Here is a 373,519-nt window from a genome sequence, read left to right as displayed (position 1 = left end):
AAAAGCTCTTTAAATGTTTCATTAGCACCAAACCCGGTTAATTCTGGAGGAACTATGGAACTATTAACCGATTTCCCGGAAGAGGAGCTTGAGACCATGCACCTATCAATACATAACCTTAACGGAGGGCTTATCCAGCAAATGAAATCGAATCGTAAAAATACAAGTATTAATTTGCCTTATAACCTTCAGATAGGAGTGTACATTCTTAAAATCGAAACTAAAAATATTCATAAGTCACTCAAGTTTATAGTAAAATAAGACAGTTATAGGTTAATTGAAATTTACTTTAATGACAAAATAAATATGAGAAATAACAATATAAACAACGTAACTAGTAGAGTTACTTTAGGTCTTATATTAGCACTAAGTTTACTTAGTGCTAATATGGAGACATCAGCCCAGTCTAACAACGAAGTTTCCTTTTACTTACAAGGTTCTTTTTCTAATTTGAAATATGAAGCTATAGGCCAGGAAAGTGATTTGAAAAATGGTTTTGGTTTGGGAACAAAGTATGCTTATTATTTTAATGACAACTGGAGTCTTGGAACGGGTGCCGAATTGCAGTATATGGAAGGGGCCATTTTTGTACCTACTGCCCAAGGGGCGTATATGACCCAGGATTCTGAGGCAGAATCTTTTGAATTTAGATATACAGCTTCAAATTTTTCAGAGAACCAGGAGGTTTACTTTTTAAATATACCTCTTCAGGTTCAATACGAATCGCTTGGCACGACCAGATTTTATGCAGCTGCCGGTGTTAAAGCAGGTTTAGTTTTAAATTCAGAATACCAAAGTTCGGCCGGTTCACTAGAAACCAGCGGATATTATTCACAGTATGATGTGGAACTTACCAGTCCTACATTTGCAGGTTTTGGCGAATTTAAAGCTGTAAATAATTCTAAATCTGAGCTCGACCTAAAAACAAATTTTGTAGCTCATTTGGAAAGCGGTGTGAAATTAATGTTGGAGAATAATAGGTCGCTTTATATGGGGCTTTTTCTAGATTACGGATTAAATGATATTAAGCCAGACACCTCAGGGGAGAGGTTTGTTCATTACAATGCCCAGGCCCCTACAGACTTTGCTTTTAGCAGCTTATTGTCAGCCCGTGAAATACAGGATTTAGATGAAGTTAAAACTCTGGCATTTGGCTTGAAAATTCAGTATGCATTTCAGTTTTAATATTATTTATAAATATTTTAAGTAAGTAAAGCCCTTTCAATTTTGAGAGGGCTTTTTAATTTTAATAACTTCTAGCCACAGCAGACGAGCATTCTATATTCTAAGTAGTTTTTTCTATTTTATTAAAGGGTTTAATGAATCTTCTTTTTGAAAATCGGGTTTTGTTTTTGTAAACAAAGGGGTAAGCGTATAAGTTCCGTATATTTTTATTAATTGAAATCCAATATTGAGTGAATCTTTTATAGAAAGTTTAGAGCCATCAGCGTGGATCCAGCGTTTTAACGGTTGTTCACAAATCATTTTTTGCGCTTTTTCTGATCCAAAATGATTTTTCATTCTCATAAATATTTCTACATCGAACAACCATTTTGTTAAAAAAGGCGATTGAAAAGCTACCGGAATTAGATCCTTTCTCATAATTTTTGCGCCACATTGAGTATCCTTAAAAGGCATACCAACAATTTTGGTTATAAGGAGGTTTATTGTGCTACTTATTATTTTTCTAGCGCTTTCTTTGGTAATATTTGCACCCATTCTTGAGATACGCGATCCGTTTACAATCTGAAAATTTGTAGATTCAATAGTCTTCACAAGATCATCAAAATCCTGGAAGTCTGTAGATAGGTCGGCATCCAGGAAACCAACATAATCCAGATCTTTAAATTGCGACATATAAACCAAGCCCTGTCTAACAGCTTCTGCTTTACCAGCGTTTTTTTCACAATTATAAATGCTTATAAAGTTTTCCCTTCCTTTTCGCAAACTTTGCAGTACCTGTAGAGTATTGTCTTTGCTACCATCATTTACAAAACATAAGTGGTAACCACTATTTTTTTCTATAAAGTTGATGAACTCTTCAGATTTTAACCTTTTTTCTTCATTGTAGCAGGGAATTACAACCCCTACGCATCTATTCTGAAGTATACTATTGGTGAAAACTTGTAGATTTTCTGTGACCGGTGAACCAATAAGTCTTTTAACTCTGGCAGAAATTTCATCCAGGCTTAATGGTTTTTTCATGAAATCCTGAATGCCAAGTTCAAATCCTTCTACAATTAATTTGTCATCGGTATTTCCCGACAGTACAATAATAGGTTTTGTTGCGGTAATTTTAATGCGGATATATTGTACGATCTCTAAACCGGAGACTCCGGGCATATTGATATCAATTATCAATAGATCTGGTTCAAACTCCCTATAAAGGTCTATGGCATTTTCGGCATTTGTAGTTGTTTTTACAATGTAGCCTAATTCTTTTAACCTCTTTTCAAGTGGCATTAATACCAATTGCTGATCGTCTACTGCTAGGATTTTCATGGTAATAAGTTTAGTTTATAATCCAAAAATAGATGGAACCTGCCTTCGGCTTTTGAGAATTAGATAAAGTAGTTAATTTTTATCGGTGAATGGCAAGTTGCTTTCGGTCAGTGAGTTTGAGGTGTTTAAATCCTGTACTACTTTTATAATTGAGTAACCACCATTAGTTTTATAATGAAAGAAACAACCAATAAATACCTAATCGCTGCTCTAATTATAGGAGTCGTTTTTCATACCTCAACAATATTTTTTACTCTGGAGAACACCTATGATGCTTTAATTCACTTGTTCTTTGCCGAACATTATGCCAATAGTTGGTTTGAGCCCTGGAACTATAAATGGTATACCGGGTTTACCGTGATGGGCTATCCTCCCCTGGTGCATCAAGCCATAGCTTTGTTTTCTTTTATAGGCGGATTTAAATTTGGAATGTTCTTAGTGGCAATTATCGGGGTAGTTTTATTTATTACCGGTGTTTACAGGTTTAGCCTCTTAATAACCGCCAATAGGAAAGTTGCAGGTTATGCGGCTTTATTGGCTGTTTTTTCTTCATCTTTTGTAGAGACTCTGCATATATTTGGGCAGCTTCCCAGTATTATTGGGGTCTCTGTTTTAATGCATTCTTTACCTGAAATTTATTTGTTTATAAAAACCGGTAAAAGGCAATTTTACTTTAGGGCATTATCTCTAATAGCTGTTACAGTTACTTCACATCATGTAACCCCAATATTTGGAATGATATTTTTTATATTCCCATTAATAGGAATGGTAATTATGGACGTGTCTTCCGAAAAGGTAGGCGGGTTTGCAAAAGTGACTTTTAGAACTTTTTTAAAGACATTCTTTCGGTTATTTAAACGTATCATAATATTTGGGCTTTCATCGTTGGTAGCCATAATTGTATGTATTTTACCATACTGGATTAATACCAAAAAGAACCCTATCACTCAGGTGCCTATACCACATGGTAGTAGAGATAGTTTTATAGAGGTGACCTCTTCAGGTTTGGTTTTTTTTATTATTCCATGGGGAATTTTGTTTTTTTTATTTCCCTATATTTTTTACCGATACTATTCAAAAAGATATCTTTTCTTCGGTTTATCGTTTTCTATGCTATTCATTTTAGGAACAGGAGGCACCACTCCTATACCAAGAATGTTACTTGGAGAGACTGCTTTCAATATTTTAACACTGGATAGGTTTACGCTATGGGGGTCTATAATAGCCCTACCCATATTTGGCGAATTCGCCTACCGATTTGCTGAAGGAGATCTGAAAAAAAGAATACAGGAGCAATTTGGTGCGGTATACCATAGGGTGATAGGAGCTTGTATGGTTGGTGTATTCCTTTTTTTGACGGTATTCACGCTAAGCCTGGGGTATTTTAGGCCCATGCAACCTCAAAGTATTAAAATGTTACCTATTGTAAACTTCTTAAACCAGGATCAACACGATCGTTGGCGGTTTTTAACCCTGGGGTTTGGAGACCAGATGGCCTGGCTTTCTGCCCAAACACGGGCACTTACAGTAGATGGGAATTATCATTCGGCCAGGAGATTGCCCGAGCTTACCACCAGGGCGGTAGAGCGATTGGAAAATTCGAAGTTTAGGGGCGTGGAGGGAATAGGTTCGTTGCAGCAGTTCCTTGCCGTCCCCGAAAAATATAATCTTAAGTATATTTTTTCTAATGATAAGTTTTATGATCCTTTATTATATTTTAGTGGATGGCAGCGATTGCAGCAATTGGAAAATGGAATTGTAGTTTGGGAGAAATTAAATGTTCCCCCTTTATCCAAGATTATAGGAATTCAGGATGTACCGGTCTTTCTAAAATTGATGTGGGGAATTATTCCTGTATTGACTGTCCTGATCGCTTTTTTTATCAACTTGCAACTAATTTGGTTCAATGCATTAAAGACGGGAGACCTTAAAAAACCAGATTTTTTGAGGTTTCAACTTAGTTACAATAGGTTCAGGCCAGCGGTATTAAAAGTGAGCCATATATACGGTTTCTTGCTTTTGGCGGTAATTTTAGTTTCACTTTACTATATATATAACGATAACCAGGATCAGGTTTCTGAAGAAAATGTAGTGAAGGCCTATTATGATGCGATAGATTTTAAAGAATTTGAAAGGGCACATTCCTATCTTAATCCTGAAAGCGGTAAAAGTATTGCCCAGTTTATGCTGGAAGTTTCTGTTAGTGATGGGGTGCTGAGTTCTTATGCTAAACTAGATAGCATTAACGTAGCTGTTAGTAGGGTAAATGATTCTGTGGCAAATGCTAAAGTATTTACCTCCTGGGTGACGCCTATTGAAATTGTTAAAAGGAAGTTTCATCATAAGTTGAGCAAGATTAATAATAAGTGGTATATGGAACCAACAAAATTGGATACAGATCTTCCTGCTGATCAGTTATTCTCACAGAACCGAACAGAGTTCTACAATCACGGTAGAAGAAGAATCACTACCCAGCAAACCCACCATGAAGATGTACTAAAGCAGCCTGTATTAGAAGTACTCTCGGCTAAGCTTGTTGTGCTCAATGGCAGGTATTCTATAGTTGGGGAGATTCAAAACGTAGATCATGTTCCTGCAGATGTAGTGGTTAAAGGAACTTTATATGATGAAGCCAATAACGAACTGGCCAGTTATAATGCTAGGCAGGTTATAAAACATAAACTAATGCCTAAAGAAATTAGTAGCTTTAGGGTAGATTTTGAAGGTATAGCCTGGTTGAATGAAGAGGATGTGATTCCAGAAACCTTTGACCCTAATGAATTTACTCCTGTTAAATTAGAATCTCACCCCGTAAAATTTAACCTGCAATGTGCCGGGAATGTGGCTACCACAGACCTTTATAAAAGTGTTAGCTTAAATAAACTGCAGATTGAAAATGGAAAATTAAAAGGAATGCTATTTAATTATGGGATAGAAGAAGTAACTATTCCTCAACTTATATATTCATATTATAATGAGAATTCAGAATTGATCTGGGTAGATCATCAATATTTACAAGAAGGTATTCGAGTACAGCGGAAACAGTATTTTGAAAGCTCGCCTCAGGATCTTGGTCAACTTTCGGTAATAAATTCTTCGATGGAAAATATATATGTGAATGGCTTGCCGAACAAATCGATTGCCGGGAAGGTAATTCCTGCAAGGGACCTAATACAATCAAAACTTGCACTGCAGGAGTTTGAAGGAGCTGGTTTTCACTTTTTAAAGATTGAAATGAATAACTATATAGGAAACCCCAAATGATGAAAAATTACTTACTCATATTTTGTTTGTTGATTATTAGTATCTTAAAGGCAGAAGATGTTGTGTCGGGAAAGGCTGTATCGCCTATACCAAAAGAAATAATTGCAGGTGAAAAACTTGTGCTGGAGTTTAATAATATTCATGCTGATGCACGTTTGCTCGTTAATAGCTCTTACGGTAAAACTATGTTAATTCCTCAAATAGTGGGTAATTCAGTAATATTTGAGGTTCCCGGGTTTATTTCAGAAAAAGCAGGAACTATAAAATGGAAATTATTGGGAGTTAGCCTTATGCAGTCGGGAAAGGTTATGGTTTTGCCAGAGTTACAACCCAAACTTATTGAAAACTACTTTGGCCCCAGGAGCATACAGGCAGGAGGTAAAGATTATTCTATGCTGGTAAGTATTCCCACAGACAGGTTTGATAATCCTTTATCTGATGATACCGGAGTTGAAATTTCAGAATTCTTTCAGGGAGTATTGAAAACAGATAGCATCGAAATAAAAAATATGTTTGCCTGGAAGAATATCACTTCAAAAGAGAAAGTCGGTAACATTATAGTTTCAGGTACTTCTAAAGGTTTACAGACTAAGGAAATGATTAGCCAGGTTTATCCTTCGGTGGCTACAGATTTTAAACTTGCCATACAAAGAGAGCATTCTTTTGCCGATGGAAACCAGGTAACCAGGGTTAAAACTTCGGTAATTAAGGATGAGTTTAATAACCTGGTGGGCGATGGGACTTTTGTAGAGTTTTTGATTATAGATTCAGAAAATATAATACAGAAAACCTACGCCGCTACCATAAACGGAGTGGCCACGGCACAATTACTACACCCCGAAAAGCCCATTACTTGGAAAATCTCAGCCAATATTACCGGAATGGCCAAAAGTAATGAGGTTGTAGTAGATTATGAGCCTGTTATAGAGGATTTTAATGTAGAGCTCGATTTAGAAAACAACTTCATTAAGGTGGGGCCCTTAACTAGTTTTCTGGGACAATATATTCCCGACGGGACAGAAGTGGTTTTAAAAATTTTGGATAGTAATAATGAGATTCATTCCAGGCATAGGGAAACAAGCAAAGCTGGCTTTGCAATTTTTAAGCCTGGCAGGGGTATTAATTATGCAGATTCTTTTACCTTTAAAATAGAAACTCTTGGTGTCACCAAATCTATTCAATAAACCTACATGCGGCAAAAGATTAATAAAAACTTATACCGTGCGATTCTTATACTTAGTTTTCTCGCAGTGAATGCCTTTCTTATTTTTGGGATAAGTACGGTTTTAGGCTATCTAAACACTGGTGCCGATCGTTCTACTATGTTGCATACCGAGATCAAAAGTCGTCGAATGTATTTGCCGGAGATTAGCTGGGATACCAGTTCGTATGAAGGCAGGCCCATGGAAGTACAAAACCTAAAAGAGATAGAACGCGATTATTTGAATTCCTGGTACGTTAAGAATTTAGCCTTACAAACCAATAAGGATTATGGAATTGAAGATTACTATACAGATAGTGCCCGGGTGAATATCTATAAGATACTGGATACTAATAAGGCAAAAAATATCAATTTTAGGTCGACTACTACGGCACATCATCCAAAACTTCAGTTTTATAGTGCAGATGGGCAACTGGTTGTTTTTAAGGATAGAAATGTTATTGAATATTCAGAAAGCCTTGAAAATGATAAAGTTTTAGATAGGGGCGTAGACACTTCTTCTTACCGGGTAATGATGCTTCTGGAAGATGGTTTTTGGAGGGTAAGGCATATGCAAAAGCTAGAAGAGAATTTCAAGGCTGAAAAAATAGAGAATAAATCTTACTGGAGCATTCAGGAAGACCAGGTTTTTTATAAGGATAAGAGATACAAAATAAAAGGTATCAATTATTATCCGCAGAAAACACCCTGGAATATGTTTGGTGATGAATTTGATATTGCTACCATTAAAACTGATTTTCAGCTTATTAAAGAAACAGGCTTAAACACCATTAGGATTTTTATTCCTTATGAGGATTTTGGAGGTGCAGATGTGAAGGAAGCTAAACTTCAAAAGTTAAATAAAGTACTTGATGCAGCTGAAGATATGGATATTAAGGTGTTTGTTACTTTATTCGACTTCTACGGAGATTATTCGGTTCTTAATTGGACATTGACGCATGAACACCTGCGGAATATTGTTTCCAGGTTTAAAGATCATCAGGCCATTTTAGGCTGGGATATTAAAAACGAACCTGACCTTGATTTTGAAAGCAGGGGGGAAGATTTAGTTTTGAACTGGCTTAAAAGTGTTATTCATCAGTTAAGAAATATAGCGCCAAACCATTTGGTAACCATTGGTTGGTCTAATCCTGAAAGTGCTGTATTGTTAAAAGACCAAGTAGACTTGGTAACTTTTCATTATTATAAAGATATAACAGAACTTGAAGTGACTTATGCCGGCCTAATAGAAGAAATAGACAAGCCATTGGTTATGGGAGAGTTTGGAATATCTTCTTATAAGGGTTTTTGCAGCCCCTGGGGATATGATGAAAAGGATCAGGCAGAATACCATCAGTTGATGCAACAATTCCTAAAAAAAGTTAATATTTCGTTTCTATCTTGGACGCTTTATGACTTTAATGAAATCCCGGCTTCTGTTGTAGGACACAAGCCCTGGCGTAAAGCGCGTCAAAGAAATTTTGGTTTTATTAACTCTAAGGGAGAAGAAAAACCGGCCTTTATTTATATCTCGCACTAAGCATTTCTTAACTTAATTTTGGAAAGTATATGTTATTGATATACAAAATTTTGTATATTGGAGAAGGTCCCCTACGCCTCAAATCGTAAAAAACAATATATGCTTAAAGAATCATTGTTTTTAAGACATCTTAAAGACTATGCTCTTCGGTATTCGCCGAATATAATTTTTTATAAGGAACCTAATGGGAAATTTGTGTTTGTAAACCAAACAGTAGAGAAACTATTAGGTTATCAATCTAAGGATCTTATTGGTAAGAGTTTTTATCTATTGGTTCATCCGGAAGATCAGGATATGGTGGAAAGCAACTCCAACGAGCTAGCCCTTGAAGGCAAGCTGGTTGAAAACATAAGGTTTAGATTAAGAAAAAAAAATGGCGATTATGTCTGGCTCGAAAGTCAAATAATTCCTGTTAAGGAAGAAAAGCTTGTCAAAAAGCTTATTACTATTTCTCGTTCTATAGATGAGAATCAGAAATTAATAGAAGATTTAAAAAAGCAACGTAAGATTAATAGTGAAATAGAGAAAGCTGCAGATGTAGGTCATTGGTCTTATAATATTGGGTCTGGAGAAGTTACCTGGAGTAAAAAAGTATATGAAATTTATGGTCTTTCAGAAAAAGAGCTCATTGATTTCGAAAGAGCTATTGAATTTTATTCTGAAACTTCTCAGAAGAAAATTAAAAATGCTGTTAAGGATGCAATAGAAAAGGGATTGGAGTATAGACTTAAGCTTCAGCTTGTAGATGCTAAAAATAATAGGAAATGGGTAAGGGCAATAGGTACCCCATTACTGCGCAAAGGGAAGTGTATTCAAATATTCGGAATTTTTCAGGATGTAACAGAACTTGAAGAAAATTCTCATAATAAAATCTTTAGCCTTTCAGAATATTTAGATGGTCAGAATCATTTAATGAAAGAATTTGGACAAATTACTTCGCACGACCTTAGGGGACCTGCAATAAGTTTACAATTGCTTATTGAAGAGTTGAAAAATAGTGAAGATGAGCAGGTAAGTAATCTTGTTCCTCATTTTGAAGAAAATTTATCCAAACTTTTCGATAAACTTAATTATTTGTCTAAAATAACCGGTGGAAGCGAATCTATTCAAAATAACCGGGAAATTAGTATCTCCAAATCTATAGATAAGTTATTGAACGATAATAAAACCCTATTCAGGGAGTACCAAATTACGGTAAGGAAAGATTTTTCAGATTGGGATAAAATTACTTTTCATGAACCAACAATTAAGATAATACTGCAAAATTTAATTGAAAACGTAATTTACTTTTCAGATATCGAAAAACCAGAACGGCTTCTTACCTTAAGAACGTATCTTAAAAACGGTCAGCGCATTATTAGCATTGAAGATAATGGAATAGGAATGGATCTTACCAAATTGAGGAAAGCAGGATTTACAAGAAATACCAGGTTACACGACGATCTATCTGGCAAAGGCACCGGTATCTTTATGGCCAAAACACTTTTAGAGAGCAATAAAGGTAAAATGGAGTTTATAAGTAAACCGGGCTTAGGTACAATGGTAAAAATAAATCTGGATAAATATAGGATTAAGGAGGAAATACTATGAAAATAATGATTTGTTTGATAGACGATGATAAGTTCTATCAGTTTTTTGCCAAACGAATGCTGGAAGGAATGCCAGGCAGGGTAAAAGAGGTCCTCCAGTTTTATGATGCTATTTCTGCATTGGATTATTTGCGTGAAAATATTAATGATGAAGATAAAATTCCAGATATTATTTTTCTTGATTTGAATATGCCCGGTTTAAACGGTTGGGATTTTTTAGAAGAATTAAAGAACATCAATTTTCAAAAAAAATCGGTCATTCATATTTGTAGTAGCAGCGTCTCTACAGAAGATATTGTAAAGGCCCAGGAAGACACTCATATAGATAGGTACATTATCAAGCCCCTTAAAACCGAACAAATAAAGAATATTTTAGAAAGTTACTTTCAATATTCAAAAAAATAAGAAGAAGAGCAAGATATGCTCTTCTTCCAAACCTTAAAATTAAAACTACTAACCAATATTGGCATATTTAAAACCTAGTTTTTTTCCTTCAATTTTCTTGAATTCATTTAAATACATTTGTGTAATTTTTTCCATAGGTAAGCTGCAAGCCGCTTTATAGTTCGTTGCTCCAATGCGCTTTCTATAGGCCTCATCTTCCACAATACATTCTAATGAATTTGCCAAAGAATCAACATTACCAGGAATAAAGAATTCTCCGGTATAACCCTCTTCCTCTACCAATAGTGCAAGATCTCCCAGGTTGGGCATAACTACTGCTTTTCCATAACTGCCTGCCTGATGTAAAACCCCCGAACTGCCGGTTGTTGAGGTATAGGGAAATACTACCACAGCACTTTCTCCGAAGATAATGGGAACATCCTCTTCGGCAACATAGCCTGTGAAAGTAAGATTTTTAACGTGCTTGTATTTTTGCTTTACAGTATCTAGATAGCCCGGCGTGTTTGGGCTATCGGTACCGGCAATTACTATTTCCAATTCCTGGTTTGTTTTCTTTCTAAGTTTTTCAACAGCTTCAATTAGAATCTCTACTTTTTTATACGTTCCAAATTTCCCGAATGTCATGATTTTTTTAGGTCCCGCTGGTAGATCAAAATTTGGTTCAGGAGGTGTTTCAAACGAACCATGCGGAATTTGAATTACATTCTGCGCCTTATACTTTTGCTTAACTACTTCTACATATTTTCCTATGGTAAGGGCTACCGTATCTGCTTGCAGAATCACTCTAGTAAGTATACTGCCAATAGTGTTAAACACTCTTTGTAATATTTTGTTTTCTGTAAATCCTGCATTTCCAAGATCTACTGTTTCCAGTATGTTATGCAAGAGTACAATTGTAGGAATTTTTTTAATTCTAAATATTAGAGGTAGAAAAAGGCCAAGCGCTGCAGGAATTTTTTTGTCTCCAAATTTCATGAACTGAAGGTTAAAAAGAATCGCATCTGGTTTTGAGGTTTTTAGACTTTTATAAATACTAAAAATATTTTTATAGCTGTTAAAACTCCAGCTGTCCTTAACCGTAATCTTACAATTAGGAGCTTCAAAATCTATTTGCTTTTTCTCCTGGGTATAATCGGTTATAAGGATAAGTTCTTCTATTTCGCTATTCTGGGCGAAATGCTTTGCCAGATGATATCCATATTCATTTAATGTTACTTTGCTGGGTGGAAATGCGGTTACAATAGCCAGTTTCATAATTTCTTTGTTTAGGGTTAGGGATTAGTTGATAAGGTAAATATCTGCCTGCTTTTCGGTTTAATTTCTCTTTTTCGATAGATCGAAAATTACTTTCGGTGAATAGATGTTTTATGTTGGTGAAGAAAATATATTACTTGCAGAATTAGTAGCCCTAGCATTACATAAATTTGAGCTTCTACTACCATCTCCAGGCTTGCGTGCCTAAAAAATATTACAGACAACTGTAACACCCCAAATACGCCTGAAACCACTACCGGTAAGTACCGATCTAGAGATAGAAAGTAGTATACAAAAACATTGGCGATGGCAAAAAGAGCACTTGCAAGTGCATATTTCCAAAGAATACCGGCAACTTCTGTAAAAGCACTTCCAAATAAAACCTGAATAATAAGGTTTGGAAAAAGCAGTGTTGAAGCAACGACCGCAGTCACTAAGATGCTAATCATTCCCAGGTATTTAAAAAATATTCTTTTGGTTTCCAGCCCTTCTTTATGCTTTTTTACAACTTCAGGTAGCAGCAACATCACGAACATCCAGGCTACAAAATAAACTCCCCTGCCAATAAGTGCCATGGAAGAATACAGTCCGGCCGCATGGGAATCAAAGAAATGCTTTACCAATAAGATATCACCATTGTTGATTAAGATTTGGGTAAGCTCATAAAAGGCAGTTACTATCACGAATTTTTTAAGATGTGAAATTTCTGTTTTATCTATAGCCGGTAGCACTTTAGTTTTAATTCTCCTAAAAGGTAACATACCGGGAACCAGGGATATTAATATTCCCAAAGCAACCAGTTCAGAACTTTCAAATGGAAGAAAAAGAATAAAGGCCAATGTTATAAAAAGTCTACTTAGCATTTCTCCCTGATAGGTAATAGAGAGCTTAATAAATTCCTGTTCGCCCTGAAAATAGCCTCTATTTACACTCATTAGGAAATAAACGGGAACCCCCATTCCGAATATTCTAAACATCGCAGCAGATTCAGTATTAAACCAGGCTTGTAATTGTGTGGAAATAAATACTATTAAGGCCCCAACAATAACCCCAATAAAAAGACTCAAATTCCTGCAATACTTCAAGAAAGCGTCTTTTTTGGCACCATTGAAACTCCCGGTAAATTTTGCAACACTTAATTGAAGTGTCATCGCCATAAAAGACAGGATTAATAAAAACGTAATCAGGATTGCGGCGTCTGCAAAGGCTTTTGGGCCAAGTAAGCGACCCAGGGCAAGATTATATAGATAGTTACCTATGTTTACCACTAGCGCACTTAGCATAAATACCTGTGATGCCTGAAGGCTAAACCGGAAGTTGTAAAGTTTTAAGCTGAGCATGTTGTGAATTTTTTTAAGCACTAAGCTTAAGGTGATTAAAGCTGAAGAGATCGCAACCAGAACCCAGAAATGCACCCTGGATTTTTTTGTTTTTAGAACCAATAAAAGTGACTGAATTTCCCTGTCTTGATGCTAAGGCGGCAAGTGCTTTCAATTCAAATACACTACCTATATCCATACTATCCAGATTTTCAAGGCTTATTTTTATGTTACCATTCATTTTTAGCATGATTTCAAAATACTTTCTAACCTGGTAAGAATTAGATGCAGAAAGATTTCCGTTTACTTCAAAAATTCTGTTGTTTTCTTTAATTGAAAGTGCCATAATTTTAGGTTTTTGAGTTAATATCTGATGCTAATATCTTTCGAAAAGCAATGAGTAATCGGTCTCTTTCGATGGATGGCGTTTTTCTGTAGATGAAATATGGTGAAAGTGGTTTTAACTTGCCAATAACAATCTAAACCACCTAAACCATGAAGATTTTTGTATTGTTATTGAATATTTTTTTATTGCTTTTCTGCGTAAAAGTGAATGCGCAGGAAATGCAACAAGGCTTTTATAATTTGGAAAATGGAGAATTTGAAGAGGCCGAAAGCTTCTTTGCAGCTATTCTTGAAGATCATCCCGAAAATAAAACAGCCAGATTGTGTTATGCACGGGCAGTGGGGCTACATAATAATCCTGGTCTAGCTAAAGATTTATTCGGTAATCTTTTAAAGGATTATCCAAATGATCTGGAAGTAAAGCTGAATTATGCAGAGTCGCTGCTATGGAACAAGCAATATGAAAAAGCCGAAGTTTATTATAAGACATTAGTTTCGGAAAATCCCGAAAATTTTGGTGCATTGCTTGGCTATGCAAATACCTTAAGTAACCTGAAAGATTATCAGCCGGCATTAACCTTGGTAAACCGGGCTTTAAATGTTTCTCATAAGAACCCAAACGCCTTAACTTCCAGAAAATATATACGGCTTGGGTATGCCAACCAATACCTTCGGGAAACACAATATGAGAATGCCCTAAACTTATTAGACGCTAATCTTAGGGATTTTCCGAATGATAAGGAGAGTTTGCTTAATAAGGCAAATGTTTATTTAATAACCAGGAATTCTTCAGCAGCAAAATCGGTTTATAAGTCGCTTGCGCTTAGTTTGAACGATAGCATTATGGCCTATAATGGTATGGCCCTGGCAGCACATGTGGGAGGACAGGAAAAAGAAGCTTTAAAATATGCCAATTTAGCATTATCACTTTCAGAAAAATCAACTGATTCCTTAAAAGTTTTAGAGGCAAAAGAGCGATATGCTCAGGCCTTAATATGGAACAATAAATACGGTACTGCCGAAGATTTAATTGCTGAAATGAAAATTGAATATGGACCGGAGATTAGAATTTTGGCTTTGGAAGCTACATTAGGGATGTATACCGGCGATTTTAAAATGAGTATTGAAAATTATAAAAGAATACTGGAGAAAGATTCAGCATCTTTTGATGGGAACCTGGGAATAGCCAATGCGTATTTTGCCAGGGGAGAAGCGGGCAAAGCAAAAAATGCAGCAGATAAAACTCTTAGTTATTATACAAATCAGCAGGATGCCATGCAATTTCTAAAAAAAATAGATAAAATTTATGCTCCGGTTTTGGAGGAAAACTTAAGTTATTCTTATGATAATGGAGATAATAAAGCTGTTGCTTCCAGAACAGGAGTAAGGTTTCCGGTAAATTCAAACCTGGAATTTTCGGGTGCTTTTACATATAGAGAGACGAAAAATTCAACTACAAATTTGGAGGCCGCTTCTAATCAATTCGATTTGGCAGGGTTGTATAGGCTGTCGCCTGTTTTTAGCTTAAAAGCCCGTGGCGGATTTGTTACTGCAAATTCTTCTCAAACCGATTATACCAACCTGGTAGGAGAATTCTCCTTAGCGGTAAAACCTTTTGTTAGAGATGACCTTGAGATAGGTTATCGTAGAGACTTACAGGATTTTAATGCAGAATTATTGAATAGGCAAATTGCCGGAAATCATTTGTTTTTAAATAACAATTATACTGCTTCCAATGGTTTAGGCTGGTATTTGCAATATATGTATACCGAGCAAAGTGATGAAAATAACAGGAATCTTTTATTTACCTCTATATATTATAGTTTTATAAAAAAACCAATATTAAAGGGGGGATTCAATTACCAGTATATTAGTTTTAAAAAGCAAATGCCCGAGTTGTATTTTAGCCCGGAAAAATTTCAGGCTGCAGAAGTTTTTATCAACCTCCTGGGAAACGACCCTAATTCCAAATTAAATTACGACCTTACCATAGCTACCGGATATCAGTTTATAGAAAATGAATCCAAGCAATCTACTTATAGGTTTCAGGGAAGGCTTGGTTATAGAATAGGGGATAGGTTTACAGCAGGTGTGTATGGCAACCACTCCAATATCGCATCGGCTACTGCTGCAGGTTTTACTTTTACTGAATTTGGTATTAACCTTAGGTGGCAAATCACTAAGAAACCCTTGTTTAAATTATAATCTTTAAAACCATGGAAATTATTTATAAGTAAGGTGTTATTATATTTTAGATATATTTTCCTATAAAAATATTATATCAACCTAAAAAGGAGGCTGTCTGAAAAGTCTATTCTCGTCAAGCTGAACTTGTTTCAGCTTCTAACATGTTTTTAATTACCAACACGTTAGATCCCCGATAAAGAATCGGGGCAGGCTCTGAAATAAATTCAAGATGACGCTTTTAAAACCTTTTCAGACAGCTTCTTTTTTTTGCCCATTTTCATTTCTGCAAGAAAGGTACGTGCTAAAATAAGCTTAGTAAAAAAGATAGATGACAGAAGACAAAATGATCTTAGCATTTAGACTAATCAATTAGATTTGGCCGGATACTTATACTATGGTTGAATAACTTGCCTGGCTTTTAATTATCCTGAATTTTTATTCATTTATTGTTCCCAGATAAAAAGGTTTAATCCTTTTTTAGCCTGGACTGAAAGCCAATAAAATAAACTTAAGATTTTCAATTATTTGATGTTGTAGTTTTATGTTTTTCTAACCAAAAAAATAAGCCGGAGAAATTACTCCGGCTTATCAACCTAACCACCTAAAAAGCTTAGTAAGTAACCAGCAAACTAAGCGTAAACTTTTTATTACTATTAATTAATAATATGGCTTTATAAATTCCCGGAGATACATTAAGCTCTACAGGGATTTTTCTGGTAAATGTTTTTGAATTATAGCTTTTAGACCAGATCTTTCTTCCCGTGAGGTCATAAATGTCTAAAAGAGCGCTTTCAGCATCCATAGGAGAAACAATGGTTGTTTTAAATTGAAAGGGATTCGGGTAATTAAAAGCTTTTAATTCGGGCTTCTCGTCTAGTAAAGGATCTACTTCGGGTTTTAAGGGCGTAAACTCATCTATAGTAAACATAACATCTTGAAGCCTGATATTGTAATCCTGAAAATTTGAATAATTACCCTTAATTGAAAATACAACTGCCTTAAGGGGTTCACCAGCATAAGTTTTAGAACCATTAGTGAATTCAGATAGATTGAAATTGTTGACTGTAAAATCTTCATTCACTTCCATTTGCAGCCTGTACCTTTTTTCCCAATTTTCAAGATCTTCCGTAACGAGAATGATTTCCATTGGTAATGAGTTTTTTGCATTGAATTGAATAGATTTAAAATCTTCTACTTTAAAAGACTGATCACCGGGTAGAATTGTCCTGAATATGTTTGCAGTGCCATAAATACTTCCACGTGCATAAACATTTCTTTCCAGATGAAAGATGTCTTTTCCGGTTTGAAGATTCCCGGAAATAATTTGAAATTCATCTACCCTGGTTTCGTTTTCAGAATAATCCATTCCCCAGGGACCATCTGCGAGGTACAGTGCATCTGCGGTTGGTGAATTGTTTCCTTCTATTTGAAAGCCAATATCAAATAATTTTCCAGCCTCAAGGCTAAGTTCCTGTTCAAATTCTGTATTTAGTGCTACGTTTTTTGAAATTTTGGTTTCATCTTCAGTTTCGGTGGTTCGTAAATTTCCGCTTAAATTTAAGCCAGAATCTTTATTTTTATTCTTCACGATCAGGTGAAGCCGGCTGTCTTTATAAAAACCACTTTTAACAAAAACAGTAGGGTGCTTGCCGGCTACCTCATCGCTTGTCATTGTTTTATATGCATTCAGTTTGTCTATAATATGGCCTGTGATACTGCTAACCTGTCCCATATTGCTTCCCCATATTTGAAAATTTAGGTAGTCTCCTTCAGGATAATCTGAGATATTCCAGTAAGAGTGTAGTTTTGGTTCCTCTGAAATACTTACCGAAAAATTCACAGCGTATTCTAATTGTCCGCTGGCTCTTAGCATTTTCAACATTATCAGGTTATAACCTTTAAGTTTAAGAGTTCTAATATCTTCCAGGCTAGATGCGTTTAAGCGGTCGCAAATTACCTTTGAATGATCGTAGATTCCATTTTTGGTTTCAGTCATTAAAGCAGCTGCAATTCTTTTGTTGCCCTGGTAATAGTCGGCAGAAAAGACTTGTGTCGCATTGGTTATGCCCATAAGGTCTTCTGGGCTGGATATTTTTGCAGTTTCTGAACCAAACATACCGGTTTCTGGTATAAGGCTGGTAAGATCATAACCTTTAGGGTTTTTTTGTACTGAATATTTCTGTACAAACTTTTGCTGTTTTGTCTTCTGAAACTTATTATAGCCCGATTTAAGTCTGTTGAAATTTCTTTTAGCAATTAATTTAGCCAAATTACCGTCGCTTTCTAACCCACCTTTATTGGCAGAGGAAACATCTGTTGCAGATTTTACATCGACCAGGTTTTGAGTTTTAATAGCATCATATGGGTTGGCAGTTACGTAAAAGATAGCATCATTAAAATCCTGATCACACGAAGCATAATCTCTTCTAATATCTTCAAATCCCAGGTAAACTCTCTCATTTTCAGGGTCAGATAGTAAGACTGTATGATGCTTTAAGTTTTCATCGGCTTCAGGATTAAAATCGGGATCGGAATGGATTTGCCACAGCCCCTTTGTTACCTGAGATCCATTCCAGGCATTTGCCAGTAAAATCCAGCCTATCCCGGTTCCCGACTTAAAATCACCAATCTTAACTTTATTTCCTTTCCGTAGGCCGCCGCCGTAACCACTTTCCGAAGCATTGGGAAAGATTATAGTTATTTCATTATCCCTGGGTTGCTTTCGGTTTTTATCATTTATACTATAGGTATAAAACCCAAGAACGTTTTTATACCCGGCACCTTCTTTTACAAAAGTAACCCATACTGTGGCATCTTTTTGCAGTTCAATATTAGTATCATAACCTGACGTGATATAATGCGGATTATAATCTGGCACAGGATAACTTTCAGGTAGCGCATTCATTATCATATCAATACTTTCAGTACTTATAACATCATCTACAGGCTCCAGGTATTCTGGTACTCCCTGGGAATCATATTCACCCAAAAAATTGAAGTTTTGGGCAATTATGTACTGGTTAAGAATAAAGAAAAAAAGTAGTAGTAGTTTTTTCATAGTAGATCGATATTTTTAGTTTAAATGGAAACCATCAAAAAAATTGTGCTTTAATGTCTACCCGAAATGCACACCGTACTTTTCCATAACATTTTCGCGAATATTCTTGATATGCTGTTCTTTACTCTTGGGAACAATAAGCAAGACCTCCTTGTTTTCCAGCACCATGTAATCTGTAAGGCCATCTATGAAAACAACTTTATCCTCTTCGGTACGAATAATATTCCTTTTAGCATCTATGGGAATAAACCTTGAATTTACCACAGTATTTAATTCTTCATCAGTTGGCAATTCATCTTGCAAGGAACACCATGTACCCAGGTCATTCCAGGAAAAACCTGCCGGGATAACTTTTACATCTTTAGACTTTTCAATAATTCCATAATCAATAGAAATATTTTCGGCCTTTTGGAAATTGGCAGCTAAAAAACCAGGCTCTTCTGTAGTGTTGAAATACTCCTGTCCGGTAGAAAACAATTGATACATCTGCGGAAGAAATTTTTGAAACTTTTTCAGGATAGATTTGGCTTTCCATACAAAAATTCCGCTGTTCCATAAATATTCCCCAGAAGAAACAAATTGCTGAGCCGTTTGAAAATCGGGCTTTTCGGTAAATCTGGTAACTTTATAAACTTCATTAGAAGTAGCCGGGTTATATTGAATATATCCATAGCCAGTATTTGGAAATGTAGGAGGAATACCAAAGGTTATGATCTTATCGTTGCTTCCAGCTTCAAAAAAAGCTAATTCCATATCTTTTTGAAACTGTTCTTCGGTCTGAATCCAATGGTCGCTGGGAGCAACCAACATTTTAGCCGCAGCATCTTTTTTGTGAATTTTCATTGCAGCAAGTAGGATGCATGGGGCGGTATTTCTCATTACCGGCTCCAGAACAATCTGTTCATCCTTAATTCCTGGTAGCTGTTCTTTAACGATCTCGCTATAGCTACTATTGGTTAGAATATAAATGTTGGCAACTGGAATGAACTTTTGAAGCCTATCAAAAGTAGATTGGATTAAAGTTCTACCACTTCCAAGAATGTCCTGAAATTGTTTTGGGTTTGTTTGCTTGCTTACAGGCCAGAACCTACTTCCAACCCCGCCGGCCATAATTACCGCATAGTTATGATTTTTCATCGCTTCAATTTTAAGTAGTTAGGTATTTCGTTAGTTAAAAATACCTCAGGAAAGCGATAAGCGGATTTTTATTCGATTAAGCCAATTTTTGTATACGCGAATGGGAAGTTTATATAGATGAATGGTTTATAGAAGGTTAAGCCTCTTATCAATTCAGGTCTATTACTGCGACTTACAGGAACAACATCTTTTTCAATTAGTACACTGTTATCTTCGATATCTATAATATGTTTGGTGTTAATAACAAACGATCTATGAATCTTTAAAAACAGCTCGTCTGGTAATTTATCGGTAATTTTTTTAAGGGTGGAGTGTACCGTATAGTTTTTCTCAAAAGTTTTAATTTGAATATAATCGCCTTTTGCTTCAATTAGATAAATACTGGGAATATCAATCTTTATTAGTCTTCGGTCTATATTTACGTATAGATTATTATCTGATTTATTAAGGTCAGAAACCGGGTCTTCTGTTTTAATTGAAGGTTTGGCCTTTAGTGCTTTCTGAACTGCTTTGTCAAACCTCTCTTGCGTGATGGGTTTTACCAGGTATCCTAAAATACAATCATATTCAAAGGCCTCTATGGCAAAGCTTTTATCTGAAGTGGTAAGAATAATATTTGGTGGGTTTTTAATGGTTTGAATAAAGTCAAAGCCCGTAAAATCTGGCATATGTATATCAAGAAAAATAAGATCTGCGCTATCTTGATTTAGGTACTTAATTGCTTGCATGGCATTAGAAAACTCTGCCTCTAATTCCAGATTTGGATTTTTTTCAATTAATTGATTAATGATTAGTCGGGCTGTAGCTTCATCATCGATTATTAAAGACTTCATTGTAAAGATTTTTGGGACTTTATAAACCTAAGCATTTTTTCCAGTATTTCCTCAAATTCAGGCTGTTTATTATTTTGTCCTTCCCTTAATTCAGCCTCATAGAGCTCGGCCAGGTGATAGGCTTTTTCAAAACCTAAAATGCTTATTTTATGTTTTAATTTATGAACACTGTCTGAAGCATTTTTATATGCTCTATTTTGAGTGTTTTTCCTGAACACCTCAATTTCTCCGGGTAATTCTCGTTTTATAACTTTTAAAAGTTCTATTTCAAAATCTTTATCCCCACCAGAAAGTTGTTGGATATATGAGAAATTTGCTTGCTCTTCCATTATAGAAAAATACAAAAAAAAATAGGAATATGATACTTTACCGCTAATTGTAAAATATGCGTTACTGTTATGCAGTTTTATTCAAACTAAAATAGAAAGTGGTTCCTATTCCTGTTTCACTTTCCAACCATATCTTTCCATTGTTGAGGTCTATTATTTTACGCACTATACTTAAACCTATGCCGGTAGACTTTTGGTGAGTACTGGCCGAACTAAAAATTTTGAATATTTTTTCGTGATATTCTTTTGGGATTCCGCAACCATTATCCTTTATAGAGAAAATATACTCTTTATTTTTTTCTTCAACATCTATTTCAACCAAACCTTCGGTTTTATCGATATAATTAACGGCATTACTTATTAAATTTTGGAATAGTTGCTGTATACCGGTTGCATCTGCTTTAATTACGGGTAGTTTATTTTTTATTACAACTTTTATATTTTTTGGGATGAAAATCATAGATAAAATTTCTTCTACAACTTCATGAGTATCTACATTTTCGGCAATTGTCGTGGTGCTGCCAATACTGGAATACTTTAAAATACTCTCGATGAGGTGATCCATTTTTTCCACCTTGTTTTGCATAAGGTCTATATTGGTAACACTTTCTGGTCCTAATTTGTGGGCAAAGTCTTCACGCGTCCAGCTCAATAAAGCAGAAATATTCCTTAGTGGAGATTTAAGATCATGCGAAACCACGTGCGCATAGTCGTTTAATTTTTCGTTCTGGCTTTCCAGACTTTTCAAAAGCTCAACCTGTTTCTCTTCTAACTTTTTCCTGTCGGTTATATCTAAATGTATACCTATGGAGCCAATAACATTTCCATTCACATCGTAATTTGGGGCGCCACTAACTAGCCAGTTACGTATTTCGCCAGATTTCACTCTAACCTTTAGTTCGTAAGAGTCTGATAATCCTTTTCCCCGATCTGAATTTTTGGACAAAACAATATTTTCCTGTTCTTCGTGCAATAAAAGCTGGGAAGCAACTTTTCCTTTTAATTCTTCCTCAGAATAGCCGCTTATGTCACAGAAACTATGGTTTGCCATGAGAATTTTATCGTTGTTGTCTACTTCTATAAGGCCAAGGTTCATATTAGCTATAATATTGCTATACTTTTCCTTTTGAGCCCTTAAGCTTTCTTTATAACGCTTAGGAATGGTAACATCATCATAGCTCCATAAATGTCCTTTGTATACTCCTTCACTATAGATTGGGATATAGCTTCTTTCAAGAATTCTACCATCTTTTAAATGAAGTTCTTCTGCAAGAACTGTTTGTTTATTCTCTAAAAGTTGAGTAATTCCTTCTACAAATTGCTCTGGTTTTTGAAAGTGGTGCTTAGATTCTTCAGCAGCATTGCTACAGTCGGTTCCAATTAGAACTTCCGGTGGTACGGGTATATTAAACATATCGCAGAATTTTTGATTGGTTAAGCTAATATGCCTGGTTTCATCTTCTAACAAAATACCAGTTTCCAGATTCATAATTAGCGTAGCCATTCTATTTTCTGACTCTTTTAATTTTGTGTTTGCTTCTTTCTGCTCTGTAATGTCTTCAACCGTGGCTACCATAAGGTCTGTGATCCCTTTACTGTCTTTTACCCCGGTAACAGAGGTTTTAGCCCATACTATTTCTTTATTTTTAGTGATATATCTCTTTTCAATATTAAACCTATCTATCTCTCCTTTAAACATTTTCTGCCTAAGAATTTTAGATTCTTCAATATCGTCTGGGTGGGTAAGATCCTGAACCTGAACGTTCATAAACTCTTCTTTTGTATATCCTAACATATCACACATTGCCTGGTTTACCATAATTAAACCACTTTCAAGGCTTTTGGATAAGCTTACACCAATAGGAGAGTTTTTAAAGATAATATCCAGTTGTTGCTTTTGCTCCTCCATTAACTTTCTAAGACGCATATCCTCGGTGATATCTCTGGCAATCCCCTGGGCTGCTATGGGATTTTCATTAGAGTCGTAAATAACGCTGGCATTTATCTGAACTGTTTTTTCTTCACCATTTTTAGTGATAATTACAGCTTTATAATTATTAAATTTTCCGTGTGTAATTAACTCTTTAAATGTTTCGAAGGTGTAGTCTAGATACTCTCTTTTTACAAGCTTCACCAGGTTTATAGGTTCTAGGCTTACATTATAACCAAGAAGATCTATTGCAGCCTGGTTCATTTTAATGACATCTCCTGAAAGTTCCATTACCACGTAGGCATCAATAATGTTTTCGAAAACACCTTCAAGTTCAGATGTTTTCCTGTTTAGAAGATCCTCTAATGAATTTTTAGATTTTCTTAATTCTTCAGAGAGGTTATAGAGTTCTGTAGACTTCTCTTCAAGTATGTTTTCTGCAGCTTTTCTGGCTGCTTTTTCACGTTGTAGGGCTCGTTCTAATATTTGAATTTTTTGGTCTAATTGCATGGGGCTGCATATATATCTTAAATTTTACCTGGCTACCATCATTTTTAATCAATTCTGTTTCAATGTAACAATTTTTATGATAATGCTCAAAGGTCTTTTCCATTAAAGCTTTTGCAAACATATACATGGAACGTTCAGAAAAATACATCATTTCAAGTGAATCTTCTTTCTGATTCGTAATTTTGAAAGTAGGTAGTTCGGCCCCGGGATAAATTTTTCGCACCTGTACATGAATGTGATTTTCTACAGATGCCAGCATTTCTATAGGAGAACTGTATAGGCTAAATATATCTTTGTGATGCCTGGTTAGTACGTGAAAAAAAAACTTCCCATAGGCGTAGATAAGATCATTAGCCGGGATACCGGTTTCGATGCTTAGGTTTCCTATAAGTTTCTGCATTTCAAAGAAATCATAGGTACCCACAGAAGTATAAACCCCATTGGATTCGAGTTGAGAAGAAGAGATGATTTTATCCATGGTTTCGAGTCCAAATTCCTGTTCTACCATATCTAAAAATTCGGTGAATACAATTCCTTTCATGTTAGGCTTTAATTAATTCGTTTAGGCTCCAGTATTCTAGAACAGCTTTTATTTTAGTAACATAATCATCATATTTTAAAGGTTTTATGATGTATCCAGAGACGCCAATTCGATAACATTCCAAAACGTCTTTTCTATTGTTCGAAGTGGTTAAAATAACGGTAGGTATATATTTTAAAACATCATTAGCCTTTAAAATGCGTAGAAATTCTATGCCATTCATTTTGGGCATATTTAAGTCCAGGAAAATTATATCGGGTAAGCTTTGATTGCTCTTTAATATATCTAAAGCCATTTCACCATCCTGGGCTTCGTGGAAAATATGTTTTAGTTCTAATGAACTTAAAGTGCGATTTAATTTCATCACTTCAATTTCATCATCTTCAATAAAAAGTATATTTAATTTCTTTCTCATTTTAGCGAAAATATAGTTAACTAACCTATCAAATATGCTACAAAGATTTTTAATTTAATTTAAATTTCGTTCAGATTTGTTTTAATAACGGTGAATGGTATTTAAGTTTAGATGTAACGTGATTCATTTAAATATTTTCCCACTCAATTTTTAAGGTAAGCCTAAATAAAATATGGTGATTCTTAAAAGGGTTTCTTAGTAGTTGTTACCTTGTTGGCTTACCTGTTTTTTTGACTATTATTTATTGGCACCTCCGAAGGATATAATACCCCGAGACTTACCTCGAAATAAAAAATCTTTTCATTAAATTAATCCCTGTCTTACCAGAAGGGAACTCATTACTATTAAATTCTTTTTCAGGAATTCTCTGTGAATAGAAAGATCTAATTAATAATTATAAGAATTTAGCTTAAGACAAGTGAAAATCTTAAAGATTTTTCAAATCATAATTTTTTATTAAAATTAATTTTGTTTTTAACAAAAAATCAACATAAGTTAGTCAGTAATTTATGGAATGAATAAAAATATTTTCAAAAAATTACATTTTTATATAAACAGATTTAAGTGACATATAGTTTTAATAATAGGTGATTTATATTTTTTCGGGGATGGCTGGCAATATGGTTAAAATGACCTTATGCTATAAAGTCCTTTAGTTCTTCTTTCTAGTTAGAGAGAGATTTGGCTCCTTATTAATTCGTATAGGCTAAGGTTAAGAATGAGCATTGGTTCTCATTTCATAGCTTGTAAGCTGTAAAAAATAATTCTGCCAAGATTATGGATGAATCAAAATCAGTAGATGCAAAACTTATTGAATTAGTAAAAAAAGGCGACCGTTCTGCCTTTAGAACAGTCTTTGATTTATACGAAAAGAGGTTGTATGCTTTTGTGTTTTCCATTACCAAATCGCACTATTCTACAGAAGAGCTGTTGCAGGAGATTTTTATTAATCTGTGGCAAAAGAAAGCTGATATAAAAACCTCTTTGTCTTTTAATGCCTTTATTTATACCATAGCGCGCAACCTTACCTATAATCATCTACGCAAAATAGCTAATCAGGAGAATTTGAAACAAGAATTATGGAAAAATATAGCTTTTCTTAATGATGTAGAAAACGAATTGATATACTCGGAATATCAGGATATTCTTGAAGATATTTTAGCGGGCCTTCCTCAAAAGAAGCGTAGCATTTTTATATTATCCAGGAATGAAGGGAAAAGCAATCAGGAGATTGCTGATTTACTGAATATATCAAAGAAAACGGTAAAAAACCATCTTTGGGAAACCCTAAAGCAGATTAAGGTTGAGCTACAACCACATCTCGGACTTCTATATCCTGCTTTTTCCTACCTTTTATCCTAAACCTTCCCTCCTTAAAATTAAAATATTCGAATAAAATTTAGATTTATTTGGGACTTTTTGTGTTTTGATGTGTATTACTATTAAACACAAGGTTTAAATCGTTAAATGATTGATAAAAAATATATCGATGAGCTTTTTGATAAGTTGGTGAATAACCAGCTTACAGAAGAAGAGTACCATAAACTCATCGCTATTATAGATAAAGCGGAAAATCAGGAAGAAATAAAAGGAATTTTGGGAGAATACCTGGAAACCGAAAAAGCTCCTGGTTTTGCTTCTAATAGAAATGAAAAGGATGTAGACAAGCTTTTTAACCGTATAATGAAAAGCCTAGATGAAGAGGAATTAGAAGTTAAAGGAAAAGAAACCTGGGGCAGAAAAATTTCTATACATCAATTTTATAAAGTAGCTGCTGTTTTAATCTTTTTGGTCGGATTATTTTATTTTTTCAATAACGATGCTTTTACATCTCAAGATACTGCCATTACAACTTCCGGCAGTATAGATAAAGATAATGTTACACTTAAGTTAGCAGATGGTGAGGTGGTAGTTATATCACAAAATGAGCAAAAAGAAATTCTGGGTAGAAAAGGGGGAGTAGTTGCAGAGCAAAATGGAAGTTGGTTAACATACACGGGTAAAAACAAAACTAAGAAAGTTTCATATAATGAATTGTCAATTCCATATGGTAAAAAATTTGACCTGGTTTTAACCGATGGAACGCGTGTAACACTTAATGCCGGGAGTTGGATTAAGTATCCTGTACAGTTTTCCAAAGATGGAAGTAGAAAGGTGTTTTTTAAAGGGGAAGCATATTTTGATGTTGCGGAGGACAAAATTAGACCATTCGTAGTAAAAACAGGTGCAGTTGGCGTTGAAGTTCTGGGTACCGAATTTAATGTCTCAAATTATCCCGAGGATAGCCAAATTAATACTGTTTTAGTTGAAGGTTCGGTGAGAATAAGAGCAAAGAACAATAAAGATGATAAAACTTCTTCCAGGTTGCTTCTTCCAGGGCATAAAGCAGCCTGGAGTAATAAAAATGGCAGCATGACCATGGAGAAAGTAGATGTTTCAAAATATATCGCCTGGAAAGAAGGTATCCTAAGATTTGAAAACATGCAGTTTAGTGATATAAGGAGAAAATTGGAACGGCATTTTGGTGTAAGTATAAAAAACAATAATCAAGTTCTAGAAAGGCAGGTTTATACAGCTACATTTAAAGAAGAAAGTATAGAGGAGATCCTAAACGCTTTCAAAGAAGACACTCCTTTTGAATTTGAATTGAACGATAATAGAGTAATAATTAAAACTGATTAATTTCTAAAACCAAAAAATAAATATGAGTTGAATTAAATAATTTGAAATCTAAAAAGAAATCACTTGTATAAAAAAACCGGAAAATGTTGGCCCATTTCCCGGCTTGAAAAAGTGATCTAAGCAAATAAGTTAAATCACCTAACCACTACAAAAGTATGAAAAAAAAACACTATCCGTGTAGGCTTTCCCATTCTGAAAAGCTACCTAACCTTAGCCTAAAAATGAAACTAACTACACTTTTATTAATTATTTCATTATTTAAAATTCATGCGAATACTTATTCCCAGGACAAGAAAATTACCTTAGAAGTTCAGAACGCAACAATAAAAGAGGTTTTTCGTGAAATAGAAGATCTTTCAGAGTTCAGGTTTTTGTATAATCAGAATAAAGTAGATGTTAATCGAAAGGTTTCCTTAAATGCTTATAAAAAACCTATTTCTGATATCCTTGATTCTTTATTTTCCGAGACCGATATTTATTTTAAAGTAAAGAAAAAGCAAATTATCCTTAAAGAAGGAAAACCTAAAGAAAAGCTTATCCCAGGCACTAGTAATGTAATGCAGGAAACGATCACAGTTACCGGTACAGTTACTGAAGCAGAAACCGGTATGCCTATACCGGCGGCAAATATTTTGGAAAAAGGAACTTCAAATGGCGTAATGAGCGATTTTGACGGGAATTTTTCAATTAAAGTGTCGGCAGATGCAATTTTGCAAATAAGTTATATAGGTTATGCTACCAAAGAAGTTAATGTTAATGATCGTAACGAAATCGATATCGTGTTAGAAGAGGACGCTGCTGCTTTGGAAGAAGTGGTTGTAGTGGGGTATGGAACTCAAAGAAAAGGAAGTGTAATAGGAGCCGTTTCACAACTTAATTCTAAAAATATTGAGGATCGGACTGTTCCGAATATAACCCAATCCTTAACAGGGCAAATGCCAGGAGTTACTGTAATTCAGCGTTCTGGGCGACCGGGCTCAAGTGGAGGAGAATTATCAATCCGAGGTGTTGGTTCATTTGGAGCGAATGCAAACCCGTTAGTGTTAATTGATGGTATCCCAGGAGACCTTAGTCAAGTTAATTCAAATGATGTTGAAAGTGTTTCTGTATTGAAAGATGCTGCAGCGGCAGCTATTTATGGTTCCCGTGCTGCTAATGGTGTTGTATTAGTAACTACGAAAAATGGAAAGAAAGGAAAATTAGATGTAAAATATCAAGGTTATGTTGGATTTCAACAAGCAACTCAATTACCTGAAATGGTTGATTCATGGGAGTATGCAGAACTATATAATGAGGCGATAGGGGATGATGTTTATACATCGGAGGATATCCAAAAATTTAAGCAAGGAAATGATTTGGACAACTACCCTAATTCTAAATTTGTTGAATCTGTGTTTAAAAGAAATCCCATTCAAACTTCTCATAATTTTCAAATTAATGGAGGTAGTGAGGCAACAAGATATTTAGTTTCATTAGGATATTTAAATCAAAAAGGACTATTAGAAGACAATAATTACTCCCGTTATAATTTACGTTTAAATTTAATAAATGAAATTAATGAGAAGTTGACTTTAACTACACGGTTATCTGGCACACAAGAGATTACAGAGGAGCCAGCTCCCCCTGGTGGTATTGAATTTGACAATATGATGGCAATCATAAATGAGGCTGTGAGGGTTCCCGCGATTTATGCAGGACAATTTTCCGATGGAGATTTTGGGACAGGGCATGCACAAATGGGGACACCTCTGTCTTTTATTGAAAGTGAATCTTTTTATACAAATAAACCATTTAATTTTAATGCAAACATGAAATTAGATTGGAATATTTTAAAATCATTAAAACTATCTTTAATAGGTGGGTACGAAAAAAACACAAGAAAATCTAAGAGATTTTTAGCCTCTCAACGTTTAAATGCAAACCTTTTATTGGGTCCAGCTAGCCTTAGACAGATTTATGATGAATCTTCCTATCGTACTATTCAAGGTATAATGGAATTTGATAAAAAATTTGGTGACCATGATATAGAAATACTAGCGGGTTACTCCTTCGAAGACAATCATTACGAAATAATGAATGGCTTCCGAGATAAACTGCCAAGTAATAACCTTCACGAGATAAACGTAGGTTCTCCAGAAGGGCAACAGATAAATGGAACTGCAAATGAATGGGCTCTACAATCTTTTTTTGGTCGAGCAAAATATGAATTCAGAAAAAAATATTTATTCGAAAGCACTATGCGTTATGACGGTTCTTCCAGATTTCCAAAAAATAAGAAATATGCTTTTTTTCCATCTTTCGCTATAGGTTGGAAATTATCTGAAGAAAGATTTTTTACAGATGCGCTACCTTGGATAGATGATTTTAAATTAAAAGCATCCTACGGAAAATTAGGAAATCAAAATATTGGTAATTATCCTTATCAAACGGTTTTTTCTTCAGGCTATGATTATCCTTTTGGCGGAAGTCTTCATCCGGGTGTAGCAATAACAAATATAACCGATAGTAATTTGCACTGGGAGAGTACAACTTCTCATAATGTGGGGGGTGATTTTACTCTGCTAAACAATAATTTAGATTTTAGTATTAACTATTTTATTAAAAAGACTACAGATATTCTTTACAAACCTTCTAGTAGTATATCCTCAATTTTAGGAAAAGAAATTTCAGAAACTAATACTGGAAGTTTAAGAAATGAGGGTTGGGAATTTATGATGTCTTATAATAAAAGTTGGAACGATTTCAGAATCAGTCTTAGTCCCAATTTTTCCATAATTCATAACAAAGTACAGGATTTAGGAGTGGGGAATATTCAACAACCAAATGGTCTTGTAGGTAATGGTAATGATTTATTTATAGGTTATCCTATGAATATTTATTATGGATATGTTGCAGATGGGTTATACCGTGATGATGATGCAATTGCGAATGGAGCTGATGTCTCTAAAATTAATCCTCAACCAAAGCCTGGAGATATAAAATATAAGGATATAAGTGGGCCTGATGGCGTACCTGATGGGCAGGTTGACGCAAAGTATGACAGAAAGATTCTTGGTAGTAGAATTCCTAAATATACCTTTGGTTTTAACTTAGGAGCGAATTATAAAAATTTCGATTTTAATGTTTTATTCCAAGGAGTAGGTGGTGTGAAAGGCAGGTTAAGTGGATATGCTGGTACAGCTTTTTATAATACAGCATCCATTCAAAGATGGATGAAAGAGAATAGATGGACTCTTGAAAATCCAAATCCAAATGCTAGTTACCCTAGGTTAGAAATAGTTTCAAATCAAGGAACTCCTAATACTCTCGAATCTTCTTACTGGATTTTAAATGCTTCTTATTTAAGGCTAAAAAATGTTCGAATTGGTTACAAACTGCCATCGGAATTATTAAATAAATGGAAAGTTAAGAATATTCGTTTTTATTTATCTGGGGAAAATATTATTACTTGGGATAAATATCCTCAAGGTTGGGATCCAGAAATAAATTCAGGTGGACAGTTTTATCCTATTCTTTCTAACTATACTTTAGGAGTTACTATTAATATTTAATAAAAAGAACAATGAAGAATAATTTAAGAATCGTAAGTTTTGAGAGTTTGATTTTAATTTTTGCTTGCATACTTTTTATTGGATGTGAAGCGGAATTAGAAAAAAATCCGTTAGATGAGTTTGCCACAGAAACATTTTGGAAAAGTGAGAATGAAGCATATTTGGCATTAACTGGAGTTTATCGAGGAAACATTCAAATGAATAATCCTGAATTCAGTCCGACGGATTGGTGGTCTTATAATGGTTTGATGTTTTTAGAGTTTGCTTCTGATAATGCTTACGATAGAAGAGGGGATAATGCAGCAACGGTGAAGTTGTCTAATGGTACTAATACAGCAACAAATGGATATGTTAAAAATTATTGGGAGAATAGTTATAACAAAATCTCACGTTCTAATGATTTTTTGGAAAATATAGATAAGGTGTCTATGGAAGAAGAAAAAATATCTCGGTATTCTGCTGAAGTAAGAGCCATACGAGCGTGTCAGTATTTTTATCTTGCCCAGTACTGGGGAGATGTACCATTAGTGACGAGTTCTATTAATTCGGAAGAGGCAAATAAAATGAGACGTACATCCAAAAAGGAGGTTATGCAGTTTGTTATTAATGAGTTGCAATTAGCTGCAAAATCTCTGCCTTCACAAGCTAACCTAGAAGCTTCTGAAGTAGGAAGATTTACAAAACAAGCAGCCTTGGGTTTTTTGGGGAGAGCTTTACTTGCAGAAGAAAAGTTTGAAATGGCAGGAGAAACTTATAAAGAAATTATTGATATGGGAGAAAATATTATTGATCCTAATTATGAGTCACTTTTTGAAATAGAAAATGAGAATAGTCAAGAAATAATATTCAGTACTCAATATGTGAAAAACGAAGGTTCTAATGCAATGTTTCAACATTTTTTTCCTGCTGTAAAAGGTGGATGGCATATGTTTAACCCTTTAGCAAGCTTAGTGGAAGCTTATCAATTTAAGGATGGTACTCCATTTTCTTTTAAGGATTCAAGATATGATGCAGAAAATATTTCCAAAAATCGTGATCCACGCTTAGGATATTCAGTGCTTTTTAACCGTAATTCCTTTGGCAATAAGCTGTATATAACACACCCTGACTCTACTTCATCCCCAGATCAGCTTGGAGCAGGTAAACAAACTACCCAGACAGGTTTTGGATTAAAAAAGATGATGAACTCAGACTTTGAGGGGAATTTAAGTAACTCGGGGGTTAACCTTCCTATAATTCGTTATGCTGAAATTTTATTAGGTTATTTGGAGGCTAAACTGGAAGCCGGCGATGCTATTAGCCAAAGTTTATTGGACGAAACAATTAATAAGGTTCGGGGTAGAGTTTCAGTAAATATGCCCCCGATTACGGTAACTAATAAAAATTCTTTAAGAAAAATTTTAAGAAATGAAAGACGGGTAGAACTGGCTTTTGAGGGAATTCGTTACTGGGATTTATTAAGATGGAAAACTGCTGAAAAAGTATTAAACAATGATTTTTATGGAGCTCCTTTTCCTAATACCGATAATATTCGATCGAAAATAAATCAAGATATAGACTCACAGCATAGATGGTATGTAACAACTAGAAATTTCAGGCCCAATATTGATTATTTATGGCCTATTCCTCAAAGTGAAATTAGTATAAACACAAATTTGGAACAAAATCCGGGGTATTGATACCAACTTTTTATTATGGAATTCACAATTAATAATTAAAACACATAAAATGAATAATTTATATTTCTACTTAACTACAATATTATGTTTTGTAGGCTTTCAAAATATTTATTCTCAGATGAATAGAGATAAACCAAATATTGTGATCATTTATCTTGACGATCTTGGATATGGAGATGTTGGAGCCTATGGAGCTACAGAGATTGAAACACCTAATATGGATAGATTAATTAAAGGTGGTGTACAATTTACAAATGGTTACGCAACTTCTGCCACCTGTACACCTAGCCGTTATGGTCTATTAACAGGAAGCTATCCCTGGCGAAACAAAGATGCAAAAATACTATCTGGTACTGCACCATTTCTTATTGATACTACTCTAACCACCCTTCCAAGAATGCTCAAAGAAAAAGGCTATAATACAGGAGTAGTTGGTAAATGGCACTTAGGTTTAGGGAGTGGCAATGTTAATTGGAATGCTAAAATCTCACCTGGTCCTAATGAAGTAGGCTTTGATTATAGCTACATTATGGCCGCTACACAGGACAGAGTTCCAACAGTTTACATTAAAAACGGGAATGTTGTCGGTTTAGAACAAGAGGATCCAATAGAAGTGAATTATCAAATAAATTTTCCGGGAGAAACTACAGGTAAGGAAAATCCTGAAATGTTGAAAATGAAGTGGCACCATGGTCATAATAATAGTATTGTAAATGGAATCCCTCGTATAGGTTTTATGAAGGGTGGGGAAAAAGCGAAATGGAAGGATGAAGAAATGATGGATGTTTTTTTGAATGAAGCTCAAAAATATATAAAAATTAATAGAAACACTCCTTTTTTCTTGTATTACGCATTGCAGCAGCCTCACGTACCTCGTACACCTCACCCTAGGTTTATAGGTGCTACCGGACTAGGCCCTCGTGGTGATGTTATTGTGGAAGCTGATTGGGCTATTGGTCAATTATTTCAAACACTAGAAAATGAAGGCTTATTGAAGAATACTCTTATCATATTTTCAAGTGATAATGGACCTGTTCTTAATGATGGTTATTATGATGATGCAGTCGAAAAATTGGGAGATCATACTCCATCTGGCCCATTTCGAGGTGGTAAATATAGTCTATTTGAGGCGGGAACTCGTGTGCCTTTTGCAACTTATTGGGCTAGTAAAATTCAGCCGAGAAAAACAGAAGCTATAGTATCTCAGGTTGACCTATTCTCTTCATTGGCTTCTCTAGTAGATAGCGATATTAGAGGTCAAGATAGTAAGAATTTGATAGACGTTTTTTTAGGAAATAGTGATCAGGGACGGGAAGAACTTATTATAGAAGCTGGTGGGAGAACGGCATTGCGAAAAGGTAATTGGATTTTAATTCCTCCATTTAAAGGTCCGAAAATTAATAAATCTGTAAATATAGAATTGGGTAATGCACCAATTTATCAATTATATGATTTAGAAAACGATATTAATCAGCAACATAATTTGGCTAAAAAAAATCCAAAAAAACTAGAAAAGATGGTAGCAGCTTATAAAGCTATTATAGAAAGCAAATAATTTAACTGTATTTTAACGCATATAGACGTTCCTGAAATGGACAGTAATGCTCAATCAAAAAGCCCTTTTATTGTTCGTGACAAAATGTTGGTGAGCCTTGGTACTCCAGGAGGCCATTTAATCACAGATTCGATTTATGAAAACTATAGATTAAATTTAGTATATAGGTTCCCGGGAAACCCCGGGAACTGTGGTGTCCTGGTTCATGCATCTGCCCCACGAGCTCTATATGATATGTTTCCAAAATCTATAGAGGTACAAATGCAGCACAAAAATGCAGGTGATTTTTGGTGTATAGTAGAAAATATAGAAGTGCAGGATATGGAAGAACGACGTGGTCCAAAAGAAAAATGGGGCACAACCGAAGGTAAAAGCCGCAGAATTAAAAATTTAACCAACGAATCTGAAAATCCTTTAGGAGAATGGAATAAGATGGTTATAGAGTGCCGAGCTGATAAGATAAAAGTATGGGTGAATGGTGACTTAGTTAATGAGGGGTTTAATTCGAGCACCCAACGTGGGCGAATAGCAGTTCAAGCAGAAGGCGCTGAAGTTGAGTTTAAGAAAATAGAAATTACTCATTTATAATTAAGCAAGTGTTATTGATTATAGCTGAATGAGTATGTAAAAAATGAAAAAATGAATTTTAAACTACTACTATTTTTATCTTTTGTAACCACTAATCTATTTTCCCAGGAAAGATCTCCAAAAGATTACGTTCAAAAAATAGATGGATCAGAATATGTTATCCCTATGGTCTGGATTCCGAAGGGGAAATTTAAAATGGGAAGTCCGGCAGATGAAAATAAAAGGAGAGAAGATGAAGGTCCCGTTCATACTGTAGAGATCGCTGGTTTTTGGATGTCCCAATATGAGATTACCTGGGAATTATATAAACTATTTTTAAACAGGGAAATAGATACCGTGTCTAAAAATATAGAAAAACCTGATATTGAGATTGAAATCGATGCTATATCCGGGGCCACTATTCCTTATGTAGATATGAGTTTGGGAATGGGTACAGATGAAGGCAAGCCAGTTGTAAATATAACTCATCATGCCGCTTCTAAATTCTGTAAATGGTTATCGGCTAAAACGGGTCATTTCTATCGGTTACCTACTGAAGCTGAATGGGAATATGCGGCACGTGCCGGTACCAATACAGCATATTATTTTGGAGATAATAATAAAGAGCTGGATAAATATGCCTGGTACTATGCCAATAGTAACGGTACTTACCATAGGGTTGGTCAAAAAGAGCCAAACCCCTGGGGGCTTTATGATATGTACGGTAATGTGGCAGAATGGACTTTAGATCAATATTTGCCGAAAGCTTATCAAAATAGAAATTCTATCACTAAAAATCCAATCGAATTCCCCATAGAGGAATATCCTAGATCGGTGAGGGGTGGTTCTTATTTAGACGACAATCAGGATTTGAGAAGTGCATCCCGTATGGCCTCTACTGAAAACTGGAAAATGAGAGATCCACAGTTTCCTAAAAGCAAGTGGTGGAATACCGATGCTCCCTTTGTAGGTTTTAGGATAGTGAGAATAGAGGACATTCCTTCAAAAAATGAATTAGAGAAATATTGGGGAGAAGAAACACCTTAAACATTAAAAAATTACAAAATGAAAAATTCTAAAAAGAACCAGAAATCAATTTTAAAATCTTCCAGAAGAGACTTTGTAAGAAACTCAAGTATTGTTGCAGCCGGGATGATGCTGCCTGGAATGGAAATGAATGCCATGGCAAATGTTTTTAACGAAAAGACCTTAAAACTTGCAGTGGTAGGTTGTGGTGGTAGAGGAACAGGTGCCGCAAATCAGGCTTTAAAAGCCGACGAAAATGTTCAATTAGTAGCTATGGCTGATGCTTTTGAAGACCGTTTAAGCGGTAGTCTTCAAAGCCTTGAAAAAGAATTTGAAGGTAGCAAGAAAGTCAATGTTCAGAAAAAACATCAATATGTAGGTTTTGATGCTTATAAAAAAGCTATTGATGAGGCAGATGTTGTAATTCTTACCACTCCCCCTGGTTTTCGTCCATATCACTTCGAATATGCCATTAATGCCGGAAAACACGTATTTATGGAAAAACCGGTTGCAACCGATGTACCGGGAATACGCAAAGTATTAGAAATGGCGAAAATTGCAAAGGCAAAGAAATTGAACGTAGTAGTTGGACTTCAACGGAGATATCAAAATAATTACCTGGCAATTGCCGAACAAATAAAGCAAAATAAGGCCGGTAAAATTATGTCTGGCCAGGTTTATTGGAATAGTGCAGGGGTTTGGGTAAACCCAAGAAAAGCTGGGCAAAGTGAAATGGAGTATCAAATGCGAAACTGGTATTATTTTAATTGGCTATGTGGAGACCATATTCTTGAGCAGCATATTCATAATATTGATGTTGCTAACTGGTTTATTGGAGAATATCCTATTTCTGCTCAAGGAATGGGAGGTCGTTTGGTAAGAACAGGGCCTGAACACGGAGAGATTTTCGACCATCATTTTGTAGAGTTTAAATACCCTGGTGGTGCAGTAATTTCCAGCCAGTGTAGGCACCAGCCAGGTACCTGGTCTAAGGTAGGTGAGAAGTTTCAGGCTAGCAAAGGAACTGTAGATATGAATGATGCGGGTGCAGCAAGTATAACCGATCTTGATGGAAATGATTTGTTTAGATACCGGGGGCAAAGAGACCCTAACCCTTATCAGGTAGAGCACGATAAACTATTTGCTTCAATAAGAAATAATGAGGTTATTAGTGATGCCGAGAATGGCGCTAAAAGTACAATGACCGCTATAATGGGAAGAATGGCTACTTATTCGGGGCAGGTAATTAACTGGGAAGAAGCATTGAAATCTCAGGAGGTTTTAATGCCTAGGGATGTGACCTGGAACTCCACCCCACCAACATTACCGGGAGAAGATGGTTTATATCCTGTACCCAAACCAGGTAAAACAAAAGTTCTGTAAATTAAAATATACTCTTATTTGAAAAACCATCATTATAATTAATTTTTATTCAACTTATATTATGAAGCGCATAACCGTAATTTTTCTAGCTTTTTTATTTCCCATTCTATTTTCATGTAAGCACCAAACTAAACAAAAGGAAGACGCTAGTAGTTTAATAGCCGAAACCGTTAATAATGCTGAACCTTTTTTTAAAATTTCACTGGCCCAATGGTCACTTAACAAACCTATTTTTGCCGGCGATTTAGACCCGATGGACTTTGCTGAAAAAGCAAAGGAGATGGGGTTTGATGGGATTGAGTATGTGAGTGGCTTTTATTCAGCAAGAATAAAGAATTCTGAAAACCCTGAAATAGCATTTCAGCAAACCCTGGATACTCTAAAGGCGAAAAGTGAAGAATTTGGAGTGGAAAATGTATTAATTATGATAGATGGCGAAGGAGATTTGGCGTCTTCTAACAAAGACAAGCGTGAAAGTGCTGTAGATAATCATAAAAAATGGGTAGATGCAGCCCAATATCTGGGAGCGCACTCTATTCGGGTAAACTTATTTGGTGCCCGGGAGCCTGATGAGTGGAAAAAATCGGCTATAAAGGGCTTGCAGGCCCTTAGCGAATATGCTGCAGAAAAAGGTGTTAATATTTTAGTTGAAAATCATGGACACCTATCTTCAAATGCCGAACTTTTGGTAGCAGTAATAGAGGCAGTTAATATGGATAACTGCGGCACTTTACCAGATTTTGGGAATTTCTGTATAAAAAGGTCTGAAGGCAATTGTGCAGAGGAATACCCAAAATATCAGGGGATCAAAGAAATGATGCCATATGCCAAGGCTGTGAGCGCAAAATCTTACGACTTTAATGAGAAAGGAGAAGAAACCACCTTGGATTATAAACGAATAATGAAAATAGTTAAAGATGCTGGTTATAATGATTATGTAGGAGTGGAGTATGAAGGTTCAAGGCTTTCGCCAGAAGAAGGCATAATAGCTACAAAAAATATTCTTCAGAAAGTTGGTAAAGAATTAAATCAATAAAATATAACTTATAAAAGATAAAGCCGTAAGCCAATCATTAACTAATATGTTCCTAAAGGTTATATTTCAGGTTTATGGTTGGTTTCGGTACATTTTAAGTTGAAAATTAAGCTTATTAGCCCTTGTACAAACCATTACATAATCTGGGATAAATTTGTTGTTTGTGTTACAGGATTACTATTGATAGATTTTGAAATGCAAATACATTCTCAGTATGCTTTAGGTGTTGGGAACAATTTTCTTATCTAATAGTTGAATTGCAGAATGAAAATTAAGCTTGCCACTTTTTTCGTAAACAAAATATAGAAGAGATATAATGATTAACTAAATTAATGATATGAGAAAAATTAGTTTAATAATAACAATGCTTGCCGTAGTGGGAATTGCCTGTAAACACGATAACAAAGGGGATAAGCAGAAGAATTTTGTTGAAGAGAAAGACGCTATAGGAACAAATAAAGCGGAAGAGCTTTGGAGTCAACTTTTTAATGGTGAAAATTTGGATGGCTGGAAAGCCTTTAATGCTGATTCAATTTCAAGCCAGTGGCAGGTGAAAGACGGCGTTATTGTTTTTACTCCTGCCCCGGGAAAACGAACGAGTACAGAAAACCTTATCACTGAAAACACTTATACCAATTTTGAGCTTTCGCTAGAATGGAAAATTTCAAAAGGAGGAAATAGTGGGATTATGTGGGGAGTACAGGAAGGTGAAGCCTTTTCTGAACCTTATTTAACAGGACCGGAAATTCAAATTTTGGATAATGAATTACATCCAGATGCCACGAATGGCCCAATTAGGCAGGCAGGAGCGCTTTATGATATGATGCCACCAAAAAGCGATAAAACCAAAAATGCGGGAAAATGGAATAAAACCGTGATTAAAATTGATCATAACACCAATAAAGGGTCTGTTAGGTTAAACGGTTTTACCATAAACGAATTTCCTGTACACGGTAAAGAATGGAAGGATATGGTTAAATCTTCTAAATTTAAAAACTGGGAAAACTTTGGGAAAACCCGCAAAGGCCATATAGCCCTTCAAGATCACAGCGATAAAGTGTGGTTTAGAAATATTAAAATTAAAGAATTATAAAAGGGAATTAACCTTATTTTGCAGTACTGTGAATAGAATAAAAAAGTAGGAGTACTTTATAGGTTTACTTGAAATCCTTATTAAACCTCTAAAAATCAAATCTAAAACTTTAAATTATCATGATAAAACAAATACCATTTTCTACCATTTTAATGCTCTTTATTTCTATTAATTTTGGAGGTTGTTCCTCGCAAATTTCAGATGAGTGGGAACCACTATTTAATGGTAAAGACCTTAATGATTGGGATATAAAATTTAAAGGTCATCAACTTGGGGAAAATTTCGGGAATACTTTTAGGGTTAATGATGGTCTTTTACAAGTAAGGTATGATGAGTACGAAAATGGGTTTGATGATAAATATGGACATATATTTTATAAAGAAGCTTTTTCAACTTATTTATTGGGTGTTGAATACCGTTTTATAGGAGATCAAGTAAAGAATGGTCCGGGATGGGCCTACCGCAATAATGGTATTATGATTCACGGTCAGAAACCTGAAACCATGGACAAACACCAGGACTTTCCCAATTCTATTGAAGTGCAATTATTGGGTGGGAATGGGAAAGATGAAAGAACAAATGCCAACATATGTACTCCCGGTACCCAATTTGTTATGGACGGGAAGCTTATTACTAATCACTGCACGAATTCAAATTCCAAAACTTTTCCCGGAGATCAATGGGTGCGTGTTGATGTGTTAGTTGTACGCGATTCTTTAATTGTACATTATGCAAATGGAGAAGAAGTACTTAGATATGAGAAACCACAAAACGATGAAGGTACATTATTAACAGGGGGAACTATTTCGCTGCAAAGCGAAAGCCATCCTACAGATTTTAGAAAGGTGGAAATTGTAAATCTTGAAGATTATGCAAGCGATTCTCAAACACTTAAAACGAAAGTAGATAAATTATTAAAAGATAGAAATAATAGATCATAGAAAAAATAGCTATAAGTATTAATTTATTAGCATCGCCACAGGGTATCATAGCCCCCAGGTAGTTTAATAAAGTTTATTAATATTACTTTTAATTGAAAACACTATAATAATGAAGGTCTTAAACGGTAGGTCTTCTATCTGGGTGATACTGGATTTTTTTTAAGAGAGTGTTTGGAAGATTTAATTTTATAAGGGGATTAAGGTTGTCTTACCTCAATCCCCTTGCATCGGCACCGCCAAAGGCTGTAATCCTGGGCTTACCTCAAAATTAAAAATATGTATCCAACGAATATCTAGTGGTTTGCTCGGGGTAGTTTACTAATAATTTTAAAAAATTATATTTCCATTTAGAAGAAAATTTAGTCCTCCATTTTTTGAAGTTTGTTCTCAAATGTACTTATGCTCTTTGCAATTCTTTCACAATGAATAATTAATAACCAAAATTATTAAGAAAGCTTTGCTAAGCTTTTGGATCTTCACCATAACTTTCTATAAAGTCTTATAAATCTTATTTCGCTAGCTTTTGATAAGAATTAGGTATCAAGCCTATACCATATCAAGGGAATCCTGTATTTCAGCTTTAGGCGCTAGACATATCCGGATTTGCGATAAGTAACTGCTTCTAAATAAAGAAAGAATCCAGCTATGTATTGCCAGTCGTTTCACGCCATCTGCGATAAACGGTTTAATTTCATATTCCTTTAATAGACTTTATTAAGTCAGTGCTTCCGCTATTAATATTTAATGATTTTAGCAATTTTGATATTTACTACATAAAATTTGTTGGTAGGCTTCTGTAAATGCTAAACTTCTAAAAATTGAATAGCCCTTATTTACCAGAATTGGTTCTATGTAAAAAAAAAGTTAATTTATTTTATTACAATCGATTGTTATTAGAAAATAATTTTATTAATATTGTCTTGAATTGTTAAATTATAGAAAATGAAATCAACTTGTAGATTAATTTTATTAATGGTATATATTGTTTCGGCTAGCTGCGTTAGTAAGAAATCAAATTTGGAAGCAGCTGATGTGGGGCAGTTGGAAGAGCAATATGAATATTTGTATAAAAGCATTAAGGATGTAAAAGAAAGTCCTAATCCAATGCCTCGTACTACGAAAAATGACAAATTGGTAAATGTTGGCCCTTATGATTGGACAAGTGGTTTTTATCCTGGGTCTTTATGGCAGCTTTATGGTCTAACCGGGAATGATGTTTGGAAGGAACGTGCTATGGTATATACCGAAAAATTGGATACCATACAATATTGGGAGGGAAATCATGATGTAGGCTTTATAATAGAATGTAGTTATGGTAATGGTTTAAAGTATCAGGATTCAAAGGCTTATGAAGATATTATAGTGCAAACTGCGAAATCTCTTTCAACTCGCTTCAAGCCCAATGCGGGCGTTCTCCAGTCATGGGATTGGAATAAAAAATGGGATTGTCCCGTAATTATCGATAATATGATGAATTTAGAGCTATTGTTTCACGCAACTAAAATTTCTGGAGATTCTACATTTTATGATATAGCGGTTAGTCATGCCGATACTACCATGAAAAACCATTTTAGGGAGGATGGAAGTTCTTTTCACGTAGTAGATTATGATCCTTTAACAGGAGATATTAATGAAAAAGTTACGCATCAAGGCTATAGTGATGAATCTGCTTGGTCTAGAGGACAAGCTTGGGCGTTGTATGGCTATGTATTGGTTTATCGGGAAACACAGGATCCTAAGTATTTGAAGCAGGCCGAAAAAATTGCTGATTTTATTAAAACCCACCCTAATTTACCAAATGACCAGATCCCTTATTGGGATTTCGATGTGGCTCCAGGAGAGAATACGCTTCGCGATGCTTCTGCGGCAGCAATTACAGCTTCGGCTCTTTTAGAACTAAGTACTTACGATACAGATGCAAGTAGTAAGGATTATTTAAAGTGGGGAAATGATATTATCGATAGCTTAAGCTCTAAAACCTATTTAGCTAAGGTAGGAACTAATGGAGGATTTCTGTTAAAACATTCTGTTGGTAGCAAGCCTCATGGTGTTGAGTTAGATGTGCCATTAAATTATGCTGACTATTATTATTTAGAAGCACTGTCAAGGCAAAAGCAAATTAGTAAATAGGTTTACTAATTTTTTGGCCCATTTAAACAATCGATTGTTTAATGTGTATTGAATTAATTAACGAAACCAAAAATCATTATGAAAAAATTATTAATTGAAAAAAATAAACCTCAGAATAGGCTGTGGAATATAGCCCCGTTCTTATTTTTTTTATCTTTTTTATTAAGCTTTACAGCATATTCACAGGGGAAGATTAGTATATCTGGAACAGTTACAGATGAAACTGGAATACCATTACCGGGGGTTACGGTAATGGAGAAAAATACCAATAACGGTGTAGTAACCGATTTTGATGGAAATTATGAGATTGTCTTACCCGATTCTAATACGGTTCTCAGTTTTCGGTATGTCGGATTTCTATCCCAGGATATTGAGCCCGCTGGACGTGATGTAATTAACATAGTTCTTAAAGAAGATATAGCAGCCTTAAATGAAGTAGTGGTGGTTGGTTATGGCAAGCAAGAAAGAGCCAATCTTACTGGGGCCGTTTCTACTGTGAATGCCGAAACTATTGAAGATAGACCTGTAACTAATTTGGGGAATGCTTTACAGGGAACTACTTCTGGTTTAAATATTTCCCGTACAACGGGACAGCCTGGTGATGAGGGCTTGAATATACAAATTCGGGGGGCCACATCGGCAAATGGAAATGTGGATCCTTTGCTAATTGTAGATGGAGTAACTATGTCTTTAAACGATCTAAATACTATTAACCCTACCGATGTAAAAACCGTTACGGTGCTAAAAGATGCTGCGGCAGCAGCTATTTATGGATCCCGAGCGGCCGGTGGAGTTATATTGGTTACTACAAAAGAAGGAAAGTCGGGAAAAACTGTTGTAGACTATTCAAGTCTACTTACCGTTCAATGGCCCCTAAATATTCCTGATAGATTGTCTCTTTTAGAAGAGGCTGAATTTTCAAACTTGGCAAGGAAAAATGCCGGTGTTGGGCCCGAGTATAGTGATTTTGATTTAGATAATATTAGAAATGGAGTAGAGTTTGTTGTTTCACCAACCGATTCTACTAGGTATCTTACTTATAACCAAAAAAGTATTAAAGATCAGGTAGCTAGAGATCTATATTTAATGCAAAGTCATAATGTTAGTGCCAGAGGCGGGAGTGATAAGGTTAACTACTTTTTTTCTGTGGGATATTTGGACCAGGAAGGTATGTTCAAAGTTGGCCCAGATGGGAATAAACGTCTTAATACTCGTCTAAATATGAGTGCCGAGTTGTCAAAACACCTATCATTAGATTCTAGATTGGCGTATAATGTTAACGATAGAGAATCGCCTTCTGCAGGAGTAAATGGTTATGGTCTTTTACAGCAAGTTTGGCAGGCAAGACAACGTTTCCCAATCTTTACACCAGAAGGGAAACTCTTTGGTGGTGCTGGAACATCAGGAAATAACACTTATGCCTACCTAACAGAAGGAGGTTATGCTAACGATAAGCGGGCAGAATTAAATGGAACATTTACCCTAACCGCTTCAAACTTTATAGATGGTTTGGAGCTTAAAATGATCTATGGCCGGCAGGAAAATAGACGGGATTATGACAGATTTAATAGAACAGTAGAGTTATGGGATAGATTTTCTCCTGTTTACTATTTAAATAATCCTAACTCCTATACTGTGTTGGGAGCAAATTATGCAAGAGATAACTTTCAGTTCCTAACGAACTATAATATTACCCTTTTTAACAACCATAAAATTCATCTTTTAGGGGGCTATCAATGGGAAGATTATAGAGGACATTCTGTAACAAGCTCTGCCAGTTCCTTAGTTAGTAATGATTTACCATCTTTAAACCTTGGTGATGCCAATAGTAAAAGAAATAGTGAAGGGGTAACAACTTTTGCTAATCAATCATATTTTGGCCGTTTCAATTATAGTTTTAAGGATAAATATTTATTAGAGGCCACGATAAGGGGAGATGAGACTTCCCGCTTAGCGCCTGGATCCAGGCTAAAATGGTTTCCATCAGGTTCTATAGGCTGGAATATGCATAAAGAAAAATGGTTTGAAACTGCTTTACCCTTTTTTAGTGAATTTAAGCCAAGAGCTTCCTGGGGACAATTAGGGAATGCAAATGCCGATATTATTGGCTATTACGATTATATCCCTGGATTAAACTATGGTAATGCTTTGGTTATGGGAGCTACCGAAGACCGTACTACTTATTTTTATCAGGGAGGACTTCCTTCTCCTAATTTAGCCTGGGAAACCGTAGAAACTGTTAACTATGGCGTAGATGTTTCTTTATTTAAGAATAAGCTACAGGGATCTTTTGATTATTATATTAAGCATAACAGGAATATGTTGATACCTACTAATTTACCAGCTACCATAGGTATAAATACACCCAGGGTTAATCGCGGTGAATTAAAAAGTTGGGGATGGGAGACTAATTTAAATTTTAGGGATAAAATAGGTGATGATTTTAGCTATAATATAGGCTTTAATCTATCAGACAACCAGAATGAGTTAATTAGTTATGGTGGTAATAGAAACACTGTAGGTTCTAGAACCAATAGATTAATAGAAGGTTTTCCATTAAATACAATTTGGGGCTATGAAACTGTGCCCGGCTATATAGAAAGCGAAAGTCAATTAGAAAATGCTCCTTTTTATGATAACCGAACAGGAATCGGAGACATAGAATATGTAGATCAAAATGGTGACGGCTTAATTAATAATGGCGGAGGAACAGTTGAAAATCACGGAGATTTAGTGAAACTTGGTACTGACCAATCCAGATACCTATTCGGAATAAATGCCGGGGCAAATTATAAAAATATTGATTTTAGTATTTTCTTTCAGGGAGTTGGAAAACGATCCTTTTTAGCACCAACAGCGGTTGTAATGCCTTTTAATCAAACCTGGTTCCAACCTATGGCATTTCATAGAGATTTTTGGACACCAAATAACCCCGATGCCGCTTTTCCCAGGCCTTTTCTTAAAGGAACTCATAATTATGCAACTTCAGATAGATGGGTGCAAGACGGTAGTTATGTTCGTTTAAAGAATATTCAACTTGGTTACTCTCTCTCCCAAAAAGTAATAAGTCAATTACCTATATCAAGGTTCAGGATTTACGTTACGGGAGAAGATTTACTTCTGTTTAACAAATTGGGAGTCTTTGATGGCGTTTTTGATCCTGAGCAACGCAATGAGCAAAGAGCAAATTATCCGTTTACGGGTAAAGTTGCTTTAGGTATCAATTTATCATTTTAAACAATTTTGAAATTTATCAGTATGAAAAAAGAATTTAGAATATTATTTAGTTTAATAATGGTTTTTGGTGTGCTGTCCTGTAATGTAGATCGCTTACCGGAAACCTCTATTAGTGATCCTGCATTTTGGCAAAATGAAAACGACCTTAAGTCTGCCGCCAATTATTTATATACCTTTTTACCAGGTTTGCCAGAAACCGGTGATGTATGGTCTGATGATGCTTTTGGTACCAGTGCTAACTCTATAAGTGATGGTACTAGAATTACTCCATCTTCCGATGGATACTATAGAGCTCAATATAGACTTATTAGAGCAGCCAATAATATAATTGAAAAAGCAGATTTAGTAGCTGATAGAGGTGGAGATATTAACCAAATAAACATATATGTTGCTGAAGCCAAGTTTTTTAGAGCCTGGGGCTACTTTAATTTGTTTCGCCGCTATGGTGGGGTTCCTTTAATTTTAAAGCCCCTAAACATAGAAGATGAAGAGCTCAATATGGGACAGGCTTCAAGAGAAGAGGTTGTAGCCCAAATATATAGTGATTTAGATTCGGCAGTATTAGAACTTAAATCTCCAGGTACAATTAAAGCCGAGGATTATGGAAGGATATCCAAAACTGCTGCTTTAGCTTTTAAATCTAGAGTAGCTTTATTTGAAGGAACACGAAGCAAATTTCACGGTTATGGCGATGCTCAAAAACATTTGATGATTGCGAAGACAGCAGCGAAAGAAGTTATGGATTCTGGAGAACATGATATTTTTTCAAATTATTTCAATCTCTTTCAATATGAGGGAGAAGGTAGGCAGAACAAGGAGAATATATTAGTGAGGCAATATGGTAAAAACTTAGAAGAATCTATTTCTTATCATGTGGCACAAAGAAATTTAGAAACTGGGGCTGCCAATCCTACCAGGGGCTTAGCCACTTCTTATTTAATGACTGATGGACTGCCAATTAGTAAGTCTCCCTTATATGAAAAACCTACCAATACCGTAGAAGTTTTTAATAATAGAGATCCTCGTATGGGGGCTACCTTCTTTAAAGAGGGTGATGAGTATATTGGTACCCAGCCTGTATTTAATATTCCGGCGATAAGTTTTCAGAAAACTGGGTTTGCCAATAGGAGATATGCCAATTTGAACGATTGGCAAGTTTCCCGATCTTATATTGACAGAACGCTTATTCGTTATGCTGAGGTTTTACTGAATTATGCCGAAGCAACCTATGAATTAGATGAGAGCATTAATGATGAAGATCTCAATATTTCGGTAAATATATTACGCGACCGGGAAAGTGTTTCCATGCCTCACCTCACCAATTCCCTTGTAGATAACAATGGCCTTGAAATGCGTGAAGAAATAAGAAGGGAGCGAAGAGTTGAATTGGCACTTGAAGGCTTTAGATATTGGGACTTGATTAGATGGAAAACTGCAGAAATAGAATTACCAAAAACTATATTGGGAAATTACTTTTTTGATGAATTCGGAACTGAGGTAGTTCCCGAGGTAACTTCAGATAACTTGATTATTCTACAAAAAGCAGAAAATAGGCACTTTGACCCTGCTCGGGATTATCTCTGGCCATTTCCAGTAAATCAAATTGCACTAAACCCTTCTCTGGAGCAAAATCCGGGTTGGTAAGAGATTTAATAATATTGCCAGGCTCTTAAGAAAGATGTTAAGACCTTTAAGTTATATTGGTTCTTAATAGCACCCTTAGAATCTTATTTAGGTTATTTAAGCAATAGGTGATTTTAATTACCTATTGCTTAAAACTAGCAAATACAAAGAGCCTCTTGCAATATTTACATAACAACTTCAGTAAATGTAAACTATTATGAAAAGAAAGGAATTTCTGGTATCTGCTTCAGGAGTAATGGCACTTTCTGCCTTAGATCCTTTTAGAATAGCTGCTGCTAACCAGAAACAAGCTGGTTTAGAATCTTTTGGAAGTAATGACCGAGAGGTCTGGGTTAATACGTTATATAAAATGGCTCAACCTATATTTTCTAACCTGGCAAAGTCTACACTTAGAAAAAATATGCCAGTAGAGAAATCACCATCTTACGATTCCCGAAAGGATGTTACTTACCTGGAAGCGGTAGGTCGGTGTATGGCCGGTGTGGCACCCTGGTTGGCTTTGCCCGATGATGATTCGGAAGAAGGCAAATTAAGAAAAGCACTTAGGGAAAATGTTATTAAAGGTATTTCTAATGCTGTAGACCCGGCTAACCCCGATTACCTAAACTTTAGAAAAGAGTACCAACCTATTGTAGATGGGGCTTACCTTGCACATGGTTTCATAAGAGCACGTAATACTTTATGGGATCCTTTGGATGATGTAACAAAACAAAGGCTTATTACTGAATTTAAGGCTTTACGAACACGAAAACCGTTTGAGAGCAATTGGTTACTTTTTACAGCGATAACTGAGGCCTTTCTATTGTCTATTGGTGAAGATTGGAATAAGAAAGCAGTAGATCACGCTTTAGTGAAATTTGATGAATGGTATGTAGGCGACGGTTGGTATAGTGATGGGAAAACATTTGCCTTTGATTATTACAACTCTTATGTGATTCATCCTATGCTCGTGGATACCCTTAAGATTTTAGCTCAACATGATAAAGGGATGCAGGGAAGATATGAATTGGCACTAAAACGAATGGTACGCTATTCCTGGCAACTGGAAAGGGTGATCTCTCCAGAAGGCACTTTTCCGCCTATTGGTCGCTCTATAACCTATCGTACCGGGGCTATGCAAGCATTGGCTCAAGTAGCACTTGAGGAAAGGCTACCGGAAGATATAAACCCGGCACAGGTAAGGTGTGCCCTTACCCAAGTCACTAAAAACTTGTTAAGCGAGAGTGTTTTTGATGACAATAATTGGTTGGTACTCGGCTTTACAGGGCATCACCCCCAGATAGCAGATTATTATACTTCTACCGGCAGCCTATACATGGCCTCTTTAAGTTTTTTACCGTTGGGTCTTCCAAAGGAAAGTGTTTTTTGGAGTGGTGCTAAAGAAGAATGGACTTCCAAAAAAGCCTGGAATAAGGCTGCTTTCAAGAAAGATTATCATGTGAAATATTGAATTAACTGCAAACTAATCTTAAAGTCTATCCTCTTTTTCTGAAGTTATAACCCGAAGGAAATCAGCTTAAATGTAGTCACCCGGAAACTATTACCTTTAATTTTCTTTTATTATTTCCCATTGATAAACTAAAGGAAGGCTTTGAAGAAGCAGTTGGGTTGGCTTAACTGTTACTGGCAAAGATTATAATGAAAAAAGAGCCTTAGTGCTTTATATAGATGATTAATAAATTTTAAATAATTGATTTGTAAGGCGGGCTCTCAAAAGGAAGGGAAGCGCGAGATATAATAAAAACTTTAGTTAGTATGATTTTAAGAAACTTGCATTTAATGCTTTATAGGAAAAGGACTTCTATTATAAATTTGCTTTTTTTCATTCTTGTTTTTTTACCCCTTTTAGCAAATGCACAAGAGCAAAGAAATTTATTGCAGAAAGAACTACAGGAAAATAGCCTTTCAAGCTGGCAAAATATAGAATTAACAGGTTTTACTGCAGCATCTATAAGTGAAAAGTTACAAGAATTGCCTGAGAGCTCTAAACAAGAAATAAGAAGGAAAGGAGAAGCTGCTTTAGCTTATAATTGGCCTGTTATTCCTGTAACTGCTTATTTAGAATTCGTGCGGTCTGGAGATAGGGAAATTATGCAAAGGTATTACCGCCAGCGAAATAAGACATTAAAAAATCTGGTGCTTGCCGAATTGTTGGAAGGTGAAAAAAAATATATTGACGCCATTGTTAATGCAAGTTGGGCTCTTTGTGAGCAATCTTCCTGGGTTCTTTCTGCACATTTGCCTTCACAAAAAGCTGGAGCCGGTGTCCCTGATATACAGGAACCTATATTAGACTTGGGCGCAGGCGAAACTTCAGTGAACCTGGGGTGGGTATATCACCTTTTTGGTACTGAGCTTGATAAAATCTCACCATTACTTAAAAAACGAATATTTTTAGAAATAGATGAAAAAATTATTCAGCCGTATGTTCAGCGAAATGACTTTTGGTGGATGGCATTTAAAGAAAATGAGTTTGTAAACAATTGGAATCCATGGGTGAATTATAATGTAGTATTAAGTACAATTTTACTGGGAGATGCAGTAAATAATGATTTAAGGAAAAAAGTTGTAAAAAAAAGTATGAGGTCTGTAGACAACTTTATAAACTATTATAAACAAGACGGGGCTGCCGATGAGGGGCCTAATTATTGGAGTCATGCTGGAGGTAAATTATTGGAATATTTAGAGTTGTTAAAAAATGTTTCAAAAGGTTATATAGACCTTGGTCAGGAACAAATCATTCAAAATATTGGTACTTATATCATGGATGTGCATATTGTAAATAAGTTCTATGTGAATTTTGCAGACTCTTCGGTACGAGTTAAACCTAACCCTGCTTTAATATATAGATACGGTTTGTACATCAATAAGCCAGAATTAATGCAGTTTGGGGCTTTTGTATCACAAAACACTAATTTTTTGGACCACCCCATTATTGGCTCTTTAGATTATTCCCTAAACAATCTTTATATATATAAACAACTTGAGAATACTGCTCCCCTTAAGGAGAATAAATTGGTTTCACGATTTGACGAGACCGGTGTAGTAATAGGAAGAACAAGTAGCAATGGAAAGAAAGGTTTTTTCTTTGCAGCTAAAGGAGGGCATAATAACGAAAGTCACAATCATAACGATGTGGGTTCTTTTGTTCTGTATCATCAGGGAGAACCACTTATAGTAGACGTAGGAGTGGAAACCTATACAGCAAAAACCTTTAGTAAAGATCGTTATGAAATCTGGACTATGCAATCAGACTATCATAACTTACCAAAAATCAATAATAATTCTCAGGCTTTCGGCAAAGAGTTTTCTGCTAAGGATGAATCTGTAAAACAGACTAGTTTAGGTTTGAAGTTTAGGTTAGATATTAGCGAAGCTTACCCAAAAGAAGCATATAGTAAAAAATGGGTAAGAAATTTTGAATTAAAAAGGGAGCAGCCTGAATTGATAATAGAAGATAGTGTTGAGTATAATAAAATTGAAACTCCTGCTATTCATAATTTTATGCTGGCAGCCCCTCCTAAATTGGTGAAAAAGGGAAAAATACTTCTAAGACAGACAGATGACGCAAAAGTCCATTTTTATTATCCCTCGGCTAAATTCAAGTTCGATGTAGAGGAGATTGTTTTGAATGATGAAAAATTATTGAAAGACTGGCAGCAGGAAAAGCTATATCGTTTAGTTTTAACCTCCAGAAACATAGATAAATTAAAAGAGGTATCCAGTTTTCGGATTCTTGAGGAGTAATAAAACAGAAGATTTAGTATGAAAAAAAATATTATTTTATCCTACCTATTTATTTGCTCTGTGTTAGCTACTCAGGCACAAGAAGATTCCTTTCTATTAAATAACTTTAATTTAAGCTATCCGGGGATGGATCAGGTGAAAGAAGTAATTGTAGAAGATAAAAATAAAGCCAAAAAAGCACTCCTGGATTATTTTAAGCAAAAAGATAATTTATACTTAAAGTTATCATCAAATGATGCCGATAGGATTAGGCAAGAATTCCCAAAGGAGGTAGAACGCTCAATTGCTACGGCAGAAGAGGTTCGAGAAAAATATTTTCTGTTTCGTTATCCGTGGGATATGGAGAAAACCAATATTCCTTATCAGTTTGAGAACGAAATAGACTGGCAGGCCAATCCTTTTGGTGATCCCGAGTGGACTTTTATGCTTAATCGTGGAAGATATTGGCAGGATTTAGGTAAAGCGTACCTGCTAACGGGAAAAGAGAAATACGCTAAAACCTTTGTGCAGCAGGTAAGCGATTGGATAGACTCTAATCCTCTTTCTAAGGAAACCAAAGCTACATCCTGGCGGCGTATAGATACGGGAATAAGGGCAGAAAACTGGATAAAAAGTTTTGAATATTTTAAAGGATCAAAAAGTATTACTCCAGGCTTTTTTTGGAAATTTATGAATTCTCTGGTTCAACACGCCGAGTATTTAAATGAGGGTTTTAGCAAATTTTCTCAAACCAGTAACTGGGGGGTGCTGGAATTTCAAGGGCTTTATCATATAGCCTTATTTATGCCCGAATTTACCAAAGCAGATAAATGGAAGGAAGATGCTGTCCAAAACCTTCTGGTAACCGCAAGAAATCAAATCTTAAAAGATGGCACACAATGGGAGCAATCGCCAATGTATCATAATGAGGTTTTTCATAGTTTTATGAACGTGGTTTTGTTATCACAGCGCACAAATACAAATCTGCCTAAAACTATTGTTAAGAAAACAAAGGATATGGCTTATGCTAACCTGGAGTGGCAAAAGCCTAATTATCACCAACCTTTACTAGGAGATAGTGACGACACCGATTTACGAGACCTTCTTACTACTGCCGGAATTATTTTTATGGATCCGGTTATAAAGAGCCGTGCTTTTCCTATTGCAGATTATGAAAATGAGTTTTTATTTGATATAGAAAGCAAAAAGGCTTATAAAGAATTAAATAAACAAGTACCTGAATTTCTTTCAATTTTTCAGGAAAGTTCGGGCGATTTGTATTCCAGGTCTTCCTGGCAGGAAGATGCTTTTTATAGTAGTTTTCATTTAAAAAGGTTGGGGGGAGGACATTCCCATGATAATTTGTTGCATTTTAGTCTTTTTGCTTTTGGGCGCGATTATCTGGTAGATCCAGGGCGATTTACGTATGTAAATAACAAATGGCGAGAGTATTTTAAAGACAGTCGTTCTCACAATACTTTAGCGGTAGATGGAAAGCCAAATAGTGTTTATGGAACTTCCTGGGGGAATAAATTTGATGCCAAACAGGAAGGTGTTTTAGCTATAACTGAAAAAGAATTTGACTATGCCGAAGCGATTAATACAGCATATCAACGTCTTGATGATCCGGTAGACGTAAAAAGAAGAATGTTGTATTTAAAACCCGATGTTTGGCTGTTAATAGATAGCTTTAAAGGGAAAGAAACACATACTTATTCGCAGTTTTTCAATTTTCCCAATAAAAGAATAAGCCTAAATGGAAACTCGGTTTCTACAACTTACCCCGATAATAATTTAATGATTCAACCCATAAATCCGGTTGATATTAGTCTGAAAGAGGCCTGGATATCTCCTGAATATAATTTAAAAGAGGAGAGTCTAAAGGCTGAATTCTCTATCGAAAAGACAGGCTTCAATTCTTTTATTACGTTACTCTATTTCCCTGAAAATACTAAAGTGAAATTTGAGAAGGTACCGGTTTATGATGTAATGAATACTTTGCGCCCTGACGAAGAAGTGGAGGCAGTGAAATTAAGATTTAACTCTAAAGAATATATTCTAGTAGTCGCTCATAAAAAAGCTCCTGTACTTACTACATTTTTTTATGTAGAAGGCCAGGCAATAATGGGGGAAGTCGCACTTATAGAAATAAAAAATAACGAAAAAGAGATTCACATCTTAAAATAATTAGGTTATTTATACCTTTAATTTTAATGTAAGAAATGATAAATCAAAAATATAGAATTCAATTAGTTCTTTTAACATACATTTTTTTAATCTGCTTTTCAACATTTGCTCAGGATAAAGCAAAAATAGAGTCACGGGAATATTTTGTAAACGCCTTAGTGAAAATATCAGATCCTGTTCTATCTGCTTTGGCAAATAACAAGCTTAAAGAGACGATGCCCGTTGAAGTTGTTCATAATGCAAAGAGATCTAATTATACTTATCTCGAGGCTTTTGGAAGAACTCTGTCTGGAATTGCTCCCTGGTTGGAACTGGGGCCAGATGAAACAGAAGAAGGCAGGTTAAGGGAAAAGTACATACAACTTAGCCTAAAAGGTTTGGAGAATGCTACAAATCCCAGGGCTAAAGACTATATGAATTTTAGCGAGGGAAGTCAACCTTTGGTGGATGCTGCTTTTCTCGCTCAGGGCTTATTGCGAGCACCAAAAGAGCTATGGGGAAGATTAGATGAAGAGGCCAGGGAAAATATTCTTATTTCTCTGAAGAAAACCCGAAAAATTGAACCTGTTTATAACAACTGGTTGTTGTTTACGGCCATGGTAGAAGCCGCTATCCTTAAATTTGAAGGAGAAGCAGATATGGTTCGTATTCAGTATGCCATAAAGAAACATGACGAATGGTACCTGGGGGATGGTACGTATGGAGATGGCCCTAATTTTCACTGGGACTACTATAACGGTTATGTAATTCAGCCTATGTTATTAGATATTTACAAAGTACTGGTGGATAGAAAGAACGATTTAGGCTGGAGATATAAGGATATTGATGAGGAGTATAATGAAATAGTGAAGAGGGCGCAAAAATACGCTCTTATTCAGGAGCGTTTAATTTCTCCATCCGGCACTTATCCTCCTTTGGGGAGGTCTTCAACCTACAGGTTTGGCGCCTTCCAGGCATTGTCACAAATAGCGCTTTTTCAAAAACTACCTAAAGCCATTACACCTGCCCAGGTACGTTCAGGACTGCAAGCGGTGATTGAAAAACAAATGACCGCTAAAGATATGTTTGACGAGAATGGCTGGTTAACCCTTGGTTTTTATGGGCATCAGCCAGAAATGGCTGAAGCTTACATCTCTACAGGTAGCCTTTATCTTTGTACTGAAGTCTTTCTAATCTTAGGACTTGAGCCGGAAACCCCCTTTTGGTCAGACCCGGCCGAGGACTGGAGCCAAAAGCAAATTTGGTCTACCAAGTAAATAGGTAGTGTAAAGAAAAATAGATGTCTGGCATTAATATTTTATAGATATTAGATCTTTAGTTTATTTTTTCCTAAGAGAAGAGCCTCTGGCTAGTAGGGTAGATTTAAGCGTAATGGTTTTATGTAAAACCTCTTTTTCCCCTCTCTTAATATTATCTATAAGAAGATCGTATGCATTTTTACCAATTTCAAAAGCAGATTGATCAATAGTAGAGAGTGGAGGCTCTATAACTTTTGAAGAAGGTTCATTACTAAAGCCTATAACAGCTATATCTTCAGGAATTCTCTTTCCTTTCTCTTTTAGGTGCTTTAAGGCACCAATAGCAGCAATATCGTTGGCAGAAAATATTCCATCAAAATCTATTTTGGCATCTAAAAGTTTTTGAGTTTCTTCATAACCATTCGCTTCCATTAAAGGTGAATTAATCACAAGCTCTTCTTTAAAAGGTAGATTGTTTTCCAGTAAAGCCAATTTATAACCTCTTAATCGGTTTTTGTAAATTTCCAGTGTTTGAGGGCCGGAGAAATGCACAATTTTAGAACAGCCTTGCGAAATAAGGTGATTTACAGCATCGTATGCAGCTTGTTGATCGTCTATAAGAACCTGGCTGCTTTCCTGTACCTCGGGGCAAAACCGGTCAAAAAATACCAATGGAATTCCGTTGTTTTTAAGTTGTTTTAGATGTTCTCCATTTTGTGTTTCCATGGCAATAGAGATAATTACGCCATCTACACGATTTGAAATAAGGTTTTTTATAATGGCCTGTTCCTTCTCCAGGCTTTCCTGAGATTGACAAATTACCACGTTAAACCCTGTTTTAAAAGCACTTTCTTCAATCCCCGCAATTACCGTAGAAAAGAAATATCTTGATATCCGCGGAACTACAACACCTATAGTATTACTTTTGCTTTGTCTTAAATTAGAAGCTAAAAGATTGCGTTGGTAGCCTAACTCTTTTGCTTTGGCAATCACTTTTGCTTTGGTTTTTGCAGTAACTTTACTATTATTGTTCAAAGCTCGTGAAACCGTAGAGCTATCTATTTTTAGCTCTCGGGCAATATCGTGTATGGTTGTGCGGTGATTTTTCATATGTTAATTGCACTTAAATTGATAATTGAGCAAAAAAATACTGAGTATTTCATCTAAATATGCTTACTAAAACTTTTATTTAGGAGATATTAATGCTAATAATCAGTAAGCTAAAAATTTTATTCCTTTTAGCATAGGTTTTTTGCCTTAAACGTTTCTTTTTTGGGAAAGATTACAAATATACAAATATTATCACAATCGATTGTAATGATTTCTAATCAATTGAGCTACTATTCCTTTAAAATTGATTCTATTAAGGAGTATTAAAAAAACTATAGGCCAAATACATTTGGGGTTTGCCCGGTTTCTATGGAGTGATTTTTATCACAGTTAGCTGCCTGGCTTTTTAAACTCTTATTATCAAGAATAGTTTTGTGACAAAAGTGAACCAACTGGTTTCTGAATGCAATTGTACTTATTTATTAAAAAAATAATTCATTATACAATCGATTGTTTTTATGGATTAAAATTTGTAACATTGTTCATTAATCAGGTGATCCTGGTGTGTATTAAAGAATAGTAAGGGAAGAATGCTGTGGACTTATACGTGCTTGTTGGGTTGCTAAAGAGTTGCATATCAAAAAATAATAAGCTTAAACTAGTATAGATGAAAAAATCAAAAATCGGCTTTTTAGTTTGTATTTTGGCAGTTCTTTTTTCCTGTAAAGAGAACGGTGAAAAGAAAGAAACAAAAGTAGCTACACCTAAAGTTGCCGCAGAAAACTTTCCTGATAAGGAATTGGCGTTGGCGGCTAAGCAATATGATTTATTGTTGAAAGATGCCCGGGAAGCAGATAGGGTTCCGCGTACTGTAAATGAGCAAGGGGGGATACATTGGGCAAACCAGGGGTTTGATTGGACCATAGGTTTTTTTCCTGGAACTTGCTGGTACCTTTTTGAAGATACTAATGATGAAAAATGGAAAGATGCCGCTGATTATTTTCAATCAAAATTTGAAAATTTCAAAAATATTAAGAGTAATCATGATCTGGGTTTTGTCTTTCAATGTTCTTATGGAAATGGTTACAAAAACACCAAAAATGAAAGCTATAAAGATGTTCTTATTACCGCGGCCAATTCACTAATTGAGCGTTTTAACCCTAAGGTAGGGTCTATTAAGAGTTGGAATGTAGATGGAGGCTGGCAATCTGAAAGAGGTTGGAAATTTCCGGTAATAATAGACAATATGATGAACCTGGAGTTGCTTTTTGAGGTTAGTAAAATGACTGGGGATGAAAAATATAAGCAAATAGCAATTACACATGCCAATACCACATTGAAAAATCATTTTAGGGATAACAACAGCTCTTACCACGTGGTAGATTATGACCCTAAGACCGGCAAAGTAAGAAGTAAACAAACTGCACAGGGGTTTAATCACGAGAGTTCCTGGGCCAGGGGGCAGGCCTGGGGTCTATACGGTTTCACCCTTAGCTATAGGTATACCAAAGATGAAGCCTATTTGGAACAGGCAACAAAAATAGCCGATTTTATACTGAGCAATGAAAGCACACCAGAGGATATGATTCCATATTGGGATTATGATGCGCCAAATATTCCTAATGAACCTAGAGATGTCTCGGCTGCAGCTATCACGGCTTCAGCGCTTATTGAACTTGCAGGCTATGATGATGAAAAGTATATGGAGGCAGCCAACAAGATCCTAAAGTCACTTGCTTCAAGCGAATACACCGCCAATATAGGAGAAAACAATCATTTTATTTTAAAGCATAGTGTTGGGAGTATTCCCCACAAAAATGAAATTAATGTACCATTAAATTATGCCGATTATTATTACGTAGAAGCCTTATTGCGCTACCGCGAGGCTTCTGGGAAATAAGATAATCGATGATAGATAATTGTTTCTTCTGTTTTGTTCAACGAACAATTTTAGGGATACAATTCAATATTTGTGAAAGATAACTGGGATGAACATGTCAAAACCTTGTTTTGGATTTTTATATATAGCAGTACTAAGTTTATTGGGGTGTAACTCTGTAAATAAAACTGTAGAAATTCGGGATAGTAAGGAAAGGCCGAATGTATTGATTATTTATCCCGATCAACTTAGGCGATATAGTGCAGGCTTTTGGTCTGAACCTGGATATCGGGATGCGGTAGTAGGGAAGCCAGACCCGGTAATTACGCCCACAATAGATAATTTGGCCAAAAACGCTGTGGTTTTTACCCAGGCCTTTGCTAATTATCCACTTTGTAGTCCTTCCCGCGGTATGCTTTTATCGGGTATGTATCCTGAGCAGAATGGGATTTGGAACAATGCCAGGGTTGGAAGAGAGGAGTCGTTAAAAGAAAACATTATCACTATTACCAATTTATTTCACGAGGAAGGCTATGATATTTCCTATTTCGGAAAAGCACATTATATAAAGCCGGTGCCAAAATTTAATAATGCGGGAGATTATGTAGGAACCGAAGATGCCTGGGGAGGTAATTATATTAATGAATTTGACACTTATATCCCGCCTGGAATAGATAGGCACGATATAGATTATTATTATCAGGTATTGAAAGATGAGCATGCAAATCCGTTTGTGTTTTCTAACGATCCTGCAGTAGTAGGTGGGAATAAAGATGGAGAATTATATCAACCTCGTGAGTTTTCCACTAAAATAGAATCTGAAACCATTATTGAATATCTTAAGAAGAAAAGAAATCAAAGAAATGCAGATAAGCCGTTTTTTATGATCTGGTCTATTAATCCGCCGCACAATCCCTGGGATAATGCCAATACAGATATGCTAGAGTATCGTAAACATTATGATACCGATAAATACCCTAACATTGATAGTGCCCTGGTGGTAAGGCCTAATGCAGATCTTAAAGTAGCCGGTTATGCGCGTAACTATTTTGCCAATGTAACAAGTATAGATAAGTATATAGGTAGGGTTTTAGAGCAACTAAAAAAAATGAAGGTTTTGGATAACACCATAGTGGTTTTTACTGCAGACCATGGTGAAATGATGGGAAGTCATGGGCTTACCGCTAAGAATGTTTTTTATACTGAATCTACGGCAGTTCCTTTTATTGTACACTGGCCAAAGAAGGTAAAGCCTGGTAAAACAGATGCCTTATTGGGAAGCCCAGACATTTACCCTACCATTGCAAGCTTGGCAGGTTTAAAAGAAGAAACGCCAGAAGCCGTTGAAGGTAAAGACCTTTCTGCCTTTATAAAAAATCCGGGGAAAGTCGATGCTAAACCTGGAAGTATATTGCTAATGTTGAAAAATTCCCGTGGCCTGCAAACCAATAGGTATACATTGGTTTTAACAGAAGTTAAAGAACAACAGGGAAATTTGGAAGGAGCTAAAATAGGGGAGGCCTATATTTTTGATAATAAAAAAGATCCTTATCAATATAATAAAATTCCATTGGAGGAAAAACCAGGTTTATCTGGAAAGCTTTTGAAAGTTTTAGCCCAAAAGCTTAAGAAGGCAAACGACCCCTGGTTTCAAGATAAAAAATACAAAAACTTAATTCCTTACCAGGATTAGAGAGATGAATATAATAGGTAATTGACTAATTAAAGAGTTTTAAAATTTATACCAGAAATATGAAAATAAAGACTAAAGGATTAGGGTACGTTTTAACTTTTCTAAGCGTACTTTTATTATTTGCTAGTTGTAAATCTAATACTAAAGAGAAAGCAGAAGAGTCGTTAACTGTTGAGGTTCAAAACGAACTGGATTTTAATAGAAATGAAGTGGTTGGAATTAAAAAACAGGATTTACAAAGTTTTTTGGAAGATAAATCTGAAGAGAATCTTCGAATTAAAAAGGAGGGAAAAGAAGAGTACCTGCGAACCCAATGGATAGATTATAACCAGGATGGCATCAACGATGAAATTCTTTTTCAGGCGAAAGTAGGTGCAAATTCTTCTGTGAAATACATCATAGTAGAAGATAGTAGTAAAACTGCTCCTAAAAGCAATGTCGTAGCATATTCTCGTTTTGTTCCCGAGCGTATTGACGATTATACCTGGGAAAACGACAAAGTTGCTTTTAGAACTTATGGCCCTGCAGCCAAACAAGCGGCTTTAGATGGTGTTCCCGGAGGTGTGGTTTCCAGCGGAATTGACTTGTGGTTAAAAAGTACCAATAGATCTATTATAGACGAATGGTATAAAAGAAATACCGAAGAAGAAGGCTATTATCATACCGATAGGGGAGATGGCTATGATCCTTATCACGTAGGCAGTAGTCGCGGCACCGGTGGAATTGGTATTTATGAAAATGATAGCTTATATGTTTCAGAAAATTTTGTGGATTTTAATATTATAGCACAGGGACCCTTGCGAACAGTATTCGAATTAAGCTATGCACCCTGGAGTCCATACAATGTCAAGGAAACTAAACGTATAAGCCTTGATTTGGGTACTAACTTTTCAAAATTTGAAAGTACGTTTTCTTCAGATAAAGAAGTGCCCAATTATGCTGCGGGGATTACGCTTCATAAAAATGAAGGAGATTTTGAAATGGATGAAAACAATACCTGGCTTTTACATTGGGAAACTATAGACGGCTCCCATGTAGGAGAAGGTATAATTGTAGACCCTCAACAAGTAGATTCAATCTTTGCCCGTGTGTCAAAGACTCCCGACCAAAGCAATCTTTTAATAACAATGCAGCCTAAAGAAAAATTGGTTTATTATGCTGGTTTTGCCTGGGAACGAAGTGGCCAGGTTTCTTCTATGGAAGAATGGAAAAGAATGTTGCTAAAACAGGAAAAGATTATAGATAAACCTTTAGAGGTTAGTTTAAAATAAAGTGTAATAAATGCTTTTTAGTGTTTAATATAAGTTAAGTAGTAAGTAAAAAACAAAAAATTATGACAAATTCAGATTTTAGGTACGCACATCATCCAGAAGATGCCAAGAGATATACAACCCAGGATTTAAGGGATCATTTTTTGCTTCCGGAACTTTTTAAGAAAAATGAAATTAACCTAACCTACACCATGTACGATAGGTACATTGCGGGAGGGGCATTTCCGGTAGATCAAAAAGTAATGCTTGAGCCTATAGATGAATTAAAAGCCGACTTTTTTCTGGAGAGAAGAGAATTGGGAATTATTAATGTAGGTGGAAGCGGTAAGGTTACTGTAGATGGCAAAGAGTATGAGCTTGGCCATAAAGAAGCCTTATATGTAGGTCGCGGAAATAAAGAAGTAAGCTTTGAGGCAGTTGATGGAGAGCAGCCTTATTTTTACTTAAATTCTGCCCCGGCACATAAAGCTTACCCAACAAAAAAAGTAACTAAGAATGAAGCTGAAATTGTGCATCTTGGAGATGATAAATATTCAAATAAAAGAACAATCAATAAACTCCTTGTAAATTCGGTAATAGATACCTGTCAATTACAAATGGGAATGACCGAATTGGCAGAAGGAAATATTTGGAACACCATGCCACCACATACCCATTCACGCAGAATGGAAGTGTATTTTTATTTTGATTTGGAAGAAGGGCAAACCATAAGTCATTTTATGGGGCAACCCCATGAAACCCGTCATATTTTTATGAAAAACCACCAGGCAATAATTTCCCCGGAATGGTCTATACACGCTGGCGCAGGAACATCTAGCTACACTTTTATTTGGGGGATGGCCGGAGAAAACCTGGATTATAGTGATATGGATAAGGTTGCGGTAAACGAATTGAAATAAAACATTAATTATAAAAGTAGAAAGACAATGAAGTTATTTGATTTAAGTGGAAAAGTAGCATTGGTAACCGGTGGTACTCACGGCCTGGGAATGGCTATAGCTAAGGGGCTCGCCGAGTCTGGAGCAGAATTGGTTATTACTGATATTTTTCAAGACAAATTAGAACAATCGATTGAAGAATATAAAAATGAAGGCTACAAAGCCACTCCTTATCTTTTTGATGTAACCGCTGAAAATGAGGCCGAAGAATATGTAAATAAGATTTTGGAAGCCCATGGCAAGATAGACATCCTTGTAAATAATGCAGGGATTATAAAGCGTGAGATGGCTGTAGATATGAAGGTGGCAGACTTTAGAAAAGTGATAGATGTAGATCTTGTAGGTCCATTTATCATGTCTAAATTGGTTGCAACCGATATGATTAAGAGAAAGTCGGGGAAAATCATCAATATGTGTAGTATGATGAGTGAATTGGGCAGGGATAATGTTAGTGCCTATGCAGCAGCCAAAGGAGGATTAAAAATGCTTACCAAAAACTTAGCTACCGAGTGGGCAAGACATAACATTCAGGTTAATGGTATTGGCCCCGGCTATTTTGCCACTAGCCAAACCGAACCTATTCGTAAAGATGGACACCCTTTTAATGAATTTATAATTAGTAGAACACCAACTGCAAGATGGGGAGACCCGGAAGATTTACAGGGAGCCGCAATATTTCTAGCGTCTGAAGCCAGTAAATTTGTAAATGGTCAGGTGGTTTATGTTGACGGTGGAATTTTAGCTACTATAGGAAAACCGGCCAATGAGTAAGGTAGTTACTTTTGGAGAAGTCTTAATGCGTTTATCTCCATCTAATCACCGAAAGATGCGGCAGTCTCATCAATTGGAGTTCTTTTTTGGGGGCACCGAATTGAATGTGGCCGCATCTTTGGCTAATTTTGGAATGCGTGTAGAGCAGGTTAGTGCGGTATCTAAAGATTTTGTAGGAGAAGCTGCAATTGCTTCTATGCGCCATCTGGGTATTGAAGTGCCTGCTGTAACCAGGGTAGATCATCCGTTAGGACTTTATTTCCTGGAAATAGGTGCAGGAATGAGACCTAGCCAGATTTCCTACAATCGGCTTCATGGTGCTTTTGCCAATATCATCCCAGATACAATTAATTGGGAGGAAATATTGGAAGATTGTAGCTACTTTCATTGGACCGGTATTACGCCGGGAATTTCAGAAGCAGCATATAAAACTTTAAAAAATGGGTTGGAAGTCGCCCAAAAAAAAGGAATAACAGTTACTGCGGACCCCTCTTATCGTAATAATTTATGGAAATACGGAAAAGAAGGGGGCGAAGTATTGGCCGAGCTTACAGGACTTTCTAATATCTTTATTGGCGGAGTAAATGAAATTAACGAAATCCTCAAAACCGATTTTGAACTTAGTAGGGAAGGATTTATTGAAGCCAGCAAAGAGCTTATTTTTACTATTCCCAGTATCGAAAAGGTTTTCGATAAAGTAAGGACAGGTGTTAGTGCTTCCTGGCAAAAAATTTACGGACAGGCCTGGACTGGTACAGAATACATCAACACGGTAGAATTAGAAATATCTAGTGTGATAGATCGTATTGGTACCGGCGATGCATTTGCTGCAGGAATTATCTATGGGCTTGAAAATTATGATGATCAATATACCTTAGAATTCGCAACCGCATCTTGTGTTTTAAAACATACTATCCTGGGTGATAATAGCCTGGTGAGTTTGGAGGAAGTATTGGATGTCATGAATGGAAATACAGGGGGTAGAATAAAACGATAATACATTCTGTGCGATTTGTAAGGTATTATATGATTAAGTAAAACATAGCAATAAAAAGAAGTTTATGGCGAATTATACGAGAATAACGGTAGTAGAAACTATGAAAAAGACGGGTATCGTTCCGGTTTTTTATAGCAATAGCCTGGAAGTATGTAAAGAAGTTTTAAAAACTTGCTATGAGGCGGGAGCCCGGGTGTTTGAATTCACTAACCGCGGGGATTATGCGCACGAGATTTTTGGCGAGCTGAATAAATATGCTTTAAAAAACCTGGACGGAATGATAATGGGAGTAGGCTCGGTTATAGACGCCGGTACTGCTTCGTTATACCTCCAATTAGGTGCAAACTTTATTGTTTCTCCTATTGTTAATCCAGAAATGGCCAAAACCTGTAATCGTCGTAAAGTAGCCTGGATGCCGGGTTGCGGTTCGGTGACCGAGATATCGTATGCCGAGGAATTAGGGGCAGAGGTAGTTAAAATATTTCCGGGTGGCACGGTAGGAGGTCCATCTTTTATAAAAGCAGTAAAAGGGCCTATGCCCTGGAGCAGTATTATGCCTACCGGTGGGGTAGATACCACTGAAGAAAGTCTAAAGGAATGGTTTGAAGCAGGAGTACATTGTGTAGGTGTGGGATCTAAAGTTTTTATTAAAAATAAAGATGGCTCTTATAATCTGGATATTTTAAAAGAAAAATTAGAAGGAGCCCTGCAATACGTACAAAGAATTAAAACAAAAGGATAGTGAAATTTCAAAAAAAAATAGGCAAAATACTTTTATTGATTTTGCTGACTGGTATTTTCATTTCCTGTGAAGAACAAAGTGATGTAAAGGTTATAAAACTTGGCCACCATTTAGATGTTAGCCATCCGGTTCATAAGGCAATGGTTTTTATGAACAAAAGACTTCAGGAAAAATCCAAGGGTAGGATGAAGCTTGCAATTTACCCGAATGCACAACTAGGGTCAGAACGTGAGTCTTTGGAACTGTTGCAAATTGGTAGTTTGGGTATGACTAAGATTTCTTCAGGAGTAATGGCAAATTTTGCCCCTGAATTAGAAGTATTTGGTTTGCCATTCCTATTTAGAGATCGGGAACATCGTTTTAAGGTGCTGGAAGGTGAAATAGGAAAAGAGCTACTTAATGCAAGTACTGGACAACGGTTAAAAGGGCTTACTTTTTACGATGCCGGGAGTAGAAGTTTTTACAGTAAAAAGCCAATTCGAAAACCTGCAGATCTTGAAGGTCTAAAAATACGGGTAATGCAAAATCAGGCAGCCATACGCATGGTTAAGTTATTGGGAGGGTCCCCAACCCCAATTTCTCCCAGTGAGTTATATACAGCCTTACAACAGGGAATCGTAGATGGCGCAGAGAATAATCCGCCAACATTCCATTTAACCCGAGATTATGAAATATGCAAGTATTATACACTAGATGAACATACTTCCCTCCCCGATGAATTAGTAATTGGTACGCCGGTTTGGAATAAGTTAAGTAATAAGGAGCAAAAATGGCTTAAAGAAGCCGCTGTAGAGTCTACCAAATATCAGAAGGAGATTTGGAGAGAGGCCGAATTGGAAGCACTGGAAGAAGTTAAAAAAGCCGGCGTGGAGATCTTTAGGGTAGATAAAGATAAGTTTAGGGCTAAGGTAAAACCTATGTACGAGGAATTTGCCAAAAACCCTCAGCTTAAAACCCTGATAGATAAAATCCAGAAAACAGGCTAGTATTATTTAAACCGGTAAAATTCCAGACGAGAAAATTAACCACGCAGAGATACGGTTATTTCTATGTAGTAGAATCTCTGCATATGCTATAAAACTATATACAGATGAAAGAAAATATAGATAAAGTTTTAAGTCATTTTTTAGTACTACTTATGGCTATTATGGTTATGGCAGTAACCTGGCAGGTCTTTTCAAGATATGTAATGCAAGCCCCAAGTTCTATAACCGAAGAGTTGTCCCGTTTTCTACTCATTTGGATTGGGCTTTTAGGAGCGGCTTATGCATCAGGACAGCAAAATCATTTAGCAATAGATTTGTTGGAAAGCAAATTAAACCCACTGCACAAAAAAAGACTGAAAATCAGCATTAATGTCTTAATAATATTTTTCTGTATAACGGTTTTAATTATTGGTGGGGGCAACCTTGTTTATGTGAATTTTGACCTGGGGCAAAACTCGGCTGCCTTAGGGGTTCCCTTATACATTATTTATACTGTACTTCCTCTAAGTGGTGTATTGGTAATAGCTTATAAAGTAAATGAAATTTTAAATTCCGAAAAGTACCTAACATGATTTCAGAAATATTAATCCTTGTAATTTCATTTGTAGTATTACTGGCCATTGGGGTGCCGGTAGCCTGGTCTATTGGGTTGTCTTGTTTATTTACTATGCTGGCTTCACTCGATTCACTGGTAGCTTTTACCACCATAGCGCAAAGAATGGGAACGGGATTGGACAGCTTTTCGTTGCTTGCAATTCCATTTTTTATTTTAGCGGGACAAATAATGAACCAGGGAGGAATTGCCCGGCGACTTATTGATTTTGCGAAGGCCTTAATTGGCTCTATGCCCGGCGGATTGGTGTATGTAAATGTAATAGCAGCAATATTATTTGGTGCTATTTCCGGTTCTGCTGTAGCGGCTGCTTCAGCCATTGGAGGTATTCTGGGGCCACCTATGGAGAAGGAAAATTACTCTAAAGAGTTTGGGGCGGCAATTAATATTACTTCTTCTACCACAGGAATGGTAATTCCACCTTCTAATGTGCTTATTGTATATTCTTTGGCCAGTGGAGGGGTTTCTATTGCGTCTTTATTTTTAGCCGGTTATATCCCCGGAATTTTAATGGGGTTGGCCCTTATGCTTGCAGCCAGTGTATGGATTAAAAAGAAAAAATATCCAGCCGGGAATTCAACAAGCTTTAAAAAAATACTCTCTACCTTTTTTAATGCATTTCCCAGCCTTTTGCTATTAGTAGTAGTAATTGGTGGAATTGTGTCTGGAGTATTCACCGCCACCGAAGCTTCTGGAATTGCAGTTATATATTGCCTGGTCTTAGCTATTGTATACCGGGAACTGGATAGAAAAATTCTTTTTAAAGTATTTCTGGATTCGGTAGGTACCACCGCTATTGTTATGTTGTTAATTGCTGCATCTATGAGTATGTCTTGGGTAATGTCTTATGAAAATATACCTCAGGTCGTTAGCGATACCTTACTTTCTCTTAGCGATAACAAGTTTGTTATTTTATTGATTATTAACTTATTGTTGCTTTTTGTAGGAATTTTTATGGACGTCACCCCGGCTGTACTAATCTTTACACCTATATTTTTACCAGTTATGGAAAACCTGGGAGTAGATCCAATCCATTTTGGAATTGTGATGGTAATGAACCTATGCGTAGGATTATGTACACCACCGGTGGGTTCTGTTCTTTTTGTAGGAGTTGGTGTGGCAAAAACCAGTATTCAAAAGGTAATAAAACCCTTACTACCACTCTATGTGGTAATGTTTCTCGTATTAATCCTAATTACTTTTATTCCTGCTATTAGCCTGTGGTTACCGGGTTTGTTTGAATAGAATTATGCAATTATTTTACCTGTTTTTTGGTTAGTAGTCTCTAATACTATTACCAGGTATTTTGAGTATTAAAATTCTAGGACGTAAAACTATTATACTGAAGCTATTTGTTTAAAATATAAGTTATGTACTCACAAGGCAATGTGTTTCAAAGAAAATATATAAGCCCATGAACATCTAATTATGAATCAAAAGTTTTAAATTTCGCCTGGAAAGAATACAGTTTCAAATCAAAATAATTTAAAAAGTAGACGAGGCTTAAGTTGGAGTGATATTGTCTGGTCGTAGCTAATTATCTAAAATCAATAAGATGGAGTGCTTAATAAAGAAAGTTGCGTTCTATCCTTGCTCAGGTTTCTTAATTAAGGAGGTAGTTTTACCTTGTTTTAACTAAAACGTTTACATACCTATAAACAGGAGATTAATAATAAAAGATGGCATTTGGTTGTAAAATAATTACTTAACTGCCTTTTAATGTGATAAAACAATTAAAGAATGATTTTTTTCAAAATGGGAACAAAAAAAATAAAGCTGAAAAAATTTAGATACAACTTTACCTATCTGATATTGGCCCTTATTCCTTTTTCGGTTTTCGGATGCAAAACTGATACAGCTAATGATAGCAAAGCTTCTAAACCCAATGTAGTTTTAATCTTTTTAGACGATGGGGCCTTCGATGATTTTGCACCTTTTGGAAACCCACAATATCCAACTCCCAATGTTGAAACTTTGGCAGAAGAAGGGCGTAGTTTTTATAATTTTTATGTTCCGCAAGCGGTTTGTTCGGCTTCCCGCGCTGCGTTGCTAACCGGAAGTTATCCGGGCCGTACAAAGGTTTTTGGGGCTCACGGGCCTGGTGAACCGGGTCTTGATCCGCAATTTGCAACTATGGGAGAAGTGCTACAAAAAAATGGTTATAAAACCGGGATTTTTGGTAAATGGCACCTGGGCGATAAACCGGGCCATAGGTCGCACGATAGGGGATTTGAGGAATCTTCCGGCTTAATGTATTCTAACGATATGTGGTCTGGTCATCCCGAAAATCCTGAATATTGGGGTAAATGGCCACTTCAGTATTGGAAGAATGGCGAGGTTGTAATTGATAGTGTTACCGCCCAGCATCAAACAGAGCTTACCAAATGGTATACCCAGGATGCTGTAAGTTTTATAGAAAAGAATAAAGATGAACCATTTTTCCTCTATCTCCCGCATTCTATGCCGCATGTACCTGTTTTTGCCGGTGAAAAATTTCAGGGCAAATCGGGAACCGGGGTTTATGGCGATGTGATGATGGAGTTAGATTGGTCTGTAGGGCAGGTTAACGATGCCATCAAAAAAAATGGATTAGAAGCTAATACCCTTTTTGTTTTTATCGCTTCAGATAATGGCCCCTGGCTGGCCTATGGGGATCACGCTGGAATAACGCGTTTTCGTGAAGGTAAAGGAACTATTTTTGAAGGTGGAGTTCGCAATCCCCTTATTATCAAATATCCCGAAGAAATAAAAGCTGGAACTATTACCCGAAAAACCTTTAGCTCTATCGATATTTTACCTACCATCTGTAAACTTACTAACACGCCACTTCCCGAAAATGAAATAGACGGGAAGGATGTATGGGATTTAATAGTAGATAAGCCCGGAGCCCAAAACCCTCATCAATATTATCCTTTTTCCAATGATGCAAACTTACAAGGTGTAATGAGTAGTGATGGAAGGTGGAAACTACATTTAAGGCACCCTTACCGCACTTTGTCTAAAGCCGGGGTTGGTGGCGCGCCGGGATCTTATTATCAGGAAGATTTAGATACAACTTTGTACGACCTGCTTCATGACCCTTATGAGAAAGGCAATGTGATTGATAGTTATCCCGAAAAAGCAAAAGAGCTACTGAAATTAGCTATCCAACATCAAGAAAAGTTTTATACAGAGTAAATTAAGAAATAAAGTTTAGCAACTGCCCGGTTGTATCTTTTAGCTAAAAAATGTATTTAAAACGTGTGATTTAGTGTTACATCCCAAGTGTTGTAAGGTAGGAAGCTAATTTCGAATTATAATAATGACAATGAAAAAAAGTATTTTAAGAATAAGCCTGGTTGGGTTTTTTAGCCTTCTTGTTTTTGGTTGTAAGTCTGATAAAAAGGAAAATGAAGTTCAGCAAAAAGCTCCAAATATTATTTATGTGCTAGCCGATGATTTAGGGTATGGAGATATTCAGGTATTTAATCCCCAGTCTAAGATAAAGACTCCCCATATAGATAAGTTGGCAGCTGAGGGTATAAAGTTTACCGATGCACATACCTCTTCCTCAGTTTGTACTCCCACTCGTTATGGTATCCTAACCGGGAGGTATAACTGGAGAAGTCCTTTAAAAAGTGGGGTTCTCACGGGCGCTTCCGGGCCACTAATTCCTAACGATAGAACAACAATCGCATCCTTGCTTACAAAACAGGGCTATAATACTGCTTTTATAGGTAAATGGCATTTGGGTTGGAATTGGGCCTTAAAAACTGGAGATTCTCTGGGTGCAGGTTGGGATTTGCGGGATTTTGATAATATTGACTTCTCAAAACCAATAAAAAATTCACCAAAAGATTTGGGGTTTAACTATTACTATGCACATGCCGCTTCTCTGGATATGGCGCCTTATGTATATGTTGAAAACGATATCATTACGGCATTGCCCGATACCATTACCGAAAACAAAGACTCTTATGAGTTTTGGAGGTCGGGCCCTACTGGAGCCGATTTTGAACACGAAGATGTTACGCCCAATTTCTTTGAAAGAGCAATTAAATATGTAAAACAAAGTTCTAAAAAGAAAAATCCTTTCTATTTGTATTTGGCACTGCCTTCGCCACATACGCCAATTCTGCCCACCGGTGAGTGGAGAGGGAAGAGTGGTTTAAATCCATACGGCGATTTTGTTATGGAGATTGATTTCTATATGGGGCAACTCTCTCAAGCAGTGAAAGAGGCCGGAATAGAAGACAATACCCTAATAGTTTTTACCAGTGACAATGGTCCGGCTCCAAGTGCAAATTTAGAAGTACTTAAGGAGAAAAAGCACCAATCCAGTTATCTGTACCGGGGGCATAAAGCAGATATTTTTGATGGAGGACATCGTGTTCCGTTTATTGTAAAATGGCCTGCTCATATAGAACAAAAGTCTACTTCAGATATCACTATAAGCTCAACAGATTTTTTAGCCACAGCAGCAGATATCCTGGAGGTTGATTTAAAGGATAATGAAGGGGAAGATAGCTTTTCAATGCTACCGCTGTTCTCTAAGGAAACCACATCTAATTATAAAAGGAAAGCTACGGTTCACCACTCGGTAAACGGAACTTTTGCGATTAGAAAAGGAAACTGGAAAATGATTTTTGCCCCTGGTTCGGGAGGCTGGAGCGATCCTGTACCTGGATCTAAAGAGGTAAAAGACCTACCCGTATTTCAATTGTATAATATAGAATCAGACCCTGGGGAGGAGCATAATTTATATGAAAAGAAACCGGAAAAAAGCAAAGAATTGAAAGCGCTCATGACTTCAATAATTGAGAATGGTAGAAGTACTTCAGGAACTAAGCAACAAAATGATGCACCATTGAATGCTCAGGAATGGGAACAAATAAAGATTTTTGAGAAGGAATAAGAGAGCATAATCATTTCAAAATAGATTTTAACAAAAGCAAAAAACAGTTCAATGATAAAGCCTTTATTTTCTACATTGATTTTTCTGATATTTTCGGTGTGTTTTAACCAATCTCAAGCTCAGGTTAATATTGATTCTTTAGAAAGGTATTGGAAACCTGAAGCAAAGAAGATTCGAATTATATCTTATAATATCTTTAATGGTTTTAATTGGGGGAAAGATGTAGAACGACAAGATCGTTTCATAGCCTGGGTTAAGAGTCAGGATCCCGAGGTATTGGCAATGCAGGAACTTAATAATTTTACTCAGGAAAGTTTAATTGCATTGGCTAAGAAATGGGGGCATTCCTACGCAGCAATTATTAAAGAAGATGGTTATCCTGTGGGAATAACTTCAAAAAAACCAATAAATATAAAGAACAAAATCGTTGCAAATGTTGGTCATGGTCTTTTACATGTTGAAACCTATGGCTTCGATTTTTTAGTGACACACTTAAATCCATCTAACACAAAAGAAAGGTTGCAGGAAGCCAATTTTATCGTAAACTATATCCAGGATAAAGGTTTGGACAACTTTTTATTAATGGGCGATATGAATGCGCATTCACCTATGGATGCCGATTATATGGAGGGAAATGCAACTAAATTATTACAGAATTACGGGGGAAATAATAGTGAAAACTTAATAGAAGGAAGATTTGATTATTCAACAATTTCTATGTTTTTATCATACCCATTAGTTGATATATGTCGTGAGTATATAGCGGCAAATAAGCGTGCTACATTCCCTAGCCCAATTTTAATGAATGTTTCAAAACATAAGAGTGTGCGCTCAAAAATTGAAGAAAGAATTGACTACATTTTTTTGCCATCCGGAATGCTGGATAAAGTAGTGGATGCATTTATATTTAATGAAGGGGAAACCGAATATTTATCAGATCACTACCCGGTAGGTGTTGATCTTTTAGTGAAAGAATAAGGGAGGGAAGAATCAATTCTCCGCTTTTGTGATTTTATAGGAAACCATGTTAGGAGGTATAACTATATTATGATATTTTTACGAGTTAAAATATCAAACTAAATACAAACGCATGATTTCTCTCCTAAAATCTAACAAAACGAAAGTTTTATTAAGTGGGCTTTTGCTAAGTTTAGTTATTCTAAGCTGTAAAAATAATAATGACAAAGCTTCAGATGATTCTAACAAAGAAAATAATAAGAATCCCAACATAGTCTTTATTCTTGTAGATGATATGGGGCTTCACGATCTTAGTGTTACCGGAAGTGATTTTTATGAAACACCTAATATAGATCGTATAGCTCATGAAGGTACTATCTTTACTCAGGGGTATTCTGCCAGTAGGGTTTGTAGTCCTGCCCGTGCCAGTATTATGACCGGTAAATTTACAGCCCGTCATGGGGTTACAAATTGGATTGGTGAGGCTACAGGTAAAGATTGGCGTAGACTTGGTAGGAATAGTAAATTGCTGCCCGCAGATTATGTTCATCAATTGCCCAAAAAAGATACAAGTTTGGCAGAAGCTATGCGTGATGCCGGTTATAAAACTTTTTTTGCCGGGAAGTGGCATTTAGGAGACGAAGGCTCTTATCCTGAAGATCACGGATTTGAAATTAATAAAGGAGGCTGGGATGTTGGGACACCAATAGGTGGTTATTTTTCTCCTTGGGAAAATCCTAAACTTCCAAACCGGGAAAAAGCCGAAAACCTCTCTTTGCGCCTGGCCAGGGAAACTTCAGATTTTATGACGGCAAATAAAGACGAGCCTTTTTTCGCTTTTCTTTCGTTTTATGCTGTTCACGGCCCCATTCAGACTACCGAAAAAAAATGGGGAAAATACCGTAATAAAGCAGAAAAATTAGGAATCAAAGAAAGTGGGTACGAAATGGAGCGCGTACTTCCTATTCGTACTGTTCAGGATAATCCTATCTATGCGGGGCTTGTAGAACAAATGGACGATGCTGTAGGCCTGGTTTTAGATAAATTACAGGAACTGGGAATAGCCGATAATACAATTGTTGTTTTTACTTCAGATAATGGTGGTGTGGCTTCCGGAGATTCCTTTTCTACTTCAAATTTGCCATTACGTGGGGGGAAAGGCTACCAATGGGAAGGAGGTATAAGAGAACCTTTCTTTATTAAAGTTCCCTGTATGAAAGATGCTCCCAAAAAGATAGAGGAGCCTGTAACAGGCACCGACTTTTACCCAACACTGCTTGATTTTGCGAATACCGATCTATTGCCAAATCAGCATAAAGATGGGAAAAGCCTAAAACCATTATTGGAAGGTAAAAAGATTGCCGATAGGAACCTTTATTGGCATTATCCGCATTACGGAAATCAGGGGGGCGAGCCTTCTTCCATTATTCGGAAAAAAGATTGGAAATTAATCCATTATTACGAAGATGATAGAGATGAGTTATATAACTTAAATATCGATCCCGGAGAACAAAATGATGTTGCATCAGAAAACCCGGAGATTACTTCAAAAATGCGGAAGGAGTTAGAAGAATTTCTAAACGAAGTTGCCGCAAAGAAACCAGAAAAAGATCCAATGCACGACCCTGAATTAGCCGAAAAGTTGTACGAAAAGAAAGTAAATAATCTGTTGCCAAATCTGGAAGCAGAACGAAAAAAAGTGCTTTCTAAAGACTTTAGCCCTAATAAAAATTGGTGGGATAGTAAAGTAACCGAAGATTAATAGCTAACGCAGAATAAAATTAGTAAAACCCTAAGATATGATTAAATCCCTCAAATTCCTGGGCTACTCCCTGTTGCTTATGTTACCATTTGTATCGATAGCACAAGATGATGCTTTTCAGGTAATTCCGCAGCCCAATAAAATGATTAAAACTGAAGGAAACTTTGCGCACAAAAATAAATTGAGCTTAAGGATAAATAAAGAAACCCTAAACCCATTATTGGAATATGCTTCAGAAGCATTACAGGATAATTTTGAAGGAAATATTACACTCGCCAAAAGTAAGTCTTCAGCCAACGTACATTTTATTTTAGATAATAAAATAGAGACCAAATCTAAAGGAGGCTACAATTTACTCATAGACAAAAAAGGGGTGAAAATTTCCGCAGCAAGCGAACAGGGCCTTTTTTATGGGCTACAAACGCTACTTCAAATGCTAAAAACCAATAAAGATCATGTTTTGAGCTATGTTGAAATTACCGACGCCCCGCGTTTTGAATGGAGGGCATTTATGCTGGATGAAGCCAGGTATTTTAAAGGTATAACACAGGTGAAGAAGTTGCTAGACGAGATGGCAAGGTTAAAAATGAACGTTTTTCACTGGCATTTGGTAGATGACCAGGGCTGGCGTATTGAAATTAAAAAATATCCTTTACTTACCGAAATTGGATCTAAGAGGGCAAGTACACAGGTTGGTCCCCGAAAATGGAATAGCCCCATACAATCTGGAGAACCTCACGAAGGTTTTTATACCCAGGATGAAATTAAAGAGATTATAAAATATGCCGAAGATCGGTATATCACGGTGGTTCCTGAAATTGAAATGCCCGGGCACGCTTCTGCAGCAATAGCTGCATATCCCTGGTTGGGCTCTTCGGGAGAGGAAATAGAGGTGCCGATTAATTTTGGGGTTAGCGAAGATATTTTTAATGTAGCCGATCCAAAGGTTTACGAGTTTCTTACCGATGTATTGGATGAGGTAATGGCGCTGTTTCCTTCAAAAGTAATCCATATTGGTGGCGATGAAGCCAAGTATGAGCATTGGGAACAATCGGCGATGATTAAAAATTATATGAAGGAAAATAACCTAAATACTTTTGCCGATTTACAAGTAGCTTTTACCAATAGAATTTCCCAATATTTAGAAAGTAAAGGGCGTAAGATGATGGGCTGGAACGAGATTTTAGGGCAGAACATTCACGAATATCAGGCCAAAAAGGATAAAGCAGCAGAAGAGGAATTGTCTAAAAGTTCTGTAGTACACTTTTGGCGTGGCGATATCAAGTTAATGACAGAGGCAGCTGCTGAAGGATATGAAATTGTTAATTCTTTACATACCGAAACCTACCTCGATTATTCTTATAGCAATATTTCTTTGGAAAGAGCTTATAATTTTAACCCGATTCCTGAAAGTTTAGAAACACAATATCACAATAATGTTATAGGTACAGGTGCCCAAATGTGGGGAGAGTGGATCCCTACCAGTGGTTATATGGATTATATGGTTTTTCCTCGTATTGCGGCCTATGCAGAAGTAGGTTGGACCCAACCTAAGCAGAAAGATTTTAATAGGTTTATGAGCCGGCTTCCTGCGCTTCTGGAAACATGGAAAGATAAAGGAATCTATTTTGCACCTATTAAAGAAGCATTACCCAATAAGGATAATTAAATGGAAGCATACTTTAACAAATAAAATATAAGCAAAAATTCTAAAATTTAAATTAAAGACCCAGTCAAACAAATTATTAAGAGAAATAAGTATGAATCAAAAACAATCTCAAAAGCTTTATAGAACAACTATTCTATGTCTTGTTTTGCTCAGCTTTTTTAGTTTTTCAGCCCAGGCTCAAAATAGTAAAGAAGTAAAAATCCTTAAAAATGAATCTTGGTGGGGTGGGGCGGTTAGCGACGGACATCGCATGCCTTTTTCTTCCGGTTATTCTTTTAATATGTATGGAAAAAACAAATACAACCAGGTACAACCTTTATTGGTTTCCAGTAAGGGTCGGGTAATATGGTCTGAAGAGCCTTTTAAATTTAGTGTTTCTGAAGACATCATAGAACTGGATGCGAGAAGAGATATTAAGGTTATTAATGCTGGCAAGAACTTAAAAGAGGCTTATAAGTATGCTTCTGAAAATTTCTTCCCTTCTACCGGGGAATTACCTGACGAATTGCTTTTTAAAGCTCCGCAGTATAATACCTGGATAGAGCTCATGTATAATCAAAATCAAGACGATATTTTAGAATACGCCCACGCAATCATAGATAATGGGTTGCCTCCTGGAGTGCTAATGATAGACGATAACTGGCAGGAAGATTATGGGAAGTGGAATTTTCACGAAGGTAGATTTCCAAACCCTAAAGCTATGATAGATGAACTGCATGATCTTGGTTTCAAAGTAATGTTATGGGTATGTCCTTTTGTAAGTCCCGATAGTGACGTTTACAGAGATTTAGCAAAAAAAGAATTGTTTTTAACAAATCCCGGGAAAGAAAAAAATACAGAAACAAGGCTGCTTCCACCAAACGAACCTGCTATGATCTATTGGTGGAACGGGGTGAGTGCTTTATTAGACTTTTCTAACCCTGCCGCCAAAAAATGGTTTAAGGGGGAGTTAGAATACCTCCAGGAAAATTATGGCGTAGACGGTTTTAAACTTGATGCTGGCGATTTTAATTTTTATCCCGATGCACTTGTTTCCCACAAGCCAAATACCAGCCCGAATGAGCATGCTAAACTTTTTGGGGAAATAGGTCTCGATTTTCCTTTAAATGAATATCGTGCGATGTGGAAAATGGGAGGACAACCTCTGGCACAACGCCTTAGTGATAAAGGACATAGGTGGGGAGATCTTTCTACTTTAATTCCCAATATTACCGTACAGGGGTTAATGGGATATGCCTACAGTGCACCCGATATGATAGGAGGTGGTGAGTTTTCTTCATTTCTTAATGCCGAAACTATAGACCAGGAGCTTATTGTGCGTTCGGCACAGGTACATGCCTTAATGCCTATGATGCAGTTTTCAGTGGCTCCCTGGCGTATTTTAGATAAGGAACACTTACAGGCCGTACAAGAGAGTGTAGCTTTACGAAAAGAGTTTACACCTTATATTATGCAACTAGCCAAAGAATCTTCTAAAACGGGGGAGCCAATTGTTCGTACCATGGAATATAGCTTTCCAAACAAGGGGTTTGAACTGGTAAAAGATCAGTTTATGTTAGGTGATGAGGTTTTGGTAGCACCGGTTTTAGAAAAGGGGAAAAGAGAACGAATAGTCCATTTCCCAAAGGGAAAATGGAAAGATTCTTCGGGTAAAATAATTAAAGGGCCTACAAAAAAAGTGGTCCAGGCTGATTTAGATGAACTGCCTTATTTTGAAAGACTAACTAAATAGATTTATAATTTTTAAGGAAATCTTCTTAATTAAAAGGAATAGAAATTTGCCTGTTAATTTTTAATTTTAGGCTGCGATATTTCAAAATAAATAAGAAGGGTTTAGGATTTGAGAGAATTCTGAACCCTTTTTTTGATTAAGGAATGTCTGAAAATACAAATGCAACAGAATTTGTGAAATATGCAGATAAGAGTAATATTTCCATAAAATTTTAGTAGATTTAATAAAGATGCTTTAGTAGCATTGCCAAAGGCTATAATACCCTGAAGCTTGCTTCGAAATTAAAAAGTTGTTTCCAACGAATGCCTCGTGGACTTGTTCCGAGGTAATTTTCTGATAGTTTTTTGTTTTTAAATAAACCTATTGAGAAAAAAATGTTCAACCCTAAAGCTTAAAATTTTAAATCTCTAATCTGTATGCTAAAGTCTTTTCTGATAACTGTGCTATTATTAACTCCCTTTTTGGGGTTTTCACAGGTAAAAGATAGTTTGAAAGAACCTCTTATCTCTTTGGAAAAGAAAAGCCTTTTAGAAAATTTGAATATAACTTTTGATATGCGTACCGAGTTTCAGGCGTATACTTTTAGGGGCGGCGACCGCTATTATAATGGGATACAGTTTGAGAATGGATTCACAGCAATGGGATTTTCAGCAAAATTACACGATAGGATTGATTTTAGCTTTAGGAATCGTTTTAATAAAGGTAGTGATGTACAAAGCCTGGACCAGTTGGGAAGTAATATAGAGTTGGCTTATCTGGATATTAAGCTTAGTCCTACTGTAGATATTATATTGGGAAAAACCTATGCTTTTTACGGAGGTTATGAATATGAATTTAAAGCTCTTGAGGTGTTGGAGTATAACGATATTCAAAGCAATGCTTTAGCCTTTGTAACCGGTGCCGGTATTACCTATAAGCCTTTAGGAGGGCATAAGTTTGGTTTTCAGGTGCTAAATTCCCGTACAATGCATTACGAAGATATTTATGGCGATGTTGTTGCTGAAAATATCCAGGAACCCGATTGGCCGGTAGCGGTGGTTGGAAACTGGCGCGGAAGTTTTTTTGATGGTAAATTTCAAACTATTTACAGCCTTAGCTATTCTAACCAGGTAAAAAACAGAGGAACCTACTTTTTTACTTTAGGGAATAAATATCAAAACCGAAACTTCAGCTTAATGTATGATTTTAATTACAGTTTCGAAGAAGTAGATACCAAAGGTATTGTAACCGAAATTTTTGCAGATGAATCTATTGCAGAAGACGTGCTGTATATTGAAAACTGGTTTAGGGCCGAATATCAATTTAATTCAAAATTTAAAGGCTTATTAAGTTTAATGACCAGTAGCGCCTATTCTAATGTTACAAGCGATCGTAAACACATGAGAAGAAGCTACGGGATGGTTCCTACCTTATACTATAGTCCGTTTAAGAAAATTGATATCAGGTTTTTTCTGGCCTATATTGGTAGGTATTATGATTATTCAAACTATGCTGTAGAAGAACTGGGAGCCGCAAACTATAATAGAAATGAAGTGAGGGTGGGTATTATAGCTCCCTTGTTGCTGTTGTAAGCTTAAAAAATCTCTTTTTCTTCGAGAGCTTATATAAATAATGAACATAAGCTCCAAAACCTTTTATTTAATGAAATTAATGACTGTAGATATTCTTTATACTGGTCATTTTTAAATTTTCCTACTTCAATTTTCTACTTAATTTATCGGTTTACGCAAGCTAAAAAATATTATACCAAAAGCTAATTTACTTACTTCTGTCTTATTCATTTTTGCTAATCTTCATCGCCTTCTTTAAGGTTAAAGTATTAAAACTTAAGACAGTCTTTTTATGCCTGTCTTGATGTAAGTGGTTCGTTTTAAATTATTTAAAATGATAAATCCCATATTTGATTTAATTTCTCTTATGATTGGAGTCATAAAAAAGGATGAATATAGCTGGTAATTTTACTTCAGAAATTCAAAACAATCATTATGAAATTTACTTTAAAAATAGGATTGGCAATTGCCTTTATATTTTCTTTCGCAGCCTGCGGAAATTCTGAAAAGGATAAAGATGAAGATATTCGTTTAGAGGGCTACAGTTCAAAAGCTAAAAAAGAAAACGTTGAAACTGGAAAGGCTTCCGGGGGCAACGACCTGTCAAATAAAGGCATTGGCCCAATTAAATCTATGGCTTTACCCGAAAGCATAGATGCAGAAATGGCTAACAGGGGAGCTGATATATTCAAAAAAATGTGCTCTGCCTGTCATAAAATGGATAAGAAGTTTGTAGGTCCTGAAATTGCCGGAGTAACCGAAAGACGCTCGCCAGAATGGATCATGAATATGATTCTTAATCCTGAAGAAATGATTAAAAAAGATCCTATCGCCAAGAAGCTGCTTATAGAATCAAATATGGCCGTTATGGCCAATCAGGGACTTGAAGAAGATGAAGCCAGGGCTATTGTAGAGTATTTTAGACAATATGATAAGGAAAACTAGGTGTTTTAGTGAATTATAAACTCCATTGAAATAAAACTCAACACTTAATTAAACCAACCAATCATGAAAAAAAATGTCCTTTTCTTAAGCTGTATTCTGCTCTTAAGTGTCACTATTCTTATTGGCTGTAAGAATAATAAAGGCGATAAAGTAGAGGCTGCTATCACAGAAGAAACTACAAATGCCAATAAGGGCCAGGCCTTTATTGATGACGATAGTGAAACACCAAATGCCTTACGCCTGGCAATGCAATCTAAAGATCATACCACTTTAGTAGCTGCAGTTGAAGCTGCCGATGTTGAAAATGCGCTGGTAAATGTAGGGCCGCTTACTGTTTTTGCCCCCACAAATACTGCTTTCGATAAATTGCCCGATGGGACGGTTGAAAATCTATTAACAACTGAAAATAAGTCTAAACTGGCTTATATACTTACAAACCACGTGGCACCCAGTAACTATCCCATAGATATGCTTGAAAAGAATATAAAGAAAGGCCGTTCCCTATACATGGCATCGGGGGAGAATGTAGAGCTTAGTAAAGAAGGAGAAGATATTATGGTAGGCGGAGCTAAGATAGTAGGTACTGTTAAGGTGAGCAATGGCTGGGTACACGTTGTAGAAGACGTTATTTTACCAAAAGAGTAATCAATTTAATTTTCAAGTAACTAGTAATAAATTAAAACCTAATCTAATGAAAAATATAATTAAAATTACCGTCCTCGGAATCCTGGGCCTTTTTTTACAGTCTTGTGGTAATGATGGATCTTCGGGCAGTAAATCGGGGGCCATTACTTCCAACGCAGCCGAGCGCGTATATGTAGCACCGGGGGAGCACGACGAGTATTATGCATTTCTCTCAGGTGGTTATAGCGGTAACCTAACCGTATATGGTTTACCATCGGGAAGGTTGCTAAAAGAGATTCCTGTTTTTTCCCAATTCCCAACCAATGGTTATGGGTATTCTGAAGAAACAGTGCCTATGTTAAATACTTCATTCGGTTTCGTGCCTTGGGGAGATGCCCACCATCCCGATATTTCTCAAACAGAAGGGGAACTTGACGGACGTTGGATTTTTATCAATGAAAATAATACGCCAAGGATAGCGCGTATTAGTCTTGAAACTTTTGAAACCGAAGAAATTATTGAGATCCCCCACAGTGCCGGGAACCACTCTTCTTCGTTCATTACCGAAAATACCGAATATGTAGTGGCAGGTACCCGTTTTTCTGTGCCTTATCCACAAGAGGATATGGCTATAGACCAAATGAAAGGAAACTTTAAAGGCCCTCTTACCTTTATTGCTATTGATGATAACGGTAGAATGAATATCGATTTTCAGCTAAAAATGCCAGGCTTTAACTACGACCTTTCGCATCCCGGGCGCGGAGATTCCCACGGATGGTTCTTCTTTACTACTTATAATACCGAAGAAGCCCATACTATGCAGGAAGTAAACGCTTCACAAAATGATAAAGATTTTATCGCTGCCGTAAACTGGAAGAAAATTCAGGAATATGTAAAAAATGGAGGAGGGGAAGAAATAGATGCCGAATATGCGCATAATGTTTTTGATCATAGCACACAAACGGCTACCACTACTATGGAAAAGAAAGTTTTAACCGTAGACCCGAGAGAAGTGGAAGGAGCGGTTTACTTTATGCCAACCCCAAAATCTCCTCATGGTTGCGATGTAGACCCATCGGGAGAGTATATTGTAGGTAACGGAAAACTTTCAACAGATCTAACCGTTCATTCTTTTTCAAAAATGCTGAAGGCTATCGAGAATGAAGATTTTGATGGAGATGCGTATGGTATCCCGGTGCTAAATTTCGACTCTACCTTGGCAGGTACAGTTAAAGAAGGAGGTTTAGGCCCACTACATACCGAGTTTGATGGTAAAGGAAATGCCTATACTACTTTCTTTATCTCTTCTGAAGTTGTAAAATGGAAATTAGGAACCTGGGAAGTTTTAGACAGGCAGCCAAGTTACTATTCTGTTGGTCACCTTATGATTCCGGGTGGTAACTCAAGAGAGCCATACGGTAAGTATATGATCTCTATGAACAAAATAACCAAAGATCGTTACTTGCCCACCGGGCCCGAGTTAGAGCACTCTGCACAGTTGTATGATATTTCAGGAGAAAAAATGGAACTTCTTTTAGATTTTCCAACACATGGAGAGCCCCACTATGCTGCAGGTATTCCTGCCGAGAAAATCAAATCGAAATCTAAGAAAATTTATCGTTTAGATGAAAACAAGCATGAATATGCCGCTATTAGTGAATCTGAAACTAAAATGGTTCGTGAGGGCAATGAAGTTCATGTGTATATGACTACCGTGAGAAGTCACTTCTCACCAGATAACCTGGAAGGTATTAAAGTAGGAGATAAAGTATTCTTCCATGTTACCAACCTTGAGCAGGATTTTGATGTACCCCACGGCTTTGCTATGATTGGTGCAAATACTTCAGAGCTTTTAATAATGCCGGGACAAACAAAGACAATTACCTGGGAACCTAAAAAAGAAGGCGTATGGCCATTCTATTGTACAGATTTCTGTTCGGCCTTACACCAGGAAATGCAGGGATATGTAAGAGTTTCCGGTAAAAATTCAAATGTGCCATTAAAATGGACTTTGGATGACGAAGAGATTAATTAGTTTATTTAGTTGAAAACTGGTTGTTTTTAGATTGAGAAAGGCGGGTGGATGGAATGTTTGCCCGCTTTCTTTTAAAAATCCCAATTACAAATGAAAAAATCAGGAACTTTAATGATAATTGGTTCAGCTTTACTGCTAGGCCTGTTTATCTTCCCACTTTGGAATATTCAGTTGGAAGCTCCGCAATATCCTGACCCTCTGGGGATGAATATTTATATAAGTGGAATTGAGGGCGAAGAAGAATTTGATATTCAAAATATAGATGGGATTAACCATTATATTGGAATGAAAAAGATTCCTACCCCGGCAGAAATGTGGGAATTCAATACTTTTCCACTTGTAATTGGAGGAATGGCCGCACTTGGTGCCTTGCTGGGAATTCTAGGGTTCTTTAAAGTTATAGGGCCAAAATGGTTTTTAGGATGGCTTATCTTAATGACGGTTTTGGGAGTTTTAGGGATGATAGATTTTAATAATTGGTTAACCGATTATGGAACAGACCTGGATCCCAGGGCAATTATGAAGCTAACCGATTCTGAAGGCAATCCTTTGAGCTACAAACCACCCCTCTTTGGATCTCAGAAAATTTTAAATTTCACTGCACATTCCTACCCTAGGGCCGGTGCCTATTTAATGTTTATAGGAATGTTGTTGACTTTAGTTGCATGGCTTCTTGGGAGGAAGTCAAAAACAACGGAGCTAAATAAAAATTAAAGCTATGAAAAAGATAATCTACCTTTTTATGCTTGGGATATTAATGGCTTGCAGCAATGAACCCCAACCCATAAATTACGGAAATGACAATTGTGATTTTTGTGAAATGACAATTGTGAGCAAGGCTTTTGCTGCCCAGGCTGTAAGCCAAAAAGGCAAGCAGTATAAATATGATGCAATAGAATGTATGGTGAACCACCAGCTTCAGCAAGACTATAATATGGCGGTTTATCTTGTGGCCAATTTTGAACAGCCCGGAGTGATGATAGATGTGAAAACGGCCGGTTTTGTGATAAACGATAGTATTAAATCTCCCATGGGCGGCAATTTGGCTGCTTTTAAAAAAGAGAGTGATGTAGTTAACAAAGGAGGCGAAGGGATTTTTAGTTGGGAAGAATTACAAAGTAATTTTCTAAATAATGAACCGGTAATAACCAGTTACTAATATTATGTGCAGGTTTTTTCTTTTTATAATTTTTGTTTTTGCTTCAGTGGTTTCACGGGCGCGGGAGATAGAAGTCTGTAAAACCTGTGAGGTGAAGACTATTCAGGCAGCCGTAGATATGGCAAGGGATGGAGATATCCTCAAAATAAAAAGCGGAACTTATAAAGAGCATGATATAAGTATTATCGATAAATCCATTAGCATTATTGGAGAAGGCCTTCCGGTAATAGACGCCCAAATGAAAGGTACTGCCTTAAGCATAAGAGCCGAAAACTTTTCTGTTGAAGGATTAAAGATTATTAATGTTGGAAGAAGCCATACCAGTGATTTTGCGGGTATTTTGGTCTCCAACTCCAAAAATTTTGAGCTAAAGAACAATCGGCTTGATAAGGTGTTTTTCGGGATTCTCTTAGAAAGAGCTTCCGAAGGGATTATTTTGGGAAACAAAATTACCAGTAATGCCAAAAGTCAATCAACTTCCGGAAACGGCGTGCATATCTGGAAATCAGAGAAAATAACAGTAAAAAACAATCAGGTAATTGGGCTTAGGGACGGTATTTATTTAGAGTTTGTAAATAACTCAGAGGTTATTGATAATTTATGTAAAGATAACTTACGCTATGGTTTGCATTTTATGTTTTCAGACCACGATTTGTATAAGGGCAATGTTTTTGAAAATAACGGAGCCGGAGTAGCGGTTATGTATTCTAAATTTATTGATATGCACAATAATAAATTTAGAAAGAACTGGGGCAGTGCTTCCTACGGACTTCTTTTAAAGGAAATAAACGATTCAGAATTAAGAAATAATATTTTTGAAGATAACACCATCGCTATTAGTGCCGATAATACCAACCGTATAAATTATATTGAAAACAATTTTAGGAACAATGGGTATGCAGTAAGAATACGGGGAGCGGTATATGATAACAATTTTCAGCGAAATAATTTTTTATATAATTCTTTTGATATTGCCTATACCGGAAAACTTAATAATAATAAGTTTAGTCATAATTATTGGAGTGGATATTCCGGTTACGACCTGGATAAAAATGGAATTGGGGACGTGCCTTTTAGGCCTGTGAGCCTCTTTTCTTACCTGGTGAACAAAACCCCTGAGGCTATCGTGCTGCTAAGAAGTACATTTATAGATTTACTGGATTTTTCAGAGAAAGTGTCTCCTATTTTTACCCCGGCCAACCTCATTGATGATCAACCCTTAATGAAAAGAATTCAATGGTAAACATTACAAACCTCCATAAAAAATTTGGTTCCCTGGTGGTGCTAAACGGACTTGAACTTAAAACTCCCGAAAGCGGAATTATAGCGGTATTGGGGCCAAATGGTTCGGGGAAAACTACACTTATAAAAAGTATCCTGGGGATGGTAGTACCCCAAAAGGGAGAAATTGAAGTAAATGGGCAAAGGGTTAAAAAACACTGGAATTACCGGGAAAATATAGATTATTTACCACAAATAGCCAATTTTCCGGGAAATTTAAAAGTACAGGAGCTTATTGATATGATTAAAGATTTACGCGGAAAGGAAGCTCGTGACCGGGAGCTAATAGAACTTTTTAAGTTGGAACCATTTCTGCAAAAGAAACTTAACAATCTATCTGGAGGAAGCAAGCAAAAAGTAAACCTGGTTTTATGCTTTATGTTTAATAGTCCTCTAATTATTCTCGATGAGCCCACCTCGGGGCTGGATCCCGTTTCACTTATTCGTTTGCGAAAGCTTATCCAGCAGGAAAAAGAAAATGGCAAGACCATTCTTATTACTTCGCATATTATGAATTTTGTAGAAGAAATATCAGATAGAATTGTATTTCTACTGGAAGGTAAAATTTATTTTAACGGAACGGTAGAAGAGCTTAAAACATCTACAGGAGAGAAAGATTTTGAACACGCTATTGCCAACATCTTAACCGGGAACCATGCTTAAAATATTAAAATATAGTTTTTACGACCTTTCGCGTAGCCTCTGGAGTTACGTATACTTTTTCTTTTACCTTCTTTTAGGAGTGGTTTTGTTGTTTTTAAATAACGACCTTTCCAATGCTGTAATTACCCTAATGAATGTAATTATTGTTTTGGTACCGCTTATTGGGACCATTTTTGGAGTGATGTATTTTTATAATTCCCGGGAGTTTACAGAGCTGCTTCTGGCACAGCCGGTAAGAAGAAGTTCTATTTTTCTCGGGCAATATCTTGGGGTAGTCATCTCATTGTCGGCCAGCCTTATTCTGGGCCTGGGTTTGCCATTTATTATTTACGGCTTATTCCAGTCGGGGGCAATTTGGGATTTTGTTTCCCTGTTGGTTTCGGGGGTATTCCTAAGTTTTATTTTTACTGCCCTGGCGTTTAATATCGCCTTATCTTACGAGAACAAGATAAAAGGCTTTGGCCTGGCCATCTTACTTTGGCTTTTCCTGGCCGTGGTTTACGACGGACTCTTTTTACTTTCCCTGGTATATTTTCAGGATTATCCCTTAGATAAGTTCTCTTTGGTGGCCAGTATGCTTAACCCTATAGACCTTTCGAGGATACTTATTTTGTTGAAACTTGATATTTCTGCCTTGCTTGGGTATACGGGAGCGGTATTTAAACAATTTTTTGGAACCGGTTTAGGAGCATTTACCTCAATTGGAGTATTAATTTTATGGGTTTTACTTCCGGTTTGGAGAATTAAATATATTTCAGCAAAAAAAGATTTTTAAAGAATTAAAACCCTGGGTCAAGCCAGGAATAATTAAATGCCCTCATTGAGGGCTTAACGATATACTTTTCCGCTTTTAATTTTTATTTCGCCTTTCTTTTCCAGTCCTTTCATGGCCCTTATCACCGTTTCTACCCGTAGCCCCGTTAGATCGGCTATTTGCTGGCGGGTGAGGTTTACTTTAAATTTAAAAGGTCCTTCAATATGGTGTACATATTTTTTAAGGTAATCCAGTATTCTTATAATTCTATGTTCGGGATCCTGGCTCGAGATTTCAGAAACCATAATTGCCTTATAGAATAATCTTTTTGCCAGGGTTCGGGTTAGCTTTAAATGGGTTTCGGGATGTTTTGTGAGTAATTCTAAAAAGTTACGTTTAGGTAATTTTAAGACTTCTGAAGTTTTAATAGCTTCGGCATTTGCCGGATATTTTACATCTGCCAATAACGGCGGCTCCCCAAAACTTTCGCCATCTACAAACAGCCCCTGAATAAATTCTTTTCCATCGGCATTGTAGTTATTCATCTTAATTTCACCTTTTATAATCTGAAAAAAATTAAGCGCAATTTCTCCCTCTCCAAAGAGCTGGTCTCCTTTATGGTAAGTCTCTTTTGAAGCACCAAAATCCAACAAAATACTTTCTTTAATCATCTTAAACTTTTAAAGTGAAACAAACCTGCTAAAAATTACTGTAATTAAAAATGAGAAAGGTCATATCTTCTGATAATGAGTGGTTTATTTGGATTTTAAATTAAGGCCTAAAATCCATCCGGTAGCCACAGGAATCAGCGCACTTACCAAAACCAATATTAGAAAGTAATCGCTAAAAAAAGGCAGGCCCAGCCAAAGTACCAATCCTTTGTAAAAAATAAGCATTTCAGAAATTAAAAAGCCACTCAAATACAAATAGAAAGCTTTTTTGGGAAGCTTAATTAATTTCAACCAGTTTAAAAATCCGAATAAGGCGATTGAAACAAAACCAAGAAAAACCCAGTGCAAATAGCCAATAACAAAGTCCAGGTTCTTAAAAGCTAAATCGGCAAAAAAGGGAATGGCCGTAAGGCTTTGCATCACTATTTTTCCAATCAATAATACACTGGCAAGTTGTAAAATTCTATAGATAAAAGGACTAAGGCCTTGCTTTAATTTCATTTTATTCCACAGTATAAATGCAAAAAGCTTGTAGAAGGCAAGTACCAGGAAAAGGCTACCAAGACCACCTGCTAAATAAAAAATTAGAGGCGGATTTGTCCAATAGGTAGAAAGAAAGAAGCTTAAGATAACTCCCGAATTTAGTAAGTAGAAAAATCGCTTAAACTCGCTGGGATTAAATGTAAATTTTAATTGATAAAATAGGTAAAAGGCAATTCCCAGAATGGCTAGTAAAAACCAGGCATTGTATTGAAAATGTAGGTAGAAATAAATAGAAAGTTTATACCAAATAGAGGTTTTTCCAAGGCTACTCATAATGGCGCCCAAAGCCCAGGGGCCAATACTGGAGAAAACCATATACCATAAGGCGGCTTTTATTAGCTTATAATAGTGAGTATTGCGATGTTTTTTAGGTGTGTTTTTTAGAATATAAGCGGTAAAAAAATAAGAGCAAAATAAAAACAGCGTAGAGAAAATAATAGAAACTACCGCATAACCTTGAAAAGGAAAGCTAAACAGCATTCCCAGCAAACTAATATTAGTGGCCAGGAAAATATACCGGTATTTTTTTGAAAGCTTTGCGCCATGAAAAAACAATAGATAAATAATTGCGGTTAGTGCAAGATATACCCAGCCTAATAAAGCTATATGGGAATGAGTATGAATGATATATTTATAATTGGCCGCAATGGGGGTTATATAAAAAAGCCGGAGCAATATCCCCAGGGCGGCTGCCATAAAGAAATAGGCAAGAGCAATATAAGTATGGTTCTTTATATTTAAGCGAAACATTTTTGAATATAGTAAATTACCTCTTGCTAAGTGAACAATGCATTAAATGAAAAGATTTTTTTATTGGCACCGCCAAAGGGTGTAATGCCCCCGAGTCTTGCCTCTAAACTAAAAATTTGTTTCCAACAAATGCCTCGAGGGCTTGTTGCGAGGTAGTTTACTGCCAAACAACTCTGGGAGCCCAAATAATCGGGTAAAAGCAAATACCCCAAGAAATTTCTAACTCGGGGTAGCTTCAACACAATTATAAACAAATCTCTAAAATAAAACTAAATTTCTCTTAGGCTTCTGGGAAAAGCCGAAAATTGAAATCATACTAATTGTTTAAACTGCGCTCAAGTTCAATTGCTTTAGGAAATAGAATGTTGTTTTCTAAATGAACGTGTTGATGTAGGTCGTTTTCAAACTCTTCCAGTTTGGAGTAAAATGCCCTATAAGTATTACAAGCCCAGTCGGGGTAGGTGTAATTATCACTTAAATGGGAGATTTCTTTAAAAATTGCCCCGGCCTCATCATGTTCTGCTTCCATCATTTCAATGGGGTTGTCAATCTTTCCAAAGTTTGGTTCTGGTGCCGGCGTACCTTCCTTTTCTGCTTTTACCAGTTTCTTTATAAACGGAAACAGTATTAATTCTTCTTTCTTAAGGTGTGCACTTAATTCCTGGGCAACCTCGGTAAATAATTGCTGAATCTTTAAGAGTTCTTTTCTTTCGCCCCCATGCACTTTCGCCACTTTTGCAGCATATTGAATTAACAATGGAATATTTTCTTCAACATATTGATGATGTACATTTATAATATGATCGATTAAAAAATCCAGTTTCCAGTTCCTATAATCATAAGCTGCGCTAATATTTGCGTCTGTTTGCTGTAGCTCTTTTTCCAATAACTCCAGATTTACTTGCGCTTTTGTGGCGGCCTCGGCTAAGCTGATATTGCCCCCACAACAAAAATCTATGCCGTGTTTTTTAAATAAATGGGCGTTTTTAATATTTTCGGTAACATAGTCTGCTACGGTTTTAGCGGTTCCGGTATTCATAATAATAGCATTAAGTTGAACAATATTTCAATACAAATATCCGTCTTGTTCACCTGCTAATTTATGAGTCAAGTCATAAGGCTAAAATTTGTAGTTTCAGGAATGTTTTTTCAACTTTCAAAAAAATTAGGAAGCCATAGCCTCAAAACAAACCTCGGTTTCCAATTCCTCTACTTCTTCCTCCCGGTCCAGGTTTAAGCGGTTTAGTTGCTTTTTAGTATTTAAGTACCTGTTTATAATCCTATCGGAATAACTGGAATTCTCCTGCGGAATTAAGTAATCTTCAAATTGCTCGGGCCTAAAATCTTCCGAATTCTCTACATACCCATAGCCGGCATAGCGGCCTTTTTTAAGGTAGATAAATGATTTTTCTTCTTTAGACCTTCCTTTTTCCACCAGCAGGCAGGAATTTTCGTATTCCTGAATATAATCTATCGCCCTGGCAACTCTTTGGTTATACCCGGTGGCATCTATTTCTCCTTTGCACATCCCGCTGCAGCTTTTAATTTTATAATGGCTGCAATGCTCAACCCCGGTTTGCAGGCCGCAATAGCGCGGACATAGTTCAAATTCAGTGCAAATAAATTCCAGGAAATTTATGGCTTCTTCCCGGGTGTAGAACTTCATCCAGCTTACCGGCGAAACTTTGTTTTTATGTATTACAAACTGTTCAATTCCCTTTTGGTTGTGATAGGAGGTAAGGGTATAAGGCCTATTAACTTTCTTTTGTGCTTTATTGAATTTTGGAAAATACTTTAAAATTAAGGTCGATTCGCGTAACAAAGCAAGCAGTTCGCTACCTGTAAGCTCATAATCTATGCTATAGGTGGCTTGCATGAGTTTGTATTTTCGGTTAGTTTTTTCCTGAAAATGCGATTTTATCCTGCTCTTAATATTCTTTGCCTTGCCAATATAAATAGGAATACCGTCTTTGTCTTTAAAGAAATACACCCCGGTTGAGGTTGGTAGTTTTTCAAAATCTGAATTTTTAAAATTAGGGGGCAGGTAGGAAGCGGCGGTACGTTGATTTAGCAGGCCATTAAGAACTTCATATTCGGGATCTAGCGCTAAACAACGTTGAAATAAGGTTACCGTAGCTTCACAATCGCCTTTTGCCCGGTGCCTGTCGTAATGCGGAATATTAATAGAGGTACAAATATTCCCCAGGCTATATGAAAAAAGCCCCGGAATCAACTTTTTGGTAAGTCTAACCGTACACAGGCGTTTACGCTGAAACGTCCTATCTAGATTCTCAAACTCGGCTTTAATAATGTTATAATCAAAATTTACATTATGGGCCACAAATACACAATCTTTGGTAATTTCTTCAATTTCGTTAGCTATCTCGTTAAATTTTGGAGCATCGCTAAGCATGGCATCGTTAATATTGGTAAGTGTCTCAATATATAACGGGATCTCGGTTCCGGGGTTTACCAGGGAATGATACTCGTCTATCACTTCCCCATTTTGTACTACCAACACACAAATTTCGGTGATTTTATTGCCTTTTATCCCACCGCCGGTAGTTTCAATATCGGTTATCGCAAATTTGACATCTTTCATACCGCCAAATTAACAACAATTAAGAATTCTTACAAGGAAAAAATACTAAATATTGGACTTATTCCTATTATGCATGCATCAATCTGAACTTGTTTCAGGATTTATCCCGAATTCACTTCGGGATATTATAGTTTTTTGCTGTCTCGTCGAGATTATCTGAAGAAATCCATTTTCGTCAATCTGAACTTGTTTCAGATTCTAACTTGAAATACACTCGACCCGACTTGCCTTTTTGTTTTTTTTTAAATAGCCATCCCGATTTCATTTCGGAGCCTGCCTCGATTTATATCGGGAATCTAAGTTCTCGGATTAAGAATTCTTTTAAGGTTAAAAAAAAATCAGTAAGTTCTTCTATAAACTTTTTTGCAGTCGAAAAAAAATATCAGTAATTCCTACAAAAATTTAATCTTCTTCTTATATTGTTGAAAATTTAACAGCGGTAGGTATTTATTAATAGTAGCTACCAGAACAGCCATCCCTACAGGCTGTTTTTTATCAAAAACTCATATTTCTGAATTTTTTGGAGTAACAATATTTATTCCGGAAACTTTTAAATGCAAATTTTTGGGAGGTCTCCTATAATGGTTACCTGGTAAGAATTGCTTTTAGGGAAATAGGGGGTTTATTTTAAAAGGAGTTGTGCATAATTAATAAAAATTTATGGATAATTTAATTACTCAAATTAAACAAACAACAGAGAATTTTATAACTCTTGAATTAGAAGAGAGATTAAAATCACATAATTTCTCACCTTGGAATAATCTTAATAAAGATAGACTTCTAGAAACCAAGGGATATATTAGTGAGATATTAGCGCAAATTGAAGAACAAGATTTGTATTCAGATTTAAGTTTTAATATAGTAAATGCGTTGAATACACATTTAAACACAGCTGTACAAAGGTTACAACAACTAAAAACTCAACCAAATCAAACAAATTTTACAAATGCCATTTCACAGCTGGAATCTTTTAGAACAAATTTGTCTTCCTGGGGAATAAAGAATCAGCTAATTATTGGTACAGACTTAGGTGAGAAAGTAAAAGCGTTCGATTTAGAATATCAAAATGTGATTAAACAAAAGAATGATATTGATGAGTTAATACAGACAGTAAATACATTAATTGAGCCAGCTGTAGCAGGATCACTCTCTAATTCTTTTAAGAATAGGCAAGACAAGATTAAAACTAATCGTATTATTTGGTTAGTACTAGTATTATTATCAGGAGTCGGAAGTATTTATGCTACGGTTTGGGTAATTAATTCTTTAGTTTCCACATTCAGTTTCACATATCCAACAAAAGCAACAATTGAACAAATTCAGGCTATCATAGATAAGCAACCTGATAATTCAGTTTTACATTTTTTAAGAGTTGCAATACTTTTTCCTGTCTACTCTTTATTCGTTTATTCATTTGGTCAGTATAAAAAAGAACGTGATTTAGAGGAAGAATATGCTCATCGCGCAGCAGTTGCAACCTCGTTGCCAAATTATGGGGAGTTGGCTGGAGACCCAATAGTCAAAGATCAAATAATATCAGAGGCTACCAAAGTAGTTTTCTATTCGCCCACTAGGCCACAAAAAAGAACGAGTGATGAAAATACAAAATCAATTTTAGGGGAATTAAAAGGAATTGTAGAAAATCTTACCAAAGTAAATAAAAACAATTAACTACGCACAATACTGCTTAATCGCAAATATCGGGTGTTGCCGAAAAAGTATAACTCTAGAAATGAGATAAAAAATGGTTAATCCGACAAGTAAGCGTACCTACCCCGTGACTTGTCCTAATCGAAATCCTCAGCGAAAAAATTAGTAAATAACCTTTATGAAAACGAATTTAAAAGTATTGACCAATGATGAGTTGCAAAAAGAATACAGGGATAAATCAATTATTTTCTCCATTTTTTTAGGTTTAATAATCGTAATGGTCATTTCCTCTATAATCACTCTTTTTATGAGTAGTATTATGGCTACTACATTTCTTCCGTTCGCATTTTTACCATTATCACTTATTTTTTGGAAGCAATTTAATGATGTAAAAAAAGAAATGAAATCCAGGAATGTTAGGAAGAATAGCTGAATCCTGTTTTAACTGTGGAAAGGCAGTAAAAGAAAGTATAGCGGAAGTTGAGGTGTGAAAAAAATAAATTCTGAGTAGAAAAAATAGAATGCCGATCCTTAAAAAAGAGGTTGTGGTATGATATGTAAGAAACTTTAATAAAAAATGAAATTAGCCAAAGTATGTGTTTATCTACTAAGCCTTGTTTTAATAAATAGCTGTTCCCTCAGCAAAACTGTTAAACATCTTAAAGAAGGAGAAACTGAACAGGAAAACTACAAGGTTACGTTGCCTTTCGAGATTAAAAATGGATTTATAATTATACCTGTAGAAATAGAAAATAAGAACTATAACTTTCTTTTAGACACAGGTTCTCCTACGCTGGTATCGAATGAACTTGCTGCAAGTTTAAATTTAAAAGCTATTGATTCTGCAAAAGCAGGCGATGTTTATAATAATAAACTACAAAATAAATATACAAGACTGGAAAACGTTAAAATTGGAAATATAGATTTTATCGGAACAACAGCTTTAATAAATGATTTTAACTCAGTATCAGTATGGTCTTCTTTAGATATTCATGGGTTTATAGGAGCTAATTTAATGCAACATGCTATTTGGGATATCGATTTTAGAAAAAAACAAATTACTATTACTGATAACGAATCAACATTAGATATACCTAAAGATGTAATTGAAAACAAATTGTTTATTGGTGTGGCAGGAATACCTGCTATGGCTTGTAAAATAAATGGAGAAAAAGTCTGGAATTTCACTGTTGATTTAGGCTATAATGGAGGTATTGTCGTACCCTTTTCTGAATTTAAAAAGCAAACAGAAAATGGTAAGATTCTAGATTTTAAAAAATCTAATACTAAAGGGGTTACAGGAATTTATGGTGCACCAAATACAACCCGGGAATCTTTTATCGGAATTATTGATGAAATTGAATTTGGGAATTCAACACTAGAAAATGTAAAAGTGTACTCAGAAAAATATTTAGATAAGGCTTTCGGTTCAGATTTTTTAAAAGATTATCGCATTATTCTAAATTGGAATAGTAAAAAAATAAAGATGATAGAAAATAAATCAACCAACAATTCTTTAGTAAACAGTCTTCGCTATTAACAAAAAACTTAACCTCTTAACCTATGATCTGGCTTAACCTTAAAAAACTGGAACTTTTATTAATTCAGAATAAGATCACCGAATCAATCTCTTACCAGTATTTACTGGTGTTCCTGGTAATACTCACCTTAGCCACAAATGCACCCAAAACCGATTTCACGTATTATGGCTGGGAGATTTCCTATATTATCCTGGAGTTATTGATTACTATTGTAGGAACTTATTTAGTATTTCAGGTAAATGAAAAAGGAGATAAGCGTGATTTCCTTAAACGCTATTTTTCGCTCTCTTTCGTAAACGGACTTCGGCTACTAATATTCTACCTGGTTTTAAGGCTGATTTTTAAAATAATCATGTTTGTAATTCCGCTGGATCTTTGGTACGCTATTAATGATTTCTTTGGGGAAGATGCCGGGGTGTTTTTCTTTGATATTATTTTTTCTATTATCTATTATGTGCTGTTAATGGCTTCTTTTAAAAGAGTAAATGCAGGAAGAGGCGAGGAAAAATTTGAAGTGCAACCTGGTTTAAAGTAGGCTTAGTATTTTTCGTTATTTTTCTATTTTTCAGTAATAAAAAATGAAATTTCTAAGCTTACATCGAGGTTTTGCATGAAAACTGAAAGATGTCACACGATATCTCCGGCTAGATTCCTGGTATAGTAGTGTAATTGTGCTGCTTACCGGGAATATGACCTTATTGCAGTCACAGGCCCTTCTGGTTGCTATTACAACTTAGATATATTCAACTATAGTTGGTAGGTTAATAATTTAGTTCACTACGTTAGTGGAGAATTGAAATAATAAAGGGAAGCTTCGGCCTCCCTTTACTATTGCATTAAATAAACTACTTCGGTCTAAGCCACGAAGCATTTAATCTCGATTATCGAGTAAATTAAAACTCAAATAGAATACCTGCGTTTAGGCTTCCCCAGGTTGCCTCGTCAGCAATTACTTCGTAGGAAGCGAATAATTCAATAGTATCAGCAATATCGATACCAACCACTGGTCTAAAATAGAAACCACCGTCTACAAAGTCTGATATTCCAATGGCGTAACCTATATCAGCGCCTCCAGAAAGAATACCAAACAATTTAAGCCTGGCGGCTGCTGCAAGTGGAAGAAACTGGGTATCGTCAATTTCAATACCGTCACTAATTTCTTCTCCGAAATAATTTCTGAAACCTGCATTTAAACCCAATTCAGCAAAGGCATCAACATTGGTGAAGTAGTAATAGGCGTCAACACCCAATACAAATGAACTAATGTCTCCGGCATCAGCAGTAGGGATTCCAGCACTGGCACCTAGTTTAAAAGTTTGTGAATTCATGGCTGTTGTAATGCCAAAAATAAATACGATTAAAAGTGTTAGTTTTTTCATAATTTAAGTTTTAGTATAGTTAAATTATGCTAATAATTTAATATTAAAAGCAAAATATTAGATAATAAATTGTTAAAAATGTATTAAAACGAAAAAATAGTGGTGTCTAAGGTGCGCTAAACACCACGTCGCAAGCTCCTGCCTTAAAAAAACTCCAACTGATATATCGCTTAGAAGTAAGTTCCAAAAACTTAAAGAACGGCTATTTTGCCTCAATCAAATCTTTCCAGTACCATTGAAATAGCACCGCTGGTAACATTTACGGTAGGTGATGTGCCATTGCTGTGGCCAAGTTTAAAATAGAGCCACAAGACCTTCCTGGCGGTGAAGAAAGGTGACCTTCCGCTTTAAAGTTTGCTTTTAGAGCAACTGGAAAAATAAAAGCCCTAAAGGAATAAGCAGATAGATCATTTCTATCATTAGATCAATTAGTTTTTAAATTCTGAATTTAAAAAGCAAACAGAAAATGGTGAAATTTTAGATTTTAAAAAATCTAATACTAAAGGGGTTACAGGAATTTATGGTGCACCAAATACAACCCGGGAATCTTTTATCGGAATTATTGATGAAATTGAATTTGGGAATTCAACACTAGAAAATGTAAAAGTGTACTCAGAGCAATATTTAGATAAGGCTTTCGGTTCAGATTTTTTTAAAGATTATCGCATTATTCTAAATTGGAATAGTAAAAAAATAAAGATGATAGAAAATAAATCAACCAACAATTCTTTAGTAAACAGTCTGCGCAAAATATCGGTTAATCGCCAGTGATCTGTATTGCCGAAAAAACTAGCCTTAAGCGTCCCCATAATTTCTAAGCCTTCTTTTGATAATAATTCACCTTAAATACTTAATCTTTTAATTTTTGATATTTTATAAGGTGAATTCCTACATTAATTTAAGATTATTTATATATTAGCAAAAAATTAACATAGATAGGTTTTTTTGATATATCTATCTATTAAAACTGCCATCCCTACAGGCTGTTTTTATTTACTGGAGTCGCGCATTTCTTATTTTTTAGGAGCAATTTCTTGCAGTTGCCCGGTGGTTATTCTTCCAGGGGATTTGTTATTAATAGAATAAATAAATAGACTCTAGCCATTAATTGAAAACCATTTAAACAATCAAGAACTTTAAAATTTAGAAATGAAGATTATTAAAATTACTCTCCTGTTGGTAATGGCATTAAGTCTTACAAACTGTGCGTCTGGCTATAAAATGATTGAACCTAAAGCCATTAATTATATTTCTGCCAACGAAAATGACGGAGTAATACTGGAATACAAATATGATTTACTCGATAAGAAGTACGAGAAGAAAGAGTTGAAAAAAGGCGTGAAATTAGTAGCAGTAAAAATAACCAATAACTCCGGGAAGGATTTAGTGTTTGGGCGTGATGCAAAACTAGCCTACGAAAACGGAACAGAGATTTATGTGATGGAGAATGAAAAGGCTTTTAAAACACTAAAACAAAGTCCGGCATCCTATCTATGGTACTTACTCTTAACCCCCGTAAACTTTTATACAAGCAAGACAAATTCTAATGGGGTACAGGAGCAAACCAGTTCTACGCCTATAGGTTTGATCTTGGGACCGGGTTTAGCGGGCGGAAATATGATTGCAGCAAGTTCGGCCAATAAGAAATTTAAAGAAGAGTTACTGGAATATAATGTAAACGGAACGCTTATAGAAGATGGTGCAACCAGGTATGGCCTAATCGGAATTAAAACGGAGGCTTTTGATGCATTGAAATTAAAGATTCAATAAAACTTTCAAAATGAAAAAACAGGCCTTATTTCTATTGTTTACAATTTTGAGCCTCAACTGTTTCTCACAAATCACTTTTGAAAAAGGCTATTATATAGATGAAACGAACCAAAGGCTTAATTGCCTAATTAGGAATGTTGATTGGAGAAATAACCCTAATAAATTTGAATATAAACTTTCAGAAGAAGCTGAAATAAAAACTGCATCCCTCAATTCAGTAAAGGAATTTGCAATTAAGGGTGTATCTAAATATGTAAGGAGTGAGGTAGAAATTGACAGGTCCAGTAAGAATATTAATAAATTAAGTACAGAGAAAAACCCTGTTTTTCAGAAAGAAACCCTTTTTCTAAAGGTTTTGGTTTAGGGAAGGTCTACGCTTTATGAATATGTGGAGAATAATCTAAAAAGGTATTTTTACAAGAAAGAAAATTCTAATATTGAACAACTTATCTATAAAAAATATAAAACTTCCAGTGCTAAAATTGGGGAAAACAATAGGTTTAGACACCAGCTTTGGCTAGATTTAAAATGCCCAGATTTCAACTCAAATAAACTTGAGGCTTTAGATTACGAAAAAAATGAGTTAGTCAGTTTTTTTATAGATTATAACCGGTGTCATAATCAGGAATTCGCCAACTACTCAAAAAAGACTAAAAAGGATTTTTTTAATCTTACAATCAGACCTCGTTTAAATAATTCTTCATTACAAATTCAAAATTCTAAATCGGAAGCCAGAAGTGTAAATTTTGAAAACAAATTTGGCCCGAGTATAGGAGTGGAAGCCGAGTTTATACTTCCGTTTAATAAAAATAAGTGGGCCATTATTTTAGAACCTACCTATCGGGCTTTTAAGGCAGAGAGGGTAAAACCTGTAAATAATCTTACCGGAGGTGAATTGGTTGCAAACGTTGATTATAGTTCTATAGAACTTCCTATTGGATTACGATATTATCTTTTTTTAAATAACCATTCTAAATTTTTTGTCGATGCTACCTATGTTGTTGATTTTGATTCAAACTCTTTTATCGAATATACTAGAAATGATGGCTCAATGGTGAAAACCTTTGATATTAATTCGGGCTCCAACCTGGCGTTTGGCTTAGGTTATAAGCTAAATAATAAATATAGTGTAGAGGCCAGGTACCAAACGACCAGGCAGCTTTTAGGTAACTATGATTTAAACTGGAGTGCAGAATTTAATACATCTATATCTATAATACTTGGGTATTCGTTATTCTAAAAACACCTATAGCGATTTACGAAGTATATATTCTAAACTTACTGCGAAGGCAGTATTAAGGAAGGTTTTATGGAAAGAGGTTATTGGTAATTGAGATGTAATACTATGGGATTTTCCGTAAGATAGTTTACTCCAACTCCTTTAAAATCAATACCGGTACCTTAGGGTTAAAGTCTATGTCTTCTTTAAATTTTTGAGAGAAAAGTTTGCTAAAAAAGCCCTGCCTACGTTTATAAAGGGCTAAAAAGTTGCTTTCCCTACTTTCAATAAACAAATGAATACCGGTGGTAACACTGGTTTGTGTGAGTTTGTGAAAACTAAAGTCTACTTTGGTAAAATAAGACTTTAGGCTCTCTTTGTTTTCTTCCTGTTCTTTGGTAAGTGGTTTTCCAAGGCTGTCAATATACAAGACCCTAATGCTTGCATTTAAATTAATGGCCATCTCAATAAGTGCGGAAAGCTCTTTATTTTTAAAGGCAAATTTATAATTGGTAGGAAAAACTATTTCCCGGTTTGTTTCGGGAAAATTTTGCATTTGCTCGGGTAGTACCAGAAAAGGGCAATCTTCTACTTTTTGAATTACTTCTGAAATCTCACTTTCAAAAGCAGTATTTATCGAGACATTTTCGCCCCGGGAAACCATTAAAATTAAATCTATTTTATGGGCATCTACCACTTCCTGAATGGCCTCAGCAAGCTCTTTATTTCGGGAGATGGTCTCAAATTGATGCTTTTGATTTTCCTTTCTGAAATTTATTCCCTGCATAATTTTCTGCAGGCCTTTTTCAGATTCAGCTTTTGCCGCCTCCAAATCGGCAGTCTGGTTTCTGCCAAGTGAGATCCTGGAAGAAACCTTATAGGTATTCAGAATATAAAAAGTACAGGGAATATCTTTATAAAGATTTAAAGCGTATACCAGCGTATTCCAGGCGTGTTTGGTGAAGTTGGAAGGAATAAGAATTTTTTTCTCCATAAATAATGATGAATTTGATAAGCGATCCCTGTAAATATACTAAAACTAATTTCCCGAAATTTTGATTTTACTTCGGAAAAAGGTAGAAAATGAAGTTCCCTGAAGAGACGTCATTCTGAACTAGTTTCAGAGCCTGCTCCGAAATTTATTCGGAGATCTAACATGTGGATAATTAAAAACATATTAGATTCTGAAATAAATTCAGAATGACATGATTTTTTAGAGAACCTAACTATTAAGCTTTTTACTCATTTATACAAGTAAATCACCCAAGCAATTTATTCCCGGCTCATCTCGGTAAAATACTTGTAGAACCACGGAATGGTTTCTATACCTTTTAAATAATTCCAAACCCCAAAATGTTCGTTGGGGGAGTGGATGGCATCAGTATCAAATCCGAAGCCCATTAAAATAATCTTGCTTTTTAGTTCTTTTTCAAATAGCGAAACTATTGGAATACTGCCACCACTACGTTGTGGAATTGGTGTTTTTCCAAAAGAGGCTTCATAAGCCTTACTGGCTGCCTTATAACCAATATTATCTATAGGCGTGACATATCCCTGGCCACCGTGATGAGGTTTTACCTCAACAGTAACCGAATTGGGGGCAATACTTTCAAAATGTTTTTTAAAGAGTTGGGTGATCTCCTTCCAGTCCTGGTTGGGAACCAAACGCATAGAGATCTTTGCAAAAGCTTTTGACGGTAGCACGGTTTTGGCACCTTCGCCAATATAACCTCCCCATATTCCGTTTACATCTAAAGTGGGCCTAATAGAAGCTCTTTCTAGCGTAGAATAACCCGCTTCGCCGTGAACATCTTTAATAGCAATTTTTTGCTTGTAGGCTTCTTCATCATAAGGGGCTTCTGCCATTTTTTCGCGCTCCTCTTTGCTTAGCTCCTCAACCTTATCATAAAACCCGGGAATGGTAATATGGTTGTTTTCATCGGTTAAAGAAGCAATCATTTGGCTGAGGATATTAATAGGGTTTGCCACCGCACCACCATATAAACCAGAATGTAAATCCCTGTTAGGCCCGGTAACTTCCACTTCCACATAAGAGAGTCCGCGAAGTCCCGTGGTGATAGACGGCGTGTCTTTAGCGATCATTCCCGTATCTGAAATAAGGATCACGTCGTTGGCAAGTTTCTCTTTGTTGTTTTCTATAAACCAGCCTAAATGTTCGCTACCCACTTCTTCTTCCCCTTCAATCATAAACTTCACGTTACAGGGAAGCTCATTGTTCTTGGTCATAAACTCCAGTGCTTTTACGTGCATAAACATCTGGCCTTTATCGTCACAGGCACCTCGTGCATAAATTGCACCTTCGGGATGGATTTCGGTTTGTTTAATTACGGGTTCAAAAGGAGGGGAGTTCCAAAGGTCTAAAGGATCTGGCGGTTGCACATCGTAATGGCCGTAAACCAAAACCGTAGGCAGGTTTTTGTCTATTATTTTTTCTGCATAAACAACAGGATGCCCCGGAGTTTCACAAATTTCGGCCGAATCGCACCCGGCTTCCAATAAATTTTTTTTCACCGCTTCGGCGGTTTTTAGCATAGACTCTTTATAATTAGAATCGGCACTTATAGATGGAATTTTCAGTAAATCAATGAGTTCGCTAAGGAATCTATCCTTATTTTCCTCAATATATTTTTTAATATCTGTCATACTTAAAATTTTAACTGAGATAAAGGTAAAAAAAATATTTCCAGACTATTTGTGAATTGAAACATTTGTGTATATTTGCATCCGCTTAGTTAAAGCAACACATATTGAAATGCGGGCGTGGTGGAATTGGTAGACACGCTAGACTTAGGATCTAGTGCCGCGAGGTGTGAGAGTTCGAGTCTCTCCGCCCGCACAAAAAGCTTCTCAGAAATGGGGAGCTTTTTTTATGGAGTAAATTGAATGGGAAAAAATAGGTGAGGGGCTAGAAGTTTAGGATCAAGAACATTAAAAAAACTCTTTATATGTTTGGTTCAGCTGTGCAGAACTGTTTTTTATTGAACTACTTTTTGTTTAAATTTTAGTATTTCTACCAGGCCTTCATTCTAGAAAAAAGCATTTAAATAGTTTTGCACTACCATTGCATCTTATTTTGTTTAATTTTGCTTCAGAATGAAATTATTTGTTAGCATATCTTTATCCTTAATTTTCCTGTTTCAGTCACTGGGGCCGGCAATGGATTGGTGTTGCGAACTTCCTAAAGTAGATAATTTCATAAAACATTACACAGAGCTTAAGCAGGAAAGCCAAATTTCTTTTTTCGAATTTATAGCAGATCATTATGGCAAAGATAAAACCTACCATAATGATGGTTACGATGGGGAACTTCCTTTTCAGCAAAATCATTCCTGCTGCCATGTACATGTACTTGTTTATAATACCTCTGAAGTTTCTTATCAGATATTTTTGGAGATAGAAAATAATACTTCACCCGATTTTTATCGTTTTAATAAGGATTCCGGTATCTCCCTATCGGTTTTTCAGCCTCCCAGGCTCGGTTAAATACGGGCATCATCATTATTAGCTTACAATTTATCTAATCCCATAATTTTGGGGTATATGCTCGTATCTATAGGTTAACCGAGAATCAAAAACTTGCTCCGGGCGCTACCGCGGGCAGGGTTAATACTAATATTTACATTATTTTTTATGCTAGATAAAATCATTGATTTTTCAATCAATAATAAATTTATAGTGGGGCTATTTACCGTAGTCCTTGTAGGATTGGGAATTTGGAGTATGCGCGAAGTACCCTTAGATGCCCAACCCGATATAACCAACAACCAGGTGCAGGTTATTACCCAGGCACCCAATTTAAGTACTGCCGATATAGAGCAATTTGTGACCTACCCTGTAGAGGTAGCTATGAGTAATTTACCGGGAGTTCAGGAGATACGTTCGGTTTCTCGTTTTGGACTATCGGTAGTAACCATTGTTTTTAATGACGCCCAGGGAACCTATCTTCCCCGGCAATTAGTTTCTGAAAAACTTTCCCAGGTTAAGGAGGAAATCCCACAGGGCTTTGGAGAGCCTTCTATGGGGCCCATTTCTACCGGTTTAGGTGAAATTTACCAGTACACTTTAGAGGTAGAAGACGAGTTTAAGGACGAATATGATCTTACAGAGCTTAGAACCATCCAGGATTGGATTGTAAAACGCCAAATGGCCATGGTGCCGGGAGTGGTAGAGATAAATGGTGTTGGAGGTAATATTAAACAATTTGAAATTGCGGTAATTCCCGATGAATTACGGGCAATGGGAATTAGTATAAGCGAAGTGTTTACAGCCCTTCAGGAAAACAATCAGAATACCGGAGGGGCGTATATTGAAAAAGATCATCAGGCTAATTTTATTAGGGGAGAAGGACTGGCCAGGAATAAGAAAGATTTGGAAAATATTGTGGTGAAAACCAGTAATAATGTTCCAATTACGATTAAAGATATAGCCAAAGTACAGGTGGGAAGTGCGGTTAGATACGGCGCCCTTACCAAAAATGGTGAAGGGGAAGCCGTAGGCGGTATGGTAATGATGTTAAAAGGAGCAAATTCTAATGAGGTTATAGATAATGTAAAAGAACGCGTAGCCGAAATTCAAAAGTCTTTACCGCCAGGGATTTCTATAAAACCCTTCTTAGATCGAAGCAAATTAATTGGAGAAACAACAGGAACAATAGCCGAAAACCTAATGTTGGGCGGGCTAATTGTTATTTTTGTTTTAGTGATCCTCCTCGGAAACTGGAGGGGTGGCCTTATTGTAGCTTCTACAATTCCACTTTCGCTGTTGTTTGCTTTTATTTTAATGGATGCTTTTGGGGTTTGGGCTAACCTTATGAGCCTTGGGGCTATAGATTTTGGTATCATCGTAGATGGTGCAGTTATTATTGTAGAAAGTACGGTTTTCTTAATTCATGAGAGAATAAAAAAGAAGCAACAATTCCATGCAAAGAGCATGGACGAAATTGCAGCTTCTTCAGCTAAAAAAATGATGAATTCAGCCTTTTTTGGACAATTTATCATCTTAATTGTATTTCTTCCAATCCTGGCCCTGGAGGGCGTTGAAGGGAAAATGTTTAAGCCCATGGCCCTTACCTTTATCTTTGCAATGCTGGGTGCTATGATATTATGCCTTACCTATGTTCCTATGGTGTCGGCATTGTTCTTAAAACCCACTAAGAAAATAAAAGAATCTAAGGGCGATAAACTTGTAATCTGGCTACAAAGTATGTACGAGCCTTTATTGGCCGGGGCATTAAAGAAATCGAAGCTGGTAATTGGTGTGGCAATCCTGTTGTTTGGTTTGGCCGTTTTACTGTTTACCCGAATGGGCGGTGAGTTTGTACCCCAGTTAGATGAAGGAGATATTGCTTTTCATATTATTTTAAAACCCGGCAGCTCTTTAACTGAAGGAATTGCTACTTCTACTAAACTTGAAAAATTATTGTTAGAAGAATACCCCGAAATTGAACAGGTGGTATCTAAGTTCGGTGTTTCCGATGTTCCTACAGATCCTATGCCTATGGATATAGGGGATAGTTTTATTATCCTAAAGCCAAAAAGTGAATGGGTTAGTGCATCTTCCAAAGACGAGTTGATCTCTAAAATAAAAGAAACTATAAGTGTTGTCCCCGGGGTCTCTTTCGAATTTAGTCAACCGGTTGAAATGCGCTTTAATGAGCTGCTAACCGGGGTGCGTGAGGATGTAGCCGTAAAATTATATGGCGAAAACCTGGATGTTCTTGCCGATAAAGCACAGGAAATGGGTAGTATTATTGCTACAGTAGATGGTGTGGGCGATATGAAAGTAGAAGCCATCTCTGGTTTACCCCAAATTACTGTAGCTTATAACCGGGAAAAACTCGCACAGTACGGACTTACTATTTCACAGTTAAATGGCTTAGTGGAAACTGCTTTTGCCGGAGGTAAAGCAGGGGTGATTTTTGAAGGGGAAAAAAGGTTTGACCTTGTGGTTCGTTTAGGCGATTCAGAGCGTGAAAATATTGAAAGCCTTAAAAACCTGTATGTAAGTTTGCCTTCAGGCTCACAAATCCCGCTAAAAGAAGTGGCAGAAATCAGTTACCAGTCAGGGCCTATGCAAATTAGTAGGGATAACACCAACAGGCGTACCTATGTAGGAATTAATATTCGTAATAGGGATGTGAAATCGGTAGTGGCCGATATTCAGGAAAAACTGGAATCAGATTTTGAGCTTCCACCCGGGTACTATATTAGGTATGGAGGTGCTTTTGAAAACCTGGAGCGTGCTACCGGGAGGTTGCAAATTGTGGTTCCTATTGCGCTATTGCTCATTTTTATCCTTATTTATTTTGCATTAAAATCTTTTAAACAAACTATTATGATTTATATGGCCATACCCATGGCAGCCATAGGCGGGGTTTACGCGTTATGGTTAAGGGATATGCCTTTTAGTATTTCGGCCGGCGTTGGTTTTATTGTGCTTTTTGGAGTTGCCGTTTTAAATGGCCTGGTGCTAATAAGCAGCCTGAACGAACTTAAAGAAGAAGGCGTAACTAATTTAAACAAGCGAATACGCCTGGGAACAAAACGCAGAATACGTCCTATTTTATTAACTGCCCTTACCGATGTTCTTGGATTTTTGCCCATGGCGGTATCAGCATCGGCAGGTGCCGAAGTACAAAGACCTTTGGCAACTGTGGTAATTGGTGGCATGATCTCGGCTACTTTATTAACGCTTTTGGTGCTTCCTATTTTATATAAATGGGTAGAACAGGCAGAAGGGCCATCTATAGGTAAAAAAGCTGTTCCTGCTTTTGCTCTTATTATAGGTATGTTCTTTCTTGTTCCATTCAGTTCAAATGCACAGGAAGCGCCTTTAGATAAGCAATTATCGCAAGCTGAGGCTGTAAAATTAGCGCTAGAAAATTATCCCGGTTTAAAAAGTAAAGCTTTAGAAATCGATAGGGAGGAAGCTTTAAAGAAATCGGCCTGGGGCCTGGGGGAAACCCAGGTTTTTACCGGGGGCGAGGAAATTGACGACGGCCGTGGCGTCTATACCAGGATTGGGGTGCAACAGCAAAATATCGATCTTTTTGGCATAGCCCCTAAACTTAAACTTCAAAAGAGCAAAATAAGCCTTGCTAAAAATGCTTTTAACCTAACTACATTGCAAGTTGAAAGAGAGGTGAAAAAGGCCTGGGCCGAAGCCTATATTGCACGGCACAGGTATAAGTCGTTTAAAGAACTTGACTCTGTATATACTGAATTTAAAAGAGCAATAGACCTTCGGTTTAAAGTAGAAGCGATTTCAAAATTAGAAGCTATCACTGCAGCTAATAAGGTAAATCAAATTCATAATCGCTACAATCAATCTCAAAACGATTATAGTATAGCGCTTCAAAAGCTAAATATTTGGTTAGGGGAAGCCCATTTTTATTCAGTAAGTTTAAATTTTGATGAGCCTTCAGAGATACAGTTACTGGCTGCCAAAGATTCTGTTAGTGATCACCCTGGTTTGAGCCTTGCAAAAAGTAGGCTTGAAGTAGCCCGGCAGGAACATAAGCGGTTACAGGCTAATTTCCTTCCAAAGTTTAATGTTCAATATGGGGCACAGGAGATTAATGGGAAAGATGGTTTTTACAGTTATCAGGCCGGGATTTCAATACCTGTGCTTTCAGGAAAAGCTTATGGAGATGCCAGTGCCGCTAAAATTACCTCCCAGATGGCTATAGAAAATGCGCAACTGGAGGAGCAAAAATTAAAAGCAGAATTTCAGCAAGCCAAAGAAAATTATAAGAAGTGGAAAGCTTCGTGGGAGTTTTATAAAGAAGAAGCTTTAGTGGTTTCAAAAGAGCAACAAAAAGCTGCTTTGCTGGCCTTTAAAGAGGGAGCCTTAGAATATGTAGGTTTTCTTCAAATTCTTGATGAGGTTATTGAAACCGAGTTAAAAGCTTTGGAAGCATTGCAACAATATTTAGAGGCAATTGCCGAATTAGAGTTTTACTTGATAATCGAGAATTAATGCCGGGAGGTTTGCCTCGAAATAAAAATATTTTCAGTTAATGCCTCGTAGGCTTGCCACGAGGTGATTTTACCTAAACAATTAGAAGAATGATACACTTAAGTAGATATACAAAATATAGTTTCCTGATTTTAATAATATTCAGCTTTTTCTCCTGTAACGAGAATACAAGCAAAGCCGAAGAAACTGAAACCTCTAAAGAAAATAAAGAGACGACACATGTTAAAGAGGCAATGCTTACAAAAAATCAGTTTGAAAGCCTGGGGATAAAAATAGATACCTTAAGCAAAAGGAATATAAGTGGTTTTGTATCGGCCAACGGGCAATTGGAAGTCCCGCCGCAAAGCGAGGCCACGGTAACCACGGTAATGGGGGCAAATGTGGTTAAAATATTGGTGATAGAAGGAGACCAGGTTAGCAAAGGAGAAGTAATTGCGTATGTAAGTCATCCCGATATTATTGAGATACAAACCAAATACCTGGATGCGTTTACCGACAAGAGGTTACAGGAAAAAGAATTTGCGCGCCAGGAGCTTTTATATAACGAGGGTGTAGGTTCGGGAGAGACTTTTCAAAGAGCAGAGGCTGCCTTAGAGAGTTCCAGAAGCCGTGTAAAAGGTTTGCGTTCCAAATTGCGACTTTTACACCTTAACCCCAAAACTATAGAAGAGGGAAATATCATCCAGCAAATTCCGGTGAGAAGCCCTATTGAAGGAGCTATAGAGCAGGTGAATGTTAAAACCGGTCAGTATGTGGCTTCTCAAACTTCTATGTTCGAAATTGTAAATACAGATCATGTTCACGCCGATTTAATGGTGTTTGAAAAGGATGTGGCAAAAGTTGAAGTTGGGCAGAATGTAACATTTTCTGTGGCGTCTAAGCCGGGAGAAGAGATTGAAGCTTATATTATTTCTATAAGTAAAACTTTTGAACAAGATCCAAAGGCCGTACATGTACATGCTGAAATAAAGGATAAACCACAAGGTTTAATCCCGGGGATGTACGTAAAAGGCAGGATACATATAGAAAATAGACAAAGTTTGGCCCTTCCCGAAGAAGCTATTTTTAGAGATGGGGAAAGCTACTATGCTTTTACCGCCCAGGAAGAAGGAGAAGACTGGAGTATGCGGCCTGTAGAAATTATTAAGGGTGAAGTTGTTAATGGTTGGGTATCTGTAAAAATAATGGAAGACCTTCCAAAAGCAACCCGTTTTGTTCAAAATAATGCGTATTATTTAGATGCTCAAATGAATAAGGATGAAGGCGGGCATTCTCACTAAAATGATGTTATGGAAGAGATTCAGATAAAATTAAGCGAAAGAAGTATTAGGCCCACTGCGGTAAGGATTCTGGTTTATGATTACCTGGCAAAGAAAAACATTGCCAGCAGCCTTAGCGATATTGAAGACTTTATGGGGCAATCTGACCGAACAACCTTATACCGCACCTTAAAAACTTTTGAAGAGAAGGGAGTGGTTCACCAAATTGATGATGGTACGGGCGTTCAAAAATATGCGCTTTGTGAAGAAGATTGTATGTGTGATCCGCAAGACCTCCATCTTCATTTTCACTGCGTAAAATGTAATGAAACACAGTGTTTAACCGATAGGAAAATACCGCATATTAATTTGCCTAAAGGTTTTGTGGTAAAAGATGCCAATTTAGTGGTAAAGGGTATTTGCGATCAATGTGAGGGCTAGCTCCTTATGGGTCTAGTATGTGCAGGCCTTAAGAAAGCAAGCTTGTAAATAGGGCTGTTTGAAAAGTATATTTTCAAGCAGCCCTATTTTATTATAGGAATAAATGCACTTCTGTGGCACTACATCTTGCTCGTAATTTGAAGTTCTAAATTAAATAAACAAGTATTCAGAATTATGAAAAGGAACAATATAAAATACCGGGATGAGCATTTAAAAGGAAAAAAGCACATTAAGAAAAACAAGAAAGAAATTTTTAGGACATATTTTCCTGCCGCTCTTAGTTTTTTTCTTCTTGTATCAGGACTTCTTTTAGACCTTTTTGAGGTTTCTTTTTTTGAAGGTTTTATAAGGTTAAGTTGGTACATCCTGGCCTATATCCCTGTAGGCTTTCCGGTGCTTAAAAATGGAATTAAAAATATTTGGGCAGGAGATTTTTTTACCGAATTTTTTCTAATGTCTATAGCTACTATTGGAGCTTTTGCTATTAAAGAATATCCAGAAGGCGTAGCGGTAATGTTATTTTATACCGTAGGTGAGTTGTTTCAGGAAAATGCCGTAAAGCGGGCTAAAAGCAGTATAAAATCTTTATTAGATGTTCGCCCCAATATCGCTTCGGTTTGGAGAGATAATAGGTTTGAAAGCCTGCATCCGGAGAAAGTGAAGATTGGCGAGAAAATACAGGTAAAGCCCGGCGAAAAGATTCCGCTAGACGGAAAACTTCTTTCTGATAAAGCCCGGCTAAATACCGCTGCATTAACCGGTGAAAGTAAACCAAGACTTATAAGAAAGAATGAGCAGGTATTAAGCGGGGCGATCAATTTGGAGGGGCTTATTGAAATAGAGACCACAAAAGTTTTTAAAGATAGTGCGGTAGCCAGGATCATTGATCTAGTTCAAAATGCCAGTGCCAGAAAGTCTAAAACCGAATTGTTTATTCGGAAATTTGCCCGCATCTACACACCTATTGTTGTGTTTGCCGCCTTAGCACTTACTTTTTTACCCTATTTTTTTATAGAAGATTACATTTTTAATGACTGGTTGTACCGTGCACTGGTTTTCCTGGTAATTTCCTGCCCTTGTGCATTGGTTGTTTCTATTCCTTTAGGCTATTTTGGCGGATTGGGAGCAGCATCGGCAAATGGAATTCTATTTAAAGGAGCTTCGTTTTTAGATAAAATAACTAAAATAAATACCCTGGTGGTAGACAAAACGGGAACGCTTACCAAAGGGATTTTTAAAATTCAAAAGGTAGAAACAGTAGGAATAGACCAATCAAAATTTTTTGATTATTTGCTGGCATTAGAAAGTAAGTCTACCCATCCTATTGCCAAAGCAATTCTTGCCGAAATAGAGGCAACAACACATTATGAAGTAAAAGATCTTAAAGAGATTTCTGGAAAAGGCCTGGTAGGAGTGATTAACGGGAAGCAGGTACTTGCCGGCAACCCTAAACTTATGGAACAGTACCATATTAGTTTTCCAAAAGAATTGGAGGCAATTGCAGCATCTGTTGTAGGGCTGGCCATAGACAATAAATATGTTGGTTATATCACCCTGGCAGATGAATTAAAAGAGGATGCCAAAGCCAGTCTTGAGGCATTGAAAAACTATGGAATAAAAGAAATAATTATGCTTTCGGGAGATACCCGGGCAATTGTTCGGGAAGTTGCTGCCAAACTGGATATAGACAATGCAAAAGGGGAAATGTTACCGCAGGATAAGCTACGTGAACTTACAGAACTTAAAAAAGACGCCAAAAGAACAATTGCTTTTGTGGGAGATGGCATTAATGATTCCCCGGTATTGGCAGGCAGCGATGTGGGGATTGCTATGGGGGCACTTGGTAGCGATGTAGCCATAGATACAGCCGACGTGGTTATACAAACCGATCAATTATCTAAAATTTTACAGGGAATACAAATTGGAAAAAGTACTAGATATATTGTATGGCAAAATATTGGGATGGCATTTGGCGTAAAAGCTTTGGTTCTATTACTTGGAGCCATGGGAAGCGCCGGGATGTGGGAAGCCGTTTTTGCTGATGTAGGAGTGGCACTATTGGCTATATTAAATTCCGTTAGGTTACAAAAGAAGAAATTTTAATAGCCATAAAACCGGGTTATAGAGCTGGTACGCTTTTTACGGCCATAATGATATAGCCCGGTTATTCTACCGGTTCCTAAAAAACTAATCCGACTATACTTTTTTAACTTTTTATAGAAATATGTTTAATACTCTATATCCTGATGTTGGTCAGGTTTTTTTGCACGCCCATATTTTTACTTTGTAAATCCTAAAAACATTTTAGATATGGAAAAAGTTAAAAATAGATGGCTTATTGCAGCCTCAGCAGTAGGAATCCATATTTCGATTGGTTCGGTTTATGCCTGGAGCGTTTATACAAAACCACTTATTGAAAAATTTGGATGGGAACTGGCAGATACCCAGTTTACCTTTAGTTTGGCAATATTTTTTCTGGGAATATCGGCAGCCTTTTTGGGCCATTATCTCGAAAAAAAAGGTCCCAGGAAATCGGGGCTTCTTGCCGCCATTTTCTTCGGAGTTGGAATTATAGGCTCGGGAATTGCAATTCATTTAGAATCCCTTTATCTTTTATACTTATTCTATGGTGTTTTTGGGGGCGTAGGACTGGGTTTAGGGTATATAACCCCTGTTTCTACCCTGGTAAAATGGTTTCCCGATAAACGTGGGCTGGCAACCGGCCTGGCTATTATGGGGTTCGGATTTGCGGCGCTAATTAGTAGCCCTGTAATTGTTTATCTTATTGCGGCAGTGGGTATTGCAAATGCCTTTTTTATAATGGGCAGTATCTACTTTATATTAATATTGATTTCTTCTCTATATCTTGCCCCACCTCCTAAAGATTGGCTGCCTGAAGGCTTTAAAGAAATTACAAAAACCGGAAAGAAAGTGCTGAAATCCGATCTTTCGCAGCTTACTGCCAATGAAGCGGTAAAGACAAAAAGGTTCTGGTATTTATGGTTGATGCTTTTTATAAATATTTCCTGTGGGATTGCAATTATCTCGGTAGCTTCGCCTATGGCCCAGGAATATGCCGGGATGGGCGTGGTAGCTGCTGCTACTATGGTAGGACTTATGGGCTTGTTTAATGGTGCGGGTAGGATAGGCTGGGCAACTTTGTCTGATTTTATAGGAAGGCCCCTCATGTTTGCCTTGTTTTTTAGTATTCAGATTATCGCGTTCTTTTTATTGCCTTCTGCCGGCAATGCTTTCATATTTCAAGTGCTTATTTTCTTAATTTTATCTTGTTACGGAGGTGGTTTTTCTACTATTCCCGCTTATATAGGCGATATGTTTGGAACTAAAGAACTCGGGGCCATACATGGGTATATTTTAACCGCCTGGGCTGCAGCAGGTATGGCAGGGCCCTTGTTTGCTGCCTGGGCCAGGTCTATTTCAAATAGTTATAATGGTACCTTATATTTCTTTGCTGGCCTTTTGGTAATCGCCTTGTTTTTATCGGTGCTAACCATATTGGAGATTCGAAAATTGAAAAAAAGAAAAATAGCTATTCATGCCAAAAAACAAACTAAAGCAATCTTAAGCTAAAATCTGAGTAGGCTTTCTATATATAGAAAGAACCGCCTAAAAACTTTTGAATCGTTATTTGGTTTAATGATATCTAAGTTTTTAGGCGGTTTTTTAATAGCCCAGGTTTCTTTCAGAACTTACCAAAAATTGCTTGCCTTTTAAGCTGTTTAAAACTTATTAACAAAATCGTTGTAGTTGCCTTCTTTTCAAATGCTTATGTCTAAATATGATTTCAATCAGTAATTATGGGCTCAAAGAGCAGTTATTTTATATGCATATTAATAAAAGGACCCGCTAAGGTTAAAAAAACACCCAAATTTCTTTCATTCAAAATGCTGTATTATGAAAAGTCAAACTGCAGAAACAAAAGATCTTATTGAAAAAAAACTTTTAAATCTTCCCTTAATAGATGTAAAAGCTTTTGTTGAAAAAAATGTAAGCCCATATTATGGAGACGATTCCTTTTTGGAAGGTCCCACACAAAGAACCACTACGCTTTGGCAGATTTGCTTAGAAGCTATGCTGGAAGAAAGAAATAAAGGTGGTTGCCTGGCCATTGATACTGAAACTATTTCAAGTATTACAAGTCATAAACCCGGATATATTAATAAAGATTTAGAACTTATTGTTGGCTTACAAACCGATGAGTTATTAAAGAGGGCTATGAAGCCTTTTGGAGGAATACGCGTGGTGGAAGGAGCCGTTGCAGAACGAGGTTTGGAAGTTGCTGAGGAGGTTAAAAACGTGTTTAAACATACCAGCGACCATAATAATGGTGTTTTTTCGGCCTATGACGATGAAATAAAACAGTACAGATCTCTTGGGATACTTACCGGCCTTCCCGATAACTATGCCAGGGGAAGAATTATTGGAGATTACCGTCGCCTGGCTTTATATGGTGCCGATGAACTTATTAGAGCCAAGAAAAACGATTTAAAAGCGGTAAATGGCGTGTTGAATGAGCATAAAATACGTTTGCGCGAAGAGATTACTTCGCAGATAAAAGCCTTAAAAGACATGATCGTTCTAGGCAATTCTTACGGCTTGGAGTTAAATAGGCCTGCAACCTCTGCAAAAGAAGCTATTCAGTGGCTGTATATGGCCTATTTAGCGGCGGTGAAAGAACAGGATGGTGCTGCTATGTCGCTAGGTAATGTGTCTAATTTTATAGACATCTATATTGAAAAAGATTTAGAAAAAGGCCTTATCACCGAGTCTGAAGCACAGGAATTGGTAGACCAGTTTGTGATGAAACTACGTATGGTTCGCCACTTAAGGCCCGGCGCATACGACGAAATTTTTGGTGGTGATCCCACCTGGGTTACCGAGGCTATTGGAGGCCAATTTAACGATGGAAGGACCAAAGTAACCAAAACATCCTTTAGATTTTTGCAAACCCTTTATAATCTGGGCGCATCGCCAGAACCTAACCTTACCGTGCTTTGGTCTAAAGATTTACCGGAAGGATTTAAAAAGTTCTGCGGAAAAGTTTCTATAGATACTTCTTCTATACAATATGAAAATGACGACCTAATGCGGGAAACACGTGGCTCTGACGATTATGGGATCGCTTGCTGCGTTTCTTACCAGGAATTAGGGAAAAGAATTCAGTTTTTTGGTGCCAGAACAAACCTACCAAAAACCTTATTGATGGCATTAAATGAAGGTCGCGAAGAAATTTCAGGAAAGAAAGTGCTTCAGGATATCTCGGTACTAGAAGGGGAGTATTTAGAATACGAAGCTGTGATGGAGAACTTTAAAAAATCAATGAGCCAAATTGCAGAAGTTTACTCCAGGGCCATGAACATAATTCATTATATGCACGATAGGCATTATTATGAAAAAGCTCAAATGGCTTTAATAGATTCAGATCCCGGTATTGATATGGCCTATGGGGCCGCAGGAATATCAATTATAGCCGATTCCCTTTCTGCCATTAAATACGCAAAAGTAAAACCTGTAAGAAATGAAGATGGGTTAACGGTAGACTTTATTGTAGAGGGCGATTATCCTAAATTTGGAAATGATAATGATAAGGTAGATGAAATTGCCGCATATATAACAAAGTTTTTCTCTGAAGAATTGGCAAAGCACGCCTGCTATAAAAATGCACGGCCTACCCTTTCTTTACTTACCATTACCTCTAATGTAATGTATGGTAAAAAAACAGGAACAACCCCAGATGGCAGAAAAGAAGGAGAAGCTTTTGCTCCGGGAGCTAACCCAATGCATGGGAGAGATACCGATGGTGCGGTAGCAGCACTTAGCTCTGTTGCAAAATTAGATTATAGAGATGCCCTGGACGGAATTTCCAATACCTTTTCTATTATTCCAAAATCTTTGGGAAGTAGCAGGGAAGATCAAATAGAAAACCTTAGTAGGCTGTTAGACGGGTATTTTGAACTGGGGGCACATCACCTAAACGTAAATGTTCTAGATAGGGATACTTTAATGGATGCTTATAAAAATCCGGAGAACTATCCTCAATTAACTATAAGGGTTTCTGGTTATGCCGTAAACTTTACAAGGCTTTCCAAAGCCCATCAACTGGAAGTGATTACCAGAACCTTCCACGAAAGTTTATAAAATTGGTTTTTTTAGTTTTTGTGTTAGTTGGTGAGAGATCCTGTTAGTTAAACCTGGCAGGTTCTCTCATCTTTTAATTTAAATTTTTGCTCATACATAGCTGCCGGTCTAGGGAGCTTGATTCTAAAAGCTTATGAAAAACACAAGTATAACAGGTTCAGGTAATTTAATAGCTAATTTACAGAAGGCGGAAGCTTTACGGGTACATTCTATTGAAACTTTTGGAACACATGACGGGCCGGGCATTAGATTGGTAATATTTGTTCAGGGATGCCAGTTTCATTGCCTGTATTGTGCCAATCCCGATACCATTAGTATAGACGGTGGTACTTTAATGAGTCTGGATCAAATTGTAGCCAAAGCCAAAAAACAAAAACCATTTTTCGGAAAGAATGGAGGCGTCACTATTTCTGGAGGCGAACCACTCTTGCAGCGTGCTATGCTAAAAGAGTTATTCAACAAACTTCATAAAGAGGGCATTCACACTACTTTAGATACCAATGGAAAAGTGATAGATAAGCAAACTAAAGACTTACTGGAAACCACAGATCTTGTGATGTTAGATATTAAACATATAAATAACGATTGGCATCATAAAATTACCAGACTGTCTAATGTAAATACCCTGAAATTCGCCGAATATAGGGAGTCTACCGGTAAACCTATGTGGTTACGCTATGTGCTGGTGCCTGGTTATTCAGATCAGGAAGAGTACTTACATCAGCTGGGAGATCATTTCAAAAATTATAAAAGCATTGAAATGATAGAAATTCTCCCTTATCATAAATTGGGAGTACATAAATGGGAAGCCCTTGGGTGGAAATATGAATTGGAGCACGTAGAAAGTCCTGAAATTACTTCCTTAAAAAAGGCTTCAGATATTCTTCAGCAATATTTTAGGAGAGTGGAGGTGGGGTAGGCAAAGTTGTAAATGTGTTAACTTAATATTTCTTTTAATCCCAATTTTTTTAAAAGCGTAAAAACACTAAGCCCGCCTGGTGGCGAGCAATTATTTTGATTCTATAATCCAGATTTAATCCTCTGAGACCTGCCTCGTAAGCAAATCATATTTTCAAATATTCATGCTTTGTGAGCTTGTTCTAAAGTTATTTACTAATGTGTTTTTCTTTATGAGGAACTTCACAATTTCCCGTAGAACAATTTCCTGCTGCACAGGCAAGTCCAAAAAGACCCATTGCAGCCGGCCAGGCACCAAGGGCTATACCAATCCATTGGCCTTCTAAAGCACTTTGTATCATTACCAAAATGCCAATAAATAAGTAGGCAGCCCGAATCCAGGTCCAGCCGCTCGTGATTCTTGTTTTCATAAGCTTAAGAAATTTTTTCTTGAAGCCGAGCCCAACTGCCGCCGTTGTATACCCGGGTAAAGCCGTGAGACTTTAAGAGATTTTTCGCAGAAGCACTGCGCATTCCCGATGCGCAACAGGTTATAATGGGTTTATCTTTGTCTTTTAAACTAGTAAGGCTTGTACCTAAATTTTGTAAAGGCATGTTTTTAGATCCTTTAATATGCCGACCTACAAATTCTGCTTTGGTTCTTACATCTATTATTAGTCCGCCTTCTTCTAAAAGTTCATTATAATTGGGTGCAGGTTTAATGCCTAATAGTCGTTTAAGTTTTACAATCATATTTATACTTCTTGCTGAGTTAGGTAATTTACTTCCAGCCAAGAGCCGCCATTAATACAATCTATGCCCTGCCTGCTCAAATAATTCGCTGCCTGTCCGCTTCGGTTTCCCGAGGCACAGCATAAAATTAAGGGTGCTTGCATTTGTTTTAGTTCATCTACTCGGTGTGGAATTTCATGAAGCGGAATATTAACCGAGCCGGAAACACTTCCGCCCATAAATTCCTGGTGTGTACGAACATCTACAATGCTACCGCCGGTACTTTTGCTTATTTCTTCTTTTGTGCTCATCATCATTATTTTTAAATAAATAATTTCTTGATTTTCAGTTGCAAAACTAAGCTTAAAGCCCGTGTATTACAGTTACTTTTGTTACATAAGATTCTGTAAGATAGAGGTCTATACTTATAAATATTTTGTAGTGCTATGATACTCATTAGGTTTTTACTGAAAAGTTGGATATTCGGCAGCCAGCAACCAAAACAATAAAATGAGTTTCCTAAAGCCTTGCAATAAGGAGTTTTTTAAATTGAATTGAGTACAATCTTTTGAAGTATGCTATGGGAAGTAATAAAAATAGGCAACCCGGTTGTGTAGATCACAAATATTAAGGGATGAGATACAGTAAGGCTTGTTGCTGTATATTCTAGGCTAATAGCCTGGCTTATCTACATATTTTTAAATACCTTAAATAAATAACAGAAGTAAATTACCTCTTGGCAAGCCTGGGAACATCAAATCCCGTTTTTGGGATAAGTATTGAATTCATTAGGCTTTTTGGTAACTTTAAAAATTTTGAATTTTAGGGTAGGGCATTGCTGCCAAGTACTTGTAGGTATTCGGCCTGGGTTTTTAGAAACTTTATTTGAATATCTAATTGCTTCAGCCTGGATTCTATAAATTTATTTTCGCGAGTGTTTATAAGAAAGATTGAGCTTTCGCCAAAATTAAATTTTCGTACTTCGGCATCTAATAAGGTTTGCGTATCAGCTACCATTTGCTTGCTCATGTCTACTTGCTGTAAAAAAGCCTGAAGCTGCTGCTGCAAAGCATTAACTTTAGCCTCTAGCTGATTATTTTTAAGATTAAGTTCCAGCCTGGCATCCTGTAACTCGTATTCCGCAATTTTAAGATCTCCACGTTCTTTTCTTAAAAATAAAGGCATAGAAACTTTTAAACCGGCCTTATAGGCATCGGCATTAAATGTTTCAAAATTTTCGGGTTCTTCCGATAGAAAATTATACTCAACATCTACCTTCGGTAATAACTTATTAAAGCGATAGCGTTTTTCTATTTGTAGCGCTTTTATTTTTTGGCGATAAAATGCCAATTGTGGGTGGGTTTCAAAATTTAATTCAGGAATTTCCACAAGTAGGTCTCCTAAAATGACATCTGTATTTACCGGTGCCACACCATTTTGTAAAAGTAGGGGTTGATCCTGGCTCCATAAATAGGTAGAGAGTTTTAGCCTCGCTTTTCTTAGCTCTACTGCCGCCTGGTTCATCTGCAGTTTGCGCTCTTGTATGTTAAGCCTCGCTTCAACAGTATCTATTCCTGCAATATCGCCGGTTTCTGCACTTCGTTTAACCCCACGGTAGCGTTGGTTGGCATTGCTTAGGAAATCTTCAAAAATTGCTAGTTTTTCGTGGGCTTGTAGCCATTCAAAATAACTAAAAGATGCCTTTAGAAGAATATCATTTACTAAGAGTTGTTGTTCAGCTTTGCTTTGTGCGTTATATGCCTGGGCTTTGCGTAAACCTGCCATTCGGGAGTTTATCCATAAGCCTTCGCCAAGGGATAAAATTACTCCTGCTTGAAAAAGTCCGGCCTCAGGGACTTTGTTTTGCGGATTTATATAAGTACCCTGGTTTTGCTCAAAATTGCCCTTTAATTTTAGGCCATACCACATAGGTACTTGCAATTGAGCATCTAAAAGTTTGTAGTATTCGGTGCCTTTGTATTGTTTTTCTTTATAATCTACCACAAAACGCGGATCGAAACCACCTCTGGAAGTTTGAACCCTGGCATCGCCAATTTCGCTTACAAGATTTGCCTGTTTCACCACAGGATGCTCACTAATTACCTTTTCTAAAAACTCGGTATAGCTTAAGTGCTCTGTTTGTGCCCATGCCTGGGAGCAAACAAAAAACAACATTAATAAATAGTGTGCTAAACGCATTTTTTATTCTATTTTTTAGTTTTGCTCTTTACCGGTTTCTCTTGTGGGCTATTATTTGGCGCATAATAATTTGGGGGGAAACCATTTAAGTTTCGCCATATTTCGTACCAAATAGGTACGTTTTCTAACAGAGCAATAGTTTGGGCTCCACTTCCAATACCTATTTGTTTTGGCCACGGATTATCATTTGGGTTGGGGGCTAGTAATACGCGGTATTTACCGTTGGGAGAAATATAGTTTTCTACTGCTACTACTTTTGCACTGTAAGTACCATAGGAGAGATTTGGCCAACCACTAAATATAATTGCAGGCCAGCCGTCAAATTGAACCTGAACTTCTTCGCCCACGTGAATTAAAGGTAAATCTAAAGGTCTTACAAAAGTTTCTACTGCCATTTGGTAATTTGAAGGCATAATACCTACTAATTGTTCGCCCTGGGAAAAAGTTTCGCCTAAACCTGCGCGCAAAGCTTTATTAACATAACCATCTTGTGGAGCAAGGATATAATATAATTTACTGCGCTGCTCGTAATTGGAAAGTTGAATTTCAAGTTTGTCTACTTCGGCCCTGGTGCTAAACTGATTGCCTTTGGAAGTGAAAATTTCCTGCCGGGTTTTTGAAATTTTATCGGCGTATTCGGCCTTAATCCTATTGATCTCAATTTCGGCATTTATCACTTCATTTCTACTGGATAATAGTTGATTTTGCTGGGCAATTAATTTAGCTTGCGCTTCTTGAAGTTTTAAACGTTTGGCTTCTAATTCGGTTAACGATTTTAAGCCCTCTTGCTGAAGGGTTTGTGTGCGCTCAAATTGCGTTTGGGCAATTTCTACCTGAGTCTCTGCCGCTTCAAGTTTTATACTGTCGCTAACTACCTTTAAACGGGATTGCTCCATTTTATTAATAGCCTGATTACGCTTTAATTCCCTTTCGTTTTGCTGGGCGGCCAATTGCTCTCCTAACGCAGCAATCTTTTCATCGTAAGTTGAAGCCGATTGGGTTTTAGCAGCAATCTGGCCGGAAGTTCTGCTTATAAGATTAGGGTCAAAATAGTCACTACTAACTTCCGAAATTTGTAGAATGGTATCTCCTTTATTTACAAAGTCCCCCTCGTTTATATACCATTTTTCAATACGCCCCGGAATGGGAGATTGTATGGTTTGCGGTCTGTGCTCTGGGCTTAAGGTAGTAACATTTCCGGTAGCTCTAATATTTTGTGTCCAGGGTAAAAAGAGAATAATAACAAATACAACAAAAAGACCAATAAGTACTTTATTGAATATTGTGTAATGTTTTCTAAAAAATACAAATTTCCCCGATTTGGAATCAGTGATGTCTATTCGTTCATTTAATTTTTCTTCAGAAATATTCAGCATAACTACAGGGATTTAACGATTCTACCTTCCCGCAATTCTATGCGTGTATCGGAAACCTCTGTCCATATCTCATCGTTACTGGCTATTATAAGGCTCCATTTATTTATAGGCTCAGTTAAAAACTTAAATATTCTTTTCTGTTCCCGGGGTTCAAATTTTTCCAAAGGTTCTTTTAAGATTAGAATTGAAGGCTTCCTAACAATGGCACGGGCCAAAATGATTCTTTTGGCTATTAAGGTAGAAAGATACCTACCTTCCGGATGGATTTGGGAAAAGATTCCATCGGGTTGGTCTTTTACAAAATCTTTTAGTCCCGAATGTTCCAGTGCCCAGTCTATATCCTGATCTGAGATAGAGGTATCTCCAAAGGTTATATTTTCCCAAAGGCTGCCTTCAAAGGGAATTTCATCGGGTAGAACGGTACCCAAATGTTGCCTGTATTCATTTAAAACCAGTGTGTGCCTTGCAGTGTCATTAATGTAAATTTTTCCGTTGGTAGGGGTGAAAATACCTGAAATAAGTTTTAAAAGACTCGTACGTCCATTACCAGCAGGCCCAGTAATTAATAAAGTTTTTTGCGCTTCCAGGGTGAAGTTAATTCCTTTAAGAACCGAATATCCATCAGGTTCAAAGGCTACGTCTTTTAATTCTAACTTAATTCCATTGGAGATGTCTACAGAGTTTTGATTTTCAAAAGCTTCCAGTGGTTTGTCTACTACCTGCCCAATCTTTTCAAGTGAAGTTAGGGTATCATAAATATCTTCTAAGCCTCTAATTAATTTTTCTACTGAAGAAATTATCAATAAAATAATGATTTCGGCGGCTACAAATTGTCCAATATTCATTTGTTGATTTAGCACCAAAAGTCCTCCAATAGCCAATAATCCGCCTGCCACAAGGATTTTGAAGACAATTAGTTTAACATACTGCATTTTTAACACCCCAAAATGGTCTTCCCTTTCTTTCAGGTACTCTGCAGTTAATCGGTCGTTTTTTTCTATTGCCAATTTGCTCCTTCCTGAAATTTTAAAGCTTTTTAGGTTTCTGGCTATTTCCTGTATCCAATAGGCAACCTGGTACTTGTTTTTAGATTCGTCCAGGCTTGTTTTTAAACCTTTTGCTGCCGTAAATTTAAAAACAAGGTAAAGTAGTAAAACAAGCAATAATCCATATAAGATAAAGAACGGGTGGTATAGGGAAAGCAAAGCTACACCCAGTATAATTTGAACTGTTGCTGCGGGGAGGTCTAATAAAATTTTACTTACACCTTTTTGTACAGTAATGGTTTCAAAAAAGCGATTTGCTAATTCGGGAGGATAAATATTTTGCAATGCTTCACTTTTAATTTTCGGAAACCGATAAGCAAATTCAAAGCTAGACCTTGTAAAAATCTTTTGCTGAATATTTTCTGCCAATCTAAGCTGTAGAAGTTCAAAAACACCAACCATTCCTACGGCAAGGGTAACGAGGATAACCAAAATAACCCAGCTGGTGCTTACCCTACCTCCCTGGATAAGGTTTACAATAGCTTGTATTCCTAAAGGAACGGCTAGGTTTATTAAACCGGCGAGAAGAGCATAAAATAGTATATGTTTTACATCGCGTTTATCTAATTTAAGTAGGTTCCAAAGTCGTTTTACGCTTGTGCCTGGTTTGGTTTTATTCATTAAGTAATACTATAGAGATCTATAAATTATATGTATTTTAATTGCAAAAATAAATTACAAAAAAAAGTTTATTGTAACCCAGGTTAAATTTTAACGATTATTTTAAGACTTGTTTGCAGATGAAAAAAAGAGCTCGGGTTAGCCGGGTTAAAAATCACTTTAGTTTTTAATGCTTAAATCAATAACAGTAGCTTCTTTTCTACCAGCTCTTAAAATGTTAAGCTTTCCTTGGTTTTGATTAGTCTGCTGTATTTTTAATTCAAATGTTGAGCGGGGCGCTAATACAAATGGTAATTTCTTTGGATTTAAAATTTTAAAACTATCACTTATTTTAATTTCTGTAATCACTATAGCCTGGTTACCTCCCTTATTGGAAATTTGTAAGCTCTTAGTTTTTTCTTTTGAAAAATCAAGTTCTAGATCAGAGGCTTTTAGATTTCCAGCCAATATGGCTTGCGTACTAAAATTAAGTTTGTTATCTGACGAAAATATTTCGAAGCTGTTCAACTCAGGGCCGCCACCCCGACCTCCACTGCCGGCACCAATTATAATTTGTTGGTTAAGACTTATGGCCTGGGTTCCGTGCCTTCCTTCGTTTAAATGAGGCAAACTGCTCCAGCTTGCTTTAGATAGATTAAAAACTTCAGCTTCAGTATGCGCAGTTTCCTGTGTGTCGCTTTCTCCTCCTATAATTACAGGCTTATTATCTATCACTCCAATGGAAGTGCCTGCCCTTGGGGTAGGAATAGGTGTAGTAGAGGTCCACTTTTTTGTTGAAAAATCATAAATATCAGTGGGCTTTACGGTTCCTGCAAAGCCGTTACCGGCTACACTTCCCGATTTTCTTCCGCCGGCAACAAACAGCATGTTATCAATAATTGCAGCTTGAAAATGATCTCTTTCGTTGGGCGAATCTGGAAGCCTGTTCCACTGGTTTTTATATAAATCGTATTCATCAAACCAGTTTACCCAACCAGAGGTATGCCCGTTTGTAATACCATTTATCAGATAGATTTTTTTATCTTTTATAGCTACTCCCGCCGAGCCACGTCTACGCTCTTTGGGTATTTCGGGGCCTTTTATCCAAAGATCTTCTAGGGGATCATAAATATAAATATTGGGAATTGGCTTTTCGTTAGGCCAACTTCCGGTAAATGCTCCTAAAATATAAACAAGTCCGTCTACGTCTACAGCTTGCATATGGTGCATCTCTATAGGTGGTTGTGCAGCTTTTTTCCAGGTTTGGTTTTCGCTATTATAAACATCTATTGCCTTATTGCCGCGACCACCAATTAGAATAAAATGTTTCCCTGTTTGTACAAAAGCATTCTCATGGCGTTTATGGGCATTGGCATTGGTAGGAAGTTTTTTCCAGGATTGGGAATATAGACTAATAACCGAAAAGCAAAAAAGGCTAAGCAGCAGGTTTTTTTTCATCTTAAAGGGTTTATACTAGATATGAGGTGAACTGATCTAAAATTAGAATTGTATTTCTCAAATTATTCGATAATCAATACTTAATGCCCTGGGGTTTGCCTTAAAATGAAAAAATATTCCTATTTAATGTCTCGTTGTCTTGCCCTGAATAATTTCCTTTAGAGCTTAAATTTAACCATCAATATATAATTAAAACTTATTGGATTTTAGGCCGATATATTTAGGCCTTTTTACATGCTTACTTTTAATAAAGTCCAAAAGCTTATACCGAAACTACGGATTTAGATTTTAAATGAGTTTAGAATTAAGTTTATTTTAATCTAATGAATTTCTTGTTACCCAGGATTTCCAGCCAATTATCGCCATTTCCACTTTGCTGGCCTTTCTAAGGTCTAATTGCTTTTTGGTATAACTGGGCAATATCTTTTTATTGAGTTTAGAAAGAACTTTAAAAAATTTCTTTTTCATAATTGGTTGGTTTACTCGATAATTGAGATTCATTGCCTAAAGACCAGACTCAAAAAATATTTTAATCCTGGATTTAGCAGCTTTTAAAGAAGCCTTTACTTCAAATATATTGAAAATCGGTTAAAAGAAAAAGGCAGGGAATGAACCTGCCTTTTTACTGGCATCGCCAAAGGGTGAAATACCCCGAGGCTTGCCTCGAAATTAAAAATTTGTTTCCATTGAATGCCTCGTGGGCTTGCCCCGAGGTAGTTTACTCATTTTTCATATTAAAATTAGAGCTATTCTGTAGGTGTTTTGTCTTTCTTTTTAGTGATTTCAATTGCACCATTTTTAGCCTTTTTGCCATATTTTGCAATGGCTGCCTTTCCTTTTAAGACTTTTACGTTCTCAATATCTTTTGGTTGTAATTCATCTTCCATAAAACGCTTGTCTTTTGTTTTGCCATCAATAATTACTAAAGGAGAAACTTTTTCGTTTTTATTTATCTGAAAATTGTTTGTAGAATTACTTTTTTTCTCGAATCGCTGAAATCCCAGAGAATGTTTCTTCTTAGTTCTAGGAGCTTTCTCTTTAGATTTGTTTAAAACCTTTGTTGTGATAATTACCACGCCATCTTTGGCTTCTTCGCCATAAAGCGAAATTGCACTTTCATCCTTTAGTACTTTCATACTCAGTATAAACTTTGGATCAATAAGGTCTATGATTCCTTTTTTGGTTTTCTCGCCGTTTAAAATATAAATCGGGTCGCCCTGAATTTCTTTACCGGTTTTCACTTCAACGGGGACTTCTTTATCAGTTTTTGCTTCAATTTTTACGTTGAATGTGAGCATAAAAGCAAGGATTAATGGAAATACAAGCCCTACTTTCCATACAGTTGGTTGTTGTGGTGATTTTTTGTTTAACATAAGAATTCGTTTTTTGATAAATGATTGATAAAAATGATTAGTAATGGCTGGTTGTAAATGAGTATTGGAAATATGTAAAAGTGCCAGTTGATATGATTTCTTTTCTCCCGATACTGCTACCGTTTCTTTGTCGGCTATATATTCTAAATTTTGCAGCATGCTTTTCTTGTATAACCAGCTAACAGGGTTAAACCAAAGTAAAGCAGTAATAAGGTTGGCGACTATGGTGTCTAAAGAATGCAGTTGGGACGCATGAATTTTTTCGTGCAGCAAGATTATTTCAAGATCTTTTTTTGAATGTGATGCCGGATTGTATACAATGTATTTGAAAAATGAAAACGGACTTATCGTGGCTTCGGTTTCAATAAATTTTAAACCTTTGCTTTTATAATGATTACTATTTGAAATTACCTTAAAAACGCCGTGTAGCTGTACAATTATTTTTGCACATAAACAGGCAGCTACCAATAGGTAAATGCTGCCAAGCACTTCCCAGATACCGAACCAGGCTGTTAGTTCTTTTGAAACTTTTTGAGTACTTAAAATGTTTTCGTTAACAGGGAAATTATTAGCTCCCGCAATTACTTTTCTGGTAAAATAAATAGAAGGTAAAATGACCGATGCCAAAATCCCGGCTATTAAAAACCTTCGATGGGTTGTAAAGCTTGTGTCTCTTTTAAGTAAAGCTATATATACCAGGTAAAAAATACTTAAAATCCCGGCACTTTTTAAGGTATAGGTTATTAATGCTTCCATACCTATTGCTCTTTTTCTTTTTCTATAATTTCAAGTATTTCCCGAAGTTCTTTTGCACTAATTTTTTCCTCCTGAGCAAAAAATGATACCATACTTTTATAGGAGTTATCAAAAAATCGCTTAGAGGTTAAACTCATAATATGTTTTCTATATTCTTCTTTTGAAATTACAGGGTAGTATTGGTGTGTATTGCCATAGGCCTTATGGGATACAAAACCTTTGTCTTCTAAATGTCTTACAATGGTTGAGACCGTGTTATAGTGTAATTTTTGATCTTTAATTTTGGGTAATATTTCTTTTACAAAAGCTTTCTCTAATTGCCAGAGAATACGCATTACCTCTTCTTCTTTGTTGGTGAGTTTTATCATGCTATTGATTTTGCTTATTTCAAATATAACGAAAAAAATAGTTATTCTACTAAATTAATAGTTTGTTTTTTGATTTATGATGCTTTTAAGTGTAGCTAACAGGATTATTTTATCTTCGCAAAAAAAATATAGATGAGTATTATTTTTATTCTTGTTGGGCTTGTTTTGTTGGTAGTAGGTGGGGAATTTCTGGTTAGGGCTTCGGTGGCCTTATCTTTTAAATTAAACGTCTCCAGAATGGTTATTGGGTTAACGGTGGTTTCCTTTGCAACCTCGGCCCCCGAACTTTTGGTGAGTCTGCAGGCTGCACTTTCGGGCTTTTCAGATATATCTCTGGGAAATGTAATAGGATCGAATATTGCTAATCTAGGTTTAGTACTGGGTATTACAGCCATAATATCCTCTATTGCGGTAGATAGGGAGTTTTTTAGGTTTAACTGGCCTGCAATGATGCTGTTTTCAATTGTGCTTTATTACTTTTTAAGTAGCGGAGAGAATATATCTCGTTTAGAAGGTTTAATTTTATTTTTGGGACTCGTGGTCTTTTTATTTTTACTTATAAAAAGGTCTCGTAGAAAAACTGAAATAGCGGTAGAAGGTATAGATGATTCCTTAAAGCAAACTTCTAACTTTAAAATGATAATATGGTTATTAATTGGAGGCGTTGCGCTTTGGGGCGGGTCCGAGCTTTTGGTAGATGGTGCCGTAGACCTGGCCACGATGCTTGGTGTGAGTGAAAGGGTTATTTCGGTTACTATGATTGCGATTGGAACTAGTGTTCCCGAGCTTGCTGCTTCTGTAATTGCTGCCTTAAAAAAGGAAAAAGCACTTTCTTTAGGAAACCTTATAGGTTCAAATATTTTTAATATTGCATCAGTTTTGGGTATTACGGCCATGATTCAGCCAATCTATATCCAATCAGATCAAATACTTACCAGCGATATTTTTTGGATGATAGGAGTTGCTTTTGTAGTTGCTCCCCTGGCTTTTCTTCCAAAAAAGTTTCTTTTTAGCCGCTACAAGGGAATAATTTTATTTGTAAGCTATGTAATTTTTACGGGTCTTGCATTTTTGGGTTAAATTTAGGGGGGTGTATTAATAAAATCATAAAAATTTCAATCAATAGGTGGTTGTTTGGTGGGGTGTAGTGAAAAATATCTACATTTGTTTGCTGAAATTTAAAATTACCAAACAACACAGTCATGTCAACTTTAAGATTTGAAGCTTTAAAAGAAATTTTTAACCGAAAGCCGGTTAAGATAGAAGAACCGGCCCGAAGGTCGGAACTTTTTGGAACAAATGTGTTCAACGAAACCTCTATGAGGCAATACCTTACCAAGGAAGCTTACGAAAATGTAATGGAAGCGATTAAAACCGGTAAGAAGATTGACCGAAGAATTTCTGATCATATTTCTACCGGAATGAAAGAATGGGCAATTTCTAAGGGGGCAACCCACTATACCCACTGGTTCCAACCTTTAACCGGAACAACTGCCGAAAAGCACGATGCTTTTTTTGAAACACAGGGCGATACAGGTGCGATAGAGAAGTTTGGCGGCGGTGCTTTAGTACAACAAGAACCAGATGCCTCAAGTTTCCCCAGTGGAGGTATAAGAAATACCTTTGAAGCACGTGGCTATACAGCCTGGGATCCTACTTCTCCCGCTTTTATTTGGGGAACAACACTTTGTATTCCTACAATTTTTGTGTCCTATACCGGTGAAGCCCTGGATTATAAGACACCGCTTTTAAGGGCATTACAATCTGTAGATCACGCAGCAACGGCTGTAGCAAAATATTTTGATAAGAATGTTACCAAGGTTACCGCTACTTTAGGCTGGGAGCAAGAGTACTTTCTTATAGACTCGGCTTTGGCCGCTACACGTCCAGACCTTAGCCTGGCAGGACGTACCTTGCTTGGGCATTCGCCGGCAAAGGGGCAGCAATTAGACGATCATTACTTTGGTTCTATTCCTTCCAGGGTGTTAGCCTATATGCGCGATCTGGAAATTGAGTGTATGAAACTTGGTATTCCGGTGAAAACGCGACATAACGAGGTAGCTCCAAATCAGTTTGAGCTAGCCCCAATATTTGAAGAAGGAAACCTTGCCGTAGACCATAACTCCTTGCTTATGGATATTATGAGTAAAATTGCCGAAAAACATAGCTTTAAGGTGGTTTTACATGAGAAGCCATTTGCAGGAATAAATGGTAGTGGTAAACACAATAACTGGTCTTTGGCTACAGATACCGGTACTAATTTATTGGCTCCGGGTTCAACTCCTATGAAGAACCTTCAATTTCTTACTTTCTTTATCAACATTCTTAAAGCGGTACATGATAATGAAGAGCTTTTAAGAGCGGGAATTGCCAGTGCATCTAACGATCATAGATTGGGGGCGCAAGAAGCACCACCGGCAATTATTTCAGCGTTTATCGGGTCGCAATTAACCGAAGTCCTTGATGAATTGGAAAAGGTGACCGATGGTAAATTGTCTCCAAAAGAGAAAACAGAATTAAAACTAAATGTTGTAGGTAAAATTCCTGAAATTTTACTTGATAATACCGATCGTAACCGTACTTCTTCTTTTGCTTTTACCGGTAATAAATTTGAGTTTAGGGCAGTAGGTTCTACCGCTAACTGCGGAAACCCAATGACTATCTTAAACACCATACTTGCAAAGCAGCTCAACGACTTTAAGAAAGAAGTTGATGCCTTGATAAAAGGCAAGAAAATGAAGAAAGATGACGCCATTTTTAACGTTCTTAGAGAATATATTAAGCAATCTAAGAATATTAGATTTGAAGGAGATGGTTATGGTGAAGAGTGGCAAAAAGAGGCAAAAAGACGTGGTTTAAGCAATAACAAAACAACCCCTCAGGCGTTGAAGGCTCTTATCTCTGAGAAAACCATATCCCTTTTTAGCGATTTAAAGGTGATGAATAAAATTGAATTGGAAGCCCGCCATGAAATTCAGCTTGAAGATTATGCAATGCGTATTCAAATTGAAGGTAGAATTTTGGGCGATATAGCCCGAAACCACGTAATTCCTACCGCGGTGCGTTACCAGAATATTCTAATTGAAAACGTAGAAGGTTTAAAGCATATTTACAACGAAGACTTTAAAAAACATTCTAACGAACAATTAGATCTTATTGAACAAATTTCTGCACATATTGCTAAAATTAACAGCGGTGTGAAAGCGATGATAGAAGCCAGAAAAGTGGCCAATAAAATTGATGATGCAGAAAAACGTGCTTTCGCCTATTGCGATGAGGTAAAACCTTATTTTGATGAAATAAGATATCACTGCGATAAATTGGAACTGCTTGTAGACGACGAGCTTTGGCCACTAACCAAATATAGAGAGTTGCTTTTTACTCGATAATCTAGAGTTAATATTTTGTTAGCTTACTGCAGGTAATTTACCGGGTAAGTTGTTAAAATTAAATTGAAAACCACGTGTTAATGCACGTGGTTTTTTTGTAGAAATAGAAACTTGATTTGCCTAAAACCAGTATTTAAATGCTTCTAAATATTGCTGCGAATTAAAAAAAACATAAATATTGGCTCTAGGCTTTGCCGGGAGGTAGTTTAATAAACTTTTCCCTTTAATAATCATAGTAATTTATTTGTTAGCGTTTTTTTTACTTTAGATTACTTCAGTGGCTAATCTAATCTGTTTATCTTTGAGGCCTCAATACAAGAATTATGAGTCAGGAAGTAAGTAAAAGATACGCGCAACGCGGAGTTTCAGCAGGTAAAGAAGATGTACACAATGCAATTAAAAATGTAGATAAAGGTTTGTACCCGAAGGCATTTTGTAAAATTGTGCCCGATTATCTTACCGGCAGCAATGAGCATTGTTTAATTATGCACGCCGATGGTGCCGGAACAAAATCTTCTCTGGCATATATGTATTGGAAAGAAACCGGAGACCTTTCGGTTTGGAAAGGAATAGCGCAAGACGCCCTGATAATGAATATTGATGATTTGCTTTGCGTGGGTGCCACAGATAATATTATGCTTTCTTCTACTATTGGTAGGAATAAAAATAAAATTCCGGGAGAGGTGATTTCAGCAATAATTAATGGTACCGAAGAATTGATTGCCGAATTAAAAGAATTTGGTGTAGACATTCATTCTACCGGTGGTGAAACTGCCGATGTAGGAGATCTGGTACGTACTATTATTGTAGATTCTACGGTTACTGCCAGAATGGAGAGAGCCGGGGTTATTGATAACGCCAATATTAAACCGGGAAATGTAATTGTTGGCCTTGCTTCTTTTGGGCAGGCTTCTTACGAAAAAGAATATAACGGAGGGATGGGAAGTAACGGACTTACCTCTGCGCGGCACGATGTTTTTTCTAAGGTTTTAGCCGAAAAGTATCCTGAAAGTTTTGATAACGATATTCCTGAAGATTTAATCTATTCAGGAACCAAGAACTTAACAGATTTAGTTGAAGACGCACCTGTAGATGCCGGGAAACTAGTGCTTTCCCCAACCAGAACCTATGCGCCTATAATAAAAAAAATACTTACTAAATTTAGTAACAAGGAAATTCATGGAATGGTACATTGCAGTGGGGGGGCACAAACAAAAATTCTTCACTTTATAGATAATTTGCATATCGTTAAAGATAATATGTTTGAAGTGCCGCCACTTTTCAAACTTATTCAACAGGAAAGTAAAACCGATTGGAAAGAAATGTATCAGGTGTTTAATATGGGGCACCGTATGGAGCTTTATGTAGATCCTACAATAGCCGATGAGATTATTGCAATATCAAAATCTTTTAACGTAGGGGCACAGGTTATTGGAAGGGTAGAGGCTTCGGAAGAAAAAAAACTTACTATAAAGAGTGAGCTGGGGGAGTTTCACTATTAAAGTTTTTATAGTTTATTTTAAAACCCTAAATAAAAAGATTAACTTAATAGAGGTTGATTTAAATAGAAACTCCATTTTATTTTAACCGAAACATTAGTTTATAAAAAAGTTTGGGATGCAAACAAACTTTTGTAACGACTGTAATTTTTTTAAGCATCTTTTTAATTACTTTAAAACGTATCCACTTGTCGAATACACAGAACCTTTATAGCCCTAAATTTATAATTGCTTCTACACTATTCTGGGTGGTTATTAATCTAGTTAGTATTTGTTTTTTAGCTGAAGAAGATAGTAGGTGGTTTAGAGTGGCAAATTCACTTTATTTTTTAATTTGGAGTTGCTCTTTAGGAGTTTTAAAACCAAAAATAAACTATGTTTTAATAGCTTATTTAATTTGCGATATAGCCCTGGTTTATTATGAAATTGCTGTTTTTAATTTTATAACATTTCTAGCCAGGTCACTTATTTTTTTCTTATTGATCTTTATTGTTTTTCCTAAGATTCGATCGGTGAAATTTAATTTTTTCGAATTAATCCTGGGCATTGTCGTAATAGCTATTAATATTTACTTGTCATTTGAGTTGTTGGGTATGGTGCCAGAAGCTTATTTATACAATTCGTTTTCCCCGGCTTATTTAATGCTTACGGCCTTAACAATATTATTAATAGGCCTTGCATTTACCTATAATAATAGGTTTAGTAGTAGAAGAAGCTTTTACTTTTTGCTAGGAACACTTTTTTTAGCCCTGTCTGACGTTAATTTTTTTATCGCTTTTTACCTGGAAGTACCTTCATTCTATTATCCCGATAGGTTTTTTCATATTCTAGCCTTGGGACTAATTCTTCTTTTCGGGATAACACCTTTAGAAGGTTCTGCATATAATAATATAGAACAGCAGGATTTAAAGCTTTGATTTGTATTTTATTGCAAAGTTCTGGGGTTTAAGTAACGATAATCTTCTAAATCGCTTTTTTTCTTAATTAATTTAGAACAGCCGTTTTTTAATAGATAGAGCTCATCACTTGCATCTAGCATATGCTTATACATATGGTCTGTGATAACTATCGCTTTTTCTTTCTTTAGTTTTTGGAGCAATTCCTTAATTTTTTCAATATACGATGGCGAAAGATGTGAAAAAGGTTCGTCTAAAAGAATGAGTTTAGCCCGGCTATTTATGCAAATATAAATTTCTATAAGTCGGCGTTGCCCGCTAGAAAATTCTTTTACCCGCTGTTTTTCTGTATTTTTAAATTCGGGGAAAATATGTGTAAATTTTTTAAGGCTTACTTTAAAAAAATGAAAACCGGTTTTTAGCTTCATCTCAGGTGAAATAAAACTTTGTTGTGCTAAATACTTCGCTAATCCAGATTTAAATAGGGGTTTTAAATAGGGGTTATTATCTATTCTTACTAGTTTATGCCTGGAATTCAGGCTACCAAAGAAAAGCTTTAGTAAACTGCTTTTTCCAGAACCGTTTGTGCCAAGAACCCCGGTTATTTTTCCCGTTTCAGCTTTTAGGTAAACTCCGTGTAAGATTTGCCTATTGCCAAAGTAGAGTTCAATATTATCAATTTCAAACTTCATGTTAATTTCAAATAAATTTCCGCAGAAATAAGTAGCAAAATAACATCGATTAGAAAACCAAAAGAAAATAGTTGAAAGCTGCTTAAGGAAAGGTTTTGGTAAAATAGGAACAAATGATTGAGAGAGCTTTTATAAATATAATAGAGGGCTACACTTAAAAAAAGTTTAATAAGCAAGATAAATATTACAGGGTTTTCGAAGAGCAGAAAAAGAAAATTCAGGGAAACAGAGATTAAAATAAATTGCCGATAGAAATAGAAAACCGCCCTGATTTTGGTCATTATTTAGTGTCTTTTAGACTTTCAAATTACAATTCTTTTTTCAATCTAATAAATCGATCAAATTATCGTAAATTTGTTCTCCTAAAATCAGAGTGATTATATGATCGAGAAGCTTAATATAGTAAAGCAGCGTTTTGATGAGGTGAATGATTTGATTATTCAACCCGATGTGATAGCAGATCAAAAACGATATATAGAATTAAACAAAGAATATAAAGACCTTAGGGCCTTAATGGATGAGCGTGAAAAATATATAGAGCTCACCAATAATATAGAGGAAGCCAAAGAGATTATTGCCGACGGTAGTGATGCCGAGATGACCGAAATGGCCAAGATGCAATTGGAAGAGGCCGAAAAGGAACTTCCGCAGTTGGAAGAAAAGATTAGGATGATGCTGGTGCCTAAAGATCCGGAAGATGCTAAAAACGTGGTGATAGAGATTAGGGCCGGTACCGGTGGGGATGAAGCCAGTATTTTTGCTGGAGATCTTTACCGAATGTATACTAAATATGTTGAAAGTAAAGGCTGGAAGCATACTATTGTAGACTACAGCGAAGGTACCAGTGGTGGTTTTAAAGAGATGATTTTTGAAGTTTCGGGCGAAGATGTTTATGGAACTATGAAGTTTGAGGCCGGTGTGCACCGTGTACAGCGTGTTCCTCAAACCGAAACCCAGGGGCGTGTACATACTTCGGCGGCTACGGTAATGGTGCTTCCGGAGGCTGAAGAGTTTGATGTAGAGATAGATCCAAAAGAAGTAAGAATAGATTATTTCTGTTCTTCCGGTCCCGGTGGGCAATCTGTAAACACAACTTATTCTGCGGTGCGTTTAACCCATGAACCTACCGGTTTGGTAGCACAATGCCAGGACCAAAAATCGCAGCATAAAAACAAAGAAAAAGCCTTTAGGGTATTGCGTTCTCGTTTGTACGAAATGGAACTTGCCAAAAAGCAGGAAGCCGATGCCGCTAAAAGAAATTCTATGGTTTCGAGCGGGGACCGTAGTGCTAAAATTAGAACCTATAATTATTCCCAGGGAAGGGTTACAGATCACCGTATAAACCTTACGCTTTATGATCTTTCAAATATCATAAATGGGGATATTCAAAAAATAATTGATGAATTGCGATTGGTAGAAAATACCGAAAAACTAAAGGAAAACTCAGATATTTTTTAACAACTACGGAGGTGCCTATTATCGTCAAGATGACCTTGTTTTCAGGCTTTATCTTTAATTTTTCTTCGAGATTCTAACTGGTTTGGGATATTAATTAGATGCTGAAATGAATTTATAATGACGATTTTAATAAATTTTCAATAGCCTCAAGTTTTATTTCAAGAAACCTTTCCGCGAAAGCGGAATTTTCTTTTATATTTTAAATTATACTAACTACAAATCATTACCTATGTCTCCACAAGAATTAACTGAACAAATCTTTAAGAAAAAATCATTTTTATGTGTGGGGCTTGATGTAGATATAGATAGGATTCCTACCTATCTGCTATCGGAAGACGATCCTATTTTCGAATTCAATAAGGCCATTATAGATGCTACCCATAAATTTTGTGTGGCCTACAAACCTAATATTGCTTTTTATGAGGCCAATGGGGTTGAAGGTTGGCAGGCGCTGGAAAAAACAATAAACTACCTTCATCACAAATATCCCGAAATTTATACTATTGCCGATGCCAAGCGTGGCGATATTGGAAATACCTCGAGAATGTATGCTAAAACCTTTCTTCAGGATCTTGGTTTCGATTCGGTAACCGTGGCACCTTATATGGGGAAAGACTCCGTAGAGCCTTTTCTGGAGTTTAAAAACAGGCAGGCCATTTTATTGGCTTTAACCTCTAACGAAGGGGCGTTCGATTTCCAGACACAACAGGTTAACGGGGAAGAACTGTATAAAAAAGTACTTAAAACTTCTAAAACCTGGAAGAATTCAGAAAATTTAATGTACGTAGTGGGAGCTACCAAAGCCGAATTCTTAAAGGAAATAAGGCAAATTATTCCCGAAAACTTTCTTTTGGTGCCCGGGGTAGGTGCTCAGGGAGGCAAACTTGAAGATGTTTGTAAATACGGAATGACAAAAAATGTAGGTCTCCTGGTAAATTCTTCCCGAAAAATTATCTATGCTTCCGAATCTTCAAATTTTGCTGAAATCGCCGGAGCCAAAGCCGAAGTGTTACAGCAACAAATGGCCGAAGAGTTAAGTCAGCTTTAAGTTCTAATGGAGCTCATAGATCAATTACATAGAACACTTAACCTACGGGAAGTACCTAAACAAATTATTTCTTTAGTCCCCAGCCAAACCGAACTACTGATAGACCTTGGTTTAGAAGAAAATTTGGTAGGAATTACTAAATTTTGTGTGCATCCTGTACATCTTCGAAAAACCAAAACCATTGTTGGGGGTACAAAAGAAGTAAAACTGGAAAGGATAAAAGCTTTAAAACCCGATATCATTTTGTGTAATAAAGAAGAGAACACAAAGAAAATGGTAGAAGAGCTTGAGGAAATAGCTCCTGTACATGTTTCAGATATTATTAAGATTGAAGATTCTTTCGAGTTAATGCAGCAGTATGCCAGGATTTTTGATAAAGAAGCCCCGGTGAAAGCCATAATTGGTTCCATTAAGGAAAAAATGGGGAAACTTCAGCAACAATTAAAGCATAAACCCGTTAAACGGATTGCTTATTTTATTTGGAAAGAACCTTTAATGGTGGTGGGGAAAGATACTTTTGTAGATGAACTTTTGAAATTGAATAAACTGGAAAATATTTTTCAAACTTCAAGATACCCCGAAACTTCTTTACAGGAAATAAAAGCTAAAAAATCCGATTTATTGTTGCTTTCGTCTGAGCCCTTTCCATTTGCAGAGAAGCATAAACCTTACTTTTCAGAATTAAATATTGAAATAAAATTGGTAGATGGTGAATATTTTAGTTGGTACGGTTCCCGGCTAGTAAAAGCGATGGATTATTTTAAAGCACTTAATTTTTAACGGTCTATTTTATCGTACCGCATTTTTTTAAGCTCTTTTAAAATTTTTTTTGCTCTTGCATTTAATCGGTCGCTCTCTTCTTTATCGGTAAGAGCCACCTTATAAGATTTGTGCATAAGGCTCTTATACTTATCACAAAGGCATTCTTCTTTAGATTTTGTCTCAAAGATTTTAAACATAATACTGCTTTTGTCTTTGTTGCAAAGTTAAGCTGCACAACCACAAAGCATTGCTAAGTATGCGTTAATCTTCCTCTAAAATATTTATACTTAGCTTTTTAAATGTTAAAATATTATATAATTCCCTTCACTGTGAGATTGGTTGTTTTTTTAGGGCACCATGTTGAGGTTTAATATTGACTATCCTGTAATGCAAAAACACGTTGTAAAAGCTGGGTACTCCTTGCAGCTACTTTTTCCCTTATTTCCTTTTCTTCTACCGCAATCATTGTATAAACACCATCAAGGGCTCTGTTGGTAACATAATCTGCAAGGTCTGGATTAACCTTATTAGTTAGGGGTAAGTTGTTATATCGAGTAATAATATTGTTCCAAACCCTGGTGGCTCCAACTTTTTCGAGTGAATTGGTTACTACCGGATTAAATTTATTGTAAAGTGGTTTTTCAGTTTTATTGGTAAGATACAAGGTGGCTGCGTTATTTTGTCCCAATAAAATATTCCTGGCATCATTAAAGCTTATTTCCTTTACAGCATTCACAAAAATTGGGGTCGCTTCTTTAACGGCTTCTTCGGCAGCTCTGTTTAGTACTTTTAGGCCTTCATCGGCCAAAGCATCTAAACCTACATCACGAAGTGTTTTATCTACTTTTTGTAATTCTGGAGGTAAAGTTATTCTAACTAATTCATTGTTATAAAAGCCATTTTCTTTGGTAAGTTTGCTCACCTGCTTCTCTATACCCATATCCAGCGCCTGGCGTAACCCGGAAGCTATTTCTGTATTGCTAACACCAACCTGCGGGTATTGACTGGCGATTTGCTGAAGCTCGGCACAGGATGAAAACAATAAAACACAAAAGATAAGAGTTAGTTTCTTCATAACGATTTTTTTCTTGATAATCGAGACTTCATGCATTGGGGCTTGCCTCGAATTCCATTTTTTTTATTGTAATGCCAGGTAGATTTTTTCCGGGCTAATTTGCAAATGTATCATTTTTTAGATCAAAGACTGTCCGGGAAAGTATCGTCTAGATAAAAACTATAGTCTTATTATTGTAAACAAGGGTTTTTCTTTCAATATGATATTTTATACCCCTGGCCAGGACAATTTTTTCCAGGTCCCTACCTTTTAAAATAAGATCTTTAATTGAGTGACTATGCGAAATTCGTGTAATGTCTTGCTCAATTATAGGGCCTGCATCCAATTCTTCGGTTACATAATGGCTGGTAGCTCCAATTATTTTCACCCCTCTTTTATAGGCCAGGTGATAGGGTTTGGCTCCGGCAAATGCAGGTAGAAAAGAATGATGAATGTTGATTATTTTATTCTGAAAGGCCGCTATTAAAGATTTGGGTACTATTTGCATATACCGGGCCAAAACAATAAAATCTATGTTTTCCTTTTGAAGTAATTCAAGCTGGGTTTTAGCGGCCTCCTCCCTTGTATTTGCGGTTGCCGGAATATGATAATACGGAATCCCAAAATTTTTGGCTACCTGCTCAAGGTCTTTGTGGTTGCTAATAATTAAAGGAATACTTACTTCGAGTTCGCCCGATTTATACCGGCTTAAAATATCGTAAAGGCAATGGTCGTATTTAGAAACAAAAACTGCCATTCTGGGTTTAGTATGGTCTGAGTATATTTCCCATGACATTTTGTATTTTTCTGCTACAGTTTCCCTAAACTCATTTTTAATATTCCTAATATTGGTTTGCTTGGTAAATTCACATTCTAAACGCATAAAGAAAACCGTATTCTCCCGGTCTACATATTGGTCTATATAAAAAATATTTCCCTGTCTTTTATAAAAGAAGGAAGTAACATGGGCGATAATTCCAGAAGTGTCGGGACAGTGAATTAAAAGGGTGATTTTAGACATGATTAGGCTTTAAGGTCTTAAAATTACACATTTCCGAATGTTTCAGAATAGTAGTATTCAGAATTATATTAATATCATAGCAGCCGCTTTAGAATTACAATTTTCGTAAATTGCAGCTCAAAATTTCAGAGATAATTAGCAATGGAACAACAAAAGCCATATACACCTAAAAATAAAATAAGAATTGTAACCGCGGCTTCGCTCTTTGATGGGCACGATGCGGCTATAAATATCATGCGTCGTATTATTCAATCTACCGGGGTTGAGGTGATTCATCTTGGTCATGACCGTAGTGTTGATGAAGTGGTTAACTGCGCTATACAGGAAGATGCCCAGGCTATTGCCATGACCTCGTACCAGGGTGGCCATACCGAATATTTTAAATATATGTACGATTTGCTTCAGGAGAAAAATGCCGGTCATATCGCTATTTTTGGTGGTGGCGGAGGTGTTATCCTTCCTGAAGAGATTAAGGAGTTGATGGACTACGGAATTACCCGTATTTACTCCCCGGATGATGGCCGTGAAATGGGGTTGCAGGGAATGATTAATGATATGGTGAAGCGCGTAGATTCTGAAACGCCCAATTTAGTTGAAGAAACCTCTGTTGCTTCAGATTTAAAAAATAAAAATGTAAATACAATTGCCAGACTTATTTCTTTGGCCGAAAACAGGCACGATACCTTTATAGAACATTTTCAGCCTATAAGAGATAACAATAAAAACAGCGAAATTCCTGTGCTTGGAATTACCGGAACCGGTGGTTCCGGAAAATCCAGTTTAGTAGACGAACTGGTACGTAGGTTTTTAAGCGATTTTCCGGAGAAAAATATTGGGATTATTTCAGTAGACCCTTCTAAACGTAAAACCGGTGGGGCTTTGCTGGGCGATAGAATACGAATGAATGCTATAAACAATAAACATGTTTATATGCGTTCTTTGGCTACCCGCCAATCTAACCTGGCACTTTCAAAATATGTGGCAGAGGCCGTTGAAGTACTGAAGGCAGCCGAATTTGATTTGATAATCCTGGAAACCTCAGGAATCGGTCAAAGTGATACCGAAATTATGGATCATTCTAATGTGGCCTTATACGTGATGACCCCTGAGTTTGGTGCTGCTACCCAGCTGGAGAAGATTGATATGCTTGATTTTGCCGATTTGGTAGCTATTAATAAGTTTGATAAACGCGGTGCACAGGATGCTTTGAGGGATGTAAAAAAACAATACCAGCGAAATCATCAATTATGGCATGAAGATGCTGAGAAATTACCGGTTTTTGGAACCATAGCTTCCCAATTTAACGACCCGGGTATGAATACCCTGTATCGCCAAATTATGGATAAGCTTGTCGAAAAAACAAAAGCCGATCTTGATTCTACTTTTGAGATTTCAGCTGAAATGAGTGAGAAAATCTTTGTGATTCCGCCCAAAAGAACCCGTTACCTTTCAGAAATTGCTGAAAATAACAGGAGTTACGACGAAAAAGCCGCTAACCAGGCAGAAGTAGCGCAAAAACTATACGGAGTTTTTAAAACAATCGAGTCGGTTTCCGGTTTGGAAATGACAGGTAATCAATCTAAATACTTAGAAAAGCACGGTCTTGATCAGGAAGAGATTATGGAGTTTTCTCAGGACTCTCAAAAGGATTTTCTAAAATTGCTTTTTGCAGAGTTTGATCGTGTGAAAATGGATTTAGATCCTTATAACTGGGAAGTGATTCAGAGCTGGCAGGAAAAAGTAAATAAATATGTAGAGCCCATTTATTCATTTAAGGTTCGCGACAAAGAGATAAAAATAGATACGCATACCGAATCGCTTTCGCATACTCAAATTCCAAAAGTTGCCCTTCCAAAATATAAAGCCTGGGGTGATATTTTAAAATGGTGCCTTCAGGAAAATGTTCCGGGAGAATTTCCTTATACCGCCGGTCTTTACCCTTTTAAAAGACAGGGAGAAGATCCTACCCGTATGTTTGCCGGTGAAGGTGGCCCCGAAAGAACCAATAGGCGGTTTCATTACGTGAGTATGGGCTTGCCTGCAAAAAGGCTTTCAACCGCTTTCGATTCGGTTACGCTTTATGGAAATGATCCGGATAAACGTCCAGATATTTATGGAAAAATTGGTAATTCAGGGGTTTCTATTTGTTGTTTGGATGATGCTAAAAAACTCTATTCAGGCTTCGATTTGGCCGATGCGATGACTTCGGTAAGTATGACCATAAACGGGCCGGCACCTATGTTGCTTGGTTTCTTTATGAATGCAGCCATAGATCAGCAATGCGAGAAGTATATTAAGGAGCATGGATTGGAAAATAAGGTTGAAGAAAAATATAAAGAGCTTTATGACGATCGAAATCTGGATCGTCCTGCTTATCGCGGTGAGTTGCCCGAAGGTAACAATGGACTTGGTTTAATGCTATTGGGAATTACCGGAGATCAGGTACTACCGCCAGAGGTCTACCGGGAGATAAAGGAGAAAACCATGAATGTGGTTCGCGGTACTGTACAGGCCGATATTTTAAAAGAAGACCAGGCACAAAATACCTGTATTTTCTCCACAGAATTTGCTTTAAGGCTAATGGGAGATGTACAGGAGTATTTTATAAAAGAAAAAGTAAGAAACTTCTACTCGGTTTCAATTTCAGGATACCATATTGCTGAAGCCGGAGCCAATCCAATTACCCAGTTGGCATTTACTTTGGCCAATGGGTTTACCTATGTTGAATATTACCTAAGCCGGGGAATGGATATCAATAAATTTGGTCCAAACCTTTCGTTCTTCTTTTCTAACGGAATTGACCCCGAATATGCGGTAATAGGAAGGGTGGCGCGTAAAATTTGGTCTAAAGCACTTAAGCATAAATATGGGGCAAACCCCAGGGCACAAATGCTTAAATATCATATTCAAACCTCTGGTAGGTCATTACACGCCCAGGAGATAGATTTTAACGATATTAGAACAACCCTTCAGGCGCTGTATGCTATCTACGATAACTGTAATTCGCTTCACACCAACGCTTACGATGAGGCTATTACAACACCTACAGAAGCTTCGGTAAGAAGGGCAATGGCGATTCAGTTGATTATTAATAAGGAATTAGGACTTGCCAAGAATGAAAATCCCATTCAGGGCTCTTTTATTATTGAAGAATTAACCGATCTTGTGGAAGAAGCCGTTTTAACCGAGTTTGACCGAATTACCGAAAGGGGAGGTGTGCTTGGTGCTATGGAGACTATGTACCAACGCGGTAAAATTCAGGAGGAAAGTTTGCATTATGAAACTTTAAAACATAATGGCGATTACCCAATTATTGGTGTAAATACTTTTTTAAGTTCTACCGGTTCTCCCACTGTAACCCCGGGAGAAGTAATTAGAGCAACAGAAGAAGAAAAGCAGCATCAACTTAAAACTTTGAATACCCTGCATAAAGCCAAGAAGGATTCGGCCGAAGAAGCTTTAGAGAAAATTAAAGAGGCAGCTATTAAAAACAAGAATATTTTTAAAGAATTAATGGAAGCCACCAAGGTTTGCTCCCTGGGCCAAATAACCCAGGCAATGTTCGAGGTTGGCGGGCAGTATAGAAGAAATATGTAAGCAGAGAGCCACTTTTCCAAAGCCATAGCTTTGGAAAAGTGTGCGAATCGCTTATCCCGAGGAGCGCAGCGAAATCGGAATCTCTTTCACCGGGAGTTTTGTTTCGGGAAAGTGTGCGAATCGCTTATCCCGAAGATCGCAGCGAAATAGGGATCTTTACTGGCAAAATGTTTGTGAATTTGTTTCGGTATCTGCAATTTTAGCCGGCAGTTTTAAAGCATTTGCCATCATAAAATCGCCGGTGCTTTTTAGTATTTCATTTTCTTCCTGGATGAAGTCTACAATTCGGGAAAACCATGCTGCAGATTTCTTCTGCTTTTTGAAATAATGGTAGTTTTCTATAAATATCTAATTGCATAGTACTTAAAACTTTTATCCTTTTTATTGGGTAGAGCTAAAATTTCAGATTAGTTTTGCAAATTATTAATTTTAACCTGTAACTGCGTAAGTTTCAAAAACATATTACTATGGAAAATATCTGGTTATATGCCATAGGCGCGTTTACCGCATTTTTTGCAATTAATAATCCGGTAGGGAATATTCCTATTTTTTTAAGCCTAACAAAGCAGGCCGATGGTAAAAGAAAGCGGTTTATCTCAAAGAAGGCAACTTTTACGGCTTTTGTGATTGTAACAGGCTTTGTATTGTTGGGGAAATATATTTTTCAGCTTTTTGGATTAACTATTCCCGCTTTTAAAATTACGGGTGGGATTTTGGTATTCTTTGTAGGTTTTGAAATGATAAGGGCACAACAGTCTAGTATTGATAACCAGACAGAGGTAGATTTTAACGAAGGCATTTCTATCTCTCCACTGGCAATTCCAATTCTGGCCGGGCCAGGAACTATTGTAACTGCAGTAAACTATACTACAACTGCCAGTTATATGGATATGGGAATTGTGGTGGCCATGTTTGCTTTAATTATGTTTTTAAATCACCTCGCTTTTATTTCCAGTGAGTATTTAGTACGATTTATAGGTCAGAATAAAATTGTTGTGATCGAAAAAATAATGGGCTTAATTATAGCTATTATTGGAACTAATATGCTTATAGAAGGTATTAAAATTGCTTTTTATGAATAACAAGCTTAGATATACTAAATTTTTCTAAGTTGTTGAATCCACTCAGCAATCATTTTATCAAAAAGATGAATTTCTTTTTTCAATAAAACTAAAAACTCACTTTCCCTTACTCCAGAAAATTCAAGGTTTTTACAAAGTAGTTTTAGGCTTTTACTTGCCTTTCTAATATTTCTAACACGTTCTAATCTAGAGCTATAGTTTTTAGCCGTAGCTATAGAGGCAACACCCGGAGCCAGTTGAAGGGATTCATTTATAAGGTCTCCGGCATACCTATTTTTTGGGCAATTGGAAATACTCATTTCCAATATGTGTTTGTCTTGCGTAAAATGTACAGCCATTGCCCTGGAAAGCCTAAAGATTTCCAATGCTTTACGGTAAACCGGGGTTTGAGTTGTATTGTTGGGAAATACCTGCGCCATAAAATATTAATTTCAGTATAAAATTAGCGAGAAATTAAATAGCCTGACTTAATGCTTTAAACTTAGAATTATATTTTACCTTTGATTAGATGGTATTACTTAAATAAAACTTTAATATGCAAATTGATGAGCTTAATTGGGCTATTCTAACTCGCCTACAGGAAAACGCCCGATATTCTTTTGCGGAAATTGGGAGGGAAATAGGTTTAAGTTCCCCGGCAGTGGCAGAAAGAGTGAAGAAAATGGAGGATGCGGGGATCATAAAAGGCTATAAAACTGAAATATCTTACAATAAAACAGGGCATCAGTTAAAAGCCGTGATCACCCTTCGTGCTTTTATGGGGAGGTTAAAACCTTTTTTAGAAAAGGTAAAGGAGTTTCCGGAAGTGATTAATTGTTATCGTATTACCGGGAACGAAAATATTATAATGGAAGTTATTTTAAGAGACCAGTCTCATTTAGAAGAATTAATAGATAAACTAATTACTTATGGTGAGACCAAAACACATATCGTTCTTTCTCAAGTGGTAGCCTTTGCTCCTATAAATAAGAATAATGCCAAATTCCCTTAAAAATTAGGGATGAATTGGTCTTAGTTATTAAGGCTATAGAAGAATATTTTTGTTCTGTTTTATATACTTCAGTTAAATTGTTTGAATTTCTGAGTCTATTTTAACTATATTTTGAAGCTTGTATTGTCTTTAGTTAAATAATAGCAAATTGTAATTTTATTAATATTACCACGACTATACTCTGGCTATTTTTGTTTAAAAGAAATTGCATTATGAGAAAGTATAGTACATTATTTCTAATTATGGCAGCCTTAACCGGTGCAATAGGATTTTCAGGCTTAAACTTTGAAGGGATTGAAGTAGTAAGAGTATTATTTCTGGTCTTTGCAGACTTACTGGTAGTGTCTCTAGTTGCACGCCTCTTTTTTAAAAAAGACAACTTAAGGTTACAACGCGTTAAAAAATAAAAGATATCCTATATAACATTTATAAGCCCTCATCTAATGATGAGGGTTTTTTTATGCACGATCTTTGATATCTATGCTTATATTTATACTAATTATACCATATTATGATAAAAAAGATTCCTTTTCTAATTTTACTTTTAATCTTTATTCCTCAATTGGGAAATAGTCAGGAGTTTAAAATTCCTTTCGGTACTATTGTAGATTCAATTCCGGTTAGCGATACCTTAGAAGACGATTTTGCAATTTATCTTCCTCGAAATTTTGATGAAAAGAAAGAATGGCCTGTAATTTTTGTTTTCGATCCTCAGGGTAGGGGGCGGGCAACTGCCCAATTTTTTAGAACCATAGCCGAAAAGCAATCTTATATAATTGCAGCGTCTAATATAAACCTTAAACAAGATTCTTTAAAAAATAACATTACTAAAATAGCACCACTCATTAACCGGGTAGATGGCATGTTTGCTATAGATAGGGAGCAGGTTTTTTTAGCAGGGCTGGCAGAAGGTGGGCAATTAGCTAGTGCACTGCCTTTTATTTATAATAATATAGCAGGAGTATTAGCGGTAGAAAATTCCTGGTTGAATACTGATTATTTGAATACCGGAAAAGAGTTCTTTTTTAGCGCGGTGGCCTGTGATGATAAGTATACTAAGAATGTTTTGACTGACATAAAAGATAATTTGGATAAAGAGAATTTTCCTACAGAAATTAATTTTTATTCGTGTAACGGTAAAACCGAATGGCCTAACATGGATGTGATAGAAAACGCTGTTGCAGGCTTTACATTGCAAGCTATAAAAAATGGGCAAAGGCCTGCAGATTTAGATTTAATTACAGCCCTCTATAATACTGAAGTTGAGTATGCCCAGGTTTTAAGGCGTACTCGCAATTATTATCAATCCTTTGAAAAATTAAAGCAAATTGAAGACAAGTATGATGGTTTTGGTTTGGAAGTAGATTTGGGCGATCAAATAAGGGATATTAGGCGTACTAAGGCTTTCAAGCAACAAAGACGTGATTATCGTAACGCTATCAATACAGAAAATGAGAAGCAGGAGGAGTATATTTATTATTTAGATGCTGATGTGGTGATTTCTAATTTTGAAAATATAGGTTGGTGGGTGGCCCAGGTTGAAGAATTAAAGCAACAATCAGAAAAATTAACCGGTCCCAAACAAAAAATGGCTAGTAGGCTTCTTGGCTTTTTAGATAATTATAGTGAAACCTATTATAATGCATATATAAACTCCCAGGCAAAAGCAAAATCCAAAATCTTTGTGAGTGTGCTTCGCACTATTTTCGCTAAAGACGATCCTGCAGCTTATCTTACTATTATTAAAATTGCGGGACATGATGGAGATCACGAAACGGCTTTACTTTACCTTGAGGATTTACTTAAAACCGGTTATAAGGATATGGATACCCTATATGATATTGAAGGTATTTTAGATCTAAAACTAAGTAAAGCATATAATGATAAAATTAGGGAGTACCTGGGTGAAGCAAAGTATTACAAGGCAGGTAGTTAACATGAAATCATTAAGCTTTTATTTCTTAATGCTGCTCCATACTTCAATTAGCAATCAAAGATTAAAGTCCAGTTTCAGCGGGATATGAAGATGAAATTTAAGTATCCTGAGCGTATTCTGTTTTCAAAAGAAGATTTAGTTGAATTTATAGACCTGTATTTTTTAAAATTGATTCAACTTTTAATGTGATAGTTCATTTTTTAAGAACTGCGTCTGAAGTTTCTTTTAAACTGAAAAATAAGGTACTAAGAACACCGGTTTAAGTGAAATATGAAGAATTATACTTTAGCACTAATGGAAGGGAGTTTAATTTGAATGTTTTTTATTAGGATTTAATTTCAGATTCGGAATCCTATGATTAACTGTTTCTGCCGTTTACAAATCTTACCAATAGAGAAACCACCTACTCCGGCGGACGACACCTTGATTTAAGGATACCGGAGGGTGATTTCATTTATTTGAATTCTAATAAAGCCTTTAGACTTTCTTGTTCCTATAGTGCCTACTCAAAACTATTGGGAAATAGCTATAAAGGCGGGTGTGTAAAAGTTTAAATAAGTGCCCCGATAATCTCAATCGGTTACTTATTTACTCTATAATAAAGGCTTAATACCATCAGGCTTGCCTTGAAATCATCAAAAAATATTTTCGCTTATCCTGCCGTTGTGCGTTTTGCTATTTAGTGGCACCGCCTAAGGATGTAATACCCCTAGGCTTGCCTCAAAATTAAAAATTTGTTTTTAACGAATGCCTCGTGTACTTGCGCCGAGGTAATTTATTTATCTGTTCTGCGCTGTTCTAAATTCAGCATAGGCATTCATGCCGTGTTCATGAGTGTCAAGACCTTCGGTTTCTTCTTTTTCTTCCATTCTTAGTCCCATTGTAGATTTAATAACCGAGAGAATTACATAAGCAGAAATACAGGAAAAAGCACCAATAATGCCCACACCTGTTAGCTGGGTAAGAAACTGGTCAAAACCGGCCAGGGCTCCGAAGATTCCTACGGCAAGCGTACCCCAAATTCCGCACGCAAGGTGAACGGCTACCGCACCAACAGGATCATCCAGTTTAAGTTTATCGATTAAGGAAACTCCAAATACAATAACTCCTCCGGCTATCAAGCCAATAAGTACAGCTTCTAGCGGAGACATAAGATCTGCACCGGCAGTTATAGCAACCAACCCACCTAAAATTCCGTTTAGGAACATGGTTAGGTCGTAGTTTTTATAAGCTATGGTAGAAACTAAAAAAGCAGCAAGCCCACCAGATGCAGCAGCAAGACAAGTGGTTACAAGGGTAATAGAGGTTAGGGAAGGATCGGCTGAAAGGACAGAGCCTCCATTAAACCCAAACCAACCTAACCATAGAATGAATACACCTGCCGTTGCCAAAGGAATATTATGTCCGGGAATGGCGTGAGACCGGCCATCTTTTCCAAACTTACCTAAACGAGCACCCAATAGGTAAATAGCTATTAAGGCCCCCCATCCACCTACAGAATGTACCAGACTGGAACCGGCGAAATCGTAAAAACCAATTTCGTCTAAAAATCCGCCACCCCATTTCCAGGAACCTATAATAGGATAAATAATGGCAATATAGATTATAGAGAAAAGCATAAAACTTCCCAGCTTAATTCTTTCAGCCACTGCCCCGGAAACTATAGTTGCTGCCGTCGCTGCGAACATGCCCTGGAAAAGGAAGTCTGTCCAGTAGGTATACCCATTGTTATAGGTGAGATCTAAAGCACCATCTGTTATCGGGGCGTTTAACCCAAATAGGTCAAAGAAATGATCGGGAATAATACCGGCTAAAAATGAGCCTGGATACATAAGGTTAAATCCAAGTATAGCATAAGTTAATAAGCCCGCGCAAATAATAAAAACATTTTTAAATAGAATGTTAATGGCATTTTTTTGCCTGGTTAGTCCTACCTCAAGAAGAGAAAAGCCTAAATGCATAAAAAATACCAGGACGGTGCATACCATCATCCAAACATTGTTAGTAGTAAGTAATTCCATAAGGATAAATTTTTTAATGAGTTGATATTTAGGAAAGCGAATCGGTTCCTTTTTCTTTAGTTCTTATACGGTAGGCTTCTTCCACCGGACTTACAAAAATCTTCCCATCTCCCACAGAGCCGGTGTATGCAACTTTTAAGATGGTTTCTACCGTTCTTTTTACATTATGGTTTGATACTACTAAAGAGATTTTGCGTCGTTGAATATCACTGGTGCTGTAAGATACGCCGCGATAAACGTGACCTTGCTTTTCGTTACCTACCCCGGTAACATCCCAATATGTAAAAAAAATTACTTCGGTTTCGTGGAGAGCTTTCTTAACTTCATCAAATTTAGACTTTCTAATTATTGCCTCTATTTTCTTCATACAAATCTACTTTTAGTTTGTATAAAAGTATAAAAATATCGGTTTTAATGTAAAAAAATAGGGGGTATTGGTTAATTTATATTGAATATTTAAAAACAACCCCTATAAAATTAGGGGTTGTTTTTTGAAAAGTCGTAAAATTATGTAGTTTGTAAAATTTTTGAGTATGTTAAGAGAGTTTCACAAGGAAAAGACCTAGAATAACAGCTAAAATTCCAATAATTATACTTCCAAAGGCATAAAAAAAGAAATTTAGATAATCTCCCGACCGCAACAGCGATTGATTTTCAAAGACAAAGGTAGAGAAGGTAGTGAAGCCCCCGCAAAAACCCACGGCAAGAAATAGAACGGTATTCGAATTAAGGAAATTATGTTTTGCGGCATAGCCCAGCACTAAACCAAGTAATAAACTACCAAGGATATTTGCGGTAAAAGTACCATAGGGTATAAAAAAACGCTCAGAATTTAAACTTTTACTGATTAGATATCGCAATGCACTACCCAGGCCACCACCTACAAAAATCAATAATAGCTGTTTAAACATAGAGGTTTATTTTATTGGAATATAAAGATGGGTAATCCATTTAGCCGGATTAGCAACCTCTTCGGGCGAAGTTAAGTAAACCTCAAAATTATTGGCATCTTCGGCTACTTCAAGTTCATTGGCCTGTATATAATTATAGGCAGTGTTCCAGGCTTCTTTAAGATTCTTATAATCCCCTTTTAAGGTGGTTTTTAGAACCTTTTGATTAGGCATTAGCCCTGTTAGAATTTCACTATTGGCCGGAGTGATAACTTCACTGGGGGTAAATATTCCCGCCGAAAAAATGGCTGTTCCTGCAGTTTCGTTCCATTGATTATAAAGTATAAAAGGATTGCCGCTTTTCTCAATTTCATTTTTATCCATATAGCCAGAAACTTCACTAAACATAGATGTCATCTTTTTGTCTATTTGACTAATTTTACTTGCCGTAGTGGTATACATATAATAACCACCACCATGCTGAATAACGCCATCTACATTAATGGTATAAGTGTCCATTTTATTTAAGATTACGTTTTCTATATTGTTAAGTCCCTCCTGAAATTTTGGGCGCATCATTTCGGTTATACTTTGTTCCTGAAAAACAAAGGCCAGTTTTTCCATAAAACTTTGTTGCCCTTTTATTCCCCAAATAATTTCAGTTCCATCTTTAATTTCATTGAACTCCCAGTATATCTGGCTTTTAGATTCTCCGAAAGGTGTTTTTAAAACAAGTTCCTGTTCAATTTCAGCATAGGGCTTAGCAGAAATGGTTTTTATCTCACCATCGCCGGCAGCTTCACTTTTCCAGGAATAACTGGCGCTGTCACCACTGGTTTTTGCTCCATATTCAATAATCATATCATCGTTTTCAGTAGACCATGGTTCCCAGTTTTCCCAGTTTTTAAGTTCATTTACTTCCTGGAAAACCATTTCTACCGGAGCGGTAATTACTTTAGTTTCTTCAATTTGATAATTTCCATCTTTTGTGGCTATATAAATGGATCCTGCAATAATTACTATCAATAGGAGAAAGAAAAGGTATTTTAAAATTTTCATAGGAGTTGGTTTAGTAACGAAGATACTTATTTTAACAATATTTTGTAAATAAGGTATTTAGGGATTCAAAAATGTTTTGAGTATAAACAGTAAACCTATAAAAGCAAGAAAAGCTACAAGTACCCACATACTTCCTTTATATTGCTTTTTGTGTAATAAAGTATCTTTTTTGTAACTAAGTGTAATAACAATTACAAAAACAACTATAAATAAGCCTGCGAAAACGAGTTGGCCGGTGCTAAACATTTTTATATACTTTTATGCAAAGTTAAGGTTTTAGGCTTAATCTATAATCGATTTAAAATTTATTAAAATGAAGAAAGGACTCTCTGCAGTAAAGCAATTTCACAAGGTCTTTAAATTAGGCATTTCTGAAGAACCGAGAGCCTCCCTGGGTAAAGGCAAGAACCGTTTACGTTACGAGTTAATGAAAGAGGAAAACGAAGAATACCTTGAGGCTGTGAATAGGGGAGACCTTACGGAAGTGGCCGATGCCCTGGGTGATATGTTATATGTTTTGTACGGAACTATTATAGAACACGGTTTAGAACACAAAATTGAAGCAATTTTTAATGAAATACAGGCAAGTAATATGAGCAAGCTTGATAAAGACGGAAAACCATTATATAATGAAAGCGGGAAAGTAATTAAAGGGCCGGGCTATGTAAAGCCTAATATAGCCAAAGTACTTAAAGATTAAGATAATTTTAATTCCATTAAAAAGAGGCTGTCTGAAAAGTCTATTCTTGTCAAGCTGAACTTTTTTCAACTTCTAACATGTTTTTAATTACCAACACCTTAGATTTTGAAATAAATTCAAGTGACGGTTTTAAGACCTTTTCAGACAGCTTCTTTGTTTTTTGTGAAAATACCGGTATTTTACTTTACCAAATATCTCCAACCATGTCTGTCTTCGGCCTGGTTGTATTGAATTTTCATTAGCTGATCTTTAAATGACTTTCCGTAAGAATCTTCCAGCTCGGGAAGTTCAAACTTTTCGTCTTTATATCCAAAGCCAGAAATAGGATTGATTACCGTTGCGGTACCAGAACCAAAAATTTCCTTTAACTCACCATTTCTTGCCGCCTCTACAATTTCAGAAACTTTTACTTTTCTTATTTCTACTTCAATATTAAGATCTTTAGCCAGGTCTATGACACTTTTTCGGGTAACTCCATCTAAAATCCTATCACTTGTAGGCGCGGTAATTAGTTTGTCGCCAATTCTAAAGAAAATATTCATTGTTCCTGCTTCTTCCAGGAATTCGTGGGTATTGGCATCGGTCCAAATTATTTGTTGAAAACCGGCCTCTTTAGCAAGATTGGTTGGGTAAAATTGCGCGGCATAATTTCCGGCAGCTTTTGCGGCACCGACCCCACCATTGGCAGCACGACTATATTTCTCTGAAAATTGAACCCTTACTTCGCCACTGTAATAGGCTTGTGCCGGGGAACAAATAATCATAAACTTATATTTGGTTGACGGGTTTGCAGAAACGCCCTCCTCGGTAGCAATAACAAACGGGCGAATGTACAATGAGTTTCCAAATCCATTTTTAATCCAGGCTTTATCTAATTTTAACAATTCTTCCAGCCCGCTAAAGAAAAATTCTTTCGGAAACTCCGGAATAGCTAACCTTGCGCTGGATTTGTTGATCCTTTTAAAATTTTCTTCCGGTCTAAAAAGCCAAATTTGATCGTCTTCATCTTTATAAGCCTTCATTCCTTCAAAAACAGCCTGCCCATAATGAAATACTTTTGCCGATGGATCCATTTCTATGGAACCATAAGGTCTAATTTTAGGGGTTTGCCATTGGCCATTATCATAATCACATTCAAACATATGATCTGTGAAAATTTCGCCAAAAACCAGGTTGTCAAAATTTACTTCTTCAATTTTAGACTTTTGGACTTTGTTTATTTCAAGCTGGTTAGTATCGTATTCCATTATCATTAATTTAGCACACAAATTTACCTAAATTAAAACAGAATCAAAATCTAAAGTTTTGGTAAATTTGTTTGCCTACAGTGTTTTAACTAAATATAATAATATGAGAAAAATTGTGTTCCTCCTTGGTTTATCGTTAATTTTTATAGCCTGTAAAGGAGAAAAATCTAAAACAGAAGTTGAGGTTTTAGATCAATCAACTCCTGTTTCTTACAATTCTTACGGAGAAAAGATTTCACCTGAAAACAGCCTAACGAATGCTGAGGCCCTGGAAAGGTATACTTCATTAAAACCCGGAGACACTCTGGAGATTAAATTTGCATCAAAAATAAAGAGCGTTTGTAAAAAGAAGGGCTGTTGGATGGTGGTAGAGCTTCCCGAACAAAATGATGTAAGGGTAACTTTTAAAGATTACGGCTTTTTTGTTCCAAAAAATATTGAAAACACTGAGGTAATCGTTAAAGGGAAAGCTTTTTTAAATGAAATGTCGGTTGAAGATCAAAAGCATTATGCAGAAGATGAGGGAAAGTCTGAAGCAGAAATAGCTGCGATTACTTCACCAAAAAGCTCCAGGGCTTTTGTAGCTAATGCGGTACTTCTAAAACAATAAAGTGGAAAGAAAAATAATAAAAACCGGCGATGGGTCGGTTACCATACATTTAAGCGAGTGGGATGAGCAATACCACTCTAAACATGGAGCCATACAGGAAGCACAACACGTTTTTATAAAAATGGGGTTGCAATATTGGGTTGGCTCAAATAAGGAGAATAAACTTTCTATATTAGAAATAGGTTTTGGTACCGGCCTTAATGCATTTATCACTTTTTTGGAAGCTAAAAAGCTTAAGCTAAATATAAATTATACAGGAGTAGAAGCCTATCCCGTAGCTAAGAATGAAATAGCTGCCTTGAATTACGCCGAGATGCTTTCCGCAGAAAACCAGTTGCATTCATTTCATAAAATGCATGAAATATTGTGGAATGAGGTAGCGACTATTTCCGAATCTTTTCAGCTTGAAAAACAGCAAAAGCGTTTTGAGGAAATTGAAGATTGTGATAAGTATGATTTGGTGTTTTTTGATGCTTTTGGAGCCAGGGTTCAACCAGAACTTTGGACAGAAGAAATTTTCGCTAAAATGTTTGCCGCTATGAAAAAAAATAGTGTATTGGTAACTTATTCGGCAAAGGGAAGTGTGAGAAGGGCTATGCAAACGGCAGGATTTATAGTTGAAAGGCTTCCGGGCCCGCCAGGTAAGCGTGAAATGTTAAGAGCTTTAAAAAACTAGCGAATATTCCTGTTAAATAGGTGGTAATATTTAGCTAAGGTTTATTCTTGTTGTTATCTTGTAAAGAAAAATGCGTGTACTAATTACAGGGGCTACTGGCTTAATTGGATCTAAAATTAGTCAGTTATGCCTGGATAAAGGAATAGAGGTTTACTATCTTTCTACCAGCAAAGAAAAGTTAGAAAGTAAAGAAAATTATAAGGGTTTTTTCTGGGATCCAAATAATAATGAAATTGATAGTGATGCCATAAAAGGTGTTGATGCTATTATTAATTTGGTAGGTGCCAGTATTGCTGAACGCTGGACACCGGAACAGAAAAAAACTATTCTAAAAAGCCGAACCGAAACAGCAAATCTACTCTACAAATGCTTACAGGAAAACAAGCACCAGGTGAAATACCTGGTTTCTGCTAGCGCTATTGGAATTTACCCCAGTTCTTTAGAAAAATTATATACCGAAGAAGATAAAGGTGTAGACGACTCTTTTGTAGGCGAGGTCGTAGTAAAATGGGAAGAGGCCGTAGATAATTTTAAGGATTTGGGGCTGGAGGTTGCCAAGATTAGAGTTGGCCTTGTACTTGCGCAAAATGGAGGAATGTTACAAAAACTCAAAGAGCCTGTGAATTTTAATGTAGGTTCACCACTTGGTAGTGGGAAACAATGGCAGTCCTGGATTCATATAGACGATATTAGCGGTATTTTTATGTTTGCTTTAGAAAACCAATTAAACGGAATTTATAATGCTGTGGCCCCCAATCCTGTAACTAATAAAGAATTAGTGAACGAGGTAGCTTCAAAAATGGGGAAACCGGTTTGGTTGCCAAATGTTCCAAAAATAGCCCTTAAACTTGTTTTAGGAGAAATGTCTCACCTTGTGTTATCCAGCCAGTTGGTGAGTAGTGACAAGATAGAGCAGGAGGGGTATAATTTTAAATATGTAAACCTTGCCAAAGCGCTGGAAGATTTATTGGCCTAATAAAATACTTATGGAAATAGGAATAAAAAAAAAGCTGTCAAAAAAAAATCGACAGCCTTTTTTCTATTTCAAAAGATGTGAACCATATTAAGCTTTATTAGCTTTTAGGTTAATTTTTAAAATGATATCATCACTTACAAAATTATCTCCTAATCCGTCAAAAACAGATTTAGATCCAAAGTTTACATTCCAGTTGGTTCTATCTATACTAAACTCTTCACTGCTAATTTCGATACTATTTTTAGACTGGCTTATGCTAACCGGAAAAGTAATATTTTTAGTTTTATCCTTAATGGTAAGATTGCCCGATAAAAGTTTTTCACCTTCTTTTTCAGTAATTCCGGTTACTTCAAAGGTAGCTTCCGGGTATTTAGGAGCATTAAAAAAATCACCTTCTTTACCTTCTACCGTTCCCATTAAGTGAGCTTCAAGATCTTTTTTATCCTTTCCTTCAAGATCGGTAACGTTAATAGATAGCATATCAATAACAAAACTTCCACTTTCAATAATACTATCATTAGCGCTAAAAGTACCTTCGGTAAATTTTATAGTCCCGGTATGTGTATTGGTTGGCTTGCTTCCTTTCCATTCAATGATAGAGGCTGCGGTGTCTACTTTAAACTCCATAGCTTCTGCCTGCGCAGTGGCGGCATCTTTAGCATCAGAAGTTTCTGCTTTATTTTTATCGTTTTTACACCCTACAACTACAGTTAAAAAAGCTGCAATCATTAAAGTGCTTAAAATTGATTTTTTCATTGTGTTAGAAATTTGGTTTTTATTTAGGTTGCGAAATTACATAAACTAGAAAAAGCTTAATGCTAAAAAAATATTAAATAGTAATAATGACATTTTGACACCGAATCATTATTGGCAATGATTTTGACTCGTTGTGCATATATTAAAATGCAAGAAAAAATGAGCAAGAATAAAAATGAAGAACTACAGGATAAACCTGTAAAAGATCAAGTAGAAGACGTTATAGATGAGGCTATAGAAGAAGTTGAAAATGAAGAAGGAAAGAAGGAAGTGAAAGAGGAAACGCCTGAACTTACTGAGGAAGAAAAATTAAAAGAAGATCTCAAAAAGGAAAAAGATAAGTTTTTAAGGCTTTTTGCTGAATTTGAAAACTATAAAAGAAGAACTTCAAAAGAGCGATTAGAGTTATTTAAAACTGCCAATCAGGAAGTAATGACCGCCATGTTGCCAGTTCTGGATGATTTTGACAGGGCTTTAAATGAGCTTCGTAAACAGGGAGATGAAAATTTGGTTCATGGGGTAGAACTTATTCATAATAAGCTAAAGGAAACCCTTAAGAGTAAAGGTCTTGAGCCTATGCTAGTGAAAGAGGGAGATACTTTTGATTCTGAGCTTCACGAGGCCATTACCCAAATACCTGCGCCTAAAGATAAACTTAAAGGCAAGATAGTTGATGTAGTAGAAAGAGGTTATAAACTTGGGGAACGCATTATTAGATATCCTAAGGTAGTAACCGGGAAATAAAACAGCTTTTTTTAGAATTCGCAAAACGAGACCATGAAAGAAGATTATTACGACATATTAGGCATAAGTAAAGGAGCTTCTACTGCCGAAATTAAAAAGGCATACCGAAAGATGGCCATTAAATATCACCCAGATAAAAATCCGGGAGATAGTGAGGCTGAAGAGAAATTTAAAAAATCGGCTGAAGCATACGAAGTACTAAGCAACGAAGATAAACGTGCCCGTTACGACAGGTTTGGTCATCAGGCATTTGAAGGTGGCGCCGGTGGTGGCGGTGGCTTTGGCGGCATGGATATGGACGATATATTCAGCCAGTTTGGAGATATCTTTGGTGGCGGCTTTAGCGGAGGCGGTGGCTTTTCTGGTTTTGGTGGCGGCTTTGGTGGTGGCCAAAGGCGTGCAAAAGGAAGTAATCTAAGAATAAGGGTAAGCCTTACACTGGAAGAAATAGCGAAAGGTGCCGAGAAAAAGATAAAAGTAAAACGGAAGGTTCAGGCTCCCGGTACTACTTATAAAACCTGTACTACCTGTAAAGGTACCGGGCAGGTAACACGTGTTACCAATACTATTTTGGGTAGAATGCAAACGGCTTCTCCTTGTACCGCTTGTAGTGGTTCTGGACAAATAATAGATAAGAGGCCACCTGAAGCAGATGCGCATGGTTTGGTACAAAAAGAAGAAACAGTATCTATTAAAATTCCTTCAGGAGTTGAAGATGGTATGCAGCTAAAAGTTTCCGGAAAAGGAAATGAGGCGCCCGGAAATGGAATTGCCGGCGATTTACTTGTGGCCATAGAAGAGAAAGAGCATCATAGTCTAAAAAGGGAAGGCGATAACCTTCATTACGATTTATACATTAGCTTATCGGAAGCTGTGCTAGGATCTTCAAGGGAAATAGATACCGTGACAGGAAAAGTGAGAATAAAGATTGAAGAAGGTGTACAATCTGGAAAAATTCTTAGGCTTAGAGGAAAAGGTATAGGAAGTCTTAATGGTTACGGAAAAGGAGATTTACTGGTACATGTAAATGTATGGACACCTAAAAATATTAATAAAGAACAGCGCGATTTCTTTGAAAGAATGGCAGAAGATGATAATTTCAGGCCTAACCCAGAGAAAAGTGACAAATCATTTTTTGAGAAAGTAAAAGATATGTTTTCTTAGAACCTCGCTTTTAAGAAAAAATTTATATATTTGATTATCACTAAGTCTTTTAGTGATAATTTTTCTTTTTCATAGCAATTTTTTTCCCATCCTTAATTATTTAAGGGTGGGTTTTCTGTTTTTGGGCAGTTAGAAAAGCAAATTTTTTCTTAATCTAAAACATCTCTCAAGCTATTTCAATATATTTACTCGATAATCGAGCTTAAAACGCCCTGAGGCTTGTCTCGAAGATTAAACAATTTTTCGGAAGAATATCTTGTGAGCATGCTGTTGGCTAGTTCACCCCATAAACAAGTGTAAAACACTTTAATTCAAAGCTATGGTTGGGGTTTCTTAACCTTAGCCTTCTATAAGTCTTGTAACGAGCAATTTATTTATATCAATTTTCTATATGAAAAACCTCTTAGTCGCAGAAAATATCTATAAGCAATTTGGCAATTTTACTGCACTAAATAATGTTTCAATAGCTATTCCACGCGGTAGTATATTTGGTCTTTTAGGCCCAAATGGCGCAGGAAAAACTACACTTCTTAGAATAATTAACCAAATTACCATGCCAGATAGAGGGCAGGTTTATTTAGACGGTAAACCTTTGCAACCCGGGGATGTAGCGCATATAGGTTACCTGCCCGAAGAACGCGGACTTTACAAATCTATGAGAGTTGGTGAGCAGGCACTTTATCTTGCCCGGTTAAAGGGACTTTCTAAAACGGAAGCCGAAGAGCGTCTAAAGTATTGGTTTGATAGATTACAAATTGAAGGCTGGTGGAACAAAAAAATTCAGGAGCTTTCTAAAGGGATGGCACAAAAAATACAGTTTATTATTACGGTTTTACATCAACCTAAATTGTTGATTTTTGATGAGCCATTTAGTGGCTTCGATCCTGTAAATGCCGGTTTAATTAAAAATGAAATCCTTCAGTTAAAAGAGGAGGGTGCAACAATACTTTTTTCCACACATCGTATGGATAGTGTAGAAGAGTTGTGCGATTATATGGCTTTAATTCATCAAGCAAATAAATTGTTAGATGGTAAGGTTTCAGAGATTAAACGAGCCTATAAGTCCAATACTTACGAGGTAGGCCTGGAGTCTGAAAATAATATGGTGCTTTTAAATGATTTGAAAGAGAAATTTGTAGTCGGAAATACAAACTTTAAGAGCATAAACGACGATCTTAAAGTAACAATTCAGTTAAATAACCGGGAAACACCAAACCAGTTATTGGAGTACCTTATAGGAAAGGCCCGTGTAAATCATTTCGTAGAAGTTATTCCTTCAGTAAACGATATATTCATTAAAACGGTCACTCAAAATGCGTAACCTAAAGCTAATAATTCAACGCGAATACCTGGCAAGGGTAAGGAATAAGACCTTTATAATTATGACTTTCCTGAGCCCGCTTATATTGATAGGGATGTTTGCATTAATAGCTTATTTAAGTATGCTTAATAGTAGTGAACAGCGCATTATTGGATTGTACGATGAGACCCAAATGTTTACTTCAGAATTTAAAGACCAAAAGGAAGTACAATATTTAGATTTATCGGGTAAATCTTTAGAAGAGGCAAAAAAAATGGTGAATGAGCAGGAGTATTACGGCCTCATTTATATTCCTTCAAATATTGGGAAAGATCTTGAAGGTATTCAGTTTTTTGGGAATGAATCGCCCGGTTTAGGGACTATACAGGCTATAGAGAAAACCATTGCCGATAGGTTAACCCGAAAAGAACTTATAGAGAGAGGTATTGATGTAGACCAGTTGAACAATGCCAGGACAGAGGTTAGAATTGAAATCCAGAATTTTTCGGGAGAACAAACTTCTAAAATGTCTAATTATATTAAAATGTTCTTTGGGGGTGCTGCAGGTTATTTATTGATGATGTTTATTATCATTTATGGAAATATGGTGATGCGTAGTGTTATTGAAGAAAAGACCAATAGAATTATTGAGATTATAGTTTCTTCGGTAAAACCAATACAGCTTATGCTGGGCAAAGTACTGGGGACTTCCCTGGCCGGGATTACCCAATTTAGTATTTGGGTGCTTTTGGCCGGTGTGTTGGCAAGCCTGTCATTTTACATTTTGGGAATAGATGTATTTACAGTTCAGAAATCCCAATTAGAGACGGTTGAACAAATAGCGCAACCCGAGATAGCTCAGTTGATGGTAGATATTCTTAATTTACCAATTTTAAGTCTGGTAATATTTTTTCTTATTTATTTTATTGGTGGCTATTTTTTATATAGTGCAATTTATGCTGCAATTGGAGCGGCGGTAGATAGTGAGACCGATACCCAGCAATTTATGTTTCCGGTTATTTTGCCATTAATGCTAGGGATTTATGTGGGCTTCTTTTCGGTAATAGAAAATCCGCATGGCAGCATTTCTACTATTTTTTCTATGATTCCGCTCACTTCGCCCATCGTAATGTTGATGCGTATTCCATTTGGGGTTCCCTGGTGGGAATTAGCAATTTCAATTGCGATTTTAATTGTAACCAATTTTGCGGTAGTTTGGTTGGCTGCCAAAATATATAGGGTGGGAATTCTTATGTATGGTAAAAAAGCGAGTTACAAAGAATTATTTAAATGGCTTAAATACTAAAAGATGCAGGACCAGGAAAACCCGGAAGCTACAGAAGTTATAAAAGAAGTTGTTGAAAAAGATATATGGGGTAACCTCATAGAGTTTTGGAATTTTGTGCTTTTTCCTATAGAAACCGGTGAAAATACGGTGAACATTACCATAGGAAATATCTTATTGGTAATTTTCGCTTTCGTAATTACCAGTATTGTGCTAAGGTTAATAAGGTCTTTTATTACCGATAAGCTTCAGGAGACAGACAAGCTTAAGTTTATAAGCATTTTTAAATTTATTAAATACATTGTCTACTTGGTAGTGATACTGGTTACCTTAAGTTCAGCAGGTATAAATATTACCATAATCTTAACAGCATCGGCTGCACTTTTTGTAGGTATAGGTTTAGCTTTACAGGAATTGTTTCAGGATGTTATTGGAGGAGTTTTTATTATTTTAGATAAATCTCTTTTAGTAGGCGATGTTATTGAAATGGAAGGTAGAGTAGGTAGGGTTTTTGAAATAAAGCTTAGAACCACCCGGGCTTTAACACGAGACGATAAGGTGATGATTATACCAAATCATAAATTTATGAGTGATGTGATTTTTAATTATACACAAAATCATAAAACTACCCGGGAGTCTGTTAGTGTGGGGGTTGCCTACGGAAGCGATACAAAAAAAGTTGAAGATATTTTATTGAAGTGTGCGCGGGAAAATAAAGATGTTATGGAAAGTCCGGAGCCTTTTGTGCTTTTTGATACTTTCGGAGATTCGTCTCTTAACTTTTCCCTACATTTTTATGTGACAGATAGCTTTGTAGACCCTAAAATAAAGAGTCTGCTTAGGTTTAAAATAGATGAAGAATTTAGGAGGAATAATATTAGCATTCCTTTTCCACAGCGAGATGTACATTTCTACCCTAATAAAGCTTATACCCAAAACTTAGCAAAGAATGAATAAAATTTTTATCCTTACAGCTTTTTTTTTACTGGGGGCGGTAACGTTTCCGGCTTTTTCACAAACTACAGATTTAGCCAGGATAGAATACACTTATTTCCCTCAATCTGATTCCGATAATTCATTTAGGAGGTTTAGGACATTTGTAAATTTTCCGATAAAACTTAATGAAAACGATGCTTATTTGATACCTGGGGTAGAATATAGAAACGTAAACTTTAAGTATAAAAACAACGAAGCTTTTTCAACAAATAACCTGGATCGCTTTCAATCTTTTACCGGTAAAATAGGCTATACTTTTAAAATGAACAACATATGGCGTTTTGGCGTTGAGACTGGGGTGAAAGTTGCTTCTAACTTTACAACCAATGAGATGGTTAGAGACGATTTTATTTATACAGGCTCTGTGTATTTTATTAAAATAAAAGAAGATGAACGTTATATAGAACCCTGGCGTTTAATTTTGGGGCTAAGTTATTCTACTACCACAGGATTTCCTTTCCCTTTGCCTGTGATAAATTACTATAAACGTTTTGATGAAAAATGGTCTTATGCCCTTGGTATTCCAAAAACCAACTTAATACATTATTTTAATGAAAAGCACCAGGTGCAGGGCTTTGTTACTCTAGACGGTTTTTTCTCCAACCTTCAAAAAAACTTTAACCCGTATCCGCAAACAAACCCTAACTCCAACCGGCTTGCTGAGAGTATGTCTATGACCATAGTATTAAGCGGCCTGGGATATCAGTACAATTTTACCGATAATATTTCATTTTATTTATATGCCGGTTATACTGTAATGAACGATATTCGATTGCGGGATAAAGACCGGGAAGATTTATATACAATAGACGACACCAATACATTCTATGCACGTAGTGGTTTAAAATTTAGTATTTTATAATATGGCAAATATTTTATTAATTGAGGACGAAGCTGCAATACGAAGGGTTTTAGTGAAAATTCTTACTGAAGAAAATCAGGACTATAAAGTAGAAGAAGCTGCAGACGGCCTTGAAGGAATTGAAAAAATAAAAGATCAGGATTTTGATTTGGTACTTTGTGATATCAAAATGCCAAAAATGGATGGAGTAGAAGTGCTGGAGGCAATCATGAAAATTAAGCCCGAAGTTCCGGTGGTGATGATCTCTGGTCACGGAGACCTGGAAACCGCAGTAAATACCATGAAAATGGGCGCTTTTGATTATATATCGAAACCACCAGACCTTAATCGCTTATTAAATACAGTAAGAAATGCTCTAGACCGCAAAGAGCTGGTAGTAGAGAATACCCGTCTAAAGAAAAAGGTTGGTAAGAATTTTCAAATGATAGGCGAATCAGAAGAGATTCAACGTATTAAGGAGGTAATAGAAAAGGTGGCTCCTACCGATGCCCGTGTATTAATTACGGGGCAAAATGGTACCGGTAAAGAGTTGGTAGCCCATTGGTTACACCAAAAAAGTGATAGGGCCAAGGGTCCCATGGTAGAAGTAAATTGTGCTGCTATCCCTTCAGAATTAATAGAAAGTGAACTTTTTGGTCATGTAAAGGGAGCTTTTACATCGGCTAATAAAGATCGTGCAGGGAAATTTGAAGTGGCCAACGGTGGTACAATTTTCCTTGACGAAATTGGCGATATGAGTCTTTCGGCTCAGGCCAAAGTATTGCGAGCACTTCAGGAAAACAAAATTTCGCGAGTTGGTAGCGGTAAAGATATTAAAGTAGATGTTCGTGTAGTAGCAGCTACCAATAAAGACCTTAAAAAAGAAATTGAAGAAAAGAAATTTAGGGAAGACCTTTATCACCGCTTAGCTGTAATTTTAATTGAAGTGCCTTCCTTAAACGAACGTCGCGAAGACATTCCTTTACTTATAGATTATTTTAACGAAAAAATCTCTACAGAGCATGGTACTACTAAAAAAGAGTTTACGGAAAATGCTTTAAAAACCCTTAAAGCTTATGATTGGCGAGGTAACATACGCGAATTGCGCAATGTAGTAGAACGGCTAATTATTCTTGGAGGAGATAAAATAACCGAAGAAGATGTAAATTTATTTGGAAGTAAGTTTTAAAAAAAAGGTTAGTCTTTTGCAGGTGGGGTGTATCTTAAAAAATACATAGTATCTCCGCTTGGGTGTTTCCATTCGTGAAATAACTCAAAACCGAAGCGCTGATAAACCAGTGCATTTTTACGCATTCTTGTTTCGGCATAAAGAGGGATTTGATATTCTTTTGCCTGCCTGTAAAACTCATCTTTCATCTCTTTGCCTACCTGGGTATCAGCTCCACGAGACTCGGCCAGAATCCCCCAGAACCAGCAATAAAGATACTCCCCTTTTTGTGGGCGTTGCTTTTTTATATAATTCTGGTTTTTAACAATGCGGTAGGCATTTTTTACTCCGGTTACATTTAAAACAAGCTTGATTTGCGTCCAGATATCCTTTAAGAAATTATCATCATTTTTGCTGGTTTTAAATAAAATGGCAATTCCCATGCGGTTTTCAGAAATAATAAGGGCGTCTTTCTCAATGGCCTTTTCTACCATATGAGTTGCCAGATATTCAAAACGTTTATGCCGGTCTCCACCTTTTTTTACGATATCCATGGAAGATGGGATTTCTTTTAAAAGCTGGGTGACTTTAGTGATAATTTCCTCTTTTTCTGCTTTATTCAAACCTCTAGAATTTAGCGGCGAAGATATAAAATTTATATTTTTTGAAGCTTATAAAAATCAGGTATAAATGTAATGTAGTTTCTTAAATTTTGGGCATATTCTTTGTTTATCCTTTTGCGATAATGTAGTGAAGTAATCAAACAAAAACATAGGCTTCGACAATAACTTCCAAAGGAAGATTTATTTTATTAATTTTCTTCGCCGCAAGCCAGTGAGCTATTAAGTAAACAAAATAAATTTCAACGCATTAAAATCTCGATTACCTAGTAAATTAAAGAACTTAATATGAGAAGATATATTATAACCGCCTTCAGCATTCTATTTAGTGTAAGTTTGATTGCCCAAAACCATAAAGTTAAAGAAGATTCCATTAAAATTCGGCAATTTTATAATGCGGCTTTGGTAAAAGGGCAGGCCTATAAATGGTTAGACCATCTTTCTAATAGTATTGGAGGTAGGTTATCTGGTTCCTTAAACGCACAACGAGCGGTAGAGTTTACCAAAGCCGAATTAGAAGATCTTGGTCTCGATAAAGTTTGGTTGCAACCTGTTATGGTTCCCAAATGGACACGTGGTGCACGAGAACATGCTTATATTCAAACCGGTCCGGGAATGACTACTGAAGTTAATATTACGGCACTTGGAGGATCGGTCGCAACAAGTCCCGGAGGTCTAAAAGCCAGGGTGCTAGAAGTAAATGGAATTGAAGACCTGGAGAACTATAAAGCCGATATAAAGGGTAAAATAGTGTTCTATAACCGCCCAATGAAACCCGAGCTTATTCAAACTTTTGAAGCTTATGGTGGTTGTGTAGATCAGCGTTATTCCGGAGCCGAGGCGGCGGCAAAATATGGTGCCGTAGGAGTGATTGTTCGTTCGTTAAGTCATAAGATAGATGAATATCCGCATACCGGTTCTATGAGTTACGGAGATTTACCCAATGACAAAAGAATTCCGGCTGCTGCCATAAGCACCAAGGATGCCGAATATCTTTCGGGAATCTTAAAGCTTAAAAAAGACCTTGAATTTTATTACAAATTAAGTTCAGAAAACCATGGAGAGGTACAATCTTACAATGTTATAGGCGAAATTACCGGAAGTGAGTTTCCTGAAGAATTTATAGTAGTAGGTGGTCACCTGGATTCCTGGGATCTTGGAGATGGTTCTCACGATGATGGTGCCGGGGTTGTACAATCTATGGAGGTTTTACGTTTGTTTAAAGAAACCGGTTATAAACCTAAAAGGAGCATACGAGTGGTGCTTTTTATGAATGAAGAAAACGGTTTACGTGGGGGAAACAAATATGCCGAAATAGCACACAGCAAAAATGAGAATCATATTTTTGCTCTTGAAAGTGATGCAGGGGGCTTTACCCCACGCGGATTTTCCTTTGAAGCCGATGATGCTCAATTTGCTCAAATTGAAAGTTGGAAACCGCTTTTTAAACCATATTTGATTCATTATTTTGAAAGAGGTGGAAGCGGTGCCGATATTGGTCCATTAAAAAAAGGAGATATTGTGCTGGCAGGATTAAGGCCAGACTCCCAAAGATATTTCGACCATCATCATGCTGCTACAGACACTTTTGAACACGTAAATAAAAGGGAACTGGAGCTAGGTGCAGCTACTATGACCTCTCTTATTTACTTGGTAGATAAGTATGGAATGAGGCATATAGACCTTGAAACAGATAAAAAACTCTAGATAATAAATTTAATTTATTCTTTATGTCATTTTACATTCTGCGGCCATAAAATCCTGCTATCTTTGCGGCCAAAATTTATGTTTTGCAATTAAGCGCCTACACTAAAGAATTCGGTAAAAATCTACACATTGCTTTTCCAATAATGCTTGGCCAGTTGGGTCATGTTTTGGTAGGCCTGGTAGATAATTTAATGATAGGGCAGTTGGGAGCTGCGCCACTCGCTGCAGTTTCATTGGGAAATTCCATGGTATTTATAGCTCTTTCCCTGGGTATTGGCTTTTCTTTCGCCATCACACCCTTAATTGCCGAAGCAGATGGTGCTCAGGATATTCAAAAAGGTCGCAGTTACTTTCATCACGGCGTAATTTTATGTACTATTAATGGTGTTTTATTGTTTGTTGCTTTGTTAATAGCAAAGCCGGTGTTGCATTATTTAGATCAGCCGCCAGAGGTAGTGGCTTTGGCTATTCCCTATCTGAATATAGTTGCTTTTTCAATGATTCCTTTAATGATTTTTCAGGCATTTAAGCAATTTGCAGATGGGCTTTCCCAGACTAAATATGCCATGTATGCGACTATAATCGCTAACCTGGTGAACGTATTATTTAATTACCTTCTTATTTATGGAATTTGGATCTTTCCTAGATTAGAGTTGGAAGGTGCCGCTATTGGTACTTTAATATCTCGCTTTTTTATGCTTTGGTTTGTATGGGAGATTTTGAGGCGAAAAAAGAAATTTTCTGAATATTTTAAATGGGGAAAGAAGGAGTCTATAGATTCTGAAATATTTAGAAAGATATTAAATCTTGGTTTGCCAACGGCCCTTCAAATGCTTTTTGAAGTGGGGATATTTACGGCTACGGTGTTTTTAGCCGGTTTACTTGGTACAAACCCACAGGCTGCAAACCAAATAGCCCTAAATCTTTCGTCTATGACCTTTATGATAGCCGTTGGTCTTGGTGTAACTGCTACAATAAGGGTAGGTAATCAAAAGGGATTGGCGAATTTTAAAGATTTAAGGAGAATAGCGATGTCTATTTTTTTATTGGTATTTTTAATTGAAGCTGTTTTCGCCCTTGGATTTATTTTACTAAAAGATTGGCTTCCTATGTTCTATATTGATGATGTAGAAGTTATTATTTTGGCAGCTCAATTATTGATTATAGCGGCCTTATTCCAGCTAAGTGATGGTTTGCAGGTTGTTATTTTAGGAGCCTTAAGAGGGCTTCAGGATGTAAAGATTCCAACTTTTATTTGTTTTATTTCTTATTGGATTATTGGCTTTCCAATCTCATGGTATTATGGAAAGGCAGAAAATCTTGGAAGTATGGGGATTTGGTTGGGACTCCTGGCGGGACTCTCGGCTTCGGCATTAATGTTGTACATTCGATTCAACTATTTATCAAAAAAACTTATTTTGCAAGAGTCTGAACTTGCACAATCAAAATTATAACTATGGATTTCCCTAAATTTTTACTCGGTGATAATACCGATTATCCTACGGCCATTTTCGTGATACATACTGAATTTCCGCGATTTATTATCAACCTTGAAAACGATGAGGTAGAATGGTTAGAAGAGTTTGACCAACACGACGAAAAGGAATTAGAGAACGAAACCGAAAACCTTATCAAAGAGGCATCAGCATTTTATGATAGGGAAATAGCAAGATACGAAGAAGATTAATGGAGAGATTAATTGAATTAGACCACGAGGTATTTCTTTGGCTTAATAACCTTGGCAACGAATCCTGGGATTGGCTATGGTTGCTTATTACCGATAAATGGACTGCCATACCGCTTTATGCACTTCTTTTATTTTTAATTTTTAAGAATTTTGGATGGAAACCCAGTCTAATTACTGTCGTTTTTATTACGCTTTTAATCACAGCGACAGACCAATTGGGGAATGTGTTTAAGGACGGTTTTGAAAGGCTTAGGCCTTGCCGACAGGAAGGGATTATGGAATATGCACGTTTTGTAGCGGTACGTTGTGGGTCTTACGGCTTCTTTTCTGCCCACGCGGCAAATTCTATGGGAGTAGCAGTTTTTCTTAGCTTATTATTTAAAAAACATATCCCAAAAATAGGTTTTTGGCTTGTGGCCTGGGCGCTACTTGTAGCTTATAGCAGGGTTTATCTTGGAGTCCATTATCCCGGAGATATCATTGTAGGCATGTTAATTGGAGCACTTTTAGGTTTCCTATTTTATAAGCTTCATCAATGGGTACAGTCGCAGGCATTTAAAAAATTCTAGGATATATTCTCAAATTTTTTAAGTAAAAGACCGGCGGCGGCAAAGGCGGTAACTTTATTTTCCTCAATGGCTTTTAACTGGGTTTCGAGTTCTTTTTTCATTACCGGATTTTGATAAAAACGGTTTTTTAAATGTTCGTTTATAGTTTGTAAAAGCCAGAATTTGTTCTGTTCTTCTCTGTTTTTTAGAAAGAAGCCATTTTCTTTTCCTTGCTTTTCAAATTCTTTAATAAGTTCCCAAACATTATCTATTCCGGTTTGCTCCAGTGCGCTGCTTAGGCTTACTTTAGGCTTCCAGCCACTTTCTTTTGCCGGGTATAGTTGTAGGGCTCTATTAAACTCTAATTTTGCCTCACGTGCTTGCTTTATATTATCTCCATCGGCTTTGTTAATTACAATAGCATCGGCCATTTCTATAATTCCGCGTTTAATACCCTGTAGTTCATCTCCGGCGCCGGCGAGTTTCAACAGTAAGAAGAAATCGGTCATACTGTGTACGGTAGTTTCGCTTTGGCCTACACCAACGGTTTCAATTAAAATCACATCAAATCCTGCTGCTTCGCATAATATGATACTTTCCCGTGTTTTCTTGGCTACACCACCAAGGGAAGTTCCCGAGGCCGATGGCCTTATAAAAGCATGATCTTCCTTTACCAGATTTTCCATACGGGTTTTATCTCCTAAAATACTTCCGTGGGAAACGCTGCTGCTTGGGTCTACCGCCAGTACGGCTACTTTTTTTCCTTGTTGAATTAAATAAGAACCAAAGCTTTCTATAAAAGTACTTTTTCCCACCCCTGGAACGCCGGTAATGCCTATCCTAATAGATTTTTGAGAATAAGGTAAAGCAGCTTCCAAAAGTTTCTGCGCTTTTTCCCTATGAGAAAATTGATTACTTTCTACTAAGGTAATCGCACGTCCTAAAGCCGTTTTATTACCAGCCAATAATTGCTGAAGAAGATTTTCTTCTGAAAACTTTTGTTTTCTTGAAGCTCTAATCCTTTCAACAGATTTTGGGTTTACATTTGCTGAAGTAGGTTTACTTCCAGACTCATGAAGTGCAGATGGGTGCTTCTTTTTATTCAAAATAAGGTTATTTATGACAAATTTATGAATTCGTTCTTTGTAAGCCTTGTTTTTGCTTGGTATATTCAGCCTTAATTAATATAACTCAAATAATCATGAAAAACTTGTATAAAACAACAGTAACAACCAAAGGAGCAAGAAAAGGTCACGCGAAAAGTGATGATGGAATACTCGATATACAGCTTAGTATGCCTAAATCTATGGGCGGTGATGGCGGAAATTACACCAACCCAGAGCAGTTATTCGGTGCGGGATATTCTGCCTGTTTTGGAAGTGCGCTGCAGTTGGTAGCTAAAAACCAACATGATATTGAGCTGGGGGAAGATCTTAGTGTAAGCGCAGTTGTAGAACTGGGGCAAACTGAAGAGGGAAATCTACAACTTGCAGTAGTCTTAGACTGCTATTTACCGGGGGTAGATGTGGAAACAGGGGAAAAAATAGTAAATGAGGCTCACGTGGTTTGTCCTTACTCCAGAGCTACTAGAGATAATATAGATGTAACACTTAACCTTTTGGTAGACGAAGATTAGTAGCATTTTTATTTAAAAATTTAATGACTGTTTGAAGTTTTATTTCTTCGTCAACCTGAACTGGTTTCAGGTTCTAATACGTTCAAAACAAATATTAGATTCTGAAATAAATTCAGAATGACGAGATCTTAATTAAAACTGCAAACAGTCTTTTTTATGCTTTTTCAGGTTTTATTGGGACCCTAACCAGGGTCTTGTCCCAGGCTAATTTCAGGAAAATCAATTCATTTTTCTTGTCCAAAATAATACTAAATTGATGCACAGTTTCTTTTAGATTTTTTGTGGGAACTTCCAGAACTAAAGCATCAAACTCAGGGTTGCGATAGGCCTGTTCTTCCAGGTTTATACCCCAGGGGTACATTTTGTTGTTAAAAATCACTTTCCAGGAATTTTCCATGGGGATTGTCCATAAGGTATATTTTCCCGCTTTTAAAAGAGAACCGTCCACCCAAATGTCTTTATTGGTTTCAAAAGTAGTAGCTTCATTGGCACCGGTACGCCAAACCTTATTATAGGGGACAAGATTTCCAAAAATCACCCTTTCTTTTTTGTATGGTCGGTTATAAAACACTTCAATTTTTAAATCTTTATCGGTATAAGATACCGTATCTTCAGGGCTATGGGCTTTTGTACTATAGCGCATAATAAGTATGGTAAGGGTAGCCAACAATAGAATTGCACCTGCTATTTTTAAAAAAGATTTCACTTTTTTATTCATTTTTATACAATTTACAATAACCCATTCAAAAAACGTGCAAACTTCTTTAAGAGCTAACTATAATAAAAAGTGTAATTTAAAATAAAATTGAAGATAAGTTTGCAACATTAGAAAAATAGCTTCGTCTTTATAATGAAACCAAGCTGGTAAAAGTCGGGTGTTTTGATGACCAACCAAAATGTTTAGCTGCTTGTATCCAGCATATTAAAACCCTTATTAAAGGGAGAAAACCAACCATCAAAAATGATACAGCATAAACTAATTGAAGCCTGTAAAAATAATGATCGTAGAGCGCAGCTAAAGCTCTATAATCAATATTGTCAGGGGATGCATTATGTGGCTTTACGTTTTTTGAAAGACCCGTTTGAAGCAGAAGATGCTATGCAGGAAGCTTTTATAAAAGCCTTTGCCAAACTACAGCAGTTTACGGGAGAAGTTACATTTGGTGCCTGGCTTAAGCGCATTGTAATTAACAAATGTATAGACAAGTTGAAGGCGAAGAAAATGGAATTAGTAGCCATAAACGAACAGGTGCTTACCACCGCCGAAGAAGAGGATAATTGGCAGGTAGCAGATGGGATTGGAATGGAAGAGATAAAACAAAGTATGGAAAATCTTCCCGAGAAATATAAGTACCCTTTGATGTTGTTTTTAATGGAGGGGTATGATCATGAAGAAATCTCGGAGATTTTAAATATTAGTCCGGTAGCCTCGCGGACCCTCGTACACAGAGGTAAGAAAAAATTGAAAGAAGAATTAAAGACTATAAAAAATGACACAGGATATTAGGGAAATGTTTAAGAACGATAAGGAGCCCAAACCCAATACTTTACCCAAAGGGCACCAGAAACGCTTTGAAGACCGGTTGGGAAGTGCGTTTCCAAAGAAGAAGGAGCACAAATCTTTCTTTTTTCTAAAGATAGCTGCGATACTTATTGTCGCGCTAGGGGTTGGATTCTTTTTCTTGAATTCTAATGGAGATAATTTTACAGATAATCCGGCGGTGGTAGATACTCCCGAAGAAGAAACTTCTAGAGAAAAGGAAACAAGATTAGAACCCGATGAAAATAGTTTTCAACTAAGTGAAGTTTCCCCGGAATTCAAGAAAATAGAAGATTACTATATGGCAAGCCTCAATATTGAGCTTTCTAAAATTAATATTACCCCAGAGAATAAAGCGCTTATAGATTCTTTTATGAAGCAAATGGCCGAGCTGGACAAAGAATATCAACGTTTAAATATTGAAATAAAAGAAACAGGGCCAAACGAAGAAACTTTAGAAGCAATGATTGCAAATCTTCAATTGAGATTAGATCTGCTGTATAAATTGAAGAATAAATTAAAGGAAATCAAGGAATTAAAAGATAAAGAATATGAAAACTACGAGGTATAATTTAATGTTCGCACTAGCACTTTGCCTTCCGCTAACGCTTAGTGCTCAATTAAATAAATTGGATAAAACCTATAAAACTTCTAACGATGTAGAGGTGAAAATAGATGCCAGTCATACTAATATAGAAGTGGGATACTGGGATAGAGATGAAGTTCAAATACAAGCTATTTTGGAAGTCGATGATACTACAAAAGAAAAAACAAAAGAGCTTCTCGCTTCCTGGGATTTGAATACTTCAGGGAATAATTCGGTAATTACTATTTCATCGGGAGGTGGGATGTCCTGGAACGGGGATATAGATCTTAGCGGTTTGGAAAAACCTTTGTCCAGCCTTCCGCAGATGTTGGAGCCGTTATTAAACAATTTGGTGACTCCGTTAATGGAGAGTATGGGTGAAAGTTTTGGCGCACCCCTACCTCCAGAATTTAGCGAGAAAATGGGTGAAATTAAGTTTGATTATGAAGCTTACCAAAAAGATGGAGATAAATATCTTGCGAAATTTGAAAAAGAAATGGAAGCAAATCTTGGCGGGGATTTTGAGAAATCTATGGAAAAGTGGGCCAGCCAGTTTGAGAAAAACGCTGAAAAGTGGGAAAAGAATTTTGAAATGAAAATAAACATAAACGAGAAGGAGCTTGAAAAGTCGATGGAAGAATGGGCAGAAAGTTTTGGAAAAGATATGGAAGCCTGGGGCGAGGCATTTGGAGCACAAATGGAAGCCCGTTTTGGGGAATCTGCAAAAGGAGAACCTAAGGTAATTGCATTACATGATTCTAAAGCTAAAAAGACCCTGAAGCTGCATATTCCAAAGAATGCCAGGCTTAAGCTTGATGTGCGACATGGCGGGGTTAAACTTTTAGGAACCAGCAATAATTTACGAGCTAAACTTTCCCATAGTAGACTTAATGCAAATAGGATAGGAGGAAAAAGCACCCGCGTGGAAGCAGCTTATACTCCGGTTAATATCAATTATTGGTCTTATGGAATTATGGATGCTAAGTATGTAAAGAACTTTACTATTAAAAAAGTTAAAAGTATTAAACTCACTTCAAATTCAAGTAATGTGAATATTGATGAATTGGAAGATACTGGTATTTTATCGGGTAATTTTGGAGAGTTAAATATCTTACGTCTTGATACCAATTTTAAAAACCTCGATATAAATTTAGAGAATAGTGATTTGGCATTAGGTTTGCCCGGTTCGGCTTTCAATTTTATATACAGTGGTACACAAAGCGATATTAAGCACCCAAGTGCATTAAATTTAACCAGCAGTGAGTCTTATGATAATAAGAAACTAAGCGGTTATCATAAGGCTAAGGATTCAGGCGGAAATATTAGTATTAAAGCTAATTTTAGCGAAGTCTTGTTAAATTAGATTGCAAAGTTTAATTTTAGCGATTCTAAAAAAGTAGCTCTCGATTATCGAGAAAACTGGTTTGAAAAATCGCTTATGGAAAGGCTTAATTTTTCTGAATTTTTGTCGCAGCTCACTTCAGGGTTTACCCAGGTTTTGGATGTGAATTTAAAAGAAGAAGATTATATAGTTATTGATTTATCTGAAAATAATATAGAGCTCGGGAAAGTAGATGTTTCTTCTTCCCGGGCTTTCTCTAATTATATAGCCGAGTATTTAAATAGCTTCGGAAAAAAAGTGGCTTTTGGTGGTTATGCTGAAGTTAGAAAATTGTACAGGAGGAGTTCTCTTTTTACCGCTTCAGAAGATGAAGATTCTAATAGGAATATTCATTTAGGTTTAGATTTTTGGGCCAATGCCCATACCGATGTATTAGCGGTTTTGGATGGTAAAATTCATAGTTTTAACGATAATAGCAACTTTGGCGATTATGGCCCCACAATAATTATAGAACATATTTTTCAGGAAAAGAAATTCTATTCACTTTACGGGCATTTAAGTAGGGCCTCGTTAGAGAACCTAAAACCCGAAATGCCTATTAAAAAAGGTGAGAAAATAGGGGAGTTGGGAACTGCCGAAGAAAATGGCGACTATGCCCCACATTTACATTTCCAGATTATTGAAGATTTGGATGAAAAAGTGGGTGATTTTCCAGGGGTAACTTCAAGAAAAGACCTGGATTTTTATTTGCAAAATTGTCCAGACCCAAATTACCTGCTTAAATTAAGAAAGGCTTAATTATTTTCTTTTTACAAAAAGAGCAACAATGGCCGCCGTTACCACGCCAAACATTAAGGCTCCTGCAATAGATTGCACTATATAAGAGCTTAAATTAAAATAGGCGGCAGCATCTTCAGCTTGCATAGCATTTCTTGCTACGCTATTCTCTATAGCATTTTTAAAGAAATCTGGAGAAATAAGGTAGTGGGTAATAAGCTGGCCAATAGGAGAGAGCAGGGCGATAACAATACTTAAAATAACGCCCGAAACAAAACCTTGTTGCCAACTCATCTTTCCGCGGAAAAAATTCTTTCTTTTATCGTATATGGCGAAAAAGTAAATTACGATTGCAATTAAACCGAAGAAATTGGTATAAATAGGGTGTTTGGCAATTAGCACATCGTGCCATCCCATTAGTTTTTCAAAATACATCCAAAGTAAGGAAATGAAAAAGAAGATTATGCCCCATTTAATTTCTATTTGGTAGTTTTTCATTTTTTATTTGATGAATTGTTTAGAAAGCTAATTTATTCAAAAATAACGTTTAAAAAAGAAAGAGCCGTCTATATGCCTTCATGATTTAGAAGTTATAGACAGCTCTTTTATATTGTTAAATCCAGGTTATTGATTTACAAGCACCCAATCTCCTTTTTCTATAAGCGGAATGGCTTGCTTATATTTTAAGGTTTTATTCTCGCCACTCATAACATTTTTGATAGTCACCTTGTCATTACGACCAATTTTAGGTTGGTTTCTTGTAATGGTCTCGGTTACCTGCGGTCTGGGTTGTTGGGTGTTTCCTGCAGCCCTGCTTTGAGCGGCCCTTTCATCCATATTAGGAATTTCTTCCTTTTGGGTTTCTACTTTTTCTTTTTTTCGTTGTCTTGCTTCGTGAATGTTAGAAACATTTCCTTCCGGAATTTCACCTTTAAATAGGAATGAAATCACATCCCTATTTACCTGATCAAGCATTGCTTTAAACAATTCAAAAGCTTCAAACTTATAGATTAGTAAAGGATCTTTTTGTTCGTGAACGGCCAATTGAACACTTTGTTTCAATTCGTCCATTTTGCGAAGGTGTGTTTTCCAGGCATCATCAATTATGGCAAGACTTATATTCTTTTCAAAATCTTTTACTAATTGAATGCCTTCAGTTTCATATGCTTTTTCAAGATTAGTAACTACCTGTAAGGTTTTTTGCCCATCTGAAAATGGAACCGAAATTCTTTCAAAGTTGTTACTTTCATCTTCATAAACCTGCTTAATTACCGGGAATGCCCTGGAGGCACTGTGTTTCATTTTCTCTTCGTAATGCTTATATGCTTCTTTATAAACAATTCCGGCAATTTTTTGAACGCCCATTTTTTCGAATTCTTCTTCCGAAATCGGGGCACTCATAGAAAAGTAGCGAATTAGTTCGAATTCAAAATTCTTGTAATCCTGGGCTACTTTGTTGTTTTCGGTAATAGCTTCAGAAGTATCAAAGATCATATTAGCGATATCTACCTTAAGCCTGTCACCAAATAGCGCGTGGTATCGACGTTTGTAAATCACCTCACGTTGCGCATTCATCACATCGTCATATTCAAGCAAACGCTTTCTTATTCCGAAGTTATTTTCTTCTACTTTTTTCTGGGCGCGTTCAATAGATTTGGAGATCATGGAATGTTGAATTACTTCTCCTTCTTCCAGTCCCATTTTATCCATTAATTTGGCAATCCTTTCTGAACCAAATAGACGCATTAGGTTATCTTCCAGAGACACATAAAACTGGGAGCTTCCAGGGTCTCCCTGCCTACCGGCACGACCTCTTAACTGGCGGTCTACACGACGTGAATCGTGTCGTTCGGTACCTACAATAGCCAAACCACCGGCTTCTTTTACTTCTTTACTAAGTTTAATATCGGTACCACGACCGGCCATATTTGTAGCGATAGTTACAATCCCAGATTTACCGGCTTCAGCAACAATATCGGCTTCTCGTTTGTGTAGTTTTGCGTTAAGTACATTGTGCGGTACATTTCTCAATTTCAGCATTCTTGATAGTAATTCTGAAATCTCAACCGAAGTGGTACCAATAAGCACAGGTCTTCCCGCATTAGAAAGATCGGTAACATGGTCTATAACCGCGTTGTATTTTTCACGTTTGGTTTTATAAACTAAATCGTCTTTATCATTTCTTGCAATGGGGCGGTTGGTTGGAATTTCTACCACATCCAGCTTATAAATTTCCCAGAACTCTCCAGCTTCCGTTACAGCAGTACCGGTCATCCCCGATAACTTACTGTACATTCTAAAATAATTCTGAAGGGTTACGGTTGCAAAAGTTTGGGTGGCATCTTCAATCTTTACATTTTCCTTTGCTTCAATTGCCTGGTGTAAGCCATCGCTATAACGACGCCCGTCCATAATACGACCGGTTTGCTCGTCTACAATTTTTACTTTGTTGTCTATCACCACATATTCGTCATCTTTTTCGAATAGGGTGTAAGCTTTAAGCAATTGTCTTAAGGTATGGATGCGTTCACTCTTTACGCTATAATCTCTAAATAATTCTTCTTTTTTCTGGGCCTCTTCTTCTTTTGAAAGTCCTTCTTTTTCAATTTTGGCAATCTCCATTCCCATTTCGGGCAATACAAAGAAATCGGCATCTCCGTCTGCAGAAAGAAACTCTATTCCTTTATCGGTAAGGTCTATTTGGTTGTTTTTCTCTTCAATGGTAAAATAAAGATCGGCATCTACTTTAGGCATTTCGCGGTTATTATCCTGCATATAGTGATTTTCGGTCTTTTGCAGCAGTTGCTTTATACCTTCTTCACTAAGGAATTTAATTAGTGCTTTATTTTTAGGAAGTCCACGGTAAACTCTTAGTAATAAAAAAGCACCGTCTTTGGTATTTCCTTCTTTGATAAGCTTTTTAGCTTCAGCAAAGACTTTGGTAAGGTGTTTACGTTGTAATTCTACGATATTGGAAATTGCCGGTTTCAACTCGTTAAATTCGTGAACATCTCCTTTTGGGATAGGTCCCGAAATAATAAGTGGGGTACGGGCATCATCAATTAATACAGAATCTACCTCATCTACAATAGCGAAGTTATGCGGGCGCTGTACCAAATCGTCTGGAGCGTGAGACATATTATCGCGCAGGTAATCAAAACCAAATTCGTTGTTGGTACCATAAGTGATATCGGCATTATAGGCTTTTCTTCTAGCTGCAGAATTTGGTCTGTGGTAATCTATACAATCTACACTTAACCCGTGAAATTGAAAAATAGGGGCCATCCAGGCACTATCCCTTTTTGCCAGGTAATCGTTAACGGTAACAAGGTGCACTCCGTTTCCGGTTAAGGCATTAAGGTACATTGGTAATGTTGCTACAAGGGTTTTACCTTCACCAGTTTGCATTTCGGCAATTTTACCCTGGTGCATGGCTACACCACCAATTAGCTGTACATCATAATGAATCATATCCCAGGTTACCGGTTTACCGGCAGCATCCCAGGAATTGTTCCAAATTGCATGATCTCCCTCAAGATTTACATAATCTTTTTCGGCAGAGATTTCACGATCATATTCAGATGCTACAACCTTGATTTGTTTGTTATGGAAAAAACGTTTAGCCGTTTCTTTTACAGTAGCAAAAGCTTCAGGAAGTATTTCGTTTAGAACCCCTTCTGATATTTCATGAGACTTTGCTTTAAGGGCGTCTATCTCAGCATAAATATCTTCTTTTCTGGTAATATCTTCACTGGCATCAGCCTCGGCCTCCAGTTCTTCAATTTGTTTTTTGGTATCTTTTAAAGCTTCAGCGATTTTTGCTTTAAAACCGGTAGTTTTTGCTCTAAGTTCGTCTATCGATAAAGCTTCAAAGTCTCCTTCAAGCGCTTTTATCTTGTTGACTATGGGTTGTATTTCTTTGACGTCTTTTTTTGATTTATCGCCAACAAATACTTTTAATACAGAATTTAAAAAACTCATAATAGTTTTTGTTTAATACGGGGTTCAAATGTACGCAAAAAAAAAGCCTCACTTTGGAGACTTTTTTCTATTTTTTGCGTGTTGTTATTTAATATTCATCCTCATTCCAAAGATAATCATCATCGGTAGGATAATCAGGCCAAATTTCCTCAATAGAATCATACGAGTCGCCTTCATCTTCAATTGCCTGCAGGTTTTCAACTACTTCCAGGGGAGCACCTGTTCTAATCGCATAATCAATTAACTCGTCTTTAGTTGCTGGCCAGGGTGCGTCACTTAAATAGGATGCTAATTCTAATGTCCAATACATGGGTTGATCAGGTTTATTATTTTTGCAAAAATAAATTTTTTGTGGTAATAGCCAAGAAAAAAATCTATTATTTAATCAATAATATTAAGAACTTACGCAAAAATTATAAAATTTTCTAGATGATTGGAATTTAAATGCTCTAAAACCTGTAGCGAAATTGAAAATTTATTTCCTGAAAAGCTATAATAGGGCATTTTATCAGATAGTTTATATAATTATTGCAAGAGCCTGGGTTGGGTATTATGATTTTTCTGGAATCCATTTTACCTCTTCGGCCTGTAATCTTTTAGACAACATTCGTGCCAGTACAAATAGGTAGTCAGAAAGTCTATTTAGATATTGTAATACGGCTTCGTCAAAAGCTTCAATTTCGTATAAAGCGGTGGCAAGACGCTCGGCGCGACGGCAAACACAACGTGCTATGTGACAGAATGACACGCTTTGGTGGCCTCCTGGAAGGATGAAGTGGGTCATTTCCGGAAGGTCTTCATTCATTTTATCCATTTCCTTTTCCAAAAGCTCAATGTCCTCGTTAGAAATTTTTGGAATGTTCAAACGATCTTTTCCATTCTTTAATTTTTGTTTTTCGGGATCGGTGGCTAAAGTAGAGCCAATGGTAAAAAGTCTATCCTGAATTCTGCTTAATATGTTCGCCGTATGCGCTCCAGTATCCTGGTCGCGAATAAGACCAATGTGAGAGTTTAGCTCGTCTACTGTGCCATAACTTTCTATGCGAATATGATGTTTTGGAACTCTTGTTCCTCCAAACAATGCGGTAGTACCTTTATCACCGGTTTTTGTATAAATCTTCATATAATTCTTTGCTAATACTTAGTTGATTGCCAAAGGTACAAAATGAAGAATTAAGCAAAATATTGCTTTAGGTGTTGGTTTCTGATTTCTCCTCATTTCTACGAGCGAAATACCGCTTTCTGAAATTTCGGTTTTTACGTGCTTTTCGGTTCTTTTTGGCTCGGCGGGAATTCCAGATAAAATAAACAAGAAATACCGCTATAAGCGCGAAGTAAATCCAGGTTTCCTGGTCAAACTCAAACATGATAGGCTATTAATTTTTTACAAGATAAGAATTTCTAATTCTTTTCGTGATTAAAACAGAGAAATAGAAGGGATATTTGAAATAAAACTTCTGAAAAATTACAAAGTCTGGCCTGCAATTTTGCAAGACAGACTTTAATTAGGATTTAGTCGAAAAATAAGATCTCACGCTCTAAGATATCTCTCGAACTTTAATACTTTGTTGTATAATCTCTTGTGGGCCTATAGCCAGGGTATTTACCCAAATTTCTAATCTTGTGTAGAGGTGGTAACCTGAGGTCCAATGCCGCTAAGGCTTTGGTTGTATATCCATACTTCCTGTAAGGCTCCCTTGCTAATATCCATCCATTCCTGCACGAAAGAATCAAAGGAACCTGAACCGTGAACTTCATTGAATTTTTCTTTTAGCCTTTGGTCTTTTCCCAGCCAGGCAAAATCATCAAAAAAATAGACCACCGATAAATCCTGACCAGATTGGGTTGAAGAGAATTCATTGGTATAAATTCCAAAAGGGGTTTCAGGAGATTTCTCTTTTAATACTTTTGTTACTTCTTCTAATTTAGATAACATAGCGTCATATTTTCCTCTTTCAATATCCCAAATGGTAACTCTAAGTTTACTCATTTCAAAGTTTGTAGGGAAATTGGAGAAATTGCTATGAAACCTCCAGTAAGTCACCTCATCTTCGTTTTCCATATAAGGAACTACGTTCGTGTTCCAATCTTCATCGTGTGCATCCTGGTTGGGATTAGGTTTGTCTAAATCACTCCAGGTCATGGGGCCTATTACCGCCATGTAATCATAGGCGTTTTGGCCGTTCATAATATTGAAAATTCGTACCCCCTTAGCACCTTCGGCATGAAATTGCTCGTTGTGGTTTTTCATCCCTTCTGAAAACTCTTTTGCTTTATCGCTTTTGGCTGAAAAAATTGTAGTTCCTACAATAAGGTATTCCTCATTGTTACTGTCCTGATTTTGGGAGATTACTAAAAAAGGAATTAGCATCATCCAGTAAAAAATTGATTTCATAAGCTGTTTAATTAAGTGTTAATAATGCAGCTATGATAGAGGAGGCAACTATAAATAGGTTCTCTAAGTTACTGAAAAATAGTTTAATATGTGTGGTGCTTTTTTGTTTTTTTAATTTGCAAGTATAAAAAAACGCCCAAAAGGACGTTTTTAAATTTCAATTTTCGTTCTTGTATTTATAACCCGAAACTTAAAGATAGAATAACATTAGTGAAATCTCTATCTATTTTTGCTGTGTTTGTTAGGCCTCTTTCATAAAGTCTTGGGTTTTCTTCATATTGGGTGTTGGTGTAGGCCAGGTCTATTTTCATATTTCCAAAATCATACCCAAGTCCTCCTGAATATCCGGTAAGGTCGCCCATAGTAGTTTCATTTGAATAAGGGCTTTGCTCAAAGCGGTAACCGCCTCTTAAGCTCCAATTATTAATTCTGTATTCTCCACCCAACCTAAAAGTAGAAGTTGCCTGAAGCTCTTCTGAAATAAGATCGTTTTGAAATTCGAATTCGGGATCGCTGGTAGGTCTTAATTCAGTTGCTGAATAATCTCTATATGAATAATCAAAACTAATTAATCCTCTGGCACCAAATATTACGGCAAGGCTTCCGGTTAATTTTCCGGGAGTTTTTAAGGTGTAATCCGGGTATATGTTTAAAACGTTTGGATCTACAATTACACGTTCATTTGCATTATTGTTGGTTTCAAGGTACTGTGTGGCTTCTTCAGTAATATTAAACCAGGTAGGGGAATGGTAAGAAGCTCCAATTCTAAATTTTTGGCTAAGTTTAGCAATGGCACCCAATTGAAAAGAAAAACCATCTCCAATTGTACTTAAATTATTATTAAATCGTACCTCATTTGTAGCGCTTCCGGCATTATCATTGCTTTCCCTAAACCTGGTAGAGCGATCGTAATTTAAAAAATGGGTATTAAGGTTTGCGCCCAAATAAAGAAAGTCTTGAAATTGCGTTGCAACATTAAAAGAGAATTTACCATTTAACCCGGTAGCCACGTTTCGGTACTCCTGGTTAAAATTTCCCGGGCTTATAAAAGAATTATAAGAAGTGTTTTCGGGAGAATTATTAGCATGGTCAATAACATAGCCCTGATATCCTAAAAAAGCTTGTTGGGCACTAAAATCGTAGTTTTCTCCAAGGTAGGCGTATAGGTCTGTAATACTTTCGTCTTCTCTGGTTTGAAGCAAATCTAGAGGAACTCCTTCTGCATGACTTAAAAAGTAACTATCTATAGAATTTTGACTAATTCCGGTGGCTATATAGGCATCATCAAAATTATTTGTTTGCTCATAATTTACACTTAGACTAAATTTTTTCCAGGGGCTGTTAGTTCGAGTGTCAAAAATAAGTACACCACCAGCCTGGTTAAAATTGATATCTGAATTTTCATTCGAGGTAGTCGTACCAAAATAATCTACTTTTTTATCAGAATTTTGGTGTGCTAACGTTATGGTTCCAAAAGAATTTAAAAACACAGCAGAACCGGCCGGGTTTACCGAAATGGCTGATAGATCACCGCCAAGAGCACCAAAAGCACCACTCATAGCCCTAAATCTGGCGGTTCCATTTAATTCTTCAGAGCTATACCTGTATGCATCGGTAATGTTTTGAGCGCTGGCAATTCCTGCAATGAGCAATACGCCCAGCGTTAAGAATATCTTTTTCATAAATGTCTTTTAATCCCTAATTTAAGGGGTGTTTGCTTAAATTAATTCGATACTTTTTGGAAAACAGTTTCTTAAAAAACCTTACAACCAGAAGCCGTAAGGTTAATTTTAATTGTTTATAACTCGATAATCGAATTTTAATTGCGCTTTAGTTTATCTCTAATTTAAAAACTTTATGTTGTAAGCTTTCTGGCTTTCTACAAATATTTTAAACAAGTTCTAATTATCCTCTACCACCACCTCTGGAAGATGATGAGCGACCTCCGCCAGAACTTCTGGTACCTGAACTTCTTGAGCTGCTTGAGCTACTTCTCACTGTACCACTACTCCTGGACGATCGTGAAGATGATCTATTGTAAGTACTGGGCCTTGAGCTTCGGCTTGATCTATTTATAGATGAGCTTCTCCTGGTAGAGGAAGAGTTAACTCTTGCCGGTTCGCTTCTTCTGTTAGAACGGGTGTAAACCCTGGAATTGTTAGAGCTACTTCTAGTATAGCTTCTATCAGAATTTTGATTGCTTCTTATATTCCTTATGCTTCTGGAATAAGAAGATTCGTTACTTCTTACATTAGATATATTGCTCCTTCTATTAGAACTATAGTCTGAATAGCTGGCTCTTCTGCCGCTATTGTAAGCTACATCCCTATAATGATTATGATGGCTATAATAAGGGTTATGTATGTAACCCGGGCCCCAGTAGCCTGTGTAAAACCAACTATAACCGTATCTAAACCCAAAGGAGTGTCCCCATCTCCAGTGCGGGCCAAAGCCTGCACCCCAATAACCGGGACCATAGAAAGGATCCCAATAATATGGGTTGTTCCAGTATCCTCCAAAACCATAACCGTATCCAAAACGGTTCCATCTCCAGGGATTATAAAATCCACCATAAAAACCATTATTGTATATATTTATGGTGTATTGGTCTGGATCTTCGCCCCAGGGAGCACGACCTGTATTATACCCCTGATTGTTTTCATAATAAATTTCGTCTTCACCGGTTTCTGTAGAAGAATAAGAATCTACATCGGTAAAAACTATATCATCGGCCATTTGGCCATAAAATTCAGATTTTTCTGAAAAAAGGTTTTTGTAGTAAGTGTTTCCCAGATCCTGATTATTATTAGCATATTGCGATGATTCATCAGAAGTTGTTTGCTGCTGGTTAGAATCACCATATATTCCGTCTTCGTAACCAGAATATTGGTAGGAACCACAAGATGCTAACAATAGCAAGAATGCTGGAGCAATAAAAAGAATTGCTTTTCTAGGTAAGTTGTAATTGCGTATCATTAGCCAAGTATTTTATTGTTGAACATTGCAAAAATAGTTAGTTTTGCGCTAACTAAAACTGCATTTAACTTGTGTTTGTAAAATACAAGATTTATGCCAAATCCATAGAATGAGTAAAAAGTTAAGTAAAAGAAGCGAAGATTATTCAAAATGGTATAATGAATTGGTTGTAAAAGCCGATTTAGCTGAGAATTCAGCAGTACGAGGTTGTATGGTTATTAAACCTTATGGTTTTGCTATTTGGGAAAAGATGCAGGCAGAGCTTGATAAGATGTTTAAAGAGACCGGTCATCAAAATGCATATTTTCCACTATTTGTGCCCAAACATCTTTTTGAGGCAGAAGAAAAGAATGCTGAAGGTTTTGCCAAAGAATGTGCGGTTGTTACGCATTACAGGTTAAAAACTAATCCTGAAGATAAAACTAAATTAATAGTAGATCCTGAAGCTAAACTGGAAGAAGAACTGGTAGTGAGACCAACTTCTGAAGCCATTATATGGAATACTTATAAAAACTGGATTCAATCATATAGAGATTTACCCATAAAGATTAACCAATGGGCAAATGTAGTTCGTTGGGAAATGCGTACGCGTTTATTTTTAAGAACTTCAGAGTTTCTTTGGCAGGAAGGGCATACTGCCCATGCAACCAAACAGGAAGCCTTGGAAGAGACAGAATTAATGAATAATATTTATGCTGAATTTGCCGAAAAATTTATGGCAATGCCGGTAATTAAGGGTGTTAAAACCGAAGCGGAACGTTTTGCCGGTGCGGTAGATACTTATTGTATTGAAGCAATGATGCAGGATGGGAAAGCACTGCAGGCAGGTACTTCTCACTTTTTAGGACAGAATTTTGCCAAAGCCTTTGATGTAAAGTTTACTTCAAAAGAAGGCAAACTTGAAAATGTATGGGCTACTTCCTGGGGCGTTTCTACGCGTTTAATGGGAGCACTTATAATGACACATAGTGATGATAATGGTTTGGTACTTCCACCAAAATTAGCACCCACTCAGGTGGTAATCGTTCCTATTTATAAAGGAGAGGAACAACTGCAGGAAATTTCTAAAGTGGCTAATAAACTTGCCGATGAGCTTAAAGAGGCCGGAATTTCGGTTAAATATGATGATAGGGATACACAAAAGCCGGGCTGGAAGTTTGCGCAATACGAATTACAGGGTGTTCCGGTTAGATTGGCAATTGGCCCCAAAGATATTGAGAAAGGAAGTGTAGAACTGGCAAGAAGGGATACACTCACCAAAGAGTTTGTAAATCAAACTGAAGTGGTGGAGAAGGTGAAGCATTTAATGGTAGAAATGCAGGAAGCCCTTTTTGAAAAAGCAAATAATTTTAGAAACGAGCACATCACAGAAGTGAATTCTTTTGATGAATTTAAAAAAGTTTTAAAAAATAAAGGCGGATTTATTTCGGCACATTGGGACGGAACTACAGAGACAGAAAACAAAATTAAGGGGCTTACCAAAGCTACAATTCGCTGTATACCATTTGGTTCCGTAAAAGAGTCTGGAAACTGCGTGCTTACTGGTAAACCTTCAGAACAAAGAGTGCTTTTTGCAAAAGCATATTAATTTTTAAAATTTTTTTGTTCAACACTTGTGGCATTGAAAAATAGTTGTATTTTTGCATCCGCATTGAAACAAAAAATGGTCCGTTCGTCTAGGGGTTAGGACGCCAGGTTTTCATCCTGGTAACAGGGGTTCGATTCCCCTACGGACTACAAAAGAACACAAGTTTTAGTTTTGTGTTTTTAAAGTCCTGAAAAGGCAATTTGAAATAAATTAATGGTCCGTTCGTCTAGGGGTTAGGACGCCAGGTTTTCATCCTGGTAACAGGGGTTCGATTCCCCTACGGACTACTTTAAAAAAATAATTAAAGCAATTTTGTAATGGCAAATCATAAGTCAGCATTGAAGAGGATTCGTAGCAATGAGACCAAGCGTCTTAGAAACCGCTACCAGCATAAAACTACCAGAAATGCAATTAAGAAGTTGAAGGAGTCTGGAAAGGAAGAAGCTGAAGCTTTGTTGCCTTCTGTTATCTCGATGGTAGATAAATTGGCGAAGAAAAATATTATACACGACAATAAAGCTGCGAACTTAAAATCGCAACTTACAAAGCACGTAGCCGCGCTTTAATAAGAATTACAGTGTTCAATTATAAAAAAATGCTTCCTGAATTTTTAGGAAGCATTTTTTTATTGGTACCGCTAAAGGGTATAATAACCCGAGATAGTTTACAGCTAAAATACTGAAAGCCCGGTTAAGGTAGTTAAGCGTTCCAAAGCTTTCATTCCTAATTCAGAATTTCCTTTTTCATTTAGAATAGGGCTCCAAACAGCAACCGAATACTGGTCTGGGTGTATAGCTACAATACCACCACCAACACCACTTTTTCCAGGTAGTCCAACTTCAAAACTAAACTCTCCGGCTTCATCGTAAAAGCCACATGTTTGCATTAAAGAATTAATCCTTTTAACTGTAGTAGGGGTTAAAATTTCTTCTTGGGTACCTAAAATTTTTCCTTTGTTGGCAAAAATCATAAAAGCCTGAGATAACTGTTTACAAGACATGGCCAAAGAACATAGGTGAAAATAAAAATCAACTATGGGCTCTACCTCACATTTAATGTTGCCAAGTGCTTTCATATAATTTACCAGGGCAACATTCCTATAGCCGGTAGATCTTTCTGATGCTGCAATATTATGGTCAAAGTTAATGCTGTCGTCATTTGTAATCTTTCGAACAAAATCTAGTAATTCTTGTTTGGGATCCTCCAGTTGATCTACTAAAATATCTGAAATTACCAGCGCACCGGCATTAATAAACGGATTTCGGGGAACACCGCTTTCATATTCCAGCTGACTAAGGGAATTAAACGGATCTCCAGAAGGTTCTACATCTACCCTGTCCCAAAGATCTTCGCCCATAAGCCGCATGGCCATAGAAAGACTAAAAACCTTTGCGATACTCTGAATGGAAAAAAGCTCTTCACTATCTCCAAAACTATAATGTTGACAATCTCCGCAATAGACATGCATACCAAATTTCCTTGGGTCTATCTTGGCAAGTTCCGGGATGTAAGACGCCACTTTACCGGAAACATCCCGGTAACTTAATTCATTATTAATGGTCTCTAATATTTTGGGATAATCCATAACTAATTTAATTCGCTTAGGTCGCTGTTTGTTTCTATTTCGTAAGGTACTTTTTCTGTCTTAAAAATACGGGCACTTAACCTGCCTTTTAACTCAATTTTATTATCTGAAACCAGTAACCAACTACCTTCTCTTAACCCAATTACAGGCTGTGTATTTATCTTGTGAAACTCTTTAATTCTTGTTTCACGTGTTTCACCTTTGTGTGTAGAGTTTTTATCTGGGTCTAAATAGTGCGGATTAATATTAAAAGGTACTATGCCCAAAGTTTTAAAACTTGGTGGGTAAACTATAGGCATATCGTTAGTGGTTTGCATTGTTAGCCCGGCGATATTTGTACCCGCACTGGTTCCCATATAAGCGGCACCATTTTGAACACTTTCTTTTAATGGCTGCATTAATTTGTGGCGGTAAAGTTCTGAAACCAGTAAAAATGTGTTACCGCCACCAGTAAAAATGCCTTTAGCATTAAGGATGGTTTCCTGCATATTTGTAAATTCATGAATTCCACGTAATTTAATTCCTGCTTTTTTAAAAGCTTTGGTCGCTAGTTGGGTGTATTCGTCATGAGATACTCCCCCGGGCCTGGCAAATGGGATAAAAATTACTTCTTCTACTTCTTTAAAAAATAGTTTTATTTCTGGAATTAGGTACTCCAGGTATTCCTCATTGTGTAAGGTAGAGGTACTTGCTAATAATGCTTTACTCATTGTTTAAGCAGTTTTTAGATGCTAGTATAGGATTTACAAGGTTTAAAATTAGATTAATTAGGGTTTTTAACAAAAGTTTACAAGCAGGTTTGCTGGTTTTAAGAAGTAAGAATTGTTACTTTATTAACAGGAAATTTACCACTATGATAAAGAATGCGTTTTATATTGCTTTTATTTTGTTTAACTGTGTCTTGTTTGCGCAAGATCAGGACAGAATTGTGATTAACGGGAAAATTATTGTTCCTGAAAATGATTCTCCCGAGGGAATGACTATTTTTAATCAAAGCACCTCCCGTGGAACCATAGCAAACTCTAATGGCGAGTTTAAATTACAGGTAGCTTTACAGGATACCGTTGTGTTTTCTGCCATACAATTTAAAAGTTTTAAAGTAGTGGTAGAAGAAGGGGTTATAAATTCGGGCGAAATGAATGTGTTTCTTACTGAAAATATAACCGAATTGCCCGAAATACGCTTGTCTAATAACGAACTCTCTGGAGATATTAGGGTAGATGTAGCCCGAATAGAAGTCGAAGATCCCGATGTACCCCTGTATTCTGCTGCCGATTTGGAAGCTATGAATGTTAAAAGACAGCCCGATTCCTTAATGCGGCCGGGAAGAAACGATGCACTGGCAGCCAGTAATACGCGACTGGTAAACGGACTTAACTTTGTGAATGTTTTTAAATTGCTTGTTGGTGCCGAAGTAGAGAACAATCCGTTTACGAAACGCGAGTTAGATGAGAAATTACGCGATTTATATGATGATGAGTTTTTTAAGGCCAATCTGAATATTGAACGGGACAGGATTAATGATTTTATTTACTATGTTACCGATCACGGATTGGATCAGGAATTATTGGAGGATGGGAATGAACTTAACCTCATTGAATTTTTAATAACAAAAAGTGAAGAATATAAGGCGTTTCACGCACGTGATTAACTTTTAATAACTGCATCAATCAATAAAAACTTATCATCAACATCAACAAATGAAATATCTTTTACCAATCTTAAGCTTTTGCTGCATTTTTACCGTAAATGCGCAGGAAACCACACTTGTTACCGGTAAAATTAAAGCCGATAGTATTGAAGCACCCATTCATATTATAAATGTAACCCTGGAAAAAGGAACGCTGAGCGATAAATCAGGGAATTTTACCATTGAAGCTAAAGAAAAGGATTTACTGCTTTTTTCTTCAGTACAATTTCAGCAAAAAGAAGTTGTGATTACTTCTCAAATACTAAATCAAAAAACTTTAAAAGTTGAACTATTACCGGCACTAACCGAGTTAGAACAGGTAAGGCTTCATAATTTAAGCGGAAATCTTAAACAGGATATTGCCAATATTGAAGTTATTGATATGCCTATTATTAAAGTACCACCGGCCCCACGCAGCCTAAAACCCAGAGGAACCCCAAATGCAGCTTTTAATGCCAGCCAAGCTCAGGCACCGGGTGGAGCTAATATTTTAGGCCTGGTGGGTTTGGTTATTGGGAAGCCTAATTTTGGTTCGTTGGGCAAATCTGTGGCTCCCCAAAAAAAGGGAGAAAGAGAAATAGTGAACAGTTTACGTCATAGGTTTGATGATTACTTTTTTACCAATCATTTGAAAATTGATGCCGAACATATCATGATTTTCCTCACCTATGTTTTTGATAATGGTTTTCGGGAAAACTTACTAAAAGAAGAACACGCTCTGGAACTGGTAGTGTTTTTAGAGAATAAAAGCGAAGCTTATCGCAAATTTATTGCTGATTAAATGATAAAAAGCTTTTTTCTTATTTTTCTACTGTTTGCTTCTTCTCAATTATTTTCTCAGGAAAGAATAATTCTAAAAGGAAAGATCCTGGCCGATTCTATTGAAGCGCCCATTCATATTATAAATATGAAAGCAGAAAAAGGAACAGTTACCGATGCAAATGCTGTGTTTGCAATAGAGGTGAAGGAGCAGGATCTTTTATTGTTTTCTTCGGTGCAATTTCAAAAAAAAGAAATATTGGTTACTCCAGAAATTTTAGAATCCGGAGTTTTGGAAGTCGAATTGAAAAAAGAGCTTACCGAATTAGAGGAGGTGAGGTTACATGAATTTAGTGGAAATCTCTCTAAAGATATTGAAGGCATTGAAACTTTTGACCCAAGAATTATTGGTTTTGCACTTTCAGATAAAGAACCTTTAATTATAGAAGAGCGAAAACTCTTTGCAATTACCAGGCCTGATGATCCTGTGGGAACACTCTACGGAATTATTTCGGGCCAAAAGAAAATGTATGAAAAAGCTATTAAAAACTCTAAGTTAAGCGCCCTTGTTTCTAAAGCCAGGGAATTGATGCCAGATGAATTTTATACTGAAACCCTTAAATTAAAGGAAAACAAAATCATGGATTTTCTCTACTACTGCAGCCAGAAACCAAATTTTAAGGAATTAGTCAACAAAAATTATCCATTAATTTTAATGGAATTCGTTAAAGGAATGATCGCTGAATATAATGAATTTACCCAGGATTAGTTTAATAATTCTATTGGCCGTTCTGCTAATTTTCAGTGAAGGCTTTTCGCAAGAGAAAAATGTATTATCTGGTCAAATTATTACAGAAGAGCCTCTAAATTCACCGGTGCACATCATAAATATTAGTCGAGAAAAAGGAGGGGTAAGTGAACTTTTAGGGCGTTTTTCAGTAGAAGTAAGTGTAGGCGATACTTTAGTCTTTTCTTCGGTTCAATATAAAAAGGAATAGATTACAGTAAATCAGGAAATCCTTCAGCTAAAAGATTATAGAGTTAAATTGATAGAAGTTAGCTGCAATATTTTTACAGAGGTAAGTTACCAATTTGGTAACTTTTAATTATATTTGTTTTAAAATGATTTAATGTGAGAATTATTGCAAAACGAAGCTTACGTGATTTTTGGACAAAACACGCCGATAGTGAACAACAATTAAAATCCTGGTATCGAGAAACAGAAAAAACGAAGTGGGAAAATATTAATGAATTAAAGAAAGATTATCCTAGTGCCAGTATTTTACAAGACAACCGAATCGTTTTCAATATTAAAGGAAACAATTATCGACTGATTGTAAAATTCAACTTTGAATATCAAATTTGTTGGATAAGATTTATTGGAACTCACGCAGAATACGACAAAATAGACGCAAACACCATTTGAGATGAATATAAAACCAATTAGAAACGAAAAAGATTATCAAAATGCTCTCAACAGACTTGAGGAAATTTTTGATGCAAAAAGAGGTACAGAAGAAGGTGATGAACTGGAGATATTGTCAATTTTAATTGATAACTATGAAGATGAACATTTTCCTATAGAAATGCCAGATCCAATCGAGGCCATAAAATTTAGAATGGAACAAATGGGAATGAAACAAAAAGATTTAGAAGAAGTATTTGGTTTTAAAAGTAGAGTTAGCGAAATCTTGAATAAGAAAAGAAAATTAACTTTAGAAATGGTAAGAAATCTTAATACAAAACTTCATATTCCGACAGAAGTTCTTATTCAAGATTACTAACAAAAAATACAGTGGCTAAGAAACTCGGTTATAGCAAAAGAAGATGATTACTGAATATAATGAATTTACCCAGGATTAATTTAATAATTCTATTGGCCGTTCTGCTAATTTTCAGTGAAGACTTTTCTCAAGAAATAAAGGTATTATCTGGTCAAATTATTACAGAAGAACCTCTAAATTCACCGGTGCACATCATAAATATTAGTCGAAAAAAGGAGGGGTAAGTGAACTTTCAGGGCGTTTTTCAGTAGAAGTCAGTGTAGGCGATACTTTAGTCTTTTCTTCGGTTCAATATAAAAAGGAAAGGATTGTAGTAAGTCTTAAAAAACTTCAGCAAAACAATTTCACCATTAAACTCGAGGAAGATCTTACGGAATTAGGGGAAGTGAAACTTCATAAGCTATCCGGGAACCTGGTAAAAGATATTGAGGGAATCGAAACTTTTAATAAGTTCGATTTAAATGCGCCTATGGCGAGGAAGCCGCCGCCAACCCAAATAGAACGACAAAGCTTTACAGCCAGCACTGGCCCATTCGGTAGAAAATTAAGTGTAATTGGGGTTGTAACCGGCAAAATTCCATTAGCTCCCATTATTAATAAATTGAACGGGACTTTAGATGAGTTGGAAAAAAGGCAGTAAAATGCTGACCAGAAGTTTCAGGTAGAAAAAGCAGTGTAACTTATTTCTGAAGAAACCTTTATAACAGACTTTAAAATTCCGGAAAGGGAGATAATGAATTTTGCGTATTATTGTGCCGAGAATTATGATCTAAAGGTTCTACTAAATAATCCTCTAGAACTATACGAGTTTTTTCAATCTAAAGCTGCAGAATATAAGGCACTGAAGGTTTTGGATTGAAATTTGCAACCTAATTGGAAAAAATAATGAGAAAAATAAGCCTAATTTTGGCCAGCTTTTTTTTGCTTTCAGGTTTCAAATCTGGGCCCCATGAGTTTTATTTAAGCGTTACCGAGATTGAATATAATAGGCAACAGCAAAGCCTTCAAATTATTACCCGGGTTTTTATAGACGATTTTCAGAATGTTTTAAACCAACGCTATGGCGCAAAGCTTCAGCTTTCAGAAGAAGCTGAAGAAGGTGCAATTGCCGGGAATATTTCAAAATATCTTCAGCAAAAATTAAAGCTTCGGGTACATGGCGAAGAACTTCAGCTAAATTATTTGGGAAAAGAATACGATGCCGATCAATTGATACTATATATTGAAGTTGAAAATGTTGCTCCTTTTAATAATATTGAAGTAACCAATAGCATATTAACAGATTTATTTGATGATCAAAAAAATATAGTACACGTAAAAGTGAACGATAAAACTAAAAGTTTACTTTTTATGCGACAGCAAGAAACTGAAAAACTTAGTTTTCCTTAAATTACCGCAAAAGCCTAGAAATTATTTTTACTTTTAAAAATCCTTAAAACAAACCAAGCATTAATGAATAATATACGATTATTAAGTTTCGCATTTATAATATTTTTTGTGAGCGGTATACAGGCTCAAGACTCGGGAGAAAGAGAGCAACAAGCCAAACAGGAAGGTCACGAAAATAATAACAAGTTTAAACAACTGCATGAAACTTTTGCAACTCCCAATCAATACAGGACCGGTGCGGGTGCTCCCGGAGAAGCTTACTATCAAAACCAGGCCGACTATAAAATGGAGATTGTTTTAGACGATAAAAATACGCGTTTAGATGGAGAGGCTCAGGTGACATATTATAACAACTCACCTGATAAATTAGAATATTTATGGGTGCAATTAGACCAAAATATAAGAAAAAAAGACGCTCCGGGTTTAGATCGTAATCCCAGTGTAATGCGACCTGTGACTACACCCCAGGGCTTTGTAAGTGAATATATGCAGGAGTCTTTTGACGGTGGTTTTAACATTACCGACTTAAGTCAGGATGGAGATAAATTGAAGTATACCATCAATCAAACCATGTTGAGGATAAACCTGGAAGAACCCCTGAAACCGGGTGAATCTTTTGAATTTGATATAAAATGGTGGTATAAGATTAATAAACATACAACAGACGGTGCTAGAAGCGGGTATGAACATTTCCCTAAAGATGGAAACAATGCTTATGTAATTGCACAATTCTTTCCAAGAATGGCGGTTTATAATGATGTGGAAGGCTGGCAAAATATGCAGTTTTGGGGAGATGGGGAGTTTGCCCTTCCTTTTGGAGATTACGAAGTAAATATTACAGTTCCTGCAGATCATATTATGGAAGCTACAGGAGAACTTCAAAACCGCGAAGAAGTATATACCAAAGAGATGATGCGCCGTTATAAGCAGGCAAAAAAATCTTACGACAAACCTGTGATTGTTAGAACTCAGGAAGAAGCTATAGAGGCCGAAAAATCTTTTTCCACTAAAACCAAAACCTGGAAATATAAAGCCGAAATGGTTAGGGATTTTGCATTTTCTACCTCTAGAAAATTTATTCTGGATATGATGGCTACCGATGTACTTGGCAAAGATGTGATGGCCGTTTCTTTATACCCTAAAGATGGCAATCCATTATGGGAAAAATGGTCTACCAGGGTTGTAGCAAGTACGCTTACTTCTTATTCTAAACAAACATTTCAATATCCTTACCATAAGGCTGTTTCGGTTCACGCAAAAAACCAGGGAATGGAATACCCTATGATTTGCTGGAATTACGGGCGCCCAAATGAAGATGGAAATTATTCTGATAGGACTAAATTTGGGATGATAAGTGTAATAATTCACGAAATTGGCCATAACTTTTTTCCCATGATTGTAAATAGTGATGAGCGCCAATGGGGGTGGATGGACGAAGGTTTAAATACGTTTAGTCAATTTTTGGCAGAACAGGAGTTTGGCAAAAAATACCCTGAAGCTATTGGTTCACTAGAGCAGTATCCCTCTAGAAGGGGAGTCCCTTCTAAGATTGTACCTTATATGAGAGGTAATCAGAAATATATTGCACCTATTATGAGCAACCCCGAAAATGTATATCAGTTAGGGAATAATGCCTACGGAAAACCGGCAACTGCTTTAAATATTTTAAGGGAAACTGTGATGGGGCACGAGCTTTTTGATTATGCCTACAAAACATTTGCCCAGCGATGGATGTTTAAGCATCCAACTCCCGAAGACTTTTTTAGAACTATGGAAGATGCTTCAGCCGTAGATTTAGATTGGTTTTGGAGAGGTTGGTTCTATACTACGCATAATGTAGATATGGGAATTAAGGAAGTTCAAAAACTTTATGTAACCGATAAGGCTACTAAAGAAGGAAGAGAATTTTTGGAGCAGTATGGAGCCGATCCCGAAGAGATAGAGGCCATTTACGTAGTTAGTGAGGATAGCGAGGAATTTGATGAAAATTTAAAAGGAAAATCTGTTTTGGAGAATTCTCCAACCATAAATGAATTTGTAATGGATAATTTCTCTGAGTCGGAAAGAGCAGGTTTAAAAAATCCAAAATATTTCTACCAGGTTACTTTTGAAAAGCCGGGCGGAATTCCGATGCCATTAATTGTTGAATTTACCTGTGCCGATGGTTCTTCCACGCTAAAAAAATATCCGGCTCAGTTATGGAGAATGAACGATGAGGTAGTAACAAAAGCCATTGCTGCCGATAAAGAAATTATTAAAATAGTAGTAGATCCCAAGCTTGAAACGGCCGATGTTGACATAAGTAACAATACCTGGCCAAAAGAAGAAACCACAAATAAGTTCGAGAAATTCAAAGAGAATCTGGCAAACTAAAACATTTTTAGGCCGACTTTAACGAGTCGGCTTTTTTTATGCTTAAATTTGTCGTTATATTTGTTAAGCTATGAATATGATACCTCTTTTTATTAGTGGAGCCGAAATTGCTTTTATCCTTTTTATTTTGGTAATGGTATTTGGCGCCGATAAAATTCCTGATATAGCCCGGGGAATGGGTAAAGGAATGAAAATGCTTCGTAATGCCTCTAACGACATTAAAACTGAAATTCAAAAAAGTGCCGATAAGCAAGGTATCAATACCGACATTACTAACGATGTAAAAGGTGAAATAGATAAGGTGAAAGAAGATATAGATGAAATAACCGGTTCGGTTAAACGTAGGTTTTAATTACTAATGTTAGAGCAGCTAGAACAATGGGATAGAGAGCTGTTTATCTATCTTAACGGCCTTGGAATCGAATCTTACGATAATTTTTGGATTACCGTTACTACAATCCAAAACTGGATCCCACTATATATTGCTTTTTTTGTGCTTTATTTTGTAGCTTTTCATTGGAAAAAAGCGCTTTTCACCAGCCTTTTTACGTTGGCTACAGCACTTTCTACTTATGGTTTTACCAATCTTGTAAAAAATTTCTTTCTTAGGCTTCGGCCCAACAACGAGCCGGAAATTGCAGATATTATTAGAATTTTACAAACTCCGGATAATTACAGTTTTTTCTCTGGCCATTCTGCGGTTTCTACTGCTGCAGCCCTGTTTCTAATACTGGCACTAAAAGATAAATATCCATGGATTTGGGTAGTGCTTATCTGGCCGCTATTGTTTATGTTAAGCCGAATTTATGTAGGGGTTCATTACCCGGGAGACGTACTTGTTGGTGCGGCGGTAGGAGTAATATTTGCCCTGGTGTTTTTTATGCTTTACCAGCGCTCCGGAAAACGTTTTATTTAAGTCGGCTTAAGGTTAACCCGTCCCGAATTGGTAAAATAACTGTTTCTATTCGCTCATCTTCGGCAAGCATTTTATTGTACTTTAAAAGTGCACGGGTAGATTCGTCATCGGCTTTTAACGGCTTTACAACTTTGCCACTCCACAATACATTATCTGATAAAATAACGCCCCCTGGATTCATTTTGTCTATTATTAAGTCGAAATAGGCAGGATAATTAGGTTTGTCGGCATCAATAAAAACAAGGTCAAATGTTGAATTGATTTCAGGAATTACTTCCCTCGCATCTCCTATATATTGCCTAATATTATTTTTGAAGTTTGAAGCCACAAAATATTTTTGCTGAAAATCGTATAATTCCTCGTTGATGTCTATGGTGTGTAACATCCCATCTTTAGGCAGGCCTTCTGCTAAACATAAGGCCGAGTAGCCGGTATAGGTTCCTATTTCCAGAATAGTTTTTGGCGCTATTATTTTTGAAATTAAGCTTAGAATTCTACCCTGGTAATTTCCGCTTAGCATCCTGGGTTGCAAAACTTTTTGATTGGTTTCCCGGTTTAGTTTTGCTAAAAAATCAGGTTCTTTAGCTGAATGTTCTAAAATATAATCGTCTATAGCTTCGGGTAGAAAATGCATGGGAATTCTAATTTTTTTCAAATTTAGAGAATTTAATGTTTTTAATATGAAAGCTTTCAAGACAAATACTAATTAGCTTTTACTCCTTAATTAACTTTTAACTCTATGAGGCTTGTTAGGAGGTAATTTGCTTCAGGCATTTCTGCCAATAAATTGTATTTTTACTTAAAACTAAAACCACACATGCAATTTCAAAATACTCTAGAATATGCCCGGGAACTGGATTCCCAGGACAAACTATCATCATATCGCGACCAGTTTATTTTTCCGCAGCATGAAGGGAAAAATGTGATTTATTTTACCGGAAATTCGCTTGGTCTTCAACCTAAATCAGCTAAAAAATATGTGGATGAGATTATGACCGATTGGGCCAATCTCGCCGTAGAAGGTCATTTTTATGCCGAAAAACCCTGGTGGGATTATCACGAGCGTTTTTCAAAGAAGCTGGCTAAAGTAGTAGGTGCGAAACCTGCTGAGGTTACAGTTATGAACACCCTTACGGTTAATTTACATTTGTTGATGGTGTCTTTTTACAGACCAAAAGGAAAACGTTACAAGATTATTTGTGAAGAAAAAGCTTTTCCCAGCGATCAATATATGATTTCCAGTCAGGTTCGTTTTCATGGATATGACCCCAGGGATGCTATTGTTGAAATTAAAAGGCGTGAAGGGGAAAATAACTTTAGAACCGAAGATATTCTTTCTAAAATAAATGAAGTAGGAGAGGAGTGTGCTTTGGTGCTTATAGGAGGCGTAAACTATTATACAGGGCAGGTATTGGAAATGGAAAGCATAACCAAAGCAGGACATAAAGTAGGTGCTTTTGTGGGCTGGGATCTTGCTCATGCTGCCGGTAATATAGAATTAAAATTAAGCGATTGGGAGGTGGATTTTGCCGCCTGGTGTAGTTATAAATATATGAATAGCGGTCCCGGGAATGCTTCCGGTTGTTTTATTAATGAAAAATATCATAACCAAAAAGATATTCCTCGTTTTGAAGGTTGGTGGGGCCATAGCAAAGAACGTAGATTCTTAATGGAGCCTGAATTTCAACCCGAACCCGGAGCAGATGCCTGGCAAATCTCTAATGCTCCTGTCCTGGCCCTTGCGCCTTATTTAACTTCGCTTGAAATGTTTGATGAGGTAGGAATGCCGGCATTAATAGAAAAAAGAAATAAGATTGTGGCCTACCTCGAGTTTGTTTTACACGAAGTTGATAAAGAAGTTGAGAGCACTTTTGAAATTATTACACCTCCAAATCAGGAAGAGCGAGGTACACAACTTTCGGTGTTTTTACACGGAGAAGGCAGGGAATTATTCAATTATTTAATGAAAAACGGCGTAATTCCCGACTGGCGGGAACCCAATGTAATTCGCCTGGCCCCGGCACCTTTCTATTGCTCTTTCGAAGATATGTACCAATTTGGTCAAATTCTTAAAAAGGGAATTCTAGAGAAATCTAAATAAATTAAGATGAAAAAAATACTTGTATTTTGTTTTTTGATGATTTCTGTATTCGGATTTTCCCAAAATCCTGAAACTGATCTAAAACTTCAAAAGAAATTAGAAACACTTATCGAAAATTTCAATGGAGATGCAGGCGTATATGTGAAAAACCTGAAAACCGGAAAAGAAGTTGGGATAAATGCCGACACTATTTTCCCAACAGCAAGTATCGTGAAAGTTCCTATTCTTATAAAGATTTTTGATAAAATTGAAAAAGGAGATTTACATTACAACGATAGCCTGGTGTATTCGAAAGACCGTATTTACGGAGGTTCGGGGTTAATGCAGTTTTATAAAGATAGTACCCGAACAGACTTAAGGACCCTGGTGGCATTAATGATTAGCTATAGCGATAATGTCACTTCCTTATGGAACCAGGAACTTGCCGGTGGCGGGGAAGCCATCAATAAATTAATGGAGGAGCTTAACCTGGAACATACGCGCGTAAACTCGCGAACAAAAGGTCGTGATAAAGATTGGGAAAAATACGGTTGGGGACAAACCACGCCCAGGGAAATGGCTTCCATTTTAGAGCAAATTAGAGAGCGCAAATTAATAAGTGCTGCAGCCAGTGACGAAATGTATAGGCTGTTAGGTAATTCTTTCTATCAGGATTATGCTTTGTCCCAGGTTCCACCTTATGTGCAGGCTGCGGCAAAACAGGGTATGGTAAATAAATCACGTTCAGAGCTCTTTATGGTAAATGCCCCTTCGGGAGATTATGTATGTTATATAGCCACAAAAAATAATGAGGACGAATCCTGGGGCGATACGAATGAAGCCTGGGAATTACAAAGGCAAATTTCAGCCTTGCTTTGGAATTATTTTGAGCCCGGCTCTAATTGGAAACCGGCCAAAGGGGCTCGCGAGTTGCTTAGGGGTTTAAATTATTAATGCTAGATTTCAATAAAAAAGCCACGAATTCAATATTTTTTACAGAATTCGTGGCTTTAAATTTTTTGGGAATTTACCCGATAATCTAGCTTTAATGCCGCGTTCGTTGGTTTTTTACGAGGTAAATTACGATTACCTTACTTCAATTCCGGTAAAGAATAATTCAAAACTTCCATCGGGAGATTTATGGGATTTAGCAATTTTTAAGCCCTGAAAATCTTCAAAATCTTCCCAGGTCGTAGGCATTTCTCTTTTTCCGTCGGCCGATTTGTAAATCCATTCCTCTAAAAGAAGATCGTCGTTATAATATACCACGTAGGTATCCCCCGGAGTATAGCCGCCTTCATTCTTATAGGAAACTTCTAAATAGTTCATCTCTTTTTTGCTAATGGGAGCAGTACCGGTTTTTTCTTCTGAAATAGTAGCATCACTCCATACCATTTGATATGGGAATAATAACCAGTAAGAATCATTTATAAACTTTTGATCTATATCCTTATCGTCTTCAGAAATATTGTTGGTTTTGGTATAAGTTTGGCTTATATCACCCTGGGTTAGTCTAATCTCATTGGTTTTTGGCTTCCAGGTCCACGCACGGCTGGTTCTTAGGGAATCCTGAACCTTTACGTTAAATGTGAAACGAATTTCTTCAACAGCATCAAAATTATTTAATCCGTGAGCCACAGCAATTTGCTCTTCAATGCTTTTCTGGGCTTCTTCTGTAGTTTCCTGCCCAATTTTAGTTTCTTTGTTGTTCTTGCAAGCAGTTAAGCCAATAACAAGAAAGCTAATAAAGATTAGTTTTTTCATAATGATTTATTTCGCATAAAGGTACAAAAACTGCTTTTAAAATAGGAGTCATGGGCATTCTACGCAAGTTTTATAAAAGATATTTGAAATAAAATGAGTCTGGATATTTTTGTTTTAGCAGAAGAATATAGAGAATTAAAAAAAGATTTTACAGAGTTTGGTGAAAAAAGCTTGTTTTACTGTCTGTATATAGAATTATTATGTTTTTAGAGGAAAAATAAAAGAGGCTGTCTGAAAAGTGGTTCTTCGTCTGAAACGAGTTCAGAACGAGAGTTAATAACTTTTCAGGCATCCTCTTATGATTCGATTGTATTACTAAATTAAAGTCGGCGTCCTGTTAATAATCTATATAAAATTAGAATTACAGCCAGAACAATTAGTATATGGATGATGCTTCCTAAATCTGGAAAAGCAAAATAGCCAACAAGCCATCCTATAACTAGTAATACTACAATAAGCCAAATTAAATCTCTCATATTGGTTGGTTTTTAGTAGCTAAGCTACATTGGTTAATTGTTTCTAACGAATTTATAGAATAACTTATTTGGAGCGATATTTTTTAACTAGTGTTTAACTTGAATGTTAAAATTTTTCAGGATTATTTATTATATCGTTTGCCCGGTTTTTTATTGTAATTATTTCATCTCCCGACTTTTTATCAAGCATAGAAAGCATCATGGCCATTCTGCGGTTTCCCTTGAAGAATTCACGTTTTTCAGCTAAAAAATTCCAGTATAAAGTATTAAAAGGGCAGGAATTCTCACCGGTTTTCTTTTTGACATCATAAGCACAGGCTTTACAATAGTTGCTCATTTTATGAATATAAGAACCACTGGAAACATAGGGTTTGGTAGCTACAATTCCACCATCGGCAAACTGGCTCATACCCCGGGTATTGGTTATTTCTACCCATTCTATGGCATCTATATAAATACCCAGGTACCAGGCATCTACTTCGTTAGGGTGGGTTTGTGTAAGTAGTGCATAATTACCGGTTATCATAAGGCGCTGAATGTGATGCGCGTAGGCATTGTCTAAACTATGCTTTATACTGTGTTTTAGGCAATTCATTTTTGTATTTCCGGTCCAGTAAAATTCCGGTAGTTTATTTTGATTGTCTAACTTGTTGGTACGTCTATATCCCGGCATTTCTTTCCAGTATATGCCACGCATATATTCGCGCCAACCTAAAATTTGACGTACAAAACCTTCTACCTGTGAGATGTCTATTTCGTCTTTATGCTCTCTCCAATGCGCTATTACTGCATCTATTACTTCTTTGGGATGCAGCATTTTGGTGTTAAGCGAAAATGATAACCTGGAGTGAAATAAATATGCCTGTTCACTATGTAGCGCATCCTGAAAATCGCCAAAATAAACCAATAAATTTTTACAGAAATAATTTAAAACCGAAAGTGAATCCTCCCGGCTTGTCGGCCAATTGAATTTTTCGGCATCAATGTTTCCAAAAGTTTTAATACCAGATTTCTCTATTTCTTTGAGTATTCCTGAAACATTTTTTCTAAATCCGCGTTCGTGGGGAATTTCGGGCTTGCCGGTCCATTTTTTACGATTAGATTTATCAAAATTCCATTTGCCGCCTTCCGGGTCTTTTTCCGTAAGCATGAGCACATCGTATTTTTTACGCATATCGCGGTAAAAATATTCCATGACCATATCTGTTTTACCCTTATAAAACCTGGTAAGATCTTCTCTAGAGGTTAAAAAGTGTTCTGTGTCGTAGACTTCTGTTTCAATATGTAAGTCATTGCAGAAATCTTTTAATTGAAGATCAAGACGGTATTCGTCGGGAAGTTGATATTCAAAGTTTTCAATCTTATATTCTGAAATTAGCTGCTTTAGATTTTCGGGTAAAGTTTGTTTATTTTTTTTATCGCTGATTTTTAAATAGATTACCTGATGCCCACGCTCCTTTAAATACTCGGCGAAATTACGCATGGCACTAAAAAAACCAACCACTTTTTGGATATGATGCATCACATAGTCGGTTTCCTGGCGCATTTCCATAAGCACATAGAGTGTGTTTTTTTCTTGCTCTTTAAACCAGGTGTGTTTATGGTTAAGCTGATCGCCTAAAATTAATCTTAGTTTAGTTATTTTTTCAGCCATAATTCTTGAAATTTTTTATCAGGGTCATAACGTTCGGCCTGGCGTTTTATATTAAATTTACGATCCCGCGGATCGTTGCCAACTCCGCTGTTGTACATCCAGTTCCCCCAATTGCTGTGTACGTCGTAATCTATAAGCAAGCTTTCAAAATATGCTGCGCCAATTCGCCAATCCTGTTTTAGTTCTTTTGCCCAAAAACTGGCAACATTTTGCCTACCACGATTGCTCATAAATCCTGTAGCGGCCAGTTCTTTCATATTCGCGTTTATAAATGCTTCTTTAGTTTCTCCACAAACCCAGCGCTGTAGAGTTTGTTTATCTTTATTCCATCTTAATTCTTTTTCTAAAATCCCATCAATTTTGAAGATTTTATTCGCGTGTTTTAATGAAATAAACTTAAAGTAATCGCGCCAAATTAGCTCAAAAATAAGCCAGTAGGTATCCTGGTTTTTAGTGATATCTTTTTCGAATTTTTTTACCGCCCAATAAATTTGTTTGGGCGAAATACTACCATTTGCAAGCCAGGCCGAAAGTTTTGAACTATAAGCTTCACCAATTAAACCGTTTCTGGTTTGTTTGTATTTAGCCAGATTTTTAGTTTCCCAAAAATAGTGTTGTATTCTTTCTTTTGCTTGATCTTCGCCACCTTGAAACGGAAAAGCCGTCCTGGGATCCAGCTCAAATTCCTCAAATCCCAGCTCGTTTAAATCGGGTATTTTTGTAGGATTTTCGAGTTCGAAATTTTCCTTTGTTAAAGCTTTTGGCTTTGTAAGGCATTCCCTAACAGTAACTTGGGCTTCGCATTTTTTTCTGAACTCTGTAAAAACCTTTGGGATCTCAGTGAAGTTTGTATAGGGGATATCTGTGGGATGAAATAAAAACTGGTCGTAGAAAGCTTTAAATTCTAATTCTTTTACAACTTCTTTTTTTATTTTCTTGATTATACCCTGCTCTTCACTGGTCCATTCTTTTTGCAAATAAATGTTGGAAATTGCATATTTCTCAAAAAAACAGGGTAAAACTTTTTCCGGTTTTTCCCGGTAAACAAATAGTGGGATATTAATTGCTGCCAGGTTCTCCTTTAATTCCTTAATTGTTTCTATCAAAAATTTCGCCCTGAATTTCCCGGTTTTTTTGAATCCATATTCTGTAAAATCAAATTGCCTGGGATCAAAAAAATAAACGGCTATTACAGCTTGATTTTCTTTGCAGGCCTTGCTTAAGGCTATATTATCTTTAACACGTAAATTATTTTGAAACCAAACCAGTGCTGTACTCATTACTTATTTCTTCTACATTTTTCACTACAATATTTAACTGAAGCCCAATTTTTCTCCCACTTTTTACGCCACCTAAATGGTTTTTTGCAAACAGGACATATTTTTTCCGGAAAGTTAGATTTCTTTACCGATTTCATAAATCATTCTTCTTTACTAAAAAAGGATTTGATCTCCTGGTCGGGCCTGGCATAATGAAAACGGTCTAACAAGTTGGGAAGTGCATAGCCATCTAAACCGTTTATGGTTACCGTTTCGGCATCATCTAAGCGCAACCAGCCGTCTGGAGCTTGTATGCCTTCATCAAAATAAATATGTTCTATGCTGCCAATAAGCATTATGGTGTCATTTTCTTTGATGTAATATTCATTTATAAATTTACAGCCTAGTTTTACGGTAGATTGTTTTACATAAGGGGCGAAAAAACCGTCCAGGTACTCTTCTTCCAGGCCGGTTTTTTGAAATTCAGAGATTTCCTCGTCGTATTTCGCGGCTGTTTGGTGTGCTTTTTCTATCATATCTTTCTGAATATGATTCACCGTAAAATACTGACTTTCTTTAATGTTCTTGTAAGTGTTTCGGGGTACTTCTTTAGTTGGCCGGGTAATAAAGCCCAGTAAGGGAGGTTCGCTGCCAAGGTGCGTAACCGAACTAAATACAGCCACATTCACAATGTTTTTGCTAGATTTTGTTGCAATAAGATTGGCAGATTTATAACCGGTAACGCTATTGATAAGATTTAAGCGAAATATTTTTTCCATTTGCCTAATTTCTTCTGAAGTAATGTGTTCCATATAGTTGAAATAAAAAGGTGACTATAACTTAAAATGTCTGTATGAAATATTTTTTCTTCCAAACAAATTTAAGTTTTAATCACCTGAAGGCTTTAATGATTAGCTTTTCTTTATAAATTGATTAGCCTTGATTTTCCAGTTTATTAATCCTCATTTCATATTCTTCCATCGCTTCCCGAACGGCATCAACATTATCTGAAGATTTTTGATGGGCTGCATTCATGGCTTTTTCCAATTCATCGTCGGGGTGTTGAAACAAATCTGTGATCACATGATTTATCTTGTCAATAATACTTTCCTGGCTATTTTTAATGTCTTCCAGTTTATTTAAGGTGGCTCTCATTTGTTCAAGTTTCGACTCATCCATAATTTTTGTTTTATAAGTTGATTACTAAAATTAGCTTTTTATAAGACGAAATTTTAACCAATTAACCTGGTTTTAAGGACTTTTAATCTAAAATTATGAATTTTTAGGGCTACATATTAATCCTCGTATTTAGGATAATCGGTGTAACCTTTTGCGCCGGGGGTGTAAAAAGTATCTTCGTCCCAGTCGGCAATAGGGGCATTTTTAGCAAAACGTAGGGGCAAATCGGGGTTGGAAATAAACAATTTTGCAAATGAAACCATATCGGCATTTCCTTCATCAATTACCTTGTTCCCCGATTCCTGATCAAAACCGGCATTAATCATTAAATTACCTTTATAAATAGGCCGGTAGTGTTTGGCAATATTTGGTTCCAGGTAGTTTATGTCGCTTACATCGGTAAAAGGTTCAGACAAATGTGTATAGGCCAAATCGTAGGCATTTAATTTTTCGATGACATAATCGAAGGTGGGAATGGTTTCTTCTGTGGCTGTAATACCAAAAGCATTGTGTAGGGAAGGGTTTAACCGTACTCCAATTCTATTTTCGGGCCATATTTCACCAACTGCTTCCAGCACTTCAAAAAAGAAACGAGCTCTGTTTTGAATACTTCCGCCGTAATCATCGGTTCTAATGTTGGCGTTTTTATTAAAAAACTGGTGAATTAAATACCCATTTGATGAATGGATTTCCACCCCGTCAAACCCGGCATTTTTTGCATTTTCTGCTGCGTGTTTAAAATCCAGCACTGTTTGTTTTATATCTGCAATGCTCATTGCCTGGGGTTCTACGGTATCTTCAAAACCATCTGGAGTATAGGCCTGGGTGTTTGGGTTTACGGCGCTTGGAGCTAAAGGCTTTTCTCCATTGTGAAATTTGGGATGTGAAATTCTACCGCAATGCCATAGCTGTAAGAAAATTTTACCGTCATTTTCATGAACTGCCGTGGTAACTTTTTTCCAGGCCTCTACCTGGCCCTCGGTGTAGATTCCGGGAGTATTAATATATCCTACTGCCGCTTCAGAAATCTGTGAACCTTCGGTGATAATTAACCCGGCACCTGCCCGTTGTGAATAGTATTTGACGTGTAAATTGGTAGGTTCATTTTCCTTATTATCAGCGCGATTACGCGTCATTGGAGCCATAATTACTCGATTTTTTAATTCCAGATCTCCAATTTTAATTGGTTTCAGTAAAGCTTGATCTTTATTCATAATTACATGTTTTTAATAATAAATGTAAGGCAAGCATCACGTAAGTGCTGTTAATTAAATGGTAAATAGAAGTTTCTTAAAAAGGTTCCCCCTGCCTAAAGTCAGTAGAAATAAGTACTTTCGTAGTTTAAATCGCATTTTCCGAAAACTATAAAATTTAAAAAAGGAGATGCACAGTAGGCACTTTATGCAAACACCAAAAAAAATTGCCATTGTAGGCTCGGGACTGGTTGGATCTTTACTCGCTATTTATCTTAGAAAAGCCGGGCACGAGGTCCAGGTTTTTGATCGTAGAAAAGATGTTAGGAAAGTTGAATTTTCTGGCCGTTCAATTAACCTGGCTATGTCTAATCGTGGATGGAAGGCTTTAAGGGCAGTGGGGATTGAAGATGAAATAAAAAAGTTGGCTTTAGCATTAGATAAAAGGGCAATGCATGTGAATGATAGGCCACTTTATTACCAAAAATACGGCAAAGAGGAAGAAGCAATTTACTCTATTTCCAGAGGTGTTTTAAACCGAAAAATGATTAGCCTGGCCGAAGAAGCCGGGGCTAAGTTTAGGTTTGAAGAAAAAGTGTGGGATATAGCTATGGCTGAAGCTAAATTGTATACGGGAGAAAGTGAAAAAGGGGAGTGGAAAGAATATCAATTTGACTTGATTTTTGGTGCCGATGGCGCTTTTTCCAGGGTGAGGCATAAAATGCAAAGACAGAGCAGGTTTAACTATTCACAACACTTTATAGATGTAGGGTATAAAGAGCTAAGTATCGCAGCAAACGAAGATGGTACCCATAAATTAGATAATGCCTCTTTTCATATTTGGCCTCGTGGCGAATTTATGCTAATTGCCATGCCCAATTTAGATGGTAGCTTTACCTGTACCTTGTTTATGCCTTTTGAGGGTGAAAATTCTTTTGAAAGTATAAAAACAGAGCAAGATGCCGATTCGTTTTTTCAAAAGCATTTCCCTGATATTAACAATGAGATTGAGAACCTAAAACGGGATTTCTTTAAAAATCCCACCAGTAGTATGGTAACCGTTAAATGTTTTCCCTGGTCTTATTGGGAAAAAGTTACGTTGGTGGGTGATTCGGCGCATGCCATTGTTCCATTTTATGGGCAGGGCATGAATGCCGGATTCGAAGATATTTTGGTTTTAAGTGAAAAAATGAAGGAATTTGGCGATGATTGGGAAAGTATTTTTGAAGAATATCAAAACTCCAGAAAACCCAATGCTGATGCTATTGCAGAATTGAGCTATAGAAATTTTATAGAAATGAGCAGTAAAACAGCCGACCCCGATTTTTTACTTCGGAAGAAAATTGAGACCTGGTTCTCTAGTAAGCACCCAGATTCCTGGGTACCCTTATACTCCAGGGTTACTTTTTCTGATAAACCCTATGCCGAAGCTTTGGCTATTGGGGATTATCAGCGAAAAATTATGGATCGCATTATGGAGCTTCCCGACATCGAAAAAAAGTGGAATTCTGCTGAAGTTGAAACTAAAATTCTGGAACTTTTAGAAAACAAATCGGCTTTCTTAGTCTAAATCTTCCTGAACATCAGCTAGAATATTCAGGCAGTCATAGACTCCAAGCATAGTTTCTTCATCTTCGGTTAACACCACTAACATATCATTGGCTTCAACCACCGTGTTTCCGTTTGGGGTAATAAACTGGTCGTCTCTGGAAATCATAGCAATGATTGCTTTTTTCGGGAATTTAAGGTCTACAATCCTTTTTCCTACCGAATGACTATGTTCCGGGATGTTTATTTCCCGTAAAAAAGATTTGGCATCATCGGCCATAAAAGCATCGACCGGCGATTTTTGCTTGGCTTTCATTGGGAGCGCAACATTAAGCCATTTTGCCACTATAGATAGAGTTGTACCCTGAATTAATACCGAAGTAAGGGAAACGAAGAATACAATGTTAAAAATCATATCGGCTTTTTCAATCCCGGCAAGTAAAGGATAGGTAGCAAATACAATAGGGACAGCACCACGTAGGCCCACCCAGGAAATATACCAACGCCGGCGCATCTTCATTTTAAAGAAAATTAAGCTTAGAAACACCCCCAAAGGCCTTGCTATAAAAATAAGGAATACCGAGATAAAAATTCCCACGCCAATCACAGGAACTATATGCGATGGGTAAACCAATAAACCTAAGGTAAGGAAGAGTACAATTTGCATAAGCCAGGCAAGCCCATCAAACATGCGCATAATGGTCTTTTTATGAATAATGTTGTGATTCCCAAGGTACACACCACTTAAATAAACGGCTAGAAAGCCATTACCACCAAGGGCATCGGTAGCAGAAAATACTATAAACATTAAGGCTATGGCCAGTACAGGATAAAGTCCTTCAAAATCTAATTTAATCCTGTTAATTACTATTTTACTTAGTTTTCCAAAAATAAAACCAAGTAATGCGCCAATAAAAATTTGCTGTAGGAATAATGGGATTATACTATAAATACTTTGATCCTGATTTACTACGAGGCCTAAAAATGCAATGGTAAGAAAATAGGCCATGGGGTCGTTACTACCGCTTTCTAACTCCAGTGTAGGTCTGAGATTAGATTTTAGGGCCAGGTTTTTTGATCTTAAAATTGAAAAGACGGCAGCAGCATCTGTTGAAGATACTATGGCGCCAAGTAATAAGCCCTCGTAAATAGTAAAGTCTGTAATAAACCATACAAACGCGCCTACGCTTACCGCTGTAAATAAAACACCAAGAATAGAAAGGGAAATTCCCTGCCACATTACAGGTTTTATAGTTTTCCAACTGGTGTCCAGGCCACCGGAAAATAAGATGAAATTTAGGGAAACAATACCTATAAATTGGGCTAGTTTAGGGTCGTTAAAGTAAATGCCCCCAATACCTTCAGATCCCGAAAGGATTCCAACAGCAAGAAAAAGCACCAGGGTCGGTACACCAAAACGATAGGAAGTTTTGCCTGCAAGAATGCTTATAAACAACAAAAGCGAACCTATTAAGAGAATGTTTTCTATAGTGATGCTCATGAGATAGTTTGATGCACTACCTTGGAATAGTTTTAAACTTTAAGGTACGCTCGCTAATTTTTATATTATACAATTTTAAGAAGCCGGGTTTGATTTCAGCCATAAAAGTAAATATTTCATCTTTTTCAATAAAGCTGAATTTTAGGAATAATGAATATTAAATTCTTAAAATTTTAATGTGATTCTTCTTTAAGGATTTCAGGGAATTTTTCCTTGAAGCGGTTTAACCTGGGAATAGAAACCTTTTGGATGTAAGGATTGTTAGGATTATTTTTTTCATAATTCTGATGATAATCTTCGGCTACCCAAAATTTCTGAAAAGGTAGAATTTCGGCAGCAATTGGTTTTTTGTAATCTTCAGCAACTGCGTTTTTCACTTCATTAATAATCTCCTTTTGTTGCTCGTTTTGAAAAAAGATTAAAGATCTGTATTGAGAACCTATATCGGGACCCTGTCCATTTACCTGGGTGGGATCCTGTGAGCCAAAATAAACTTCTACTAAAGTTTTAAAGCTAACCACATCTGGGTTGTAAATAACTTCAACAGCTTCAGCGTGCCCGGTTTTTCCGGTGTTGCTGGATTCGTAGGTTGGATTTTTGGTATGGCCACCGGCATATCCCGAGATGGCTTCTTTTACTCCTGCTACACTTTCATAAATAGCTTCAACACACCAAAAGCACCCACTGGCAAAGTAGGCTTTTTCATAACCATTTTCGGAAGGAACCTCTATCGGGTCTGCATTGGCAATTTCTGGTTTGGTGACGGTTTTTTCCTGCGCATTGTTTCCGCAAGAGATTAGTAAGAATATGATTGTGGGTAAGAAAAATCGCTTCATTGCTCTATTTTTTTATAAGTTCCTTCTAATGTTTTTTTGCCATAGATAGCATAATCTACGGCCAGTTCTCCATCTATAGAAAAACCTTTCCAATCTAATGTAAGCATACCGTTTTGTCCCTGGTTCAATACGGCAATAGGGATATTAGTATCAAATTTATCCCAGGGAATGTCCTGATTGTTTTCCTCATTTAAGGCTTTAACGTAATAAAAGTTCACAACATCGCCAGCCTGATTGTATTTAGCTTCGATATAGAATTTATCTTCGGCCAAACATAACTCCATGCGATTATCTGTTTCAAATTTTAGGCAATAACAACTACAATTAGTTTCGTTGTTTTTTAAATATGTATTACCAGAAATAGCAGTACTTAAAGAACCTAAATTGTTCTTAGTATTACCTTCTGCCTTTTTTTGAATATCAACCCCGGCGCTTGTGTTTGTAGAATCAAACTTAGTGGTATTGTTTTCTTCTGTTTGGGTATCTGAATCACTGTTCTGACTGTTGTTCTTGCAGGATACCAGCATCAAGGCCAGGCAAAGTATACTAATATAAAACTTCATGACTAAAAAGGTTTAGTTGATAATAAAGGTAGTTTTAAAAAAGAAAATATATGTGAAAAGCTTGTTAATCCATAGTATGTTTATTGTGGTTGAGGTATTTTTCATTTTGAAATATTTGAAAGATGCAAATAATTTTATCGCAATTTAACAGGATTTAATAATTTTGTTTAATTTTATCGCTTTAATGTTAAAAAGCGATTTGAGAATTGATTTCAAATGAAACTCAAAAAGTATTTCTATAGAAATGCCATTATAAATAGGACTTAACAGCAAGCTTAGAAATTTTATAATTATTAATTAACCCCCCAATCAAAATGAAAAATAGATTTACATTATTTTCAGGTATTTTAGTATTATTGATTAGTTTTCAGTCATGTACTGCAGAGTCAGAAGAAGCTACACCTAATGCCAGTGAACTCGAAGAAGAGCTCGCGCTAGAAAACAAAGGAGTTCTTAAGGTTGAAGCTATTACCTATATTTTTAAGGAAACTGGCGAAACTTCCAAATTTAATGATGAGCATAGAAATTTTAACTTTAAATTTATTGATGAATTGCCTTACAGCACTTCTACTACCAGTAAACATGCTATTGAAGGTTTAACTATAACTAACCCAAATACAGGGGAATATATGATATTTTCCAATTTCGAAGCCTTGAAAAACGGTTTTGATCAATTCGATATTGAATTGAGTACGGGACAGGTTCTAACTTCAGTATTATTTAAACCAGGAAAGGCTAATAACTCTTCAAATAAGTGGCATGACGGCTGGCCTATAGTAGAGGAGCCTTCGCCGGTAATAGGGGCAATGATAGAGCTTTCTCAACAAGTTTCTTTAAGTGAATGTGGTTCTACAGACGCTTGTGCTGAAGAAGGAAACAATTCTACAATTAGCCTAACCAATGGCGACTCTTGGTTTGGTGGTATTGAAGACTGTTCTGTAGAGTGTGCAGAGTAACCAAATAGAATTATAAAAAAAAGAGGCTGTCTGAAAAGCTTTTAAAACCGTCATCTTGAATTTATTTCAAGATCTAAGGTGTTGGTAATTAAAAACATGTTAGAAGCTGAAACAAGTTCAGCTTGATGAGAATAGATTTTTCAGACAGCTTTTTTATTAGTACCCGGGTTGTCTCGAAATTAAAAAAATGTTTCCAACGAATGGCCTCATGGGCTTGTCCCGATGTAGTTTACTTATGAAAATATAAAACCGCCTAAAAATTGATATTTTAGGCGGTTTTTATGTTTTAACCGGTGAGGCTTAATGTTTAGCTTTTCTTGCTTTAATCTTAAGATTTAGCAAAAAGATTTTGCATTTTTTCCTGTTCTTCCTGGGCAAGCTCTTGATCTACAAGGATTCTACCACTATGTTCATCGGTAATAATCTTTTTTCTACCGGCAATCTCCATAATTACCTGCGGCGGAATTGTAAAATAAGAACCTCCAGAAGCACCTCTTTCAACCGGTACAATAGCAAGTCCGTTTTTAACATTAGCTCTTATTCTCTTATAAGCTTTTACCAGGCGTTCTTCGATATTCTTTTCTAGCTCAGCTGATTTCTTTATAAGTGCCTCTTCTTCTTTTTCTGTCTCGGCAAGAATTTCATTTAATTCACCTTTTTTATGCTCAAGGTGTTTTTTTCTTTCTTCCAAACGTCCTTTGGTTTGCTCAATTAACTCTTTTTTCTGTTCAATTTGAGCCCTGTATTCTTTAATGTGTTTTTCGGCAAGTTCTATTTCCAATTCCTGGAATTCAACTTCTTTGCTAAGCGCATTAAATTCACGGTTATTACGCACGTTTTTTTGTTGCTCAGCATATTTCTTCATGGTCGATTTAGACTCATCAATAAGGTTTTTCTTACTCTTAATGTCGTTCTCGATCACTTCAATATCGGCATCCATTTTTTCCAAACGCTTGCTCAATCCTGTTACTTCATCCTCCAAATCTTCTACCTCTAGTGGAAGCTCACCGCGTACGTTCCTTATTTCATCAATTCTGGAATCAACCAGCTGAAGGTCGTATAACGCTCTTAACTTGTCTTCTACAGTAACATCGTTCTTTTTTGCCATAGTTATATATACTTGATTGGATTGGTGTTTGTCTCTGCTAAAATAAGTGCAAAATTACTAATTTTTTTTGTAAGATAAGAATGTAATAAATCTTTTGTGAATTGCTCACTTTCATAATGGCCAATATCGGCTAAAATAAAGTTTTTATCGCCTTTGTAAAAATCATGGTATTTTAAGTCGGCAGTAAGATAGATGTCGGCTCCGGCACCTTTTGCCTCATTAATGGCAAAGCTGCCACTACCACCCAAAACTGCCACTTTCTTGATTTGTGTATCTCCAAAATCTGAGTGCCTTATGCAACCACAGTTAAATTGATTTTTAATTCTTTTTAAAAAGCTCGTAGGGTTTTCCGGGTTTTCCAGTTCACCTATCATTCCCATTCCTAAATGTTGATTTTTGTTATCAATTGTATTTATTTCATACGCTACTTCTTCATAAGGATGGCTTTTAAACAGGGCGGTAATCAAGGTGCTCTCCAAATGAGCCGGGTAGGTAACGCCTATTTGTGTTTCCTCCTCTAAATGTAGGTTTCCGTGGGAACCAATTACCGGGTTTGCCTGTTCGTTGGGTTTAAAACTACCTTCTCCTTTAACATTAAAACTGCAGTGGTCATAATTTCCTATACTTCCGCCACCGGCGTCAAAAAGGGCGTTTCTTACCTCTGCGGCTTGTTGGTTTGGAACAAAGGTGGTTAGTTTCTTTATACTGTTTTTACGCGGAATTAAAATTTGTCTATTTTTAAGCCCTATCTTTTCGCATATCATATCGTTTACCCCTTTGTATTGATTGTCTAGAGCGGTATGAATTGCATAAATCGCTATATCGTTTTTAATTGCTTTAATAATTGTTTTTTGCACATAGTCTTTACCGGTTAGCTTTTTTATACCCGAAAAAATGATGGGATGAAAACTAATAATGAGATTGCAATTTTTATCGATAGCTTCATCTACAACACTTTCCAGACTGTCTAAGGTAATAAGTGCTCCGGTAACTTTTGCGTTATTATTACCCACCAAAAGGCCAACATTATCAAAATCTTCGGCATAAGCTGGCGGGGCAAATTCTTCAATTATAGCTATAACTTCTTTTACAAGCATTTGTTTTTAGTTTTTATAAACTTAGGAGGTTGGTTTTTATTAATTTCGTGATAATTTTTAATTCAGCTAAGTCCAAATATAATTATTATAGTCTGCCCTGTATGAAGATTTTACGAAAAATGCTGATTCCTTTTGCGTTATTATATGGTTTTATAACCTGGAGTAGAAATTTGCTTTATAACGCCAAAATACTCGATTCTAGATCTTATGATTTTCCGGTGATATGTGTAGGGAACCTAAATGCGGGGGGCACGGGCAAATCGCCAATGATAGAGTTTTTACTGAAGTTTCTTCTGCCAAACTATAAAGTTGCTACTTTAAGCAGGGGGTATAGGAGAAGTACTTCTGGCTATAAGTTATTAAGTGGAGAAGAGCCGGCAACAGAGGTGGGAGATGAGCCTTTACAATTTAAAAGAAAGTTTAATAAAGCTATGATTGCGGTAGACGCCAACCGGCAAAATGGAATTTCAAATCTTAGAAAACAAAATGCAGAAATTATTTTATTGGATGATGCTTTTCAACATAGAAAAGTAAAGGCTGGGCTGAATATTTTACTCACTGCTTACAGTGATTTATATGTTGATGATGTTATGTTGCCAACGGGGAATTTAAGAGAGCCAACAGTAGGGGCAGAACGGGCTAAAATAATTGTGGTTACTAAATGCCCGCGAAAGCTTACACATAGAGAAATGGATACCATTAGAACTAAACTTAGATTACATAACTACCAGCAATTATATTTTAGTTTTATTGATTATTCTGAAGAAATAAACTCTGAAGAAGCCAGCATTGAACTAGATGATTTAAAAGATAAATGTTTTACTTTGGTTACGGGGATTGCAAATCCTAAACCACTTGTAAATTATTTAAAGACAAAAGGTTTTAACTTTAAGCATCGTGTTTTTAAAGACCATCATAATTTTACCGATAAAGAAATAACAGAGCTAACCAAAGAAGCACTAATTTTAACTACCGAAAAAGATTACGTGCGTTTATATACTTATTTTAAACCCAGGCAGCTCTACTACCTGCCGGTAAAGACTGCTTTTTTAAATAACGAAGCAGAATTTAAGACCGAAATAATAAAATTTGTAAAAGGACAATAGGTTTTATTTGTACCTACTTAATAGTGAGTAATATGTTTAATAAAGTGCCTAGGGTGCTTTTTAAACCGTGCTCTGTTTTAAGGCTAATTGCTTATTAATTTTCAGGAAAAATTCTTCCGTTTTATAGGGTTTTGGGATAATATCGCTAAATCCGTTTAAGTAGAACTCATCAAGATTATCGTCTAAAGTAACAGCGGTTAAGGCAATGATGGGGATTTCAGTATTAAATTTTCTAATTTCTTTAGTGGCTTCTATCCCGCTTATTCCCGGCATATGGATATCCATAAGAATAAGATCGTATTCATTTTCCTTGGTTTTTTCTACAGCAATAGTACCGTTATCGGCCACCTCGCAAATAACCTGATGTTTTTCCAGGATTTTACGGGTAATCATTTGGTTTATCTTATTGTCTTCCACAATAAGTATGTTTTTGCCTTCTAATCTATCTTCAACAGGTGCTTCTGCATCCTGGGATGTTTTATTTGTATTATTTTCTATTTCTTTAGCTTCAAACTTTAGCTGAAAAGTAAAAGTTGAACCTTTGCCCAAATCACTTTCCAGCTCAATTTCACTGCCTAGTAAACTAAGAAGATTTTTTACTATAGATAATCCTAAACCGGTTCCCCCAAATTTACGATTAATCTGTGTGGAGCCCTGGGTGAAGTTTTCAAAAATTGCTTTTTGTTTTTCCTTTGAAATTCCCTCGCCGTTATCTTTAATTTCAAAATCAAGTAAAATAATATTTCCTTCGTGAGAGTTTTTAGAGACATTAATCCATATATCCCCGTCTTCGGTGAATTTTATAGAGTTTCCAATTAAATTTATTAAGATTTGTGATATTTTTAATGGGTCGCCTTTTATCTCTTCGGGAATAGAATTGTCGTAGTTAAGGTGGATTTTAGTATTTTTTTGGTCTGCCGAGTTTTGAAGTGCAACCAATACATCTGAAATACGCTTTTTTAGGTCAAAAGAAGCCTCCATAACTTCTACCTTGTTAGCTTCCAGTTTGTTGAGGTCTAAAATGTTGTTGATAAGTGAAAGTAAATATTCACCAGAAAATTTTAATGAATTAAGATGCTCTTTTTGGTTTTCGGTAGGGCTTTCTTCTAACAATAGGTGTGTAAGGCCGGTTACAGCATATAGGGGCGTTCTTAACTCGTGGGTAATGGTAGAGAGAAACTGAGCTTTGGCCAGGGAAGCTTTTTCCGCATTTTCTTTGGCTTTTGTAAGCTCTGTGTTTTTCTTTTGTAGCAATTCGTTAGCACGGGCCCTTAAGTTATTGTTTTTGTAGAGTGACAGGGTTAAAAGTGAGAGAATGGTAATAAGTGCCACACTAAGAATTGTGGTTAGTTTATTAACTTTTAACTTGCTTTCTTGTTCGGCATTCTGAAGGCTCAATTCATTTAAACTACTTTGCAAGGCATCTATTCCATATTTGGCGTTTGCTTGTTCGGCCAGTACCTCCTTATTCATTGCAATTATGGAGTCATTACGTGCATAACTTTTTTGAAGATAATCCAGGGAAGTCTTGTAATTACCGGTTTCCTCATAAATTATACTCAGTTGCTTATAGATGCTCATTATCATGCCGCCAAAATTGTTAGCCTTGGCGATTGCTAATGCCTTGTTGCAGTTCTCTTCGGCCAGTTCGTAGTTCTTGAGGGCTATATGAGCTCTACCGGTATAGTAATAGAGTCTTGAAAGTTCGTACATGTTTTCAGACTCTGAGAGTTGTATTTTTGCCTTTTCCAGAAGTTTTAAGGCTTCATTGATCTGTTTTTCAGATTTTTGAATGATAATCGCCCGGTTTAAAGAAACTATTCCAAGGTATTCCTGATTGTCTAATTTTAAGTAGAGTTCTTCTGCCAGGTTGAGATAACGGTTTGCCCGGGTTTTGTTATGTTTAGCCATAAAAATTTTAGCAAAATTTACATAGCTGTAAGCCAATCCTTTTTCGTCGCCCACTTCACGTTGAATAGAAATTGCCCGGTTTAACTCGGTTATCGCTTTATCGTATTCGTGTCTTATATAATAAAGTTTGGCAAGAATACTACTGGATAATGCAATAAAGCGCTTATCATCAATAGATTTTGAAAGTTCTAAAGAAGAATTTAATTGTTCAATGGCGCGGTCAAAATCTAATGTATTTACTGAAACTTCAGCATCGTTGATTAACTGCTGAATTCTTTCATTGGCCAATTGAAGATGTTTGGAATCGTCTTGCTGAATTGCAAAAGAAAAATTACAATAAAATACGAATATTAGTATAAAGTTGAATCTCTTCATTATGGAAAATCAGCATACGCTTAATGGATATAAAGATAGTTATTTCTCATTAACCATTGAAATTAAATCGATAAGACGACTGGAATAACCGATCTCATTATCATACCATCCAATAATCTTGACTAGCTTGCCACTTATCACCGATGTCATTTGAGCATCAAAAATACAAGAATGCGGATTATTGTTAATGTCTATAGAAACAATGGGATCTTCGGTGTAACTAAGAATTCCTTTTAAGGAAGTTGTAGCCGCATCTTTAAAGAGTTTGTTTACGGCCGTTATGTTGGTTTCTTTACGAACATTAAGGGTCATATCTGTTAGGGAACCGTTGGGTACGGGAACCCTAATTCCACAACCTCCAATAACTTCACTAATCTCGGGGAAAATACCGGTTAATGCTTTTGCTGCTCCAGTAGTAGTAGGAATTATAGATTGGGCTGCTGCACGGCTTCTTCTAAGGTCCCTATGTGGTTTGTCGTGTAAGCTCTGGTCTGAGGTGTATGAGTGTATGGTTGTAATATATGCTTGTTCTACTATAAAATTTTCATGAATCAATTTTAGCATGGGGGCGGCATTATTGGTAGTGCAGCTGGCATTTGAAATAATTTCTTCACTACCATCCAGGATATGTTCATTGACGCCCAATACCACCATTTTAATATCATTATCTTCAGGTGGAACAGATAAAATCACCTTTTTCGCACCATTGGTAATGTGATGTTGAAGTTCCTCTTTGGTCTTGAACTTTCCTGTAGATTCTACTACAATATCAACTCTATGTTTGTTCCAGTTAATCTCTTTGGGATGGGATTCGTTTAATAAAGGGATAGAGATTCCATTTACTATAAGCTTGTCCTCTTCGGAAGAAATCTCAGCAGGCGAAATTCCGTGGATACTATCGTATTTTAAAAGGTGAGCCAGGGTTTTGGCGTCGGCCACATCGTTAATAGCAACTACATTGATGCTTTTATGTGATATTAAAAGCCTAAATAGGCTTCGCCCAATACGGCCAAAACCGTTTATGGCTATATTGATGCTTTTGTTCATTTAAATCGGAAAAAAACTTAATCTATATGTTTATGTGCTTTGTAAGAAGAACGAACCAGGGCGCTACTTTCTACATGGCGAAATCCGAGGTCCAGCCCAATTGCCTCATATTTTTTAAATTGATCTGGGGTGATAAATTGCTTTACCGGTAAATGTTTTTTACTGGGTTGTAGGTATTGCCCAATAGTTACCACATCTACGTCTGCTGCTCTAAGATCATGCAGGGTTTGTATTACTTCGTTTTCCTGTTCACCAAGTCCCAACATAATTCCAGATTTGGTTCTGTTTACACCTTGTTGCTTGAGATAGCGAAGAACTTCAAGACTACGATCGTACTTGGCTTGAATTCTAACCTCCCGGGTAAGTCTTCTAACCGTCTCCATATTGTGGGAAACCACTTCTGGCATTACTTCTACTATACGGTCTATATTGCGTTCATTTCCCTGAAAATCTGGTATTAAAGTTTCTAGGGTGGTTTCAGGGTTCATTCGGCGAATGGCTTTCACGGTTTCCGCCCAAATTATAGATCCCATATCTTTAAGATCGTCGCGGTCTACACTGGTTACCACGGCGTGCTTAATCCCCATAATTTTTATAGAGCGGGCAACTTTTTCAGGTTCGTCCCAATCTACTGTTTCCGGACGGCCGGTTTTTACACCACAAAATCCGCAGGAACGGGTACAAATATTTCCTAAAATCATAAAGGTAGCAGTACCTTCACTCCAGCATTCCCCCATATTTGGGCAGCTGCCGGAAGTGCAAATTGTATGTAGATCATATTTGTCTACCAGGCTGCGAAGTTCGGTATATTTTTTACCGGTTGGAAGTTTTACCCTTAGCCATTTTGGTTTAGCTTTAGGCTTTTCTTTTACGGGGCTTATAGTGTCTGTACTCATAGTAAAAATCTAGATTTCAAAGATACAATAATCTAATGAACTGCATAAATTAGATCGTTAAGTCCTAAAGAACTTACACCAATTTTCTTTCTTCAATGATTTTGGCCAGTAACTTCCTGGCTCTTAAAAGTTTTACTTTTACATTATTCATGGGTTCATTCAGGGTTTCAGCAATTTCTTTATAAGATTTTTCCTGAAAGTACCTAAGATTAATAACTTCCTGGTAGTGTGGTTTTAACTGTTTAATATCGGTAAGTAGTTGAGCTAAGTGTTGTTCGCTAATTAATTTGTCTTCAATTGTAGGTGTTTCATCAGCAATGCGGTATACTTTTTCATTATGGTCGGAGGTAGTTTGAGAGCTAATAGAAGATTTTTGCTTCCTAATCATATCAACATGAATATTCTTTGAAATGGCTATTAGCCAGGTGTTAAAAGAATATTCCTCATCAAAAGTTTCAATTCTTTTAAAGGCTTTAGAAAAAGTTTGAATAGTGATATCTTCTGATTCGTACGCGTTCCCCGTTTTTTTTAGCTGAAATCCATATACACTATCCCAAAATGTATCGAGTAGATAATTAAAAGCCGACTGGCTTCCATTTTTTGCCGCTTTAATTCGGGTAAGGAGCAATTGCTGATCTATTTCCAATGCCTTGGTTTTGAAATGCTGTTCGCGATAAATATGCCAAATTGGGTGAAAATTAAAAATACTTCTAAAAAGGGAAACAACCAAATTACATCTGTTTCTTGTAATTTTCTAGCCGATTGTGTGTACACTATTCCCTGTACCAATAGCACGACTGCTGCGCAACCTACAACCAGTTGCCACTGAAACTGGAGTATAAGCAAAATGGCAAGTAAAATCCAAAAGAAGAAGCGTGCAGTAAAAAACAAGCCCAATAATATTTTATCTTTTGTTTTGTAAAATCCTACTACTGATGCGTGTCTTCTTTTTTGGTGAAACCAGGATTTTAGATCTGTTTTAGGAACACTTCTCGTGCTTGCTTCCGGATGGTGACATATAAAGGTGTTTTTAAAGTTTGCTGCTTCGTTAACAAAAAGATCATCATCTCCAGATCTTAAATGTAAATGATTGGCAAAACCTTTTTGGTCGTAAAACTGTTTTGAAGTATAGGCCAGGTTTCTTCCCACACCCATATACGGGTTTCCTAATTTTGCATAGGAGAAATATTGAATAGCGGTAAGTAAGGTTTCAAAACGAATTAGCTTGTTTAGTAAAGACTTACTGTTTTTAAAATACCCACCATAGCCTAGTACAATGCTTTTTTCTTGCAGAAATCCGTTAGCCATGTGTTTAATCCAATTTGGGCTTTGTGGCGCACAGTCTGCATCGGTAAATATTAAATACGGGTTTTGAGCCTTTTTTATACCTAAGGTAAGTGCGTATTTTTTATTTGCCCAAAATGCTTCATTGTTTTTAACATTTACAAGTTTAACCCTGCCGTCCAGGCTTTGAAAATGCTCTATAACTTCTAAGGTATTATCTAAAGAAGCATCATTTATAATAATTACTTCAAAATTAGGGTAGTCCTGATCTAGAATGGGAGGAAGGAAGTTTTTAAGATTTTCGGCTTCGTTTTTGGCACAAACAATAACCGATATAGGCAAGTCTATCTCTTCGGGATTTTTACTTTTATCTTTGGCAAAAGCAAAAAAAGCGAGGTAAAAGCCTAAAATAATTATTGAAAACAGAAAAAAAAGCCCCAGTAGAATTGCTGCCATGTAACTTAGTTAGCCTTCTTTTCTCCAGAACAATCGCCTTGTTCTTCGGGTAATTTTCCGCAAAAACTGCAAGCTTCTCCTTCTTTATTCAAAAATGGGCTCTGGCTGGCACAGGTTCCGGCAAATTTACCGTCTTTTTTTCCCCATATTTTAATGGCTATTCCAGCGAAAGCCAACCCTAAAAGCAAAACTGTTATTATAAGTAACTGCATAACTACGTGATATTTCTAATTTCTCCCCCTTCTAATTAATTTCAATATGAATGTGACATTAGATATTTAGCCAAAAATCGAAATTTAAAAACTATAGATTTTATATCTAAACCTTAAAAAATCTATGTAATACCCCTCTGGCCGTCACACGATGAAATTTAGTGCAAAAATAGCAATAAATTGACTTTTGGGAAAATTCAAACGCATATTAGCATAAGCTTTACACACTTTAACTAAAATTTAATCGTAATGCACTGTAATTGTAAAGTTTAGGTGATAAATTAGGAGGTCTAAACCATTAAAAACTAAATTATGAAATCTAAAATTTTATTAATAATGTTAGCTGTTTTTGCATTTAGCTTTACTTCTTGCGAAGATACCAAGAAGAAGGAAGAGGAAAAGGCAAAAATGGAGCAGGAAGCAGCAGAGCAAGAGGCTAAAATGAAAGCTGAAGAGGAACGCATGGAAATGGAATCTAATAGTATTGCTGCCAAAGCGATGGCAACCGATTCTCTAAGTACCTTAGTTAGTGCATTGAAAAATGCCGAATTGGCAACAACCTTTACCGAAGATGAAGGTCCATATACAGTTTTTGCACCTACCAACAGTGCTTTCGAAAAAGTTGATAAAGCTACCTTAGATGAATTGATGAAGAGTGAGAATAAAGATCAATTAGCAGGTGTTCTTAAATATCACGTAGTAGATAAAGAAATTACGGCTTCAGATTTAAGTCAGATGATTGAAGATGGAGGTGGTGAAGTAACTTTTGTTACTATGGAAGGGGCAGAACTTACAGCTATGGCAGATGGAGATAATATTGTGCTTAAGGATGGAAATGGGAACACAGCTACCATTATCGCTACAGATATTGAAGCTTCTAACGGAATGGTGCACCTTATTGACGGTGTAGTAATGAAAAAAGCTTCGTAAATATTGATTGATTAACAAATATAAAGAGGCTGTTTATAAACAGCCTCTTTTTTTAGTATCCTGTTGCGGGGATATTTTTTGTAAAATCAATTTTAAACTTTTTATCTAAAAAATGTTCACTTCAGCTTCTAGTTTTATATTATACTTCTGATAAATTTTTTCCTGAATTTCTTTAGATAATTCTAAAATTTCTTGCCCGCTGGCATTTCCGTAATTAACCAAAACCAAAGCCTGGTTTTTATGTATACCGGCATCACCTTTGCGATATCCTTTTAAACCTGCCTGGTCTATAAGCCAGCCTGCAGGGATTTTAATTTGGTTGGCCTGCACAGCGTAAAAGGGCATTTCAGGAAATTGCTGTTGTAACTTCTTGAATTCAGTCTCGCTAACTATTGGGTTTTTAAAAAAGCTACCACTATTGCCCAACTCCCTCGGATCTGGTAGTTTCTGTTGACGAATATTTACAACGGCATCAGAAATATTTTTAATAGTAGGTTTTTTGATATTATGCTTGTCTAATTCGGCCTGGATCGCACCGTAAGAAGTGCTTAACTCATGATTTTTTTTACTAAGTTTAAAGTTTACCGAGGTGATAATGTATTGACCTTTTAGTTTGTTTTTAAAAACAGAGTTTCTGTAACCAAATTCACATTGTTCGTTATTGAAGGTTTCAACTTCCAAAGTTTGTATGCGCAGGGCTTCACAAGATTTAAAGCTGTCTTTAAGTTCAACCCCATAAGCACCAATGTTTTGAACAGGAGCAGTACCTACATTACCGGGTATTAAAGAAAGATTTTCGAGTCCGCCATAGCCTTTTTCAATACAATATAATACAAATTGGTGCCAGTTTTCGCCGGCACCAACTTTTAAGATAACTTCTTCGTTGTTTTCAGAAATAAGTTCAATTCCACTAATGTTAATATGAATAACCGTTTTATCTACATCCTGGGTAAGCAGCATATTGCTACCGCCTCCCAGTACAAATATCTCTGTTGCATAAGCCTGCTGTAAAACATCACGTAACTCTTTTTTACTGCTTACAGATATGAATTTTCTGGCTTTTACATCTACACCAAAAGTATTGTATTGCTTCAGGGAGAAATTTTCAGCAACCTGCATAGATGATGTGTTATTTATTATATTCTTTTAGAGCAATCTTTAGGATTTCAATGGCTCTCTCCAGATTTTCTTTCTTTAATACATATGCAATTCTCACCTGGTTTAGACCTGTGTTAGGGGTAGAGTAGAAGCCGGCTGCAGGAGCTATCATTACCGTTTCATTGTTGTAATCGAAACTTTCTAACAACCACTGTGAAAAATTGTCGGCATTTTCAACAGGAAGCTCGGCAATGCAATAGAAGGCCCCCTTAGGTTTGGCAACTTTTACACCCGGTATACTCTCTAAACCTTCAATTAAAAGATTTCTTCGCTCTGTATATTCTTTGTTTACTTCATCAAAGTATTCATCTGGAGTGTCTAATGCAGCTTCTGCGGCTATTTGAGCGAAGGTAGGCGGGCTCAATCTTGCTTGTGCAAATTTCATGGCAGCACGCATTACTTCCAGGTTTTTTGAAACAAGGCAGCCAATTCTTGCTCCGCACATACTGTAGCGTTTAGAAACCGAATCTACCATAATGGCGTGTTGTTCCAGGCCGGGAATACTCATAATGGAATGATGCTTAACCCCATCGTATGCAAACTCACGATACACTTCATCGGCAACAATAAAAAGATCATGTTTCAGGGCTAAATCTGCAAGTTGCTGTATTTCTTCACGGGTGTATAAATAACCGGTAGGATTTCCGGGATTACATAAAAGAATAGCCCTTGTTTTGTCGGTGATTAATTTTTCAAATTCTGAAATTGCAGGAAGCGAAAAATTATTTTCTATGCTTCCTTTAATGGGAACGATTTGCACCCCAGATGCGGTTGCAAAACCATTGTAATTTGCGTAAAAAGGCTCTGGGATAATTACCTCATCACCCGGGTCGGTAATACTTCCCATAGCAAACATCAAAGCTTCAGAGCCCCCGGTTGAAATAATAATATCCTGTGCATCTACCGGGATATCATTTTTTCTATAATATTGGGCTAGTTTGGTTCTATAAGATTCAAAACCCGCAGAATGACTGTATGAAAGCACATCTATATCATTGCTTTTAACTGCTGCCAAAGCTGCTTTTGGGGTTTCAATATCCGGTTGGCCAATATTTAATTGATAGATTTTTTTTCCATTTTTTACAGCTGCTTCAGCAAAGGGTACTAGTTTTCTTATTGGAGATTCGGGCATATTGCGCCCTTTGTTCGATATATTTGGCATGAGATTTATTTTAATACATTGCAAACATGCAAAAATCTAAGAAGATTTCTGATTAGTTTTTAGTTATAATTTATCAAAAACTAAAAATTGTTCCTTAAAATTAAATTTGAAACTTAAAAGTATAGAGGTAGCCGTTTAAAATGCCAGATAACGCTAATCTAAACTTGATTCAAGATTTATAATTTTAAAAACTTTACAAGCTTATTTTAATGTGCATAAGACTTTTTAAACGGCTTTTTAGGCTTTAATAGTCTTTAACTATTATTATCTTTTTCAATAACCCGCCCCTTAATTTTAAGTGATTTTGTTGATTCTTCGGCATTAGAATATACAGTGATTGTTTTTCTAATAGGGCCTACAAGATTTGTGTTGTACTTTACCTGAATCTCTCCTGTTTCTCCCGGCTTAATGGGTTCTTCCGGTTTTTTAGGAATGGTGCAACCACAACTAGAGGTTACATTGGCAATAACCAATGGGGCATTGCCTGTATTGGTGAATTCAAAAACGCGAACACCATCACTTCCTTTTTCTATTTCGCCATATTCAATAGTTTCAGTTTTGAATTCTATCTTGGCTTTTTCCTGCGCCATAACCGTGCCTATACCAGCAACAACAAAAATGGCGATAGCAATAAATTTCTTCATAATTATTAATATTTAAAAACGAATGATAAAAATAAGCCGAATTGCTGTGTACACAAAATTATAATCAAATCAACTTCTTTTATAATCCTTAAGTTATATTTACTTTTGCTCTTATTTTTCAAAAACCAGACCAATATGGCGATTGCTTCCCAATACGATTCAAAAAAAGTAGAAGATAAATGGTATAACTACTGGATGGAAAACAATTATTTTCATTCAGAGGTAGACGATAGAGAACCATACACTATTGTAATTCCACCACCAAACGTAACCGGTGTTTTACATATGGGGCATATGCTTAACAATACCATTCAGGATGTTTTAGTGAGAAGAGCTCGATTAAAAGGCTATAATGCCTGTTGGGTGCCGGGTACCGACCATGCTTCTATTGCAACTGAGGCAAAAGTAGTGGCAAAATTAAAGGCAGAAGGAATTGATAAAAACGATCTTAGTCGTGAGGAATTTCTACAGCATGCCTGGGAGTGGACACATATACATGGGGGGATTATCCTTGAGCAACTAAAAAAACTAGGAGCCTCCTGCGATTGGGAACGCACCAAGTTTACCATGGATGAAAAGATGTCAGCTTCTGTAATTAAGGTTTTTGTTGATTTATATGAAAAAGGACTCATTTACCGCGGGTATCGAATGGTAAATTGGGACCCACAGGCAAAAACTACCCTTTCTGACGAGGAAGTAATTCATTTAGAGAAACAGGGCGAGCTTTTTTATCTTAATTATAAAGTAGAAGGTAGTGATGACGTATTAAGTATAGCTACTACACGTCCCGAAACTATATTGGGGGATACGGCAATTTGTATCAATCCAAACGATGAACGTTTTGCCCATTTAAAAGGTAAAAAAGCAATTGTTCCAATTTGTAATAGGGTAATACCAATTATTGAAGACGAATATGTAGATGTAGAGTTTGGTACGGGTTGCTTAAAAGTGACGCCGGCCCATGATGAAAATGATAAAATGCTTGGAGATAAGCATAATCTTGAAGTGATAGATATCCTTAACGACGATGCCAGTCTTAATGCTTACGGAATGCATTATGAAGGGAAAGACAGGTTCCAGGTTAGAAAGGAGATCGTAGAAGAACTAAAAGAAATGGGCGTGCTTACCAAAATTGAAGAGCATATTAATAAAGTAGGGACCAGTGAACGCACCGGTGCTGTTATAGAACCCAAACTTAGTGACCAGTGGTTTCTAAAGATGAAAGAAATGGCCAAACCTGCAATAGATGCTGTGGTTGGTGATGAAATTAATTTGGTGCCCGATAAATTTTTGAATACCTATAAGCATTGGATGGAGAATGTTCGCGACTGGAATATCTCCCGCCAGCTTTTATGGGGACATCAAATTCCGGCTTATTTTTACGGGAGTGGAAAAGAAGACTTTGTGGTTGCCGAAACTGCAGAGAAAGCCCTGGAGAAAGCGAGAGAAAAGTCGGGAAATGCCCATTTAAAGGCAGAAGAATTAACCCAGGACAAAGATGCTCTGGATACCTGGTTTTCTTCCTGGTTATGGCCTATGAGTGTCTTTAATGGGATTTTAGAACCGGAGAATGAAGAAATTAAATATTATTATCCAACTAACGATCTTGTGACTGCTCCCGAAATCTTATTTTTCTGGGTAGCACGAATGATTATGGCCGGTTACGAATACAGGGGAGAACGACCATTTAAAAACGTTTATCTTACCGGGATTGTTCGTGATAAGCAGCGGAGAAAAATGTCCAAGTCCTTAGGGAACTCACCCGATCCGCTAGGTTTAATAGAGCAATATGGAGCCGATGGTGTTAGGGTAGGAATGCTTTTAAGTTCTCCGGCCGGAAACGATTTGATGTTTGAAGAAGATCTTTGTAAACAGGGTAGTGCATTTTCAAATAAAATTTGGAATGCATTTAGGCTGGTAAAGGGCTGGGAAGTTTCTGAAGAAAAAGAGCAGGACGAAACCTCAAAAATTGCAATTAATTGGTACACCGCCAGGTTTAGAAAAACCCTCGTGGAAATTGAAGATCACTACGCTAAATATAGAATGAGTGATGCTTTAATGAGCACTTATAAGTTGATTTGGGACGATTACTGCTCCTGGTTCCTTGAGATGGTAAAACCGGCTTACGGTGAGCCTATAGATGCCAAAACATATAAAGCAGTAATAGAAATTTTAGAAGATAACTTAAAGATTCTCCATCCGTTTATGCCGTTTGTTACTGAGGAAATTTGGCAGGAAATTACTGAAAGAAAACCTTCTGAAGCTTTAATTGTAGCGAAATGGCCGGAGATTAAGGATTATAACGAAGGAATAATTAACGAATTTGCTTTGGCTTCAGAAGTCATTGCAGGGATAAGAAAGGTAAGAAAAGAGAAAAATATCTCGTTTAAAAATACCATAGACCTAATGGTAATGAACAACGAAAATGCTTCAGAATTCTTTGATCCTGTGATCTTAAAGATGGGTAATATAAATGCTTTTAATTACGTAGATACACAGGTGGAAGGTGCGCTTTCCTTCCGAGTGAAATCTAATGAGTACTTTATTCCTATTGCCGGTGCTATTGATGTTGAAGCTGAAATTGAAAAACTGGAAGAAGAATTAAAATATAATGAAGGCTTCCTAAAATCTGTAGAGAAGAAGCTCTCTAACGAGCGATTTGTAAATAATGCGCCCGAAAAAGTTGTAGCTATAGAAAAAGCAAAGAAAGCTGATGCTGAGGCGAAGATTAAAGCTATTAAAGCCAGCTTAAAAGGTTTAAGTTAAAACAAAAATAAAGGCGGAGTAACTACAATTATGTTACTTCGCCAATATGTTCTTCTACCAGCTCTATATATTTTTCGCGGGCTTCCTGCTTGCTAATATTTTTTATCTGTAATAAAGCGTTTACTTTAAAAGCATTCCTAATATCGCCTTCGCTCATGGGCGGGGCGTAAAAACCATTTACCTGAGTGGCTTTTTTGTAATAAGCATAAAAATGCAACATAATATCTGGCGCAAATTTTTGAGTGGTTTTGCACGCCATTTCATATGCTTTTAAAAATTTTTCTTCTGTTGTATAAGACATAACGTTTTGCTTATTCTTCAATATTGGCTATCACGCTTAGGCCACCTTTTACTTTTTGATCTAATTCAACCAAAATAGGGGTGTTTAGCGGTAGGAAAACGTCTACCCGGGATCCAAATTTTATGAATCCACTATCGCTACCCTGAATAACTTTGTCGTTAACTTTAGCATAGTTTACAATTCTATTTGCTAATGCTCCGGCAATTTGCCTGTATAATACCTCACCGGCAACAGGGTTTTCCACAACAACCGTGGTTCTTTCGTTCTCTTCACTAGATTTAGGGTGCCAGGCTACTAAAAATTTACCCGGATGATATTTACTGTATTTCACTTTACCACCAATAGGGTGCCTTGTTACGTGTACATTAATTGGCGACATGAAAATAGATACCTGAATACGCTTATCTTTGAAGTACTCTTTTTCTTCAACCTCTTCAATGGCTACAACTTTACCATCTACGGGTGCAATTACATTGGTATCATTTAAAACAGTTTTTCTTTTAGGATTTCTAAAAAACTGAATGATTAGCAAAAATAGAACGATAGTAACCACCAGGATAGCAAATTTTATCCAATAGGTGTTTATAAACGAATATGATACTGCGTTTATAGCAATAAGCAGCACAGCTGCTATCGCCATAATTTTATAACCTTCTTTATGAAACATAATCTAGAATATAGAGATAAGCATATACAAACGGACTTGAAAAAATAATACTATCTAACCTGTCAAATAATCCGCCGTGGCCTGGCATTAGTTTTCCGCTGTCTTTTACACCGGCCTGACGTTTAAATTTTGATTGGATAAGATCTCCTAAAGTCCCAAAGACACTCAATATAATGGCTAAGCCAAGCCAAATGGGGAAAGTGAGAAATTGTGTGTAATAGAAAATAAAAAAACTTGCTATTCCACTAAAAACCACACCACCCAGGAAACCTTCTACTGTTTTGTTAGGCGAAATTCTTTCAAAAAGCTTCTTGCTGCCAAAATTCTTACCTACAATATAAGCAAATGTATCGTTAGTCCAAATAAGTATAAAGATGCCAACTACCAATTTAGGGATAAAGACACCTTCTATAGTTGGGATTAGTGTAAGGAAAATAACAGAAGAAATGAGATAAAAAATAATTATAATATATTTCTTCTTTTCAAAAACGGGTATTTTTCTTACCACCAACAAATCTTTAACCAAAAATAGATTTACAAAAATGGTTATAAAAAGTAAGAGTATGGTGGCGTCCTGATTAAACTTAAGATAGCTAAAGAGGTAGAAAAGCAAAGCCTGTACAGCATAAAGCGCATAGCTTTTGAGATGCAATAATTTTTGCATTTCTATGAGGCACACAAGTCCGAGTAAATAAAATAAACTAATAAAGATAAATTCGGAAGAAAGTATGGAAGCAACCAATATGGATACATACAATAATCCTGAAATAGTTCTAATAATGGCTTCCCTCATATTTATAAATCTTCCAGCAGGAGCAAATATAGGTTTTTTGTACTACTTCCATAGCTCATAAAGTCACCCTCTTTTTGAGTTTCAAAATTTTTAATGGTCGTGATGTTAGAAGGGATTCTTTGCTTGTTCCTAAATTTGATGCCACGTAAACCTTCGCCAATAGTATCAATTAACTGACTTGTAGAAGAAATAATAACAAAATTATCGGGTAAATCATTGAGTTTGCACTCTTTAATTTGATTTGAAGAGATGAGTATAGAACCATCATTGGCTACCAAATACTCGCAGGTAGATAGAAAAAAAGGGGCAGAACCAGATTTTGTGAAATCCAGGTTGAAACCTTTAAATTTATCTTGAAGATTTGGATCCAGACAAAAGCACTGTTTTTCGTACCAGTCGTTTTCCAGTAAAATATTGTCAAAAGCCTCAAGCATTTCATCATCGTTCTCACAATAAAGGAATTTACCTCCGTTGTTTTTGAAATTCAACATGAAACGTTCATCGGTAGGTAATTTTACCTCAGGCATGTATTTTCCCCGCTCAGCTTTTTCAGGAGATTCCTGCTTCTTGTCTGATTTAGATTTAGGGTTAAGAAATCTTCTAAATAGACTCATAGAATTTTGGGTGTGGTTCTCGACGTCATTTTAACCAAAGGTAAAAAATCTTAATTTAACACTATGGCAAATTAAGATTTTTTAAACCGTGGTTGTGAACTATTTATTAACCGAATTGTTTTCGGTTAATGTATCTTTATCTTCTGAGGTTCCGGGAGCTGGATGCTGCTCTTCGGTTTCCGAGGCTTTTTCTTCAACTTTAGGCGTTTCTTTTTTTTCTTGCACTTCGGTTTTTTCCTCCTCTTTGTCGTAAGGCCTTTTTCCGAAGATACGCTCTAAATCATCCTTAAAAATCACTTCCTTGTCCAGAAGGATATCTGCCAATTGCCCCAGTTTGTCTTTATGCTCGGTAAGCAAATCTATGGCACGTTGATATTGAGTTTCAATTAGGTTAGAAATCTCTTTATCAATAAGCTCAGATGTGCTTTCACTATAAGGCTTGGTAAAATTATATTCGCCCTGTCCTGAAGAATCATAATAGGTTAAATTTCCAATCTTATCATTTAGACCGTAAATGGTGACCATTGCTTTGGCCTGCTTGGTAACTTTTTCAAGATCGCTTAAAGCACCGGTTGAAATTTTATTAAAAACTACCTTCTCTGCAGCTCTTCCTCCAAGGGCAGCACACATTTCATCAAGCATCTGCTCTGGTCTAACAATTAGTCGCTCTTCAGGTAAATACCAGGCAGCTCCTAAAGATTGCCCGCGTGGCACAATTGTTACTTTAACAAGTGGGGCTGCGTGCTCTAACATCCAACTCACAGTCGCATGACCGGCTTCGTGATAGGCAATGGCCTTTTTTTCATCGGGCGTAATAATTTTATTCTTTTTCTCCAGGCCGCCAACAATTCGATCTACAGCATCAAGAAAATCTTGTTTACCAACAGCTTTGTTACCTTTACGAGCGGCAATTAAGGCAGCTTCGTTGCAAACATTGGCAATATCTGCACCAGAGAATCCCGGTGTTTGTTTTGCTAAGAATTCAGTATCCAGTTCATCGGCTACTTTTTTAAGCGGCTTTAAATGAACTTCAAAAATTTCCTTTCGCTCGTTTAGATCGGGTAGGTCTACATAAATTTGACGGTCAAATCTTCCGGCACGCATTAAGGCTTTATCTAAAACATCGGCACGGTTAGTGGCAGCTACTACAATTACGTTGGTGTTTGTTCCAAAACCATCCATTTCTGTTAGTAACTGGTTTAAGGTGTTTTCACGTTCATCGTTAGAACCTGAGAAATTGCTTTTTCCACGGGCACGTCCAATGGCATCTATTTCATCTATAAAAATAATAGATGGTGATTTTTCTTTCGCCTGTTTAAACAAGTCGCGTACCCTTGAGGCACCCACCCCTACAAACATCTCTACGAAGTCTGAACCGGAAAGTGAAAAGAAAGGCACTTTGGCTTCACCGGCAACGGCTTTTGCCAGTAAGGTTTTACCGGTTCCGGGAGGTCCTACCAAAAGTGCTCCTTTTGGAATTTTACCCCCTAGAGAGGTGTATTTGTCTGGTTGTTTTAAAAAATCTACAATTTCCTGAACTTCTTCTTTTGCACCTTCTAAGCCGGCTACATCTTTAAAAGATGTCTTTACATCGGTATTTTGGTCGAATAATTTAGCTTTTGATTTTCCGATATTAAAAATTTGGCCTCCTGCACCACCACCGGCACCGGAACTCATTTTGCGCATGATGAAAATCCAAACCCCAATTATTAAAATAAATGGCAACAATGCCCAGAATACTTCTCCCAAAACATTGCTTTGTGTATCGTAAACCACCGTCGTTTCAAGATTGTTCTCTGCTTTTATCTCTTTTATATCGTTTTCAAGATTTTGCAGATCTCCAAACTCAAAACTATAGGCAGGGGTTTCTCCGCCGGTATTGAATAATTCCGGATCGTTTGCATTTTTATGAATCTCTTTTTGGGAAGCTTCTTCAGTGAGATAGACTTTGGCTTGTTTACGGTTTACAATTTCTACCTTCTTTACGTCTCCTTCCCTTAAGAAATTAAGAAATTCTGCCGGGTTGGTTTTAGCAGGTTCACTAAAACCGCCTCCGCTAAAAAAGTTAAGTCCTAAAAAGAAGATTATTATAGCGGCATAGATCCAATAAGCACTAAATTTAGGCTTTTTGGGATCAATGTTTTTTTTGGGTTGCTGTTTCGCCATTCTCGGTAATTCTAAATTAGATAATTAATAATTTGTTTCTATGGAAGTGATTTTTGCATCCCCCCAAAGGCTTTCAATATCGTAAAACTCTCTGATATGTTTTTGGAAAACGTGTACAACTACGTTCACATAGTCTAAAAGTACCCATTCGGCATTTTCTCCACCTTCTATGTGCCAGGGTTTATCTTTAAGAGCTTTACTTACAGTTTTTTGAACGGAATTCACTATGGCGTTTACCTGTGTGTTGGAAGTACCATTACAAATTATAAAATAATCACAAACGGTGTTTTCAATTTGTCTAAGGTCCAGAATATCGATATCGTTACCTTTTACGTCTTCAATTCCTTTAATTATATGTGCAATAAGTTGATCGTTGTTCGGTGCTTTGTTTGCCATTAAAATTAATTATTTTCGCAAAGTTATTACTTTTTGGCTGTTAATGGGTGTTGTTTACATAACATTTAACGCCTGTTTTATTTCTATTTACTATTATGCGTATAATCAAAGTTAATGCCACCAATTCTACCAACGAATTTGCCCGGGAACTTTATCGCGGAAATACTTCATTTAAGCCGGTATGTGTAGTAGCTTACGAGCAAACTAGAGGCCGGGGGCAAAGGGGTGCCGGTTGGCATTCTAATGCAGGTGAAAACCTAACCTTTAGCGTACTATACCCAAAAATTAAGGTGCATGTAAACCATCAATTTTTGATGAGCGCTACGGTTTCTTTGGCCATTCTTAAAGTGCTTCAGGAATTTAATGTTCCCGCTTTAAAGGTGAAATGGCCTAACGACATATTGTCAGAACGCTATAAAATAAGCGGAATTCTTATCGAAAATATTCTAAAAAACAATGAAATTGCCGCTTCGGTAATTGGGGTAGGCCTTAATGTGAATCAAACAAATTTTCCCGGTTTGCCACAAGCTTCTTCCCTTAAACTTGTTACCGGAAGTCAATTTAACCTGGACGAATTGCTTAAAAAAATTACGGATGAATTTGAAAAAAAGATTACCGAAATTACTGCATTTGCCGAAACGTCTATTTTAGAAGAGTATACAGAGCATTTATTTAGAAGGGATAAGGTGTCTACTTTTCAGCTACCTGATGCTTCCTTTCTTACCGGTATTATTCGAGGGGTGACAAAGAGTGGAAGGCTAAATATCGAAGTTGAAGACGAAAAGTTTAAAACCTTCGATTTAAAAGAAATTAAACTGATGTACTAAAAAAGGCCTGGCTGAAAAGTTCTTAAAATTGTCTTCCTGAATTTATTTCAGAGCCTGCCCCGATTCTTTATCGGGGATCTAAAAAATTGATAATCAAAACACCTTAGAAGCTGAAACAAATTCAGCTTGACGAGAATAGACTTTTCAAACAGCTTTTTTAATTTAAAGTTTGCCAATATTTTCGGCTAGCGTGTTTATAAATTTGGTTAATGGCTTTTTAACCATCATTGCCATCATAGCATTAAATTCACCGCCGAATTCCATCTGTACTTCGCTCTGATTTTCGTTTAAAGCCGAAATATGCGCTTTTAATTTAAAATCAAATTTATCTGAAGTGGAGCCCAATACCACCAATTCTGGTTTCCGGGTTTCCTGGATTTCCAATTTTATAACAGGCATTCCTTTAAGTCCAAAAACAAAGGTTTTTTCATCTCTTACTTCAAAAACTTCTTTGTTTTCGGGCATTAACTGTTCGTAATTTTTAGGGTTTATCAAAAATTCGAACATTTCTTGCTCACTTTTATTAGCAGTTACTTTTGGGCTTTCTATATGCATTTTGTCTAAATATATCTTTAAAGAAACTTATTTTCAGATAGTACAGGTTGTATTCTATACTTTCTGTAACCAGACTATTTTTTCCAGTTAGCCGGATCCTGTCGCCACTCTCTTAAAAGATTGGCTTCAGCAGCATTTATATAATTGGTTCTCTGTGCAGTTTCAAGAAGAAAATCGTAGTCACTAAGTGTATGAAGCTCTATTCCTGCTTTTTCAAAATTCTCATCGGCAGTTTTAAAGCCATAAGTAAAGATGGCCAGCATTCCTTTTACGTTTGCATTGGCTTCTTTTAAAGCTTTCACCGCGTTAAGGCTACTGTTTCCTGTACTAATTAAATCTTCTATTACCACAACGCTCTGGCCTACGGATAGATTTCCTTCTATTTGATTTTTTCGTCCGTGGCTTTTGGCTTCCGGCCTAACATAAATAAACGGGAGACTTAAAATCTCGGCTACCAGCATACCAATTCCAATAGCACCGGTGGCAACCGCGGCTATTACATCGGGTTTTCCATATAGTTCTTCAATTTGTCTTGCAAATTGTTCCCTTATATGGTTTCTAATAGGTGGATAAGATAGTACTATTCGGTTATCGCAATAAATTGGCGATTTCCAACCACTGGCCCAGGTAAAAGGTTCTTGTGCATCTAATTTTATTGCTTTAATTTGCAATAGCAATTCAGCGGTTGTTCTGGCTGTTTCTTTATTTAAAATCATGCTGCAAATGTATAAAGTTTTTGTTAATGATATTCCCCTAATTTTATCTACAAAGAAAGATTTTGGAGAAAATTACGTGTCTTTACCTATTAAGAAGGTTAGAATCAAGCGAATAATAAAAAAAATTAATAAAGGAGAATTGCTCTATGTAAACCTTTACCACGAAAAGGAAGAAAAGCTTTTAAAGCATTTGTTTAAAAAATTACGCGTGGTCACTGCAGCAGGGGGAATGGTTTTTAATGATAAAGATGAAATTTTATTTATTTATCGCAAAAAGCGTTGGGATTTGCCAAAAGGTAAAACCGAAAAAAACGAAACTATTGAAGCCTCTGCCATAAGAGAGGTAGAGGAAGAAACAGGGGTTGAAGGTTTAAAAGTCACTAAGTTTTTGCAAAAAACCTATCACATTTTTAAACGAAAGGGGCGTTTTAGGCTAAAGGTTACTTATTGGTATGAGATGCGCACTTCTTATGAGGGGGAGTTACGCCCCGAAACTAAAGAGGGTATAGAAAAAGCCAAATGGAAAAACCTGAAGAAAAGCCAAAAGGCCCTTCAAAAATCCTATGCCAATATTAAACTTCTTTTTACCGATGAATATCTAACGAGGAACTCTAAAGATAGGGTAGCGTAAGTGCGCCTCTTCATAATGTTTAGATTGTTTGTGCAACCAATCTAATTGGTTGTACCAACTATTTGCAAATTCGGCCTCTTTATTTTTCTTTGCTTCGAAGGCGTCTTTTAATTCGGGATTATCTTCTAGCATTTTTTTAGCGATATCCTCAAAAACATAGGGAGAGAAGCCTTCCTTTTGCTGAAGAACGCTGTCAAAGAAATTCCAGTTAAAGAAAGAATCTGAAGCTTCAGGTTCTAAAGTTTCAATTAAATAGCGCACTCCATCCTGAAAAGTCTTAACCATAAAATCTCCTTTTCTAAATTTGATAGAATCCATTTTTTTGGAAACCCTGGTTTCGCTATGGGTATAATGGCCCTCGTAGGCATTATCCCTTGTTTTAAAATCTTCTATTCTATAAGTTTCAACATATAGCGTGGTGTCCCGGGCTAAGGATTCCAGTTTTATATTGTTTAGTTTTAGTAGCTCGGTAATTTGCCACCAACCCTGTGGAATAATATATGCCCTGGGAATTTCGATGGTATCTTGTGCAATAAAATTATTATAATAGTCTATTTCTTTGGTAAATGGCTTTTCTGTATCAAATTTTAAACGTTCATCACCGGTTATTTCACTCGCAATCATGTTGCCTTCATAACCTTTAAAATTTCTTTTGGTGGGATTTTCATAATCCGGTGTATAATTAATAGGATACCAGCGGTCTGTCAGGTATTTTCTCGATGCTCTTTTACGAATGTCTTTCATGCGTTCCCTATTGGCTTCTGCAATGCCTATCATACTGTGCATAAGCTCGTAGGTGCCCTTTACCCGTTTTGGATAGGGCTTGAGCATATGGGTTTCAATCATCATTCCAATGGTGTTCCAAAGGCTGGTATAGCCAGTAGAATACCTGGGAAGATCGTTAAATTGCGTAAAACCATCATCAGGCACTTTATTAAATACATTTACATAGGGCGTAATGTCCCAGTCTTTTTTCGCAAGTGAATCTTCCAACTGTGGTATAATTTGCTCATCTAAATAAGCGCCCAGTTCACCCCCTAGTTTATTGTGTTGGGTAAACAAGTGGGTTAATGTATACTGGTAATCGGCACCATTGCTAACGTGATTATCAATAAAGATATCGGGTTTCACGTGATGAAAAATCTTATAAAAACTCCGCGCATTACGCGTGTCGGCTTTTATAAAATCCCTGTTTAGATCATAATTTCTGGCATTTCCTCTAAAACCATATTCCGCAGGCCCATTTTGATTTGTACGGCTATGGGAGTTTCTATTTAAGGCACCTCCAACATTATATACAGGAATTGTGGCTAAAACTGTATTTTTCGGTGCTGTAATAGAATCTCCTGCCAAATCTCTAAAAAGCATCATAGTAGCATCAATACCGTCACTTTCGCCCGGGTGTATGCCGTTATTTATAAGAATAATGCTGTTTTTATCTCTTAGTTTTTCAAAATCAAAATCTTCCGAAGGGCTGTAAATTGCAAGATGAAGCGGTTTTCCGCTATCGGTTTCTCCAAATTCTTCCAGGCTCACTTTGCCGGAACTTTTTGCCAATTCGCTATAGAAATCTATAACTTCGGCATAAGTAGCGGTTTCTTTTCCATCACTTTTTTCAAAACGGGTTTCAAAATCATAATCGGTAACCAGTTGGTATTTCTCGAAGTCACAAGATGCAAGTGAAATCAGGCATAAAAGTAAAAGGAGATATTTTTTCATAGTATCCTAAGAAATTAGAGGGGTAAAATTAACTAAAACCCGTCTAGCCACCAAACAAGCTAAACTAATTAGTGCTTGTTAAAGTAAACCTAATCTGTTTTAAAAACTTTTTGCCTACTATTATTAAAAGTAATTTTATTTGCTAATTAATGATAAAGGCTGTTGTATAATTTTCAATTTTGTAAACTAAGACAGTCATGTTAACTTTCTCGCGGCAAGTAAACGGGGTATTAAACAGAAAATTTTTGGATTTCGAGGTGGTTATAAGGCCTTACATCTCAATTATTGCGTAAAAATTAAAATAGTGGATAAAAAATTACTGGCACTGCTGTGTTTTTTCTTTTTAAACAAGCTGTTCTCACAGGAAAATCAATTTAAAATATTAACACTAAATACTGAGCAGGTGGTTAGGGAAGCCCGTATTTTTAATGCTTCAGGGCTTGTGGCTGTCTCAGATGAATATGGGGTTTTTGAGCTGAACTCCAGGGAATTGCCGGGAAATTTTACTATATCGGCCATTGGGTATAAAAGTTCACAGTTCTTTTTGCAGGCTTCCAAAGAAATTCAGAAACTTTATTTAAATCCTGGGTCAGAAAGCCTTTCAGAAGTGGTGGTGCGAAGTACCAATATTCCTAAAAGTCTTAAAAACGTTCCGGCTTCGGTGAATCTCGTGACTCAAACAGATTTTAAACGAACCGATGCTACAAATGTGCTGGAAACATTTAACACTGTACCTGGACTATTTGTAAATCAGGGAGCTTTAAATACCAATAAAATAAATATCCGTGGAATTGGCGCTCGTTCGCAGTATAGCACGAATAGGATTCAGGCTTATTTTGAAGGAATTCCGCTTACCACGGCCGAGGGGGAGTTAACCTTAGACGACTTTGACCAGGAAAGCCTTGATAGAATTGAAGTTATTAAAGGGCCAACCTCCAGTATTTATGGAGCGGGTTTAGGGGGATCTATTAACTTGTATGCTAAACAATCTAAACAAGAGGAAGCCCAACTTACGGCCAAAACGCAATTTGGCAGTTTTAATACCAGAAAACAGGTTTACCAGGCCTCAAATACCACTAAAAACTCCTCATTATTTGCAACTTATACAAGTTTAACAAGCGATGCTTACCGGGAGAATGGCAATTATAAGAGGAAATCTGCTTTGGTGAATGGAAGTTTAAAAACTAGCGAAAATGGTAGTTTGACTTATTTAGCCAATTTCACCCGATTAAAAGCTTTTATTCCCAGTTCATTAAACGAAGAAGATCTAAGAAATGATCCTGAAAAAGCTGCATTTACCTGGGGGCAGGCCAGGGGGTACGAGTCTTACGATAAAGGTATGCTGGGTGGTTCTTATACACATGCCCTTTTCAATGATTTTAGCAATACCACCAACATATTTTTAAGTTTTAGAGATGCTTATGAACCGCGCCCTTTTAATATTTTAAAGGAAGAGCGTGTTTCGGCAGGGGTTAGAACAAAATTTAATTTAAATACCCGGGTTTTCGAATTGCCTTCTGAAATTAGTTTTGGAGCCGAATATTATAACGAATGGTACGAAACAGGTACTTTTCAGAATCTATATGAGGATTTTCCCGGGAATGGAAGTGTGTTAGGAGAGCGCTTAAGCAATAATGAGCAGGATAGAAATTATGCTAATTTTTTTGCTCAGCTTAATCTTGAGATTACTGAAAAATGGAACCTGGAAGCCGGGTTCAATATCAATAATACAACTTACAGTTTAACCGATCTTTTTGAGCAAGATGAGATAGATCAAACCGGCGAATATAGTTTTGATATAGTAGTTTCTCCAAGAATAGGTGCTACGTATAAAGTAGCCGAAGGTAAAAACATCTATGCCTCTGTAAGCCATGGGTTTTCAACCCCAACAGTTGCCGAGACTTTGACACCTTATGGACAGATAAACACTAATCTCAAGCCCGAAACCGGAATTAATTATGAAGCGGGTTTTAAAGGGAACTGGCTTAAAAATAAATTATACACCGAAATTTCGGTGTATTCTATTCAGATAGAGAATTTATTAGTTGCTCAGCGTGTTGCAGAAGATCAGTATGTGGGAATAAACGCCGGAAAAACCAATCATAATGGGATAGAATTCCTTACCAATTATCGCTTTTTAGTAGATTCTAAAATTTCAATTAGACCTTATGTAAACGGAGCTATAAACTTTTTTGAATTTGATGAGTTTGTGAATAATGATGAAGATTTCTCCGGAAATAAGCTCCCAGGGGTTCCTAAATATACGCTAAACCTGGGAGTGGATGTCCAAAGTGATTCAGGTTTTGAATTTTTCGGAAACTATAGAAATGTTGGGGAAATTCCTCTAGATGATGCAAATTCGGGTTACACCGATCAATACAGCCTGTTGAATTTTAAAGCGGGATATACTTTTAAATTGTTTCAGGCATTAAACCTGAACTTCTACGGAGGTGTGAACAATGCTTTAGATAAAAATTATGCAGCGAGTATTGTAACCAATGCTGTTGGATTTGGAGGCGCTTCACCACGTTATTTTTACCCCGGAAATCCCAGAAATTATTACGGCGGACTTCAACTGAATTATATTTTTTAAGATTTCGGGTGTATTTTGCCACGAATGAACCAATAATTTTTTCAGAGCTATGAAATCCTCCTTTGGAGCTTGTCCTGAATTCACTTCTGGAGGCTAGGTTGCTACCCTCACCACATCAGGAACCATAAACTCATAATTTCCTTTATTACGAATTACATCCCGAACTACGGTAGAAGAAATATGGCTTTTCCCGGAAGAGGTTATAAAAAAGAGAGTGTCTATTCCGCTCATTTTATAATTGGTTTGGCCAATGGCTTTTTCAAACTCCAAGTCTTGCGCATTTCGCAAGCCTCGTAGTAGAAATTCGGCATTTTGTTCTTTGCAAAAATCTACCGTAAGTCCTTTATAGGTGGTCACTTTTATTTTAGGTTCGTCTTTAAAGGTTTCCTTTAAAAAAATGCAGCCGCTCTTCCAGGGAAAACATATAATTTTTGTTGGAATTTGTGCCAATGGCCAGGATAATTTCATCAAAAAGAGGCAATGCCCTTTCAATAATTTTGGTTACTGGTTAATTTTATGAGGAATCTATCTCTGGTATTTTTAGCTTATTTATCTTAAAAAGAATAGAGGTAAACTTATTTAGTAGCAATACGTATAATTGAAAGATCCATTTTTTGTACATATATTTGTACTTAAATAAATACGTTATTATGCAAATCACAACTGTTTCTGACTTTAGAAAAAATATTAAAGTATACCTGGACAGGGTAATCCAAAACTTTGAAACCTTAATTATTAATCGTGGAAAAGATTCTGGAATTGTTGTGATGTCCCTTGAAGAATACAATTCTCTAATGGCCACCAATCACGAATTATCTTCCCGAAAAAATGAATTACGTTTAGATTCTGCCATTGAAAAATTAAAAAACGGAAAATCATTTTCAAGGGGCTTAATCGAAGACTAATATGAAATATATATTTGTTGACGAATCCTGGGAAGACTATTTATATTGGCAGAAAACCGATAAGAAAAAACTTAAAAAAATAAACGAACTTTTAAAGGATATTTCGAGAAATCCGTTTGATAGAATCGGGAAACCAGAACCTTTAAAGCATAAATACGCCGGATTTTGGTCAAGAAGAATTGATAGTGAGCATAGGCTTATTTACCAATATAGGGAAGGAGAGATATTGATTGCAAAATGTAGATTTCACTACGACTAAAAAAAAAGAAAGCCGCAACAAAAACTAAAAATAATTACCTAGTCTTTTTTGAAAAAATAATTTTAAGATTTCGGGAGTATTTTTGCCACAAATGCACCAATAATTTTTTCAGAGCTATGAAATCTTCCTTTGGAGCTTGTCCTGAATTCACTTCGGGAGGTTAGGGTGCTACCCTCACCACATCGGGCACCATAAACTCATAATTTCCTTTATTACGAATTACATCCCGAACTACTGTAGAAGAAATATGGCTTTTACCGGAAGAGGTTATAAAAAAGAGCGTGTCTATTTCGCTCATTTTATAATTGGTTTGGCCAATGGCTTTTTCAAACTCCAAATCTTGCGCATTTCGTAAGCCTCGTAGTAGAAATTCGGCATTTTGTTCTTTGCAAAAATCTACCGTAAGTCCTTTATAGGTGGTCACTTTTATTTTAGGTTCATCTTTAAAAGTTTCCTTTAAAAAATGCAGCCGCTCTTCCAGGGAAAACATATACTTTTTGTTGGAATTTGTGCCAATGGCCAGGATAATTTCATCAAAAAGTGGCAAAGCCCTTTCAATAATATCGGTATGGCCTAAAGTAATAGGGTCAAAAGATCCCGGAAAAACTGCTTTTTTCATAAAAAATGATTTTGTCTTTTCCGTGAAGACGGAATACCAATTAGTCATTTGCGCATAAGCGGAAATTCAAATTTAATCATTTCAGGTAAAAGGAAAAAGAAACCCCTCCGCCTATCGGCACCTCCCCTTAAAAAAAGGGAGGAACTTTTAAGAGTATTAAAAAATTATAAAAGAATCACGTCCATTTCTATTTTTAATGGAAACTTTCTGAATTTACTTCGAGATGCTACCGTAATTTTAAAGCCGTCTCGATTGCGCTGCCAAAAAGTTCGCTTAAACTTATTTCTGCAGCTGCGGCCTGTTTGGGTAAAATACTGGCTGCACTTAATCCCGGGGTGGTATTCATTTCAATAAAATGAGGTTCCCCGTTATGGAAAATAAATTCCGACCTTGTAAATCCGCGCATTTTTAGCTTTTTGTAAATCAGTTTAGCGATTTCCTGCACTTTTTTGGTTTGCTCTTCCGAAATATTGGCAGGTGTAATCTCCTGTGATTTTCCTAAATATTTAGCTTCATAATCAAAGAATTCGTTTTCAGAAATAATTTCGGTAACAGGCAGGGCTTTTACTTTTCCTTTGTAGGTAATTACGCCAACAGAAACCTCGGTGCCATCCAGAAAAGATTCAATAATCACTTCGTCATCTTCTTTAAACGCATTTTTAGTGGCAGGAACCAATTCTTCTTCAGTTTTCACCTTGGTGATTCCAAAACTACTGCCGGCCCGATTGGCTTTTACAAAACAGGGTAAACCAACTCTGGCTATAATTTCTTCGGTATTTACTTTATCTTCCTTATTCAGAAAATAATTTACTGCCGACTTTATTCCGTAAGGTTTTAAAACGCTTATTAGATCACGCTTGTTAAAAGTTAAAGCAGCCTGGTAATAGCCACAGGTAGTTTGCGGAATTCCGATTAATTCCAGGTAAGCCTGGAGCAATCCGTTTTCGCCGGGTGTACCGTGAATAGTATTAAAAACACAATCGAAAGAAATGGTTTTTCCGGCTATTTTTACGGTAAAATCGTTTTTATTAATCGGGTAGGGGGTATCATCATCGGCCACTACAAACCATTCTTTTTGTAAAATATGTACCCGGTAAGGTTCGTATATTTCGCGATTAAGATGTTTGTAGACCATATTTCCACTGTTGATAGAAATTCTATACTCACTGGAATATCCGCCCATAGCGATGGCAATTTTTTTCTTCATCTCGGGAGTTTGGCGTTTTTAGTTTATTGTTTCAATAATATCGACTTAATTATAAAGCTTATTGTTTAATAAAAATATTTTAACCGAAACAGGCGTTAAAACCTATATGCTAAATTATCCTGGGATAAATAAGCATTCAATGAAAAAATCAAGATTTACGGGTTTGAAATGAGTTTTTTATTATCTCCGGATAACGCGTAAACAATAGACTTTAAACAATAAACAATAAACCGGCAAAGCCGACACAACAAATCTACAAACAATCTGCCACCAAAAGCAGGGGTTTTATATCTTTGCTGCTTAGAAACAAATGTATGGGATTCTTTAAATTTATTTTTAGTAAAACATTTTTAATTCAGTTAATCATGGCCGCTATTTTGGTAATAGCTATTGCTTTTTTAGCTCTAAGATGGCTTGATTATTCTACCAACCAGGATCAGCGTATCGCTGTGCCAGATCTGGCAAAGCAGTCTTTAGATGAAGTAGAAGATAAACTGGCAGCCCAAAATTTAAGATTTGAGATTATGGATTCTGCGAATTTTAATCCCGATTTTCCGCGTTATTCGGTGATAGAACAAGTGCCGGAAGCAGGGCAATTTGTAAAAGAAAATAGAAAAATATACCTTACTTTAAATCCCTCAGGTTATAGAAAAGTAATGATCCCCGATTTGATAAGAAAAACGCGAAGACAGGCCGAACCTACTTTAAGGTCTTTGGGCTTTGAGATTGGCGACGTTAGTTATAAACCCGATATTGCCGAAGATGCTGTATTAGAACTAAGGCATAAAGGTAAAAAACTGGAACCTGGAGATGAACTTATGAAAACTTCTACTATAGATTTGGTATTGGGAGATGGTTCCGGAAGGTACCGAATAGGCGAAGATAGGCAGGATAGCACAACTACCGCAGAGGAAGAAATTGAATTTTAATGAAAGAAGAAGATCAAAACGAAATAGACCAACAGGACGAGACTTTATACGAACATCATAAATTTGAAGCCGGTCCCGGTCAAAAACCTTTGCGAGTAGATAAATTCTTAATGAATTTTATTGAAAACGCCACCCGAAATAAAATTCAAAAAGCTGCTAAAACCGGTAATATCTACGTTAACGAAGAACAGGTAAAACAAAATTATAAAGTTAAAGCCGGCGATGTAGTGCAGGTTATGTTCGAGCATCCGCCGTATGAGTTTCTACTAACACCGGAAGATATTCCCTTAGATATTGTTTACGAAGACGATACCTTGTTGGTGGTAAATAAACCTGCGGGTATGGTAGTTCATCCCGGCCACGGTAATTATAGCGGAACCCTAATAAATGCCCTGGTATATCATTTTGAAAACCTTCCCAATAACTCCAGCGACCGCCCGGGACTTGTTCATAGAATAGACAAAGACACCAGCGGACTCCTGGTAATTGCAAAAACAGAGGAAGCTATGGCACACCTCTCTAAACAGTTTTTTGACAAAACCAGCGAACGCGAATATGTGGCCCTGGTTTGGGGAAATATAGAAGAAGATGAGGGTAGGGTAGAAGGAAATATTGGAAGGCATCCTAAAAACAGGTTACAAAATACCGTTTATGAAGGGGAGGAAGCCGAAAAAGGAAAACCTGCCGTCACCCATTATAAAGTCCTGGAACGTTTTGGTTATGTAACCCTGGTTTCCTGTAAGTTAGAAACCGGGAGAACCCACCAAATTAGGGTGCATATGAAGCATATTGGGCATACCCTGTTTAACGACGAACGTTATGGTGGCGATAAGATTTTAAAAGGAACTACGTTCAGCAAATACAAGCAATTTGTAGATAATTGCTTTAAAATATTGCCACGCCAGGCCCTACACGCAAAAACCCTTGGTTTTATTCATCCAAAAACCGGCGAAGCCATGAGCTTTAATACCCAGATTCCAGAAGATATCCAGGCCTGTGTTGAGAAATGGCGCAACTATGCCAAAAACCAGAAGGAGGTGTTGTAAACCATCTCATTTACTTTTTTAACGTCACCCCGAATTCATTTCGGGGGTCTCAATTGTTTTGAAATCGAGAGAATAGGTTGGTAAGAATTTAAATCGTGTTAGATGCTGAAATCAGCATGACGTCTCTACCGTCACCCCGAATTCATTTCGGGGTCTAATTTGTTTTGAAATCGAGAGAATAGGTTGGTAAGAATTTATGTCGTGTTAGATCCTTGATAAAGAATCATGTTAGATGCTGAAAACAAGTCAGCATGACGTGGGTTCGACTCATGTAGTTTTCGTCACCCTGAACTTGTTTCAGGGTCTAAGTTGTTGTGATGTCTATGTGTGTATGGAAGACAGCCCCGATTTTCGGGGTATAACATGAATTAAACTTTCTGTATATTTATAAATGCAGAAGAGCTACATCTACATACTTTCAAATTCTACCAGATCTATGACTTATATAGGTGTGACCTCAGATTTAAAAAAACGAATCACAGCGCATAAAACTGAAACAGGCTCTTTATTTACCAGAAAATATCACCTTAAATTTTTAATTTATTTCGAAGAGTTTACAGAAATTCATCAAGCCATAGCCAGGGAAAAACAATTAAAAAATTGGCATAAGGAATGGAAATGGGATCTGGTAAAATCCATGAATCCAGACTTAAAGGATCTTTACTACGACTTGTAGTATTAAATAGTGGCAAACATTTTGACGTCACCCTGAACTGGTTTCAGAGTATAACATGTTATAAAGTTCCATAATCAAATGTATTTACGCTCATCCTAGATCCTGAAATAAATTCAGGATGACGTAGCTTACATAATCCTAAATTCATTTCAGGGGTCTAAGTTGTTTTGAAATCGAGAGAATAGGTTGGTAAGAATTTAGATCGTGTTAGATGCTGAAACAAGTTCAGCATGACGTGGGTTCGACTCATGTAGTTTTCGTCACCCTTAACTTGTTTCAGGGTCTAAGCTGTTAAGAATTTAAATTAAGCTACGATATATAGAAAACACTTCAATTCAACGAACAATCTACCCGGGTCATCATCTTCCAGGAACATTTAAATGCCGGCGATTTTTTAGTGGAAGAAAGCTTTCGTTTAAACCTGATTTTAATGAATTTCCCACCCGAAATATTAAACTGGTAAGAAGCCGAATTAAGTAGCTGCCCGTTAAAATCTATAATAATTGCACCGGAATTTCTCCATAAAAAGCGACCTGTACAGGTTTTTATCGGGTTTGGATATTTAGAAGATCCTTCCATAAAATCAATTTTTGAAAACAATAAGTTACGCAAAAAGATGCTTTTTTAAGAAAAACCTGTAAAATTTAACGCAGCTTCAATATTTTTTCTTCGCAATTCTATTCCCGGTAATTTGGCGTTGCGCATTAGATTTAAAGCGTGAGACCTCGTTATCCCGTAGTTTAGCGTGCTTGGTTTTTCTACCTTGAACCCTGGCGCGCCATTTTCTCCAATTACGCGGGTGCATTTCCTCCTGCATAAATTTTATCACATCCTTTTCGGCCAGGCCAAACTGGTACTCAATCGCTTCAAAAGGCGTGCGGTCTTCCCAGGCCATAGCAATTACGCGATCCCGCTGCCGCTCGTCTAAGTCAAACTTTTTAGCAATACTCATTTTTTAGCCGAAATTTATGAAAATAGGAGCTTTTGTTGGGTTGAACATTGGTGAAGGTTTTTATAAATTAGAAAGTTAATTTGGGCGTTTCCCTGACGGGTCGGGCTTTACGTTGCAATCTTTTTGCTCGATAATCGAGATTTAATATTTCAGAACTTGTCTTAAAATTCGAAGTTTTTATATAAATGTTTTGTGGTTTTTATCCTGGAAAGTTTGTTGTGCCTCGCAAAAAGGATTTCCACTGCAATCCCTAACGCAGGGGTTTTTATAGTAATTTTAATAATAAGATTATTAAAATTACTCAATAACTATAAGGTCTTTGAAATATCCAAACTCCTCATCAACTAAAACTCTTCTATCTAAGCCCAAATTCATTTCTTCACAAGCTGTCTCGGCAACTAAAGAGCAAGAAAAACAAGCAGATAAATTCAAATCATATATTCCTTGTCCTCCAGATTCCCAGCAGAGTGGGTCGGAAGAACAATCTATTGACCTTTCTAAACCTTTTTTTATTATTTCGAGCATTTTTTCTGGTTCTCCTTGTGAAACTAACCCTCCCATACTGCCTTCTGAACCTTCTGCAGTATAGATAAGTATTCCTGACATTAGCTTTTCAGGGTTAGATGTAATGTAAAGTCTTTCTTTTAAACTAGCTGTTGGATATCCACATGAAAATTCCAATTCTCTCATCATCATATGCGAGAAAGAGTGTATTAAAAAATGTTTTATTCCATTATTTTTAACTTTCTGCATAAAACTTGCTCCCTGTTGTTTTGGGTTGATTTCTCTATCTATGTAATGACTAAAACGAGTATAAAGTGTTGAATTATTCTTTAACCAATTCTCTATTTTTTGATCATCAAATTGAAAAAACAAACCTTCACCTAGCGTTTCATTAGCCGGTATTACATGAAGCTCTTCTTCACTGTTACTTATGGAAAAAGTATTCTGACCGGTTGATGACTCTTGAACAATTCTATCTCCGTTTTCGTCAATTTTTACAATTCTTTCTTTAGGACTTACCCTTGTAAAGTCAAATTGAACATTAGTAACTTTTAATTCATCTACTTGTTGAATTTTAACGAAATATTCTGATAGACTTTCATTTAAATCTATGTCTTTAAAACTTAAGCCTTTATTCTCCTTTTTTCCTTCAAAAGATGAATTCTGAGAAAAGCATTTATATTCTTGAAATCTATAATTTTCGTGAAAGTCACCATTGTTTTCATCCTTTTTCTCATTCAAAAATTCATCTTTAAGAATCTCTACAAAAGTTTTATAGTTTTGAGGTTGCAACCCTTCATCATCATAAATAAATCCTTCGATGTCAAAGCTCTCCCAGTATTCATCTTTAGTTCTTAGTACTCTGTTTTGTTTTTCTCTTCGTTCAGATTCTGATAAGTATTTTTTATTTAAGCGTTCTAAAGCGCCATAAAGTTCTTCAGTTTTTTCCTCTGCTAAATGCATTGGAATAAATAAACTAGAAAAACCGTTAGCATAATAAGTGTTATTTGCAGTAACTAATGCCACGCTCATTCCTTCTCTTTCACTATTTTCTTCATCCCCATTTTTATGACATTTTTCAAATGGTAAGTATTCAGGATTTCCTGGGTTAATTTCCCACGGTTTGTGTCCAGGACATTTTGGTTTTAAACTATTAATTCCTTCTAAAGTAATTTTTGGAAATGTTTTATAATCATTTTTTGGTTTACGATTTTCTCTACCACCATCACCTGTACCACATGATTCACAATGAATAAAAATACTTCCATAACCTTCTGATTTAGTAGGACTTTCAGACCACTTCAGATTTGTTTTACTACAACAAGGTTCTAAAGTGAATAAATTTTCTCCAGAATCTTCTTTTGGAAGTTCAAAGGTTTCTTTTTGTGTCTTCCAATTTAAATATTTTGACCATGGAATATCTGATAAATGTCCATTAGGACAAATTAATATTAAATTTGTTTGTGATAATTCCTTAAATAAAGGGATATTTCCTCTCTGCTCATTATTTCCATCTGTGTATGGTTTAGTTCTTATTTGATTACCATCAGCATCTTTAATAGGTACATTTGCATCACGAGGAGGAGAAAAGGTACTTTTGGTATTGCCTTTTTTAATCCATTCGGTCTTCCATTTGTCAATCTTTTTTAAATCTTGTTTTCCTTTTACTTTTTTTGCACCTAAAAACCATTTTGGAAAATGAGTGCCCTGAATTTGATAATCTTCAGCTTTTCCGGGATTGCCATTATTAACTTCATTTAAAGCAATAGCGATTGGATGAGCGGGCTCAGTTCTTCCGTGAACTTTTTTTGTCCAATTAACAGAATTGAACATTTCGTTTAAAGCCATTTGAGGGATAGCGACTAAACATTCTAGATTAGTGAGCCCTTTTTGATGTTGTATAAATTTTACAAAACGTTTATCATCAACAAGTGTTAGTCCTAAATTTTTTGCTTCTCTTTTAATTCCATCATAAACATCTTTGGGTGGACTCTGTAGAAGGTTTTTTATTCTATTATTGAAAATAGTAACAAACTGCCATTTATTTATGTCGGAAATTAAAACATAAGTACCAAATTTTGTGGTTATAATAGATCCTACACCGGCTGTTGATGATAGCAATTTATATTTTCCAATACCTTGATTATATTGATGTGCTTGAAGTATATTCATTTTAAATTGAATTTATTTTAATGGCTGCTTCTGGTTCTATTACCCTCAAAGACATAGGTACCTGCCATTTTTTACTATGAATGGAGCCTTCATATGCGTCTATATCAACATACAATTGTTCTTGACGTCTTTGTTGATTAGCCCTATTGGTTGCCCTATTAAATACTAAATCTGTTTGGTTGTCTAATTCCTCTTCTCGGTTCTTCCATTCATTTAGAGCCTCTGAAAGCCATACTTTAATTTGGTGTAAATTTTCTACTTTAAGTAGATTTTGAATTAGAGAGTCGAATGAATCCAATTTGGTTTTCTTTAATTCAAAATAGCTCATCAATTCATAAATAAGTTCATTGATATCACCATCCGTCAAATTATTAATGGTATTAGCTGTATTTCTATTTGTAAATTCATTTTGAGTGTGTCTTATCATTGTAGCTAAGTATAAACCTAAATAACGTTCAATTGCTTTTTTTGTAAAAGGTGTGATTGAGATAGGTTCTACGTAACTGTACATCTTTTCATGAAACTCAATGAATTTTTCATAATGAGAAATGTCTCTTGCCCTAAATGGGTGATGTACCGTAAGTACCAGACCGTAGTCATTTCTTGCCACACGGCTACTAGCCTGAATATATTCTGCTGTATTTCTTGGCATCGAGTTCATAATAATAGTATTGAACCTAGAAACATCAATTCCCACGGAAATCATATTGGTTGCTACTACGAATTCTGGTGGGACTTTTCCTCGAGTCTTAGACTCATTTTCTATGTGAGCAAATCTATTTTCCGGTTTCCATTCAGATTCAACATTCTTTAATTCATTTTTCACCTCTTCACCGGACAGTCTACCTGTTAATTCAGCTTCTTGTATTGGCCCATATGTATAAAGAGCATGCATTAATTTTTGAGGTCTTAGCACACGATTAAACACCTTCCTAAATTCTTTTAAAATATAAGTTTGTACTTGAGATTGTGTTTTTCCAACCTCTTTTAAGCTATTGAAATAAGATATGATTGTGTGATAATAATTCATAGCATTAGTGAATTTCTTATCATACTCTTCAAAATTAATAGGATGATGATTCCCAAGTCCTTTCAATTCAAAAATCACTCTATGGGTCATTAATATTGCTGATAAACGCATTTGCATCCAAATTTGAGTCCTCCCAGTCGGTAGAACACCTACATATTTTCTTTTAGCTATATATTCAGGTTGTACATTCTTATCACCGATAAATCTCCTTTTATAGAAGGCAAAAAAGGAATCGTCACATTCAACACCAGGTTTTGGAAATAAGTTAACCTCCCTACCAAACAAAGCAGCAATCTGAAGTTGTGTATTTCGTGTAGTAGCTGTTGAAGATATTATTTTGGGGCGAGTGCCATCTTCCCTTGTACATAATTGGTCTACAGCAGCTTCAAATAATGAAACTGCTGAACCCAAAGGTCCTAAAAGAAGATGTAACTCATCTTGAATAATTAAATCTGGCGGCAAATACCCGTCTTGCGGTTTCCCTTGTTCCCAATTTCCTATTCCAAATAATCTTCTGGAGTCTTTACTTCTCCCTTTTTCGTTGCCATCAACTTTATGTGCTAACTGTGCAAATTTATCTACCGTTCCAAATAATAGACTTGGTGGATGTTGAAAAATGGTTTCATCACAGAGATTGACAGGTATAGCTTTATACGGTATTTTTTCACTAAAAACATCATTTTTCCCAGGAGTAAATGAACACTTATTATTATCACAATAAATATTTGCTTTACCATTATTAAATATGTCATTTTTATCACTTACAATGACACCGTTCGGAATAGGTCTTAATTTTGAATTACACCACGGACAATTTGTAAAAGGAATTTTATTTTTTTTGCCTTCTTTTAATTTTTGAAGTTCTTCTAATAACCCTTCCATAGAATTGGGTAATGAATTATCACCAACCCATAAACCGATAGAAATAGGTTCTAATCCTAATTGATTCTCATCCCATCTTCGTAATAGTTCCAATGCCATAATCACAAGTGTAGCACGTTGAAACTGTTGCATGGTTAGGAGTCGTAAAGTGTATCGCATTATTGCAGCAACACCACCACCTTCTTCTTTGTGTAGTTTTCGTCTATTAATAATCGTTAATGCAATGAGACCAAGATAAGCTTCTGTTTTACCCCCACCTGTTGGAAACCAGACCAAATCTACCCATTCATTTCTGGCAGTCCATTGATCATCATTTTCTGGTTTAAAAATACCATCCAAATTTAAAAGAATAAATGCGAGCTGAAATGCTCTCCAACCAGCGGACTCCGTTTTAGAAAACAATCTATCATCAGCTTTTTTGTAAAAGTCTAAATTGAATCCACTGAAATTATTTTCTGCCATCAAGCTCCCTATTTCGCCATTCTTCACTTTCTCTGAATGAAACAACTGCATAAACATAGCAGCATTCATTAAACGAAAAGAATTTAGATTTTCAACGTTGCTTTCTCCTTTTAGTAAGCTCTCAATGTTTTTCTTCATTCGGATATAATCCTTATGACACTTATTCAGTTCTTGATTTGCAATGTCTTCATATTCGCTTTGATATTTCGAATTCCTTCTTTTTTGTTGAATCCATTTCCCATAAGAATCAACAAACTCTAATAAGCCTGAAACAACCTCTTGATTTTCGGCATTAGAAAATGTTGAAAGCCATTTAAACTCCTGCGGTTTAGGATTTTCTAAAAATGGAGGAGAAGTGAACTCTCCGTTACTTTTTTTAATTGGCTCTTTGTTTTTATTTCTTGGCACAGGTTCTATATCAGGCGTCTCACAGGCAGGTAAATATTCTGTTTCAACACGAACTTTAGTGTTCTGTTTTTTCCAATTTACTGAACAGCCGTGACCTATTGCATAATCCTCAAACTGGTGATATATAAACTTAGTAGTTGTATCCTCGTTAAATTGATTATCCTCGTCTTTCTTATATTCGTAATTTGTATATGGAATGATATTTTTACTTTCAGAAGTTATTTTTACACCAAAAAAAGCTTTGTTATTCACTTTTTCTGTGGCAACTGAGTAATATCTTTTACCTTTTGGATCTACTTTGAAGGGGGTACTATCATTGATTAGTTGAATTTTTACAAATACCTTATTGTTAGATTTTCTAGAATCTCTACTTAATTGAATATTTGCAGATAAAGAGGCGTACTCTTCATCGTCTAAAGAAATTTTGAACAGATGCTCTAAACTATCTGAAATTGTGTTATCACTTCTTTTTATTTCAATATTTTCACTGTAGTCTCTTGATTTATAAGCTAAGTAAGTTTTTTTTGTTTTATTTGATTCAAAATTAATATTAGATATCTTTACTTCAGCCTTTAAGTTTTCTGAAGCCCAAATAGTATTTCGATATAAATTGATAAGATCTTTAATGTGGTTCTTATAATTTTCTAGTAATTCTACTTTTTGAGAGGCTTCATAGAGTTTCTTTCTTGTTTCTGAATTGTCTGTTTTGTTTTTTAACTCAGAAAAGATTGTTTGTGTTAAGCTGCTTAAGTTGGGGGGTGTAAAATTCAAAGTGCCATTAATAAAGGCTTTAACATCTTTTTCAAAGATTTCTTTTGCTTTATTCTGGTCAATCAATCGTAAAATTTGATTTATTTCTTTTGTATCTTCATTAGAAAGTTTGTGGATTGCTTTTATACATTTATTTACACCATAATCTACAATATTAATATATTTAGATAAATTATTGTTAATTAGAAACATACTAAACAGATCAGGATTTACTTCACATAAAACACCAACATTGAGTAATTTATCTTTTTTTATTTTTTGGTAATAGCGAGCACTAATGTTGAAACTCATATTGCCGTCTTCCACAAACTTTTCTTTCATGCAAAACGTAAGCCCCATTGCTTGAGGAAACATTTGATTCAGTTCTAAAGTATCACTACCATCTACATTACCTAAATCATCTTTTAAATTGTCAACGTCTTTTTCTTCTTCTTCATTGTCATTACCGTTTTCATCATCATTTGCATCTATTTGTGCTCCAACTACCGCTGAATCACTCTTGTCTTTTGGAAATAAGATACCCGTACTATATAGAGCAGCAGGCATTGTGTTTAAGATTTCAAATTCATTATTTATTGGAAATTCAATTTTAAGATCTTTATCTGCATTACAAGTTGCCTCTAGGTTTACAAAACGGTATCCACTAATTCCTGGCCCAAGCGTCTGTTCTCTAATAAAGCGTTCTAATTCTTCTCTTTTATTGAATATCTGACTCATTCCTCTCTTTTTTCTATGTTTCTAATTTCTTTAAAAGATAGCTCAGGTTTAATTAGCTCTATTAATGTAATTATACCCTCAAAAGCTTTTTCTTCATCAATTCCTAATTCATCCAAATTATGATTGTTTTTGTAGTAGTCTATTTTTGGAATTAATATTTGATTAGCATTTGCTCCTTCATCAAAGCAACCATCATTAAAAAGGTCTTTTAATAGTTTGCTATATATACGAGTTGCATTTCTCCTTCCATTAATATTCCGGTTCTTTATGGTGTATATTATTCTTAAGTAGGTTGTTGGTAATCCTAAATATTTACAAACCACCTTGAATGCTTTATTTCCCCTAGGAGTTAAAGATGATGAATAAGGATTTATCCAAGTACTTTCAAAATGACCTTGGGAAACCATATCTAAATTATTTTTAATAAAAATAGTTTTCAAATCGTTGTATATAATTTCCGAACCTGAGATGGCTGCTTTTCTTGCTAATAATATTTTCCATAAACGGCCTGCACTTTCTTCTCCCAAATCAAGCTGTTTTCGAATTATATTTAAATCGTTTTCTTGTTGCTTAGTATCTATAAGCTTTTCTGCTGGGTTGAACTCTTCTATTAATTCATCAAGTTTTTGGACAAACACTCTATCTTCTTCATTTTCTAAGTTTTCAAATATCCATTTTATCGACTGAATTCTTTTTTGTTTACTATCTCCCTCATAATAAATATGTAATTCTGAAGGATTACATGTATTATGTCTGTTATTGATAAAACTGATTCTATAGGTAATTCTATTGTGAGAACTAGAATAATCGCTTTCCAAGTCCCATGAAATATCTATAGTTTTTTCGGGTTTAATCTCCTGTATTTTTTCTTTAAGTCTATTCCAGTTAAAATGATTCACTCTTATGGGATGATCTAGCATTTTATAATAATCTCTTGCTAGATTAAATTTCGACCATTTGAAATTTTTCTTAAAGAATAACGCAGGAAAAAAGCACTTCATTAAAGTGTTTTTTGGAATTGATATTTCATTAACATTGGGATAGAAATGATTGTTAAAATTCCCTTGGTCTCTATAGGAAAGAATAATGATATAATTAGAAGTGTTTTCTTCTAAGTTATCCCAACTTATAAACATTCTATTAGACCTTAAGTTGATTGATTTTTTAATTAAATCAAGAAAATCCTCATTTTTAAGGATGAAATCATCTAAAACAATTTTAGTATCATCTGTGATATTATTCTTTATATGAGATTTCAAATCTGTATTAATTATTAAGTCTAACACATTACTTAATAGGTCTTTCAATTTTAGAATATCTTCATTTGGTAAACTAAATATTTCTTGTTTAGTATCTTCAGTTATTAAGCTGCGATTTGTATTGGATGAAAAAATATGGGTTAAGATATAATCTTTAATTTTTTGATTAATACATAGCGAAAATATATTCATTATCTTGATTGACCGCAGTTCATATAAATCATTTATTTTCGTTTCAATGTAAAAATCTTCCCAAAAGGTTGAATTTGCAGGTTCTAAAAAATTAATTTCTGGTTTATCATCGTGTTCTTGTCCTACTAAATATGCAAATTCTTCACTTTTTATTATATAGCTTGATTGATTAGGTATGTAGTATCTTTCTTTTAGTCTGTTTACTTTGGTTTTTATTGAATTTAAATTTTCTTTATTTGAAAATGTTACAAGTAGAAAAAAACTAAATTTTGTTCCGTGATGCTCATTTAGATTTGTTAATCGTTGAAAATTGAACGGAGTGAATCGCTGCACAAGATTCTCACAATCAAACAAAACAATATTTTTAATTATTTGTAGTAATGGAGTGTTGTCTATTCTTAATGTTCGAACATCATTAAATTCATTTGTATTGTACAATACAAATGAATTTAAATCAGTTAAATTATTTTTTCCTGCAGGTAAATAAACGGGATTGTACTCATAAAACTTGTTAAGAGAATTATGTTGATTTACCTTTAGGTTTATTAGAGTTTCAGGTGATAAGGATGATGAAGCGTTTAGTGACTTATAAATAGTCAAAGCCTTCTTATTTCGTTCCCTTTTCTCCTTAGTTTCTTTATTTTTCTTATTAATCCTTGTCTTATCCGCTCTTGTCGCCATATAATCTGGCGTCAATAATCTAAGGTCTCTAGATATACAGTTTTCTAAGTTGTCTATTCTGCCTGTAAGTATTGGATTAGGTTTCCCTAAATTCTCATTTTCATGTCTAAACCAAAAGAAGTAATTCCATAAAAACTCTACTATTAATGTTTTTTCTTCTTCATCAATTGTTCTTTCAAAATGAATATTTAAGGGTTTAAGTTCGACTTGATTAGTTCTAGTTTCCTCCAAAATACAATATATATATTGAAGTAATTTCCTGTAATTTTCTTTAATATCTGAATTTAATTTTTTAAAAACTACTTCAAAAAGATTTGGATTTTTTGAATCAAGAAATCTACTTAAATCTTCATTTATATGTTTATTGAAAGTTTCCATTACTTCACAATGTTGATTTCAAGATTTAGAATAGCACGGGTTATCCCAACAAAAAGTTCATATTTATTAATTTCTGAAGGCTCTGAAACGACTATGAATACGTTCTTTTTTTCAAGTCCTTTATATTTTAAAATAGAGGTGTATCGCAATTTATTTGTCGTTCCTCTTAAGTTTTGTTCATTTAATCCTTCTACGTCTTTTATTATAAGTAATTCCCTTAAATCTTCATCACCTCTATAATTTCCTTGTAAAAAAGTAGATTCAATTAGTATAATACAATCTTTACCTATTAAAGAAGAGTCTGTTTCTCGAATAGGAGTTAGGATGTTTTTGACAATATGTTTTTTTACTTTTTTTAGAGAATTATGTTTGTTGATTTTAATGTTTGGAAATAATTCTTCAAATTGTTCGTTTAGAATAATAGAAGGGTTTTCTAATATCTCAGATGAAAGTTTCCTTATATTTGGGTTTTGTGCACTTCTTTTTACTTCGTTAATTTTAAAGTGACTGTAATATTCGGTGAGTAAATCTGCAATTTCAGAAACGTTTCTTCCGCAATTGGCATAACTTTGATCAAAATCATAGAGTATGAGTGAATTCCCATTCTTTAAACCCTGGCCTTTGAAACCTGAAAACTTATTTATAAACAAATCCAAACCACGATCAAATAAATCTTGAGCTTCATCAATTACTATGAAATCATATGGTGTAAGTTTGTCTTCAAGTTCTAATCTTTGAATTGTGCCTTTAACCATTTCATAAAACTCATCTTCTGTCATTGAACTTAAGAACTTAAAATCATGAGAAGGATTCAATTTTTGAAAAAATCTAAAAAAGGTTGTTACTTCAATATTGCAAGTAAGATTCCTTTCTCTTAAGATTGATTGAGTATAGTGCATCAGAAGATTATTCCAACACAAATAAATCCCATTTTTGTTGTGTTGTTTGTCAATAAAAGCTTTAGCAATGGTAGTCTTACCCGAACCTGGAGGTCCTTCAATCATTATCCTAGGATTTTTATATAAACCTTCTAGAATCTCTATGTTTTGTATGCCTAACCATTCAAGAGTATTAATTGTGTTTAACTTATTCCTATCACTTATTATAGGACTGAGTATATTTTTTATTGCTACATACTCTTTAAGTGACAACTCGTTGTAGTTTCTAAAGTGCTTTTTATGCTTGTTTTTTGAATATTCAATAGCGTTTATGAGAAATTTTTCAATTGAATTATCGAAAGATGATGCTTTATATTTTGACCAAAGTAAATTTGAATCAATCAGTTTTGATTCGAAAGGATAGTCAACATGGGGGAAAACTACAGTTTCACAAAAAAAGCAGTTCTTAAAATTATTTAGAATATTATCTTTTAAGGTGTATTTATAGCCTTCCGCTTGTTTAAAGGGGTTTTGTTTCATAGAAGAGTTAAAGTTTCTTCCGTAATAAAACATATTGTTTTTAGTGGAAATTAATCCCCCTTTCACTTCCAATATTAAAAGTCCATATTTACAAAGGACTAAAAAGTCTATTTGTGCACTTGTTTTATTGTAATAATTAAAATTATCTGAATGTTCTGGTAATTTTAAATCATGCCAAACATCCCACTCTAATTCACTTTTACCTAGATCATCCCAGAGTTTTCTATAAATATCAATTTCACCATGGAGAGGAGAACCATTTTCCTTAACGATTATAGTTTCTAAAGCATCAATCGGGTTATTAGGATGAAATGTAACAGGCATAATTATTTATTATTTGCAACTGAGGAAATCTTATTGATTGCATATAGAGCAAAAACCTGTTTTAAAGGAACATTATTTTTATTTAAAAATATCGTTTTTTGATTTTGATAAAACTTTTGTCCTTCTATTTCCATATCATTAATTATATTTCCCACTTCTTCGATTAATATTGTTGGTTCTAGATAACATCCTTCAGAGTTCTGTTTTTCATACATTTCTTGTAAAATTTTGCCGTTTGCTATTTTATTTGTAAAACTATCATTGATTCTATGTATAAAATCTTTTCCTTTAGGAATACCTTTAAGACATTGTTCTAGTTCTTTAAATTTATTATCACAAAAATTATAAGTTGGGAAACCTTTACCATTCCCGTATTGAACAGAAGTTATCCATTTTGAAATTTTTTTCTCATTTTTTTCAATGTTATAATTGGAAAGAGTAACTGTGATATTTCCATCCTTGAACGCATGTCTTCGAAACCTTGACCCCCTATTTCTTTTTGGAGGATGGAGATACTCTTTAAGCTTGAAAGAGTTTAGATTATTAACACCTTTTAAGTTTGGTTTTTTTTCTACTAACGGTTGGTTAATATTGTCTACATCTAACTGTCTTCTCAACTCTTTTGCAAACGCTCTAGCTACCGTTGGACATACTGCATTGCCTATTAACCTCCATTTAACTGATTCACTACCTATAAATTGGTAAGTTATTGGAAAGCTCATTATACAAGCAGCTTCTCTAACAGTTGGGGTTCTAAACTCTCCGTTTCCCTTTCTTGATAATTCAGATTTATAAATAATAGCTTCTCTTGAAGTTCCGATTTTAGTTGCAGTAATTGTTCTACTAGGCCTATTCAAATTCTCCGGGAAAGACATTTTTCCCATATATGGATGATTTATTTTAAGAAATTTTGATTGTTTCCATTCACATTGATAAAGGCCTGTATCATAATAATGATCCGTTAATAGTGACTGGTCTAATTTTAAGCCTAAATAGCTTGGGTCTTGTACAATATTAGATTTCTGTTTAGAAAAAGGTTGAGGTATTCGATTTTTAATTTCCTCGACTGTAACCCACTTCTTTTTTGATATTGCATTCTTTCCGTGTGTTTTAGGAGGAATTATTAATTTTTTACATTTAATAATCTCACCACTAATAGCTCTTTTTCTTGACTGTGGGCTTCCATAATCTGCAGAATTTACTATTAATTGATTGCCTTCTAGTTTTATTGCTACTTTCGTTTTTCCAATTTTGTTTTTTGCAGCCCATTCAGCTAAACCTAAGTCCTCAAAAGTATACTCAAGTCCAAGATGTTTTATTGAACTTGGAACATTTTCCATGAACCAAGCCTTAAGTTTTGAATTTTTTTTCCATTTTTTTAATGCTACTATTTTTAAAAATATCTGGGTTAAGGTAATACCCGTTGATTTATCTGCCTTACCTGAAATATTAGAGGAAGAAAATGTTACACAGGGAGGGCTTCCAATGATTACATCAGTGTCCGGTAGTTTTTCAATTTCTTCAATTGAATATTGAAAATCCAGAATGTTTTTTATTTCACTATCACAATCAAAATTGTGGTTAAAAGTTTCTATTGCCGGTTTCCAATTATCATATCCTCGAATTATTTTAAAGCCTTGTTGCCTAAACCCTTCCGAAAAACCACCTGCACCGCAAAAAAAATCAATCACGGTTAAGTTATTCATTTTTTAATTTTTTAAATTCAAAATACTTTTCAGATAAAAAATTTGTCAAGAATACACGCTTTAGTAATACTAAAAATTAAAATCTTTAATGATTTTAATTTTTGAAATCTTTTAAATCTGTTTAATTCTCTAGATTTTAATTACTTTCGAAAATCTATTATTTTATCTTTAATAATTGGTCTAATTTACCACTTAATCCACAAACCAAAAAAGGTTTTCCGTAAAGCGATCTAAATTTTTAAAAGCCTATAAATCCTGGCTATTCCCATATAAAAAACTAATAAATCATATGCTTCCGGCTTTCTAAGCTTTCACTTATATTTGGTATAAAAATTATTGAATTATGAAAATTGTTATCTCACCTGCCAAAAGCCTTGATTACGAATCTAAATTACCAACCACCCGGGGCACACAGCCCGCTTTTTTGGAAACTACTGCCAAACTAAACCGCAAGATGAGTAGAATGACCAAAAATGAGATTTCAAAATTAATGAGCATCAGCGATAAGCTGGCCGATCTTAATTATACCCGCTACCAGGATTTTAAAGAAGAACACAATAAAAAGAATTCCCGCCCGGCCGTCTATGCCTTTAACGGCGATGTGTATGCCGGCCTGGATGCCTATAGCATTCCTACCGAAAAGTTAGACCAATTGCAGGATAGCCTGCGCATCCTTTCCGGACTTTACGGAATATTAAAACCGCTAGACCTTATTCAGCCATATCGTTTGGAAATGGGAACATCGGTAGGTATTGAACGTAAAGATAGCCTTTATGAAGTTTGGCAGTCTAAAATCACCGAACTGCTAAATAAAGAAATGGAAGCAGAGGAGCTTTTTATAAACCTGGCCAGTAATGAGTATTTTAAAGCCATAGACACCAAAAAATTAAAGGCTGAAGTAATTTCACCGGTATTTAAAGATTTTAAAAACGGAAAATTAAAAATCATTAGTTTCTACGCCAAAAAAGCCAGAGGGGCCATGGTACGTTATATCATAGATAAAGACGTTCACAACCTGGAAGAACTTAAAGGTTTTGATTATATGGATTACCGATTTAGCGAAGAACATACTGCAAAAGAAAACGAGCCGGTGTTTATTAGGTAATTTCTTCAGATTTTCAGTGAGCAGTCTCAGTGGGCGGTAGTATTTAATCGTCATCACGAGCGAATGCTGAGTGCGGCCATCTTTTGTTTTAATTCCCCTGTCATTTCGAGTTTCCGACGCGAGTCGGCAGTATCGGGAAATGCTTGGTAGATAAGAGTTAAAAGTTAATAGTTAACAGGGAAAGAGGTTAGAGAAAAGAATAAAGAGGCAGAAGTCATGGAATTTTAAACCCATAACTGACTAAGACTACAGTCTAACAACTACCGTCTAGAGGGGGTGAAAGTTAAAGGTTAAAAGTTAAAAGTGAATAGGTAAGAGAATAGTTAAAAGAATAAAGAGGCAGAAGTCATGGAATTTTAAACCTATACCTGCCTAAGACTACAGTCTAATAACTACCGTTTAGAGGGGGAGTTAAAAGGTTAATAGGGAATAGGGATGAGGGATTAGGGAAAGAGGCAGAAGTCAGAGAATTTTTAAACCTATACCTGCCTAAGACTACAGTCTAACAACTACCGTCTAGAGGGGAGTTAAAAGTGAATAGTTAATAGGGAAAGAGGTAAGAGAATAGAGAAAGGAATAAAGAGGAAAAAGTCAGGAGAACAACAAACCCCAAACAACAAACTCCAAAACAAAAAAACACGAATCCCAATGTTTCATCACACTCATCCTTTTAAACCATTTATACCAAAAAATGCTACAAAACTAATTGTAGGTACCTTGCCGCCACCGCGTTTTACCAAAGGCGAATTAAAAGAAGGCGACGTAAATTTTTGTTACGGAAGTCGCGACGGACTCTTATGGATTGTGCTTGATGTTATCTTTGAGTTGGGCCTTAAATTTGAAACTACAGAAGCGGCTATAAAGCAACGCAAAGACTTTCTTAAAAGGAGAGGGATTGGAATTTGCGATATGGTGGAAAGCAGTAGAAGGGAGAAGATAGATGCTTCAGATCTTGGAATGCAAGAAGTGGAACTTCGAAATATTACTGAAATTCTACAACAAAACCCCAAAATTGATACTTTGCTTTTTACAGGTGGAAATTCTAAAAATGGTCCGGAATATTTCTTTAGAAGGCATTTAAAGCAGATTGAAAGTGATATCAAATTAAAACTAATTTCTAATGAGGTACCCAGGGTACATCAATTTGTGCTGGATGGGCGACTTATAAAAACTGTATCCCTAACTGCTCCTTCGGGTTCGGCAAATCGTGCCATTGGAAGTATGGAGCTTTACAAGCAATTAAAACAAAAAGATAGGGATTTTAATACCATAGATTTTAGGGTAATGCAGTATAGAGAGTGGTTTTGAATTTTACGACTTTAACGTCATGCAAAACTTGTTTCAGCATCTAGCATTTTTAAAAATGTAAACTTGATTTCAATTTTGAACCCGAAATAAATTCGGAGTGACGAATAAATAAACATAATATAAAAGAAAGCTAAATAAAAATAAAAACCCTGAATTAAAAGTTACACTCTTAATTCAGGGTTTCCAGACGTAGTCAACTTACAACTACTGTAATTTTTTCTTTTCCTGTTCGGCCATTGTGGTTGGTTTTACCTTAAATTTTTTACGTTTAGGGCGTAACCTTCCATGCGTGCCTATGGCAATTTTTCCTCGTTTGGTTTTTTTGTCTCCTCGTCCCATAAATTTATTTTTTGTTTTGTTGGTCTTTTATGGTTTTTTCGTCAAAATCTACCTCGTTGGTCTGCTTATCCGTTTTTCCGGTTGGGTTGGTTGGATTTGTCTGATCTTTTTTCCTTTTTCTCTTGCTATCTTCAATTGGTCCTCCCATAATCTTTCATTTTTAGATTCACCTCTAATTTACGAATTGAGGCTCTAAAAATCTGCTAAGACCTTGTTAGAATTAGGTTAAACCGGACGAATACTTTTAATAAAATCGGCAATATTAGCTTTTCCGTGAGCGTTGAGGTGTTTTATAAATGCGGAGCCAATAATGGCACCTTTGGCAAACTCGGTAGCCTGATTAAAGCTTTCTTCGTCACTAATTCCAAAACCTACAATTTGTGGGTTTTGCAATTTCATTGCCGAGATTCTTTTAAAATAATCCCTGGTTTCTCTGCTAAAGCCCGAGGTAGAACCGGTAACACTTGCGGTACTTACCATATAAATAAATCCGTTGGAAACCGAATCTATAAATCTTATACGCTCTTCTGAAGTTTGTGGGGTAATCAGGAATATATTTTGAAGTCCGTTTTCTTCGAAAATTTGTTTATACTCCTCATTGTAAACATCAACCGGAAGATCAGGGATTATAAGTCCGTCTATTCCGGTTTCGGCACATTTTTTACAAAATTTTTCAACGCCATATTGCAGAATAGGATTAAAATAGCCCATAATTACCAGGGGAATTTCCACTGAACCCCTAATTCCTTTTAGTTGGTCAAAAAGTTTATTGGTAGTCATGCCATTTTGTAAGGCTTTTGTAGAACTTTCCTGAATAGTAGGCCCATCGGCCAGGGGGTCGCTAAACGGTAAGCCAATTTCAATAAAATCTACCCCGTTTTTTTCTAAATCCTGAATAATGGAAACCGTGTCTTCATGCTCGGGGTAACCGGCGGTAAAATAGATGGAAAGCATCTTATGTGCTTCCTGAAGTTTTTTATTTATTCTATTCATTTTCAATTATCTTATATATCGTTATGCTGAATTTATTTCAGAATCTAACTCGTTTTCTTTTTTTCTTGCCACGAATACACTAATATGTTCTTTCTCATTGTAATGGCAGCGCACAAGGCAATCTTTATTTTACGTCATTCTGAATTCATTTCAGAATCTAACTTGTTTTCTTTTTTCGCCACGAAAGCACTAATATGTTCTTTCTTATTGTAATGGCAGCGCATAAGGCAATCTTTATTTTTACGTCATTCTGAATTTATTTCAGAATCTAACTCGTTTTCTTTTTTCGCCACTACTGCACTAATATGTTTTTCCCATGGTAAGGGTAGCGCACAAGGCAATCTTTATTTTACGTCATTCTGAATTTATTTCAGAATCTAACTATTTAAGATTTTGCAATAATCGAAAAATTAGAAACTGAAATAAGTTCAGGTTGACGGTAACTCATATTTTGTTTTAAAACTTTCATTATAATTCCCCGTTTGGGAATAGAGAGCTTTCTACAAGTCAAAATAATCAATATACGTACTCAAATCTTTATCCCCACGGCCCGAAAGATTAATCACTACAACATCGTCTTCTTTAAATTTACGATCTTCAAAAATTGCCAGGGCGTGAGATGTTTCAATAGCCGGAATAATTCCTTCCAGTTTGGCCAATTCCCGGCCGGCATCCATCGCTGCCTTATCGGTTATCGAAATAAATTCTCCGCGGCCACTTCTAAATAAATGGGCATGCATAGGGCCCACACCGGGATAATCGAGTCCGGCAGAAATAGAATAGGGTTCGGTTATTTGACCATCTTCGGTTTGCATCAATAGCGTTTTACTGCCGTGAATAATACCTTCTTTTCCCAAAGCCGAAGTTGCGGCACTTTCGCCACTTTGTATGCCTTTTCCAGCAGCTTCAACCGCAATAATCCCAACATCGGGATTATCCAGGTAATGAAAATAGGCTCCGGCAGCGTTACTTCCGCCACCTACGCAGGCCACCACATAATCTGGGTTTTCGCGATTTTCTTTTTCTTTTAGCTGAACTTTTATTTCTTCAGAAATCACTGCCTGGAATCTTGCTACCATATCGGGATAGGGGTGGGGGCCAACCACAGAACCAATAATATAATGCGTGTCTAAAGGGTTATTGATCCAGTCCCTTATCGCTTCGTTGGTAGCATCTTTTAGGGTTCGGCTTCCCGATTTTGCCGGAACAATTTTAGCACCCAGCATTTTCATTCTGGCTACATTGGGAGCCTGGCGTTCAATATCAATTTCGCCCATATAAACAACGCATTCAATGCCCATAAGTGCACAAACAGTAGCAGTAGCCACACCGTGTTGCCCGGCACCGGTCTCAGCAATTATTCGGTTTTTTCCAAGGCGTTTTGCCATTAAAATCTGGCCTACCGTATTATTTACCTTGTGGGCACCTGTATGGCAAAGGTCTTCGCGTTTCAAATAGATTTTTGTCCCGTATTTTTTACTGAAGCGCTCTGCATAATACAAAGGCGTTGGTCTCCCTACATAATCCCGAAGCAAATCTTTAAATTCTTTCTGAAAAGATTCTTCTTTCATAATATCCAGGTACTGCGAACGCAATTCCTCTACATTTGGATAGAGCATTTCTGGAATAAAAGCTCCTCCAAAATCGCCGTAATATCCTTTTTCGTTAGCCTGATAGCTCATTTTATTTTTTTTATTTGTGTGCCGCAAGTGCACTTATTTTTATAATGTTTGCAATATCCTGAACCTGGAACCTGAAACAAGTTCAGGTTGACTGTCAATTTTTAATTTTTCTTACGAGGGCAGCGCCCTTCAAAGTTTTTAATATTTTCTTTCGTCATCCTGAACCTGTCCGTTTGTTCAGACGGGTTTATTTTAGAGCCTGCCGATTCTTTATCGGGGATCTAAGTTATTTTAATTCAAATCCAAACTGATAAACCAAAACAGATAACAGATAACCGACAACTCAAAACTGTTTTCTAAATTCTTTCAGTTTTTCGGCATTTTTTAAACCTGCTTTTTCTTCAAATTTACTATTTACATCTATGGCATACAGCAAATTTTCCTTTCCATTCTCTTTAAAATATGCCTGTAGTTCATTAATAGCTTCCACCTCTTCCGGGCCAATACCACCACTTAAAAAAAAGGGATTTTTTGAAGGATATTCTTTTAAAACCTCCCAATTAAAGGTAATTCCGTTGCCGCCTTTATTCTTTCCTTTGGTGTCAAATAGAAAATAATCAACCACAGTTTCGTAAGCTTCTAAAAGGCCAAAATCAAAATCGTCTTTTACCGAAAAAACCTTTATAATCTCTACCTCGGTTTCAACTAACAGGGTTTTTAATTCGGCACAGAAAGTATCGCTTTCTTCCCCGTGAAGCTGAATGGCATTTAAATCGTGCTCCTTTATTTTTTGCAGGATAATATTGATGTCTTCATTAACAAATACCCCTGTTCTTTTTATTTCCCGGGATATTTCGGGGATGCTGTCCTCGAAATACCTGGGTGTTTTTTTATAAAAAATAAATCCCATGTAATCAGGTTGAAGTTTCGCAACTTCACTGATGTTTTCGGGATGCTTCATCCCACAAATTTTCAGTTTTAAGTTCTTCATTTTATTAGATTTTAACCACCTCCCCTTGCGGGTACTCCTCCTTAGAAGGAGAAAACCAGACTTTAGAGATAGCCAACTATTTTATTCTTTGGTCAATTTTCTCACAAACTCAGCGGCAGCTTTACCTGGGTTTTCTGTTTTCATAAAATTTTCACCTATTAAAAAGCCTTTATACCCATATTCTTTCAAATCTTTTATCGAGTCAACCGAGCTGATGCCGCTTTCTGAAACTTTTACAAAATCTTCGGGAATTTTTGCAGCAAGCTGCTTGCTTGTATCTATATTTACTTCAAAAGTCTTTAAATTCCGGTTATTTACCCCCAGCATATCTATATTTGGCATAATAGATTTTTGTAACTCTTCTTCGTCGTGAACTTCAAGTAAAACATCTAAACCAATGCTTTTTGCAAATTCTGAAAGCAATTTTACCTGTTCGCGGTCCAGTACTGCGGCAATTAATAAAATAACATCGGCGCCGTGTGCTTTTGCTTCTAATAATTGATATTCATCAATTATAAACTCTTTTCGCAATAGTGGCATTTGTACCGATGCGCGTGCATAGAGCAAATCGTCTAAAGAACCGCCAAAATATTTGCCATCGGTCAATACCGACATTCCTGAAATTCCTGCATTCTCATAGCCTGTGGCAACATCCTGCACATTTAGATTTTGGTTAATTACCGACTTTGAGGGGGAGCGCCTTTTATGTTCGGCAATAATACCGGTATTACTGCTTCGTAATTTTTCGGCTAGAGAAATTGTTTCCTTATTGAAAAGCGCCGATTGTTCCAATTGTGAAACGGGCACTACCAGTTTTTTTAATACTAATTCTTTATGCTTGTCGGCTATTATTTTATCTAAAATGTTCATTTTTTCAAATAATTTTATTTCCATACACTTATTTAAAACGTCATCCTGATTTGTTTCAGGATCTAATTATCAAAACACCTTAGAAGCTGAAATAAGTTCAGCTTGACGATGATAAGACTTAATTTTTCTTAAGGCTAACTTCTTATTCACTCAATTCCTGCAATTTCTGCAATGCTTTTAAAGCTTTCCCGGAATTTATAGATTCACGTGCAGTTTCAAAAGCATCTTTGATACTAATTTGTTGTGCGGTGGCGATAGCCATCCCGGCGTTGGCACAAACTACATTTTCTTGTGCCCTGGTGCCCTTTCCTTTTAATATATTCACAAAAATTTCTGCGGAACTTTCTATAGAACCACCCCCGGCAATTTCTTCTTGTTTTAGGCCTTCTACTCCAAAATCTTCGGGGTTTAACATGGCTTCAGTATTATTAGAAATGGTTTTAGTATTTCCGGTAAGCGAAATTTCATCATACCCGTCTAAAGCGTGTAAAATAGTAAAATTCTTATCGGTGTTTTGATATAGGTACCCATACATTCTGGCAAGTTCGAGGTTAAAAACCCCAACTAATTGATTTTTGGGAAAAGCCGGGTTTACCATAGGCCCCAACATATTAAAAAAAGTTTTTACCGCTAAAGATTTTCTGATGGGGGCCACATTTTTCATAGCCGGGTGGAATAGGGGAGCGTGCAATACACAAATACCTGCTTCTGCAATGCATTTTTCAAGGAAACCCGCATCATTACTAAATTTTATCCCCAGGCTTTCCATAACATTGGAACTTCCGCTCACCGAAGAAACCCCATAGTTACCATGTTTTGCTACATGTATTCCGGCACCGGCTGTAACAAAGGAGGCCGTTGTGGAAATATTAAATGTATTTTTACCATCACCCCCGGTTCCACAAAGATCTATAGGATTGTAGGCGCTTAAATCTATAGCCATACAAAGTTCTAAAAGCGCATCTCTGAAACCCTCCAGCTCTTCTATGGTAATGCTACGCATCATATAGACGGTTAAAAATGCGGCTATTTGACTTTCGTTGTATTCTCCATTAGAGATGCTAAAAAGTGCTTGCTTGGCTTCATCTTTAGAGATGGTTTCGTGGTTAATAAGCCTGTTTAATAATTCTTTCATATTTAATTTTGTCATTCCCATAAAGATGGGAACCTGTTTAATAAGTCTTGGTCACTCCTACGAATGTAGCAGTCTTTTAATACAATTGTTTTGCTTTTAGAGATTTCCGTCTGCGCGGAAATTACCTAAGCCTTAACCCAATTTTCAATCATTCTTTTACCATCTGGGGTCAATACCGATTCTGGATGAAACTGAACCCCACGAACATCGAATTCACGATGACGCAGCGACATAATTTGGCCATTTTCGTCGTAGGAAGTAGCTTCCAAAGCATCGGGCAGTTCTTTTAAAACCACCCAGGAATGATAGCGCCCCACCTTCATGGTTTTTGGCAAACCTTTAAATAGCGGTTCATCGTCAACACAAAGATTCATAGTAGTGGCAATACCGTGGTAAACCGATTCTAAATTCCCTAACTCTCCTCCAAAAACTTCCCCTATAGCCTGTTGGCCAAGGCATACGCCAAGAATGCTTTTTGATGAAGCAAATTTTTCTATAATGGGTTTTAATAAACCGGCTTCACTGGGAATTCCCGGGCCCGGTGAAAGTAAAACCTTATCATATTTTTCTACTTCTTCCAGCTCCAGCTGGTCGTTTCTTATAACCGTGACCTCACAATTCATTTCTTCTAAATAATGCACAAGATTGTACACAAAAGAATCGTAGTTGTCTATAACTAATATTTTTTTCATTCTACCTGGTGTGAAATTCTGTTTTTAAATACTCAAAATCGCGTCAATCTAAACTCGTTTCAGATTCTAATATGTTAGATCTCTGAATAAATTTGGGAGCTAGCTCCCAAATTTATCCAGGATGACGTATTGTTTTTATTTTTTTAGATATCTTCAGCAATATCCAATGCTTTGGTCAATGCGCCCAATTTATTGTAAACCTCCTGTAATTCGTTTTCTTCAACAGATTCAGAGACTACTCCGGCACCGGCCTGGTAATGCAATTGATGATCTTTACTAACAAAAGATCGAATTATAATGGCGTGGTTGAAATTTCCGTTAAAATCCATAAACCCGATTGCACCTCCATAGGCATCACGATTTACATTTTCATATTTTTCTATAAGCTTCATGGCGCTGTGTTTGGGTGCACCACTTAAGGTTCCCGCCGGAAAAGTATCGGCCACTACCTGCATGGTAGGGGTTTTAACATCTTTGGTACCGGTAACTTTGCTAACTAAGTGAATTACGTGCGAGAAAAACTGAATTTCCCGATATTTTTCCACTTTTACATTATTTCCGTGCCTACTAAGATCATTTCTGGCCAAATCTACCAACATTACGTGTTCGGCGTTTTCTTTTTCATCTGCGGCTAGTTTTTTGGCTAATTCAGCGTCTTCTTCATCATTTCCGGTACGTTTAAAGGTACCGGCTATAGGGTGTATTTCTGCCCGGCCATCCTGAACTACCAATTGTGCTTCAGGAGAACTTCCAAAGATTTTAAAATTTCCGTAGTCAAAATAGAAAAGATAGGGGGAAGGGTTTACACTTCGTAAAGCCCTGTAAACATTGAATTCGTCTCCTTTAAATTTTTGGGAGAACCTTCTGGAAAGTACAATTTGAAAAACATCGCCACGATAGCAGTGTTTTTTGCCGAGTCTTACGTTTGCTTTAAACTCTTCATCGGTAAGGTTAGAAACTGCTTCTTCCTGACGTTCAAAATTATAAGTCGCAAAGTTTTTAACCTTAATAAGTTGCGCTATTTCGTCAATTTTCGAGTCATTATTATAGCGGTGATCAAAAATATAGGCTTCGTTATTAAAATGATTAATGGCTATAATGTTTTGGTATACCGCATAATAAATATCGGGCAGTTGAAGGTCGCCATTGCGCTTTTTGATTTCAAGATCTTCAAAATAGCGAACCCCATCGTAAGCGATATAGCCAAAAAGCCCATTGTTTATAAATTTAAAATCTGAATCTTCGGTATTAAACTGTTTTGAGAATTCCTGGATTTGCCGGGGAACGTTTACTTCAGGAGTGATTTCTGTAGTCTTTTTACTTCCGTCAGGAAAAACTTCGGTAATTACTTCATTTTGAATTTTAATAGAAGCGATAGGGTTACAGCATATATACGAAAAACTATTATCGTTGGCGTGATAATCGCTACTTTCCAGAAGAAGGCTATTGGGATATTTATCCCGTACTTTTAAATAAATACTCACCGGCGTAATGGTATCGGCAAGGAGTTTTTTATGGCTTGTGGTCAATTTAAACATATATTGTTTTTTTATCACTCCGGCAAAGGCGGGAGTCTATTTAGTATATTTTTGTTTGAGTTATTTAAATCTTATAGTCAAATCTTCCCAATCGGGGTTGAAATCGTTTATCAGGTTTATTTTCCAGAGTCGATTCCATTTTTTAAGTTGTTTTTCCCTTTTAATCGCCAACGACGAATATTCGAATTTTTCATAATATACTAGTTTATCAAGTAGGTACCTGCTGCTAAAACTTTTTAGGTTTCGATTTCTATGTTGATATAATCTTTGTTTCAAGTTTCCTGTAATTCCAATATATAGTGTTCCATTTTTACGATTTGTAATGATGTAAACGTGATATTGGTAATAATTTGTCATTTTGATCTTTTTAGGGATTTCCGACTTCTCGGAAATGACTAAAAATTATATAAAAAAAAGGCTTGTCGTGAGACAAGCCTTTTGTATGATTTTATACTATAGCAATGTTACTTCACGACGTTTTGACGTAAATTGTTCCACCACCAAGTATTTGCTATTCTGTTTTTCATTGCTTCAAAGATAGAAAGCCTATTTTAATAACCAAACGAAATTTAAAAAAAGAAAAGCCGAAAAAGTAAATTTAACTTTTTCGGCCCTATTTCTACATTTTAAGTAATTAGAATTTCAATTCAATATTTAAATCGAAATTGTCGTAGATAGTTTGGTCTCCCAATCCGCTGAAGAAACTACCAGAATTGTATTTCACGTTATATTTAGAACGATCTATTGTTAATTTTGTAGTTGCGGTATTATCGTTGTAATCTAAATCGAATGTTATGGGATGGGTAGTGTCTTTAATAGTAAGATCTCCAACTACGCCATAGGTGCCATTATCTTTTTTGGCTACACTTGTAATTACCAGGCTGGAAGTTGGATGATTTTCCACTCCAAAAAAATCATCTGAATTTAAATGGCCTTCCAATCCTTCTTTATCTTTTCCTTTTAGATCTGTAACTGTAATGCTAGACATATCCATTACAAATTCACCACCTACAATCTCATCGTTCTCAAAACGGAGTTTCCCATCTTTTAGGTCTATGGTTCCAGAGTGCGAACCCAAAACTTTCTTTCCCGTCCAGGCAATATTACTGGCCTGCGTATTTATTGACTTTTCCATAATTTATTTTTCTTTTTTATAGCAATTTTCTTCCCGATCCTGTTTAGAATTTTAGGTCTACGTCCAGTTCAAAGTTGTCATAGATGGTTTTATCACCCAGATTATCAAAGAAACTTCCCGAACCGTAACGAACATCGTATTTAGACCTGTCTATGGTTAATTCGGTAGAGGCCGAATTTTTGTCCATCTCTAAATCGAATGTAATTGTATTTGTTTTTTCTTTAATTGTAAGGTCGGCAACTACACCATAAGTATCGTTGCTTTTCTTTGCAACACTGGTGATTACCAATTTTGAACTAGGATAAGTACTTACGCCAAAAAAATCATCAGATTTTAAATGGCCTTCTAACTTTCCTTTGTTTTCGCCTTCAAGGTCGGTTACATTAATTGTGGTCATATCCATAACAAATTCTCCACCTTTAAGCTCACCATTTTCCATAGTGAAATACCCATTTTTTAATTGAATAGTACCCTCGTGAGAACCGGTTACTTTTTCTCCTTCCCACTCAATTTTACTATCTTTTATTTCAATTTTCTTTTCCTGTGCATTTACGCCGGTAAAAGATAGCATCGATACGATAACGGTGGCTGCGAAAGCGCCTTTAAATAGATTCTTTTTCATAATAATTTTTGATTTTAATTAATTTTAGATTTGATTTATATTAAATGGAATAATTCATTTTCTTGTTTTCTCACTTTTTTGGCGTGTTGCATTTGGTCTTCATAGCTTCTATAACCGGCAGTGGCTATTACAGCGGTAGTTAAGTTAGTTCCCGAAATTCCTAACACTTGATCAATTTTTTTGGCGTCAAAACCTTCCATAGGACAGGTGTCAACCTTTAAGTGGGCAGCAGCCGAAAGTAAATTTCCCAGGGCAATATATGCTTGTTTTTGTGCCCATATTTTTTGCTGCTCTTCGGGTTTCTCAACAATATTTGAGGTGAGCATATCTTTTAATCCGCTTAAATCCTGAACTTTCATTTCCCTGATTTTACTAATATTTTCCAGGTAAGAATCAATATAGTTTTCGTTTAGTTTTTTTAGCCCTGCAAAAATAAAAACGTGTGAAGCATCGGTAAGTTGCGACTGGTTCCAGGCAGCTTCTTTAAGTTTTTCTTTTGTCTCTTTATCTGTCACCACAAATACTTCGTATGGTTGTAACCCGTAGGAGGACGCAGAAAGTTGAATACTTTTTTGTAGATAATCTACCTGCTCTTCACTTAGGGATTTTTCGGGGTTAAATTTTTTGGTGGCATATCGCCAATTTAATTTTTCATTATAATTCTCCATTATTTTCTTATTTCGTTTAAACAATTTGTCACGTTCTCTATGTCTTCATTAGTTAAGTTCCTGGTCATTTTAGCTTCTACCGCATCTACTGCCGGATCTGTTTTCTCTAAAAGTTGAAGTCCTTCTTCAGTAATAGTAATTTCTACCTTCCGCCTATTAGATTCGCAAATAACCCTTTCGGCCAAACCTTTAGAGATTAGTTTGTCTACCAATCGGGTAGTGTTGCTCATTTTGCTAACCATACGCTCCTGAATAGTACTTAAGTTGGCCGGCTTGCCTTTTTGCCCACGTAAAATTCTCAAGACGTTAAACTGAGGAATGGAAATATCAAAAGGCTTAAGGGCTTCAGCCACTTTATCATCTATATAATTGGCAGTCACTAATAGTCCAAGGCTTAGTTTTCTCGCTAGTGGTAAATTACTGGTTTTTAATTGATCTTCAAGTTTCATTTGTTCTAACAACATTTGTAGGTACAAATATAAAATGCTTTTATCATTTTAATCAAAAAAAAATGTTAATTTTTAATATGGATATCCTTGCCTATTGAAGTCTTTAATTTTTAAAACTTTCAATATATTTACGGGAAATAAAAAGGAAGATATTAACAAGTTCCCTTTTGGGAATTGAAAAACCAGGAATTTATGAAAGAGCTTAGTCAGGAAGAATGGGCATCACAATTGGAAAAAGATGGCAACGCCGTAATTTTAGATGTAAGAACTGAAGAAGAAGTAGAAGACGGGTATATTCCAACCGCAAAGAACCTTGATATTTATAAAGGTCAGGAATTTGTAAATGAAATTGAAAAGCTGGATAAAGATAAAAATTACTATATCTATTGTCGTTCGGGAAAACGAAGTGCCCAGGCATGCACTATTCTAGATCAAATGGGATTTAAAAATACTTATAACCTGGAAGGTGGTTTTATGGAGTGGGAAGGCGAAAAGGCTGAAGACTAAACACCGGTTAGTTTAAAAATTATAAAGCAGCATTTGAAATCGCAAATGCTGCTTTTTTTATTGTTTATCTTTTAATTATATAGCCCTGTGTTTTGTTGAATTGATAATTTAATCGGGTGAAAATTTGGTTTTTATCGATAAAGTGATAGATTTGATTAATCTATTAACTTTTTTTAACCAAATATTTAAATTTATGATTTTAAACAAATTTAAATCACTCGCGGTAACTGCCTTAGTTGCCACATTTTTATTTTCCTGTTCACAAGATGAACAAAACGATCAGCAAATTGATGAAGAATTGGTGGCCCCCACTTCATCAAATATTATTGAAAGCCAATACATAGTAGTTTTTAATAAAGGAGTTACCGGGGATGCTACTTCAAAATATCCCGAAAGTTATACCAAAGCCCAGGAGGCTGTGGCCAATACTACCAAAAAGCTTTTATCTGAAGCAAATATTGGCGATGCCGAACTTCTTGCAGTTTATAGTAAAACTATTAATGGTGTAGCACTTAAATTAAATCTTGATCAGGTAGAATCATTACGTAAGAAAAAAGAGATTGCTTTTATCGAGGAAGATAGAATAGTACAATTTGCACCACCTTGTGGAACTCCAAATGGTGGTCCTTGTGACGGTGATCCCGGAGATGGAGATGGCGGCGATGGCTCCTCAAGCCAGGTGACTCCCTACGGGATAGCTCGTGTAAATGGAGTTGCTTCTTATACGGGCTCTAATGTAGCCTGGGTAATCGACTCAGGGATTGATACCGATCATCCAGATTTAAATGTTGATGCTTCAAGAGGCTTTAATGCATTTACATCGGGAAGAGATGGTAAGTCTACAGATGATGGGAATGGCCACGGAACACACGTAGCAGGAACCATTGCCGCTTTAAATAATGATATTGGGGTTATTGGAGTGGCTCCCGGAGCTACCGTGATTCCGGTAAAGGTATTAGACAGCCGTGGTAGCGGTTCTTATTCAGGGGTAATTGCCGGGGTAGATCACGTAGCCGCATACGGGAGTGCAGGTGATGTAGCAAATATGAGCCTTGGAGGGCCAACCTCCGCTGCTTTAGATAATGCAGTTCTTTCTGCATCTAAAAAAGGAATTATTTTCGCACTTGCCGCCGGAAATGAAAGTTCTGATGCTAACACAAGTTCACCGGCAAGAGTAAATGGAGCCAATATCTATACTATTTCTGCAATAGATTCTAATGATAATTGGGCTTCTTTTTCTAACTACGGAAATCCTCCGGTAGATTATGCTGCCCCGGGAGTTGCTGTTAATTCTACATGGAAAGGTGGTGGTTACAACTCAATTAGTGGTACCTCTATGGCTTCCCCGCACGCTGCAGGAGTTTTACTTCTAGGAAATGCATCTACCGATGGAAATGTGAATGGAGATCCAGATGGTAATGCCGATCCGATTATTGTTCACTAAAAAACAATAAATTTAATAGATATAGAAAAAAGCTGTCTGAAAAGGTTTTAAAACCGTCATCTTGAATTTATTTCAGAGCCTGCCCCGATTCTTTATCGGGGATCTAACGTGTTGGTAATTAAAAACATGATAGAAGCTGAAATAAGTTCAGCTTGACGGGAATAGACTTTTCAGACAGCCTCTTTCTATTTTCTAATTAGTATCCAGCGAGTACCTATACTTAGCATCTTTAAAATTTCCCCTTTTGCGATGCTGGTAATACTGGTATTGTTTTGAATATCGTCCAGGGTATCTCCGTTTAAAAAATTTAGAGAGGTATTGCTGCTGCCCATAGCTATTAAAACCAATTCGCGACCTCTACAACCGGAAGCATCCGGAATGGTAATAGAAGACGGGCTATTAGTAATTCTCAGGTAGTAAACTTCATCACCAATGTTATAATTTCCACTATGAGTTCCCGTACTCACATAATTTCGGGTATGATTGTATTGCCAATCTACATTCCCCGAATTATCTGAAACTAAAATCTGATTTTCTTCTCCCCGTAATTCCGGTAAAATATATTCCAGGGCTTTAGTTCTACCTATTCCCACCGGACCTTCAAAATAACCCGCAAACACCCTTGAACTTGAGTTTCCCAGGGCACGGGCATAAATTCCATAGATATTGCCCCTGCCGGAAGATTCGCCAATTTCTGTGAAAATCCCATAATTAGAACTGTTAGCACCTTCTGTACGACCTACCGAATTATAAATTCCATAAATTCCCGAACCGCTAGCCCCCTGTGAAGTAGTGTTATAAATGCCATATCTAACCCCATCACCATCTCCCGTAACGTGATTTTTTATACCGTATTTTATAGCATCTGTTTTACTTCTATTAAGTACTTCTATCCCATAGGTGTTTTTTGTTTTGCCGGGATTATTATTATTTATTTCCAGGCCTTTTTTAATATCTTTTGAATCCCCCGGATTTATGGCAATTTGAAGTTTGCTCTCAATTGTTTCGGTACCAATACCTATGTTTCCATTTCTGAATAAGTCATCATTTATATTTCCGGGACTTTCTACGGTACCAGGTTCATAAAAATTAGCCATTTTTGCATCTGAAACTATAGACTTCCATTGCGATTCCGGGTGGTGCCAGTAATAAAAACCGGTAGGCGAAGTGTTAAAATCGGCACTTAAAAAGATAAGCATGCCGTGTTGTTCACTTCCGGGATTTTGTGCCGGGAATTTTTTTACCCTGGGAATAAGGATGCCATCTATTTTTGCGGGATTATTTATATCGGAAGCAATAATATCTAATTGTGCTTCGGGACTGGTCGTGCCAATGCCCACCTGGGAATATGCGGCTATTGAGATAAGCAGAAAGCAATAAAGTATAAAGTTTTTCATCCTACTAAAAAATACCTGTTACGGAATCCTATTTCTTTAGTCAGGAGTGTTTTGGAATTCTAAATATAGTTTTTGAAAACTTTTCTTCTATAGTTCTTTCAATAATAAGGGATTTCCCCGGCCTTAGCCTTATGCTTCTTTTACTTTATTTTGTAGCATTTTTATTTCATCACGATGTTTCGCCGCAGCCATAAAGTCAAGTTCTTTTGCTGCTTTTTCCATCGCTTTCCTTTTCTCCCGAATTCTTTTTTCCAGTTCGGGTTTGCTCATATAGGCAACTTCTTCTTCGGCAGCCTTTGTAGTGAGTGGTTTTTCGGCATCATATACATCTAATTTCTCCTTGATCAAGGTGCTACTTTCAAGTTTTTTAACCAGTGGGGTAGGGTTAATATTATTCTCTTTGTTATAATTTATTTGTTTGGTTCTTCTATATTCAGTCTGGTCAATAGTTTTTTGCATACTATCGGTAATCTTATCGGCATATAAAATGGCTTTACCTTCTACGTGACGAGCCGCACGGCCAATGGTTTGAGTAAGCGAGCGGTTACTTCTTAGAAAACCCTCTTTGTCGGCATCAATAACAGCTACCAGCGAAACTTCAGGGAGGTCGAGTCCTTCTCTTAAAAGGTTTACCCCAATAAGCACATCAAACAATCCACGGCGTAGATCCTGCATTATCTCTACACGTTCCAAAGTGTCTACATCTGAATGGATATAACGACATCTAATATTAATACGCGTAAGGTATTTTGCCAATTCTTCGGCCATTCTTTTGGTTAATGTGGTGACAAGCGTTCTTTGATCTTTTTCAATTCGTGTTTGAATTTCTTCAATAAGATCGTCTATCTGATTTAAGCTCGGTCTCACCTCCACAACCGGGTCCAGAAGTCCGGTTGGTCTAATAACCTGCTCCACATAAATCCCTTCGGTTTTTTGTAATTCGTAATCTGCCGGGGTGGCACTTACATAAATCACCTGGTTTTGCAAGGCCTCAAACTCTTCAAATTTAAGCGGCCTGTTGTCCATTGCGGCAGGAAGCCTAAATCCGTATTCTACGAGGGTTTCTTTTCGGGACCTATCACCGCCGTACATAGCATGTACCTGCGGAATGGTTACGTGACTTTCGTCAACCACCATTAAATAATCATCTGGAAAATAATCCAGCAGGCAGAAAGGCCTTGTACCGGGTTGTCTTCCATCCAAATAGCGAGAATAGTTTTCAATTCCCGAGCAATAGCCCAATTCTCGAATCATTTCAAGGTCAAAATTGGTTCTTTCGTCCAGGCGTTTTGCTTCCAAATGTTTACCAATATCCCTAAAATAGTCTACCTGCTTTACAAGATCGTCCTGAATATGATGAATAGCATTTTGCATTACATCAGGTGAGGTAACAAACATATTGGCGGGATAAATATTCAGGCGTTCATATTTTTCAATAATATCATTTGTTCCGGAATCAAAAGCTTCAATTTCTTCAATTTCATCTCCAAAAAAATGAATTCTAAAAGCATTATCGGCGTAGCTTGGAAAAACATCTACGGTATCTCCTTTTATTCTAAAGTTTCCGTGGGTGAATTCTGCTTCAGTACGGGAATAAAGTCCCTGAACCAATTGGTGTAGGAATTTGGTTCTGGAAATTTCCATATCCTGTTCAATAGTAACTACATTCTTTCTAAATTCTACCGGATTACCAATACCGTATAAACAAGAAACAGATGCCACCACAATTACATCACGTCTTCCACTTAAGAGGGAAGAAGTAGTACTAAGTCTTAATTTTTCAATCTCCTCATTAATGGAGAGGTCCTTTTCAATATATGTTCCAGAAGTAGGAATAAAAGCTTCAGGTTGATAATAATCATAATAGCTTACAAAATACTCTACCGCATTATTCGGAAAAAACTGTTTGAATTCTGAGTAGAGTTGTGCGGCAAGGGTTTTGTTATGGGCCAGGACCAGGGTAGGCTTTTGTACCTCCTGAATAACATTGGCAACAGAAAAAGTTTTTCCCGAGCCTGTTACCCCCAATAAAGTTTGGTACTGGTCGTTATTATCTATTCCACTTACCAGTTGCTCAATAGCTTTAGGCTGGTCTCCGGTAGGCTTGTAATCCGATTCTAACTTAAATTTCATTTTTATTACCCGATATTCAGGATTGAAATGCATGGAAGCATGTCCCGAAATTCATTTTTTTTCTAATTAATACCTCGTGAGTTCATAGCAAGGAAGTACTAAACTAATCAATAATCCTGCCTATTCAAACTCATATGCAATTTGTCAGGTTTTTGAGGTAAAAGATTTAAAATCAGGAGTATGATGTGTTTTTTATGGTTTACAAGTCTCTCTTTTTAAGTAGTTTATAAGATGAAAACACAAAAATAGCCGTCCATAGTAGCACAATAAGCAGTTGATCCCAGTGAATACCGTAATCCTTATCAATTTCAGAGCCTATTTGTGATGCTGCGGTTTGTACGGCCGATAGTCTTGAAAAAGGTTCTTTAATTAAATTGCTCATAGATTCTAGCGGGAAAAACCTTGCAATAGTATCGGCAACTTCAGAGGCTCTAAAGACTTTCCATTTTAAAACTCCGTAAACAATGCTTTCCAAAATCCACCAGATAAAGAGAAAGCCCAATGCAAATGCCGAACGTTTTATGAGAATTCCCAAAAACATACAAAAAGCAAAAAAACCGGTAAGTTTTACAAAATAGGCGATTATATATTCCATATCAGAAAAGATGATGGAAACCTCGGTAAAGTCTGAAAATGACAGTCCTAAAATAAGTGACACAATAAATAGAAAGATAGTAGAAACCAAAGAAAATACCATCACGGTTAGAAACTTAGAGGCGATAAATTCTTTTTTACTAAGTCCGTCTATTAAATTTTGTTTTAGGGTCCTATTGGTATATTCATTAGACATCATGGAGACAATAACAATTGCCAGAAACAGCTTGAGTAAGGCGGCTACGTAGGAGTTAAAATGCCAGATATAGGGAAAATTAAAAATTCCCTGGTCTGCAACCCGAAAATTAATAGCCCCTAAATTGAATTCTATTGATGCTATTAGCGCAATAAATGTTATTAAAATAAAATAGGTTAAAACCAGTATTTTTGCCGATCGGCTATAGCGTAATTTATGGTATTCTATCTCTAAAAGTCGTAACATTATATAGAGGGGGTTTGATTGGTTAATTCCAGGAATTGTTCTTCCAGGCTTTCTTTGCGTTTTACCAGGTAGGATAATGCAAGTCCTTTTTCAAATAAATATGCATTTATAGTTTCGGCATCCATAGGTTCTTTTAGAATGGCGGTAACCACATTTTCTTTTTCCGATACATTTTCTATTCCCGGGTGTGCTATAAGTAATTCCTGTAATAACTGCATATTTTTAGCTTGCAATTCAAAGAATCCATGGCTGGCGTTTATAGCATCTACCGGGCCGCTATAAAGTTTTTTTCCATTTCTTATAATCACCACGTGGGAGCAAACCTTCTCTACTTCATCCAGTAAGTGGGAAGCAAGTAAGATGGTAGTACCTCCTGCGGCAATTTTTCTAATAATTTCCCTAATTTGGTGAATTCCTTGCGGATCGAGCCCATTGGTAGGCTCATCTAAAATAAGGATTTCAGGGTCGTTGAGTAGGGCAGAAGCTATAGCGAGACGCTGCTTCATACCCAGAGAAAATGTTCTAAATTTACTGTCTTTCCTATCCAGCAAGTTTACAATCTCCAATTTTTCTTCAATTTTATCTTTGGGGACATCCTTAATTTTACATACCAAAGCCAGGTTTTGTGTGGCTGTCATATAAGGATAGAAATTAGGATGCTCAATAATGGCACCTACTTTTTTTAAAGCTTCGTGGGTTTTCATATTGCCGCCAAACCAGGCAAATTCCCCAGAGGTTTTATTTACCACATTCAGCACCATACCGAGTGTAGTAGATTTTCCACTTCCGTTAGGGCCTAAAATTCCGTATACGTTACCTTTTTTTATGGTAAAAGACAGGTTGTCTACCGCGGTTAATGCGCCATATTTTTTAGTAAGCTTTTTGAGACTTAAAATTGTTTCCAAAATTGAAGAAAAGTTTAAAGTATGACGACGAAGTTAGGCAATTGTTACAGATTTCTCTTTAGAAAGCTTATTTTTGATAAAAAGCTGATATAATATGGAAGAAAAGCTGATGTCTAAGAAAAAACCATCATTTGCTGTAAATGAACGATTAAATCGATATCTGGCCAAATATAACCGAAATACTAAAATTCCTGTTTTTTATGATGACTTGCTGCGTTTTTCCGGCTCGGTTGTAGTGTACGATCAGCATGATGAAGATACTTTTTGGGTACGCTGTTATTATCCCGATTTTGAGCGGGAAGAAATAGATAATAGCCTAAAGCAGGTGTATACCATTATGCATTCTGATGGTAGTGATGATTCGCTGGAATTTTTAACCGTAGATGCTATAGATTATTGCACTTTTGGCAACTCGAAACCCTTTCGCATTAAGGTGAGAAACATTCTAAATGATAGTTTTACTTATTTCTATGTAAAAAAAGCTGATGCCTCCCGAATCTATGGGCTGGAGTTTGAGCATTTGCTATCCCCACACCGAATAAATTTTTTAGTCTATAAAGACACGTTAATAGAAGAACATATTGCGGGTATTCCCGGAGATGTTTTTATAGAAGATCATTTGCCTTTGTGCGATAACAGGGCACAAACCCAAATCGCCAAACAATTTGTAAAATTCAATGAGCGATGTACGGTAAGGTTGCTGGGAGATATGCGTTCGTATAATTATGTGGTAATTCCTACACACGATTTTGATCATGTAGAATATCAAATAAGGGCCATAGATTTCGATCAGCAGTGTTTTGAAGGAAACCTAAAAGTGTATAGGCCACAATTCTTTAAAGAAAACCTGAAAATGGTGCAGTTGGTACAGGAAAAACTTCAGGAATCTTCAATTGAACAATACCGGAAAGAAGAACGTTCCCTGCTTGCCAAAAGAATAATAAACACCCGTCCGCGCTATAAAGAGTTGTTGCGTTGTATGATAAACGATCATGTTTCTACCCAGGCCAACGTAAAAAGCTTAAGAAAAGACCTGTATAAATATACTAACGATATGAAGTTTAAACGTGCCAGTACCATGGGGCAAATTCTTAGAACAGCATTAGATTTTGTACGTCGTAATTACGAAGACGTAAATATGAAACGTTTGCTGGAAAGTTCATGAAAGAAAAATAGGATATGTGAAAACTTTTCTTAAAATCGTCATCCTGAATTTATTTCAGAGCCTGCCCCGATTTTTTATCGGGGATCTAAAATGTCGATAATCAGAACAGGTTAGAAGCTGAAACAAGTTCAGCTTGATGAAAGCTATACTTTTTATACAACATTTTTAACGTAAAAACAGTTGAAAAAAAAGCCACGAATCCACTATTAATTTTTGTGGATTCGTGGCTACAATTCTTTTTTAAAAAGATGTTTTAGTTTTTTTCTTCTTTATTAAAATAAACCAGGTAATAATACATCTGTTTTTCTTCGTCCCAGCCTTTTTCAACAAATTTATCGGCCGACTCGGCATTTACAAAATCCATTTTAATCTGGATGTTTGTATCAAGGTTTATAACACTTTTAATTTTCTTGCGGGCATCTGTTACCGCTTTGTTGGCTATAGGGAAATTGGTAAGATCTTCAATCTTATATTTAGGAGCCTTTTCGGTTTTGTAATGTTGAAATTCAGGCACTAAATCTGGATTATCTATAACTGAATTTAAGAAGTTACTTTCTTCAAAATCGTCATTTTTAGCGAAGTAATCCATACTTCGGTTCATGAACATGACTTCTTCTTTTTTGTCTTCAGCAGGTAAAACCACGTCTTTGGCAAAGTTCTTACAGAAGTTTAAGTAACTTTTGGTGTTGTAATTTTCATCGCGCATTACATCTACTCCTAAAAAGTTTTCCAGCCAGTATTTGGTGTCATATTTATTAGAGTCTACCGAAAGGATTTTATAACCTTCAGCACGGTTTTTATTGAAAATTAGCGCACCTTTATCTAACTTATTTAAGTTGATTCCCTGTTTAACAATCATCTCCAGGATACTGCCATTTTCTTCAAACTGAAGAAAATCATGTTTTAACTCAGATTTAAAAATGCCAATTCCTGAAACTTTCTCATTATCAATTTGTAGGTTCTCAAAATAGACTACATAAACTTCTCCACTTTTAATATGCGGATGGGCAGATTGCTCAAATAATAGTGTTGTAATTTTCTTAGAAGCTTCGTGTATGTTGTCTGGATTATCAAATACAGCATTGGCTAAATTATAAAGTTCGTTGAACTCAAGATCTGTATCGTGAGAAAATTGGAAATAATTTTCTTCCTTTTCTCTAAAAGGTTTTAGGAAATACTCCTTAATTAGTGGAGTGATTTCATCATTTAATTGATAAGGAGCAGACGAAAGAAAAATATTTTCATTTCGGCTTTTATTGCCAACTCTATGAATAGACAGCGATTCAATTTGCGCATTAAAAAGATTAATCATTCGGTATATAATTTTTTCAATTCCGTTTCGAATATACGAGATAAACCAAAGCGGAAATTTTATTTGTTGTTTATTGGCACTGCCAAAGGGTGTAATACCCGGAGACATGCCTCGAAATTAAAAATTTGTTTCCATCGAATGCCTCGTGGTAATAAGACCTTTAACTACTATGAAGTTTGAAATCTGAATACCCACGACGCTTGGAGACCGGTACAGTAAACAGTCAAGTTACACTTATTTAAGACGCCGAAGCGAGTTAGGAATGATTCCTCCGAAATCAGTTCCAGTTTTCATCAAACGAAAGGTCGTCGTAATCGTTGGTATTAAAACCCTGGTCAAAAATATCACCAGAACCGCCATCGCCATCATCCTCGCCTACAAAATCTTTATCTGGTGCATTGTCTGGAATTTGCCCGTGTACAAACATAAGGTTGGGGTAATCTCTTCCATCTTCAATTTCGCCAATCTGTGCTAACTCTATTAAAAAGGTCCACATTTTTAGAAAGTCGTACACATAGATTATGTTTCTATTATCTTCATCTAAAATAGATTCCAGACTGGTTTCGTTCATCAATCTAACTTCACCACCCATATCAAACTGCGAAAATTCTTCGCCTTGTTCCCATTTTTCGTCACTTAAGTAGAATGAGGCCATCTCGGTACCATCAAAACCAAACGACTGTAGAATGGTGTTATGAAGATCTTCCAGGGTGTTGTCTTTTAGTATTTCTATATCTCTAAATACATCTTCCTCTGCATCAAGAATTACTCTAAATCGGTAAACCATAATTTCAAATTTTAGGGGGCAAAGTTACGAAGTTTTCAACTTTCTGCCGGCGGTAAAGCTTTCCAATAATAAATAAAATTGGAATCCAAACAAAGCCGAGGCGATTACTAAATGTAGCGATTGGGTTGTAAAAGGAAAATCGAAATTATACATGGCAATTCCCGTTATAATTTCGAGGGCTATTAGCCATAGTACCCAGTTTATTTTTCCAAAATTAAGTTGAAGTTTACGGTTTTTCCACCAAAGTACAAGGTTTACCAGTATTACAAGAATGGAGAAACTTCGGTGAATGTAAAATGTTATATCAGGATTTGCCAGCCACATTTCCCTGGCATCATAACCAAATGCTTTTATTTGTTCATCTACAATTTGCCTTACTTGAGTTCCTAAAACCACTTGAATTAAGGTAAGTGCAAGAGCCAAAACCATTAAGTTTTTAAAGGTTTTATTAGGTCTTTTAGATCGTTGTTTTTCTCCTGAAATATAGAGTAAATAAAGTAAAACCGCTACAATTACCAGGGCCATAACCATGTGTATGGTGATTCTAACCGGAGATAGAACCGAATAAACAACGGTGGCACCCAGCCATGCCTGGAACCCCATAAGAAATACACTAAGCCAGGAGAGCAAAGTGATTTTTTTGTTGCTTTTCCATTTTCTGAAAGAAAGTATAGCCATAATAAGCACGGCAAAACCAGCCAAAGCACCTGCCAACCTGTTGATATATTCTACCCAGGTATGTACGGGGTTAAAAATGGCATAATCGTGTTTGGTATAGGTGCTCCAATTTTCTTCGTTATAAACTTCTTTTGATGTGAAGTCCTCTGCAGCTACTTTTAAAGTTTCGTCAACAATAATTACCTGGCCTCTTTCATACTCCCTATTAGCCTGAAATTCCAATTCTGAGACTTCTGTTGGGGGAATGTAATAGCCGAAACATTTTGGCCAATCTGGGCAGCCCATTCCAGAGCCTGTCATTCTAACAACTGCACCGGCAACTATAACCAGGTATACGAGTATGAGGGAAATTTTAACCGATTTTCTATACATTTTTTTAAACTTTATTGGCACCGCCAAAGGGTGTAATACCCCAAGGCTTGGCTCGAAATTAAAAATTTGTTTCCAAAGAATGCCTCGTGGGCATGCTCAGAGGTAGTTTACTTTTTAACTCGATAATAGATATTTCAATATTTCGAGGCTAGCTTTAAAAATAAAACAATGCTTTTAAAATTTTACCTCTTAAGCCCACTGCCTACTGAGACTGCCTACTGAGACTGCTTACTGGCCACTGTTAACCCAAGTTCTTTTCCTTTTTTTAGCATTAAATTCCTTGCGGCTTCATGTTCATTTGGAATTTCTCCTTCCAGAATTGCTTCTTTAATGGCATCTTTTATAATACCAATTTCTCGCGAGGGCTTAATATTAAAAGTCTCCATAATTTCTTCGCCGGTAACCGGGGGTTGGAAATTACGCACCTGGTCACGCTCTTCCACCTCTTTCATTTTACTGCGAACCACTTTAAAATTGTTATGATACTTTTTAAAACGATTAGGGTTTTTAGTGGTGATATCGGCCTCACAGAGTGTCATTAGGTCTTCAATATCTTCACCAGCATCAAAGATAAGTCGGCGCACGGCCGAGTCGGTTACGTCATTGTCTACAATAGCTATGGGGCGTGAACTCATTAATACCAATTTCTGTACATATTTCATCTTCTCATTAAGCGGCAGGCGAAGTCGTTTAAAGAGTTTAAATACCATTTTCGCGCCCACAAACTCATGACCGTGAAAGGTCCACCCAATTTTCTTATGAAATTTTTTGGTAGGGGCTTTCCCAATATCGTGCAATAAGGCTGCCCAGCGTAGCCAGAGATCATCGGTGTTTTTGGCAATATTGTCTACCACTTCTAAAGTGTGCCAAAAATTGTCTTTGTGTCGTTGGCCTTCAATTTCATCAATTCCTTCCAGGGCCGTAAGTTCGGGTAAAATAATATCTAGCAAGCCTGTTTTGTGCAGCAAAGAAAATCCTTTTGATGGCTTATTGGCGAGCATTATTTTATGCAGCTCTTCTGTAATTCTTTCTTTGGAGATAATGCGTATGCGTTTCCTGTTTCTGGTAATAGCATCTAAGGACTCTTTTTCAATTTTAAAATTTAGTTGTGTGGCAAATCTAATGGCCCGCAGCATACGCAAGGGATCGTCAGAATAAGTTATATCGGGGTCCAGTGGAGTTTTAATGATTTTGGACTGAAGATCTTCAATGCCATTAAAAGGGTCTAAAAGATTTCCGAAGTTATCCTCATTTAATCCCAATGCGAGTGCATTTATAGTAAAATCACGCCGGTTTTGGTCGTCTTCCAAACTTCCATCTTCCACAAGGGGCTTTCTACTCTCTTTTTGATAACTTTCTTTACGAGCGCCCACAAACTCTATTTCCATATCATAAGCCCGTAACATTGCGGTTCCATAATTTTTGAAAACCTGTACTTTGGGTTTATGCGGTAGTATTTGGGCTACCTTTTTAGCGAGTTGAATACCGCTGCCAACTGCAACAATGTCTATATCTTTAGGGGTGCCTCGTTGCAAAATATGATCGCGCACAAAACCTCCAATAACGTAGCTTTCAAGATTTATTTCTTCTGAAGCCTGGGTGATGACCCTAAAAATATTATGGGATAACGCGCTTTTATAATTCTTCACTATTTTAATTTCTTTTGAAATTTCCTGTTATCAATATGTAATTAAATGATACTGGAAAATTATATCTTTTCTAGCCACGAATACACAAATATTTATAGTACAATTTTTTTGTGATCTAATAAATCTTTGTGGAAGTTGGCTAATATGGCTAATCTGTTTTTAAAAACCTCTAAATAATTAATACATTGAGCAATATGCTTATCGTAAATATTCTCTATAGACTTTATTTCTAAAATTATTTTATCAAAAGCGATAAAATCAGCATAGAATTTGTGTCTCAGAACAACTCCTTTATAGGTGACTGAGTATTCTTTTTCTCTTTCAAAGGGAATATTCAGCGGATTAAACTCAAGTTCTAATGCATCTTTATAAACTATTTCAGAAAAGCCACTTCCTAAATTATTATATACATTGAATAGTGCGCCAACAATGGCATAACTTTCATCTTTATATATAATATCGGACATAATTCGAGTATTCGTGGCGAAATAATCTATTTTCTAATCACTTTAACCTTACCATCGTTACTTAATTTAATGATAGTAGAGGGTTTAGCCGATTTCTTATTTTTTTGCAAATTTACTATATAGTCCACACCTTCTAAAATTTCAGGACTAATTTTGGCGAAACTTTCCGGTGTTTTTTCACCACTAATGTTTGCCGAGGTAGAAACGATAGGTTTCCTAAATCTTTTTGCTAAATCATTGCTGAATTTATCTTTGGAAACCCTAATAGCCAGGGAATTATGAGCGCCTATTAGGTTTTCGGCCACACGAATTGGATTATCGTAAATAACGGTGGTAGGTTTTCGGGCAAATTTTAAAATGTCGTAAGCTACTTCCGGTACATCTTCCACAAATTGGTTGAGCATTTTATAATCTGAAACCAAACAAATTAAGGCCTGACTTTCGTGGCGTTTTTTTAGTTTATACACTTTTTCTACCGCTTCAGGATTGGTGGCGTCACAGCCAATTCCCCAAACTGTATCGGTAGGATAAAGTATAAGCCCGCCGCGTTTTAAGATAGTAAGGGCGTTTTGTATTTCTGTTTTAAGATCTTCCATATAAAATGTTTTTGTATTCGTGTAGTGTTTTTTGCGCCATTTGTTTTGTGGTGAAATTTTCTACCACTTTTCGATGGGCGTTTTGGGTAAACCTAAGGCTTATATTGGTTTCTTTTGCCAAAAATAGGATGTGTTCGCTTAATTTTTTAGGATCTGTCGCATCAGCTAAAAGTCCGTTTTCCATATGGCTCACAATTTCGGGAATTCCTCCAACATTTGTGGCTATAACTGGAGTTTTATGGTAGAAAGCTTCATAAATTACATTAGGGACACCTTCAGAATTAGAGGTGAGCAGTAACATATCTAATTGTGATATTAGGTTTGCGGCATTTTCTTTAAAGCCCAAAAAACTGATAGAGGCTTCTAAATTATTAACTTTTACCTGTTCGAGTAATGCGGCAGTTTCAGAAGTAAAATATCCAATTTGTACAAAGTGAAATTTTTGACCGTTTTGCCGGTTTATTATTTGTTTGGCAGTTTCAATGAAAGTAGAAAGGTCCTTAGCAGGAATATGATTGCCAATATTTCCTACCAGAATATAATCTTCGGTTAAGCCAAGTTTGTTTCGAAGATTACCATCAGGGCTAAGCTGTTTTTGTTTTTCAACAGAAATACCGTGATAAATGGTTCTTAAACGATTTTTATCTTTAATGCTTTCTGCAGTGATCTCTTTGGTTTTATGCGAAACGCACAGAATGCGTTTAATTTTTGGATAGTTGTATTTGTAAAGTGTTTGCTTTCTGTTTTTGATGGGAAAAGAGGTCTTTTTGCTAAAAACCATTGGCGGTAAATTATAGAATTTATCGGCCAAAACGACCAGGGCAAGTGCTTTTGGATCGTGAATATGAATAAGGTCTATTCGCCTGGTCTTGCAAATTTGTATAATCTTTAAACTGTAACGAACATCGAAATTAAAGCGAAGTGGTGAAGTTTTGAACTTTAATTGATTCTTTTTGAGTCTTTTATGAAACAATCCATTTTTTACGCATAGAATTAGATTTTCCACTTCGGGAGCCTCATTTTTAAAGGCTTCACACAGCAATTCGATTTGGTTTTCACCGCCCCCCCAATTTTTTACTGCCGATAAATGAAGGATTTTCATTAGGTCTTTCTCTTTATTCGTTGCTGCAATGTTTATATTTGTCGATTATTAAAAACTTAATTTTTTGATTAGTCAAGCCTTAATGCGGTGGTAAAAATACTAATTTACACTGCGATATTTAGCTAATCTTTCGGTCTAATTCGGAGATGGTGTTATTATTAAAAGCTTTAACTTTATTTGTTGATGAAGATTTTCATTTCAAAATATCATAAATTATCCAAGAAGAACATCGAAGAAATTCTGTTGAATTTTAATGCTATTGGGCAGTCGTTTTTTGCAGGAAAAAAACATCGCAGAAACCATATTAAAATAATTGAAAAAGAGGGGGAGAAATTCAATATAAAGTCTTTTAAACAGCCTAACTTCATTAACAGGTATGTGTATGTACTTTTTAGGGAATCTAAAGCTGAGCGCTCGTTTAAATATGCAGAAAAACTCATTAAAAAAGGAATTGGAACCCCTAAGCCTATTGCTTTTGCTGAAGAAGTTGTTAAGGGAGCTCTTACTAAAAGTTTTTATATCAGCGAGCATTTAGATTATGATCTTACTTTTAGGGATTTAGATTTGACAATACCCGGCCACGAAGATATTTTACGTGCTTTTACCCGTTTCACCTTTAAACTTCATGAAAATAATATTGAGTTTTTGGACCATAGCCCCGGTAACACTTTAATTCAGCTAAATAACGGCGATTATAAGTTTTACCTGGTAGATTTAAATAGAATGAACTTTAAACCGCTTAATTTTACCGGGCGGATGAAAAATTTTGCCAGGCTTACTCCCGATAATGAAAAGATTGAAATTATGGCCGATGAATATGCAGAACTCATAGAAAAGTCGGAAACCAAGGTCTTTAAAAAAATGTGGTTTTTTGCCCATTCTTTTTTTGTAAAAAGGGCTAAGAATAGGGAACTGAAGCAAAGGTTTAAAAATTTTGTCGGAATTAAATAAGCGAATATAAAATTAAGGTTCTTGTTCTAAAGTTTTGAAATTGATATTTTCAACTAAATAACATCAAGAAATCTTAGAGTTTTTTTGTAGTATTAACCAAAGTTTAAAGTAAGCTCTTCCAATAAGAAATGAATTATTTCTTTAGGAGGGTTATGAATAAAATTAAAATGTTTAGCTCAATAAAATGAGGTGATGTTTTAAGTTTAAAATAGTCATTTATAATTTAGAATAATGTTTCAGCACTATATTGTTACTCGTTTCAATTTAAGAGCGAAAGACTGGACTACTACAAAAAATAATGAAGAAGTGCTAACTGATGAATGGTTAGAGGAGCGTTTTGATTTATTCGAGAATTATTGTTTTGCATCGGTAAAAAACCAAACTAACCAAAACTTTAAGTGGTTGGTTTTTTTTGATATTAATACTCCTGAAATCTATAAACAGAAGGTAGTAGATTACAAAAGTGACTACGAAAATTTTGTTCCCGTTTTTATTGACGGTATGAAAAATTTCCTTCCCGAAATTGTAAAAACTATTAGTAATCTTGATTCCCAGGAATATATAATAACCTCACGGCTAGATAACGACGATTGTATTCACCAGAATTATACAGATGTTGTGCAAAGTTATTTTAGTAAACAAGAGCATCAAGCGCTTGATATAATTGATGGTTATACTTTAGAAACCGGTAAAAATACCCGTTTGGGTGCTTTAAGAAAATTAAATAATCCATTTATTAGTCTTATAGAAAAGAAAGATGATTTTAAAACTGTTTGGTTTCGAAATCGTCATGGCTCCTGGAAGTATGAAAAAAATCTGGTTAGAATAAAAAATCAAAGACTCTGGTTAAGTATAATTCATTCTAAAAATAAAGTGAATAGATTTTGGGGATATGGAAATATAAACCCTGAAAAAATCTATGATTTTAATATTTCTAAAACCCGAACAACAGAAATCTTTAAAAGTTTAGTGAGTTTTAATTCATGGCGATTATTGAGTTTTAAAAATAGGGTAAAGTTAATTAGCAAAGAAGTTTACAAAAAAATTAAAGCGGCTATAGGGCTTTATAGAAATACCTGAATTAAATAAAGTACAGGAACTTCTCTAATTTACTCCATAATCTGGATTTAATGCTTCAAGGCTTGTTACCAGGGAACATCTTAGCTTTCACTTAATCGCTTTTTTATCCAAAGTAAAATATAATTTAATATTTCGTCATTGGCCATATCCAGGGTTTGAAAGGTGAGAAAAAGTTTCTTTTGGTTTTTTTCAAACCATTTCAATTTTAGTTTTGTTGACGATAAATTTTTATACGACCTGAAGTAAGTTAACTGCGAGTAACTACGATAATGGTAAGTGTTATTCTTAATTTCCAGATGCTCAGATAAGGAAGATAGCAGAAATTGATTTGGATTTCTAAATCTGTGTTGAATATTGTTTCTAAGTAAAGAATCTTCTTTAAAAAATTTTGTTAGAGTTGATTTTCTTACACTAACCGGAGTATGAAATCGTCTAACATATTTATCCATTTTCGCCATTTTGGCGCTGTTTTGTTGTAGTTTTTTAAAACTGATTTTATCCTTTTTTGTAGAAACATCCAGGAAGTTTAAAAATTCATGATATGATTTTCGTAATGTTTTGTTTTCATTGAAGTCTTGCCATTTACCTCTTATGATAGGTTCTCCATTAATAAAAAAATCATCTACAGAGACTTCTTTCATTACAAAAGTATCATCATTAAAAATAATAAAGTGCTCAGATAAGTTGGGGATTCTATACAACATAGATATAATAGAACACGAGTTAAAGGTGGGGAGGTATTCTTCAAATCCCCTAAAAATAATTTCGTGATCTACCAGTTCTAAGTTCATACCTTTCTTTTGAGCTAATGATTTTAGGTGATCAAAAGATTCGGGCGATTGATTATCGGTTACTAAAAAAATATTCCTAATAAAAGGCGCAAATTTGATTATAGATTTAATAGCCATATCAATTTCCCCAATTGAATTGTATCTTTTTAAGTGTTTTTTAGAGGAGAAATTTATAGGAGATTTAGAATAATCATTAATTTTTTTTTGCCAATTTTTGTCGTCGCCATCTACCCATGTTATAACGGCATCAACTGGAATATCTTCTAGAGATTCTTTCATTCTTTGTAAATTTAACCTGGTAGTTTAGGATTTAATTTGAATTATTTACTGAAAAATAAGGATTATTTTACCTTTTGTTTAAATGCTAAATTATAATATTCAAAAAAAAAGTAGCAAATTTAATACGTTAAAATCACTTAAGCGCTATTCAATTGTAGGTGGTTTCCGGTAAGTCTTTAAAGGATAGAAATTAAGGTTTTTGCGAACTTTTAGCTTTCGTATAATATTTAAGGGTTTAGGTTTTAAATGACTTTTATCGGCATGTAGAAATTTTATTGATGCATCTATTAAGCGCGCGCTAGACTTGCCATCTTTATAGGGGTGCATATTTTTATTAAATTCCTGGATTTCTTCAAGTAAATTCACATCAGGATCAAGTGCATTTTCTATTGCGCTTTCAATTTTTTCAACCTGGGTGATATTTAGTAAGTGTTTTCCGGGTTGTGAGTTTCTAAAAGTTACTACCGGTTTTTCTTGAAGCAAAAATTCAGTTACTACAGAGGTAGAATCGGCAAACAGTACATCGCTTTCTCGAAATAAAGGGATCAAATCTGTAGTATCGTAATAGGTGAGGTTTTTCCCTTGTATGTCTATAAATTTTTGAACACGTTCCTGCGGAATTTTTGGGTGGAGCACTACTTTAAAATTCCAATTTCCTTTTTTCGAAATGCGTTTTATTTCCTCTATCACATCATCATTATAGGCTAAACTCAGTTTTTTACTAAAGGTAGAGGAAATTAAGATACTAGGTTTTTCCCGCGGAATTTCTTCTAGCGGAAACAGGGGATCTAATTTGGGCCAACCGGTTTCTACTACTTCAAAGTGTCTATATTTTTTCTGCAACTCTTTAAAAGGTTGTGTAGTAAACGGTCCTTGAGTTGAATATAGATCGAAAAATCCGCGAATTCTAAAGTGCCCCTTTTTAAAATTACGTTTACTGGGGGCAATCCCATGAAATACCTGTACTTTTAAACCCGGGAGAAAATCGGCTATACTGTTGGTAATACTTAAAATAATATGGGGGTTGTAATCAATGGCCTGGTGAATATCATCTACCACAAGCTTATCTTTACTAAATTTCTTTTTGGTTTCCGGTTCATCAGCAAACCATTTTACCTGGTATCCACGTTTTTTAATTTCTTCTTCCAGGGGCTCACCAATTGGAAAAGCATAGGTATAACTGATATAAATAAGAAACCGATAATTCATATGTTGAGGTTTTTTAAAAACTCACTTAATTTTAATTCCATGAGCTCGGGATTTAATTTTTGATATAACCTGTCATTTTTAAGTTTGCTGAAGCGGGGTGTATTGTTTTTGAAAAGATGTGGTTCGAAGTCCTCCAAATGTATTGAAACCTGTTTTACATTATCTTCATAAATCGCCCAATAATTCTTTTTTACAATTGGGGAGTGTATAGAAAAACCTGGTATACCCAGTGCTTTCATAATATTGGCAGCTCCTCCTTCATTTCCAAAATAAAGATCACAGTTAGCCGCGTTAATTATAAAACCTTTTAATGAGTTTTCATAGATATCAAGAAAAATACGTGATTGGGTTTGGGGACTGCACAGGTTGTAAATTTTTTTTGCTTCAGCATTTTGCATGGGCAAATAGTTAAATAATATCTGCGCTTCTGGTATTTGTTTTACAATTTTATCCAATAAAAATGCCATATAAGCTTTAGGATAAGATTTTGTGGTGGAACTTCCCAGTACACCGCACATAATTACCGGTTGGTCTATGTCTATTCCTTGCTTTTTCAGCTTCTTTCTAAAAGTCTCTTTTTCTTTGGGAGAGATAAAAATTTTAGGTCTAAGCGCTATAGGAAAGCTCTGGTCCAGACCTTTTAAAAGTTGCATTCTGTTCTCTATGGCGAGACCTGCACTAGTTTGGGGATTTTCTTTATAACTGAAAGTTTTTGTATAAAACAGTCGGGTATAATTTTTATCAAAACCAAGTCTTCTAGGTGCCCCTGCAAAGTAGGTAATAATGCCTGAACTTATTTTAGAGTAAATGTCAATTATTGTAGAATAAGATTCATTACGAATAAAACTCAAAAACTTTAGAAATTTTAAAGGGTTTCTTCCTGTCTCTGGTTTATACTCAATAAGCTTATCTATAAATGGATTGTTTTCTACTACCGGCTTTGTGTGTGGGTAAATTAAATAATGTAATTCAGCATTCGGATATTTCTTCCGAAGGGCTTCAAATAAGATTGAGGATGTGAGCACATCCCCAATCATTTTTTGCTGAATTATAAGTATTTTCATACGTTTTTTTCACTCGCCTCACAGCAAAGTTTATAAGATAAGACCTTATACCGCTACATCATACTCACGTAGTGCATCGTTTAGCGATGTCTTTTTATTGGTAGATTCTTTACGTTTACCAATAATTAAAGCACAGGGAACATTAAATTCTCCCGCAGGGAATTTTTTGGTATAACTTCCCGGGATAACCACCGATCTTGCCGGAACAATTCCCTTCATTTCTTTAGGCTCTTCGCCGGTAACATCTATAATTTTAGTAGAAGCGGTAAGTACAACGTTAGCGCCTAAAACAGCCTCTTTTTCAACTTTAACACCTTCTACCACAATACTCCTAGAACCTAAAAAGGCGTTGTCTTCTATAATTACAGGAGAAGCCTGTAGCGGTTCTAAAACCCCTCCAATTCCTACACCACCACTAAGATGAACGTTTTTGCCAATTTGAGCACAACTTCCTACGGTAGCCCAGGTATCTACCATAGTACCTTCGTCTACATAAGCACCAATATTTACATAGCTAGGCATCATAATTACTCCGCTAGAAATATAGGCCCCGTGTCTTGCAACCGCGTTAGGAACTACTCGAATTCCTTTTTCTTTATAACCGTTTTTTAGTGGAATTTTATCGTGATATTCAAAAATTCCTGCTTCTAAAGTCTCCATTTGTTGAATAGGGAAGTAAAGCACCACGCCCTTTTTAACCCATTCGTTCACTTTCCAACCATTTTCAGTCGGTTCGGCAGTTCTTAACTTTCCCGAGTCTAATAGCGAAACAACTTCGCGTATAGCTGCTATGGTTTCTGTATCTTTTAGTAAATCCCGGTTTTCCCAGGCTTCATTGATCTTAGCTTCTAAATGATCCATAATATTATTCTTGATTTTCAGCAAATATAAGAGCTTAAAGCTAATTTTTGGTTCTAAAGCAATATAAACCTTACCTTTGCGCAAATTTTGAAGATGGCACGAATTATGGCACTTGATTTTGGGACAAAACGCACCGGTATTGCGGTTAGTGATGAACTTAAAATGATTGCCTCTGGACTAACCACTGTAAAAACCCCCGAGCTTCTGGAGTTCCTTGAAAAATATTTTAAAGAGGAAAAAGTAGAACTGGTGTTGGTAGGGGAGCCTAAACAAAAAGACGATACAGCTTCAGCAGTAGAAGTTTATATTCAGCAGTTTTTAAAAATTTTCAGTAAAAAATTTCCTGAAATGCCTTTTAAGAGAGTAGACGAGCGTTTTACTTCCAAGATGGCTTTTCAGTCTATGATAGATAGCGGTGTAAAAAAGAAAAAACGCAGGGATAAAGCGCTTATAGATGAAGTTAGTGCTACCATAATCCTGCAAACTTATTTATATGAGTGATCTTAAAATGTATAATGCCTATTGAATAATTTATAATTTAAGTTGTTTAATTTAATGAAAACTGACTTAATTAATCGTTCCAATGTTTTTGCACATAAATGCGTAAAACTAGCAATAAATCTTCCAAAAAATAAATTAGGAAGCCATATTGAGGGTCAGTTAATTAGGTGTAGTACTTCGGTTGCAGCTAATTTAGGCCGCATGTTTAGGGCAATCAAAAAAAGCTTTTATTTCAAAATTAGGAATAGTAATTGAAGAAGCTGATGAATGTATTTTCTGGATAGAATTCGCGAAAGATGAAGATCTGCTAAATGAGAAAGATTCAAAGGAATTGATAATTGAAGCCAAGAGCTGACATCTATCTTTATCGCGTCTGGAATCACGGCGGTAAGAAACCAAATTTCCGGGAAATGATATTATAAATTATTCATTATAAAATATAAATTCTAAGAAGAATGATTTTACCAATTGTAGCGTACGGAGATCCGGTTTTGCGAAAAAAGTGCAAAGATATCTCTGAAGATTATCCAAAACTGGATGAGTTAATAGAAAATATGTGGGCAACTATGTATAATGCTTATGGCGTAGGCTTAGCGGCACCACAAGTTGGCCTGCCAATTCGTTTGTTCCTTGTAGACTCGAGCCCGTTTGCAGAAGATGAGGAATTAGAGTTACAGGAACGCGAAGAACTCAAAAAACTAAAAAGAGTTTTTATAAACCCAAAAATTGTAGAAGAAGAAGGAGATGAGTGGGCTTTTAACGAAGGCTGTTTAAGTATTCCTGAAATTAGGGAAGACGTTTTTAGAAAGCCTAAAATAGTGATAGAGTACCAGGATGAGAATTTTAAGGAGCATAGGGAGACTTTTACAGGACTGGCAGCCAGGGTTATTCAGCATGAATACGACCATATTGAAGGAATTTTATTTACCGATAAACTATCCAGTTTAAAAAAGCGTTTACTAAAAAGTAAACTTGCAAATATTTCAAAAGGGAAGATTAAAATTGAGTATAAAATGCGTTTTCCTGAAATGAAAAAAGGCCGTTAATCGTATTGTTCAAGATTTAGAGAAGGTTGCGTGTCCTGATGGTTACCCCAGACTTAGTTGAACATTATTCTTGAGTATTAGGAATATTGGGGAAGCTTTGTAACTACAAATATTTATGAGTTATCTCATAAATATTCCGGGCTAATCACTTTGATAAGTTGTTTTGGCAGCTGATATTTGCCAGCCTAAAAATAAAATCTGGCAACAGGTTTACAAAAACATTATTTAGAAAACTATTTATAATGCTGGGCCGAGGCCCACAAAATAATAACCTCGTTGAGGAACTAAAAATATACTATGGGATTAGATAAAATATTAGCGATTTCTGGAAAACCCGGTTTATACGAACTTACTGCACAAAGCCGCGGCGGATTTATTGTAAAATCAATTCCTGACGGAAAAAAAATGGCAGTAAATATTCGACATAATGTAAGTTTGTTGAGCGAGATTGCTATTTACACATATACCGAAGAAGTGCCATTGGCAGAAATATTTGAAAAAATAAAGGAGAAAGAAGATGGTGGCGAAACTATAAACCATAAGTCTTCTAAAGCCGAGTTGGAAAAGTATTTTGCCGAGATCCTGCCAGACTATGATGTAGATCGTGTATATGCCAGCGATTTGAAAAAAATATTTCAGTGGTATAACCTGCTTATTAAAAACGGTATTACCGATTTCTCTACCGAGGAAGAAACATCAGCAGAAAAAGATACTTCTGGAGAGGAAGAATAAAGATTTCTGCTGTCATTGAGAAATGAAGCAACCTTGCGAAGTTACTTTACTTTATTCTTAATGGCGTTAATTAATAAAACCTCACAGGTTCAAAAGCTGTGAGGTTTTTTGTTTAAAAATACGTCATCCTGAACTTGTTTCAGGATCTAACATTATATTATTTTGCCGAAATTTTAATCCAAAATTCCTAAAAACTTAAGGCCAAAAACAAACGCAGCTTCCCGCTGGCCATCTTTATTGGAAATCACGTAGTCTAATCTTAAAAGCCTGTATTTTCCAAAACCAAGATTATCAATTCCAACCGAATATTCAGAATAAGGTTTGCTGTCTTCAGTATAGAGTGCATGGGCACCAATTACAAGGTTGTAATTTAGCCGATTTATAAATGGGATTTTCCCTAAAACCCATCCTTTAAAATCGTGTTCGGCGTGAACTTCGGCGTAAGTTTTATTTGTGCTTAATGAATAATAAGGGAGAAGGTTAAACCTGGAAACATTAGTAAAGCCATTATAAACCCTGGTTTGATTTCCTATAAAATGTCTGTAATCTAAAAAGGCCATATCTTGAGCATTCAGGAATGCACCGGCCTTAAAATTATAAGCTAGTTCACCTTTATTTCCCAGGTTAAGTTGTTGAGTAACCGAAGCATTAAAATGGTCGAAATTATAGGTTGCCAGGCTTGCTCCAAAGGCTTTTTCGTAACCCAGATAAAGTGTTGGGTACTTCTCATTTGAAACATTGAATTTACCACTTGGGTAGCTCATATATTTTTGACCAAACCTAATTCTGGTACTAAGCTTAAGCTTAAATAAATCATGTTCTCTAAAGGCTGAAGTCCCAAAATCTTCAGGTTGTAAGGGATTGTTGGAAGTGTATTCAACCCCATCATTATCAATAATTACCTGGCCGGTTTTATTAAATAGTGGTTTTCTCTTTTCATAACCAATATCGCCAAAAAAGTAAATGCCGTTAATAACTTCCTGCTGATAGGCTATTTTAGTGAAAGAGCGTTCATAAAGTTTAAGGTAATTACGTTCAAAAAATATACTGGTAATATCGTTTAATCGTTCCGAAATTGGAGTTCTATCGTTAATTTGTGGGGTTTCTATTCCGCCTGAGATTTTTAAAACCGGCCTGTTGTAATTATTAAATTGTTTTTGAAAACCTCCCTTAATTCTAAAGCGTTCATCGCTAAACCCATAATTGAAGCTGGCAAATAAACGCCAGAATTTACCGGAGTTTTCATTTTTAACGTCATTCTGTCTATAAGAAATTGTGCTGGAGGTATTCCAGCCCTGCACGGTATTAAAATGGGTGCCCATTAGAGGGGAGCTTATATTTAAATATCGTCTTTTAAAAGAATCTTGCCAGGAATAACCAAACACCGGAGCGCTTAAGTTAAATTTATTCCGCACTGCATCTATTGAGTCTTTATAAGGCTTTGAATTTCGAAGGCTTTGAATACTATCTTTTTTTATATAATCGTTTATTTCTTCAACGGTTAGCGGTACCGGACGCAGTTTTTGCCAATAGGTTGAATCCTTTTTATTAGCTGCTTCTGCAAAAGACATGATTTCATTGCCAAAACTATTTTTATTGAAGTCAGGTTTGAAATTGTAGTTGCTGTAAACCGCGGTAAACCGGCCATCTCCCGAAATACCAAACATTGCAAATTTAAAATCTACAGTTTGGGAAATTTGAATATAAAAACCATTTTCTTCCGAAAACCGATAATTCTGTTTAAAATCCAATGTTTCAATGGGCGGCACTTGTACGGCCTCACCGGTAGTTTGTAGTTCTACTCCAAAAATTTGCCATAGATCTTCTACAATATAGATATAACCTGAGAATACGCGATCTTTCTCCCGTTTCGGGCTTACTTTTATTTTATTGATAAGATTCCCGTTTTCATCATAAAAAGTCCCAACTAGCTTATAATTATAGTAGTTAAAAGCATATTCTGCGATAGGTGAAACCATTTCACTGTTAATCTCAATCGTGTTTTCATAAAATGAAAAATAAGACTCCTGGGCCGAGTTTAAACTGAAACCATTATCATCGCCACTTACTTTAGAGGCAATAATTTTTTCATTAAAATCATCTGGACGTTTATAAGAAATTTTTGAAATAGTTTCGCTTAAATATACGATTCCGCTTCGGGTAGAATCCAGGCCCCCACCAAGATCGCCAACTTCCTGCCCGAGTATTTTTTCCGGGGCATTTTCAATTCGCCAAAGACCCCGGGAATAGAAATTAGCGGTATAGGCCTCCAGTTTTTTAGCATTTTGCTTCCTAAATTCTATTGCTTTTTTAATAACTGCATTTGCTAGATTTTTATCTGAAGAAATATTTATTTCATCCAAAGTGGTGGTTTCAGGCTTTAGACTTACATTTAGCTGATAGGGGAGCTCTTCAATAGAAATAGTCTTTTTCTGTGTTTGATAACCTAAAAACTGAAAAACCAGGTTATAGTCTCCGGGACTATCTATTTTCAATTCGTAAATCCCATTCTCATTGGATGTAGTTCCAAATTTTCCATTTTCGGTATAAATATTTACATAAGGAAGTACCTTATTTTCGGTACCGGTAACTTTTCCTGTAATTTGGGCAGTTAAATTTAATGATGAGAAAATAAGGAGAATAATTAGTATTTTATGATGCATGATGATGAATTGATTTTAAAAATAGAAAACTAAGTAAAATAATTGCTTTTTTATTTACTTTTCTTCATAATTCTCCATAAACCAAATGCAGGGCCCAGGCTAAGAAAGCTAAGGCTGTAAACAGGTGCAACTTGATGTAAATAGTTAATTAATTGCAGACTTACTATGGTAATGGCAAAGCCTATGGAATTAACAATGGTGAGAGCTGTGCCTTTATTTTCTGCCACTGCGTTATTGGCTACTAAAGTTGAAAATAAAGGTGAATCTGCAACCACAGTGATGCCCCAAAAGCATAAAAATATAAGGAGTATTGTTGCTGATGTCTCCAGAAAAATTAATGGAAAAAGTAAGCAACAGACACCTGATAATAGTAAAGCTATGGAGGCGGTTTTCTTTACTCCTAAATGTTTAGAAATATAACCTCCTAAAACACATGAAACCCCGCCAATTCCTATAATAACAAAAGACCAGAGGGAAATGTTAAAATCGCTTGTTGGAAATGAAAGTTTGTAGGCAGTTAGGATAACAGGAACAAAAGCCCAAAAAGTATAGAGTTCCCACATGTGGCCAAAATAGCCAAAGGCTGCACTGCGCAAAGGCTTATTGTTAAAAGCCTTAAAAATAGCATTAAATTTAAATTTGCCTTTTGCTTTTCGAAAAGGTCCATTGGGAACAAAAAGCAAAATTAAAAGTCCACCCAGCAAGGCGAACAAGGAAGTTGCAATAATCACCAAACGCCAGGGTAGTTCTTCGGTGCCGGTAAAAGTCTTTAAAAAATGGGGAAAAGCAGTTCCCAAAACCAGTGCACCTACCAGATACCCTAGAGATTTCCCCAGGCCTTTATCATAGTAATCGGCAGCGATTTTCATTCCAACAGGATAAATTCCCGCAAGGGAAAATCCAGTGAAAAAACGCAATAAAAGCAAGCTGTTTAAATTATTGTTGTCTAGAATTATTCCCAGATTAAAGATTGCGCCAAAAACTGCAGAGATAAAAAACAGTTTTGAGGGAGAAAACCTGTCGGCCAGGCTTAGAAAAGCGAAAATGAGTGTGCCCGTAATAAAACCAAATTGTACCGCAGCGGTTAGGTGTCCAAGCGCTTCTTTGTTTAAATTAAAGTTGAGGTAAAGCTCAGGCATTACTGCATTCCCGGCAAACCAAAGTGAGGTACAGCAAAACTGGGAAAAAACAATGAGTGGTAAAATTTGTTTTGCCGGCCTCATCCGGGAGCTAGTTGTATTCTTTCTTAATTCTGTCTAGTTTACGTTTACTTTCTCTATCTTTTATAGTTTCCCGTTTGTCGTAAAGCTTTTTACCCTTTGCCAGCGCAATTTGCATTTTCGCAAGTCCACGATCGTTAATAAAAACACGTAAAGGAACAATGGTAAGTCCCGAGTTTCTCACCTCTTTTTCCAGTTTCCTTAATTCGCGACGTTGTAGTAATAGTTTACGTTCGCTTTTTGGGTTATGATTAAAATGAGTGGCGTGAGAGTATTCTTCAACATGCATATTTATTACATATAATTCGTGATCCTGAAATTCACAAAAACTCTCGGCAATAGAGGCTTTTCCCTGCCTTATAGCTTTTATTTCGGTACCTGCCAATTTAATCCCGGCCACGTATTTATCCAGAATTTCATATTCAAATCTTGCCTTTCGGTTTTTTATATTTATGGTATTGGTATTCTTCTTCATAATCAACAAAAATAGGAAGCATTATAGAAAATACCTCTATGTTTATCAAATTCGTAACAAAATATCTTATAAAGTTTAATCACAAGACTATGATGTTGGGTTAATTATAAAGAATATGCTGCTTTCTTTATGATCTTGCTTAGCATTTTCTGCCAATATATAGGTTTTAATTATCTTTGCTGGTTTCAAATATTTATAATAAAGAAATGAAAAAGTACATATTAGGATTTATCGTGATCTCATTGATTTATGCTTGTGAAACAGAACAGGAGAGTGTGCAGCAAATTATAGATAAAGCAATTGCAAAAGCCGGTGGGGAGCGTTATAAAAATGCTGAAATTAGTTTCGATTTTAGAAAGGGAAGTTACCGAAGTAAACGCGAGGGTGGAGACTATGAATTGGAACGAATAATGTCCGATTCTACCGGAGCCCAGTATAGAGATGTGGTAAATAACAATGGTTTTACAAGGTACTATAAAGATACCGTAGTAAAACTTCCCGACTCCATGAAAACTATCTATGCAAATTCGGTGAATTCGGTTCACTATTTTGTGCAACTACCTTTCGGTTTAAATGATGCTGCAGTGAACAAAGAGTTGATGGGAAAAGACAGTATAGATAATAAAGAGTATTACGAGATTAAAGTGACTTTTGATGAAGAGGGCGGAGGAGAAGACCATGAAGATGTGTACATGTATTGGGTAGACACCAAAAATTATCACGTAGATTACCTTGCCTATAGTTTTGAAGTCAATAAAGGTGGATTGCGTTTTAGAAAGGCCTATAACCCACGAACTATAGAAGGAATACGTTTTGTAGATTATGAAAACTATAAAATGGACAATCTAAGCACTCCTTTAGATACCTTAGATGATCTGTATGAGAGCAGGCAATTGGAGTTGCTATCTAAAATTGAAACTAGAAATATAGAGGTAGAACTTTTAGAATAATTGGGCAGTATAAGGTGTTAGATGTTAATTCTTATTAATTAACTTGCTGTTTTAAAATCTTTAACGGCACATTACATCTATTTAGTTTTTGCTCTTTCTAACTTTAATTTTTAAAAATTGAAGAGTTATGGAAGAGAAAGTATTGAAGACTGTGAATCCTGCTACCGGGCAGGAATTAGAAACTTACAATTATTTTACCGATCAGGAAGCAAAAGATGCCGTAGAGCAATGCCACCAGGCGTTTTTGAAATGGAAATTGAAATCTCCAAAACAAAGAGCTGAAATAATAAAAGCCATTGGAGAAAAGTTAGCCGAATACAAAAACCAATTGGTGAATTTAATGACCTCTGAAATGGGAAAGCTTCTAAAGCAAGGGGAGCAAGAGATAGATCTTTGTATAGGTATATGTGAATGGACGGCAGCAAATGGGCCGGATAATCTTAAAGATGAAGAACGCGAATTACCAGATGGGGGTCGTGGTATAGTTACTTATTCTCCATTAGGCGTTATTTATGGAATTCAGCCATGGAACTTCCCAACCTACCAGGTTAATCGTTATGCTATTGCCAATCTTATGGCCGGAAACGGAGTTCTGTTAAAACATGCAGAAAGTGTTACCGGTACTGGTTTATTAATTGAAAAAATACTTAATGAAGCTGGTTTGCCAAAAAACCTTTTTAAAACTATTTTGATAGACCATGAGCAGTCTGATGCTATTATTAAACATAAGCTTGTTCGTGGCGTTACTCTAACCGGAAGTCCTGATGCCGGAAAAATAATAGGTGAAAAAGCAGGTGCAGCCTTAAAGAAAAGCGTTCTTGAATTAGGGTCAAACGATGCATATATGGTTCTAGAAGATGCCAATTTAGATAAAGCGGTAGACTACTGCGTAAAAGGGCGTGTGTATAATAATGGAGAAACCTGTGTAGCTGCAAAACGTTTTATAGTAGTTGAAAAGCTATACGATGAATTCAAAGAAGCTTTTGTTGAAAAAATGAAAAGCCTTAAAGTGGGAGATCCAACTAATGAAGATAGTGATTTAGGGCCTATGGCTAGAAAAGATTTGCGGGAAAAACTTCATGAACAGGTAGAAGATAGTGTGAAAAAAGGCGCTGCGGTTCTATGTGGTGGAAATATACCAGAAGGAGAGGGCTACTATTACCCTGTTACCGTATTGGCCAATGTAAAACCCGGACAGCCGGCTTATGACGATGAGCTTTTTGGCCCGGTGGCCTCTTTAATTAAAGCAAAAAATGATGAGGATGCCATGCGAATAGCAAACGATAGCCGATTTGGACTTGGAGGCGGAATCTTTTCTGAAGATGAAGAAAAGGCTGTAGAGCTGGCCAAAAAGCATTTTGATACCGGGATGGTGTTTATCAATTCTTTTGGTCTGGCACAGCCAAATATGCCTTTTGGAGGGGTGAAAGATTCGGGTTATGGTCGTGAACACGGTGGTTTCGGACTTAAAGAATTTGTAAATGCCAAGGCAATAAATATTTTAAAAGGATAATTGCAGCATAGGAATTATCAAATTGGCTAATTTATACAGTCAAAGTAAAATATTTCAATTCATAAAAAAGACCGGAATTATTTTCCGGTCTTTTTTATGAATCTGGTGTTGCTAATAAATAAAATATAGAAGTCTTTTCTATTTTAATCAATATATAAAACTTGTACAGTTCGCTCACCATTGGGATGAATAGTGACTATAAAAAGGCTACCATAAACGCTTTCATCCAATTGTTGGTATTTTTTTTTTCCCAAAATATAATTTACCCATTCCGGGTTAAGATTGCTGTGGCCTACCACTAATACCGTTTTGTTTTTTGTTTGTTCCTGAAAATCCCGGTCGTTTAACTTTTGCGTATCATAGAATTTGACGTCTATGTTTTTACTTTCTGCAATTGGTTTGGCCGTATTTAAAGTACGCTTATAATCTGAACTATAAATGAGGTCGAAATCTATATCTTTAAAAGTATTTACCCAATTTTTAGTACGTTTTATACCTGCTTCAGTTAGTTCGGGGTCTTTATTTGCAGCATTGGTAGTATCCTTTTCAGCATGCCTAATAAAATAATAGGTAGTGATCTTTTCTGAAGGATCAACGGTATTGTCCATAATTTCTGAAGTCTCTTCGTCTCCAAAATTACAGGAACTAAAAAATAGCAGGCTTAGTATTAAAAAGTAAGGTTTCATAACTTAATCGATTTCCAGTTCTAAAAGAATAAATTGCGTAATTTGCTTACTAAAACTACTAAAATTATCGTCTGAAACCAGTATTAAAGATTTTTTTCCGTTAGGCAATTCAGGCCCAAAGCTCATTCCTTCAATATTATCTATAATCTCCTGATTTAAAAAGTTTTTGATCGACTTAAAATCGAAAATCAATCTTTTTTCAGCTTCCTGATAGTCAGCTTTTTTTAGGTTTTCAATTTCCAGGGTATTGCTCGCTTTTGAGGCATCTACATCATAGATTCTAACGGTATTTCCATTTGAGCCGTAGCCGGCCGAATAAGCGCGTTCCAGGACCAGAAATTTATCTTCTGCATACTCAAGAATTTCAGTGACACCATTTACCGCAAACCAATTAATGGGAAGTTTTGAAATTCGGTCTAATTTATAGGCGAACTGGCTAACCGGCAACATAGATTGTTTGTTGAATTTCGTGATTCTAACAGGAGAATTGGTTGGGTAAATTTTCGGCTTTGGCCCATCTTTTTCCAATGGAAGTTCCATGGCAACCCAATACCCGGTTTTATCAGAGCTTCTGGCAATACCTTCAAAAACACCATTATTTCTTGGTTTTTGTTCTCCAAAAGCTTTAAAATACTCAGGGATTTCGTAGGTCGAAATAAAATTGCCTTCGGTAGAAATATTAAAAACAGAAGGATCTTTGGCATTTTGAATGGAACCTTCAGAAGAAAGTATAAGCGATTTACTTTCGGCGTCAAAACGAATGCCTTCTAAATCTGGAGTGTGCTCTTTATAAAATGCGTCCTCTTTATTTAGATAAATAGCTTCTGTGATAATAACAGTGTCTATAGACCTGTTTGTAAATGGGATTTTTGCCTTGTAGATTCTTGGATTAGAAGGCTGGTCACAGACCAGGTAATAGTCGCGCTGGTGGTAATCTATACCCGAAAGTCCGCCTACCAGGCTTCCATTAACCTCAAGGTTTTGGGGTAGTACAAAATCGTCTAAATAGCTGAGTTTTATAGAAGAATTGTCTAGTTTTTTTGTGGAGCCGCAGCTAAAAATACCAAGAGAAAGTATTAATAAAATGAATTTTTTCATCAAAAGATTTTTGGCTCCAAAAATAACAAATCCTTAAGAGAACTATGGGAGTTTCTTGAGAGTTTACCCAAACATCGTATTGTAACTTAGTTTTATAATTAACACCTAAAACCAATTATTATGAATGAGGATCAATTAGAAGGAAAGTGGAAACAAGTAAGAGGTCAATTTAAACAAAAATATGGCCAGCTGACCGATGATGATACCACTTATACCGAAGGAAAGTTTGATGAGATGTTAGGTCGTTTACAGGAAAAAACCGGTAAGACCAAAGAAGAATTGAAAGAAGAAATTGATAAGATGTAATTTGCACCTATGAAAAAGGAAAAGGCCGGGAAAATTTTCCCGGCCTTTTTTTGCTCAATAATTTAAGGTTTAGTGGCATTGCCAAAGGTCGTAATGCCTCAAGGCTTGCCTCGAAATTAAAAATTTGTTTCCAACAAATACCTCTTGGGCTTTCCCCGAGGTAGTTTACGTTGTCTCTACCGGATTGGTTTCATTTCTAAATACCAACTCATCATTAAATTCATCTAACAGAATAATACTATCGGTTTTAATAGTTCCAGAGAGAATTTCTTTAGATAATTTATTTAAAACTTCCCGCTGAACAACCCTTTTTACAGGTCTGGCACCAAACTGGGGATCAAAGCCCCGACTGGCCAGAAAACTAATGGCTTCTTCTGTAGCATCCAAAATAATATGCTGTTTTTCAAGCATTTTCTTAACACCTTTAAGCTGCAAGGAAACAATTTTCTTGATATCCTGTTGGGTTAACGGGCTAAACATAATAATATCGTCTATCCTATTAATAAACTCGGGTCTTACATTTTGTTTCAGCAAGCCCAATACTTCAGTTTTTGCAGCCTCCATAGCGGTATCCAGGTCTTTTATATTTTCGTATTTCTCCTGAATAATATGGCTTCCCATATTGGAAGTCATAATAATAATGGTGTTTTTAAAATCTGCCAGGCGTCCTTTGTTATCGGTTAACCTTCCTTCATCCAGTACCTGCAGTAAAATATTAAAGGTATCAGGATGGGCTTTTTCAATTTCATCTAAAAGCACTACAGAGTAGGGTTTTCTTCGAACAGCTTCGGTAAGCTGGCCTCCCTCATCATAACCAACATATCCCGGAGGCGCTCCCACCAACCTGCTCACAGAATGCCTTTCCTGATATTCGCTCATATCAATACGGGTCATTGCCGATTCGTCATCAAATAAATATTCGGCCAGGGCTTTTGCCAATTCGGTTTTTCCCACGCCTGTTGTTCCCAGGAATAGGAAAGAACCAATAGGCCTTTTTTGATCTTGTAAACCGGCCCGGCTTCTTCTAACCGCATCACTTACAGCGATTATAGCTTCGTTTTGTCCAACCACCCGCTTATGCAATTCGTCTTCCAGTTTTAGTAATTTTTCACGGTCGGTTTGTAACATTTTGGTTACCGGGATACCGGTCCATTTAGCTACCACTTCGGCAATATCTTCGTTGGTTACTTCTTCCTGGATTAGGGATTTTTCATTTTGATTTTCGGCTACGGTTTCTTGCAGTTTTTCCAGTTTTTCCTGGGCTTCTTTTATTTTACCGTAACGAATTTCAGCTACTTTTCCATAATCACCTTCACGCTCGGCACGTTCTGCTTCCAGTTTATAGTTTTCAATTTCAGATTTTAAATTCTGAATATTGTCTACCACACCTTTTTCATTTTGCCAACGCGCGTTTAATTCGTTTCTATCTTCTTTTAAATTAGCTAATTCAGCCCGAAGCATTTTTAATTTAGCTTCATCTTTTTCACGTTTAATGGCCTCAATTTCAATTTCCAGTTGCATAATTCGCCTATCTAAAACGTCTAATTCTTCCGGTTTAGAATTGATTTCCATCCGTAATTTAGATGCAGCTTCGTCCATTAAATCTATGGCTTTATCGGGCAGAAATCGGTTGGTGATATAGCGTTTCGATAGCTCTACAGCAGCGATAATGGCCTCATCTTTAATTCTAACCTTATGATGTGTTTCATATTTTTCTTTAATACCTCGTAAAATAGAAATGGCACTTTCGGTATCGGGTTCGTCTACAGTAACCTTTTGAAACCTTCTTTCCAGAGCTTTATCTTTTTCAAAATACTTTTGATATTCATCTAAGGTAGTGGCACCAATGGCTCTTAATTCTCCTCTTGCCAAAGCAGGTTTTAAAATGTTGGCCGCATCCATAGCTCCCTGCCCACCGCCGGCGCCTACCAGGGTATGTATTTCGTCTATAAAAAGTACAATATTGCCATCGCTGGAGGTAACTTCCTTAATTACGGCTTTAAGTCGTTCTTCAAATTCACCTTTATATTTTGCACCGGCAATAAGTGCTCCCATATCCAGGTTGTAAATCACTTTGTCTTTTAAGTTATCGGGAACATCCCCGGCAATAATTCTATGTGCTAAACCTTCGGCAATGGCTGTTTTACCTGTTCCCGGTTCTCCAACCAACATTGGGTTGTTTTTGGTTCTTCGGGAAAGGATTTGCAAGATTCTTCTAATTTCTTCGTCCCGGCCAATAACGGGGTCAAGTTTTCCCTCTTCGGCCATTTGGTTTAGGTTATTGGCATATTTATCTAAAGAATTGTAGGTGTCTTCGGCGCTTTGTGAAGTCACCCTGTCGCCTTTTCGCAATTCTTCAATGGCTGCTTTTAAAGATTTCTCAGTCGCTCCCTGGTCTTTTAAAATTTGCGCTACTTTGCTTGAAGATTTAAAAATGGCCAAAATAAGATGTTCTATAGAAACATATTCATCTTTCATTTTTTTTGCAATAGTAGATGCTTCATTCACGGCTTTTCCCGCTTCCCGAGAAAGCACTATATCGCCCCCACTAACTTTTGGAAAACTCTGTAAGGTTTTATCCAGAATATCGTTAAATAGATTGACATTAATATTTAGCTTTTTCAATAAAAATGGAGCTACATTTTCGTCTACAATACTTATTGCTTTAAAAATATGCTCATTTTCAATTTGTTGATGCCCCATCTCTTGCGCAAGCTGCTGAGCCTGCTGGATGGCTTCCTGTGATTTTATGGTAAAATTATTGAAATTCATAGTCGTTGTTTTTTGAATGAGTAAAGCAATTGATATACCATTAAAATATTAAGACAAAATGACTGATTTTATTTTAAAATTAACGCCAAATTGACACTTAGGTTAAAATTCTGAAAATAATTTTGAAATGAAGAGCAGATTAAATTTATTAAGAATTAATTTTATACGAAAGAAAATTAACTATGGGATTATTAGATAAATTATTTAAAAGTGATGGCGGGGAGACCGGTAAGGTGACGAGCTTTCCCTGGACCAAATTAACCGATAAAGATCAAATAGCGATAGCCATGGAGGAATCTAAAGATAAGCTTGTGGGGATATTTAAACATTCTACACGCTGTGGTATTAGTAAAATGGTGCTTAGAACATTTGAAAGGGAGTATGAGGAAAATGAAGAGGTGAAATTATATTTTTTAGACCTAATTATGGATCGTGAGATTTCTAACGCTGTTGCTAATGAATTAAGCGTACATCACGAGAGCCCGCAGTTTATTGTTTTAAGGAATGAGAAGGTTGTTCATCACGCTTCTCACCAGGATATTGATGCTTCAATATTAAAGGAGCTCGACTAAGAGTATAAAATCCTGTTAAAAGTTGTTTTCATTTAAGCTGGACGCACTTGCCTTTGTACCTTTTACTGTTGAATAATAAATAATGTGTTATGAAGGCAAAAAAAGAAGATATACGAAAGCTGGAAGAAAACTGGAAGTCCTTAAAACAGGAAGATAAAGATAGAGAGCAACGAGAGTTTCGTGATCTTAAACAAAAAGAAAAGGATTCAGGGAAGACTTTAAAGAAAGAAAAAGACAGGAGTTCTTCTAAAAATTCAGGGAAGGCCAGTTCCCGTGAAGAACGGGAATTTATGGATGGGGCTCAAAAGGAAAAGACTGATAAGAGAAAGTAGGATATAAGCTTTGAGACTTATTATAATAGGTGGCACTTCATTAAATATATAAAGCTGTTTGAAAAGTTATTTTAACGTCATCCTGAACTTGTTTCAGGATATAGCTTGAGGGAATTAATACAAGTTAGAAGCTGAAATAAATTCAGCTTGACGCCGATAAAACTTTTCAAACAGCTTTTTTTATAAATTAAAAGTAAGAAATCTATTTTTTCTTGGGCTCAAATACCGGAAGTAATTTGCTGCTTACCTCCCCAAAACCTATTCTTCGGCCTTTGCTTTCGCAATACCCACGCATAATAATGGTATCGTGGTCTTCAATAAATTTACGTTCACTACCATCTTTTAGCTTAATTGGTTTCTCGCCTTTCCAGGTGAGTTCTAGCATAGAGCCATAACTATCTGGGGTTTTTCCCGAAATGGTTCCCGAAGCCATCATATCTCCAGAATTTACCGGGCAACCGTTAACGGTGTGGTGGGCTAGCTGCTGACTCATATTCCAATACATATTCTTGAAATTAGTTTTTGCCAATAGGTTCTCTTCAGAATTCTCGGGCTTCAAGGAAACCTCAAGATTAATATCAAAGCTTCTCTTTCCTGTACTTTGCAGGTAAGGGAATAATTCTTTTTCTGGTTTTGGGCCTTCAGTTCTAAAAGGTTCCAGTGCATCTAAAGTAACAATCCAGGGAGAGATGGAAGATGCAAAATTCTTGGCCAAAAACGGACCTAAAGGTACATACTCCCAGGTTTGTATATCTCTTGCACTCCAGTCGTTAAATAATACCATTCCAAAGATATATTCTTCGGCCTCATCGATTGGGATTGGTTCACCAAGTGGGTTGGCATCAGTAGTAATAAAAGCCATTTCTACCTCAAAATCTACTCTTTTTGATGGTCCAAAAACAGGAGTGTCAGAATCTTTTGGTTTGGTTTGTCCTTTTGGTCTGTGAACAGGAATACCGCTAGGTATAATAGAAGAACTCCTGCCGTGGTAACCTACCGGAATATGTAGCCAGTTTGGTAATAAGGCATTATCTGGATCGCGAAACATAGTTCCTACATTGGTAGCATGTTCTTTGCTTGAGTAGAAATCGGTGTAATCGCCAACCTGAACCGGCATTTGCATCTCAATTTCATCAAGGGTAAAAAGAACGCGGTTTCTATGTTCCTGATTGTCTCTTAATTTTTCATTGTTCGCATCAAAAATTTCAGCAATTCGGTTACGAACCAGGCGCCAGGTTTTTTTTCCGTCAGAAATAAAATCATTAAGCGTATCCTGTAAAAATATATCGTCGGTTAACGGAATTCCATCAAAATAACCCAACTGGTGCAAAGCACCAAGATCTATAGCAAAGTCTCCAATACGGGAGCCAATAGTTATTACATCGTCCCGGGTTAGGAATACCCCAAAAGGAATATTCTGAATAGGGAAATCGGTGGTTTCCGAAGTTTCCAACCAGGTTTTTCTATTTGGGTCGTTAGCTGTAATAGGCATGTTTTTCTGTTTTTATTAAGAAATCTAATGATTTCAAATATATTATTTTCCTGTTATTAACCGAATGTATTTATTACTTTTGAGGAATATTTAACGTAAACTTTTGTGATGCAACGAGACACCCAAATATTTAATTTAATAGCGGAAGAAAAAGAGCGCCAACTTAATGGACTTGAGTTAATTGCCAGTGAAAACTTTGTTAGTGAACAGGTTTTGGAAGCTGCTGGATCTGTTTTAACCAATAAATATGCTGAGGGCTACCCGGGCAAACGCTATTATGGCGGTTGTGAAGTGGTTGATAAAGTGGAACAATTGGCCATAGATAGGTTGAAAGAGTTATTTAATGCCGAATATGCCAATGTGCAACCACACTCTGGCTCACAAGCAAATACTGCAGTTTTTCATACTTGCTTAAACCCGGGAGACAAATTTTTAGGTTTTGACCTGTCTCACGGTGGGCATTTAACTCATGGTTCTCCTGTAAACTTCTCAGGAAAACTTTACAGCCCTGTGTTTTATGGTGTAGATAAAGAAACCGGACTTATAGACTACGATAAGGTTGCTGAAATTGCAGAAAAAGAACAGCCTAAAATGATTATTGCCGGTGCTTCTGCATATTCAAGAGATATAGATTATAAAAGATTTAGAGAGATTGCAGATAGTGTAGGGGCTATCTTAATGGCCGATATTGCGCATCCTGCCGGTTTAATCGCTAAAGGTTTAATTAGTGACCCATTACCACACTGTCATATCGTAACCTCTACCACACATAAAACCCTTCGTGGGCCGCGTGGCGGAATTATTATGATGGGAAAAGATTTTGATAATCCCTTTGGTCAAAAACTTAAAAACGGAAAGCTTAAAAAAATGTCTACCCTATTAAACAGCGGAATTTTTCCAGGAAATCAGGGTGGGCCTTTAGAACATATTATAGCCGCTAAAGCCATAGCTTTTGGTGAAGCTCTTACCGATGAGTTTTTGCATTATGCTGTGCAGATGAAAAAGAATGCTGCAAAATTAGCGCAAAGTTTTGTTGAAAAAGGATATAAAGTTATTTCTGGCGGAACCGACAACCATTGTATGCTTATAGATCTTAGAAATAAAGATGTAAGCGGAAAAGAAGCAGAGGAGGCCTTAACTAAAGCCGAAATTACCGTAAATAAAAATATGGTGCCTTTTGACGATAAATCTCCTTTTGTAACTTCCGGAATTAGAATTGGTACGGCTGCGGTTACTACCCGTGGACTTGTAGAAGAGGATATGCCTAAAATAGTAGAGTTTGTTGAGCGTGTTATTACCAATATTGATAATGATAGCGAGTTGGAAGCCGTTAAACAAGAGGTGAAAACCATGATGCAGGATAGACCGCTTTTTAAAATGTAAAAAGCATAGAACTTATAGTTGAAATAGGCTGTCTGAAATGTCTAGTTTCGTCAAGCTGAACTTGTTTTTAGCCTCTAAGGTATTTTGATTATCAATACTTTAGATCTCCGAATAAATTTCGGGGCAGGCTCTGAAATAAATTCAGGATGACGATTTTAAGAACTTTTTAGACAGTCTTTTTTTACAGCCAAATAATTGCCAGGCAAATTATAAGAAGGCTCAAAGCTGGCATAATTTGCTTAAAATTATCCTTTATTTTTAAATGCATTACAATAGCTCCAAGCATCATAGCCGCCATCCCAATGGCAGCAGGATTTACTAAGGATTTAAACCAAATTCCTGCCAGGAGCATTAAGGCTAAAGTGATTTTTATAAAGCCCACCAAATAAACCAACGCCTCTGGTAATCCGTAGGCTTTGAATTCGGCTTTCATATTAGAGGCCTCTGCACCCCGATAGCTGGTTTTTTTGTTAAACCGTAATAACCATACGTTAAGTATTCCCAGGCCAACAATTATTTGAAGTGCTATTTTTACTGTTTCCATAGCTTAAGTTTTTCTTAAAGATAGCAATGTTTAATCTTTATTTTAAAATATTAAACAAAAATTAGGAGTATTTCTTAAATTTTTAAAAATATAGCAGTGGGGGAATTGAGCCTATACTTTTCAGTTAAGAGATTGATGCCTATTTGGGAATTTGAAAGCTTACTGGAAATACCTTTATTGGTTTGCCGGGGATAGTTTACTGCTGAAAAATTCTTTTTAATTCTTCAGAAATTTTGGCTGGTCGCTTCTTTTCCTGGTCCATAAGTGCCCAGGTGGTTTTTGCTTCTACCAGTACTTTTTTTGTTTCGGCATTTTTTATAATTACGTGCCTGATGGATTTTACATGGGAAGTCTCACTTACATAGGTTTGTATCAGGATCTCATTACCTAAAAAAGCTTGTTTTTTATAGTTTATTTCGTGTTTTATTACCACCCAAAAATATTGTAGATTTTGCTTCTGGTTGGCTCTGGCTTCCCAATGTGCTTTAGCTATATCCTGCACCCATTGTACATACTGCACATTGTTAACATGATTTTGCTCGTCTAAATGTCGTTTTTCTACCAAAAAACTTTGCTCAAATATTTCTGGGGTTGACGTCATTATTTTTCGACTATTTCTACTTCAAAAAGCGTATCCCAATTTTTACCTGTTACGTAGAGCTTTTTGGTGTTGGGATTATAGGCAATTCCATTTAAAACGTGATTTTGGGGATCCAGGCTCTCCAAATTCCCTAATTCATCCCGAAGGCCTCTAAAATCTATCACACCTTCTATTGCTCCATTTTTAGGATTAATAATAGTCACACTGGGAAATTGGTATGTATTGGCGTAAATCTTTCCTTCAATCCATTCCAGTTCATTGAATTTTGAATAAATTTTGGTGTTGGTTGCTAGCTGAATAAAATCTTTTTCCGCAAGTGTTTCTGAGTCCAGGATCCAAATTTTTTCGGTACCATCACTTTTATAAAGCTTTTCCCCATCATTACATAAGCCCCAACCTTCTTTACTTTGGTTGTAGGCGAAACTCCCGGTTTGCTTAAAAGTATCAAGATTATAGATTAAACCTTCTTTTTCGCGCCAGGTAAGCAGGTAAAGTTTGTTGTTTAAAATAGTAAGTCCCTCCCCAAAATAGCGGTCTTCAAGGATGATTTTATTTAAAACTTCGCCGGTTTCCAGGTTTAGCTTTCTTAAAGAAGAACTTCCATATTGTCCGGTGCTTTCATATAAAGTGTCCTGGTAAAATTCGAGGCCCTGGGTATAGGCTTGTTTATTGTGTGGATATTTATTTATAATTTTATAAGTATATGCTTTGGGAGGCTGATTGTTTAAAATTTTAAAGTTGTCACTAATGGTGTCGGTTTCTCCTTCAGAAAAAACAATGGCTTCTAATTTTTGGCGGCCTAACTTGGGATTTTCCAGGGCTACGGTAAAAGATGTCTCGCTAATAAGGGTTTTTAAATATTTCTGCTGAAAAAACAATCGAATAGAGTCTATTTGGCGATCTTTTAGGTTTTCTATAGATCCACGAATGGTTTGTCCAACTTGAAATTCGGACTTATTTTCTTCAGTTTTTAGTTTAAAATAAGAAGATTTCTTATCAGAATTGCTTCCGCAGGAAAAAATAAATAAACCTAATAATAACAGGCACAGGAACTTAAATTTATTCATGGATCTTTTGTATTAAATACATTGCTAAAATACTCAATTCACTATAAAAAATACTTGTGAAAAGAAGGAAAGATTGTATATTTGCACCGGCAAGTCCCACACAACCAGCTCCTGCTGAATCCCCCAGGGCGGGAACGCAGCAAGGGTAAGCGGTCGTAGCGGTGTGATGTGGGGAGCTTGCCATTTTTTGTTTCTGGAAGGTTCTAAATTTTATCGCATCTTTGCAGCCTATGAAAACAAATGCATCTCCTCAAAAAGTAGTGCTTATAACCGGAGCTTCTTCCGGGATTGGAAAATCTATAGGCGAATACTTATCTAAACATAATTTTAAGGTTTATGGTACCAGCCGAAATCCGGCAAAAATAGCTAATCCTCCTTTTACGATGCTTGCTTTAGATGTTACCAAAAAAGAAACAATTACTGCGGCAGTAGGCCAAATAATAGCTAAAGAAGGTAAGCTGGATGTGCTTATTAATAATGCCGGAGTTGGCATTACAGGCCCTATAGAGGAAACTCCCGATGATGAGATTGCCAGGGCTTTTGAAACCAATTATTTTGGACCTATAAAAGTGATTAAAGCCGTATTGCCTCAAATGAGAAAGCAAAATACTGGCTTGATTATAAATATTACTTCCATTGCAGGCTATATGGGCTTGCCTTATCGCGGCATTTATTCGGCATCAAAAGGTGCTTTAGAGCTTACTACAGAGGCTTTTAGAATGGAGATTAAAGATTTTAATATAAAAATGACAAATGTGGCGCCCGGAGATTTTGCAACTAATATTGCTGCGGGTCGTTACCATGCTCCTGTTTTAGAAGATTCTCCGTATAAAGAGCCGTATGCTAATACTCTGAAGTTAATGAACGATGATGTTGATGCCGGAAAAGATCCTTTTATAATGGCTAAAGCGATACATAGAATTATTCAGGAAAAAGATCCTCGTGGGCATTATAAAATTGGTGAGGCCCTGCAAAAGTTTTCGGTGGGTCTAAAAAGAATTCTACCCGATAAAGTCTATGAAAAAATGCTGCTAAAGCATTATAAATTATAACTTTGCGAACACAAGATTAACAAACAACTATAGCTTATGAAATTTTTTATTGATACAGCCAATCTTGACCAAATAAAGGAAGCTCAGGAACTTGGCGTTTTAGACGGGGTAACAACTAATCCGTCTCTTATGGCGAAAGAAGGAATTACCGGAAAGGATAATATCTACAAACACTATAAAAAGATTTGTGATATTGTTGATGGAGATGTAAGTGCAGAAGTGATCTCAACCGATTTTGAAGGAATGGTAAAAGAAGGTGAGGAGCTTGCAGAATTGCATGAACAGATTATTGTGAAAGTTCCTATGATTAAAGAAGGGGTTAAGGCGATAAAATATTTTAGTGACAATGGGATTAAAACCAATTGTACTTTGGTATTTTCTGCCGGGCAGGCCTTATTGGCTGCTAAAGCCGGAGCTACGTATGTTTCGCCATTTATAGGGAGGTTAGATGATATCTCTACAGATGGTTTGAACCTTATTGCTGAAATTAGGCTGATTTATGATAACTACGGTTTTGAAACTGAAATTCTTGCAGCTTCTGTACGTCATACCATGCACGTATTGGAATGTGCTAAAATAGGTGCCGATGTTATGACGGGGCCGCTTTCTTCTATTGAAGGTTTGCTAAAGCACCCACTTACAGATATTGGATTGGAAAAATTCCTTGCCGACTATAAGAAAGGAAATCAGTAAAATTTCTTGATTGATATTAAAAAGAAAGGCTATTTAAAGAGTTCTAAGTTGAAAAGAACTCTCTAAATAGCTTTTTTAATTATTTAAAAATTCCAGGATTTGCCTTTCAAAATTAGGTGTGTTAAGCTGGGCTTTACCATTAATTATGTTGCCTCTGGAATCAAGGAAAATAAGTTTGTTAAGGTAATTTTTAAGCAAATTGATATCAATATCGATGGTACTTAGTTTATATTCTCCGGTCTGGTCCATATTGTAAGCCTTAACTATATTTTTCCAGGCTTGCTTAGAACCTTTGTCAATATTTATTCCTACAAACTCAAGTTCCGGATACTTCTCTTTTAAGCTTCTAATTATATCGTGCTGCCATTTGTAATGTTCGGGGACGTCTAGAGACCAATGGTAGGTTACAATGGGTTTGTTGGAAATGTCTTTTAGCCGAACCATTTCATCTTTAAAATTGATTAGAGGTAACTCTCCAATATTATTACCCGGTAATAATCTTTTTTGAATTTTTGCCATTTCCTGTAGCTCGGGTAACTTTTCGCCATTAAACTTAATTTCTTTAAGAATGTTTAGTATGCCATCAATTTTTTCGGCATTATCTGAAAAGGTGATGCCTTGAATGGCCAGGCGGTTTATAAAAATACTTTTTATTTCTTCTTTTTCAATTAGAGAATCGGCGAGATTAATTCTATAGCGAATGTTTGGTACAGAGTGAAGTTCAAAACAATTAGAGTTGGTATCAAAATTATCCAGACAATTCTCAATAGACCGGGTTCTTAAATGATCCTCTATAAAATTTAAATAGCCATAATATTCCTTGAGCTGGCTGTTGTTAAAATTTAGGTCTTTTCGATAGCTATTAAAATCATCAGGAATTTGCTGCGCTAATTCGTTGTAGTATTTTTTTACCAAAAAAGTATAGCGTTCCCTTAAGTGATAGAAGTCGTAATTTATAGTATTATAGGCAAGTTCTCTAAAGGCCTCAGAAAATTGCTCTTTTTCATTTAAAGTATTTAATTTATTTATTCTTGATTTCTTGATAGAGTCTGTGATGCCGGCAAATTTGGTAGGATTAATTTTGTAGTAAGAGAGCATCATATCGTTATTTTGCTCGTTACTTAGAAACATTTCTAAAAGGAAACTACTTTTGGAAGATCCCGGCCCACTAAAATTAAGGGACTCATCAAACTGCATAGTGTTTAGCCAAACCAAAATACTATCGCCGGGCTCCAAATACATTATTTGGTTTTCTGGCGGATGCGTAAAACTGTATATTCCGGGTTCTAAATTTTCTAGCTTTTTTCCAAATTGGTTGTTCTGATCCAAAAAAAGCGTATCGATAGTTTTAGTGCCTTTAGAAAGAACAAAATAAGGGTTATTGGGGTTCATAATTTGCCCTCCAATAAAAATTCCTTTTTGGTCTTTTTTAGAACTGTTGCAACCAAAAGAAAATATAACTCCGATAAGAAAAAAAAGTAAATAATATTTCATGTAGATCGTTAAGAGCTAAATACTTGGGATGCCGCTAATCCTGGTAGCAGCTACAAATATAGTTTGCGGTATACATTACCAATGTTAATCGGGAGTTAAAAGAATAATAAAAACGTTAATCTTTAGATAAGTCTTTGGGATTGGCTATTTTTGCAAAAATTTTCAAATTATAATTTTATGCTTTCAGTATCAAATCTTTCGGTTCAATTTGGCAAGCGTGTTTTGTTTGATGAAGTGAACACCACTTTTACCCAGGGTAATTGCTATGGAATTATTGGAGCCAATGGCGCCGGAAAGTCTACTTTTTTAAATATACTCTCTGGAAAATCTGAGCCAACTTCTGGTCATGTGAGCCTGGAGCCGGGCAAAAGAATGTCTGTACTGGAGCAAAACCATAACCTGTATGATGATACTCCGGTACTGGAAACGGTGATTTTAGGGAACCAACCTTTGGCCAGGATAAAAAAGGAGATGGATGAAATCTATATGAAAGAAGATTTTAGCGATGCCGATGGAGAAAGAGTAGGAGTATTGCAGGTAGAATTTGAAGAAATGAATGGTTGGAATGCCGAAAGTGATGCCGCTTCCTTGCTTTCTAACCTGGGTATTAAGGAACAATACCACGCTACCTTAATGAAAGATCTTGACGGAACCCAAAAGGTAAGGGTGCTTTTGGCTCAGGCACTTTTTGGAAATCCAGATGTGCTGATTATGGATGAACCTACCAACGATTTGGATTATGAAACCATCTCGTGGCTGGAGCATTTTTTAGCTAATTACGATAATACGGTAATTGTGGTTTCTCACGACCGTCACTTCCTGGATGCTGTTTGTACGCATATTTCAGATATTGATTTCGGAAAAATAAATCATTATAGCGGAAACTATACTTTTTGGTACGAATCTTCACAATTAGCAGCCAGACAAAGAGCACAGCAGAATAAAAAAGCGGAAGAGAAAAAGAAAGAATTACAGGAATTTATACAGCGTTTTAGCGCTAACGTAGCTAAATCTAAGCAGGCTACTTCCCGTAAAAAGATGATTGATAAATTAAATATTGAGGATATAAGGCCTTCAAGTAGAAGGTATCCTGCAATTATTTTTGAACGAGAACGCGAGGCGGGAGATCAGATTCTTAATGTAGAAAAACTTGAAGCTTCTGTTGAGGGGGAAACACTTTTTAAAAATGTAAATATCAACCTTGCAAAAGGAGATAAAGTGGTGGTTTATTCTAGAGATTCAAGAGCAACTACTGTCTTTTATGAAATTATAAATGGAAAGCAGGAACCGGTATCCGGTAAATATTCCTGGGGTGTTACTACTTCACAGTCGTATCTTCCATTAGATAACTCGGCGTTTTTTGATAACGACCTTACCCTGGTAGATTGGCTTAGACAATGGGCTAAGACAGAAGAAGAAAGGGAAGAGGTTTATATTAGAGGTTTTTTGGGGAAAATGTTGTTTAGTGGCGAAGAAGCTTTAAAAACTTCTAAGGTGCTTTCAGGAGGGGAAAAAGTACGTTGTATGTTAAGCCGAATGATGATGATGAGAGCTAACGTGGTTATGCTGGATGAGCCTACAAACCACCTTGATTTAGAGTCTATTACTGCTTTTAATAATTCTTTAAAGAATTTTAAAGGAACTGTTTTGTTTACTACGCACGATCACGAATTTGCACAAACAGTGGCTAACCGTGTAATTGAATTAACACCGGGAGGGGCTATAGACCGTTACACCACGTTTGATGAGTATATGAGCGATAAGAAGATTAAGGAGCAACGCGATAAAATGTATGCTGTAGAGGTTTAAATACTGCCTTACCTAAATACTTTGTTTTATTGATGAGATAGTTGCTTTAGCTCAAAGTTTGGACAAGAAGAAACAAGTAAAAAACCCGGTAGTTGCTACCGGGTTTTTTTGGCTAATTAAAACAAAAATACAAACTATCTGAATTCTTAAAACATTCCACCACCATCTGCTTCGTTGTCGTCTCTTTGCTTTCTTTTTAATGCCTGGTTTTTTCCTCCGCCAAAGCGGTAAGAAAAGCCTACATATACATTTTGGGTTTCGCCCTTAAACCTTCCTGTTTGTGGTAAGGGGCGACCGTTGATAAAACTAAATTCCTGTGTATTAAAAACATCGTTAAAATTCAGGCTAAGTGTGGCTTTACCATTTAGTAAAGAATACCGTCCTCCCAGATTTATAAAATACATGGGATCCATATCCATTTGTAGATTTTTGGCCTTGCTTCTATAGAAGCCAAATAATTGAAAAGTTAATTTTTCGGTGGCTTTAAAACTATGGTTAGATCTGAATGTCCATGCAGTGTTATCGGTTTCGAGGTAATCGGTGCCTACAACGCCTTTTAATTGTTGGCTATAGAGTTCAAAATTTGTATTGGTGCTCCACCAATCGGTAAATTTATAATTAAGTCCAAGCTCAAGGCCATAGGCATTATTGTCTTTAAAATTTTCAAACTGTAATAATAGTGAGCCTTCTTCATTAGGGTCTTCTATAAAAACCTGGCTAATTTCATCGTTAATATTTCTAAAGAAAACCCCGGCAGTTAAACTTCCTTTTTTAATGAATTTACGGGTATAATTAAATTCCAGGGAATTGGTGAATTGTGGATCTAATTCAGGGTTTCCGGATACAGTTAGCCTTGGTGTACTTATTTCGCGAATAGGACTTACCTGGCCAAAACCCGGACGATCTACCCTTCGGCTATAGCTTAATTGATAGGAATTAGTTTCACTTGGTGTATAATTTAGAAATCCGCTGGGGTAAATATTAAAGTAATCGTCTGTAAAAACCTGTTCGCCATTATAAATTGCGTCTACACTAAAGTTTTCTAACCTGGCACCGATCTGATAAGACCATTTTTCGAAATTTTGGCCATAGGTTGTGTAAAAAGAGTAAATATCCCTTTTATATTGATAAGTTGCAGGGGTAAATAAACTACTGTTGGTAGTGTAGTCGTTATCGGTATCTAATAGACGGGCTTCAGCGCCTAATTCTAATTTACTATTTTCAGAAAGCGGATTTTCATAATCTATATTTGCGATAAAATTTTCCCTTGTTTCTTTTACATGGTCACGATAATCTGTAAAGCCTTCGGTATCCCCTTCAAAGTTAAAAATAGAATTTTCATCTTCATCAAAGGTGTTGTAGTCTAATTCAAACAGGATTTTATGTCCCTCTTTTTCAAATTTCCGGTCGTAAGCAAAATTATAGGTGCTATTAATATTATCGTAATTAGAGTCCAGGTTTTGCGCTAAATTGCTTTGTGGATTGTTGGGGTAAATAATTCTCAAGGCTCCCTGTGGGCCGCCGTTATAATGATTCTGATTGGTATAGAAGGAAAAAGTGTTTTTTTCGTTTATATAAAAATCTACGCCAACTTTATATAAATAAGATTCTCGGGAGTTAAGGATGTCAAAAGCCTGGCGATAATTATCTTCGGTAAAGTTTATTCTTCCCATGTTTTCCCGGTCTCCAAACTGTGTTCCGAAATTTCCGTAGAAATTTAGTTTACCTTTTCTATAGTTTAAATCTAAAGAACCGTTATACCTGGTATTTTCACCAATAGTCACGCCCGTATTTAAATTTCCGTTAAAACCATCTTTTGCATTTTTGTGAAGTACAATATTGATAATTCCACTCATTCCTTCCGGGTTATATTTGGCAGAAGGGTTGGTAATTAACTCTATAGTTTTAATAGAGGTTGAAGGGATTTGTTTTAATAATTGGGCCGGATCCATATTGGTGGGTTTTCCATCTATTAGGATACGCACATTTGAATTTCCGCGAAGTGCTATATTTCCGTCCTGGTCTACATTCACCGAAGGTACATTGTTCATAATCTCGGAAGCACTGGCCCCGGTTGTGGTGAGATCTTTCCCAACATTAATTACTTTTCGGTCTATTCGTTGTTCTATGGTGGTGCGCTCTGCAACTACGGTTACACCTTCTAACATAGCTACGTCTGGTTCTAAAGCTATATTGCCAAAGTTGTAGGTCTTCTGGTCTTTGGTAATCTTAATTTCTTTAGAAAATGTTTTATACCCCATAAACTGCACTGAAAAAGTATAGGTGCCGTTGGGGATTTTTTCTATGCTGAAGGTTCCATCGGCAGCAGAAGTATTTCCCGATACCAGGTTTCCTTCTTTGTCTGTAATACTAATAGTTGCGTAAGGGATGGGCTCTTTGAGATCATTATCCAGCACTAAACCTGAGATTTTTCCCATGGGTTCATTGGCCATTGCGGTTAAACCGCTAATACATAATGTTAAAATTAAAAATAACTGTTTCATTTTTTGATTGATTTTGATGGTTAGTGTGTTTAGAATAATTCCTTGTAATACATAATAGATGAATATTTGTTTTGGTAATTTTCGGGTTGTTGATGAATGAAACTTACCATGTTAGATTGATGAATGACCCCGTTTGTTTTGTTATGCCTTATACTTTGTATTGCATAATACATAAGCCTGAGCTTCCAAAATTTCGATCTTTCTTCTACTTTAAAAGACGAGGTGAAAAATGAAATGTTACACTTTTTTTAAATATTTTTTGAAAAAAGGCCATCTGCACGTTTTTAAAGATTGTTTTTCCGGAATAACAAACTAAAACTTACAGACAGCCTATCAAAAGCTTGCCGGTTTACTAACCATCACATCTATATTCCAACAAGCCTCTCTAAATAAAAGACTCGTACCAAGTATTTTTGTTACACTTAGGCCTAAATCTTAAGTTTGTGATATGCAAAATAAAACATTAGTTTTGGGAGCTTCTTTAAATTCGGCACGATATTCTAATATCGCGATTAAGCGCTTGGTTAAATATAACCAGCCGGCAGTAGCTTTGGGCTTGAGAAAAGGAGAAGTAGAAGGGGTGAAAATTGAAACCGAAAAAATTATGTTTCGGGACATAGACACGGTTACACTTTATCTAGGCCCTCCCAGGCAGAAAGAATATTACGATTATATCGTTTCTTTACAGCCTAATAGAGTGATTTTTAATCCCGGAACCGAAAACCCTGAGTTTTACGATATTCTAAGAGATAATAATATTGAGTTTGAAGTTGCCTGTACTTTAATTATGCTTGGAACGAATCAATATTAATCCTAATAAAGTGAGAAATCCATTTAGAATTAGAATAAAGAAGCCAAATTCAAAGCCAAACCAAACCAGGCTATTTATACTGATTATATAAGATAAAACCGGAGCTACTATAGCTACAATCGGAACAAGCTTATCTTTTACTTTTATGGATGTGAAAAGGCCAAGGGTGTATAGGCCAAGTAGTGGCCCGTAGGTGTAACCCGCAAATTCAAATAGTTTATTGATCACACTTTTATCGGCTATGGCGTATTTAAAAATTAACATAACGCCGATAAATAACAGTGAGATTACAATATGAATTTGCTTTCTTATCTTCATTTGTTTAGCCTCTTCATAGCGTTTTTCAATATTTAGAATATCGATACTAAATGAGGTGGTAAGCGCGGTTAAAGTGCCATCGGCACTGGAATAAGCTGCAGCAATTAAGCCAAGGATAAAAAGAATGGCGACACCAATTCCCAGTTCGCCGCCTGTAGCTATGGCCGGGAAAAGTTCATCTTTAATGGCGTCTATCCCACTTAAATCGGCGTATTGACTAAGAAGCACTCCTAAAATAAGAAACATCATATTCACTATGGTAAGCACCAGGGTGAAAGAGAACATGTTTTTTTGGGCTTCTTTCAGGTTACGACAGGTAAGGTTTTTTTGCATCATGTCCTGGTCCAGTCCGGTCATTACAATTGCAATAAAAGCTCCACTTAAAAATTGTTTTACAAAATGGTCGCTACTTTTCCAATCTTCAAAAAAGAAGATTTTTGTGAGGCCACTTTCCGAAAGGTGATTAATCATGTTGCCTGCTGTAATTCCTAATTCATCTGAAACCACAATTAAAGTTGCACCAAGGGACAATAGCATAAAAAATGTTTGCAAGGTATCTGTCCAGACTACCGTTTTAATCCCGCTTCTAAAAGTGTATAACCAAATAAGCAATATGGTTGCAGATACAGTTGCGTAATAAGGCACCCCCAGTTCATCAAAAAGGATAAGTTGTAAAACGTTGGCTACCAGAAATAGTCTAAAGCTAGAGCCTACAATCCTGGATAATAAAAAAAATGAGGCCCCGGTTTTATAGGAGTATTTTCCAAAACGAGATTCCAGGTAGGAGTAAATAGAGGTAAGGTTTAATCTATAGTATAACGGTAGTAACACAAGGCCAATTACCGCATACCCTACAGTATAACCTAAAACCACTTGAAAATAACTAAAACTATCGGTTGCAACCGTACCGGGAAGAGAGATAAAAGTAACCCCGCTAAGCGAGGCACCAATCATTCCAAAAGCTACAATATACCAGGGAGACTGCCTGTTGGCCCTGAAAAATTCGGCATTACTACCGGCTCTACTCGAAAAGAAAGAGACCAAAAACAAAAGTCCGAAATAAACGGCTATTAAAATTAAAATCTGGTAAGGCTGCATAGCTTGTGATTTTAGAAAGGGACGAATTTACAAATTAAGCATAAACTTTTACCTACTTCCTTAAAATGGAACTTTAGCTCCCTTCAAGATGCTGCTTAAAGCGGCGAAAGCAAAAAAATATCATTACAATTAGGCTAAGCCTCGGCATTTACATCTTTAATATCGCGTAAAAGTCATAAATTCGCAATATGGATTTTTCTTCGAAATTATTGGAACAGGCGGTAGATGAAATGTCTCAGCTACCGGGTATTGGTAAGCGTACTGCCTTAAGGTTGGTATTACACTTGCTTAAGCAACCCGAGTCGCAAACCAAGCAACTTACAGAGGCCCTTACCGGGCTTAGGTCTGGGATAAAACTTTGTAAAAACTGTTACAATATTAGTGATACAGATTTATGCGCTATTTGCGCCAATCCTGCCAGGAATTCAGAAATTATTTGTGTGGTAGAAGATATTCGCGATGTAATGGCTATTGAAAATACCAATCAATACCGGGGGCATTACCACGTTCTGGGAGGTAAGATAAGTCCGATGGACGGGATTGGCCCCTCACAATTAAGTATTAAGCCATTAATTGAAAAAGTGCAGGCCGGGAAAGTAGAAGAGCTAATTTTTGCGCTTAGCAGCACCCTGGAAGGTGATACCACCAATTTTTATATTTACAGACAATTGGAAGGTACAGAGCTAAGAACTTCTACTATAGCCCGCGGAATTTCAGTGGGAGACGAACTAGAGTATGCAGATGAGGTTACTTTAGGGAGAAGTATTACCAACAGGGTTCCTTTTGAAAATTCTACCAAAAATTGATATCTTTAAGTGAGCTTCGCGCTAAAAAATAAACAGATGGAAATTTCAGCATTAAAAAAGCGATTATTGAAAAATTAGAGGAGCTTGATGAAGCTCAATTGCTTTGAATTCAGGAGTTGATTGATATTTTTATCAACCTAAAGTATTGAGCAACCGCAAATCGATTATCACCTTGAAGGGTGAAATTTAATATCTGATTGGCAAAAGAAAGAATTTAAAATGCTGAAAAAAGTTTAATTAGGGTAGCAGGAGTTTTTCATAAGGAAGTTGCAAAACGAGTAAAAGTTAAATATGGCTTCTAAAAGGGAAGTTGTTTGGGCTATTTCAGTAATAAAAAAGCTAGACAATATTCTTGATTATATTGAAAATAATTGTAGCAAAACAATTGATGAAAATTTCTTTAATACCTTAAAGCATTCGATAGAGCTAATTAAATCCTTATCATTTTCCTGCACTTTCAAAAGAAAAGAGTTTTTATAAATGTGTGGTAACAAAGCATAAATCTATTTTTATAGTGTTCCGAATGAAGCTCTTATTAGGATTCTTAATGTTTTTGACACGCGACAGGATCCTCGAAAACTTCCACTTAATCGATAATATTTGTACTGAAAAATTTAGTTTCAGCTTTTGAAATTGTAATTTTACCCAGAAGCGGATCTTGTTTCTAGAACAGGGAATATAGAATGAAAATTTATTTTATTGATTTTTTAATACTTTTAAACTTGAAATTTCATTAAATTCGCAAATATAAACCTTAAAATAAGCTTTCTAATAAAGATATGGCAAAGTTTGAACTTAAGCTACCAAAAATGGGCGAAAGTGTCGCCGAAGCAACTATTACCAACTGGTTAAAAGAGGTAGGAGATGCTATTGATGCCGACGAACCTGTATTGGAGATTGCAACCGATAAAGTAGATAGTGAAGTCCCTAGTGAAGTAGAAGGTACTTTGGTGGAGAAACTTTTTGAAGCCGACGATGTAGTGCAGGTAGGTCAAACTATAGCTATTATTGAAACTGAGGGGGAAGTTCCGTCAGGTAGCGATGATGATGAGATAGATCTTGACCTTGAATATGAAGAAGAAAGTGAATATGCTGAAGAAGTTGCTGAAAGTGTAGAAGCTGCAAAAGAAACCGCAGGAAGTAATGATTTTTCTGAATCTTCCAGGTTTTACTCTCCGCTAGTGAAGAATATTGCCAAAGAAGAGGGTATTAGTCTTGAGGAGCTGGAAACAGTAGAGGGAACCGGTAAAGATAATCGGGTGACTAAAGATGATATTCTTGCTTACGTTGAAAACAGGCAGAAAGGTGCTTCAACTCAACAAAAGTCTGCAACAAAACAAGCACCGGCGGCAGATACTTCAAAAATGGCAAGTGCTACCGCCGAGTCGGAAAAGGTGGTTCGTTCGGGTGAAGACGAGATTATAGAAATGAGCCGTATGGGTAAAATGATTTCCCACCATATGGTAGATAGCGTTCAAACTTCGGCACATGTTCAATCTTTTATAGAAGTAGATGTTACCAATATTTGGAACTGGAGAAATAAACACAAAAACGATTTTCAGAAAAAAGAAGGCGAAAAACTTACCTTCACCCCAATTTTTATGGAAGCCGTGGCGAAGGCTATTCGCGATTTCCCGCTGATTAATATTTCGGTTGATGGTGATAAAATCATTAAGAAGAAAAATATAAACCTGGGAATGGCAGCAGCCCTTCCAGATGGTAACTTAATTGTACCGGTAATTAAAAATGCCGATCAGCTTAACCTTGTAGGGCTTGCTAAGAAGGTTAATGATTTGGCAAACCGTGCGAGACAAAATAAATTAAAGCCAGACGATATTCAGGGGGGTACTTATACGGTAACCAATGTAGGAACATTTGGTAGTATTATGGGAACACCTATAATTAACCAACCACAAGTTGGTATTCTTGCGTTGGGCGCTATTAGAAAAGTGCCGGCTGTGATAGAAACTCCGGAAGGCGATTTTATTGGAATTCGTTATAAAATGTTTTTATCGCATAGCTACGATCATAGGGTTGTAAACGGGGCACTTGGTGGCCAGTTCGTGCAACGCGTGGCTCAGTATCTGGAAGGATTTGATAAAAACCGTGAGATATAATTACTGGCAGACTTGTATTAAAGTTTTCTAAGTGATTAAGGAAAAAATCCTCAGGTTGCAAATAATTTCAGCCTGAGGATTTTTAGTTTATAGTTTTCTTCGTTTAAAGATTTTTTACAAAATTATTTAATAAGCTTAGGGCAGGTTGCTCCTCCTGGTTATTATTACTGGTAAAAAATTGGGCCGTCTCCAAATCTTTATATCCAAGAATGCTAAAAGCTTCATCTTTTTCTAATTTTTTAAAGGCCATAGACCAATCCGAGAAAGCTCGTTTTTCATTAAAACCAGAATCTATTTCAACGATATTATGGTGGCGTTTGTCTTTAGCTATTTTGTTGTATAAATCATTTACCTGCGCTTCTTTTCCTTCCAGGTATTGAATAAAAGTTCCATGAAAGTAAATTAGCAATCCTGTAACCTCAACGCTACTGTTGTTGTCACGAGATTTTGCAAGTAATTCTTTTAATTCTTTATCGGTAATTACATGACTTTGTTTGCTAACCTAAGCCAAATATTTAAGCATGCCTGGTTTTTTATATAATTTCAAATATAAACAATGTATTTTGTTTTTGTTCAACAGAGATTAAATTAGGACTTTTCAAAAAAGTAAAGCTCATAAATTATAGTATCTTTACCCCCAAAACCAAGCCCATTCTATGGAATTAAACCTAACCAAACCCATTTGTTTTTTTGATTTGGAAACTACCGGAACAAATGTGGCTAAAGATCGTATTGTAGAGATTGCCATTCTTAAAGTTTTTCCTAACGGAAATAAAGAAAGTAAAACCTGGTTGGTAAACCCGGAAATGAAAATCCCAAAAGAAGTGGTGGCCATTCATGGTATTTCAGATGAAAAAGTAGCCAATGAGCCAACTTTTAAAGAACTTTCTTCCCAGGTTCACGAAATGATAAAAGGCTGTGACCTGGCCGGGTATAATTCAAATAGATTTGATATTCCCCTATTGGTAGAGGAACTTTTACGTGCCGGCGTAGATTTTGAAATGAAAAATGTTGTAGCAGTAGATGTGCAAACCATTTTTCATAAAAAAGAACAAAGAACACTGGCGGCCGCTTATCAGTTTTACTGCGGAAAAGATTTAATAGATGCCCACAGTGCTGAAGCCGATACCACTGCTACTTATGAAGTTTTAAAATCGCAGTTAGATCGTTACGACGACTTACAAAACGATATGAAGTATTTGGCCGATTATTCTGCCAGAAAACGTTTTGCCGATTTTGCCGGCTTTATAGCTTTCAATAAAAAAGGAGAAGAGATTTTTGCCTTTGGTAAATTTAAAGGGCAAAATGTAGAAAAGGTATTGGAAGACGAACCGGGTTATTATGGTTGGATTCAAAATGCCGACTTTCCTTTGTACACAAAAAAGGTACTTACTGCTATAAAACTAAGAAAGCTAAATAATAAATTGTCTTAATAAAAAATGAAGCAAACTTTTATCGTATTGCTTCTGCTTTGCTGTAATTTTTTAAGTGCTCAGCAAAACCATGTGGTGGGCCAGGTGGTAGATGCCGTTTCTTTAAAAGGTTTGCCTTATGTGAATGTTGTTTTAGAGGAGCAGCATAAAGGTATTTCTACAGATGCTCAGGGGAGGTTTGCTTTTGTCCTTAAAGGTGTTGATTCTTCTGCTAGCCTTAAATTTAGTTATGTAGGGTTTGAAACCAGAAAATTAAAACTGTCTGATCTGGATAGCAGGGTGGTAAAGTTGCAACCGGGCGTGGATGATCTTGAAACAGTATATTTATACAATATTATCGGGGAGAATTCTAAAAAGATTAATGATTTTCGTGGAAAAGAAAGCATTGGGCTGGGCAACTTTAGTGGCGGGCAGTTTCCAAGTATGGTGGCACGTTATTATGCCAGGCCTAAAAAGTTTACTGCATCTTGTTTTTTAGAAGAGATAGAGGTTAGATTTTTTTCTACCGATATAAAGATGAATAGAAGGTCTAAATTCAGGTTAAGAATATTAAATGTAGGAGAAGATGGAAAGCCTTCAGGAGACTTGTTAACCGAAGACTTAATTATAGAACGAGAAGACCATAGGGCTAAGGCAAAAATTCCTTTGCTTAAATATAAGATTTCAATACCTAAAGAAGGTTTTTTCGTAGCTGTAGAGCATCTATTTATTGAAGAAAATAAGTATATTGAAAAGAAAGATTATCGGGTATATCGGGAAACATATACACTATAAAGATTATAAGGTAGTTAAATATTTACCCGTATTTAAAGGGGTGTTGGAAGAAGGAGGTGAAGATTTCAAATCTTTTTTTAAGGATATTAATGGTTGGAAAAAAATGAATAATTTAGATAATTCTCATTCGGTTTTTAAAGGGGAGATTCCTGCTCCTGCTTTTAAAATTAAACTAACCGATTAATTATTTAAGCATGAAGATAATTTGTATAGGTAGAAATTATACCGATCATATTTCTGAATTGAAAAATGAAAAACCCGAAGCACCGGTAATTTTTTTAAAGCCCGATACTTCCATTTTATTAAAAAAACAGCCCTTTTTTATACCAGATTTTTCTGAAGAAGTGCATTACGAAGTAGAAGTTTTGATAAAGATCAAAAGAGTAGGAAAACATATTCAGGAAAAATTTGCGCATAAATATTATGATGAAGTTGGACTTGGTATAGATTTTACCGCCAGGGATCTTCAGCAGAAATTAAAGGAAAAAGGTTTGCCCTGGGAAAAGGCAAAAGCATTTGATGGGGCTGCGGTTGTAGGAGAAAAATGGTTGACTAAAGATTCGATAGCCGATATAAATATGCTTAACTTTAGTTTAGAAAAGAACGGGGAAACCGTACAAAAAGGGAATACAGCATTAATGCTTTGGAAAATTGATGAGCTAATCGCTTATATTTCCCAATTTTTTACTTTAAAAATAGGGGATATTATTTTTACAGGAACACCGGCCGGAGTAGGCAAGGTTGCAGTAAATGATAGATTAACCGGATTTATAGAAGAACAACAAATTTTTTCAATTCAAACAAAATAGTGATATGAGCAACTACAATTTAAGTGAAGTTAAAGAAATGGCCGGTGGTGACGATGATTTCATGAAGGTGGTGGTGCAGACTTTTTTAGAGGAGATTCCCCCAGACGTAGAGGCTATGAATGAGGCAATTTCAAACGATAACCCCACACTGGCCTATCAATATGCCCATAAAATGAAGCCTAATTTGCAACTTTTTGGCTTAGAGTTAATGGACGAAGTAAAAGTGATAGAATCATGGGCCAAAGCCGGAAAGAAAAAGGATGAAGTGCCGCAGGCAGCCAGTAAAATTACCAAAAAGGTAAATGTAGCCAGTATTGCACTTAAAAGAGATTTTGAGCTGGAATGAAGGCAGAAATAATTACCATTGGAGATGAAATCCTTATAGGCCAGATAGTGGATACCAACTCTGCTTTTATCGCAAAAGAATTAAATAAGATTGGTGTTTCCGTAAAACAAATTTCTACGGTAGAAGACGAGAGAAGTCATATTCTGGAAGCGCTGAGCGAAGCTAAAAATCGTGCCGATATTATAATTATTACAGGGGGTCTGGGGCCTACCAAAGATGATATCACCAAAGATTGTTTATGCGAATTTTTTGAAGATAAACTCGTTAATAACGACGAGGTTCTAAAGCATATAGAATTTCTGTTTGAGAAGTATATAGAAACTCCAATTTCAGATTTAAACAGAAAGCAGGCCATGTTGCCTTCAAAAGCTGCGGCATTAAAAAACCAGTTTGGAACTGCGCCCGGAATGTGGTTTGAAAGCGAGAACAAAGTTTACGTATCTCTACCCGGTGTTCCTTTTGAAATGAAAGCTTTAATAGAAGGTGAAGTAATCCCAAGGCTCCAGCAAAACTTTAAAAGGCCTGTTATTTTGCATAAAACCGTATTAACATACGGGATGGGAGAGAGTGCCATTGCTGAAAAAATTGAAGACTGGGAAGATAGCCTTCCGGCATATATTAAATTGGCTTATTTACCAAACCTGGGCAGAGTGCGGTTGCGCCTAACCGCTAAAGGAGATAATGAAGAGCACCTTAAAAATAGTATAGAGAGCCTGGTTAGTAAGCTTCACAGTATTATTGGTGATATAATTGTGGGCTACGAAGATGACGAGCCGGTTGAAATACAAATTTCCAGACTACTTTTAAAAAATAGAGCAACAATAGCCACCGCCGAAAGCTGCACAGGTGGAAAATTGGCGGCCTTATTTGCCACTCCTCCGGGAGCCTCTAATTACTATAAAGGCAGTGTGGTAAGTTACGCCACCAGTGCTAAAGAAGATGTTTTAAAAATAGATAAGAAGCTAATAGAAGAACATTCGGTGGTTAGTGAAGAAGTAGCTATGGCCATGGCTAAAAATGTTAAAGATCTTTTTAAAACCGATTATGCGATTTCTACAACCGGCAATGCAGGCCCAACAAAAGGTGATTCCGATGCAGAAATTGGAACTGTTTTTATAGGTATTGCAACCCCAAAACAGGTGTATGCAAAGAAATTTAACTTAGGAAATCATCGTGACAAAGTAATTGGGAAAGCGGTAAGCAAAAGTATAGAAATGATTAGAGCCGAGTTGTTTCAGCAGGTGAAAGCACAGAATTTGTAGATGATTTTGTATAATAAAACTTGTGAGTATTTTAGTTGAAATAATTGAAATTCAGTATTTTAAATATTCAAGGTGTTGATTCCTTTAAGATGGAAATCAATACCTAATCTAAGTTGTTTTCAACCTAAAGTAAACACTGGCTTTTAGCTGAAGAAACCCAAAGAAAGAAGAAAAATTGCAAACCTGATATTTTTTTTCAAATTAATATTGTTTGTTAGGTGAAAAAATCGTTAATTTGCAGCCTGTTTTGAAATAACGAGAAAAGAATAGAGCAATGTCAAGAGTTTGTGAACTTACTGGTAAAAAAGCAATGGTTGGGAACAATGTTTCTCACGCTATGAATAAAACCAAGCGTAGATTTAATGCTAATTTAGTAAAGAAACGTTTTTTTATTCCTGAGGAAGATAAATGGGTCACTTTAAAAGTATCTACATCTGCACTTAAAGATATTAATAAAAAAGGTATCTCTGCTGTAATTAAAGAAGCGAGAGAAAAAGGATTTTTGAAAAAATAATCCTGATAAAAACACATTACAATGGCAAAGAAAGGAAACAGGGTACAGGTTATATTAGAATGTACAGAGCATAAAGCTACCGGGAAACCGGGAACTTCAAGGTACATTACTACCAAGAATAAAAAGAATACACCGGACAGGATGGAATTAAAGAAATTTAATCCAATCCTTAAGAAAATGACGGTTCATAAAGAGATAAAATAATAAGTTATGGCTAAGAAATCAGTAGCATCGATACAAACAGGGTCTAAGAGATTGACCAAAGCAATAAAAATGGTTAAATCTCCAAAGTCTGGTGCCTATACTTTTGTAGAACAAATTATGGCTCCGGAAGAAGTGAACGACTTTTTAAAGAAAAAGTAATTCGAGCAAACTACCTTGAAAACATTTATAAAGCCGTCTGGATAATCTCTGGACGGCTTTTTCTTTTTGTGTATATTTACCACTTGAAATTTCGGAAACAAACTTTCGGAATTTGTTGATTTTAAACCTTCCAAAAATGAGTTTATTTAAAAAGATATTTTCAAAAGATAAAAAAGAAAATCTGGATAAAGGTCTTGAAAAGACCAAAACCAGCTTTATGTCTAAAATGAGTAAGGCCGTTGCCGGTAAATCTAAAGTAGATGATGAGGTTTTAGACGATCTGGAAGACGTGCTGGTAAGTAGCGATGTTGGTGTTACCACTACCGTTAAAATTATTAATAGAATAGAAGATCGTGTGGCCAGGGATAAATACCTGGGCACCGACGAGCTTAATAGAATACTTCGCGAGGAAATTGCCGGTTTGCTATCAGAAACCGAAAATGGGGAGGCTGCCAATATTCAATTACCCGATGTAAAACCTTATGTTATTATGGTAGTTGGTGTAAATGGGGTGGGGAAAACAACCACCATCGGTAAGTTGGCGCATCAATTTAAAAGTGCCGGTAAAAAAGTGGTATTGGGTGCTGCCGATACCTTTAGGGCTGCCGCTATAGACCAGTTGCAAATTTGGGCAGATAGGACCGAGGTGCCTATCGTAAGACAAAAAATGGGAAGTGACCCCGCTTCTGTGGCTTTTGATACGGTGCAAAGTGCCGTAAAACAAGATGCCGATGTGGTACTTATAGATACCGCTGGGAGGTTGCACAATAAAGTGAATTTAATGAACGAGCTTACCAAAGTAAAGCGCGTGATGCAAAAGGTTGTTCCCGATGCTCCTCACGAGGTATTATTGGTCTTAGATGGTTCTACCGGGCAAAACGCTTTTGAGCAGGCAAAACAATTTACAGCGGCTACAGAGGTGACCTCGCTTGCGGTTACTAAACTAGATGGTACAGCAAAAGGTGGTGTGGTAATAGGTATAAGCGATCAATTTCAAATTCCGGTAAAATATATTGGCGTTGGGGAAGGTATAGAAGACCTACAGGTTTTTAATAAATATGAATTTGTAGACTCTTTCTTTAAAAAATAAGAGTCCTTGTGGCCAGACTCAAATAATTGATAAGTCTTGGCAGCTTAGAATTCTGGAAAAGATGAAAAAACTTTTTCTCTGCTATATTTTCTGCTTTTATTTATTGCGGAAATGAGCAGGATGTTAGAAAGCCTTATGCTAACCTGGAGCAAGCAAATGCCACTGAAGAGGAAAATGATGAGAATGAGAAGAAGTTTAAAATTTTAGATAGCAGGAATATTTTTCAAGACTCTTTATGGACGCCTTTTACCAAAGATTTGGCCCAATTTTCTAAAGATGATTACAACCGGCTAAAAGCATTTATTTTAGATAGGGATATCCCCGAAATCCAATCGGCTATAAAAAATGGGAAACTCACTTACAAAGGGCTTTCTCTATTTTATTTATACAGAATCGGGCAATGTGATGGGAAAAATAAATTGTCTTTAAATACGGTAGTTTCTTTGAATCGTAATTTGCTGGAAGAAGTAAAAGGAAAGGATAAGAAGCTTAATAATTCTGAAAAAAAATGGTCTATTTGCGGCATTCTGGTATTGATTAAAGATAATATCAACACAAAGAAAATGGCAACAACTGCCGGGGTTTTGGCTTTTGAAAAGGCTACCAAATACCGAAAATCTCCTAAAAAATACGAGTAAATGAAGCAAAGAAATTTAAAGGCACTTATAAGTAAGATTATTTTATTTTACAGTGTTTTTTATGGCGCGATGAAAATTATAGCCGTGTTATTTAATGATGCATGGCCGTTGCCCAACCTTATTATGGCCATTCCTTTTGTGATTTTTGCCGTAGTAGGAGGGCTTATGTTAAAACGAGATAGCTATTCGTGGATATATGTAGCCGCCGGGGTAATAGTTATAAGTATTGTACGTTATTACGAAATACAATGGTTGCAGCAATTGCATCAGTATTTTAGTTAAATATGTCCGGTTTACTCATAAGATCAAAATCAAGAACAAATCGTCATGCTGAGTTATTTCAGACTTTATCCCGATTTTTTCGGGAATCTAACATAACAGTACGATACACTCAACTTAGATCTCCGAATAAATTTAGGAGCAGGCTCTGAAACAAGCCCGTCTGCACTGTCGGGCAGGTTCAGGATGACGACCATTTTACATTATGATTTTTTACGGAGAACAAATTTATTACTATGAAACCTGAAAAAAAGTATCCTAAAGAGGTTTATTTAAACGGAAAGTGGTTAAAGCCCGATGAAGCTTTTGTCTCGGTTTTTGACCGTGCGTTTATGTTTGGTGATGGTATTTATGAGGTGACCCCTTTCTATAAAGGAAAAGGTTTTAAACTAAAGGAGCATCTTAAGCGTTTACAATATTCTCTAGACCAAATACAAATAACTTTTAATGCTTTTAGTCTAGAAGAGTTAATGTTAGAAGCCATAGACCGGGCCGGCTTGAACAATGCCGATGCTGCGGTATATATCCAGGTAAGTAGGGGGGCGGGGCCCAGAAGTCATTTTATTCCCGAAAAGATTGAAACCAGTATTTTATTGTATGCCTTTAAAGTAACTTTAGAAGGTTTTGAAAAAAAGACCTGGCATGTGATGGCAAGCGAAGATAAACGTTGGCATAGATGTGATATTAAGTCTACTGCCTTACTGGCGAATGTAATGGCAAATGAGGCGGCTATTTCAGCCGGATTTTATGAGAATTTACTGCTGCGTAACGGGTATTTTACCGAAGGTTCACATTCCAGTCTGTTTTTTGTAAAGTATGGTGTGGTGTATACGCATCCCGAAGGTCCTGAAATTTTATCGGGCATAACTCGCGCCGAAGTTATTAATATTTGCGCCAGTTTAAATATTAAAGTGATTGAAAAAGCTGTACATTTTGATGAATTGGTAGAAGTAGAAGAAGTTTTCGTTACCGGTACCACCACCCAAATTATTCCCGTAAGCTCTATTACCCGCCATAATAAAAAAGTTTGTATAACCCGAAAAGACAGCCTTACCAAAAAACTACAGGAAGTTTTTATTAAGAGAACAAGGAGGTAGATTTTGTTTATATTTTTTGGTTGGCGGATGTTTTAGCTAGGTAGAAGCTTCTAAAACAGGATTGCCTTATTTTGATGAAAATTTTTTATCAAAAATGAGATAATTTAACTGGAAGTTAGCTCAGTTCTTTTTTGCCTTTTTTTTACTTCGATAGCTGATAATTCTTCACAAGAACGGAAGCGGAAATATGTAAAACCCGTTCTAATTCTCTAATCATATCTACCGTCAATCTTTTCTTTTTATTGAGAATCTCTGAAACCCTGCTTTTTCCACCAATGATTCCTACTAAATCTTTTTGTTTAAGATTCATTTCTTCCATTCTTATTTTTATAGCTTCTATTGCATCTGGAGCTTCAATTGGGTAATGTTGGTTTTCGTAATTCTCGATTAAGAGTGATAAGATTTCTGCTTCATCTCCTTCTTTTGAAGATGAGTCGGCATCAAAAATCACTTCTAATCGTTGTAAAGCCTGTTCGTAATCTTTTTTTGTTTTTATAGGTTTTATTTTCATAGCCTTTTGTAGTAAATCGTGTACGCATTTATTTTGTCATACTCAGCGTGAGTTCCCACAAATCGTATAAACGCCCATTTTCTATCATAGTTGAATTTTACAATCAATCGATAGGAATTTCCTTTAACATTGAAAATTACTCTGTTATCCTTTAGAATGCTTGCATTTATGTACGTTTTCTTAATATCATTTGGTGATTTCCAGTTTGATGATTTTACTGTATCATACCAGGTCTTTAAATATTGCTCGGAATCGGAATGTTTTTCCCAAAATTCACGTAAAGTTCTTTTGTGAAATTAAAGGCTAACGATTTTATGATACAAAGTTGTGTGTTCGCTCTATTCTTTTCTCAGTTATTTTGGAGAGTTAAGAGCCATCTTATTTCCTTCGGAATCAAGGAATATAGCAAAATATCCACTTTCGTCTGCGTGAGCTGTTTTAGGTACCAGGATTTGTCCGCCATTTTTTTCTACTCTGTCAAGGACTACTTGGAGATTTTCTCCTGCGTTTAAATACATTGTAACTCCACCTGCAGATGGCTCGTATCCGTCTGCCTGAATTATGATACCTGTTACCATTTGTTCTTCATAAGGTAATATTCCCATTTGCATTCCTTCAACATCCATTTTCTCTATTTTGATGTCTAACAATGCCTGGTAAAAATTAATTGCTCTTGAAATATCGGTTGCTGGAATTTCAAACATTGAAATGTAACTCTTCATATTTTTTGCTTTTAAATTTGTTAAAGTATCTTTTCCCATTGCTTGAGAATTTGTCTTGCCTGAATTGGTGTATAAAACAAAACAAATTGCAGAAACCAACGATGATAAAATTATTCCTTTGGCTTCCATTGATGCGCTAATTTTAATTCAATTGTAAAGTTACAAGTAGGCAAAAAGTCAAAATAGTAGAAATGCGACACTACAAAATTTATTTGTAGAAAAGTGAAGATAGAGTCATGTTTTCATTGCCTAAAAACTGCTTTGGAGTTACTCCAACAAGTTCTTTAAAATCTTTTATGAAATGATTTTGGTCGAAATATTCATTCTCGTAAGCAATGTCTGTAAGTGTTTCTGATTTTTTGTTGAGCATCAAATTTAAAGTGGCTTGCAGTCGAATGGCTTTAGATAACTGTTTTGGGCTAATACCAATTTGTTTTTTAAAATGCCTTTCAAGCTGTCTTCTTTTTGAAATGTCTTCTTTTAAAAGAACATTGATGGGAGTTGTTCCGTTTGTTTTGAGAAGAGTATTAACGGTTGATTTCACGATATTACTAATCGTATTTTTTTCATTTAGTTTTTTCAGAAGAAAGTTTTCAATAGTATCAATTCTTTTTTGAGTGTCAATAGCTTGAATTATTTGTTGCTCTAGTTCATAGGCTTCTGATTGCTCGAAAAGTTCTGAAATAGGTATTTCCTTGTCAACCAGGTTTTCAAGGGGTGTTTTTACGAAATTTGCAAATCCAATAGGATAGAAGCAGATTGCCAGAGAGTCAACATTACCAACAGGTAATATATTAAATGATTTTGTTCTTTGCCCCATTACCATAGCATTGGGATGAAGGATAAATTCTGTTTCCGAAGTGAACCTTTTAATCTTGTCGCCAAAATTGAAAGTCATTTCTATACATCCATCAGGCACGATTTTTTGTTTTTGATTTTTCGGGTCAAAAGGAACTTCCAATGTCCAATAAAATTTGACTATTGATTCTAGATCTTTATGAGGCTTATATGTCTGATAGTTCATTTAGAATGGGTGTTTCTTAGAGTGACGCACAAAGGCTGTGGTTACCGCCAGTGCAGAAACTAGCACGCGGAGTAGTCGGCTTGTTGTTTTGTGGTTTGGAGTTCTGATTTATTGATTTTCTTGAATACCGCATATAGGCCTCGTTAATCGCTGTTAGCGGAAGTTTTTTACAACCAAGAATCATTAATTCCACACATTTTTACCTTGTAGTTTAGTTTATGTTTTTCTTTCAAAAATTCAACTATTTCGTATAAACCTGCTTCATAAGCAAAAGGTGAAATATAAACTTCTTCTATAAGTTCATTTAAGTCGACTAGAATTTTACGGAAACCCGGATTTTTTTCGTTTTCAACTCGCAATAAACATCTTACTTCTTTTCAAAATTGTAATAAATGTAACATAAAATAACATGTTATGGATAATTGTTATGTTATTACATGTTAATAATTACTATTAAATTAACATATTGTAACATAAAAGTTAGAAGTCATTTTTCAAATGTTGCCTAACGCTTAGTATATGAAAAGTAAGCGATTTCGAAGTATTAAGCTTTCAGTTAAGAACAAAATTTGATACGAGCCAAAATCCTTTATTTTATTTCTATATCGCCTATTTTTTATATACATTTTTAGCCACTGACTTTCTTTATTTAGTTTCAAATTCCCAAAGTAATCTGTTCTTTTACATTGTGATAAATCAAAGATGCTCTTATACATTCCTTTAATTCTAATTCAGGAATTTTTTCGTTTAATTGAAAGACGATTGCTCGTTTTCCTTCGAATTGAAATTTGTCGTCAAAGACTAACCTGAAAGTATTAACTAATCTACTCGTACATTGGAAATACATTGCATATTGGTCAGGTGTTTTTTCTTTCCAATCCATTCGCAAAGTACTTCCGTTTTTGGTAACAAAACTGGGCTCTCCCCATTTCAAAGTTTCTTCCAAAACAGTTAGACCTTCGGTTTCTTCCGCTGTTTCTATTACCAATTCCCGAAGATGTTGCAATTTACCCCGAACAAAGTCGGGATAATTCGCAAAAACTTCATTTACTCTTGGGTCTGTCTTTAAGGTTAGTTTACCCATTCGTTTCTTGTTTTATACCTACATAGAAATCTACTTCCGCATCAGAAGGATTTTGTGCTTTTTCCCCGAAAATCTCAAAATCGGCATCATAGGTTCTGTCCAATTCCATTTCAAATATTTTAGACCATTCGTTAACGACCAATCCTTGCATTAAGTCTCCTTTTGCAGTTGTCTTGGTGTATGTCCCTCCACTAAATGATTTACCAACCATTCCGTCGGGAATGTTGTCTAAATTTTCAACTTTGCAACCAAGTATAGCAGTATACGGTTTTGTATGGTCGCCTTCATAGTCCGTATAAAGTGAATAAATTTCATTGTCAATTTTGTTAGGGATTTTTGCTAAAACACTCTCGGACATAAACTTACCCCAAAGTTCAGCAATTTCTTTACTTGCCTGTCCGTTCTCGTTTGTCGTTCTAATAGAGATTCCGATAATGTTAAAAGGTTCAATTTTTACTGTTTGCATTTTTTAAACTTTATGATTTAATGCAAAAGTAGATTGACCTTGTGCCAAAGGTGTGTCAGGGGTGCCCTTATATTTTTCACTACATTTTTCAAGGTATTCTTGCAAAGTCATTTTATGTGGTTCAAAATGACCATCCAAGATTTCTATTTTTTGGATACAATCAAGACGAAACGCTCTAAAGTCATTTCTTAATTTACAAAAGGCGATAAGTATCCAATTGTCCTGTGTAGTGTAAAGTGCAAACGGTTCAATTTTTCTTTGACTTTGCTTGTTTTCCAATGACAGGTAATCAATTTTTATTGCTTGATAATTTGATATAGTCGATTGAAGTTGTATTAGATATTTGCTTGTTTTTTCGTTCTCACGGTTATTGCGTACCTGTATTCTGGTTGTAAGCAATTCCGCTTTTTCTTTTTGGTCGTAGTTTAAGACTGACTTGATTTTTGTGACAGCACTTTCGTATTGTTCGGTTAAAGATTGGTCTTTATTTTTTCTGATTAGTTGTTCTGATGTTATTAAAGCGTTAGCCTCTTCTTGGGTAAACATTACGGGCGGAAGTTTATAACCTTCCATAATGGAATAACCTTTTCCTTCTTCCGTCACGATTGGAATTCCCGACTTCTCAAGAGTTCGGATGTCTCGATAAACCGTTCTGATACTCACATTATGTTTTTCGGCAATATCCTTTGCGGTTACAATCCTTTTCGATTGTAATTGGGTTAGGATAGCTGTCAATCTTGCAAGTCTTGGTTTTTCTTTATCCATTTGTTTTTTCAGCTTGCTTACAACGGTTTCCTTTATCGCCAGTTGGCGGAGTAAAGGATGCTGATTTGTCGGCTTAGTATTAATTTGTTGGTCAAGTTAATTATTTTCTTTCTAACGCTGCCGGCTATTGGCGATGAACCGTTGCTATATACTGTGGCAACATTTACAATTTTAATCTGAACTCTTTTTTTAAAGTGTTTCGATTATGAACTTAAGAAGTTGATATAGTGCTATTCCTAAAATCCCTCCAATTATTATCGAGGGAAATAATTGTCTAAAGCTTAATTTTAATATCTTAGTATCTACAAGATCTCCATTTTTATAAACTTTAAGTTTTATTTCTTTCATATCAAATTGCTTGTAACTTGATATTATTGAAAAATCGTCTTCTTTTATTTTAAAGTTATGATCTGTTCCAGAAAGAGAATATTTATTTGATTTTTCCTGTCCATTGACAATTATTTTTTCTCTTCCAAATATGGAATTGATAAATTTAATTTGGTTGGATTCAATTTTAAATATAGTGTTTATCATTATTTAATGAGGATTTTTCCACCCAACTATTTCAGCTTCAAGAGTGAATTCTAGAATACTAATACAATTATTAAAAATAGTTTAGTAACCAAAGAGGCCTGCTTTGAAATGCTCCCAATCTGAAAATATAGTACTGAATATTAAGAATGCAATTACGAATATGATTAGAAAAATTAGGAGATGAGTGTTTTTTGATTTTAATATTCTAGCCATTTTCGTTTTAATTTAATGTCTTTGATTGTTTTCTAATTGTTTATATAAATTTATTTCAACTCTTATTTCTAAGTTATTAGTTGATTTTCTAGAAAAACGTTACATTTTAACCAAATTTTGAACCTTAAAAGGTTGATTTTCGCTGGATTCAATGTTCTAACGCAAGTAGCGGATTAGGGGAGACGGATTTGTCGGCTTAACCTTTTCTTACTTGGTTTCTAAAATTACACTTTTTAATTCAAAAACCGTTATTTGCGATGAAGCGGTGTTATGAGCTGGCTTAAAACTATTCTCTAGTTTTAGCATTGATAATTTTAAGTTTTAACTCGTAGCTTAATTCTTGATCATAGATTATTGCTGTAATGATTTCTTTTAGCAGGTCTCTATCAATAATATTATCTGCTACGTCCACTGCAATATTTTCCATCATTTCCATGTATAAAGAAACGATGTGATCTAATCCATTTAATTCTAAGAAATAGGCGCTTAATACAATAGAAGAACGCTTATTACCATCGTTAAAAGCATGATTTTTATTGATTGAGTAGAACAAGTAAGAAACTTTGTCCTCTATTTCAGGATAATAATTGTCATCTTGTACAAATTCTAAAGTAGCTTGAAGTAGTCCTAAATCTTTTGCTCCATGTAAACCTCCAGAATGTTCTATTATATAATCGTGTTCTTTAACTGCATAATGAAAATCAAAATAAATGAATGCCATTTTATCTATTTTTCAGTCTTTTAAATACATCAATATTTTCCTCAATTCTTTCTTCAAGAGCTTTACTTTTCTCTCCTAAAAATCTTTCAAAATCGGATTGGGAAATAGTACTGATATAGTTTTTTAGATTTTCATGGAAAACTTTTCTAAATCCATAATCTCTACTGGCCATTTTAATTCTGGCATCTTCTATTAATGGTTTAAATAATGGATGAATCGAAAACTCATTTAGTAGTTCATCCATCTCATGTTTTTTTAATTTTCTTTCTAAAGATTCTGACCTTTTTTTCATTTCGTGTGCCAGACCATTCTCAAAAGAGGCAATCAATTTTAGAACTTCAGAATACATCGTATCCCTTGCATTATCCTTTTCACTTAAATTTAAGATTTTTTTATACTCGGTAGCATTCTCTTTGAAAATGCATTCATAGATTTTACTTGTGTAAACTGGATATTTGAAATTACCGAGATCTAAGTAGAGGTTGAGTGCGTTGGTAAATTCTTTTCTATAATGAGGTTCTTTTAAAATTGTGTTTAAAAAATCTTCATCTCTCTGATTTATATATTTTGTAGATCCTCCAGCCTTTTCATTTAAACTATCAATTACAATATCTAGAATTTTACTTCTTAAGGCTTTGGCAATTTCACTTTCAACTAATAACATTCCTAAATTTAAAAATGATCTGAAGTTGAAAACTCCCAAGTGAGCAGTATTACTTGATAAATTTAAAATATGTCTAAATTCCTTTTTGAACTCTTTTAAATTTTTTCCTTTTAATACTGTATAACCATTATGTTTAAGTTCATTCTCATTATTTTCAAGGTATCGTTCAATTGTGGCAACATCAATTTGATAAAATTCAGAAATTTGTTGTTTTGTATATTTATATTCCTCTTGAAAAAGCATTCCAGGTACTCCTAGATAGCTTCTAAGATTCTCAAGAACAGTTATATTATTTAATACGTTCTGTCTATCTATATTTGAAGAAGTTAAATCTTTCATTTTTCCAAATTTTGTTAATAACTTTTCGCTCACCAACCCGCATCTGTGCGGGTTGGTTGTTGATAACTCCGGTTTTTTGTTGATAAACACAGTGCTTACCAAGTATTTCCGTGTAAAGTTAATATAGTTTTATGTGAAATTGATAGTTCGAAGCTTCTTTTTAAGCTTGCACACAACGTTTTTGTATATGAAAAGTAGCGTTGAAATTAGTGATTAATTTTCCGCCATAAAACAAGCCAAAACTTTTGCACTTTGATTTTATCTTTACTTTTCAAAAGGCAAATCAAAAGATTTGGCGACTTACCAAATATACCGAATTTTTCGATTTTGAAAAAACGTAGCTATTTTTTATATATGGTGTTGCCCACAGTTTTTACTCCGTCATCCATTTAATCAAATCTTTTTTATCTACGATTCTCCAAGAATGTGGATGTCTTTCTCCATTTGCGCGATAGCCTTTATTTTCTGTTTCTATAAGTTCGATATTTTTATTTTCGAATTCAAATTTTAATTTCCTTGATAGCTTTTTGAGATAAAAGGCATTTAAGTCTTCGTAGTCGTTTTTTCTGTTTTCTTTCCACCATTCTAAATCAGGTTCCGTATAAAATCTGACTTTAATATCTTTAAGATTTACTAGGTTATTTATATTTTGTGTTTCGAGAGTAAAAGGGGAGTACTTTTCATAATTGTCAATTCCGTTTTCAGGATTTCCAAACTCTTTGTCAAAATATTTTTTTATCCAATTAGCTTCTTGAAGTGACGCTTCAGAAAAGTTCATTTTCAAGTTTTTTTGAGCTGTATTATAAAGTGCTAAAAGATCAATAGGTGAATCTACCACGAAAACACCTTTTGGTTGGACTTGACTTTGGTTTTCAATAAGATAATCACTGATTAACAAACTAACATTTCCACCACTTGAAAATCCACCGATAAAAATGTTCTCCTTAGATAAATTATTTTCTGAAATTATTTTTTCTAATTTTTTAGTCAATTGTTGTTTTTCCGACTGATTTAAGAATAGACGTTGATTAAAATTCATAGCCAAAACAGAAAATCCATTTTTCACACTTATTTCTTCAATTTTGAATTCTGAAAATGTGTTTTGAGCATCACAAGGCAAACAGGGAAATAGAATCAATAGTCCATTTTGTTTATCTGAATTAATCAATTCAAATTCTGAATTTTTTATCTTTTCATATTTTGGTTTTTCAGTCTTATAAGCCTTTTGATCATTTCTCTTGCAGGAAGTTACAATTAGAACTAGAATTATTATTAGTGTTCGCATTTTTTAAATTGTGGGCAACTCAGTTTATACCGCTTAATATAGCCTTTTAAGAGTAAATTTATTAGGATAAACCAATGTTTTGCTAAATATAAACCAATAATACAAATTAAGAATGTGAAAAACCGTAAAGGCGGCTATTGTAGACCGGGAAGTATAGTTTATTCTTCAATAAACTGTTTATAATGCTTATAGCGTAAAAATATATCTTTTACATAGTTGTAGGGTTCGGTGCCTCTTACAAAACCATGTCTTACTACCTCGTCCTGGTAGTATTTTTTATCCTTTAATTTCAGGATATATTCTTCTACATTTTTATCCCAAATATTGGGGTTTTTACCGTTTTTTTCCGCCAGTCGCATCGCGTCAAAAACATGGCCGGCTCCGCAATTAAAAGCAGCCAACGTGAATTTTATCTTTTGAATAGAATCTTCTACGCTTTCAAAATTGCCACGCATCCTTTCTAAATACTTTACGCCGCCTTTAATATTTTGTTCGGGGTTATAATTATTGCTAACTCCAATTTCTTTGGCGGTGGCAGGCATTAATTGTATAAGTCCTGTGGCACCTGCCCATGATTTTGCTTTGGGGTTAAACCTGGATTCCTGGTATACCTGCGAGGAAAGAAAACGCCAGTCCCAGCCTAATCTTGCTGCGTTTTCTTTAATAATAGCATCGTATTTACTAATCTTATTTCCGTTTTTGCTGTAAAAATCACTCTTTATCCTGGTTCTATTAGACCTGGTATTTTTAAAGTACTTATTATAAATTACATAATAATCGTCTAATTTTTTCTCTTTGTTAATCCATGTATTTATGGCCTTTAGCAGGTTGGGGGAATTTTGCCGTACCGCCCAGGCTATACGCTGGGAAAACGAAACCCGGGTCTTGATATTAAGTATCGGGTAATAGGTTTTGTTAATAGACGCAATATTGTAATCGGCCACGGTTCTATCAATTTTACCGTCTACTACCATTTTAATAATCTCATCGGTAGTGATATTACCCTCAATATATTCTATGGGAATATCGCCGCCAATTTCATTTTGTAGGTTTTGCAGCCTTTCGGCATAAGAAGAATTCTCCCTCACCCATACGGGGTTATCTATTAGCTCTAGCGTGTTTGAAATAAGCTGCTTATCTATTTTATAACCGGGCATAGATCGCCAATTATCGGGCATTCGTTGCACTAAAGCCTGGTGGGTTACATAATGATTTTCTGTGAAGCTTACCAGGTTTTTCCTGGGTTCGGTAATGGTAAGGCCATAAGCAATTAAATCTCCTTCGCCATTGTTTAGCATATCAAATAAATCGTCTATATCTTCGGCAACAGTTATTTTTAGCTCCAGGTCTAAATTTTCAGCCAGGCGCGATAACAATTCATATTCGAACCCCATTGGCATTCCTTTATATAAAAAATAGCTCGTGGAATTGTAAATGGTGATTGCATGTAAAACCCCATCTTCTTTAATGGCTTTAAGATCTTTTGAGACTTTATAGGGTTTGGTATCCGGCTTAAGTGCGCTTAGGCCATCATTGGCATCTTTGGATACTTGAGAACAACCAGATAAAAATACTAATACAATAAAGGAAAAAACGCTTCTTTTTATATTCATGTTCTTTAAAATACAAAGAAATGAACAAATTGCATTGATTTTTGTTAAAAATATATGTAAGTGCTGTTTTTTTTAGGTTTAATTCAGAGTATAAATGAAAACAATCAGGGGGTTTCTAATACGCTTTAGTTGAATTATAGTTAAAGTTCTTTTTAAAATAGCTTTTATCTTTCTGCAAATTTAATTCTGCTTGAAATTTTTTATAAGTCATGCGGTTATTCCTGCTAGGTATCAAGTTGTAGTTGAAATTCCTGCAAGTATCTGGACAAATGCAGGCCGTCTACCAAGCCATGATGGGCTTCAATTGAAACGGGTAAATATTTCTTTCCCTCTCTTATGCTAAACTTTCCGAAGGTGATTTTCGGAACAGATTCTTTGTTATTAAAATTGGTTGGATGCAATAAGCCGGAAAAGGAAGTCCAGGGTAGGGTGGAATGCCGAATTAGATCTTTGTTTAAATCGTCGTTATTTAGCCGTAATCCGGTTGAATTATGTACTGCTTTAATTTCTTCCTGTAATTGGGTATTAAAGGTTTGAAAGTTACTCGAAAAATTCACAAAAACAAACCCGAAGGTGCCATCTTCCCTTCCTATGGTGGCGCCGGCGTGAATAATAGGGAAGGCAACAACTTTATCATCCACAATTCTATATTTTAATTCTTCTACGGCATTTACCGCAATCATAGATTTATGAAGATATGTTGCAAAAAAGGAATGCCCTTTCTCTTTAGCTTTCTTATAGGCGAGACTACAGTCTACCTCTGTGGTTATCCCAAAGAAAGGAGAATCCATTTTAGAAAAAAAGTGATAATGTTCTTTTCTATTCCAGCTTTCAATATCTATAATTTTCATTCCTTAGTTTTTTCTTGCCCAAATAGCCCCATTTTTAGTACTGAATTTTTCCAAAAGCTCTTCTTCAACAAGCTTATTTAAAAAATCTTCGCTTTCATTTCTGGGAGTGCCCGATAATTCTGAAAACTCACGGGCTGTTAGGGAATTAAATTGAGTGAAAAGTGACTTCCAATTCTTATCGTAGTCATTTTTAGTAATCTCTGGTTCAATTTTAAGAAGTGCTTTTTCAAATATTTCATAGGGCCTTGCACCGTAAACAATTTCTTTTTGGCCTAAACTATCTATAAAAAATATGCTAGGAAAACCTCTAACGCCATATTCCCTGGCCAAATGTAGGTCTTTTTCAAAAAGAAGTTTAGCCTTTCCTTCATAATCGGTTTTTAATAAACTCACATCAAGTCCTACATTTTTAGCGGCAGTCGCCAAATGTTCCCATTGGGTAATATTTTTTTTATCTAGAAAAACCATTTCCCTTAAGGCTCTTAAAAATAAAATAGCTTTTTTATTATCCTGTAATTGGGCGGCCTTAAAAGCAATGGAAGGGGGATAAGAAGAGTGAAGTGGGTTCTCAAGCCATAGATCACCATCTATAGGCATATCATAATAGATACTTACTTCATCCCAATGTTCGGCAACATCTGAAGGTTTACTAATACCACCACTATTGTAATTCCAATCGGGTAATAAACCTCCCATTTTATAGGCTATATCAACGTAATCTCCATATTCTAATTTAAGCTTTCTAAGCTGTGGTTCTATACCCCAACAAGAGGAACAAATTGGATCTGTAAAATAGATAATTTGCACTTTATTGGGAGTATCTGTAGAAACTTTTTGCTCATCTTTATTTTTATCGATACCCGGTATTTCACATATTCCGGTTGTAGGGTCGCATAATAGTGGGTTTATAGCCGATTTAGAATCTTTCATTTTTTTTAATTAATAGGGTTTAAGCAGGGCTGATATAAATTTTTAGAAATCTGGTTCAAATCTATGGGAAACATTTTGTATTCTTGATATTCATTTCCTTTTGGAAAGTAGTTTCCTTTTAGAAACTATCACTTTTAAACTAATTGTAAAATGAAGAAAAAAGCAGAAATCAATAATACTCCAATTTGCCAGGTAAGAATGCAGGCTATAAGTGATGCTATGAGTATTTTGTCGGGGAAATGGAAGTTTCATATTCTTGGGACGCTAATGGAAGGAAGCAAATTGGGTTTTATGGATTTGCTTAGGGAAGTAGATGGAATTGGAACAAAAATGCTTTCAAAAGAACTTCGGGATTTGGAAATAAACCGTCTGGTAAGCCGAACGGTTAAAGATACAAAGCCTGTAACGGTAGAATATGCCATCACAGAATATGGCAAAACCCTTTCGCCAATTATCGATGGTTTGGCCAATTGGGGGATAGCCTACCGAAAATCTATACTTAATACAAAGTAGGTTTTATTCGGCTAGCTACTTTAGGCTTTTTTAATCTGTTTGGGTTCTAAATATTTTTTCAAATGCATTGTAAACCGCGATATGTAATGCGTCTCCGTGCGTTTTGTCTTCCAAAAACTCGTAGAATACGCTGGTATTTTCGGTTTTCTTCGCTTTTAACTTATCAAACAATTCTTTAGCGGTGCGTTGCATTACTTCCCCTTCTTTTCCGCCGGCTATATAAATTGATTTCTTAGAAGTGTAGGGGGTAAGTTCTTCGTTTAGGAGTTTTTCATCATTCCACCATAAGCTGGGGCTTACAATAATGTAGTTGTCGAATAGCTCAGGCTTTTTAAACAATATTTCCGTAGCTAAAAGTCCGCCAAGCGATTGTCCTATAAGGGTTTTGGTTCCGGCTGTTCGGTAGTTAGCATCCATAAATGCCTGTAATTCTTTTTCCAGAAAAGTGATAAAGTTTTCGGATTTCCCGGAAGTTGGAAACTCTTTTTGATCCAGTTTGTTTTGGGAAGGCGATGTGAAATCCCTTTTTCTATCTACATTCCCGATACCTACCGCAATTGACTCCGGAATCATATTTATCCAGGAAAAAGACCCAAATTGAACAATTCCCGAAATATGTATAAAATCTTCATCCTTAGAACCATCAAGCAAATAAATTACAGGATAAGTCTTAAGGCTGTCTTTTGAATAACTTAAAGGCAAATAGATGTTTAAGTTTCTTGTTTCGTCTAAAACTGCAGATTCAATTTCAACCGATTTTCCAATGGAAAAATCCTGTTCACTTATTTTTTTAGGCAATGATTGCCCAAAAGATACCCCTGTAAAGAACACCAGGGCTAGAATGAAGATGCTTTGTTTCATATTTTAGTTAAAATTGAATGCTAAAGCTTAATTACAATTAGAGAGAGGTCCTCTAGATGTGCTTGTAAGTTTAGTACTGATTTGTTGTTCAGGTAAATATAAATATTTCAATTAGAAACTAAAAGTTCATCGGTACCTGCCCAATTTACACCCAAATACTATTCACTAATTATAAAGTTCTTTTACCTCTTGAAGCATATTTTCTAAGTCTGTTTTATTGTAAACCTTGTTTTTCTTTATAAGTCGGTTAATATCTTTTGTAGCCTTAATATCTTCAATAGGGTTGCTGTTAAGGATTAAAAGATTTGCTATTTTGCCTTCTGTTACACTTCCATATTTATCTGAAACCCCAAAATACTTAGGCCCGTTAACGACTGAAGTTTGCAGGGCTTCCAATGCTGTTAGTCCCGCTTCCTGAAAAATTTCTAGTTCGTCGTGCAAGGCAAAGCCGGGATAAATATAGGAGTTTAAAAACCCGGCGTCGGTACCGGCAATAATGGGCATACCAGACTCTTTTATTAAAGGTATTAAACCTATTAATTTTTGGTATCTTTTGTGACGGGCTTCTATAGCTTCTGCTGATGCATTTTTAACCCTATCTACCCGCCATTGATAAGTTTCTATAATTCCGGGGCCAATATATTGTAATTCAGGGTCATCTACATGTTGGTCTTTATCCCAATATGAGATGATTTTATTTCCAATAAGGGTAGGGACAATCGCTGTACCGTTTTTAGCTAATTGCCTGTATTTAGTTACGGCCGTGGTTTCGTCAAAACTTTCATTTATAATAGTATTTGCGGTAGCATAATCTATCTCGTTATTTTTATACTTTTCAATAACCTCCAATTCCCTGGCAGAGCCTGCTTTTAGCATATAGCTCATATGCTCAATGCTGCTTAATCCGGCCATAGAAACTTCGTTAATTGATAGCGAAAAAGGAATATGTCCTGAAGTCTTATAACCTCTTTGCGTTGCTTTTTTGAGGCTTTTTAGAAATAGGTCGGGAGTTAAGGCGTTGTCTGTTATTTTTACAAAATCTACCTGAAGCTTATCTAAAGAATCTAAAGCTATGGTTAATTCTTTTTCATTTTCGATTTCCAAATCGCCGGGCCAAATAGAATTTTTTCCTTCTAGTTTTGGTCCTGCAGTAAAAATATTGGGGCCTTCAAGTTCTCCATCTTCAATTTGTTTTCGCCATTTTAATACAGACGGACTTATATCGGCGGCACAATCCCTTACGGTGGTTACCCCGTTTGCCAAATAAAGCGGTAACATATTTTTATTTTCGTCTATAAGACTGTCTGCTCCAAAATGTATGTGCATATCCCATAATCCCGGAATTACATATTTATCTTTGGCCTGTACTGTTTGATTAGCCTTCCAATTTATAGACTGGTCTACGGCCGCTATTTTTGCAATAGTGTCTGCTATAATACCTATACTTTGCTTTTTTAAAATCTCACCGGTTTCAGTATTAACAATATTAGCGTCTTTGATAAGAATATCAAATGTTCTGGTTTCCTTTTCCTGCTTGCAGGAAGTGAGAATTAAGCTGCCAATTAGAAGTAAATAAATTGTTTTCATAAATGCTTTATAGTTTTTATTTTGCTCCCGCTTCTTTCAGGATACTTACAATATCTTTGTAGCCACTTTTTTTCGCATGCTGAAGTGGGGTAATACCGTCTTTGTCTGGAATATTAACGTCACAGCCGGCGTTTACCAATAATTGTACAATTTGTGTATGTGTTTTGCCACCATGGCCCAGCACGATAGCTTCCATTAAAGCAGTCCAACCTAGGTTGTTGATATGATCTATAGGATAGTCACTTATTTTTAATAATTCCTGTACTACTTCTATATGCCCTCTTTCACAGGCCGGGATTAGTGCAGTGCCCCCATACCGGTTTAATACCATATAATTAACTTTACCGGTGGCAAGACAGGCCTTTAGAATTTTGAGATATCCTTTGGCCCCTGCATGAAGAAACGGACTTTCCAATCGGTAGTCCTGTGTATTTACGTTGGCTCCTGCCTTTATCAGTAATTCAGAAGCAGCTATATTATTCTCATAAGTTGCCAGCATTAAGGCTGTTCTTTTATGAGCATCTCGGGCATCAATATTCACCCCTTTTTTTAAGAAATCTTGAAGTTATTTAATGTCGTTGGTTTTCGCGGCTTTAATGAATTCCTCGTCCATTTTATGGTTTATTGGTTGTTGTCCAAGCCCGTTTAAAAGTCCCAAAAAAACGAAGCAAAAAGCAGCACAAATATTTTTCATTACCTACAACTAATTTTTAATTGTCTACAGTAAATACAAATATCTTATTGCTAAACCGGAAAAGCATTGATATATGTCAAAGTTTTTTCCTGAATAAAAAATAGTTTCTATGGTTAATCTAATGAATACTTAAACTTTTGTATCCTAGCTGTAAAATCTATATTTTCAGTAAACTCTAACTTAGGGACTTTTTATAATTCAACTTCTACAAGAGAACTTAATTCAAATTCTTCCCTAATTATTTCCAGATTCTCGCCTTCGGAAGAGACTTCAGTTGGTAAATAATATGATACTCCACAAGGTATTTCAGTGAATTTTGCTTTAAAATCAAGATCAAATGAGGTAGAATCATTTATATGTATTCGATATGTAAAGTTTTCTTCTCTGGGTATATATAGTGAGAGTGTGTTATCATATTTTCTAATCTCCGAATCGGGGGGTAAAGATTCATAGGCCGGTATATAAAAAAAATTGGCTCCAGAAAAACTTCCTTCTACCGAAATGCTATCGGGATTAATAGTACCGGTTTCAATTAAATTACTCCCATTATCATCTACTATTTTAATATATAAACTGGGAAATTCAGGGTCAAAAAGGTGACAGTCAATACCATTATCATCAGATTTTGAACAAGCTGAAACTAAAATGGATAGTAGTAAAATTATTAATGGTTTTTTCATAATAGGTGTTTAATATTAGATGTTACGACATAAAAAAGGTTGCTTTAAATATCAATATTATTTGTGGAAATATAGGTGATTGGGTAAGCGTAACTTAAAGGGCCTATTATTTTTCTTTTATTTTAAAAGCTTATTCCTCCATCACACCGGCTTTTTTTAAGTGTTTTACGACTTCCTCTTTAGGCAGGGCTTTTATGGTTCGACCTTTAAAACCGGTGGTGGTTTCAGCCATAAACAGAGAGTTTAAAATGGCTTCTTCGGTAGCTTCAATAGCTGCCATAAACAATGGCGACATCAAATCGTTGGGCACTACTTTTTGTGTTAAGGTTTTGTTCTCTATTTTATAAGGGATTCTCATTTCTTTGGCGGTAGAAAAGGAAATTATATAATCGCCACTACCATTGGAAGCAATACCACCGGTTTTTCCCAAGCCCAGGAAAGCTCGTTTTGCCAGGCGTTCCAGGTTTCGGTTGCTTAAAGGTGCATCGGTGGCCACTACTATCATACAGGAACCGTCTACATTATTCTGTAAATTATTGCTAAAACTGTAATTGCCCAGCTTTTGCCCCACCGGAACCCCGGCAATTTGCAAGACCCCACCAAAATTACTTTGTACAAGCACTCCCAGGGTGTAACCGCCCAGGCTCTCCGGTAGTTTTCGGGAAGCCGTGCCAATTCCGCCTTTATAACCAAAAGCGATGGTGCCTGTGCCGGCACCAACATTTCCTTCAGTAACTGAACCGTTTTTCGCATTCTCAATCGCTGAAATTACATCGGCCTTTTTCACATGTTGCCCACGAATATCATTTAAATAACCATCATTAGTCTCGCCCACCACAGCGTTTACCGAACGCACATCTTCATTTTCAGGCAGGTTGAGTGTATATTTTATCACCGCATCCATAGCGGTTGGAACATTTAAAGTGTTGGTAAGGATAATAGGAGTTTCCAGGTTGCCGAGCTCGTTAATTTGGGTACTGCCTGCCAGTTTTCCGAAGCCATTTCCCACAAAAACCGCTGCGGGTACTTTTTGCTGAAAAATATTCTCGCCGTGCGGAAGAATAGCTGTAACGCCTGTTCGCACCGAATCGCCTTTTATAAGCGTAGTATGCCCCACTTTTACACCCTCAACATCGGTAATCGCGTTTAAGGTTCCAGATTGCATAACCCCAATTTTAAGCGGAATCTCCTCTACACGCTGCTGGGCGTTTAGCACATTCAACATAAAAAAGAATAGCGAAGTGAGTAGGAGGAGGGATTTTTTCATTGATAATTTGACTCTTAAATTTTGATAATGTGGAAAGTTACAAAATAAATAGAATGGTAATTTTAGAAATCATTAGAAGGGTTTTCTTTAATGGCCTAATTTTGTACATCCTTTTTCGCAGAATATGTGAACAAAACCCCGAGATTCAGGATGGTCGATTTTTCAATCGGGCATCCGCGGGGTTTTGGTCACGGTTTTTGGCATTTTGACAAAAAATTCCTTGAAAAAGGCGTCTTTTTCTTTGCTTCGTTTCTTTTGGACGAGCAAAAGAAATGAAGGGCAGATTAAAACTAACTAGGATTCAAGTGGAAATAACAAGGAAGGAAAATGTGAATGAAGAAGTTATTCCTTTCAATATTAACCTGCTGTAGTTCAAATTATACATTGTATCTTTGCACCCGCTTTTAATTAGCTGTTTAAAATTTTTTCAGACTTCATCTATACGTCATCCTGAACTTGTTTCAGGATCTAGGTTGTTCGTAATGGAGTCATATTAGAAGCTGAACCAAGTTCAGCTTGACGAATAAAAGTTATAGAGCAGCTTTTAGAAAACAATATTATTATGAGGACAAAGTCGATAAAGAAGAACCGTATTAATGTAGTAACCCTGGGTTGCAGTAAGAATGTGTACGACAGTGAAGTGTTGATGGGTCAACTTAAAGGTAACAATAAAGACGTAGTGCACGAGCAAGACGGAAATATTGTGGTGATTAATACCTGTGGATTTATAGACAATGCCAAAGAAGAATCGGTTAATACCATCCTTGAATATGTAGGTCAAAAACAACAGGGGGAAGTAGATAAGGTTTTTGTTACCGGTTGCTTAAGCGAGCGCTACAAACCCGATTTGCAAAAAGAAATTCCTGATGTAGACCAGTATTTTGGAACTACCGAGCTTCCCGGCTTATTAAAAGCCCTGGAAGCCGATTATAAGCACGAGTTATTGGGTGAACGTTTAACAACTACGCCTAAGAATTACGCTTATCTTAAAATTGCCGAAGGTTGTGACAGGCCCTGTTCTTTCTGCGCTATTCCGCTAATGCGCGGTGGCCATAAATCGACTCCAATTGAAGATTTGGTTACAGAGGCTAAAAAACTTGCCGCCAATGGCGTAAAAGAACTAATCCTAATCGCGCAGGATTTGACCTATTACGGACTTGACCTTTATAAAAAACGCAATCTGGCCGAATTGCTTGAAAATCTGGTGAAAGTTGACGGAATTGAGTGGATTCGTTTGCATTATGCATTTCCAACCGGTTTCCCAATGGATGTGCTGGATGTGATGAAGCGTGAGCCTAAAGTTTGTAATTATATAGATATTCCGTTACAGCACATCAATACTGAACTATTGAAATCTATGCGCCGGGGAACCACGAGCGAGAAAACTACAAAACTGCTAAGAGATTTTAGGAAGTATGTTCCTGAAATGGCCATTAGAACTACACTTATTGTAGGATATCCCGGTGAAACCGAAGAGCAATTTGAAGAAATGAAGGCCTGGGTAGAAGAAATGCGTTTTGAGCGTTTAGGCTGTTTTACCTATTCTCACGAAGAAAATACGCATGCTTATAATTTGGAAGACAATGTTCCGCAAGAGGTTAAACAAGACCGTGCCAACCAGATTATGGAAATTCAAAGTCAGATTTCCTGGGAGTTAAATCAGGAAAAAATAGGGCAGGTTTTTAAAGTGGTAATCGATAGAAAGGAAGGGAATTATTTTGTAGGTAGAACCGAATTTGATTCGCCCGATGTAGATAACGAAGTATTGATAGATGCTACTTCCATATATCTTAAAACAGGCGAATTCTATGAAGTAAAAGTAACCGATGCGGCCGACTTTGACCTTTATGCCGAACCAATACACGAAGCACCAAAACCGGTAAGAAAAGAATTGAAAGTGAAAACGATGTAAAGTTCGTAAACCGGTAACTTTCAATCTCTATACTGAAAAAATATGCCCTGCGGAAAAGGTGTCCAAAAACAGGCTTTAAGTCCGGCTGCTTTTAATGCAGAATTCGTCCAGGTATTGCAGGTTTTAAAAAGGTTAAAAGAAGTTTCAGCTGAATAAAACGCATCATTTCTATAATAGTGTAAACCTGAAATAGGCAGTATTTCTTGCTTGTTTTCTGCTTTTACAGTTTTTAAAATATATTCAACTAGCTTGTTGTATTCATCTTCTGAAACTGAAATTTTTACCAGGTTATTGGAAGCCGGTATTTTTTGATAAAAGCGAGTGTGCAATGCACTTTGAGATCTTAGAAAAAGCGCTTTAAAAGCCACATCCAGTTTTAGATCTTCCCATCGCGGGGTGTTTCTGTAAAAATTGAGATCACCCCAACCAAACCCTATAAATTCAGAATTTTGCGGATTTGATAGTGTATGTTGCGGTTTAAAAATCCTGTTCCATTGTATAATGTCTGACTTTACCGGTAGTAGAATATCGGTGTGCATATCCTGTTTATAGAGATAAATATTAATTTTTGAGTTTTTAGTTTCGGGATTAGAATTCACAGGAATTAGCGAGCCAATTAATACCATCACCAGATAAAATAAAGCCGGCGATAAAAGGATTAAAAGGAATTTGAAGAAGTAGCGTAAAGCTTGTTTCATAGGTTTAAGGTATTGAATTTTCATGTTTTAAGATAAACCAATCTTTAGTAAGCACTTTTAATGCTTTACATTAAGATGGAAAACGGCGGTATTATTCGAAACCTGAAAAGTTGCCACAAATCCACGAATATTGTGAGTTTCGATAATTTTTAGCTGAAAAATATTTTTTTGAACTAAATTCTAATAAAATTAAACCCTTCCGACTTCTTCCGCTATCGCAGAAGAAGCCACCTTCCCTTACAAAGGGCAGGAGCATTTTTAATTCAATTAAGTAACGAGATAAGTCTGCTCCCCCTCCTCCGCGAGGAGGGGAATGAATTCTCCGCAGGAGAAGAAAGGGGTGGTTCCCGCTTTCTATTTCATTCCTTAGTAATAATGAGTTGAAAGAATCTTGCTGGATCCAAACTATAGCCAATGCGACAATCTGTTTTTAATTGGTCCCGTTCTTTTTCCCTCGATGAAAAAGAACCAAAAAATCCAGACTTACAAAAATGGATCTAAATTTTACGTTCGATGTCTAAATTTTCTGAACTCGCGAGAAAAGGAGAAGTAACGATAAAATGTCTTTTCGCTCAAACAGCATAAAATTTAAACGTCATCTCACTTTAAATTTAACGATCAATTTTTGATAGGTCATTAGGACAACTAAAATAATAAAGTTCTGTTTTTTGTCTTTTTGCCTAATTAAGGTAGCAGTATTTCGGGATTAATTTCGAAACGAGTGCAGTATATCCTTGGACTCGTCATCCCGAATTAATTTCGGGATCTAAGTTGAAATTAAGTTCCAAATCACTTTTTATTTTATCCGGATTATCTACGTACAATTATTTAGACCTCACAGGTTTTAAAAACCTCGTGAGGTCTAATCTTTCCTTACAATTCCTGCATCACCAAATACGTAGTATAACTTAAGTAAAATGCCAGCAAAATTATAGCTTCCCATCTATCCAGGCGTTTACGTTTTCCTGTGAACATTGCTAAAAGCAGAAAGAGGGTTCCTCCGGCAAGTATATAAAGATCCTGGTTAAAATTAAGGTTGAATTCTATGGGCCTTATCAATGAAGCGGTAGAAAGAATAAGGAAAATATTGAAAATATTAGAACCAATGATATTTCCTACTGCTATATCGGCATTTTTCTTAGTTGCTGCCACTACAGAAGTCGCTAATTCCGGAAGGGAAGTGCCGGCTGCCACTACGGTAAGGCCAATAATCTTCTGACTAATACCCATATTTTCGGCAATCTCTATGGCGTTATTTACTACCAATTGTCCGCCTAGAACGAGTCCGGCAAGGCCGCCTATTATAAAAATACCTGTCTTTAGAGGAGTAAGCTTTTTAATAGTTTCATCTTCGGCTACCTCATCACTTTTAAGCTGCTTATACACGTAAAATAGAAATGCCATGAAACATACAAGTAAAAGAAATCCGTCAAAACTGCTTAAAATGCTTGTTTGGCCGGGAGCAATAATTTGGTCGTTAAGCATCATAAATAAAATAATAACGGCAATAAGTGAGATAGGGATTTCTTTCCAGGCGGTACTGGATTGTACCGCTAACGGAGTGATGATCCCGGTAATTCCAAGAATTATAAAAAGGTTGAAATTATTACTGCCAATCACGTTTCCAAAAACAATATCAGCATACCCATCTGCAGCGGCGAAACTATTTACTACCAATTCGGGCGCCGAAGTTCCAAAAGCTACAATAGTTAGTCCTATGGCAAGATTGGAAATATTGAATCTTTTAGCCAAAGCCGAGGCACCATCAACCATATAATTTGCGCCAAGAATAAGAATAACAAGGCCCAAAACAAGTAATAAAGAAGCTATAATCATTATTCTTTGGTATTATTTAGCAGTATTGGTTTTCCCAGGCCAAGCTCTTCTAATTTACTTAGTTGGGTTGCTGCATCCCCAACAATTAAAAAGTACATTTTTTCAGGATTAATATATTTTTCGGCAAGTTCCCTAATATCCATAACGGTAAGTTCGTTTACTACTTTTTCGCGCTGTTGTATAAAATCTTTATCTCTACCATAGGTGCTTATTTCACTAAGCATATCTAATTTGGCATTTAAAGTTTCAAATTTTCGGGCGTTACTTTTTATCATAAATCCGCGGGTCACTTCCATATCTTCCCCATTAAAAGTTGAAGGATAATCTTCAATAATTTCTTTAATTAATTTAACAGCATCGTAGGTGATATTGGTTCTTACACCCGTAGATATTAAAAATGTACCGGTGTTTTTTCCTGCCTGGAACCTGGATCGTATGCCGTATGTATAGCCTTTGCCTTCTCTCAATTGCTGTGTGAGTTGTGAGGCAAATCCGCCACCGCCTAAACGGTAATTCATAACCTGGGCTGCATAAAAATCGTTGTGGGTAGCGGCCAGGGCCGGAGCGCCAAACCTAATCACCGATTGCTTTGCCCCGGGAACATCATAAAAGTAAATTTGCGATTTCTCGGGAAGCTCAGGTTGAGCAATTTCCGGTATTTTAACCGATTTAGGCGGCCAGGCTACTGAAAGCCCCCGAATACCCTTTATCGCTTCTTCTTTTTTAATCGCACCGGCTATGTGAAAAACACTGCGTTTTGGAGAAAGATATTCGGAATAATAATCTTTTAAATCTTCTAAAGTAATAGCTTTAACCGAAGCTTCAGTTCCTAAATTATTTTGCCCTAAAATATGCTTTTCACCATAAATAAGTTTTCTAAATTCGTTATCGGCAATACGGTTAGGATCGGCTTGTTCGCGCTGTATTCGGCTAAGTGCCTGTTGTTTTATTAGTTTAAATTCGGTAGCATCCCAACGGGGTTGCAGTAAGATCTCCTGCACCAGGTCTATGGTTTTTTGATAGTTTTTGGCTAGCGTACTGCCGCTTAAAACCATTTTTTCGTCTCCCGCATCTATCCTGATACTTGCCCCTAACAATTGAATGGCTTCTTCCAGTTCTTTAGGTGTTTTATTTTTTGTGCCTTTGGTCATTAAATTGGCTAATAAGTTTGAAACCCCAACTTTATTGGGATTTTCAAGCAATAGGCCGCCCTGCATTTCCAGGCTAAATTTTACTAAAGGAACTTCATTATTGGTAACTCCGTATAGTTTAAGTCCGGATGGAAGTATTTTTTTCCACATATCAGGAGTTGTTAATTGAGGTGTACTTCCATAAGGCGGCTCTATACTGCGGTCAAAACTGGATGCGGTTTTCTGGTATGAGGCTTTTTTAGAAGAGTTAACCTCTTCTTCGGCATTTGCTACAATCTTTTCTTCTGCAACATCGGCTTCAGTTGAATTGTCAAGGGCCAGTTCGGTTTGTCCTTTCGGTACAAAACCAGTGGCTACATAATTTTTGGCTTTTATATATTTGTTATAAACTCGCATCACATCTTCAGCAGTAACAGCCAGTATTTTTTCTACGTCTTTATTGATATAATTCGGATCGTTTGCGAAAATTTGATATTGCGCCAATTGAAAGCCTTTTCCTAAAACACTGGAAATACTATTGTAAAAATTGGTTTCCTGTTGCGCTTTAATACGCTCTAAGTCTCGCTTCGGAATTCCTTCTGCTTCAAACTTTTTTAATGTTTTAAAAATTTCATTTTCCACCAGGTCTAAGTCAACCTCATTAAAAGCGGTCACCTGAAGCATTATTTGTCCTGCCAATTCTGAAGTATAATTGTACATTTCTACGCGATCTGTAAGCTCTTTTTCGGCAACTAAGTTTTGGTATAATGGTGCATTTTTACCTTCACTTAAATAATTTACCAAAACTTCTAAGGCATACGAATCTTCATGATACGAATAAACACCAGGCCAGGCGATGGTTAATTCTGGAAGCCTGGCGAAATTATCTTCGTAATATAGTTTTTTGGTTTCCTCAAGTTGTACCATTTGCTTTTCCTGGCGTTCAACCTCAGGGCCACGTGGAATTTCATCAAAATATTTATGAACCCATTCTTTGGCCTGCTCTCTGTTAAAATCGCCTGCGATAGTTAAGCTTACATTATTTGGAACATACCAGCGGTTATAAAAGTCTTTTACGTCCTGCAAGGTAGCGTTTTGAAGATCTTCTAAAGACCCAATTACCTGCCAGCTATAGGGATGCCCTTCTGGGTATAGGTTTTTATCTATCACATACATAGTATGCCCATAAGGACGATTGTCTACACCCTGTCTCTTTTCATTTTTAACTACCTGCTTTTCTTTATCCAGCACTGGTTGGGTAACGGTATTTATAAAATATCCCAGTTTATCGGCTTCGGCCCATATCATTTTTTCCAGCGCGTCTTTAGGTACGGTTTGAAAATAATTGGTACGATCACGGCTGGTAGAGCCATTGGCTCCCGAACCTCCAATTCTGGCACTTAATTTATCGAGCCCGCCTTTTCCTAGGTTCTCAGATTCTAAAAACAATAAATGCTCAAAGAGGTGGGCAAATCCTGTTCGTCCTTCTTTTTCCCGGGCAGAACCTACGTGGGCAGTAAGTGCTACAGCCACCACGGGATCTGATTTATCTATATGAAAAATGACATTTAAACCATTTTCTAATGTAAAAGTTTCAAAATCTACATTGAAATTTGTTGATTCCTGAGATTGAATATTTTGAGTAATAGCAAAGCTACAAAGCAGTAAGAGTATAATTTTGAATTTCATTCAATTGAAGTTTTAGCTACTCAAAATTAGTATTTATTTCGATTGTTTCAGAATTAAATCATTGGAGGTCTAAAGATTGCCAAGAATACACGAATATTAGATTTGTAATTGCGAGACCTGTTTTTAAAGGCGCCGGCAATCTTTCGTTGGGAATTACACTACTGTTTAGCGTTTGTGGTTTGTTGTTTACTCGATAATCGAGATTTAAATGCTCGTAGGCTTGTCTCGAATCAAAATGGTGCCAATAAAATTGTTCGTGCATTCGCGGCAAATTTCTTTTTTTAAAGTCTGAACTTATTATTGTTTACAAAGAAAACTGAATTAGCAAAGAACAATTTCCCATTCTCCCAAAAAGCACGGAATAATGGATTATCTACCATATAAATAATGCTTCCGCTACCCATTCTTTCTTCTCCAAAAACCAGGGAATTTTCAAGGTTCTTAACCGCTGAACTTCCCGCAAAGCCTGCAATTATTTCCGGTTGCTGTATATAGCCTACGTTATAGCCATTCTCCAGGAATTTATAACTACTGTTGCTCAACTTTAAGCTAAAATATGTGTCGTTGTAGCCAAAAGCCATAGGGTGGGTCTTGTCCAGTTTGGTTTTTATAATACTTCCCGTAATCATGCTTTTTATGGTCTCCCGCTCCCTTTCAGCATAAGGAATTAAACTCTCAACTTTGGTAGTATCTTTTGAAGTTGGTTTATTGTGCTTTAGGTTAAAATCTTTGTTTGCAGCAAAAAATCCAACAGCGCGCCCCATGGCAATAAGCTTACCGCCATTGCTAACCCAATCTTTTACTTGTTTTAAAGTATTTTCATTTAAAATACTGTTGTAATTAGCTTCCGGTAGTATTAAAACATCAAACTGTGCCAGGTCTATACTTTTAAAATAATTGGTGTTTATGGAGGTTAGCGGGTAGTTAAGGTTTTGCTCAAAAAAATGCCAGATTTCCCCATAATTTAATGAAGAAACTCCCTCGCCTTTTAAAATAGCCACTTTTGGTGCATTGATTAGTTTCATTTTAGGCGACCCAAAATCGGGGCCGCTACCGGCAAAACTTGTATTTGCTGCAACAAGATCACGTTGGTGTTTATTGGCTATTTTAATTAACGTATTGTCAAAATCTGTATGAGCTTTATTATCGCTTTTAGTGATAATTAAACTACCGCGATCAAACTTCTTATCTTCAATAGAAAAAGCTGCTTCGGTAAAGCGCACTTTTATACCTTCTTTTAGCAATTCGGCTAAAAATTGAGCGTCCTGGATGGCGTTCCATTTAGAAATATAACCGGCACCTAAAGGCTTTGCGGTATTTTTAATTTCAGAAACTTCAGAACTTACTTTTGTTTCAATAGTTCTTGTAGCGGCTATGGCTTCCAGGCCGTAAGCATAAGGCAGGCTCCAGGCGGTGATATCGTATGTTAAAGAATCGCTTAGCCTTGTGGTAGGCTCAAAAAGTACGTTTACCATTTTTCCTTTAGGCTGTTGTGTACTAATTACCAGGGTGTTTTCATCGGCTTTTAAATTGCCTTTTTTAGCTTCAGAATAATTAAATCCTCTAATATTTTCGCTGTTTGCTTTTTTATAGGTGATTTCATGCCTGTCCAGTAATTTTTTAAGCGAAGCAATCTTATCGGGGTTTCCCTTTACAGCGTAAGACTTATATTCTAAATCCTCATTATTAAAGTACTTTTTGAATTCAGAATTTAAAGCCTGGGTGTTTTTGCTGGCAATTTCTATGGTAGAAAGTCCCGTAGTGTGGTGGTGTGCTACCCGGTCTTTTAGGGTGAGTTCGTAAGCTTCGTCGGTATTAATCCCCAACCCGGCGCGTCCGTGGCCGGCCTGTTCGTAGGTCATACCAATAGCTCCCATATAGGTAGGGTAGGTGTCTCCATAACTTGGGTAGAGTAAATCAAAGCGCTCTTTGGTAAAAAATAACCAGCCTTCCTCATCAAAATATTTAGCGTGATTCTTTCCAATTTCGGTTTGAAAATCTTTTTGGAAAGGAGTGATGATTTCGTGAAAGGGTTCTGCGGCCGGAGCGAAGTAATAAGGATCGTTAATACCCTGTTCGTGAAAATCTACGTGAATATGGGGCATCCACCGGTTATAAATTTTAAGGCGTTGCTGCGTTTCCACCTGCGTGGCCCAAGCCCAATCGCGGTTAAGATCAAATAAATAGTGATTGGGTCTCCCGCCGGGCCAGGGTTCATGATGTTCGGCGGCTGCCTGTAAGGGGCTGTAAGGTTCGGCTTTTACCTGGTTGTACCAATTTACATACCTGTCGCGACCATCGGGATTTACACTGGGGTCCATAATTATCACCGTATTTTGCAGGTAATCCTGTTTTTGGGTAATGAGTTCGTACAGGGTTTTTATAGCGGCTTCGGTACTGGAAGCCTCATTGCCGTGTACATTGTAACTTAACCAAACAATAGCCTTCTCGGCTTTGGTTTCAGTTTTAGCAATGCCGGTGTTTCCAAGATGATTTTTTCTAATCTCTTCCAGGTTTTTTAAATTTTCTTCCGAAGAAATTATCGCATAGATAAGTGGGCGGCGTTCATTGGTTTTTCCATAGGTATGGTATTGTACCAGGGGAGAATTTTTAGCAACGTGATCAAAATAATCTACCACATCGGCGTGACGGGAGAATTGCTCTCCAATTTTATAGCCCAGAAATTCTTCCGGACTTTGCAATTGTGCCTGAATTTGTACACCTAAAAAAAGAAAGACAGCAAAAAGTAAAGTTGGTTTCATTAGTTGATTTTAAAGATGAATCATTGTTTTTTTCTAAAATCTATTTTATACGTCACCCTGAATTTATTTCAGGGTCTAAGGAATTAGAATTTAAAACTTATTAGAAGCTGAAACAAGTTCAGCTTGACGTTTGATTATATATCATCAATAATCGAGTAAAAACAGTATCTAAGGCCAAATTAACTAAAAATTAGCGAATAAAATTCTTAACTTCGGTATCTTTGCCATCCAAAAATGTGCTAATGCCAACCGAATGTATTCCTTATAAAGAAACTAATTATTTTACAAAGCTTATTACAGATTATCTGGATGAAAAGGAAGAGTTAAAAGACTTCTATAATCGTTTTCCTAAACTGGAGAATTTTAAGGAACAACTAGTAGAAAAGTCTTCTTTTCCAAAAGAAAACAGGAAGGTTCTTGTAAAAGCCCTCAAGCAACAATATGCCGGGCTGGAAACTTCAAAAGCCACTTTGCAGCATATCGAATCTCTGGAAGAAGAAGCTAGCTTTACGGTGGTGACCGGGCATCAGCTAAATTTATTTACCGGTCCGCTTTATTTTTTATACAAGATCGTTTCTACCATTAATCTTACCCGGAAATTAAAAGAAGCCTATCCCGATTATAATTTTGTGCCGGTATACTGGATGGCGACCGAGGACCACGATTTTGAGGAGATCAATTTTTTTAATTTAAACGGGAAAAAATTTCAGTGGGCCAATGCGCCTAAAAATGCCGGGGAAGATGCAGTAGGAAATTTAACCACCGAAGGCCTGGAAGATGTTTTTAAACTTTTTTCGGCAGAAATTGGGGGTGGGAAGAATGCCGATTTTCTCAGGGAATTATTTGAGAAAGCTTACCTGCAGCACGATAATTTGGCTGAAGCCACTTTATACTTGGCCAACCAACTCTTTAAGGAAGAAGGCCTGGTGATTATAGATGCACAACAAAAAGAACTGAAGGAGCTTTTTATCCCCTATGCCGAAAATGAACTTTTAGCACAAGATTCGTATAAAACCACTACGAAAACTGCTGAGAAGCTAAATGAGCTAGGTTATAATGTTCAGGTGAATCCCAGGGAAATCAATTTATTTTATTTAAACCAGGGTTTGCGGGAAAGGATTATAGCGCGAGATGATGCCTATTTTGTGCACGGTACAGAAATACAGTGGACAAAAACTGAAATCCTGGAAGAATTAAAGAATTTTCCCGAGAGGTTTAGCCCCAATGTAATGCTTAGACCTCTATACCAGGAAGTGATTTTACCTAACCTTTGTTATATTGGTGGGGGAGGAGAACTTGCCTATTGGTTGGAATTAAAGGAATATTTTAAATCTGAAAAAGTGGTATTTCCAGTTTTATTACTTCGGAATTCGGCTTTAATTCAATCGGGGAAACTAGATGAAAAGCGTAGGAAGTTAAATGTTTCCAGTAAGGAACTATTTTTGAAGCAACACGAGCTTATCAATAGAAAAGTGCGACAAATATCGAATATAGAAATTGACTTTTCATTACAAAAAGAGCATTTGGTGGCTCAATTTCAAGAAATGTACGATTTAGCCGAAAAAACCGATAAATCTTTTTTGGGAGCTGTAAAAGCACAGGAAGTAAAGCAATTAAAAGGCCTGGATAATTTAGAAAAACGTCTTTTAAAAGCGCAAAAGCGTAAGTTGAAAGATGAGGTAAGTAGAATAGCCGAACTACAAAATGAACTTTTCCCGAATAAAAGTTTACAGGAACGACAAACTAACTTTTCTGAAATCTATGCCGCTTACGGCCCTGATTTGATTTCGGTATTATTAAAAGAATTAGATCCGTTACAGGCGGAATTTAAAATTTTGACTTTTGAAAACAAATAAAATGCATACCATAGATATGGATTTGGTAGAAATGACGCTAGACGTTATGAAGTATACCATAGACCGTATCTCTAACCTTAGTCCCGAAATGGGGGCGCCTAAGAGTGAAACCGAATTGTTTAATATGGTTGGTGAAACCGTAACTGCCGAAGGAATTGGTGGGGAGAATGCCTTGCAACTCTTTCGTGATGTTTTGGTTAAAGCCACGGTGCCAATAGACCATCCCAGGCACTTGGCCTTTGTACCTGCAGCTCCAACCCGGGCAGCCATTATGTTCGATTTGGTGACTTCGGCTTCCAGTATTCATGGAGCTTACTGGATGGAAGGTGCCGGCGGAATTTTTTGTGAAAACCAGGCAATGAAATGGTTGGTTTCGCTTACCGGTTTACCAGAAGGCGCTTTTGGGGTATTTACCAGTGGTGGTACTGCTGCAAACCTATCGGCCATGGTGGCGGCCCGTGAAAACTGGCGCAACCGGGATAGCCAAAACGTAGGTAAAAAAGCTTTAATGTTAACTTCCCATGGGGCGCATAGCTCTATACAGGCTATGGCAAAAGTTATTGATGCCGATGTGGTAATGATAGATTGCGAAGAAGAGAATCTTAGTGGGCGTGAGTTACAAAATGCCATAAACGAACTGGAAGCAAAGGATAGAAGTCGGCTTTTTGCCGTAGTTGCTACCGGTGGTACTACTAATGCGGGAATTATAGATGAATTAGATACCATTGCCGATATATGTGAAAAGGAAAATGTATGGTTTCACGTAGATTGTGCTTATGGTGGTGGTGCTTTGGCTGCTCCTTCGGTAAGACATTTATTTAATGGGGTAGAGCGTGCAGATAGTATTACTATAGATCCGCATAAATGGCTGTTCTCTCCTTACGATTGTGGGGCGGTTATCTATAAAGATTTGGAACTGGCAAAAAAAGCGCATTCACAGAAAGGTGCTTATCTGGAAATTTTTAAAGATGAAGGAGCCCAGGGCTTTAACCCGGCCGATTATCAAATTCAGTTAACAAGAAGGGTTCGGGGAATGCCACTTTGGTTTTCTCTGGCAATGCACGGAACCAATAAATACCGGGAAGCCATTGAAACCGGAATCTCTTTGGCACAAATTGCTGAAAAAAAGATTGCAAATCGTGAGAACCTGGAATTGGTAAGGCCGGCAAGTTTATCGGTGGTTTTATTTAGAAGAAAGGGCTGGAGTCCTGACGAGTATAGGGATTGGACCTATAAAAACCATAGGGAAGGCCTGGCATTAGTAACGCCAACTACCTGGAAAAAAGAGACGGTAATTCGTTTTTGTTTTATTAATCCCGATACTACTGAAGAAGATATAGATATGATTTTAGATACTTTGGAATAGTTAAAACCTCCATCTATGTTAAGCTGAACCTACCCTTAAGTTCAGTTCAGGAAGGCTCGTTTAAGCTTCTAGTAGTTATTGATTTCAATGGTGTTAAGAGCTCCGAATAAATTTTGGAGCAGGCTCTGAAATCAATTCAGGATTACGATAAAAGATAATATTTGGATTAAGAAAGTATAGACCTCACAGGTTTTTTTACCGGTGAGGTCTTAATATTTAATCAATTTCATAGTTTAACCGCATGGTAATAGATGCGGTTTTTTTCTTATCGGCGGTATTATAAGCACCACTCCAGGAATAATCTTCTCCGCTGTTTTGACCGGTGATTTGAAAAACCCCCATATTGGCATTTTTTAACTCTCCAAGATTCCCGCCGCTATTTTTGGCAATTTTTTCTGCTCGTAGTCGTGCATCTTCGGTAGCTTTCGAGATCATTTCAATTTTTAGATCGGCGAGCTTGGTATAATAGTATCTGGGTGGGGTTGAATTAAATTGTACCCCTTTATTTAAAAGTTCGGTGATTTCCCGTGAAACCTCTTCTACAAGCTCTACATCTGATGACTCAATCTTTACAGGTTGGGTAAGTTGATAGCCCTGGAAGATACTGCCTACATAATTTCCATTTTGGTATTGGTTTTCGCGTTGTTCAGATGTTTGTACCGAATTAAAGACGATATTACTTTCCTTAATACCTTTGTTTATAAGGTAATTGCGTACTGTTTCTTTGTCAGTGTTTAGGTCGTTGTAGGCCTTTTCAAGATTAGGGCTTACACGGCTAAACCTTCCCTCCCAAACAATAAGGTCTGAGGTGAAATTCTCACTACCTGAACCGGTTACCGAGATTACTCCATCTGGATTGGCCCTGCTAACATAGGCTTCGCCTAGAAACCAAGCAGCAATAACTATGGCAATAGAAAACACTATAGCACTAATATATTTCATATTGTAAGATTTTATTTCCGATAAAGATAGAAAATAAACGTATAGGGTATTTTATTTTTGCGTCAAATTCTTACTTTTGCCTATGCAAAAAAACGTACTCATTTTAGACTTCGGCTCGCAGTACACGCAACTCATTGCAAGGCGTGTGAGAGAACTCAATATTTACTGCGAAATTGTTCCTTTTAATAAAATTCCAGATGATATTTCGAGCTTTAAAGCGGTAATCCTTTCCGGGAGTCCGTTTTCGGTTCGGGGAGAAGATGCCCCGCATCCCAATTTATCTAAAATTCGCGGAAAACTGCCAATACTGGCTGTTTGTTATGGTGCACAATACTTTGCGCATTTCCATGGTGGAAAAGTAGAGGCTTCTGAAACGCGCGAATATGGAAGGGCAAATCTTTCGGTAATAAAAGATGGTGAAACCTTGTTCGACGGGATTATGGAAAATTCCCAGGTTTGGATGAGCCATAGCGATACCATAAAGGAACTACCTTCTAACAGTGTGCGAATTGCCAGTACCACAGATGTTTTAAACGCAGCTTACCGAATTGAAGGAGAACAAACTTATGGTATTCAGTTTCATCCGGAAGTTTATCATTCTACCGATGGGAAACAACTGCTGGAAAACTTTTTGGTGAAAATTGCTGAGGTAGCGCAAACCTGGACTCCGGGTAAATTTGTGGATCTCACGGTTTCAGAATTAAAAGAAAAGATAGGAGACGATAAAGTGGTTTTAGGTCTAAGTGGTGGTGTAGACTCCAGTGTAGCTGCAGTTTTATTGCATAAAGCCATAGGTAAGAACCTGTATTGTATTTTTGTAAATAACGGCTTGCTTAGAAAAGGTGAATTTGAAAGCGTTTTAGACCAATACAAAGATATGGGCTTAAACGTGAAAGGAGTAGATGCTTCTACACGATTTTTAGATGCCCTGGCAGGGATAAGCGATCCTGAAAAAAAGAGAAAAGCAATTGGAAATGCCTTTATTGAAGTTTTTGACGATGAGGCACATAAAATAAAAGATGTAACCTGGCTCGCCCAGGGAACTATATACCCAGATGTTATTGAATCTGTTTCGGTAAATGGTGGGCCTTCAGCAACTATTAAATCGCATCATAATGTAGGTGGATTACCAGACTTTATGAAATTAAAGATCGTAGAGCCTCTAAAAATGCTTTTTAAAGATGAAGTTCGAAGAGTAGGTGCCGAAATGGGAATTGCCGACGAGTTATTAGGAAGACATCCGTTTCCGGGGCCTGGACTGGCTATTAGAATCCTTGGCGATATTACCGCTGAAAAAGTTCGTATTTTACAGGAAGTAGATCATATATTTATTCAGGGCTTAAGAGACTGGATGTTATATGATAAAGTATGGCAGGCCGGTGCTATTTTATTACCGGTAAGCTCTGTAGGGGTAATGGGAGATGAACGTACTTACGAAAAAGTTGTAGCCTTAAGGGCCGTAGAATCTACCGATGGTATGACGGCAGATTGGGTAAATTTACCTTATGAATTTCTACAAAAAACCTCTAATACTATAATAAATCGGGTTAAAGGCGTTAATAGAGTAGTATATGATATTAGTTCAAAACCACCGGCTACCATAGAGTGGGAATAAAATTTGATCTTAAGTCATAATTCCCGGTGCCTGCAACTATTTTTTTAAGCTATAGGCACCGGGTAATCAAGCCTTATTGTGGGATTAAACCAAATAAAATGAAATACCTTTTAATAGTTTGTTTTTTATTTCAGCTGTCCGGTTTTACGGCCTCGGCCCAGGAATATAAATACCATACGGTAAAGGCCGGAGAGACTGTTTACAGTATCGCAAAGGCCTACAATATTTCGGAAGAAGCCATCTATAAATATAACCCCGATGCAAAAGGTAGCTTAGAGATATCTTCAAAACTGGTAATCCCTTTAAATAGCAGTAAGGAGAAGGTTTCAACTGAAAGCGAAGATATTCAGTTCATAACCCATACGGTAAAAAGAAAGGAAACACTATACAGGCTTTCTAAAGATTATAATGTTGAGATAGATGAAATTAAAAGGTATAATAAACACCTTTATGCCGAAGAATTACAGCGTGGGGAAGAGATTTTAATTCCGCAACCTAAAAAAGGATCCGGTAATACAGAATTATCTTCTACGAAACAGCTTGATATTCCTAAAGGTAACGATCAGGAAACCCGGGAGACCAGGGAACACGTGGTTTTGCCTAAAGAAACCAAATATGGGATAGCCCGTAAATATGGGATAACTGTAAAAGAGCTGGAAGAGTTAAACCCTAAAGTAGATGTACTGAAACCGGGCGTTATGATTCGCGTTGGTACCGATGTGCTGGACGAACCGGTAATTTTAACCGATGAGGTTTTTGAATTTTATGAAGTAAAACCTAAAGAAACTTTATTCGGACTTTCCCGAAAATTTGATGTTTCCCAGGACTCATTGATTTCTCTAAACCCTGCTTTGGAAGACGGACTTAAAATTGGGATGGTATTGAAAGTCCCTAATCCAGGTGATAGCGAGAATTTTACCGGAAATTATGATGACCTGGCCGCTGAATCTGAAGGTGAAGATGCTAGCCAAATAATAGATCTTTCAAAAAAGTTGAGCAATTTCAATACGAAAGAGCTGGTTGTTTTATTGCCTTACAACCTTAACCAGATAGATGAAGATTCTATTTCAAGTTATAAAAATGCCATTTTAAATGATCGTGTGTTACGAATCTCTTTAGATTTTTACAGCGGGGTTCGTATGGCAGTAGAGAAAGCTAAAAGTTATGGTATTTCTACCCGATTAAAAACTTACGATACAAGAAGAAATGTTCAGGAAGTTACCAATATAATTGCCTCGCATGATTTTAGAAATGTAGATGCGGTAATTGGGCCTTTATTACAAAACACGACTGAAGCGGCAGCTTCTCGTTTAACTCAATATAATGTTCCTGTAATTAGTCCTTTGTCTAATAGGGAAATGAGGTCTTATCAAAACTTATTTCAGTCGCGTCCCACAGATGAGATACTTAAAAAAGCGATGTTCGATTACCTAAAGCAAAATGCCGTTGGTAAAAATGTGATTATTATTGCAGATGCTGCACATAACCAGGTGAAGAATGAACTTACCCAAATTTTACCAAATTCCAGAATGATTTTGCCTTCTGAAGCCTATTTGGGGGCCGATAAAATTAAAGGTTTGTTATCTGGAAGTATGGAAAACTGGGTAATCCTGGAGTCTTCTAATATTGGTTTGATAAGTAGTGCCACTTCAGCATTAAACCGTTTGGCAAGGGAGCATGAAATTACCTTATTTACTACCAATAAAAACAATGCTTTTGAAGATGATATTATCGATAATCAGCATTTGGGCCGACTTAATTTTCATTATCCATCGGTAGACAAACAGTATAATGCCATGGTACCGGAAGAATTTATTGAAGAGTATCAGGAGAAATTTAATATGGTGCCCAGTCAATACGTAGTTAGAGGCTACGATCTTACCTTAGACGTATTGTTACGATTGGCTTCAGCCGATAATCTTTATGATTCGTTTGAGAAGTATACCGGATTTACCGAATATCACGAAAATAAATTTCATTATACCCCTAAACGCAATGGCGGATTTTACAATGATGCCGTGTATATTATGAGTATAGATGAAGAACTTCATTTAAACGTTGCTAATGACCAGTAAAGTTATTTATACAGGAAATTTAAGAACCGAATCTGAACACCTTAAAAGTGGCGCGAAAATAATTACAGATGCCCCTGTAGATAATCACGGGAAGGGCGAGGCATTTTCACCAACCGATTCAGTTGCGACTGCCCTGGCAAGTTGTATGCTTACCGTTATGGGAATTAAGGCCGAAGCTATTGATGTAAACTTAAATGGAACTACGGCTGAGGTAACTAAGACCATGGCAGCCGATCCCAGGCGAATTTCAAAAGTGGAGATTGTAATTAATTTCCCAGAAAGCTATTCTGAAAAAATCTGTAAAATACTGGAGAATACAGCCAAAACATGCCCGGTATTCCAGAGTTTACATCCGGAGATGGAAAAGCTTATAAGCTTTAAATATTCATAAGATTCAAGATTCTTTTACGAATAAAAACTTTAAAAATACTGTCTTAGCCTTTATCAAAAAAGGCTAAGGCATAATTATGTTTAGAGTGCGGCAACTGCTTTTTTAGCTGTTTCGAAGTCTTCTATAATCTCCTTAACAATTTCGGTAGCGGGTTTTATTTCATGAATTAAGCCTGAAACCTGGCCAATTTCAAGCTCTCCTTCTTCCAGATCGCCTTCAAACATGCCTTTTTTAGCCCTGGCTCGTCCCAGTAACTCAATAAGCTGTTCTTTGGTAGGGTTTTTAGTGTATAATTCCTGAACATCATTAAAAAACTTATTTTTTAGAAGCCTTACAGGGGCGAGTTCTTTAAGTGTAAGTTTGGTGTCGCCTTCTTGGGCTTTTACCACCATTTCTTTAAAATTAGTATGGGAAGAAGCCTCGGGGCTGGCAACAAATCGGCTACCAATTTGTACGGCATCTGCCCCCAAAACCATCGCGGCCAGCATTCCCTGTCCGGTGGCTATTCCGCCTGCGGCGATTAAGGGGATACTAATTTTTTCTTTTACCATTGGGATTAAGGTGAAAGTGGTGGTTTCGTCCCTACCATTATGTCCGCCTGCTTCAAAACCTTCAGCAACCACGGCATCTACACCGGCTTCCTGAGATTTTAGGGCAAATTTTACGCTGCTTACCACATGAACCACTTTAATGCCATGTTCCTGCAGATATTTCGTCCAGGTTTTAGGATTCCCGGCCGAAGTAAAAACGATTTCAACCTTCTCTTTAATAATTATTTCCATGATCTTGTCTATATCAGGATAAAGAAGGGGAACGTTTACCGCAAATGGCTTTTGGGTTGCTTTTTTGCACTTTTCAATATGCTCTTTAAGGATTTCGGGATACATAGAGCCTGCGCCAATAATACCAAGACCACCGGCATTGCTCACGGCACTGGCAAGTTTCCAACCACTCGCCCAAACCATTCCGGCCTGTATTAGTGGGTATTGAATATTAAAAAGCTGTGTGATTCTATTTTTGGACATTTACTTAAATTTTTTTCGAATTTAAGAAATAACCCCCGAACCTAATAACTCTTCACCTTCGTACCAGGCTACAAATTGCCCTTCGGTAATGGAAGCCTGGGGATCATCGAAAATTACATACATTCCGTTTTCGGTTTGGTGTAAGGTAGCTTCCTGTAAAGGTTGGCGATAGCGAATTCTAGCCTGCACTTTTAAGCTTTCCTCTGTATTTAATGCAAGATCTTTACGTACCCAATGTACCTCGTCTTGCTGAATAAAGAGTCCTTTTCTATATATTCCGGGATGGTTTTTTCCCTGTCCGGTATAGATTACGTTTTCTACAACATCGGTATCAATCACAAAAAGCGGTTCGGGCGTACCGCCTACGGCAAGACCTTTACGTTGCCCCTTGGTGAAATAGTGTGCTCCCTGGTGTTTACCTACAATCTTTCCGTCAGATGGAGCATATTCATACTTTTTAACCAGGTAATCCAATTCCTCTCTTTTATTGCTGAAATTGGGAGTTTCAGAAGCATATAATTTTTTTTCGGCCTCAATTTCTATTATTTTACCTTCCTTAGGTTGTAGTTTTTGCTGAAGAAAATCGGGCAGTCTAACTTTTCCTATAAAACAAAGGCCTTGTGAGTCTTTTTTATCGGCAGTTACCAGGTTTTGCTCTGAAGCAATTTTGCGCACTTCAGCTTTTTGTAATTCTCCAATAGGAAATAATGTTTTTGAAAGCTGCTCCTGGGTTAACTGACAGAGAAAGTAAGACTGGTCTTTGTTATTGTCTTTACCTGAAAGTAGTTGGTAGATGGTTTCCCCGTTTTTGTGAATTTCCCCTTTTCGGCAATAATGGCCTGTAGCCACATAATCGGCTCCCAGATTGAGCGCAATTTTCATAAAAACATCAAACTTTATCTCACGATTACATAAAACATCAGGATTTGGAGTACGGCCACGCTCATATTCGTTGAACATATAATCAACAATACGTTCTTTGTATTCTTCGCTAAGATCTACCGTTTGAAATGGTATACCAAGCTTATCGGCAACCATCATAGCATCATTACTATCGTCTAGCCAGGGACATTCATCAGAAATTGTTACCGAGTCGTCGTGCCAGTTTTTCATAAACAGGCCAATTACCTCATAACCCTGTTGTTGTAAAAGATATGCTGACACACTGGAATCTACTCCTCCCGATAAACCTACAACCACTTTCTTTTTCATACATCTAAAATTGATATTTTTTCCGAATTAAAGTCGGATAAACGGATGCAAAATTACGAAAATTTAAAAGAAACCCGGGGTGGGCTGAAGGTAGTCCTAAATAAAAAAGCGATCTGAAATAATAACGCGTAAATTGACTTCAGATCGCTTTTACATATAATTATGTTAAAAACTTACTCCTCAAATTCTGGAGCGCGGGTAAAAGTAATAGAAGCATCGGGAAAAATACTAGGTCTAAAAATAAAACTTTTAGCGTTTTCCTGAAATTCTACCTTACCACTAATTCTTTCATTTATACCTCCCACAGGAATATTAAATGTGTAATTATCATTATCTCGGCTCCAGGTGCTCTCGGTATCATCTTCAAGCTCACAGGTTTCACCGGTTTCGGCATAATATTCAGAGTAGGTGGTACCGTCTCCTTCAAAAATTATAAAGGATTTTTTATTACAATTACTTAACTCAAAAGTAAAAGATTCACCACTAGGGAGGTTTGCATTAGAGACAAACCATTTTCCATAAATACGTTCGCCATTATTAGCATCATCGTCTTCACTACATGAGGTAAGCAATGCAATACTGAAAAGTACTATAAAAAATTTCTTCATAATCTATGATTTTAATTTAGTGTAAATATATTCAATTTAGAACATCTGTTACAACAAACGGATACTAAGTATAAAATATTGCAAGGAATATAACTGGGGTAGATATTACATTCTATCAATAATTAATTTAACTATTGTTTTATGTAAATTAACAAACAGTAAACAGTTTTTGAACTGCTTCTCGTTTACATTTGTGGTTAAACAAAAACTTAGAATTATGAAAACATTTAAATTTACTAAAATCGTCCTACTGGCGTTTTTAACTTTTGGTCTAATTTCCTGTAGCGACGACGATGATGGAGGAGATGTAGTTGAGCCAACAAACACTATTGCTGATTTTGTTGCTGGGAATCCAGATTATTCTTCCCTTGCAGCTGCTTTAGAAGTAACGGGTCTGGATGCGACTTTAGACGGAACAGCTAACTTTACGGTCTTTGCACCTAATAATGCAGCGTTTAATACATTTTTATCGGATAATGGCTTTAGTAGTCTTAGCGAAGTGCCGGAAGATGTTTTGACAGAGATTTTACTAAATCATGTTCAGGAAGGAGAAATCATGTCTGGTGATCTTTCTACAGGTTATATTGAAAGTATGGCTACCGGGATGGCTTCAGAAGAAGCTCTTAGCATGTATATCAATACCGATGATGGTGTTACTATTAATGGAGTTTCTTCAGTAACTAATGCTGATGTAGAGGTAGATAACGGTATAATTCATGCTGTAGATGCTGTTATTGGGTTGCCTGATATCACAACTTTTGCTACTGCTGATCCTAATTTTGATATTTTAGTACAGGCACTTACACGTGAGGAATCTTTTTCATTTGTGGAAACATTAATGATGACTGAAGATCCCGCTCCATTTACCGTTTTTGCTCCAACCAACGATGCTTTTGTAGCATTATTGAGTGAGTTAGAACTGGCGGCCCTTGGTGATATTCCTACTGAAACTCTAGACGCTACCTTACAATATCACGTTGTTACGGCAGCTAATGTAAGGTCTGGAGATTTAACCGATGGTATGGCTGTTACTACATTGCTTGGAGAAGACTTTACTGTAAACCTTGGTGATGATGTAGTAATTACTGATGGAAGAGGAAGAACTTCTACTGTAATTGCTGCCGATGTTCAAGCTAATAACGGGGTAATTCATGTACTTGATACAGTATTGCTTCCGCCTGCTGCAGAATAATTTTTAGGTAAAAATAAGTAAAAAGGCTGGTTGAAGATTTTATCTTCAACCAGCCTTTTTTATATCTAAAAGTCTTAACTCGATAATCGAGATTTAATTTCTCGATGATTTATCGCGGTTAATTTACTTTTTTATTGGCACCGCCAAAGGGTATAATACCTCTAGATGGTTTACTTTGAAGCTTTATCTACTACCAGCCTTTCATCGCGATTAGCAATTTCCCAGGCAGTAAGAAATACCAACTTTGCTCTTTTCATTAAAGCTTCATATTCAATTTTTTCGGCAGTATCAGTTGCTTTATGGTAGTCTGGGTGTACGCCGTTAAAGTAAAAAATTGCCGGTATGTTGTTTTTTGCGAAGTTGTAGTGGTCACTTCGGTAGTAAAAACGGTTTGGATCGTTCTCATCATTATAAGTGTAATCTAAATCCATATTCATAAATTCTGAATTTACATTTTCACTAACTTCGTGAAGATCGGTACTTAATTTATCGCTACCAATTAGATAAATATAATTATCGTTCCCCTCGTGGTTTGCATCAATACGGCCAATCATATCCATATTTAAATTGGCTACCGTATTTTCTAATGGGAATATTGGGTTTTCAACATAATATTTAGAGCCTAGAAGGCCTTTTTCCTCAGCGGTTAAATGAATAAAAAGTATAGATCGTTTAGGCGTATATCCATCTTTTTGTGCAGCTTTAAAAGCTTCTGCAATTTCTAAAATAGCAACCGGGCCAGAGCCACCGTCATCCGCACCATTATATATGTTTCCTTCATCATCTACACCAACGTGATCGTAATGAGAAGTTATAACAAGGATTTCTTCCGGTTTTTCACTTCCTTTAATAAAACCAAGGACATTTTCTGAGTCTTTCATTTTGTTATTAAAAAACTCGGTGGGAATTACCTGATAATAGTTAGGATTACTTGCAGGTGCATCTATACCAATTTCCTGGTAAAAATTCACAATATATTCAGCAGCTTTCTTTTGTCCGGGTTCACCGGTATCGCGCCCCTCATATTCATCGCCGGCAAAAGTGTAAAGATGTTCTTGTAAATCTGAAACAGTGATGGTTTCGGCATATTCCATCGGATTTGCATTTTCAACATTTTTTTGCGTGCCACAGGCTACCATTCCGGCAGTTAGTGTCACTAAAAGCATTTTTTTCATAGTTAATTTAATTTTTGCTAATTAATACTTCGTAAAATATTTAGAAGTTTTTATTAAAGTCGCAGCAAGATAGCAGTTTCGGTTGAAATTCTTAAAGAAGTGCGTGAAACTTTATTTTGTTATTGCTGCATAGCCTCAAGAATTGCTTTTTTAGTTAGCGGCGCCATAAGCTTATAGCCAGCGAGGTTGGGATGCACACCATCTTTAGAATATTTTTTAGGTAATCCTTCTTTTTCATCCTTAAGTACCGAGAAAAGATCGAGATACGTATGTTGATTTTCTGCGGCATATTTTTTCATCCAGGAATTTATTTCGGCAATTTTTTTAACGGGTTGTAGCCCGGGACGCCAGGGGTAATCGTATACGGGGAGGATAGAGGTAAGGATTACTTTTATGTTGTTGGCTTTGCCCAGTTGCGCCATTGCCTCAATATTATTTGTAATCATTTCTACGGAAGAAAACCCTGTGTTTCCGGCTATATCGTTGGTTCCGGCAAGAATTACCACCGCTTTGGGCTTGAGTTTTACTACATCTGGCATAAATCGAATAAGCATTTGTGGCGTAGTTTGCCCGCCAATACCACGTCCTAAATAATTATTCTCACTAAAAAAGTCTGGCTGGGCATTTACCCAGCCTTCAGTAATTGAATTGCCCATAAAAACAACTTTGGGGTAACTCTGTGTTTTCATTAATTTCCTATTTTGAGTAGCATACTTTTTAAGATTTGCCCAATCTTGTTCCATTAGATCTTGATATTCTTTTTTTTGTGCATTTAGTACGTTGCTAAAAAGAAGTACTAAAGAAATTATAAATAAGTTTTTCATGAATTGTAAAATATAAAAATAAACGGATTTAAGCTTTAAAACTAATCGATATAATGTGATAGATATACCCTTTTTGTAGGATGTAAATATAGCTTAGTTGCTTTAAAAGCCTATTGATATTTTAGATCTAAGCAAGCTGTTAGGTATTTGTGAAGATTGAGTGCCAAATATAGTTCCTGTACCTATATCTATATTTAAATTGTTAAAATTGCCTCTTATTCCTGCTCTAATTTCTGTTTGAGGGAATAATAGATTCATTTCGCGAGTATTTAATCTTTCGCCTTTGTTTAAGGAAGGCGTTAAATACCGTCCAAATAGATAGAAACTATATCGTTTGTTGATGTTGTATTCTAAAGTAGCGCTAAAGCTGCCGTAAAACCCCGGTGCTTTGTTATTAAAGATAGTATTCTCTTCCAACAGTCCTGCATTTAAAGTAAAGCTAAACTTATCTAAAGTATAATTGAATGTATTCTTATATAGTTTATAGTAACCAAAACTATCATAAGCATTTTGGTGCTTCATTTGAGAGATGTGGAAATTGGAGGTAGACTCCAGCGTATTTTTATTGGCACCGTCAAAGGGTGTAATACCCCGAGGTAGGCTTTTTGTTTCTTGTGCGCTTAGCCTACTAGCCGATAGCAGAAAAAGTAGACAAAAGTGGAAGAGTAAACGGGTTTTAATCATAAGAAATAATTGTAAGAACATATTTGAGTTACTTGCCAATATAAAGACTAAGCTTTCTGGAGTTTTGAATCTTAAAAGTTAAGATATTAATTTTAACTAAGACTCTTTCTTAAAATTGATAGAGATGTTAAAACCTGATAACGAGACAACTCGAAAAAAGCTTAAAAAAACTTCTTAAAAACCTTGTGTATAATTGTAAAAGCTTGTTATATTTGCATCCGCTAAGCAGAAATGTATAGCATTTTATTGGAGGAATGGCAGAGTGGTCGATTGCGGCAGTCTTGAAAACTGTTGACTGTAACAGGTCCGGGGGTTCGAATCCCTCTTCCTCCGCTGAAAAAAGCCTCGTAGACATTATGTTTACGAGGCTTTGTTGTTTTATGTACATAAAACGGCATTGATTTATATATTTTGGATCAAGACCATTTTCTGGGTTTTTGAGTTTTTAAGCAAATAATTTTTCAAGTCGAAATAAGAAGAACTCGGTATTTCTTACTCCTCTTAATTGTGCTCTAAAGGCTTTTATTTTTGC

At 36.2% G+C, this 373,519-nt stretch carries 335 protein-coding genes, 4 tRNA genes, 1 other RNA gene and 6 pseudogenes; 177 read left to right on the top strand and 169 right to left on the bottom strand.

The genetic code is table 11. The annotated features are described in order from the left end of the window. Together GUB10_RS09700 and GUB10_RS09695 are read left to right on the top strand one after the other, a co-directional pair. On the top strand, window positions 1-261 hold a 261-nt coding region (locus tag GUB10_RS09700), incomplete at its 5' end, for a T9SS type A sorting domain-containing protein (RefSeq protein ID WP_193711237.1). 45 nt (window positions 262-306) lie between these two features. Next, complete coding sequence (locus tag GUB10_RS09695) at window positions 307-1,185, top strand: outer membrane beta-barrel protein (protein ID WP_193711236.1); 879 nt, start codon at window positions 307-309, stop codon at window positions 1,183-1,185. Between the two features lie 114 nt (window positions 1,186-1,299). Here the strand turns inward: GUB10_RS09695 and GUB10_RS09690 are convergent, their stop codons facing one another. After that, window positions 1,300-2,502: a response regulator gene (locus GUB10_RS09690; RefSeq protein ID WP_193711235.1), complete on the bottom strand. Its 1,203-nt coding sequence runs from the start codon at window positions 2,500-2,502 to the stop codon at window positions 1,300-1,302. Between the two features lie 174 nt (window positions 2,503-2,676). Here GUB10_RS09690 and GUB10_RS09685 point away from each other — a divergent pair, with 174 nt between their 5' ends. From GUB10_RS09685 to GUB10_RS09665, 5 genes are all read left to right on the top strand, one after another. Next, entirely contained in the window at window positions 2,677-5,766 is a 3,090-nt protein-coding gene (locus GUB10_RS09685; protein WP_193711234.1) for a hypothetical protein, read from the top strand. Next, window positions 5,763-6,950, top strand: coding sequence for a hypothetical protein (locus tag GUB10_RS09680; RefSeq protein ID WP_193711233.1), 1,188 nt, complete (start codon window positions 5,763-5,765; stop codon window positions 6,948-6,950). Before GUB10_RS09685 ends, GUB10_RS09680 begins: the two co-directional genes overlap by 4 nt. 6 nt (window positions 6,951-6,956) lie before the next feature. Continuing rightward, window positions 6,957-8,507, top strand: coding sequence for a cellulase family glycosylhydrolase (locus tag GUB10_RS09675; RefSeq protein ID WP_193711232.1), 1,551 nt, complete (start codon window positions 6,957-6,959; stop codon window positions 8,505-8,507). A gap of 99 nt (window positions 8,508-8,606) precedes the next feature. Beyond that, window positions 8,607-10,097 carry a PAS domain-containing sensor histidine kinase gene (locus GUB10_RS09670; protein ID WP_193711231.1) on the top strand — a complete coding sequence of 497 codons (1,491 nt, stop codon included), beginning with the start codon at window positions 8,607-8,609 and terminating at the stop codon, window positions 10,095-10,097. Further along, window positions 10,094-10,501, top strand: coding sequence for a response regulator (locus tag GUB10_RS09665; RefSeq protein WP_193711230.1), 408 nt, complete (start codon window positions 10,094-10,096; stop codon window positions 10,499-10,501). Before GUB10_RS09670 ends, GUB10_RS09665 begins: the two co-directional genes overlap by 4 nt. 48 nt (window positions 10,502-10,549) lie before the next feature. Here the strand turns inward: GUB10_RS09665 and GUB10_RS09660 are convergent, their stop codons facing one another. The 3 genes from GUB10_RS09660 to GUB10_RS09650 all read right to left on the bottom strand — a co-directional run bounded on the left by GUB10_RS09660 (window position 10,550) and on the right by GUB10_RS09650 (window position 13,420). Next, window positions 10,550-11,755, bottom strand: a complete 1,206-nt coding sequence (locus GUB10_RS09660) for a glycosyltransferase (protein WP_193711229.1) — start codon at window positions 11,753-11,755, stop codon at window positions 10,550-10,552. 89 nt (window positions 11,756-11,844) lie between these two features. After that, window positions 11,845-13,095: an oligosaccharide flippase family protein gene (locus GUB10_RS09655; RefSeq protein ID WP_193711228.1), complete on the bottom strand. Its 1,251-nt coding sequence runs from the start codon at window positions 13,093-13,095 to the stop codon at window positions 11,845-11,847. A 13-nt stretch (window positions 13,096-13,108) separates the two neighbouring features. Further along, the gene (locus tag GUB10_RS09650; RefSeq protein WP_193711227.1) at window positions 13,109-13,420 is read right to left on the bottom strand and encodes a hypothetical protein; all 312 of its coding nucleotides are present in this window, start codon (window positions 13,418-13,420) and stop codon (window positions 13,109-13,111) included. 149 nt (window positions 13,421-13,569) lie between these two features. Here GUB10_RS09650 and GUB10_RS09645 point away from each other — a divergent pair, with 149 nt between their 5' ends. Then, window positions 13,570-15,624: a tetratricopeptide repeat protein gene (locus GUB10_RS09645; protein WP_193711226.1), complete on the top strand. Its 2,055-nt coding sequence runs from the start codon at window positions 13,570-13,572 to the stop codon at window positions 15,622-15,624. Between the two features lie 592 nt (window positions 15,625-16,216). Here GUB10_RS09645 and GUB10_RS09640 read toward each other — a convergent pair. From GUB10_RS09640 to GUB10_RS09610, 7 genes and pseudogenes are all read right to left on the bottom strand, one after another. Beyond that, window positions 16,217-18,664 carry a DUF4114 domain-containing protein gene (locus GUB10_RS09640; RefSeq protein ID WP_193711225.1) on the bottom strand — a complete coding sequence of 816 codons (2,448 nt, stop codon included), beginning with the start codon at window positions 18,662-18,664 and terminating at the stop codon, window positions 16,217-16,219. A gap of 57 nt (window positions 18,665-18,721) precedes the next feature. Further along, entirely contained in the window at window positions 18,722-19,801 is a 1,080-nt protein-coding gene (locus tag GUB10_RS09635) for a mannose-1-phosphate guanylyltransferase (RefSeq protein WP_193711224.1), read from the bottom strand. 126 nt (window positions 19,802-19,927) lie between these two features. After that, window positions 19,928-20,634, bottom strand: a pseudogene (locus GUB10_RS09630) (LytR/AlgR family response regulator transcription factor). Further along, entirely contained in the window at window positions 20,631-20,963 is a 333-nt protein-coding gene (locus tag GUB10_RS09625; protein WP_193711222.1) for an Hpt domain-containing protein, read from the bottom strand. The pseudogene GUB10_RS09630 and the gene GUB10_RS09625 overlap by 4 nt, the downstream one beginning before the upstream one ends. A 67-nt stretch (window positions 20,964-21,030) precedes the next feature. Beyond that, window positions 21,031-23,403 (bottom strand): PAS domain S-box protein, encoded by a 2,373-nt coding sequence (locus GUB10_RS09620; protein WP_193711221.1) that lies wholly within the window; start codon window positions 23,401-23,403, stop codon window positions 21,031-21,033. Then, window positions 23,354-23,944: a heme NO-binding domain-containing protein gene (locus GUB10_RS09615; protein WP_193711220.1), complete on the bottom strand. Its 591-nt coding sequence runs from the start codon at window positions 23,942-23,944 to the stop codon at window positions 23,354-23,356. Before GUB10_RS09615 ends, GUB10_RS09620 begins: the two co-directional genes overlap by 50 nt. Before the next feature lies 1 nt (window position 23,945). After that, window positions 23,946-24,359, bottom strand: coding sequence for a response regulator (locus GUB10_RS09610; RefSeq protein WP_193711219.1), 414 nt, complete (start codon window positions 24,357-24,359; stop codon window positions 23,946-23,948). A gap of 777 nt (window positions 24,360-25,136) precedes the next feature. Between GUB10_RS09610 and GUB10_RS09605 the strand changes: the two genes are divergently transcribed. From GUB10_RS09605 to GUB10_RS09520, 18 genes are all read left to right on the top strand, one after another. Further along, the gene (locus tag GUB10_RS09605) at window positions 25,137-25,721 is read left to right on the top strand and encodes an RNA polymerase sigma factor (RefSeq protein ID WP_193711218.1); all 585 of its coding nucleotides are present in this window, start codon (window positions 25,137-25,139) and stop codon (window positions 25,719-25,721) included. A 105-nt stretch (window positions 25,722-25,826) separates the two neighbouring features. Next, window positions 25,827-27,041 carry a FecR family protein gene (locus GUB10_RS09600; protein ID WP_193711217.1) on the top strand — a complete coding sequence of 405 codons (1,215 nt, stop codon included), beginning with the start codon at window positions 25,827-25,829 and terminating at the stop codon, window positions 27,039-27,041. Between the two features lie 221 nt (window positions 27,042-27,262). Next, window positions 27,263-30,592: a TonB-dependent receptor gene (locus GUB10_RS09595; protein ID WP_227740358.1), complete on the top strand. Its 3,330-nt coding sequence runs from the start codon at window positions 27,263-27,265 to the stop codon at window positions 30,590-30,592. Window positions 30,593-30,603: 11 nt separating this feature from the next. Then, a complete protein-coding gene (locus GUB10_RS09590; protein ID WP_193711215.1) occupies window positions 30,604-32,271 on the top strand; it encodes a RagB/SusD family nutrient uptake outer membrane protein in 1,668 nt (555 codons plus the stop codon). A 118-nt stretch (window positions 32,272-32,389) separates the two neighbouring features. Continuing rightward, window positions 32,390-33,826 (top strand): arylsulfatase, encoded by a 1,437-nt coding sequence (locus GUB10_RS09585; protein WP_227740362.1) that lies wholly within the window; start codon window positions 32,390-32,392, stop codon window positions 33,824-33,826. A gap of 36 nt (window positions 33,827-33,862) precedes the next feature. Beyond that, a complete protein-coding gene (locus GUB10_RS09580; RefSeq protein WP_193711213.1) occupies window positions 33,863-34,414 on the top strand; it encodes a DUF1080 domain-containing protein in 552 nt (183 codons plus the stop codon). Between the two features lie 51 nt (window positions 34,415-34,465). After that, on the top strand, window positions 34,466-35,440 hold the full coding sequence (locus GUB10_RS09575; RefSeq protein ID WP_193711212.1) for a formylglycine-generating enzyme family protein: 975 nt from the start codon (window positions 34,466-34,468) through the stop codon (window positions 35,438-35,440). Between the two features lie 18 nt (window positions 35,441-35,458). Further along, window positions 35,459-36,802 carry a Gfo/Idh/MocA family protein gene (locus GUB10_RS09570; RefSeq protein WP_193711211.1) on the top strand — a complete coding sequence of 448 codons (1,344 nt, stop codon included), beginning with the start codon at window positions 35,459-35,461 and terminating at the stop codon, window positions 36,800-36,802. A 61-nt stretch (window positions 36,803-36,863) separates the two neighbouring features. After that, window positions 36,864-37,838: a sugar phosphate isomerase/epimerase gene (locus GUB10_RS09565; protein WP_193711210.1), complete on the top strand. Its 975-nt coding sequence runs from the start codon at window positions 36,864-36,866 to the stop codon at window positions 37,836-37,838. A 337-nt stretch (window positions 37,839-38,175) separates the two neighbouring features. Next, the gene (locus GUB10_RS09560; RefSeq protein WP_193711209.1) at window positions 38,176-38,931 is read left to right on the top strand and encodes a DUF1080 domain-containing protein; all 756 of its coding nucleotides are present in this window, start codon (window positions 38,176-38,178) and stop codon (window positions 38,929-38,931) included. Window positions 38,932-39,050: 119 nt separating this feature from the next. Beyond that, entirely contained in the window at window positions 39,051-39,872 is an 822-nt protein-coding gene (locus GUB10_RS09555) for a DUF1080 domain-containing protein (RefSeq protein ID WP_227740357.1), read from the top strand. A gap of 942 nt (window positions 39,873-40,814) precedes the next feature. Further along, window positions 40,815-42,002, top strand: a complete 1,188-nt coding sequence (locus GUB10_RS09550; RefSeq protein ID WP_193711208.1) for a glycoside hydrolase family 88 protein — start codon at window positions 40,815-40,817, stop codon at window positions 42,000-42,002. A gap of 78 nt (window positions 42,003-42,080) precedes the next feature. Continuing rightward, window positions 42,081-45,239, top strand: coding sequence for a TonB-dependent receptor (locus tag GUB10_RS09545; RefSeq protein WP_193711207.1), 3,159 nt, complete (start codon window positions 42,081-42,083; stop codon window positions 45,237-45,239). A gap of 21 nt (window positions 45,240-45,260) precedes the next feature. Next, complete coding sequence (locus GUB10_RS09540) at window positions 45,261-46,883, top strand: RagB/SusD family nutrient uptake outer membrane protein (RefSeq protein WP_193711206.1); 1,623 nt, start codon at window positions 45,261-45,263, stop codon at window positions 46,881-46,883. Between the two features lie 196 nt (window positions 46,884-47,079). Beyond that, a complete protein-coding gene (locus tag GUB10_RS09535; RefSeq protein WP_193711205.1) occupies window positions 47,080-48,333 on the top strand; it encodes a DUF2264 domain-containing protein in 1,254 nt (417 codons plus the stop codon). A 425-nt stretch (window positions 48,334-48,758) separates the two neighbouring features. Further along, window positions 48,759-50,630, top strand: a complete 1,872-nt coding sequence (locus GUB10_RS09530) for a heparinase II/III family protein (RefSeq protein ID WP_193711204.1) — start codon at window positions 48,759-48,761, stop codon at window positions 50,628-50,630. A gap of 18 nt (window positions 50,631-50,648) precedes the next feature. Further along, window positions 50,649-52,796, top strand: a complete 2,148-nt coding sequence (locus tag GUB10_RS09525; RefSeq protein ID WP_193711203.1) for an alginate lyase family protein — start codon at window positions 50,649-50,651, stop codon at window positions 52,794-52,796. 35 nt (window positions 52,797-52,831) lie between these two features. Continuing rightward, a complete protein-coding gene (locus tag GUB10_RS09520) occupies window positions 52,832-54,052 on the top strand; it encodes a DUF2264 domain-containing protein (RefSeq protein WP_193711202.1) in 1,221 nt (406 codons plus the stop codon). A gap of 63 nt (window positions 54,053-54,115) precedes the next feature. Here GUB10_RS09520 and GUB10_RS09515 read toward each other — a convergent pair whose 3' ends face one another. Beyond that, on the bottom strand, window positions 54,116-55,144 hold the full coding sequence (locus tag GUB10_RS09515; protein ID WP_193711201.1) for a LacI family DNA-binding transcriptional regulator: 1,029 nt from the start codon (window positions 55,142-55,144) through the stop codon (window positions 54,116-54,118). 607 nt (window positions 55,145-55,751) lie between these two features. Here GUB10_RS09515 and GUB10_RS09510 point away from each other — a divergent pair. The 25 genes from GUB10_RS09510 to GUB10_RS09390 all read left to right on the top strand — a co-directional run bounded on the left by GUB10_RS09510 (window position 55,752) and on the right by GUB10_RS09390 (window position 85,020). Then, window positions 55,752-56,984 carry a glycoside hydrolase family 88 protein gene (locus GUB10_RS09510; RefSeq protein ID WP_193711200.1) on the top strand — a complete coding sequence of 411 codons (1,233 nt, stop codon included), beginning with the start codon at window positions 55,752-55,754 and terminating at the stop codon, window positions 56,982-56,984. A gap of 88 nt (window positions 56,985-57,072) precedes the next feature. Then, window positions 57,073-58,656: a sulfatase gene (locus GUB10_RS09505; RefSeq protein ID WP_193711199.1), complete on the top strand. Its 1,584-nt coding sequence runs from the start codon at window positions 57,073-57,075 to the stop codon at window positions 58,654-58,656. Window positions 58,657-58,715: 59 nt separating this feature from the next. Then, on the top strand, window positions 58,716-59,927 hold the full coding sequence (locus tag GUB10_RS09500) for a DUF4861 family protein (RefSeq protein WP_193711198.1): 1,212 nt from the start codon (window positions 58,716-58,718) through the stop codon (window positions 59,925-59,927). A 62-nt stretch (window positions 59,928-59,989) separates the two neighbouring features. Beyond that, window positions 59,990-60,826, top strand: coding sequence for a 5-dehydro-4-deoxy-D-glucuronate isomerase (kduI, locus tag GUB10_RS09495; protein WP_193711197.1), 837 nt, complete (start codon window positions 59,990-59,992; stop codon window positions 60,824-60,826). Window positions 60,827-60,853: 27 nt separating this feature from the next. Next, complete coding sequence (locus tag GUB10_RS09490; RefSeq protein ID WP_193711196.1) at window positions 60,854-61,636, top strand: gluconate 5-dehydrogenase; 783 nt, start codon at window positions 60,854-60,856, stop codon at window positions 61,634-61,636. Next, window positions 61,629-62,633, top strand: coding sequence for a sugar kinase (locus tag GUB10_RS09485; protein WP_193711195.1), 1,005 nt, complete (start codon window positions 61,629-61,631; stop codon window positions 62,631-62,633). Before GUB10_RS09490 ends, GUB10_RS09485 begins: the two co-directional genes overlap by 8 nt. Window positions 62,634-62,697: 64 nt before the next feature. Further along, entirely contained in the window at window positions 62,698-63,375 is a 678-nt protein-coding gene (locus GUB10_RS09480; RefSeq protein WP_193711194.1) for a bifunctional 4-hydroxy-2-oxoglutarate aldolase/2-dehydro-3-deoxy-phosphogluconate aldolase, read from the top strand. Beyond that, window positions 63,375-64,361, top strand: a complete 987-nt coding sequence (locus tag GUB10_RS09475) for a TRAP transporter substrate-binding protein (RefSeq protein ID WP_370591087.1) — start codon at window positions 63,375-63,377, stop codon at window positions 64,359-64,361. The genes GUB10_RS09480 and GUB10_RS09475 overlap by 1 nt, the downstream gene beginning before the upstream one ends. A gap of 104 nt (window positions 64,362-64,465) precedes the next feature. Next, window positions 64,466-64,933: a TRAP transporter small permease gene (locus tag GUB10_RS09470; protein ID WP_193711193.1), complete on the top strand. Its 468-nt coding sequence runs from the start codon at window positions 64,466-64,468 to the stop codon at window positions 64,931-64,933. After that, a complete protein-coding gene (locus GUB10_RS09465; RefSeq protein WP_193711192.1) occupies window positions 64,930-66,219 on the top strand; it encodes a TRAP transporter large permease in 1,290 nt (429 codons plus the stop codon). The genes GUB10_RS09470 and GUB10_RS09465 overlap by 4 nt, the downstream gene beginning before the upstream one ends. Window positions 66,220-66,714: 495 nt before the next feature. Beyond that, a complete protein-coding gene (locus GUB10_RS09460; protein WP_193711191.1) occupies window positions 66,715-68,151 on the top strand; it encodes a sulfatase in 1,437 nt (478 codons plus the stop codon). A 130-nt stretch (window positions 68,152-68,281) separates the two neighbouring features. Continuing rightward, a complete protein-coding gene (locus tag GUB10_RS09455; protein WP_193711190.1) occupies window positions 68,282-69,868 on the top strand; it encodes an arylsulfatase in 1,587 nt (528 codons plus the stop codon). A 51-nt stretch (window positions 69,869-69,919) separates the two neighbouring features. Then, complete coding sequence (locus tag GUB10_RS09450) at window positions 69,920-70,846, top strand: endonuclease/exonuclease/phosphatase family protein (protein WP_193711189.1); 927 nt, start codon at window positions 69,920-69,922, stop codon at window positions 70,844-70,846. A 112-nt stretch (window positions 70,847-70,958) separates the two neighbouring features. Further along, entirely contained in the window at window positions 70,959-72,587 is a 1,629-nt protein-coding gene (locus GUB10_RS09445) for a sulfatase (RefSeq protein WP_193711188.1), read from the top strand. Between the two features lie 37 nt (window positions 72,588-72,624). After that, on the top strand, window positions 72,625-74,256 hold the full coding sequence (locus GUB10_RS09440) for a beta-N-acetylhexosaminidase (protein ID WP_193711187.1): 1,632 nt from the start codon (window positions 72,625-72,627) through the stop codon (window positions 74,254-74,256). Window positions 74,257-74,347: 91 nt separating this feature from the next. Beyond that, window positions 74,348-75,988, top strand: coding sequence for a glycoside hydrolase family 31 protein (locus GUB10_RS09435; protein ID WP_193711186.1), 1,641 nt, complete (start codon window positions 74,348-74,350; stop codon window positions 75,986-75,988). Between the two features lie 416 nt (window positions 75,989-76,404). Then, window positions 76,405-77,559 (top strand): porin, encoded by a 1,155-nt coding sequence (locus GUB10_RS09430; RefSeq protein ID WP_193711185.1) that lies wholly within the window; start codon window positions 76,405-76,407, stop codon window positions 77,557-77,559. A 414-nt stretch (window positions 77,560-77,973) separates the two neighbouring features. Further along, the gene (locus GUB10_RS09425; protein ID WP_193711184.1) at window positions 77,974-78,483 is read left to right on the top strand and encodes a cytochrome c; all 510 of its coding nucleotides are present in this window, start codon (window positions 77,974-77,976) and stop codon (window positions 78,481-78,483) included. 63 nt (window positions 78,484-78,546) lie between these two features. Beyond that, entirely contained in the window at window positions 78,547-79,128 is a 582-nt protein-coding gene (locus GUB10_RS09420) for a fasciclin domain-containing protein (RefSeq protein ID WP_193711183.1), read from the top strand. Between the two features lie 46 nt (window positions 79,129-79,174). Then, complete coding sequence (gene nosZ, locus GUB10_RS09415) at window positions 79,175-81,142, top strand: Sec-dependent nitrous-oxide reductase (protein ID WP_193711182.1); 1,968 nt, start codon at window positions 79,175-79,177, stop codon at window positions 81,140-81,142. 90 nt (window positions 81,143-81,232) lie between these two features. Next, complete coding sequence (locus tag GUB10_RS09410) at window positions 81,233-81,856, top strand: hypothetical protein (protein ID WP_193711181.1); 624 nt, start codon at window positions 81,233-81,235, stop codon at window positions 81,854-81,856. A gap of 4 nt (window positions 81,857-81,860) precedes the next feature. Further along, window positions 81,861-82,301 (top strand): nitrous oxide reductase accessory protein NosL, encoded by a 441-nt coding sequence (locus tag GUB10_RS09405; protein WP_193711180.1) that lies wholly within the window; start codon window positions 81,861-81,863, stop codon window positions 82,299-82,301. Between the two features lie 91 nt (window positions 82,302-82,392). Then, window positions 82,393-83,544, top strand: coding sequence for a nitrous oxide reductase family maturation protein NosD (gene nosD, locus GUB10_RS09400; protein WP_370591086.1), 1,152 nt, complete (start codon window positions 82,393-82,395; stop codon window positions 83,542-83,544). Continuing rightward, a complete protein-coding gene (locus GUB10_RS09395; RefSeq protein ID WP_193711178.1) occupies window positions 83,538-84,245 on the top strand; it encodes an ABC transporter ATP-binding protein in 708 nt (235 codons plus the stop codon). Before nosD ends, GUB10_RS09395 begins: the two co-directional genes overlap by 7 nt. After that, window positions 84,238-85,020, top strand: a complete 783-nt coding sequence (locus GUB10_RS09390) for an ABC transporter permease (RefSeq protein WP_193711177.1) — start codon at window positions 84,238-84,240, stop codon at window positions 85,018-85,020. Before GUB10_RS09395 ends, GUB10_RS09390 begins: the two co-directional genes overlap by 8 nt. Before the next feature lie 53 nt (window positions 85,021-85,073). Here GUB10_RS09390 and GUB10_RS09385 read toward each other — a convergent pair whose 3' ends face one another. The 4 genes from GUB10_RS09385 to GUB10_RS09370 all read right to left on the bottom strand — a co-directional run bounded on the left by GUB10_RS09385 (window position 85,074) and on the right by GUB10_RS09370 (window position 89,565). After that, window positions 85,074-85,670, bottom strand: coding sequence for a Crp/Fnr family transcriptional regulator (locus GUB10_RS09385; protein ID WP_193711176.1), 597 nt, complete (start codon window positions 85,668-85,670; stop codon window positions 85,074-85,076). 84 nt (window positions 85,671-85,754) lie between these two features. After that, entirely contained in the window at window positions 85,755-86,963 is a 1,209-nt protein-coding gene (locus GUB10_RS09380) for a hypothetical protein (RefSeq protein ID WP_193711175.1), read from the bottom strand. 316 nt (window positions 86,964-87,279) lie between these two features. Beyond that, complete coding sequence (ric, locus tag GUB10_RS09375) at window positions 87,280-88,002, bottom strand: iron-sulfur cluster repair di-iron protein (protein WP_193711174.1); 723 nt, start codon at window positions 88,000-88,002, stop codon at window positions 87,280-87,282. Window positions 88,003-88,128: 126 nt separating this feature from the next. Further along, the gene (locus GUB10_RS09370) at window positions 88,129-89,565 is read right to left on the bottom strand and encodes an exonuclease domain-containing protein (protein ID WP_193711173.1); all 1,437 of its coding nucleotides are present in this window, start codon (window positions 89,563-89,565) and stop codon (window positions 88,129-88,131) included. 660 nt (window positions 89,566-90,225) lie between these two features. Here GUB10_RS09370 and GUB10_RS09365 point away from each other — a divergent pair. From GUB10_RS09365 to GUB10_RS09350, 4 genes are all read left to right on the top strand, one after another. Continuing rightward, complete coding sequence (locus GUB10_RS09365; protein ID WP_193711172.1) at window positions 90,226-91,236, top strand: hypothetical protein; 1,011 nt, start codon at window positions 90,226-90,228, stop codon at window positions 91,234-91,236. Window positions 91,237-91,393: 157 nt separating this feature from the next. After that, window positions 91,394-91,648 carry a hypothetical protein gene (locus tag GUB10_RS09360; RefSeq protein WP_193711171.1) on the top strand — a complete coding sequence of 85 codons (255 nt, stop codon included), beginning with the start codon at window positions 91,394-91,396 and terminating at the stop codon, window positions 91,646-91,648. Between the two features lie 144 nt (window positions 91,649-91,792). Further along, window positions 91,793-92,755: a retropepsin-like aspartic protease gene (locus GUB10_RS09355; RefSeq protein WP_193711170.1), complete on the top strand. Its 963-nt coding sequence runs from the start codon at window positions 91,793-91,795 to the stop codon at window positions 92,753-92,755. Window positions 92,756-92,778: 23 nt separating this feature from the next. Further along, on the top strand, window positions 92,779-93,291 hold the full coding sequence (locus GUB10_RS09350; protein ID WP_193711169.1) for a hypothetical protein: 513 nt from the start codon (window positions 92,779-92,781) through the stop codon (window positions 93,289-93,291). 358 nt (window positions 93,292-93,649) lie between these two features. On the opposite strand, the gene GUB10_RS09345 is transcribed toward GUB10_RS09350, so the two are convergent. Further along, window positions 93,650-94,135 (bottom strand): hypothetical protein, encoded by a 486-nt coding sequence (locus GUB10_RS09345; protein ID WP_193711168.1) that lies wholly within the window; start codon window positions 94,133-94,135, stop codon window positions 93,650-93,652. 1,149 nt (window positions 94,136-95,284) lie between these two features. Here GUB10_RS09345 and GUB10_RS09340 point away from each other — a divergent pair. The 3 genes from GUB10_RS09340 to GUB10_RS09335 are packed head-to-tail and all read left to right on the top strand — an operon-like array spanning window position 95,285 to window position 97,145. Beyond that, window positions 95,285-95,905 carry a hypothetical protein gene (locus GUB10_RS09340; RefSeq protein ID WP_193711167.1) on the top strand — a complete coding sequence of 207 codons (621 nt, stop codon included), beginning with the start codon at window positions 95,285-95,287 and terminating at the stop codon, window positions 95,903-95,905. A 10-nt stretch (window positions 95,906-95,915) separates the two neighbouring features. Beyond that, a complete protein-coding gene (locus tag GUB10_RS15955; protein WP_227740356.1) occupies window positions 95,916-96,269 on the top strand; it encodes a hypothetical protein in 354 nt (117 codons plus the stop codon). Window positions 96,270-96,293: 24 nt separating this feature from the next. Continuing rightward, window positions 96,294-97,145 carry an outer membrane beta-barrel protein gene (locus GUB10_RS09335; RefSeq protein ID WP_227740355.1) on the top strand — a complete coding sequence of 284 codons (852 nt, stop codon included), beginning with the start codon at window positions 96,294-96,296 and terminating at the stop codon, window positions 97,143-97,145. Between the two features lie 127 nt (window positions 97,146-97,272). Here the strand turns inward: GUB10_RS09335 and GUB10_RS09330 are convergent, their stop codons facing one another. Both GUB10_RS09330 and GUB10_RS09325 read right to left on the bottom strand, forming a co-directional pair. Further along, window positions 97,273-98,118: a universal stress protein gene (locus GUB10_RS09330; RefSeq protein ID WP_193711166.1), complete on the bottom strand. Its 846-nt coding sequence runs from the start codon at window positions 98,116-98,118 to the stop codon at window positions 97,273-97,275. A 278-nt stretch (window positions 98,119-98,396) separates the two neighbouring features. Beyond that, window positions 98,397-99,788 carry a dipeptidase gene (locus GUB10_RS09325; protein WP_193711165.1) on the bottom strand — a complete coding sequence of 464 codons (1,392 nt, stop codon included), beginning with the start codon at window positions 99,786-99,788 and terminating at the stop codon, window positions 98,397-98,399. A 111-nt stretch (window positions 99,789-99,899) separates the two neighbouring features. On the opposite strand from GUB10_RS09325, the gene GUB10_RS09320 reads away from it, so the two are divergent. From GUB10_RS09320 to pflA, 9 genes are all read left to right on the top strand, one after another. Then, window positions 99,900-99,981, top strand: a tRNA-Leu gene (locus tag GUB10_RS09320). A gap of 257 nt (window positions 99,982-100,238) precedes the next feature. Continuing rightward, window positions 100,239-100,628: a hypothetical protein gene (locus GUB10_RS09315; RefSeq protein WP_193711164.1), complete on the top strand. Its 390-nt coding sequence runs from the start codon at window positions 100,239-100,241 to the stop codon at window positions 100,626-100,628. Between the two features lie 147 nt (window positions 100,629-100,775). After that, window positions 100,776-105,122, top strand: a complete 4,347-nt coding sequence (locus GUB10_RS09310; protein WP_193711163.1) for a CusA/CzcA family heavy metal efflux RND transporter — start codon at window positions 100,776-100,778, stop codon at window positions 105,120-105,122. 89 nt (window positions 105,123-105,211) lie between these two features. Continuing rightward, window positions 105,212-106,402 carry an efflux RND transporter periplasmic adaptor subunit gene (locus GUB10_RS09305; RefSeq protein ID WP_193711162.1) on the top strand — a complete coding sequence of 397 codons (1,191 nt, stop codon included), beginning with the start codon at window positions 105,212-105,214 and terminating at the stop codon, window positions 106,400-106,402. A 9-nt stretch (window positions 106,403-106,411) separates the two neighbouring features. Continuing rightward, the gene (locus GUB10_RS09300; protein WP_193711161.1) at window positions 106,412-106,822 is read left to right on the top strand and encodes a Fur family transcriptional regulator; all 411 of its coding nucleotides are present in this window, start codon (window positions 106,412-106,414) and stop codon (window positions 106,820-106,822) included. 174 nt (window positions 106,823-106,996) lie between these two features. Further along, on the top strand, window positions 106,997-108,925 hold the full coding sequence (locus GUB10_RS09295) for a heavy metal translocating P-type ATPase (RefSeq protein WP_193711160.1): 1,929 nt from the start codon (window positions 106,997-106,999) through the stop codon (window positions 108,923-108,925). Between the two features lie 207 nt (window positions 108,926-109,132). Then, a complete protein-coding gene (locus GUB10_RS09290) occupies window positions 109,133-110,413 on the top strand; it encodes an OFA family MFS transporter (RefSeq protein WP_193711159.1) in 1,281 nt (426 codons plus the stop codon). A 324-nt stretch (window positions 110,414-110,737) separates the two neighbouring features. Continuing rightward, window positions 110,738-112,981 carry a formate C-acetyltransferase gene (gene pflB, locus GUB10_RS09285; protein WP_193711158.1) on the top strand — a complete coding sequence of 748 codons (2,244 nt, stop codon included), beginning with the start codon at window positions 110,738-110,740 and terminating at the stop codon, window positions 112,979-112,981. Window positions 112,982-113,114: 133 nt separating this feature from the next. Beyond that, window positions 113,115-113,900 carry a pyruvate formate-lyase-activating protein gene (gene pflA, locus GUB10_RS09280; protein ID WP_193711157.1) on the top strand — a complete coding sequence of 262 codons (786 nt, stop codon included), beginning with the start codon at window positions 113,115-113,117 and terminating at the stop codon, window positions 113,898-113,900. A gap of 187 nt (window positions 113,901-114,087) precedes the next feature. Here the strand turns inward: pflA and GUB10_RS09275 are convergent, their stop codons facing one another. The 10 genes from GUB10_RS09275 to GUB10_RS09230 all read right to left on the bottom strand — a co-directional run bounded on the left by GUB10_RS09275 (window position 114,088) and on the right by GUB10_RS09230 (window position 123,786). Then, window positions 114,088-114,309 (bottom strand): hypothetical protein, encoded by a 222-nt coding sequence (locus tag GUB10_RS09275; RefSeq protein ID WP_193711156.1) that lies wholly within the window; start codon window positions 114,307-114,309, stop codon window positions 114,088-114,090. A gap of 4 nt (window positions 114,310-114,313) precedes the next feature. Beyond that, window positions 114,314-114,631: a rhodanese-like domain-containing protein gene (locus tag GUB10_RS09270; RefSeq protein ID WP_193711155.1), complete on the bottom strand. Its 318-nt coding sequence runs from the start codon at window positions 114,629-114,631 to the stop codon at window positions 114,314-114,316. Window positions 114,632-114,633: 2 nt separating this feature from the next. After that, the gene (locus tag GUB10_RS09265; RefSeq protein ID WP_193711154.1) at window positions 114,634-114,921 is read right to left on the bottom strand and encodes a rhodanese-like domain-containing protein; all 288 of its coding nucleotides are present in this window, start codon (window positions 114,919-114,921) and stop codon (window positions 114,634-114,636) included. Between the two features lie 511 nt (window positions 114,922-115,432). After that, window positions 115,433-116,809 carry a TolC family protein gene (locus tag GUB10_RS09260; protein ID WP_193711153.1) on the bottom strand — a complete coding sequence of 459 codons (1,377 nt, stop codon included), beginning with the start codon at window positions 116,807-116,809 and terminating at the stop codon, window positions 115,433-115,435. 8 nt (window positions 116,810-116,817) lie between these two features. Continuing rightward, complete coding sequence (locus tag GUB10_RS09255; protein WP_193711152.1) at window positions 116,818-118,185, bottom strand: HlyD family secretion protein; 1,368 nt, start codon at window positions 118,183-118,185, stop codon at window positions 116,818-116,820. 2 nt (window positions 118,186-118,187) lie between these two features. Continuing rightward, window positions 118,188-119,852, bottom strand: a complete 1,665-nt coding sequence (locus GUB10_RS09250; protein WP_193711151.1) for a peptidase domain-containing ABC transporter — start codon at window positions 119,850-119,852, stop codon at window positions 118,188-118,190. 159 nt (window positions 119,853-120,011) lie between these two features. Beyond that, on the bottom strand, window positions 120,012-121,289 hold the full coding sequence (locus tag GUB10_RS09245) for a kelch repeat-containing protein (RefSeq protein WP_193711150.1): 1,278 nt from the start codon (window positions 121,287-121,289) through the stop codon (window positions 120,012-120,014). A 315-nt stretch (window positions 121,290-121,604) separates the two neighbouring features. Continuing rightward, window positions 121,605-121,757: an SsrA-binding protein gene (locus tag GUB10_RS09240; protein ID WP_193711149.1), complete on the bottom strand. Its 153-nt coding sequence runs from the start codon at window positions 121,755-121,757 to the stop codon at window positions 121,605-121,607. Between the two features lie 278 nt (window positions 121,758-122,035). Further along, window positions 122,036-123,418, bottom strand: a complete 1,383-nt coding sequence (locus GUB10_RS09235; protein WP_193711148.1) for a M56 family metallopeptidase — start codon at window positions 123,416-123,418, stop codon at window positions 122,036-122,038. Between the two features lie 2 nt (window positions 123,419-123,420). After that, the gene (locus tag GUB10_RS09230) at window positions 123,421-123,786 is read right to left on the bottom strand and encodes a BlaI/MecI/CopY family transcriptional regulator (RefSeq protein ID WP_193711147.1); all 366 of its coding nucleotides are present in this window, start codon (window positions 123,784-123,786) and stop codon (window positions 123,421-123,423) included. Window positions 123,787-123,918: 132 nt separating this feature from the next. On the opposite strand from GUB10_RS09230, the gene GUB10_RS09225 reads away from it, so the two are divergent. From GUB10_RS09225 to GUB10_RS09210, 4 genes are all read left to right on the top strand, one after another. Next, window positions 123,919-124,866, top strand: coding sequence for a calcium/sodium antiporter (locus GUB10_RS09225; RefSeq protein ID WP_193711146.1), 948 nt, complete (start codon window positions 123,919-123,921; stop codon window positions 124,864-124,866). 122 nt (window positions 124,867-124,988) lie between these two features. Continuing rightward, on the top strand, window positions 124,989-127,175 hold the full coding sequence (locus tag GUB10_RS09220; RefSeq protein WP_193711145.1) for a glutamine synthetase III: 2,187 nt from the start codon (window positions 124,989-124,991) through the stop codon (window positions 127,173-127,175). Window positions 127,176-127,498: 323 nt separating this feature from the next. Beyond that, window positions 127,499-128,677 (top strand): AIR synthase related protein, encoded by a 1,179-nt coding sequence (locus tag GUB10_RS09215; RefSeq protein ID WP_193711144.1) that lies wholly within the window; start codon window positions 127,499-127,501, stop codon window positions 128,675-128,677. A 185-nt stretch (window positions 128,678-128,862) separates the two neighbouring features. Next, a complete protein-coding gene (locus GUB10_RS09210; protein WP_193711143.1) occupies window positions 128,863-129,591 on the top strand; it encodes a hypothetical protein in 729 nt (242 codons plus the stop codon). 8 nt (window positions 129,592-129,599) lie between these two features. Here the strand turns inward: GUB10_RS09210 and GUB10_RS09205 are convergent, their stop codons facing one another. Continuing rightward, window positions 129,600-130,262, bottom strand: a complete 663-nt coding sequence (locus tag GUB10_RS09205; RefSeq protein ID WP_193711142.1) for an ATP-binding cassette domain-containing protein — start codon at window positions 130,260-130,262, stop codon at window positions 129,600-129,602. Window positions 130,263-130,643: 381 nt separating this feature from the next. Here GUB10_RS09205 and prfA point away from each other — a divergent pair, with 381 nt between their 5' ends. The 3 genes from prfA (at window position 130,644) to GUB10_RS09190 (ending at window position 133,548) form a co-directional block, all read left to right on the top strand. Next, window positions 130,644-131,720, top strand: coding sequence for a peptide chain release factor 1 (prfA, locus tag GUB10_RS09200; RefSeq protein WP_193711141.1), 1,077 nt, complete (start codon window positions 130,644-130,646; stop codon window positions 131,718-131,720). Between the two features lie 229 nt (window positions 131,721-131,949). Continuing rightward, window positions 131,950-132,768 (top strand): orotidine-5'-phosphate decarboxylase, encoded by an 819-nt coding sequence (pyrF, locus tag GUB10_RS09195; RefSeq protein ID WP_193711140.1) that lies wholly within the window; start codon window positions 131,950-131,952, stop codon window positions 132,766-132,768. 6 nt (window positions 132,769-132,774) lie between these two features. Next, entirely contained in the window at window positions 132,775-133,548 is a 774-nt protein-coding gene (locus tag GUB10_RS09190) for an ABC transporter substrate-binding protein (protein WP_193711139.1), read from the top strand. Here the strand turns inward: GUB10_RS09190 and GUB10_RS09185 are convergent. The 3 genes from GUB10_RS09185 to purU form a co-directional block, all read right to left on the bottom strand. Next, window positions 133,545-133,727, bottom strand: a complete 183-nt coding sequence (locus tag GUB10_RS09185) for a Lacal_2735 family protein (RefSeq protein ID WP_193711138.1) — start codon at window positions 133,725-133,727, stop codon at window positions 133,545-133,547. The two genes, GUB10_RS09190 and GUB10_RS09185, sit on opposite strands and share 4 nt — an antisense overlap. Window positions 133,728-133,897: 170 nt before the next feature. Then, the gene (locus GUB10_RS09180; RefSeq protein ID WP_193711137.1) at window positions 133,898-134,605 is read right to left on the bottom strand and encodes a DUF4197 domain-containing protein; all 708 of its coding nucleotides are present in this window, start codon (window positions 134,603-134,605) and stop codon (window positions 133,898-133,900) included. A gap of 148 nt (window positions 134,606-134,753) precedes the next feature. Beyond that, window positions 134,754-135,605, bottom strand: a complete 852-nt coding sequence (purU, locus tag GUB10_RS09175; protein ID WP_193711136.1) for a formyltetrahydrofolate deformylase — start codon at window positions 135,603-135,605, stop codon at window positions 134,754-134,756. 141 nt (window positions 135,606-135,746) lie between these two features. On the opposite strand from purU, the gene GUB10_RS09170 reads away from it, so the two are divergent. The 3 genes from GUB10_RS09170 (at window position 135,747) to GUB10_RS09160 (ending at window position 140,284) form a co-directional block, all read left to right on the top strand. After that, window positions 135,747-139,202: a methylmalonyl-CoA mutase family protein gene (locus tag GUB10_RS09170; RefSeq protein WP_193711135.1), complete on the top strand. Its 3,456-nt coding sequence runs from the start codon at window positions 135,747-135,749 to the stop codon at window positions 139,200-139,202. 40 nt (window positions 139,203-139,242) lie between these two features. Continuing rightward, a complete protein-coding gene (locus GUB10_RS09165; protein ID WP_193711134.1) occupies window positions 139,243-139,530 on the top strand; it encodes a hypothetical protein in 288 nt (95 codons plus the stop codon). 139 nt (window positions 139,531-139,669) lie between these two features. Beyond that, on the top strand, window positions 139,670-140,284 hold the full coding sequence (locus GUB10_RS09160) for a MarC family protein (RefSeq protein WP_193711133.1): 615 nt from the start codon (window positions 139,670-139,672) through the stop codon (window positions 140,282-140,284). Window positions 140,285-140,298: 14 nt separating this feature from the next. Here the strand turns inward: GUB10_RS09160 and GUB10_RS09155 are convergent, their stop codons facing one another. Further along, a complete protein-coding gene (locus tag GUB10_RS09155) occupies window positions 140,299-140,703 on the bottom strand; it encodes a hypothetical protein (RefSeq protein WP_193711132.1) in 405 nt (134 codons plus the stop codon). 116 nt (window positions 140,704-140,819) lie between these two features. Here GUB10_RS09155 and GUB10_RS09150 point away from each other — a divergent pair, with 116 nt between their 5' ends. The 4 genes from GUB10_RS09150 (at window position 140,820) to GUB10_RS16150 (ending at window position 143,765) form a co-directional block, all read left to right on the top strand. Further along, window positions 140,820-141,275 carry an Lrp/AsnC family transcriptional regulator gene (locus GUB10_RS09150; RefSeq protein ID WP_193711131.1) on the top strand — a complete coding sequence of 152 codons (456 nt, stop codon included), beginning with the start codon at window positions 140,820-140,822 and terminating at the stop codon, window positions 141,273-141,275. 212 nt (window positions 141,276-141,487) lie between these two features. After that, complete coding sequence (locus GUB10_RS09145) at window positions 141,488-141,682, top strand: DUF1328 domain-containing protein (RefSeq protein ID WP_193711130.1); 195 nt, start codon at window positions 141,488-141,490, stop codon at window positions 141,680-141,682. Between the two features lie 104 nt (window positions 141,683-141,786). Then, window positions 141,787-143,211, top strand: a complete 1,425-nt coding sequence (locus GUB10_RS09140) for a hypothetical protein (RefSeq protein WP_193711129.1) — start codon at window positions 141,787-141,789, stop codon at window positions 143,209-143,211. A 362-nt stretch (window positions 143,212-143,573) separates the two neighbouring features. Next, a complete protein-coding gene (locus GUB10_RS16150) occupies window positions 143,574-143,765 on the top strand; it encodes a DUF1684 domain-containing protein (RefSeq protein WP_193711251.1) in 192 nt (63 codons plus the stop codon). A 225-nt stretch (window positions 143,766-143,990) separates the two neighbouring features. Here GUB10_RS16150 and GUB10_RS09130 read toward each other — a convergent pair whose 3' ends face one another. From GUB10_RS09130 to GUB10_RS09115, 4 genes are all read right to left on the bottom strand, one after another. Further along, window positions 143,991-145,232, bottom strand: coding sequence for an ammonium transporter (locus GUB10_RS09130; RefSeq protein ID WP_193711128.1), 1,242 nt, complete (start codon window positions 145,230-145,232; stop codon window positions 143,991-143,993). Window positions 145,233-145,260: 28 nt separating this feature from the next. Then, the gene (locus GUB10_RS09125; protein ID WP_193711127.1) at window positions 145,261-145,599 is read right to left on the bottom strand and encodes a P-II family nitrogen regulator; all 339 of its coding nucleotides are present in this window, start codon (window positions 145,597-145,599) and stop codon (window positions 145,261-145,263) included. A 169-nt stretch (window positions 145,600-145,768) separates the two neighbouring features. Further along, entirely contained in the window at window positions 145,769-146,143 is a 375-nt protein-coding gene (crcB, locus tag GUB10_RS09120; RefSeq protein ID WP_193711126.1) for a fluoride efflux transporter CrcB, read from the bottom strand. 6 nt (window positions 146,144-146,149) lie between these two features. Continuing rightward, window positions 146,150-147,181, bottom strand: a complete 1,032-nt coding sequence (locus tag GUB10_RS09115; RefSeq protein WP_193711125.1) for a GyrI-like domain-containing protein — start codon at window positions 147,179-147,181, stop codon at window positions 146,150-146,152. Window positions 147,182-147,494: 313 nt separating this feature from the next. On the opposite strand from GUB10_RS09115, the gene GUB10_RS09110 reads away from it, so the two are divergent. After that, window positions 147,495-147,881, top strand: coding sequence for a nucleoside triphosphate pyrophosphohydrolase family protein (locus tag GUB10_RS09110; protein ID WP_193711124.1), 387 nt, complete (start codon window positions 147,495-147,497; stop codon window positions 147,879-147,881). A gap of 179 nt (window positions 147,882-148,060) precedes the next feature. On the opposite strand, the gene GUB10_RS09105 is transcribed toward GUB10_RS09110, so the two are convergent. After that, the gene (locus tag GUB10_RS09105) at window positions 148,061-149,128 is read right to left on the bottom strand and encodes a branched-chain amino acid aminotransferase (protein WP_193711123.1); all 1,068 of its coding nucleotides are present in this window, start codon (window positions 149,126-149,128) and stop codon (window positions 148,061-148,063) included. Window positions 149,129-149,231: 103 nt separating this feature from the next. On the opposite strand from GUB10_RS09105, the gene GUB10_RS09100 reads away from it, so the two are divergent. The 3 genes from GUB10_RS09100 (at window position 149,232) to GUB10_RS09090 (ending at window position 151,390) form a co-directional block, all read left to right on the top strand. Beyond that, a complete protein-coding gene (locus tag GUB10_RS09100; RefSeq protein ID WP_193711122.1) occupies window positions 149,232-149,738 on the top strand; it encodes a DUF4920 domain-containing protein in 507 nt (168 codons plus the stop codon). Window position 149,739: 1 nt separating this feature from the next. Next, window positions 149,740-150,414, top strand: a complete 675-nt coding sequence (gene mnmD / locus GUB10_RS09095; RefSeq protein WP_193711121.1) for a tRNA (5-methylaminomethyl-2-thiouridine)(34)-methyltransferase MnmD — start codon at window positions 149,740-149,742, stop codon at window positions 150,412-150,414. Window positions 150,415-150,484: 70 nt separating this feature from the next. Then, window positions 150,485-151,390: a TIGR01777 family oxidoreductase gene (locus GUB10_RS09090; RefSeq protein ID WP_193711120.1), complete on the top strand. Its 906-nt coding sequence runs from the start codon at window positions 150,485-150,487 to the stop codon at window positions 151,388-151,390. A gap of 87 nt (window positions 151,391-151,477) precedes the next feature. Here GUB10_RS09090 and GUB10_RS09085 read toward each other — a convergent pair whose 3' ends face one another. Beyond that, the gene (locus GUB10_RS09085) at window positions 151,478-152,146 is read right to left on the bottom strand and encodes a YceI family protein (protein WP_193711119.1); all 669 of its coding nucleotides are present in this window, start codon (window positions 152,144-152,146) and stop codon (window positions 151,478-151,480) included. Window positions 152,147-152,305: 159 nt separating this feature from the next. Here GUB10_RS09085 and GUB10_RS09080 point away from each other — a divergent pair, with 159 nt between their 5' ends. From GUB10_RS09080 to GUB10_RS09050, 7 genes are all read left to right on the top strand, one after another. Continuing rightward, complete coding sequence (locus tag GUB10_RS09080; RefSeq protein WP_193711118.1) at window positions 152,306-152,890, top strand: nucleotide exchange factor GrpE; 585 nt, start codon at window positions 152,306-152,308, stop codon at window positions 152,888-152,890. 33 nt (window positions 152,891-152,923) lie between these two features. Beyond that, a complete protein-coding gene (dnaJ, locus tag GUB10_RS09075; RefSeq protein ID WP_193711117.1) occupies window positions 152,924-154,054 on the top strand; it encodes a molecular chaperone DnaJ in 1,131 nt (376 codons plus the stop codon). 391 nt (window positions 154,055-154,445) lie between these two features. After that, the gene (locus GUB10_RS09070) at window positions 154,446-155,375 is read left to right on the top strand and encodes an ABC transporter ATP-binding protein (protein ID WP_193711116.1); all 930 of its coding nucleotides are present in this window, start codon (window positions 154,446-154,448) and stop codon (window positions 155,373-155,375) included. Then, a complete protein-coding gene (locus GUB10_RS09065) occupies window positions 155,368-156,660 on the top strand; it encodes an ABC transporter permease (RefSeq protein ID WP_193711115.1) in 1,293 nt (430 codons plus the stop codon). Before GUB10_RS09070 ends, GUB10_RS09065 begins: the two co-directional genes overlap by 8 nt. 3 nt (window positions 156,661-156,663) lie before the next feature. Further along, window positions 156,664-157,596: a mechanosensitive ion channel family protein gene (locus GUB10_RS09060; protein WP_193711114.1), complete on the top strand. Its 933-nt coding sequence runs from the start codon at window positions 156,664-156,666 to the stop codon at window positions 157,594-157,596. Beyond that, window positions 157,589-158,497: a DUF6268 family outer membrane beta-barrel protein gene (locus GUB10_RS09055; RefSeq protein ID WP_193711113.1), complete on the top strand. Its 909-nt coding sequence runs from the start codon at window positions 157,589-157,591 to the stop codon at window positions 158,495-158,497. Before GUB10_RS09060 ends, GUB10_RS09055 begins: the two co-directional genes overlap by 8 nt. A 1-nt stretch (window position 158,498) precedes the next feature. Next, complete coding sequence (locus GUB10_RS09050; RefSeq protein WP_193711112.1) at window positions 158,499-159,665, top strand: sigma-54 dependent transcriptional regulator; 1,167 nt, start codon at window positions 158,499-158,501, stop codon at window positions 159,663-159,665. Window positions 159,666-159,673: 8 nt separating this feature from the next. Here the strand turns inward: GUB10_RS09050 and GUB10_RS09045 are convergent, their stop codons facing one another. Then, window positions 159,674-160,198 (bottom strand): hypothetical protein, encoded by a 525-nt coding sequence (locus tag GUB10_RS09045; RefSeq protein WP_370591089.1) that lies wholly within the window; start codon window positions 160,196-160,198, stop codon window positions 159,674-159,676. Window positions 160,199-160,552: 354 nt separating this feature from the next. Here GUB10_RS09045 and GUB10_RS09040 point away from each other — a divergent pair, with 354 nt between their 5' ends. The 4 genes from GUB10_RS09040 to GUB10_RS09025 all read left to right on the top strand — a co-directional run bounded on the left by GUB10_RS09040 (window position 160,553) and on the right by GUB10_RS09025 (window position 164,227). After that, window positions 160,553-161,971 carry a M20/M25/M40 family metallo-hydrolase gene (locus tag GUB10_RS09040; RefSeq protein WP_193711110.1) on the top strand — a complete coding sequence of 473 codons (1,419 nt, stop codon included), beginning with the start codon at window positions 160,553-160,555 and terminating at the stop codon, window positions 161,969-161,971. An 83-nt stretch (window positions 161,972-162,054) separates the two neighbouring features. Next, on the top strand, window positions 162,055-163,425 hold the full coding sequence (locus tag GUB10_RS09035; protein ID WP_193711109.1) for an MATE family efflux transporter: 1,371 nt from the start codon (window positions 162,055-162,057) through the stop codon (window positions 163,423-163,425). Between the two features lie 2 nt (window positions 163,426-163,427). Then, entirely contained in the window at window positions 163,428-163,658 is a 231-nt protein-coding gene (locus tag GUB10_RS09030) for a hypothetical protein (protein ID WP_193711108.1), read from the top strand. Beyond that, window positions 163,658-164,227, top strand: coding sequence for a phosphatase PAP2 family protein (locus GUB10_RS09025; protein WP_193711107.1), 570 nt, complete (start codon window positions 163,658-163,660; stop codon window positions 164,225-164,227). The genes GUB10_RS09030 and GUB10_RS09025 overlap by 1 nt, the downstream gene beginning before the upstream one ends. Here the strand turns inward: GUB10_RS09025 and meaB are convergent. After that, entirely contained in the window at window positions 164,224-165,312 is a 1,089-nt protein-coding gene (gene meaB, locus GUB10_RS09020) for a methylmalonyl Co-A mutase-associated GTPase MeaB (protein ID WP_193711106.1), read from the bottom strand. The genes GUB10_RS09025 and meaB overlap by 4 nt on opposite strands. Before the next feature lie 95 nt (window positions 165,313-165,407). Between meaB and GUB10_RS09015 the strand changes: the two genes are divergently transcribed. Then, complete coding sequence (locus GUB10_RS09015) at window positions 165,408-165,842, top strand: organic hydroperoxide resistance protein (protein ID WP_193711105.1); 435 nt, start codon at window positions 165,408-165,410, stop codon at window positions 165,840-165,842. 154 nt (window positions 165,843-165,996) lie between these two features. On the opposite strand, the gene GUB10_RS09010 is transcribed toward GUB10_RS09015, so the two are convergent. Then, window positions 165,997-166,560, bottom strand: coding sequence for a DUF2911 domain-containing protein (locus GUB10_RS09010; protein WP_193711104.1), 564 nt, complete (start codon window positions 166,558-166,560; stop codon window positions 165,997-165,999). Window positions 166,561-166,803: 243 nt separating this feature from the next. On the opposite strand from GUB10_RS09010, the gene GUB10_RS09005 reads away from it, so the two are divergent. The 4 genes from GUB10_RS09005 to GUB10_RS08990 all read left to right on the top strand — a co-directional run bounded on the left by GUB10_RS09005 (window position 166,804) and on the right by GUB10_RS08990 (window position 170,108). After that, window positions 166,804-167,349: an RNA polymerase sigma factor gene (locus GUB10_RS09005; RefSeq protein WP_193711103.1), complete on the top strand. Its 546-nt coding sequence runs from the start codon at window positions 166,804-166,806 to the stop codon at window positions 167,347-167,349. Next, complete coding sequence (locus GUB10_RS09000; RefSeq protein WP_193711102.1) at window positions 167,333-167,953, top strand: hypothetical protein; 621 nt, start codon at window positions 167,333-167,335, stop codon at window positions 167,951-167,953. The genes GUB10_RS09005 and GUB10_RS09000 overlap by 17 nt, the downstream gene beginning before the upstream one ends. After that, window positions 167,934-169,331 (top strand): hypothetical protein, encoded by a 1,398-nt coding sequence (locus GUB10_RS08995; RefSeq protein WP_193711101.1) that lies wholly within the window; start codon window positions 167,934-167,936, stop codon window positions 169,329-169,331. The genes GUB10_RS09000 and GUB10_RS08995 overlap by 20 nt, the downstream gene beginning before the upstream one ends. Window positions 169,332-169,406: 75 nt before the next feature. Further along, a complete protein-coding gene (locus GUB10_RS08990; protein ID WP_193711100.1) occupies window positions 169,407-170,108 on the top strand; it encodes a peptidoglycan DD-metalloendopeptidase family protein in 702 nt (233 codons plus the stop codon). Here the strand turns inward: GUB10_RS08990 and GUB10_RS08985 are convergent, their stop codons facing one another. From GUB10_RS08985 to GUB10_RS08955, 7 genes are all read right to left on the bottom strand, one after another. Then, window positions 170,109-170,585 carry a DUF4199 domain-containing protein gene (locus GUB10_RS08985; protein ID WP_193711099.1) on the bottom strand — a complete coding sequence of 159 codons (477 nt, stop codon included), beginning with the start codon at window positions 170,583-170,585 and terminating at the stop codon, window positions 170,109-170,111. 126 nt (window positions 170,586-170,711) lie between these two features. Continuing rightward, window positions 170,712-174,068, bottom strand: coding sequence for a preprotein translocase subunit SecA (gene secA / locus GUB10_RS08980; RefSeq protein ID WP_193711098.1), 3,357 nt, complete (start codon window positions 174,066-174,068; stop codon window positions 170,712-170,714). A gap of 88 nt (window positions 174,069-174,156) precedes the next feature. Continuing rightward, complete coding sequence (locus GUB10_RS08975; RefSeq protein WP_013070580.1) at window positions 174,157-174,378, bottom strand: DUF2795 domain-containing protein; 222 nt, start codon at window positions 174,376-174,378, stop codon at window positions 174,157-174,159. Between the two features lie 240 nt (window positions 174,379-174,618). Then, window positions 174,619-175,191 (bottom strand): cob(I)yrinic acid a,c-diamide adenosyltransferase, encoded by a 573-nt coding sequence (locus GUB10_RS08970; RefSeq protein ID WP_193711097.1) that lies wholly within the window; start codon window positions 175,189-175,191, stop codon window positions 174,619-174,621. A 492-nt stretch (window positions 175,192-175,683) separates the two neighbouring features. Further along, complete coding sequence (locus GUB10_RS08965; RefSeq protein ID WP_193711096.1) at window positions 175,684-176,463, bottom strand: hypothetical protein; 780 nt, start codon at window positions 176,461-176,463, stop codon at window positions 175,684-175,686. Window positions 176,464-176,639: 176 nt separating this feature from the next. After that, on the bottom strand, window positions 176,640-178,145 hold the full coding sequence (locus GUB10_RS08960; protein ID WP_193711095.1) for an OmpP1/FadL family transporter: 1,506 nt from the start codon (window positions 178,143-178,145) through the stop codon (window positions 176,640-176,642). 223 nt (window positions 178,146-178,368) lie between these two features. Beyond that, on the bottom strand, window positions 178,369-179,439 hold the full coding sequence (locus GUB10_RS08955) for a hypothetical protein (protein WP_193711094.1): 1,071 nt from the start codon (window positions 179,437-179,439) through the stop codon (window positions 178,369-178,371). 109 nt (window positions 179,440-179,548) lie between these two features. Here GUB10_RS08955 and proS point away from each other — a divergent pair, with 109 nt between their 5' ends. The 4 genes from proS (at window position 179,549) to rpsT (ending at window position 181,593) form a co-directional block, all read left to right on the top strand. Continuing rightward, window positions 179,549-181,027, top strand: a complete 1,479-nt coding sequence (proS, locus tag GUB10_RS08950; RefSeq protein WP_193711093.1) for a proline--tRNA ligase — start codon at window positions 179,549-179,551, stop codon at window positions 181,025-181,027. A gap of 77 nt (window positions 181,028-181,104) precedes the next feature. Beyond that, window positions 181,105-181,176 (top strand) — tRNA-Glu (locus GUB10_RS08945). A gap of 66 nt (window positions 181,177-181,242) precedes the next feature. Continuing rightward, window positions 181,243-181,314, top strand: a tRNA-Glu gene (locus GUB10_RS08940). 30 nt (window positions 181,315-181,344) lie between these two features. Continuing rightward, the gene (rpsT, locus tag GUB10_RS08935; RefSeq protein ID WP_193711092.1) at window positions 181,345-181,593 is read left to right on the top strand and encodes a 30S ribosomal protein S20; all 249 of its coding nucleotides are present in this window, start codon (window positions 181,345-181,347) and stop codon (window positions 181,591-181,593) included. Window positions 181,594-181,697: 104 nt separating this feature from the next. On the opposite strand, the gene GUB10_RS08930 is transcribed toward rpsT, so the two are convergent. Both GUB10_RS08930 and pepE read right to left on the bottom strand, forming a co-directional pair. Next, complete coding sequence (locus GUB10_RS08930) at window positions 181,698-182,612, bottom strand: glutaminase (RefSeq protein ID WP_193711091.1); 915 nt, start codon at window positions 182,610-182,612, stop codon at window positions 181,698-181,700. A gap of 2 nt (window positions 182,613-182,614) precedes the next feature. Then, on the bottom strand, window positions 182,615-183,322 hold the full coding sequence (gene pepE / locus GUB10_RS08925) for a dipeptidase PepE (RefSeq protein ID WP_193711090.1): 708 nt from the start codon (window positions 183,320-183,322) through the stop codon (window positions 182,615-182,617). A 143-nt stretch (window positions 183,323-183,465) separates the two neighbouring features. Here pepE and GUB10_RS08920 point away from each other — a divergent pair, with 143 nt between their 5' ends. The 11 genes from GUB10_RS08920 to GUB10_RS08870 all read left to right on the top strand — a co-directional run bounded on the left by GUB10_RS08920 (window position 183,466) and on the right by GUB10_RS08870 (window position 191,523). Then, complete coding sequence (locus GUB10_RS08920) at window positions 183,466-184,263, top strand: hypothetical protein (RefSeq protein ID WP_193711089.1); 798 nt, start codon at window positions 183,466-183,468, stop codon at window positions 184,261-184,263. A 49-nt stretch (window positions 184,264-184,312) separates the two neighbouring features. Next, window positions 184,313-185,083 (top strand): carboxypeptidase-like regulatory domain-containing protein, encoded by a 771-nt coding sequence (locus tag GUB10_RS08915; protein ID WP_193711088.1) that lies wholly within the window; start codon window positions 184,313-184,315, stop codon window positions 185,081-185,083. Next, window positions 185,084-185,830: a hypothetical protein gene (locus GUB10_RS08910; RefSeq protein ID WP_193711087.1), complete on the top strand. Its 747-nt coding sequence runs from the start codon at window positions 185,084-185,086 to the stop codon at window positions 185,828-185,830. Next, window positions 185,811-186,059, top strand: a complete 249-nt coding sequence (locus tag GUB10_RS08905; RefSeq protein WP_193711086.1) for a hypothetical protein — start codon at window positions 185,811-185,813, stop codon at window positions 186,057-186,059. Before GUB10_RS08910 ends, GUB10_RS08905 begins: the two co-directional genes overlap by 20 nt. A 134-nt stretch (window positions 186,060-186,193) precedes the next feature. Next, on the top strand, window positions 186,194-186,487 hold the full coding sequence (locus GUB10_RS08900) for a type II toxin-antitoxin system HigB family toxin (protein WP_193711085.1): 294 nt from the start codon (window positions 186,194-186,196) through the stop codon (window positions 186,485-186,487). A gap of 1 nt (window position 186,488) precedes the next feature. Further along, window positions 186,489-186,845 carry a type II toxin-antitoxin system HigA family antitoxin gene (locus GUB10_RS08895; protein ID WP_193711084.1) on the top strand — a complete coding sequence of 119 codons (357 nt, stop codon included), beginning with the start codon at window positions 186,489-186,491 and terminating at the stop codon, window positions 186,843-186,845. 385 nt (window positions 186,846-187,230) lie between these two features. Further along, window positions 187,231-187,485 carry a hypothetical protein gene (locus tag GUB10_RS08890; protein ID WP_193711083.1) on the top strand — a complete coding sequence of 85 codons (255 nt, stop codon included), beginning with the start codon at window positions 187,231-187,233 and terminating at the stop codon, window positions 187,483-187,485. A gap of 245 nt (window positions 187,486-187,730) precedes the next feature. Beyond that, complete coding sequence (locus GUB10_RS08885) at window positions 187,731-188,234, top strand: DUF6702 family protein (protein ID WP_193711082.1); 504 nt, start codon at window positions 187,731-187,733, stop codon at window positions 188,232-188,234. Window positions 188,235-188,297: 63 nt separating this feature from the next. Further along, on the top strand, window positions 188,298-190,607 hold the full coding sequence (locus GUB10_RS08880) for a M1 family metallopeptidase (protein WP_193711081.1): 2,310 nt from the start codon (window positions 188,298-188,300) through the stop codon (window positions 190,605-190,607). A gap of 70 nt (window positions 190,608-190,677) precedes the next feature. Beyond that, window positions 190,678-190,959, top strand: coding sequence for a twin-arginine translocase TatA/TatE family subunit (locus tag GUB10_RS08875; protein WP_193711080.1), 282 nt, complete (start codon window positions 190,678-190,680; stop codon window positions 190,957-190,959). Between the two features lie 6 nt (window positions 190,960-190,965). Beyond that, window positions 190,966-191,523 (top strand): phosphatase PAP2 family protein, encoded by a 558-nt coding sequence (locus tag GUB10_RS08870; RefSeq protein ID WP_193711079.1) that lies wholly within the window; start codon window positions 190,966-190,968, stop codon window positions 191,521-191,523. Here the strand turns inward: GUB10_RS08870 and GUB10_RS08865 are convergent. Next, entirely contained in the window at window positions 191,516-192,157 is a 642-nt protein-coding gene (locus GUB10_RS08865) for an O-methyltransferase (RefSeq protein WP_193711250.1), read from the bottom strand. The two genes, GUB10_RS08870 and GUB10_RS08865, sit on opposite strands and share 8 nt — an antisense overlap. Before the next feature lie 183 nt (window positions 192,158-192,340). On the opposite strand from GUB10_RS08865, the gene kynU reads away from it, so the two are divergent. Continuing rightward, complete coding sequence (kynU, locus tag GUB10_RS08860; RefSeq protein ID WP_193711078.1) at window positions 192,341-193,624, top strand: kynureninase; 1,284 nt, start codon at window positions 192,341-192,343, stop codon at window positions 193,622-193,624. 6 nt (window positions 193,625-193,630) lie between these two features. Next, a complete protein-coding gene (locus GUB10_RS08855) occupies window positions 193,631-194,557 on the top strand; it encodes a serine hydrolase (RefSeq protein ID WP_193711077.1) in 927 nt (308 codons plus the stop codon). A gap of 132 nt (window positions 194,558-194,689) precedes the next feature. On the opposite strand, the gene GUB10_RS08850 is transcribed toward GUB10_RS08855, so the two are convergent. From GUB10_RS08850 to GUB10_RS08815, 8 genes are all read right to left on the bottom strand, one after another. Continuing rightward, window positions 194,690-195,367, bottom strand: coding sequence for a hypothetical protein (locus GUB10_RS08850; RefSeq protein WP_193711076.1), 678 nt, complete (start codon window positions 195,365-195,367; stop codon window positions 194,690-194,692). Window positions 195,368-195,687: 320 nt separating this feature from the next. Further along, window positions 195,688-195,843, bottom strand: coding sequence for a lmo0937 family membrane protein (locus GUB10_RS08845; RefSeq protein ID WP_193711075.1), 156 nt, complete (start codon window positions 195,841-195,843; stop codon window positions 195,688-195,690). A 106-nt stretch (window positions 195,844-195,949) separates the two neighbouring features. Next, on the bottom strand, window positions 195,950-197,497 hold the full coding sequence (locus tag GUB10_RS08840; RefSeq protein ID WP_193711074.1) for a cryptochrome/photolyase family protein: 1,548 nt from the start codon (window positions 197,495-197,497) through the stop codon (window positions 195,950-195,952). After that, the gene (locus tag GUB10_RS08835) at window positions 197,482-198,777 is read right to left on the bottom strand and encodes a DASH family cryptochrome (protein ID WP_193711073.1); all 1,296 of its coding nucleotides are present in this window, start codon (window positions 198,775-198,777) and stop codon (window positions 197,482-197,484) included. The genes GUB10_RS08840 and GUB10_RS08835 overlap by 16 nt, the downstream gene beginning before the upstream one ends. After that, the gene (locus GUB10_RS08830; protein WP_193711072.1) at window positions 198,777-198,914 is read right to left on the bottom strand and encodes a DUF2256 domain-containing protein; all 138 of its coding nucleotides are present in this window, start codon (window positions 198,912-198,914) and stop codon (window positions 198,777-198,779) included. Before GUB10_RS08830 ends, GUB10_RS08835 begins: the two co-directional genes overlap by 1 nt. A gap of 3 nt (window positions 198,915-198,917) precedes the next feature. Then, on the bottom strand, window positions 198,918-199,568 hold the full coding sequence (locus tag GUB10_RS08825; protein WP_193711071.1) for a flavin reductase family protein: 651 nt from the start codon (window positions 199,566-199,568) through the stop codon (window positions 198,918-198,920). A 121-nt stretch (window positions 199,569-199,689) separates the two neighbouring features. After that, entirely contained in the window at window positions 199,690-199,935 is a 246-nt protein-coding gene (locus GUB10_RS08820) for a hypothetical protein (protein WP_193711070.1), read from the bottom strand. A 116-nt stretch (window positions 199,936-200,051) separates the two neighbouring features. Continuing rightward, window positions 200,052-201,149, bottom strand: a complete 1,098-nt coding sequence (locus GUB10_RS08815; RefSeq protein WP_193711069.1) for an alkene reductase — start codon at window positions 201,147-201,149, stop codon at window positions 200,052-200,054. A gap of 187 nt (window positions 201,150-201,336) precedes the next feature. Here GUB10_RS08815 and GUB10_RS08810 point away from each other — a divergent pair, with 187 nt between their 5' ends. After that, complete coding sequence (locus GUB10_RS08810) at window positions 201,337-202,698, top strand: NAD(P)/FAD-dependent oxidoreductase (RefSeq protein WP_193711068.1); 1,362 nt, start codon at window positions 201,337-201,339, stop codon at window positions 202,696-202,698. On the opposite strand, the gene GUB10_RS08805 is transcribed toward GUB10_RS08810, so the two are convergent. From GUB10_RS08805 to GUB10_RS08795, 3 genes are all read right to left on the bottom strand, one after another. After that, window positions 202,690-204,177: a potassium/proton antiporter gene (locus tag GUB10_RS08805; protein ID WP_193711067.1), complete on the bottom strand. Its 1,488-nt coding sequence runs from the start codon at window positions 204,175-204,177 to the stop codon at window positions 202,690-202,692. The two genes, GUB10_RS08810 and GUB10_RS08805, sit on opposite strands and share 9 nt — an antisense overlap. Before the next feature lie 173 nt (window positions 204,178-204,350). Beyond that, entirely contained in the window at window positions 204,351-205,013 is a 663-nt protein-coding gene (msrA, locus tag GUB10_RS08800) for a peptide-methionine (S)-S-oxide reductase MsrA (RefSeq protein ID WP_193711066.1), read from the bottom strand. After that, window positions 205,010-205,576 carry a hypothetical protein gene (locus GUB10_RS08795; protein ID WP_193711065.1) on the bottom strand — a complete coding sequence of 189 codons (567 nt, stop codon included), beginning with the start codon at window positions 205,574-205,576 and terminating at the stop codon, window positions 205,010-205,012. Before GUB10_RS08795 ends, msrA begins: the two co-directional genes overlap by 4 nt. 314 nt (window positions 205,577-205,890) lie before the next feature. On the opposite strand from GUB10_RS08795, the gene GUB10_RS08790 reads away from it, so the two are divergent. Then, a complete protein-coding gene (locus tag GUB10_RS08790; RefSeq protein WP_193711064.1) occupies window positions 205,891-206,532 on the top strand; it encodes a hypothetical protein in 642 nt (213 codons plus the stop codon). A 328-nt stretch (window positions 206,533-206,860) separates the two neighbouring features. Here the strand turns inward: GUB10_RS08790 and GUB10_RS08785 are convergent, their stop codons facing one another. Continuing rightward, a complete protein-coding gene (locus GUB10_RS08785; RefSeq protein ID WP_193711063.1) occupies window positions 206,861-207,640 on the bottom strand; it encodes a zinc ribbon domain-containing protein in 780 nt (259 codons plus the stop codon). Between the two features lie 2 nt (window positions 207,641-207,642). Then, on the bottom strand, window positions 207,643-208,737 hold the full coding sequence (locus GUB10_RS08780; RefSeq protein WP_193711062.1) for a Nif3-like dinuclear metal center hexameric protein: 1,095 nt from the start codon (window positions 208,735-208,737) through the stop codon (window positions 207,643-207,645). Between the two features lie 101 nt (window positions 208,738-208,838). Here GUB10_RS08780 and lpxK point away from each other — a divergent pair, with 101 nt between their 5' ends. Further along, on the top strand, window positions 208,839-209,843 hold the full coding sequence (gene lpxK, locus GUB10_RS08775; RefSeq protein ID WP_193711061.1) for a tetraacyldisaccharide 4'-kinase: 1,005 nt from the start codon (window positions 208,839-208,841) through the stop codon (window positions 209,841-209,843). Between the two features lie 60 nt (window positions 209,844-209,903). Here the strand turns inward: lpxK and GUB10_RS08770 are convergent, their stop codons facing one another. From GUB10_RS08770 to GUB10_RS08745, 6 genes are all read right to left on the bottom strand, one after another. Further along, entirely contained in the window at window positions 209,904-212,129 is a 2,226-nt protein-coding gene (locus GUB10_RS08770; protein ID WP_193711060.1) for an ATP-binding protein, read from the bottom strand. A 39-nt stretch (window positions 212,130-212,168) separates the two neighbouring features. Next, a complete protein-coding gene (gap, locus tag GUB10_RS08765; RefSeq protein ID WP_193711059.1) occupies window positions 212,169-213,176 on the bottom strand; it encodes a type I glyceraldehyde-3-phosphate dehydrogenase in 1,008 nt (335 codons plus the stop codon). 17 nt (window positions 213,177-213,193) lie between these two features. Further along, window positions 213,194-214,072 carry a lipoyl synthase gene (gene lipA, locus GUB10_RS08760; RefSeq protein ID WP_193711058.1) on the bottom strand — a complete coding sequence of 293 codons (879 nt, stop codon included), beginning with the start codon at window positions 214,070-214,072 and terminating at the stop codon, window positions 213,194-213,196. Window positions 214,073-214,145: 73 nt separating this feature from the next. Further along, window positions 214,146-214,718, bottom strand: coding sequence for an RNA polymerase sigma factor (locus tag GUB10_RS08755; RefSeq protein ID WP_193711057.1), 573 nt, complete (start codon window positions 214,716-214,718; stop codon window positions 214,146-214,148). Then, entirely contained in the window at window positions 214,709-215,812 is a 1,104-nt protein-coding gene (locus GUB10_RS08750) for a glycosyltransferase (protein ID WP_193711056.1), read from the bottom strand. The genes GUB10_RS08755 and GUB10_RS08750 overlap by 10 nt, the downstream gene beginning before the upstream one ends. Window positions 215,813-215,817: 5 nt before the next feature. Next, a complete protein-coding gene (locus GUB10_RS08745) occupies window positions 215,818-216,024 on the bottom strand; it encodes a membrane or secreted protein (RefSeq protein WP_193711055.1) in 207 nt (68 codons plus the stop codon). A gap of 312 nt (window positions 216,025-216,336) precedes the next feature. On the opposite strand from GUB10_RS08745, the gene GUB10_RS08740 reads away from it, so the two are divergent. Further along, a complete protein-coding gene (locus tag GUB10_RS08740; RefSeq protein ID WP_193711054.1) occupies window positions 216,337-216,954 on the top strand; it encodes a fasciclin domain-containing protein in 618 nt (205 codons plus the stop codon). A gap of 105 nt (window positions 216,955-217,059) precedes the next feature. Here GUB10_RS08740 and murB read toward each other — a convergent pair whose 3' ends face one another. The 3 genes from murB to GUB10_RS08725 all read right to left on the bottom strand — a co-directional run bounded on the left by murB (window position 217,060) and on the right by GUB10_RS08725 (window position 219,918). After that, window positions 217,060-218,073 (bottom strand): UDP-N-acetylmuramate dehydrogenase, encoded by a 1,014-nt coding sequence (gene murB, locus GUB10_RS08735; RefSeq protein WP_193711053.1) that lies wholly within the window; start codon window positions 218,071-218,073, stop codon window positions 217,060-217,062. 10 nt (window positions 218,074-218,083) lie between these two features. Further along, the gene (locus tag GUB10_RS08730; protein ID WP_193711052.1) at window positions 218,084-219,274 is read right to left on the bottom strand and encodes a pyridoxal phosphate-dependent aminotransferase; all 1,191 of its coding nucleotides are present in this window, start codon (window positions 219,272-219,274) and stop codon (window positions 218,084-218,086) included. 254 nt (window positions 219,275-219,528) lie between these two features. Beyond that, a complete protein-coding gene (locus GUB10_RS08725; protein ID WP_193711051.1) occupies window positions 219,529-219,918 on the bottom strand; it encodes a DUF1573 domain-containing protein in 390 nt (129 codons plus the stop codon). 135 nt (window positions 219,919-220,053) lie between these two features. On the opposite strand from GUB10_RS08725, the gene GUB10_RS08720 reads away from it, so the two are divergent. Continuing rightward, window positions 220,054-222,684: a valine--tRNA ligase gene (locus tag GUB10_RS08720; RefSeq protein WP_193711050.1), complete on the top strand. Its 2,631-nt coding sequence runs from the start codon at window positions 220,054-220,056 to the stop codon at window positions 222,682-222,684. A 28-nt stretch (window positions 222,685-222,712) separates the two neighbouring features. On the opposite strand, the gene GUB10_RS08715 is transcribed toward GUB10_RS08720, so the two are convergent. From GUB10_RS08715 to rsfS, 6 genes are all read right to left on the bottom strand, one after another. Continuing rightward, window positions 222,713-222,985, bottom strand: a complete 273-nt coding sequence (locus tag GUB10_RS08715; protein WP_193711049.1) for an acyl-CoA-binding protein — start codon at window positions 222,983-222,985, stop codon at window positions 222,713-222,715. A gap of 10 nt (window positions 222,986-222,995) precedes the next feature. Next, window positions 222,996-223,652, bottom strand: a complete 657-nt coding sequence (locus tag GUB10_RS08710) for a phosphatidylserine decarboxylase family protein (RefSeq protein ID WP_193711048.1) — start codon at window positions 223,650-223,652, stop codon at window positions 222,996-222,998. Next, on the bottom strand, window positions 223,642-224,445 hold the full coding sequence (locus GUB10_RS08705) for a phosphatidate cytidylyltransferase (RefSeq protein WP_193711047.1): 804 nt from the start codon (window positions 224,443-224,445) through the stop codon (window positions 223,642-223,644). Before GUB10_RS08705 ends, GUB10_RS08710 begins: the two co-directional genes overlap by 11 nt. Before the next feature lie 2 nt (window positions 224,446-224,447). After that, the gene (locus GUB10_RS08700; RefSeq protein WP_193711046.1) at window positions 224,448-225,059 is read right to left on the bottom strand and encodes an LUD domain-containing protein; all 612 of its coding nucleotides are present in this window, start codon (window positions 225,057-225,059) and stop codon (window positions 224,448-224,450) included. A gap of 99 nt (window positions 225,060-225,158) precedes the next feature. After that, on the bottom strand, window positions 225,159-227,225 hold the full coding sequence (gene ftsH / locus GUB10_RS08695; RefSeq protein ID WP_193711045.1) for an ATP-dependent zinc metalloprotease FtsH: 2,067 nt from the start codon (window positions 227,223-227,225) through the stop codon (window positions 225,159-225,161). Between the two features lie 24 nt (window positions 227,226-227,249). Continuing rightward, a complete protein-coding gene (gene rsfS, locus GUB10_RS08690; protein ID WP_193711044.1) occupies window positions 227,250-227,621 on the bottom strand; it encodes a ribosome silencing factor in 372 nt (123 codons plus the stop codon). Between the two features lie 95 nt (window positions 227,622-227,716). On the opposite strand from rsfS, the gene GUB10_RS08685 reads away from it, so the two are divergent. Beyond that, window positions 227,717-228,448 carry a biotin--[acetyl-CoA-carboxylase] ligase gene (locus GUB10_RS08685; protein WP_193711043.1) on the top strand — a complete coding sequence of 244 codons (732 nt, stop codon included), beginning with the start codon at window positions 227,717-227,719 and terminating at the stop codon, window positions 228,446-228,448. A gap of 162 nt (window positions 228,449-228,610) precedes the next feature. On the opposite strand, the gene GUB10_RS08680 is transcribed toward GUB10_RS08685, so the two are convergent. Beyond that, the gene (locus GUB10_RS08680; RefSeq protein WP_193711042.1) at window positions 228,611-229,003 is read right to left on the bottom strand and encodes an SRPBCC family protein; all 393 of its coding nucleotides are present in this window, start codon (window positions 229,001-229,003) and stop codon (window positions 228,611-228,613) included. A 74-nt stretch (window positions 229,004-229,077) separates the two neighbouring features. Continuing rightward, on the bottom strand, window positions 229,078-229,719 hold the full coding sequence (gene pyrE / locus GUB10_RS08675) for an orotate phosphoribosyltransferase (protein ID WP_193711041.1): 642 nt from the start codon (window positions 229,717-229,719) through the stop codon (window positions 229,078-229,080). Between the two features lie 7 nt (window positions 229,720-229,726). Between pyrE and GUB10_RS08670 the strand changes: the two genes are divergently transcribed. Continuing rightward, complete coding sequence (locus GUB10_RS08670) at window positions 229,727-230,350, top strand: NUDIX hydrolase (protein WP_193711040.1); 624 nt, start codon at window positions 229,727-229,729, stop codon at window positions 230,348-230,350. Here the strand turns inward: GUB10_RS08670 and GUB10_RS08665 are convergent. Next, a complete protein-coding gene (locus tag GUB10_RS08665; protein WP_193711039.1) occupies window positions 230,318-232,069 on the bottom strand; it encodes a M14 family metallopeptidase in 1,752 nt (583 codons plus the stop codon). The genes GUB10_RS08670 and GUB10_RS08665 overlap by 33 nt on opposite strands. Before the next feature lie 304 nt (window positions 232,070-232,373). Between GUB10_RS08665 and GUB10_RS08660 the strand changes: the two genes are divergently transcribed. Further along, window positions 232,374-234,662 carry a TonB-dependent receptor family protein gene (locus GUB10_RS08660; protein ID WP_370591084.1) on the top strand — a complete coding sequence of 763 codons (2,289 nt, stop codon included), beginning with the start codon at window positions 232,374-232,376 and terminating at the stop codon, window positions 234,660-234,662. A 93-nt stretch (window positions 234,663-234,755) separates the two neighbouring features. On the opposite strand, the pseudogene coaD (GUB10_RS08655) reads toward GUB10_RS08660, so the two are convergent. Continuing rightward, window positions 234,756-235,158 (bottom strand): annotated as a pseudogene (coaD, locus tag GUB10_RS08655) (pantetheine-phosphate adenylyltransferase). 154 nt (window positions 235,159-235,312) lie between these two features. On the opposite strand from coaD (GUB10_RS08655), the gene GUB10_RS08650 reads away from it, so the two are divergent. After that, on the top strand, window positions 235,313-235,567 hold the full coding sequence (locus tag GUB10_RS08650) for a type II toxin-antitoxin system Phd/YefM family antitoxin (protein WP_193711038.1): 255 nt from the start codon (window positions 235,313-235,315) through the stop codon (window positions 235,565-235,567). A gap of 1 nt (window position 235,568) precedes the next feature. After that, entirely contained in the window at window positions 235,569-235,826 is a 258-nt protein-coding gene (locus tag GUB10_RS08645) for a Txe/YoeB family addiction module toxin (protein WP_193711037.1), read from the top strand. Window positions 235,827-235,986: 160 nt separating this feature from the next. Here the strand turns inward: GUB10_RS08645 and coaD (GUB10_RS08640) are convergent, their stop codons facing one another. Both coaD (GUB10_RS08640) and GUB10_RS08635 read right to left on the bottom strand, forming a co-directional pair. After that, window positions 235,987-236,445 carry a pantetheine-phosphate adenylyltransferase gene (gene coaD / locus GUB10_RS08640; protein ID WP_193711036.1) on the bottom strand — a complete coding sequence of 153 codons (459 nt, stop codon included), beginning with the start codon at window positions 236,443-236,445 and terminating at the stop codon, window positions 235,987-235,989. Window positions 236,446-236,671: 226 nt separating this feature from the next. Continuing rightward, window positions 236,672-237,652 carry a D-alanine--D-alanine ligase gene (locus GUB10_RS08635; protein ID WP_193711035.1) on the bottom strand — a complete coding sequence of 327 codons (981 nt, stop codon included), beginning with the start codon at window positions 237,650-237,652 and terminating at the stop codon, window positions 236,672-236,674. A 314-nt stretch (window positions 237,653-237,966) separates the two neighbouring features. On the opposite strand from GUB10_RS08635, the gene GUB10_RS08630 reads away from it, so the two are divergent. The 3 genes from GUB10_RS08630 to GUB10_RS08620 all read left to right on the top strand — a co-directional run bounded on the left by GUB10_RS08630 (window position 237,967) and on the right by GUB10_RS08620 (window position 240,303). Continuing rightward, window positions 237,967-238,581 (top strand): PASTA domain-containing protein, encoded by a 615-nt coding sequence (locus GUB10_RS08630; RefSeq protein ID WP_193711034.1) that lies wholly within the window; start codon window positions 237,967-237,969, stop codon window positions 238,579-238,581. Further along, on the top strand, window positions 238,581-239,627 hold the full coding sequence (locus GUB10_RS08625) for an RluA family pseudouridine synthase (protein ID WP_193711033.1): 1,047 nt from the start codon (window positions 238,581-238,583) through the stop codon (window positions 239,625-239,627). Before GUB10_RS08630 ends, GUB10_RS08625 begins: the two co-directional genes overlap by 1 nt. A 391-nt stretch (window positions 239,628-240,018) precedes the next feature. Further along, window positions 240,019-240,303, top strand: a complete 285-nt coding sequence (locus GUB10_RS08620; protein ID WP_193711032.1) for a GIY-YIG nuclease family protein — start codon at window positions 240,019-240,021, stop codon at window positions 240,301-240,303. A gap of 330 nt (window positions 240,304-240,633) precedes the next feature. Here GUB10_RS08620 and GUB10_RS08615 read toward each other — a convergent pair whose 3' ends face one another. The 7 genes from GUB10_RS08615 to GUB10_RS08585 all read right to left on the bottom strand — a co-directional run bounded on the left by GUB10_RS08615 (window position 240,634) and on the right by GUB10_RS08585 (window position 254,159). Continuing rightward, complete coding sequence (locus GUB10_RS08615; RefSeq protein WP_193711031.1) at window positions 240,634-240,882, bottom strand: hypothetical protein; 249 nt, start codon at window positions 240,880-240,882, stop codon at window positions 240,634-240,636. A gap of 76 nt (window positions 240,883-240,958) precedes the next feature. Beyond that, the gene (locus tag GUB10_RS08610; protein ID WP_193711030.1) at window positions 240,959-241,255 is read right to left on the bottom strand and encodes a TIGR03643 family protein; all 297 of its coding nucleotides are present in this window, start codon (window positions 241,253-241,255) and stop codon (window positions 240,959-240,961) included. Between the two features lie 297 nt (window positions 241,256-241,552). After that, window positions 241,553-243,931 carry a DUF1998 domain-containing protein gene (gene drmB, locus GUB10_RS08605; RefSeq protein WP_193711029.1) on the bottom strand — a complete coding sequence of 793 codons (2,379 nt, stop codon included), beginning with the start codon at window positions 243,929-243,931 and terminating at the stop codon, window positions 241,553-241,555. A 1-nt stretch (window position 243,932) separates the two neighbouring features. Continuing rightward, the gene (locus GUB10_RS08600) at window positions 243,933-248,201 is read right to left on the bottom strand and encodes a helicase-related protein (protein WP_193711028.1); all 4,269 of its coding nucleotides are present in this window, start codon (window positions 248,199-248,201) and stop codon (window positions 243,933-243,935) included. Continuing rightward, window positions 248,198-250,711: a hypothetical protein gene (locus GUB10_RS08595; protein ID WP_193711027.1), complete on the bottom strand. Its 2,514-nt coding sequence runs from the start codon at window positions 250,709-250,711 to the stop codon at window positions 248,198-248,200. Before GUB10_RS08595 ends, GUB10_RS08600 begins: the two co-directional genes overlap by 4 nt. Further along, window positions 250,711-252,453 carry a nuclease-related domain-containing DEAD/DEAH box helicase gene (locus tag GUB10_RS08590; RefSeq protein ID WP_193711026.1) on the bottom strand — a complete coding sequence of 581 codons (1,743 nt, stop codon included), beginning with the start codon at window positions 252,451-252,453 and terminating at the stop codon, window positions 250,711-250,713. Before GUB10_RS08590 ends, GUB10_RS08595 begins: the two co-directional genes overlap by 1 nt. 2 nt (window positions 252,454-252,455) lie before the next feature. Then, window positions 252,456-254,159 carry a DNA cytosine methyltransferase gene (locus GUB10_RS08585; protein WP_193711025.1) on the bottom strand — a complete coding sequence of 568 codons (1,704 nt, stop codon included), beginning with the start codon at window positions 254,157-254,159 and terminating at the stop codon, window positions 252,456-252,458. A gap of 343 nt (window positions 254,160-254,502) precedes the next feature. On the opposite strand from GUB10_RS08585, the gene yaaA reads away from it, so the two are divergent. Both yaaA and GUB10_RS08575 read left to right on the top strand, forming a co-directional pair. Continuing rightward, window positions 254,503-255,264: a peroxide stress protein YaaA gene (gene yaaA, locus GUB10_RS08580; protein ID WP_193711024.1), complete on the top strand. Its 762-nt coding sequence runs from the start codon at window positions 254,503-254,505 to the stop codon at window positions 255,262-255,264. A 648-nt stretch (window positions 255,265-255,912) separates the two neighbouring features. Beyond that, window positions 255,913-256,572 (top strand): uracil-DNA glycosylase family protein, encoded by a 660-nt coding sequence (locus GUB10_RS08575; RefSeq protein ID WP_193711023.1) that lies wholly within the window; start codon window positions 255,913-255,915, stop codon window positions 256,570-256,572. Between the two features lie 204 nt (window positions 256,573-256,776). Here GUB10_RS08575 and GUB10_RS08570 read toward each other — a convergent pair whose 3' ends face one another. From GUB10_RS08570 to GUB10_RS08505, 14 genes are all read right to left on the bottom strand, one after another. Further along, on the bottom strand, window positions 256,777-256,911 hold the full coding sequence (locus GUB10_RS08570) for a 30S ribosomal protein THX (RefSeq protein ID WP_193711022.1): 135 nt from the start codon (window positions 256,909-256,911) through the stop codon (window positions 256,777-256,779). A 4-nt stretch (window positions 256,912-256,915) separates the two neighbouring features. Further along, entirely contained in the window at window positions 256,916-257,059 is a 144-nt protein-coding gene (locus tag GUB10_RS08565) for a hypothetical protein (RefSeq protein ID WP_193711021.1), read from the bottom strand. Window positions 257,060-257,136: 77 nt separating this feature from the next. Continuing rightward, window positions 257,137-257,904 carry a tryptophan synthase subunit alpha gene (gene trpA, locus GUB10_RS08560; RefSeq protein WP_193711020.1) on the bottom strand — a complete coding sequence of 256 codons (768 nt, stop codon included), beginning with the start codon at window positions 257,902-257,904 and terminating at the stop codon, window positions 257,137-257,139. Between the two features lie 500 nt (window positions 257,905-258,404). Further along, window positions 258,405-259,586, bottom strand: coding sequence for a tryptophan synthase subunit beta (gene trpB, locus GUB10_RS08555; RefSeq protein WP_193711019.1), 1,182 nt, complete (start codon window positions 259,584-259,586; stop codon window positions 258,405-258,407). A 283-nt stretch (window positions 259,587-259,869) separates the two neighbouring features. Beyond that, window positions 259,870-260,517, bottom strand: coding sequence for a phosphoribosylanthranilate isomerase (locus GUB10_RS08550; protein ID WP_227740353.1), 648 nt, complete (start codon window positions 260,515-260,517; stop codon window positions 259,870-259,872). An 81-nt stretch (window positions 260,518-260,598) separates the two neighbouring features. Further along, complete coding sequence (gene trpC / locus GUB10_RS08545; RefSeq protein ID WP_193711247.1) at window positions 260,599-261,387, bottom strand: indole-3-glycerol phosphate synthase TrpC; 789 nt, start codon at window positions 261,385-261,387, stop codon at window positions 260,599-260,601. Window positions 261,388-261,529: 142 nt separating this feature from the next. Further along, complete coding sequence (gene trpD / locus GUB10_RS08540) at window positions 261,530-262,522, bottom strand: anthranilate phosphoribosyltransferase (protein ID WP_193711018.1); 993 nt, start codon at window positions 262,520-262,522, stop codon at window positions 261,530-261,532. A 125-nt stretch (window positions 262,523-262,647) separates the two neighbouring features. Beyond that, a complete protein-coding gene (locus GUB10_RS08535) occupies window positions 262,648-263,214 on the bottom strand; it encodes an aminodeoxychorismate/anthranilate synthase component II (protein ID WP_193711017.1) in 567 nt (188 codons plus the stop codon). Between the two features lie 143 nt (window positions 263,215-263,357). Then, the gene (locus GUB10_RS08530) at window positions 263,358-264,752 is read right to left on the bottom strand and encodes an anthranilate synthase component I family protein (RefSeq protein ID WP_193711016.1); all 1,395 of its coding nucleotides are present in this window, start codon (window positions 264,750-264,752) and stop codon (window positions 263,358-263,360) included. Window positions 264,753-264,812: 60 nt separating this feature from the next. Then, window positions 264,813-265,109, bottom strand: a complete 297-nt coding sequence (locus GUB10_RS08525; RefSeq protein WP_193711015.1) for a GIY-YIG nuclease family protein — start codon at window positions 265,107-265,109, stop codon at window positions 264,813-264,815. A 277-nt stretch (window positions 265,110-265,386) separates the two neighbouring features. After that, complete coding sequence (locus GUB10_RS08520; RefSeq protein WP_193711014.1) at window positions 265,387-265,887, bottom strand: YceI family protein; 501 nt, start codon at window positions 265,885-265,887, stop codon at window positions 265,387-265,389. 43 nt (window positions 265,888-265,930) lie between these two features. Then, a complete protein-coding gene (locus GUB10_RS08515; protein WP_193711013.1) occupies window positions 265,931-266,509 on the bottom strand; it encodes a YceI family protein in 579 nt (192 codons plus the stop codon). Window positions 266,510-266,544: 35 nt separating this feature from the next. Further along, window positions 266,545-267,177 carry an NAD(P)H-dependent oxidoreductase gene (locus tag GUB10_RS08510; RefSeq protein ID WP_193711012.1) on the bottom strand — a complete coding sequence of 211 codons (633 nt, stop codon included), beginning with the start codon at window positions 267,175-267,177 and terminating at the stop codon, window positions 266,545-266,547. Next, window positions 267,177-267,626 (bottom strand): MarR family winged helix-turn-helix transcriptional regulator, encoded by a 450-nt coding sequence (locus tag GUB10_RS08505; RefSeq protein WP_193711011.1) that lies wholly within the window; start codon window positions 267,624-267,626, stop codon window positions 267,177-267,179. The genes GUB10_RS08510 and GUB10_RS08505 overlap by 1 nt, the downstream gene beginning before the upstream one ends. Window positions 267,627-267,818: 192 nt before the next feature. Between GUB10_RS08505 and GUB10_RS08500 the strand changes: the two genes are divergently transcribed. Together GUB10_RS08500 and GUB10_RS08495 are read left to right on the top strand one after the other, a co-directional pair. Continuing rightward, window positions 267,819-268,133: a rhodanese-like domain-containing protein gene (locus GUB10_RS08500; RefSeq protein WP_193711010.1), complete on the top strand. Its 315-nt coding sequence runs from the start codon at window positions 267,819-267,821 to the stop codon at window positions 268,131-268,133. Between the two features lie 193 nt (window positions 268,134-268,326). After that, complete coding sequence (locus tag GUB10_RS08495; protein WP_193711009.1) at window positions 268,327-269,577, top strand: S8 family peptidase; 1,251 nt, start codon at window positions 268,327-268,329, stop codon at window positions 269,575-269,577. A 185-nt stretch (window positions 269,578-269,762) separates the two neighbouring features. Here the strand turns inward: GUB10_RS08495 and GUB10_RS08490 are convergent, their stop codons facing one another. The 4 genes from GUB10_RS08490 to GUB10_RS08475 form a co-directional block, all read right to left on the bottom strand. Then, window positions 269,763-270,974, bottom strand: coding sequence for a hypothetical protein (locus GUB10_RS08490; RefSeq protein WP_193711008.1), 1,212 nt, complete (start codon window positions 270,972-270,974; stop codon window positions 269,763-269,765). A 129-nt stretch (window positions 270,975-271,103) separates the two neighbouring features. Further along, window positions 271,104-273,107: an excinuclease ABC subunit UvrB gene (gene uvrB, locus GUB10_RS08485; RefSeq protein WP_227740352.1), complete on the bottom strand. Its 2,004-nt coding sequence runs from the start codon at window positions 273,105-273,107 to the stop codon at window positions 271,104-271,106. A 199-nt stretch (window positions 273,108-273,306) separates the two neighbouring features. After that, window positions 273,307-274,143 (bottom strand): ABC transporter permease, encoded by an 837-nt coding sequence (locus tag GUB10_RS08480; protein WP_193711007.1) that lies wholly within the window; start codon window positions 274,141-274,143, stop codon window positions 273,307-273,309. After that, window positions 274,143-275,048: an ABC transporter ATP-binding protein gene (locus GUB10_RS08475; RefSeq protein WP_193711006.1), complete on the bottom strand. Its 906-nt coding sequence runs from the start codon at window positions 275,046-275,048 to the stop codon at window positions 274,143-274,145. Before GUB10_RS08475 ends, GUB10_RS08480 begins: the two co-directional genes overlap by 1 nt. A gap of 94 nt (window positions 275,049-275,142) precedes the next feature. On the opposite strand from GUB10_RS08475, the gene GUB10_RS08470 reads away from it, so the two are divergent. Then, a complete protein-coding gene (locus tag GUB10_RS08470; RefSeq protein ID WP_193711005.1) occupies window positions 275,143-276,213 on the top strand; it encodes a hypothetical protein in 1,071 nt (356 codons plus the stop codon). Window positions 276,214-276,466: 253 nt separating this feature from the next. On the opposite strand, the gene GUB10_RS08465 is transcribed toward GUB10_RS08470, so the two are convergent. The 7 genes from GUB10_RS08465 to GUB10_RS08435 form a co-directional block, all read right to left on the bottom strand. Continuing rightward, window positions 276,467-277,525 (bottom strand): nucleoid-associated protein, encoded by a 1,059-nt coding sequence (locus tag GUB10_RS08465; protein ID WP_193711245.1) that lies wholly within the window; start codon window positions 277,523-277,525, stop codon window positions 276,467-276,469. A 277-nt stretch (window positions 277,526-277,802) separates the two neighbouring features. Beyond that, complete coding sequence (locus tag GUB10_RS08460; protein WP_193711004.1) at window positions 277,803-278,312, bottom strand: hypothetical protein; 510 nt, start codon at window positions 278,310-278,312, stop codon at window positions 277,803-277,805. Window positions 278,313-278,336: 24 nt separating this feature from the next. Continuing rightward, window positions 278,337-279,362 carry a heme A synthase gene (locus GUB10_RS08455; protein WP_193711003.1) on the bottom strand — a complete coding sequence of 342 codons (1,026 nt, stop codon included), beginning with the start codon at window positions 279,360-279,362 and terminating at the stop codon, window positions 278,337-278,339. Window positions 279,363-279,577: 215 nt separating this feature from the next. Continuing rightward, window positions 279,578-281,011 (bottom strand): CCA tRNA nucleotidyltransferase, encoded by a 1,434-nt coding sequence (locus GUB10_RS08450; protein ID WP_370591083.1) that lies wholly within the window; start codon window positions 281,009-281,011, stop codon window positions 279,578-279,580. 92 nt (window positions 281,012-281,103) lie between these two features. Next, complete coding sequence (locus GUB10_RS08445) at window positions 281,104-281,478, bottom strand: GxxExxY protein (RefSeq protein WP_193711002.1); 375 nt, start codon at window positions 281,476-281,478, stop codon at window positions 281,104-281,106. A 26-nt stretch (window positions 281,479-281,504) separates the two neighbouring features. Next, on the bottom strand, window positions 281,505-282,074 hold the full coding sequence (locus GUB10_RS08440) for an L-threonylcarbamoyladenylate synthase (protein WP_193711001.1): 570 nt from the start codon (window positions 282,072-282,074) through the stop codon (window positions 281,505-281,507). Continuing rightward, entirely contained in the window at window positions 282,061-283,176 is a 1,116-nt protein-coding gene (locus GUB10_RS08435) for a glycosyltransferase family 4 protein (protein WP_193711000.1), read from the bottom strand. Before GUB10_RS08435 ends, GUB10_RS08440 begins: the two co-directional genes overlap by 14 nt. Before the next feature lie 183 nt (window positions 283,177-283,359). Here GUB10_RS08435 and GUB10_RS08430 point away from each other — a divergent pair, with 183 nt between their 5' ends. Together GUB10_RS08430 and GUB10_RS08425 are read left to right on the top strand one after the other, a co-directional pair. Continuing rightward, window positions 283,360-284,127: a lipopolysaccharide kinase InaA family protein gene (locus GUB10_RS08430; protein ID WP_193710999.1), complete on the top strand. Its 768-nt coding sequence runs from the start codon at window positions 283,360-283,362 to the stop codon at window positions 284,125-284,127. A 231-nt stretch (window positions 284,128-284,358) separates the two neighbouring features. Continuing rightward, on the top strand, window positions 284,359-285,207 hold the full coding sequence (locus tag GUB10_RS08425; RefSeq protein WP_193710998.1) for a glycosyltransferase: 849 nt from the start codon (window positions 284,359-284,361) through the stop codon (window positions 285,205-285,207). 80 nt (window positions 285,208-285,287) lie between these two features. On the opposite strand, the gene GUB10_RS08420 is transcribed toward GUB10_RS08425, so the two are convergent. From GUB10_RS08420 to GUB10_RS08405, 4 genes are all read right to left on the bottom strand, one after another. Next, window positions 285,288-286,277, bottom strand: a complete 990-nt coding sequence (locus GUB10_RS08420; RefSeq protein ID WP_193710997.1) for a Stealth CR1 domain-containing protein — start codon at window positions 286,275-286,277, stop codon at window positions 285,288-285,290. Window positions 286,278-286,421: 144 nt separating this feature from the next. Next, window positions 286,422-287,486, bottom strand: coding sequence for a CDP-glycerol glycerophosphotransferase family protein (locus tag GUB10_RS08415; RefSeq protein WP_193710996.1), 1,065 nt, complete (start codon window positions 287,484-287,486; stop codon window positions 286,422-286,424). After that, window positions 287,483-288,550, bottom strand: coding sequence for a glycosyltransferase family 9 protein (locus GUB10_RS08410; RefSeq protein ID WP_193710995.1), 1,068 nt, complete (start codon window positions 288,548-288,550; stop codon window positions 287,483-287,485). Before GUB10_RS08410 ends, GUB10_RS08415 begins: the two co-directional genes overlap by 4 nt. A 45-nt stretch (window positions 288,551-288,595) precedes the next feature. Then, window positions 288,596-289,411, bottom strand: a complete 816-nt coding sequence (locus GUB10_RS08405) for a 2,3,4,5-tetrahydropyridine-2,6-dicarboxylate N-succinyltransferase (protein WP_193710994.1) — start codon at window positions 289,409-289,411, stop codon at window positions 288,596-288,598. A 93-nt stretch (window positions 289,412-289,504) separates the two neighbouring features. Between GUB10_RS08405 and ruvX the strand changes: the two genes are divergently transcribed. The 4 genes and pseudogenes from ruvX to GUB10_RS08385 all read left to right on the top strand — a co-directional run bounded on the left by ruvX (window position 289,505) and on the right by GUB10_RS08385 (window position 291,690). After that, window positions 289,505-289,912, top strand: coding sequence for a Holliday junction resolvase RuvX (gene ruvX / locus GUB10_RS08400; RefSeq protein WP_079721323.1), 408 nt, complete (start codon window positions 289,505-289,507; stop codon window positions 289,910-289,912). 214 nt (window positions 289,913-290,126) lie between these two features. Continuing rightward, a pseudogene (locus GUB10_RS16145) lies at window positions 290,127-290,267 on the top strand (four helix bundle protein); the annotation flags it as partial. A gap of 100 nt (window positions 290,268-290,367) precedes the next feature. Next, on the top strand, window positions 290,368-290,958 hold the full coding sequence (def, locus tag GUB10_RS08390) for a peptide deformylase (RefSeq protein ID WP_193710993.1): 591 nt from the start codon (window positions 290,368-290,370) through the stop codon (window positions 290,956-290,958). A 297-nt stretch (window positions 290,959-291,255) separates the two neighbouring features. Then, entirely contained in the window at window positions 291,256-291,690 is a 435-nt protein-coding gene (locus GUB10_RS08385; protein WP_193710992.1) for a DUF5606 domain-containing protein, read from the top strand. A 173-nt stretch (window positions 291,691-291,863) separates the two neighbouring features. On the opposite strand, the gene GUB10_RS08380 is transcribed toward GUB10_RS08385, so the two are convergent. From GUB10_RS08380 to smpB, 3 genes are read right to left on the bottom strand one after another with little or no spacing between them, the layout of a single operon-like run. Further along, window positions 291,864-294,353, bottom strand: a complete 2,490-nt coding sequence (locus GUB10_RS08380; RefSeq protein WP_193710991.1) for a DUF5686 and carboxypeptidase regulatory-like domain-containing protein — start codon at window positions 294,351-294,353, stop codon at window positions 291,864-291,866. Window positions 294,354-294,403: 50 nt separating this feature from the next. Next, window positions 294,404-295,576, bottom strand: coding sequence for a nitrate/nitrite transporter (locus tag GUB10_RS08375; protein WP_193710990.1), 1,173 nt, complete (start codon window positions 295,574-295,576; stop codon window positions 294,404-294,406). A gap of 7 nt (window positions 295,577-295,583) precedes the next feature. Continuing rightward, window positions 295,584-296,048: an SsrA-binding protein SmpB gene (smpB, locus tag GUB10_RS08370; protein ID WP_193710989.1), complete on the bottom strand. Its 465-nt coding sequence runs from the start codon at window positions 296,046-296,048 to the stop codon at window positions 295,584-295,586. A 206-nt stretch (window positions 296,049-296,254) separates the two neighbouring features. Between smpB and GUB10_RS08365 the strand changes: the two genes are divergently transcribed. Together GUB10_RS08365 and GUB10_RS08360 are read left to right on the top strand one after the other, a co-directional pair. After that, a complete protein-coding gene (locus GUB10_RS08365) occupies window positions 296,255-296,998 on the top strand; it encodes a DUF6503 family protein (RefSeq protein WP_193710988.1) in 744 nt (247 codons plus the stop codon). Between the two features lie 127 nt (window positions 296,999-297,125). Next, window positions 297,126-298,511 carry an NAD-dependent succinate-semialdehyde dehydrogenase gene (locus GUB10_RS08360; RefSeq protein ID WP_193710987.1) on the top strand — a complete coding sequence of 462 codons (1,386 nt, stop codon included), beginning with the start codon at window positions 297,126-297,128 and terminating at the stop codon, window positions 298,509-298,511. A gap of 143 nt (window positions 298,512-298,654) precedes the next feature. Here the strand turns inward: GUB10_RS08360 and GUB10_RS08355 are convergent, their stop codons facing one another. Next, window positions 298,655-299,197 (bottom strand): phosphoglycerate mutase family protein, encoded by a 543-nt coding sequence (locus GUB10_RS08355; RefSeq protein WP_193710986.1) that lies wholly within the window; start codon window positions 299,195-299,197, stop codon window positions 298,655-298,657. A gap of 3 nt (window positions 299,198-299,200) precedes the next feature. After that, window positions 299,201-300,295, bottom strand: a complete 1,095-nt coding sequence (locus GUB10_RS08350) for an esterase-like activity of phytase family protein (protein ID WP_193710985.1) — start codon at window positions 300,293-300,295, stop codon at window positions 299,201-299,203. A 120-nt stretch (window positions 300,296-300,415) separates the two neighbouring features. Between GUB10_RS08350 and GUB10_RS08345 the strand changes: the two genes are divergently transcribed. Further along, on the top strand, window positions 300,416-300,601 hold the full coding sequence (locus GUB10_RS08345) for a CsbD family protein (RefSeq protein WP_193710984.1): 186 nt from the start codon (window positions 300,416-300,418) through the stop codon (window positions 300,599-300,601). 165 nt (window positions 300,602-300,766) lie between these two features. Here GUB10_RS08345 and clpB read toward each other — a convergent pair whose 3' ends face one another. Beyond that, window positions 300,767-303,373 carry an ATP-dependent chaperone ClpB gene (clpB, locus tag GUB10_RS08340; protein ID WP_193710983.1) on the bottom strand — a complete coding sequence of 869 codons (2,607 nt, stop codon included), beginning with the start codon at window positions 303,371-303,373 and terminating at the stop codon, window positions 300,767-300,769. Between the two features lie 182 nt (window positions 303,374-303,555). Here clpB and ytxJ point away from each other — a divergent pair, with 182 nt between their 5' ends. Both ytxJ and GUB10_RS08330 read left to right on the top strand, forming a co-directional pair. After that, window positions 303,556-303,945 (top strand): bacillithiol system redox-active protein YtxJ, encoded by a 390-nt coding sequence (ytxJ, locus tag GUB10_RS08335; RefSeq protein WP_193710982.1) that lies wholly within the window; start codon window positions 303,556-303,558, stop codon window positions 303,943-303,945. 89 nt (window positions 303,946-304,034) lie between these two features. Continuing rightward, complete coding sequence (locus GUB10_RS08330) at window positions 304,035-304,277, top strand: hypothetical protein (RefSeq protein ID WP_193710981.1); 243 nt, start codon at window positions 304,035-304,037, stop codon at window positions 304,275-304,277. Between the two features lie 202 nt (window positions 304,278-304,479). Here the strand turns inward: GUB10_RS08330 and fahA are convergent, their stop codons facing one another. Further along, a complete protein-coding gene (gene fahA / locus GUB10_RS08325; RefSeq protein ID WP_193710980.1) occupies window positions 304,480-305,769 on the bottom strand; it encodes a fumarylacetoacetase in 1,290 nt (429 codons plus the stop codon). A 108-nt stretch (window positions 305,770-305,877) separates the two neighbouring features. On the opposite strand from fahA, the gene glyA reads away from it, so the two are divergent. After that, window positions 305,878-307,152: a serine hydroxymethyltransferase gene (gene glyA, locus GUB10_RS08320; protein WP_193710979.1), complete on the top strand. Its 1,275-nt coding sequence runs from the start codon at window positions 305,878-305,880 to the stop codon at window positions 307,150-307,152. A gap of 181 nt (window positions 307,153-307,333) precedes the next feature. Here the strand turns inward: glyA and GUB10_RS08315 are convergent, their stop codons facing one another. The 3 genes from GUB10_RS08315 to GUB10_RS08305 form a co-directional block, all read right to left on the bottom strand. Further along, the gene (locus tag GUB10_RS08315; RefSeq protein ID WP_193710978.1) at window positions 307,334-307,696 is read right to left on the bottom strand and encodes a DoxX family protein; all 363 of its coding nucleotides are present in this window, start codon (window positions 307,694-307,696) and stop codon (window positions 307,334-307,336) included. 196 nt (window positions 307,697-307,892) lie between these two features. Next, complete coding sequence (locus tag GUB10_RS08310) at window positions 307,893-308,297, bottom strand: thioesterase family protein (RefSeq protein WP_193710977.1); 405 nt, start codon at window positions 308,295-308,297, stop codon at window positions 307,893-307,895. Then, on the bottom strand, window positions 308,297-309,364 hold the full coding sequence (locus GUB10_RS08305) for a glutaminyl-peptide cyclotransferase (protein WP_193710976.1): 1,068 nt from the start codon (window positions 309,362-309,364) through the stop codon (window positions 308,297-308,299). The genes GUB10_RS08310 and GUB10_RS08305 overlap by 1 nt, the downstream gene beginning before the upstream one ends. Window positions 309,365-309,451: 87 nt before the next feature. Between GUB10_RS08305 and ffs the strand changes: the two genes are divergently transcribed. The 3 genes from ffs to fsa all read left to right on the top strand — a co-directional run bounded on the left by ffs (window position 309,452) and on the right by fsa (window position 311,109). Next, window positions 309,452-309,550, top strand: an RNA gene (ffs, locus tag GUB10_RS08300) — signal recognition particle sRNA small type. A gap of 44 nt (window positions 309,551-309,594) precedes the next feature. Next, window positions 309,595-310,416, top strand: a complete 822-nt coding sequence (locus GUB10_RS08295; protein ID WP_193710975.1) for an SDR family oxidoreductase — start codon at window positions 309,595-309,597, stop codon at window positions 310,414-310,416. 36 nt (window positions 310,417-310,452) lie between these two features. Further along, on the top strand, window positions 310,453-311,109 hold the full coding sequence (fsa, locus tag GUB10_RS08290; RefSeq protein ID WP_193710974.1) for a fructose-6-phosphate aldolase: 657 nt from the start codon (window positions 310,453-310,455) through the stop codon (window positions 311,107-311,109). Window positions 311,110-311,184: 75 nt separating this feature from the next. Here fsa and GUB10_RS08285 read toward each other — a convergent pair whose 3' ends face one another. Further along, window positions 311,185-312,603: a hypothetical protein gene (locus GUB10_RS08285; RefSeq protein ID WP_227740351.1), complete on the bottom strand. Its 1,419-nt coding sequence runs from the start codon at window positions 312,601-312,603 to the stop codon at window positions 311,185-311,187. A 177-nt stretch (window positions 312,604-312,780) separates the two neighbouring features. On the opposite strand from GUB10_RS08285, the gene GUB10_RS08280 reads away from it, so the two are divergent. Continuing rightward, window positions 312,781-314,412, top strand: a complete 1,632-nt coding sequence (locus GUB10_RS08280; RefSeq protein WP_193710973.1) for an ABC-F family ATP-binding cassette domain-containing protein — start codon at window positions 312,781-312,783, stop codon at window positions 314,410-314,412. Between the two features lie 146 nt (window positions 314,413-314,558). Here the strand turns inward: GUB10_RS08280 and GUB10_RS08275 are convergent, their stop codons facing one another. Further along, on the bottom strand, window positions 314,559-316,916 hold the full coding sequence (locus GUB10_RS08275; RefSeq protein WP_193710972.1) for a TonB-dependent receptor domain-containing protein: 2,358 nt from the start codon (window positions 316,914-316,916) through the stop codon (window positions 314,559-314,561). 448 nt (window positions 316,917-317,364) lie between these two features. Here GUB10_RS08275 and GUB10_RS08270 point away from each other — a divergent pair, with 448 nt between their 5' ends. Next, window positions 317,365-317,727, top strand: coding sequence for a CoA-binding protein (locus GUB10_RS08270; RefSeq protein ID WP_193710971.1), 363 nt, complete (start codon window positions 317,365-317,367; stop codon window positions 317,725-317,727). Here the strand turns inward: GUB10_RS08270 and GUB10_RS08265 are convergent. Then, a complete protein-coding gene (locus GUB10_RS08265; RefSeq protein ID WP_193710970.1) occupies window positions 317,698-319,143 on the bottom strand; it encodes a sodium:solute symporter in 1,446 nt (481 codons plus the stop codon). The two genes, GUB10_RS08270 and GUB10_RS08265, sit on opposite strands and share 30 nt — an antisense overlap. Before the next feature lie 188 nt (window positions 319,144-319,331). Here GUB10_RS08265 and recR point away from each other — a divergent pair, with 188 nt between their 5' ends. Further along, window positions 319,332-319,949, top strand: a complete 618-nt coding sequence (gene recR, locus GUB10_RS08260; RefSeq protein ID WP_193710969.1) for a recombination mediator RecR — start codon at window positions 319,332-319,334, stop codon at window positions 319,947-319,949. A 779-nt stretch (window positions 319,950-320,728) separates the two neighbouring features. Further along, the gene (locus GUB10_RS08255) at window positions 320,729-322,066 is read left to right on the top strand and encodes a dihydrolipoamide acetyltransferase family protein (RefSeq protein WP_193710968.1); all 1,338 of its coding nucleotides are present in this window, start codon (window positions 320,729-320,731) and stop codon (window positions 322,064-322,066) included. Between the two features lie 103 nt (window positions 322,067-322,169). Here GUB10_RS08255 and GUB10_RS08250 read toward each other — a convergent pair. Continuing rightward, window positions 322,170-322,556, bottom strand: a pseudogene (locus GUB10_RS08250) (BLUF domain-containing protein); the annotation flags it as partial. 166 nt (window positions 322,557-322,722) lie between these two features. Between GUB10_RS08250 and GUB10_RS08245 the strand changes: the two are divergent. The 13 genes from GUB10_RS08245 (at window position 322,723) to GUB10_RS08185 (ending at window position 330,671) form a co-directional block, all read left to right on the top strand. Next, on the top strand, window positions 322,723-323,499 hold the full coding sequence (locus GUB10_RS08245; RefSeq protein WP_193710967.1) for a 3'-5' exonuclease: 777 nt from the start codon (window positions 322,723-322,725) through the stop codon (window positions 323,497-323,499). 6 nt (window positions 323,500-323,505) lie between these two features. Next, the gene (locus GUB10_RS08240; RefSeq protein ID WP_193710966.1) at window positions 323,506-324,273 is read left to right on the top strand and encodes a carboxypeptidase-like regulatory domain-containing protein; all 768 of its coding nucleotides are present in this window, start codon (window positions 323,506-323,508) and stop codon (window positions 324,271-324,273) included. Further along, a complete protein-coding gene (locus GUB10_RS08235) occupies window positions 324,227-324,457 on the top strand; it encodes a hypothetical protein (protein WP_193710965.1) in 231 nt (76 codons plus the stop codon). Before GUB10_RS08240 ends, GUB10_RS08235 begins: the two co-directional genes overlap by 47 nt. A gap of 10 nt (window positions 324,458-324,467) precedes the next feature. Continuing rightward, complete coding sequence (locus tag GUB10_RS08230; RefSeq protein ID WP_193710964.1) at window positions 324,468-325,082, top strand: fumarylacetoacetate hydrolase family protein; 615 nt, start codon at window positions 324,468-324,470, stop codon at window positions 325,080-325,082. Window positions 325,083-325,086: 4 nt separating this feature from the next. Continuing rightward, window positions 325,087-325,428, top strand: a complete 342-nt coding sequence (locus GUB10_RS08225; protein WP_193710963.1) for an Hpt domain-containing protein — start codon at window positions 325,087-325,089, stop codon at window positions 325,426-325,428. Further along, window positions 325,425-326,690, top strand: coding sequence for a competence/damage-inducible protein A (locus GUB10_RS08220; RefSeq protein WP_193710962.1), 1,266 nt, complete (start codon window positions 325,425-325,427; stop codon window positions 326,688-326,690). The genes GUB10_RS08225 and GUB10_RS08220 overlap by 4 nt, the downstream gene beginning before the upstream one ends. A 274-nt stretch (window positions 326,691-326,964) precedes the next feature. Then, window positions 326,965-327,204 carry a 50S ribosomal protein L28 gene (gene rpmB, locus GUB10_RS08215; RefSeq protein ID WP_037320239.1) on the top strand — a complete coding sequence of 80 codons (240 nt, stop codon included), beginning with the start codon at window positions 326,965-326,967 and terminating at the stop codon, window positions 327,202-327,204. A gap of 21 nt (window positions 327,205-327,225) precedes the next feature. After that, window positions 327,226-327,408, top strand: a complete 183-nt coding sequence (gene rpmG / locus GUB10_RS08210; protein ID WP_029034962.1) for a 50S ribosomal protein L33 — start codon at window positions 327,226-327,228, stop codon at window positions 327,406-327,408. Between the two features lie 6 nt (window positions 327,409-327,414). Continuing rightward, a complete protein-coding gene (locus tag GUB10_RS08205) occupies window positions 327,415-327,567 on the top strand; it encodes a DUF4295 domain-containing protein (RefSeq protein WP_193710961.1) in 153 nt (50 codons plus the stop codon). A gap of 136 nt (window positions 327,568-327,703) precedes the next feature. After that, window positions 327,704-328,657: a signal recognition particle-docking protein FtsY gene (gene ftsY / locus GUB10_RS08200; protein ID WP_193710960.1), complete on the top strand. Its 954-nt coding sequence runs from the start codon at window positions 327,704-327,706 to the stop codon at window positions 328,655-328,657. A 257-nt stretch (window positions 328,658-328,914) separates the two neighbouring features. Continuing rightward, window positions 328,915-329,295: an amidase family protein gene (locus tag GUB10_RS08195; RefSeq protein WP_193710959.1), complete on the top strand. Its 381-nt coding sequence runs from the start codon at window positions 328,915-328,917 to the stop codon at window positions 329,293-329,295. After that, the gene (locus GUB10_RS08190; protein ID WP_193710958.1) at window positions 329,296-329,577 is read left to right on the top strand and encodes a hypothetical protein; all 282 of its coding nucleotides are present in this window, start codon (window positions 329,296-329,298) and stop codon (window positions 329,575-329,577) included. 233 nt (window positions 329,578-329,810) lie between these two features. Then, a complete protein-coding gene (locus tag GUB10_RS08185) occupies window positions 329,811-330,671 on the top strand; it encodes an aminotransferase class IV (RefSeq protein WP_193710957.1) in 861 nt (286 codons plus the stop codon). A gap of 142 nt (window positions 330,672-330,813) precedes the next feature. Here GUB10_RS08185 and GUB10_RS08180 read toward each other — a convergent pair whose 3' ends face one another. The 14 genes and pseudogenes from GUB10_RS08180 to GUB10_RS08115 all read right to left on the bottom strand — a co-directional run bounded on the left by GUB10_RS08180 (window position 330,814) and on the right by GUB10_RS08115 (window position 342,393). Then, the gene (locus GUB10_RS08180) at window positions 330,814-331,182 is read right to left on the bottom strand and encodes a type II toxin-antitoxin system HigA family antitoxin (RefSeq protein WP_193710956.1); all 369 of its coding nucleotides are present in this window, start codon (window positions 331,180-331,182) and stop codon (window positions 330,814-330,816) included. Next, window positions 331,179-331,472: pseudogene (locus GUB10_RS08175) on the bottom strand (type II toxin-antitoxin system HigB family toxin); the annotation flags it as partial. The gene GUB10_RS08180 and the pseudogene GUB10_RS08175, both read right to left, overlap by 4 nt. Before the next feature lie 63 nt (window positions 331,473-331,535). After that, complete coding sequence (locus tag GUB10_RS08170) at window positions 331,536-332,033, bottom strand: VOC family protein (protein WP_227740350.1); 498 nt, start codon at window positions 332,031-332,033, stop codon at window positions 331,536-331,538. Between the two features lie 79 nt (window positions 332,034-332,112). Then, window positions 332,113-332,928 carry a helix-turn-helix domain-containing protein gene (locus tag GUB10_RS08165; RefSeq protein WP_193710955.1) on the bottom strand — a complete coding sequence of 272 codons (816 nt, stop codon included), beginning with the start codon at window positions 332,926-332,928 and terminating at the stop codon, window positions 332,113-332,115. Between the two features lie 655 nt (window positions 332,929-333,583). Further along, a complete protein-coding gene (locus tag GUB10_RS08160; protein WP_193710954.1) occupies window positions 333,584-334,012 on the bottom strand; it encodes a DUF1801 domain-containing protein in 429 nt (142 codons plus the stop codon). Then, on the bottom strand, window positions 334,005-334,478 hold the full coding sequence (locus GUB10_RS08155) for a GyrI-like domain-containing protein (protein WP_193710953.1): 474 nt from the start codon (window positions 334,476-334,478) through the stop codon (window positions 334,005-334,007). The genes GUB10_RS08160 and GUB10_RS08155 overlap by 8 nt, the downstream gene beginning before the upstream one ends. Window positions 334,479-334,481: 3 nt before the next feature. Continuing rightward, window positions 334,482-335,243, bottom strand: a complete 762-nt coding sequence (locus GUB10_RS08150; RefSeq protein ID WP_193710952.1) for a YafY family protein — start codon at window positions 335,241-335,243, stop codon at window positions 334,482-334,484. A 189-nt stretch (window positions 335,244-335,432) separates the two neighbouring features. Next, window positions 335,433-335,777, bottom strand: a complete 345-nt coding sequence (locus tag GUB10_RS08145) for a hypothetical protein (RefSeq protein WP_193710951.1) — start codon at window positions 335,775-335,777, stop codon at window positions 335,433-335,435. Window positions 335,778-336,276: 499 nt separating this feature from the next. Beyond that, a complete protein-coding gene (locus GUB10_RS08140) occupies window positions 336,277-336,711 on the bottom strand; it encodes a type II toxin-antitoxin system death-on-curing family toxin (protein ID WP_193710950.1) in 435 nt (144 codons plus the stop codon). A gap of 1 nt (window position 336,712) precedes the next feature. Then, window positions 336,713-337,714, bottom strand: coding sequence for a DNA-binding protein (locus GUB10_RS08135; RefSeq protein WP_193710949.1), 1,002 nt, complete (start codon window positions 337,712-337,714; stop codon window positions 336,713-336,715). Between the two features lie 373 nt (window positions 337,715-338,087). After that, window positions 338,088-338,999, bottom strand: a complete 912-nt coding sequence (locus tag GUB10_RS08130; protein WP_193710948.1) for a hypothetical protein — start codon at window positions 338,997-338,999, stop codon at window positions 338,088-338,090. A 158-nt stretch (window positions 339,000-339,157) separates the two neighbouring features. Beyond that, a complete protein-coding gene (locus GUB10_RS08125; protein ID WP_193710947.1) occupies window positions 339,158-340,612 on the bottom strand; it encodes a transporter substrate-binding domain-containing protein in 1,455 nt (484 codons plus the stop codon). A 224-nt stretch (window positions 340,613-340,836) separates the two neighbouring features. Then, window positions 340,837-341,463: a chloramphenicol acetyltransferase gene (locus GUB10_RS08120; protein WP_193710946.1), complete on the bottom strand. Its 627-nt coding sequence runs from the start codon at window positions 341,461-341,463 to the stop codon at window positions 340,837-340,839. Between the two features lie 3 nt (window positions 341,464-341,466). After that, the gene (locus GUB10_RS08115; RefSeq protein ID WP_193710945.1) at window positions 341,467-342,393 is read right to left on the bottom strand and encodes a ClpXP adapter SpxH family protein; all 927 of its coding nucleotides are present in this window, start codon (window positions 342,391-342,393) and stop codon (window positions 341,467-341,469) included. Between the two features lie 150 nt (window positions 342,394-342,543). Between GUB10_RS08115 and GUB10_RS08110 the strand changes: the two genes are divergently transcribed. Then, window positions 342,544-342,906 carry a helix-turn-helix domain-containing protein gene (locus tag GUB10_RS08110; protein ID WP_193710944.1) on the top strand — a complete coding sequence of 121 codons (363 nt, stop codon included), beginning with the start codon at window positions 342,544-342,546 and terminating at the stop codon, window positions 342,904-342,906. A 30-nt stretch (window positions 342,907-342,936) separates the two neighbouring features. Here GUB10_RS08110 and GUB10_RS08105 read toward each other — a convergent pair whose 3' ends face one another. The 6 genes from GUB10_RS08105 to GUB10_RS08085 form a co-directional block, all read right to left on the bottom strand. Further along, window positions 342,937-343,767, bottom strand: a complete 831-nt coding sequence (locus GUB10_RS08105) for an alpha/beta hydrolase (protein WP_193710943.1) — start codon at window positions 343,765-343,767, stop codon at window positions 342,937-342,939. Window positions 343,768-343,932: 165 nt separating this feature from the next. Further along, entirely contained in the window at window positions 343,933-345,354 is a 1,422-nt protein-coding gene (locus GUB10_RS08100; RefSeq protein ID WP_193710942.1) for an amidohydrolase family protein, read from the bottom strand. Between the two features lie 16 nt (window positions 345,355-345,370). After that, the gene (locus tag GUB10_RS08095) at window positions 345,371-345,895 is read right to left on the bottom strand and encodes an ankyrin repeat domain-containing protein (RefSeq protein ID WP_370591081.1); all 525 of its coding nucleotides are present in this window, start codon (window positions 345,893-345,895) and stop codon (window positions 345,371-345,373) included. Window positions 345,896-345,919: 24 nt separating this feature from the next. Beyond that, a complete protein-coding gene (locus GUB10_RS16040) occupies window positions 345,920-346,048 on the bottom strand; it encodes a hypothetical protein (protein WP_255527999.1) in 129 nt (42 codons plus the stop codon). A gap of 191 nt (window positions 346,049-346,239) precedes the next feature. Further along, window positions 346,240-346,728 (bottom strand): hypothetical protein, encoded by a 489-nt coding sequence (locus GUB10_RS08090; RefSeq protein ID WP_193710941.1) that lies wholly within the window; start codon window positions 346,726-346,728, stop codon window positions 346,240-346,242. A gap of 130 nt (window positions 346,729-346,858) precedes the next feature. Further along, window positions 346,859-347,995, bottom strand: a complete 1,137-nt coding sequence (locus GUB10_RS08085; protein WP_193710940.1) for a P1 family peptidase — start codon at window positions 347,993-347,995, stop codon at window positions 346,859-346,861. Between the two features lie 562 nt (window positions 347,996-348,557). Between GUB10_RS08085 and rimO the strand changes: the two genes are divergently transcribed. After that, window positions 348,558-349,907: a 30S ribosomal protein S12 methylthiotransferase RimO gene (gene rimO, locus GUB10_RS08080; protein ID WP_193710939.1), complete on the top strand. Its 1,350-nt coding sequence runs from the start codon at window positions 348,558-348,560 to the stop codon at window positions 349,905-349,907. A gap of 20 nt (window positions 349,908-349,927) precedes the next feature. Here the strand turns inward: rimO and GUB10_RS08075 are convergent, their stop codons facing one another. The 4 genes from GUB10_RS08075 to GUB10_RS08060 form a co-directional block, all read right to left on the bottom strand. Further along, window positions 349,928-350,629: a TIGR02117 family protein gene (locus GUB10_RS08075; protein ID WP_227740349.1), complete on the bottom strand. Its 702-nt coding sequence runs from the start codon at window positions 350,627-350,629 to the stop codon at window positions 349,928-349,930. Window positions 350,630-351,478: 849 nt separating this feature from the next. Next, a complete protein-coding gene (locus tag GUB10_RS08070) occupies window positions 351,479-352,441 on the bottom strand; it encodes a calcium/sodium antiporter (protein WP_193710938.1) in 963 nt (320 codons plus the stop codon). Continuing rightward, window positions 352,441-355,260 carry a pitrilysin family protein gene (locus tag GUB10_RS08065; protein ID WP_193710937.1) on the bottom strand — a complete coding sequence of 940 codons (2,820 nt, stop codon included), beginning with the start codon at window positions 355,258-355,260 and terminating at the stop codon, window positions 352,441-352,443. Before GUB10_RS08065 ends, GUB10_RS08070 begins: the two co-directional genes overlap by 1 nt. Window positions 355,261-355,541: 281 nt before the next feature. Further along, on the bottom strand, window positions 355,542-358,022 hold the full coding sequence (locus GUB10_RS08060) for a M14 family zinc carboxypeptidase (protein ID WP_193710936.1): 2,481 nt from the start codon (window positions 358,020-358,022) through the stop codon (window positions 355,542-355,544). A gap of 242 nt (window positions 358,023-358,264) precedes the next feature. On the opposite strand from GUB10_RS08060, the gene bshC reads away from it, so the two are divergent. After that, complete coding sequence (gene bshC, locus GUB10_RS08055; RefSeq protein WP_193710935.1) at window positions 358,265-359,878, top strand: bacillithiol biosynthesis cysteine-adding enzyme BshC; 1,614 nt, start codon at window positions 358,265-358,267, stop codon at window positions 359,876-359,878. A gap of 1 nt (window position 359,879) precedes the next feature. Continuing rightward, complete coding sequence (locus GUB10_RS08050; protein WP_193711238.1) at window positions 359,880-361,244, top strand: aminotransferase class V-fold PLP-dependent enzyme; 1,365 nt, start codon at window positions 359,880-359,882, stop codon at window positions 361,242-361,244. Window positions 361,245-361,460: 216 nt separating this feature from the next. Here the strand turns inward: GUB10_RS08050 and GUB10_RS08045 are convergent, their stop codons facing one another. Further along, window positions 361,461-362,186, bottom strand: coding sequence for an SIMPL domain-containing protein (locus GUB10_RS08045; RefSeq protein WP_193710934.1), 726 nt, complete (start codon window positions 362,184-362,186; stop codon window positions 361,461-361,463). Window positions 362,187-362,268: 82 nt separating this feature from the next. On the opposite strand from GUB10_RS08045, the gene guaA reads away from it, so the two are divergent. From guaA to GUB10_RS08030, 3 genes are all read left to right on the top strand, one after another. Then, window positions 362,269-363,801 carry a glutamine-hydrolyzing GMP synthase gene (gene guaA, locus GUB10_RS08040; protein WP_193710933.1) on the top strand — a complete coding sequence of 511 codons (1,533 nt, stop codon included), beginning with the start codon at window positions 362,269-362,271 and terminating at the stop codon, window positions 363,799-363,801. A gap of 98 nt (window positions 363,802-363,899) precedes the next feature. Beyond that, window positions 363,900-365,876 carry a LysM peptidoglycan-binding domain-containing protein gene (locus GUB10_RS08035; RefSeq protein WP_193710932.1) on the top strand — a complete coding sequence of 659 codons (1,977 nt, stop codon included), beginning with the start codon at window positions 363,900-363,902 and terminating at the stop codon, window positions 365,874-365,876. Next, window positions 365,866-366,267 carry an OsmC family protein gene (locus GUB10_RS08030; protein ID WP_193710931.1) on the top strand — a complete coding sequence of 134 codons (402 nt, stop codon included), beginning with the start codon at window positions 365,866-365,868 and terminating at the stop codon, window positions 366,265-366,267. The genes GUB10_RS08035 and GUB10_RS08030 overlap by 11 nt, the downstream gene beginning before the upstream one ends. An 80-nt stretch (window positions 366,268-366,347) precedes the next feature. Here the strand turns inward: GUB10_RS08030 and GUB10_RS08025 are convergent, their stop codons facing one another. From GUB10_RS08025 to GUB10_RS08015, 3 genes are all read right to left on the bottom strand, one after another. Next, window positions 366,348-367,292 carry a nitronate monooxygenase family protein gene (locus GUB10_RS08025; protein ID WP_193710930.1) on the bottom strand — a complete coding sequence of 315 codons (945 nt, stop codon included), beginning with the start codon at window positions 367,290-367,292 and terminating at the stop codon, window positions 366,348-366,350. A 21-nt stretch (window positions 367,293-367,313) separates the two neighbouring features. Further along, window positions 367,314-368,504, bottom strand: a complete 1,191-nt coding sequence (gene mnmA / locus GUB10_RS08020; protein ID WP_193710929.1) for a tRNA 2-thiouridine(34) synthase MnmA — start codon at window positions 368,502-368,504, stop codon at window positions 367,314-367,316. Between the two features lie 173 nt (window positions 368,505-368,677). After that, entirely contained in the window at window positions 368,678-369,112 is a 435-nt protein-coding gene (locus tag GUB10_RS08015; RefSeq protein ID WP_193710928.1) for a lipocalin family protein, read from the bottom strand. A 217-nt stretch (window positions 369,113-369,329) separates the two neighbouring features. Between GUB10_RS08015 and GUB10_RS08010 the strand changes: the two genes are divergently transcribed. Beyond that, window positions 369,330-370,304 carry a fasciclin domain-containing protein gene (locus GUB10_RS08010; protein WP_193710927.1) on the top strand — a complete coding sequence of 325 codons (975 nt, stop codon included), beginning with the start codon at window positions 369,330-369,332 and terminating at the stop codon, window positions 370,302-370,304. Window positions 370,305-370,474: 170 nt separating this feature from the next. Here GUB10_RS08010 and GUB10_RS08005 read toward each other — a convergent pair whose 3' ends face one another. The 3 genes from GUB10_RS08005 to GUB10_RS07995 form a co-directional block, all read right to left on the bottom strand. Further along, entirely contained in the window at window positions 370,475-371,479 is a 1,005-nt protein-coding gene (locus GUB10_RS08005) for a M28 family metallopeptidase (protein WP_193710926.1), read from the bottom strand. A 119-nt stretch (window positions 371,480-371,598) separates the two neighbouring features. After that, on the bottom strand, window positions 371,599-372,168 hold the full coding sequence (locus tag GUB10_RS08000) for an SGNH/GDSL hydrolase family protein (protein WP_227740348.1): 570 nt from the start codon (window positions 372,166-372,168) through the stop codon (window positions 371,599-371,601). Window positions 372,169-372,405: 237 nt separating this feature from the next. After that, window positions 372,406-372,987, bottom strand: a complete 582-nt coding sequence (locus GUB10_RS07995; RefSeq protein ID WP_193710924.1) for a hypothetical protein — start codon at window positions 372,985-372,987, stop codon at window positions 372,406-372,408. A 248-nt stretch (window positions 372,988-373,235) separates the two neighbouring features. On the opposite strand from GUB10_RS07995, the gene GUB10_RS07990 reads away from it, so the two are divergent. Further along, window positions 373,236-373,320, top strand: a tRNA-Ser gene (locus GUB10_RS07990). A 112-nt stretch (window positions 373,321-373,432) separates the two neighbouring features. Here GUB10_RS07990 and GUB10_RS16140 read toward each other — a convergent pair. Next, a pseudogene (locus GUB10_RS16140) lies at window positions 373,433-373,519 on the bottom strand (transposase); the annotation flags it as partial.

The organism is Salegentibacter sp. BLCTC, from assembly GCF_015143665.1.
Classification (GTDB): domain Bacteria; phylum Bacteroidota; class Bacteroidia; order Flavobacteriales; family Flavobacteriaceae; genus Salegentibacter; species Salegentibacter maritimus.
Note: the sequence above shows the minus strand (reverse complement) of the source record. Positions and strands in the feature narration are given on the sequence as shown.

Bases quoted from the DNA above. Each gene is read 5' to 3' on its own strand.
- GUB10_RS09570 (WP_193711211.1), top strand. From the start codon at position 35,459: ATGAAAAATTCTAAAAAGAACCAGAAATCAATTTTAAAATCTTCCAGA.
- GUB10_RS08855 (WP_193711077.1), top strand. From the start codon at position 193,631: ATGAAAAAAATACTTGTATTTTGTTTTTTGATGATTTCTGTATTCGGA.
- GUB10_RS08075 (WP_227740349.1), bottom strand. From the start codon at position 350,629: ATGAAAATTCAATACCTTAAACCTATGAAACAAGCTTTACGCTACTTC.
- pepE (WP_193711090.1), bottom strand. From the start codon at position 183,322: ATGAGTAAAGCATTATTAGCAAGTACCTCTACCTTACACAATGAGGAA.
- GUB10_RS08790 (WP_193711064.1), top strand. From the start codon at position 205,891: ATGAAAAATAGATTTACATTATTTTCAGGTATTTTAGTATTATTGATT.
- GUB10_RS08145 (WP_193710951.1), bottom strand. From the start codon at position 335,777: ATGATAAACACTATATTTAAAATTGAATCCAACCAAATTAAATTTATC.
- GUB10_RS08135 (WP_193710949.1), bottom strand. From the start codon at position 337,714: ATGAAAGATTTAACTTCTTCAAATATAGATAGACAGAACGTATTAAAT.
- smpB (WP_193710989.1), bottom strand. From the start codon at position 296,048: ATGAAGAAGAATACCAATACCATAAATATAAAAAACCGAAAGGCAAGA.
- GUB10_RS08120 (WP_193710946.1), bottom strand. From the start codon at position 341,463: ATGAAAATTATAGATATTGAAAGCTGGAATAGAAAAGAACATTATCAC.
- GUB10_RS09355 (WP_193711170.1), top strand. From the start codon at position 91,793: ATGAAATTAGCCAAAGTATGTGTTTATCTACTAAGCCTTGTTTTAATA.
- GUB10_RS09420 (WP_193711183.1), top strand. From the start codon at position 78,547: ATGAAAAAAAATGTCCTTTTCTTAAGCTGTATTCTGCTCTTAAGTGTC.
- GUB10_RS08225 (WP_193710963.1), top strand. From the start codon at position 325,087: ATGAGCAACTACAATTTAAGTGAAGTTAAAGAAATGGCCGGTGGTGAC.
- clpB (WP_193710983.1), bottom strand. From the start codon at position 303,373: ATGAATTTCAATAATTTTACCATAAAATCACAGGAAGCCATCCAGCAG.
- murB (WP_193711053.1), bottom strand. From the start codon at position 218,073: ATGCAGGTTGCTGAAAATTTCTCCCTGAAGCAATACAATACTTTTGGT.
- GUB10_RS08905 (WP_193711086.1), top strand. From the start codon at position 185,811: ATGAATTTACCCAGGATTAGTTTAATAATTCTATTGGCCGTTCTGCTA.
- GUB10_RS09645 (WP_193711226.1), top strand. From the start codon at position 13,570: ATGAAGATTTTTGTATTGTTATTGAATATTTTTTTATTGCTTTTCTGC.
- GUB10_RS08125 (WP_193710947.1), bottom strand. From the start codon at position 340,612: ATGAATATAAAAAGAAGCGTTTTTTCCTTTATTGTATTAGTATTTTTA.
- guaA (WP_193710933.1), top strand. From the start codon at position 362,269: ATGCAAAAAAACGTACTCATTTTAGACTTCGGCTCGCAGTACACGCAA.
- GUB10_RS08815 (WP_193711069.1), bottom strand. From the start codon at position 201,149: ATGAATAAAGATCAAGCTTTACTGAAACCAATTAAAATTGGAGATCTG.
- GUB10_RS08000 (WP_227740348.1), bottom strand. From the start codon at position 372,168: ATGAAAACACAGAGTTACCCCAAAGTTGTTTTTATGGGCAATTCAATT.
- GUB10_RS09610 (WP_193711219.1), bottom strand. From the start codon at position 24,359: ATGAGAAAGAAATTAAATATACTTTTTATTGAAGATGATGAAATTGAA.
- GUB10_RS08285 (WP_227740351.1), bottom strand. From the start codon at position 312,603: ATGAAATATTATTTACTTTTTTTTCTTATCGGAGTTATATTTTCTTTT.
- GUB10_RS08680 (WP_193711042.1), bottom strand. From the start codon at position 229,003: ATGCATATAGAAAGCCCAAAAGTAACTGCTAATAAAAGTGAGCAAGAA.
- GUB10_RS09600 (WP_193711217.1), top strand. From the start codon at position 25,827: ATGATTGATAAAAAATATATCGATGAGCTTTTTGATAAGTTGGTGAAT.
- gap (WP_193711059.1), bottom strand. From the start codon at position 213,176: ATGAACAAAAGCATCAATATAGCCATAAACGGTTTTGGCCGTATTGGG.
- GUB10_RS09690 (WP_193711235.1), bottom strand. From the start codon at position 2,502: ATGAAAATCCTAGCAGTAGACGATCAGCAATTGGTATTAATGCCACTT.
- GUB10_RS08490 (WP_193711008.1), bottom strand. From the start codon at position 270,974: ATGAAAAACTTTATACTTTATTGCTTTCTGCTTATCTCAATAGCCGCA.
- GUB10_RS09310 (WP_193711163.1), top strand. From the start codon at position 100,776: ATGCTAGATAAAATCATTGATTTTTCAATCAATAATAAATTTATAGTG.
- GUB10_RS08820 (WP_193711070.1), bottom strand. From the start codon at position 199,935: ATGGATGAGTCGAAACTTGAACAAATGAGAGCCACCTTAAATAAACTG.
- pflA (WP_193711157.1), top strand. From the start codon at position 113,115: ATGAAAAACACAAGTATAACAGGTTCAGGTAATTTAATAGCTAATTTA.
- GUB10_RS08480 (WP_193711007.1), bottom strand. From the start codon at position 274,143: ATGTTACGACTTTTAGAGATAGAATACCATAAATTACGCTATAGCCGA.
- GUB10_RS09125 (WP_193711127.1), bottom strand. From the start codon at position 145,599: ATGAAGAAAATAGAGGCAATAATTAGAAAGTCTAAATTTGATGAAGTT.
- rpmG (WP_029034962.1), top strand. From the start codon at position 327,226: ATGGCAAAGAAAGGAAACAGGGTACAGGTTATATTAGAATGTACAGAG.
- GUB10_RS08770 (WP_193711060.1), bottom strand. From the start codon at position 212,129: ATGAAGAGATTCAACTTTATACTAATATTCGTATTTTATTGTAATTTT.
- GUB10_RS08685 (WP_193711043.1), top strand. From the start codon at position 227,717: ATGCGTATAATCAAAGTTAATGCCACCAATTCTACCAACGAATTTGCC.
- GUB10_RS08830 (WP_193711072.1), bottom strand. From the start codon at position 198,914: ATGAAATCGGTAAAGAAATCTAACTTTCCGGAAAAAATATGTCCTGTT.
- GUB10_RS08060 (WP_193710936.1), bottom strand. From the start codon at position 358,022: ATGAAACCAACTTTACTTTTTGCTGTCTTTCTTTTTTTAGGTGTACAA.
- GUB10_RS09345 (WP_193711168.1), bottom strand. From the start codon at position 94,135: ATGAAAAAACTAACACTTTTAATCGTATTTATTTTTGGCATTACAACA.
- GUB10_RS08565 (WP_193711021.1), bottom strand. From the start codon at position 257,059: ATGGGAGGACCAATTGAAGATAGCAAGAGAAAAAGGAAAAAAGATCAG.
- GUB10_RS08750 (WP_193711056.1), bottom strand. From the start codon at position 215,812: ATGGCAGCAATTCTACTGGGGCTTTTTTTTCTGTTTTCAATAATTATT.
- GUB10_RS08530 (WP_193711016.1), bottom strand. From the start codon at position 264,752: ATGTTTAAATTGACCACAAGCCATAAAAAACTCCTTGCCGATACCATT.
- GUB10_RS08350 (WP_193710985.1), bottom strand. From the start codon at position 300,295: ATGAAAAAATTCATTTTATTAATACTTTCTCTTGGTATTTTTAGCTGC.
- GUB10_RS08190 (WP_193710958.1), top strand. From the start codon at position 329,296: ATGAAGCAAAGAAATTTAAAGGCACTTATAAGTAAGATTATTTTATTT.
- GUB10_RS08895 (WP_193711084.1), top strand. From the start codon at position 186,489: ATGAATATAAAACCAATTAGAAACGAAAAAGATTATCAAAATGCTCTC.
- GUB10_RS09455 (WP_193711190.1), top strand. From the start codon at position 68,282: ATGAAAAAAAGTATTTTAAGAATAAGCCTGGTTGGGTTTTTTAGCCTT.
- GUB10_RS09655 (WP_193711228.1), bottom strand. From the start codon at position 13,095: ATGCTCAGCTTAAAACTTTACAACTTCCGGTTTAGCCTTCAGGCATCA.
- GUB10_RS09275 (WP_193711156.1), bottom strand. From the start codon at position 114,309: ATGAAAACAAGAATCACGAGCGGCTGGACCTGGATTCGGGCTGCCTAC.
- GUB10_RS09380 (WP_193711175.1), bottom strand. From the start codon at position 86,963: ATGTTTCGCTTAAATATAAAGAACCATACTTATATTGCTCTTGCCTAT.
- GUB10_RS08835 (WP_193711073.1), bottom strand. From the start codon at position 198,777: ATGAGTACAGCACTGGTTTGGTTTCAAAATAATTTACGTGTTAAAGAT.
- GUB10_RS08130 (WP_193710948.1), bottom strand. From the start codon at position 338,999: ATGCGAACACTAATAATAATTCTAGTTCTAATTGTAACTTCCTGCAAG.
- GUB10_RS09425 (WP_193711184.1), top strand. From the start codon at position 77,974: ATGAAATTTACTTTAAAAATAGGATTGGCAATTGCCTTTATATTTTCT.
- GUB10_RS08165 (WP_193710955.1), bottom strand. From the start codon at position 332,928: ATGAACTATCAGACATATAAGCCTCATAAAGATCTAGAATCAATAGTC.
- GUB10_RS08515 (WP_193711013.1), bottom strand. From the start codon at position 266,509: ATGAAAAAGAATCTATTTAAAGGCGCTTTCGCAGCCACCGTTATCGTA.
- GUB10_RS09580 (WP_193711213.1), top strand. From the start codon at position 33,863: ATGGACAGTAATGCTCAATCAAAAAGCCCTTTTATTGTTCGTGACAAA.
- GUB10_RS08910 (WP_193711087.1), top strand. From the start codon at position 185,084: ATGATAAAAAGCTTTTTTCTTATTTTTCTACTGTTTGCTTCTTCTCAA.
- bshC (WP_193710935.1), top strand. From the start codon at position 358,265: ATGCCAACCGAATGTATTCCTTATAAAGAAACTAATTATTTTACAAAG.
- GUB10_RS09565 (WP_193711210.1), top strand. From the start codon at position 36,864: ATGAAGCGCATAACCGTAATTTTTCTAGCTTTTTTATTTCCCATTCTA.
- GUB10_RS08380 (WP_193710991.1), bottom strand. From the start codon at position 294,353: ATGCATCATAAAATACTAATTATTCTCCTTATTTTCTCATCATTAAAT.
- GUB10_RS08105 (WP_193710943.1), bottom strand. From the start codon at position 343,767: ATGAAACAAAGCATCTTCATTCTAGCCCTGGTGTTCTTTACAGGGGTA.
- GUB10_RS09685 (WP_193711234.1), top strand. From the start codon at position 2,677: ATGAAAGAAACAACCAATAAATACCTAATCGCTGCTCTAATTATAGGA.
- GUB10_RS09080 (WP_193711118.1), top strand. From the start codon at position 152,306: ATGAGCAAGAATAAAAATGAAGAACTACAGGATAAACCTGTAAAAGAT.
- GUB10_RS09460 (WP_193711191.1), top strand. From the start codon at position 66,715: ATGATTTTTTTCAAAATGGGAACAAAAAAAATAAAGCTGAAAAAATTT.
- GUB10_RS15955 (WP_227740356.1), top strand. From the start codon at position 95,916: ATGAAAAAACAGGCCTTATTTCTATTGTTTACAATTTTGAGCCTCAAC.
- kynU (WP_193711078.1), top strand. From the start codon at position 192,341: ATGCAATTTCAAAATACTCTAGAATATGCCCGGGAACTGGATTCCCAG.
- GUB10_RS08085 (WP_193710940.1), bottom strand. From the start codon at position 347,995: ATGAAAAAATCCCTCCTCCTACTCACTTCGCTATTCTTTTTTATGTTG.
- GUB10_RS08015 (WP_193710928.1), bottom strand. From the start codon at position 369,112: ATGAAGAAATTTTTTATAGTACTTTTCAGTATTGCATTGCTTACCTCA.
- GUB10_RS09055 (WP_193711113.1), top strand. From the start codon at position 157,589: ATGAATAAAATTTTTATCCTTACAGCTTTTTTTTTACTGGGGGCGGTA.
- GUB10_RS09060 (WP_193711114.1), top strand. From the start codon at position 156,664: ATGCAGGACCAGGAAAACCCGGAAGCTACAGAAGTTATAAAAGAAGTT.
- GUB10_RS08970 (WP_193711097.1), bottom strand. From the start codon at position 175,191: ATGAAGATTTATACAAAAACCGGTGATAAAGGTACTACCGCATTGTTT.
- GUB10_RS08720 (WP_193711050.1), top strand. From the start codon at position 220,054: ATGGCGATTGCTTCCCAATACGATTCAAAAAAAGTAGAAGATAAATGG.
- GUB10_RS08240 (WP_193710966.1), top strand. From the start codon at position 323,506: ATGAAGCAAACTTTTATCGTATTGCTTCTGCTTTGCTGTAATTTTTTA.
- GUB10_RS09225 (WP_193711146.1), top strand. From the start codon at position 123,919: ATGAGTATTATTTTTATTCTTGTTGGGCTTGTTTTGTTGGTAGTAGGT.
- GUB10_RS09450 (WP_193711189.1), top strand. From the start codon at position 69,920: ATGATAAAGCCTTTATTTTCTACATTGATTTTTCTGATATTTTCGGTG.
- GUB10_RS08310 (WP_193710977.1), bottom strand. From the start codon at position 308,297: ATGACGTCAACCCCAGAAATATTTGAGCAAAGTTTTTTGGTAGAAAAA.
- GUB10_RS08575 (WP_193711023.1), top strand. From the start codon at position 255,913: ATGTTTCATCACACTCATCCTTTTAAACCATTTATACCAAAAAATGCT.
- GUB10_RS08405 (WP_193710994.1), bottom strand. From the start codon at position 289,411: ATGGATCATTTAGAAGCTAAGATCAATGAAGCCTGGGAAAACCGGGAT.
- GUB10_RS09590 (WP_193711215.1), top strand. From the start codon at position 30,604: ATGAAGAATAATTTAAGAATCGTAAGTTTTGAGAGTTTGATTTTAATT.
- GUB10_RS08500 (WP_193711010.1), top strand. From the start codon at position 267,819: ATGAAAGAGCTTAGTCAGGAAGAATGGGCATCACAATTGGAAAAAGAT.
- GUB10_RS09290 (WP_193711159.1), top strand. From the start codon at position 109,133: ATGGAAAAAGTTAAAAATAGATGGCTTATTGCAGCCTCAGCAGTAGGA.
- GUB10_RS09100 (WP_193711122.1), top strand. From the start codon at position 149,232: ATGAGAAAAATTGTGTTCCTCCTTGGTTTATCGTTAATTTTTATAGCC.
- GUB10_RS09010 (WP_193711104.1), bottom strand. From the start codon at position 166,560: ATGAATAAAAAAGTGAAATCTTTTTTAAAAATAGCAGGTGCAATTCTA.
- coaD (WP_193711036.1), bottom strand. From the start codon at position 236,445: ATGAAAAAAGCAGTTTTTCCGGGATCTTTTGACCCTATTACTTTAGGC.
- GUB10_RS08180 (WP_193710956.1), bottom strand. From the start codon at position 331,182: ATGAAAATAAAACCTATAAAAACAAAAAAAGATTACGAACAGGCTTTA.
- trpA (WP_193711020.1), bottom strand. From the start codon at position 257,904: ATGAATAGAATAAATAAAAAACTTCAGGAAGCACATAAGATGCTTTCC.
- GUB10_RS08730 (WP_193711052.1), bottom strand. From the start codon at position 219,274: ATGCCAAATATATCGAACAAAGGGCGCAATATGCCCGAATCTCCAATA.
- GUB10_RS09235 (WP_193711148.1), bottom strand. From the start codon at position 123,418: ATGGAAGCATTAATAACCTATACCTTAAAAAGTGCCGGGATTTTAAGT.
- GUB10_RS08305 (WP_193710976.1), bottom strand. From the start codon at position 309,364: ATGAATAAATTTAAGTTCCTGTGCCTGTTATTATTAGGTTTATTTATT.
- GUB10_RS08455 (WP_193711003.1), bottom strand. From the start codon at position 279,362: ATGTATAGAAAATCGGTTAAAATTTCCCTCATACTCGTATACCTGGTT.
- GUB10_RS09145 (WP_193711130.1), top strand. From the start codon at position 141,488: ATGAGAAAGTATAGTACATTATTTCTAATTATGGCAGCCTTAACCGGT.
- GUB10_RS08990 (WP_193711100.1), top strand. From the start codon at position 169,407: ATGGAAAGGCTTAATTTTTCTGAATTTTTGTCGCAGCTCACTTCAGGG.
- dnaJ (WP_193711117.1), top strand. From the start codon at position 152,924: ATGAAAGAAGATTATTACGACATATTAGGCATAAGTAAAGGAGCTTCT.
- GUB10_RS09000 (WP_193711102.1), top strand. From the start codon at position 167,333: ATGACACAGGATATTAGGGAAATGTTTAAGAACGATAAGGAGCCCAAA.
- GUB10_RS08030 (WP_193710931.1), top strand. From the start codon at position 365,866: ATGACCAGTAAAGTTATTTATACAGGAAATTTAAGAACCGAATCTGAA.
- recR (WP_193710969.1), top strand. From the start codon at position 319,332: ATGGATTTTTCTTCGAAATTATTGGAACAGGCGGTAGATGAAATGTCT.
- GUB10_RS09435 (WP_193711186.1), top strand. From the start codon at position 74,348: ATGAATCAAAAACAATCTCAAAAGCTTTATAGAACAACTATTCTATGT.
- GUB10_RS08495 (WP_193711009.1), top strand. From the start codon at position 268,327: ATGATTTTAAACAAATTTAAATCACTCGCGGTAACTGCCTTAGTTGCC.
- GUB10_RS08460 (WP_193711004.1), bottom strand. From the start codon at position 278,312: ATGGTTTACCGATTTAGAGTAATTCTTGATGCAGAGGAAGATGTATTT.
- GUB10_RS09115 (WP_193711125.1), bottom strand. From the start codon at position 147,181: ATGAAAATTTTAAAATACCTTTTCTTTCTCCTATTGATAGTAATTATT.
- GUB10_RS09015 (WP_193711105.1), top strand. From the start codon at position 165,408: ATGAAAAACTTGTATAAAACAACAGTAACAACCAAAGGAGCAAGAAAA.
- GUB10_RS08920 (WP_193711089.1), top strand. From the start codon at position 183,466: ATGATAAAGAATGCGTTTTATATTGCTTTTATTTTGTTTAACTGTGTC.
- GUB10_RS09340 (WP_193711167.1), top strand. From the start codon at position 95,285: ATGAAGATTATTAAAATTACTCTCCTGTTGGTAATGGCATTAAGTCTT.
- GUB10_RS09190 (WP_193711139.1), top strand. From the start codon at position 132,775: ATGGAGCTCATAGATCAATTACATAGAACACTTAACCTACGGGAAGTA.
- GUB10_RS08615 (WP_193711031.1), bottom strand. From the start codon at position 240,882: ATGGAAGGATCTTCTAAATATCCAAACCCGATAAAAACCTGTACAGGT.
- GUB10_RS09005 (WP_193711103.1), top strand. From the start codon at position 166,804: ATGATACAGCATAAACTAATTGAAGCCTGTAAAAATAATGATCGTAGA.
- GUB10_RS09105 (WP_193711123.1), bottom strand. From the start codon at position 149,128: ATGGAATACGATACTAACCAGCTTGAAATAAACAAAGTCCAAAAGTCT.
- glyA (WP_193710979.1), top strand. From the start codon at position 305,878: ATGCAACGAGACACCCAAATATTTAATTTAATAGCGGAAGAAAAAGAG.
- GUB10_RS08315 (WP_193710978.1), bottom strand. From the start codon at position 307,696: ATGGAAACAGTAAAAATAGCACTTCAAATAATTGTTGGCCTGGGAATA.
- GUB10_RS09675 (WP_193711232.1), top strand. From the start codon at position 6,957: ATGCGGCAAAAGATTAATAAAAACTTATACCGTGCGATTCTTATACTT.
- GUB10_RS09130 (WP_193711128.1), bottom strand. From the start codon at position 145,232: ATGGAATTACTTACTACTAACAATGTTTGGATGATGGTATGCACCGTC.
- GUB10_RS09365 (WP_193711172.1), top strand. From the start codon at position 90,226: ATGGATAATTTAATTACTCAAATTAAACAAACAACAGAGAATTTTATA.
- GUB10_RS08035 (WP_193710932.1), top strand. From the start codon at position 363,900: ATGAAATACCTTTTAATAGTTTGTTTTTTATTTCAGCTGTCCGGTTTT.
- GUB10_RS08440 (WP_193711001.1), bottom strand. From the start codon at position 282,074: ATGGAAGATCTTAAAACAGAAATACAAAACGCCCTTACTATCTTAAAA.
- GUB10_RS09070 (WP_193711116.1), top strand. From the start codon at position 154,446: ATGAAAAACCTCTTAGTCGCAGAAAATATCTATAAGCAATTTGGCAAT.
- GUB10_RS09085 (WP_193711119.1), bottom strand. From the start codon at position 152,146: ATGAAAAAATCAATTTTAAGCACTTTAATGATTGCAGCTTTTTTAACT.
- GUB10_RS09560 (WP_193711209.1), top strand. From the start codon at position 38,176: ATGAGAAAAATTAGTTTAATAATAACAATGCTTGCCGTAGTGGGAATT.
- GUB10_RS09510 (WP_193711200.1), top strand. From the start codon at position 55,752: ATGAAAAAATCAAAAATCGGCTTTTTAGTTTGTATTTTGGCAGTTCTT.
- GUB10_RS09350 (WP_193711169.1), top strand. From the start codon at position 92,779: ATGATCTGGCTTAACCTTAAAAAACTGGAACTTTTATTAATTCAGAAT.
- trpD (WP_193711018.1), bottom strand. From the start codon at position 262,522: ATGAAAGAATTATTAAACAGGCTTATTAACCACGAAACCATCTCTAAA.
- GUB10_RS08780 (WP_193711062.1), bottom strand. From the start codon at position 208,737: ATGCTTGTAAAAGAAGTTATAGCTATAATTGAAGAATTTGCCCCGCCA.
- fsa (WP_193710974.1), top strand. From the start codon at position 310,453: ATGAAATTTTTTATTGATACAGCCAATCTTGACCAAATAAAGGAAGCT.
- GUB10_RS08585 (WP_193711025.1), bottom strand. From the start codon at position 254,159: ATGAATAACTTAACCGTGATTGATTTTTTTTGCGGTGCAGGTGGTTTT.
- GUB10_RS09370 (WP_193711173.1), bottom strand. From the start codon at position 89,565: ATGAAAGATGTCAAATTTGCGATAACCGATATTGAAACTACCGGCGGT.
- GUB10_RS08620 (WP_193711032.1), top strand. From the start codon at position 240,019: ATGCAGAAGAGCTACATCTACATACTTTCAAATTCTACCAGATCTATG.
- GUB10_RS09030 (WP_193711108.1), top strand. From the start codon at position 163,428: ATGGATTTCCCTAAATTTTTACTCGGTGATAATACCGATTATCCTACG.
- ytxJ (WP_193710982.1), top strand. From the start codon at position 303,556: ATGGGATTATTAGATAAATTATTTAAAAGTGATGGCGGGGAGACCGGT.
- GUB10_RS09545 (WP_193711207.1), top strand. From the start codon at position 42,081: ATGAAAAAATTATTAATTGAAAAAAATAAACCTCAGAATAGGCTGTGG.
- def (WP_193710993.1), top strand. From the start codon at position 290,368: ATGATTTTACCAATTGTAGCGTACGGAGATCCGGTTTTGCGAAAAAAG.
- GUB10_RS08915 (WP_193711088.1), top strand. From the start codon at position 184,313: ATGAAATATCTTTTACCAATCTTAAGCTTTTGCTGCATTTTTACCGTA.
- GUB10_RS08635 (WP_193711035.1), bottom strand. From the start codon at position 237,652: ATGAAGAAAAAAATTGCCATCGCTATGGGCGGATATTCCAGTGAGTAT.
- GUB10_RS09670 (WP_193711231.1), top strand. From the start codon at position 8,607: ATGCTTAAAGAATCATTGTTTTTAAGACATCTTAAAGACTATGCTCTT.
- GUB10_RS08110 (WP_193710944.1), top strand. From the start codon at position 342,544: ATGAAGAAAAAAGCAGAAATCAATAATACTCCAATTTGCCAGGTAAGA.
- GUB10_RS09635 (WP_193711224.1), bottom strand. From the start codon at position 19,801: ATGAAAAATCATAACTATGCGGTAATTATGGCCGGCGGGGTTGGAAGT.
- GUB10_RS09295 (WP_193711160.1), top strand. From the start codon at position 106,997: ATGAAAAGGAACAATATAAAATACCGGGATGAGCATTTAAAAGGAAAA.
- GUB10_RS09620 (WP_193711221.1), bottom strand. From the start codon at position 23,403: ATGCAATTAGACCAAAAAATTCAAATATTAGAACGAGCCCTACAACGT.
- GUB10_RS09665 (WP_193711230.1), top strand. From the start codon at position 10,094: ATGAAAATAATGATTTGTTTGATAGACGATGATAAGTTCTATCAGTTT.
- GUB10_RS09305 (WP_193711162.1), top strand. From the start codon at position 105,212: ATGATACACTTAAGTAGATATACAAAATATAGTTTCCTGATTTTAATA.
- rpmB (WP_037320239.1), top strand. From the start codon at position 326,965: ATGTCAAGAGTTTGTGAACTTACTGGTAAAAAAGCAATGGTTGGGAAC.
- GUB10_RS08140 (WP_193710950.1), bottom strand. From the start codon at position 336,711: ATGGCATTCATTTATTTTGATTTTCATTATGCAGTTAAAGAACACGAT.
- GUB10_RS08960 (WP_193711095.1), bottom strand. From the start codon at position 178,145: ATGAAAAAGATATTCTTAACGCTGGGCGTATTGCTCATTGCAGGAATT.
- GUB10_RS09220 (WP_193711145.1), top strand. From the start codon at position 124,989: ATGTCAACTTTAAGATTTGAAGCTTTAAAAGAAATTTTTAACCGAAAG.
- ric (WP_193711174.1), bottom strand. From the start codon at position 88,002: ATGAATACCGGAACCGCTAAAACCGTAGCAGACTATGTTACCGAAAAT.
- GUB10_RS08570 (WP_193711022.1), bottom strand. From the start codon at position 256,911: ATGGGACGAGGAGACAAAAAAACCAAACGAGGAAAAATTGCCATAGGC.
- GUB10_RS09170 (WP_193711135.1), top strand. From the start codon at position 135,747: ATGGAACAACAAAAGCCATATACACCTAAAAATAAAATAAGAATTGTA.
- rsfS (WP_193711044.1), bottom strand. From the start codon at position 227,621: ATGGCAAACAAAGCACCGAACAACGATCAACTTATTGCACATATAATT.
- GUB10_RS08375 (WP_193710990.1), bottom strand. From the start codon at position 295,576: ATGAGGCCGGCAAAACAAATTTTACCACTCATTGTTTTTTCCCAGTTT.
- GUB10_RS09050 (WP_193711112.1), top strand. From the start codon at position 158,499: ATGGCAAATATTTTATTAATTGAGGACGAAGCTGCAATACGAAGGGTT.
- GUB10_RS09625 (WP_193711222.1), bottom strand. From the start codon at position 20,963: ATGGAAGAGCAAGCAAATTTCTCATATATCCAACAACTTTCTGGTGGG.
- GUB10_RS08425 (WP_193710998.1), top strand. From the start codon at position 284,359: ATGTTTCAGCACTATATTGTTACTCGTTTCAATTTAAGAGCGAAAGAC.
- rpsT (WP_193711092.1), top strand. From the start codon at position 181,345: ATGGCAAATCATAAGTCAGCATTGAAGAGGATTCGTAGCAATGAGACC.
- GUB10_RS08420 (WP_193710997.1), bottom strand. From the start codon at position 286,277: ATGAAAGAATCTCTAGAAGATATTCCAGTTGATGCCGTTATAACATGG.
- GUB10_RS08590 (WP_193711026.1), bottom strand. From the start codon at position 252,453: ATGCCTGTTACATTTCATCCTAATAACCCGATTGATGCTTTAGAAACT.
- GUB10_RS09240 (WP_193711149.1), bottom strand. From the start codon at position 121,757: ATGAAAAAGAAATTTTTTAAAGTTCTTTCTAAACTCAATAAAAAGATA.
- GUB10_RS08525 (WP_193711015.1), bottom strand. From the start codon at position 265,109: ATGACAAATTATTACCAATATCACGTTTACATCATTACAAATCGTAAA.
- lipA (WP_193711058.1), bottom strand. From the start codon at position 214,072: ATGAGTACAGACACTATAAGCCCCGTAAAAGAAAAGCCTAAAGCTAAA.
- GUB10_RS08825 (WP_193711071.1), bottom strand. From the start codon at position 199,568: ATGGAACACATTACTTCAGAAGAAATTAGGCAAATGGAAAAAATATTT.
- GUB10_RS08975 (WP_013070580.1), bottom strand. From the start codon at position 174,378: ATGTATTGGACATTAGAATTAGCATCCTATTTAAGTGACGCACCCTGG.
- GUB10_RS08385 (WP_193710992.1), top strand. From the start codon at position 291,256: ATGGGATTAGATAAAATATTAGCGATTTCTGGAAAACCCGGTTTATAC.
- GUB10_RS09515 (WP_193711201.1), bottom strand. From the start codon at position 55,144: ATGAAAAATCACCGCACAACCATACACGATATTGCCCGAGAGCTAAAA.
- GUB10_RS08025 (WP_193710930.1), bottom strand. From the start codon at position 367,292: ATGTCCAAAAATAGAATCACACAGCTTTTTAATATTCAATACCCACTA.
- GUB10_RS09465 (WP_193711192.1), top strand. From the start codon at position 64,930: ATGATTTCAGAAATATTAATCCTTGTAATTTCATTTGTAGTATTACTG.
- GUB10_RS09525 (WP_193711203.1), top strand. From the start codon at position 50,649: ATGAAAAAAAATATTATTTTATCCTACCTATTTATTTGCTCTGTGTTA.
- uvrB (WP_227740352.1), bottom strand. From the start codon at position 273,107: ATGAAATTTAAGTTAGAATCGGATTACAAGCCTACCGGAGACCAGCCT.
- GUB10_RS09520 (WP_193711202.1), top strand. From the start codon at position 52,832: ATGATAAATCAAAAATATAGAATTCAATTAGTTCTTTTAACATACATT.
- GUB10_RS09650 (WP_193711227.1), bottom strand. From the start codon at position 13,420: ATGGCACTTTCAATTAAAGAAAACAACAGAATTTTTGAAGTAAACGGA.
- GUB10_RS09575 (WP_193711212.1), top strand. From the start codon at position 34,466: ATGAATTTTAAACTACTACTATTTTTATCTTTTGTAACCACTAATCTA.
- secA (WP_193711098.1), bottom strand. From the start codon at position 174,068: ATGAGTTTTTTAAATTCTGTATTAAAAGTATTTGTTGGCGATAAATCA.
- GUB10_RS08100 (WP_193710942.1), bottom strand. From the start codon at position 345,354: ATGAAAACAATTTATTTACTTCTAATTGGCAGCTTAATTCTCACTTCC.
- GUB10_RS09395 (WP_193711178.1), top strand. From the start codon at position 83,538: ATGGTAAACATTACAAACCTCCATAAAAAATTTGGTTCCCTGGTGGTG.
- GUB10_RS08330 (WP_193710981.1), top strand. From the start codon at position 304,035: ATGAAGGCAAAAAAAGAAGATATACGAAAGCTGGAAGAAAACTGGAAG.
- GUB10_RS08345 (WP_193710984.1), top strand. From the start codon at position 300,416: ATGAATGAGGATCAATTAGAAGGAAAGTGGAAACAAGTAAGAGGTCAA.
- GUB10_RS09410 (WP_193711181.1), top strand. From the start codon at position 81,233: ATGAAAAAATCAGGAACTTTAATGATAATTGGTTCAGCTTTACTGCTA.
- GUB10_RS08865 (WP_193711250.1), bottom strand. From the start codon at position 192,157: ATGCATTTTCTACCCGAAGCTATAGACGATTATATTTTAGAACATTCA.
- GUB10_RS09440 (WP_193711187.1), top strand. From the start codon at position 72,625: ATGATTAAATCCCTCAAATTCCTGGGCTACTCCCTGTTGCTTATGTTA.
- GUB10_RS08270 (WP_193710971.1), top strand. From the start codon at position 317,365: ATGCAAAATAAAACATTAGTTTTGGGAGCTTCTTTAAATTCGGCACGA.
- GUB10_RS08885 (WP_193711082.1), top strand. From the start codon at position 187,731: ATGAGAAAAATAAGCCTAATTTTGGCCAGCTTTTTTTTGCTTTCAGGT.
- GUB10_RS08665 (WP_193711039.1), bottom strand. From the start codon at position 232,069: ATGAAAAAATATCTCCTTTTACTTTTATGCCTGATTTCACTTGCATCT.
- GUB10_RS09140 (WP_193711129.1), top strand. From the start codon at position 141,787: ATGATAAAAAAGATTCCTTTTCTAATTTTACTTTTAATCTTTATTCCT.
- GUB10_RS09385 (WP_193711176.1), bottom strand. From the start codon at position 85,670: ATGATTAAAGAAAGTATTTTGTTGGATTTTGGTGCTTCAAAAGAGACT.
- GUB10_RS08595 (WP_193711027.1), bottom strand. From the start codon at position 250,711: ATGGAAACTTTCAATAAACATATAAATGAAGATTTAAGTAGATTTCTT.
- GUB10_RS08535 (WP_193711017.1), bottom strand. From the start codon at position 263,214: ATGAAAAAAATATTAGTTATAGACAACTACGATTCTTTTGTGTACAAT.
- GUB10_RS08430 (WP_193710999.1), top strand. From the start codon at position 283,360: ATGAAGATTTTCATTTCAAAATATCATAAATTATCCAAGAAGAACATC.
- GUB10_RS08845 (WP_193711075.1), bottom strand. From the start codon at position 195,843: ATGAGAGATTTAATTTGGCTTATTGTAGTATTACTAGTTATAGGATGG.
- GUB10_RS09040 (WP_193711110.1), top strand. From the start codon at position 160,553: ATGAGAAGATATATTATAACCGCCTTCAGCATTCTATTTAGTGTAAGT.
- GUB10_RS09245 (WP_193711150.1), bottom strand. From the start codon at position 121,289: ATGAAAAAAAACCTGCTGCTTAGCCTTTTTTGCTTTTCGGTTATTAGT.
- GUB10_RS09180 (WP_193711137.1), bottom strand. From the start codon at position 134,605: ATGAAGAAACTAACTCTTATCTTTTGTGTTTTATTGTTTTCATCCTGT.
- GUB10_RS09160 (WP_193711133.1), top strand. From the start codon at position 139,670: ATGGAAAATATCTGGTTATATGCCATAGGCGCGTTTACCGCATTTTTT.
- GUB10_RS09405 (WP_193711180.1), top strand. From the start codon at position 81,861: ATGAAAAAGATAATCTACCTTTTTATGCTTGGGATATTAATGGCTTGC.
- GUB10_RS09500 (WP_193711198.1), top strand. From the start codon at position 58,716: ATGAAAATAAAGACTAAAGGATTAGGGTACGTTTTAACTTTTCTAAGC.
- GUB10_RS08850 (WP_193711076.1), bottom strand. From the start codon at position 195,367: ATGAAAAAACTAATCTTTATTAGCTTTCTTGTTATTGGCTTAACTGCT.
- GUB10_RS09025 (WP_193711107.1), top strand. From the start codon at position 163,658: ATGGAGAGATTAATTGAATTAGACCACGAGGTATTTCTTTGGCTTAAT.
- GUB10_RS09110 (WP_193711124.1), top strand. From the start codon at position 147,495: ATGAAGAAAGGACTCTCTGCAGTAAAGCAATTTCACAAGGTCTTTAAA.
- GUB10_RS08745 (WP_193711055.1), bottom strand. From the start codon at position 216,024: ATGCAGTTACTTATAATAACAGTTTTGCTTTTAGGGTTGGCTTTCGCT.
- GUB10_RS09065 (WP_193711115.1), top strand. From the start codon at position 155,368: ATGCGTAACCTAAAGCTAATAATTCAACGCGAATACCTGGCAAGGGTA.
- GUB10_RS08090 (WP_193710941.1), bottom strand. From the start codon at position 346,728: ATGAAAAAACCATTAATAATTTTACTACTATCCATTTTAGTTTCAGCT.
- GUB10_RS09605 (WP_193711218.1), top strand. From the start codon at position 25,137: ATGGATGAATCAAAATCAGTAGATGCAAAACTTATTGAATTAGTAAAA.
- GUB10_RS09155 (WP_193711132.1), bottom strand. From the start codon at position 140,703: ATGGCGCAGGTATTTCCCAACAATACAACTCAAACCCCGGTTTACCGT.
- ftsY (WP_193710960.1), top strand. From the start codon at position 327,704: ATGAGTTTATTTAAAAAGATATTTTCAAAAGATAAAAAAGAAAATCTG.
- GUB10_RS08630 (WP_193711034.1), top strand. From the start codon at position 237,967: ATGGGATTCTTTAAATTTATTTTTAGTAAAACATTTTTAATTCAGTTA.
- GUB10_RS09540 (WP_193711206.1), top strand. From the start codon at position 45,261: ATGAAAAAAGAATTTAGAATATTATTTAGTTTAATAATGGTTTTTGGT.
- nosZ (WP_193711182.1), top strand. From the start codon at position 79,175: ATGAAAAATATAATTAAAATTACCGTCCTCGGAATCCTGGGCCTTTTT.
- GUB10_RS09390 (WP_193711177.1), top strand. From the start codon at position 84,238: ATGCTTAAAATATTAAAATATAGTTTTTACGACCTTTCGCGTAGCCTC.
- GUB10_RS08245 (WP_193710967.1), top strand. From the start codon at position 322,723: ATGGAATTAAACCTAACCAAACCCATTTGTTTTTTTGATTTGGAAACT.
- GUB10_RS09205 (WP_193711142.1), bottom strand. From the start codon at position 130,262: ATGAAGTTTGAAATTGATAATATTGAACTCTACTTTGGCAATAGGCAA.
- GUB10_RS08740 (WP_193711054.1), top strand. From the start codon at position 216,337: ATGAAATCTAAAATTTTATTAATAATGTTAGCTGTTTTTGCATTTAGC.
- GUB10_RS08510 (WP_193711012.1), bottom strand. From the start codon at position 267,177: ATGGAGAATTATAATGAAAAATTAAATTGGCGATATGCCACCAAAAAA.
- GUB10_RS09640 (WP_193711225.1), bottom strand. From the start codon at position 18,664: ATGAAAAAACTACTACTACTTTTTTTCTTTATTCTTAACCAGTACATA.
- GUB10_RS09445 (WP_193711188.1), top strand. From the start codon at position 70,959: ATGATTTCTCTCCTAAAATCTAACAAAACGAAAGTTTTATTAAGTGGG.
- GUB10_RS09680 (WP_193711233.1), top strand. From the start codon at position 5,763: ATGATGAAAAATTACTTACTCATATTTTGTTTGTTGATTATTAGTATC.
- GUB10_RS08725 (WP_193711051.1), bottom strand. From the start codon at position 219,918: ATGAAGAAATTTATTGCTATCGCCATTTTTGTTGTTGCTGGTATAGGC.
- GUB10_RS08005 (WP_193710926.1), bottom strand. From the start codon at position 371,479: ATGAAAAAAATGCTTTTAGTGACACTAACTGCCGGAATGGTAGCCTGT.
- lpxK (WP_193711061.1), top strand. From the start codon at position 208,839: ATGAAGATTTTACGAAAAATGCTGATTCCTTTTGCGTTATTATATGGT.
- GUB10_RS08805 (WP_193711067.1), bottom strand. From the start codon at position 204,177: ATGAGCATCACTATAGAAAACATTCTCTTAATAGGTTCGCTTTTGTTG.
- pyrE (WP_193711041.1), bottom strand. From the start codon at position 229,719: ATGATTTTAAATAAAGAAACAGCCAGAACAACCGCTGAATTGCTATTG.
- GUB10_RS08810 (WP_193711068.1), top strand. From the start codon at position 201,337: ATGCAAACACCAAAAAAAATTGCCATTGTAGGCTCGGGACTGGTTGGA.
- GUB10_RS08185 (WP_193710957.1), top strand. From the start codon at position 329,811: ATGAAACCTGAAAAAAAGTATCCTAAAGAGGTTTATTTAAACGGAAAG.
- GUB10_RS09270 (WP_193711155.1), bottom strand. From the start codon at position 114,631: ATGATTGTAAAACTTAAACGACTATTAGGCATTAAACCTGCACCCAAT.
- GUB10_RS08505 (WP_193711011.1), bottom strand. From the start codon at position 267,626: ATGAAACTTGAAGATCAATTAAAAACCAGTAATTTACCACTAGCGAGA.
- GUB10_RS08275 (WP_193710972.1), bottom strand. From the start codon at position 316,916: ATGAAACAGTTATTTTTAATTTTAACATTATGTATTAGCGGTTTAACC.
- GUB10_RS09360 (WP_193711171.1), top strand. From the start codon at position 91,394: ATGAAAACGAATTTAAAAGTATTGACCAATGATGAGTTGCAAAAAGAA.
- kduI (WP_193711197.1), top strand. From the start codon at position 59,990: ATGACAAATTCAGATTTTAGGTACGCACATCATCCAGAAGATGCCAAG.
- GUB10_RS08625 (WP_193711033.1), top strand. From the start codon at position 238,581: ATGAAAGAAGAAGATCAAAACGAAATAGACCAACAGGACGAGACTTTA.
- GUB10_RS08965 (WP_193711096.1), bottom strand. From the start codon at position 176,463: ATGAAATCAATTTTTTACTGGATGATGCTAATTCCTTTTTTAGTAATC.
- GUB10_RS09300 (WP_193711161.1), top strand. From the start codon at position 106,412: ATGGAAGAGATTCAGATAAAATTAAGCGAAAGAAGTATTAGGCCCACT.
- GUB10_RS09585 (WP_227740362.1), top strand. From the start codon at position 32,390: ATGAATAGAGATAAACCAAATATTGTGATCATTTATCTTGACGATCTT.
- purU (WP_193711136.1), bottom strand. From the start codon at position 135,605: ATGTCTAAAATCACCCTTTTAATTCACTGTCCCGACACTTCTGGAATT.
- GUB10_RS09330 (WP_193711166.1), bottom strand. From the start codon at position 98,118: ATGGAGAAAAAAATTCTTATTCCTTCCAACTTCACCAAACACGCCTGG.
- GUB10_RS08870 (WP_193711079.1), top strand. From the start codon at position 190,966: ATGTTAGAGCAGCTAGAACAATGGGATAGAGAGCTGTTTATCTATCTT.
- GUB10_RS08785 (WP_193711063.1), bottom strand. From the start codon at position 207,640: ATGGCAAAAAAGAACGATGTTACTGTAGAAGACAAGTTAAGAGCGTTA.
- GUB10_RS08155 (WP_193710953.1), bottom strand. From the start codon at position 334,478: ATGCAAACAGTAAAAATTGAACCTTTTAACATTATCGGAATCTCTATT.
- yaaA (WP_193711024.1), top strand. From the start codon at position 254,503: ATGAAAATTGTTATCTCACCTGCCAAAAGCCTTGATTACGAATCTAAA.
- GUB10_RS09695 (WP_193711236.1), top strand. From the start codon at position 307: ATGAGAAATAACAATATAAACAACGTAACTAGTAGAGTTACTTTAGGT.
- GUB10_RS08880 (WP_193711081.1), top strand. From the start codon at position 188,298: ATGAATAATATACGATTATTAAGTTTCGCATTTATAATATTTTTTGTG.
- GUB10_RS09660 (WP_193711229.1), bottom strand. From the start codon at position 11,755: ATGAAACTGGCTATTGTAACCGCATTTCCACCCAGCAAAGTAACATTA.
- GUB10_RS09480 (WP_193711194.1), top strand. From the start codon at position 62,698: ATGGCGAATTATACGAGAATAACGGTAGTAGAAACTATGAAAAAGACG.
- GUB10_RS09325 (WP_193711165.1), bottom strand. From the start codon at position 99,788: ATGACAGATATTAAAAAATATATTGAGGAAAATAAGGATAGATTCCTT.
- GUB10_RS08295 (WP_193710975.1), top strand. From the start codon at position 309,595: ATGAAAACAAATGCATCTCCTCAAAAAGTAGTGCTTATAACCGGAGCT.
- GUB10_RS09505 (WP_193711199.1), top strand. From the start codon at position 57,073: ATGAACATGTCAAAACCTTGTTTTGGATTTTTATATATAGCAGTACTA.
- GUB10_RS08070 (WP_193710938.1), bottom strand. From the start codon at position 352,441: ATGATTATAGCTTCTTTATTACTTGTTTTGGGCCTTGTTATTCTTATT.
- GUB10_RS09315 (WP_193711164.1), top strand. From the start codon at position 100,239: ATGAAATTATTTGTTAGCATATCTTTATCCTTAATTTTCCTGTTTCAG.
- GUB10_RS08355 (WP_193710986.1), bottom strand. From the start codon at position 299,197: ATGAAACCTTACTTTTTAATACTAAGCCTGCTATTTTTTAGTTCCTGT.
- GUB10_RS08470 (WP_193711005.1), top strand. From the start codon at position 275,143: ATGGAAGAAAAGCTGATGTCTAAGAAAAAACCATCATTTGCTGTAAAT.
- GUB10_RS08205 (WP_193710961.1), top strand. From the start codon at position 327,415: ATGGCTAAGAAATCAGTAGCATCGATACAAACAGGGTCTAAGAGATTG.
- GUB10_RS08050 (WP_193711238.1), top strand. From the start codon at position 359,880: ATGCATACCATAGATATGGATTTGGTAGAAATGACGCTAGACGTTATG.
- GUB10_RS09595 (WP_227740358.1), top strand. From the start codon at position 27,263: ATGAAACTAACTACACTTTTATTAATTATTTCATTATTTAAAATTCAT.
- ruvX (WP_079721323.1), top strand. From the start codon at position 289,505: ATGGCACGAATTATGGCACTTGATTTTGGGACAAAACGCACCGGTATT.
- GUB10_RS08705 (WP_193711047.1), bottom strand. From the start codon at position 224,445: ATGAGGGAAGCCATTATTAGAACTATTTCAGGATTATTGTATGTATCC.
- GUB10_RS08985 (WP_193711099.1), bottom strand. From the start codon at position 170,585: ATGAAAAACTACCAAATAGAAATTAAATGGGGCATAATCTTCTTTTTC.
- GUB10_RS08645 (WP_193711037.1), top strand. From the start codon at position 235,569: ATGAAATATATATTTGTTGACGAATCCTGGGAAGACTATTTATATTGG.
- GUB10_RS16040 (WP_255527999.1), bottom strand. From the start codon at position 346,048: ATGAAAAATATTTGTGCTGCTTTTTGCTTCGTTTTTTTGGGACTTTTA.
- GUB10_RS08650 (WP_193711038.1), top strand. From the start codon at position 235,313: ATGCAAATCACAACTGTTTCTGACTTTAGAAAAAATATTAAAGTATAC.
- GUB10_RS08930 (WP_193711091.1), bottom strand. From the start codon at position 182,612: ATGGATTATCCCAAAATATTAGAGACCATTAATAATGAATTAAGTTAC.
- GUB10_RS09470 (WP_193711193.1), top strand. From the start codon at position 64,466: ATGAAAGAAAATATAGATAAAGTTTTAAGTCATTTTTTAGTACTACTT.
- GUB10_RS08840 (WP_193711074.1), bottom strand. From the start codon at position 197,497: ATGGCTGAAAAAATAACTAAACTAAGATTAATTTTAGGCGATCAGCTT.
- GUB10_RS08255 (WP_193710968.1), top strand. From the start codon at position 320,729: ATGGCAAAGTTTGAACTTAAGCTACCAAAAATGGGCGAAAGTGTCGCC.
- GUB10_RS08520 (WP_193711014.1), bottom strand. From the start codon at position 265,887: ATGGAAAAGTCAATAAATACGCAGGCCAGTAATATTGCCTGGACGGGA.
- GUB10_RS08715 (WP_193711049.1), bottom strand. From the start codon at position 222,985: ATGTCTTATACAACAGAAGAAAAATTTTTAAAAGCATATGAAATGGCG.
- drmB (WP_193711029.1), bottom strand. From the start codon at position 243,931: ATGAATATACTTCAAGCACATCAATATAATCAAGGTATTGGAAAATAT.
- proS (WP_193711093.1), top strand. From the start codon at position 179,549: ATGAGTAAAAAGTTAAGTAAAAGAAGCGAAGATTATTCAAAATGGTAT.
- mnmA (WP_193710929.1), bottom strand. From the start codon at position 368,504: ATGAAAAAGAAAGTGGTTGTAGGTTTATCGGGAGGAGTAGATTCCAGT.
- GUB10_RS09260 (WP_193711153.1), bottom strand. From the start codon at position 116,809: ATGCGTTTAGCACACTATTTATTAATGTTGTTTTTTGTTTGCTCCCAG.
- GUB10_RS08160 (WP_193710954.1), bottom strand. From the start codon at position 334,012: ATGGGTAAACTAACCTTAAAGACAGACCCAAGAGTAAATGAAGTTTTT.
- GUB10_RS08045 (WP_193710934.1), bottom strand. From the start codon at position 362,186: ATGAAATATATTAGTGCTATAGTGTTTTCTATTGCCATAGTTATTGCT.
- trpC (WP_193711247.1), bottom strand. From the start codon at position 261,387: ATGAACATTTTAGATAAAATAATAGCCGACAAGCATAAAGAATTAGTA.
- crcB (WP_193711126.1), bottom strand. From the start codon at position 146,143: ATGTTTAAACAGCTATTATTGATTTTTGTAGGTGGTGGCCTGGGTAGT.
- GUB10_RS08010 (WP_193710927.1), top strand. From the start codon at position 369,330: ATGAAAACATTTAAATTTACTAAAATCGTCCTACTGGCGTTTTTAACT.
- GUB10_RS09230 (WP_193711147.1), bottom strand. From the start codon at position 123,786: ATGATAAAACTCACCAACAAAGAAGAAGAGGTAATGCGTATTCTCTGG.
- GUB10_RS09615 (WP_193711220.1), bottom strand. From the start codon at position 23,944: ATGAAAGGAATTGTATTCACCGAATTTTTAGATATGGTAGAACAGGAA.
- GUB10_RS09250 (WP_193711151.1), bottom strand. From the start codon at position 119,852: ATGAATAAAACCAAACCAGGCACAAGCGTAAAACGACTTTGGAACCTA.
- GUB10_RS08280 (WP_193710973.1), top strand. From the start codon at position 312,781: ATGCTTTCAGTATCAAATCTTTCGGTTCAATTTGGCAAGCGTGTTTTG.
- GUB10_RS09490 (WP_193711196.1), top strand. From the start codon at position 60,854: ATGAAGTTATTTGATTTAAGTGGAAAAGTAGCATTGGTAACCGGTGGT.
- rimO (WP_193710939.1), top strand. From the start codon at position 348,558: ATGAGGACAAAGTCGATAAAGAAGAACCGTATTAATGTAGTAACCCTG.
- GUB10_RS09185 (WP_193711138.1), bottom strand. From the start codon at position 133,727: ATGTTTAAAATCTTTGAGACAAAATCTAAAGAAGAATGCCTTTGTGAT.
- GUB10_RS09255 (WP_193711152.1), bottom strand. From the start codon at position 118,185: ATGCTGAATATTTCTGAAGAAAAATTAAATGAACGAATAGACATCACT.
- msrA (WP_193711066.1), bottom strand. From the start codon at position 205,013: ATGAAGCGATTTTTCTTACCCACAATCATATTCTTACTAATCTCTTGC.
- pflB (WP_193711158.1), top strand. From the start codon at position 110,738: ATGAAAAGTCAAACTGCAGAAACAAAAGATCTTATTGAAAAAAAACTT.
- GUB10_RS08435 (WP_193711000.1), bottom strand. From the start codon at position 283,176: ATGAAAATCCTTCATTTATCGGCAGTAAAAAATTGGGGGGGCGGTGAA.
- GUB10_RS07995 (WP_193710924.1), bottom strand. From the start codon at position 372,987: ATGATTAAAACCCGTTTACTCTTCCACTTTTGTCTACTTTTTCTGCTA.
- ftsH (WP_193711045.1), bottom strand. From the start codon at position 227,225: ATGGCGAAACAGCAACCCAAAAAAAACATTGATCCCAAAAAGCCTAAA.
- GUB10_RS08465 (WP_193711245.1), bottom strand. From the start codon at position 277,525: ATGATTAATCTTTTTAATGCGCAAATTGAATCGCTGTCTATTCATAGA.
- trpB (WP_193711019.1), bottom strand. From the start codon at position 259,586: ATGAGCTATCAGGCTAACGAAAAAGGATATTACGGCGATTTTGGAGGA.
- GUB10_RS09555 (WP_227740357.1), top strand. From the start codon at position 39,051: ATGATAAAACAAATACCATTTTCTACCATTTTAATGCTCTTTATTTCT.
- GUB10_RS09265 (WP_193711154.1), bottom strand. From the start codon at position 114,921: ATGAGCACAAAAGAAGAAATAAGCAAAAGTACCGGCGGTAGCATTGTA.
- GUB10_RS08700 (WP_193711046.1), bottom strand. From the start codon at position 225,059: ATGAGTCTATTTAGAAGATTTCTTAACCCTAAATCTAAATCAGACAAG.
- GUB10_RS08955 (WP_193711094.1), bottom strand. From the start codon at position 179,439: ATGATACGCAATTACAACTTACCTAGAAAAGCAATTCTTTTTATTGCT.
- GUB10_RS08610 (WP_193711030.1), bottom strand. From the start codon at position 241,255: ATGAGTATTGCTAAAAAGTTTGACTTAGACGAGCGGCAGCGGGATCGC.
- GUB10_RS08365 (WP_193710988.1), top strand. From the start codon at position 296,255: ATGAAAAAGTACATATTAGGATTTATCGTGATCTCATTGATTTATGCT.
- GUB10_RS08065 (WP_193710937.1), bottom strand. From the start codon at position 355,260: ATGAAATTCAAAATTATACTCTTACTGCTTTGTAGCTTTGCTATTACT.
- GUB10_RS08710 (WP_193711048.1), bottom strand. From the start codon at position 223,652: ATGTTTCATAAAGAAGGTTATAAAATTATGGCGATAGCAGCTGTGCTG.
- GUB10_RS09090 (WP_193711120.1), top strand. From the start codon at position 150,485: ATGCGTGTACTAATTACAGGGGCTACTGGCTTAATTGGATCTAAAATT.
- GUB10_RS09430 (WP_193711185.1), top strand. From the start codon at position 76,405: ATGCTAAAGTCTTTTCTGATAACTGTGCTATTATTAACTCCCTTTTTG.
- GUB10_RS08445 (WP_193711002.1), bottom strand. From the start codon at position 281,478: ATGTCCGATATTATATATAAAGATGAAAGTTATGCCATTGTTGGCGCA.
- GUB10_RS08410 (WP_193710995.1), bottom strand. From the start codon at position 288,550: ATGAAAATACTTATAATTCAGCAAAAAATGATTGGGGATGTGCTCACA.
- GUB10_RS08875 (WP_193711080.1), top strand. From the start codon at position 190,678: ATGAATATGATACCTCTTTTTATTAGTGGAGCCGAAATTGCTTTTATC.
- GUB10_RS08670 (WP_193711040.1), top strand. From the start codon at position 229,727: ATGTATAAAGTTTTTGTTAATGATATTCCCCTAATTTTATCTACAAAG.
- GUB10_RS09485 (WP_193711195.1), top strand. From the start codon at position 61,629: ATGAGTAAGGTAGTTACTTTTGGAGAAGTCTTAATGCGTTTATCTCCA.
- GUB10_RS08220 (WP_193710962.1), top strand. From the start codon at position 325,425: ATGAAGGCAGAAATAATTACCATTGGAGATGAAATCCTTATAGGCCAG.
- GUB10_RS08170 (WP_227740350.1), bottom strand. From the start codon at position 332,033: ATGGAAGCCAAAGGAATAATTTTATCATCGTTGGTTTCTGCAATTTGT.
- GUB10_RS08415 (WP_193710996.1), bottom strand. From the start codon at position 287,486: ATGAATTATCGGTTTCTTATTTATATCAGTTATACCTATGCTTTTCCA.
- GUB10_RS08360 (WP_193710987.1), top strand. From the start codon at position 297,126: ATGGAAGAGAAAGTATTGAAGACTGTGAATCCTGCTACCGGGCAGGAA.
- GUB10_RS09550 (WP_193711208.1), top strand. From the start codon at position 40,815: ATGAAATCAACTTGTAGATTAATTTTATTAATGGTATATATTGTTTCG.
- GUB10_RS09045 (WP_370591089.1), bottom strand. From the start codon at position 160,198: ATGGATATCGTAAAAAAAGGTGGAGACCGGCATAAACGTTTTGAATAT.
- GUB10_RS08550 (WP_227740353.1), bottom strand. From the start codon at position 260,517: ATGAAGAACTTAAAACTGAAAATTTGTGGGATGAAGCATCCCGAAAAC.
- GUB10_RS09150 (WP_193711131.1), top strand. From the start codon at position 140,820: ATGCAAATTGATGAGCTTAATTGGGCTATTCTAACTCGCCTACAGGAA.
- pyrF (WP_193711140.1), top strand. From the start codon at position 131,950: ATGTCTCCACAAGAATTAACTGAACAAATCTTTAAGAAAAAATCATTT.
- GUB10_RS08230 (WP_193710964.1), top strand. From the start codon at position 324,468: ATGAAGATAATTTGTATAGGTAGAAATTATACCGATCATATTTCTGAA.
- GUB10_RS08115 (WP_193710945.1), bottom strand. From the start codon at position 342,393: ATGAAAGATTCTAAATCGGCTATAAACCCACTATTATGCGACCCTACA.
- GUB10_RS08995 (WP_193711101.1), top strand. From the start codon at position 167,934: ATGAAAACTACGAGGTATAATTTAATGTTCGCACTAGCACTTTGCCTT.
- GUB10_RS09535 (WP_193711205.1), top strand. From the start codon at position 47,080: ATGAAAAGAAAGGAATTTCTGGTATCTGCTTCAGGAGTAATGGCACTT.
- GUB10_RS08150 (WP_193710952.1), bottom strand. From the start codon at position 335,243: ATGGATAAAGAAAAACCAAGACTTGCAAGATTGACAGCTATCCTAACC.
- prfA (WP_193711141.1), top strand. From the start codon at position 130,644: ATGATCGAGAAGCTTAATATAGTAAAGCAGCGTTTTGATGAGGTGAAT.
- fahA (WP_193710980.1), bottom strand. From the start codon at position 305,769: ATGCCTATTACAGCTAACGACCCAAATAGAAAAACCTGGTTGGAAACT.
- GUB10_RS08265 (WP_193710970.1), bottom strand. From the start codon at position 319,143: ATGCAGCCTTACCAGATTTTAATTTTAATAGCCGTTTATTTCGGACTT.
- GUB10_RS09215 (WP_193711144.1), top strand. From the start codon at position 127,499: ATGAGTCAGGAAGTAAGTAAAAGATACGCGCAACGCGGAGTTTCAGCA.
- GUB10_RS08600 (WP_193711028.1), bottom strand. From the start codon at position 248,201: ATGAGTCAGATATTCAATAAAAGAGAAGAATTAGAACGCTTTATTAGA.
- GUB10_RS08795 (WP_193711065.1), bottom strand. From the start codon at position 205,576: ATGAAGTTTTATATTAGTATACTTTGCCTGGCCTTGATGCTGGTATCC.